454 protein-coding genes, 4 tRNA genes and 1 pseudogene (1 of these 459 only partly in view) are annotated in these 461373 nt (G+C 52.1%); 153 read left to right on the top strand and 306 right to left on the bottom strand.

The window, feature by feature from the left end:
- From IE073_RS02290 to IE073_RS02280, 3 genes are all read right to left on the bottom strand, one after another.
- Positions 1 to 56, bottom strand: partial view of a DUF2336 domain-containing protein gene (locus IE073_RS02290; protein WP_189580790.1) — the 5' portion only. 1081 nt of this gene lie to the left of the window's left edge; 56 of the gene's 1137 nt are visible here — the first part of the coding sequence; the start codon lies at positions 54 to 56; its stop codon lies off the left edge, out of view.
- Between the two features lie 106 nt (positions 57 to 162).
- A tRNA-His gene (locus IE073_RS02285) sits at positions 163 to 239 on the bottom strand.
- A 70-nt stretch (positions 240 to 309) separates the two neighbouring features.
- Positions 310 to 1215, bottom strand: a complete 906-nt coding sequence (locus IE073_RS02280) for a M48 family metallopeptidase (RefSeq protein WP_189580788.1) — start codon at positions 1213 to 1215, stop codon at positions 310 to 312.
- Between the two features lie 177 nt (positions 1216 to 1392).
- Here IE073_RS02280 and IE073_RS02275 point away from each other — a divergent pair, with 177 nt between their 5' ends.
- Positions 1393 to 4395: an AsmA family protein gene (locus IE073_RS02275; protein ID WP_189580786.1), complete on the top strand. Its 3003-nt coding sequence runs from the start codon at positions 1393 to 1395 to the stop codon at positions 4393 to 4395.
- 49 nt (positions 4396 to 4444) lie between these two features.
- Positions 4445 to 5281 (top strand): phenylalanine 4-monooxygenase, encoded by an 837-nt coding sequence (gene phhA / locus IE073_RS02270; RefSeq protein ID WP_189580783.1) that lies wholly within the window; start codon positions 4445 to 4447, stop codon positions 5279 to 5281.
- Between the two features lie 428 nt (positions 5282 to 5709).
- Here the strand turns inward: phhA and IE073_RS02265 are convergent, their stop codons facing one another.
- The 10 genes from IE073_RS02265 to gyrA form a co-directional block, all read right to left on the bottom strand.
- A complete protein-coding gene (locus IE073_RS02265) occupies positions 5710 to 7068 on the bottom strand; it encodes an OmpA family protein (RefSeq protein WP_189580780.1) in 1359 nt (452 codons plus the stop codon).
- A 288-nt stretch (positions 7069 to 7356) separates the two neighbouring features.
- A tRNA-Lys gene (locus tag IE073_RS02260) sits at positions 7357 to 7433 on the bottom strand.
- A 65-nt stretch (positions 7434 to 7498) separates the two neighbouring features.
- On the bottom strand, positions 7499 to 8632 hold the full coding sequence (gene tgt, locus IE073_RS02255; protein WP_189580776.1) for a tRNA guanosine(34) transglycosylase Tgt: 1134 nt from the start codon (positions 8630 to 8632) through the stop codon (positions 7499 to 7501).
- A complete protein-coding gene (queA, locus tag IE073_RS02250) occupies positions 8632 to 9690 on the bottom strand; it encodes a tRNA preQ1(34) S-adenosylmethionine ribosyltransferase-isomerase QueA (RefSeq protein WP_189580773.1) in 1059 nt (352 codons plus the stop codon). The genes tgt and queA overlap by 1 nt, the downstream gene beginning before the upstream one ends.
- 37 nt (positions 9691 to 9727) lie before the next feature.
- Positions 9728 to 10186 (bottom strand): peptidylprolyl isomerase, encoded by a 459-nt coding sequence (locus tag IE073_RS02245; protein WP_189580770.1) that lies wholly within the window; start codon positions 10184 to 10186, stop codon positions 9728 to 9730.
- 54 nt (positions 10187 to 10240) lie between these two features.
- Positions 10241 to 11158 (bottom strand): peptidylprolyl isomerase, encoded by a 918-nt coding sequence (locus tag IE073_RS02240; protein ID WP_189580767.1) that lies wholly within the window; start codon positions 11156 to 11158, stop codon positions 10241 to 10243.
- Positions 11155 to 11646: a pantetheine-phosphate adenylyltransferase gene (gene coaD / locus IE073_RS02235; protein WP_189580764.1), complete on the bottom strand. Its 492-nt coding sequence runs from the start codon at positions 11644 to 11646 to the stop codon at positions 11155 to 11157. The genes IE073_RS02240 and coaD overlap by 4 nt, the downstream gene beginning before the upstream one ends.
- 75 nt (positions 11647 to 11721) lie before the next feature.
- On the bottom strand, positions 11722 to 12375 hold the full coding sequence (locus IE073_RS02230) for a hypothetical protein (protein WP_189580762.1): 654 nt from the start codon (positions 12373 to 12375) through the stop codon (positions 11722 to 11724).
- A gap of 8 nt (positions 12376 to 12383) precedes the next feature.
- Entirely contained in the window at positions 12384 to 14561 is a 2178-nt protein-coding gene (locus tag IE073_RS02225) for a penicillin acylase family protein (RefSeq protein WP_189580759.1), read from the bottom strand.
- A 55-nt stretch (positions 14562 to 14616) separates the two neighbouring features.
- Positions 14617 to 17379, bottom strand: a complete 2763-nt coding sequence (gene gyrA / locus IE073_RS02220) for a DNA gyrase subunit A (RefSeq protein ID WP_189580757.1) — start codon at positions 17377 to 17379, stop codon at positions 14617 to 14619.
- A gap of 97 nt (positions 17380 to 17476) precedes the next feature.
- Between gyrA and IE073_RS02215 the strand changes: the two genes are divergently transcribed.
- Positions 17477 to 18037: a superoxide dismutase family protein gene (locus IE073_RS02215; RefSeq protein ID WP_189580754.1), complete on the top strand. Its 561-nt coding sequence runs from the start codon at positions 17477 to 17479 to the stop codon at positions 18035 to 18037.
- An 11-nt stretch (positions 18038 to 18048) separates the two neighbouring features.
- Here the strand turns inward: IE073_RS02215 and IE073_RS02210 are convergent, their stop codons facing one another.
- The 4 genes from IE073_RS02210 to ssb form a co-directional block, all read right to left on the bottom strand.
- A complete protein-coding gene (locus IE073_RS02210; protein ID WP_189580751.1) occupies positions 18049 to 19224 on the bottom strand; it encodes a vWA domain-containing protein in 1176 nt (391 codons plus the stop codon).
- Positions 19225 to 19360: 136 nt separating this feature from the next.
- A complete protein-coding gene (locus IE073_RS02205) occupies positions 19361 to 20743 on the bottom strand; it encodes a DUF2330 domain-containing protein (RefSeq protein WP_189580748.1) in 1383 nt (460 codons plus the stop codon).
- Positions 20718 to 21605 (bottom strand): RnfABCDGE type electron transport complex subunit D, encoded by an 888-nt coding sequence (locus IE073_RS02200; protein WP_189580746.1) that lies wholly within the window; start codon positions 21603 to 21605, stop codon positions 20718 to 20720. Before IE073_RS02200 ends, IE073_RS02205 begins: the two co-directional genes overlap by 26 nt.
- 135 nt (positions 21606 to 21740) lie before the next feature.
- Complete coding sequence (gene ssb, locus IE073_RS02195) at positions 21741 to 22262, bottom strand: single-stranded DNA-binding protein (protein ID WP_189580744.1); 522 nt, start codon at positions 22260 to 22262, stop codon at positions 21741 to 21743.
- A gap of 155 nt (positions 22263 to 22417) precedes the next feature.
- On the opposite strand from ssb, the gene uvrA reads away from it, so the two are divergent.
- Positions 22418 to 25273 carry an excinuclease ABC subunit UvrA gene (gene uvrA / locus IE073_RS02190; protein WP_189580742.1) on the top strand — a complete coding sequence of 952 codons (2856 nt, stop codon included), beginning with the start codon at positions 22418 to 22420 and terminating at the stop codon, positions 25271 to 25273.
- A 14-nt stretch (positions 25274 to 25287) separates the two neighbouring features.
- On the opposite strand, the gene IE073_RS02185 is transcribed toward uvrA, so the two are convergent.
- The 3 genes from IE073_RS02185 to IE073_RS02175 all read right to left on the bottom strand — a co-directional run bounded on the left by IE073_RS02185 (position 25288) and on the right by IE073_RS02175 (position 28794).
- Positions 25288 to 26448 (bottom strand): TonB family protein, encoded by a 1161-nt coding sequence (locus IE073_RS02185; protein ID WP_189580740.1) that lies wholly within the window; start codon positions 26446 to 26448, stop codon positions 25288 to 25290.
- A 94-nt stretch (positions 26449 to 26542) separates the two neighbouring features.
- Positions 26543 to 27706 (bottom strand): energy transducer TonB, encoded by a 1164-nt coding sequence (locus tag IE073_RS02180; protein ID WP_189580738.1) that lies wholly within the window; start codon positions 27704 to 27706, stop codon positions 26543 to 26545.
- Between the two features lie 62 nt (positions 27707 to 27768).
- The gene (locus IE073_RS02175) at positions 27769 to 28794 is read right to left on the bottom strand and encodes a hypothetical protein (RefSeq protein ID WP_189580736.1); all 1026 of its coding nucleotides are present in this window, start codon (positions 28792 to 28794) and stop codon (positions 27769 to 27771) included.
- 156 nt (positions 28795 to 28950) lie between these two features.
- Here IE073_RS02175 and trmFO point away from each other — a divergent pair, with 156 nt between their 5' ends.
- Positions 28951 to 30351 carry a methylenetetrahydrofolate--tRNA-(uracil(54)-C(5))-methyltransferase (FADH(2)-oxidizing) TrmFO gene (trmFO, locus tag IE073_RS02170; protein WP_189580733.1) on the top strand — a complete coding sequence of 467 codons (1401 nt, stop codon included), beginning with the start codon at positions 28951 to 28953 and terminating at the stop codon, positions 30349 to 30351.
- Positions 30352 to 30375: 24 nt separating this feature from the next.
- On the opposite strand, the gene IE073_RS02165 is transcribed toward trmFO, so the two are convergent.
- Positions 30376 to 31134, bottom strand: a complete 759-nt coding sequence (locus tag IE073_RS02165) for a squalene/phytoene synthase family protein (RefSeq protein WP_189580730.1) — start codon at positions 31132 to 31134, stop codon at positions 30376 to 30378.
- Positions 31135 to 31246: 112 nt separating this feature from the next.
- Between IE073_RS02165 and IE073_RS02160 the strand changes: the two genes are divergently transcribed.
- Genes IE073_RS02160 through IE073_RS02150 form a run of 3 tightly spaced genes read left to right on the top strand, consistent with a single transcriptional unit; the run spans position 31247 to position 32252 of the window.
- Positions 31247 to 31444 carry a hypothetical protein gene (locus tag IE073_RS02160; protein ID WP_189580727.1) on the top strand — a complete coding sequence of 66 codons (198 nt, stop codon included), beginning with the start codon at positions 31247 to 31249 and terminating at the stop codon, positions 31442 to 31444.
- A gap of 11 nt (positions 31445 to 31455) precedes the next feature.
- Positions 31456 to 31947 (top strand): superoxide dismutase, Ni, encoded by a 492-nt coding sequence (gene sodN / locus IE073_RS02155; RefSeq protein ID WP_189580724.1) that lies wholly within the window; start codon positions 31456 to 31458, stop codon positions 31945 to 31947.
- Entirely contained in the window at positions 31947 to 32252 is a 306-nt protein-coding gene (locus tag IE073_RS02150) for a S26 family signal peptidase (RefSeq protein ID WP_189580721.1), read from the top strand. Before sodN ends, IE073_RS02150 begins: the two co-directional genes overlap by 1 nt.
- 47 nt (positions 32253 to 32299) lie before the next feature.
- On the opposite strand, the gene secF is transcribed toward IE073_RS02150, so the two are convergent.
- The 12 genes from secF to IE073_RS02090 all read right to left on the bottom strand — a co-directional run bounded on the left by secF (position 32300) and on the right by IE073_RS02090 (position 42517).
- Entirely contained in the window at positions 32300 to 33292 is a 993-nt protein-coding gene (gene secF, locus IE073_RS02145; RefSeq protein WP_189580719.1) for a protein translocase subunit SecF, read from the bottom strand.
- A gap of 10 nt (positions 33293 to 33302) precedes the next feature.
- The gene (gene secD, locus IE073_RS02140; RefSeq protein ID WP_189580716.1) at positions 33303 to 34931 is read right to left on the bottom strand and encodes a protein translocase subunit SecD; all 1629 of its coding nucleotides are present in this window, start codon (positions 34929 to 34931) and stop codon (positions 33303 to 33305) included.
- A 37-nt stretch (positions 34932 to 34968) separates the two neighbouring features.
- A complete protein-coding gene (gene yajC / locus IE073_RS02135) occupies positions 34969 to 35289 on the bottom strand; it encodes a preprotein translocase subunit YajC (RefSeq protein ID WP_189580713.1) in 321 nt (106 codons plus the stop codon).
- Positions 35290 to 35405: 116 nt separating this feature from the next.
- Positions 35406 to 36263 (bottom strand): muramidase family protein, encoded by an 858-nt coding sequence (locus IE073_RS02130; protein ID WP_189580710.1) that lies wholly within the window; start codon positions 36261 to 36263, stop codon positions 35406 to 35408.
- Positions 36264 to 36341: 78 nt separating this feature from the next.
- Positions 36342 to 37172, bottom strand: coding sequence for a twin-arginine translocase subunit TatC (tatC, locus tag IE073_RS02125; protein ID WP_189580707.1), 831 nt, complete (start codon positions 37170 to 37172; stop codon positions 36342 to 36344).
- A complete protein-coding gene (gene tatB, locus IE073_RS02120) occupies positions 37165 to 37542 on the bottom strand; it encodes a Sec-independent protein translocase protein TatB (protein ID WP_189580704.1) in 378 nt (125 codons plus the stop codon). Before tatB ends, tatC begins: the two co-directional genes overlap by 8 nt.
- A 29-nt stretch (positions 37543 to 37571) precedes the next feature.
- Entirely contained in the window at positions 37572 to 37790 is a 219-nt protein-coding gene (locus IE073_RS02115; protein WP_189580701.1) for a twin-arginine translocase TatA/TatE family subunit, read from the bottom strand.
- A 61-nt stretch (positions 37791 to 37851) separates the two neighbouring features.
- Positions 37852 to 38595 (bottom strand): SMC-Scp complex subunit ScpB, encoded by a 744-nt coding sequence (scpB, locus tag IE073_RS02110; protein ID WP_189580698.1) that lies wholly within the window; start codon positions 38593 to 38595, stop codon positions 37852 to 37854.
- Positions 38592 to 39413, bottom strand: coding sequence for a segregation and condensation protein A (locus tag IE073_RS02105; RefSeq protein WP_189580695.1), 822 nt, complete (start codon positions 39411 to 39413; stop codon positions 38592 to 38594). Before IE073_RS02105 ends, scpB begins: the two co-directional genes overlap by 4 nt.
- Entirely contained in the window at positions 39410 to 40426 is a 1017-nt protein-coding gene (gene nagZ / locus IE073_RS02100) for a beta-N-acetylhexosaminidase (protein ID WP_189580693.1), read from the bottom strand. The genes IE073_RS02105 and nagZ overlap by 4 nt, the downstream gene beginning before the upstream one ends.
- 3 nt (positions 40427 to 40429) lie before the next feature.
- On the bottom strand, positions 40430 to 41170 hold the full coding sequence (locus tag IE073_RS02095) for an SPOR domain-containing protein (RefSeq protein ID WP_189580690.1): 741 nt from the start codon (positions 41168 to 41170) through the stop codon (positions 40430 to 40432).
- Positions 41171 to 41311: 141 nt separating this feature from the next.
- Entirely contained in the window at positions 41312 to 42517 is a 1206-nt protein-coding gene (locus tag IE073_RS02090; protein WP_189580688.1) for a deoxyguanosinetriphosphate triphosphohydrolase, read from the bottom strand.
- A gap of 28 nt (positions 42518 to 42545) precedes the next feature.
- Between IE073_RS02090 and erpA the strand changes: the two genes are divergently transcribed.
- On the top strand, positions 42546 to 42890 hold the full coding sequence (erpA, locus tag IE073_RS02085; RefSeq protein ID WP_189580685.1) for an iron-sulfur cluster insertion protein ErpA: 345 nt from the start codon (positions 42546 to 42548) through the stop codon (positions 42888 to 42890).
- A 109-nt stretch (positions 42891 to 42999) separates the two neighbouring features.
- On the opposite strand, the gene IE073_RS02080 is transcribed toward erpA, so the two are convergent.
- The 5 genes from IE073_RS02080 to thiS all read right to left on the bottom strand — a co-directional run bounded on the left by IE073_RS02080 (position 43000) and on the right by thiS (position 48476).
- On the bottom strand, positions 43000 to 45180 hold the full coding sequence (locus IE073_RS02080; protein ID WP_189580681.1) for a TonB-dependent receptor: 2181 nt from the start codon (positions 45178 to 45180) through the stop codon (positions 43000 to 43002).
- A 156-nt stretch (positions 45181 to 45336) separates the two neighbouring features.
- Positions 45337 to 46968: a CTP synthase gene (pyrG, locus tag IE073_RS02075; RefSeq protein ID WP_189580678.1), complete on the bottom strand. Its 1632-nt coding sequence runs from the start codon at positions 46966 to 46968 to the stop codon at positions 45337 to 45339.
- A 54-nt stretch (positions 46969 to 47022) separates the two neighbouring features.
- Positions 47023 to 47382: a preprotein translocase subunit SecG gene (gene secG / locus IE073_RS02070; RefSeq protein ID WP_189580675.1), complete on the bottom strand. Its 360-nt coding sequence runs from the start codon at positions 47380 to 47382 to the stop codon at positions 47023 to 47025.
- A gap of 105 nt (positions 47383 to 47487) precedes the next feature.
- Complete coding sequence (locus IE073_RS02065) at positions 47488 to 48270, bottom strand: thiazole synthase (RefSeq protein WP_267905557.1); 783 nt, start codon at positions 48268 to 48270, stop codon at positions 47488 to 47490.
- Positions 48271 to 48272: 2 nt separating this feature from the next.
- Positions 48273 to 48476, bottom strand: a complete 204-nt coding sequence (gene thiS, locus IE073_RS02060) for a sulfur carrier protein ThiS (RefSeq protein WP_189580671.1) — start codon at positions 48474 to 48476, stop codon at positions 48273 to 48275.
- 62 nt (positions 48477 to 48538) lie between these two features.
- On the opposite strand from thiS, the gene aroQ reads away from it, so the two are divergent.
- Genes aroQ through accC form a run of 3 tightly spaced genes read left to right on the top strand, consistent with a single transcriptional unit; the run spans position 48539 to position 50912 of the window.
- Positions 48539 to 48985 (top strand): type II 3-dehydroquinate dehydratase, encoded by a 447-nt coding sequence (gene aroQ / locus IE073_RS02055; protein ID WP_189580668.1) that lies wholly within the window; start codon positions 48539 to 48541, stop codon positions 48983 to 48985.
- 47 nt (positions 48986 to 49032) lie between these two features.
- On the top strand, positions 49033 to 49524 hold the full coding sequence (gene accB / locus IE073_RS02050; RefSeq protein WP_189580665.1) for an acetyl-CoA carboxylase biotin carboxyl carrier protein: 492 nt from the start codon (positions 49033 to 49035) through the stop codon (positions 49522 to 49524).
- Between the two features lie 2 nt (positions 49525 to 49526).
- The gene (accC, locus tag IE073_RS02045; protein WP_189580662.1) at positions 49527 to 50912 is read left to right on the top strand and encodes an acetyl-CoA carboxylase biotin carboxylase subunit; all 1386 of its coding nucleotides are present in this window, start codon (positions 49527 to 49529) and stop codon (positions 50910 to 50912) included.
- Here the strand turns inward: accC and IE073_RS02040 are convergent.
- From IE073_RS02040 to IE073_RS02010, 7 genes are all read right to left on the bottom strand, one after another.
- Positions 50909 to 51655: a hypothetical protein gene (locus tag IE073_RS02040; RefSeq protein WP_189580659.1), complete on the bottom strand. Its 747-nt coding sequence runs from the start codon at positions 51653 to 51655 to the stop codon at positions 50909 to 50911. The two genes, accC and IE073_RS02040, sit on opposite strands and share 4 nt — an antisense overlap.
- Before the next feature lie 35 nt (positions 51656 to 51690).
- The gene (locus IE073_RS02035; RefSeq protein ID WP_189580656.1) at positions 51691 to 52614 is read right to left on the bottom strand and encodes a phytoene/squalene synthase family protein; all 924 of its coding nucleotides are present in this window, start codon (positions 52612 to 52614) and stop codon (positions 51691 to 51693) included.
- A 49-nt stretch (positions 52615 to 52663) separates the two neighbouring features.
- A complete protein-coding gene (locus IE073_RS02030) occupies positions 52664 to 54154 on the bottom strand; it encodes a cytochrome c peroxidase (RefSeq protein WP_189580653.1) in 1491 nt (496 codons plus the stop codon).
- A gap of 730 nt (positions 54155 to 54884) precedes the next feature.
- Positions 54885 to 55397 (bottom strand): DUF1993 domain-containing protein, encoded by a 513-nt coding sequence (locus IE073_RS02025; RefSeq protein ID WP_233349735.1) that lies wholly within the window; start codon positions 55395 to 55397, stop codon positions 54885 to 54887.
- A 36-nt stretch (positions 55398 to 55433) separates the two neighbouring features.
- Positions 55434 to 56972, bottom strand: a complete 1539-nt coding sequence (locus tag IE073_RS02020; RefSeq protein ID WP_189583698.1) for a phytoene desaturase — start codon at positions 56970 to 56972, stop codon at positions 55434 to 55436.
- Positions 56973 to 56980: 8 nt separating this feature from the next.
- The gene (crtY, locus tag IE073_RS02015; protein WP_189580650.1) at positions 56981 to 58201 is read right to left on the bottom strand and encodes a lycopene beta-cyclase CrtY; all 1221 of its coding nucleotides are present in this window, start codon (positions 58199 to 58201) and stop codon (positions 56981 to 56983) included.
- A gap of 434 nt (positions 58202 to 58635) precedes the next feature.
- Positions 58636 to 59094, bottom strand: a complete 459-nt coding sequence (locus IE073_RS02010) for a cytochrome c maturation protein CcmE (RefSeq protein WP_189580647.1) — start codon at positions 59092 to 59094, stop codon at positions 58636 to 58638.
- A 134-nt stretch (positions 59095 to 59228) separates the two neighbouring features.
- On the opposite strand from IE073_RS02010, the gene ccmA reads away from it, so the two are divergent.
- From ccmA to mazG, 5 genes are read left to right on the top strand one after another with little or no spacing between them, the layout of a single operon-like run.
- The gene (gene ccmA / locus IE073_RS02005) at positions 59229 to 59810 is read left to right on the top strand and encodes a heme ABC exporter ATP-binding protein CcmA (RefSeq protein ID WP_189580644.1); all 582 of its coding nucleotides are present in this window, start codon (positions 59229 to 59231) and stop codon (positions 59808 to 59810) included.
- Positions 59807 to 60475 carry a heme exporter protein CcmB gene (locus IE073_RS02000; RefSeq protein WP_189580641.1) on the top strand — a complete coding sequence of 223 codons (669 nt, stop codon included), beginning with the start codon at positions 59807 to 59809 and terminating at the stop codon, positions 60473 to 60475. The genes ccmA and IE073_RS02000 overlap by 4 nt, the downstream gene beginning before the upstream one ends.
- Positions 60476 to 61249: a heme ABC transporter permease CcmC gene (gene ccmC, locus IE073_RS01995; protein WP_189580637.1), complete on the top strand. Its 774-nt coding sequence runs from the start codon at positions 60476 to 60478 to the stop codon at positions 61247 to 61249.
- Positions 61246 to 61353, top strand: a complete 108-nt coding sequence (locus IE073_RS01990; RefSeq protein WP_189580634.1) for a heme exporter protein CcmD — start codon at positions 61246 to 61248, stop codon at positions 61351 to 61353. The genes ccmC and IE073_RS01990 overlap by 4 nt, the downstream gene beginning before the upstream one ends.
- Positions 61350 to 62105, top strand: coding sequence for a nucleoside triphosphate pyrophosphohydrolase (gene mazG, locus IE073_RS01985; RefSeq protein WP_233349733.1), 756 nt, complete (start codon positions 61350 to 61352; stop codon positions 62103 to 62105). Before IE073_RS01990 ends, mazG begins: the two co-directional genes overlap by 4 nt.
- Here mazG and hflX read toward each other — a convergent pair.
- The 9 genes from hflX to dusB form a co-directional block, all read right to left on the bottom strand.
- Complete coding sequence (gene hflX / locus IE073_RS01980) at positions 62102 to 63415, bottom strand: GTPase HflX (RefSeq protein ID WP_189580631.1); 1314 nt, start codon at positions 63413 to 63415, stop codon at positions 62102 to 62104. The genes mazG and hflX overlap by 4 nt on opposite strands.
- 17 nt (positions 63416 to 63432) lie before the next feature.
- On the bottom strand, positions 63433 to 63675 hold the full coding sequence (hfq, locus tag IE073_RS01975; RefSeq protein ID WP_189580628.1) for an RNA chaperone Hfq: 243 nt from the start codon (positions 63673 to 63675) through the stop codon (positions 63433 to 63435).
- A 140-nt stretch (positions 63676 to 63815) separates the two neighbouring features.
- Positions 63816 to 65255: a TrkH family potassium uptake protein gene (locus tag IE073_RS01970; protein WP_189580625.1), complete on the bottom strand. Its 1440-nt coding sequence runs from the start codon at positions 65253 to 65255 to the stop codon at positions 63816 to 63818.
- 6 nt (positions 65256 to 65261) lie between these two features.
- Positions 65262 to 66635 (bottom strand): Trk system potassium transporter TrkA, encoded by a 1374-nt coding sequence (gene trkA, locus IE073_RS01965; protein WP_189580622.1) that lies wholly within the window; start codon positions 66633 to 66635, stop codon positions 65262 to 65264.
- A 23-nt stretch (positions 66636 to 66658) separates the two neighbouring features.
- Complete coding sequence (gene ntrX / locus IE073_RS01960) at positions 66659 to 68044, bottom strand: nitrogen assimilation response regulator NtrX (RefSeq protein WP_189580619.1); 1386 nt, start codon at positions 68042 to 68044, stop codon at positions 66659 to 66661.
- Positions 68041 to 70266: a sensor histidine kinase gene (locus tag IE073_RS01955; RefSeq protein WP_189580616.1), complete on the bottom strand. Its 2226-nt coding sequence runs from the start codon at positions 70264 to 70266 to the stop codon at positions 68041 to 68043. Before IE073_RS01955 ends, ntrX begins: the two co-directional genes overlap by 4 nt.
- A 132-nt stretch (positions 70267 to 70398) precedes the next feature.
- Positions 70399 to 71712 carry a sigma 54-interacting transcriptional regulator gene (locus IE073_RS01950; RefSeq protein WP_189580614.1) on the bottom strand — a complete coding sequence of 438 codons (1314 nt, stop codon included), beginning with the start codon at positions 71710 to 71712 and terminating at the stop codon, positions 70399 to 70401.
- Positions 71713 to 71714: 2 nt separating this feature from the next.
- A complete protein-coding gene (locus IE073_RS01945) occupies positions 71715 to 72749 on the bottom strand; it encodes a two-component system sensor histidine kinase NtrB (RefSeq protein WP_189580610.1) in 1035 nt (344 codons plus the stop codon).
- Positions 72746 to 73735, bottom strand: a complete 990-nt coding sequence (dusB, locus tag IE073_RS01940; protein WP_189583692.1) for a tRNA dihydrouridine synthase DusB — start codon at positions 73733 to 73735, stop codon at positions 72746 to 72748. Before dusB ends, IE073_RS01945 begins: the two co-directional genes overlap by 4 nt.
- Positions 73736 to 73795: 60 nt before the next feature.
- Here dusB and IE073_RS01935 point away from each other — a divergent pair, with 60 nt between their 5' ends.
- Positions 73796 to 74941 (top strand): bifunctional 2-C-methyl-D-erythritol 4-phosphate cytidylyltransferase/2-C-methyl-D-erythritol 2,4-cyclodiphosphate synthase, encoded by a 1146-nt coding sequence (locus tag IE073_RS01935; RefSeq protein WP_189580607.1) that lies wholly within the window; start codon positions 73796 to 73798, stop codon positions 74939 to 74941.
- Positions 74938 to 75444, top strand: coding sequence for a CinA family protein (locus IE073_RS01930; protein ID WP_233349729.1), 507 nt, complete (start codon positions 74938 to 74940; stop codon positions 75442 to 75444). The genes IE073_RS01935 and IE073_RS01930 overlap by 4 nt, the downstream gene beginning before the upstream one ends.
- Here the strand turns inward: IE073_RS01930 and IE073_RS01925 are convergent.
- Both IE073_RS01925 and lipA read right to left on the bottom strand, forming a co-directional pair.
- Positions 75432 to 75947, bottom strand: a complete 516-nt coding sequence (locus tag IE073_RS01925; protein WP_189580604.1) for a type II toxin-antitoxin system RatA family toxin — start codon at positions 75945 to 75947, stop codon at positions 75432 to 75434. The genes IE073_RS01930 and IE073_RS01925 overlap by 13 nt on opposite strands.
- 4 nt (positions 75948 to 75951) lie before the next feature.
- Positions 75952 to 76905, bottom strand: a complete 954-nt coding sequence (gene lipA / locus IE073_RS01920; protein ID WP_189580601.1) for a lipoyl synthase — start codon at positions 76903 to 76905, stop codon at positions 75952 to 75954.
- A gap of 248 nt (positions 76906 to 77153) precedes the next feature.
- On the opposite strand from lipA, the gene IE073_RS01915 reads away from it, so the two are divergent.
- On the top strand, positions 77154 to 78284 hold the full coding sequence (locus tag IE073_RS01915; protein ID WP_189580598.1) for an acyltransferase family protein: 1131 nt from the start codon (positions 77154 to 77156) through the stop codon (positions 78282 to 78284).
- A 28-nt stretch (positions 78285 to 78312) separates the two neighbouring features.
- Here IE073_RS01915 and lpdA read toward each other — a convergent pair whose 3' ends face one another.
- From lpdA to rpmF, 9 genes are all read right to left on the bottom strand, one after another.
- Positions 78313 to 79707 (bottom strand): dihydrolipoyl dehydrogenase, encoded by a 1395-nt coding sequence (gene lpdA / locus IE073_RS01910; protein WP_189580595.1) that lies wholly within the window; start codon positions 79705 to 79707, stop codon positions 78313 to 78315.
- 92 nt (positions 79708 to 79799) lie between these two features.
- Positions 79800 to 80645, bottom strand: coding sequence for a hypothetical protein (locus IE073_RS01905; protein WP_189580593.1), 846 nt, complete (start codon positions 80643 to 80645; stop codon positions 79800 to 79802).
- A gap of 95 nt (positions 80646 to 80740) precedes the next feature.
- Positions 80741 to 82078: a pyruvate dehydrogenase complex dihydrolipoamide acetyltransferase gene (locus IE073_RS01900; protein ID WP_189580589.1), complete on the bottom strand. Its 1338-nt coding sequence runs from the start codon at positions 82076 to 82078 to the stop codon at positions 80741 to 80743.
- A gap of 9 nt (positions 82079 to 82087) precedes the next feature.
- Positions 82088 to 82465, bottom strand: a complete 378-nt coding sequence (locus tag IE073_RS01895; RefSeq protein WP_189580587.1) for a hypothetical protein — start codon at positions 82463 to 82465, stop codon at positions 82088 to 82090.
- Positions 82462 to 83874, bottom strand: a complete 1413-nt coding sequence (locus tag IE073_RS01890) for a pyruvate dehydrogenase complex E1 component subunit beta (protein WP_189580585.1) — start codon at positions 83872 to 83874, stop codon at positions 82462 to 82464. Before IE073_RS01890 ends, IE073_RS01895 begins: the two co-directional genes overlap by 4 nt.
- 4 nt (positions 83875 to 83878) lie before the next feature.
- Positions 83879 to 84883, bottom strand: a complete 1005-nt coding sequence (gene pdhA / locus IE073_RS01885) for a pyruvate dehydrogenase (acetyl-transferring) E1 component subunit alpha (protein ID WP_189580583.1) — start codon at positions 84881 to 84883, stop codon at positions 83879 to 83881.
- Between the two features lie 68 nt (positions 84884 to 84951).
- On the bottom strand, positions 84952 to 85275 hold the full coding sequence (locus IE073_RS01880; protein ID WP_189580581.1) for an FtsB family cell division protein: 324 nt from the start codon (positions 85273 to 85275) through the stop codon (positions 84952 to 84954).
- Positions 85276 to 85387: 112 nt separating this feature from the next.
- Positions 85388 to 86674 (bottom strand): phosphopyruvate hydratase, encoded by a 1287-nt coding sequence (gene eno, locus IE073_RS01875; protein WP_189580579.1) that lies wholly within the window; start codon positions 86672 to 86674, stop codon positions 85388 to 85390.
- Between the two features lie 34 nt (positions 86675 to 86708).
- A complete protein-coding gene (gene rpmF / locus IE073_RS01870) occupies positions 86709 to 86888 on the bottom strand; it encodes a 50S ribosomal protein L32 (RefSeq protein ID WP_189580577.1) in 180 nt (59 codons plus the stop codon).
- A gap of 984 nt (positions 86889 to 87872) precedes the next feature.
- Between rpmF and IE073_RS01865 the strand changes: the two genes are divergently transcribed.
- The 4 genes from IE073_RS01865 (at position 87873) to IE073_RS01850 (ending at position 91577) form a co-directional block, all read left to right on the top strand.
- Positions 87873 to 88670 (top strand): membrane lipoprotein lipid attachment site-containing protein, encoded by a 798-nt coding sequence (locus tag IE073_RS01865; protein ID WP_189580575.1) that lies wholly within the window; start codon positions 87873 to 87875, stop codon positions 88668 to 88670.
- 55 nt (positions 88671 to 88725) lie between these two features.
- The gene (locus IE073_RS01860; RefSeq protein WP_189580572.1) at positions 88726 to 89265 is read left to right on the top strand and encodes a DUF1697 domain-containing protein; all 540 of its coding nucleotides are present in this window, start codon (positions 88726 to 88728) and stop codon (positions 89263 to 89265) included.
- An 18-nt stretch (positions 89266 to 89283) separates the two neighbouring features.
- Positions 89284 to 90306 (top strand): adenosine deaminase, encoded by a 1023-nt coding sequence (locus tag IE073_RS01855; RefSeq protein ID WP_189580568.1) that lies wholly within the window; start codon positions 89284 to 89286, stop codon positions 90304 to 90306.
- 98 nt (positions 90307 to 90404) lie between these two features.
- On the top strand, positions 90405 to 91577 hold the full coding sequence (locus IE073_RS01850; RefSeq protein ID WP_189580565.1) for a phytanoyl-CoA dioxygenase family protein: 1173 nt from the start codon (positions 90405 to 90407) through the stop codon (positions 91575 to 91577).
- A gap of 19 nt (positions 91578 to 91596) precedes the next feature.
- Here the strand turns inward: IE073_RS01850 and arfB are convergent, their stop codons facing one another.
- The 4 genes from arfB to IE073_RS01830 form a co-directional block, all read right to left on the bottom strand.
- Complete coding sequence (gene arfB / locus IE073_RS01845; protein ID WP_233349727.1) at positions 91597 to 92022, bottom strand: alternative ribosome rescue aminoacyl-tRNA hydrolase ArfB; 426 nt, start codon at positions 92020 to 92022, stop codon at positions 91597 to 91599.
- Between the two features lie 4 nt (positions 92023 to 92026).
- Entirely contained in the window at positions 92027 to 94672 is a 2646-nt protein-coding gene (gene alaS, locus IE073_RS01840; RefSeq protein WP_189580562.1) for an alanine--tRNA ligase, read from the bottom strand.
- A gap of 216 nt (positions 94673 to 94888) precedes the next feature.
- Positions 94889 to 95995, bottom strand: coding sequence for a recombinase RecA (recA, locus tag IE073_RS01835; protein ID WP_189580559.1), 1107 nt, complete (start codon positions 95993 to 95995; stop codon positions 94889 to 94891).
- Between the two features lie 233 nt (positions 95996 to 96228).
- Entirely contained in the window at positions 96229 to 98724 is a 2496-nt protein-coding gene (locus IE073_RS01830; protein ID WP_189580556.1) for an ATP-binding protein, read from the bottom strand.
- A gap of 86 nt (positions 98725 to 98810) precedes the next feature.
- On the opposite strand from IE073_RS01830, the gene IE073_RS01825 reads away from it, so the two are divergent.
- Positions 98811 to 100655 carry a DUF885 domain-containing protein gene (locus tag IE073_RS01825; protein WP_189580553.1) on the top strand — a complete coding sequence of 615 codons (1845 nt, stop codon included), beginning with the start codon at positions 98811 to 98813 and terminating at the stop codon, positions 100653 to 100655.
- Positions 100655 to 102514, top strand: coding sequence for a DUF885 domain-containing protein (locus tag IE073_RS01820; RefSeq protein ID WP_189580550.1), 1860 nt, complete (start codon positions 100655 to 100657; stop codon positions 102512 to 102514). The genes IE073_RS01825 and IE073_RS01820 overlap by 1 nt, the downstream gene beginning before the upstream one ends.
- Positions 102515 to 102590: 76 nt before the next feature.
- Here IE073_RS01820 and dksA read toward each other — a convergent pair whose 3' ends face one another.
- Positions 102591 to 103022 carry an RNA polymerase-binding protein DksA gene (gene dksA / locus IE073_RS01815; RefSeq protein ID WP_189580547.1) on the bottom strand — a complete coding sequence of 144 codons (432 nt, stop codon included), beginning with the start codon at positions 103020 to 103022 and terminating at the stop codon, positions 102591 to 102593.
- A gap of 216 nt (positions 103023 to 103238) precedes the next feature.
- Here dksA and IE073_RS01810 point away from each other — a divergent pair, with 216 nt between their 5' ends.
- Positions 103239 to 104084: an AAA family ATPase gene (locus IE073_RS01810; protein ID WP_189580544.1), complete on the top strand. Its 846-nt coding sequence runs from the start codon at positions 103239 to 103241 to the stop codon at positions 104082 to 104084.
- A gap of 17 nt (positions 104085 to 104101) precedes the next feature.
- Here the strand turns inward: IE073_RS01810 and IE073_RS01805 are convergent, their stop codons facing one another.
- Positions 104102 to 105439, bottom strand: coding sequence for a peptidase MATCAP family protein (locus tag IE073_RS01805; protein ID WP_189580541.1), 1338 nt, complete (start codon positions 105437 to 105439; stop codon positions 104102 to 104104).
- 135 nt (positions 105440 to 105574) lie between these two features.
- Between IE073_RS01805 and IE073_RS01800 the strand changes: the two genes are divergently transcribed.
- On the top strand, positions 105575 to 107164 hold the full coding sequence (locus tag IE073_RS01800) for a peptide chain release factor 3 (RefSeq protein ID WP_189580538.1): 1590 nt from the start codon (positions 105575 to 105577) through the stop codon (positions 107162 to 107164).
- A 94-nt stretch (positions 107165 to 107258) separates the two neighbouring features.
- Positions 107259 to 107603: a hypothetical protein gene (locus IE073_RS01795; protein ID WP_189580535.1), complete on the top strand. Its 345-nt coding sequence runs from the start codon at positions 107259 to 107261 to the stop codon at positions 107601 to 107603.
- Here the strand turns inward: IE073_RS01795 and IE073_RS01790 are convergent.
- Complete coding sequence (locus tag IE073_RS01790) at positions 107586 to 108755, bottom strand: hypothetical protein (RefSeq protein ID WP_189580531.1); 1170 nt, start codon at positions 108753 to 108755, stop codon at positions 107586 to 107588. The genes IE073_RS01795 and IE073_RS01790 overlap by 18 nt on opposite strands.
- A 122-nt stretch (positions 108756 to 108877) precedes the next feature.
- The gene (gene tpiA, locus IE073_RS01785; RefSeq protein WP_189583683.1) at positions 108878 to 109591 is read right to left on the bottom strand and encodes a triose-phosphate isomerase; all 714 of its coding nucleotides are present in this window, start codon (positions 109589 to 109591) and stop codon (positions 108878 to 108880) included.
- A 139-nt stretch (positions 109592 to 109730) separates the two neighbouring features.
- On the opposite strand from tpiA, the gene IE073_RS01780 reads away from it, so the two are divergent.
- The 6 genes from IE073_RS01780 (at position 109731) to lexA (ending at position 116446) form a co-directional block, all read left to right on the top strand.
- Positions 109731 to 111665, top strand: a complete 1935-nt coding sequence (locus IE073_RS01780) for a peptidylprolyl isomerase (RefSeq protein ID WP_189580528.1) — start codon at positions 109731 to 109733, stop codon at positions 111663 to 111665.
- 8 nt (positions 111666 to 111673) lie between these two features.
- Positions 111674 to 113143 (top strand): anthranilate synthase component I, encoded by a 1470-nt coding sequence (gene trpE / locus IE073_RS01775; protein ID WP_189580525.1) that lies wholly within the window; start codon positions 111674 to 111676, stop codon positions 113141 to 113143.
- Between the two features lie 3 nt (positions 113144 to 113146).
- Positions 113147 to 113716, top strand: a complete 570-nt coding sequence (locus tag IE073_RS01770) for an anthranilate synthase component II (RefSeq protein WP_189580522.1) — start codon at positions 113147 to 113149, stop codon at positions 113714 to 113716.
- Positions 113713 to 114678, top strand: a complete 966-nt coding sequence (trpD, locus tag IE073_RS01765; RefSeq protein WP_233349720.1) for an anthranilate phosphoribosyltransferase — start codon at positions 113713 to 113715, stop codon at positions 114676 to 114678. The genes IE073_RS01770 and trpD overlap by 4 nt, the downstream gene beginning before the upstream one ends.
- Positions 114671 to 115471: an indole-3-glycerol phosphate synthase TrpC gene (trpC, locus tag IE073_RS01760; protein WP_233349718.1), complete on the top strand. Its 801-nt coding sequence runs from the start codon at positions 114671 to 114673 to the stop codon at positions 115469 to 115471. The genes trpD and trpC overlap by 8 nt, the downstream gene beginning before the upstream one ends.
- A gap of 333 nt (positions 115472 to 115804) precedes the next feature.
- Complete coding sequence (lexA, locus tag IE073_RS01755) at positions 115805 to 116446, top strand: transcriptional repressor LexA (RefSeq protein ID WP_189580519.1); 642 nt, start codon at positions 115805 to 115807, stop codon at positions 116444 to 116446.
- Between the two features lie 16 nt (positions 116447 to 116462).
- Here the strand turns inward: lexA and IE073_RS01750 are convergent, their stop codons facing one another.
- Positions 116463 to 118592: a ComEC/Rec2 family competence protein gene (locus IE073_RS01750; protein ID WP_189580516.1), complete on the bottom strand. Its 2130-nt coding sequence runs from the start codon at positions 118590 to 118592 to the stop codon at positions 116463 to 116465.
- Between the two features lie 59 nt (positions 118593 to 118651).
- On the opposite strand from IE073_RS01750, the gene gltX reads away from it, so the two are divergent.
- Positions 118652 to 120061 carry a glutamate--tRNA ligase gene (gene gltX / locus IE073_RS01745; protein ID WP_189580512.1) on the top strand — a complete coding sequence of 470 codons (1410 nt, stop codon included), beginning with the start codon at positions 118652 to 118654 and terminating at the stop codon, positions 120059 to 120061.
- 49 nt (positions 120062 to 120110) lie between these two features.
- Positions 120111 to 121412: a citrate synthase gene (locus tag IE073_RS01740; RefSeq protein ID WP_189580509.1), complete on the top strand. Its 1302-nt coding sequence runs from the start codon at positions 120111 to 120113 to the stop codon at positions 121410 to 121412.
- On the opposite strand, the gene lpxB is transcribed toward IE073_RS01740, so the two are convergent.
- The 17 genes from lpxB to dnaE form a co-directional block, all read right to left on the bottom strand.
- The gene (gene lpxB / locus IE073_RS01735; protein ID WP_189580505.1) at positions 121409 to 122560 is read right to left on the bottom strand and encodes a lipid-A-disaccharide synthase; all 1152 of its coding nucleotides are present in this window, start codon (positions 122558 to 122560) and stop codon (positions 121409 to 121411) included. The genes IE073_RS01740 and lpxB overlap by 4 nt on opposite strands.
- Entirely contained in the window at positions 122557 to 123387 is an 831-nt protein-coding gene (locus IE073_RS01730; RefSeq protein ID WP_189580502.1) for an LpxI family protein, read from the bottom strand. The genes lpxB and IE073_RS01730 overlap by 4 nt, the downstream gene beginning before the upstream one ends.
- A 1-nt stretch (position 123388) precedes the next feature.
- Positions 123389 to 124183: an acyl-ACP--UDP-N-acetylglucosamine O-acyltransferase gene (lpxA, locus tag IE073_RS01725; protein ID WP_189580499.1), complete on the bottom strand. Its 795-nt coding sequence runs from the start codon at positions 124181 to 124183 to the stop codon at positions 123389 to 123391.
- Between the two features lie 9 nt (positions 124184 to 124192).
- Entirely contained in the window at positions 124193 to 124600 is a 408-nt protein-coding gene (gene fabZ / locus IE073_RS01720) for a 3-hydroxyacyl-ACP dehydratase FabZ (protein ID WP_189580496.1), read from the bottom strand.
- Between the two features lie 32 nt (positions 124601 to 124632).
- The gene (gene lpxD, locus IE073_RS01715; RefSeq protein WP_189580493.1) at positions 124633 to 125625 is read right to left on the bottom strand and encodes a UDP-3-O-(3-hydroxymyristoyl)glucosamine N-acyltransferase; all 993 of its coding nucleotides are present in this window, start codon (positions 125623 to 125625) and stop codon (positions 124633 to 124635) included.
- Between the two features lie 136 nt (positions 125626 to 125761).
- A complete protein-coding gene (locus IE073_RS01710) occupies positions 125762 to 126337 on the bottom strand; it encodes an OmpH/Skp family outer membrane protein (protein ID WP_189580489.1) in 576 nt (191 codons plus the stop codon).
- A gap of 2 nt (positions 126338 to 126339) precedes the next feature.
- A complete protein-coding gene (gene bamA / locus IE073_RS01705; RefSeq protein WP_189580486.1) occupies positions 126340 to 128829 on the bottom strand; it encodes an outer membrane protein assembly factor BamA in 2490 nt (829 codons plus the stop codon).
- 12 nt (positions 128830 to 128841) lie between these two features.
- Positions 128842 to 130041, bottom strand: coding sequence for a M50 family metallopeptidase (locus tag IE073_RS01700; protein ID WP_189580483.1), 1200 nt, complete (start codon positions 130039 to 130041; stop codon positions 128842 to 128844).
- A gap of 66 nt (positions 130042 to 130107) precedes the next feature.
- On the bottom strand, positions 130108 to 131277 hold the full coding sequence (gene dxr, locus IE073_RS01695; protein ID WP_189580479.1) for a 1-deoxy-D-xylulose-5-phosphate reductoisomerase: 1170 nt from the start codon (positions 131275 to 131277) through the stop codon (positions 130108 to 130110).
- Positions 131277 to 132125: a phosphatidate cytidylyltransferase gene (locus tag IE073_RS01690; protein WP_189580476.1), complete on the bottom strand. Its 849-nt coding sequence runs from the start codon at positions 132123 to 132125 to the stop codon at positions 131277 to 131279. The genes dxr and IE073_RS01690 overlap by 1 nt, the downstream gene beginning before the upstream one ends.
- Positions 132126 to 132824, bottom strand: coding sequence for an undecaprenyl pyrophosphate synthase (gene uppS / locus IE073_RS01685; protein WP_189583674.1), 699 nt, complete (start codon positions 132822 to 132824; stop codon positions 132126 to 132128).
- Positions 132825 to 132851: 27 nt separating this feature from the next.
- Positions 132852 to 133409, bottom strand: coding sequence for a ribosome recycling factor (gene frr, locus IE073_RS01680; RefSeq protein ID WP_189580473.1), 558 nt, complete (start codon positions 133407 to 133409; stop codon positions 132852 to 132854).
- A gap of 48 nt (positions 133410 to 133457) precedes the next feature.
- Positions 133458 to 134174 (bottom strand): UMP kinase, encoded by a 717-nt coding sequence (gene pyrH / locus IE073_RS01675; protein ID WP_189580470.1) that lies wholly within the window; start codon positions 134172 to 134174, stop codon positions 133458 to 133460.
- Positions 134175 to 134377: 203 nt separating this feature from the next.
- Entirely contained in the window at positions 134378 to 135298 is a 921-nt protein-coding gene (tsf, locus tag IE073_RS01670; RefSeq protein ID WP_189580467.1) for a translation elongation factor Ts, read from the bottom strand.
- Between the two features lie 76 nt (positions 135299 to 135374).
- Positions 135375 to 136202 carry a 30S ribosomal protein S2 gene (gene rpsB, locus IE073_RS01665; RefSeq protein WP_189580465.1) on the bottom strand — a complete coding sequence of 276 codons (828 nt, stop codon included), beginning with the start codon at positions 136200 to 136202 and terminating at the stop codon, positions 135375 to 135377.
- Positions 136203 to 136386: 184 nt separating this feature from the next.
- Positions 136387 to 137637, bottom strand: a complete 1251-nt coding sequence (locus IE073_RS01660) for a pilus assembly protein TadG-related protein (protein ID WP_189580462.1) — start codon at positions 137635 to 137637, stop codon at positions 136387 to 136389.
- A 167-nt stretch (positions 137638 to 137804) separates the two neighbouring features.
- Positions 137805 to 141272 (bottom strand): DNA polymerase III subunit alpha, encoded by a 3468-nt coding sequence (gene dnaE, locus IE073_RS01655; protein WP_189580459.1) that lies wholly within the window; start codon positions 141270 to 141272, stop codon positions 137805 to 137807.
- Positions 141273 to 141587: 315 nt separating this feature from the next.
- Here dnaE and IE073_RS01650 point away from each other — a divergent pair, with 315 nt between their 5' ends.
- On the top strand, positions 141588 to 142916 hold the full coding sequence (locus tag IE073_RS01650; RefSeq protein ID WP_189580456.1) for an APC family permease: 1329 nt from the start codon (positions 141588 to 141590) through the stop codon (positions 142914 to 142916).
- Here the strand turns inward: IE073_RS01650 and IE073_RS01645 are convergent.
- The 28 genes from IE073_RS01645 to ndhC all read right to left on the bottom strand — a co-directional run bounded on the left by IE073_RS01645 (position 142872) and on the right by ndhC (position 168246).
- A complete protein-coding gene (locus IE073_RS01645; protein WP_189580451.1) occupies positions 142872 to 143579 on the bottom strand; it encodes an ABC transporter ATP-binding protein in 708 nt (235 codons plus the stop codon). The two genes, IE073_RS01650 and IE073_RS01645, sit on opposite strands and share 45 nt — an antisense overlap.
- Entirely contained in the window at positions 143579 to 144880 is a 1302-nt protein-coding gene (locus tag IE073_RS01640; protein WP_189580448.1) for an ABC transporter permease, read from the bottom strand. Before IE073_RS01640 ends, IE073_RS01645 begins: the two co-directional genes overlap by 1 nt.
- A 1-nt stretch (position 144881) precedes the next feature.
- On the bottom strand, positions 144882 to 146204 hold the full coding sequence (gene proS / locus IE073_RS01635) for a proline--tRNA ligase (RefSeq protein WP_189580445.1): 1323 nt from the start codon (positions 146202 to 146204) through the stop codon (positions 144882 to 144884).
- A 125-nt stretch (positions 146205 to 146329) separates the two neighbouring features.
- Positions 146330 to 146593, bottom strand: a complete 264-nt coding sequence (locus IE073_RS01630; RefSeq protein WP_189580442.1) for a DUF1467 family protein — start codon at positions 146591 to 146593, stop codon at positions 146330 to 146332.
- A gap of 1 nt (position 146594) precedes the next feature.
- Positions 146595 to 147050 (bottom strand): methylmalonyl-CoA epimerase, encoded by a 456-nt coding sequence (gene mce / locus IE073_RS01625; protein WP_189580439.1) that lies wholly within the window; start codon positions 147048 to 147050, stop codon positions 146595 to 146597.
- Complete coding sequence (locus tag IE073_RS01620) at positions 147051 to 148739, bottom strand: ribonuclease J (protein ID WP_189580436.1); 1689 nt, start codon at positions 148737 to 148739, stop codon at positions 147051 to 147053.
- Between the two features lie 60 nt (positions 148740 to 148799).
- Positions 148800 to 149570: a type III pantothenate kinase gene (locus IE073_RS01615; RefSeq protein ID WP_189580433.1), complete on the bottom strand. Its 771-nt coding sequence runs from the start codon at positions 149568 to 149570 to the stop codon at positions 148800 to 148802.
- 4 nt (positions 149571 to 149574) lie between these two features.
- Complete coding sequence (locus tag IE073_RS01610; RefSeq protein WP_189580430.1) at positions 149575 to 150309, bottom strand: biotin--[acetyl-CoA-carboxylase] ligase; 735 nt, start codon at positions 150307 to 150309, stop codon at positions 149575 to 149577.
- A 29-nt stretch (positions 150310 to 150338) separates the two neighbouring features.
- Positions 150339 to 151781 (bottom strand): NADH-quinone oxidoreductase subunit NuoN, encoded by a 1443-nt coding sequence (gene nuoN, locus IE073_RS01605; protein ID WP_189580427.1) that lies wholly within the window; start codon positions 151779 to 151781, stop codon positions 150339 to 150341.
- A complete protein-coding gene (locus IE073_RS01600) occupies positions 151781 to 153316 on the bottom strand; it encodes an NADH-quinone oxidoreductase subunit M (RefSeq protein ID WP_189580424.1) in 1536 nt (511 codons plus the stop codon). Before IE073_RS01600 ends, nuoN begins: the two co-directional genes overlap by 1 nt.
- Before the next feature lie 4 nt (positions 153317 to 153320).
- Complete coding sequence (gene nuoL / locus IE073_RS01595) at positions 153321 to 155405, bottom strand: NADH-quinone oxidoreductase subunit L (RefSeq protein ID WP_189580421.1); 2085 nt, start codon at positions 155403 to 155405, stop codon at positions 153321 to 153323.
- Between the two features lie 4 nt (positions 155406 to 155409).
- Complete coding sequence (nuoK, locus tag IE073_RS01590) at positions 155410 to 155736, bottom strand: NADH-quinone oxidoreductase subunit NuoK (protein ID WP_189580417.1); 327 nt, start codon at positions 155734 to 155736, stop codon at positions 155410 to 155412.
- 20 nt (positions 155737 to 155756) lie between these two features.
- Positions 155757 to 156359, bottom strand: coding sequence for an NADH-quinone oxidoreductase subunit J (locus IE073_RS01585; RefSeq protein WP_189583671.1), 603 nt, complete (start codon positions 156357 to 156359; stop codon positions 155757 to 155759).
- Between the two features lie 30 nt (positions 156360 to 156389).
- On the bottom strand, positions 156390 to 156878 hold the full coding sequence (gene nuoI / locus IE073_RS01580; RefSeq protein WP_189580415.1) for an NADH-quinone oxidoreductase subunit NuoI: 489 nt from the start codon (positions 156876 to 156878) through the stop codon (positions 156390 to 156392).
- On the bottom strand, positions 156878 to 157987 hold the full coding sequence (gene nuoH / locus IE073_RS01575) for an NADH-quinone oxidoreductase subunit NuoH (RefSeq protein ID WP_189580413.1): 1110 nt from the start codon (positions 157985 to 157987) through the stop codon (positions 156878 to 156880). The genes nuoI and nuoH overlap by 1 nt, the downstream gene beginning before the upstream one ends.
- A gap of 8 nt (positions 157988 to 157995) precedes the next feature.
- Positions 157996 to 160101, bottom strand: coding sequence for an NADH-quinone oxidoreductase subunit NuoG (nuoG, locus tag IE073_RS01570; protein ID WP_189580411.1), 2106 nt, complete (start codon positions 160099 to 160101; stop codon positions 157996 to 157998).
- The gene (locus IE073_RS01565) at positions 160098 to 160319 is read right to left on the bottom strand and encodes a hypothetical protein (RefSeq protein ID WP_189580409.1); all 222 of its coding nucleotides are present in this window, start codon (positions 160317 to 160319) and stop codon (positions 160098 to 160100) included. Before IE073_RS01565 ends, nuoG begins: the two co-directional genes overlap by 4 nt.
- Positions 160320 to 160331: 12 nt before the next feature.
- Positions 160332 to 160787: a TM2 domain-containing protein gene (locus IE073_RS01560; protein ID WP_189580407.1), complete on the bottom strand. Its 456-nt coding sequence runs from the start codon at positions 160785 to 160787 to the stop codon at positions 160332 to 160334.
- Positions 160788 to 160791: 4 nt separating this feature from the next.
- Positions 160792 to 162099, bottom strand: a complete 1308-nt coding sequence (nuoF, locus tag IE073_RS01555) for an NADH-quinone oxidoreductase subunit NuoF (protein ID WP_189580405.1) — start codon at positions 162097 to 162099, stop codon at positions 160792 to 160794.
- A gap of 2 nt (positions 162100 to 162101) precedes the next feature.
- Positions 162102 to 162308, bottom strand: coding sequence for a hypothetical protein (locus IE073_RS01550; RefSeq protein WP_189580403.1), 207 nt, complete (start codon positions 162306 to 162308; stop codon positions 162102 to 162104).
- Between the two features lies 1 nt (position 162309).
- Complete coding sequence (gene nuoE, locus IE073_RS01545; protein ID WP_189580401.1) at positions 162310 to 163413, bottom strand: NADH-quinone oxidoreductase subunit NuoE; 1104 nt, start codon at positions 163411 to 163413, stop codon at positions 162310 to 162312.
- A complete protein-coding gene (locus IE073_RS01540) occupies positions 163410 to 163613 on the bottom strand; it encodes a hypothetical protein (protein ID WP_189580399.1) in 204 nt (67 codons plus the stop codon). Before IE073_RS01540 ends, nuoE begins: the two co-directional genes overlap by 4 nt.
- Entirely contained in the window at positions 163610 to 164806 is a 1197-nt protein-coding gene (locus IE073_RS01535) for an NADH-quinone oxidoreductase subunit D (RefSeq protein WP_189580397.1), read from the bottom strand. The genes IE073_RS01540 and IE073_RS01535 overlap by 4 nt, the downstream gene beginning before the upstream one ends.
- Positions 164807 to 165017: 211 nt before the next feature.
- Complete coding sequence (locus IE073_RS01530) at positions 165018 to 165869, bottom strand: hypothetical protein (protein WP_189580395.1); 852 nt, start codon at positions 165867 to 165869, stop codon at positions 165018 to 165020.
- Between the two features lie 3 nt (positions 165870 to 165872).
- Positions 165873 to 166685 carry a hypothetical protein gene (locus IE073_RS01525; protein WP_189580394.1) on the bottom strand — a complete coding sequence of 271 codons (813 nt, stop codon included), beginning with the start codon at positions 166683 to 166685 and terminating at the stop codon, positions 165873 to 165875.
- A gap of 8 nt (positions 166686 to 166693) precedes the next feature.
- Entirely contained in the window at positions 166694 to 167287 is a 594-nt protein-coding gene (locus IE073_RS01520) for an NADH-quinone oxidoreductase subunit C (RefSeq protein WP_189580393.1), read from the bottom strand.
- A 30-nt stretch (positions 167288 to 167317) separates the two neighbouring features.
- Positions 167318 to 167869, bottom strand: a complete 552-nt coding sequence (locus tag IE073_RS01515) for a NuoB/complex I 20 kDa subunit family protein (RefSeq protein ID WP_189580392.1) — start codon at positions 167867 to 167869, stop codon at positions 167318 to 167320.
- 11 nt (positions 167870 to 167880) lie between these two features.
- Complete coding sequence (ndhC, locus tag IE073_RS01510) at positions 167881 to 168246, bottom strand: NADH-quinone oxidoreductase subunit A (RefSeq protein WP_189580391.1); 366 nt, start codon at positions 168244 to 168246, stop codon at positions 167881 to 167883.
- 335 nt (positions 168247 to 168581) lie between these two features.
- Between ndhC and IE073_RS01505 the strand changes: the two genes are divergently transcribed.
- Positions 168582 to 169124 (top strand): hypothetical protein, encoded by a 543-nt coding sequence (locus tag IE073_RS01505; protein ID WP_189580390.1) that lies wholly within the window; start codon positions 168582 to 168584, stop codon positions 169122 to 169124.
- Positions 169125 to 169340: 216 nt separating this feature from the next.
- Here IE073_RS01505 and IE073_RS14105 read toward each other — a convergent pair whose 3' ends face one another.
- Positions 169341 to 169658 (bottom strand): hypothetical protein, encoded by a 318-nt coding sequence (locus IE073_RS14105; protein WP_233349713.1) that lies wholly within the window; start codon positions 169656 to 169658, stop codon positions 169341 to 169343.
- Positions 169659 to 170002: 344 nt separating this feature from the next.
- Between IE073_RS14105 and IE073_RS01495 the strand changes: the two genes are divergently transcribed.
- Positions 170003 to 170701, top strand: a complete 699-nt coding sequence (locus IE073_RS01495) for a DUF3800 domain-containing protein (protein WP_189580388.1) — start codon at positions 170003 to 170005, stop codon at positions 170699 to 170701.
- 204 nt (positions 170702 to 170905) lie between these two features.
- On the opposite strand, the gene IE073_RS01490 is transcribed toward IE073_RS01495, so the two are convergent.
- Positions 170906 to 171913 (bottom strand): IS1595 family transposase, encoded by a 1008-nt coding sequence (locus IE073_RS01490; RefSeq protein WP_189580387.1) that lies wholly within the window; start codon positions 171911 to 171913, stop codon positions 170906 to 170908.
- A gap of 631 nt (positions 171914 to 172544) precedes the next feature.
- Positions 172545 to 173030, bottom strand: a complete 486-nt coding sequence (locus IE073_RS01485; RefSeq protein ID WP_189580386.1) for a YcgN family cysteine cluster protein — start codon at positions 173028 to 173030, stop codon at positions 172545 to 172547.
- Between the two features lie 29 nt (positions 173031 to 173059).
- Here IE073_RS01485 and IE073_RS01480 point away from each other — a divergent pair, with 29 nt between their 5' ends.
- Positions 173060 to 175051 carry a transglycosylase domain-containing protein gene (locus tag IE073_RS01480; RefSeq protein ID WP_189580383.1) on the top strand — a complete coding sequence of 664 codons (1992 nt, stop codon included), beginning with the start codon at positions 173060 to 173062 and terminating at the stop codon, positions 175049 to 175051.
- Positions 175052 to 175172: 121 nt separating this feature from the next.
- Positions 175173 to 175913 (top strand): CAP domain-containing protein, encoded by a 741-nt coding sequence (locus tag IE073_RS01475; protein ID WP_189580380.1) that lies wholly within the window; start codon positions 175173 to 175175, stop codon positions 175911 to 175913.
- Positions 175914 to 175927: 14 nt separating this feature from the next.
- Here IE073_RS01475 and IE073_RS01470 read toward each other — a convergent pair whose 3' ends face one another.
- From IE073_RS01470 to IE073_RS01430, 9 genes are all read right to left on the bottom strand, one after another.
- Positions 175928 to 176827, bottom strand: a complete 900-nt coding sequence (locus IE073_RS01470; RefSeq protein ID WP_189580377.1) for a sugar phosphate isomerase/epimerase family protein — start codon at positions 176825 to 176827, stop codon at positions 175928 to 175930.
- The gene (locus IE073_RS01465) at positions 176827 to 178512 is read right to left on the bottom strand and encodes a GMC oxidoreductase (RefSeq protein WP_189580374.1); all 1686 of its coding nucleotides are present in this window, start codon (positions 178510 to 178512) and stop codon (positions 176827 to 176829) included. Before IE073_RS01465 ends, IE073_RS01470 begins: the two co-directional genes overlap by 1 nt.
- Positions 178512 to 180212, bottom strand: a complete 1701-nt coding sequence (locus tag IE073_RS01460) for a GMC oxidoreductase (protein ID WP_189580371.1) — start codon at positions 180210 to 180212, stop codon at positions 178512 to 178514. The genes IE073_RS01465 and IE073_RS01460 overlap by 1 nt, the downstream gene beginning before the upstream one ends.
- Positions 180212 to 181921, bottom strand: coding sequence for a GMC oxidoreductase (locus IE073_RS01455; protein WP_189580367.1), 1710 nt, complete (start codon positions 181919 to 181921; stop codon positions 180212 to 180214). The genes IE073_RS01460 and IE073_RS01455 overlap by 1 nt, the downstream gene beginning before the upstream one ends.
- A gap of 2 nt (positions 181922 to 181923) precedes the next feature.
- Positions 181924 to 182502, bottom strand: coding sequence for a gluconate 2-dehydrogenase subunit 3 family protein (locus IE073_RS01450; protein ID WP_189580364.1), 579 nt, complete (start codon positions 182500 to 182502; stop codon positions 181924 to 181926).
- Positions 182495 to 183757, bottom strand: a complete 1263-nt coding sequence (locus tag IE073_RS01445) for an MFS transporter (protein WP_189580361.1) — start codon at positions 183755 to 183757, stop codon at positions 182495 to 182497. Before IE073_RS01445 ends, IE073_RS01450 begins: the two co-directional genes overlap by 8 nt.
- Before the next feature lie 41 nt (positions 183758 to 183798).
- Positions 183799 to 184851: a sugar phosphate isomerase/epimerase family protein gene (locus tag IE073_RS01440; RefSeq protein WP_189580358.1), complete on the bottom strand. Its 1053-nt coding sequence runs from the start codon at positions 184849 to 184851 to the stop codon at positions 183799 to 183801.
- Positions 184852 to 184861: 10 nt separating this feature from the next.
- Positions 184862 to 186019: a Gfo/Idh/MocA family protein gene (locus IE073_RS01435; RefSeq protein WP_233349711.1), complete on the bottom strand. Its 1158-nt coding sequence runs from the start codon at positions 186017 to 186019 to the stop codon at positions 184862 to 184864.
- A gap of 85 nt (positions 186020 to 186104) precedes the next feature.
- A complete protein-coding gene (locus tag IE073_RS01430; protein ID WP_189580356.1) occupies positions 186105 to 187769 on the bottom strand; it encodes a tetratricopeptide repeat protein in 1665 nt (554 codons plus the stop codon).
- A 156-nt stretch (positions 187770 to 187925) separates the two neighbouring features.
- Between IE073_RS01430 and IE073_RS01425 the strand changes: the two genes are divergently transcribed.
- The 5 genes from IE073_RS01425 to proC all read left to right on the top strand — a co-directional run bounded on the left by IE073_RS01425 (position 187926) and on the right by proC (position 191547).
- Complete coding sequence (locus IE073_RS01425; protein WP_189580354.1) at positions 187926 to 188393, top strand: hypothetical protein; 468 nt, start codon at positions 187926 to 187928, stop codon at positions 188391 to 188393.
- A gap of 41 nt (positions 188394 to 188434) precedes the next feature.
- On the top strand, positions 188435 to 189349 hold the full coding sequence (gene trhO, locus IE073_RS01420; protein WP_189580353.1) for an oxygen-dependent tRNA uridine(34) hydroxylase TrhO: 915 nt from the start codon (positions 188435 to 188437) through the stop codon (positions 189347 to 189349).
- Entirely contained in the window at positions 189350 to 189952 is a 603-nt protein-coding gene (locus IE073_RS01415) for a glutathione S-transferase N-terminal domain-containing protein (protein WP_267905556.1), read from the top strand.
- 252 nt (positions 189953 to 190204) lie between these two features.
- On the top strand, positions 190205 to 190738 hold the full coding sequence (locus IE073_RS01410; RefSeq protein ID WP_189580349.1) for a type III secretion system chaperone family protein: 534 nt from the start codon (positions 190205 to 190207) through the stop codon (positions 190736 to 190738).
- Positions 190738 to 191547, top strand: a complete 810-nt coding sequence (proC, locus tag IE073_RS01405; RefSeq protein ID WP_189580344.1) for a pyrroline-5-carboxylate reductase — start codon at positions 190738 to 190740, stop codon at positions 191545 to 191547. Before IE073_RS01410 ends, proC begins: the two co-directional genes overlap by 1 nt.
- A 2-nt stretch (positions 191548 to 191549) precedes the next feature.
- Here the strand turns inward: proC and IE073_RS01400 are convergent, their stop codons facing one another.
- On the bottom strand, positions 191550 to 192851 hold the full coding sequence (locus tag IE073_RS01400; protein WP_189580339.1) for an ATP-binding protein: 1302 nt from the start codon (positions 192849 to 192851) through the stop codon (positions 191550 to 191552).
- A gap of 6 nt (positions 192852 to 192857) precedes the next feature.
- The gene (locus IE073_RS01395; RefSeq protein WP_189580338.1) at positions 192858 to 193556 is read right to left on the bottom strand and encodes a response regulator; all 699 of its coding nucleotides are present in this window, start codon (positions 193554 to 193556) and stop codon (positions 192858 to 192860) included.
- A gap of 126 nt (positions 193557 to 193682) precedes the next feature.
- Between IE073_RS01395 and IE073_RS01390 the strand changes: the two genes are divergently transcribed.
- Positions 193683 to 194567, top strand: coding sequence for a branched-chain amino acid aminotransferase (locus tag IE073_RS01390; protein WP_189580335.1), 885 nt, complete (start codon positions 193683 to 193685; stop codon positions 194565 to 194567).
- Positions 194568 to 194587: 20 nt separating this feature from the next.
- Here IE073_RS01390 and IE073_RS01385 read toward each other — a convergent pair whose 3' ends face one another.
- From IE073_RS01385 to IE073_RS01350, 8 genes are all read right to left on the bottom strand, one after another.
- Positions 194588 to 195079 carry a YybH family protein gene (locus IE073_RS01385; RefSeq protein ID WP_233349708.1) on the bottom strand — a complete coding sequence of 164 codons (492 nt, stop codon included), beginning with the start codon at positions 195077 to 195079 and terminating at the stop codon, positions 194588 to 194590.
- On the bottom strand, positions 195076 to 196017 hold the full coding sequence (metF, locus tag IE073_RS01380) for a methylenetetrahydrofolate reductase [NAD(P)H] (protein ID WP_189580332.1): 942 nt from the start codon (positions 196015 to 196017) through the stop codon (positions 195076 to 195078). Before metF ends, IE073_RS01385 begins: the two co-directional genes overlap by 4 nt.
- Before the next feature lie 4 nt (positions 196018 to 196021).
- On the bottom strand, positions 196022 to 196984 hold the full coding sequence (locus tag IE073_RS01375) for an ArsR/SmtB family transcription factor (RefSeq protein ID WP_189580329.1): 963 nt from the start codon (positions 196982 to 196984) through the stop codon (positions 196022 to 196024).
- A gap of 55 nt (positions 196985 to 197039) precedes the next feature.
- Positions 197040 to 198935: a glycoside hydrolase family 9 protein gene (locus IE073_RS01370; RefSeq protein WP_189580327.1), complete on the bottom strand. Its 1896-nt coding sequence runs from the start codon at positions 198933 to 198935 to the stop codon at positions 197040 to 197042.
- Between the two features lie 22 nt (positions 198936 to 198957).
- Positions 198958 to 200694 carry a creatininase family protein gene (locus IE073_RS01365; protein ID WP_233349706.1) on the bottom strand — a complete coding sequence of 579 codons (1737 nt, stop codon included), beginning with the start codon at positions 200692 to 200694 and terminating at the stop codon, positions 198958 to 198960.
- A gap of 68 nt (positions 200695 to 200762) precedes the next feature.
- On the bottom strand, positions 200763 to 201389 hold the full coding sequence (locus IE073_RS01360) for a hypothetical protein (RefSeq protein ID WP_189580320.1): 627 nt from the start codon (positions 201387 to 201389) through the stop codon (positions 200763 to 200765).
- Positions 201390 to 201413: 24 nt separating this feature from the next.
- Positions 201414 to 203072, bottom strand: a complete 1659-nt coding sequence (ettA, locus tag IE073_RS01355) for an energy-dependent translational throttle protein EttA (RefSeq protein WP_189580317.1) — start codon at positions 203070 to 203072, stop codon at positions 201414 to 201416.
- Between the two features lie 92 nt (positions 203073 to 203164).
- Positions 203165 to 203821, bottom strand: coding sequence for a cupin domain-containing protein (locus IE073_RS01350; protein ID WP_189580314.1), 657 nt, complete (start codon positions 203819 to 203821; stop codon positions 203165 to 203167).
- 161 nt (positions 203822 to 203982) lie between these two features.
- On the opposite strand from IE073_RS01350, the gene IE073_RS01345 reads away from it, so the two are divergent.
- The 6 genes from IE073_RS01345 (at position 203983) to IE073_RS01320 (ending at position 210214) form a co-directional block, all read left to right on the top strand.
- Positions 203983 to 205683 (top strand): molecular chaperone HscC, encoded by a 1701-nt coding sequence (locus IE073_RS01345; RefSeq protein ID WP_189580311.1) that lies wholly within the window; start codon positions 203983 to 203985, stop codon positions 205681 to 205683.
- A 3-nt stretch (positions 205684 to 205686) separates the two neighbouring features.
- Entirely contained in the window at positions 205687 to 206583 is an 897-nt protein-coding gene (locus IE073_RS01340; RefSeq protein WP_189580309.1) for a hypothetical protein, read from the top strand.
- Positions 206584 to 206602: 19 nt separating this feature from the next.
- Positions 206603 to 207400, top strand: a complete 798-nt coding sequence (gene xth, locus IE073_RS01335) for an exodeoxyribonuclease III (RefSeq protein WP_189580306.1) — start codon at positions 206603 to 206605, stop codon at positions 207398 to 207400.
- A gap of 7 nt (positions 207401 to 207407) precedes the next feature.
- On the top strand, positions 207408 to 208208 hold the full coding sequence (locus tag IE073_RS01330) for a DUF2145 domain-containing protein (protein ID WP_189580303.1): 801 nt from the start codon (positions 207408 to 207410) through the stop codon (positions 208206 to 208208).
- Positions 208209 to 208785: 577 nt separating this feature from the next.
- Complete coding sequence (locus IE073_RS01325) at positions 208786 to 209715, top strand: phytanoyl-CoA dioxygenase family protein (protein ID WP_189580300.1); 930 nt, start codon at positions 208786 to 208788, stop codon at positions 209713 to 209715.
- A gap of 85 nt (positions 209716 to 209800) precedes the next feature.
- The gene (locus IE073_RS01320; RefSeq protein ID WP_189580297.1) at positions 209801 to 210214 is read left to right on the top strand and encodes a tellurite resistance TerB family protein; all 414 of its coding nucleotides are present in this window, start codon (positions 209801 to 209803) and stop codon (positions 210212 to 210214) included.
- Positions 210215 to 210234: 20 nt separating this feature from the next.
- Here IE073_RS01320 and IE073_RS01315 read toward each other — a convergent pair whose 3' ends face one another.
- The 5 genes from IE073_RS01315 to IE073_RS01295 form a co-directional block, all read right to left on the bottom strand.
- The gene (locus IE073_RS01315; protein WP_189580294.1) at positions 210235 to 211176 is read right to left on the bottom strand and encodes a DUF3137 domain-containing protein; all 942 of its coding nucleotides are present in this window, start codon (positions 211174 to 211176) and stop codon (positions 210235 to 210237) included.
- Between the two features lie 22 nt (positions 211177 to 211198).
- On the bottom strand, positions 211199 to 214198 hold the full coding sequence (locus IE073_RS01310; RefSeq protein WP_189580290.1) for a valine--tRNA ligase: 3000 nt from the start codon (positions 214196 to 214198) through the stop codon (positions 211199 to 211201).
- A 121-nt stretch (positions 214199 to 214319) separates the two neighbouring features.
- On the bottom strand, positions 214320 to 216056 hold the full coding sequence (locus IE073_RS01305) for a DUF2497 domain-containing protein (RefSeq protein ID WP_189580287.1): 1737 nt from the start codon (positions 216054 to 216056) through the stop codon (positions 214320 to 214322).
- 121 nt (positions 216057 to 216177) lie between these two features.
- Positions 216178 to 217893, bottom strand: coding sequence for a TolC family outer membrane protein (locus IE073_RS01300; protein WP_189580282.1), 1716 nt, complete (start codon positions 217891 to 217893; stop codon positions 216178 to 216180).
- 106 nt (positions 217894 to 217999) lie between these two features.
- The gene (locus IE073_RS01295) at positions 218000 to 218653 is read right to left on the bottom strand and encodes a protein-L-isoaspartate O-methyltransferase family protein (protein WP_189580279.1); all 654 of its coding nucleotides are present in this window, start codon (positions 218651 to 218653) and stop codon (positions 218000 to 218002) included.
- Between the two features lie 127 nt (positions 218654 to 218780).
- Here IE073_RS01295 and IE073_RS01290 point away from each other — a divergent pair.
- A tRNA-Cys gene (locus tag IE073_RS01290) sits at positions 218781 to 218854 on the top strand.
- Between the two features lie 265 nt (positions 218855 to 219119).
- On the opposite strand, the gene IE073_RS01285 is transcribed toward IE073_RS01290, so the two are convergent.
- On the bottom strand, positions 219120 to 222266 hold the full coding sequence (locus tag IE073_RS01285) for a TonB-dependent receptor (RefSeq protein WP_189580276.1): 3147 nt from the start codon (positions 222264 to 222266) through the stop codon (positions 219120 to 219122).
- 292 nt (positions 222267 to 222558) lie between these two features.
- On the opposite strand from IE073_RS01285, the gene IE073_RS01280 reads away from it, so the two are divergent.
- From IE073_RS01280 to dprA, 8 genes are all read left to right on the top strand, one after another.
- Positions 222559 to 224097, top strand: coding sequence for a tryptophan halogenase family protein (locus IE073_RS01280; protein WP_189580273.1), 1539 nt, complete (start codon positions 222559 to 222561; stop codon positions 224095 to 224097).
- A 3-nt stretch (positions 224098 to 224100) separates the two neighbouring features.
- Positions 224101 to 225594 (top strand): tryptophan 7-halogenase, encoded by a 1494-nt coding sequence (locus IE073_RS01275; RefSeq protein ID WP_189580270.1) that lies wholly within the window; start codon positions 224101 to 224103, stop codon positions 225592 to 225594.
- Entirely contained in the window at positions 225587 to 227101 is a 1515-nt protein-coding gene (locus tag IE073_RS01270) for a tryptophan halogenase family protein (RefSeq protein WP_189580265.1), read from the top strand. Before IE073_RS01275 ends, IE073_RS01270 begins: the two co-directional genes overlap by 8 nt.
- A complete protein-coding gene (locus IE073_RS01265; RefSeq protein ID WP_189580261.1) occupies positions 227102 to 228619 on the top strand; it encodes a tryptophan halogenase family protein in 1518 nt (505 codons plus the stop codon).
- Between the two features lie 82 nt (positions 228620 to 228701).
- On the top strand, positions 228702 to 229391 hold the full coding sequence (locus IE073_RS01260; RefSeq protein ID WP_189580260.1) for a hypothetical protein: 690 nt from the start codon (positions 228702 to 228704) through the stop codon (positions 229389 to 229391).
- Between the two features lie 99 nt (positions 229392 to 229490).
- Positions 229491 to 230105 carry a carbohydrate binding domain-containing protein gene (locus IE073_RS01255; RefSeq protein ID WP_189580256.1) on the top strand — a complete coding sequence of 205 codons (615 nt, stop codon included), beginning with the start codon at positions 229491 to 229493 and terminating at the stop codon, positions 230103 to 230105.
- Between the two features lie 122 nt (positions 230106 to 230227).
- Entirely contained in the window at positions 230228 to 230830 is a 603-nt protein-coding gene (plsY, locus tag IE073_RS01250) for a glycerol-3-phosphate 1-O-acyltransferase PlsY (RefSeq protein ID WP_189580253.1), read from the top strand.
- Positions 230831 to 230839: 9 nt separating this feature from the next.
- Positions 230840 to 231940, top strand: a complete 1101-nt coding sequence (dprA, locus tag IE073_RS01245; protein ID WP_189580249.1) for a DNA-processing protein DprA — start codon at positions 230840 to 230842, stop codon at positions 231938 to 231940.
- A gap of 32 nt (positions 231941 to 231972) precedes the next feature.
- Here the strand turns inward: dprA and IE073_RS01240 are convergent, their stop codons facing one another.
- On the bottom strand, positions 231973 to 232161 hold the full coding sequence (locus IE073_RS01240) for a hypothetical protein (RefSeq protein ID WP_189580246.1): 189 nt from the start codon (positions 232159 to 232161) through the stop codon (positions 231973 to 231975).
- A gap of 181 nt (positions 232162 to 232342) precedes the next feature.
- Between IE073_RS01240 and topA the strand changes: the two genes are divergently transcribed.
- The 4 genes from topA (at position 232343) to IE073_RS01220 (ending at position 239470) form a co-directional block, all read left to right on the top strand.
- On the top strand, positions 232343 to 234985 hold the full coding sequence (gene topA, locus IE073_RS01235) for a type I DNA topoisomerase (protein ID WP_189580242.1): 2643 nt from the start codon (positions 232343 to 232345) through the stop codon (positions 234983 to 234985).
- 31 nt (positions 234986 to 235016) lie between these two features.
- On the top strand, positions 235017 to 235835 hold the full coding sequence (locus IE073_RS01230) for an oxidoreductase (protein WP_189580239.1): 819 nt from the start codon (positions 235017 to 235019) through the stop codon (positions 235833 to 235835).
- Between the two features lie 92 nt (positions 235836 to 235927).
- Positions 235928 to 238162, top strand: coding sequence for a ribonuclease R (gene rnr / locus IE073_RS01225; protein WP_189580236.1), 2235 nt, complete (start codon positions 235928 to 235930; stop codon positions 238160 to 238162).
- 33 nt (positions 238163 to 238195) lie between these two features.
- On the top strand, positions 238196 to 239470 hold the full coding sequence (locus IE073_RS01220) for a M24 family metallopeptidase (RefSeq protein WP_189580233.1): 1275 nt from the start codon (positions 238196 to 238198) through the stop codon (positions 239468 to 239470).
- A gap of 12 nt (positions 239471 to 239482) precedes the next feature.
- Here the strand turns inward: IE073_RS01220 and IE073_RS01215 are convergent, their stop codons facing one another.
- Positions 239483 to 241090 carry an AMP-binding protein gene (locus tag IE073_RS01215; RefSeq protein WP_233349704.1) on the bottom strand — a complete coding sequence of 536 codons (1608 nt, stop codon included), beginning with the start codon at positions 241088 to 241090 and terminating at the stop codon, positions 239483 to 239485.
- Positions 241091 to 241143: 53 nt separating this feature from the next.
- Positions 241144 to 242670 carry an AMP-binding protein gene (locus tag IE073_RS01210; RefSeq protein WP_189580227.1) on the bottom strand — a complete coding sequence of 509 codons (1527 nt, stop codon included), beginning with the start codon at positions 242668 to 242670 and terminating at the stop codon, positions 241144 to 241146.
- Between the two features lie 255 nt (positions 242671 to 242925).
- Between IE073_RS01210 and IE073_RS01205 the strand changes: the two genes are divergently transcribed.
- From IE073_RS01205 to rpmG, 4 genes are all read left to right on the top strand, one after another.
- Positions 242926 to 243105 (top strand): hypothetical protein, encoded by a 180-nt coding sequence (locus IE073_RS01205; RefSeq protein ID WP_189580223.1) that lies wholly within the window; start codon positions 242926 to 242928, stop codon positions 243103 to 243105.
- The gene (locus IE073_RS01200; protein WP_308428336.1) at positions 243106 to 244413 is read left to right on the top strand and encodes a twitch domain-containing radical SAM protein; all 1308 of its coding nucleotides are present in this window, start codon (positions 243106 to 243108) and stop codon (positions 244411 to 244413) included. It abuts the gene before it with no gap.
- A gap of 130 nt (positions 244414 to 244543) precedes the next feature.
- Entirely contained in the window at positions 244544 to 245302 is a 759-nt protein-coding gene (locus tag IE073_RS01195) for an NUDIX hydrolase (protein ID WP_189580217.1), read from the top strand.
- Between the two features lie 81 nt (positions 245303 to 245383).
- Positions 245384 to 245551, top strand: a complete 168-nt coding sequence (gene rpmG, locus IE073_RS01190) for a 50S ribosomal protein L33 (protein WP_189580214.1) — start codon at positions 245384 to 245386, stop codon at positions 245549 to 245551.
- A 103-nt stretch (positions 245552 to 245654) separates the two neighbouring features.
- Here the strand turns inward: rpmG and IE073_RS01185 are convergent, their stop codons facing one another.
- Positions 245655 to 247019 carry a PleD family two-component system response regulator gene (locus IE073_RS01185; RefSeq protein WP_189580211.1) on the bottom strand — a complete coding sequence of 455 codons (1365 nt, stop codon included), beginning with the start codon at positions 247017 to 247019 and terminating at the stop codon, positions 245655 to 245657.
- Positions 247020 to 247034: 15 nt separating this feature from the next.
- A complete protein-coding gene (locus IE073_RS01180) occupies positions 247035 to 247406 on the bottom strand; it encodes a response regulator (RefSeq protein WP_189583663.1) in 372 nt (123 codons plus the stop codon).
- A gap of 223 nt (positions 247407 to 247629) precedes the next feature.
- Between IE073_RS01180 and IE073_RS01175 the strand changes: the two genes are divergently transcribed.
- Positions 247630 to 248961 carry a DNA polymerase IV gene (locus IE073_RS01175; RefSeq protein ID WP_189580208.1) on the top strand — a complete coding sequence of 444 codons (1332 nt, stop codon included), beginning with the start codon at positions 247630 to 247632 and terminating at the stop codon, positions 248959 to 248961.
- Between the two features lie 2 nt (positions 248962 to 248963).
- Here IE073_RS01175 and IE073_RS01170 read toward each other — a convergent pair whose 3' ends face one another.
- On the bottom strand, positions 248964 to 249650 hold the full coding sequence (locus IE073_RS01170; protein WP_189580205.1) for a metal-dependent hydrolase: 687 nt from the start codon (positions 249648 to 249650) through the stop codon (positions 248964 to 248966).
- A 24-nt stretch (positions 249651 to 249674) separates the two neighbouring features.
- Positions 249675 to 250175, bottom strand: a complete 501-nt coding sequence (locus tag IE073_RS01165) for a thioredoxin family protein (protein WP_189580202.1) — start codon at positions 250173 to 250175, stop codon at positions 249675 to 249677.
- 60 nt (positions 250176 to 250235) lie between these two features.
- Between IE073_RS01165 and IE073_RS01160 the strand changes: the two genes are divergently transcribed.
- Positions 250236 to 250883 (top strand): S1 family serine peptidase, encoded by a 648-nt coding sequence (locus IE073_RS01160; protein WP_189580199.1) that lies wholly within the window; start codon positions 250236 to 250238, stop codon positions 250881 to 250883.
- On the opposite strand, the gene IE073_RS01155 is transcribed toward IE073_RS01160, so the two are convergent.
- From IE073_RS01155 to IE073_RS01145, 3 genes are all read right to left on the bottom strand, one after another.
- On the bottom strand, positions 250861 to 251151 hold the full coding sequence (locus IE073_RS01155) for a DUF1330 domain-containing protein (RefSeq protein ID WP_189580196.1): 291 nt from the start codon (positions 251149 to 251151) through the stop codon (positions 250861 to 250863). The genes IE073_RS01160 and IE073_RS01155 overlap by 23 nt on opposite strands.
- Before the next feature lie 9 nt (positions 251152 to 251160).
- On the bottom strand, positions 251161 to 251577 hold the full coding sequence (locus IE073_RS01150; RefSeq protein ID WP_189580193.1) for an MAPEG family protein: 417 nt from the start codon (positions 251575 to 251577) through the stop codon (positions 251161 to 251163).
- Positions 251578 to 251701: 124 nt separating this feature from the next.
- Positions 251702 to 251911: a cold-shock protein gene (locus IE073_RS01145; protein WP_189583660.1), complete on the bottom strand. Its 210-nt coding sequence runs from the start codon at positions 251909 to 251911 to the stop codon at positions 251702 to 251704.
- A gap of 413 nt (positions 251912 to 252324) precedes the next feature.
- Between IE073_RS01145 and IE073_RS01140 the strand changes: the two genes are divergently transcribed.
- On the top strand, positions 252325 to 253083 hold the full coding sequence (locus tag IE073_RS01140) for a helix-turn-helix transcriptional regulator (protein WP_189580190.1): 759 nt from the start codon (positions 252325 to 252327) through the stop codon (positions 253081 to 253083).
- Positions 253084 to 253101: 18 nt separating this feature from the next.
- Here the strand turns inward: IE073_RS01140 and IE073_RS01135 are convergent, their stop codons facing one another.
- The 12 genes from IE073_RS01135 to IE073_RS01080 form a co-directional block, all read right to left on the bottom strand.
- Positions 253102 to 253461 (bottom strand): hypothetical protein, encoded by a 360-nt coding sequence (locus IE073_RS01135; RefSeq protein ID WP_189580187.1) that lies wholly within the window; start codon positions 253459 to 253461, stop codon positions 253102 to 253104.
- Positions 253462 to 253640: 179 nt separating this feature from the next.
- Positions 253641 to 254135 (bottom strand): cupin domain-containing protein, encoded by a 495-nt coding sequence (locus IE073_RS01130; protein WP_189580184.1) that lies wholly within the window; start codon positions 254133 to 254135, stop codon positions 253641 to 253643.
- Between the two features lie 96 nt (positions 254136 to 254231).
- A complete protein-coding gene (locus tag IE073_RS01125; RefSeq protein ID WP_189580181.1) occupies positions 254232 to 255098 on the bottom strand; it encodes a mechanosensitive ion channel family protein in 867 nt (288 codons plus the stop codon).
- A gap of 269 nt (positions 255099 to 255367) precedes the next feature.
- Complete coding sequence (locus tag IE073_RS01120; protein WP_189580178.1) at positions 255368 to 255694, bottom strand: hypothetical protein; 327 nt, start codon at positions 255692 to 255694, stop codon at positions 255368 to 255370.
- Between the two features lie 663 nt (positions 255695 to 256357).
- Positions 256358 to 256564, bottom strand: coding sequence for a cold-shock protein (locus IE073_RS01115; protein ID WP_189583657.1), 207 nt, complete (start codon positions 256562 to 256564; stop codon positions 256358 to 256360).
- Between the two features lie 247 nt (positions 256565 to 256811).
- Positions 256812 to 257240: a BLUF domain-containing protein gene (locus IE073_RS01110; protein WP_189580175.1), complete on the bottom strand. Its 429-nt coding sequence runs from the start codon at positions 257238 to 257240 to the stop codon at positions 256812 to 256814.
- Positions 257241 to 258109: 869 nt separating this feature from the next.
- Positions 258110 to 258643 carry a hypothetical protein gene (locus IE073_RS01105; RefSeq protein ID WP_189580171.1) on the bottom strand — a complete coding sequence of 178 codons (534 nt, stop codon included), beginning with the start codon at positions 258641 to 258643 and terminating at the stop codon, positions 258110 to 258112.
- A complete protein-coding gene (locus IE073_RS01100; protein ID WP_189580169.1) occupies positions 258636 to 259442 on the bottom strand; it encodes a TIGR04255 family protein in 807 nt (268 codons plus the stop codon). The genes IE073_RS01105 and IE073_RS01100 overlap by 8 nt, the downstream gene beginning before the upstream one ends.
- A 188-nt stretch (positions 259443 to 259630) precedes the next feature.
- Positions 259631 to 259969 (bottom strand): hypothetical protein, encoded by a 339-nt coding sequence (locus tag IE073_RS01095; RefSeq protein WP_189580166.1) that lies wholly within the window; start codon positions 259967 to 259969, stop codon positions 259631 to 259633.
- A gap of 76 nt (positions 259970 to 260045) precedes the next feature.
- Positions 260046 to 261917 carry a phosphomethylpyrimidine synthase ThiC gene (gene thiC, locus IE073_RS01090; protein ID WP_189580162.1) on the bottom strand — a complete coding sequence of 624 codons (1872 nt, stop codon included), beginning with the start codon at positions 261915 to 261917 and terminating at the stop codon, positions 260046 to 260048.
- A gap of 410 nt (positions 261918 to 262327) precedes the next feature.
- Positions 262328 to 262882, bottom strand: a complete 555-nt coding sequence (locus IE073_RS01085) for a SixA phosphatase family protein (RefSeq protein WP_189580159.1) — start codon at positions 262880 to 262882, stop codon at positions 262328 to 262330.
- A gap of 199 nt (positions 262883 to 263081) precedes the next feature.
- On the bottom strand, positions 263082 to 263327 hold the full coding sequence (locus tag IE073_RS01080) for a hypothetical protein (protein WP_189580156.1): 246 nt from the start codon (positions 263325 to 263327) through the stop codon (positions 263082 to 263084).
- A gap of 269 nt (positions 263328 to 263596) precedes the next feature.
- Between IE073_RS01080 and IE073_RS01075 the strand changes: the two genes are divergently transcribed.
- Positions 263597 to 264022 carry a BLUF domain-containing protein gene (locus IE073_RS01075; protein ID WP_189580153.1) on the top strand — a complete coding sequence of 142 codons (426 nt, stop codon included), beginning with the start codon at positions 263597 to 263599 and terminating at the stop codon, positions 264020 to 264022.
- Here the strand turns inward: IE073_RS01075 and IE073_RS01070 are convergent.
- The 3 genes from IE073_RS01070 to IE073_RS01060 all read right to left on the bottom strand — a co-directional run bounded on the left by IE073_RS01070 (position 264019) and on the right by IE073_RS01060 (position 268272).
- Complete coding sequence (locus IE073_RS01070) at positions 264019 to 264900, bottom strand: alpha/beta hydrolase (protein WP_189580150.1); 882 nt, start codon at positions 264898 to 264900, stop codon at positions 264019 to 264021. The two genes, IE073_RS01075 and IE073_RS01070, sit on opposite strands and share 4 nt — an antisense overlap.
- Before the next feature lie 50 nt (positions 264901 to 264950).
- Complete coding sequence (locus tag IE073_RS01065; RefSeq protein ID WP_189580147.1) at positions 264951 to 266123, bottom strand: DUF8838 domain-containing protein; 1173 nt, start codon at positions 266121 to 266123, stop codon at positions 264951 to 264953.
- A gap of 73 nt (positions 266124 to 266196) precedes the next feature.
- A complete protein-coding gene (locus tag IE073_RS01060; protein WP_189580144.1) occupies positions 266197 to 268272 on the bottom strand; it encodes a DUF3857 domain-containing protein in 2076 nt (691 codons plus the stop codon).
- A 99-nt stretch (positions 268273 to 268371) separates the two neighbouring features.
- Between IE073_RS01060 and IE073_RS01055 the strand changes: the two genes are divergently transcribed.
- Genes IE073_RS01055 through IE073_RS01040 form a run of 4 tightly spaced genes read left to right on the top strand, consistent with a single transcriptional unit; the run spans position 268372 to position 271923 of the window.
- A complete protein-coding gene (locus IE073_RS01055) occupies positions 268372 to 269028 on the top strand; it encodes a glutathione S-transferase family protein (protein WP_233349702.1) in 657 nt (218 codons plus the stop codon).
- A gap of 11 nt (positions 269029 to 269039) precedes the next feature.
- Entirely contained in the window at positions 269040 to 269933 is an 894-nt protein-coding gene (locus tag IE073_RS01050) for an aldo/keto reductase (protein ID WP_189580136.1), read from the top strand.
- A complete protein-coding gene (locus IE073_RS01045; RefSeq protein ID WP_189580133.1) occupies positions 269933 to 271000 on the top strand; it encodes a Gfo/Idh/MocA family protein in 1068 nt (355 codons plus the stop codon). The genes IE073_RS01050 and IE073_RS01045 overlap by 1 nt, the downstream gene beginning before the upstream one ends.
- On the top strand, positions 270997 to 271923 hold the full coding sequence (locus tag IE073_RS01040; protein WP_233349700.1) for a TauD/TfdA family dioxygenase: 927 nt from the start codon (positions 270997 to 270999) through the stop codon (positions 271921 to 271923). The genes IE073_RS01045 and IE073_RS01040 overlap by 4 nt, the downstream gene beginning before the upstream one ends.
- A gap of 66 nt (positions 271924 to 271989) precedes the next feature.
- Here the strand turns inward: IE073_RS01040 and IE073_RS01035 are convergent, their stop codons facing one another.
- From IE073_RS01035 to IE073_RS01020, 4 genes are all read right to left on the bottom strand, one after another.
- Complete coding sequence (locus IE073_RS01035) at positions 271990 to 272736, bottom strand: hypothetical protein (RefSeq protein ID WP_189580130.1); 747 nt, start codon at positions 272734 to 272736, stop codon at positions 271990 to 271992.
- A 122-nt stretch (positions 272737 to 272858) separates the two neighbouring features.
- Complete coding sequence (gene yghU / locus IE073_RS01030; protein ID WP_189580127.1) at positions 272859 to 273707, bottom strand: glutathione-dependent disulfide-bond oxidoreductase; 849 nt, start codon at positions 273705 to 273707, stop codon at positions 272859 to 272861.
- A gap of 95 nt (positions 273708 to 273802) precedes the next feature.
- A complete protein-coding gene (locus IE073_RS01025; protein ID WP_189580124.1) occupies positions 273803 to 274336 on the bottom strand; it encodes a hypothetical protein in 534 nt (177 codons plus the stop codon).
- Between the two features lie 3 nt (positions 274337 to 274339).
- Complete coding sequence (locus IE073_RS01020; protein WP_189580121.1) at positions 274340 to 276835, bottom strand: hypothetical protein; 2496 nt, start codon at positions 276833 to 276835, stop codon at positions 274340 to 274342.
- A 250-nt stretch (positions 276836 to 277085) separates the two neighbouring features.
- Here IE073_RS01020 and IE073_RS01015 point away from each other — a divergent pair, with 250 nt between their 5' ends.
- From IE073_RS01015 to IE073_RS00990, 6 genes are all read left to right on the top strand, one after another.
- On the top strand, positions 277086 to 278282 hold the full coding sequence (locus IE073_RS01015) for a phosphoserine transaminase (RefSeq protein ID WP_189580118.1): 1197 nt from the start codon (positions 277086 to 277088) through the stop codon (positions 278280 to 278282).
- A 3-nt stretch (positions 278283 to 278285) separates the two neighbouring features.
- Entirely contained in the window at positions 278286 to 279860 is a 1575-nt protein-coding gene (gene serA / locus IE073_RS01010; protein WP_189580115.1) for a phosphoglycerate dehydrogenase, read from the top strand.
- A 74-nt stretch (positions 279861 to 279934) separates the two neighbouring features.
- Positions 279935 to 280585: an acyloxyacyl hydrolase gene (locus tag IE073_RS01005; RefSeq protein WP_189580111.1), complete on the top strand. Its 651-nt coding sequence runs from the start codon at positions 279935 to 279937 to the stop codon at positions 280583 to 280585.
- 130 nt (positions 280586 to 280715) lie between these two features.
- Entirely contained in the window at positions 280716 to 282008 is a 1293-nt protein-coding gene (locus tag IE073_RS01000) for an adenylosuccinate synthase (RefSeq protein WP_189580108.1), read from the top strand.
- Between the two features lie 195 nt (positions 282009 to 282203).
- On the top strand, positions 282204 to 282689 hold the full coding sequence (locus tag IE073_RS00995) for a hypothetical protein (RefSeq protein ID WP_189580105.1): 486 nt from the start codon (positions 282204 to 282206) through the stop codon (positions 282687 to 282689).
- A 41-nt stretch (positions 282690 to 282730) separates the two neighbouring features.
- A complete protein-coding gene (locus IE073_RS00990; RefSeq protein WP_189580102.1) occupies positions 282731 to 283645 on the top strand; it encodes a DMT family transporter in 915 nt (304 codons plus the stop codon).
- A gap of 5 nt (positions 283646 to 283650) precedes the next feature.
- On the opposite strand, the gene thiD is transcribed toward IE073_RS00990, so the two are convergent.
- From thiD to tolQ, 11 genes are all read right to left on the bottom strand, one after another.
- On the bottom strand, positions 283651 to 284517 hold the full coding sequence (thiD, locus tag IE073_RS00985; RefSeq protein ID WP_189580098.1) for a bifunctional hydroxymethylpyrimidine kinase/phosphomethylpyrimidine kinase: 867 nt from the start codon (positions 284515 to 284517) through the stop codon (positions 283651 to 283653).
- On the bottom strand, positions 284510 to 285079 hold the full coding sequence (locus IE073_RS00980; protein WP_189580096.1) for a hypothetical protein: 570 nt from the start codon (positions 285077 to 285079) through the stop codon (positions 284510 to 284512). The genes thiD and IE073_RS00980 overlap by 8 nt, the downstream gene beginning before the upstream one ends.
- Positions 285080 to 285104: 25 nt before the next feature.
- Positions 285105 to 285920 carry a dihydropteroate synthase gene (gene folP, locus IE073_RS00975; RefSeq protein WP_189580093.1) on the bottom strand — a complete coding sequence of 272 codons (816 nt, stop codon included), beginning with the start codon at positions 285918 to 285920 and terminating at the stop codon, positions 285105 to 285107.
- A gap of 82 nt (positions 285921 to 286002) precedes the next feature.
- The gene (gene ftsH, locus IE073_RS00970) at positions 286003 to 287931 is read right to left on the bottom strand and encodes an ATP-dependent zinc metalloprotease FtsH (protein WP_189580090.1); all 1929 of its coding nucleotides are present in this window, start codon (positions 287929 to 287931) and stop codon (positions 286003 to 286005) included.
- Between the two features lie 98 nt (positions 287932 to 288029).
- On the bottom strand, positions 288030 to 289277 hold the full coding sequence (gene tilS, locus IE073_RS00965; protein ID WP_189580087.1) for a tRNA lysidine(34) synthetase TilS: 1248 nt from the start codon (positions 289275 to 289277) through the stop codon (positions 288030 to 288032).
- Between the two features lie 10 nt (positions 289278 to 289287).
- Positions 289288 to 290196: a tetratricopeptide repeat protein gene (locus IE073_RS00960; protein ID WP_189580085.1), complete on the bottom strand. Its 909-nt coding sequence runs from the start codon at positions 290194 to 290196 to the stop codon at positions 289288 to 289290.
- Between the two features lie 110 nt (positions 290197 to 290306).
- Positions 290307 to 290885: a peptidoglycan-associated lipoprotein Pal gene (pal, locus tag IE073_RS00955; protein WP_189580083.1), complete on the bottom strand. Its 579-nt coding sequence runs from the start codon at positions 290883 to 290885 to the stop codon at positions 290307 to 290309.
- 145 nt (positions 290886 to 291030) lie between these two features.
- Entirely contained in the window at positions 291031 to 292365 is a 1335-nt protein-coding gene (tolB, locus tag IE073_RS00950; RefSeq protein WP_189580081.1) for a Tol-Pal system beta propeller repeat protein TolB, read from the bottom strand.
- Between the two features lie 11 nt (positions 292366 to 292376).
- A complete protein-coding gene (tolA, locus tag IE073_RS00945; RefSeq protein ID WP_189580079.1) occupies positions 292377 to 293198 on the bottom strand; it encodes a cell envelope integrity protein TolA in 822 nt (273 codons plus the stop codon).
- 82 nt (positions 293199 to 293280) lie between these two features.
- Complete coding sequence (gene tolR / locus IE073_RS00940; protein ID WP_189580077.1) at positions 293281 to 293721, bottom strand: protein TolR; 441 nt, start codon at positions 293719 to 293721, stop codon at positions 293281 to 293283.
- Positions 293722 to 293734: 13 nt separating this feature from the next.
- Positions 293735 to 294466 carry a protein TolQ gene (gene tolQ, locus IE073_RS00935; protein ID WP_189580075.1) on the bottom strand — a complete coding sequence of 244 codons (732 nt, stop codon included), beginning with the start codon at positions 294464 to 294466 and terminating at the stop codon, positions 293735 to 293737.
- Between the two features lie 231 nt (positions 294467 to 294697).
- On the opposite strand from tolQ, the gene IE073_RS00930 reads away from it, so the two are divergent.
- Positions 294698 to 295102 (top strand): hypothetical protein, encoded by a 405-nt coding sequence (locus IE073_RS00930; protein WP_189580073.1) that lies wholly within the window; start codon positions 294698 to 294700, stop codon positions 295100 to 295102.
- A gap of 12 nt (positions 295103 to 295114) precedes the next feature.
- Here the strand turns inward: IE073_RS00930 and IE073_RS00925 are convergent, their stop codons facing one another.
- Both IE073_RS00925 and IE073_RS00920 read right to left on the bottom strand, forming a co-directional pair.
- Positions 295115 to 295471: a DUF3088 family protein gene (locus tag IE073_RS00925; protein ID WP_189580071.1), complete on the bottom strand. Its 357-nt coding sequence runs from the start codon at positions 295469 to 295471 to the stop codon at positions 295115 to 295117.
- Positions 295471 to 296001, bottom strand: a complete 531-nt coding sequence (locus IE073_RS00920; protein WP_189580069.1) for a hypothetical protein — start codon at positions 295999 to 296001, stop codon at positions 295471 to 295473. The genes IE073_RS00925 and IE073_RS00920 overlap by 1 nt, the downstream gene beginning before the upstream one ends.
- A 56-nt stretch (positions 296002 to 296057) precedes the next feature.
- On the opposite strand from IE073_RS00920, the gene IE073_RS00915 reads away from it, so the two are divergent.
- Positions 296058 to 296357 (top strand): hypothetical protein, encoded by a 300-nt coding sequence (locus tag IE073_RS00915; RefSeq protein WP_189580067.1) that lies wholly within the window; start codon positions 296058 to 296060, stop codon positions 296355 to 296357.
- Positions 296358 to 296362: 5 nt separating this feature from the next.
- Here IE073_RS00915 and IE073_RS00910 read toward each other — a convergent pair whose 3' ends face one another.
- The 3 genes from IE073_RS00910 to ruvA are packed head-to-tail and all read right to left on the bottom strand — an operon-like array spanning position 296363 to position 298522.
- The gene (locus IE073_RS00910; protein ID WP_189580064.1) at positions 296363 to 296845 is read right to left on the bottom strand and encodes a YbgC/FadM family acyl-CoA thioesterase; all 483 of its coding nucleotides are present in this window, start codon (positions 296843 to 296845) and stop codon (positions 296363 to 296365) included.
- Positions 296846 to 296847: 2 nt separating this feature from the next.
- The gene (gene ruvB / locus IE073_RS00905) at positions 296848 to 297873 is read right to left on the bottom strand and encodes a Holliday junction branch migration DNA helicase RuvB (RefSeq protein WP_189580061.1); all 1026 of its coding nucleotides are present in this window, start codon (positions 297871 to 297873) and stop codon (positions 296848 to 296850) included.
- 10 nt (positions 297874 to 297883) lie between these two features.
- Positions 297884 to 298522, bottom strand: coding sequence for a Holliday junction branch migration protein RuvA (gene ruvA / locus IE073_RS00900; protein WP_189580058.1), 639 nt, complete (start codon positions 298520 to 298522; stop codon positions 297884 to 297886).
- A 151-nt stretch (positions 298523 to 298673) separates the two neighbouring features.
- On the opposite strand from ruvA, the gene IE073_RS00895 reads away from it, so the two are divergent.
- The gene (locus tag IE073_RS00895) at positions 298674 to 299078 is read left to right on the top strand and encodes a hypothetical protein (RefSeq protein WP_189580054.1); all 405 of its coding nucleotides are present in this window, start codon (positions 298674 to 298676) and stop codon (positions 299076 to 299078) included.
- 2 nt (positions 299079 to 299080) lie between these two features.
- Here the strand turns inward: IE073_RS00895 and ruvC are convergent, their stop codons facing one another.
- Positions 299081 to 299587 carry a crossover junction endodeoxyribonuclease RuvC gene (ruvC, locus tag IE073_RS00890; RefSeq protein ID WP_189580051.1) on the bottom strand — a complete coding sequence of 169 codons (507 nt, stop codon included), beginning with the start codon at positions 299585 to 299587 and terminating at the stop codon, positions 299081 to 299083.
- A 139-nt stretch (positions 299588 to 299726) separates the two neighbouring features.
- Between ruvC and IE073_RS00885 the strand changes: the two genes are divergently transcribed.
- Positions 299727 to 300524: a hypothetical protein gene (locus IE073_RS00885; RefSeq protein WP_189580048.1), complete on the top strand. Its 798-nt coding sequence runs from the start codon at positions 299727 to 299729 to the stop codon at positions 300522 to 300524.
- Here the strand turns inward: IE073_RS00885 and IE073_RS00880 are convergent.
- Complete coding sequence (locus IE073_RS00880) at positions 300503 to 301180, bottom strand: L,D-transpeptidase family protein (protein WP_189580045.1); 678 nt, start codon at positions 301178 to 301180, stop codon at positions 300503 to 300505. The genes IE073_RS00885 and IE073_RS00880 overlap by 22 nt on opposite strands.
- 220 nt (positions 301181 to 301400) lie before the next feature.
- Here IE073_RS00880 and IE073_RS00875 point away from each other — a divergent pair, with 220 nt between their 5' ends.
- Positions 301401 to 302066, top strand: coding sequence for a hypothetical protein (locus tag IE073_RS00875; RefSeq protein WP_189580042.1), 666 nt, complete (start codon positions 301401 to 301403; stop codon positions 302064 to 302066).
- A 228-nt stretch (positions 302067 to 302294) separates the two neighbouring features.
- Positions 302295 to 303821 (top strand): replicative DNA helicase, encoded by a 1527-nt coding sequence (locus IE073_RS00870; protein ID WP_189580039.1) that lies wholly within the window; start codon positions 302295 to 302297, stop codon positions 303819 to 303821.
- A gap of 480 nt (positions 303822 to 304301) precedes the next feature.
- Here the strand turns inward: IE073_RS00870 and IE073_RS00865 are convergent, their stop codons facing one another.
- Positions 304302 to 304556: an accessory factor UbiK family protein gene (locus IE073_RS00865; protein ID WP_189580035.1), complete on the bottom strand. Its 255-nt coding sequence runs from the start codon at positions 304554 to 304556 to the stop codon at positions 304302 to 304304.
- Between the two features lie 110 nt (positions 304557 to 304666).
- Between IE073_RS00865 and lgt the strand changes: the two genes are divergently transcribed.
- From lgt to IE073_RS00820, 9 genes are all read left to right on the top strand, one after another.
- The gene (lgt, locus tag IE073_RS00860; protein WP_189580032.1) at positions 304667 to 305599 is read left to right on the top strand and encodes a prolipoprotein diacylglyceryl transferase; all 933 of its coding nucleotides are present in this window, start codon (positions 304667 to 304669) and stop codon (positions 305597 to 305599) included.
- A gap of 5 nt (positions 305600 to 305604) precedes the next feature.
- Entirely contained in the window at positions 305605 to 306711 is a 1107-nt protein-coding gene (locus IE073_RS00855) for a class I SAM-dependent methyltransferase (protein ID WP_189580029.1), read from the top strand.
- On the top strand, positions 306708 to 307451 hold the full coding sequence (pgeF, locus tag IE073_RS00850; RefSeq protein ID WP_189580025.1) for a peptidoglycan editing factor PgeF: 744 nt from the start codon (positions 306708 to 306710) through the stop codon (positions 307449 to 307451). The genes IE073_RS00855 and pgeF overlap by 4 nt, the downstream gene beginning before the upstream one ends.
- Before the next feature lie 66 nt (positions 307452 to 307517).
- A complete protein-coding gene (locus IE073_RS00845) occupies positions 307518 to 308459 on the top strand; it encodes a ribose-phosphate pyrophosphokinase (protein WP_189580022.1) in 942 nt (313 codons plus the stop codon).
- A 159-nt stretch (positions 308460 to 308618) separates the two neighbouring features.
- Entirely contained in the window at positions 308619 to 309269 is a 651-nt protein-coding gene (locus IE073_RS00840) for a 50S ribosomal protein L25/general stress protein Ctc (RefSeq protein ID WP_189580019.1), read from the top strand.
- 51 nt (positions 309270 to 309320) lie between these two features.
- On the top strand, positions 309321 to 309893 hold the full coding sequence (pth, locus tag IE073_RS00835) for an aminoacyl-tRNA hydrolase (protein WP_189580016.1): 573 nt from the start codon (positions 309321 to 309323) through the stop codon (positions 309891 to 309893).
- Positions 309894 to 309995: 102 nt separating this feature from the next.
- Entirely contained in the window at positions 309996 to 311333 is a 1338-nt protein-coding gene (locus tag IE073_RS00830) for a cation:proton antiporter (RefSeq protein ID WP_189580013.1), read from the top strand.
- Between the two features lie 107 nt (positions 311334 to 311440).
- Positions 311441 to 311740, top strand: a complete 300-nt coding sequence (locus IE073_RS00825; protein ID WP_189580010.1) for a hypothetical protein — start codon at positions 311441 to 311443, stop codon at positions 311738 to 311740.
- A 119-nt stretch (positions 311741 to 311859) separates the two neighbouring features.
- The gene (locus IE073_RS00820; RefSeq protein ID WP_189580007.1) at positions 311860 to 313953 is read left to right on the top strand and encodes a TonB-dependent receptor; all 2094 of its coding nucleotides are present in this window, start codon (positions 311860 to 311862) and stop codon (positions 313951 to 313953) included.
- Between the two features lie 2 nt (positions 313954 to 313955).
- Here the strand turns inward: IE073_RS00820 and pyk are convergent, their stop codons facing one another.
- Both pyk and IE073_RS00810 read right to left on the bottom strand, forming a co-directional pair.
- A complete protein-coding gene (gene pyk / locus IE073_RS00815) occupies positions 313956 to 315368 on the bottom strand; it encodes a pyruvate kinase (protein WP_189580004.1) in 1413 nt (470 codons plus the stop codon).
- Between the two features lie 110 nt (positions 315369 to 315478).
- The gene (locus IE073_RS00810; RefSeq protein WP_189580001.1) at positions 315479 to 316090 is read right to left on the bottom strand and encodes a LysM peptidoglycan-binding domain-containing protein; all 612 of its coding nucleotides are present in this window, start codon (positions 316088 to 316090) and stop codon (positions 315479 to 315481) included.
- Between the two features lie 201 nt (positions 316091 to 316291).
- Here IE073_RS00810 and IE073_RS00805 point away from each other — a divergent pair, with 201 nt between their 5' ends.
- Genes IE073_RS00805 through IE073_RS00795 form a run of 3 tightly spaced genes read left to right on the top strand, consistent with a single transcriptional unit; the run spans position 316292 to position 318844 of the window.
- Positions 316292 to 317032 (top strand): dienelactone hydrolase family protein, encoded by a 741-nt coding sequence (locus tag IE073_RS00805; protein ID WP_189579997.1) that lies wholly within the window; start codon positions 316292 to 316294, stop codon positions 317030 to 317032.
- Positions 317032 to 318186, top strand: a complete 1155-nt coding sequence (gene rnd / locus IE073_RS00800) for a ribonuclease D (protein ID WP_189579994.1) — start codon at positions 317032 to 317034, stop codon at positions 318184 to 318186. The genes IE073_RS00805 and rnd overlap by 1 nt, the downstream gene beginning before the upstream one ends.
- Complete coding sequence (locus tag IE073_RS00795; protein WP_189579992.1) at positions 318161 to 318844, top strand: RluA family pseudouridine synthase; 684 nt, start codon at positions 318161 to 318163, stop codon at positions 318842 to 318844. Before rnd ends, IE073_RS00795 begins: the two co-directional genes overlap by 26 nt.
- Here IE073_RS00795 and IE073_RS00790 read toward each other — a convergent pair.
- A complete protein-coding gene (locus IE073_RS00790) occupies positions 318841 to 320400 on the bottom strand; it encodes a cryptochrome/photolyase family protein (protein WP_189583651.1) in 1560 nt (519 codons plus the stop codon). The genes IE073_RS00795 and IE073_RS00790 overlap by 4 nt on opposite strands.
- A 77-nt stretch (positions 320401 to 320477) precedes the next feature.
- On the opposite strand from IE073_RS00790, the gene IE073_RS00785 reads away from it, so the two are divergent.
- Positions 320478 to 320627, top strand: coding sequence for a DUF2256 domain-containing protein (locus IE073_RS00785; protein ID WP_189583649.1), 150 nt, complete (start codon positions 320478 to 320480; stop codon positions 320625 to 320627).
- Positions 320624 to 321364 carry an SDR family NAD(P)-dependent oxidoreductase gene (locus IE073_RS00780; RefSeq protein WP_189579989.1) on the top strand — a complete coding sequence of 247 codons (741 nt, stop codon included), beginning with the start codon at positions 320624 to 320626 and terminating at the stop codon, positions 321362 to 321364. Before IE073_RS00785 ends, IE073_RS00780 begins: the two co-directional genes overlap by 4 nt.
- Here IE073_RS00780 and IE073_RS00775 read toward each other — a convergent pair.
- The gene (locus IE073_RS00775) at positions 321329 to 321958 is read right to left on the bottom strand and encodes a P-loop NTPase family protein (protein ID WP_189579986.1); all 630 of its coding nucleotides are present in this window, start codon (positions 321956 to 321958) and stop codon (positions 321329 to 321331) included. The two genes, IE073_RS00780 and IE073_RS00775, sit on opposite strands and share 36 nt — an antisense overlap.
- A 6-nt stretch (positions 321959 to 321964) precedes the next feature.
- Positions 321965 to 322972 carry a hypothetical protein gene (locus IE073_RS00770; RefSeq protein WP_189579982.1) on the bottom strand — a complete coding sequence of 336 codons (1008 nt, stop codon included), beginning with the start codon at positions 322970 to 322972 and terminating at the stop codon, positions 321965 to 321967.
- Between the two features lie 174 nt (positions 322973 to 323146).
- Here IE073_RS00770 and purM point away from each other — a divergent pair, with 174 nt between their 5' ends.
- The 3 genes from purM to IE073_RS00755 all read left to right on the top strand — a co-directional run bounded on the left by purM (position 323147) and on the right by IE073_RS00755 (position 326298).
- A complete protein-coding gene (gene purM, locus IE073_RS00765; protein WP_189579979.1) occupies positions 323147 to 324190 on the top strand; it encodes a phosphoribosylformylglycinamidine cyclo-ligase in 1044 nt (347 codons plus the stop codon).
- A gap of 4 nt (positions 324191 to 324194) precedes the next feature.
- Positions 324195 to 324785, top strand: coding sequence for a phosphoribosylglycinamide formyltransferase (purN, locus tag IE073_RS00760; protein WP_189579976.1), 591 nt, complete (start codon positions 324195 to 324197; stop codon positions 324783 to 324785).
- A gap of 160 nt (positions 324786 to 324945) precedes the next feature.
- Positions 324946 to 326298, top strand: coding sequence for a TadE/TadG family type IV pilus assembly protein (locus IE073_RS00755; RefSeq protein ID WP_189579973.1), 1353 nt, complete (start codon positions 324946 to 324948; stop codon positions 326296 to 326298).
- A gap of 77 nt (positions 326299 to 326375) precedes the next feature.
- Here the strand turns inward: IE073_RS00755 and ndk are convergent, their stop codons facing one another.
- Positions 326376 to 326798: a nucleoside-diphosphate kinase gene (gene ndk, locus IE073_RS00750; RefSeq protein WP_189579970.1), complete on the bottom strand. Its 423-nt coding sequence runs from the start codon at positions 326796 to 326798 to the stop codon at positions 326376 to 326378.
- Positions 326799 to 326895: 97 nt separating this feature from the next.
- Here ndk and IE073_RS00745 point away from each other — a divergent pair, with 97 nt between their 5' ends.
- From IE073_RS00745 to IE073_RS00735, 3 genes are all read left to right on the top strand, one after another.
- Positions 326896 to 328815: an ABC-F family ATP-binding cassette domain-containing protein gene (locus tag IE073_RS00745; RefSeq protein WP_189579967.1), complete on the top strand. Its 1920-nt coding sequence runs from the start codon at positions 326896 to 326898 to the stop codon at positions 328813 to 328815.
- A gap of 219 nt (positions 328816 to 329034) precedes the next feature.
- Positions 329035 to 329721, top strand: a complete 687-nt coding sequence (locus IE073_RS00740) for a hypothetical protein (protein ID WP_189579962.1) — start codon at positions 329035 to 329037, stop codon at positions 329719 to 329721.
- A 52-nt stretch (positions 329722 to 329773) separates the two neighbouring features.
- Positions 329774 to 330124 (top strand): DUF3140 domain-containing protein, encoded by a 351-nt coding sequence (locus tag IE073_RS00735; RefSeq protein ID WP_189579960.1) that lies wholly within the window; start codon positions 329774 to 329776, stop codon positions 330122 to 330124.
- Here IE073_RS00735 and IE073_RS00730 read toward each other — a convergent pair.
- Positions 330121 to 330594: a hypothetical protein gene (locus tag IE073_RS00730; RefSeq protein WP_189579955.1), complete on the bottom strand. Its 474-nt coding sequence runs from the start codon at positions 330592 to 330594 to the stop codon at positions 330121 to 330123. The genes IE073_RS00735 and IE073_RS00730 overlap by 4 nt on opposite strands.
- A gap of 91 nt (positions 330595 to 330685) precedes the next feature.
- Positions 330686 to 331690, bottom strand: coding sequence for an HWE histidine kinase domain-containing protein (locus IE073_RS00725; protein ID WP_189579952.1), 1005 nt, complete (start codon positions 331688 to 331690; stop codon positions 330686 to 330688).
- Positions 331691 to 331964: 274 nt separating this feature from the next.
- Here IE073_RS00725 and trmD point away from each other — a divergent pair, with 274 nt between their 5' ends.
- The 9 genes from trmD (at position 331965) to IE073_RS00680 (ending at position 336572) form a co-directional block, all read left to right on the top strand.
- Positions 331965 to 332690 (top strand): tRNA (guanosine(37)-N1)-methyltransferase TrmD, encoded by a 726-nt coding sequence (trmD, locus tag IE073_RS00720; protein ID WP_189579949.1) that lies wholly within the window; start codon positions 331965 to 331967, stop codon positions 332688 to 332690.
- Positions 332687 to 333085 (top strand): 50S ribosomal protein L19, encoded by a 399-nt coding sequence (rplS, locus tag IE073_RS00715; protein ID WP_189579946.1) that lies wholly within the window; start codon positions 332687 to 332689, stop codon positions 333083 to 333085. Before trmD ends, rplS begins: the two co-directional genes overlap by 4 nt.
- A 77-nt stretch (positions 333086 to 333162) precedes the next feature.
- Positions 333163 to 333507 carry a DUF1294 domain-containing protein gene (locus tag IE073_RS00710; RefSeq protein ID WP_189579943.1) on the top strand — a complete coding sequence of 115 codons (345 nt, stop codon included), beginning with the start codon at positions 333163 to 333165 and terminating at the stop codon, positions 333505 to 333507.
- Positions 333508 to 333624: 117 nt separating this feature from the next.
- Positions 333625 to 333996, top strand: coding sequence for a VOC family protein (locus IE073_RS00705; RefSeq protein ID WP_189579940.1), 372 nt, complete (start codon positions 333625 to 333627; stop codon positions 333994 to 333996).
- 3 nt (positions 333997 to 333999) lie between these two features.
- Positions 334000 to 334734 carry a helix-turn-helix transcriptional regulator gene (locus tag IE073_RS00700; protein WP_189579937.1) on the top strand — a complete coding sequence of 245 codons (735 nt, stop codon included), beginning with the start codon at positions 334000 to 334002 and terminating at the stop codon, positions 334732 to 334734.
- Positions 334735 to 334824: 90 nt separating this feature from the next.
- Positions 334825 to 335343, top strand: coding sequence for a MarR family winged helix-turn-helix transcriptional regulator (locus IE073_RS00695; RefSeq protein ID WP_189579934.1), 519 nt, complete (start codon positions 334825 to 334827; stop codon positions 335341 to 335343).
- A gap of 16 nt (positions 335344 to 335359) precedes the next feature.
- Complete coding sequence (locus tag IE073_RS00690) at positions 335360 to 335818, top strand: CBS domain-containing protein (RefSeq protein ID WP_189579931.1); 459 nt, start codon at positions 335360 to 335362, stop codon at positions 335816 to 335818.
- 10 nt (positions 335819 to 335828) lie between these two features.
- Positions 335829 to 336290, top strand: a complete 462-nt coding sequence (locus IE073_RS00685; RefSeq protein WP_189579929.1) for a CBS domain-containing protein — start codon at positions 335829 to 335831, stop codon at positions 336288 to 336290.
- A 33-nt stretch (positions 336291 to 336323) separates the two neighbouring features.
- A complete protein-coding gene (locus tag IE073_RS00680; RefSeq protein ID WP_189579926.1) occupies positions 336324 to 336572 on the top strand; it encodes a hypothetical protein in 249 nt (82 codons plus the stop codon).
- A gap of 93 nt (positions 336573 to 336665) precedes the next feature.
- On the opposite strand, the gene IE073_RS00675 is transcribed toward IE073_RS00680, so the two are convergent.
- Positions 336666 to 337340, bottom strand: a complete 675-nt coding sequence (locus IE073_RS00675) for a type 1 glutamine amidotransferase domain-containing protein (protein WP_189579923.1) — start codon at positions 337338 to 337340, stop codon at positions 336666 to 336668.
- A gap of 726 nt (positions 337341 to 338066) precedes the next feature.
- On the opposite strand from IE073_RS00675, the gene IE073_RS00670 reads away from it, so the two are divergent.
- Positions 338067 to 340163: a DEAD/DEAH box helicase gene (locus tag IE073_RS00670; protein ID WP_189579920.1), complete on the top strand. Its 2097-nt coding sequence runs from the start codon at positions 338067 to 338069 to the stop codon at positions 340161 to 340163.
- 12 nt (positions 340164 to 340175) lie between these two features.
- Here IE073_RS00670 and IE073_RS00665 read toward each other — a convergent pair whose 3' ends face one another.
- Complete coding sequence (locus IE073_RS00665; protein ID WP_189579917.1) at positions 340176 to 341087, bottom strand: haloalkane dehalogenase; 912 nt, start codon at positions 341085 to 341087, stop codon at positions 340176 to 340178.
- Between the two features lie 28 nt (positions 341088 to 341115).
- Positions 341116 to 341361 (bottom strand): ParB N-terminal domain-containing protein, encoded by a 246-nt coding sequence (locus IE073_RS00660; RefSeq protein WP_189579914.1) that lies wholly within the window; start codon positions 341359 to 341361, stop codon positions 341116 to 341118.
- Between the two features lie 63 nt (positions 341362 to 341424).
- Here IE073_RS00660 and IE073_RS00655 point away from each other — a divergent pair, with 63 nt between their 5' ends.
- Genes IE073_RS00655 through IE073_RS00645 form a run of 3 tightly spaced genes read left to right on the top strand, consistent with a single transcriptional unit; the run spans position 341425 to position 342954 of the window.
- On the top strand, positions 341425 to 342090 hold the full coding sequence (locus IE073_RS00655; protein ID WP_189579911.1) for a fumarylacetoacetate hydrolase family protein: 666 nt from the start codon (positions 341425 to 341427) through the stop codon (positions 342088 to 342090).
- A 43-nt stretch (positions 342091 to 342133) separates the two neighbouring features.
- Entirely contained in the window at positions 342134 to 342532 is a 399-nt protein-coding gene (locus IE073_RS00650; RefSeq protein WP_189579908.1) for a hypothetical protein, read from the top strand.
- 23 nt (positions 342533 to 342555) lie between these two features.
- Positions 342556 to 342954, top strand: coding sequence for a hypothetical protein (locus IE073_RS00645; RefSeq protein WP_189579905.1), 399 nt, complete (start codon positions 342556 to 342558; stop codon positions 342952 to 342954).
- Between the two features lie 31 nt (positions 342955 to 342985).
- On the opposite strand, the gene typA is transcribed toward IE073_RS00645, so the two are convergent.
- Positions 342986 to 344851 carry a translational GTPase TypA gene (typA, locus tag IE073_RS00640; protein ID WP_444543422.1) on the bottom strand — a complete coding sequence of 622 codons (1866 nt, stop codon included), beginning with the start codon at positions 344849 to 344851 and terminating at the stop codon, positions 342986 to 342988.
- A 665-nt stretch (positions 344852 to 345516) separates the two neighbouring features.
- Here typA and IE073_RS00635 point away from each other — a divergent pair.
- The 4 genes from IE073_RS00635 (at position 345517) to IE073_RS00620 (ending at position 353431) form a co-directional block, all read left to right on the top strand.
- Entirely contained in the window at positions 345517 to 346782 is a 1266-nt protein-coding gene (locus IE073_RS00635; RefSeq protein ID WP_189579899.1) for an ankyrin repeat domain-containing protein, read from the top strand.
- 252 nt (positions 346783 to 347034) lie between these two features.
- The gene (gene pepN, locus IE073_RS00630; RefSeq protein WP_189579896.1) at positions 347035 to 349644 is read left to right on the top strand and encodes an aminopeptidase N; all 2610 of its coding nucleotides are present in this window, start codon (positions 347035 to 347037) and stop codon (positions 349642 to 349644) included.
- 53 nt (positions 349645 to 349697) lie between these two features.
- On the top strand, positions 349698 to 350426 hold the full coding sequence (locus IE073_RS00625) for an EAL domain-containing protein (protein WP_189579893.1): 729 nt from the start codon (positions 349698 to 349700) through the stop codon (positions 350424 to 350426).
- Between the two features lie 179 nt (positions 350427 to 350605).
- Positions 350606 to 353431, top strand: coding sequence for a PAS domain-containing sensor histidine kinase (locus tag IE073_RS00620; RefSeq protein ID WP_189579890.1), 2826 nt, complete (start codon positions 350606 to 350608; stop codon positions 353429 to 353431).
- A 32-nt stretch (positions 353432 to 353463) separates the two neighbouring features.
- Here the strand turns inward: IE073_RS00620 and IE073_RS00615 are convergent, their stop codons facing one another.
- From IE073_RS00615 to IE073_RS00525, 19 genes are all read right to left on the bottom strand, one after another.
- On the bottom strand, positions 353464 to 355080 hold the full coding sequence (locus IE073_RS00615; RefSeq protein WP_189579887.1) for a sensor histidine kinase: 1617 nt from the start codon (positions 355078 to 355080) through the stop codon (positions 353464 to 353466).
- Positions 355081 to 355098: 18 nt separating this feature from the next.
- Positions 355099 to 355770 carry a response regulator transcription factor gene (locus tag IE073_RS00610; protein ID WP_189579884.1) on the bottom strand — a complete coding sequence of 224 codons (672 nt, stop codon included), beginning with the start codon at positions 355768 to 355770 and terminating at the stop codon, positions 355099 to 355101.
- Positions 355771 to 355807: 37 nt separating this feature from the next.
- Positions 355808 to 357415, bottom strand: a complete 1608-nt coding sequence (locus tag IE073_RS00605; RefSeq protein WP_189579881.1) for a trypsin-like peptidase domain-containing protein — start codon at positions 357413 to 357415, stop codon at positions 355808 to 355810.
- A gap of 95 nt (positions 357416 to 357510) precedes the next feature.
- Positions 357511 to 358182 (bottom strand): DUF938 domain-containing protein, encoded by a 672-nt coding sequence (locus IE073_RS00600; RefSeq protein ID WP_189579878.1) that lies wholly within the window; start codon positions 358180 to 358182, stop codon positions 357511 to 357513.
- Positions 358179 to 359576: a sensor histidine kinase gene (locus IE073_RS00595; protein WP_189579875.1), complete on the bottom strand. Its 1398-nt coding sequence runs from the start codon at positions 359574 to 359576 to the stop codon at positions 358179 to 358181. Before IE073_RS00595 ends, IE073_RS00600 begins: the two co-directional genes overlap by 4 nt.
- Positions 359577 to 359620: 44 nt before the next feature.
- Positions 359621 to 360298 carry a response regulator transcription factor gene (locus IE073_RS00590; protein WP_189579872.1) on the bottom strand — a complete coding sequence of 226 codons (678 nt, stop codon included), beginning with the start codon at positions 360296 to 360298 and terminating at the stop codon, positions 359621 to 359623.
- A gap of 31 nt (positions 360299 to 360329) precedes the next feature.
- Complete coding sequence (locus IE073_RS00585) at positions 360330 to 360611, bottom strand: PepSY domain-containing protein (protein ID WP_189579869.1); 282 nt, start codon at positions 360609 to 360611, stop codon at positions 360330 to 360332.
- 88 nt (positions 360612 to 360699) lie between these two features.
- Positions 360700 to 361626 (bottom strand): DnaJ C-terminal domain-containing protein, encoded by a 927-nt coding sequence (locus IE073_RS00580; RefSeq protein ID WP_189579866.1) that lies wholly within the window; start codon positions 361624 to 361626, stop codon positions 360700 to 360702.
- A gap of 38 nt (positions 361627 to 361664) precedes the next feature.
- Positions 361665 to 365279: a baseplate multidomain protein megatron gene (locus IE073_RS00575; RefSeq protein WP_189579863.1), complete on the bottom strand. Its 3615-nt coding sequence runs from the start codon at positions 365277 to 365279 to the stop codon at positions 361665 to 361667.
- Positions 365280 to 365282: 3 nt separating this feature from the next.
- A complete protein-coding gene (locus IE073_RS00570; RefSeq protein ID WP_189579860.1) occupies positions 365283 to 365723 on the bottom strand; it encodes a C40 family peptidase in 441 nt (146 codons plus the stop codon).
- Positions 365720 to 366340 (bottom strand): phage/gene transfer agent baseplate hub protein, encoded by a 621-nt coding sequence (locus tag IE073_RS00565; RefSeq protein ID WP_189579857.1) that lies wholly within the window; start codon positions 366338 to 366340, stop codon positions 365720 to 365722. The genes IE073_RS00570 and IE073_RS00565 overlap by 4 nt, the downstream gene beginning before the upstream one ends.
- A complete protein-coding gene (locus IE073_RS00560) occupies positions 366340 to 366990 on the bottom strand; it encodes a DUF2460 domain-containing protein (RefSeq protein WP_189579854.1) in 651 nt (216 codons plus the stop codon). Before IE073_RS00560 ends, IE073_RS00565 begins: the two co-directional genes overlap by 1 nt.
- Before the next feature lie 11 nt (positions 366991 to 367001).
- Positions 367002 to 367427: a phage tail tape measure C-terminal domain-containing protein gene (locus IE073_RS00555; protein ID WP_189579852.1), complete on the bottom strand. Its 426-nt coding sequence runs from the start codon at positions 367425 to 367427 to the stop codon at positions 367002 to 367004.
- The gene (locus IE073_RS00550; RefSeq protein ID WP_189579850.1) at positions 367411 to 367635 is read right to left on the bottom strand and encodes a phage tail assembly chaperone; all 225 of its coding nucleotides are present in this window, start codon (positions 367633 to 367635) and stop codon (positions 367411 to 367413) included. The genes IE073_RS00555 and IE073_RS00550 overlap by 17 nt, the downstream gene beginning before the upstream one ends.
- On the bottom strand, positions 367632 to 367910 hold the full coding sequence (locus tag IE073_RS00545; RefSeq protein WP_189579848.1) for a hypothetical protein: 279 nt from the start codon (positions 367908 to 367910) through the stop codon (positions 367632 to 367634). The genes IE073_RS00550 and IE073_RS00545 overlap by 4 nt, the downstream gene beginning before the upstream one ends.
- Entirely contained in the window at positions 367907 to 368314 is a 408-nt protein-coding gene (locus tag IE073_RS00540) for a phage major tail protein, TP901-1 family (protein ID WP_189579846.1), read from the bottom strand. The genes IE073_RS00545 and IE073_RS00540 overlap by 4 nt, the downstream gene beginning before the upstream one ends.
- Positions 368311 to 368766 carry a DUF3168 domain-containing protein gene (locus tag IE073_RS00535; RefSeq protein ID WP_189579844.1) on the bottom strand — a complete coding sequence of 152 codons (456 nt, stop codon included), beginning with the start codon at positions 368764 to 368766 and terminating at the stop codon, positions 368311 to 368313. Before IE073_RS00535 ends, IE073_RS00540 begins: the two co-directional genes overlap by 4 nt.
- Positions 368763 to 369080: a phage head closure protein gene (locus tag IE073_RS00530; protein ID WP_189579843.1), complete on the bottom strand. Its 318-nt coding sequence runs from the start codon at positions 369078 to 369080 to the stop codon at positions 368763 to 368765. The genes IE073_RS00535 and IE073_RS00530 overlap by 4 nt, the downstream gene beginning before the upstream one ends.
- Positions 369077 to 369595 carry a head-tail connector protein gene (locus IE073_RS00525; protein WP_189579840.1) on the bottom strand — a complete coding sequence of 173 codons (519 nt, stop codon included), beginning with the start codon at positions 369593 to 369595 and terminating at the stop codon, positions 369077 to 369079. Before IE073_RS00525 ends, IE073_RS00530 begins: the two co-directional genes overlap by 4 nt.
- A gap of 220 nt (positions 369596 to 369815) precedes the next feature.
- On the opposite strand from IE073_RS00525, the gene IE073_RS00520 reads away from it, so the two are divergent.
- Positions 369816 to 370460 (top strand): hypothetical protein, encoded by a 645-nt coding sequence (locus IE073_RS00520; protein WP_189579838.1) that lies wholly within the window; start codon positions 369816 to 369818, stop codon positions 370458 to 370460.
- 160 nt (positions 370461 to 370620) lie between these two features.
- Here IE073_RS00520 and IE073_RS00515 read toward each other — a convergent pair whose 3' ends face one another.
- The 11 genes from IE073_RS00515 to IE073_RS00465 form a co-directional block, all read right to left on the bottom strand.
- Positions 370621 to 371799, bottom strand: coding sequence for a phage major capsid protein (locus IE073_RS00515; protein ID WP_189579836.1), 1179 nt, complete (start codon positions 371797 to 371799; stop codon positions 370621 to 370623).
- The gene (locus tag IE073_RS00510; protein WP_189579834.1) at positions 371796 to 372251 is read right to left on the bottom strand and encodes an HK97 family phage prohead protease; all 456 of its coding nucleotides are present in this window, start codon (positions 372249 to 372251) and stop codon (positions 371796 to 371798) included. Before IE073_RS00510 ends, IE073_RS00515 begins: the two co-directional genes overlap by 4 nt.
- Entirely contained in the window at positions 372241 to 372492 is a 252-nt protein-coding gene (locus IE073_RS00505) for a hypothetical protein (protein ID WP_189579832.1), read from the bottom strand. The genes IE073_RS00510 and IE073_RS00505 overlap by 11 nt, the downstream gene beginning before the upstream one ends.
- Entirely contained in the window at positions 372489 to 373694 is a 1206-nt protein-coding gene (locus IE073_RS00500; RefSeq protein WP_189579830.1) for a phage portal protein, read from the bottom strand. The genes IE073_RS00505 and IE073_RS00500 overlap by 4 nt, the downstream gene beginning before the upstream one ends.
- A gap of 121 nt (positions 373695 to 373815) precedes the next feature.
- Positions 373816 to 374253, bottom strand: a complete 438-nt coding sequence (locus tag IE073_RS00495) for a hypothetical protein (RefSeq protein WP_233349695.1) — start codon at positions 374251 to 374253, stop codon at positions 373816 to 373818.
- A 44-nt stretch (positions 374254 to 374297) separates the two neighbouring features.
- Positions 374298 to 374822 (bottom strand): DUF2726 domain-containing protein, encoded by a 525-nt coding sequence (locus tag IE073_RS00490; RefSeq protein ID WP_189579826.1) that lies wholly within the window; start codon positions 374820 to 374822, stop codon positions 374298 to 374300.
- A 144-nt stretch (positions 374823 to 374966) separates the two neighbouring features.
- On the bottom strand, positions 374967 to 375698 hold the full coding sequence (locus IE073_RS14100) for an NBR1-Ig-like domain-containing protein (RefSeq protein WP_233349694.1): 732 nt from the start codon (positions 375696 to 375698) through the stop codon (positions 374967 to 374969).
- A gap of 219 nt (positions 375699 to 375917) precedes the next feature.
- Positions 375918 to 377231, bottom strand: a complete 1314-nt coding sequence (locus IE073_RS00480; protein ID WP_189579824.1) for a DNA-packaging protein — start codon at positions 377229 to 377231, stop codon at positions 375918 to 375920.
- Positions 377131 to 377493 carry a hypothetical protein gene (locus tag IE073_RS00475; protein WP_189579822.1) on the bottom strand — a complete coding sequence of 121 codons (363 nt, stop codon included), beginning with the start codon at positions 377491 to 377493 and terminating at the stop codon, positions 377131 to 377133. The genes IE073_RS00480 and IE073_RS00475 overlap by 101 nt, the downstream gene beginning before the upstream one ends.
- A 67-nt stretch (positions 377494 to 377560) precedes the next feature.
- Positions 377561 to 378337: a DUF6456 domain-containing protein gene (locus IE073_RS00470; protein ID WP_189579820.1), complete on the bottom strand. Its 777-nt coding sequence runs from the start codon at positions 378335 to 378337 to the stop codon at positions 377561 to 377563.
- The gene (locus IE073_RS00465; RefSeq protein ID WP_189579818.1) at positions 378334 to 378681 is read right to left on the bottom strand and encodes a helix-turn-helix domain-containing protein; all 348 of its coding nucleotides are present in this window, start codon (positions 378679 to 378681) and stop codon (positions 378334 to 378336) included. The genes IE073_RS00470 and IE073_RS00465 overlap by 4 nt, the downstream gene beginning before the upstream one ends.
- Before the next feature lie 618 nt (positions 378682 to 379299).
- On the opposite strand from IE073_RS00465, the gene IE073_RS00460 reads away from it, so the two are divergent.
- Positions 379300 to 382500 carry a hypothetical protein gene (locus IE073_RS00460; RefSeq protein WP_189579816.1) on the top strand — a complete coding sequence of 1067 codons (3201 nt, stop codon included), beginning with the start codon at positions 379300 to 379302 and terminating at the stop codon, positions 382498 to 382500.
- Between the two features lie 148 nt (positions 382501 to 382648).
- On the opposite strand, the gene IE073_RS00455 is transcribed toward IE073_RS00460, so the two are convergent.
- The gene (locus IE073_RS00455; RefSeq protein ID WP_189579814.1) at positions 382649 to 383590 is read right to left on the bottom strand and encodes a winged helix-turn-helix domain-containing protein; all 942 of its coding nucleotides are present in this window, start codon (positions 383588 to 383590) and stop codon (positions 382649 to 382651) included.
- Between the two features lie 303 nt (positions 383591 to 383893).
- Between IE073_RS00455 and IE073_RS00450 the strand changes: the two genes are divergently transcribed.
- Positions 383894 to 387307, top strand: a complete 3414-nt coding sequence (locus tag IE073_RS00450; protein WP_189579812.1) for a hypothetical protein — start codon at positions 383894 to 383896, stop codon at positions 387305 to 387307.
- 91 nt (positions 387308 to 387398) lie between these two features.
- Here IE073_RS00450 and IE073_RS00445 read toward each other — a convergent pair whose 3' ends face one another.
- The 13 genes from IE073_RS00445 to IE073_RS00385 form a co-directional block, all read right to left on the bottom strand.
- Positions 387399 to 387926: a PAS domain-containing protein gene (locus tag IE073_RS00445; protein WP_189579808.1), complete on the bottom strand. Its 528-nt coding sequence runs from the start codon at positions 387924 to 387926 to the stop codon at positions 387399 to 387401.
- Between the two features lie 236 nt (positions 387927 to 388162).
- Positions 388163 to 388573 (bottom strand): Ros/MucR family transcriptional regulator, encoded by a 411-nt coding sequence (locus IE073_RS00440; protein WP_189579806.1) that lies wholly within the window; start codon positions 388571 to 388573, stop codon positions 388163 to 388165.
- On the bottom strand, positions 388563 to 390329 hold the full coding sequence (locus IE073_RS00435) for a Na(+)/H(+) antiporter subunit D (RefSeq protein ID WP_189579804.1): 1767 nt from the start codon (positions 390327 to 390329) through the stop codon (positions 388563 to 388565). Before IE073_RS00435 ends, IE073_RS00440 begins: the two co-directional genes overlap by 11 nt.
- The gene (locus IE073_RS00430; protein WP_189579802.1) at positions 390322 to 390702 is read right to left on the bottom strand and encodes a hypothetical protein; all 381 of its coding nucleotides are present in this window, start codon (positions 390700 to 390702) and stop codon (positions 390322 to 390324) included. The genes IE073_RS00435 and IE073_RS00430 overlap by 8 nt, the downstream gene beginning before the upstream one ends.
- Positions 390699 to 392183, bottom strand: coding sequence for a proton-conducting transporter transmembrane domain-containing protein (locus IE073_RS00425; RefSeq protein ID WP_189579800.1), 1485 nt, complete (start codon positions 392181 to 392183; stop codon positions 390699 to 390701). Before IE073_RS00425 ends, IE073_RS00430 begins: the two co-directional genes overlap by 4 nt.
- A 17-nt stretch (positions 392184 to 392200) precedes the next feature.
- Positions 392201 to 393736, bottom strand: a complete 1536-nt coding sequence (locus IE073_RS00420; RefSeq protein ID WP_233349693.1) for a monovalent cation/H+ antiporter subunit D family protein — start codon at positions 393734 to 393736, stop codon at positions 392201 to 392203.
- On the bottom strand, positions 393736 to 394212 hold the full coding sequence (locus tag IE073_RS00415; RefSeq protein ID WP_189579796.1) for a sodium:proton antiporter: 477 nt from the start codon (positions 394210 to 394212) through the stop codon (positions 393736 to 393738). The genes IE073_RS00420 and IE073_RS00415 overlap by 1 nt, the downstream gene beginning before the upstream one ends.
- A complete protein-coding gene (locus IE073_RS00410; RefSeq protein ID WP_233349692.1) occupies positions 394213 to 394689 on the bottom strand; it encodes a Na(+)/H(+) antiporter subunit B in 477 nt (158 codons plus the stop codon).
- Entirely contained in the window at positions 394686 to 395369 is a 684-nt protein-coding gene (locus IE073_RS00405) for a DUF4040 domain-containing protein (RefSeq protein ID WP_189579794.1), read from the bottom strand. The genes IE073_RS00410 and IE073_RS00405 overlap by 4 nt, the downstream gene beginning before the upstream one ends.
- Positions 395366 to 395773 (bottom strand): monovalent cation/H(+) antiporter subunit G, encoded by a 408-nt coding sequence (gene mnhG / locus IE073_RS00400; RefSeq protein ID WP_189579792.1) that lies wholly within the window; start codon positions 395771 to 395773, stop codon positions 395366 to 395368. Before mnhG ends, IE073_RS00405 begins: the two co-directional genes overlap by 4 nt.
- Complete coding sequence (locus IE073_RS00395) at positions 395770 to 396090, bottom strand: MrpF/PhaF family protein (protein WP_233349691.1); 321 nt, start codon at positions 396088 to 396090, stop codon at positions 395770 to 395772. The genes mnhG and IE073_RS00395 overlap by 4 nt, the downstream gene beginning before the upstream one ends.
- Positions 396087 to 396590 carry a Na+/H+ antiporter subunit E gene (locus tag IE073_RS00390; protein WP_189579790.1) on the bottom strand — a complete coding sequence of 168 codons (504 nt, stop codon included), beginning with the start codon at positions 396588 to 396590 and terminating at the stop codon, positions 396087 to 396089. The genes IE073_RS00395 and IE073_RS00390 overlap by 4 nt, the downstream gene beginning before the upstream one ends.
- 156 nt (positions 396591 to 396746) lie before the next feature.
- The gene (locus tag IE073_RS00385; protein WP_189579788.1) at positions 396747 to 397997 is read right to left on the bottom strand and encodes a DUF2336 domain-containing protein; all 1251 of its coding nucleotides are present in this window, start codon (positions 397995 to 397997) and stop codon (positions 396747 to 396749) included.
- A 123-nt stretch (positions 397998 to 398120) separates the two neighbouring features.
- Here IE073_RS00385 and IE073_RS00380 point away from each other — a divergent pair, with 123 nt between their 5' ends.
- Positions 398121 to 400229 carry a S9 family peptidase gene (locus tag IE073_RS00380; RefSeq protein WP_189579786.1) on the top strand — a complete coding sequence of 703 codons (2109 nt, stop codon included), beginning with the start codon at positions 398121 to 398123 and terminating at the stop codon, positions 400227 to 400229.
- A gap of 356 nt (positions 400230 to 400585) precedes the next feature.
- On the opposite strand, the gene IE073_RS00375 is transcribed toward IE073_RS00380, so the two are convergent.
- From IE073_RS00375 to IE073_RS00360, 4 genes are all read right to left on the bottom strand, one after another.
- On the bottom strand, positions 400586 to 401293 hold the full coding sequence (locus IE073_RS00375; protein WP_189579784.1) for an energy transducer TonB: 708 nt from the start codon (positions 401291 to 401293) through the stop codon (positions 400586 to 400588).
- Between the two features lie 173 nt (positions 401294 to 401466).
- Positions 401467 to 402975, bottom strand: a complete 1509-nt coding sequence (locus IE073_RS00370) for a tetratricopeptide repeat protein (protein WP_189579782.1) — start codon at positions 402973 to 402975, stop codon at positions 401467 to 401469.
- A gap of 189 nt (positions 402976 to 403164) precedes the next feature.
- Positions 403165 to 403815: an energy transducer TonB gene (locus tag IE073_RS00365; RefSeq protein WP_189579780.1), complete on the bottom strand. Its 651-nt coding sequence runs from the start codon at positions 403813 to 403815 to the stop codon at positions 403165 to 403167.
- Positions 403816 to 403827: 12 nt separating this feature from the next.
- Positions 403828 to 404223, bottom strand: a complete 396-nt coding sequence (locus IE073_RS00360; RefSeq protein ID WP_189579777.1) for an ExbD/TolR family protein — start codon at positions 404221 to 404223, stop codon at positions 403828 to 403830.
- On the opposite strand from IE073_RS00360, the gene IE073_RS14195 reads away from it, so the two are divergent.
- A complete protein-coding gene (locus tag IE073_RS14195; protein ID WP_267905555.1) occupies positions 404222 to 404344 on the top strand; it encodes a hypothetical protein in 123 nt (40 codons plus the stop codon). The genes IE073_RS00360 and IE073_RS14195 overlap by 2 nt on opposite strands.
- On the opposite strand, the gene IE073_RS00355 is transcribed toward IE073_RS14195, so the two are convergent.
- From IE073_RS00355 to IE073_RS00330, 6 genes are all read right to left on the bottom strand, one after another.
- Positions 404341 to 404760 carry an ExbD/TolR family protein gene (locus IE073_RS00355; protein WP_189579775.1) on the bottom strand — a complete coding sequence of 140 codons (420 nt, stop codon included), beginning with the start codon at positions 404758 to 404760 and terminating at the stop codon, positions 404341 to 404343. The two genes, IE073_RS14195 and IE073_RS00355, sit on opposite strands and share 4 nt — an antisense overlap.
- A 22-nt stretch (positions 404761 to 404782) precedes the next feature.
- Positions 404783 to 405316 carry a MotA/TolQ/ExbB proton channel family protein gene (locus tag IE073_RS00350; RefSeq protein WP_189579773.1) on the bottom strand — a complete coding sequence of 178 codons (534 nt, stop codon included), beginning with the start codon at positions 405314 to 405316 and terminating at the stop codon, positions 404783 to 404785.
- 34 nt (positions 405317 to 405350) lie between these two features.
- Entirely contained in the window at positions 405351 to 406754 is a 1404-nt protein-coding gene (locus IE073_RS00345; RefSeq protein ID WP_189579771.1) for a MotA/TolQ/ExbB proton channel family protein, read from the bottom strand.
- Between the two features lie 30 nt (positions 406755 to 406784).
- A complete protein-coding gene (locus tag IE073_RS00340) occupies positions 406785 to 407546 on the bottom strand; it encodes a DUF3450 domain-containing protein (protein WP_189579769.1) in 762 nt (253 codons plus the stop codon).
- Between the two features lie 94 nt (positions 407547 to 407640).
- Positions 407641 to 408447, bottom strand: coding sequence for a DUF3450 family protein (locus tag IE073_RS00335; protein WP_189579767.1), 807 nt, complete (start codon positions 408445 to 408447; stop codon positions 407641 to 407643).
- A gap of 273 nt (positions 408448 to 408720) precedes the next feature.
- Positions 408721 to 408794: transfer RNA gene (locus IE073_RS00330), tRNA-Gln, on the bottom strand.
- Between the two features lie 233 nt (positions 408795 to 409027).
- On the opposite strand from IE073_RS00330, the gene sppA reads away from it, so the two are divergent.
- Complete coding sequence (gene sppA, locus IE073_RS00325) at positions 409028 to 410788, top strand: signal peptide peptidase SppA (RefSeq protein ID WP_189579765.1); 1761 nt, start codon at positions 409028 to 409030, stop codon at positions 410786 to 410788.
- A gap of 508 nt (positions 410789 to 411296) precedes the next feature.
- On the opposite strand, the gene IE073_RS00320 is transcribed toward sppA, so the two are convergent.
- Complete coding sequence (locus IE073_RS00320; RefSeq protein WP_189579763.1) at positions 411297 to 414488, bottom strand: TonB-dependent receptor domain-containing protein; 3192 nt, start codon at positions 414486 to 414488, stop codon at positions 411297 to 411299.
- A 531-nt stretch (positions 414489 to 415019) separates the two neighbouring features.
- Between IE073_RS00320 and IE073_RS00315 the strand changes: the two genes are divergently transcribed.
- Positions 415020 to 415916: an MBL fold metallo-hydrolase gene (locus IE073_RS00315; protein WP_189579761.1), complete on the top strand. Its 897-nt coding sequence runs from the start codon at positions 415020 to 415022 to the stop codon at positions 415914 to 415916.
- Positions 415917 to 415919: 3 nt separating this feature from the next.
- On the opposite strand, the gene IE073_RS00310 is transcribed toward IE073_RS00315, so the two are convergent.
- Both IE073_RS00310 and pdxH read right to left on the bottom strand, forming a co-directional pair.
- On the bottom strand, positions 415920 to 416786 hold the full coding sequence (locus IE073_RS00310; RefSeq protein ID WP_189579759.1) for a DUF1499 domain-containing protein: 867 nt from the start codon (positions 416784 to 416786) through the stop codon (positions 415920 to 415922).
- A gap of 11 nt (positions 416787 to 416797) precedes the next feature.
- Positions 416798 to 417457 carry a pyridoxamine 5'-phosphate oxidase gene (gene pdxH / locus IE073_RS00305; protein WP_189579756.1) on the bottom strand — a complete coding sequence of 220 codons (660 nt, stop codon included), beginning with the start codon at positions 417455 to 417457 and terminating at the stop codon, positions 416798 to 416800.
- Between the two features lie 121 nt (positions 417458 to 417578).
- Here pdxH and IE073_RS00300 point away from each other — a divergent pair, with 121 nt between their 5' ends.
- The gene (locus IE073_RS00300; protein WP_189579754.1) at positions 417579 to 417794 is read left to right on the top strand and encodes a DnaJ domain-containing protein; all 216 of its coding nucleotides are present in this window, start codon (positions 417579 to 417581) and stop codon (positions 417792 to 417794) included.
- A gap of 17 nt (positions 417795 to 417811) precedes the next feature.
- Here IE073_RS00300 and IE073_RS00295 read toward each other — a convergent pair whose 3' ends face one another.
- The 3 genes from IE073_RS00295 to IE073_RS00285 form a co-directional block, all read right to left on the bottom strand.
- On the bottom strand, positions 417812 to 418501 hold the full coding sequence (locus IE073_RS00295) for an SdpI family protein (protein WP_189579752.1): 690 nt from the start codon (positions 418499 to 418501) through the stop codon (positions 417812 to 417814).
- Positions 418498 to 418872 carry a metalloregulator ArsR/SmtB family transcription factor gene (locus tag IE073_RS00290; protein ID WP_189579750.1) on the bottom strand — a complete coding sequence of 125 codons (375 nt, stop codon included), beginning with the start codon at positions 418870 to 418872 and terminating at the stop codon, positions 418498 to 418500. The genes IE073_RS00295 and IE073_RS00290 overlap by 4 nt, the downstream gene beginning before the upstream one ends.
- 93 nt (positions 418873 to 418965) lie before the next feature.
- The gene (locus IE073_RS00285; protein ID WP_189579748.1) at positions 418966 to 419757 is read right to left on the bottom strand and encodes an SDR family oxidoreductase; all 792 of its coding nucleotides are present in this window, start codon (positions 419755 to 419757) and stop codon (positions 418966 to 418968) included.
- Between the two features lie 234 nt (positions 419758 to 419991).
- Between IE073_RS00285 and aroC the strand changes: the two genes are divergently transcribed.
- The 6 genes from aroC to IE073_RS00255 all read left to right on the top strand — a co-directional run bounded on the left by aroC (position 419992) and on the right by IE073_RS00255 (position 426909).
- Positions 419992 to 421065: a chorismate synthase gene (gene aroC, locus IE073_RS00280; RefSeq protein WP_189579746.1), complete on the top strand. Its 1074-nt coding sequence runs from the start codon at positions 419992 to 419994 to the stop codon at positions 421063 to 421065.
- A 44-nt stretch (positions 421066 to 421109) separates the two neighbouring features.
- Positions 421110 to 421976: a glycoside hydrolase family 16 protein gene (locus IE073_RS00275; protein ID WP_189579744.1), complete on the top strand. Its 867-nt coding sequence runs from the start codon at positions 421110 to 421112 to the stop codon at positions 421974 to 421976.
- A 121-nt stretch (positions 421977 to 422097) separates the two neighbouring features.
- Complete coding sequence (locus IE073_RS00270) at positions 422098 to 423186, top strand: alpha/beta hydrolase (RefSeq protein WP_189579742.1); 1089 nt, start codon at positions 422098 to 422100, stop codon at positions 423184 to 423186.
- A 154-nt stretch (positions 423187 to 423340) separates the two neighbouring features.
- Entirely contained in the window at positions 423341 to 424054 is a 714-nt protein-coding gene (locus tag IE073_RS00265) for a YMGG-like glycine zipper-containing protein (RefSeq protein ID WP_189579740.1), read from the top strand.
- A 351-nt stretch (positions 424055 to 424405) separates the two neighbouring features.
- Positions 424406 to 425962 carry a glycine zipper 2TM domain-containing protein gene (locus tag IE073_RS00260; RefSeq protein ID WP_189579738.1) on the top strand — a complete coding sequence of 519 codons (1557 nt, stop codon included), beginning with the start codon at positions 424406 to 424408 and terminating at the stop codon, positions 425960 to 425962.
- A 296-nt stretch (positions 425963 to 426258) separates the two neighbouring features.
- A complete protein-coding gene (locus IE073_RS00255) occupies positions 426259 to 426909 on the top strand; it encodes a glycine zipper 2TM domain-containing protein (protein ID WP_233349689.1) in 651 nt (216 codons plus the stop codon).
- Between the two features lie 48 nt (positions 426910 to 426957).
- Here IE073_RS00255 and IE073_RS00250 read toward each other — a convergent pair whose 3' ends face one another.
- Together IE073_RS00250 and IE073_RS00245 are read right to left on the bottom strand one after the other, a co-directional pair.
- Complete coding sequence (locus IE073_RS00250) at positions 426958 to 427680, bottom strand: TlyA family RNA methyltransferase (protein WP_189579736.1); 723 nt, start codon at positions 427678 to 427680, stop codon at positions 426958 to 426960.
- Positions 427681 to 427741: 61 nt separating this feature from the next.
- A complete protein-coding gene (locus IE073_RS00245) occupies positions 427742 to 428524 on the bottom strand; it encodes a hypothetical protein (RefSeq protein WP_189579734.1) in 783 nt (260 codons plus the stop codon).
- A gap of 108 nt (positions 428525 to 428632) precedes the next feature.
- Between IE073_RS00245 and IE073_RS00240 the strand changes: the two genes are divergently transcribed.
- Positions 428633 to 429487: a LysR family transcriptional regulator gene (locus IE073_RS00240; RefSeq protein ID WP_189579732.1), complete on the top strand. Its 855-nt coding sequence runs from the start codon at positions 428633 to 428635 to the stop codon at positions 429485 to 429487.
- 15 nt (positions 429488 to 429502) lie between these two features.
- Here IE073_RS00240 and IE073_RS00235 read toward each other — a convergent pair whose 3' ends face one another.
- The 5 genes from IE073_RS00235 to lepB all read right to left on the bottom strand — a co-directional run bounded on the left by IE073_RS00235 (position 429503) and on the right by lepB (position 434032).
- The gene (locus IE073_RS00235) at positions 429503 to 430060 is read right to left on the bottom strand and encodes a DUF6174 domain-containing protein (RefSeq protein WP_189579730.1); all 558 of its coding nucleotides are present in this window, start codon (positions 430058 to 430060) and stop codon (positions 429503 to 429505) included.
- The gene (dxs, locus tag IE073_RS00230; RefSeq protein WP_189579728.1) at positions 430057 to 431967 is read right to left on the bottom strand and encodes a 1-deoxy-D-xylulose-5-phosphate synthase; all 1911 of its coding nucleotides are present in this window, start codon (positions 431965 to 431967) and stop codon (positions 430057 to 430059) included. Before dxs ends, IE073_RS00235 begins: the two co-directional genes overlap by 4 nt.
- Before the next feature lie 58 nt (positions 431968 to 432025).
- Positions 432026 to 432937: a polyprenyl synthetase family protein gene (locus IE073_RS00225; RefSeq protein WP_189579726.1), complete on the bottom strand. Its 912-nt coding sequence runs from the start codon at positions 432935 to 432937 to the stop codon at positions 432026 to 432028.
- 12 nt (positions 432938 to 432949) lie between these two features.
- Positions 432950 to 433186, bottom strand: a complete 237-nt coding sequence (locus IE073_RS00220) for an exodeoxyribonuclease VII small subunit (RefSeq protein WP_189579724.1) — start codon at positions 433184 to 433186, stop codon at positions 432950 to 432952.
- Positions 433187 to 433249: 63 nt separating this feature from the next.
- The gene (lepB, locus tag IE073_RS00215; protein WP_189579722.1) at positions 433250 to 434032 is read right to left on the bottom strand and encodes a signal peptidase I; all 783 of its coding nucleotides are present in this window, start codon (positions 434030 to 434032) and stop codon (positions 433250 to 433252) included.
- Positions 434033 to 434102: 70 nt separating this feature from the next.
- Here lepB and IE073_RS00210 point away from each other — a divergent pair, with 70 nt between their 5' ends.
- From IE073_RS00210 to IE073_RS00200, 3 genes are read left to right on the top strand one after another with little or no spacing between them, the layout of a single operon-like run.
- Positions 434103 to 434702, top strand: coding sequence for a YceI family protein (locus tag IE073_RS00210; RefSeq protein WP_189579720.1), 600 nt, complete (start codon positions 434103 to 434105; stop codon positions 434700 to 434702).
- Positions 434699 to 435295, top strand: coding sequence for an L-threonylcarbamoyladenylate synthase (locus IE073_RS00205; RefSeq protein WP_189579718.1), 597 nt, complete (start codon positions 434699 to 434701; stop codon positions 435293 to 435295). The genes IE073_RS00210 and IE073_RS00205 overlap by 4 nt, the downstream gene beginning before the upstream one ends.
- Positions 435292 to 436680, top strand: coding sequence for an FAD-binding oxidoreductase (locus IE073_RS00200; protein WP_189579716.1), 1389 nt, complete (start codon positions 435292 to 435294; stop codon positions 436678 to 436680). The genes IE073_RS00205 and IE073_RS00200 overlap by 4 nt, the downstream gene beginning before the upstream one ends.
- On the opposite strand, the gene IE073_RS00195 is transcribed toward IE073_RS00200, so the two are convergent.
- Positions 436677 to 437075, bottom strand: coding sequence for a hypothetical protein (locus IE073_RS00195; protein WP_189579714.1), 399 nt, complete (start codon positions 437073 to 437075; stop codon positions 436677 to 436679). The two genes, IE073_RS00200 and IE073_RS00195, sit on opposite strands and share 4 nt — an antisense overlap.
- A 264-nt stretch (positions 437076 to 437339) precedes the next feature.
- Between IE073_RS00195 and yaaA the strand changes: the two genes are divergently transcribed.
- Positions 437340 to 438128 carry a peroxide stress protein YaaA gene (gene yaaA / locus IE073_RS00190; RefSeq protein ID WP_189579712.1) on the top strand — a complete coding sequence of 263 codons (789 nt, stop codon included), beginning with the start codon at positions 437340 to 437342 and terminating at the stop codon, positions 438126 to 438128.
- Between the two features lie 13 nt (positions 438129 to 438141).
- On the top strand, positions 438142 to 439215 hold the full coding sequence (locus tag IE073_RS00185; RefSeq protein WP_189579710.1) for a YihY/virulence factor BrkB family protein: 1074 nt from the start codon (positions 438142 to 438144) through the stop codon (positions 439213 to 439215).
- A 29-nt stretch (positions 439216 to 439244) separates the two neighbouring features.
- Here IE073_RS00185 and IE073_RS00180 read toward each other — a convergent pair whose 3' ends face one another.
- Complete coding sequence (locus tag IE073_RS00180; RefSeq protein WP_189579708.1) at positions 439245 to 439949, bottom strand: SOS response-associated peptidase; 705 nt, start codon at positions 439947 to 439949, stop codon at positions 439245 to 439247.
- 40 nt (positions 439950 to 439989) lie between these two features.
- Between IE073_RS00180 and IE073_RS00175 the strand changes: the two genes are divergently transcribed.
- From IE073_RS00175 to IE073_RS00155, 5 genes are all read left to right on the top strand, one after another.
- Positions 439990 to 440412: an NUDIX hydrolase gene (locus IE073_RS00175; RefSeq protein WP_189579706.1), complete on the top strand. Its 423-nt coding sequence runs from the start codon at positions 439990 to 439992 to the stop codon at positions 440410 to 440412.
- A 9-nt stretch (positions 440413 to 440421) separates the two neighbouring features.
- On the top strand, positions 440422 to 440889 hold the full coding sequence (locus tag IE073_RS00170; protein ID WP_189579703.1) for a TIGR02301 family protein: 468 nt from the start codon (positions 440422 to 440424) through the stop codon (positions 440887 to 440889).
- A gap of 3 nt (positions 440890 to 440892) precedes the next feature.
- Positions 440893 to 441309, top strand: coding sequence for an META domain-containing protein (locus tag IE073_RS00165; protein WP_189579701.1), 417 nt, complete (start codon positions 440893 to 440895; stop codon positions 441307 to 441309).
- A 58-nt stretch (positions 441310 to 441367) separates the two neighbouring features.
- On the top strand, positions 441368 to 442402 hold the full coding sequence (gene pyrC / locus IE073_RS00160; protein ID WP_189579699.1) for a dihydroorotase: 1035 nt from the start codon (positions 441368 to 441370) through the stop codon (positions 442400 to 442402).
- A 69-nt stretch (positions 442403 to 442471) separates the two neighbouring features.
- Positions 442472 to 443251 carry a tetratricopeptide repeat protein gene (locus IE073_RS00155; protein ID WP_189579697.1) on the top strand — a complete coding sequence of 260 codons (780 nt, stop codon included), beginning with the start codon at positions 442472 to 442474 and terminating at the stop codon, positions 443249 to 443251.
- 341 nt (positions 443252 to 443592) lie between these two features.
- Here IE073_RS00155 and IE073_RS00150 read toward each other — a convergent pair whose 3' ends face one another.
- The 30 genes and pseudogenes from IE073_RS00150 to IE073_RS00005 form a co-directional block, all read right to left on the bottom strand.
- Positions 443593 to 445860, bottom strand: a complete 2268-nt coding sequence (locus tag IE073_RS00150) for a xanthine dehydrogenase family protein molybdopterin-binding subunit (RefSeq protein WP_233349688.1) — start codon at positions 445858 to 445860, stop codon at positions 443593 to 443595.
- A gap of 2 nt (positions 445861 to 445862) precedes the next feature.
- The gene (locus IE073_RS00145) at positions 445863 to 446336 is read right to left on the bottom strand and encodes a (2Fe-2S)-binding protein (RefSeq protein ID WP_189579695.1); all 474 of its coding nucleotides are present in this window, start codon (positions 446334 to 446336) and stop codon (positions 445863 to 445865) included.
- A 174-nt stretch (positions 446337 to 446510) separates the two neighbouring features.
- A complete protein-coding gene (rplQ, locus tag IE073_RS00140; protein ID WP_233349687.1) occupies positions 446511 to 446921 on the bottom strand; it encodes a 50S ribosomal protein L17 in 411 nt (136 codons plus the stop codon).
- 48 nt (positions 446922 to 446969) lie between these two features.
- Positions 446970 to 447986, bottom strand: coding sequence for a DNA-directed RNA polymerase subunit alpha (locus IE073_RS00135; protein ID WP_189579693.1), 1017 nt, complete (start codon positions 447984 to 447986; stop codon positions 446970 to 446972).
- A gap of 101 nt (positions 447987 to 448087) precedes the next feature.
- A complete protein-coding gene (gene rpsK, locus IE073_RS00130) occupies positions 448088 to 448477 on the bottom strand; it encodes a 30S ribosomal protein S11 (RefSeq protein ID WP_189579691.1) in 390 nt (129 codons plus the stop codon).
- Positions 448478 to 448488: 11 nt separating this feature from the next.
- Positions 448489 to 448857, bottom strand: coding sequence for a 30S ribosomal protein S13 (gene rpsM / locus IE073_RS00125; protein ID WP_189579689.1), 369 nt, complete (start codon positions 448855 to 448857; stop codon positions 448489 to 448491).
- A 182-nt stretch (positions 448858 to 449039) separates the two neighbouring features.
- Positions 449040 to 449660, bottom strand: a complete 621-nt coding sequence (locus IE073_RS00120) for an adenylate kinase (protein WP_189583626.1) — start codon at positions 449658 to 449660, stop codon at positions 449040 to 449042.
- A gap of 16 nt (positions 449661 to 449676) precedes the next feature.
- Complete coding sequence (gene secY, locus IE073_RS00115; protein ID WP_189579687.1) at positions 449677 to 451044, bottom strand: preprotein translocase subunit SecY; 1368 nt, start codon at positions 451042 to 451044, stop codon at positions 449677 to 449679.
- A gap of 133 nt (positions 451045 to 451177) precedes the next feature.
- Positions 451178 to 452137 carry a 50S ribosomal protein L15 gene (gene rplO, locus IE073_RS14275; RefSeq protein ID WP_189579685.1) on the bottom strand — a complete coding sequence of 320 codons (960 nt, stop codon included), beginning with the start codon at positions 452135 to 452137 and terminating at the stop codon, positions 451178 to 451180.
- Positions 452138 to 452193: 56 nt separating this feature from the next.
- The gene (rpmD, locus tag IE073_RS00105; RefSeq protein ID WP_189579683.1) at positions 452194 to 452382 is read right to left on the bottom strand and encodes a 50S ribosomal protein L30; all 189 of its coding nucleotides are present in this window, start codon (positions 452380 to 452382) and stop codon (positions 452194 to 452196) included.
- An 11-nt stretch (positions 452383 to 452393) separates the two neighbouring features.
- Positions 452394 to 452978, bottom strand: coding sequence for a 30S ribosomal protein S5 (gene rpsE / locus IE073_RS00100; RefSeq protein WP_189579681.1), 585 nt, complete (start codon positions 452976 to 452978; stop codon positions 452394 to 452396).
- 11 nt (positions 452979 to 452989) lie between these two features.
- Complete coding sequence (gene rplR / locus IE073_RS00095) at positions 452990 to 453340, bottom strand: 50S ribosomal protein L18 (RefSeq protein ID WP_189579679.1); 351 nt, start codon at positions 453338 to 453340, stop codon at positions 452990 to 452992.
- A gap of 2 nt (positions 453341 to 453342) precedes the next feature.
- A complete protein-coding gene (rplF, locus tag IE073_RS00090; protein ID WP_189579677.1) occupies positions 453343 to 453876 on the bottom strand; it encodes a 50S ribosomal protein L6 in 534 nt (177 codons plus the stop codon).
- 9 nt (positions 453877 to 453885) lie between these two features.
- Positions 453886 to 454284, bottom strand: coding sequence for a 30S ribosomal protein S8 (gene rpsH / locus IE073_RS00085; protein WP_189579675.1), 399 nt, complete (start codon positions 454282 to 454284; stop codon positions 453886 to 453888).
- 12 nt (positions 454285 to 454296) lie between these two features.
- The gene (rpsN, locus tag IE073_RS00080) at positions 454297 to 454602 is read right to left on the bottom strand and encodes a 30S ribosomal protein S14 (RefSeq protein WP_189579673.1); all 306 of its coding nucleotides are present in this window, start codon (positions 454600 to 454602) and stop codon (positions 454297 to 454299) included.
- A 77-nt stretch (positions 454603 to 454679) separates the two neighbouring features.
- Entirely contained in the window at positions 454680 to 455234 is a 555-nt protein-coding gene (gene rplE / locus IE073_RS00075) for a 50S ribosomal protein L5 (RefSeq protein WP_189579671.1), read from the bottom strand.
- Positions 455227 to 455547, bottom strand: a complete 321-nt coding sequence (gene rplX, locus IE073_RS00070; protein WP_189579669.1) for a 50S ribosomal protein L24 — start codon at positions 455545 to 455547, stop codon at positions 455227 to 455229. The genes rplE and rplX overlap by 8 nt, the downstream gene beginning before the upstream one ends.
- A gap of 2 nt (positions 455548 to 455549) precedes the next feature.
- Complete coding sequence (rplN, locus tag IE073_RS00065) at positions 455550 to 455933, bottom strand: 50S ribosomal protein L14 (protein WP_189579667.1); 384 nt, start codon at positions 455931 to 455933, stop codon at positions 455550 to 455552.
- A 37-nt stretch (positions 455934 to 455970) separates the two neighbouring features.
- Positions 455971 to 456204: a 30S ribosomal protein S17 gene (rpsQ, locus tag IE073_RS00060; RefSeq protein ID WP_189579665.1), complete on the bottom strand. Its 234-nt coding sequence runs from the start codon at positions 456202 to 456204 to the stop codon at positions 455971 to 455973.
- Between the two features lie 3 nt (positions 456205 to 456207).
- Positions 456208 to 456414, bottom strand: a complete 207-nt coding sequence (gene rpmC / locus IE073_RS00055) for a 50S ribosomal protein L29 (protein ID WP_189579663.1) — start codon at positions 456412 to 456414, stop codon at positions 456208 to 456210.
- An 11-nt stretch (positions 456415 to 456425) separates the two neighbouring features.
- Positions 456426 to 456839, bottom strand: coding sequence for a 50S ribosomal protein L16 (gene rplP, locus IE073_RS00050; protein WP_189579661.1), 414 nt, complete (start codon positions 456837 to 456839; stop codon positions 456426 to 456428).
- A gap of 16 nt (positions 456840 to 456855) precedes the next feature.
- The gene (gene rpsC, locus IE073_RS00045) at positions 456856 to 457593 is read right to left on the bottom strand and encodes a 30S ribosomal protein S3 (RefSeq protein WP_189579659.1); all 738 of its coding nucleotides are present in this window, start codon (positions 457591 to 457593) and stop codon (positions 456856 to 456858) included.
- Between the two features lie 80 nt (positions 457594 to 457673).
- A pseudogene (gene rplV / locus IE073_RS00040) lies at positions 457674 to 458048 on the bottom strand (50S ribosomal protein L22); the annotation flags it as partial.
- Positions 458049 to 458054: 6 nt separating this feature from the next.
- Positions 458055 to 458333, bottom strand: a complete 279-nt coding sequence (gene rpsS / locus IE073_RS00035) for a 30S ribosomal protein S19 (RefSeq protein WP_189579649.1) — start codon at positions 458331 to 458333, stop codon at positions 458055 to 458057.
- A 12-nt stretch (positions 458334 to 458345) separates the two neighbouring features.
- On the bottom strand, positions 458346 to 459182 hold the full coding sequence (gene rplB, locus IE073_RS00030; protein WP_189579647.1) for a 50S ribosomal protein L2: 837 nt from the start codon (positions 459180 to 459182) through the stop codon (positions 458346 to 458348).
- A gap of 9 nt (positions 459183 to 459191) precedes the next feature.
- Positions 459192 to 459488 carry a 50S ribosomal protein L23 gene (locus IE073_RS00025; RefSeq protein WP_189579645.1) on the bottom strand — a complete coding sequence of 99 codons (297 nt, stop codon included), beginning with the start codon at positions 459486 to 459488 and terminating at the stop codon, positions 459192 to 459194.
- Positions 459485 to 460105: a 50S ribosomal protein L4 gene (rplD, locus tag IE073_RS00020; protein ID WP_189579643.1), complete on the bottom strand. Its 621-nt coding sequence runs from the start codon at positions 460103 to 460105 to the stop codon at positions 459485 to 459487. Before rplD ends, IE073_RS00025 begins: the two co-directional genes overlap by 4 nt.
- The gene (rplC, locus tag IE073_RS00015; protein ID WP_189579641.1) at positions 460106 to 460843 is read right to left on the bottom strand and encodes a 50S ribosomal protein L3; all 738 of its coding nucleotides are present in this window, start codon (positions 460841 to 460843) and stop codon (positions 460106 to 460108) included. It lies immediately after the preceding gene.
- A 1-nt stretch (position 460844) separates the two neighbouring features.
- Positions 460845 to 461159, bottom strand: a complete 315-nt coding sequence (rpsJ, locus tag IE073_RS00010; RefSeq protein ID WP_026941758.1) for a 30S ribosomal protein S10 — start codon at positions 461157 to 461159, stop codon at positions 460845 to 460847.
- A 119-nt stretch (positions 461160 to 461278) separates the two neighbouring features.
- Positions 461279 to 461373: EF-Tu C-terminal domain-related protein (locus tag IE073_RS00005; protein ID WP_189579638.1), on the bottom strand; the 95-nt coding region annotated here is incomplete at its 5' end.

Genomic DNA, 461373 nt, shown 5'->3' with positions numbered 1-461373 from the left:
GCCTGCCGAATGGTCGTTTTGCCGAAACGGTCAATGATTCCTGAAAGTGCCGACATGAAAAACCCAAATTGATCGCTGGTGTTTATTGTGCAGCTTTCGCGTTAAGTGCGGGTTAACCATAGGCGATCTGCGGCAGGATTGTCTCAAAATATTTGGGGAAAATGGTACCGCCTCTCAGGTTTGAACTGAGGACCTCTGGTTCCACAAACCAGCGCTCTAACCAGCTGAGCTAAGGCGGCATCTAAATTCGAAGCGCCCGATTAGGGCAGACAGGAAAAAGGTGCAAGCCCTTTTCCTGTCCAAATCACATTAGGTCCGAATATTTTGGAAGCCTTGTGACCCCAACTTCTCTTGACGACGGATATAGGCATCCAGATTGCGTGCACGCCATGCAGGATCAGGATGAGTCGACAAGAAAGTGGGTTGAGAAGAAGTCGAATTTGCCGCCATTTTCTCCCACAACTTGACCGACTCATAGGGGTTATATCCTGCACGCTGCATGTAGTTCGCCCCGAGAAGGTCTGACTCTGCTTCGTGCTTACGAGAATACGGAAGAACTAGGCCAAGCAAAGTACCCAAGCCTAAGGCCTGTTGGAGGCGCGCAGTATTTTGGCTTGCAGACCGTTGACACGCCGTTCGTTGATTTGCCGGAACGTTGTCACATTTTTTATTCAGAGCAACGCCACCGATGACGGTGCCACCCACAACAGCCAATTGGCTGGCCATCTGCATGGACATACGTTCACGCGCATGTGCACCAGCGACGTGCCCAACTTCGTGGCCCATAATGCCCGCGATGGCATCATCTGACTCGGCAAAGTCCATCATACCCTTATAAAAACCAACGCGGTTTCCTGGCAGGACAAAAGCGTTTTTGGTATCTGTGTCGAAAACTTGATAATCCCAAGCTTCATTCGCGAAAGGGGAGGAGCGCGAGATGCGGCTGCCGATATTGCGCAGACGAGACGTGTAACGCGGATCATTTGATGTCGGGATTTTCGCCTTCATCTCAGCCCAAGATGCTTCTGCAGCGCCCGATAAATCACCCGGCGCAAGACCTACGAGCTGCTTGCGACCCGTATATGGGTTCGTTGTACACGCCGAAACCGCCGCAGCTGTGCCGCCAATTGTTAGGGCTTTCAGTAATCTTCGACGCGGCATTAATGCGACGTGGGGCGCCTCTGTTTCGCCGTGGGCATGTTCGTGATTGCACATAATAGTCTCCGCTCATTTCACCGCCGACAGGCAAGAACAGGTCCATTTTACCGAATGGTAAGCTCCGAGCGGTGTTGTTACTGCTATTAACGCCTATTTTACCGTATTGTTCAAATTTAAAATTAGCGAGTCCAGCCAACGCACCATATTGTTCATCCTATGTTTAAGCGAATTCTTATGGGCTCAGGCCTTTTTGTTGTCCTTTTGGTGGGAGCCATCTTTATTCTTCCCACCCTCATCTCCACCGATACTTATCGCGCCAGGTTAGAGACAGAGCTTAGTCGCGTCATGGCGCGAGACGTGTCTATCACGGGCGACATCCAGATTTCTACATTCCCAGCAATTCAAATTGAAACAGGCGCCGTGGCGCTTGCAAACGCCGAAGGCTTTAAAACCACAAACTTTGTCGAAGTTGAGGGTTTGGACGCCAAGGTAAAGCTTTGGCCGCTTCTCCAGAAACAAGTCGAAATCTCCCAAATCCGTCTAAATAGCCCAAACATCTGGCTGGAGAGAAAAGCCGATGGGACAGTAAATTGGAGCACGGCAAACACAGCACTGGCTCAAAACGCAACGCTTTCGGAACCTCGTGCCGAAGAAGGCTTTCAGCGAGATGGCAGATTTACCGATTATGACCCTGCCCTCGATCTTCTCTCTATTAAAAATGGCCAAATCCGATTTATCGATTCGGCAGAAGACCGAGACGTTTCGATAAGGAACGCAAATTTGGACCTACGCGCCCCTGCCCTTTCAAAACCGATAAAGATTGACGGAGACATGACTCTGGACGATCTCGCTGTCGCTATCGCTGCAGAGCTCGCATCACCGTTGGACTTTCTAAATGGCGATCGCACGCCCTTCGACGGGTCTGTCACCACGGATCTGGGGAACGTAGAAATCTCAGGACATTTTTTGGCAAGTGACGCGCTGAACATAGACGCCATTTTCGACTTAAATTCCTCCGACCCTCTGGGGATGGCGGCACGTCTTCCTTTGCCAGAGCACATAAAATTGCCGGCACTAAATACCGTAAATGCTAAAGGACGCGTGGTTAATGACGGCGCTGAATTTAATGTCACCGACTTGGAGACAAATTTGAACGGTAACGGCTTTGACGTGAGCTATACGGGGCAGTTTTCATCCTCTGATACGCGCTCCGCGAAGGGTGCGTTCAAGGTAAATCTGTCCGATATGTCCGTCGTCACGGCATATTTAAGTGAACCAGTCCCAGCCTTAAACGCGCTCAATACGCTCAATGCCAATGGGAACCTTACTTGGAATGGAAACGCCTTTGACATCACTGATTTGGTGGCCGAAACCTCTGGCGAGGTCATTGACGCAAGTTACAAAGGGACTGCGCGCTACGAGAGAAGCTTAAGCGCAGACGGGCGGTTCGATGTGAAATCCCCTGACGTGGCGAGGTTGGTCGATAAATTAGAATTAAACCAACCCGACACGGCAGCGCTGAAAGCTATCACAGCGACTGGCGCGGTAAAAATCGCAGGTGAAAGCGTTTCTGTAACGGACCTGCAAGCCAAGGCGACACAAGGCCTGGTCAATGGGAACTTCACTGGGGTGCTAGCTTTTGACGAAACTCTATCAATGCAAGGCAGCGCCCAAGCGGATATCGCGGACCTGTCAGCCCTCAATGCAGCGCTACCGCGCGTCATTCCTTTTGCCGATGTCGCAAAACGCGTTAGTTTTGCAGGTGACGTTCGGCTGGCGAATGGCACATTTTCTCTGAACAACACCGACGCCAACTTAACTGAGGGTGATGTGAATGGAAGTTATCGCGGCGAAATTGCGCTCGGACAAGCGCCCGATATTGCAGGCAGGTTGACCTTAGACGTCCCGTCATTGCGTACGCTTTCAACCAAACGCAATGTCACCCTGCCTGCAAATACGCCATCTGGGAGCATTTTCGAAGCCCTGTCGATCTCAGGGCAAGTGTCGGGTGTACCTGATCTCCTAGAGTTTACATCTGGCAAGATGTCCTTGGATGGACTCTCTGGCAGAGGGGATTTCAAGCTTTCCCTGCAGACGTTGAGACCGACATTAACTGGCAAAATTGCGTTTTCTGACCTAAATCTACAGCCTTATATGGCAGCATGGTCCGCTCAGAAACCTGCGGGACAGATTGTTCCGTGGTCGACAGCGCCTATCAATGTCTCGGGACTGAACGCGATTGACGCCGATTTACGGATTTCAGCGCCGTCGATCAAAATGACCCGTCTAGCCCTAGGGGATACAAACGCCCGTCTGACATTGAAGAACGGGACCCTCGAGAGCCGTATTGAAAACTCAGACCTTTACGGCGGAACTGCAAATGGCATTTTCACCGTTCGGTCCACTGACGGATCGCCAAGCATCGCCCTCAGCGCTGACATCAAGAGCGTGAAAGCGCAGGAATTGATGATGTCGATGGGGGGCTTTGACAAAGTCACTGGGACGTCTGATCTAACGATGGAGATCACAGGCAGCGGGAAAAGCCAGGCTGCGATTATGCGCACTTTAAGCGGAAAGGGCCAATTTACCGCGGCTAATGGCCAGCTTTTAGGTGTGAACGCGGAAACTCTTTTGAAGGGGATCGACCAGGCGATCACAAATCGACAACTTCCCAGCGCATTAGGCCTTGGCCAAACCACTAACTTTAGCGATCTCACGGGTGGCTTTACTGCATCCGACGGTCGTGTCAGCCTTCAAACTTTTCAACTCCAATCCGGTGCATTATTCATGGAAGGCGGCGGCGGGATAGATTTAGGCGAACAAACGCTCGACATTGGCATCCGCCCTAAGTTGAATAGCGGGAGCGACGTCGCCAATTTCGGCGTCCCCTTGAGGTTTAGCGGCGCGTTTGGGCAAGCGAAGCCCACGCTGGACACGAGTTTATTAGGTCAAATTGCACAAGCCAAAGCCCGAAAATCCGCTGTCGACGCCGTGAAGGATCGTGTGGGCGGACCACTTGGCAACATTATAGGCGGCGTCATTGGTGGAGGGTCAAACGAGCAAACGGAAAAGACACCCTCAACAACTGAAACACCAACAGATGCGACGGCTCCTGCCGAAGAAACAAATCAAGCCGATGATACAGTCGTCCCCGAAAAAGCAGAAGAAACCAAGCCTGAAGAAGAGGTGTTAAAACGCCTGAACGGCCTGTTTGGCGGAAAAAAGCGCTCAGATTAGCGCCTATAAACGCAAGGATTTATCACATCTAAGGACGTAAGAGGCTGCAATGACCCACGCCTCTATAAACGATCCCGTTGTCGCTCGGCAAACGCCACGCGCGGACTTTTCGATTGATCAGTGTTGGGAAGAATATACGGAAGAAGAGCATGCGATTTGGGATTTGCTCTACGCGCGACAAGTTGAACTCTTACAGGATCGTGCTGCACCTGAATTTTTAGCAGGATTGGAACGGCTCTCTCTCAGTCAATCGGGTATACCGAACCTTGAGACACTTAATGATGCTCTGAGCGCTTTAACGGGTTGGAAGATTGTCATGGTCCCTCACCTCGTTCCAGACGACGTCTTTTTCACCCATTTGGCAAACCGTCGGTTCCCTGCCGGTCGATTCATCCGCGGTCGTCATCAATTGGACTACCTACAAGAACCTGACGTTTTTCACGATATTTTTGGACATGTCCCAATGTTGGCGAACCCAGTTTTTGCCGATTATATGCAGGCCTATGGCCAAGGTGGATTGCGTGCATTGAACCTCGGAACATTACACAATCTCGCGCGACTTTATTGGTATACGGTGGAATTCGGACTTATCGAGACGCCCAATGGTCTACGTATTTACGGCGCTGGGATCGTATCCTCTGCAGGCGAAAGCCACTATTGTCTCGAAGATGCGGAGCCACAACGCATTCGTTTTGACATGGAACGGATTATGCGCACCGAATATGAAATCGATATATTCCAGAAAACCTATTTTGTGATTGAGAGCTACAAGCAACTTTTTGAAGCAACACAGCAAGACTTTGCGCCGATTTACGAACGCCTCACTACCGATAACACAAATTACGGCACGCGCGATGCGGCGCCTGATGACAAGCTGCTAAAGTAACCCGCAGGTTTCAGCGCCAAAAAGTCGCGTAAAGCTCTCTCACCTAAGGCGAGGCGTCCCCTTGCACTGAGTAAGTATTGCCACTGGTGAACTTGGCGAAATTCCACGACAACAATGACTGACCTGAACGACGCGCTCGGAATTAAGTCGCCTTCTAGAACACCGAATCAAATTCTATAGTTTAGGAAAGTCAGCCTAACTATCTGAAATACCAAGTTTTTAGGCAAGCGCACCTTCAACTTGGTTATAAAGTTACAGCTCGAGAGCCACGGTCTTTTCATTCCCTGACTCGGCTTACAACCTGCAACGGCTTAAACTTACAGCTCTAAACCTAATTAAGCGCTTTCGTTGTCTGATTGACGCCAAACGAAAGACAAAAAAAAAGCCCGGTCCGAAGACCGAGCTCAATATCAATTCTAAGCGTTAGCTTAGTTCATCATCGCGTCGACGGAGCCGAGCGTGAGAAGTACTTCTGTACGACGGTTAAGCTGCTCTTTAACACCATCGCCAGTTTGGACGAATGGTTCTGTTTCGCCTTTACCTTCGGACATGATGATTGAGCGATCCATACCCTGACGAACAAGCTCGTTTAGAGCGTCGTTCGCACGACGCTTAGAAAGCGCCAAGTTGTAGGATGCCGAACCAGATGTATCTGTGTGACCAACAACGCGGACGTTTTGAACGTTACAGAATTCACCTGCGTCTAGCGCACGTGTGATTGTGTTACGTGTTTCAGCAGATGCACCTTTATCGAACTCATAATAGATGATTTCTTGGCGATAAGTTTCACCACAAAGGGCAGCTTGTTGTACAACTGGACACTGGTTCAAGTCATATGCCAGAGTTCCATCTGGACATGTAACAGTCGGTGGTTGGGCTGAACACTCGGATGCAGCGAAGACCATTTGGCCATCCCAACAACGAACGTCTGCAGTGCGAACAGGCTCGACGACTTCAGCAGGACACTGACCTGCATTGAAGACCATAGATCCGTCCCAACACTCATAATCACGTGTAGGTGCAACGACAACGGGCTCGACCATTTTCGGAGCAGATGCGCCAAAGCGATAACGGAAACCTGTTAGGATTTGGTGGGCGCCGATGCCTTCAGCTTGAACCTGAGCTGGCAAAGATTGGCCAGTCGCGGAGTTGTTAAACGAACCACTGAATTCCATGTCAGCAGCTTGCATGTAACGGTAGCTTGTGTCCCAAGTCAGCTTGTCTGTGATATCATATCCAAGACCAGCAAGAAGCTGCCAACCAAGGCCAGCGTCTTCGTCATTGTAGTTACAAGAGAATGCATCAGCAGTCGAACGTGGACCAACGCAAGTTGGGTTACGAATTTGACCATCGTTATCGACATTCGGGAAGTCTGAAGAAGCAATCGTTGCGTCGCCGCGAACGATACCTACACCGGCACCGACATATGGTGCGAATTTACCGAAATCAGAGAAGTCGTAGATCGCATTGATCATCAGAGCGTCTGTACGAAGCTTCGAGAAAGAGGATGGTGTGTTGCTGATTCCGCCATGCTCGTTGAACATTGTTGTTCCGTCGAGCTCTAGACGCCAGTTGTCACCAAAGTCATAGCCAAGGCCCAAGTTGAACGCGCCATTGCCTTCAGCTTCGACGTCACCAACTACACCGTCTGTGTAATCAATATCGGTGTGCAGACCGTAACCGGCTCCACCTTTTAGATACCAACCGGCACCGTCTTGAGCGGATGCGAATGATGGCGCGGCCATCAGTGCCGCTGCTGCGGCTGCGATGAGAAGCTTCTGCTTCATGAGATTTCCTCCATTAATGGCTGAGCCATATGATATAATTAAACGTAAAACCCCCGTTGGGGTCTCGGGTGTCTAATGCTTAGCTATACGGAATGGTTCCATAATGCCAACGGTGAATAAGCAATTCAGACGGAAATTAAAAGGTTTTTTCGGAAAAGTTGCTAAATTGCATCACTTTTCAATCCCCTAGTGGTTTCAGAGCACAGTTTTGGACATACCGCACCAAACCTGCATCGAAATATAGATCCGCTCTAGAAAATCACAGACTTCTAAGAGCGGGAAAAGCTTTGGTACGCCCTCGCGGATTCGAACCGCGGACATCCTCATTAAAAGTGAGGCGCTCTAACCAACTGAGCTAAGGGCGCTTATCAAAAGCCGCGCCTAACTAGGGTCGGCCTGCGGTGTCGTCAACCCGAAAAACACCCTAATCTCATGTTGTTGGCTGCGACCAGTTCGCTCTGAATTCAGTTACGAAGGATTCAAACGTCCCCGCGGCGATAGATGCACGGATTCGGGCCATTAAATCCTCAAAATAGGCGATATTATGCCAAGATAGGATCATCGCGCCCAAAAGTTCCCCTGACCTAATCAGGTGGTGCACGTAGGCCTTCGTGTAATCTTGGGACGCAGGACACTGAATTGCGTCATCTAACGGCTCTTGATTCTCTGCAAACTCGGCGCGTTTGATGTTATACGGCCCCTGATCTGTCCAAACCTGGCCGTGCCGACCAGACCGCGTTGGAATCACACAATCGAACATATCCACGCCACGATAGACGGCCTCCACAATATCAATCGGTTTCCCAACACCCATAAGATAACGCGGACGGTCCGCTGGAAGGTAGGGAGTCGTCACAGAAAGCGTTTCGCACATCGCGCTATGGCCCTCGCCCACGGCCAACCCGCCAATGGCAAACCCGCCATAACCGCCCGCAGTGTCTTCTGCGACAGAGGCTTCTGCGGAGAGTTTACGTAATTCCGGGAAATTTGACCCCTGAACGATCGCAAAAAGCGTTTGGTCAGAGCGTTCACCGAATGCCGCCAATGACCGCTTACCCCATCGCAAAGACAACTCCATGGACTGCGCGGCTTTGTCATAACTCACCGGAAAATCCGTACATTCATCCAATTGCATGGAAATATCGGCGCCAAGAAGGTCCGCTTGGATTTCGATTGAACGTTCCGGGGACAACATATGCTTCGATCCGTCCAGATGGCTCTGGAATGTCACACCCTCTTCGGTCATCTTGCGCAGTTTTGAGAGCGACCAAACTTGAAAACCACCCGAGTCGGTCAGGATCGGACCGTCCCAACCCCCAAATTTATGCAACCCACCCATACGAGCAACACGCTCCGCCCCTGGCCGCAGCATGAGGTGATAGGTGTTACCCAGAATGATATCGGCACCCGTTTGACGGACCTGATCCATATAGACACCCTTGACGGTTCCCGCTGTTCCAACGGGCATAAAGGCGGGCGTACGGATATCACCGCGCGCGGTACGTAATACGCCGGTTCGCGCCGCGCCTTCAGTTGCGTGAATATCGAATGGGAATTTTGCCATTAAAGCGCTTTCCAAAGCAAAGAGCTGTCACCATAGGAGTAAAAACGGTAATCCGCGTCAAGCGCCCTACGATAAGCTACTTGCATAGTTTGAAGACCGGCTAACGCACTGACCAGCATAAATAACGTCGATCTCGGCAGATGAAAGTTTGTCATCAGGCCGTCAATAATCTGAAACTCGTAACCTGGGGTGATGAAGATATCTGTGTCACGCGACTGAGCGACGACGACGCCGTCTTTTGCCGCAGACTCGAGCGCACGCAATGCGGTCGTCCCCACAGCGATAATCCGCCGTCCTTCGGCCTTGGCGGCATTTAATCGCTCCGCCGTAGCCGGATCGATTGTGAACCATTCGCTGTGCATGTCATGATCATCAGTGTTGTCAGACTTTACGGGTAGAAAGGTCCCTGCCCCCACATGCAACACGAGCGACTCACTCTGCACGCCGCGATCTTGTAGCGCCGCCAGCAATTCTGGCGTGAAGTGTAATCCCGCTGTCGGGGCAGCAACAGAACCACTCTCCTTCGCATAGACAGTTTGATAGTCTTCGACATCCTGAGCATCTGGTGCGCGTTTGCGGGCGATATAAGGTGGCAATGGCGGTGCGCCGCAGTGTTCAAATGCGGCCTGAAGGCGCTCGGCCTTCGCATTAAATTGCAGGGAAACGTCCCCGCCGTCTCGCTTGGCGATTACGCTGGCGGAAAGGGTCTCGTCGAAGTGTAAAATGTCGCCAATACGCAATCGCTTGGCTGGGCGGCAAAACGCTTGCCAAACACCTTCGCCCGCATCTTTGTGCAAGTTCACCGTCACCGTGACATCGCCCCCACCACCCTGATCGCGAGCTGGACGAATTGCAGTCAATGCGGCTGGGAAAACCCGTGTTTCATTAAAAACAAGAACATCTCCTCGCCTCAATAACTGGGGCAAATCGGAGACAATTTGGTGCTCAATCGCGTCCAGACCCTGAACATGCAAAAGCTTCGCGCTGTCGCGCGGACTGGCCGGCCGGAGGGCGATAGCGCTCTCCGGCAAGTCAAAATCAAAAAGAGAGACGTCCATATCGGACCGTCCTATTCAAAATAAGAAAGTCGTGGAATTAAGCGACCGTCATTTTGACGATTTTACCTGGCATGCGCGGTGGCTCACCTTTTGGAAGTGCGTGGACCAATTCCATTCCACTCTCAACTTCGCCCCAGACCGTATATTGTCCGTCTAGGAAACCAGCGTCGTCCAAGCAGATGAAGAACTGGCTGGATGCTGAGTTCGGGTTGGAGGAACGCGCCATAGAACAAACGCCTTCAATATGTGGATGCTTGTTGAACTCAGCTTTGATTTGCTTGTCCGCGCCGCCCATGCCTGTGCCATTTGGACAGCCACCTTGCGCCATAAAGCCGTCAATGACGCGGTGGAATTCTAGGCCGTCATAAAAGCCGTCTTTTGCAAGACGTGTGATCTGTTCGACGTGCAAGGGCGCAAGATCTGGACGCAATAGGATCGTCACATCTCCCTTTTCGCCCTTATTGTTGTCGACAGTCATGATGAGTTTTTCGGCCATTTGATATGCGTCCTAAAAAATTTTAAATTAAGATTGGGGGAATTAGAGCGGCGCTTAGCGCACGCGCGTTGGTAGTTCTAGATTACAGATATCGGGAAAAGACCCGTCATCATTTTTCCGGGTCTTCAACCAGTTTTGAAAAGCCGGGTGGTCAGTCCTAAGGACTTGAACAGTTGGACGTTCGGCCTCTGGAAGATCAGCGGCCACATCGACTTCATTCATACGATCAGGGATCCAGCCTGGAATTTCACCGACAACGCCTACGATCGGACGGTCAAGAAACTCGTAACCCATAACGGTATTGCCCCAGATTGAATATTGTGTGTCTAGATGCTCAGCCTGCGCCCGCATCAAGAAAAATTGGCTATTTGCGCTGTTGGGATCATTTGTACGGGCCATAGATGTCACACCCTTGCAGTGAAGTGCGAACGCATCGACCTTATTGTCTTTGGTAAACATCGCTTGGCTCGTCGGCTGGCTAGCGATGGGAAGCGACTTGTAGAAACCCACGCCTATCTCGCCCTGTCCCATCTTCTTGGCGGTTACCAAAGTGAACGGCATGTCGGCACCGCGACGAAATGTGAATTCTGCCTCAATGTCGGGCATATCAGAATCACCCGTTCCGTCACCATTTGATCCGTCACCGGTCTGGTTCATGAAACCATCGATCACGCGATGGAAGACGACATCATCATAAAACCCATCACGGGCCAAGGCTTTGACTTGCGCAACATGTTTCGGCGCGATCTCAGGATAGAGTTCGACGCCAATGTCGCCGTATTTCGTATCGATGATCAAAAGATTTTCGGGATCAACAGTCCGCCACGCTTCGTCTGGCGCGTCAAATCCAGCGGTCGCTGTACCTGCAGTTGCTCTAGCATCCGAGGATGCGGCATCAGAATTTTCGGCTGCGCAGGCATTTCCAACAAAGGCGGTGGATAGCGCAAGGGCCCAGAACGTACGGTGGCTCATTTGAATCTGTCCTCTAATCGAGCTTTGACTTCGGGCGTCACAAATTGCGACACATCTCCGCCAAGCCTGGCAATTTCTTTGACCAAACGACTAGCAATCGTCTGATATTGTGGGTCAGCCATTAAGAAAACTGTTTCAATATCCGGGTTTAAACGATCGTTCATCCCAGCCATTTGAAACTCATATTCGAAGTCACTGACCGCACGTAGGCCGCGCACTATCATTGAGGCCCCGCATTTTTCAACGAAATGTATCAGTAAACCTTCGAAAGGTCGCACCTCAACCTCAATCCGGTCTCGAAATGGCGCAACAACGTGCTCAACCATCTCGACGCGGTCCTTTAGCTCAAAAAGCGGCCCCTTAGCTTGGTTGACAGCCACCCCGACAATCAATCTATCGCACAGACGGGAGGCCCGCTTCAAAATATCCAAATGCCCCAAGGTCATCGGGTCAAAGGTTCCAGGGTAAAGCGCCGTTCGTTTTATCATGGAGACTTTATATAGGCGTGAAGCAGCTTTGCTAGAACTGTTTGGAGACTTTCAAAGTTTATGGCGGCGGTCCTGCTATCTCAACCCACGTTCACGCGTTAAATTATAGACACTTCGCAGCGCCGCAGATCCCTCTATGCAAGAATTCACTCCCTCCGATGACGGCGCATTCAGTCGCGTGTATCGCAATTTCAGGAATTTTTTATCCAGCTCCGTTAGCTGCAAAATTGTTACGAGATCGGAACTTGAAAAAACGGCTGTTTCAAAAGCGTAAGGCTCGGAGCTTTTTGCTCCGTCAGCGTCCTCGCTAGGCGTCACAGCAGCAGTGAGCAAACCGCCAAGTTGGCAGGTTTGAGTAGTCTCTTCATCAAACTCGGTTTTTTCTCCCAGGGGACCTTGCAAAATGGACGCGACAGAGCCTTGGAAATTACTCTGAAAAGTCTCGTTGAGTTTGCTAAAGTAAATCGTCGCGAACTGGTCTTCTGCGCGATAGCTGCAGGACGCATCGGTCGCGTCCGTGCCATATTCCCGCTGGTCTGAAATCGGTAAATTCATGAGCGCTGGTGGACAGACCAACCCCGTTCCGCCGTGATATTGCCCTCCATCTGTCTGCTGAGAAAAACCCGTAAAGACTAGGCTGTCGGAACCGGAAGACGCCGTTTGTGTGGTTGCACAACCTACCAACAAAACAGGCGAACAGCACGCTAAAAAGATAGTTTTCATTGTCATAATTTGCCTCATTTGTGTCTCTCCCTAGGTCTGTATGTTTCTACCGCACGCGCCTGCACATCCTCCCAGTAATAGGCGACGTCTTTGAACTCCCCGGCGACATAATGATCAACCTGGTCATTAAAATAAGGCGACGTCGGATCGCCGCTTTGGCCACCCGCAAGCAGGGATTTAGCCGTCAATCTGTCACCAAATTCGACAACAGCAACAAAACTATTCCCGCGATAACCATAAAGTTTTTTTGAACCATTGGCCTGTTTCGCGCCAAAGGCTGCGAGCGCCCCCCAACGTCCCGACGCCATCCCGACTGGCACACTTGGCGCGGTGTCGTCATGGGGCTGCTGGATATCGCCCGTCAGGCGTTGGAACCGATTGATTTCGCCCCACTCTACATTCCAGTCGCCGTAATCGGCTTTCATCGTTTCTAGTGCCGCTGCGAAATGCCCGAGCTGTTCTGCGCTATCTGCTTCATTTGACATATAGGTCAAAAGCTCCATGCGGCTCATACGCTCTCGCGGACGCTTGGCATTTTCCAAAATCTCCATACCGTAACTATGCGCCAAAGCCATCGGCAGGGATTCAACCGATGACGTGTAGTCCCAATCACCCAGTGCCGCGATTGGAGCGGCCAAAGACGGGTCCCGATTAGACCCTTCATAGGCCTCGATCAGGCTTGGAATCAGGACTTCAAACGCAGGTAACTCAGGCGTATAGGCCAGCTCAATCAAACTCTCGAGTGTCATATCTTGCGCATCTTCAAGCAAGCGGACCGCATGAACACCTCGGAAATTTTCTTTATCAGGCGCCATATAGGGAGGATAATTCTCTACCTTCGGGCTATCCAACCCCGCCGCCGTAAAAGGGGTTGAGTTGGCGTTTTGTATCCAACCGGTCGTAGGATTAGTGATCGTGATCGCCTCTTCCACGGTATGAACACCGTCCCAGTCTGTGCGCGGATCGCTGCCATCCACAGTCCGTGAATAATCGAATTGCGGATCCCGTTTGGGTACAAAATTCCCGTGGTAATAGGCAATCGTGCCATCGGCGTCGGCATATACGGTATTATTGGACGAGTTCGTGCGGATACCCATCATCTCGCGAAACGTGGCGTGGTCTTTAGTTTTTGTTCGTAAGAAACTCTGTCGCAAAGCGTTTACAGGGTCCCAATTGATCTTTGTCGCGACCCATTGGCCCTCCTCATTGATATGGGTGATCGGCCCGTGGTGGGTACGATAGGTCGGGAAGGTCCGTGCCAGCACCTGATCACCGTCACGATAATTCAGGGTCACTTCATCGACTTGCATGGGTCGAACCTCTTTACCGTAAAGATAGCTCAACTGCCCATCCCGTTCGAAAACGCTCTCTTCAAATTCATCGATAAAGTCGACATAAGTGGAAGTGTGCATCCAGCCGTTGTTTTCGGAAAACCCCTGATAGACAAAGAACTGTCCCCAAGTCACAGCACCGTAAGCGTTGAGGCCTTCTTCACTGACGACATGGATTTCTGGGCGAAAATAAAAACTAGTATGGGGATTGATCAGCAACATCGCATCGCCGCTTCGGGTTAGATCACCTGATAACGCTATCCCATTGGAACCTTTGGGTTCCTCTAGATCAATTATACGTTTTTGCGCCGCCGCATTTAAAGCAGGCATTGGAATATCATTGCCATAAAAGGCCCGAATTCCGTCGAGAGGAATTTGCTCAATGTCGCCACCGATGGACCCTTCTGAGAAAAACATCGGCATCCAGGGCTCAAATTGGGTCAGCAGTTCTGGCGTGACGCTCGGATGATCCACCAGGTAATCGTTTAGTCCCGCCGCCCACGCATCACATAGATCCTGCAACCATTTCGGTGCCTCAGCATAAGCCGCCCTTGCCTCGTCCGTTGTCATATACAGGCGCGCACGTAGATCCGAAAACAGAGCGTCTTCGCCTTCAATCTCGGCTAATCGCCCCGTTGCCCAAACATAGTTGCGCTCAATACGCGGAAAATCATCCTCGGCCTGCGCGTAGATCATGCCATAAACGGCATCCGCGTCGGTCTTGCCATAAATATGAGGAATGCCGTAATCGTCGCGGATGATCTCGACGGAGTATGTCGCTTCAGAAGGAGGTCGGATATCTCCGCAGGCGGACATTAAAAGGCTTACAAGAAGCCCAAGTGCGACGGACCGATAGAACATAGAAAACTCCCTCTGCTAAATCGCTAACAGAGGGAGGCCTTAATTGCCAGAGAGCCTATTGCTCGGTTTCTCCGGAAGTTTCGGGTGGAGCAGCCGCCTCGCCCTCTTCATCCTCTGACTCTTCAATCCGACCGACAGACACAACACGCTCGTCATTTTTGACACGAATCACCGTGACGCCGCGTGCACTGCGGGAGACAATTGAGATATTTTTGACGGGACAGCGGATCAATTGCCCGCCATCGGTGACAATCATCAGCTGATTGTCGTCTTCAATGCTCATAGAGCGAACAAGTTTCGCATCTTCAGCCTTACCTCTTTCGAGGTTTTGCGCCGTGACGCCCTGTCCACCGCGATTCATACAGCGATAATCATAGGACGAACTTCGCTTGCCCAACCCATCGTCCGCGAGGGTCAGCAGGAACTGTTCATTTGCCTGCAAGAAGCCCAGACGTTCAGCATCAAGCGCTGTTTCAATCGAGGTATCATCCGTGTCGTCTTCGGTTTCGTCCCCTAAAGCACGACGCATAGCATTCGCATGCTTCATATAGGCACGAGCTTCATCTGTTTCGATATCGACGTGGCGCAGAACGGCCATCGAGATAACTTCGTCTCCCTCGGCCAATCGAATACCGCGAACGCCCGACGATGTGCGGCCTACAAAGCGACGCACATCCGTAGATTTGAAGCGGATTGATTTGCCATTTGCCGTCGTCAGCATGACATCATCATCGACAGAACACAGACGGACATCGACAATACCGTCGCCTTCGTCAGGCTTCATCGCGATCTTACCGTTTCGGTTCACGCGGGTGAAATCAGACAAGCTATTGCGGCGAACCCCGCCAGAGCGCGACGCAAACATGATATCCAAATCGCCCCAATCCTCTTCGTTTTCTGGCAGAGCCATAATCGAATTGATTTTCTCGTCCTGCGCCAATGGCAGCAGATTCACCAGGGCTTTACCCCGAGTGTTCGGTCCACCCGGAGGCAGTTTCCAGACCTTGAGCTTATACGCCATACCTGTTGAGGAGAAGAACAAGACCGGCGTGTGAGTTGTCGCGACGAATACCGTCGTAACGTAATCCTCGTCCTTCATCGCCATGCCAGCACGACCTTTGCCACCCCGGCGCTGAGCTCGATAGGTATCTAGCGGGGTGCGCTTCACATAACCCGCAGCCGTAACGGTCACGACCATGTCATCAACTGCGATGAGGTCTTCATCGTCAAAGTCCATGCCGCCTTCTACGAAGATAGAACGGCGTGGTGTTGCATATTTTTCTTTTATTTCAGTAAGTTCACCTGAAATGATCTCCTGAACTCGTGCGCGGCTCCGCAAGATATCAAGCAAGTCGGTAATTGTCGCGGCCAGCTTTTCAGCTTCATCAGTGATCTCATCCATGCCCAGCGCGGTGAGTTTCACCAAACGCAAATCGAGAATAGCTTTCGCTTGCTCTTCGGTCAGCTGGATGGTGCCATCGTCCATCAATTTGGAACGTGGGTCCGCGATCAAGGTGATCAGCGCGCCCATACCTTTTGCCGACCAAGTTCTGGCCAGTAGGTTCTCCCGCGCCTCCTTCGGGTTCGCAGACGATCGGATGAGACGTATAATCTCATCAATATTGGCGACAGCTGTCGCAAGGCCAACCAAAATATGCGCACGATCCCGCGCTTTGGCCAGATCAAATTTCGTGCGGCGGGCAATGACGTCTTCGCGAAAGCTAAGGAAAGCCTCAAGCATCTCGCGGACACTCATCTGCATGGGCTTACCGCCATTCAGCGCAAGCATGTTGGAACTGAAATTCTGTTGCATCGGCGTGTAGCGGAAAAGCTGGTTCAGCACGACTTCTGGGACGGCGTCACGCTTTAGCTCAACAACAAGACGCATACCCACACGGTCAGACTCATCCCGAACGGCTGACACGCCTTCGATCTTTTTATCATTCACCAGATAGACAATTTTCTTTTGCAGATTCGCCTTATTAACCTGATAGGGCAATTCAGTCGTTACGATCGCAAAGCGGTCTTTGCGGATCTCTTCAATAGTGGTTTGCGCGCGTACAGTCACAGACCCACGGCCTGTCAAAACACCCTGCTTCGCGCCAGAACGGCCCATAATTTCGCCGCCTGTCGGAAAATCGGGGCCAGGAATGATTTCGAGCAACTCATCATCGCTCAGTTGACCATTTTCCATCAACGCCAAAGTTGCATCAATGACTTCGCCGAGGTTATGGGGGGCAATATTCGTCGCCATACCCACCGCAATGCCGCCCGCCCCATTGACGAGGATGTTGGGGTAACGCGCCGGGAGAACAACAGGTTCGCGCTCAGACGCGTCATAGTTATCTTGAAAATTTACGGTGTTTTTTTCGATATCTGCCAGCAAAGAGGCCGCTGGGCGGTCCATGCGGACCTCTGTGTATCGCATCGCGGCGGGTGGATCGCCATCCACGGAACCAAAGTTCCCCTGACCATCGAGCAAGGGCAGACGCATAGAGAAATCCTGCGCCATACGCACAAGAGCGTCGTAGACGGCCGTGTCACCGTGAGGGTGATATTTACCTATGACATCGCCAACAACACGCGCGGATTTACGATAGGCTTTCTCTCGGGTGAACCCGTTTTCATGCATAGAATAAAGAATACGACGATGGACGGGTTTCAGCCCGTCGCGGACATCTGGGATAGCCCGAGATACAATCACACTCATCGCGTAGTCGAGGTAGGAGCGTTTCATCTCCTCCTCAATCGTGATGGGGGAAACGCCCTGTTCGCTAGGGGTAATTTCGTCTTCCGGGATGTCGGTCTCGTCAGCCATTCAGCACTCGATTCGGCAGGGTTGAATTATCCCTTGGAACCTAGCACTTCACTCCTGCGTATTCAAATGTGACAGCCATTTTCACTGGAGCTAAAAAATGACTAATTTCGCCCTTATTTCAGCCCTGACTACATCCTGCGTTTTCCTCGTCGCGTGCGGCGGTACTACTGAAGAAAATTCCCTCGCGAAAGATACGCCTGCCTATGGCGAGAATGCTGTCAGCTTCCCCATTAAGAACAAGCAGAGCGACACTATCGGGTCACTTGAGTTAAAACCCTACGCGGGGCTAGGCGTCGAAATTAAAGTCGAACTTTCGGGTCTTAAACCTGGAACTCGCGCCATGCATTTTCACGAGTTTGGCCGATGTGATGCGCCAGACTTCACTACAGCTGGCGGACACTTCAACCCTGCTAAAGTTGCTCATGGGAATGTCGATGACGGCCCTCACGCTGGCGATATGATGAATATTGAAATCGACGCCGAAGGGAATGGCGTATTCGTGCTGTTTAACGAACAGGTTAGCATCGATGGAACTGCACTCCCCGCATTAAGGGACGCAGATGGTTCAGCGCTAATCATCCATGAAGGAGCCGATGATTATACGAGCCAACCCACAGGAGCGGCAGGCGGTCGCGCCGCATGCGCGGTCATTAAATAGGCGGTTGCCGCCTATTTCAACCGCACATTAGACCGAACTATTTCCTCGCCGATCCGTTTAAACGCTGCCTCGAAGGCTTTTGCGTCATCGGCATCAAAATAGTAGTCGTTTTTCGTTGTTCTATTAGAACAATGGCCTAGAGCTTTTCCTTTACCATTGGCACCGTTATTCATGCATTTGCTCGGGTCCTTATTTGAAAATCCGGGCCCTTCTTCCCCCTCGTCAGGCGACGCACATTCAACCAGTAGCAACTCGCCCTTCTCTGGAGCCTCGAAGGCTACGGAGTAAATTTCAATACCTTCGGCACGCATATCGAAGCAAAGCTGCATTGATTCGACGTCAAAACCTGGTTGATTATTGTCACCGTCCGTCATGAAAATCACATACTCTTTCAATCGTTTGCGAATATAATTGGGGTCATTCGCCGCTCGAAAAGACCTGTCATTCAGTAACTGTTTATAACTATTAGCAAGAGCTGGTGTGGAATTGGTACCGCCGGTCGCTGACAGTAAATCAACCGAAGATTCCAAGGCATCCCAGCCCCAACTCATTGGCAAAGATGTCACAAGGTCAGTGTTATACGCAGACATGCCGGAGCGCAGAACCTTTTTCAGCTTGACTGGATTGTCTGTGCCATTTTCGATCGCTTTAAATAGGGATTTAGTCGACCGTTTGACCACGTCTATTTTCGTGCCGCCACCAGACGCATTTAGCTGCATTGAACCTGAAACATCGAGAGCGAAAGCAATTGAAACGGGATCAATGCTGTTCTTTAAATAGGTGGCAGCGCTAGTGGCGCCTACGGGCTTATCGCGCGCGCCTAAGAACCCACCGAATGCTAAGCTAACAGTGGTTGGAACGATTACGGTTACAGTCTCTTTGGAATCATCAAAAACAATTGTGGGTTCTCCAGAAATCACGCCTGGGCTGATTTTAAATGCGTTGGCCTCAATATAAGCACGCACAACCGCCATTCGCTCCGCATTACCCGATTCTGAAGCAGATGCTCCGGCCAACGCAGCCGCATCTGCTACGGATGAAGACCTGTCATATACGGACATCAGTTTGGCCCCATCGATGGCGGCGCCAATGCACACACCGCAAACGGCCAACACTATGGCAAACATCAACGAGACGTTGCCAGCATTTGATGTCTTAAAGTCAACCCACATTTTAGACTTACCCAATTTATCCACTTAAAAGCAGATGACCCCAAGCAGGGCCTTAGCACGCGTGATTTAAGAAAAGCCTGTCAAAACAAGTTAACCAAATGCAAACTCCACACCCCTTCTATGTAAGGACACCCAAAAAGCTCTCCCTAACCTACTTGTCACCCCAAATATCCTTCCACCAGGTTGGACCTCGGTCATCCCCTTTGTATGTGATAGTGAACTTCTTACCTACACCAGCCTCTTCGATGTCTGACCAGATTTCTGCGCGATCCCAACTTGTGAGATTGGCAAGCGCCTTAACTTCTTCGTCTTTGCGCTTATTTACGGCGATTTTGTAATCCGTCGCAGCTTCGCATTTCATCTCACCCTCATAGGCGTGACGTAGGACATAGCGGCCTTGGTAGTTCTCTTTGTTCCCTGTGGTTTTGAACTTCAAATCTTCGGGGAAACTCTTGGCATCATAGCGCACATGTAGGCGGGTCACAAAAACGTTTTGTGCTTGGGGCATGATGCGGCGGCCTCTCGGCATTGGCTTATTTTGACTGTCCGGCAACCAAAACACACCCAACTCTTGAAGCTCTTCACGGCTCAGCGGGTCAGCGGCACATGGATCACACCATCCCATGTCCCACGCATATTCCATGAAAACGCCATGCCCGCCGTCGCGCTTGGCGCTGGTGGCATACATGCTTTTGTAAAAGTCAGGAAAGTTGTCTTTAATGTAGACGGGCAGCTCTTGGCCTGTCGGAATTTTCTGCGTGCGATAATTCGTCGTTTCGACTTGGCCTTCGCGGGTCAAAGCATAGACGAATAGATCCTGATCCCCCCGCGCATTTAATGTGCCCAAACGAATAGGCAACATGAACTTCGGACTTTCAAAGGCAACTGCGATCGGGCGCAAATATTCGTTCCCTGTCTTGGATTGCTCTTCGAGATTCACCTTGGCGATGAAGAACTTCATATCTTGCTTGATATAGCTGCCGAGGATGCGGTTTGCGCCTATGGGGACTTGATAGCCGTTTTCGTCCAAATAGGTCATGAGGCCATCAGATTGGGTCGCAGACAACAACTGGATATCATATTCGCCAACCGTGAATTCATCCTCGATGGTAACACCAAGGGATTTGGCGCGTTGCCGTGTTCCCGTCATAACGACCACATCAGTTGAAGACCGCATTGCTTCATACATGACTTGCGGCGCACACGGATCATCATCAAAATACTCAACCAAACGCGGGGCCGTGTAGGCATCCAGATGCTTGAGGAGCGCTGGGTCACTTATATGAACCTGTTCGCGCTTAATTGCTGTTGGCACAGGAATCACCATCGCAAATTCTGTCAGATCACCTTGGTAATCATTGGCCATCGTTATGACGGTGCGGTCTCCGTCCCGCACTAGCGCCACTTTGGAGCTTTCGTTGAAGAGGTCAGTTCCTGCCTTGGCGACGTAGAAGCCGCAAAACGCATTGGCGGAGGATGCCGTCGCGATAAATCCGAATGCGAAAGCGCTACTCAGCAGGTGTGAGAGTTTCATGGGAGTCTCCTGTTACAGATTTACGAGATAGTGAAAATTGGGTTGGCCATTGATAACGACCAGACGGAAAAAGGTGATCGATGAATGGCACGAGGGGCGCGCAGAGGATCAGAGCTAGAATGATGCCTGCTGCATTGAACAATAGGAATTGGATGGAAAAACCAACCGTCGCAACAAGCCCGGCAAAGAGAACGCGGCCAAATCGCGAGTCAGGCGTCGTCTTGGGGTCAGAGATCATAAAAAAAGCAAAGATTAGCAAAGCGCCAGATTGCATCTGATGAATTGGGATCGCCAACGGGTCGCCGAGCCAAACTGCGCGTCCAAAGACCAGCGCTGCATAAAACCCTAGCAAAGAGAGAGACACATCCCAACGTTTGGCTTTGCCCGTCACAACGCCACCAAGCGCCAACAAAAGAAGCGCAAACAGGGTCGCCTGACCCCACTGTCCTGGTGAAATCCATGCGGCCCCAAACGTCAGGGACAGAAGCACCAGACCAAAATTGGCGGGATTGAAGATATGTTTTCCGCGCCACCTGATGAGATATTTGGACGCAATGGCAATGACGCCCGCCGCGATGGACAAGGTCACGGAGCCCGTTCGCAGCAATAGGGTAAGAGATAAGGCAGAAATCAGAGGACTGCGGGGATCAAAGGGCCGTTTGATAACTTTGTCAGCCGCAAATTGGGTGGTGAGTGTTGCGCCAACACATCCCGCGACATGCCACCATGGCAGATGTAAGCCGTAGCGAAATAGACCGAGAAGGATAAGACTGGAAAGGACAGAAATTTGGTAATTGCGCGGGTCAGCGAAAAGACGGCGTAAACGACCACCCTTCGCATTTGTCTTCACCCCAATATTCACCAATGCCTCCAGCGTCGTGTTACAACATAACTATGAGGCGAAATATGGCCAGTCTATGGCACGGATATTAAATAACGGACAGACTGTCGCAGGTACTGCGACAGCGAATTTCAACAATATGAGGAAGCATGAGGCCTAAAACGGGATGTCATCATCCAGATCAAAGTCGCCTTTTGGACCTTCCATCGTTGACGCACTGCGTGAACCGCCACCCTGGTCCATGTTACCATAGCCACCGCGATCTTGGTTGTAGCCACCGCCTTGGCTCCCGCCACCACCCATGCGACCACCGCCGCCTTGGCCGCCAGCGCTGTCGAGCATAGTCAGTGTCGTACCTGGTCCCTGTAGAACAACTTCTGTGGTGTACTTGTCATTTCCATCACGGTCTTGCCATTTCCGAGTTTGCAGCTTGCCTTCGATGTAAAGCTTGGAACCTTTTTTGACGTAGCGTTCGATTACGCCGACGAGGCCTTCGCCGAAAACAGCGATGTTATGCCATTCCGTCTTCTCACGCTTTTCGCCTGACTGCTTGTCGCGCCAGCTTTCAGATGTCGCGATGGAGAAGTTGGCGACTTTGCCGCCATTTCCGAAGGTCCGGATTTCGGGATCTTTACCCAAATTCCCGATGAGGATTACTTTGTTGACTGAGCCTGCCATGTTGCCACCTATTGCGTCGTTGTTCTTCTTATGTTCTAGCCATGCCCATTGCAAACTGCAAGCGGATGACTGAGTCCAACTTGTATTGAAGATTGGACGGACCTAAGTCCACGCCCGCACGTAAGTAATCTGTGTAAGAACGGGAAACTCGCCACATGGCCATGCTTAAAAATATCGAAGTCCGCGGCGCCCGCGAACATAATTTGAAAAGCGTGGATGTGAACCTGCCGCGCGACAAGTTGATTGTTATCACGGGATTGTCTGGATCAGGGAAATCGTCCCTCGCCTTTGATACAATCTACGCCGAAGGTCAGCGCCGCTATGTCGAAAGTCTGTCAGCCTATGCGCGCCAGTTCTTAGAGCTGCAATCCAAGCCTGACGTGGACTCTATTGAAGGCCTATCACCTGCGATTTCGATTGAACAGAAAACAACATCGAAGAACCCGCGTTCTACTGTAGGCACAGTCACAGAAATTTACGATTATATGCGTCTGCTTTGGGCGCGGGTTGGTATTCCTTACTCGCCGGCCACGGGCCTCCCGATTGAGAGCCAGACTGTCAGCCAAATGGTCGACCGCACCATGGCGCTGCCGAAAGACACCAAGCTCTATATTCTCGCACCTGTGGTGCGAAACCGTAAGGGTGAGTTCAAAAAGGACCTCGCCGAATATATGCGGCTCGGATTCCAACGTGCGAAGATCAATGGTGAAATCATTCGGATTGAGGACGCACCAGACCTCGACAAAAAATTCAAACATGACATTGATGTCGTCGTCGACCGCGTTGTAATTCGCGATGGCTTAGAAACCCGCCTCGCCGATAGTATTGAACAAGCTTTACGCCTTGCTGATGGATTGGCCGTTGCAGAAAATGCAAGCTCAGGCGAGCGCATGTTATTCTCCGAGAAATTCGCCTGCCCCGTGTCAGGCTTTACGCTAGCGGAAATCGAACCTCGCCTGTTCTCGTTTAACAATCCGCAAGGCGCCTGCCCGACCTGTGATGGTTTAGGCAAAGAGATGAAATTCGATGAAGGCCTCATCGTACAAGACGTATCACGCAGCCTGGCTGGCGGGGCCATTGTGCCATGGTCAAAAACACCCAGCAGTCTCTACATGCAAACGCTCAAGGCCTTGTCAAAGCACTATAAATTCAGCGTCGATAAGCCGTGGTCTAAGCTCTCTGACGATGCCAAATTTGTGGTGCTCTATGGGACAGGCAGAACAAAGATTAAGTTCGAATATAAAGATGGCACACGCAGTTATAAAACGACGAAATCCTTTGAAGGTGTCGTTCCGAATCTAGATCGCCGCTATCGCGAAACTGACAGCACGTGGATGCGCGAAGAGCTGTCTAAATATATGTCGGATGCACAGTGCGAAACCTGCGAAGGCAAACGACTTCGTCCAGAAGCGCTCTCTGTTCGCGTGGCTGACATGGATATCTCTATACCGGGTGAGTTGTCGATCAAAGATGCCTATGAGCGTTTCGACCGCCTGCGCACGACATTGTCGTCCAAAGACATGGAGATTGCTGAACGTATTCTCAAGGAAATCCTAGATCGCCTTAAATTTCTCAATGCAGTAGGATTGGATTACCTCAGCCTCGGGCGTGGATCGGGGTCTCTTTCAGGCGGCGAAAGCCAACGCATTCGGCTGGCCTCACAGATCGGGTCAGGTCTCACAGGCGTCCTCTATGTTCTCGACGAGCCGTCCATCGGCTTGCATCAGCGCGACAACGAGCGGCTGCTTGAAACGCTGCAGAACCTTCGTGATCTCGGCAATACTGTGATCGTGGTCGAGCATGATGAGGAAGCGATCCTCACGGCGGATTATGTTGTAGATATGGGTCCCAAAGCGGGCGTTCACGGAGGCGAAATCATTGCCGAAGGCACACCCGCCAAAATCATGAAATCCAAAAAATCGATCACGGGCCAATATCTGACAGGTAAACGGGTCATCACAATGCCCGCGCAACGCCGCAAGTTTGATAAGAAACGCACAATCAAGATCACGGGCGCCCGGGGCAACAACCTCAAAAATGTAGACGCAGAATTTCCGCTGGGCCTGATGACCTGTGTCACGGGCGTTTCGGGCGGCGGGAAATCAACGCTGACAATGGAAACGCTCTACAAAGCCGCATCACGCACCTTGAACAAATCCTCCGCCCAACCAATGGCGCATGATTCCATCGAAGGGCTCGATCAACTCGATAAAATTATCAATATCGACCAATCTCCGATTGGCCGAACGCCCCGCTCTAACCCAGCGACCTATACGGGCGCGTTTACTCCCATAAGAGAGTGGTTTGCTGGTCTACCCGAAGCCAAGACACGTGGATACAAACCTGGGCGTTTCTCCTTTAACGTCAAAGGCGGTCGCTGCGAAGCCTGCCAAGGCGGCGGCGTCATCAAAATTGAAATGCACTTTCTGCCCGACATCTATGTCGAATGTGATGTCTGCAAAGGCGCGCGCTATAACCGGGAAACCCTCGAGATCAAATTCAAGGCGAAATCTATCGCTGATGTTTTGGACATGACTGTTGATGAAGCAGCGGATTTCTTCAAAGCCGTTCCCACCATTCGGGACAAGATGGTCACGCTCCAGCGTGTCGGACTAGGCTACCTCAAAGTTGGCCAACAGGCGACAACGCTCTCGGGCGGTGAAGCGCAACGCGTTAAACTGGCGAAAGAGCTGGCGAAACGCGCGACGGGTCGAACGCTCTATATTCTGGACGAACCCACCACAGGCCTACATTTTGAAGATGTGAACAAGCTGCTCACCGTCCTCAATGAGCTTGTCGGCAACGGCAACACCATGGTGATTATCGAGCATAATTTGGACGTCGTGAAGACGGCCGATTACGTGATCGACATTGGTCCAGAGGGCGGCGATGGCGGCGGGCAGATCGTAGGCGTCGGAACACCCGAAGACATCGCCAAGATCGAGGAAAGTTGGACAGGCCGTTTCCTGAAACCCATGCTGGAACGAGATAAAGCGCGGCTTGAAGTTTAATCGAGCCAGTCGCATCAACGTCGGCTGACTTCTTTGTCGACGGGTAGGCGTTTCCCCTTTTTATCCATCAAATCAAAGCGGATGGTTGTTTCCACGCCCTTCCGCTGCTCTGGAGATAAGTTAGGGCTGTAACGCCATGTTCTCAACGTATTTAGTGTTTCTTGATGCAAAGATTTATGGGTAGACGAGATTATTTCAGGGTTCTGTACGCGTCCTTTCTCGTCAAGGTCATACACGACCTTTACAAAGCCAGAATGCTTTCCTCGCTTGAATGATGTGGGAAAAACCGGCGGATTGCGGATCAAAGGAGAAAGTTCCCGCTGTCGTCCTACAGGAACGGCGAAATTGATAACCTCCACCGCGCGTGGGTCGTTGGTCTCCATTTCAGACACTTTATCGCGAAGGGTCAACCACTCTGCATAGGCATCGCCACTGATCAGATTGTCATGCGCTTCCCGCTCCTCCAATTTTGTCATTAGGCCCTGATAGATTAGCGCCGCGTCTATTGGTTGATCCGTTTCCGCATAAGCCCGCGCCAAGTAAATAGGAACAGCATACTCATATATGGACACAAAACCGTCCTTTCGCGCATCGAAAATTTCGATCGCTTTTTGAGAGTTGGATAAAACTTCGGTCCAATCCCGCGTCATCATGGCCGCTTGAGAACTTAGTGAATATGCCTCCGCTTCGAAAGTGGAGCCCTGAAAACCAAGCTTTTCAATTCGCTCCATAAGACGTTTCGAGGAATACTCTTTCGTTCTCGCTAACGACACTTTCTTGGACACATTTGGAATTTGCCATGCAAGGTACTGGGTCCGGCGATCAATTTCTATCTGGCCTGCATCAGCACCATAGAAATGGGATAGATCTATCGCGCGCTTATAGGCCCGCATAATTTCCTTCCACGCAGGTTTTTCGTCCACGTTTCGGGGTTTTGTTACAGCAAAGTTTAATGCCAAATCACCCGTGATCTTGGCATCCCCCATCAAGTCTTCAGCGGCTTTCCAAGCATCATAAGCATATTCTGACGCCGCAGATTTCCTTCCTGCCTCTAACGCCGCACGGTATGCTTTATAAGATTCCAACACTTCGGGTGGGGTTTTGGCTTGCGCCATCATTGGCGATGACAGCCCAAAAGATAAAGCCAGGCCAACAGCCATAAACGTGCGTTTCATAGATCACCCCCTTAAGTCGCAATCAGCTCTGCCATCTGTCCCGCTTCACCACAAGGGTATCACTGCAGGTCCGCTTATAAATTTGATCTAAGTTTTACCTCGGCTGAGGGTATTTTTCAGGGAATGGCAAGATACCGCCCTTTCCATCCGCCATATCAAAGCGGACGAGAACTTCTATATTTTTCAATCTTGGCGAGCCCAAAGAAGGTGAATATCTCCATTGCATCACACTCTCTAACGCAGGTTTCCGCAATATCTTATTCGAAAAGCCTTTTGCAGAAGCGCTTAGTACCTTGCCATTCTCATCAATGGAAAAGACAACACTGACCCACCCTGAATTTCGGCTTTTGAAAAATTGCCTAGGAACTTTTGGTGAAACACGGATCAAAGGCACCAGGCCATTTTGTTCATCATTTAGAATAGTAAACCTTAAGATATCTTGCGCTCTTGGGTCATCGGACTTCATGGCTTCGACCGCATCCCGGGCTTGCAACCATTTTCCGTAAGCGTTTCGCAAAGTCTTATTTGGGCGCTCATAGACCCCCTGCAATGTCTCGATTAACGCCTGATATGTAAGCGCAGCCTCGATGTGCTGACCTTGCGCGGTGAAGGCTCGACCTAAATAGAAATGAACCAAGTCTTCGTACTTTGAATGGGCCCCATTAGGTTGCAACCCGAACAGTGTGATAGCCGCGACCGATGCATTTTGGGCTTTCATCCAATTCTTCTCTAGGATGGCCGTTTGCGCGATAAGGGCAGTACCTTCAGCGTCAAACATAGAGCCTTCGTAACCCAATGCTAAGACCCGAGCCTTTAAATGCTCTACGCCATAGGCCGTATTTTTTTCGCTATATGTTTTCGATGGAACGAGCGGAACCAACCAAGACAAATAATCGACTCGACGCTTCAGCTCTGTTCGTTCGGGGTTTTCCCGATCAAATTCAGAAAGATCGATAGCACGTTTATGCGCCTGAATAACTTTTTTCCAAGCAGGTTCACCATTGAGGAACTTAGGTTTCAACCCAGAAAAAATCGCCGCTAAATCCCCTGTCGCCTTTGTGTCACCCAACTGCTTTTCAGCGGATTGCCATGCATCGTAAGCGAATTGAGCCGCCTCTTGTCTCTGTCCGGCCTTAATCGCAGCTTTGTATGATTCGTAGGCTGCGGTGACGTCCGGTGGGGTTTTGGCTTGCGCAATGATTGGGACTGACATTCCAAGAGATAGAGCCAAACCAACAGCCATAAACGTGCGTTTCATAGATCACTCCCTTAAGTCGCAAACGGCCCTGCCATTGGACCTCCTGCACGACAAGGGTTTTGTTACATTTCCCACGCTTCGCCGTCCGTCCAGTTATCGTTCTGAACATCCTGATCCGTTTTTGCGAAATACCCCCACATCCCCCAGATCATGCCGTACCAAAGCACCGTCATGAACATTGAAATCAGCACGGCAAGAATTACAGGAATTAAGAACTGGGCAGACGACATATGCTCCCACAACGGCGTAAAATTTGGGATTTCTTGTCCGTCGCTATCCAATTGAATCAGAATTTTCAACACGCCACTGAATAAGAATGCGATGACGAAAACGATTGATAAAACCAAGCTGATCCCAAAATACCCGATAAAATATAGGATTAAATAACCACCGATGGCAGGCCACACCCTTCCGCGCATAGGCCGCCAAGAGGCCAGAGGGTCGAACTTACGGTCTCTCACCGAATAGGCGGCAGCGGGCGCCAATCGCACCGACATCCAAATGAAGGCAGCAATGGCGGCCAGCACCAAACAAAACACGAGCAACCCACCAATTGCGGCGATCACGCCAGACTCCGTCGCACCCGCTAGGCCCATAATTAGGGCACCGAACAACACGACCGCGAAATAAGCGATAAAAAACAGGGTTCCCAAAACGAGGCTCATGACAATACGTGTGCCCACAACCCGCCATTCGTCCACCCCAAGGCGCAAGGGGAAGATGCCTTTATCGTCTGCGTAAAATAAATTGCGGTAGATCGCCGTTTCCGCCGACGCGAAGGCGACAGTCTGCAAGATCGTCAGAAGGAAGATGTATCCGCTGGCTTTAATCATGGGCGCAAGGGCCGCGAAGACGACGTCTGGATCAGGGTCTGACCCGTCTAAACTATGTTCCATTTCGATCAGAGCGCCGAACATATCAGCAAATCCACGCACGATGGGTGTGCCCAGCACGACATATAAGACCGTCACGATTAAGGCCGTCCATGCGGAAACCCGCAGAATGTAGTTGCTGCCGCCCGGCAGCCTAAACCCCTGTAAAGTTGCTGCCCCAAAATCGAAAGACGGTGGTCGTGAAAATTCAGTCATGTCGTTTCTCCCATGAAGACGGTAAAACGCAAATGTTGCGCATTCAAGCGTAGCTTTGAAGAAGGAGAATGTCGGGTCGAACCATTGGACCTTAAATCATCGGTGAGCCGTATTGCGCCATTGCGAAGGTGAGCGGGTTTCATTACGTCCCATCGCATGACAAATCCGACTGATATCAAACCTGTTCACATCATTGGCGCTGGCATGGCGGGATCAGAGGCCGCGTGGCAATGCGTATCACGCGGCATCCCCGTGATCATCCATGAAATGCGGCCCGTGCGAATGACCGATGCACATGAAACGGACGGATTTGCAGAACTTGTCTGTTCCAACTCGTTCCGATCTGACGATAAGGTCGGCAATGCGGTGGGCGTTCTCCATGAAGAAATGCGGCTCTCTAATTCCCTGATCTTGGGCATGGGCGATATGACGAAATTACCAGCGGGCGGCGCGTTGGCTGTGGACCGGGATGCGTTCTCGCAAGCCGTCACAACGATTTTACGTCAGCACCCGCTTGTTTCGGTTGAGTATGGTGAAGTCAAAGGCCTGCCGCCCAAAGAATGGGGCAACACAATCATCGCAACGGGCCCCCTGACCGCACCGTCCTTGGCACAAGCCATTTTGAAGGAAACAGGCGAAGATAGCCTAGCCTTCTTCGATGCCATTGCGCCAATTGTTTATAAAGACAGCATCGATTTTGACATCGCTTGGATGCAATCCCGCTACGATAAAAAAGGTCCAGGCGGAGATGGCGCAGATTATATCAATTGCCCCCTAGATAAAGATCAATATCACGCCTTTATCGACTCCTTGATTGCGTCTGAAAAAACGGAGTTCAAGGACTTCGAGAAGGACACACCCTATTTTGAGAGCTGCTTACCCATCGAAGTTATGGCTGAGCGCGGCGCAGAAACGCTGCGTTGGGGGCCGATGAAACCAGTTGGCTTAACCAACCCTCACAACCCGACCGTAAAAGCGCACGCAATTGTCCAGCTCAGGCAGGATAACGCGCTAGGGACCCTTTATAACATGGTCGGATTTCAGACGAAGATGAAATATGGCGCGCAGACGGATATTTTGCGGGCCATTCCGGGTTTAGAAAAGGCTGTATTTGCGCGACTGGGTGGAATTCATCGCAACACATTTATCAATTCGCCAGTGCTATTGAACCGACAGCTTCAATTGAAATCTCGCAAAGATATTCGGTTTGCGGGACAGATCATGGGCGTCGAGGGTTACATCGAAAGCGCTGCTCTTGGTTTGATCGCAGGCCGCATGGCAGCCGCACAAGCCCATGGGAGTGAATTTGATGTCCCGCCAATAACGACCGCTCTCGGGGCTTTGGTTGAACATGTGACGGGTGGATTTATGAGTGGCCCCAAGGCCAAGTTCCAACCTATGAATGTGAACTTCGGACTGTTCCCACCGCTTGAGGAAGAAATTGTTTACCCAAAAATTGACGGCAAGCGACGTCGCGGTAAAGATAAAACACGCTATCGTAAAAGCTTGCTCGCAAAACGCGCCTTGGAAGACATTCGTCCTTGGGCAAAAGCTTAATTGCGCAAACTCAGCTTTGTTGGATTAAATACGCCCGCGTAAAGCCGAAAGTGTTAAACGCCCTTGTTTGGATAGCGGGCCATATCTGACCTTGTCGGTCAACGGATCAAACCCAGGCTTGGTCGCACGTTTCAAAAAACCAGGGATTAGTGCCGCGTAAGCAATGGCTGGAAATATGGAGGGCTCAGTCTTCGCCAATCCTGCGCGAGCGCTGGCATGAACCTCCTGCGCAGCAGTGACCAGATCCTCATAGGCAATATGCTGCAAAATACGATCGTGATAATACCCATAGGACCGCGCTAACCCTGTCAGGCCCCATGCCTCACCTGCGGCCAAAACGCCATCTGTTGGGTCACCACCCAGTATTTTCACTGCAATTTGCATCAATGTGCCAGAGGTTTGTCGGCAATATTCACGCGCGGCGCTCAGGTCTTCAAATGGTTGCGGATCTAAATCCCGGGCCCGGCCGTCTATCAAACGATCGATCCAAAAACGCGGGACTGCTGTGCGCAAAAGCATCTCTTGCAACGGCGTAGAAATCTCGTGGCGGCGTACCTCGCGGTGGCTGTGAATTTCATCAACGGCCTCACGCCACCACTCATATCGGATTTGCCCCAACATAGGCTCGCTCGTCACTTCAGGCACTTTCGCGAGTTCATAATGAAACGCGTAAAGAATCAAGAGGTCCGCTCGCCCCTGAGTATCGGACATTAATGCCGCCCGAAAACGATCAGGATCAGCCTTTTTGAGGGCCTCGCGCGTAGTAATATTAAGCTCAGACATAGTCGCCGTTTGAAATTTGATTGAACGCGTCTTTGCGCGGCTTGCCCCGCTTTGGCAATCTGCTTATGCCTGTGCCTATAAGAATTTAACCGAGTTGACGAAAGGACGTCTTATGACACGTACACTTCTCACAGGGGCCGCCGCCCTGTTTCTGGCTGGCAACGCCTCAGCACATACTGGCGCTCACGGCCAAAGCGTCATCACAGAGATCGCACATTGGCTCAGCAGCCCTGTCCACAGCGCGGGTACATTCATTGCTCTCGCGGCTCTCGTTGGCGCCGCCGTCTATTTCCGCCGTCGCAAAGCATAAGGAACATAATCATGTTACATACACTACTTTCAAAATTGGACTCGCACATTGCAACGGCTGACGCACATTGCGACATCCCTTGCGGTATCTATGACGCCCGTATCGTGACTTACTATGCGGTCTCGACCTTACGCCAAATCGACATCCTGCTCGGTTTGAAGGACAAAGGGTTGTCCGAAACAGCCTTCGCTATGCAAGTTGCGCGAAATACCGCCAAAAAAGAAGAGATGGCTGAAAACGTCAAACACCAGACCCGTATCATCTGGGGCGACTTCATGAAGGGTGATCACCTGAAGAAGCATCCGGGCGCACATGAATTGGCACATAAAATTATGCTAGCTGGCTCAGCTTGTAAGCAAGACCTACATCGCGAAGACGGTGAAAAACTTGTGGAACTCTGCAATGAGTTTTCCGAAATGTTCTGGTCGATGAAAGGCGTCAAGACAAAGAAAGTCACGACACCTTATGCGCCAAATGTTGAGGTCGTAGAACCCGCGCTCTAATGTTTGAAATCGTCAAAGTGCGTGGGATGTCGATGCATCCCACATTGGCGCCTGGCGATTATTTGATACTAACCAAAGCCCGTTCGCAGATGAAAAATCTGCGGGCGGGCTTTGTCGTTGTAGTGGATCATCCGAAATTCGGAATCATCGTAAAACGGATTAAAAGCCGTGGCGCTAATCACATTCGACTGATTGGGGATGGCACCACGAGTACAGACAGCGACCGTCTTGGCGATATCCCACTCTCATGGATCAAAGGACGCGTTCGCCTGATCATCACGCCAAAAGGCATAAGACGGCTTTAAGAAGAGTTCGCTTTCGCCATTAGCCTTCTACCATCCCATGCTGATAACTAAGCGTCTGCGCGTTCGCCACCTGTGTTAACACCGCGCTTGAGCTTGAGAGCCAGCAATAACGGCGAAGCAACGAAGATCGAAGAATAGGTCCCGACGAAAACACCCCAGATCATCGCGAAAGAGAACCCTTTCAGCGCGGACCCGCCAAGTACGTAGAGCGCGATCAAAGCGAGTAGCGTCGTAACTGAGGTCAAAATCGTCCGAGACAACGTATCATTAATCGAGATATTGAGGACTTCATCCAGTGGTTTACGCTTAAACTTGCGCAAATTCTCACGAATACGATCATATACAATAACGGTATCGTTCAGTGAATATCCAACAATGGTCAAGATCGCCGCGATAATCGTCAGGTTAAACTCAATTTGCGTCAGGCTAAACACACCAATGGTCAGGATCACATCATGGACCAATGCCAGAACCGCACCCAGACCGAACTGCCACTCGAACCGGAACCAGATGTAAGCCAGCACGAAGAATAAGGCCAATCCAACAGACATCAGACCCTTTCGGCGCAGCTCTCCGGAAACCTGTGAACCCACGACCTCGGTATTTCGAACGTAAAATTCGCCAATGCGTTCTTGTAGTCCAGCTTTAACTTTATCAAGTGCGGCTTGCTGAGCGCCTTGTCCCTCTTCGCCGCCCTCGTCTTGAAGCTGCAAACCAATACGCATCAGACGGTGGGTGATGGGATTGCCATCTTGATCCAAAGCTCCAACTGGCGGCTGAATACCCTGCACAGTCGCGCCTTCAAAACCCATGTCTTCCAAAGCCGCGCGGATAGCCGCATCGTCGGGGTCAGAACTTGTATTGATCTCGATGACGGTACCGCCAGTAAAATCGATACCATAGTTCAGACCACGGGTCGAAAACAAAGCGATGGATGCAATAATCGCGAGAACTGAGAATACAGCCGCAATCATACGCATATTGATGAACGGGACGCGCGGTTCCTGCGGTAGGATGCGGACGAGTGAGATATCTTTCATCAGATCAAACCTAGATTGGAAGCGTTTTAGGACGTTTGCCGCGCAGCCATGTGGCCGTCAGCAAGCGCGCGAAGATGACAGCAGTGAAGACCGACATGACAATACCAATGGCAAGTGTCACCGCGAACCCGCGAACTGGCCCCGAACCGACGAAGTAAAGCGTCACAGCCGCAATCATCGTCGTGATATTGGCATCCAAAATCGGAGCCATCGAACGTTTGTACCCAGTTTCAATCGCATTAATCGGCGTCTTGCCGTTAAAGGTTTCCTCTCGGATACGCTCAAAGATCAACACATTTGCATCCACGGCCATCCCGATGGTCAAGATAATGCCTGCAATCCCGGGCAAGGTAAGCGTGGACCCGAAAAGCGATAGAGCACCCGCTATCAAAATGATGTTCGTTGCCAATGCCATATTGGCAATCGTTCCGAACCGTAGGCCGTAGCTGAGCCACATAAAAATTGCGACGCCCAGCAAACCAATGCCAGAGGCAACCTTACCCGCGCGGATCGAGTCAGCACCTAGCGACGGGTCGACCGTCCGCTCTTCTACGATTGTCAACTTTGCGGGCAAGGCACCAGCATTCAGCAACAATGAAAGGTCGCGCGCGGATTCCATTGTGAAGCCGCCTTCAATATAGCCAGAGCCGCCTGTAATCGCCGAGCGAATATTTGGCGCAGTGATGATTTCTTTGTCCAACACCACGGCAAAACGCTTGTTGATATTCCGCGCGGTCATACGTCCAAATTCAGTTGCGCAAGCAACGTTAAATGAGAAGTTCACAACAGCCCCAGCGCCATCTGGATGCGGGCCGCCTGATGAATTTTTCAAACAATCGCCAGTGATACGGGTGCGTTCCTGAAGGATCAGGCCGCCTCGGCCTTGTTCAGCAGAATAGGGATAATAGACGTCCCCTGCTCCAACGCGGCCTGTCTCCATGGCGACGCTGAGGGCTTGTTCATTGCCAGAGTCTTTTTCGTTGACGAGGTGGAAGGAAAGGTTCGCAGATTGGTTGATACGCTCTTTAATTTCATCGATGTTTTGAGCCCCTGGCACCTGAAGCAATATACGTCGATCGCCTTCTGGCGCGAGGATGAGTTCAAGATTACCATTGGGATCAATCCTGCGACCCAAGACGCCAATCGATTTTTGGATCGTCTGCTTACGGATAAATTCGATATTCTCATCTGTGATCGAAACACGGATATTTTTTTCTGTTTCCCGAACAACCCGAGTCGTTTTCGCTGATCCAATCTGTGTTGGATCAATCGGTTGCGACAGGCTCTGGATTAGGGGCAACGCCTTATCGGCATCCTCAACGGTCCGCATACGCGCAAGGACAGTCCCGTCATCAACTCGCACGAATTCTGTCCGTGGACGATCTTCCGCACGACGAATGACATCGTTGATGGCCGTACGCTCATTCACCAAAGCTTGGCTAAGAATGGACGATAGATCGACTTCCAGAAGCATGTGCGCACCACCTTGGAGGTCAAGACCGAGATTTATGGTTCTCTGGAAAGCCCCAGGCATCGAGTCACGTCGTTCTTCGCTGAGAACGTTCGGAATTGCGAGCAACAGCCCAAGCAGGACTGCGCCGCAGATCATTAGAATCTTGGACCGGGAGAAAAACAGCATAAACTCAAGCCTTTAGGCAGGTATTCAGGAAGTAGGCTTAGCCTGCATCATTTGCAGCAGCACGGTCATGTTTGGCCGCAACCATAGCGCGGGCCACTTTGAATTCCGACGTCCCGGATGTGATCGTCAATTCTTCGTCGCCAACTTTCTTGATCTTACCGATAATACCGCCACGCGTGACGATCTCGTCATTACGCTGGAGTTCCGCAATCATCGCCTTATGCTTCTTTGCTTGCTGGCTTTGCGGGCGAAGAATGAGGAAATAAAAGATCAGAATAAGCGGACCAAAGAGAAGCAAAGAGTTCATGATTGAACCGCCAGCACTCGGTGCAGCTTGTTGGATGAGCGTGAATAGCATGATGTTCCCCATGGCCAATTTGTTTACCCAGACATGCGGAGCCGCTGAGTTGAATTAAAGTGGTATATAGGGCGCACAATCGCCAATGCAACGCGCAATGGCGATCTAGAACTGCGTTATCGTGTGAGGCAGTGCCCTTCGGGCAATGTCAGGCGCTGACCTGGCTTCAGAGCGTTGGGGTTCGAAATACCATTACGCGAAACGATATCTTTCACACCAACACATGTGCGACGAGAAATCGAATAAAGCGTGTCTTTAGGCAAGACGGCATAGATGGTTTCTGACGCCGAAAGGGCCGGCTCAACGCGGGGCTCAAACTCTTGCGGGGCTGGCTCAACGATACGGCGCGTGACAAAACCGTCGCGAATTGGTGCGCTAGCAAATACTGGCTGCGCAATCGTATTGATGCTCTCAATGATCACACCCGGAATGCGAATTTTTTGGCCGATGGATAAAGCTGTACCCGAAAGACCATTCTCTGTTTTAATCGCATCAACAGATGTATCGTATCGTTTCGAGATATTATAAAGCGTATCCCCTTTGGAAACCGTGTGGGACTTCAGCGATGAGTTGGAGAAGGTCGACGTTGTGACCGTTGACTCGGGCGCGAAAAGTTCGATTTGCTGAACTGGGCTTGTCTCAGCGATATATTCATAAGTTGGGGCAGACTGCGGCGTCGTGGCAACAGCGCTCTCAGTATAGCTGTCTTCAAAACTAATATTATTAGCTGCGCGGTAGGCGCGAATACGGTCCGCCTCGTCCAATAATTCTTGATATTGCGCATCGGTCAGGTTGTCAGCATTGAAATGCTGGGCTTCAACAACACCACGCTCATCATAGGTGACAGGCGCATTAATGATGGCATCGACGCTAGGCGACACGGGTTGGACGACAACGTTATAGCTCGACTGGGCAAAGACGGCTGTACTCGTCAATGTCAGGGCCGCTGTTAAAAGTAGTGTGGTGGCGCGCATGGTCTCGTTCCTGTCGCAAGCAAAATTTACCAATTGACTATGAAGGAACGTGATTAATGAAAGCCTAAGCCGGACCTATTAAGTCTCAGCTGCCTCGGGTGAGCCCTCTACTTTTGGGCGTTGTAGCAATGAAACGGCTAAAATTGAGATCTCGTAGAGCATATAGATCGCTCCGCCCAAAATAAATTGTGTAATTGGGTCAGGTGGCGTCGCAAAAGCCGCGAATACGGCAATACCAAGCACCGCATATTTTCGGCCTTTTCGCAGACCCGCCGCAGATACGACGCCAATACGCGCCAAAAGCGTCAACACGACGGGAAGCTGAAATGCTAAGCCGAAGGCGAGAAACAGAACCATAGACAGCGAGAGATAATCACTAACTTTGGTCATCAGCTCAATGGTTTCTCCTGCGCCCAACTGCTGCTGGTTCAACGCAAATTCCATCACAAATGGGAAAACGAAAAGAAAAACCATCGTTGACCCCAGGAAAAAGAGCACAGGCGACAAAATCAGATAGGGCAAGAACACGCCACGTTCCGTCTTGTAGAGGCCCGGCGCGATAAAACGGTAGACCTGAAAGGCAATGACAGGAAAAGCAAGAATAACGCCGCCAAAAAGTGCGATTTTCATTTTGACAAAAAAGGTTTCTAGCGGGTGCGTCGCGATAAGACCCAAATCGATTGGGTCCAATCCCTTCTCCACTAAGCCAATGTTGTAGCGCACGAGTGCTTTTTCAAAAGGCTCCATCAAGAACGCGATAATCTGGCGTAAGAATGGGGCACAAAGGATACAACCAACAACCACGGCCAGACACATTTTGATCAAACGCGACCGCAGCTCTAATAAATGATCCAACAGCGGCGCCTCGCTTGCGGCCACCTCATCCGTTTGTTCAATCTTTTTAGTCATCTGAAGACGTATCCTCGGGTGACTGGGCGCCATCTGTTTCAGATTTGGGTTTGGAGGGCGCGGGCTTGTGCGGGGATGACAGGTCGGTCGCCTCGCGTAACTCCGCGTTCAGCGCTTTCATTTCCCCGTCAAGTTCTGGGTCTAGCTTGCCGAGGTTTTTCATTTCCTCAATTTCGCGACGGATAGAGGCCACCTCGGCGTCCATCCCCATATCGTCAAAAGCGGATTTAAACTCGTTGCCCATGGCCCGGATACGCGCAATCCATTGGCCAACTGTCCGCATCAAGGCGGGCAAATCTTTGGGTCCAACGAAGATAATCGCCAATAGGACGATCACCATCATTTCTGGAAATCCAATGGAAGGGAGCATGGGCTCTCAGCCCTTTAACAACGTGTCGCTTAGCGCTTTTTCTTTACTTTGATGTCTTCACCCTTTGGCGTGACATCAAGGGCGTCATCTGCCGCATCGGTCATGTCCTCGACATTTTCCTTCAGACCTTTGCGGAAGGAACTGATGCCCTTGCCCATATCGCCCATAATTGACGAAATTTTTCCGCCTCTGCCAAAAATGAGAAGCAGAATAACAGCGATAATGAGAAGACCAGACCAATGTGGCATTGCGAAGTTCCTTTAACTTGAATTCAAAGGTACAGAACTGCGCCCCGACCTTCAACCCGCTTTATGCGTTCGTATCGCCCTCGTCCAGAAAGTCCTCGAAGAATGACGGATCATCTTCGTCATCCAATGGATCTTCGTCTACGCTGAGGTCATCCATCATCATCGGCTCTGGCATTTCGAAATCTTTTGGAAGACGCGGATCTAGCAAGCCCGCGGCCTTCAGATCATCACGCCCAGGTAGATCAGCAATGGTTTCCAGATTGAAATGCGCAAGAAAGGCGTCTGTCGTGCCATAAGTCACCGGACGACCCGGCGAGCGGCGACGTCCGCGCAATCGCAACCAACCCAACTCCATCAGAACATCAAGCGTACCTTTGGAGACAGCCACACCGCGAACATCTTCAATTTCCGCACGCGTGACAGGTTGATGATAGGCCACGATAGCCAGCGTTTCCAACGCCGCATTCGAAAGTTTCCGACGTGCTTCCTTCACATCAATGAGATTGGCGGCCAAATCAGGCGCAGTCTGAAAACGCCAGCGATCCGCGACGCGCACCAAATTCACTCCGCGTCCCTCATAATCGCGTACGAGACGCGCAATCAACGCCCCAACATCAGCGTTTTCAGGCATACGTTCGCGCAAGGTGGGTACGTCTATAGGCTCCACAGCCGCAAATAACAGAGCTTCAAGTAGGCGAAGATTCGTATCTATGTCGCCCGACGTTTCCAGACGACCTGTCAAAGCGATCACATCCGTCTCAATCGCTGCGGCTACTTTGTTAATCCGGTCCGATGTTTTGCTCATGCTTCATCACCTTTTTCGCGCCCACGCAGAAAAATAGGCGCAAACGCCTTTAACTGCCGCAATTCAATTTGGCCCTCTTTGGCCAGTTCCAACCCTGCCAATAGCGAGCTTGCCCGAACGGACGCCTGCGGAACGCCATCCACGCCAATTTCCGCGCCGTCAGGGAGTAAGCCGTCCAGCTCAACCCACTCGGTCATATCAATTCCTGTTGCGGTAAGCGCACGGCGCAATCGATTTCTCGCATCATCCAAGCTCATCACACGCGGACGCGGCAGTTTGTGGTTTCGGATCGCCGCACGAGACCGGGTCGTGCCATAAGCCTTTAAGAGATCGAAAATCTCTGCCTCAAAGATCGGCGAGGTCCGACTGCGCAATCCCTCGGGGGCTCCCCTGACCTGTATAGCTGTGCCGGTGATCGGCAAACGGTGAAGACCCTCGACAGCGCGACGCATAGCCTCCAATCGTTCCAGACGAAAAGCGAGGTGCGCGGCCAATTCTTCCGCCTCAGGTTCTTTGTCATCTGCCTCTCGCGGCAGAATCAACCGGGATTTCAAATAGGCAAGCCACGCCGCCATGACGAGATAGTCCGCAGCGAGTTCAATGCGCAAATCCTGCGCCGATTTAATGAAGGCGATATATTGCTCTGCCAAATCCAGAATAGACAAACGCGCTAAATCGACTTTTTGTTTGCGGGCCAATTCCAACAGCAGATGGAGCGGGCCACCATATCCGTCCAGATCCAGAACAAGGCCTTCGCCCTCATCCGCTGCGTCATCCGCAGCCTCAAACTTTAGGTCTTCTTGAAAGTCTTCAATCATGTCGCCACAGCCGACATCAGCGTATCGAACTCGGCCTCTGCCGGTGCGCGGTCAAATTCGGTGACAACGTCGGCGCAATTATCAGCAATCGTTGCCCGCATTAACGCGCGTCCTGACAATGTCATCGCACCTTTGGCAACATTGACGCCATCGGCCAGCGCCCCCGAACATTGCAGCGCGATGTCACAGCCCGCATTCAATGCGCGCTGGGTTTTAAGCGTAAGGTCGCCCTTCAGTGCCTTCATGTCCAAATCATCGCTCATTAACAGGCCGTCAAAGCCAATCCCTTCGCGTATCAGCTCCGTCAAAGAGCGCTTGGAGATAGTAACCGCAGAGCGTGAATTATGGGAATAAACCGCATGAGCGGTCATTGCCATTGGCGCGTCATTCAGACGGCGGAAAGGTAAAAAGTCTGAGGCCTCCAGAGTCGCGCGGTCTGCGTCGATTTTGGGCAAAGCCTTGTGGCTGTCGACGGTCGCGCGGCCGTGACCCGGAATATGTTTGACGACAGGTGCAACACCGCCGCTCATCAAGCCAGACATTGCGGCATGCGCCATGTCGATAATGTGCTCAACGCAATTCCCGAGCGCACGATCAGAAATAATCGGGTCCGAGCCCGGCTGCGGCAGGTCTAACACAGGTGCACAATCTGAGGTGATGCCAACAGCGCGAAGGTCATCAGCAATCAGGCGGTGGCCCAAGTAACAGGCGCGGAGGCCCTTTCTTCGGTCCGCTCGATAAATCGTCGCATAATCATCCCCAGAGGGATAGGCCCGCCAATGAGGCGCGCGAAGGCGCTGAACGCGGCCGCCTTCTTGATCAACGAAGATTAGCGTATTTCGACCCATCGCGTCGCGAATATCGCCTGTCAGTTTGCGCAGCTGATCGGGATTTTCGACATTCCGCTTAAACAGAATAACGCCCCACGGATTTGCGTCTCGCAAGAAGAGCGATTCAGATTTTTTCAATCGCGTGTCGGAAAGCCCGAGAATACACGAAAGCGGCGCAGCCATGATTTAACGCTTTGTGACGAAACAAGCCTGTCCCGCTGCTTTAAAGGCATTGCAAAGAGAATTGGCCGCCGATTTATCGGCTAAGCCAGCAACGCGTGTTCGGTAGTAAATCCCCTTATCACCAAGGTCCGCGCGGACCACATCGGCATAACGACCCGCAGCGAGTGTTGGATACTTGCTTTGAATATTTGTCCAAACGGCTTTTGCGTCCGATTGCGAACGGGTGGACGCGACCTGCACGACCCAGTCTGAGCCTCTCGTTGCGGCGGTCGTAGATGGCGTTGGGCGCGGCGCTGAAACGGTTGGCTGTCTTGGGCGTGTATCCACTTTGACAGGGTTTGACACAATCGGCGTCCCTACTGGCGTTTTTACGTCGGGTTTTGGCGGAACGATCTTGATCGGTGCTTCTGGTAGAGGTTCAGGCGTAGCGTCTGTTCCCGGCGATTGACCATCCATAACGTCAAAGACGACTTTATCTTGATTTGGCGTTTGCGCGCCGCCAGCATCCTCCGGCTTTACTTTGAAAGGTGTGTTATCCGCTGTGATGCGCGGCGGATCAGACCGATCGCGGACACCCGGCGTGTAAAGTTTCAGTACAATGAAGGCCAGTAAGAGCAGCCCCGCGGCCACCATGGCCAATTTTATCATCGGATTTAGGCCCTCGCGCTCGCGCACATCGAAAGGCTGCAAGGTTTCATGCCCGGCTTCGAGATTTGGAGAGAACTCTGGAGGTGTTTCTGACATTGAAAACTCGTGTGACTTACGTCCTGCTATCGCAAAATGAACGCGGAAAATAGTGTGGACTTCACCATAGAGATCAAGGTTAAAATATCCCTACCACATCGTGCAAGCTAGGTTTTAGCCATATTTGCAACCCAAAACCTTCTAAAAGTACCCTGCCGGCTGATAGAGCTTTTTATGCTCAGAGATCGCGAACATATCTGTCATCCCCGCGATGTGATCGCAGACGACACGTGCGGTCACAGATGTTTCGGGTCCATCCGTCTGCGCGAACAGATGTTTCGGGAGTAATTCAGGCTCGACGATAAACAGCTCGAAAAGTTCGCGCACGACCCGTCCAGCGGTACTCATCATACGGTTCACCTTGTAGTGCTTGTACATATTTTGGAACAGGAAATCGCGAAGCGGTTTTTCCTTGGCGCGGAAATCGTCGGAGAATGCGACGACGGCATGGTCTAGGTTCCGTATCTCATTCGCGCTTTGTGGGTTGGCCGCTTTAAGTCGACGGCGTGTCTCTTCCAACACATCGGCCACCATATAGCCGATCATATCGCGAACAGCTTCGTGGATTAAGCGGCTCTCGGAGATGTCTGGGTAACGACGGCGCACATCGGCGAACATCTCACCCACAAAAGGGACTTCGCAGACATCTTCCACCGAGAACAAACCCGCGCTCAGACCGTCGTCCAGATCATGGTTATTATAGGCGATGTCATCGGCCAGCGCGGCGACTTGCGCTTCGGGTCCCGCAAATGTTGATAGCTCCAACGCTTCCCAATTCGGGATCGCCGTCATGGCCCATGGCAGATCCTTGACGCCAGTCTCTTTGGTGATCAACGGACCGTTGTGTTTGGCAATACCTTCAAGCGTTTCCCAAGTTAGGTTCAACCCGTCAAATTCTGCATACCGCCCTTCAAGATGTGTGACGATTCGCAGGGTTTGTGCGTTGTGATCAAAGCCGCCATAGGGCTTCATGCAGGCTGCCAACGCATATTCGCCCGAATGGCCGAAAGGCGGATGCCCTAAATCATGTGCCAGCGCGAGGCATTCTGCCAAATCCTCATCCAGTCCCAAAACCCGCGCGATAGACCGTGCGATTTGCGAGACTTCAAGGCTGTGCGTCAATCGCGTTCGATAATAATCGCCTTCATGGGCGACGAAGACCTGTGTCTTCCCTTTCAGGCGACGGAATGCAGAAGAATGGATGATACGGTCTTTATCACGCTGAAACGGGCTCCGCTCAGAAGCGCTGCGTTGTTCGATCGCGCGGCCGCGCGCAGTGTTAGGATCGGACGCATATATTGCGAGCGGACGGACAGACGGATATTTGACCAAGGTGTTGGTTCCCATTTCGGTGGTTCGGCCCTATATAGAATCCATGACCGAAATTACTACTGAAACTCCTGTTACTTTGAGCGCCTCTGCAGCCAAGCAGATCAATGCGATCATGAAGAAGATGGGCAAGACCGATTTCCTACGCGTGGCAGTGGAAGGCGGCGGTTGTTCTGGTTTTTCTTATAAGTTCGATTTCGCCGAAAGCGCCAATGAGGATGATCTCGTCATTGAACGTGACGGCGCACGCGTCCTCGTCGACGAAATGAGCCTAGAATTTATAACAGGCTCTGAGATTGATTATACGAATGAGTTGATCGGCTCGGCGTTCAAAATCAACAATCCGAACGCGACAGCCAATTGTGGTTGCGGGACAAGTTTCGGGATTTAGTCGAACCGCTTTTCTCAACACTGAGGGAGCTGTCTAAGCGCCTCACTCCAAACCAAAAAGCCCGCCTCCTCTCGGAGACGGGCTCTATTTTTTGATGTAAGCTGGTAGCTTAGAAGTTGGCGCGGGCTGCGACGCCGATGACGCGAGGCTCGTTCACGAACCCAGTCAAGTTGTTGAAGTCGATGCCGCCCTTAAGGTTGGCTTCATTCGTGATGTTACGCGCGAATAATGCGACGTCATATTTGCCATCATCCATCAAATACCCAACGCGTAAACCGCCTTCAAAGTTACCGTTGGAGTTAAACTCAGCAGACTCATAGAGGAAGAAGTTCGTATCGCCTTGGACAGCCCAATCGGTGAAACCGTAAAGCTCATTCCCGTTGCCCATTTCGATGCCGTAACGCGCCGTCACGTTGAATGTGAATTCAGGCGCCTGTGGGAATGGGTTGCCTTCGACATTAGCCAGACCGTCAGCATTCACGTTGTCCAGAACCGTACACTGAGCGCCACATGGTGCGACCAGAAGGTTATCTTCCGTGATCTTCGTATTATTCCAAGCAAAGCCTGCCGTCAGGTCAAAATTATCTGTCGGCGCATATTCGATATCCGCTTCGATACCGTAACCGCGACCATCCGCGTTGACGAGCTGGTTAAAGTTACCCAATCCACCAATCGCAGAGAATTGCAGATCATTTGCGTCGTAATAATACAACGCGCCGTTCAGACGCAGACGGTTGTCCATCATCAAAGATTTGAAACCGACTTCGTAGGAATCGATTGTCTCAGAGTCGGCGGTTGTTGGCGCGCCAAAGAAGGCCACATCGCGGCCTTGGATCGTTGGTGCGCGGAAACCGCGAGCAATACGTGCGTAAACATTGATGTCGTCTGTCAAAACGCGGGCCAATGCGAGGTCATAGCTGACTTGCTCATCAGAGGTTTTGACATCGTCAACTGGGAAGTTTGCAGCTACGGCTTCGAATGTCTTTTCATCATCCGTGTAACGCAATCCGCCTGTCAGCGTGGTGAGCTCATCAATTTCAACAGAGACTTGGCCAAACAATGAGAAAGAGTTGTTCTCGTGACGCACAGTCGTCGCAGGTGCGAAGAAAGGGTTCGTCGTGATTTCCAACTCACTGTCAAAGAAGAACATACCGGCTTGGAAATTCCATGGACCGTCACTGTCTGATGTGAGGCGGAACTCCTGCGTGATTTGGTCCAACTCATCGACACCGTCGAGGGTCGCGGAGTTGAACGGAATGTTACCTGGGAAGGAGCCGCCCGGTAAGAATGCTGCGCCTGATCCACCGTCAATGTCGCCTAACGACGAGCCGTTGGCTGTTTCATACCCAGTGATCGATGTGAAAGTGAGCGTATCTGACGCTGCGATGTTCAATGTCGCAGAATATCCTGTGTTGGAATAAGACTGCGGGTTGTTGTCGCCTTCATCGAAGAAAACACGGTCGCGATCGAAGTTTTCGTTCAGGTCATTGCTACCCGCGCTTAGGATGTTCGCGCGGAACAATGAGGCTGTGGCATCCAACTCGCGAGAATGCACGTTCAGCAAAAGATCGATGCGGTCATTTGGGGTCAAGAGAACTTGTAGGCGTCCAGCGATGTCGTCAAATCCACCCATGACGTCATTTTCGCCTGTAAAACCATTGTCGATGTAATCATCACGTTGCGAATACATGCCCGATGCGCGAACGGCGACTTTGTCACCGAAAGTACCGCCGATGGCAGATTCAACTTTCGTAGAATTGAAAGTGCCAAACGAGGCCGACACGTAGTTTGGCGCATCTGCACCCGGTGTCACACTATCAAATTTCACGATACCTGCTGGCGTGTTACGGCCGAAGAGTGTGCCCTGCGGTCCGCGAAGAACTTCGACGCGCTCTTGGTCGAAGATTGGGAAGGATTTCAGGATCACGTTCTCTTTAACGATACCATCCATGACAACTGAAACGGGCTGTGACGCAGCCAAATCAAAGTCTGTGTTGCCCAGGCCACGAATGTAGAAACGCGGTGCAACACGACCATTGGAGCTTTCAGCGTAAAGGCCAGGAACACGAGTCGCGAGTGCGCGAACATCTTCGCCAGCGATCAAATAGGCGTCGAGTGTTTCCGTAGGAACCGTGGCAACGGAGAGCGGCACGTCTTGGACGTTTTGCTCACGTTTTTGCGCTGTGGAGATAACAACATCGAGGCCAGCGTCTTGTGCAAAGGCTGGCGCAGCGAAGGAAACGGCGATCGCAGCTAACGCTGTCGAGCGAGTGAGGGATTTAAGAGTCATGGAATTCGTCCGGGGCTTCGTGCGCATGGCGCAACTTGGTGACTTAAAGCGCGCCCGATATGACCGAAAGTTAGAAGAGTCGACCTAAAGACCCAGAAAAGGCCGACTCTTTATTCAGGTTGTTGCATTTCTGTCACAATCCGCGTCACGCCGCCCTCAAACGAGGCGACTTCGCTTAACCGCTGCGGCTATGAAGCCCTTAAACAAGGGATGCGGTTCGAAGGGGCGGCTTTTGAGTTCGGGATGGTATTGCACACCAACGAACCAAGGGTGACCCGGGATTTCTACGATCTCAGGCAGAACACCATCGGGCGAAAGGCCCGAGAACTTTAGGCCAGCGGCCTCTAGTTTTTGGCGATAATCAATGTTCACTTCATAACGGTGACGATGGCGTTCGCTAATGGTTAGGCTACCATATTCCTGGGCAACCAAACTGCCCTCTTCCAAGATCGCATCATAGGCGCCCAAACGCATCGTACCACCAAGGTCCGTATTCGCGGAACGTTCAAGACGTTCATTGCCCTTTGTCCACTCTGTCATCAACCCGACAACATTCTCGCCATCGTCGCCGAACTCTGAACTACTGGCGGTATCAATCCCAGCCAAATGGCGAGCGGCCTCCACGACAGCCATTTGCATGCCGAGGCAAATGCCAAAATATGGCACATCATTTTCGCGGGCAAATTGGACGGCTTTGATTTTACCTTCCGTTCCGCGCTCGCCGAACCCGCCGGGAACGAGGATCGCGTCCATTCCCATCATGACATCAACGGCTTCTGATGTTTCGAAGTCTTCAGCTTGGACCCAGTGGATTTTAACCTTCACATCATTTGCAATTCCGCCATGCACCAGAGCTTCGGTGATCGACTTATAGGCGTCGGGCAGCACCGTATATTTACCGACAACGGCAATATTCACGACGCCGTTTTCGGGATTATGAAGTGTTTCCGAAATCCCCTGCCAGCGTGACAAATCTGCCTCAGGCGGATTTTCGATATCAAAATGGGCGAGAACTTCGCGGTCCAGACCTTCGGCGTAATATGCCAATGGCACATCATAAATCGAACGCGCATCCAAACCCTGAACAACAGAACTCTCGCGGACATTTGTAAAGCGCGCAATCTTGCGGCGGTCACCCGGATCAATGGGACGGTCTGCGCGACACAGCAAAATGTCAGGCTGAATACCGATGGAACGAAGCTCTTTGACACTATGCTGTGTCGGCTTGGTCTTCATTTCGCCCGCGGTTTTGATATAGGGCATCAATGTGACGTGTAGGAAGCAGGTATTATTGCGCGGCTGCTCTTGACTGAACTGACGCAGGGCCTCGAAAAACGGAAGACCTTCGATATCACCTACGGTTCCCCCAACTTCGCACAGAACGAAATCGACATTGCCCGCATCAGACGCGATGAAGTCTTTGATTTCATTCGTCACATGCGGAATCACTTGAACCGTCGCACCCAGGTAATCACCCCGACGTTCTTTGGCGATGATGTTCGAATAAATGCGCCCTGTCGTAATGTTGTCAGACTGCGCAGCGTTCACGCCCGTGAAGCGTTCGTAATGGCCTAGATCCAGATCGGTTTCGGCACCATCATCAGTCACAAAGACTTCGCCATGCTGATAAGGACTCATCGTACCCGGATCGACGTTTAGATAAGGGTCGAGCTTTCGCAGGCGGACTTTGTAACCGCGCGATTGCAGCAAAGAACCTAGCGCAGCTGACGCCAAACCTTTGCCGAGAGACGACACAACGCCGCCCGTGATGAAAATGTAACGTGGCATAGAGGCCCGCCTTCAAATTTACTGGCGGGTTGCAAGATCAGGCGATTAAGTGCCCTACTCGTCCTTTTCAGGACCCGCATCTTCGGCCGGGGTTTCCTCGGCTAACGGGGTTGTCCCTTCGGACGAATCGACGGGCTGCGTCAAGGGCTGCGAGACAGTTACATCATCGATAATCAGGTTATCCTTATTTTCGATCTGATAGACAACCGAAAGTGCCAAGCAATTGATAATGAAAAACGCGCCCAGAATGCCTGTCACGCGCGCAATCGAAGTTGTTGCCGACCGACCGGACATCAATCCGCCGCCGCCGCCGCCGCCAATACCGAGCGCGCCGCCTTCGGAACGTTGAATCAGAATCAAACCCGTCAGGATAATACTGATGATAAGCTGAATAATAAGCAGAACGGTAGACATGGGATGGTCCTAAGCAATAGTCGCGCGGCGATTAGACCAAACAAGTCGGCATGGCTAGAGCGGATTACAAGTGGCAAACTTGCCGACAATACGCGATTTTGCCTCTTACTTTATCAACCCTGTCATCGGTGAACTTGGCACGGCATATTGTTTGCGCTCAATCCGCCCCGCCAGAAACGCCTCACGACCTGCGATAACGCCGTGTTTGAAGGCCCGCGCCATGCGGATGGGATCTTTCGCCCCTGCGATGGCCGTGTTGGCGATAATTCCGTCTACGCCGAGTTCCATAGCTGCGGCGGCCTCAGACGCTGTGCCCAATCCTGCATCTACGATGACGGGGACGGAAACGGCTTCCTTGACGAGGCGAATGTTTGTTGGGTTGAGCAAACCTAGGCCCGAACCAATCGGCGCGGCCAGAGGCATAATGGCACAAGCCCCGGCCTCCTCCAGCTTTTGACAGTAAACGGGATCATCCGTGCAATAGACCATGACGTCAAAGCCATCCGCGACGAGGAGTTTCAGGCTCGCCAACGTTTCCGCCATATCTGGATAAAGATGAACATTGGACAGCACTTCGAGCTTCACAAGGTTCCACCCGCCAAGTTCGCGTGCCAAACGCAAGGTCCGCACAGCATCGTCGCCAGTGAAACATCCCGCCGTATTCGGCAAATATGTCGTGGTTTTTGGATCAATCGAATCCATGAGCAGCGGTGCATCAGGCTTGTCTAGGTTCACGCGACGAATGGCAACAGTCACCATTTCTCCGCCAGCCGCTTCGAGTGCAGCGGCGTTTTCTTTATAATCTTTGAATTTACCTGTTCCGATAATCAGACGAGATTGAAATTCACGACCAGCGATAATGAGTGGGTCTTTGATGCTTTGGGGCAAAACTAACCACCTCCGATAAAATGTATGATTTCCAAGACGTCATTCGTCTCAAGCACCGTCTCCGCATAGGCGGATTTCGGGACGACTTCGCGATTGCGTTCAACCGCGATTTTTCGCTCGGGCAGCCCCAAATGCGCAATAAGTGTCGCAACCGTTAGGCCGTCAGGTAGATCATCGTGATCTTTGCCATTGATGAGTAAGTGCACAACAATTCCGAGTGTTGAAATAAGGGTCAACGCGCGTTACCACGCCGTGAAGAGGGACATCAATGACTAAGCCCATCCATATTATCAACGGTCCAAATTTAAACCTGCTCGGCACCCGCGAGCCTGAGGTTTATGGCGCGGACACGTTGGACGACATCAAAGAGTTGTGCGTCGAAGTCGCAGCAGCCTTGGACCGTGAAATCGTGTTTGTTCAGTCCAACATCGAAGGCGAACTGGTCAATTTCATCCAAGCCGCAGGCCGCGATGGCGCTGGAATCGTCATTAATCCAGCGGCTTACACACACACGTCGATTGCGTTGCATGACGCGTTGAAAGCTGTGGATGTCCCGTCCATTGAGATACATTTATCTCAACCTGCTAAACGGGAAAGCTTTCGTCGTCGCAGCTATGTCGCAGAGGCCGTCCATGGAACAATCAGTGGATTTGGCGCAGACTCTTATGTTTTGGGGCTACAAGCGCTCTCAAACCTGTTAGACACAAACGATTAGCCGATTCACCCCCGTAAAATTGGGGGACAATGGTAAGGAGAGAGACCATGGCAAAAGAGAATAGCGAACCGACCGCAAAAGACCTGAAATTCGTCAAAGAACTCATGGTGCTGCTGGAAGACTCCAGCTTGACTGAAATCGACTTCCAAAAAGGTGACTTGGGTATCAGCTTATCCAAAAGCGGGCCAAGCTCCTCTGGCGTTCAACACATCATGGCCGCACCAGCTGCCGCAGCACCTGCTCCCGCTGCTGCGCCCTCTATGCCAGTTGCGGCAGTTGAAAAGCCGAGCGACGCGGCCTCTCATCCTGGCGCGGTCAAATCCCCTATGGTTGGGACAGCTTACACGCGCCCGTCACCCGATGCGGAGACATTTGTAAACGTCGGCGATAAAGTCAAAGAAGGCGATACGATCATGCTCATTGAAGCTATGAAGACGTTCAACCCAATTGTCGCGCCAAAATCTGGCAAGATCGAGCAAGTCTTGGTTGATGATGCCAGCGCCGTCGAATTCGGCGAAGCCCTTTTCATCATCGTTTGATCATGCCCAAGTCCGGAAACGTGGCGAACGCCAAGAACCAAGGTCTTTTCAAAAAAGTCCTCATCGCGAACCGCGGCGAAATTGCGCTGCGCATCCACCGCGCTTGTAAAGAAATGGGCATCGCCACCGTGGCTGTGCATTCTGAAGCTGACCGCGACGCCATGCATGTTAAGCTGGCCGACGAGTCCGTCTGCATCGGTCCGAACAGCGCCACCGATAGCTATCTCAACATTCCCGCCATCATCTCGGCTTGTGAAATTACTGACGCCGATGCGGTCCATCCGGGTTATGGCTTTCTCTCCGAAAATGCCCGTTTTGCCGAAATCGTCGAAGCGCACGGCATGGCTTTCATCGGCCCTACAGCCGAACACATCCGCATCATGGGCGATAAAATTACCGCCAAAGAAACCGTTATGGCCGCGGGTATTCCCTGTGTCCCTGGGTCAAAGGGCTCGGTGACAACATATGCCGAAGCCAAGGACGTGGCCAAAGAGGTAGGTTTCCCCCTTCTCGTCAAGGCCGCCGCGGGTGGCGGTGGACGCGGTATGCGTCTGGCGGAAACAGCAGAGAAACTTGAAGAAGCACTCTCCGCGGCGCAACAAGAAGCGATTGCAGCGTTTGGGAATGGCGAAGTTTATCTGGAACGCTACCTGACGGGCGGTCGTCACATCGAAATCCAAGTTCTCGCAGATACGCATGGCAATGTTGTGCATCTCGGCGAGCGTGATTGCTCTCTCCAGCGTCGCAACCAGAAGGTTCTCGAAGAAGCCCCCTCGCCGACCCTGACCGCCAAAGAGCGTGAAGATATCGGCGAAGTCGTCGCAACCGCTGTCCGCAAGATCGGCTATCGTGGCGCGGGCACGATTGAGTTCCTTTATGAGAACGGCGAGTTCTTTTTCATCGAAATGAACACGCGTCTTCAGGTCGAACATCCTGTGACCGAAGAAATCACCGGCATCGACCTCGTGCGCGAACAAATCCGTATCGCAGCAGGCCTCGAGCTCGGATATGAGCAAAAAGACATTCAATTTAAAGGCCACGCGATTGAATGCCGTATCAATGCCGAAAATCCGCGTACCTTTGCGCCCTCACCCGGCAAGGTTACGAATTTTCACGCGCCAGGCGGCATGAATACGCGCCTCGATAGTGGCCTGTATGCAGGCTATTCCGTCCCGCCACATTACGACAGTTTGATCGGTAAACTCATCGTCTGGGGACACACCCGCGAAGGCGCAATCCTACGTCTGCGCCGCGCACTCGGTGAAATGGTGATTGAGGGCATTCAAACGACAATCCCGCTGCATCAGGCGCTGATCGACGATCCAGAATTCCAAGCTGGGGATTATAATATCCACTGGTTGGAGAAGTGGTTGGACGCGCAGGATTAGAGTTCAATTCTTTCCATCTTGGAAACCGTGAACCGCTTAGGCCCTCCATATTTCCAAGAGATACTCGAAGCGAAATCGTTTTTTCTTGGACTAATCGTTAATATTCCTGACTTCACGATAACAATTCCACAAAGATGGATTAGGTCAGGAACATATAGTGCATCGACAAACTCCGCCTGAAAAGTTTGTTGAGTTTTCCTGTCTTCATAGATCACTTGACTGGTGACAGGTCCAAGGATTGATGGCACTTGGCAAACAATACGAACGGAATATGAGGATACTTCCTTCTCGAATATCTTAATCGACAGGCTCTGCCCTCGATTGAGTAACTCGAGTTTAGCGGTATCGATTTTATCAGATTGGTCGCTTGCAGAAACTAACTGACAAGCCTGACCAATCAACTCAATCATCTGAACTTCTTGTTCAACCTGATTCAAATCCAACCATAGCGACAAATCCAATCCGACATAAACCTGACGGTTCCAAAGATGGACACCATCAGAAGTCGAATGTTTCGGTCCCATATCCTCATCTGGATAAAATTGGATATGGACCTCGGTAAATCCTGGGAGATGAAAGTCTAGCTCTCTCAGTTTCAGGAAATACCTCTCAGCAATGTTCTGGACCGCTAGCCGTGAAGGGAAGGTATCGTCAAAACTTCCAAACGTCGCAAATTTATCGTACTTATGGCTAGCAGAAAAGCATCGAATACCATTTATCAATCTAGGGATCAGCTTAGCCATACCAATCATATAGCTCCGCGAACTATACTATCGTCTTAAGGCCGTTCGTAAAATCCCGTCCTATCCGTAACCCCAACATTCTTCCTTCCCAGCGCAGGGCCAACGGCCCCCAACGCCAATACAATCTTCCGCCCATTGCTCGCCCCAACACGACCCTCCCAAGCCTCAGGACCGCCCTTGCGTAGATTCTCGCCGATCTCGCGATAGACTTTCAACGCCGCGCTAATCGCCCAGGCGCATCTGAAATCAAGTTCTTTGATCCCGACTTTGGCGCTGGCGTAATATTGTTCCGCGATGCCCAGCTGCATACAGGCCGCGGCATGTAGCGCGGGCCAGTTTTCGCGGTTGAGTTGGGCCTTGGCGTCAATGGGCGCGCCGGCGGCGATCAACAGTTCTTGCGGGACGAAAACGCGGTCGGCTTTGGCGTCATCAATCACGTCACGTGCAATATTCGTCAGCTGGAACGCGAGACCCAAATCACTGGCGCGGTCGAGCGTCGCCTCATCGCGCACGCCCATGATGTTCGCCATCATCACGCCAACGACCCCCGCGACGTGATAAGAATAATCCAGAATATCATCCACAGACTTATACACGCGCGCCTCGGCGTCCATTTGGAACCCCATGAGCAAGTCAAATGGGTGGCGGTGATCGATGTCATGGGTTTTGATGACGCGCGCCAATCCTGCGAAAACGGGGTTGTCCGTCGGCTTTCCCGCCAGCGCATTTGATGTGTCTTGGCGGAGCATGGATAAGCGTTCGCTTTGTCCTGTTTTGTAATCTTCGATTTGACCGTGGCCCATTTCCTGTCCGTCGATGACGTCATCGCAATATCGGCACCACGCATAGAGCATGGCCGCGTCATCGCGCAGCGCAGGTGGCAAAACGCGGCTGGCTAGCGCAAAAGATTTAGACCCCTTTTTGATAGAGGCATTTCCGTGGGCGACAACAGTATCCATCCGCCGTGGATAAGGTCACCCGCTGCCAATGGGAAGCGGTTTCACCCGCCTAAAACGGATCAGACCACTTTGCATCTGTGTAAACATTGGACCCCGACAGCGTATTCAAAAACGCAACGAGTTGCGCCTTTTGTAAATCTGATAGGTTCAGGTTTTGCGGATTATCATTCGGCGCCAATAAGGGGTCAATTGTGTCTAGGAACCGCTGGCGAAGTTCTGGGTCAGTTGTTGGCACTTCGATTTGATCATAATGATTGACGACGTCTAAGAGGGTTTGAAGAGACCCATCATGCATAAACGGACCATTTGGTGTTCCATCGGGAGCGGCAACATCGCGGAGTGACGGGGAGCGGGTGTTCTCGAACTCCAACTCATCAGGTGCCCCTGCAACACCGACCACGCCATTCTGAAGACTGCCGCGTCGGATATCAAACTCTGGTGCTCGGTGACACGCTTGGCAACCTGCGCCGCCTTGGTTGGGCGCTGTCAGAAAGAGCGTTTTTCCTGCATTCTCATCTGCCGTGAAATTAGGGAAATCGGCCGCATTATTGTTTCGCTGCGCCCGCCCCTCATCAAATTTTGAATCGAAAGACCAAATACTTTTTGTGAATTGTGCCAGCGCTAATTGCAGGCGTTCTTCGGTAACTTCGGCATCACCATAAACAAATGTGAAGAGCTCCTGATAATATTCTAGCGCCTCTAACTTTTCGACAAGTGCGTCAAAATCTGGACGGCCATTCTCACCGCTAAACCCGTGTTCATTGGGGTCCGTGAGAGGTTGAGTTTCTTGCTCTTCGTGACTGCCTGCGCGCTCATCCCAAAAGAAATTCGTTTCTTGCGCGAATTGCGTGTTAACCAGCCGCATAGAATGACGGCGTGTGAGCCCTCCGTCGACACCTGTGCTAACAACATCGGAGTCTGTAAATCCAATCGACTGTGTGTGGCAGCTAGAGCAGGAGATAGAATCGTCGAAAGACAACGCCGTGTCGTAAAATAAAACCCGACCCAAAGTGGCTCCCGCGTCCGAAATTGGGTTTCCATTCGTGTTGAGCTTCGTGATGTAATCAGGAATGGTCTGGCCCTGGTAATTCTCCAAATTATCCAGATCGATACGTCCTGCAAATTTCGCAATCACAGCATTTTGGTCCGTCCCAGCGGGCGCAATGACAATGTCGAAACTGTCGGTGGCGCTGCCGCCCTTCCCGTCACTTGCTGTAATGGTCACCGTGATGGTGCCTTCGGATGACGGTGTTCCAGAGATGAGTCCTGCCGCATCCGTCAGCCCTTGAGCGGCTGGATCGTAGCTGACTGTGTAAGTTAAAGGATCACTGTCATCATCGGTAAAACTGGCGTTCCCTTGGGTAGCGTCATATTCGAACGTTACGCCAATTGTCCCGGTTTGGTCGGTATTGGCCGACGCCAAAATTGGCACCTGATTGACTATAACGGGCGTTGGGCTGATCCCCGATGCCTCGCTTTCGTCGCCGCCGCAGGCTGATAATAATACGGAAGCAAGGCACACACTCAGTAGGTATCTCATATTTAGGAATCGATCTCTTAGCCACATCTTCCAGTTTGAATTGGCGGTATCACAGAAACGTTACCAATGAATATGCGGTAACGTGGCTTAAGAATCCGACAGGTTATACCGTGTTCCTCGAGATCAATCCTCATTAAAACGCGGGTTTTCCCTTCCACGCACAACATAGTTATATGAGTTCTCAGTCGAAATTATCGATATGTTTAAGGGACTTAGCGGAAACTCGCCGGACACAGAAAAATCTTCGAGATCTTTTCGTGAATTTCGTATCCGCGCCTTTAATTTCGGCTCTATGTTTAAATGGTTCTTTCGGACACGGGACAGGCAAGTGATCATTGACTGTGTAGTGTTTGTAAAAACATCGCACTGGTGCATTTTACCTTCGGTAAATTGCACTAGCTCGTCCGAAAGACGGTGTGCCTAGCTGCATTTGGTAATGCATGTGCAGAGGGGCCGAGTAGCGCGTGCCTTACCCCCTGGAACGGGGGCAATCCAGTGAGGCCGCTACCCGAGAAACACTGCCGCGTGGTCCTGCAATTAAGCGTCAGCTTGAATGCAGTGTGTGTTCGCCTAGCAAGCGCATACACATCCATACTTGAGTAAAACATTTTTCTATTTCGGTACTCCGTCGCGAGTATTGGCCACGCGGACGTCCCACCTTACCGGGTAACGCAAAACCCGCCGTTCCCCAGATGGACGGCAGACGTTTTCGCCTGCCGCAAATCCGAGCCTACGGATTTCCACCAAAATAATCGATCTTACCCAAGGGCACGCCGTTGTGGCGTAAAATGTTATAGACCGTCGTCACGTGGAAATAGACATTCGGCAAGGTGAACCCCGAAAGATAGGAAATACCTGTGAAATCCATCTCGCCGCGTGGACCCATTTTCACTGAAAACTCGCGCGATTCTTTGCCGTCTAAATCATCCGCCGTCACGGACGCGATGTCGGCTTTCGCTTTCTCCAATACCGCATAACATTCGGCAAAGCTTGTCGGCGCACCGTCATAGCTTGGCGGCTCCATACCCGCGATACGAAACGGCGCGTTCTTGGCGAGTTCGGCACAGGTCTGAACCTGTTGGCTCAGCGGCCACATGTCGGGCGCAAGACGTGCATTCATAAACACCGCTTCGTCAATGCCGCGCTCGGTCGCATTCGCTTCAGCTTTGCGGAGAATATGCGCGAGATTATCCAATAGGCGCGGCAGCGCATTCACAGCGTTCGACATGGAAAGTGTAGACATAAGCAGGTTCCTATTCCGGTAATTTCGTCGAACACACTATGTATTGGCAGGCCAGTCAGCAACAGCTTTAACTTTCGACAGCTCGCCTGCAAAATCATCTGCAACGACCCCCGCCGTCGCTTTCGCCGCACCCACGACGCCCGGAACTCCTGCACCAGGATGTGTACCAGCGCCTGTCACATACAAATTGGAAATGACGTCGTCGCGGTTATGCGGACGGAACCACGCCGATTGCGTCAAAATCGGTTCAACCGAAAAGGCACTGCCCAAATGGCTGTTCATCTCATCACGGAAGCCGAAAGGCGTCAGCGTGTGCATGACCTCAAGATGATCATTCAAACCTGGAATGGCGTGGACTTCGAGATAGTCGAGAATCTTTTGCGCATAAGCGGGCCCGATTTCGTCCCAATCCAGATCGGCGCTGCCCAGATGCGGGACAGGCGCGAGTACGTAATAGGCAGACTTGCCTTCGGGCGACATCGTAGAATCCGTGACGCTCGGCGCGTGGAGGTAAAGCGAGAAATCGTCAGAGAGCTTGCCGCCCTTCCCAAAGATTTCGGCGATCAGTTCCTTATACCGTTGGCCGAACAGAATGATGTGATGTTTCAAATGCTCTGGCGTCGGAATATCGAGACCGAAATAAATCACAAAGAGCGACATGGAATGACGTTTCTTTGTCAGGGCCTTGCCGTATTTCTGGCCGCGCTTATGCTTCCGAAGCAACTGTTTGTAAGTGTGGACGACATCGGCATTGGACGCGACCATATCGGCATTCATCGTCCAGCCATCGGCCGTTGTGACACCCGTGACGCGGTCGCCTTCGGTATGAATATCAGTGACTTCGGCGTTCAAACGAACCTCGCCGCCAATATCTTTGAACAAGCTGATCAGACCAGACACCAAAGCGCCCGTGCCGCCTTTGGCAAACCATACGCCGCCCTTGCGTTCCAGCGCATGGATCAAGCCGTATATCGCAGAGGTCGCAAAGGGATTACCGCCCACGAGAAGCGATTGGAACGAGAGGAGCTGGCGCGTCTTCTCATCCTTCACGAATTTGGAAACTTGGGCATAAACACTACGGTCAGCGCGCAGGCGTACAAGTTGCGGCGCGGCGGCGAACATCTGGCTCATTTTCAAGAAAGCCGTCGTTCCGAGCTTCTCATAGCCTTCGCGGTAAAGCTCTTGGGAATAGGCAAGGAATTTGCGGTAGCCCGCCACATCATCAGGATTGCGGCTCGCGATTTGCTGCTCAAGGAAGTCTTGGTCGTTATTATAATCCAGGACTTCGCCGTCTTCCCATTGCAAGCGATAGAACGGATCGACGGGCAGTAATGTGACGTAATCATCCATCTCCTTGCCCGAAACTTCGAACAGCTCCCGCAAACAATCGGGATCAGTAATGACGGTTGGACCACCATCAAATTTGAAGCCGCCCTTCTCGTACACATAAGCGCGTCCCCCTGGCTTATCGCGGTTGTCCAAAAGCGTCGTTTGGAAGCCCATCGCTTGAAGGCGAATGGCGAGCGCGATGCCGCCGAAGCCTGCGCCGACAACAATGGCGGTGGGGCGTATCATGGTTTCAGTCATTTAGATGATTCTCGTTTAGCGCGTTCGCGCTTGATAAAAGCGGTCTCGCTGAAATTATACAACGCCTTTAGTACGGGCACGGGCGGCTTTCCGATGAGGATGCGCGCTTTGTCGCGGCGCGTCAGCGTGCCGGCATAAAACCGCTCGATCAAACCTTGGTTCAGACCGTAAAACCGTTGGAGGACAGCGTAGCGTTCGGTGGGCTTTGCGGCGCGGAAGAGCATACGGTTAAGGAGACGGAGGAAGCGTTCGTTTCTCTTTTTGACCTTCTTCAGAAGGCCAACATTAAACTTCATCTGCTCACCATCCATTGGGAAATTTGTCTCTCGTGCAGTCTCAAATTCCCACGCAGTCCAGTATGCAAGGTCCAATGCATCTGGGAAGCTATAACCTGTCACTGCGTGATAAAATCCACCACGAATACCTATTTTAGTGGAAGTTTTCAAATATGCATGAGGGTGAACATCGTTAGCCAAAGTAATCGGCAAAACGCCCGTCTCTCGCCTAATCACCTCATAATGATCCACGCTCAAGCGATCTCTGATATAGTCCTTAATGCGCGCATCGACCTCTTGGCTCTGCAATTCGGGGCCGTCGGTGTAATACGTGTCTTCAACAAGGAGTTCAGTCTCAGAATAAGGCAAGCAATAGACAAAGCGATAACCACCTAGCTGCGGAACCGTAGCGTCCATAATGATGGGGCGTTCAACACCATGCGGCGTTTTGGTTTTGATGACGTGGCCGACGAATTTTTGATAACCAAGAAATACATCGTCATTCAGCTCGAAACCCCGTGCATCTAACACGCAGGTTGCCGTCAGTTTTTCACCACTCTTTAAAACCACAAATTCAGGAGAAATATCCTCAACCGATGTATTCAACAAAACCCGCAACCGTCCTCTGTCGATATGCGGCTGCACACAGGCCCGCAACGTGTCGCTATTCCCCGTACAATAGGGAATATCCAAGATACGCTTTCGCTTTGGGAATTTCACATCATATCGGTCCCATTGATGGGCGATGAAAGGTTTTATCCAATCCCGCAATTCCTCGGACACATCGGTGAGGTTGAAAGACCAAGTATGATCCCCGCCGATGCGCTCAGAAGCTTCGAGAATTTGAACTGTTAGATTGGGGTTTACATCAAGGCAGCGCCACGCCGTCAACAAGCCCGAAAGGCCCGCTCCGACGATGATCATGTCTGCCTTATCGTTCATAAAGTGCGGTTTAGAGGTCAAAGGGCAAAGTGCAAGGCAAAGCCAATGATGGAAGATGGCACCAGTAAAAATTAGCAGACGTCACTTCAGTCGATACTCACAGTGAGATACCGGCCATGACGCCACGACAATCCGACGTTGCAAAGAGGTGGGGTGAAATCAATTTTGTGGAAATTAACCATAAAAAACAGAGATTTCTTGCATTTTTCTCAAATCAAAACACCGTGAATCACTGCAAAAGAAAAACTTCCTGTCATAGAAGTTACTTTCAGCGAAAGCTGGATTCGGCGGATGGCTAGCCCCCCCATATTGGTTATGCCGTTTGCTACACAAGATACCAACGATAGTTGGGATAGAGGATGGCCCTGCCGCCCCACATTGGTGGGGTCATCCACTCTCTTCTGACTGGTAGCGCGTCCTCAAAATCTCGGTGTTCAAGACCTTGGTGCTTTTTCTCCATCGCGGTAATCTATCACAGGCTGATAGTTTTCATCATGCTTGGCCAGAACTTCTACGGCTTGAAAATGCGTCGGCGACGTCAAACGTCCTGACACAACGACGCCCTGCCCTTCGCGAAACAAATCAGGCAAGGCTCCCGTGTAAGTCACGTGAAGGTCATGCGCCATGTCGCGCTCGAAATCATCGATCAGGAACCGCGTTGTCAAACCTTGCGTGACGACTGTATCGTCTTTGACCAAGCCACCGATCTTAAAAACATCAGAACGCGATTCAAAGCCTTCCGCCACAACATCGGACGGATTTTCGAAAAATTGCGTGTTTTCATTCAACGCTTGAAAGACAAGAAATAGTCCAGCCACCAATAGAGCACCCAATATCCCAATCCAAAGCAAACGACGGTTTCGGTTTGGAGGGGTTATGCGAGCTTCGGTCATGCAGACCAAATAACAGGCTGGTTGAAAGCCGCAAGTGAGCGCGACAGCGCTAGAGCGTGGCCCACTGTCGAACGAGTGTCTTAACAACAGGGGAGACGTGACATTTCCCACCCTCATCGCTAAGCCTCTCTTCGATGATGAAGTCCGCCACATTAACGCTAAAGGATGTCGATATAGTCCGCGGGTCGCGGACATTGGTGTCAGGTCTAAATTTAACTCTGTCGGGTCCAAAACTTTTATGGGTCGAGGGTGGAAACGGGATTGGGAAAACGTCACTCCTGCGAACCTGTGCAGGCCTCAGTCGCCCCGCTGCAGGACGGATCACGTGGAGTGTCCAGGAAACAACTTTGAGCGCGCCAGAGACTGTCACGTTCCTGCCCGCCGACAGCTATGCAAAATCAGGTTTGGAAGCTGGCGAAGATGCGGCGTTTTGGGGGGCCGATCTTGAAACTGTGGACATGTTGATCCATGCAAAGACCCCGTCAGAAAAGTTATCTACGGGACAGGCGAAGCGCTTGTCATTTGCAAAAATGTTGGCGACGCAAAAACCGATTTGGATTTTGGATGAACCGCTTGCGGGATTAGATAAATCAGGTCGCGACATGGTGGCCCACCATCTACGGGCACACGTCTTGTCTGGCGGTTTAGCTCTCGTGGCCTCACACGCGCCGATTTCTGTAAGGGACGTTCCGACCCAGCGGCTCGTTTTAACATGAGCGCACTGGTAAAAATTATCACACGCGACTTTGTTCGTGCGGCCCGATCCGCGGGGAGCTGGGCTTACGGCCTTGTGTTCATGGCCATCTTCCTTTCGCTCTCGGCCATCGCCCTCGATGGTGACATGACCGTCTTGCGACAAATGGGTGTGCCACTGATCTGGCTGGCCGTCACATTTGCAGCTTTGATGAGTGTGGATCATGCTTTCTCCGAAGATTTGAGAGACGGAACTACTGGACAATTATGGCTTTCTGGCGTGAGCTACCTCTCACAATCAACGTCGGGCATTCTAAGTTTCGCACTCATACAACTTTGCCCACTCGTTCTTACGGCTCCACTATGGTCTCTCCTCTTTGACCTTTCAGGTCCGACCGTTTGGGGCTTGATCATTGCCCTGCTTTGCGCACTGCCCGGCTTGGCCGCCTTCACGGCCCTCGCAGGAGCCTTAACAGGACCGCGCGGTAAAGGCGGCTTTCTCGCAATTTTCATTAGCGCCCCTATGTTAGTTCCGATCTTAATATTTGGAATGGCGGCATCGGATGCGTTCCTAATGCGCGGCATAGCTGCGGTAGAATTTCGCGCCCTATTCGGTTTGTCTCTACTGGCTTTGGCCGTATCCATCCCTGCAACGGCCGCTGCACTCGCGGCAAATACGGACAGGTAAATGAATATATTATCCAACATCGGGAAGTTGATTTCTTACCTCGCAAACCCAACCCGCTTTCTACGGTTTTCGCGGTTCGCAACGCCCATTAGTGGTTGGTCGGCGTTAGTCTTGATCAGCGTAGGTCTGATTATATCCCTTTTCATTTCACCGCCCGCCGTTGAACATGGTCAAGCGGTTCGAATCATGTACGTGCATGTCCCAGCGGCTTGGTGTGCCATGGCGGCCTATACGGGGATCGCGATTGCGAGCCTTGTGAGCTTTGTCTGGCGGCACAATCTCGCGGACTTGGTTGCAAAATCACTGGCGCTTCCTGGCGCGGCCTTTACCTTTCTCGCACTCGTTACCGGCAGCCTCTGGGGTCGTCCGGCGTGGGGAACATGGTGGCAATGGGATGGACGGATGACGTCGGTCCTCGTCCTACTTTTTATTTATATCGGTTATATGGCCATCTGGAATATCGTATCGGACAGACGACAGGCCGCGCGTTTAGCGGCCATCCTCGCCATGGTTGGGTGGTTAAATATCCCGATCATCAAATTTTCGGTGAATTGGTGGAACACCTTGCATCAACCCGCCACAATCTCAGAGCCCGGCGCACCTGGATTACCCCTCGAGTTATTGACGCCCCTGCTGCTGATGTTCCTCGGATACACGGCGCTATTAGCGTGGTTTGCCTTGCGCGGAACCGAAGCCGAATTGGCGACGCTGAAGCGACAGCGAAAAGCTCAGTCCGCTCCTGCAAAAATCACGATAGAAGATGTGCCGTCATGATCGATTTCGGTAAAAATGTGAGCTTTATCCTCGCCGCCTATGGAATTTCGATTTTGACGTTAGGCGTGTTGGTTCTGATCACATTGCGAAAGCCACGAAAATGATGGACCTCGGCGATACGCCATATGATCGGATTGTAGCGCTGATGGCGCGCCTGAGATCAGATTGTCCGTGGGATCGCGAGCAAACTTTTGAAACCATCGCGCCCTACACTGTCGAGGAAAGCTATGAAGTCCTGGACGCAGTTGAACGCGGCGACATGGTGGATTTAAAAAACGAACTTGGCGATTTGCTTTTCCAAGTCTTGTTCCACGCCAAAATGGCATCCGAAGTTGAAGCGTTTGACTTCAAAGATGTGTGCAATGGTTTGGTAGACAAAATGGTCAGACGTCACCCGCACGTGTTTGAAGGTGGAGAACAACCAGATTGGGATGCGATCAAAGCGGTGGAGCGCAAAGGAAAAGGCGAAAAACGAACGTTGGACGGCGTGGCTCGCTCTCTCCCCGCTCTCATGCGAGCTGAGAAACTTCAAAAGCGCGCCGCTAAACGCGGATTTGATTGGCCTGATACAGATGGCCCTGTTGAGAAACTTCGCGAGGAAATCAACGAGGTCAAAGACGCAGTTCAATCAGGTAGTGAAGCAGATATAAAAGCCGAAGTCGGCGACTTTCTATTTTCGGCCGTTAACCTCGCGCGCAAACTAGGCGTGGAGCCCGAGTCCGCATTGCGCGATGCCAATGCAAAATTTACACGACGGTTCAACGCGGTAGAAGACAAGGCAAACGTCGAGCTAGAAACCCTCAGCCTGGATGAGATGGAAGATCTTTGGCAAGCCGCCAAGGCAGACGGACTTTAGACTATCAGCGCTTTATGCTTGGCTAGGAATTTACCGGCATCTGACTCTGATAGACGCACTTTCATATCAGCTACGCCATCATCGCCCGTTTCTTCGGAGAGAACCTGGCCGTTTTGATGAAGCCACGCGCGCGCCGAAAATTCCGCGGGCGTCACCCTAATATCAAGAATATGATCGTCACGCGTCAGCGCTTCCTCCATACCGTTTTGGAGAGCTTCAACCCCTTGCATGGTCAGGCAGGAAATTTCAAACGCATCAATTTTATCGGCATCCGTACGCGCGGCAGCTGCACGCTCAGCTAAATGGATGGAACCTTGCTCATCCAGCAGGTCAATTTTGTTCCAAACTTCGATAATCGGCTGGCCGTATTTCGGGCCCGCTTCAATTTGTTCTAAGACTTCCATGACTTCGTTTTTCCGACGCTCAGCGAGCGGATCGGACAAATCGCGGACATGGATCAAAAGGTCAGCTTCTTTCACCTCCTCTAATGTCGCGCGAAACGCAGTGATCAAAGATGTCGGCAGGTCAGATATGAACCCCACTGTGTCAGACAAAACTGCCTTCTGACCACTAGGCAAAGGTAGAACCCGGTGTGTCGTATCCAAAGTCGCAAACAACATATCCTTCGCGAGTACGCCGCCCGTGGTTAGGCGATTAAACAATGTCGATTTACCGGCATTTGTATATCCAACCAGCGCGACGACACGCTCTGGCGCACGTTGACGGGCTTTACGTTGAAGGCCGCGGGTACGGCGCACATGATCCAGCTTTCGTTTTAGACGTCCTGTTTTCTCATCCAATGCGCGGCGATCACTTTCGATTTGTGTTTCGCCAGGTCCCGCCAGACCGCCGGTGCCGCCACGTTGACGTTCCAAATGGGTCCAGGTTCGAACCAGACGCGATCGCTCATACGCCATACGCGCAAGCTCGACCTGCAAGCGGCCTTCCTTGGTGGCCGCGCGCACCCCAAAAATCTCAAGGATAAGGCCCGTGCGATCTATCACTTTGACTTTAAGCGTCCGCTCCAAATTTCGTTGCTGAACTGGAGACAAAGCCCCATTGACGATGACGAGGGACAGGGCCTCACTCGCAATATTTTCGGCCATTTCTTCGACTTGACCACTGCCGAAGAAATTAGAACTTCTGATATCCCGTATAGCGATGATGCGAGCCGTAATAGGCTCAACACCCAGGGCTTCCGCGAGCCCAATCGCCTCTTCCAGATCATAATCGGCATCTGCCGCTCGTCCATCGGCGAAACGCGGATGGGCAATCAAGGCACGGACTTTTTTTTCAGCATTCTCAACCATGCCGCGCCTGCTTTAAATCAATCATCTTCATCCGTCGGATCATGGAGTTGAACCGGGCCGCCCGGCATTATGGTTGAGATTGCGTGTTTATAAACAAGCTGAACCTGTCCATCACGGCGCAATAAAACGCAAAAATTATCAAACCAAGTCACCACGCCTTGCAGTTTAACCCCGTTCACTAGAAAAATAGTGAGTGGCATCTTTGTTTTGCGGACGGCATTTAAAAATGTGTCCTGTAGGTTCTGATTACGGTCGGGCATTTCGCTCCCCTAGAGTCTTAAATTCGGCTATTGGGTCAGAAGCTCTGCCCCGCCGTGACCCACAGATGGTGTCATGTCGCACGCCCCTATGGGTTTCAAGGCTCAACTTCCTTAGCACGTCAAAAAAACACACGTTCAGATCATTGCTTCCAAAAATTGGGCAAAACCAAGGCCAATGCTGCTAGAACCTCCAGTCGACCCAATAACATAAGCACGATTCCTACACACATCTGACCATTCGTAAATTGCAGATAAGTCAGTCCCGATTCGGGCAAGGTCAGACTGAGCAGCGGTCCAACATTCGATAACATGGCAGCCGAAGTCGTTATAGCATCATCCAACGAAAAACCGACAACTCCAAAGGCCGCGATGCCAACGCCAAACGCGAGTGTATATGCGAAAAAATACATCCAAATTGAAAGAAATGCGGAATCAGGAATGATCTGATTTCTAAATTTAACCGGAATTACGCGTGAGGGATGAGACAGGCGCGAGAGCTCGACTTTAAGATGGCGAAACAACAGTAAAATACGAATGAGCTTGACCCCGCCAGCCGTTGACAAGGCCGACCCGCCAGTCAAGGCCAACGTAATGAGTATTACGGGCGGGATGAGGTCGAGGCTGATTACCTGATATTGAAAGCCTGCTGAACTTACGAAAAACGCACTATCCAGAATGAGGTCACCAAAGCTCGCGAACCCTGCGAACCAAACCCCAATTAAGATCAATCCTGCAAAAATAACCAGCAACGCACGGTGTTCGACGTTGAAGAACAAACGCAACGAATGTCGCACGCTCCGCGCACGAATATAGTCCCAAATGACGGCGAGGTTCATCGCTCCCAGGACGCATAATATCCCTAATACTGTTGCCGCAAATGGCGGGATATATATTTGGAGTGGACCTGCCCGCGGCGTCAATCCACCCGTACTAATTCCACTAAGTGCAAGACATAATGCGTCAAAAACAGGCGCTCCGCCAAATGCCATGAGAATGAAGCCAAGTAAGGCCAAGAACAAATATACACCCGCAACCAAGCGCCCAATTCCGATTAATCGACTAAAAAGTTCGCCGTTGCGCAGAGAGTACAGCATCGACTTATGAACGCCCGTACCTGTTTGATTGACAGCAGCAAAAATAACGATCGCAAACGTCGCGACACTGACGCCGCCTGCCCACTGCATCAACGCGCGCCAGAAGAGTAAAATGGCAGGTAACTCGTCCGGAATAAGTCGCGTTGCACCAGTTGTGGTAAACGCGGAAACGCTTTCAAAGTAGGCCGACAGCAAGGATGTGCTTGGGCCTAAAAATAAGAATGGCAAGCTTAGGATTGCGGGGACCATACCCCAAAACAGGACCAGAAAAAGAATTGCCTCAGATTTCGACTCTTTCGCGTCAAAACCAGTGGACAGCATAACCAACAACCAGCCGAACACACCAACCGTGACGCCCGATGTGGCCATCACAATGGCACCTGAAAAGTCTTGATCTAAAACACCGACAATTGCGGTGACGGAGAACAGACCCGTACAAATGAAGAAAGTCCGTCCCAGCCAAAATAGGATGCGGTTAAAATCCATGGTGATTTAATAATAATCTGATGAAACGCGGAACATAGAAACGATGTTCTCTAATGCACCTTTTTCGGCCATCAAGACGACTCTATTTCCAGGTTTCAAAACAAGCTCAGGTGCGGGAAAGAGCACATCGCCATTTGCGATAACAGCCCCTACCGCCACGCCCTCTCCTAGTGAAAGGTCCCTGAGTGCTTTGCCTGCCATTGGCGAGGTGTCTAAGACTTCCCCTTCAATGACCTCGGCGCCGCCCTGCTCTAAGGAATAGACTTCCAATATCCGCCCACGGCGGACATGACGAAGGATCGACGAAATCGTCGAAGACCTTGGATCAATTACCATGTCGATTCCGAGTTCAGACTGCATTTGCTGCATCGACACTTCGTTTATCAAACTGATTGTGTGTTTTGCCCCAATTTTCTTGGCTAATACTGCGGATAAAATGTTTACACTATCACTATTGGTCAGGCTGATTACCATTTCGGCATTCGCGACACCTGCTTCTTCTTGAATTTCTGCGGACATCGCATCGCCATTCAAAATAACTGTGCGGGTTAAATGCTCTGCAGCTTTTTCAGCGCGCTCCTTATCGCGTTCGATCACTCGAACGCGCATCCCGCTTTTTCCTTCAAGTTTCTCAGCAACGTAAGTCCCAATATTCCCGCCGCCAATAATTACGACGTGACGGGCTTGGGTTTGATGCGAACCCAAAACTTCTAGAAGGCGTTGAGAATGTGCAGCTTGCGTGACGATATAGGCCCGATCCCCGACCTCAAGCGGATCGTCCGGTGTCGGAGCAAACAGCTCGCCATCCCGTTCGATTCCAACAACCGCAGCATGTAGACCAATGAATAAATCTGGTATTTGACGGATCGGTGTTTGAACGATCGGACAGTCCTCTAAGATTTCGACGCCCAGCATTTGAACCGCGCCATCACCAAAGGGAACAACGTTGAAAGCACCAGGCGTATTCAACCGTCGTAAAATAGCTTTGCCAATTTCAATCTCTGGAGAGATGATGATGTCGATCGGCATATTTTCGCGGGAATAGAGATCGTTCCATTGATTATCGAGATATTCTTGCGCTCTCACACGCGCGACTTTGGTCGGAACATCGAAAAGCGAATGCGCAACTTGGCACGCCATCATGTTGACCTCATCCGCATAGGTCACAGCAATGATCATGTCACAATCACTCACGCCTGCACGGACAAGCACGTCGGGATGGCTACCATATCCAACGACACCGCGCACATCGAGCTCATTTGTGATCTTACGTATCAAGTCTGACGAGGTATCGATAACGGTGACGGTGTTGCGTTCTTGCGACAAACGTGCCGCGAGGCCGTAGCCTACCCGCCCTGCTCCGCAAATAATGACCCGCATGACTTCGTCCTAATTACGGCGGATCAACCTTCACGCCCAGTCGTTCCCAAACCTAGCGACTTGAGTTTGCGATGCAAGGCCGAACGCTCCATACCGACGAAAGTGGCTGTGCGTGAAATATTGCCGCCAAACCGATCAATTTGAGCCTGCAAATACTCGCGTTCAAAATGCTCTCGTGCATCCCGCAAAGGCATCGCAATGATGCGGTCACTATCCTGCGAATTATTACCCGAACGCACCACAGAAACCTCTTTGGGGAGAGTCGCCAGCGTAATGGGCTGACTGGGTTCGCCCGTCGCCAAAATCAACAACCGCTCCACATTATTGCGCAATTGCCGAACATTTCCCGGCCAATCGTGAGCTTGCAACGCCGCCATTGCATCATCACCGATTTTCCGAGCTGGCAGCCCAGTCGAAGCTGCGAGCTGAGCAATAAAATGTTCGACCAAGGCAGGAATATCCTCCCGGCGCTCTGATAGTTTGGGCGCATGGAGAGGCATAACGTTGAGCCGGTGGAAGAGGTCTTCCCGAAATCTTCCCATTGAGACTTCATTGGTAAGATCTCGCGACGAACTGGTGATAACGCGCACATCCACTTGTACGTCGTCTTGCCCTCCGACCCGGTTAAACCTTTGCTCTACAAGCAATCTCAACAACTTACCCTGAGTTTCCAGAGGCATGTCTGCGACTTCATCGAGATATAGAGTTCCATTATGAGCGCGTTCGAGGAGGCCCGTTTTCTGAGGAATATCGGGACCTACAGCTTCCATTCCGAACAGCTCGGCCTCTACCCGCTCAGGTACCATTGACGCCGCATTCACCGCCTTAAATGGACCGTCCGCTCGATTAGATTGGGTATGCAAAAGGCGCGCGAGAAGTTCTTTTCCCGTGCCAGATGCGCCCGTGATAAGCACACGTGAATTGGTCGCAGCGATCCGGCCAATTTTTTGACGCAGCTGAGCGATTGAGGCCGATGTTCCAACCAACTCATCGGTATTCATCGCCTTCCCTTTGAGCTCCTCATTTTCCTGCCTCAGGCGCGAATTTTCTAGGGCACGAGTTGCTGTCACAATCAATTTTTCAGCTTTAAAAGGCTTGACGATATAATCGAAAGCGCCCTTTCGAATAGCTGAAACAGCCGTTTCAACGGTGCCGTGGCCTGAAATGACGATGACAGGCAGGTTTTTATGTCGAGCTTTGAGAACGGCAAGCAGTTCAATTCCATCCATACCTGAACCTTTGAGCCATACGTCCAGGACAACAAGATTAGGTTTACGAGTTTTCACAGCCTCCAAGGCCGCTTCGGACGTCGCCGCCTCTCTGACTTGATAACCTTCGTCTTCAAGGATTCCCGATATCATTGCTCTGATATCATCCTCGTCTTCAACAATCAGGACATCGGACTTCATAAGACCTCACTTCGCTGGGTTTCAATATGCGTTGGGTTGTCGGGTGTTCTGGGCAAAAATATTGTGGTCTGTGCCCCTTGCGTGCCCTCACGAACCTCCAGAACCAACTGGCCTCGGTGGTCCTCCACAATGCGCTTAACAATCGCGAGACCCAGCCCCGTTCCGCTATCACGCGTCGTCACATAGGGCTCCATCAATCGGTCCGTATCTTTAAACGGCCAGCCTGGTCCGTTATCCGTCACACGAATGGCAACACGCTCGCCAACCTCAAAAAGTTCAACAAGCACTTCCCCTCGGAACCGGCTGGAAACGCCATCATCCATCTTGCGTTGAACGGCTTCGCCCGCATTCTTCAAGATATTCGTCAAAGCTTGTGACAGCAGGCGGGTATCCCCACGGACATTCGTTTCATCTGGCCATAGGCCTTTTCTTCTGAAGCTGATCTCAGGGAAGCTGACACCTTGGGCAAACAAGCTGTTCTCAAGGAGTTCATTTAAGTTTGTCGGCGCCAGTTCAGGAGACGGCATCCGCGCAAAAGCCGAAAACTCATCAACCATCTGCTCCAAGCTTTCGACCTGACGAATGATTGTAGCCGTACAATTGTTGAAGGTTTCAGGATCGGACGTGATCTCTTTGCTGTATTTCCGGGACAAACGTTCCGCCGAGAGCTGGATTGGCGTCAGAGGGTTCTTGATTTCGTGGGCAATTCTTCGCGCGACCTCTCGCCAAGCCGAGTGTCGCTGCGCAGAAACCAAACGTGTCATGTCATCAAATGTCAAAACCCAGCCAGTGTCATTCCGAGCACCTTGATAGGCAGATACATGCAGATCAAAGATCCGCGTTCCGCCGCCCATTTCAACCGTGACTTGGTCTTCCGAAACACCCGCAATGGACTCGCGCGCTTTCGCGAAGGCAGGTGCAAATTCTTGCAAAACCTGCGACAGCGGTTGCCCAACAATATCGCTAGATCGATCTTCTAAGAGACGGGCCGCAGCATTATTTGTCAGCGTAATTTTCCCTTGCTGAGTCAATCCTATCACACCCGCCCGCACGCCAGACAAAACAGCCTCTGAAAATTGCCGTCGTTGCTCAGAGACATCATGTTCTTTTATCAACTCATCACGCTGGGACTCTAGCTGAGAGGTCATACGGTTAAACGCTGAACCCAAGTCAGAAATCTCACCCCAATCCCCGGTTACATCGACCCGCGCGCCCATATCGCCTGCACGCACCCGCTCCGCAGCATTTACAAGACCTGACAACGGATCGATGATTCGATTTGCTAAGGCCAAACCCAGCCAAATCGCCGCCATTAGGATCAGCAGCGCACTGTCCAACAAAGTGAAAAAGAAAATGCGGTTCATTTGTGTCTGGTTCTGATTGAATCTCGCAATCTGAGAGGCAGCACTTTCGATGCCTGAGATTGAAGACAAAACCTGATTGTCAGATCGCAGAAGTTTCCCGATGTAGAGGTAGGTATCAGGTCCCTCCGTTAGCTTTGAGAGAGCGATGAGATAATCAATGTCCGCTCGCTTTTGGAAAGCGACGTCCGTCGGGTTGAGGCCTTTTAAAACTTCCAACTCAGGAATCCGAAGACTGGGGGCTTCTGGCGTTTCGACACGGGTTAAAACAAAGCCATCTTCGCGCAGAATATATATTGCGTCTAAATCCCGGGTTTGTGCCTCTCTCCAGAGTTCAGCCGTAAACGAAATTCGTGCGCCGAAATCGGTTGGACTGCGCGCAATTCCGAGCTGAATATCGGCGACGTCCTCGCCTAATTTCTCAAACTCCTGAGAAACATAGCCGTCCAGAATTTGCCGAGCTTGCTCCATATTATCGCGGACCCGCTCGCCAAACAAACCAGACAGGTTCTGCGAAAGCAAAGACAGAGAGAACCCGCCCACCAATACGGCTGGAATTAGCGCCGCAAGCGAGAAAATCATGACGAAGCGACGATGAAGCAGTGGAGCCGCCTGCCCCCGCGAGGGTTTAAAAACCGTCGTCCAGACACGGTTCGCCAAATATATTGCCAGGATAATGATAACGACGAGGTTATATCTCAAGATATCCCAAGCTTGATCGATCCTCGCCAAATCTTCGGAGTAGGATAGCAACGCGCCGAGTATCGTCAGAAAGATAGAGGCAAGAAACAAAATACCGAAAAGAGTCGATAGGGCAATACGAGGAGCGCGCCGCGCAATAGGGATTGACTGCGACGCCACGCTTCTACCTGAGTCTAATTTAGCCTGAGAATTCAGAACCTATCTCGCAAAAACCAACCTCGCTGTGACATTCATATCGCAGTGTTGCATGGAATCAACAGATTTGATTGGTCCGCCTCAGCAATTTCATCATTAAGAAATTTCCAAAGATTTCAAACGTGTTCGAAGCGTGTTTCTATGAATTCCCAATTTTTCGGCAGCCTTGGCACGATTTCCACCGGTCAGACGCAACGCTTCGACGATCAGAGGCCTCTCCACCCAAGCTAGCGCTGTGTTGTAGCTGGACTCCTCCGCCGTATCACTTGCATTGAGAAGTGTCCGACAGGCCTCTTCCAACTGTTCGTGTAAGCGATCTCGATTGACCCCTGCTTTTTCCAAAGGCGGCAGATCCTTTGAAAACTCCTGTAAGACCATATCTGCCGTAATAACATCATCAGAGTAGAGGACAGCTAAACGCCTAACCAGGTTTTCCAACTCCCGAACGTTGCCTGTCCACTTGTGTCGGTGCAAAACGTCGAGGGCTTCGGTTTCAAACCGCCGTGTTTGGTTGGGCGAGGCTTGTCCCAAGAAGGCTTCCGCTAACTCGTATGTATCACGGTCACGTTCAGCAAGATCGGGAATTTTAATCTCAGCAACATTGATCCGAAACAGCAAATCGTCCCGAAAATTACCCGCTTCGACGAGGTCTCTTAAGTCTTTTCGCGTCGCGGAAATGACGCGTGGCCGCGTCTGCTGCGGTATCATCTCTGCCTCATTCATCAGCGCCAAGAGGCGCTCCTGCTGATGCATCGATAATTCGCCAATTTCGTCAATATAGATATCGCCGCCATTCACCTTCTGAAGGGTCAATGACGTACTTTCGAAATCTGTCGTCCGAAGGAACGGCCGGTCAACGCGCGCGCCACCGTCATGTAACAAGCGCGCAACGAGGTCCTTCCCTGAACCGACAGCCCCACGAACCAACACGGGTAAATTGCCTGCTGCAAAGCGCGAAACCGCACGGAAAACGGGCTGCATGACCGCACTGCGGCCAATCATAGGCAATCGGCGGTTTTCGACATTAGGACGCGTTTTACGAGGATTCACGGACTGCCCCGCGCGCGCTACTGCATTTGTAACATCGTCCAAATCGAAGGGCTTGGGTACATATTCAAAGACGCGATGTTGCCCAGATTTGAGCGCAGTGTTGACCGTGTTATTGGCACTTATGATGATTACAGGTAACTTCGGCCTCGCGGCAGTGAGTTGCGGTAGGCTATCGAAAACCTCCCGACCGCCCATCATCACGTCCGTGACGACGATATCACCCTGGCCCGCTTCTGCCCATTTCAACAGCGTTTCGGCATTATCGGTGGCTTTAACGGAATGACCCGCCCGCGTGAGAGCTTTGTGGAGCACAAGCCGTACGCTGTCATCATCATCAGCGAGTAGAATTTCGTATTTCATATTTAACCAACTCCAGGCGCAGGAAGCAGGAGCGAGAAAACGGTTCGCCCTGGTATAGATTGAACTTCGACAAGACCCTCATGGGCGGATGCCACTTTGGACACGAGTGCAAGACCAAGCCCTTGGCCCTCAGGCTTTGTCGTTACAAATGGTTGGAAGACCTGTGACAGCATCTCTTTGGGAATACCTGGACCATCGTCGATGATTTTAATCTCAATGGGGAGGTTGCGGGCCGACCGACCACCGCGCACGCCTGATCGGAACGCGGTTTCAAGACGGATTTGCCCTCCCTCACCGACACTCTCAGCGGCATTTTTGATTAAGTTTAATATGGCCTGCATCAATGTATCTGGATCACCCGAGGCATGCGGGAGAGATGGATCATATCTCTCATCAAAAATCACACTGGGATTGGCAGACTGGATAATGCGGCGAGCTTGACGCAGGATTTCGTGGATGTTCACTTGTTCGACATCGGAGGGGTCATCATTTCCCAGTTTTTCCATACGGTCTGCAAGTCGTCGGATGCGATCGATTTCAGACCCAATCAGGTCAATAAGCGCGAGGCCTTCTTCGCTATCTACGTCATCTCGTAAGAGCTGCGCAGCCCCTTTTATGCCCGCCAAAGGGTTCTTGAGCTCATGAGCAATCATGCGGCCCATGCCCGTTACTACATGGCCGCCCATTTTGGTTTCTCGGGGCTCCGGACCAACGAACCAAATTGAAAGACCCGCTCCACCCATTGTCGTGTAGGCCGTCAAATGCGCGATCTTGCCCTCGTCGGAATTTTCGGTTGTTTTCACTAAAATATGTCGCGAGGTGATCGTGGCGGATTTTGCCCTCGCCTTCATCGTGATTGAACGCGTATCAGGGTCAGTTTCTAAAATCTCCCAAATCACGCGTCCCGAAATGGTGGGTAAGCCTTTACCAATCCAATCGAGTGCAGCCTGGTTGGCCCACAGAATCGAGTCCTCTTTATCCAGTTTAAAAAGTGGGAATGGCCAGTCATCGACCAAGGCTGGGAGAGCGATACTCATGCGGCAACCCGTATTTTCGTAAACGCTTGCGAGAGCGCGCTGGCGACTTTGTCCGGTTCTAGACCTTGGCAAATCTCGACCCGCAGAGGATCATCAGACGCCAAACCCGCATTATCGCAATACCCTGCTAAGTGTTTGCGCGCAAAACGGATACCTTTTGCTTTGGGATAGAAATCGACCATGTCTCGATAATGCGCGACCGCAACGTCGGCTTTTTCTTGAGCATCTGGCACCCTAATTGTGCCGCCATCGACAGCCGCCCGGATTTCCGCAATATCCCAAGGACGCCCTACCAAGGACCGCCCAACCATCACACCATCCGCACCCGACTCTGCCATAGCGGTTAGTGCGTCTGCGCCATCAAATATGTCACCATTTACGAATACAGGGGCGTCCACGGCTTGGACAACCGACCCAACAGCCGCCCAATCTGCAGATCCTTTATACATCTGGCAGCGCGTTCGCCCATGGACGACAAACATGACCACCCCCATGTCTTCGGCCGCCTTCGCGATCTCAGCGGCGTTCAGACTATTATCGTCCCAGCCCAACCGCATTTTCAGCGTCACCGGAACATCTACAGCTTCGACAACGGCTTTGATGATTTCCAAGGCTAATTTGGGCTCACGCATCAATGCTGATCCCGCCTGAGTCCCCGTCACTTTTCGCGCGGGGCAGCCCATGTTGATGTCGATGATATCTGCTCCCGCAGCAGCGCAAGCTTTTGCACCCTCGGCCATCCAATGCGGGTCTCTTCCGATAAGTTGGATGGACAGCGGATCAACGATACCCTCACCCGAGGCCTTGGCCAAATTTTCGGCATCGCCAGCGACAAGACGCTCACTCGCAACCATTTCTGAGACGACGAGCCCCGGTTGAAAATGGTGCAGAACTTTGCGGAACGGTAAATCCGTGATGCCCGACATTGGCGCGATAAGGACGCGGGACCGCAAAGCATGCTTGCCGATATGGATTAGGTTTGCCATTGAACCAGCATAGGCCGTCTTACCGTCCTGCACAATAATTCACCAACAGCTAGGCTGCATATGACTCGCACCGCACTAATTTTGGTCGCCGCTGGAAAGGGCACGCGTGCGGGCAGCAATATCCCAAAGCAATATCACGAAATCGGCGAGCAACCCCTTATTGCCCACACGCTGAATAATATTCGAAAATCTCATATTTTCAACGAAATCCGTGTGGTTGTTAGCTCAGACGATATCTGGATTGATGGCGTTTTAGAAAGCTTGGACCTTTTCTCGGTGACGACACTCGGAGGTGCAACCCGCACTGAATCTGTGCGCGCGGGTTTGCAATCGCTGGTTAATCTCGGGATTGAGCACGTCTACATACATGATGCGGCACGTCCTTTCGTGAGTTCGCCAATGATGCAAAAGCTCTCAGAGGCCTTAAAAACCTATCAGGGGGCTGCGCCAGCGCTTCCTATTGCTGATGCCTTGAAAACTCTAGAGGGAGATTCAGTTGACCGCGATCAATTACAACGCGTCCAAACCCCGCAAGCCTTCCACTTTAATGCACTCTTTATGGCGTATAGAGACCATGCCAAAACAACGAGCTTTGCAGACGACATTGCCGTCGCACGAAAAGCGGGCTTATCGATTGCATTCACGCCGGGCGATCCAGATAATTTTAAAGTTACCTACCCCGAAGACTTTGCAAAAGCTGCCAGAATGATCGACACAAGTTATATCGCCACTGGATCGGGATTCGACGTTCACCAGTTTGATCATGCGTCGGCGGGCCCGCTTTGGTTATGCGGTGTTCCAATTGACTGCGGCTACACTTTGCTTGGACATTCAGACGCGGATGCGGGTCTCCATGCCCTCACGGATGCTATTCTCGGCGCGCTTTGTTTTGGCGACATTGGCGACCATTTCCCCCCATCTGACCCGAAGTGGAAAGGCGCGGCCTCCGACAAATTCCTACGTTTCGCGATCGAGAAGCTAAGGGAACGTCAAGGCGTTTTGCAACATGTCGATGTTACATTGATCTGCGAGATGCCCAAAATAAAACCCCACCGTGAAGCGATGCGCAAACGTATCAGTGAGTTGTGCACCATACCATTATCCCGCGTGAGCGTGAAAGCGACGACAACCGAGACGCTAGGCTTTACCGGTCGCGGAGAAGGTTTAGCCGCGCAAGCGACGGCCACCGTGAAGTTTAGGGCATGAGCCAGAATATGCTCGCAGAGATTTTTTCGCTTTCCGCCAAACTGTTAAAAACAGCGACCGAACAGGGGCAAACAATCGCAACTGCTGAAAGCTGCACGGGCGGCCTAATTGGCGCAGCAATAACGTCTGCACCTGGGAGTTCGACTGCCTTCCGCGGCGGTATCATTGCCTATCATAACGACATTAAGATCGAGCAACTCGCCGTCGACCCCGCAATCATCGCAGAGTTTGGCGCGGTTAGCGGGCCTGTTGCCGAACAAATGGCGAGCGGTTGTTTAAACAAACTGGGTGTGGATATTGCGGTATCTGTTACAGGTGTCGCAGGTCCCGGTGGCGGAAGTGCAGAAAAACCTGTCGGAACCGTATGGATGGGCGTTGCGACCCGTCAGGGTGTCTATTCGGCCAAACATTTCTTTGACGGCATGGATCGCAACAAAGTGCGTGATCACACCTGCCTAGCCGCATTAAAAGCCCTACTGGCTGAACTCGATCAAACGAGCTGATCCGACCTCAGGCCGAATGACGTCATTTCGGCCACACTATCATAAGTCTCATTACCCACGAGCGGGTAATTTTGCCCTGCACGCACTTCAAACAAGTTCATAATATGTACGGCAGCCTTCCCGAATTTGTCGCGAAGTAAAAACTCAAGCGGCATGGCCTTTAGACGGACATCAACGATTACATCGACCAAAGTGGACCCATCTTCCAAGGGGTGAAATGTCCAAGTGTTCAGAAGGGATTTAACAGCGCCGCCTTTCTCCGCCTTTTCGACGGATATTTTTCCAGCAACGGAGTCAGCCACAATTTTGGAACGGAAAGTCTCACGCAGCATCTTGTAGGCTACAATGGCTTCTGCTTCGAACTCAGTCTCAGATAATTGCTTCGTCACACGCAATGCCGAGATCAGATTGATGAATTTCGGATAGTTTTCAACATCAGAAACAAGGTCAAACAAATCTTCGGGACGGTGCCGAATTCGTCTCACAAGATGTGCAGAAGGCATAGGTCTACAGCCCCAGCTGAGCGTCTCGCGCCGCGCGAAGCTGCGCGAAATCGCTATCGGCATGGTAGGATGAGCGGGTCAATGGGCTAGACGAGACCATAAGAAAGCCCTTTGCGCGGGCAATCGTCTCATATGATTTAAATTCTTCGGGAGTCACGAATCGGTCAACTTTGGCATGCTTTCGCGTGGGCTGCAGATATTGACCGATCGTCAAGAAGTCGATTCCGGCAGAGCGCATGTCATCCATGACCTGCATTATTTCTTCTTTAGTTTCACCCAGTCCAACCATCAGGCCCGATTTTGTAAATTGCGACGGATCGCGTTCCTTTACCTTTTGCAACAGGCGCAAGGAATGGAAGTAGCGCGCGCCCGGACGAATTTTCAAATACAGACGCGGAACCGTTTCGAGATTGTGATTGAACACATCGGGGCGGGCGTCGATTACGGTCTCGGTTGCCCCGTTTTTACGCAAGAAGTCAGGCGTGAGAATTTCAATCGTTGTCCGTGGCGAACTCGCTCGAATAGCTTCGATGACTTCAACAAAGTGCTGAGCACCACCGTCAGCTAAGTCATCCCGATCCACGGAAGTGATAACAACGTGCTTTAGTTTCATCTCAACGACAGCTTCAGCAATTTTCTGCGGCTCGTCAGCATCTAAGGCCTGCGGCAATCCAGTCGAGACGTTGCAGAAGGCGCAGGCCCGTGTGCAAATTTCGCCCAAGATCATGAAGGTCGCGTGGGACTTTTCCCAGCACTCCCCAATATTGGGACAAGCCGCCTCCTCGCAAACGGTCACGAGCCCTTTATCTTTGACGATTTTCCGCGTTTCAGCGTAACCTTTTGACGTTGGCGCTTTCACGCGTATCCACTTGGGTTTGCGTAATACTTCCGTATCAGGTTTATTCGCCTTTTCAGGATGTCGAACGCGATTTGAGTTTATGTCGAGCAATGTGGCCATGGTTCTGTAAATGGTCCGTTTGACACACAGATTCAACCCGATTCAACGTCCAAAGCTGTGGCGAATTTGCAAAGCGACTCGACCAATTATCCAATGCCAAAAACGGTTTTCAGACGATTAAGATATGGAATCTCGCCCACGTCGTGAACAACAACGGCAGTCGGGCACAATATTTGCAGTGGATTAACGCATCTGTGCCAATATTGGCGACGTGTTGCGTCTCTTATCGGGGACGAAAGTGGGATTTGATGAGCAATATCGCAAAAAAACCAGCCGCGCTCCCTAGCGAAGGTTTCGCGATCACCGAGGGTCACGATAACTTTTTTACGCCCCTTCGGCTTGTTTTCGCATCTCTAGTAGTTCTCGGGCACGCCTACGCAATCGCCCTGCGCGACGCTTCATTAGAGCCGCATATGCTGTATCATTACACATTCAGCTACTTGGCCGTGAACCTCTTTTTCATTGCTTCTGGGTTCCTCGTGACCAAATCTATGGTGTATCGAGGCGACACACCGAGCTTTATTTCGGCCCGTGTACTACGGATTTTCCCTGCTCTCGCGATTCACGTTCTTTTCGTCATGTTCATCATTGGCCCATTAGCTACCAATATCGCTTGGAATGATTTTTTCTCCTCGCCAGATTGGTACCTTCAACCCCTCATGGTTTTGACGTTTTTCGAAACCGATATGAATCTCCCTGGAATATTTGACACGAACGCCGAACAATTTGGATCTGCGACGCTTTGGACTCTGCGCTACGAAGTTATCGCCTACATTGGAACCTTGGCCGTATTTTCTCTGGGTTTCCTCCGTAAAAAATGGATGGTTTTGGCTCAGTTTGTCCTACCAAGCATTGGTTGGATTATCGGCACCCGCTTTGGCATCTTTGAGGCGCTACCTGGTACAATAGAAAACCTCTTTAGGTTTGGCATCGCATATGGCCTCGGCGCCGCCATTTATGCCTATCGAGAACGGTTGAATTTCGGATGGATAACACTCGCCGCGCTTATCACGGCTAGTTATCTTCTCCGAAAAACAGAGGTCCTAGAAGTCGTTATGAATGCGGTCTTATGCTGGGTCATATTCAGGGTAGCTTATATGAAAGCTCCCAAATGGGCGTGGCTCCAACGCATCCCAGACCTATCTTACGGTATCTATATCTACCATTGGTGTGTCTTGCAGTTGCTTTTCTATTGGTTCCCTCAGCTATCGGTTATGGAACTGTTTGCCCTGTCTTTCCCGCCTACGGTCGCACTCGCCGCTCTGAGCTGGTACATTGTTGAAAAGCCCATGCTGCGAAACAAAATCAAATTCGCAAATTGGTTACGCGGTCTCGGGTTCAAACGCCCGATGGCCAAACAACAATATTTGCTAGATTAAAATAGTCCTCGGCTAAAGCGCCCCGCACCTAAAAGTGGATCGTCCGATCATAGGCATCCAAGACGGCTTCGTGCATCATCTCTGATAATGTCGGATGCGGGAAAACCGTTTCCATCAGCTCGTGCTCGGTGGTTTCCAACGTACGCGCAATCGTGTAACCTTGAATGAGTTCAGTAACTTCCGCGCCAATCATGTGGGCACCTAGAAGCTCCCCAGTTTTAGCATCAAATACAGTTTTAATCATGCCCTCTGGTTCGCCCAATGCGATAGCTTTACCATTCCCAATATAGGGAAAACGGCCGACCTTAACGTCATAGCCGGCAGCTTTCGCTTGAGCTTCGGTATGACCAACGGAAGCGATTTGTGGGTGGCAATAAGTACACCCGGGAATTGAATTCGCATCAAGTGGGTGCGGGCTTTGACCTGCAATTTTTTCGATGCAGATAATGCCTTCATGGGAAGCTTTATGCGCCAACCACGGCGGCGTCGTCACATCGCCAATAGCATATAATCCCGGAACGCCCGTGCGCGAAAATTCGTCAACGACCACATGGCTGCGATCAACTTTAACGCCGAGTTTTTCCAAACCCATGTCTTCAGTGTTTCCGACAATCCCAATTGCGAGAATGACGCGATCAAACTGCAGGGTTTCGTCTTTACCGCCAGAGGACAAAATAGCCGTAACACCTTTGGCATCTGTTTTCACAGACTTCACTTGTGTCTCTGTTTTGATTGTCAGGCCGCGTTTTTCGAATGACTTACGCGCCATTGCCGAAATATCTTCATCTTCGGCAGGCAAAATGCGGTCAACCATTTCGACGACTGTTGTATCCGCGCCAAACGCCGAGAAGAAAGAGGCAAATTCCATCCCAATCGCACCGGAACCGATCACCAGTAACTTGCCTGGGATCGTATCTGGCGTCATCGCTTCGCGCGCTGTCCAAATGAAATTCCCGTCTGGTTCGAGGCCCGCTTGGGGAATAGTTCGAGCGCGGGCGCCGGACGCCAGAATAACATGTTTGGCATGATAGGCTTTGCCATCGACGTTCACTGTGGGCGCAGTTTTTCCTGGGGTCAAAGTAGCAAATCCTGGGATCACCGACACTTTATTTTTCTTCATCAAATGCTTGATTCCGCCCGACAGCTGGCTTGCGATCATCCGCGAGCGCTTGACGATTTTCGCGAGGTCAAAGCTCGGCTCTGCACTCAACCCGTAGGAGTCGGCATGTTGCATATTGTGGTAAATTTCGGCGGAACGCAGGAGAGCTTTCGTCGGGATACAGCCCCAATTTAAACAGACACCGCCCAGCTCAGATTTCTCAACAATTGCGACTTTGAAGCCCAATTGGGACGCTCGAATTGCGGTTACATATCCGCCTGGGCCTGAACCGATAACGATGACGTCGAATGATGTTTCGGACATGAAGTAATCTCCCGCAATGTGCGAAAGATATATGGCGCAAAACTGCGCCTGTTTGAACAGTTAATCTATTCAAATCAGGCTCAAAACGAACTTTATCTGTTCATACGACCAAAGACAGACGCCTCGAGGCGCTCTTCAGGTGTCATCATCAAAGCCGCTATGATTTCCAGTCGAATAGGTGCGGCAAGTTCATCAATCTCAATGTCTTCAATAATTGCGAAAGCTGACTCCGCATCACCGCGCAGAGCGAGACCTTTTCCAATTCGTGCCCGTGCCGTGTCGCGCAATTCAGGGCTAGACAGGTTTCGTCCGATCTGAGTCGCTTTTTCCATATCACCACGCGACACCGCATAATCTACGATTTCCAGAAGTGCTTCATTCCGCATATCAACGACGAGTAGTTTTTCAGCCTCGACTAAAACCCGATCATAATCGACGTCTTTGCGTGAGCTCACGAGCCCGAAGACTTCGGAAAAGTCACCTTGTGGGCCGCCGGCATATTCGTCCGCTTCGGGACGGTCGTCATGCGCGCCCACGGTTTCGTCTCTTGGCTCTTCGGACACAACATAAGTGCCTTTGGCCTCATCACGCGCATCACCGCGATCATTTTCGTCGGATTGTTTGTCGTCAGCCTCAGGCTTAGCTTCGGGCTTGGGCTCGGCTTTGGGTTTGGACGCCTTCAAATATTGATCCAACCACCGTGTTTTGGGCTTTGCCTCATCCTTCGGCGGAGACATATCGGCGGAACCTGCCAAATTATCTGTCTCTGTCTCTGCCTCGCTGGACTTAACAGTCGATGTGGTGTCACCTGATAGATCAAAACTCTTTGAGCTTTCGCTGCTAAAATCCATCGCATCGGCACCCTCTGTGCCGAAATAGACGATGGATCCAGCCAGCAATGATAAGACGCCGCCCGTGAGGATAGCTTTGGTCAACATGACAAACTCCTTGTTCAGGAGGTCTTTACCATAGTTTCCGCAACTGCGCCAATCGCCTCGCCTGTCAGGTGAGTTTCAGTCAGGTAGAGACCCGGCTAAAGCATCATTGTGATCGGGGATTCGACGTAACGTTTGAATACACCCAACCATTCCGCGCCCAATGCACCGTCAACGACGCGATGGTCACAGGTCAAGGTTACAGTCATAACGGTTGCGATGGCCAATTCACCGTCTTTGACGACTGGTCGTGGTCCGCCCGCGCCAACAGAGAGAATCATGCCGTGGGGCTCATTGATAATGGACCCGAAGGATTTGATGCCCATCATACCAAGGTTTGAGATACTAAATGTACCGCCCTGATACTCCTGCGGCTTAAGTTTCTTATCGCGTGCGCGGCCAGCCAAGTCTTTCATCTCAACGGAGATTGTCGACAGACCTTTGTTTTCAGCATGGCGCACAATCGGGGTGATCAACCCGCCATCAATAGCCACAGCAACGGCCACATCGGCGTTTTTGTGATAAGCAATGCCGTCTGGCGTAAAGCTCGCATTCGCCGCTGGTACGTTTTTCAACGCCAAGGCTGCCGCACGAATGAGCATGTCATTGACCGAAACTTTGACGCCCTCAGGCGCTTGGGCGTTCAATTCCTTGCGCATGGACAGCAACGCGTCGATTTCACAATCCACGATCAGTGGGAAATCAGGGACGTTATTGTTCGACGCCGACAAACGTTTCGCGATGACTTTACGCATCCCGTCCAATGGCTCGAGATCATATGTGCCAGCTTCGACACCCAATTTCGCGAGGTAATCCGCACCGCCAGAACGCACAGCGCCAACTTCGGTGGTCTGTGAAACGGGTGCAGGTGCAGGTGCAGCGGCTTGTGCGACAGATGCAGTTTTTGCAGCTGGCGTGAAGCTTTCAATATCGGCTTTTACAATACGGCCATGCGGTCCAGACCCCGTGACGTCTGCCAGCGTAATACCCGCCTCTTTGGCGAGGCGTTTGGCCAAAGGTGACGCTTTGATGCGATCACCAGTTTGCGCTTGGGTTTGCGGCGCAGCTTGTGGCGCAGCTGGTTTTGTTGTCGCGGTGTTGGAGCTCACCTCTTGTGTCGCCTGATCCGATTGCGCGGGTGTCGACCCGCCTCCAGAGCCTGCGGTATATCCATCCAACGCGCTCGCATCTTCATCATCCTCAAGCAAGATCGCGATTGGCGCATTGACTTTCACGCCATCCGTTCCACCCGGGACGAGCAATTTCGCAATCGTACCTTCTTCGACGGCTTCGACTTCCATCGTCGCTTTGTCGGTTTCAATTTCCGCCAGCAGGTCGCCAGACGAAACAGTATCGCCCTCTTTCACGAGCCATTTAGACAGCGTGCCTTCCTCCATCGTCGGGGAAAGGGCGGGCATGAGGATTTCAATGGGCATCGCGGTTACCTACGAGTTCGTTAAAATGTTGTTTGAAGTGACATCTTCAATGATTGGAGGCTTGATACATATGACTTTAAAATCATGATCGAAGTGATCAAAATGATAACACAATATCTCAAACTCATCTCGCTCTGACCATTGTTTCAGACTTCCCAAACCAAGGCCTTTAATAGGATCATCGTAATATGGCGGCACTGGCAACTTGTCGGAAGCATCACTCACGGAGAACCATCTAGGCTCAAATGTTATTTTCGTCTCTCTAAGGTTTTCATCCACCCCAGCTGACATAAGCACCGTTAGGGCTCTCCCATCATAGGCAAAATCTGTCGGATATGCGTAATTATCGCCTAGGAGAACCTCATACCCGTTTTGAAATCCGCTCACTTATAACACGCCCGTTTTGCCGCCTCGACCACATCTTTTGTGCCAGGCAAGCTCAAGGCTTCTAGGTTCGCGGCATATGGTAATGGCACATCGGCTTGGAAAACGCGTTCTGGCGGAGCATCGAGATAATCGAACGCTTCGGCGACGACACGCGCCGCCACTTCGGCGCCAATTCCAGACTGTCCCCAGCCCTCTTCCGCGCAAACGATGCGGTTTGTTTTCTTGACCGATTTGATCACTGTATCTGTGTCGAGTGGACGGATTGTGCGCAGGTCAATAACCTCGGCACTGATACCCTGCTCTGCCAGAATATCAGCCGCTTCGAGGCAACGTCCGACCATGCGGGAATGCGAAACAAGCGTGATGTCAGTCCCTTCGCGACGGACTTTGGCTTTGCCAATTGGAATGATGAAATCATCCATATCTGGCACGTCAAATGTCTCCCCATACATAAGCTCATGTTCGAGGAAGACGACTGGGTTCGGGTCGCGAATAGCCGCTTTCAATAGGCCCTTCGCATCGGCCGCATCATAAGGCGCGACGACTTTTAGGCCCGGCACGTTGGCGTACCAGCTGGCGTAATCATGGCTATGCTGTGCACCCACACGTGAGGCGGCACCGTTCGGGCCACGGAACACGATAGGACAGCGCATCTGACCGCCGGACATATAGAGCGTCTTGGCCGCAGAGTTGATAATGTGATCAATGGCTTGCATGCCAAAGTTCCACGTCATGAATTCAACGATTGGCTTCAATCCGCCCATGGCAGCACCACAGCCGATACCCGCAAAACCATATTCCGTGATCGGCGTATCGACGACACGGCGGCTACCGAATTCTTGGAGCAATTCGCGTGTGACTTTATACGCGCCTTGATATTCAGCGACTTCTTCGCCCATGACGAAAACAGTTTCGTCGCGACGCATTTCCTCGGCCATCGCGTCACGCAGTGCGTCTCGAACCGTTGTCTCAACCATTTTGATATTGGTCGGAATATCTGGGTCATTTGCAACGGCGACAGCTTGCGGCATGCCACCGCTCATGTCGCGGTTGGCGCCTGCGTTTTCAGGGTGCACAGCACCGGCGGTGCCTGGCTTATCATCGCCCTTGTCGTCTTCGACGATCATGTCGCCGCCAACAGGTGCCGACAACACATCGGCGCTTTCGCCATCTTCCAGCAGCTGCAGTATGACAGCGCCAACTTTGACGCCGTCTGTACCGGCTTCGATCAAAATTTTACCGACAACGCCTTCGTCAATCGATTCAACTTCCATTGTGGCTTTGTCCGTTTCGATTTCCGCGAGAATGTCGCCAGATGCAACGGTATCGCCAACTTTCACAAGCCATTTGGACAATGTGCCCTCTTCCATTGTCGGAGAGAGCGCGGGCATTTGAATATCAATAGCCATAGTATTAGCCTTCCACCGGTAGGAGTACATCGGTCCACAACTCGGACGGATCGGGCTCTGGACTCTCAAGAGAGAAGTCCGCTGCATCTTTGACGATTTCTTTTATCTCTTTGTCCAATGCCTTGAGGTCGGCTTCATCGGCCCAACCTTTGTCGAGGAGCTGATGACGAACCGCGTCAATGGGGTCGCGCTCGGAGCGCGTCTTCGTGACTTCGTCACGTGACCGATATTTCGCCGGGTCAGACATAGAATGACCCCGATAGCGGTAAGTTTTCATTTCCAAAATCATCGGACCTTTGCCGTCACGCGCATGTTTGATGGCCTTTGCGGCGGCGTCGCGAACTTCGAGGACGTTCATACCATCGACTTGAATGCCTTCGATTTCAAAGCTGCTTCCGCGCTTATATAGCTCAGTTTCAGCAGAGGAGCGTTCAACGGACGTCCCCATCGCATATTGGTTGTTCTCAATAATAAAGACGACAGGCAAATCCCAAAGTTTCGCCATGTTGAAGGTCTCGTAGACTTGGCCTTGGTTTGACGCACCATCGCCGAAGAAGGCGAGGCTAACGGACCCATTGCCGAGATATTTGTTGGCGAAGCCAAGACCTGCGCCCAGTGGCACTTGCGCGCCAACGATACCGTGACCGCCGTAGAAATGTTTTTCGGTCGAGAACATATGCATCGATCCGCCCTTACCGCGAGACAAGCCGCCGGAGCGTCCTGTAAGTTCGGCCATGATACCGCGGCTTTCCATACCACATGCGAGCATGTGTGCGTGATCGCGATAGCCTGTGATCATCTGATCCCCGTCTTTCATCGCCGCGCGACAGCCGGTAACGACAGCTTCTTGACCGATGTAAAGATGGCAGAAGCCCGCGATTTGGCCCATGCCGTAAAGCTGACCAGCTTTTTCCTCGAACCGGCGAATGAGGAGCATCTCTCTGTAGTAGGAGAGCAACTCGTCTTTATCCGTTTTGGGTTCAGACTTCTTAGAGGGCTTTTTTGCCATGTGCGGACCTGTATTTCGTATGTGAAATAAACGCGCTGCTGCGCCCGCACGTTTTCGACATCAGAACCCTATGGGTCAAGCCAAATCGTGATTTCATTCGTGTCCGAAACAAACAAATCCCGACGCGCCGCGATCTCCAGCGCATCTAGGTCAAGCCCGTCATTCGATAAGGCGTCAACACGGGCCTTCAGATCCGCGTGACGCGCTTGGCGCGCATCCAACTTAACCTGTAAAACCTTGGCCTCATCGGAATAGCTAATCCAGGACAACAGACCTTGCGAGCCTGAAAAAGCGTGAAAAGCCAGATAGGCATAAAGCGCCATCAGCCCCAAGGCTGGAGCGCGGCGGCGCAAATCAAGTTGCGGCAAGCGGATATGTGAAAGGCGGTGCACGCCTGTCTATCGGAAATTATGGTTAGGAACAGCTTAACACGGCCCGAAAGACCGTGGATTAAGTTTGCGCTGTTCCCACCGAAATCGTTACTTACGCAATTATGCGGAAAGCTTATGCTCTCCCGCGAGGCATCACGGACCAACCTGCATAGACGGCCATTTCGCCGAGCTGCTCTTCAATACGAAGAAGTTGGTTATATTTGGCGAGACGGTCCGAACGTGCGAGCGAGCCCGTTTTGATCTGACCGCAATTCGTGGCAACCGCTAAATCCGCAATCGTTGTATCGGACGTTTCACCCGAACGATGCGACATGACCGCTGTAAAGCCTGCGCGATGGGCCATATCGACGGCATCCAATGTCTCGGACAAGGTGCCGATTTGGTTGACTTTAACCAAGATTGAGTTGGCAGCACCCTTTTCGATACCGGTCTTCAAACGCTTCGGGTTTGTGACGAAGAGATCATCGCCAACCAGCTGGCATTTCCCGCCAATGCGGTCGTTCAATGCGACCCAACCGTCCCAATCATCTTCGTCCATGCCATCTTCAATGGAGATGATCGGATAATTATCGACGAGGTCTTCGAGGTAATCGACAAACTCAGCCGACGTCAGGGACTTACCCTCACCTTTTAGCTCATATTTGCCATTCTTGTAAAACTCAGTCGACGCGACATCCATTGCGAGGAAGACATCTTTGCCGGGTGTGTAGCCCGCAGCTTCGATAGCGGACATGATGTAGTCCAGCGCATGTTTGGAGCCATCGAGGTTTGGCGCAAAACCGCCCTCATCGCCAACATTTGTGTTGTGACCATCGGCCTTCAACTTGCCTTTCAAGGCATGGAAGATTTCCGCGCCGCAACGTAGCGCCTCAGAAAAGCTCTCTGCGCCGACAGGCATGACCATAAATTCTTGTACGTCGATCGGGTTGTCGGCATGTTCGCCGCCATTGATGATATTCATCATCGGAACGGGCAGAACGTGGGCATGTGTGCCGCCGACATAGCGATAGAGCGGAATTTGCTGCGAATCGGCAACAGCCTTGGCCAGAGCCAAGGACACGCCGAGCATCGCATTTGCGCCCAAACGGCTTTTGTTTTCAGTACCGTCCAGCGCGATCAGGATCGCGTCAATGCCGCGCTGATTTTCCGCGTCGAGACCTTCGATCTCGTCAGCGATTTCCGTGTTCACATTGTTGACGGCATGGAGGACACCCTTGCCAAGGTAGCGGGATTTATCGCCATCGCGAAGTTCAACCGCTTCATGCGCGCCCGTGGATGCGCCTGATGGGACAGCCGCGCGGCCAAATGCACCGTCGCTGAGCGTAATGTCGACTTCGAGTGTGGGGTTGCCGCGACTGTCCAGGATTTCCCTGGCGAAAACTGTTTCGATCTCAACCATGGGAGGCTCCTAATAATAATGTAGTGTGAAAGACTTAGTCTTTAGGGGTCAGAACCTGACGTCCCTTATACATGCCTGTTTTCAGGTCGATGTGATGCTGACGACGGAGCTCACCGCTGTCTTTGTCTTCGACGTAGTTTACAGCTGTGAGGGAGTCATGCGCACGACGCATGCCGCGGCGGGAATTTGAAATCTTACTCTTAGGAACAGCCATGGTAGCCTCCATCTAAATTAGTGATGCGCGCGCATCAAAAAAGCGACCGCCAATCGAGGGGCCGCGTCAGTTGGAGCGCTACCTAATGCGAGATTCGGATTTGTGCAAGTAGTTTTGCACATCGACGTGACCCCATCGATCCATCCAGAATTATTCAGAGGATCGATAACAGGGTCTGCCCGAAGGGTAGTTGAATTTGCCTTTCGCAAAATCAACTAAGCGGCGACGCTGTCTCACTCATGGGCCAGCAGTCGAAACCGAATACAGGCATCATATTTTCAAACAAGCGCCTACGCCCACAGCCCATCGCCATATTTCAGGGGGAACTGCCGAAGTGCGATGTCTCATAAAAAGGGACTGCCCGCGTGGCCGATATTCGCGATGGAATACCAGAATAAAAATGTTGTTTTACGCAAATACCCCGCATTCAAGCTTTCGCTTAAGTGCTAGGCCACGCGGCAATGGTTTTTGATAGAACGGTAACGGCTGGTCATAGTTACACGTCGGAGCCTGCCTACCAGACCCGGACACGCAATGTCGTGCGCTCGCTCTAAAAGTCCCGGCACCATTTTGGTTCTCACACCAAAACGCTCAGACCCACCGTCCTCCGAACGAGATAGAGAGCGCTACCCTGTCCCCTGTCCGAAAGAACCTGTGTAAGTTATCACAGGTTTTGAAAGCGAGGATCATTCTCTCAAAATTGCTCATAAAGCTTTGAACCGCCTGAATATTTTATTTAACATAAAAAGGATAGATCGGCCTAATCGGGCCGTGAGGGTGTGAGCGAAGGCCTTGGCATCCCAAAAAAGAGATCATGGGGCGCTCGGAATTCTCATACAGTTTCATAAAGCAGATCCTGCAGCTAACTTAAAATTAGCTGACTTTTACTAGGATTCACTCTGACTCTTGAAGTTTATTACGAGAATACGTCTTCGAGAGGTCAAGCATAGAGCTTGGCGAATGTAGAATGGACGACACTGCTCAATGAAAAAACTAATATTTGCTTTGTTCGCTTTACTAGCCGTGGCGTCCTGCAAGCCGATTAAGGAGTTTAGAGACGGTTTTCCTGATAGCCGAATTTGGGACCTGGCGATGAAGGTGTCATTTGAACGTGGCGGTGAGATCTACACAGCGGAGGGATTTAGCCGATTATGTGTTTATCACGCGGGAAAGCTCCAAGGTATGTCCCCCCATAGTTTCAATAATGATTGGTCTGGGTCTGGTGGATATGTGAATGTGCCAGAGCTTGGGAACGTTGTTTTTCTCTGGCCCAAATCACAAGCGGGCATGATTTTAAAAAGCTCTGCGGAGCAAGGTGAGCACTACAACAGATCAAGGGAAAAGTTGTTTAGTAGTTTTCCCGATGACGAAAAAAAGCTGGTTAATGCGCACCAACAGGATTTTCGTGTCGTCGTCATTAACCCCCAAGGCGATGGAGAGTATTTTGACAATTTGAATGATTTTGTAGAAGCGAAAGATTTGAACAAAAACAATCTAAGTTTGGTTGTAGCTATCAAGACTGCCCAAGGGGAGGAAAGCAATGCTTTGCGCATAACTGATGAGCCTTGGTACAGGGAATGGAAGTCTGATCGTCTTGAAGCCTTGTCCCAATATAGCCAGTGGTGGTTGGACAAAGACTACAAGGGTCGACGTTCACCATTAGAGTTAACACTGCCGATCAATAATTTACGTGATGAGGATTTTTCGCGAAATTCGATAAAGGTATTTGGCGCGTCTGAAGCCGCAAACAAACTCAATGGATTGTGTGAGGTTAAGTCGTGACGATTGAACTAAATTTGTCGTTCGACCTTAAGAAATTCTGATTTAGGCCAACGTGATGAAGACATGGATCATACTGCTTCGCGGGATTAATGTTGGCGGCAACCGAGTTTTGAAAATGGCTGACCTGCGGGGCTTGTTGGGCGGGCTTGGATGTCAAAACGTCAAAACCTATATCCAAAGCGGCAATTGCGTTTTGGATTCGGAAATCGCAGACGCGGGAGAACTTAAGGCAATGATTGCCACCGCGATAAAGCTACAATTCGATTATGACGTACCAACATTCGCCATGACCTCTGCTGACATGGAGACCGCAATTGCGGCGAACCCCTACGACGTCGACGATGCCGCCGCGAAAAACGTGCACCTCTTTTTTCTCTCGGCTCCCGCTGTGGACGCAGACGTTCAACGGATCGAAGACCTGTGCCACGAATCTGAGGCCTACACCTTGTCAGACAGCGTGTTCTATCTGCATGCCCCGAATGGCATTTGGAAATCAAAGCTGGCGGCGGGCGTTGAGAAAACACTCGGGGTTCATACAACCGCCAGAAACTTACGCTCAGCCAATAAAATTATGGCCCTCGCAATACGCGATTAATTTCGACATATAGCCTTCATGACCGACCTACATAGATTCATCAAAGCCCTCCCCAAAGCGGAGCTTCATTTGCATATTGAGGGTAGCCTTGAGCCCGAGCAAATGTTTGAATTGGCGCAGCGAAATAATGTGACCCTGCCCTATGGCAGCGTTGAAGACATTCGTAAGGCGTATGATTTCAATAATTTGCAAGAGTTTCTTGATCTATACTACGCAGGCATGTCCGTCTTGCAAACCCAGCAAGACTTTTATGATCTGACCTATGCCTATCTGAAACGCGTGCATGCTGATAATTGTCGCCATGTTGAAATCTTCTTTGACCCGCAAGGCCACACGGATCGCGGCATTGCCTTTTCCGATGTGATCGAGGGTATCTTGGACGCCCTCGCCCAAGGGCAGACTGATTTCGGTATCTCGTCCCACCTCATCCTGTCTTTCCTGCGCCACCTTTCAGAAGAGGCTGCGTTTGAGACTTTGGCGCAAGCTGAGCCCTATTTGGATCGCATCATGGGTGTGGGATTGGATTCGTCCGAGCTGGGCCATCCGCCGTCAAAATTTGAACGCGTCTTTGCCAAAGCGCGCGAAATGGGGCTGAAACTTTTTGCTCATGCAGGCGAAGAAGGTCCGCCAGAATATGTCTATGAAGCGCTCGACCTGTTGAAAGTTGATCGCATTGATCACGGCAATCGGTCGCTGGAAGATGATGACTTGGTTAAACGATTGGTCGACGAACAAATGGTTCTGACCGTCTGTCCGCTCTCCAACCTCAAACTCTGCGTCGTCGATGATCTGACCGACCACCCGTTGAAAACGATGTTGGCAATGGGATTGAAAGCGACCGTCAATTCCGACGATCCGTCCTATTTCGGCGGATATCTGAACGATAATTACATCCAAACCGCCGACGCCCTTAACCTCACCCAAGAGGAAATCGTGCAATTGGTCAAAAATGGGTTTGAAGGCGCTTATCTCTCGCCAGATCGCGCGACGGAGCTAATGTTTGAGCTCGCCACTGCCGTGAGTGCATTCCGAGCGCAATAGGTCCCAATATTTGCGACGGGACGGCATTCGCGCCTGTATTTGCCATTTTGAACGCTTCGCCCTAGCGTGTTGAAAAACAACATCGGGGAAACTGCAGCATGGTTCAGGATATTAGCCGCTCTATCGAGGCGTGCGCCGCCCATTATGGCGAAGATGCAGATGCCGTCCGCACCTATTTGATCGAGGGACAAGCCCGCGCACTCGCCCTGCCCAATCGGGGTCCGCTCCGTTTTGACGAGGCAGGCGAGGTTCACCCCGACATTCTGGCCGCCTACTCTAAATATGGGTTCTATATTTTTGAAAACGCCTTGAGCGATGAAGAGGTTGCGGATCTGAAAGCCGATTTGGACGCCATACGCGCCAATTACCCGACACATATGGGCGCGGACACTGACGCTCAGGGCCGCCCCGCAATTGGCTCTCGGAATAAGGCGATGGCGTTGCAATGGGCCAAGCCTTTGTCTGACCCTTTGGGGGGTACGGCGCTGGCCAATGGCCGTCACCAAGTCAAACTCTTCGAGCCCAAAGCCAAAGCCGATGCACCCGCAGCGTCGCCTTTTTATCTTGCGGGGTCTCTGCAGTTCTCGCCGGCTTGTTTGCGGCTCTACGCTCATCCCGGCTTGCTGAAAGTCGTTGAGACTATAAATGGCGAGGATTTCACCCCCTTCCACGAAGGCCTCTTCATCAAAGAAGCCGGGCTCGGCGCAGCGGTGTCGTGGCATCAGGACGGCGACACGCATTGGGACAGCCCCGACTTTGACGAGAACATTCACGGATTTAACCTCATGGGTCAAATCTACGGCAGCACAGCGGTCAATGGCGTTTGGGTTATCCCGGGCACGCATAAAGACGGCCGAATTGATATCACGAAACTCGTGGCGGACGCGGGCACAGAACGCCTGCCCCAAGCCCTGCCGATCATCTGTAATGCTGGTGATGTCGTGATCAATAATCGCCAATTGGTGCATGGGTCTTTTGCCAACACGGGGTATGAAACCCGCGTCACGGCGAATTTTGGCTTTCACCGCCGATCATCTGTACTCAACGTCAAAGGCGCCGGCATTCATGCGGAAGCCGCAACCTTTGACGACGCCTTCATCGCTGAACGCTCCAAAGTCATGGGATTGGCCATTGCCGCGCGCAAAGCCCGTTTCCCCGATGAAACGCCTTATAGCTATGCGCCGCTTGCGGCCAAACAGGATGAATTCATTTGGGACGCCGCGGCGCAGGCGGATTTGCTAGACTATAATCTGATGGATTTGAGCATTTAGGCTTGGGTCGAGACCCAGATCACCAGTCTTTAACTTTTCCACGCAAGCCTTTGATTTCACTACGTCGTTTTGATTTTTTTACGGCGCGTTGTTGACTGCTATAGCTGGCGCGGGTTTTGATACGGACGGGATCCACATGAATAGCTTTGCGCAATAGTGATTGCAGGCGACGAATTGCGTCTTCCAAATTGCGGGCCTGACTGCGGTGGTTTTGTGCCTTGATGACGATCACACCTTCTTCCGTAATCCGCCCATCGCGAAAACGAGCAATGCGGCGACGGTAAGTTTCGGGAATATGAAAGCTGTTCAAATCACATCGAAGTTGAACAGCCGAGTTCGTCTTATTCACCGATTGACCACCCGGACCAGAGGCGCGGATGGCCGTCGTTTCAATCGCATGTGGCGGAACGGATAGCCGCTTATCAATGTAAAGCGGCTTATCCACCAGATCAGATCGCCGCGCGGATCGCCTCTAATGCGGCCTCCGCATTTTCGGGTTGGGTGCCGCCAGCTTGGGCCATGCCGGCCTTACCGCCCCCACGACCGCCGACTTCTGCCGCGCCCTTATTGACCAAATCAGACGCGGAGTGTGTCGCCTGAACGTCATCGGAGACAGCCACAGCGACGGCCACTTTTCCGCCATCACGCGCAATAAAGGCCACAATGCCAGACCCAATCTGGTCCAATTGTTCATTCAACATTGACCGCAAATCTTTGCCTGAAACGCCATCAAGAACGCGGCCTAAGAATTTGACCCCGTTGATGTCTTCGGGTCCAGAGGCCGCGCCTCCACCACCCAAAGCGAGCTGCTTTTTCGCTTCCGACAGATCTTTCTCAAGCTGTTTGCGGTCTGCCATCAAGGCCTCAATCCGCGCCGGAACGTCTTCGGGCTTTGACTTAAACAAATCAGCGGCCTGACGTGTGAGGCCAGCTTGGCTTTCGAGGTACTGACGTGCAGCTTCACCTGACACAGCTTCAACCCGACGAATACCTGCGGCCACCGCGCCTTCACCTGTAATTTTGAAGAGTGAAATATCACCCGTACGGGCGACGTGGGTACCGCCGCAAAGCTCCACGGAGTAAGCCTTTGGGCTATCATCCAAAGGGTTGCCGAGCGACAATACGCGAACTTCATCGCCGTATTTTTCGCCAAACAACGCCACGGCCCCTGCCGCAATCGCTTCATCTGGATTCATGAGTTTCGTTTCAGCCGCAACGTTCTGCTGGATGATCGCGTTCACCTCGTCTTCGACTTTGGCCAGTTCCTCTCGCGTAATCGCGGCGCCGTGGCTGATGTCAAAGCGGATGCGCTCTCCGTCGACCATTTGGCCCTTCTGGGCCACATGTTCGCCTAAGACGCGCCGTAACCCCTCATGCAGCAAATGCGCGGCCGAATGATTACGCTTCGTGCGCTCTCGATTGTCCGCGTCGACCGCAAGATGAGCAATATCGCCAAGCTTCACCGAACCCGACAAGGTCCCGATATGCGCGTGGAGATCGCCTGCCCGCTTTTGGACATCTGTGATTTCTACCCGAGCGCCATTTTCAAAAGTAGCAACGCCCTTATCGCCCGCTTGACCGCCCGATTCAGCATAGAATGGTGTTTCGCGTGTGATGAAGACAATGTCCCCTGTCTCAGCGGAATCAACCGAGTCATCGTTTTGCAACAAAGCCACGATGGCGTGGTCGGCCGTGAGATGATCATAGCCAGTGAACGCGGTTGGGCCGCTGGCTTCCCGCACAGCTTTAAACACGTCTTCTGTACCTGCGCCCGCAAATTTCCCGCCATCAGCTTTCGATTGTTCCTGTTGCTCACTCATCGCGGCATCAAATTCAGCCTGATCCACTTCGATTCCTTTGGCCCGCAAAGCATCCTGTGTGAGGTCGAGTGGAAAGCCGTAGGTGTCATAGAGTTTGAACGCGGTACGGCCGTCAAGCTTATCGCCCGCTTGCAGACCTTCCGTCGCGGTTTCCAACAAGGCTGTGCCGCGTCCCAATGTGCGGCGAAAACGGACTTCTTCCTGCTCGAAGACGGCTTCGATATTGGCCTGTGCACGTTTCAGCTCATTATAAGCGCCGCCCATCTCAGCAACTAAAGTCGGAACCAAACGGTGCATCAACGGATCTTTCGCGCCCAGCAGATGCGCATGACGCATCGCGCGGCGCATGATGCGACGCAAGACATAACCGCGCCCCTCGTTTGATGGTGAAACACCATCTGCCATGAGGAATGAACAGCTCCGCAGATGATCCGCAATCACGCGATGGCTGAACTTCGCATCGCCAATAGGCTTCACGCCCGTCAAATCAACGGAGGCCCCAATCAAAGTTTGGAATAGGTCTATATCGTAATTGTCGTGCTTGCCTTGCAAAATCGCCGCTGTGCGTTCCAAGCCCATGCCCGTATCAATAGACGGCTTCGGTAGGTCAATTTGTACAATCTTGCCACCCGCATCTGTCCGGCGCTCATATTGCATGAAAACCAGATTCCAAATTTCAATGAACCGATCACCATCTTCATCGGGCGATCCTGGCGGACCGCCTGGAATGTCGGCGCCGTGGTCAAAGAAGATTTCCGAACAGGGGCCACAAGGACCCGTTTCGCCCATGGCCCAAAAGTTATCGTCGGTCGCAATGCGGATGATACGATCATCCGGTAGCCCAGCAATTTTTTTCCAAAGATCAAAGGCGACATCATCAGTGTGATACACAGTGACGAGTAATTTTTCCTTCGGCAGTCCGAATTCCTCGGTGATTAGTTTCCACGCGTGTTCGATTGCCTCGGCCTTGAAATAGTCCCCAAAGCTAAAGTTTCCGAGCATCTCAAAAAACGTATGGTGGCGCGCTGTGTAGCCAACATTATCCAAATCATTGTGTTTGCCGCCAGCGCGGACACATTTTTGGGACGTCGCAGCCCGTGGGAAATCAGGCGAGAGCGCCCCCGTGAACCAGTCCTTGAACTGGACCATACCCGCATTCACAAAAAGCAACGTTGGGTCATTATCGGGAACAAGCGGAGAGCTCGGCGCGATCGTATGTCCCGCTCCATCAAAGAAGTTCAAAAATTGGGAGCGAATGTCAGCGAGTGATGTCATGCGAAAAATCCATAATGCGGACGGCACATATAGAAAGAGCGCCTGACAGTGCCAAGCGCTCTTTTGATCAGAATGTGAGGTCTCTAACTGCGGGGACAGCGGGGACGAGACCAGAAACCAATTATAGGGCTTCTAAAAACATGGCTTCCGTCACTTTCCAATCATCAAACTTGGGATTGGCGAGAAGACAATCCCAAATTCAAAATCTATCAGTTCCTAGGCGCCAAGGCCCAATTTCGGCTCTTCCCCTTCATCTGTAATTCGCTCAGACTTAGGCATCAGCAATTCTTCTTCGATGAGGCCTTCATTCATCCGAATTTTACGCTCGATCTCGTCAGCCATCTCTGGGTTTTCCAGAAGAAACTTACGTACATTCTCGCGACCTTGGCCAATGCGCTCATCGCCATAAGAGTACCAAGACCCTGATTTCTCAACAACCTCGGCCTTCACGCCAAGATCGATGATTTCGCCCGTCTTGGAGATACCTTCGCCATACATGATATCAAATTCGACTTGACGGAACGGCGGCGCCACTTTGTTCTTAACCACTTTGACCCGTGTCTGGTTACCAATAACCTCGTCCCGATACTTGATCGCGCCAATACGGCGGATGTCGAGACGCACAGACGCGTAGAATTTCAACGCATTACCGCCTGTTGTGGTTTCTGGCGAACCATACATTACGCCGATTTTCATCCGAATTTGGTTGATGAAGATCACCATACAACCCGACTTCGAAATCGAACCCGTTAGTTTCCGTAGCGCTTGGCTCATAAGGCGAGCTTGCAGACCCGGGAGACTGTCACCCATATCGCCTTCAAGTTCAGCGCGAGGTGTCAAAGCGGCAACCGAATCAACGACAAGAATATCCACGGCACCAGACCGTACGAGCGTGTCAGCGATTTCTAACGCTTGCTCACCTGTATCAGGCTGCGCAATCAGCAGCTCATTCACGTCCACACCCAATTTAGCGGCATAGACTGGATCAAGGGCATGTTCTGCATCAATAAAGGCCGCAACGCCGCCCGCTTTTTGACATTCTGCGATCGCATGCAATGTGAGAGTTGTTTTACCTGAGGATTCAGGACCATAAATTTCAATTACGCGACCTTTCGGTAGACCGCCTATGCCCAGCGCGACATCCAAACCAATGGATCCTGTTGAAATCGCGGCAACGTCCATCGTTGTCTTGTCGCCCAATTTCATGACCGAGTTTTTGCCAAAGGCACGGTCAATTTGTGAGAGCGCCGCATCCAGTGCTGCGCTTTTGTTTTTGTCTGACGCCTTTTCGACGACTTTAAGAGGTGTGCTGTTTCTCGCCATGAGTTCAACTCCAATAAAACCGACGGAGCCCTTCGCCGGATCGTAAAGTTACGGCTGTAATCGGACTGCCGTGATCAGTTTGTTTCACATTTGTTCTCACTCCGCAAGCGGAAATGGAACAAATGCTGAACGTATTTTTTATTTGTTTTAATTCAGTTTGTTAACGAACTTTCTAGAGCCCGAACACCGCGCTTTTAATCGATTTGAACGTGTGTATTATTCCGTTGGTACGCTTAAGACACTTCTCCGATTTCCGATTTCACCTTTTCGGCAAGTTGCGCAAAAGTGAAGGGCTTCGGTAAAAATGTCACATCTGGTTCTTCCGATAATAGTTCAGAAAATTCTTCTTCTGCATATCCAGATATGAATACGATGCGAGCGTCACCTAAGAGTTTTCGACCCGCGCGTAAGAGCGTCGGACCGTCCATGCCCGGCATTACGACGTCTGAAATCATGAGATCAAATGGCACTTTCGTCTCCTCCAAAATTTCTAAAGCTTCCTCCCCGTCCTCTGCCTCGATTACGCGATAGCCTTTCTTGCGCAGAGCTTTAGCGGCAATACCTCGAACAGACGCTTCATCCTCGACGAACAGGATGTTACCCTGCCCTGCCAGATCCGACGGTTTGCGTGGCGGTGGCGGCGTTTTCACCACGGGAAGCTCACTGACCTCGGGTGCGGCCCCCGCAGCAGGTAGATAGATACGGAAGGTCGTGCCTTTACCAACGACGGAGTCGACGGTCAGGTGTCCGCCAGATTGCTGGACGATGCCGTAAACGGTGGCGAGACCAAGTCCCGTTCCTTTGCCCTGCTCTTTAGTTGTGAAGAAAGGTTCAAATATTTTCGACTTCACCTCATCCGGCATTCCGGTCCCCGTGTCAGCGACACTGATCACGACAAAGTCGTCCCCTGGGATTGGCTTTAACGCCTCCAAAAGGTGCACGTCTGTGATCGCGGTTCTCGGCAAGAGCGAGGATTGTATGGTGATTGTGCCACCGCCCTGGTCTTCCATCGCATCGCGAGCGTTGACGCAGAGGTTCATGAGAACCGTATCGATCTGAGACTTGTCCGCATTGACAGGCGGCAGGCCGCGCGCATGTATCATTTTGAGCTGTGCGCGCTCGCCCAAGGTCTGGCGTAGAGTTACCACCATATCGGACAGCGTGTCCGTCACGTCCAACCGTTCCATACGCCGTGTGGCTTTACGCGAAAACGTTAGCAGTTTTTTGACCAAAGCCGCAGCACGCGCGCCCGTCGTGTTGATATTCTGCAGTTCAGGATAGGACGGGTCACCGACGGGGTGACGTTGCAATAATTCGTCCGTGTTCAGGCGGATTGCCGTCAGCAGATTGTTGAAATCATGTGCAACCCCAGCCGCTAACTGTCCGATGGCTTGCATCTTTTGACTTTGCACAAGCTGATCTTCCAGCATTTTCCGCGCGCTCACATTAACGAGATAGGCTTGGGATTGTGTCGGATTCTGCGGGTCACTCACGATGTAAATTGAAACGGGTAAGCCATTGCCAGACGTGGTTTTCAATGTTCCGTCAAAGGGGACCTCTGGCGAGGTCTGCGCCGCATCTTGATTAAGGAACCTATGCTCAACGTCGTTCTCAGTAAAAATTTCCGCAAAGGATTGCCCCACGCCATCAAGACCATCCGTCATCTTGGCAAAGGCGGGATTGGCTGATAAAATCTTGGCATCCCCTAACCGTGTGCCATCTAGTTTTAGAACAGCGAGAGGCGCGGCCGCATAAGTTTCCGCTGCAATCTCAACATCACCCGTCTCGGTGCGAACCCCTTCTGCGCGCGATAGCGTTGAATGCCCATAAAGCGCCACGCTTGCGACGACATTACCGCTACTGAGCTTGTGCCAATTCGCGACCATGACCGTCGGCGTCACGACGCCTTTGCGCGTGATCAAACGTGTATCCGTGCGCACAGTTCGCCCTGGCTCCGCAGGACTATCTAACAGGGCACTCGGGTCTTCAATGAAGCTGGCTAATGTTGTGGGCAGGTCACCTTTATTGCCGCCCAACCACCGCAGAAGTACGTCATTCGTGGCCAATACCCGCCCGTCTTTCGTGACTGTGAACAATCCGACGGGCGCTTCGGCTAAAACTTCATGTCCCACATCGCCTTCGGCGTCGGATTCCACGACTTGCCACAGCGTGCTCTCGCGCCCCAAACGTTGGACGCGCAATTGATAGCGTTTGAGTTCATTCTCTGGCGACACCAGATCGATGATTTCTTCGGCGGTCTCGACGCCTGAGGTCATATGATGCAAACGAAAAATTGCTGCCGCCGCTTCACTGCCCGCTGATGTGAAAAGACGATCTATAACAGGCGGCGTATCGCCAACCGTTTCAGCACCCAACTGCTCTGCCAACTGCCGATAGGCCCGATTAGCGTGTGCGGCCTTCCCATCCTTGATGATCAGACAAGGCACAAGGCTGTTATAGAAAGCGCCCGCGTAGAGCGTGTCGCGATGCACTTTGCGGCGTTCTGTCAAGCCACGGTTTCGCGCCATGATTATCAATGTCATCAACGCCAAGACAGCGACGATTGCGATCCCTGCCAAGAGAATAAAGGCGCCCATTTCCAGTTCATCTTGCCCTATCCAAACCACGGCTAAGGTTCCCATCAGAACGACTGAGGCAAGGAAAACCCCTGCCCAAAGTGGGAGCGCGCTTTTCGAGGGGGGCATATCTGTGCGAATCATGTCTACCATGACGCGACCTTAGGCATGATTTCCCAGTTTGACGCGTGCAAATTTTCGAGTAGCCCTGTTGAGGGCGTTTCAGAGGACTTTTGACAATGAAAAAGACACTTTTGCTTGCGACAGCTTTGCTATCGATAGGTACAACTTCCCTGCTGAGTGGCTGCTTGGGCAGCGGAGCCGATATTCCGCAGCGCGAATCTTTGATCAAAGCCGAAAGCCAGCGCCTGAATGACTGGTTCGCGGCGCGATATGAAGAGCGCCTAGCGCGCTCCCCAATGTCACGCACCTATCTCGGCATGGATGACGGCAAGGATCAACTGGACGACACTTCCCAGACGGCTTTGGATGAAGAGGCGGCATTTGCACAAGCGTGGCTGGACGAAATGCGCCGCGAGTTCGATATTGATCGCCTAGATCAACAGACCCGCCTGTCCTATCGTCTATTCGAGGCCGACATGGAAGATAGCCTTGCGACCCATGACGTGTCGCAAAACGATTACGTGTTTTCCCATATGTCTGGCCCGCATTCCAATATTCCAAGCTTTCTGATCAATTTTCAATCCGTGAAGACCGCCGAAGATGCTAGCGCCTACATTTCGCGTTTAACCGCGGTACAAACCTATTTGGGGCAAGCCCAAGCGCGCGCCGAGGCGCAATTTAAGGCTGGCGTCTCTATGCCAAAATTCGTCTATCCCAAGATCAGCGCCGCCTCTCGCAATGTAATAACTGGCGCGCCTTTTAGCGAAGGCGAAGATAGCCCGCTTTGGGCCGACGTTCAAAAAAAATTCAATGCGCTGGAGATAACGCAGTCAGAGAAAGATGCGCTGCTAGCAGACGCACAGGACGCACTTCTCTCATCCGTACAACCGGCCTATCTGTCTTTACTTGCAATGTTTGACCGTCACGCCTCCGAAGCATCGTCAGAAGATGGCGCTTGGAAACTTCCTGATGGGTCGGATTATTATAATGTTCGCCTGAAACACTACACCACCACCGCCCTCACGGCGGATGAGATCCACGAAATTGGCCTGAGCGAAGTTGCGCGCATTCAAGCCGAAATGCAAAAAATTATGGACCGCGTTGGGTTTGAAGGTAGCCTGAAAGACTTCTTCACCTTCTTGCGCACGGACCCACAATTCACTTTCCCCGAAACCGACGAGGGCCGCGATGCCTATATGGCGGAAGCGACGGCTTTGATCGACGAAATGCGCTTGCAGCTGGATGGCATGTTCATCACCAAGCCAAAAGCCAATATGGTCGTCCAGCGCGTCGAACCTTTCCGGGAAGACACCGCATTTGGCGCATTTTATAATTCCCCTGCTCTGGATGGCTCTCGCCCTGGGACATATTACGTTAATCTGAAATCGATGGCGGATCAGCCCAAATTCCTGATGCAAGCCCTCGCCTATCACGAAGGCATCCCAGGTCATCATATGCAAATCGCAATTGCACAAGAGTTAGAAGGCTTGCCTAAGTTTCGCACGCTGGGCGGTCACACAGCCTTTATTGAGGGCTGGGCACTTTACTCCGAGGCCCTACCCAAAGAGATCGGGCTTTATACAGACCCCTACAAAGAATTTGGTCAGCTTGGCATGGAGATATTCCGAGCCGCACGCCTTGTGGTCGACACAGGCATCCACGCCAAAAAGTGGGACCGAGAACAAGCGGTCCAATATTACCTCGACAATATCCCTAATCCGGAAGGTGATGTTCGCGCAGAGATTGACCGCTATATTGTGTGGCCTGGCCAAGCGACGGCTTACATGATCGGAAAACTTAAAATTGAAGAGCTTCGGAAGAAAGCCGAGTCCGAACTCGGCGATCAATTCGACATTCGCCGTTTTCATGATACGGTCCTTGCGAATGGTTCAGTACCGCTAAGCGTGCTGGAAGAACTCGTAGACGCTTATATTCAAGATACAAAATCGGAGACTAACTAATGCGACGCATCGCCCCTCATACGCTTATTCTCGCCTCTCTGTTTGTCCTTGGCGCATGTGCGCCTGCTACCGAGGCGCCGACACCCAAAGCCAATGTTGAAACAACTGACACGACGACGACAGCCGCGACAGAGAAAGCCCGTCTCAATGCTTGGTTTGAGGATCGCTTCATGGAGAGCGTTCGAGCTTATCCGCAGCAACTGACGTCACTTGGAATTGATGAACGCCAAGACGAGTGGAATGACCCCAGCCGCGCTTATGCGTTAGAGCAACTCGACCGCACCCGGGAAGACCTTGCCGAAATGCGCGAGTTATTTGACTATGATGCGTTGGATGCAGACGGGCAGCTTTCTTACCGTTTGTTCGAGAAAAATGCTGACAACGCTCTGGCCGGTCGCGAATGGTGGGATCATCAGTACACCTATACGCAAATGCGCGGCGCCCATTCTTCACTTCCCACATTTTTGATGAACAATCACAAGATCAACGATTTGGAGGATGCAGAGAACTACCTGACGCGTCTTGAAACAATCGATGTGCCGTTGGATGAATACACCCGTCAAGCCAAAGCTAAATTTGAAAAAGGCATCGCCCCGCCAACATTCGTCTATGATTTCGTGATTGAAAGCTCCCGAAACATCATCGCGGGCAACCCAAATGACGCTGAGAGTGAAGACCTCAATCTTCTGCTGGGTGACTTTAAGAAGAAAGTTGAAAAGCTAGATTTGGACGAGCCGACACGCACCGGACTTTACGAACGCGCAATTGCGGCCATCGTCAATGACCTGACCCCTGCATATGAGCGCATCATCGCTGAGATGGAGCGTCAAAAACCACTTTCATCATCCGACGATGGCGCTTGGAAACTGCCTGACGGTGGAGACTATTACAGTGCCCGACTTGAGGTCATGACGACCACAGATATGTCTGCCACTGAAATTCACGAACTCGGCCTATCCGAAGTTGACCGTATCCATTCGGAAATGCGCGAGATTATGAAACAAGTCGAGTTTGACGGCACACTGCAGGAATTCTTTGAGTTCACGCGAACGGACTCCCAGTTCTTTAAGCCAGAAGGGGCGCGCGGACGAGCCGCCTATTTGAAAGAGGCCACCAAATTTATCGACGACATGAAAGTGCGTTTGCCGGAAGTCTTTAACCGCCTGCCAAAAGCGGAGCTAGAGGTTCGGGCTGTCGAAGCCTTCCGCGAAAAAGCTGCGGGCAAAGCCTTCTACAACCGCCCTGCCCCAGATGGGACGCGCCCCGGCATTTATTACGCCAACCTTTACCGGATGGACGCCATGCCTGTGTATCAAATGGAGGCCCTTGCCTATCACGAAGGTATTCCGGGACATCACATGCAGCTATCAATTAGCCAGGAGCTGGAAGGCATTCCATCTTTCCGGAAATATGGACGTTTCACAGCCTATTCAGAGGGTTGGGGGCTATATTCCGAATATTTACCTAAAGAGATGGGGCTTTATCAGGACCCCTATTCGGACTCCGGCCGCTTGGCGATGGAACTTTGGCGCGCCGCGCGTCTGGTCGTCGACACGGGCTTACACGACAAAAAATGGACGCGTGAGGAAGCCACCGCCTATTTGATGACAAATACGCCAAACCCCGAGTCTGACTGCTTGAAAGCAATTGAGCGCTACATCGTGATGCCGGGTCAGGCGACAGCCTATAAAATTGGCATGAATAAAATTCTGGAGCTACGCGAAGGCGCCAAAGCCGAACTCGGCGATAAGTTCGACATTCGTGATTTCCACGATGCCATCTTGGCCACGGGTCCCGTCCCCTTGAGCATTATGGAAGAGCAAGTCGATCTATATATTGCCGAGGCAAAGGCTGGATAGCGCCCCAAAACATCGTGCATAAAAAAAGCCGGGGGCGAGAGCCTCCGGCTTTTTTCTTTCGAGGTGACGTTGAAGCCTAACCCGCTTTCAGGCTGTCACTACGCTCGTGCATTTCTTGCGCTTCGATCGACAGCTTTGCGATCGGACGTGCATCCAAACGCTTTAACCGGATCGGATCACCGGTTTCTTCACAATATCCGTAAGTCCCGGCCTCAATCCGCGCGAGGGCTTTATCAATTTGGCTGCTCAGCTTGCGTAGGCGATCTTTCGTGGATAGCTCCAACTGGCGATCCGCATTGGCCGTGGCCGTATCTGCAGGATCTGGATGCGAGACATTCTCGCCCTTGAGGTATTCAACCGTGTTGCGGGTTTCTTCGACAATATCGGCTTTCCAAGCCAAAAGCTTTTGACGAAAATACTCACGTTGCTTTGGGTTCATGAATTTTTCGTCTTCCGTCGGCACATAGCCCTTAGGAAGTTTCACAGTTTTTCTAGCCGCCTTGGTCATAGCATCCCCTATTTTCCAAATACTGCGTGTCTCTCGCACCTGTGTTTTCACAGTTGTGCTAGCTTCACGATTTCGCGCGGTCATAACCGTGAGTTCAAAATCCAGCAAGTGCATTTGGCAGAGGTCACAAAAATTTCAAATACCGATATTCAGTGCTGTTCGCTTGCCCCCATGGATGGATACCGTAAAACGACGCCAAAGATTCTGGAGGCCACGATGGCAAGATTTGACGGCACCGACAATTACGTCGCAACGAATGACCTAAAAATGGCTGTAAACGCAGCGATCACGCTAGAGCGTCCCCTTTTGATCAAAGGCGAACCCGGCACGGGTAAAACCGTTTTGGCACATGAAATCGCCAAGGGCCTCGGCGCGCCACTCATTGAATGGAATGTGAAATCAACGACAAAGGCCCAACAGGGGCTGTATGAATATGACGCCGTTGCGCGCCTGCGCGATTCGCAATTGGGCGATGACCGGGTCCACGACATCAAAAACTACATCAGAAAAGGCAAAGTTTGGGAAGCCTTCGAATCGGATGTTCGCCCGATCCTGCTGATTGACGAAATCGACAAGGCCGATATCGAATTTCCAAACGATCTTTTGCATGAACTCGATAAGATGGCGTTTTCTGTCTATGAAACGGGTGAAACGATCACGGCGAAGCAGCGTCCAATTATCATCATCACGTCGAATAATGAAAAGGACCTGCCCGACGCATTTCTGCGCCGCTGTTTCTTCCATTACATTCAGTTCCCAGATGATGAGACGATGGAGAAAATCGTCCAAGTCCATTTCCCTGACATTAAGCAACGTATGCTGTCTGCGGCGATGAAACGCTTCTTCGAAGTTCGTGCGATGCCTGGTCTCAAGAAGAAACCCTCGACGTCAGAATTGCTCGATTGGCTGAAACTTTTGCTGGTTGAGGATATCGATCCAGAGATCATCAAGGAAGCCGACCCGAAGAAGATGATCCCACCGCTTCACGGAGCCTTGCTCAAAAACGAGCAAGACGTGCATCTTTTTGAACGCTTGGCGTTCCTCACACGTCGCGAGAGCTAGGTGGCTCTCGCAGGCCGCTAAGTCGCTTCAAAATCCAATATGTCGCGACCGCTTGCTGCACTATCAGCCGAGCGGCCTGCAAAGCCCCATACAGATGGCACTTCGTTTAATTCCTGCTCATAGTAGGTTTGGAAACCAGGCATTTTGACTTGGTTCAGGAAGGCTGAATAAGCCATGTAGCTGACCAGAAAGCGGAGGTCGCTGGCCCAAGGCGGCATGAACTTTGGCGGCTGTATCCGCCCTTTGCTGGCAAGTTGTGCGAGCGCTGGGATATCCTCAATATCGAGTTTCCCGACAAAAAGAACGCGGATTAAATCGGAGCGTCGCAGCTTCACTGCCGTGCGGATGAAATTGTGAACGCGGAGCAATCCGTTCAAATAAACCATGTCTTTTGTGAAGGGCGCGCCACCCGAAATCACGCCGCCACGAAAAATTCGTCTCGCGTTTTCATAGGCTTGTTCTCGATCATCAATCTGATCGTCAAAATAGTCGAAAACCTCTTTAAAATCAGCGCCATCAATGGCCATCTGAATGGCAATGACCCGACGTGACAGCCGCCGAAAGCGGCGCGGGTCCATTGATCCGGTGATGATTTCAGCAAAGACGGCTAAACCCTCTTGAATTTCGGTCGTGCCCGGATGCCCTCGCCCTAAAATCGGAAAGTTATCTTGCTGTTTCCCGTTCAAACCCGTCGCGGAATGAATCAGGGCTTCATGATGCAGTAATTGCTCGATATCACGCGATGTGAACCCCGCATCTGCCCGAACGCGGATACGGCTGGATGTTGCCGCAGCTTTCGCGGAGACCTCTTCGGAGACAATAACCTCTGGTCCGTCCTCACCGAAATAGTCAGAAATTCGACCTCCCAATGCCAGTGCAAAAGCGTCAGCATCTAGTTCATCCTGCGCACCCTCCAGCACTAAATGATCGAAGTCGATCCCGTCTAAGGTCGCGTCCATATGATGGGCTAAGTCCAAAACCCGCGTTTTCTTATCCAACATGAAACGGGTCGGCCGGCCGTAAAGCTGCGCTGAATGGTCGAAAAATTCTGGTGTGCCTCGCGTTTCGATTAGGTTTGCCGTTGTTTCGAGCGTCGAACACAAGCGTCCTAGCCATTGCATAACGACGTGATCGCCATCGATCTGCTGCTTCGCATAATCAATCGCCTCGCGCGCCGATGACGTGTCGATTTCTGCATATTGGGGATCAGGCATTATGCCCTGCCCCAGAAATCGACGACGCATATCGCCGTCCCATTCTAATGACGTCAGGACCCGCATGTCGCCAGCGGCACGATCCAGCGCCTTGGCGGCTAATTTCGCGGCTTCAAATTGTGTCTCACTCAATGCGGTCATAGACTGGATGAGTGACAATCCTAAAGCTGCATGTCCACAGCGAAGTTGAGTGTCGAAACACCAAATCCCCACTTGATGGGACGAGGCTCACCTTCTTACTTGCCCCGACGGGCGCCGCCGCCTATCTGCGCGCCTATGTCCAAGGCTATTGAAATCGAACCTAAACGTCGTCGCGTGTTTGCGATCATCTCTCACCCTGATGCGGGTAAGACAACACTGACGGAAAATATGCTCTTGGCAGCTGGCGCGATCCATCAAGCCGGTAAGGTCGCTGCGCGGGGCGAAGCCCGCCGCACCCAATCTGACTGGATGAAAATCGAACAAGAACGTGGGATTTCCGTCAGCTCCTCTGTGATGACATTTGAGCATAAGGACCTGATTTTCAACCTGCTCGACACGCCGGGCCATGAAGACTTTTCCGAAGACACCTATCGCACGCTTACGGCCGCCGATTGCGCCGTTATGGTGCTCGATGTCGCCAAAGGTATTGAGCCGCAAACGCTGAAGCTATTCGAAGTCTGCCGCCTGCGCGACATTCCGATCATTACTTTCGTCAACAAGCTTGACCGCGAAGGCCGCGATACATTTGAGATCATCGCTGAAATCCAAGACAAACTCGCGCTCGACGTCGTGCCAATGCAGTGGCCTGCCGCCTCTGGCCGCCGCTTTAAAGGGGTCGCAGACCTTCGGACTGGCGCGTTCTTACATTTCGTCAAACCCGAAGATGGCGGCGAGCATGTGATGACGCAAGTCGACGGGAACAGCATTCAGGCCATGTTTAACAATGACGACCTCTTCGACGAATTCATGGAAGAACAAGAACTCGCAAAGGAATATCCCGACTTTAACGAGCAGTCTTTCCGCGAAGGACATATGACACCTGTTTATTTCGGGAGTGCGCTACGTAAATTTGGGGTGTTGGAACTCATTAACGCCCTCGCCGAATTATGCCCTGAACCACAAGCTGAAGCGGCGAAGAAAGCGGGCCAATCGGTCATGATTAAGCCAACCAGTAAGGAAGTCGCGGGTTTTGTTTTCAAAGTTCAAGCGAATATGGACCTGAACCACAGAGATCGCGTGGCTTTCCTTCGGATGTGTTCTGGCGAGTTTAAACGCGGTATGAAATTGAAAACAGCAGAGGGAAAAACCGTTTCCGTCCACAATCCGATCTTGTTTTTCGCTCAAGACCGCGAACTGGCCGAGAATGCTTATGCGGGCGACGTTATCGGCATCCCAAACCACGGGGCCTTACGGGTCGGCGATAGCCTCTCCGAGAGCGGCAAGATCATATTTGCGGGTATTCCAAACTTTGCACCTGAAATTTTGCGCCGCGCCCAATTGAAAGACCCGTTGAAAGCCAAACATCTTCGCAAGGCTCTCGAGTCCCTCGCAGAGGAAGGCGTAACGCAATTGTTCAAACCAAACTTTGGCTCCGACATGATTGTTGGCGCGGTGGGGTCGCTACAGATCGACGTTATGCGCGAGCGTATCAAAACCGAATATGGATTAGAGGTGACTTTCGAGGCCCCGCCCTACCAAACCGCGCGCTGGATTGCCGCGGATGACGAGGCTTTGATCAAAGCCTTTGTTGACAAGAACATGATGACGACGGGTACAGATGTCGACGGCGCACCTGTGTTTCTCGCGAAATCTTCTTGGGATGTCGGATATGCTCAGGAGAAAAATCCAGAGCTTCGCTTTCTGACGACGAAAGAGCGCGCTTAATCCACTCCTTTATCGGACGACCAGATTTTTGACAGACTGGCACAGCAATTGAAACAGCTGGAGTAGACTTAACCCTACTCCGGAGACCCGTTTCATGCTGATACACGTATTACCCGGATTGATCATGTTCGCCATCACCTTGGCCTTCGTCACACTGTTTTTTATCCCGGTTACTGCGTTCAAGCAAAAAGACGAATTAATCCGTTTTTACTGGGTGGGCGTCTGGATATTCCTGGCAATGATCGCGGCCTTTTCTGGCGGCGCACAAACGCTGGCTCTGTTCCGCTATGACGTCACGTTGACATCTGAAGCCCTTTTAACGGCACTAACGGTTTGCTTCGTCATCTTCGTGATGTTTGGCTGGTTTCGCCTCTCATTCAAAGCGATCACGGCTGGATTGTCTTACTGGTTTAAGAAACGCCTAGCGTCCGCCAGCTAGTAGGTCGCCATAAGGCGAACTCAACGCCTCTTGCGTCACAGGTTTGCTCGGCACGGCCGTCACGATTGGCATATCTTGAGGCGTGTTCTCAGGCGCCTTTACATCATCATTTAAACGGCCGAACAGACTGCGTCGGGCTTGCTCTGGGCTGAGCGCAATCGGACCTTGGGGCGGAATGGATTGTCCCACCGACGGTAGCTGGGCTTGTTCTCGCGACTGCGCCGTCAGCTGCGCAACCCGCTGAGAAGGTGTGGTAGCGCGGCTTTGCATCGCACGGGGCGGCATAGCTTGTGACTGCATGGCGTGAGGCGCGGGGATAGGCTGTCCGATCGGCGGGCGAGAAGACTGCGGATGCGGCGCAGCGGGCTGGCCCATTGACGACATGGGGTGTTGAATACCCCGAGGATTGCTTCTTGGCGCTATATTGCGCGGTCCCGTTGCTCGGCGCTGGGTTGCAGCATGACGCGGGTCATATTGCGGCTGTGGTTGTGCCGCGACCGGACGCTGTGGTGCATACGCTTGCTGTGGCCGAGGGGTCTGCTGTGAAATGGGGGCTTGCTGCGGCGCGGGAGCGTCAAGAATTGGACGGAACATTTGGCGCGTTGGCTGTGGCGGGACGGGTTGGCCTCGCGTCGTCATCGGTTGTTTGACTGGTGCTTGCCCCTGTCGATACCGATTTTGTTGAGCGGTGAGGCTCATATCTTGAATTGGGCGCGTGCTCGCAGTCTGCGGCGCGATCTGTTGGCTTGGCGCCTGGCGCACAATGCGGCGACCCGAAGGCGTTTGACCAACTTTGACCGAGTTCGTGCGCGGCGTTACTGTGGTCCCTACTCTTACGGTATTTGTTGCGCCCTGTGTGACACGCGTCGAGAAAGGCGCGGCGCTTTGGCTCTCGCCCGAGATTGAAATTTGGGATGAAATCGGCGCAGAAACGGATGACAAAAACTCGCAAACCCCAGCCGCGCGCGGATTTGGTTTGACGTAGTTCCAGCCACGACATTGGGCATCCCCTGCGCATTGATTGTCACACACATCAGCGCCCGCCGCGACAGAGCTGCTATAAGGTGTTCCCGGACGATACATGCCCAAATCGGCCGCAAATGCGGGCGCCGATAAAATCGTTGTGAAAAGGGCGGCCGTCAAAAAACGCATGGTATCCTCGCAAGGCAATCACTTCAGACAAATCCGACAAGTTTCGAATCGTTGTCCAATGATTGCCAGCAAGGCGTTGACGCTTGGTTAACCCTGTTTGTTAAGCTCTAACTGACGCGCGCCTATTTCGGCGCGGCTCTGGCGATTGCTGCCAAGCTTTCCATTTCCAAACCAGCGCCGCCAATTAACGCACCATTGACGTTTTTCAACGCCAGCAAACTTTCAGCATTGGCGGGTTTGACGGACCCTCCGTAAAGCAACTGAACATCTGGCCCCACCTGAGCCCGAATGGCGTTGTGCATTTCATCGACATCATCGGGTGTCGCAGTCTTTCCCGTGCCAATCGCCCAGACGGGTTCATACGCTATGACATAATTTGCGATATCTGGCACGCTGGCTTTAATTTGTTCAGAGACAACATGTTCGGCCTGCCCCGCATCGCGTTGGCTTTCAGTCTCGCCCACACAAATGATTGGAATTAGGCCGGCCCGTTTTGCGGCCTCGGCTTTCGCATGGACATCTTCATCTGTATCACCGCCCGCGCGACGTTCGCTGTGACCCACAATAACATATGTGGCGCCAGCATCTTTTAGCATCTCAGCCGACACATCACCTGTGTGCGCCCCCGATACAGCGGCATGACAATCCTGCCCGCCTAAGAATACTCCGTCATTCATGGAGGCTAGTAACGTCGCTGGCGGGCAAATCAGAACATCCAAATGTCGCCGCTCTGACGATGGATAAATGGCCTCGAAATCTGAGGGTTTGGAGGTCCAGCTTAAGCCGCCGTGCATTTTCCAATTCGCGGCAATTAACGGGCGTAAAGTCTGGGGCATCATGGGTCTCCGATATTCAAAATCAAAAGACCCTGAAAACACACGAATTGCAAGCGTAACGCGGCCTTGTAAGGCGCGTTAGCCGTGTTTAAGACGGGCCAAGTTTTAGCTCGTTTTACTCAATAGGCTTCGGAATCTCATGGCTCAATCCATCGGTGGAAAAATCAGAGGGGCGTTTGTCGCGATCCTCGTTGGTCTTCTTGTTCTGGCCTTTGCGGTCTGGGGCGTGAACGATATTTTTGTGCCCGGCGTACGAAATGCCGTAATCAGTGTCGGTGACGCCAGCGTTCCGACACGTGACTTCAACCGCGACCTGCAAACCCGCCTTCGCGAAATTGCGACACAACGCGGTGAAGGCCTCACAAACGAAGAGGCCTACCAACAAGGTATCCACCAGGAGTTACTAGCCCAATATCAAGTCACGCTAGCGGTAGAGAAAGATTCGCAAGATTTGGGTGTGGGTGTGAACCGCGCGGATGCGAAGGCTTACATCGAATCGATACCTGCCTTTCAATCCAACGTGACAGGGCAATTTTCTCGCGAACGGCTCGAGCAAGCCCTCGGCGGATTGCGAAATGGCTACTCGGTCAAAAAATTTGAAGAAGACACCCTGCGGGACTTACGTCGAATCCAAACGGTTGAAGCCATCGTCGGTGGCATTCAGGCCCCTTCTGGATATGCAAAGCGTCAGTTTGATTTCCTATCGGAACAACGCAAGGCCACCGTACTCACATTGAACAAAGACGCTGTCCCAACACCCGAGACACCAGAGGACGATGTCTTGCAAGCCTATCTAGACGCGAATGCCGTTCGCTACACGGCGCCAGAATATCGCCAAGTCACCATGATCCGTCTTGAGCCATCAGGTTTTTTGCCTGACGTTGCAGGTGAGATCACCGAAGAAGACGTTCAGAACGAATTTGACGCTCGGATTGCGCGCGGCGATATCGGGACGAAAGCGTCACGAGATGTGGTCGTGATTACGGCATCCGATGAAGCGACAGCCAAAGCTGCGGCCACCCGCCTAAATGCAGGCGAGGAACCTGAGAGCGTTGCCACAGCGCTTGGCCTTCTGGCGCCAGATCGCTTTGACGCCATCCAAGAAAACCAGCTTCTCGACTCCGTTACCGATGCGACGGCTTTCTCATTGTCCGAAGGTGAAGCCAAGGCCAGCGAGAATAGCTTGGGTAGCTGGGAGGCCGTTTTCGTTTCCAATGTCACGGCCGCAACGACGCCACGCTTTGCATCAGTCGAAGCCCAAATTCGACGCGAAATTGGACTGGATCGCGCAAAAGGAAAAATCTTCGAAATCAGTGACTCTCTCGACGAACGTCTCCTCAACGGAGAAACTCTCGAGACGATTGCGGAAGCGCTAAACCTTCCAATGGAGAGCTATGACCATATTGATCGCGTTGGCAAAACGCGCGACGGCTTAGTCATGAACGGCTCTGCCAACATCCCCGGTATTGCTCAGGATGATGAACTGCTGCGTCTGATCTTTACCGAAGACATCGGTTTTGACACGGACATCTATCCAACCGCGCAAGAGGGATATGTGTCATTCCGCGTGACGGATGTGATTGATAGTACCGTTCGTCCCCTCTCTGAGGTCAGAGACAATGTCTTGACCGCTTGGAAAAATGAACAAATCCAGACGGCGTTAAACGCTCGCGGATTGGAGATTCTACAAGAAGTCCGCGACGGTCGCAGCCTAGAAGACATTGCAGAGGAGCTTGGCAGTGCCGCTGATCTGCAGGATCGCGGTATTTCGCGCGCGCAACCGCCACGCGATATCGCTGGCCAAGTCGTTGTTGACTTGTTGAAGGCAAATGTCGGTGACCTCGCCCGCGGGTCTGGCGGACGGCCGTTGACTTACACAATCGCACGTTTGGACGCGATTACGCCCAACTCGGATGGTTTGGCGGGTGAAATTCTTGACGTTGTTCAGCGTAATATTGGCTCCGAAATCAGCGGCGATATTCAGAATGCCTATCGCCTAGCGATTTTAAAAGAACATGAGTTACGCGAATATCCAGAGCAGGTACGTGCAATTATGGGTATTGAAGGCGAATAGATACCGCGATGACACTCACGTTTTTTCCATCGCGTGATACCGTTGATACGCAAAAGGCCCAATTGGTCCACGCGCGCGTCATTAATGATATCGACACACCTGTCTCGGCTTTCCTCAAAGCGGGATTAGGAAAGCCTTATGCGTTTTTGTTCGAGTCTGTAACAGGCGGTGAACAGCGCGGGCGTTATAGTTTTTTCGGTTTCGATCCCGACATCGTCTGGCGCTCTCATGGCGACCAGAGCGAGATCAGCCGAGATGGTGGTTCGACATATTCGCCCTACGAAGGCAAACCTCTGGACGCTTTGCGCGCGCTGCAAGACGAAGTCAGCTTTGATTTACCCGAAGACATTCCCCCGATGGCTTCAGGGCTTTTTGGTTACCTCGGCTATGACATGGTGCGTCAGGTCGAAAGCTTGCCCGGCGCAAAGCACGATCCAATTGGCACACCCGACGCGATTAAAGTCCGCCCTCGAATTGTGTGTATCTTTGATCAAGTTGCCCAAGAAATTATCATTGCGTCGCCTCTGCCAGCGAATGGAAATTATGACGAAGCTTGTGCACGGATTGAACGCGTTGCCGCCGATCTTGCCCTGCCCGTCTCAGCCAATTTCAGTCGGGACGTTGCCATTCCCACCTTAACGCCAACCATGGGAACGGATGCGTCGACATTCGGCGCACGCGTTGCCAAGGCGAAAGACTACATTCTCGCGGGTGATGTCTTCCAAGTCGTCATCGGCCAACGTCTATCCGCCCCATTGCCCGCGTCGCCCTTTGCGCTTTACCGATCCTTGCGCCGCATGAACCCATCGCCTTTTCTCTATTTCCTAGATTTCGACGACCATCAGGTCATTGGTTCTAGCCCCGAAATCCTTGTCCGTTTGCGCGATAACACCGTCACAGTTCGGCCCATCGCAGGCACGCGCCCGCGCGGAAAAACCACGGTCGAAGACAACCAGTTCGAAGCGGATTTGCTCGCCGATCCAAAAGAATGCGCAGAACATCTGATGTTGCTCGATTTGGGTCGCAATGATGTTGGCCGTGTCGCAAAACCCGGCACAGTCAAAGTCACCGAGCGTTTTACGATCGAACGCTACAGCCACGTCATGCACATTGTCTCTAATGTCATCGGTGAAATCCGCGATGGTTTGGACACGCTAGATGCCCTCTTCGCAGGATTTCCGGCCGGTACTGTTAGCGGCGCACCTAAGGTTCGCGCGATGGAAATTATCGACGAATTGGAAGACGAAAAGCGCGGCATCTATGCGGGCGCTATTGGTTACCTCTCTGTCACGGGTGACATGGATACGGCCATCGCGCTGCGGACCGCCATCGTCAAAGATGGCACGCTGCATGTCCGCGCGGGTGCAGGCATTGTTATGGACAGTGTCGCCCAGATGGAATTTGAAGAAACGATCCACAAATCCAACGCTCTGTTCCGCGCCGCCGAACAAAGTGTCAGGTTCGGAGGCAATCGCTAAGCCATGCTCCTCGTCATCGATAATTACGACAGCTTTACTTATAACCTTGTGCACTATGCGCAGGAATTAGGCGCAGATACCAAAGTCATCCGAAATGATGACCTGAGCGCGGCAGAGGCCCTCGCAATGGGCGCAAAGGGCATTCTTTTGTCACCGGGTCCTTGCACACCGAATGAAGCGGGCATCTGCCTTGACCTCATCGCAAACGCGCCAGACGACCTGCCGATCCTCGGTATTTGTCTTGGCATGCAAAGTATTGGTCAGGCCTTTGGCGGGAAAGTCATTCGCGCCAAGGAAATCATGCACGGCAAAATCTCTCCAATGCATCATGATGGTACGGGTGTGTTTGCGGGATTGGAAAGTCCGTTTAACGCCACGCGCTATCATTCATTATCTGTGGAACGTGAAAGCCTCCCCGGCGAATTGCTCGTGAATTCCTGGGTTGATGACGGCGAAATCATGGGTCTACGCCACGCGACCCGCCCCATCCACGGTCTGCAGTTTCACCCCGAATCTATCGCATCCGAAAATGGTCACAAATTGATCGGCAAGTTTTTGGAGCTGATGGCGTGAATGCCGACGATCTCCGTGCCGCACTGACGGCTATGCTGTCGGGCGAAATGGAAGCTCCCGACATCGTCAAAGCCTTGGTTCAAATTGAGGCTGAAGGCGTGGGCGCGGAACAACTGACCGCTGGCGTTGCCGTGATGCGCGAACATATGCGCCGCGTCGTCGTGCCCGAAGGCGCGGTTGATATCGTCGGCACAGGCGGAACGGGTCTCAAGCTTTTGTCCATATCAACCGCGACGGCTTTCGTTGTCGCGGGCGCAGGGGTACCCGTCGCAAAACACGGAAATCGCGGCGCGAGCAGCCCGACAGGTACAGCAGATACACTCTCAGAACTGGGTGTGAATATAGGCATGAGTCCAGAGCGGGCCGCTGCGGCCGTGTCAGACGTCGGCATGGGGTTCCTGTTCGCTCCAACCTATCACCCTGCCATGCGCCATGTCGGACCTGCTCGGAAACAGATCGGGACACGCACGATTTTCAATCGCTTAGGCCCGCTTTCAAACCCCGCCAGCGTCACACATATGTTGGTCGGTAGCGCAGAAGCCCATCTTGTGCGCCCAATGGCCGAAGCGCTCAAAGCAAATGGAGTAACGTCTGCAATGGTGGTTCACGGGCAGGATGGCATGGATGAGATTACAACCACTGGCCCGACCACCGTCGCTCATTTGAAAGACGGCACCATAACAGAATTTGAAATTGTACCCGAAACATTTGGCTTATCCTCCGTACCTCTATCGGCACTCGCGGGCGGCGCGCCAGAGCGAAACGCCGCGGCACTCGACGCTTTGTTGAACGGTGAACTATCGCCCTATCGTGAAATCGTCAGACTAAACACTGCCGCCACATTGACCATCGCAGGCAAGGTCACCGACGTCGCCGAAGGTCTGGAGATGGCCGCCAAATCCATCGACACGGGCAACGCAAAAACCATCCTTTCACGCTTGGTGGAGTTCTCTCATGGGTAGCTTGATGGACGCGCCAGATGTGTTGAAACGCATTGCTGCCTATAAGGCCGATGAAGTTGAAGACCTTAAAAGCAAAACGACGATTGAAGCGCTTCGCGCCGACGCCGCCCTTTTATCTAAACCACGCGGATTTGAAGCCGCTATACTCGCCGCTACAGGCCCTGCCCTGATTTGCGAGGTTAAAAAAGCCAGCCCCTCCAAAGGAATCATCCGAGAGGACTTTGACCCCGAAGCGATTGCCAAAGCCTATGAAACAGGCGGTGCAACCTGCCTCTCTGTCCTGACGGATGGACCAGGATTCCAAGGCAGCAACGCGATCTTCGCGCAGGTCCGCGCAGCAACAACCCTGCCTCTACTCCGCAAAGACTTCATGCTCGACCCAATTCAGATTGTAGAAAGTGCGGCGATGGGCGCGGATTGTGTCTTGATCATCATGGCGATGATTGATGATGCCACCGGCAAAGCCCTCATAGATGAAGCTAATGCTCTTGGCCTCGACGCCCTGATTGAGACCCATGACGAAGACGAACTTGCCCGCGCGATTAAACTTGGTGGAACGCTGCTAGGGATCAATAACCGCGACCTGCGCACATTCGATACATCATTAGACACCTTCACCCGCCTCGCCCCGCTGGCTCCAAATGGTTGCACGTTGATCGCGGAGTCAGGCATCTTCACACGTGAAGACATCAAACGCCTCGCAGGTGATGGCGCGCAGGGGTATTTGATTGGCGAGAGCCTAATGCGGCAGGATGATGTTGCAGGGGCGACGCGGGCTCTTTTGGTAACGTAAATGGGTATCTTAGATTTACCCCCGGATCACTGGTTGAGGGTAGCGCACAAACACTCATCCAACCATCGTCAAGAAATCACCGATAGCTTCCAATGTGGCTGCTTCCATTGTCGACATCTATTCAAACCGCAGAAAATTATCGATTGGGTAGACGGCGGCACAACTGCAATGTGCCCCAAATACGTTGTTGCTGGCGTAATTGGCGATAGTTCCCCGTTTGATATTGATGAAAAATTTCTTGAAGCAATGCAGAGGGTTTGGTTCTAACTTGACAAATAAAAGAACATCCATAGAACAAAAGATGATGTTGCTATTTTGTTCGGAGATATTTGGATGCTAACCCAAAAACAAAGAGACCTACTCATTCTCATTGATAAGCGGATTCAAGCCGTTGGTGTGCCGCCGTCATATGACGAGATGAAGGATTCGCTGGGTTTGGCGTCTAAGTCGGGTATCCATCGTTTGATCAGCGCCTTGGAAGAACGCGGCTTTATCCGCCGCCTCCCCAACAAAGCGAGAGCCCTAGAAGTCCTGAAACTCCCCGAAGGCTACAGTAGCGACTCCGCGCTAACGCCTGTCGCGGCTAATGACACTTACGAGATTCCATTTGTCGGCAAGATCGCGGCGGGTCTGCCGATTGCGGCGATTGAAGATACACATAATCTGATGGCCGTACCGCCCTCTATGATGGGCAATGGCGATCACTACGCTTTGGAAGTCGAAGGCGAGTCAATGATCGAAGCGGGTATTATGGATGGCGATATTGTCGTTATTCGCAAAGCCAATACAGCGCGGAACAATGAAATTGTGGTCGCCCTCGTCGATCAAGACGAAGCGACCCTCAAGCGTATTTATCGCACAGGAAATGAAGTCGAGTTGATCGCCGAAAACAAAGACTTTCCAACAAAGACCTACGGTCCAGACCGCGTTGAAGTTCAAGGCGTTTTGGTCGGCTTGGTCAGAAGTTACCAATAAACCGTTTGCAACCATCCTAATGCCAAGGCCGCCGCTTCTCCTCCGAGGGGCGCGCGGCCTTTATTGTAAGGTGATCCTTGAGGTAAACATCCAGCGCCCCCGTCTCCCGCAAGGTCGACTCATCGACCAGTACCGCAGAGCAATTTCTTCGTGCAACGGGTCCAGCACTCCGTACCGCGAGAATGACAAGATCGGACGCTTCGCACTCCTCTGGGACTTCAGATGGGTTTTGTAAGATCGAAATTTGCCACGCGCCAATCTTTGCGCGACAGGCCAGCGCGTCGCATTGCGCAATACGGTCTGTATAGGGTGCCCAATCCACATCATTGAGGCCCGCTCGTTGCGCAAATTGCTCTCGGCCATATCGGTCGGGCCTGCGTGATCCAACCATAAGGACCGGGTCCCCTGTCCCACTCTCAGGTGGCTGCCAAAATGCAACCTTAGCCGAATCAGAAATGCGCAGATCTGGCGTTGAAGCTGTATTCCATCCTAAGAATGCCAGCAGGATCGCCCCAAGTCCAAGCAGACGCACCCATTTCTGCCCCATGCATACAGCCACAAAACCCAGACTAAATAGGGGCAACACCCAATTTGGAGCCGCCCCAATATAGGCCATCGCACCAGGCCAACCTGCCACCCATTCGGCAGCCTTCAAGATGGGTTCTAAGGCCAACCCCATGAGCTGAAGGGGAAGTCCCTCCAACCCAAAAGGCATTGTCAGCAGCGAAAGAACCGCCAAAGGCATCACAAAAAGTGAGAAGAGCGGCATCGCCAAAAGGTTTCCCGCAAAACCATATTGCGCAATTCGGTTGAAGTGAAATAAGGCGAAGGCCCCGGTCGCGAAACCAGCAACCAAACTGGTGACGCTTAGAGAGGCAAAGAAATCGACCATCTTCCTAGAAATACTCCGCTGAGTGAATGCGGGGCGCATCGTTTGCCAGGCTTGATAGGTCGCAACCAGCGCCACCACGGCGGCGAAAGACATCTGAAAGCCCACCGATATCAAGCTTTCTGGATGTAGAGCCAATGTAATCAAAGCCGCCACAGACACTGACCGCATCGAGATCGCTCGTCTGTCTAGGACAATCGCCAAAAAGAAAATCGTCGACATGACCCAAGCCCGCTGCGTTGCGACAGATGCGCCAGACAGAACCAAGTAAAACGTCGCCGCGCCAATGGCCGTCACAGCAGCGAATTTTCGCACGTCATATCGCCGCGATAGGGGCAAGATACAGGCTAGGACGAATGTTATGGCGGAGTATGTTCCGCCTGCTAGCAAAGCCATATGCAAACCCGAAATTGCGAGTATATGGGCCAAACCCGCTATGCGGAGATTTTCGGTTTGTTCAGTCGGAATGAAACGCCGTACACCCGTCATCAACGCGGCTTGCAGACCCGCCGTTTTTGGCGGGGCTGCAGCCATGACACGATCCGCAATGTGGTATCGCCACCGAACAACCGCCCGACGCAGTGAGTCCAGCGGCGGCAAGTCCACATCGGCTTGACGCTGCGGCGCGCCATATCCAAACCCAAACCCTCCGATCTGACGAAAATAGGCCACCTGTCCCGAATCATATCCACTCGGCACAACAGCCGACGGAGGCGCCCTCGCGGCAACCAGCCAATTGATGGTATCACCCGCGACAATCGGCGGCTCAGGTTTTTTGGTAATCCGAATGCGCAAGCGTTCTGGCATTCTCTCGGCGGTCAGCCCGCGAACTTTATGTGTTTCAACAACATAACGCTCACTCTTGCCGGATTTTTCAATCGCGCTTACCCAACCTTCAATGCGATAGGTCCGCTCGACAGCGGGCAATCTGGGCGCATCGGCTATTGTCGTGTGCCAACTCGCTCGCCCCAAACCCAGCAGAACAAGCAATATGATCCAGACGAGGCTTAAACCCTGCCAGCCCTTGCGGTCGAATATCCACCACATGAAGGCGGCGAGACTGAGCATACCCGCAATCACGGTAGACGATGGCTCACCAGACCACGCGAAATAGGCAGCAATGCCTACTCCGAATGCGATAATCCCAGAATTGAACCCGATCGAAGAATCGACAGTCTCAAGGGCTTGAGACACCCTCATTTTTGAAGGTGCGGATTGCGTAAACCCGTCCTGAAAATCTCTATTCACGTCAACCATCGCATGCCATAGAGCGCCCAAGTTTAGGAACAATGCAACCCCGAAAGTATTAAACCTCCATGTCGCGTCCAGTTGTCACTCGTTTTGCTCCGTCGCCGACGGGTTATCTGCATATTGGCGGGGCGCGTACGGCCCTGTTTAATTGGTATTTTGCCAAAAAAATGGGCGGCCAGTTTAAACTCCGCATCGAGGATACAGATAAAGCCCGCAGTACCGATGACGCCACGGCCGCCATTCTGAAAGGCATGGATTGGCTCGGCCTGCACGCGGATGGAGAGATCGTTTACCAAAGCAAAAATGTCGATGCACATGTCGCAGCCGCCAACGCATTGCTCGAAAGCGGCGCAGCCTACCGATGTTATCAAACTCCAGAGCAAGTCGAAGATTTGAAAGCACAGGCTCGCGAAAATAATCGCGCGTTTCGTAGCCCTTGTCGCGAGCGAACCGATCAACCCGATCTACCTTTCGCAGTTCGATTCCGAGTTCCGGAAGGCGTGACAACAATAAAAGATCATGTTCAAGGCGAGGTAACGTGGCAGAACGACAGCTTTGATGACCTTGTTCTTCTCCGTGCAGACGGAACCCCAACATATATGTTGGCAGTGGTTGTGGATGACCGAGATATGGACGTTACGCATGTCATTCGCGGTGACGATCATCTTATCAATGCAGGTCGTCAGACGCAGCTCTATCAAGCTCTGGGTTGGGATGTTCCTGAATGGGCCCACGTACCGCTCATCCACGGCCCCGATGGGAAGAAACTGTCAAAGCGGCATGGCGCGCTAGGTGTCGATGCCTATGCGAATTTGGGCTATCTGCCGTCTGGGTTGCGCAACTACCTCGTTAAACTCGGCTGGAGTTACGGGGATACAGAAATTTTTCTCGATGACGCCGAACTCACGCAGGCGTTCTCTCTGCAAGGAATTACGGCATCGGCGGCCCGTTTGGACTTTGATAAAATGGATTATATCAACGCCCAACATATGACGCATATGTCAGATGCAGCTCTGATGGAACACGCGCTTCCATTTCTTGAAACGGTCAATGCAGGGCCCATTGCGCCGATCGTTCAAGACCGGATTTTGCGCGGGATGCCGACACTGAAGCCTCGATCAAAAACGCTCATCGAACTGGCGGACCAAGCCCGCTATCTCATGGATATTCGGCCGCTCGACATCTCCGGAAAAACAGCAAAACCCTTGAAACGCGACGGCGTAATTGAGCTTCTCTCGGCTTTGACTCTGGCGTTAAAATCCCGCAAAGACGCGCCGTGGACTGCAGAGGCGCTGGATACTGAACTCAAAGACTTTGCAGAGCAGCGTGAGCTCGGCTTTGGCCGCATTGGACAACCCGTTCGTGCGGCTCTGACGGGCGGCTCGCCCTCACCCGATCTTTCCGTCGTTCTGGCCCTTTTGGGCCCCGACGAGACTTTGGGTCGTTTGGACGATGCCATCGCTGCATTTGGATAAGATAACTGACTCAATAAGAAGACGATACGCACAGGAAGGCTAACTGAATATGGAAAACAAAATTACAAATACGGGAACGGCAACCGTTACGATTGATGGGAAAAGCTATGAGCTTCCGATCATGAAGGGTACAATGGGCGCTCCCGGGATTGATGTCCGATCTCTGTATAAACAGACGGGCCATTTTACTTTCGACCCAGGCTATACGTCGACTTGTTCCACAGAAAGCCAAATCACCTTTATCAACGGCAATGAAGGACAGCTCCTTTATCGTGGTTATGACATTGAAGACTTAGCCGAAAACTCGACCTTCCTCGAAGTCGCTTATCTTCTAATCAATGGTGAATTGCCGAACCAACAGCAGAACACGAAGTTCACGAACACCATCACATCGCATACAATGTTGCACGACCAAATTGAACATTTCTTCAATGGTTTTCGCCGCGATAGTCACCCTATGGCGATGATGTGCGGTACGGTTGGCGCGTTGTCAGGTTTCTACCATGATGACACCCACACAACTGTTGATGCAGCTCGCGACATGGCGATCCACCGTTTGATCGCGAAGATCCCTACAATCGCGGCCCGCGCTTACAAATATTCCATAGGACAACCGACAGTCTATCCCGATAACTCATTGTCATACGCCGAAAACTTCTTGAAAATGTGTTTCAGCGTTCCAGCAGAACCTTACAAGGTTTCCCCCACTATCGCCCGCGCTATGGATAAAATCTTTATCCTTCATGCCGATCACGAGCAAAACGCATCGACATCAACCGTGCGCTTGGCTGGCTCTTCGGGTGCGAACCCTTATGCCTGTATCGCGTCTGGCATCGCTTGCCTTTGGGGACCGAGCCACGGCGGCGCAAACGAAGCTTGTTTGAAAATGCTGCAGGAAATTGGAACTGTTGATCGCATTCCTGAGTTCATTGCTCGTGCAAAAGATAAGAATGATCCTTTCCGTCTTATGGGCTTTGGGCATCGCGTGTACAAAAACTTCGATCCGCGCTCCCGTGTTATGCAGAAAGTTGCGCACGAGGTTCTGGACGAACTCGACATCAGCAATCCAATTCTGGACGTCGCGAAAGAACTTGAGAAGATCGCGTTAGAAGACGAGTATTTCGTTTCCAAGAAGCTTTATCCAAATGTCGACTTCTACTCCGGCATCGTGCTCTCAGCTCTTGGATTCCCGACGTCGATGTTCACCGTGCTCTTCTCGCTCGCGCGGACAGTCGGTTGGATTTCACAGTGGAACGAAATGTTGGAAGATCCTAGCCAGCGTATTGGCCGTCCACGCCAGCTCTATTCTGGTGCTGAGCCACGCGTCTACACGCCTCTCAACAAGCGCTAAGGCGCTTGTAAGAGCTCGACAATCGCTTGCGCGGCTTGCGCGCTGGCGGATTGGGTCTTTGACCCTCGCATCAGATTAGTTTGTAAAATCAACGCGTCGCTCGCAGCGGCGCGTTTTTTTGTATCGATGAGGTAACGCGACACTGCTCTGACCAGATTATCAACAGTGACAGATTTTTGAACAAATTCGGGCATCAGGGACGCCTTCGCATCGATGTTGACCATCGAAATATATTTTGAATTCAACATCATGCCGACCAAAACAGACGTTAGCCAACTCATTCGATAAGCAACAACAGTAGGCACGCCTGCGCAGGCGAGTTGTGTCGTTACCGTTCCCGAACATGCCAATGCCGCCATTGAACACGCCATAACGTCCAGTTTCGTGTCTTCAGGCAAAAGTATGATGTCATTCATGGATGGATCGGAACCCGCAGCGGCGCCGACATCTTCTGCGACTGATGCAGATACAGGGCTAAGAATAGCCAGGTCAGGTATCTGTTCCTTCAGAGCCTGCACCGTCGCGCTGAACGGCTTTGCCAGACGCTTGATTTCTGAGGGACGGCTTCCGAAGAAGACTGACAAAATCGGACGATCACCAAGGTCATATTTCTGACGCAGGGCATTTGGATCTCCCGACTTGTAGTCTGTGTCAAAAACAGCGTTTCCAACATGCTGCGTCGGTAGGCCCAATGGCGTGAACCAATCGGCTTCGAAAGGGTGCAGCGTCAGCAAGTGGTCGAACAAGCGCGCCAAACGTTTGGCTCTCGATGGACGCGTCGCCCAGACCTGAGGCGCAACATACTTCACGAGGGTCTTTTCGAACCCATGTTTGCGTAAGCGCTCCGCCAACCGTACCATAAACCCATAACTGTCGATCATCACGACCATGTCGGGTTGCGCTGCCTCGATATCGGCTGAGGCTTCCGCAATCTTTCGGTAAACTAACGGCAAGCGCATTAGAGCTTCGGTGATGCCAAGTATCGCCAAACCGTTGGTGTTCACGGCGCTAGCTATGCCAACGTCGGCCATGCGCGCACCACCGATACCGGACAAGACGAGGTTCGGATCGAGCGCTCGAAGCTCTTGGGCGAGGTCAGCGCCCAATTGATCCGCAGAAGGCTCTACTGCGATCAGGTAGATATTCATTTTGCTGTGGGCAGACCAGCGATAAATAGGCCCGCTTCATTTGCCAGTCGGACAGTCTGAGTACGGTCGATCACAAAAGCCCCGCCAGCCTCTGCAACTATCCCTGCCAGACCCGCCGCAGCAGCGCGTCGGATCGTTTCTGGTCCGATTGTCGGCAAATCAACACGCGTATCCTGTGTCGGTTTTACCAGCTTCGCTAACACTCCCACACGTTCAGTGAGGGAACCACGCAATTCGATTGGCAGCGATGCAACGCGCGAAAGCATGGCATCCGTGCCTTCCTGCGCTTCGACGGCAAGTGTCACTCCGCGCGCCACGACGACGCCTTGTCCGATGTCCAAAGCTCCAATCGCGGCGGCAATCTCGCAGGCTTTCAGAGCGTCGGTCCGATGGGCTTCTGGCATGGGAACAGCCCCCAACACACCGTCACTTAACATAAGGTCCTGACAGACCTCCTGAGGTGAAATAATCTCAAACCCTTCATTCTCGAATAAGGTCAGCATGTGCCGCATGAGCGCATCATCGCCCTTCCCGGCTGCGCGGATGATGCCTGGCAAGTTTCGTACGGCTTTAAAATCTGGCCTGACTTTTGAGAAATCCGGCCGATTCACCACCCCGGCAAAGCAGACATGTGTGCATTTTGCGCGTTTGAGCAGCTTGATAATCTTACCCATCTGCCCGACCCGCAAGTGCTGCGCGGCTTCAAACGAACCCTCGGATACGAAAGGATCAAGGGCAATTAGCGTCGCGAGTGTGCCATTTTCGAGTGCAGCCGCTTCAACGTATTTCGGTAATTTTCCGCCACCCGCAATTAGACCGATCCGCATTTTATTTGCCGTTAGGCATAGTTAAGGCCCGCGTTGAATCTTGGCTAATAAAGGCAACAATCTCTTTTATAATTGGGTGCTCGCCATATAGGTTTTTCGTATCCTCTAAGCGTTCAGCAAACGTGCCTTCCTGCGCAAAGAGTAGACGGTAAGCTGCCCGCATCTCCCGAATTTTTTCGCGCGTAAATCCACGGCGTTTCAATCCGACGATATTTAATCCTGCAAGATGCGCGGAATTGCCAAGTACAAAGCCGTATGGAATCACGTCTTTGATGACAGTCGCCATGCCCCCGACAAAGGCATGCGCGCCTATACGCGTATGCTGGTGAATGGCACAGAGGCCGCCTAATATCGCATGATCGCCAATAGTTACGTTCCCACCAATTTGTGCGCCATTAGAGACCACGACATGATTGCCCATCTGCCCCTCATGCGCGAGATGGGTTCCGACCATGAAATAACAATCATGCCCTATTCGCGTGATGGGTTTGCCAATATCCGTGCCTGGGTGTATGTTGACGTTTTCCCGAAACGTACACCTCGCCCCGATTTCGATCCCGACTGGTCCACCTCGATGCTTAAAATCTTGCGGATCATACCCCATAGAAACGAACGGGTAGAGCTTGCTGCTTTCACCAATTGAGGTGTTTCCGACTAAGTTTACGTGCCCCACAAGTTCGACATTATCACCCAATTTGACCTCTGGGCCTACCAGCGAGAACGGCCCAATTTTCACGCCTTCGCCGAGTTGTGCCTTAGGGTCGACAAGAGCTGTCTCATGAATTTCAACGGTCATCTTTATATCCTACAGCGACATTTGGACGGCAGCAAATTCGACTTCGACCGCACGTTGAGCGTCGACATCTATGACGCCTTCATATTTGTAAAAACCGCGACGTTCTTGAACCAAGTTGACGTGTATATTCATCCGATCGCCGGGTTTAACCGCGCGTCGAAATTTGGCCGAACTCACGCTCGCCAAACCAACAAAACTTCCCGGCGCAACGCTTTGCCTTAGACCTAAAATCAAAGAACCCGCCTGCGCGATTGTCTCAATCAACAAGACGCCTGGCATGATAGGAAACTCAGGAAAATGGCCGTCAAACACGGGCCAAGCTGGATCGACATGTGTCTCTGCCGTCAAATTGCTCTCGGTAGCGTTCAGGACGCGGTCGATAAACAACATGGGGTCGCGATGAGGCAAGATCGCCATGATAGCGTCTTTCTCGATAGGAAAGGCGGGGTTCACTTTCGTTTTCCAAGTTTCTTCAAAACGGCAACGCTCCGCATATGTTCGCGAATTGGCATCGCTGGAACGCCGGACCACATTTCTCCATCTGGAACATTACTCATCACACCTGCAAAGGCGGCTAAGATAGAGCCTTCGCCGATATCAACATGATCCGCCGTTGCCGCTCGACCGCCAAACATCGCATTTTTACCGATGCGGCAGCTTCCCGAAACACCGGAATGTCCGGCCAACATAGCGCCCTCATCAATGAAAACATTGTGCCCGACTTGCACGAGATTATCGATTTTCACATTGTTCATCAGGACCGTGTCCCCCAACTGCCCGCGATCCACGCAGCTATTAGAACCGACGTGCACATCGTCGTGAAGTATGGCGCGTCCCAAATGCGGAATTGTAATGATAACGCCGCCATCAGACGCCATTCCAAAGCCAGCGCCACCAATTATGGCGCCAGACTTAATATGGCACCGATTTCCCATTTTAGTGAATGACACACTTACCAAAGACTCAACCACGCAATCATCCCCGATCACAACACCGTCCTCAATCACAGAATTCGCGCCAATCCGTGTCCGAGCACCGATCGAAACGCCTTCCCCAATTACAGCGGAGCGATGAATCTGGGCCGTGTCGTGGATTTGACCGGACGGTTTTGATGCGCTCCCAATGGTGACCATCTCGCCAGATATTCGCGCAAATGCAGCGCGCGGATTATCTGTGACAATTGCAATCATGCCAGCCTCTGCGACGAGCGGGGCTAGTTTTTCCGTCGTCAGGCATGCCGTGGCGTTTGCGGTCAGGAGTTGGTCGCGGCGACGCTTGTCCGAGAAAAAGGTGATGTCGCCAGATTCGCTCTCGCCCAATGAAGATGGCGCGGTGATCGGCTCATGGCTTTCGCTGGGAGCAGACCCGTCGGACCCAAACCGTTTTACGATCTCCTCGACGTCGAGTGGCGAACAAATTGTATAAAAATGAGGATCGATCATAGGGGCCTCTTAGCGGGAAAGGCGCGCCAACGCACAAATAAAAAGAGCTGATACGCGGAAAACACGCATCAGCTCTATAACCAACTGTTACCAGACGTTACGTAAAGTACGCTTCGCCTAGGAATTTCAGGTAATTCTAACCCTTACGCGGCAAGCGTTCGCGGGTCACGGGAACCGTTGTCATCTGGCTGTTCAGACGAGAAATTACGACATCTGTGACATCGGCAGGACCGCCGTAGATCACGAGAGATTTTTCCAGAACCACGTCCGCATTACGTTCCTGAGCGATTTGGTCAATGATTGTCTTAACGCGTTTGGAGACCTGTGAGATCGCTTTTTGCTCTGTGATCTTTAGCTCATTCGTTGTGTAATATTCTTCGACTTGAAGCTTTTGTTGATCGTTCTGAAAAGCTTGAAGCTGGGCCGTTAGGCCTGCATCTGCGCGCACATTTTCCATGCTGCCTTTTGATTTCAACTGATCTTGAAGCGATTTCCCTTTGGTCTGCAAAGGGGTCGCCTTGGCTTTCATCTCAGATTGAGCCGACGTGTAAATGGTTTCAAGTTGACGCGCGACGTGTTGCCCAACGAGCGAGTCTTTGAGGACTTTTTGCGTATCAACGACCAAAATAGTTGATTGCGCAAAAGCAGTCCCTGCGAAAGCGAACGCGACGGCCATGCCTGTAGCTGCGCGAATAAAAGTACGAATAAACATGATTAGAACCTTGTTCGTGTGGTGAACTGGAATGATTGTCTATCGTCATACTGTTGTTTGACGAGAGGCTGGGTAAAGTCGAACCTGATTGGTCCGAAGGGGCTTTCCCAGAAAACACTGGCGCCGACTGTGACACGAGGATCAAGTCCGTCCTCCGTGCGTTCACAGATCACGCCTACGGCTGTAATACCTTCACAAGATGAACCCACGGTGAAATTGGCATCATCACTGCTGATGATTATGTTATAAGTGTCACTGTCATCCAAGGACCCAACCGTCCCGGCTTCCAAGAAGACACTGCCCAATAGAGAGTCGATACCCACGGGGAAACTCACCTCGGTCGAAGCCAAGCCGAATATGTTACCACCCAAGGCGTCACGACGGCCATCTTGACCGAATACGAGAGTATCACCTGTATCCGCATTAAACTGGAGAACACGCGGTCCGACGCCAGCATTATCAAACCCGCGGAATTCAAAGTTACCTTTGAAGTAACGGTCATTGATTGAAACGGTATCGCCGCCCCAGCCACGGATATAGCCACCCGCTAATGTTGCAGAAGCAATGACGTCTTTAAAAAGGCCTTTGTAGTAATTTGAGCGAATATCTGTGCGGAGATATTGAACGTCCCCACCAATGCCAGCGATGTCTTGGCTAAGGCGCACATCAAAGCCCCCTGTTGGCGTGATGGGGTCGTTTCGACGATCCCAAGCAAAAGTGTAGCCGAAGATTGATGACAACCGCCCACCCAATTGATCACATAAGTTCAATAGCTGACGATTGTTACCGGTGTTGGTTGACGTCCCTGCACCAGACAAAAGGCTCGGGCATTCATCCTGACGTGGAAATTCGATGTCTTCTTGGCGTAAGGTGTAGCGTCCGTTGAAATTTGTATATTCGGTGAGCGGAAATGCGAAGCTAATTTGTCCACCCGTCCGACGTTGGCGGAAGTTGGCTTCATCAATCAAATCGATAACGACGTCAAAAAGATTGAAGCTGGCAGCCAGGTTTCGACCAAGGAAGCGGGGCTCAGTAAACCGCAAATCGACCTCACGACGATTAGAAGAGGCACGGATCACAAATCGAAGGAGCTGCCCTCGTCCGCGCAAGTTCCGCTGCGTGATCGATAGATCGACAAGGAATGCATCTGCTGAAGAGAATCCCGCCGAGAATGAGAGTTCACCAGTGGGCTGCTCGGTTACTTCGACCTCAACAACTGCGCGATCAGGTGCAGAGCCTTGAGTCTCTGTGATTTCTACGTTTTCAAAGAAACGCAAGGAGCGTACGCGAGAGCGTGAGCGTTCCAATAGAATACGGTTAAAGGCATCCCCTTCGACAAGTTCCATTTCACGGCGAATGACCGAATCTAATGTGGTGGTGTTGCCGACAATATCGATCCGTTCGATGTAAGTTCTCTGACCCTCAACAACGTTGAAAACCATATCCACGGTCTTCGTGTCGCGATTCCGTTCGATCTGCGGTTGGATGTCAACGAAGGCATATCCGCCAATACCGGCAGCAAAGTTCAAGCTATCAATGGCATCTTCAACCCGACTGGCATTGTAGATTTCGCCTTTGCGAAACGGAACCAGATTTTGAAGGAAGTCTTTATTGAGCGTATCCAGTTTAGTCTCAACGGAGATGTCGCCCCATGTGTACTCGTCACCCTCATCCACAGTGAAAGTGATGTAGAAATCTTCTTGATCGGGGGTCAATTCCGCGACCGCAGAGACGACGCGGAAATCGGCGAAACCCCGATTGGTGTAGAATGTCCGAAGTTGTTCTTGATCATACTGCAAACGACCTGGGTCATAATTGTCGTTTGAGCTGAAGAATTTGTACCAGCTGGACTCGGTCGTCGCCAATTCTTTGCGCAAACGGCGGTCTGGGAACTCGGCGTTACCAATGATGTTGATGCGTTTTACGCCCGTTACCGGACCCTCAGTAATTTCAAAAATGAGGTCAACACGGTTTTGCGGTTGCTGAACAACCTTCGGTGCGACTGTCGCCGCGAAACGACCTGACTGACGATAGAGCTCGATGATGCGCGTCACATCCTCTTGCACGCTTGCTCGCGTGAAAATTGCGCGCGGTTCGGCTGAAATTTCATCCGTGATTTTATCACTTTTCAGGGACTTATTCCCCTCGAGAATAACGCGGTTGATGATCGGGTTCTCGATGACCGAAACAAGGACATTGCCATCGCGCGGGTCTATCGAAACATCAGCAAATAGCCCAGTCCCGTAGAGGGTCTTCACAGATGTATCCATGCGGCTTTCGGAATATGGATCACCTGGAGAGAAAAGGAGGTAAGACGCAACCGTGTTCGCTTCCACACGCTGGTTGCCCTGAACCTGAATGGATCGAATAACAGTGGGCGCGGCGCTCTCTTGCGCAATGGCTGGGGCGGATGCCCCAATGGTCGCCACCCCGAGCAACACTGCGGCAATAGCGATGCGCCAGATTACTAAAAAATTTTGATGAAAATTCATATTTCGTCCAGCTTAGGAGAAGTCGATGCTGCTTAAATAACCAATGTCATTTATCGTTAGCACCACAAAGAGAGTGAGCAAAATTGCAAACCCGATCTTAAACCCAAACTCCTGTTTTTCTTGACTCAATGGTCGTCTTGCGACGGCTTCATAGCCGTAATACATCAGATGTCCACCATCGAGCACGGGAAGAGGCATTAAATTCGCGACACCTAACGCTATGGAAATGGAGGCCGCCAATGCCGCCATACGTATAGCCCACGCCTTTATCTTCACGCCGAGCGGAACATCGGCTTTCGCGGTATCAGATGCGACCTTCCCCACAACGGTAGCAATTTTGACAACACTTCCGAGCTGCTTGCCGTCTTCTTTGCCCTTAAAGATGCGGCCGATATAAGTGCCCGTCGCTTTCAACACGCCTGTCGTTTGGGTGACGCCGTAATTGAGAGAGCCCAAAACGCCGAACTCTTCGCGAATCGGCTGCGTGCCCTCAGCCAGACCTAAACCCACGCGTCCAATGTTCGCGTTCCCACCGATAGCGTCATTCACATCTTCCGCTCGAGGTGTGACGGTCAATGGTACGTCCTGCCCATTGCGTTCAACAACGGCTTCAATCGTCGTGTTTTTGCGCAGGGAAATATATTGCTGCACGAACGAAAAATTTCGGGCATCGCGCCCGTCCAAACTGATGATCTTGTCGCCAGGTTCAAACCCTGCGGCGGCAGCAGGACTACCTTCAATCACGCTGCCGACATTCGACGGATAATATTGATTGCCAATCGTCAGGCCAATGCCTGCAAACAAAATGATTGCTAAGATGAAATTAGCTACAGGCCCCGCCAGAACGACCAATGCGCGCTGCCAAACGGGGCGAAAATGGAAAACATTATCGATAGACGGACCATCGGGGTCCTTTTCATACTCTGCACGGAGTTCCGCAAGTTTCTCTGCATCGGGATTGCTCGCCGCGCCAGCATCACCAGCAAATTTCACATAACCCCCCAGGGGGATACGAGAGATTACCCATTCCACGCCCGCTTTGGAGGTACGTCGCCAAATTGGTTTACCAAATCCGATTGAGAAACGGTCCACTGAAATGCCGAAAAAACGGGCAACAGAATAGTGGCCCAACTCGTGAAAAAAGACGAGAAATGATAGGACCATGACAAAGCTTAGCGCGGCAATGAGCGTATAGATCAATCCTGCTATCATGCTGTTCCCTGACGCTACGGCCTTAACGAAGCCTTACGATGTTGGGATGCCGCAAAGCGCCTAAACTTACAAGTTTACAATCTGCTCATCTACAGTCGTTCGCGCGGATTTATCCAACGACAGCACGGCCTGAACCGTATCTGGTGCGCAGCCAAAACTGGAGAATTTTACAAATGCGTTGAGTGTAGATTCAACGACATTGGCAATATCTAGAAACGAGATCTCTCCCTGTAAAAACGCTTCAACAGCCTGCTCATTTGCAGCGTTCAAGACACATGGCGCCTGTCCCCCCGCTTCCAGAGCTTCGCGAGCCAAACGCAATGATGGGAATTTGGTCGTATCAGGTTCGAAAAAAGTTAATCCCGATATCTTTGCGAAATCAAGCCGCTCCACCGGGGCTGAAATACGCGCAGGCCAGCCCATAGAATAAGCAATGGGGGTTCGCATATCGGGACTTCCCAATTGCGCCAAAACGGACCCGTCAACATATTCGACCATAGAATGAATGATCGACTGCGGGTGAACAATGACGTCAATCTCAGCACTTGGCCGCTCAAACAGCCAACTAGCTTCGATCAATTCCAAACCTTTATTCATCAAGGTCGCCGAGTCGATGGAGATCTTTGCCCCCATTGACCAAACTGGATGGTTGAGCGCATCTGCGCGAGTGACCTTGCCTAAGGCTTCCAAAGACGCTTCGCGAAACGGCCCACCTGAAGCCGTGAGAATCAAACGACGAACACCTTTTGGATCATCCTCTAACACTTGGAAAATCGCGTTATGTTCAGAATCGACAGGTAGAAGTTTAGCGCCAGACCGTCGAACCGCAGCCATAAACGTTTCGCCAGCGCAGACGAGACATTCTTTGTTGGCCAGCCCAACATGTTGCCCCTGCTCAACCGCCGCCAAGGTAGGCTCCAACCCTGCTGAGCCGATAATGGCGGCCATTGTGAAGTCAGCGCGTCGCCGTGCCGCTTCGATAAGCGCTTCTGGACCGACGCCAATTTCTATATTGGTGTCAGCCAATTTCGCCTTCAACGCTGGTTCTTGTTCAATATCAGCTAGGGCAACAAATTCGGGCTGAAACTCCAGTGCCTGCGCAACGATTTCATCAACGCTTCGATTGGCGGTGAGCGCAACGAGTTGATACGTGCCAACAGGTGAACGTCGCACAATATCCAGCGTACTCTTACCGATCGAGCCGGTAGAGCCTAATACAGAGATACGTTTGGTCATCAGCCGGGCCAAATTCCAGGGAAGAGAGCCAGACACACAGCCGCACCAATAATCGCGGCCATGAGACTATCTAAACGATCCAGCAATCCACCATGGCCGGGCATTAATCCGCCCGTGTCTTTAACGTTCAATTTTCGCTTCACGCCAGACTCGAATAGGTCGCCGAGAACAGACAAAATTGCGATAGGTAAGGCCAAAGCCGCCCCTGCCATCCAACCGATTCCGACTGCACTGCCGATGATCGCGCCTAACAAAACGGCTAAGGCTTGCCCGGTAAAAAAGCCTGACCACGTTTTATTCGGTGATAATTTAGGCGCAAGCTTTGGTCCGCCCATTGTCGAGCCGCCAAAATAGGCGCCTACATCTGCACCGATCACACAGGCCATAATAAAGAGCAGGCGCTGAAATCCAACGGTGTCGAATCCCACCTGATTGCCACGCATGCCAATCATTAAAAGCGTCGGCACGATGATGTAGAAAACACCAAGAATGGCCCATATGACCCGCGAAGACCCCTCTTTTTGACTGCGCGCGAACTGAATACCTGCAACAGCAAATGCTGTCACGAACACCGCGACGACCGAAAATCCAATCTCATTTTCAACAGTATAGACGATCCCCGCCAGCAAACCCAGAATCGGCGCAAGATAAGCTGGCAGCCTCGGGCTGGGGTCGCTCATTCGGACCCACTCGTAAATCATCCGCCCACCGAACAAGCCTGCGAGTACCGCCCATAGCCAGCCGCCAAAATAAAACGGCGCTAAACAAAGCAAAAGCAAGGCAACGGCGGAAATGAAGCGAACACCCAGTCCGCTCCATTTAGGTTTTTTGATTTGGGTCTGAGTCATTTATGCGACTTCCGACTGATCGAGGTTGCCAAATCGACGTTCGCGTCGATTGAAGTCCGCAATCGCTGACTCCAGGTCCGATAGACCAAAATCAGGCCAAAGCACATCGGTGAAAACAAACTCCGCATAGGCGGCTTGCCAGAGCAAAAAATTGCTAATCCGTTTTTCACCAGATGTTCGGATGACGAGATCTGCATCTGGCAACCCTGCCGTATCGAGATATTTTGCAAACTCTGCCTCAGACGTTTTAGTCAAATCTTGACCGTCAGCGACAGCACGCGCAGCAGCCCGCAACAGCTCATCACGTCCACCGTAGTTGAACGCTATGTTTAAGTTAAAGGCCGTGTTGTTTTGTGTTGTCTCTTCAACGCGTTGGATCAGTTGAAGGAGATCGGATGACAGCCCGGATCGCGAACCTAAAATACGTACACGTACGTTTTTCTCGTGCAGCGTATCCAAATCACTCTCAACATATTCTCGCAACAAGTTGAAAAGCGCCGCTATTTCAGCCTTTGGTCGAGTCCAGTTTTCCGTTGAGAAGCTATAAAGCGTGAGGCATTTCACGCCAATTTGCGACGCGCCCTCAACGACACGACGCACGGTTTTTACGCCTTGGGCATGTCCAAACACGCGTGGGCGATGGCGCGCTCTCGCCCAACGCCCATTACCGTCCATGATGATGGCGATATGCGCCGGCATCAAACCATATGTCGGCGCAACAGACACTTAGACCTGCATGATCTCTGCGGATTTGGTCGCGAGGGCTTTTTCGATTTCTAAAATCACCGCATCGGTCGCCTTCTGAACGTCACCTTCATGGGCCTTTCGTTCGTCCTCGCTCATACCGTCTTTTTCGGCTCTTTTGAGAAGGTCCATGGCATCACGACGGACGTTCCGCACAGCGACCTTGGCGTTTTCAGAATAGCTTCCCGCAACTTTCGTCAGGTCACGGCGACGCTCTTCCGTCAAAGGCGGCATTGGAATACGGAGCGTTTGACCATCCATAACGGGGTTCAAGCCCAGGTTTGATTGACGTAGCGCCTTATCAACGCCCGCGACCATCGTCTTATCCCAGACGTTTACGACCAACATGCGCGCTTCTGGTACCGTAATATTGGCAACCTGATTGAGCGGCATTTGCGAACCATAGGCGGCAACGGTGATGTTATCGAGAAGTGCGGCGCTTGCACGGCCAGTTCTCAATCCACCAAATTCCGTACGCAGCGCGGCAACTGCACCGTCCATGCGTTTGCGGAAATCCGCGAGTTTGAATTCATCGGCCATTCGGCCCTCCTTAGTCTTCGACAGGTCTATACGCCGTATGCGGCGAAATCAGGACCCGATTATGGTACACACACCCTGTCCAGCCATAACGCGGTCAAAACCGCCCTGGTCAGCCAAGGAGAACACTATAATTGGGATTTTATTCTCGCGCATCAAGGTCACGGCCGATGCGTCCATGACCCGAAGGTCATCGGAGAGGACTTTATGATAGGATAATTTGTCATAACGCTTGGCATTCGGATTAGTTTTGGGATCACTATCATAGACCCCATCAACCTGCGTTCCTTTTAGCAATGCATCACATTCCATCTCTGCCGCGCGAAGCGCCGCAGCCGTATCGGTCGTAAAATATGGGTTGCCCGTGCCAGCCGCAAAAATCACAACACGGCCCTTGGCCATATGCCGAGCCGCTTTGCGACGAATATAAGGCTCACAGACGGTTTGCATCGGAATAGCCGATTGTACCCGTGTATCCACACCGAGCTCTTCAAGCGCAGACTGCATTGCCAAAGCGTTCATCACCGTCGCAAGCATACCCATGTAGTCCGCTGTAGAGCGTTCGATGCCCGCGGCAGCGGAGGACAAGCCGCGGAAAATATTCCCCGCGCCAATGACTAAGGCAATTTCCAAACCCTTGTCATGCGCGGCTTTGATTTCACCGGCGAAGCGTTTCACGGTCTCGGTATCAATGCCGTAGGCCAGCGATCCCATTAGAGCCTCGCCAGAGATTTTAAGCAAAACGCGTTTATATTTGTATTCAGCCAAGGTCAGGGTCCTAAATACGGAAGCACGACATACGACTCCCTTATAACTTTGTGAATATAGGCATGAGACGCGTGAGGGCTAGGAAAAGTTAGGGTTTTCCCAGCCCGTTATTTGTCGTTCATAAATGCCGATATGAAGGTCTTTTTATAAAAAAAGCCGCGCCCCTCTCAGGACGCGGCTAAATTCTCAGAATTGGGCCTGACTTAAGAGCCGGCAACTGCCGCAGCGACTTCTGCTGCGAAGTTTTCTTCTTTTTTCTCGATGCCGTCGCCAACTTCCATACGGATATAGCCAGTCATCTTGACGTCCGTGCCAAGCGCAGCGGCTTCGTCAGCAACAACTTGTTCGACGTTGCGGTCAGGGTCCATGACAAACATTTGTGTCATCAACACTGATTCCTTGAAAAACTTAACCATGCGGCCTTCGACCATTTTGTCGACGATCGCTTCTGGCTTGCCTGAATCAAGGGCTTCATCTTTAAGCGCTTTGCGCTCTTTTGCGACGAGGTCCTGATCAAGATCAGCGGGTGTCAACGCCAAAGGCGATGTCGCTGCGATATGCATCGCAATCTTTTTCGCCAATTCAGCAAGCTTCGCTGAATCGCCAGTCGACTCAAGCGCAACCAAAACACCGATGCGGCCCATTCCAGGTGCAGCAGCGTTATGAACGTAACCTTCGACGACGCCGGAGGAAACAGTCAGCTTTTCCATACGGCGGAATGTCATGTTTTCACCGATTTTCGCGACAAGACCTGTCAAATAATCTGTAACAGTCTTTCCATCGACGTGCGCCTCACGAAGCTCTTCTGTGTTGTTCACGGTCAATCCCGCGGCAGCCACTTTTGCGACAGCGGCTTGGAAACCGTCATTACGTGCGACGAAGTCAGTCTCTGAGTTTACTTCAACCAAGACACCTGATGTGCCGTCAGTTGCGACAGCGACAAGACCTTCAGCGGCAATACGGCCAGCTTTTTTGTCGGCTTTCGCGATGCCTTTGGTGCGCAACCAGTCGATTGCAGCTTCCATGTCACCATTTGATTCATTGAGGGCCTTTTTACAGTCCATCATGCCGGCAGACGTGATGTCGCGCAGCTCTTTAACCAGTTTAGCTGTGATAGCAGCCATATCGGTCTCCTATTCTAGTCATTTTGAGAAAAGTTCCGCGCTCATTTAAGAAGGGTGAGCGCGGAATGTAAGGGGCTTAAGCTTTTGGAGCTTCAGCTGCGGCTTCAACGGCTGGAGCCGCTTCAGCTTCTGGAGCAGCAGGAACTTGCAGCATGACTTCTTCGATATGCTCAGCAGCGCCAAGATCTTGACCGACGGAAGCCTGAGCTTCTGTCATCCCGTCGAGAACGGCGTCAGCCATTAGCTCACAATAAAGTTGGATTGCACGTGCAGCATCGTCATTGCCTGGAATAGGCATGTCAGCGGATGCAGGATCACAGTTTGTGTCCAAGATCGCCACAACAGGGATGCCCAAACGACGCGCTTCTTTGATCGCAATGTTTTCTTTGTTTGTGTCGATGACAAACATCAGGTCAGGCTTACCGCCCATGTCCTTGATACCACCGAGAGCTTTTTCAAGCTTCTGCATTTCGCGATCAAGCTTCAAGTTCTCTTTCTTGGTGAGACCTGTTTCGGCATCAGCGCCTTGGTCGCCCAGAAGAGCTTCAAGTTCTTTCAAACGTGCGATGGACTTTGTAACTGTCTGCCAGTTTGTGAGCATTCCGCCCAACCAACGGTGATTGACATAATACTGCGCACAACGCGTAGCAGCAGATGCAACAGGATCAGACGCTGCACGCTTTGTGCCAACGAAAAGAACGCGGCCGCCTTTAGCAGCAACATCACGGACTTCTTTTAGGGCTTGGTGAAGCAATGGAACTGTTTGTGACAGGTCCATGATATGAATGTTTGAACGTGCACCATAGATGTAAGGTGCCATTTTTGGGTTCCAGCGATGTGTCTGGTGACCAAAGTGAACGCCGGCTTCGAGCAGCTGACGCATAGAAAATTCAGGAAGAGCCATGGGATATCTCCGTACTTCCGGTTAACCTAAGCCTGCGGGGTGACGAACTTATGTCATAAAAACAATGAGTTCGACCGGAATTGACAATTGCCTATATGGCAATCACCAGACCGCAGACGCGAATTGATGTGCGCCACATAGAGATAAGGGGTATGAATGCAAGTCTTTTGTTCGCCTTATGGCGCTACCTCTCAAGGCGAACACCCTCATCATGACGAGGTTCAATAGGCGGCAAGCCAGCGGCTTGATGATCAACAGCTACGCCAATCTTCGCACCGTCCACAATTCTAATGCGGTATCCGATAAACGATGTTGACGGAGCTTGAGACTGCGACAAGCTTCCGCCCCTGAACAGGACTGTTTGATGGGGCAGATATACCGTCCCAATGATTTCTAGGTTCCCACCACTTCGAATTGTTGTCTCGGCGCTGGGGAGAACAGGAAAATTCTTGGCATTTGTTTTCGTATCTTGGAAGAAAGCTAATCCCGCAGTCGGGCCCGTTTTTGGCGCGCTGATGTGGAATTTCGATCCCTCACTAATCTCCAACGATGCATCGCGACCGCGAAAAACGAAAGTGACGCCTTCAGCGCTCGCGACTGTCCCATAGTCAAAGAACAAAGGTCCGTCGGTGATCGTATATACTCCAGGGGCGAAAGTGACGACCTTTGCGCGCAAGGTTAGTCCGCCGCAATATGTCCCGGGTTCCAAAGTTACACCTAAACTTTCTGCCTGCCATGAGCTGAGTTTTTCCGTCAACGCAACGTCATCTACGCAGTCACCCGTATCTGGCGCAAGGCGATCAATATAGGGGTCCGCAATCACGCCACATTCTGTATTCACATGCGGTTCGAAAGGCCCAGTTGCCCCGCCGGCAACACAAAAATCCGCAGCCTTCGCCCTGCCGCCATGATCAATAACCGCAGCGGCGCTGTTCTTGGAGTTGATTTGAACAGCGCAAGTTTCAGCATCCAACGTCGCACCACCGGAAATTTCAAAACTTCGCGCGGAGTTGGGATCTAGCGTCATCATACAAACAACACCGCCCTGAGTAATGGAGGCGGCACTATCTGACTGAACCTTGAAGGCGTCTCGGCCTGTTAACGCGAGAATTGAAGTTGGAATTTTTGAAGTCGCGCTCAACTCTACGCGCTCCGCCTTGGAACTCACCACGTCCAACGAAACCCGTTCTGGATATTTCGAGACATTGTCCCAGAAGAATTTTTTGGCCAGATCCCCTCGCTCTGCTTCGGAAATGCTCTGGTTTGACACGGCAGCGAGGGCTGCGGCGTCGAGCGCCGCTTCAATATGGGTTTCGAAGCGGTCGACTTCGTGCATGTCGAGTGCGGCCGTCGTGACGACCAGTAGTGGCAATGCGGCTAAACCAAAGATGACAGCAACGTGCCCGCCTTCAGCTTTGCGCAAAGATGCCGCCATGCTTCTTACTTTACTCAACATATCCAAGACGGCCGTTTAGCCCACCCTCTAACTTAATCGCCCCATTCGACGGTCTACATAGGGAAAATAAAGAGAGAGTTTGACCTCTTAGTTAATCAAATATGAAATTCAGGGCCGCGATACCAACGCCAAGATGGGGACTGATGTTAAGCTGCGATTTCCAGAATTGTCTCAACGGCGCTATTCGCCTTGATCGCTTTGCGGATCGACGGATCAATCGCCCACTTCCCATCTAATCGCCAAGCCGCTTCGCGTTTCTCGGTCAAAGGAAGAACAAGTTCGATATATCCGCTCATTTGATACGGCGTATTCCGGAGCTGTTCTAATGTCGCCTGCAATTCATCCAAAGTTTCGATGTCCGCATTGCGCAAACGTATCTTCAGCCCTGCGGGAGCAACGGGGGCTTTCTCCGTGCTTGGCGCGTCTCCCATACCTTCTAACAACTCCACCGCATCCGCGAAGAGACGCGTTTCGCCATCATTTCGTTCCGCCTTCACCTTCATCCGAATAATATTGCCTGCCGCTAGCTTTTCGCGATGAGGCGTGAGGACATTTTCCGACACCAAGACTTCGAAATCGCCAGTCGGATCAGACAGTTCGACAAACGCGAAACGCTTGCCACGTTTTGACACACGCTCTTGCTTCTTTCGAACCACGCCAGCCACCGTAATGTTCCCTGCCCCCACATCCTCTAGACGTTCGGCAAAAATGACGCTTTTCAGTTTTGGGTTATCCATATGCTCGTCCAACGGATGTCCCCCCAAATAAAAGCCGACAGCACCCAATTCGTGCTCCAATGCTTCCATCTGCCCCCAAGGTTCACACCATTCCAATTCCGGGTCTTTGATTTCGACAGTGGCATCGCCAAACAAGCTGACCTGCGCACTCTCGCGCTCTTGCGCCGCAAGCGTGCCAATATTCTGGATCAAACTCGCATTTTTTAGGACCATTGCGCGGTTAGGCTCAACGCAATCAAAAGCGCCCGAACGGGCTAAGTTTTCAATCGCGCGCTTGTTGACCTGTCGCATGTCCACACGACGAGCGAAATCATTGATGGACGTAAAAGGGCCATCCGTTTCGCGCACATCAACGAGATGTTTCATGGCTTCGAGACCAACATTTTTCAAAGCCCCCAGCGCATAAAGAACGGCGCCATCCGCCACGTCAAAGTCAGCTTGGCTCCGATTGATACAAGGTGGTGTCACCTCGATCTCCATCCGTTTCGCCTCTTGATAAAACTGCGCCAATTTTTCGACGTTGGCTAAGTCCAAAGACATGATGGCAGCCAAAAACTCCGTCGAATGCAACGCTTTCAAATACGCCGTACGGAAGGTAATCATGGCATAAGCCGCCGCATGGGATTTGTTAAACCCGTAGCCTGCAAATTCATTGACCAATTCAAAAATCTCGGCGGCGAGTTTTCCATCAACATCACGTTCAACCGCGCCGTCGATAAACTTACCTTTTTGACGGTTCATTTCCGCTTGGTCTTTTTTACCCATCGCCCGACGCAAAAGGTCGGCATCCCCCAGTGTAAACCCTGACAGGATTTTGGCGATTTCCATCACCTGTTCCTGATAAATGATGATGCCGTATGTTTCTTTTAGGACATTTTCGAGTTTCGGATGCGGATAGCTAATCTCCTGTCGGCCCCATTTTCGTTCCACATAGTCGGGAATATTTCCCATCGGCCCAGGCCGATAGAGTGAAATTAAAGCTGTCAATTCTTCAATCGAGTCAGGCGCCAGTTTTCGCAGGACATCTCGCATCCCCGAGCTCTCCAACTGAAAGACGCCCGCTGACAAACCGTCGGCTAGTGGTTTATAAGCCTCTGGGACCGTAGTTTTCAGATGTTCGACATCGACGTCGATACCCTGTTTCTTGAGATATCCGACACAACGTTGAATCACGGTCAGCGTTTTCAAACCCAAGAAGTCAAACTTTACCAAACCTGCCTTCTCGGCCCATTTCATCGTGAACTGTGTTGCAGGCACGTCGGAACGCGGATCCTGATAAAGCGGCACGATTTGCGTCAGTGGGCGATCCCCAATCACAACCCCCGCAGCATGAGTAGATGCGTTTCGGTAGAGGCCTTCCAGCTTAAGCGCCGTATCGAGCAGCCGTCTAATTTTAGGCTCAGAGTCTCGCGCCTCCCGTAGGCCCGATTCCATAGTGATGGCCTGACGCAATGACACAGGATTAGCGGGATTAGACGGCACAAGTTTGGCCAGACGATCCACCTGCCCCAATGGGACTTGCATAGCGCGCCCCACGTCGCGAACCACCGCGCGGGCTTGTAGCGTTCCGAAGGTGATGATCATGGCCACCTGACCATTGCCATATTTGTTTCGAACATATTCGATCACTTCACCGCGACGTTCTTGGCAAAAGTCGATATCGAAATCGGGCATAGACACACGTTCAGGGTTCAAGAACCGTTCGAACAGAAGACCATAACGCAGCGGGTCCAAATCGGTAATCGTCAACGCCCAAGCGACGACAGACCCCGCACCGGAGCCCCTGCCAGGACCCACAGGAATTCCGTTATCTTTGGCCCATTGAATGAAGTCCGCAACAATCAGAAAATATCCCGGAAAGCCCATATTTTTGATAATATTGAGCTCAAATTCCAAACGTTCGAAATAGGCCTCGCGAGTCTCGGCGAGTTCCACCACTTGTAGACGTTTCTCTAGCCCTGCTTTGGCTTGTCGAACAAGAAGCTCATCTTCTGAATAGGACCCATCCCCAAAGTTTGGAAGAATAGGGTCATGTTTGGGAACGCGGTAGGCACATCGCTCTGCAATTAAGAGCGTATTTTCAATAGCCTCCGGAAGATCGCTAAAAAGCTTGACCATCTCCTCAGTCGATTTGAAGTAATGATGCAAAGATAACTTCCGGCGATCTTTTTCCAGAACATAACTGCCCTCGGACATGGCCAGCAGAACATCATGGGCTTCATGCATATCAGGATCGAGGAAATAGGGATCATTCGTCGCGACCAGCGGAAGATCGTATTTATAGGCCAGATCAATCAATGGGCCTTCGGTCGCCGCACTTTCTTCAGGTGTGTGACGCTGTATTTCGACATAAAGCCGATTTGGGAAAAGTTCCTTTAGTCGTGCGAGCCAACTCTCAGCCTCTGCCAATCTGCCCGCTTTAATAAGACGATTGAAAACGCCGTCCTGCCCGCCCGTCAGAGCGATAACGGACTTTGTCCAACCCTCTAGTCGTGAGGCTTTGATATGCGGGGTATCTGTCGGCTCAATCTCTAAAAACGCCGCAGACGATAAATCCATCAAATTGGCATAACCGGTCTCATCTTGCGCTAAGAGGACAAGCGTCCCTTCGGGGTCGTGATGAATTTGGCCAGGTTGGCGCGGCTTTTCCAAATCGATACTGAGCGTAACGCCGATGATAGGTTGAATACCCTCGCCCGCAACTTTTTCGCAAAACTCAAGCGCGCCGCAGAGGTTGTTTGTATCTGTAATCGCCAAAGCAGGTTGGCGATATCTCACGGCACGTTCTGCCGTTTCTTTGATCTTAAGCGCCCCTTCCAACATGGAATAGGGAGACCGCATACGCAGATGGACAAAATCTCGAGCAGGTCTGATCATAGATCGTTTTATACTTTCCCATTTTCAAACTCGGCGACAAAGTGTCTCCCGTTTTTTGGGGACAGGCTAACCACCGATCACCATCATCCATATCGTGACGACAGCAACGAAGCCTGCCAAGACGAGTGCAGATGAAATGTCGTGGATGAGTTGACGTGTCATGGGCTTTTCCTCAGTTCGTTTACTTATGTTCTATCTTTGTTCTGTATTTATGAGAACAAAACGTCAACATACTGTGAATAGCTTCCCTGTGGATATTAAGGTTTAGCTCCAACGCCGATTGCGTCCGCAGGGGTCACGCTCCATAGATTCGGAATGAGCCGAACCACTTTCACGCCGCGCACCGCGACCGCCATCATCATCGCCAATATGGTTGGCGTTGGCGTGTTCACCGCGCTTGGGTATCAACTGGCCGATATCGACAGCCTCTTCGCGATCATCATGTTGTGGGTCATCGGGGGATTGGCCGCGCTCTGCGGCGCGTTGTCCTACGCTGAATTGGGGGCGTCCCTGCCCCGTTCAGGTGGAGAATATACGTTCTTGGGTGAAGCTTATCACCCGGCGGCTGGGTTCATATCGGGCTGGGTGAGCGTAACGATTGGCTTTGCGGCACCGACGGCAGTGGTTGCAATCGCCTTTGCCAAATATTCTGGCGCCATTTTACCTGGCGACATGGGACCCACCGCGCAAAAGACACTGGCGTGCGGTCTTGTTCTGACACTTGCGATTTTACATGCACGATCCCGTAATGTTTCAGGCATGACGCAAACGGTCTTTACCGCGATCAAAATCGTTCTGATCACGGCTTTCATACTCGCGGCCTTCACCCTAACCTCTGATCCGCAGCACCTCGACCTCACGCCCAAAGCGACTGACCCAAAGGTCATGACGAGCGTGCCATATGGGATCGCCCTCATTTACGTGTCCTATGCTTACACGGGATGGAACGCGGCAACCTACATCTCAGGGGAAATGGAGGCGCCGCAGCGCGATCTCCCGAAAGTTCTGTTTCTCGGCACGGCGCTCGTCACCGTCCTCTATGTTTTGCTAAATCTCGCTTTTCTTTACGCCGCGCCGACGGACGCGTTGCAGGGTAAAGTCGAGATTGGGTACATCGCTGCTGATCATATTTTTGGCGAGACGGGCGGACGCTTAGTTGGCGGGATGCTGGCACTGCTTCTGATCTCCACCGTCAGCGCGATGACGCTAGCGGGCCCGCGTGCCCTGCAAGCCGTGGGCGAAGATTATAAGGCTATGCGCTGGCTGGCGCGTAGCACCCCAGAAGGCGTGCCATGGGCCGCGATTTTGTTTCAATCGGGGATCGCGATATTTTTCATCCTGACCCAGACATTCGATCAGATCTTAGTTTTTGCAGGAGCCATGCTGGCATTTAACAGCCTGCTCGCCATTGTCGGCTTGTTTGTTTTGCGATGGCAACAACCCGATTTACCGCGCCCCTATAAGACGTGGGGTTATCCCTTCGTGCCGCTAATTTATCTCACGATTACAGCGGTAACACTTGTCTTCGTGGTGATGGATCGGCCCAAAGCCGCTTTGGGCGGATTGGCATTGATCGCTTTAGGTTTTGTGTTTTGGTGGTTATCCGAGCGCGGGAATAACGGGCGGCGTCCACGGCACGACTAGGCCATCACGCACCGTCAAAACCCGATCAAAGAACGGAATAAGGTTCATATTATGTGTCGCGATCAAAGTGGACACACCTTCACTGCGGGTCAGATCAAAGAGACTGCGGAAGACAACATCTGACGTCGCTGGATCAAGGTTCCCCGTCGGCTCGTCACCCAATAGAAGTTGTGGCTTATTCGCGAGGGCCCGCGCAATCGCAACACGTTGTTGTTCCCCACCTGACATCTGGCTAGGACGGTGAGTTAAGCGTTCAGCCAACCCCATATTTGACAATAGGCGAGCCGCTTCGGCTTCGGCAACTTTGGCCGACACCCCAGCAATCATTTGCGGAATGGCGACATTTTCCAATGCCGTGAATTCTTTCTGCAAATGGTGAAATTGATAGACGACACCGATACTCTCGCGTCGGATACGCGTGCGAATGTCGTCAGAGAGTTTCAAACACTCACGACCATTAATATAGACTTCGCCCGCATTAGGTTTTTCCAGCAATCCTGCAGCATGGAGCAATGTAGATTTGCCCGAGCCTGACGGCCCAACCAAACCGACCATTTCGCCCGGGTAAATATCGATATCTGCCCCTGCCATTACAGTCAGGATCCCCCCACCCGATGGGTAGGATCGATGCAAGTTACGGACGGAAAGAATGGGACGCGCCATTATTCGTACCTCAAAGCATCAACAGGGTCGATTTTGGACGCTGATAGTGCAGGCAGCAACGTCGCTAGGGCAGAAATCATAAAGCCCCAGAACGCCACGCCGAAGACTTCGGTCCATACAATTTTCACAGGAATACCCCCGGAGAGCTGATAGACATCTTCGGGGAACAAAGGTTGCCCTGTGATGGCTTCAATGGCCGACTGGATCATGCCGATATTCAAGCAAAATAAAATACCAATCACCAAACCGATTAGCGTACCAAGTATCCCGATCATTGCGCCCGACATTAAGAATATTCGGAGGATACTGCCCTGCGTCGCGCCAATGGTGCGTAGGATCGCGATGTCCTTTGACTTGTTTTTCACCAACATAATCATGGAGGCCAGAACAGGGAACGCGGCGATAATGACAACGATCATAAAGATAAAGCGCATGGCAATTTGTTCAGTTCGCAAAGCCGTCGCTGTGGCCGCGTTTTTGTCTCGCCAAGTTTGCAAAAATGCAGGTGCTTGGATCGCGTCGTAGACAGCGGGCTCTAACGCATCAACGTCGTCCGGAGTATCGAGGCGCAACTGAATTTGCCCTGTCAGTTTACCGCCTTCAAACAACATCGTTGCTTGTTCAAACTCCATATAAATATAGGATAAATCCGTCTGCAAAAGGCCGACGGAGAAGATGGCTCCTACGGTATAATTCTTGCGGATCGGCTGTGGCCCCGTCACGGTAGTACGGGTGCGCGGCGAGTAGATTGTGATCTTATCACCGACAGTCAGCCCCAGATTGGCAGCCAGACGAGAGCCCAGGGCGATCTCATGGTTTGAACCGCTTCCCTCCCCGAAATTATCCAGCGATCCTTGCACAATGTTCGAAGAGATGAGCTCGAACCCGTTAAGGTTCCCGGGGCGAATACCAATCACTTGGCCTAAACCAAAAACGCCATTGGCCTGCACGCCCGTAAAATGTTGGGTATATTGAAACGCCTCATCCACGCCATCGATTGCGGAGAGCCTGTCCTCAATGGCCTGCATATCCATAGCCGTGACAGCAGGGTCCGCCAGTTCAGCGTAGATATGGCCTTCGCTACCAATCGTCAGGCGAATGACTTCATCCCGAAACCCATTCATGATCGACATGATCACGATCATCGCCCAAATCGCGAGTGCGATACAGACGAAGGAAATCGCAGCAATCAGACCAACGCCGCCTTGGTTTTTCTTCGCGCGCAAATAGCGTGTCGCGATGCGACGTTCGATCTTTCCGAAGGGACTGCTTTGGCCCGATGTTTCTGCGCCGGATTGCATCTTAGGCAAATGCCTCAATGAGCAGGTTTAGTGCGGCGTCTGGAGACAAGTTCTGACGTTCACCCGTTGCACGGTCTTTAACTTCGACAATGCCCTCTTTCAGACCCCGCGGTCCGATTACGACCTGATAAGGCAAACCGATTAGATCCATACGTGAGAATTTAACGCCGCCACGATCATTACTGTCGTCGTAAAGTGGGTCGAGTCCAGCAGCTTGGCATTTTTCGTAGAAGTCCGTTGCTGCGATGCCGCAATCCTCATCCTTCAGATTCAGATTGATGATACCGACACCAAATGGCGAAACAGATTTAGGCCAGACAATTCCATTCTCATCATGGCAAGCTTCAATAATCCCACCCACAAGGCGAGACACCCCGATGCCATAGCTGCCCATCATGACATTTTGAGGCTTTCCGTTGGAATCCATCACGGTGGCGTTCATCGGGGCCGAATATTTATCACCAAAATAGAAAATATGCCCGACTTCGATACCCCGCGCAGAGAGCTGTTTGTCTTCAGGGATTTTTGCAAATTCTTCGGCGTCATGCATCTCTTCGGTCGCAGCATAGAGTGACGTGCGTTCGTCGAAAATATGGCTCAAATCCCCATCAAAATCGACATCTCCCGGAGGGGCCATTTCAACTAGGTCACGGTGACAGAAAACTTCGCTTTCACCTGACTCAGCAAGGATCACGAATTCATGGGACAGATCACCACCAATTGGACCTGTATCGGCTTTCATCGGGACTGCTTTGATGCCCAGACGCGCGAAGGTGTTGAGGTAGGCCGTAAACATTTTATTATAGGACTTCACCGCATCTTCCTTGGTCAGATCGAAGCTATATGTGTCCTTCATCAAAAACTCACGGCCGCGCATCACGCCAAAGCGTGGGCGAGTTTCGTCGCGGAATTTCCACTGAATGTGGTAAAGCATTTTCGGCAAATCTTTATAGGACCGAACAAACGACCGAAATACATCAGTGATCATATCTTCATTGGTTGGACCAAAGAGCATTTCACGATCGTGACGATCCGTGATTCGCAGCATTTCTGGGCCATAGGCGTCATAACGCCCTGTTTCGCGCCAGAGATCAGCCGACTGAATCGTTGGCATCAGCATTTCAATCGCGCCCGCTTTATTTTGCTCTTCACGGACGATTTGTTCAATTTTCTTGAGGACGCGATGGCCCAGCGGCAACCAAGTATAAATGCCTGCACTGTTCTGTTTAATCATTCCCGCGCGCAACATGTAGCGATGCGAGGCAATGGTCGCGTCGGCGGGCGTCTCTTTTAAGACAGGGAGAAAATATCGGGACAGGCGCATTGAGCGATCTCTTTTAGTTTTTGTCCGGTGATTAAGGTCCGGTAGAGAGCGGGCATAGCTGAGGCCCTAGACAGCGGCAAGCACTTGAATGCAAACCATTTGTTAATGGGCCATTTACCATGAATTTAACGCTGGAAAAAGCTTCCCAACATTTCCCAACTCAGCAAACCAGAGACGATTAACCCACAGGTCAACACCCAGAGTATAGAGGCGATAATGGTGGTCTGTTTGAATTTGCGCTTAATATCCAATGTGTGGGGCGCACCGGGTTCAGACCCTTCGACAACATCTCCCTCTTCAGCCTGCCCGCGAATTCCGATGGGCAAGATAACGAAGAGCACCAACCACCAAATGATGAGCCATACGACAAGGGCTGAGAACCAGTTCATTTTAGTGATCCACTCCGTCGCAAGATTTGTGGCTTTCCATCAACTCGATCAAAACCCCGCCCGCGTCTCCAGGATGCAAGAAGACAACAAGCGTTCCATGTGCGCCGATACGAGGCTCCCCCAATACCCGCATGCCACGGGTTTCCATGACGGATTTCGCGTCGTGTATATCTTCAACTTCGAAACACATATGATGCTGCCCACCTTTGGGGTTTCGCTCTAGAAACTTCAGGATTGGAGAGGTTTCGCCGTAAGGCTCGATCAACTCCACTTGCCCTGAAGGTAGATTGACAAAGGCGTATTTCACACCCTGTGGAGCTAAAACCTCGGGCTTAGAGATATCTATAACGCCCATCACGTCGCGGTAAAACGCAATGGCGTTCTCAATATCTGGGACCGCGACCCCGACATGGTTCATCGGGCCAAGTTGAAATTCAGCTATCTCCGCTTTGGACATTCACTTCACCTTATGCGCAACGACTTCGACCAAAGCACGCTTGCCTGTGCGATCGCGTACCAAACGCTTTACCTTGGCAGAAACGCGATCTTCGATCGCATCTTCATCTTTCTTCGCGCGCGGCGCGAGAGAATTGAAGGCGGCCTCCGCGGAATCGGCGATCGCATCCAGCAGCTGGTCCATCAGCTTACCTTTGTGGCCTTCTGGAAAGCCACTGACACGAGGTTCAGGTCCAGAAATCAGTTTGCCCTTATGGTCGACAACCAAGCTAACGGATACATGGCCAGCATAGGCCATTTTCCGACGCAAGCGCAGACCGTCATCCGTAGCTCCGACAATATCTTTGCCGTCCTGATGCAAACGGCCTGAGGCAACAATATCAATGACCTCTGGTCCTTGTGGAGCGAGGAGGATCATCTCACCATTTCGCGGCGCATATGTTCTCTTCACGCCAAACGTTTTGGCCAGCTTCGCATGTTCCAGCAAATGACGGCGTTCACCATGCACAGGGACGGCCGTTTGCGGGCGCACCCACTCATACATGCGGGCCAGTTCGTCACGACAAGGATGTCCAGACACATGAATATCACGCATTTTTTCCGTGATAATTTCTACGCCATCATCAGCCAGTGCATTTTGGAGGGCGAAAATACCCTTCTCATTGCCCGGGATGATTTTGGAACTGAAGACGACGACGTCGCCTTTTTTGAACTTCAACGTGCGGTGTTCGCCATGCGCGATGCGCGACAGAGCTGCGCGAGGTTCGCCTTGGCTGCCCGTGCATAGATAGAGGACATTGCCAGGCGACATAGCCTGCGCTTCGTCTTCGCTGAGCAAAACACCCGTTTCGGACAGCAAACCAATGGATTTCGCCGCGGCCGTCATACGTTTCATGGAGCGCCCCATGAGGCAGACAGAGCGATTGTTGGCTTTCGCAGCCATCATCACGGATTCCATCCGCGCCACATTGGACGCAAAAGACGCAACGGCAATACCTTTGCCCTTATACTCGCCAATGAGTTTGATGAGTTCTTCACGAACGCCCTCTTCCGAGCCCGCTTCACCCGGTGAGAACACGTTGGTCGAATCGCAGATCATCGTCAGCACACCCTCGTCACCCAAAGCGCGGAGTGCTTTTTCGTCGACAGGTTCACCGATTTGCGGATTGGCATCGATCTTCCAATCGCCCGTATGCAAAATCGTGCCGAGCGGCGTTCGGATTGCGAGCGCATTCGGTTCGGGAATGGAATGGGTTAGCGTAATTAGGTCGATATCAAACGGGCCAATTTCAATCTTTCCGCCAAGCTCGACCATATTTAGCGGCACGTCGTCCAATAATCCGACTTCCGCGAGGCGGTCTTTGACCAGATACATGGTAAAAGGTGTCGCCCAGACGGGGCAGCGAATGCGGTCCCAAAGGCGAGCCAAGGCCCCCATGTGATCTTCATGTGCATGTGTGAGAATGATGCCGAGAATGTCTTTTCGGTTTTGCTCAATAAAATCGATATTCGGCATAATAATATCGACGCCGGGTGTATCAGCATTGCCAAAGGTCACGCCGATATCGACGATGATCCATTTGCGATTATGTTCTGGCCCGAAGCCAAACATATTCAAGTTCATACCAATTTCCCCGGATCCCCCGAGTGGGAGGAAGACGAGTTCGTCTTGGTTTTTGTTTTTTGTCATAATGGTTCTTTATTGTGAGGAGCGAGAGGCCGTTTCGCATCGCATCCAGATGAGTCGCGTCTAACTGTTGAGACGCCATACCTCATATAGACCATCAATCGTCAGTTTCGAGTCATAGTGCGTAATTGTCTCACTTGAACCCTCAAAGAGCGAGGCGACGCCGCCTGTACCGATGACGGTGAAGTCGCGCTTATCTTCTTTTTGAATTTGGCGGACCAAACCGTCGATCAAACCGATATAGCCCCAGAATACGCCAGATTGCATCGCGGCGACGGTATTTTTGCCGATAACATGATCTGGTTTTTTGATCTCGATCCGAGGAAGTTGAGCGGCGGCTTCATGCAAGGCCCGCATAGATAGGTTAATGCCTGGCGCAATCACGCCGCCTTCGAAATGTTTATCCGCTGAAACCACATCAAATGTCGTGGCCGTGCCGCTATCGATGATAATTAATGGGCCTTCGTAACGTTGGACGGCTCCCAATGTTGTCACGAGACGATCTGCGCCGACTTGTTCAGGATTGTCCACGCGGACGCCAATCCCAATGTCGACACCTGGCTCACCGATAATGATTGGCTCCACATCGAGATGACGTCTGGCTAAGTTACGTAAGTTGAAGATTGACTGTGGGACAACTGAAGAAATCACACAGGCCGAGATATTGTTGAACTCCAACCCCACCATGCACATTAGCTGATGAAACCACACCGCATACTCATCGGCAGTGCGCGCTGGGTCGGTCGCAATACGCCATTCGAACAGCCACTCCGACTTCATATCGTGAATGGCGAATAGGATGTTCGTATTGCCGTTATCAATCGCGAGTAACATTCAATCAGCTTCCAGAAAAGACATCGCCAGCGTGGACGTCCCGTATCGTGCCATCCCCTGCGACAACGCGCAACGCTCCGTTTTCAAGAAGGCTCTGCGCCTCGCCAGTGAAGGTTTCGTCGGGCAAGCGAACCGTGACAGGACCAGGGATTCCTTTGGACAGTGCCGTCCAATCGGCACGGGTAGCAGAAAACCCATAGGCCAGGTGACGGCGGAAGGCTTGATCAAATTCACGTGCGAGAATGGCAAGAACCCCCTCCACGCCTGTGAACTCTGGCTCTTCCGAATTGAGAACGGCAGGATCCATATGTTCCAATAGATGCGTGGGCGGAACGTTCCCGCCGTCCGGATGGGAGATCAAGTTGATACCAATCCCGATTAACACGCGCCCGGGCTTCGCCTCTAACAAGAGACCCGCGATCTTACGACCGTCTATCAGAACGTCATTTGGCCATTTTAGAGTCGGCTCGGATGTGAGGGTGTAGGCATTTAAGGTTTTCGCGACCGCGATCGCGGCCACAAAGCTCAACTTCGCCGCCTCATTGGGCTTTCCGTCAAATGCGTAACAGGCAGTGCCGTAGAAATTCCCTTTCGGCGAAGACCATTCGCGCCCGCGTCGTCCGCGACCCGCCGTTTGCTGATCGGCTCTTACCCAAAAGGCCGGAGCTTCGCCTGAGTCAAACAACCTATCGGCCTCGACACTTGTGCTGCCGAGGGCCTCATATTGGAAGAACTTCACGTTTCGGCTCTTTTACCAGCCTGAGACGCCTACTGCGCAAACAGAGCTTGAGCTGCGGAATCGGCGAGCCCAAGGGCCGCACCCGAAAGTCCAGGCAAGATCAAAACCGGAATAACCAAAAGGATTGAGGCAATCGCAATGACGCGCGTTGTGCGCGGCGCCCGAATGAACTCGCGGTTGGGTTCGTCAAACCACATCGTTTTGATAATGCGGAGATAATAGAACGCACTGATCACCGAAGCGACAAGCGCAACAACGACGAGCCAGAGAAGGCCAGCTTCGACAGCGGGCACAAAGGCAAATAGCTTACCGAAGAAGCCCAACCAAGGTGGAATACCGATCAAAGACACCATGAGCATCGTCAATCCAAAGGCCATGCCCGGATTGGACTTGGACAGACCAGAGAGGTCGCTGACTTGCTCGACCATGCCATTACGCAGACGCATTTGCAGGATAATCGCAAAGACGCCGATTACGGTGATGATATAAATCGTCATGAAGACAAGCATGCCTTGAACGCCAGCCACGGTACCCGCTGCCAAAGGCACAAGCGCGTAGCCCATATTCGCGATGGAGGAATAGGCCATCAGACGTTTAATATTGGTCTGCATAATCGCGCCCAATGCGCCGACGACCATAGATAGAACCGCGAGAACCACGATGACTTGTTGCCACTGACCGATGATGTCACCGAAAGGCACGATCAAGAGACGTGTGATGATGGCCATGGCTGCGAGCTTAGGTGCCGCCGCAAAGAAACCTGTGACAGGCGTGGGAGAGCCCTCATAAACATCGGGCGTCCACATGTGGAACGGTGCCGCCGAGATTTTGAAAGCCAAACCGCAGAGCAAGAAGACCATGCCCGCAATGATACCTGTCGTTGGACCTGTAAGGGCAATGCTGGCGCGGATAGTTTCAAAGTCGAGTGAGCCAGTGAAGCCGTAGATCAACGACGCACCATAAAGCAGCAAGCCCGAAGACAACGCACCCAGTACAAAATATTTCAGACCCGCTTCCGAGGCTCGCAAACTATCGCGGTTAAACGCAGCCAAGATATACAAAGCGAGCGATTGCATTTCGATACCGATATACATCGCCAACAGATTGTTCGCAGAAACCATGATCGACATGCCGAGAACAGCATAGAGGGTCAGGACGGAGAATTCGTAGCGGTCGAGGCTTTCCTTCTGGAAATAATTCTTCGAGAGCATCAAGGCCGCCGCTGCCGAAAGTCCGATGATCGCTTTCAAGAAATCACTGAAGTCATTGTTAAACAGCAGACCCGAAAAGGACACGCCATCGGGACGGTCTAAAACATACCCCATGAAAGCGAAGACGACGAGAACACCCACAGAGATGTAACGGACAATGACAGAACGGTCGTTGGTCTTTGATAGGCCAAAACCAAGGAGGAGCGATGCGGAGAGCGCCAGAAACAGTTCCGGCAAGAATGTCGATAGAGTTTGAAACATTACTTCACTCCTGCCGCGATCTGCGCCGCATTGAAATCAGAGATCAACTTGTCGACGGATGCCGCTGTCACATCTGTGATTAGAGACGGATAGACACCGAGCAAAATGGTGAAAAACGCCAAAGTGCCGAGGATGAAAACTTCTGTCCGCGTTACGTCGAGAATATTGTCGAGCTTCTCATTGACGACTTCGCCGAAGATAACCGCACGATACAGATGAAGCGCATAAACGGCGGAGAGGATCATGCCGAGAGCCGCACCAAAAGCGATCCAAGGATTGACCTGATAAGCACCGACCATGGTCAGGATTTCACCAACAAATCCCGAGGTGCCAGGCAGGCCGACATTTGCCATCGTAAAGAGTAGGAAGAACGCAGCATAGACTGGCATCTTACTAACGAGACCGCCGTAAAACGCAATTTCTCGCGTGTGCATACGGTCATAGATTACGCCGACGCAGAAAAAGAGCGCGCCAGAGATAATACCATGGCTGAGCATTTGGAAAATGCCGCCCTGAATACCCTGCATATTGAATGTGAAGATACCCATGGTCACAAAGCCCATATGCGCAATGGACGAATAAGCGATCAGCTTCTTCATATCATTCTGACGATAGGCGACGAGTGATGTATAGATAATGGCGATAATCGACATCCAAAAAATCACAGGGGCTAAGCTCAGTGACGCCTCTGGAAATAATGGAATAGAGAACCGCAAGAAACCATAACCACCCAGCTTCAGAAGGATCGCGGCAAGAATGACGGAACCCGCCGTTGGCGCTTCAACGTGAGCATCCGGTAGCCATGTGTGAACTGGCCACATAGGCATCTTTACGGCGAAGCTGGCGAAGAACGCTAACCACAGCCACGTCTGCGCGCCGCCTGGAATATTGAGCTCTTCTATCAGAACCCGCATGTCGGTCGTCCGTTCACCCAGTTGAACGCCGCTGTAATTGTAGATCCAGAGGATCGCAGCCAGCATCAAAACCGACCCCAAGAGCGTGTAGAGAAAGAACTTATAGGACGCATAAACGCGGTTTTTGCCGCCCCAAACACCGATTATAATAAACATCGGGATGAGGACAGCTTCGAAGAACAGATAGAATAAGATCAAATCGAGCGCCACAAAAACACCGATCATCAAGGTCTCCAAGACCAAGAAGGCAATCATATATTCCAACATACGCTTTTTGACGGATGTCATGGATGCCAGAATACAAAACGGCGTGAGGAACGCTGTCAATAAGACGAAGAGAACGGAAATACCGTCAACGCCGACGCGGTATTCAATACCGCCGCCAAGCCAAGGCGTGTCTTCCATGAATTGGAAACCCGCTTTCGCGCTATCAAAGTCCAATGTCATAATCAGGGCAAGGATGAAAACGGCGATAGAAATCACTAACGCAGCGCGAGGCGCATTGCGCTCCAGCTGTTCACGGCCTTCAGGTTTTCCCCACCACGCAAATAATGCGAGCATAAGGGCCCCTGCTAGGGGAATGAATGTGATCAAACTTAGGATTGGGAGATTTTCTAACATGACCCTATCCTCCCGTCGTGCCGCGGAACGCGACTAAAATGAGGAATGCGACGCCTAGCAACATAACAAAGGCGTAGTGATACAGATAACCTGTCTGGAATTTGGAAACGCGCTTGGCGGCCCCCGATGCGAATTTCGCAACACCATTTGGACCCAGACCATCGATGATCCGAACATCCCCGACTTTCCAGAAAAGATCGCCGAGCTTTCGTGTTCCACGAACAACAGTCGCGTCATAAAGCTCGTCAATATACCACTTGTTCAGTAAGAAATTATAGAGCGGTGATCCGCCTGTTTCCCGAATGTGATCGATTTTGGCTTGAACACTGCCGCGAATATACATGAAGTAAGCAATCACAAAGCCCGTGACGGATGCCACTAAGGGTAAGAGCAGTACCCAGAACGGATATCCGTGGACAGGGCGGAACAGCAACCAATCAATAAATCCTTTGGACTCATACTTTCCGTATGTCGCATCTGACGCGGTAGTTTCGGCGGCCGCATAGAGCGTATTGGAAATAGCGGCGTGATGATCGCCCGCCACACCTGGCAGAGCGCCATGCCAGAACGCGCCGTAATCTTTCATGAAGTACTTATGGAAGATCGCGCCTGCAAAGATTGCGCCCAGGGAAAGCAGAACCAACGGCGCCCGCATGTTCCATGGGCTCTCATGTGCGTGATCCAATGTATGCTGATCACCACGGAATTTTCCGTGGAAGGTCATGAAGATGAGACGCCAGCTATAGAAGCTTGTCATCAAGGCGGCAGTGATACCAATCCAGAAGGCAAAGATCGCCGCATCTGAACTTCCGCGTGCCGAATAAGCCGCTTCGATAATCGCGTCTTTGGAGAAAAATCCTGCAAAGCCCCACGTATAGCTGCCTGGGATACCAATTCCCGTAATCGCCAATGTGCCGATAATCATAGCGCCGTAAGTCCAAGGCACTTTGCGCCAGATACCGCCCATTTTGCGCATATCCTGTTCGTGGTGCAGAGCGTGAATGACCGAACCCGCACAGAGGAACAACAACGCCTTAAAAAACGCGTGAGTGAAGAGATGGAACATCGCTGCGTTGTAAGCGCCGACGCCAGCAGCGAAGAACATGTAGCCCAGCTGCGAACAGGTTGAATAAGCGATGACGCGCTTAATATCATTTTGCACCAAAGCAACCGATGCAGCGAAGAGCGCAGTAAAGGCTCCGACCGTCGTAATGAAACCGGAGGTAAATGGCGCCAGCTCGAAAATCGGATGCGCGCGGCACACGAGGAAGACGCCAGCCGTGACCATGGTCGCAGCATGGATCAACGCAGAAACAGGCGTTGGACCTTCCATCGCGTCTGGCAACCAAACGTGCAGAACAAATTGCGCGGATTTACCCATCGCACCAATGAATAAAAGAAAAGCGATCAATTCGATTGCGTTAAACTCACCGCCCAAGAACGGCAGCGTCGTGTCTGCCCCGCCCTCGAGGGCTGCGAAGACAACGTCAAAGTTTACCGACCCGAACATCAGGAAAATGGTCATAATGCCCAATGCAAGGCCAACATCGCCCACGCGGTTGGTGACAAAGGCTTTGATCGCAGCGGCATTGGCCGATGGCTTTTTGTAATAATACCCGATGAGCAAATAACTTGCGAGGCCCACGCCTTCCCAACCAAAGAACAGTTGGATGAAGTTATCGGACGTCACCAACATCAACATGGCGAAGGTGAATAGAGACAGATAAGCAAAGAAGCGCGGCTGATATTTATCGTCGCTCATATAGCCCCAACTATAGAGATGGACGAGTGCGGATACCGAGTTCACAACGACCAACATCACGGCGGTCAATGTATCAATTTTCAACGCCCAGTCGGCTTTCATGTCGCCAACTTCCATCCAACGGAAAAGTTGAATGGTTTGGTCAGGCGAGTCGCCAAAACCAACGCCCATGAAAACAACCCATGACAAAATCGCAGACAGGAACAAAAGTCCCGTCGTGATGATTTTTGATAAGGTCGCGCTGAGAATCTGTGACCCGAAGCGTGTGCCGGCTACGCCCGCAATTATCGCACCGAGAAGTGGCGCGAAAACGATTAATTGATACACGGCCCTACCCCTTCATCAGGTCGATGTTTTCGACCGCGATGTTGCCGCGATTGCGGAAGTAAACAACGAGAATGGCCAGACCAACAGCGGCTTCTGCTGCGGCAACCGTCAAAATGAACAAGGCAAAAATCTGACCCGCAATCGGGTCCGCGCCTGCGGCGGGTGCCATATGGGTCGAGAACGCAACGAAGTTGATATTCACGGCCAAAAGGATGAGTTCAACGCACATCAAAATGATGATGACGTTCTTTCGATTCACGAAGATCCCGAACACACCAATAGTGAACAGGATCGCCGCAACGATGAGGTAATGGTGTAAACCGATAAGCATTTTATCCCCCTACCCTTTCTTTATCCTAAGCCTTGGCCAGGTTCGATATCGATCAACTCGACACCGTCCTCGCGTGTGCGTGACATTTGTTTCGCAGCATTCTGTGTCCGAACCCCTTTGCGCTCGCGCAAGGTCAAGACTACAGCACCGATCAAGGCGACCAACAATATCAAGCCTGCCGCTTCGAAAGCGCCCGCGTAATCTGTGTAAAGAACTTGGCCAAATGCCTCGAGGTTGGTTGTGTTCGGGTCGGTGGGTACAACTGTCTTGCTCTCACCCGTGAAGTAAACGGCGCCCACCATGATCATTTCAGCCAGCAAAATTAACGCGACAGTCGCCCCGATACCGATGTATTGAAGAAATCCCTGTTTCAACTCTACGAAATCAACGTCCAACATCATCACGACAAAGAGGAACAGCACCGCAACCGCGCCGACATAGACCATGACCAATAGCAGCGCGATAAACTCCGCGCCCATCAAAATAAACAACCCTGCTGCAGAGAAGAATGTCAGAATGAGGTACATCACCGAATGCACAGGATTGCGCGACGCCACGACCATAAAGGCAGCAGCAACGGCGGTGAAGGCCATGAGATAGAATGTGATAGCGATGAGCACGATTCGAGTGTCCTGCGGTAAGTTGTCGAGCCCCTAGCGGTAGGGCGCGTCCAAGGCTAGATTTTTTGCGATCTCAGTTTCCCAACGATCACCATTCGAGAGTAGTTTTTCTTTGTCGTAATACAGCTCTTCGCGTGTCTCCGTCGCAAACTCATAGTTTGGACCTTCGACAATCGCGTCAACGGGGCAGGCTTCCTGGCAAAGACCGCAATAGATACATTTGACCATATCAATATCATAGCGCGTGGTGCGGCGTGACCCGTCAGTCCGTGGCTCTGATTCAATGACAATGGCTTGCGCGGGGCAGATCGCTTCGCAAAGCTTACAGGCGATACACCGTTCTTCGCCCGATGGATAACGGCGCAGCGCATGCTCGCCGCGGAAACGCGGAGAGATCGGACCTTTTTCAAACGGGTAGTTGATCGTGACCTTTGGGCGAACGAAATATTTCATCGCCAGAACGAAAGCCGAGATAAATTCCAGCAGGAATGCGGCGCGGATGACTTGCTTGATACGGCTCATTATGCGTTCCACCCAAAGTTATTGGCGGCCACTACAAAGGTTGACACCAATGCGACAGCGACAAGCGCAGTTGGCAGGAAGACTTTCCACCCCAAACGCATCAGCTGGTCATAGCGGTAACGCGGGACGATGGCTTTCACCATGGCGAACATGAAGAAAATGAAGGCTGTCTTCAGGAAGAACCAAAAGAATGGCGGCACTTGCAAACCAAAGGGCAAAGACACGTTAATCGGGGCGTGCCATCCACCTAAGAACAGGATCGTCATCATCGCCGACAACAACATGATGTTCACATATTCGGCAAAGAAGAACATCAGGAAAGGGGTAGATGAATACTCAACCTGATAACCCGCAACCAATTCAGATTCCGCTTCCGGAAGATCAAATGGCGGACGATTTGTTTCCGCTAAGGCACTGATAAAGAACAGAACACCCATGTAAAACATGATCGGCGCAATCAGGAGAATCCGCCAGCCATAGTCGCCGAATGGGTTGAGCAAGAACATGTTCCAATTGAAAATTCCAGGGCCCTGCGAATCGACAATTGTCGTCAAGTTCATTGAACCACTCAGGAAGATCACCGTTAGAATGATGAAACCAATCGAGACTTCGTAAGACACCATTTGTGCCGCAGAGCGCAACGCGCCCATGAATGGGTATTTCGAGTTGGACGCCCAACCGCCAATAATGATGCCGTAGACACCCAAGGACGACAGCGCGAGGACGTAGAGAACGCCAATATTAATGTCGGAAATGACCCAACCTGGCGCGACAGGCACAACGGCCCAAGCCGCAAACGCCATGACCAAGCCGATGATTGGCGCGAGAATAAAGAGAAATTTGTCTGATCCAGCTGGAATAACAATCTCTTTGAAGAAGAACTTCAGCGCATCGGCCATAGTCTGAAGCAGACCAAAAGCTCCAACCACGTTCGGACCCCGGCGCATTTGCACGGCGGCCCAAATTTTACGGTCAGCCAAGACAAGCGCGGCCACAAGCAAAGCCAGCGTTAGGACAAACAGCAGGACCTGCCCTGTTTTCAACAGGCTCCAGATAACCCAATTGCGCTCATCTGTTGCGGCCAATGCCACATCAGTTGTGGTTTGCATGACGGGGGTCATTCCGCGGCCTCATTTAGTTCCGGATTTAAACCAGCAATCACCGCTGAACATTCCGCCATAACGTTGGAGGCGCGCGCGATAGGGTTGGTCATATAGAAATCAGCAATCGGGTTCTTCAACATGTCCGTTGAGAGTTCGCCGGCTTTGCCCAGTGTGGTCGGGTCGAAGGCTTCAAGGCTCGGCGCAGAGTCGATTGACAAGAAACTTGGACAATCATCCATAAGCTTCACGCGCAGCGCTTCGAGACTATCATAAGGCAAGACCCGGTTCATTTTGGCCGACAATGCGCGAATGATCGCCCAGTCTTCTTTTGCTTCGCCCTTGGGCGCGACAGCGCGCGATGAAAGCTGCACGCGGCCTTCCATATTAACATAGAGGCCAGATTTTTCAGTGTAGGCGGCACCCGGCAGGATAACATCGGCGACATGCGCGCCGTTATCCCCGTGATGACCTTGGTAAATCACGAATGCGTCTTTGAGTTTGGACGTATCCAGCTCATCCGCGCCCATGAGGTAGACGGTTTCGATCGCACCTTGTTGCGCGGCATCAAGAATAGCATCCGTCGCCAGACCGCCCTCACCTGGGATGAAGCCCATATCCAGACCGCCAACGCGGGAGGCTGCACTGTGTAGAACGTTAAAGCCGTTAAAGTCGTCGCGCACCAAATTGACAGATTTAGCCAACTGTCCGATCGCTTCGAGTAAAGCCAAACCAGCTTCACCGCGCAGCGCCGCAGCCCCAACAATAATGACAGGATTCTTGGCGGCTTTGAATGTCTTGGCAAAACCAGATTTAGATTTCGCGAAAGTCGCAACGTCGGCAGCCGATGTACCAACATGGTCAACGGTGTAGGTCAAATCAGCCGCTTCGCCGATCAGGCCAATTTCTAAGTTGCCGTCGATCCAAGTCTTGCGAATACGTGTGTTGATCAATGGCGCTTCATGGCGCGGGTTCGTCCCGATCAACAAGATCGCGTCGGCATCTTCAATGCCAGAGATTGTCGTATTGAAGAGATAGCTTTGTCGCGGACCTTCCCCAATCAATGATCCATCTTGGCGACAGTCAATGTTACGAACGCCCAGCGAGTCCATCAGGTCTTTGAGCGCTTTCATCGACTCGGCGTCACAGAGATCACCTGCGATTGCAGCGATACGCGACGGATCAGCGGAAAGCTTTTCGGCAACAACGGCTAGCGCTTCGTCCCAATTGGCAGGTTGAAGTTTACCGTCTTTACGAATGAACGGGCGGTCCAAACGTTGACGCGCAAGACCGTCCCAGACGAACCGTGTTTTGTCGGAAATCCATTCCTCGTTCACGTCATCATTGGTGACGGGAAGAATGCGAAGAACCGCATCGCGCCGGCTATCGACGCGGATGTTACAACCAACGGCGTCCATTACGTCGATGGAATCGACCTTATCAAGCTCCCAAGGCCGGGCGTTAAACGCGTAAGGCTTGGATGTCAGCGCCCCAACAGGACACAGATCAATTACGTTGCCCGACATTTCAGATGTCAGTGACTTTTCAAGATATGTTGTGATCTCGGCATTCTCACCACGATTAACGAGGCCAATCTCTTGGACGCCGGCAACTTCGGTGATGAAGCGTACACAACGCGTACATTGGATACAGCGCGTCATGACCGTATTGACCAATGGGCCCATATGTTTGTCGTCAACGGCGCGTTTGTTTTCTTCGAAACGCGTGGCGTCACGGCCATAGCCCATGGCTTGATCTTGCAAATCGCACTCGCCACCTTGGTCGCAGATTGGGCAATCCAGCGGATGATTGATCAGCAGGAATTCCATGACGCCTTCGCGGGCTTTTTTCACGACTTCAGTATTTGTGCGGATATTGGCGGGTGTACCGTCACGGTTCGGACGCATGTCTTTGACTTGCAGCGCACAAGAAGCTTGCGGCTTGGGCGCGCCAACCCACTCGACCAGACACATGCGGCAGTTACCCGCCACGGATAGGCGCTCATGGTAACAGAAACGCGGAATTTCGGCGCCGCCATATTCCTCACACGCCTGCATCAGCGTGTAATCGGCGGGCACTTCATATTCAGTGCCATCAATATTTAATTTGCGGAGATCGGTCATTTTCCCAACTCTGGAACTTTAAGCACTGAAGCCATAAACTTATTTACGAAGAAGAACACGATTGCTCCGATTGCGCCGCCAACTGCGCCACCTAAAATCGCGCCCGCTGGATTTCCGCCCAACATATTTGCAATAATCGTCTTCACAATACCGAAGACAACAATGCCAACAATGGCACCTGTAGTGAAGGCAATTATCTGTTTGGCTTTATCACTCATCAGAGGAAACCCTTAGAACCAACTCTTAGTGCCGTACACATAGTCGTCTTGGAAAGCTTGGTTGTCTTTCACAAGATATATGATGGCCTCGATGAACGCGATCAGACAGATGATAAGGCCCGGGAGGATCAACAACCATCCAATTGTTCCGCAGAGGAGCATAATGACGCCAGCCGAAGTTTTGCCGAGGTAAAATTTATGAATGCCCAAACCGCCTAGGAAGAACGCCAGCAACGCAGCCACGATTTTATCTTTACCGCCAGGCGCAACATGCGACGCCCCAGCCATGGGATAAACGCCCATCGCAACATTACCTTCGAGCGGATCAAAATCGACAGGCAAACCCGCGCGCGGCGGTCCCGATTTGGACTTAAACTCGCCGCCTGTAAATTTATAACGTTGTCCATCCGACCCCGAAATCACGCCGATATGACGATCAAAATCATAGTCTAAAATTTTACCATCCATGATCTTACTCCGCCGCCTGCACGAATACAGGCTTATCGTTACGATATAGGTTGATGCGCTCTTCAATCTCTGGACGGAAGTGACGGATCAAGCCTTGGATTGGCCAAGCCGCCGCGTCGCCGAGGGCGCAAATTGTATGGCCTTCGATCTGTTTCGTCACATCAAGGAGCATATCAATCTCGGATGTTTTGGCGTTGCCAACAACCATGCGTTCCATCACGCGCCACATCCAACCCGTGCCTTCACGACACGGTGTACATTGGCCACAGCTTTCATGTTTATAGAAATAGCTCAGGCGCGCGATGGCTTTCACAACATCGGTGGATTGATCCATGACGATAACTGCCGCGGTGCCCAAACCAGATTGATGTTCACGCAGCGCGTCAAAGTCCATCAGGACGGTATCGCAAATCTCTTTTGGCAAGAGCGGAACAGACGAACCACCCGGAATAACGCATTTGAGGTTATCCCATCCACCGCGCACGCCACCCGCATGATGCTCAAGAAGTTGCTTCATCGGGATCGACATGGCTTCTTCGACATTGCAGGGACGATTGACGTGTCCAGAGATCGAAAAGACCTTGGTGCCCTTGTTGTTGTCACGACCAAAGCTGCTGAACCAATCTGCACCTTTGCGCAGGATTGTCGGCACAACGGCGATAGATTCAACATTATTCACGGTTGTTGGACAACCATAGAGGCCGGCATTCGCTGGGAACGGTGGCTTCAAGCGGGGCTGGCCTTTTTTACCTTCAAGGCTTTCAAGCAGCGCGGTTTCTTCGCCGCAAATATAAGCACCTGCACCGTGATGCATGTAAATATCGAAATCAAATCCAGAGCCACAAGCGTTCTTGCCGACGAGACCTGCCGCGTAAGCTTCATCAATTGCGGCCTGCAAACGGTTGCGTTCGAGGACATATTCCCCGCGTAGATAAATGTAACAGGCATTGGCTTGCATGGCGAAAGACGCAACGAGGCATCCCTCGATAAGCAGATGCGGGTCATGACGCATCATTTCACGGTCTTTACAGGTACCAGGCTCTGACTCATCGGCGTTCACGACGAGGTAATGCGGACGATTGCCAACTTCTTTTGGCATAAAGGACCATTTTAGACCCGTTGGGAAACCCGCACCGCCGCGACCGCGAAGGCCAGAGGCTTTGACTTGATCAATAATCCAGTCACGGCCCTGACCCAGCATCGCCGCTGTGCCTTCCCAAGCGCCGCGTTGCCGCGCGCCATCGAGTTTCCAATCATGGAGACCATAAAGATTTTTGAAAATCCGGTCTTCGTCTCTGAGGAGGTCAGCCATAGCTATTCTGTCCCAGCTTTTTCAGTGTTTTTCTTGCGGAAATACGCGGTCCAATAGCCTGCTGCGAGCACAGCGAAAAGAACAACAACGATTATATTTGACATCGGTACATCACCCGCTTTGGACGCAATATAGAGATTAAATCCCCATGCCAATGACGCCATGGTCATCAACACTGCCGTCACGAGTGTGTATTTCGTACCGAACATCTTAGGCCTTCTTTGCCGCAGCTTTAGCGAGTGCCTTAGCTTGCTTGACCCATTCATCGCGTTTGATGCGACCTGGGAAACGCGACAGGGCTTCGGCTTCGACCATTTTCACATCGGCGGCTTTCCAGGCACCGATTTGGCGATAGTAATAGATGCCTTTTTCGTTCAGCTCACGCTCGAATACAGGACCTACACCTTTGATAACTTTCAGATCATCTGGCGTGCCATCTGTTGGACCGTCTGTGTAAAGGACTTTTGGCGCCGCCTTAGCAACGGGCTTGGTCGCCTTAAGCTTCGGCGTCGCGGCAGATTTCGGCTTGGGATTGGGCTCTGTCGCGGCCTTCGGCTTGGCGGCCTTTGGCATGGCTTCAGCAGATTTAGACGCCGTGCCGGATTTGGTCGCACGTTTGCCTTTTGGATCACCCGCGTGACGAACAATCTCGACTTTTTTACCTTGGTTCGGAAGCTTCGTCAGCTTGCGGCCCGGCTTGTAGATTGACGCGTCTATCAAGACAGTCGCCCCGCCCTCAGGCTCTGACGTGTGGCGCGAATTTTGCGGACCCGGCTCAGGTTTTTCACCCGCAACCAATTTATCCAGTAGCGCGTCGAAACTTTCCGCTGTCAGATCTTCGTAATAATGGTCGCCATCGGCATTCGAGATTTGAACCATCGGCGCGTTCGAGCAAGCGCCCAAACATTCGACTTCCAGCCAGCTAAGCTTGCCATCCGCAGAAATCACATTTTGATTGCCGACACGGCGCTGCATGACAGCTTTCAAATCGTCCGACCCGCGCAACCAACACGGCGTTGTACCGCAAAGTTGAACGAAATGCTCACCCACAGGGGCAAGATTATACATCGTATAAAATGTCGCGACTTCGTAGACGCGGATATAGGCCATGCCGAGTTTATCAGCCACAGCCCGCATGGTCACCTCTGGAAGCCAGCCGCCCGCATCCTTCTGGGCGATCCAAAGCGCAGGTATCAGCGCCGAACGCTGACGATCCGCGGGGTATTTCGCCACCCACATATCAATTTCTTTTTCAGCCTCAGCCGAGAACATAAAGCTCTCAGGCTGTTTCAGGGCCATGCGTTGCGCACTCATTTCATAAACCTTGTGATCCGAACATCTTGATCCATCATGAAACCGTCTTCGATAATTTTGCCATGCGGCATGTGCGCGATGACGACATCATCGTCTGATTGCAGCACTTGAACGTGAAATCCGTCGGCGTGATAGGCGGAGACAACTTGATAGCCCAGAGCCAAATAATCCATATATGTTTTCTTCAACGGATCACTCATCGGTCGATCTCCCCGAAAACGATATCAAGCGAGCCGAGGATCGCGGAGACGTCCGCCAGCATATGACCGCGATTCAGGTAATCCATCGCCGCCAAATGCGGGAAACCTGGCGCGCGAAGCTTTACCCGATACGGCTTGTTCGAGCCATCGGAGACTAAATAAACGCCAAACTCGCCCTTAGGCGCTTCGACACACGAATAGACCTCACCCGCAGGGACATGTACGCCCTCTGTGTAAAGTTTAAAGTGATGGATCAGCGCTTCCATGCTTTGCTTCATCTCGGCACGGCGCGGTGGCGCGACCTTGCTATCCTGCGTCATGACCGGACCCACAGGCATCATTTCGATGCACTGCTTCATGATCTTCACAGACTCATACATTTCTTCGACACGGCAGAGGTAGCGGTCATAGCAATCGCCATTTTTGCCGAGTGGGATTTTGAAATCGAGCTCGGAGTAAACTTCGTAAGGCTGGTTACGACGTAAATCCCACGCCAGACCCGACCCACGGATCAAAACGCCAGAGAACCCCCGCTCGTGGCAATCGGCCTCAGTCACGACACCGATATCGACGTTGCGCTGTTTGAAAATACGGTTTTCAGTCAACAGCGTTTCAATATCTTGTAGCTTCTCTGGGAATTGCTCACACCACGCGTAAATATCTGCGATCAAAGCTTCGGGAAGGTCCTGATGGACACCGCCGGGACGGAAGTAATTGGCGTGCATGCGGGACCCGCAAGCGCGCTCATAAAACACCATCAACTTTTCGCGCTCTTCGAAGCCCCACAGCGGCGGCGTCAACGCGCCGACGTCCATGGCTTGCGTTGTAATGTTGAGCAGATGGGAGAGAATACGGCCGATTTCAGAGTACAGCACACGAATGAATGACGCCCGGCGCGGCACGCCAATATCAGCGAGCTTTTCGATCGCGAGACAGAACGCATGCTCTTGGTTCATCGGCGAGACATAATCCAGACGATCCAAATAGGGCAGCGCCTGCAAATAGGTTTTATGCTCCATCAGCTTTTCAGTGCCGCGATGCAGCAAGCCGATATGTGGGTCTACGCGCTCTACAACTTCGCCTTCCAACTCCAACACAAGGCGCAAAACACCATGCGCCGCGGGATGCTGCGGACCAAAGTTGATCGTGAAATTACGCTCATTACCGTTTACGATAGCTTCAGTGGTGGTCATTATGCGAATGCCTCACTCTTAAAATGATCCATGGGCCAAGCCTTAAAAGCTAAAACGTAAAGCACGACGAGATTTAGCAAAGGAACTACCATCAATAAACTCATCCAAGGCGACCACCCCGCTCTGGGAAATATTTTCCAAAACGGAACAATTTGCACAGCTATGACGGCAAGCACCACCAATAGCTGAACGACTCCAATATCAGCACCCATTATGTACCCTCCGCCTGCGCAGAGACAGCCTGATCAACTTGCGCTTCACAAGACGCATTCTGCGCCTCATATCCGCTGAGTTTCGTCAGACCTTCTACACCATTATTAGCGAGTGCACGCCAATATTCGCTTTGAGCCCGGATATCATCTGGCGCAACCTGACCATCTTGGATCGCGGAGACCAGAGACGTCATCCAGATATTAGAATAAGCGGCTAAAGACGGATCCGTCATTTTGTTCGCATGATAGATCGCAACGCAGGAAACTTTATCTGCAATGGACGCGCCACCCAATTCTGAGGCCTGCGCCTCAATCAAATTCAATCCAGAATCGAGTTCAGCCCTTGTTCGGCCCATCTTTTCCCAAATCGTCGGATCGGTCGCTTCGGCCATATTAAGGCTTTCACGAATGCTCAAAAACCCAGTCTGAACGACGATCGCCCCTGTGTACTCCCCACACGCTTCGCCCGTGGCCGATGGCGTGGGTAGTTTCGGCAAAATCGATTCAACCGCGCGCTTATCGCCTCCGAATGGGAGTACGTCGCCAACATCGTCAGCATCCAAAAACTCGCGTCCGATATGACGCCATAGCTCCATGCCCGTCTCAGTCGCACGCTGGACAAGCTCATTATCACTGAACTTTTCACCAGCCAGAAGGTTACCCACAATCCGGCATCTCTTGGCGTCGGATGCCAGCAAATTCGGCATATTATACGGCAACAGATCGAAACGATGATCTATAACGGCGGGAATATCATTCGCGCTGGAAGGCGCACAGCTGACAGCCGTCGCCGCTAGACAAAGCGTGCCGACAGACGCCAATGCGGACCGATATGTCAGGTGAGTGCGCAAGCCCTAATCCCAATCAACCAAGCTGACGGGCCCTGGCATTTCGCCATCCTCAGACGCAGCAGGTTGGTTCAACTTATGCTCAAATGTCGCGCGCTCATATTTTTCGCCGCACGTTTCGTACAAACCCAACACGACATCTTTATCCGCAGATTTCAGCGCCACTTTTTCATCAGCAATTTTGAGATTTTCAATCAACTCATCTTGCGGCGCACCTTCGCGGTGACGCGCTTGGATGTAGACCTTATTCCACGTCGAAGCTTGGATCAGCGAGTCAATCAAACCTGCGAGACTCGTTCCCGCTTTCTCCGACGCGATTGCATAGCAAAGACGCGCCGTATCGGCGTTCACGCCCGTGATTAGCGCCGCTTTTTCATTGGTTAAGCCAATATTCTTAACCTTCGTGCGCTGCATAGGTTTCCCGCAACGCTTATTCGAATCCTTAGCTAATTTGAAAAGACGCTTGCGTTCTTTTTTATCCGCCGCCTGGAACAGCGCATATTCCGATTTAACGGCATCAATGCGGTTTTGGAAAATTACATCTGTCTGCGTGCGGTCCTGCAAGATGAGCTCAAGTTTTGGCCCAGCCTCTACAGCTCGCAAATATTTCGTCGAATCCGGTTTGATCAAATCATAGTCAGCCGCCTTCTCAACGACCTTGGCACCAAGCAAACAAAGCTGTGCGCGGTCTGCGTCAAAACCGCGGCTTTCATCCAAAGTTGGAAGCGCGTCAAACAACGGCGTTTGCGCTGCCGCAGAACTAGCGGCCGCCACACTTGCGCTCGTTACGATCCATGCCTTCAAAAAACTTCGCATCATTAAGACCCTTATTTCGCTTCCGCTTTTTCATCACCCGGCAGATCATATTTTCCGCCTTCCCAGGGGTTCATGAAGTCGAAGCTTCTGTATTCTTGCGGCAGGTTGACGGGTTCGTAGACAACGGCTTTACGGCCTTCGTCATAGCGCACTTCGACAAAGCCAGAGAGCGGGAAGTCTTTGCGTAAGGGATAGCCCTCAAAACCATAATCCGTAAGGATACGGCGTAAGTCAGGATGGTTTTCAAACGCAATACCATACATATCGAAGGCTTCGCGCTCATACCAATCAGCATTCGGGAAAATCGCAGCCGAGCTCAGCACGGGCGTATCTTCATCCGTCGTGATCTTGATACGAATGCGCGTGTTCTGCGCCATTGATAGCATGTGATAGACGACCTCAAAACGGCGCGCGCGAGACGGGTAATCAACACCCGCAATGTCAATCAACTGCGTGAATTTGCAAATCGGATCATCGCGCAGGAACGTCAACACGGTCAGAATTTCCGCACGACGAGCGTTCAGCGTCAGCTCACCAAAGGCAACTGTCGCGCTGTTAATCGCCTCGCCGAGTTGGCTTTCGATATGGTCTTTGAGATCTTCCATGAGCTCTTTTCGCTTTTGTCGCGCGCTAACCTAGCGCTCAATATTGCCTTCGCGGCGGATTTTCTTCTGCAATTGCAAAATGCCGTAAACCAGTGCTTCCGCGGTCGGTGGGCACCCAGGCACGTAAATATCGACAGGCACAATACGGTCACAGCCCCGCACAACGGCGTAGGAGTAATGGTAATAGCCGCCGCCATTGGCGCAGCTGCCCATTGAAATCACGTAACGCGGATTTGGCATTTGGTCGTAAACCTTGCGCAGCGCTGGGGCCATTTTATTGGTCAGCGTACCCGCAACGATCATCACGTCGGACTGACGGGGGGACGCACGCGGCGCAAAGCCGAACCGCTCGACGTCATAACGCGGCATAGACGCCTGCATCATTTCAACGGCGCAACAGGCCAGACCGAAAGTCATCCACATCAAAGACCCCGTACGCGCCCATGTAATCAAATCATCGGACGCCGCAGTAATAAAGCCTTTGTCGGCCAGTTGATCGGACAAGCCCGAAAAACCAACGTCATGTTGTTTTGGATTATACGCTGGTGTGCCAACGTCGCCATTTGGGTTTACGAGTACCATTGTGCTGCTCCCTATTCCCAATCCAACGCACCGATTTTCCACGCATAGGCCAAACCAGCGGCCAGCTCTGCAAGGAAGATCATCACGATTAGCCACGCGCCCCACGTCATCGACTCAAGCGACACAGCATATGGGAACAGAAACGCGACTTCGATATCAAAGATAATGAAAAGAATGGCGACCAAATAAAACCGCACATCAAACTTCATGCGCGAGTCATCAAAGGCGTTGAAGCCACACTCATATGTCGAGACTTTCTCAAAATCAGGATCCTTTGGCGCGATGACCGCAGGGACCAACAAAAAGAGGAGAGACAACACCAGAGCAATTCCGAAAAGAATGACAACTGGCAGGTATCCAATGAGGAAATTGGTCATAAACTCGCACACAAAAATCGGCAGACTCAGAGAGGTCCGCATTTGGGCCGGAACCTATTGCCGCAAAGGGGGCATTGCAACGGACAATCTGACGCTTTTGTAAGGGTTTTACAGGCTACCCTTTACCCTAAATTACTGAAACTTCGATTATAAATGCGAATGATTTGCAACTACGCACATATTACCCAGAGAGTCGTCTCGGCAAACCCTTATCTGAAACATGATCTTAACCAAGAAACCCGCCATTTCCCAAATCACGCCACCCATAACCTATTCGTAAAATCACGCGCATAAAGCTATGAGTGAACGTAGACGTTGAGATAGTCCTTGAGGATATGAGCAAGAAGACATTTGTATTAAGCGGGCTACTTCTAATCCATGCCTACTTCCTAACTGTCGCAGCATCTATGTATCTGCGCGCCAGCAAGGCTAATGACTATTCAGACCTATCTGTGGCCTTTTACTTGGTGATATTACTCGTACTTTTCACTATGCTCTGGAAGAGATTCCAGACTGTGGGCCGAAAGAAGCGGACACTTGTCTGGTGCGCTATTTTTTGGTTACCGTCGGTCATAATCGGCACCTACGCTCTTCACCTCTCCCCTTATATGAGTATTATGATTTTCGATGCTGGTTTTTGGCATGAATTACAAACCACAACTCGAACAGAAAGTGGTTGGTCTACCGCGGTTAAAATTGAATTCGTACTGCCCATGTTCCCCGCCAATTATGTCATCCATTGGGGCCTTTTCGCCCTACTCTGGTTCGGCGCTCAAACCCCGAAAGGCAGATCACCCAGTGCGGGCCGCAGTCTGACGACCAGCGCCAAACAGACGGTTTTGAACGCCCTAAATATTGGACGCCTTCGTCATGGGTGATGCCAAAATCGTAACATGTGGTTAGACCTTAGCCTAGGCCTAACCGAAGGAAATTGCTCGTTCGTTTCGAAAGTCTTTCCCGCTTTTCGGAAAAACTAAATTCAACGATTTCATGGACTTATAACAAAATTCGGCGTATGTGTCTTTGACAAACCCATTAATAAGAATCTTTCTTTACCCTCACCTGCTAGAGGTAGGGGTATGAAAGCTAAACTATCACTTATCCGCGTTTTGCGGCTGTTTACGTCCAGTGCGGCTGGACACGCCAGACTTTCGAAGTGCGCGCTTAACTTGGCGCTTGGACGCTCCGTTTCGCTGAATGAGCTTTTCGGTTTGACGTCCCTCACTAACACGCCGCCAAGCCATCTCCAACTTGGGTCCGATTGGGTCCAGCATACCGAGACTGGAAGCGTTGTTTGGGTTGGTAGTCAAAACCCTAACGTTGTGAACGCCCTCATGGTTGGAGATCCCTTCATAACGCTTGAGGATTGATTGCGCATTGCCTCGGGCAACCACAACGAAAGACAAGGTCATAGGATTGTCGGTAGCGTCTAAGACGCTGTGGAGAATGCTCTTACCGATGTGAGCTATTACTTCGGGGCTATCCTCTATTTTCTTTTTTAAATGAATCTGAACTAAAAAAACGGTGTTGGCCTGAGCCATATTATCAACCTTTTCTCCCCTTACCCAAGCTTAATAAGCGATTCGCGCGTGAGGCGCAACAATGTTCACACTGTGTTCTCAACAGCCTATCTGCTAGGCGACTCGACTTAGCCCTGCGATTCACCCTTTATAGGTGCATCTTGTGGTTTTGCGATTCGTTTGAGTTTTTCAGCAAAGCCTCGTTCGGATTCATCGCACTCTAGCTCACGGGCTGTTTGTTTGAATTTTTCGATTTGGGTTTGGTTTTTAGGCATATGAGTAGGGCTTACATTTTTTCCGACGAAGCGGGTTGTTTCGTTTTTAAGCGTAACGAACGGGCCAGTCGTTACTTTATTGTCTGCACTGTCACCATGACAGATTGTGACTTAGGTACGGCACTACAAGACTTAAGGCGAGATATGATATGGCGCAAGATGCCTGTAAAGCACCACATGTTCCACTGCACTCAAGACAAACAAGAGGTAAGGGATGAGGTTTTTGAACTCTTATCCCACCACGAATTTAGGATTGATGTTACAATCCTAGAGAAATCTAAAGCACAGCCTCAAACTCGCACCACAAATGATAGATTTTATAAATATGCATGGTTTTATCATCTTAAGACAATTGGCCCCGCGCTGATGTATGGGCATGATGAAGCCATGATCTCCGCAGCCGCCATTGGCACTAAAAAAGGTCAAGCTGTCTACACAAGCGCCGTTAACGACGTCATGCAGCAAACTATTAGAGGGAAGACTTGGGAAACATCATTTCCCCCTTCACAAGCCGACCCATGCTTGCAAATCGCAGATTATTGCGCATGGGCAATCCAGAGAAAATGGGAGCGTGACGACACTAGGTCATACGACATAATTGAAAACAAAGTTCGACGGGAATATGACTTATTCGCCCGTGGTACTCATCATTACTATTAAGGAAAAAAGAGCGGCCCGCAGCTTAGCTATCCGTTAGGAAGCGCCCGAGGGGTCTTATCACTAAGTAAGGGCCGCGACTCACAAGTAGTCAATAATTGGTTGAGGTCAAGTTAACAGTTTGTAGTGAGTCAAAATGACTCACCACCTAAAGGGGCGACTTAGAAGTCGAATTTATATTGCACTTCGCCTTTTACTGGCGTCTTTTTAGTTAGGCCCATGATACGTCAAACGCTTGCCTACGATACCCTGCAAGGCGTTTGCCGTCCGTTCTATGTCATTGACGCCGAGGCGTTCACGGTTGTTATAGCGGAAGTCGTATTCAGCGAGATAGCGGTGTAGATGCTTCTCAGAACAATGCTGATACACGCCTTTCATGCCGCGTTTAAAGATACTGAAATAGCCTTCGATTGTGTTCGTCGTGACGTTGCCACGTGCGTATTCTTTGTGGCTATGTGTCACGAACTCATGGTTCGCGTATTGAGCGCCTACGCGAGTGTATAGCTTGCTTTCGTCAGTCATAAGATGCGTCTGGCGATCAACGTTTTCGGTGACGATCTTAGCGACATTAGAAACCGTCGCGCTATCAACTTTAAACGAACGCACAGAGCCGCCACGCTCAACAAGCGATACGATGATATGCTTGTTGTGATACACGGCTGGGTTCGGCTTAGAGCTTAGAATATGGCCGTTTTCGTCGCGAGTAATGATGCGGGGCAGTTTGGCACGGGCTTTGAGGCTCAACTTGTTGCCAAAATATGTTTCGTCAGCTTCGACAATAGAACCTTCGCCGCCCATCGGTGGCATAGCGTTAGACGCCATAGCTTCACGCAAGCGGTGAGACATAAACCACGCCGTCTTGTAAGTGACTTCCAATGTGCGCTCTAGCTGTTTGGAGCTGATACCCTTCTTGCTGGACATCATTAGATAAGCGGCTTGCAACCACTTGTGCAAAGGGACGTGAGAGCTTTCAAAAACAGTGCCGACACGTACAGTAAACTGCTTGCGACATGCGCCACACTTCTTTAGGCCGTGCCGCTCCACGCCATTAGGGTTCTTTTTAGAAGCCTTAGATCGAACACCCTCTAGCGCGTAAATCTTCTTTTCAGTGTTTCCGCACTTTGGGCATACGGGCTTATCGCCCCAGATCAGACCTTCGAGATACTCAAAGGCGGCGGCTTCATTGTGAAAGAATGGCTTAGATAGGATGCTCATGCATTCTAGATACCAGATGCGGTGGGTTTGTCAAGTATATATACGCCCAAAATTCAACAATCGTCTCCCCGCTTTCGGATTCTGTGTCATTTTAAAGCTGTCTTCTTTCAACGGGCGGTCATGTGCACATTGATCTGATCGGAAAGAAGCGGCGCTTGTCATTGGGGGAGATCGGGTAATGTCGGTCAATCTGGGTGGCGGATTGTGAGCTGTTTACGCCTCGACTGCGTAGCTCGGCCAATCTTGGAAAAAGGCGTCGTCGCGAGTGTCCCTTCGGGGTCGAAAACCAAAACCAAGCTTTTCCAGTTCCGCTGGACCCTAGAATACACTCGCGAACATCCCGTCACTCGGGACATTTTTCCAGACTACGAGATACAGGAACCGAAATGGTTCTGCGGCGCGAAACGCAGAAAGGTGGCTAAATCGCCCCACCTCTCTCTTCGTCTTCACAAGACCTGTTCTTGTGATCCACAGGTAACTGACTTGTGGATTGCAAGGTCGAGCCTTGCAATGACTAGGCATGAGGTTGCGTGCGTGGCGGACATTTGCGTGTCCCTCGACCTATGCCGGCGCCCGATAGAGCATCGCCGCTATCCCCTTCGGGGCAAACCCTATCGGGTAACGTCGATGGTTAAACAATATCAGGTTCACCCGGCCAGATGACGATCCGTGTAGGAATATCATCTTCGTCGACCAAGACTTCGCTCGTCACCGCGTCTTGGACGCTCATACCGACCTCATGGATAGTGTCGCGCGAGCCTGAGACAAGATGGTGATACTCTGGCAGGTCTTTGCCTTCCGAGACGAGGCGATAGGCACAAGTCTGCGGCATCCATTTCAGCTGGCTGACATTGACGGGCGTCAGCGTCACGCAATCAGGCACCAATTTGGAGCGATTGGCGTAATCCCCGCACCGACAGGTTTCGGGATTGAACAGCTTGCACGCCACATCTGTAATGTAGATTGCGCCTGTATCTTCGTCTTCCAAACGGATGCAACAACACTTACCGCAGCTATCACAGAGGCTTTCCCATTCCTCACGGCTCATTTCCGCCATATTTTTGGTTTTCCAAAAGGCTAGCTCTTGAGTAGATTGGGGCTTAGGTGTCTGAGTCATAACGCGCCCTTTAGGGGGCAAAGGAGAGAATGCCAACATTTCGTGCTGACATAAACCCGCAAGCGGTGGCGAATGATAATCGCAAGCGCAAACGGCGTGCGATTTGGTTGTTGATTTTGGCGATCCTTTGCGGCGTTACGGCCGTCGGGTATTTCCAGACGCGCTATTATTTGCTCAAGGATTTACCCTCCCTGCCCGATAAGCGAACGATGTGGGAGTTGAACCTGCAACCGACGATTACCCTGCTGGATAAGGACGGGAAAGAGATCGGCCATCGAGGACCTTATATTGGCGCACCTCTGAAACTCGGCCAAATGCCGAGCTATGTTGGGGATGCCTTTCTCGCGATTGAGGACGAGCGGTTTTATCAACACGCCGGTATCGACAACAAAGCGATCCTCCGCGCCCTGTTCGAGAACACCCGCGCAGGTGAGAAGACCCAAGGCGGATCGACACTGACGCAGCAACTGGTCAAGAACATCGTGTTGTCGCCTGAGAAGTCTTACCGCCGGAAATTCCAAGAAGCTGTCCTCGCGCGGGACATGGAAGCCGTATTGTCCAAGCCTGAAATCCTCGAGCTTTATATCAACCGTATTCCAATGGGGCCGCGCGTTTTTGGCGTCGAAGCCGCCGCGCAGAAATATTTCGGCAAGTCAGCGAAAGAGATCAACCTCGCCGAGGCCGCATTGTTGGCGGGTCTGCCTCAAGCCCCATCGCGTTATAATCCAACGCAACATTACGACCGCGCGGTGACACGTTCTAAACTCGTGCTCCAGCGCATGGTCGCCAATGACATGATCACCATGGCGCAGCAGCAGGAAGCGCTAGATAACCCGCCGATCATTGCCGAAGACGCCGAGCCCCTGATTGATGAAAATGCGATCGGATATATCTTCGACATGATTGCGGAACAGGCACCTACGCTAGTCACCGATGGTCAAAAGGATCTGATCATTACAACAACGATTGATACGGAACGCCAAAAAATCGCGCAATCGGCTTTGGAAGATATGCTTGTCAAATCGGCCACACGGAAGAAAGTCAGTGAAGGCGCCATTGTCTCTATCGACAATGCCACGGGCGCGGTCTTGGCCCTCGTTGGCGGGCGGGATTATCAGACGTCGAAATTCAACCGCGCCGAACAAGCCAAACGACAACCAGGCTCTAGTTTCAAAACCTTTGCTTACGCCGCAGCCCTCGAACACGGATTCACCCCTGGAACGGTCAGGATCGACCAGCCCACACAGATTGGGAATTGGGCCCCAGAAAATTACACGCGTCGCTATCGCGGGCCGATGACGGTGCGCGAAGCTTTAAAGCTTTCGATCAACACCATTGCCGCGCAGGTCACGGCAGAAGTTGGCCCGTCGCAAGTCGCATCTCTCGCCAAACGTTTTGGCATCGACAGCGAATTGCGGCCCGAATACTCCCTCGCGCTTGGGTCATCTGAAGTCACGCTCGTCGAAATGACACGCGCTTATTCTGTCTTTGCCAATGAAGGGCTTTTACGGCCCACGCATATGATCACGGAAATTCGCAACACGTCTGGTGCACCGCTTTATAAACGCCGCACGGTCGCAGGCCGTCGAGTTTATCCCGTACCCTATGCGCGTCAAATGACATCCATGCTCCGCGATGTTATCGACACGGGCACAGGTCACGGCGCGCGTCTTGGCAATCGTCAAGCGGGCGGAAAGACGGGAACGTCACAAGATTACCGCGATGCATGGTTCGTCGGTTTTACCGCGCAACTCACCACGGGCGTTTGGCTTGGTAATGACGACAACTCCTCCATGCGGAAAGTCACGGGCGGTTTGCTGCCGGTCGATGTGTGGAAAGACTATATGCGTGCCGCGCATAAAGGGCTGCCCAATGCCGCGCTCTCTGCCCCCGATCCCAATATTGATGATGCCCGCGCGCAAGCGCTGGCGACTTTTTATGAAGGTTTGGGGGAAGCCTTCATTCAAGAACGCGACATGGCCGCTGGCGGCGGCAGTGCGCAGACAGGCGCAGGACGCTAGGGTCAACGGCCTATCCTGATTAAGTTAACCTGACCAAGAATTAATCGATTTTGAACCGATCGTTAGGGTTTAGGCTGTCATTCTACCTTTGAAAATTTGGATCGATTTATAAGTTGACGTCATGGGAATACGACACTGGGCAATAGGAACTACGGCCACGCTGGTAGCCTTTACGATCACGGCAGGACTTGCTTTTGCAGACCCCTATATTGGCACGCCCCGCGCTGAAAGCGCGAGCCAAGCTTTACTGGATGAAGATGACGGCACTTATAAAGTCGAAACCGTAACCTCTGTCGAAAGGTGCGAAGCCTTGTGCAAAGCCGATAGCCAGACCTGTCGCGGCACCGTTATATATCAGCCCGATGTCACAAAACCCGAGATGTTCTGTCGGCTTAATAATGGATTTGGTGAAAACGCTGTCTTCCCACGCGTCCCGCCCGAAAGCTTGGACTTCGATCAAGCACTGTCAGATCTAAATGCTTATCGCGCGTCCAAAGGTTTGCATACCCTGCATTATAATGAGAAGCTAAACCTCGCCTCCGAAGTCCACGCCCGTGATCTCGCGTCGTCGGGTACGATCAGTCACACTGGCAGTGACGGATCTGGCCACGGCGACCGCATTCAACGCCAAGGCTATTACTTCACGATTGCAGGCGAGAATGTCGCCACAGGCCAGATGAGTTGGGACGCGGTTTTCAAGGCGTGGAAGAAATCGCCAGGGCATAATGCCAATTTGCTGCGCGATGATGTCACGGAATTTGGACTGGCTCTCGTCTATGAACCCACCACAACCTATTCGACCTATTGGGCGATGCTTGTCGCCGACCCGTTTCCCGAGAATGCCTTTACAGGAGCGAATTAGACGCGCTCTTTAGATTAGAATCTCATCGCGCGCGCAGCATCAAAACTTTGTTTTACGGACCCCCGGAACGGCTTTGGCGGATTGTCATGTTCCATGATGAAATATTCCATGCCTGAAATGTCATTCAACGCGAAATAACTTTCAAAGGGCATATCGCCCTCTCCCACATTGACCATCAAGTCAGATTTAATCGCGTCAAAATCGACACTGTTTTTCCACTTGGTCGGATCACCCTTCATGTCTTTCACATGCGCCAGTTTGAACCGCCCTGGATGCGCTCGCATGAAGCTCGGAATGTCATCCAACTCTAATTTTGCCCAGAACAGATCAAGCTCAAAGTCCAGACGATCTGGATCAGTCTCATTGAGCAAAATATCCATGCCATTCACGCCGCCACCTAGATCAAAGAACTCAAACTGATGATTATGATAGGCCAGCTTAAAGCCCTCATCGCGCGCTTGGCGCCCGCGCTCATTGAACATCGCCGCGATTGATTTGTAACCTTCAACAGATCGACTTTCCTCACCGATCCAAGGCACGATCATGTAGTCAACGCCTAAGTCTTGCGCGTCTCTGACGGTTTTCGCAAAGTCATCTCTCACACCCTCAAGACTGTAATGCGTCGCCGGGCAGTAAAGACCTGCATCTTTGACCATCCCGATCATGTCTTTGGCCGAGCGTTCAGAAAAGTTCCGTCCGTTTAGTTCGACGTAATCATAACCAACATCTTTGATCATTTTCAGCGTCCCGACGGGATCATCTTCGAATATCTCGCGAAGGGTATAAGTTTGAAGTCCAATTTTATTCAGCTTTCGCGACCCGACCTCTATGGCTTCAGATGGCAATCTACCTTGGCAAGCGACCAGTCCGAGTGCAGCGGCCGTCCCGCCCATGAATAAACGTCGTGACAGCATCACAGCTCTCCTCTTTCTAACAAATCTGCCGCGTGATTTGCGGCCCGCGCAGACAGCGCCATATAGGTGATTGACGGGTTCTGGATCGCCGATGACGTCATGCAGGCTCCGTCGGTGATGAACAAATTCGGGACATCCCAAGCTTGATTCCATTTATTCAAAACGCTTGTTTTGGGGTCGCGGCCCATGCGAGCTGTCCCCATTTCGTGAATGCGATTTCCAGGCGGGGTCGGTTTGACTTTGTCTTGCCGAATATCACGAAATCCCGCTTTGGTTAGGATGTCGACGGCGTCATCAGACCCAGCTTGCATCAGTGCCATCTCGTTTGGCCCCATCGTCGCATCCATATGCGGCACCGCCAACCCCCACTGATCCTTGGTGGTAGACAAGGTCACGCGGTTATTCGGATTAGGCAGCACCTCACCATAGGTGTCCAGCGTGATCGCCCATTCGCCAGGTTTGGCTTGTCGGGCCTTATAATCGGCGCCAATTCCAGACGCATTTGCGTCCCAGCGCCCACGCTGCGTGTAGACCTGAAAGGCAAAGCCGCGCTTATAGTCTTCGGTGTATTCAGGGTAATTTCGGTATCGTGGAATGTAACCGCAGATCGGACGACGGCCCGAATAATAACGATCTTCCAGACCATCAATTTTGGCGTGAACTAAAGCACCAGCAACATGATCCATCAGGTTTCGCCCGACTTGATCAGAGCGATTTGCGAGTCCTGTTTTAAAGGTGTCTGATGTCGAATTGAGAAGAATAGCGGCTGTAGCAATAGCCGACGCGTTTAGGAAAACGATCTTGGCCGTGTAGGTCGTTGTCGCCTTCGACACGCGGTCAATGACCCGAACGCCCGAAACGCGTTTGGTTTCCTTGTCATAGATAAGGCTGTGGACGATTGAGTCAGGTTTGAGTGTCAGGTTTCCTGTGTTTCTAGCCGCGGGCAAAGATGCAGAATTGGAACTGTAATAAGCGCCAAAAGAACATCCGCGGAAACACGCATTTCGCGCCTGACAGGTTCCACGACCGAGCGCCAAATGTTCTTCCGTCGCGCGTTTCAAATTCGCGACGCGACCAACCATCATGGTCCGCTCAGGAAAATGCTCCGCCATTTTTTGCTTTAATAGCTTTTCTGCGCAGTCCATTTCGAAGGGCGGCAGAAACTTCCCATCGGGCAATTGGCCGAGACCCTCCCTAGAGCCGGACACACCAACAAATTCTTCTACCTTATCGTACCAAGGTTCCAGATCAGCGTATCGAATGGGCCAATCGACGCCTATGCCGTCGGCTTTATTGGCTTTGAAATCATGGTCCGAAAAACGGAATGACATGCGCGCCCATGTCAGGGATCGACCGCCGACGTGATGTCCGCGCAACCATTGATAATCCGTTCCAGGTGCCGTGGTGTAAGGGTAAATTCTGTCATTCGCCCACAGGTGCTTGGTCGATTCATAGAAAACATAGACGTCTTTTTGAATGGCGTAATCTCGATTGGCTTCTTCTGGCCGTACACGGTCGAGATACTTCCTATCCCACGGATCCTGCATGTCCGAGTAGTCTTTGGCGGGATCAATATCGGGACCGCGCTCAAGCACGAGAGTTTTTAAACCACGCTCACACAGCTCTTTTGCAGACCATCCGCCAGACATCCCTGACCCCACGACGATCGCATCAAAGTCAGGCATTAGAGCGCGCCCGATTGCAGCAGATCAGCCGCGTAATTAGCGGCCCGCGCAGAAAATGCCATATAGGTTAATGACGGATTTTGAGTGGCCGAGGATGTCATGAACGACCCATCCGTAATGAATAAATTAGGAATCTCATGTGATTGATTCCACCTGTTTAGGACAGAGGTTTTCGGGTTATGTCCCATTCGCGCGGTCCCCATTTCATGGACCGCCCCGCTAATTCCGTTCAAATTATTTTCAGGCTTTTGAATTTCGTATAGGTTTCGCATGCCTGCATCGGTTAAAATATCAATGGCATCTTGATGCGCAGCCCGCATTATAGCTTCTTCATTCTTCCCGAGTTTCAAATCGACAACAGCAATCGGCTGACCCCATTTATCGACCTTAGTGGCATGAGCGATCACGCGGTTGCTCTCATTTGGAAGGCATTCACCAAAAGCATGTAGAACGATCGACCAAGGACCAGGCGTCTGGTTTTGAGACTTAAATACTTGCCCGATTCCTGCCGAGTTGCCATTCCAGCGACCGCGTCCAGAATAGACTTGGTATCCCCATCCACGTTTATAAGTTTCAACATGCTTCGGAAAATTTCGATAGCGAGGAATATAACCGCCAATTGGCCGACGACCGAACACGTATCTATCTTGGAAATCATCGGATGTGCCTTGAACCATGGTCCCCTTAACATGGTCCATCAAATTCCGTCCCAATTGATCGGAACCATTGCTTAGTCCAGTGGGCATATCTTCGGTCGCCGAATTCAGGAGAATCAAAGTCGACCCAATGGTCGAAGCATTCAGGAAAACAATCTTTGCTGTGTGTGTCGTTCCAGCGCCCGTGTCGCGATCGACCACTTCCACACCCGTTATGCGGTTTTTATTTTTATCAAAGACAAGGCGACTAACCACTGCGTTAGAAATGAGCGTTAAGTTGCCTGTTCTTTTCGCCGCGGGGAGCGTGGCTGACACTGAGCTGAAATAAGCCCCATAGCTGCATCCGTGAAAACACAGATTTCGCGCCTGACATTTGCCCCGCCCGAGCGCAATTTGTTCGTCAGAGAGATGGGTTAAATGAGCGACCCGCCCCATAATGAGCTTGCGTTCTGGATAGAGTGTCTCGAGTTTTTTCTTCAAATCCGTTTCAACGCAGGTATGTTCAAAAGCAGGAAGAAAATGCTCACCATCGGGGACTTGCGGAACCCCATCTCTGTCGCCAGCTACGCCAATAAACTTCTCAACGTGGTCGTACCACGGCGCAATGTCTTTATAGCGAACTGGCCAATCAACGCCCTCTCCGTCCAGCTTATTCGCTTCGAAATCATTGTTGGAGAGACGGTAAACAGCCCGGCCCCAAAGTAATGACCTGCCGCCGACATAGTTACCACGCCGCCAATTGAAAGACTGATTTGGTGCGCGCTCATAGGGTTGTTCCCTATCTGTCAGGAAGAGATGTTTGTTACTTTCTTTCAGAGCATAATATTGACCTTGCACGAAAAAATCGCGCTCCATATCAGCATCGGAAATACGGTCAAAGTTTGGCTTTTCCCAGGGGTCGAGATGATCCGAATAATCTTTCGAAGGGTCTATCGGACGCCCCCGCTCTAGAACGCAGACTTTCAACCCGCGTTCACAGAGTTCCTTTGCAACCCAACCGCCAGAGATACCAGACCCGACGACGATTGCGTCAAAGTCCGCCATTACAGCTTACCAGATTCCATCAGTTTAGCCGCGTAATCCGCCGCGCGGGCTGAAAACGCCATGTAGGTAATGGATGGGTTTTGACACCCGCCAGACGTCATGAAGCTGCCATCTGTAATGAACAAGTTTTCTACGTCCCAGCTTTGGTTCCATTGGTTCAGAACCGACGTTTTTGGATCACGCCCCATCCGCGCTGTACCCATTTCATGGATTCCGCGTCCTGGGGCAGACATATTCTCTGCCGTGATATCATCTGGGTTGTCGGTATAATGGACGATCATACCCGCTGCCTCTAACATGGCCTTGGTGTCGCGCGTCGCGTGCTTCATCAGAGCCACTTCGTTCTCACGATGTTTCTGATTAATCACGGGGATAGGCATACCCCATTCATCCTTTTTCGTTGGATGCAGGGTCACCGTGTTGCGCTCATCCGGAAGGATCTCGCAGAAGGCAACGATACCAACACTCCACGGACCCGGTTTGCGGTTTGCGTCTTTATAGTCTTCGCCGATACCCGATTGACCGACGTTAGACTGCCAGGTTTCGCGATAAATTCGGCCCTGATACCCATAGCCACGCACAGAGTCTGTGCTCTCTTCTGTATGGTTGCGGAAGCGCGGGATGTAGAATCCATTGGGTCGTTTTCCGTAGTGATATTTGTCCTCAAACCCCGGCATAGTAGCGGCGGCGCCCGCGCCAGCCACGTGATCCATCAGGTTCTTGCCAAGTTGTCCTGAACTATTGGCTAGACCATTTGGCGCACCTTCATGCGCGGAATTCAACAAAATCATTGTCGTCGCAATGGTCGACGCATTCAGGAATACAACACGAGCCGTGATGGTTTTCTTTTCCTTTGTGTTGACGTTGATGGTTTGCACGCCCGTTGCTCGGCCTGTCTCCATATCGTGATCGACCTTCAGAACAGCCGTATCGGTAATCATGGTTAGATTACCTGTACGCTTCGCCGCTGGCAAAGTTGCCACATTCGAATTGAAATATGCACCGAATGAGCAGCCGCGGTAGCAAAGGTCACGCGCTTGGCATTGCCCGCGACCCAGTGCGATTTGCTCTGGCGTAGGCTTCGTCAGGTTTGCAACGCGGCCAGGAATGACCTTACGCCCGGGGAATTTTGCTTCAACGCGAGCTTTGAATTCAAGTTCAGCACAGGTGAGCTCGTGCGGCGGTTGGAAGACGCCGTCAGGAAGAATATCAAGACCCTCTTCGGACCCGCTAATACCTGCGAAATATTCGACCTTGTCATACCAAGGCTCGATGTCTTTATAACGCACAGGCCAATCAACGCCGTGACCGTCTTTCTTATTCGCTTCAAAATCGATTTCAGACATGCGGTAGCTTTGACGGCCCCACATGATGGAACGACCGCCAGTTTGGTATCCGCGAAGCCAGCCATAGCTTGTGCCATCTGCAACCTCATATGGATGCTTATTGTCGTCAACCCAATATTGCTTGGTGTTTTGATTAAAAGCGTAAACCGTGTGTTGAATGGGGTGCTTTGCTTTGTCCTCGTCAGACGTTCGATCAAGGTTTGGCGTATCCCAAGGGTCGACCATATCCGTATAGTCTTTTTCGGGTGTGATCTGACGTCCGCGCTCTATCACGGCGACTTTAAATCCGCGCTCACAAAGCTCTTTTGCGACCCAGCCGCCCGACATTCCGGACCCAACTACAATTACGTCGAAATCTGCCATGATTATGTTGCCCACGTCTTAGGTTGATCGGAAAGCGGCACGCAGCCTTTGAACTCTCCCGGCACAGGTTCATATGCGAGCTCTTCCGTCGCGCCGGGCTCCGACATGTAATAGGCCGTCGCGATAGTTGATTTCATATCTTTGTAGAAATTGTCGAAGCCAGATTCCGCGTAAGCCTTCGCATCATATTTTCCGAGCAGGTTCGCCTGTTGAGAGGGCACCATTTTCGCAAAATTCTGGCCTCCAGTTTGGAGGAAATGCTGCTCTAGATTTTTCAGACCTTCGCGCCAATACATGCGGTAATTATCGTCGCCCCACTCTGTAAAGAGCGTTTGCAAAACAGCGGGAACGCCAGCCTCGACCGCACCAGCTGTTTCAGTTTTTGGGATAATCGTCTGCGCTAAGGCTCCTACTAACGCCATTTCAGATGCGGTTAGCTTTGGCCCGCCGACAAGACCTCGGGGTTGAGCGGCATCATTGGCCTCGCCACCGGCTTTACACGCCGCCAATGCGCCAGCAGCGGAGATTGCCAACATGGCTTTAATGGCATCACGACGGTTAGACATAAAAGAATTAGTCATTTGCGGCCTCCAAAGTGAAACGCTTGCGAAGAACGAACAAAATCGCGAACGCGACGGTTAGAACAATCGGAAAAATCAGAATTTTGCTCAAAGTATCCTGCCCCGCCATAAGCGTTACAGCATTCCCTTCTAAGCCAGCCGCTTCCGCTTTAGCGGTTGCGGCATCGATCCACCCACCGATGACAGGTGTCCAAGCAAATAGCCCGAGCATGCCTGCACCGCCGACAATCGACATGCCCAGTGCGCCAGTTTTTGGCAGGTATTCAGACACGAAGCCGATCATCGTCGGCCAGAAGTAACAGACGCCAATCGCAAACACGATTGCCGCAACATAAGTCATTCCACCTGTTGCGATTGACAGGAGGAAAACTCCGAGTGTGGTCATAACGGCGGAGAACAACAAAACGCCAACAGGATTGAGAGCATGGACCAGTGGCCCCGCGAAATAGCGTCCAACTGCCATCAATCCGGTTACGATTGCCAGTATAATCAATGGGTTTGCGCCAGAACTTTCAAGCAGTGAACCGACCCATTGCTGCGTACCTAATTCCGTTGTTGCTGTGATCGTCATCAAGATTGCGATGCCGATGAAAAGCGGAGAAATCATCGCTTTGAGGTTTTTGCCCGTGTCGGTCTCATCCGATTTATCTAACGCCACATCTGGAAATTTCGTCGTGAAAATCATCCAGCCATAAATGAGTGTGGGGATAATCATAATTGCAATTTCCAACTGCCATGTTGGACGTCCATCGCCACCAAACAATGACTTTATCGCCAGCGCAGCCAAGGAGCCGACGACGATACCACCAGGGAACCAAACATGAAACTTGTTCAGCATCGTTGTTTTATCGTTGGAATACATCGTTGCAATCATTGGGTTACAAGCCGCCTCAACAGAGCCATTCGCGAAACCAACAAGGAAAGTTGAAATCATCAAGCCCCAGAAACCACCCGCGAAAATGGTTAGAGCCAAACCAACCAAATGTCCGATGAACGCAAAAATCATGATCAAGCGTGGGCCTGTTGCGTTATAAATTAGTCCGCCCAAGACCGTTGCAACTGGAAATCCGAAAAACGCCATCCCTGCAGTCCAGCCGAGTTGCTTTTTGGTGAGAGCAAACTCTGCACCAAGATCATTAAGCATCCCAGCGCGGATCGCGAAGGTCATCGCCGTGACGCAAAGCGCGACACAACTTAGAACAAACAATCTATTCGGCCTTAGGTCCTCGGACCCTCCCGCAGTTACAGCAACCATGTCTTTCCCCTTAATTTTAATTCGATCCTTCAGCGTTGGCTTTATGACAGGCCAAGCATCTTCCGGTTTGTTTCTTTATCCGCTTTGCCACCCGCGAAGTCGTCAAACGCTTTGTCTGTTACGCGAATGATATGATCATTGACAAATTGTGCGCCTTCGCGCGCTCCGTCTTGATTATGTTTCAACGCACATTCCCACTCCACAACGGCCCAACCATCGAAATCATAGGCGGCCAGTTTCGAGAAGATGCCTTTGAAATCGACCTGTCCGTCACCAAGTGAACGGAAACGTCCAGGGCGATCAACCCAACTCTGATATCCGCCATAAATGCCCGATTTCCCATTTGGCCGGAATTCCGCATCCTTCACATGGAACATTTTGATACGGTCATGGTAGTGATCAATGAAGGCAAGGTAATCGAGCTGCTGCAACACAAAATGCGACGGGTCATAGAGAATGTTGCAGCGTGGGTGGTTATCGACCTCGGCCAAGAAGCGCTCAAATGTCACACCATCGTGAAGATCTTCACCCGGGTGAATTTCATAGCAAACATCAACACCCTCATCCTCATAATGATCGAGGATCGGACGCCACCGACGCGCCAACTCTGCGAACCCCTCTTCAACGAGTCCCGCCGGGCGTTGTGGCCACGGATACATATACGGCCAGACTAGCGCGCCCGGAAAGGACACACTGCGATCAAGACCCAAACGGCGCGACGCGGTTGCCGCATATTTAACTTGTTGAACAGCCCATTCCTGACGGTCCGTTGGTTTTCCGTGCAAATGTTCGGGCGCAAACGCATCAAACGCTGTGTCGTAAGCTGGATGAACGGCAACGAGTTGCCCTTGGATATGGGTGGAAAGCTCTGTGATTTCCAACCCGCATTCCGCAATGCGGCCCTTCAAATCGTCGCAATAATCTTGGCTTTCCGCCGCCAATTTTAGATCCATAACAACAGGATTATCAGACGGAAGTTGAACCCCTTTATAGCCCGCATCAGCCATCCACTTGCACGCATTTTCGAGTGTGTCGAAGGGCGCATCACCCATGAATTGCGCGAGAAATATTCCAGGGCCTTTGAGTGTTTTCATAGCGAGTTTCTCATGTTTTAATTTCAGTCCATTCGGAATTATTTGCGGAAGACTCTAAAAGCGCGTCCACGAAGGCCATGCCGCGCACGGCCCCATCTATGCCCGTTGCGACCGCACCCTCATTTCGCAGCGCTTGCGCAAATTCGCGGTATACATTGGCAAAAGCCTCTAAATATCCTTCGGGATGGCCGGGCGGCGTACGGAAGCCAGCTTGCGCCCCTTCAGATAAATAGCCTTGGCCCGCGCGCAGGATTTCCGTTGGCTTATCAGCATAGGTCCGAAGCAGCGTGTTGGGCTCTTCCTGATGCCACTCCAATCCACCCGTTTCACCGTAGATCCGGATCGACAGCGTGTTCTCTTTTCCGACGCAGATTTGAGAGGCCGACAAAGTACCCTTCACGCCGTCTTCCATACGGAAAAGAGCAGAGCCGTCATCGTCCAAACGACGTCCGTCCACAAAGGTCGTCAAATCTGCAGCAACATGGGTGATTTTCTTACGCGTCATGAACTCAGCCAAGTTGTGAGCGTGGGTCCCGATGTCCCCCATACACCCTGATCCACCCGACTTCGCGGGATCGGTGCGCCAATCTGCTTGCTTATTTTCGAGCTCAGTTGCTAGCCAGCCTTGGATATATTCGACGAAAACCTTGCGCACCTTACCTATGCCGCCAGCCTCAATAATTCGCCGTGCTTCACCGACCAACGGATAGCCCAGATAAGTATGTGTCAAACCATATGCGAGGTGTGGGTTTTCAGAGACAATGTCGCGCAGGGCTTTCGCTTCGGCAACATTCAGGGTCGCGGGCTTGTCAGACAAAACATGAAAGCCTGCCTCTAGCGCGGCTTTTGCAACGGGGAAATGGACATGGTTTGGCGTAACAATGGCGACGAACTCCATGCGTTCATCTGCTGGCAAAGCTGCCTCCGCGCGCATCATCTCTACATAATCCGCGTAACAACGGTCCGCATTTAGACCTAGCGACGCGCCTGTTCGGGCAGTGTTTTCGGGATCACGAGAAAATGCGCCGCAGACTAATTGAATCTCACCATCTAACCGCGCGGCCCAGCGGTGCACAGCGCCAATGAAGGCTCCCTCGCCGCCGCCCACCATACCCATCCGAACGGGATTAGCAGGGCTTGGTTGTTTTGATGACGCCCTTGAGCTCATTACAAAATCCCCTCAACTGGTCGTCGGCTATCCCGATCTTACCAAAAATTTTCAAGTCGCGCGCCTTACTGTGACAACGCTGTCATTAGATAGACGATTTTAGACTCGTGATGTCAAGACCAGCCAAGGCCAAACCGTCATAAACCTGCCGCGCAAGTTTCGGCTCTAAATGCCATAGTTCGATCGATATAGAGGCTTCGGCTTGGTAGTTTGGATTCGCGGCGAGAACGGCGTCTATAATCGCGCGTGTTTCTTCCACCTCCCCTAAGTAAGCCTTTGCGGAAAGACCAAACAAATAAAATATAGCGGGTGTATCAGCGAGGCCTTTCTCAACTAAACCCGCCACCGAGTCATAGCGTTTCTCAGAAAAGTCGACGATCATTTGCGGCAAGTGATACCAGGTTGGCGCACGGCCAATCAGCCGCAAAGCCGCCGATTGCATAATCGAAGCCCGTTCCATTTCACCTCGCAACGCCAAACAAATCGCGTAATAGGCCAGCTTGGAATAGTCATTCGGGTTTAAAGACAATGCGCGACGAATCATCCGATCCGCGTCATCAAACCGCCCTTGATGGAAATAGGCTTGAAACAGAGCATAATAACCCATGGCATTTTGACCATCGACACTCAACGCCCGACGCGCTGTTCGCTTCGCTTCATTCAATCGCACTTCAATGTTTTCTGGCGGCAAACATTGCGTCGCCATAAATACATTCATTAGAGATCGGATAGCCCAACCAGTGGAGAAATCAGGTTGGGATTCCGTGACGCGGGTAACATCGTGCATCAAGGCCTCAGCCTGATTGCGCGTCGGCGATAATTTGATATCGTAATATCGTAGCACACAATTATAAGCGGCCATCGAGTCCTGCCGACCATCAGAGCTCAGTCTGTTGTATCTATTCACTGCCCCGTAAGGAGCCGCCACAGCGGCCGCCGTATAGGACGCGATTTCCTCCTGTAAATTAAACAGGCCACCTGGCTGGAACTCGCGATCGTAGACACGCGAGAAAAGATGCTCTCCTGTAAGGCAACGTATCAAGCTGACGGTGACACGAAAAACTTGACCGTCACGCCGAACGCTTCCTGATAGAATAAAGTCAGCCCCGTATTCAGCACCCACCTCACGCACAGATCGCCCTGACGATATGGCCGTCACTGTGGGACCCAAGGTAATAATTCGCATCGAACGAAATTGCACGAGTGCGTTTACAATCTCTGCTGAGACCCCGTCTGCGAAGCGTGGTTCTCCATTTTTTGGCTTCGGCGATAAGTCATCTAAGGTCATGACGGCTATGCAGGGTCGTGGATCAGACGTCTCGGCATTCGTCGGTCGATAAAAGCCTTCGGGGTCGGCCTCTGTTTCGATATCGGGCGATTGTCGAATTTCGAATGTTGGAGCATAACGCCCTTTAGGCACAAGAATCCTGACCTCCGCGTCTTGACCACGCTCAGCATAATACAGGTCTAAACGACGCCGAAGCTGCCCTGCTTGCACACGAACGATTGTATCGGCTTGCGGATCGAAATCATCAGGACGGTCAAAAACCTCAACGCCGATGACGTAGCCTTTTAATCGCCCGCCTCTACCCGCAAGCGTTTCTTCTGTGACGTATCGGAGAAAACGCTTCATTCGGGTCGTGTCGCGGAAAAGCGGATCGTTGCATAAACGCTCTAACTCGGCTCTGACGAGGTCACCCTCTTCGGAACTTATCGCGTCTGACGGTATGGCTGTCGCAGCGCCGGCCATATGTATACCTTTTTACCGAGTGCCCATTTCCCTGAATTTTTGTAGGGAGCTTACCGCACGCATGCAACAAGCTTCTAGATTTCCTGCGCCTCTGGTTGGACTTGTTCTCCGTTCAGCTGACTTGATAGTACTGGCGCACTCAACTATGCCACAAACATGAAATTTTTTCTCCGCTCTCTCATCCTCACTTCCACTGCAGCGTTATTGAGCGCCTGCGCCTCTACCCCTGACCCCGCAGTCATTTGTTCATCAGAATGGATCGCACCCCGCGCTGAGACCGCCATCAACCGGATAGAAAAGCGCGCGAAATCGTCGTTCCGCACTTTGAGTAAAGCTTCGAAAACTTGGTCTGCTGGTAAGACACCTGGTCCAATTCAGATGTATTCTCTCTCACGGGCGCTGAAAAGTTTGGAGAAAGAACTCACGCAAGGGCAAGGCATAAAAGACCTGAAGATGGTCGCCAAAACGTGCAATAACCCAAATATTATTAAGAACTCAATGCGCGACCTGATGCGGCGTCAGGGTGTGTCAGACCGATTGATCCAGCAAATAGAAGATTTCCCAATATATCAAAATGCGATTTCCAGTATAACGGAGCCAGAGCCGGTGACCCCGAGCCGCTAGTGCGGCTTGACGAACTTATCCGACAAACCTAGATCGCGGTCATGACCTTTCACGTCGCTGCACTCTATAAATTTACGACACTCTCCGATTACGTGAAGCTCCGCGAGCCTTTGCAGAATATGTGCGATTTGGTGGGCGCGAAGGGCACACTATTACTGGCGCAAGAAGGCATAAATGGCACGATTGCTGGTCCAAAACAGTCGATTGATGCCGTCATTTCCTTTCTGCGAGCGGACCCTCGTCTGAACGATCTGGATGTAAAATTCTCAAACGCGTCTGAGATGCCGTTCTACCGAATGAAAGTCAGGTTAAAACGGGAAATCGTGACAATGGGTGTCGAAGGCGTTGACCCGAATAAGACCGTCGGGACTTATGTGGACCCTGCGGAGTGGAACGACCTGATCACAGACCCCGATACAATCCTGATTGACACCCGCAACGATTATGAAGTTGGCATTGGCACCTTTAAAGGGGCTGTGAATCCAGAGACGAGCACCTTCCGCGAATTCCCCGCTTGGGTCGACGCGAATCGTGACAAAATCAACAAACCCAAAGTCGCAATGTTTTGTACTGGCGGTATTCGCTGTGAGAAAGCCTCTTCATTCATGTTGGAGAATGGCTTTGATGACGTTTATCATCTCAAAGGTGGCATTCTCAAATACCTTGAAACGCAAGATGAAAAATCAAGCTTATGGGAGGGAGATTGTTTCGTTTTTGATCAACGCGTAGCGGTGACACATGGCTTAGCAGAGTCGGAATATGATCAATGTTTCGCCTGTCGCCGCCCCATTACCGAAGCAGACAAATTACTCGCAGCCTATGAAAAAGGCGTGTCTTGTCATCATTGCCACAATGAAATGACATTCGAGCAAAAGGCGGCATTTGCTGAACGACAGAAGCAAATTTCCTTGGCTCGTGCGCGAGGTGACTTGCATATCGGGCGCAAGGCCGAATAATTGCATCCGGTTTTATATAGTTTTCGTCGGTGCCCCTATGCGATGCGCGCCCGTATGGCGCTTCATACCGCAGGCATTGACTATGAGCATCGAGAAGTTCTCCTCCGCAATAAACCCCAACACATGTTGGACATCTCTCCCAAAGGTTCTGTACCCGTTTTCATCCGCGACGACGGCCGGGTTTTAGACGAAAGTCTGGACATTATGCGGTGGGCATTGCCTGGCGCTAGCATCGCCTCGGAGATCACCCGTGCTATTGACGGACCGTTTAAACATCATCTTGACCGGTATAAATATGCCTCACGTTACGATGAGACCGCCAAGCGCGGGGACATTGATTTAAGCCACCGTGGCGAGGCGGTAGCGGCTCTGAAGCTATTGGATCACCGCCTCGACAGTACAGCTTACCTATCAGGTACGGAGCTCGGCCCCGATGATATGGCCAGTTTTCCCTTTGTCCGCCAGTTTGCGGCCGTAGAACCAGAATGGTGGTTCGAAACAAGGGATGTCCTAAACCTGCAGAGCTGGCTCACAAAGTGTGTTCAATCCGACTTGTTTGCGGCGATAATGAGAAAACATCCTGCTTGGGAACCGCCGACTTAGCCCGTCTTTCAAAGCTGGCATCCCTGCGCCTCCCACCATACAGTTCTGAACACTCGTCCATATCTTCGCCGAAGACGTAATTCGGCCCCTACGGCAGCCGCCTTACTTGCAATGACAGCCTAAATTTGACGTTATCGCACGGATAACCCCAGCTATTTTCGGTTATCAACACGCGTTAAAGCCTGCGCCCTTGCCAGAATCGCGAATGCACATAGCGTGTCATCAAAAGCTAAAACGATTCATCAGGATTACATGTCTTACGCTGATCAACGCCATTTACGACCCAGCCCGAGCCTTTCGGGCGCACTCGGGGTTCGCCAAAATCCGCTAGAGGTGTTCACGCGCATCTGCGTGGCCGAAGGGTATGACCATGAGCAGGTCGACATCAATGAATTACAAATCAGCCTCCCGGGCCTTTGGTGCGAGCATGAAGTCTCACTCACTTGGAATGCAGCAACCGAACAAATCCAAGTCTTTCTTTTATTCGAAGGTCGGATGCCTGGCGGTCGGTCTGACGATATTTGTCGTTTGATGAGCCTCCTCAACGAACGTCTTGCATCAGGGCATTTCGATTATTGGGACAAGAAGCGGTGTTTAGTATATCGCGACGCGGCCTCTTTCAGAGGCGGTGCGAAGTTGGGGACCGAACAGGGGATGGATATGTTGGCCCATGCTCTAGACGCCGCAGAGCGCGGCTACCCAGCCTGCCAATATGTGATTTGGGCTGGAAAATCACCGGAGGACGCTCTCACCAGCGCCCTCGTTGATCTCGCGGCACATCCGTAATGGCCGCAACGCATCTTCTTATCGGGGCTGGAAAGATGGGCGGCGCCTTGCTCAGCGGCTGGCTGGATTCGGGCTTAATTCCGCCTCGTAAAATCGTGATTTTAGACCCCGCTCCCGGCCCGCAGGCAGTCTATGCCATTGAACGAGGTGCAAAACACATCACGGATCCCGCAGACATCCCACGATCTGTGCGAGTCGTTCTACTTGCTGTGAAACCTCAGCTTTTTGAGAAAATCGGTGAGCCCCTCGGCGCAGTCTTATCTCCAACAGCTTTGATCGTTTCGATTTTGGCGGGAACAAGCCTTCAGAAGCTAGACCAAGCTTTTGGCGGGCGCGTCGTCATTCGAGCCATGCCAAACACGCCAGCTGCCATCGGTGCTGGCATCAGCGCTATTTACGTAGACCCAAATATTGCGCCCGAGACAATTCTTATCGCTGAAAACCTGCTCAAATCCGGCGGCGAGGTTGTCCGTGTTGACAGCGAAGCCGCGCTAAATGCTGTTACCGCTGTCTCAGGTTCTGGCCCAGCTTATGTATTCCATTTGGTCGAAGCCTTAGAGGCGGGTGCAAAAGACTTAGGATTACCAGCAGATGTAGCGGCGAAACTCGCGCGTGAAACAGTCATTGGCTCGGCAAAATTACTTGATGCCTCAGATGAAAGCCCCGCGACGCTGCGGAAAAATGTAACTTCACCCAACGGGACGACCCAAGCTGCATTGGATGTCTTGATGGGCGAAATGGGGCTTTCGAAGCTTATTATCGCCGTCGTCAGAGCCGCGTTTGCTCGTGCTAAACAGCTTGCGGAATAGGTTTACAGCGGAAGGCGTAAAGTCGCGCGTAATCCGCCCAGTTCACTATCTCCTAAAATTATCGTGCCTCCGTGCAGTTGCGCAATATCTTGGGCAATCGATAGGCCCAATCCGACACCTTCGATATTCTGATTTCGGGCATCATCCAGCCGTTGAAAAGCTTTGAAAACGGCTTGCCGTTGCGACTCTGGAATACCGGGCCCATCATCATCAACGGTTATGAGCAGATCTCCGCCACGCTCTTGCACCGAAAGAAGGCAAATACTTGCGTATTTACGGGCATTGTTGATGAGATTCACAAGGCACCGACGCAGCATTACTGGCCGTATAGATATTTCTAACTCCTCAAAAGGCTCCACAGTTACTTGTCGCCCTTTAACCGCGCTCGCAACAAAGTCAGTCAAACTGACGGTATGGGGCTTTTCCTCTCCCATGCCGCGCGCGAAGTCCAGATAGCCCGACAACATGGCGTCCATTTCATCTACATCGCGTCGAGCCGCCCGCGTATCTTCGTTATCATCTTGCATTGCGAGTTGCAGTTTCAACCGCGTCAAGGGTGTCCGGAGATCATGTGAAACCCCAGCCAACATGAGAGTGCGCTGTTCCAAATGTCGACCAATTCGGCGTCGCATTTTCAGGAAACTCTGCCCCGCCATTCGCACCTCTGATGCGCCGCGCGGTTTAAACCCGGAAATATCTTGCCCTTTACCAAAGGCGGCTGCTGCGTCGGCCAACTCTCGAATGGGATCCGACTGACGTCGAATGAATAGAATGGAGATGACGGAAAGGACAACGGTCGCCGTAATCAACCAAAAAATGAACACGAACCCAGTCGGTGCAAATACACGTTCACGCGCCGCGACAAAGCGCAACACGCCCTGATCGACCTGAACACGGATATCAATGTGGTTGGGATATCGTGTGGTATCGAACCAGAACGGGACATCAACGGCTTCTGTAAGACTCTTACGTAACGTTCTGTCCAAATTGGAGAAAAATGATTTCCTATTCGAGATAGGCAAGACATCCCCTGATCGCAGGACCACAGACAACTCCATGTCAGGACGAAGCAAGGCGTCCAATTTATTCGCGTTTTCCAGCGTCGGGTCCTGGCGAAACAATTGAGTCGCCACCGCGACATCCGCCGCAACAGAATCGGACAGACTCGACGTAACACGCGCCCAATGCGCATTGAAAAAGAACCAAGCCACCAACATCTGCATGACAACGATTGGCAAAATGATAATTAGAAACGCTCGCCAAAATATTGACTTTGGAAGAACATTTCTGAGCGAAAAAGCCATGAAAGTCTAAACCGCGTCAGACACCAAACGGTACCCCTCGCCGCGAACGGTCAAAAGGAATTGCGGCTCGGATGTGTCATCCTCCAACTTGCGTCGTAAGCGTGTCATTTGCACATCGACAGCGCGCTCGGATTGCGCCTTGATATTCTCCGACAAAATATAGCGTGACACCACGGCTCCAGCTTGACCTGCCAGCAAAGAAAGAAGCGTCTGTTCGCCAGTTGTCAGTTTCATCTGCTTTCCATTCTTGCGCAAAAGACTTTTGGTTAAATCATATTCATAGGGGCCGAAGACGACTTTATCCGCGGTTTGGGCCTTTCCCGAACGACGAAAGACGTTATCAATCCGAAGAAGAAGCTCTTCAGGTTCGAACGGTTTCGCAAGGTAATCGTCGGCGCCTGAGCGCAATCCTGCGATCCGTTGATCCGCTTCACCTAACGCCGTCAGAAGAATAATAGGAACATCGTGATGCTCACGTAGCGATTTGGTCAAGCTCAACCCGTCTTCGCCGGGCATCATGATGTCGATAATCAAAAGGTCGTACTTTAACCCACTCATTTTCTGGCGGGCTTCATCTGCGTTCGCAGCTGCGCTGGCGCGGTATCCCTGCTTAATCAGATAGCGAGAAAGTAAGTCCCGGATACGGTCATCGTCATCAATGATGAGAACATGAATATCTGCGCGATCAAGATATGTGGTACTCATGCCCTATTTGCTCCCTAATCGTCTAATCTTCGAACTTTTTTTATCTGGCATAGATGTTAAATGGCTTGTAACTGAAGCGCTGGCAAGACACCTGCACCTCACCGCTGGATTCAAGAGAGAAACACGATGATCGAAAAAGCCTATCATGACCGCGACGGGCACATCTGGTTGGACGGCGAATTCGTCGATTGGCGCGAAACGAAAATCCACGTGCTCACCCACTCTCTACATTATGGTTCCTGCGTATTCGAAGGAAACCGCGCCTATGAGGGCAAGGTCTTTCGTCTGACTGATCACAGCAAGCGTTTGATGAATTCAGCTGACTTGCTCGGCTACAAAATCCCCTATTCTTTGGAAGAAATCGATCAAGCCTGTCTCGATACACTGGCAAAGACAGGTCTAGAAGATGCTTACCTTCGTCCTTTCGCTTGGCGCGGCTCGAATATGATGGGTGTCGCGTCTAAGAACAACCAAATTCATTTTGGTGTCGCTGCCTGGCATTGGGGCAGCTATTTCTCAGACAAGATGAAAGGCATTCGCCTTTGTATCTCGGACTGGATTCGCCCAGACCCACGTTCAGCGCCCTGCAAATCTAAAGCGGCGGGTCTCTACATGATCTGCACGCTGGCAAAAGATAAAGCCCAAGCTACAGGCTGGGATGACGCATTAATGTATGATTTCAAAGGTCGCGTTGCAGAGTGCACGGGCGCGCACATCTTCTTTGTGCGTGATGGCGAGTTACATACTCCGACCAACGATATACTTTTGGAAGGCATCACGCACGACACGGTTTGTCGCCTTGCAGCACTACGCGGTTACAAAGTTCACAAACGGGACATTCATCCGTCTGAACTACCGCATTTTGACGAGTGTTTCGTCGTTGGGACAGCGGCAGAGGTTACGCCAGTCCGCGAAATTGATGGCATGCATTATACTGTTGGCGAAGTTTGCCACGCGCTCGCGTCCGATTATGACGATTGCGTGCGCGGGAAAATCGATATTGGCGTTTAGACTAGTTGCCGGACAACGTCTTATTCTGCTGAGCTTGTGTGGTCAGAGATGACCACCCAAACTCCATCAATTTTCTTGAGATGAAGTGTGTAGAGCCCGCGCGGATTATCAGACTCACGTTCCAGCTCCCACGATCCAAAGACCAGAGCGTCGTCAGCATCAATGACGTTGATCTCGAAGTTTTCAGTAGTTAGTTTACCCATCGCAGCGCGATCTGGGTAGCGTCGCTGATAACGATCTAACGTAGTTTGCCAACCATTTGTGATCGTCCCACCAGACGCAAATCGAAGGGTATCCGCTTTAACGTAGCCTTGCATATAGCCGTCAATATCCCCCGAGTTCCACGCCTCCTCCTGACGATCTAAAACAGCGATTACTTGTGGAAGATCGACTTTCTCGTCCCACGTCGACGTTTGTAAAGCGCTAAATCGCCCAACGGCGAGCCCGAGCCCAGTGCCGACTATCCCGCCCAATACAGCAAAAATCAGTAAGTTTCTTGGATTCTTCATCATGCCACCGACTCCGGTTTTTGCCGCTGATGCAGCCCTAATATACGCCCAACAGAGGACGCAATTTCCGCCCGGTTTAAGGTGTATAAATGAAAGTGGTCAACGCCTCTGTCCCTTAACTCAGCCGTCAACTCCGCGGCCAAGGTGGCCGTTAGCATATCTCGCGTAGTAGGATCATTGTCCAATCCGTCAAAAAGCCCAGCATACCAAGCCGGCACAGACACACCGCACATCTTAGACATGCGCGCCAATCCATTAAAATTTGGCTGAAGCATAAGGCCTGGGACAATGGGGATTGAAATACCCGCATCGAGAACCCGATCTTGAAAACGCCAAAAAACATCTGGCGAAAAGAAGAATTGCGTGATGGCTCGGGTTGCGCCTGAATCAATCTTTCTTTTCAGATTATCAATCTCAACGGACCAATTAGAGCTTTCAGGATGTTGTTCCGGATAGGCGGAAACGGAGACCTCAAAATCAGCAATTTTTTTGAGGCCCTCAGTGAGATCATTAGCATAGGCATAGCCGTCAGGATGAGGTGCATAAGGCTCACCGATTCCATTTGGAGGATCCCCTCGCAGGGCGACAATGTGACGAACGCCAGCGTCCCAATAAGCCTGCGCAACCTCGTCAATCTCGGCCCGACTTGCGCCGACACAGGTCAGATGCGCTGCAGGTGCGAAAGGCGTCTCCTCAACCATGCGCGCGACAGTTCGATGAGTGCGCTCCCGCGTGGAGCCGCCTGCGCCGTAGGTAACCGAGACGAAATCGGGAGACAATGGCGCAAGTTTTTCAATCGATGCCCAGAGCTTATCTTCCATTTTCTGCGTCTTCGGTGGAAAAAACTCGAAGCTAACTTTTAGGTCGGGCGCCTCTGCCGACGCGCGCGCAATGGCGCCGACGGGAGCGTTCGGGTCACGTAATGGCAGACGAGCATTCATTCGATTATCCTGTTGCTAAGAAAGCAGAGCTAGATGGGATTGCGTGCCAGACTTTCACATCAGGCGTGGCGGTGTTGGCAGCGGGCAATGTTCGCGTCGTAACTAGATCAAAGCCTGCGTCAGCCAGAAATTGCGCCATATCCTCTTGGGTAAAACCTAATCGGCGATGAGCATAATCCTCGCGATAGTTTTCCAATTCATGTGATGCAAAATCTGTAATCAGAATATGCCCCTTCGCACTCAACAGTCGCGCGGCCTCTTGGACGGCGCGCGACGGATCTTCCAAAAAGTGAAGCACCTGATGCAGTGTGACTAGATCAGCCGATCCGTCTTTAAGGGGGGCGTCGTGTAGATCGGCCTGCTGGACGGACACATGTGTGAAGGCGTCATCGGAGAGGATGTGGCGGGCGACGCGCAACATTTCGACGCTGTCGTCTACGCCGATACCGCTGCGGATGTGCGGAGCAAATAACTTGAGCATACGCCCTGTACCTGTTCCCAGATCGACCATACGCTCAAAAGTCCTTGCCGGAAGCAGGTCAAGTAAGGCAGCCTCGATATCAGCTTGCGGCAGGTATTCATGGCCAAGCTGACCTTGGTCATTGGCAACAGAGGTAAAAAACGCTTCCGCTTGGCGAGATCGATCCGCGCGGACTTTTATCAGCCGCTCTGAGTCAGCGGATAACACCTCATGGTGAGCAGGCAATGCTGCCAAGGTCGCTCCGACAATTGCGGTAGAGTGATCATGCCCTCGTTTCAGGCGGGCAAAGACCCAGCTGCCCTCTCGCATCCGCTCAACGACACCCGCTTGTTCAAGAGATTTTATATATTGTGTCACGCGCGGTTGCGATAACCCCAAAATATCCACGAGCTCACTAACGGTCAACTCGCCTTGGCTTAAAAGCGCCAAGATACGTAGCCGATCAGGATGACCCAGCGTCTTTAACAATGTGGCAGTAACGTCCATGGAATCGCTCTAGCCACTCGCAATCAAAATGTATATAAAAAAATCTTTATATGATTTAGCGCGCGTATTTAGAGAGCACCCTGAGATAGTTGATTTGATAACTATTTGAGTTCTCTGTGACTGACCAACTATTGATCGGCCAGCCTTCATTGAAATCGGCATAGGACTTCGCAGGCGGTTGGCCCGTGGGCGGCGACTTCACCGGGATTTCACACATTTTTGCGCCAAACCCGCCGCAGACATCGGCGCAACAGCCGTCGCGTTCATAACTATCATTGGGTCCACCGACGAGAAATCCGGGCGCTGGACCATATTTCGATGTTCCGACACGATCCCAATCCGTGCCATCGGCGAACCAATTGTGGTAAAATTCTGTAACCGAGTTTTCTGCGCCCTGCCCCCCCATGTTGGATAAATACGTCTTATTGAGTGGGTTCACACCGTGAATATAATGCAAATATCCTGCACCAGCATTCAGGTAATCTTGCTTCGGAGCCTCACCAACATCTGCCACGATCGCTTGGGTAAAAACTTGCGCGCGACGCATTTTGTTCGAATTACTGCCCCACCAATACCCATCAGAAAACGCGCGATAAGGATCTTCCACGTTCGCCACGGCCGGCCATGCATTATACCCATTCAGGACTTTGGTGACGTAGTCACGTTTGATGCGAGCCGCGAAACGTTTCGGGGTTTGAGGTTGGCGAGCATAATATAGCATATCGTAAGCCATTGTCCCCTCGAACCCGTTGGGGACGCCAGCGTCCATCGGGTTAACTTGGCGATAGAGCTTTTCAACGATTTCATTGAAATAGCTGTCGCCCGTTAAAGCTGACATATGTATCGCAGAAATGAGCATTTTCTTACCCATGCGGTCAGCTTCGACTTCTTGTTGTCCCGCTGCCAAACCTTCGGAACCACTTCGCGCGTCATTATTGTAGAATTTCACACGCGGGTTCGCTTCAACCCAGCGCCATGCCTTATAGGCCCGTTCGGCATATCGTCTGGTCGCTTCATCAAAACCTCGCACATCCGTATAAACCTTTGCAGCCATAGCGAATGCGCCTGCAGACGTCAGGGTCGCCGAAGAGTTTGGCGGACCATAGCGACTAGGACCTTTCGCGGCCGAAGGGGGAGACGCGCTATCTAGGCTCATCACAGAGAGCATTGCCCCGTCGTCGTTCTGCATGCGCTCTAACCAATCGAGACCCCATTTGACTTCATCCAGAATATCTGGTGTGCCATTGCCTGACTCAGGGATGCCGAAATCATCAGTCCAAACACTTGGATTTTCGAGATAGGCGGCCAGCAACCATGTCACGTAATTGGCCGTCCAGCTCGTATATTTATTATAGTCCCCCGCATCATACCATCCACCACGCAAATCGCGTGCGGTCTCTGGATTGTCCATATCGCTGAATAGGCGGGCTTCCGTATCCTGCCCTTTTCCCAGATGACTGGCTTTGTCGGCAAAGGCCGTCGAAACAAAAGGCGCGCGCTTCTCAAATCCCGCGCGTTGCAAGTATAGTGTTTTGAATGCCGTCTTTAGAACAGGCGTGTAAACCGTCGGCGAAATTTCGAAAGCGTAGCTATCCACCCCCAGAGCCATGTCGCGGACGACATAGGTACCTGGTGTTTTAACTTCAGAAAAATCAAAGTGCCAAATACGATCGCCTGAGGCGGCATCCGTGTCCCCACCCCGCCACGCCAAGGGCGCCCCTGTAAAGACCACTTTCCCAGTACCGAGGTTCACAACCCCATAGTTCTGGCTTGGGGTGAAAGAACGCCCTGCATCAAACCCAACTTTCGGGTCTTTAACAACTGCAATCTTGTCTAGCGCAGGCAAATAGCCAAACTGATCAACAATGATTGGAGGTGGCGGCGACGCCTCTGCGGCGGTTTGCGCACAAGCAGAAAGACAGAAGAGAGAGAGACAAAGCGAACGTTTCATAGAGGTAAGAGACGCTATCGGGCTATTCAAAGTCAAGCGTCTCAGTTTTAGAAATTTGTTTCAAAGCCGCTTCAATTTTCAGCTCCAGCATTTTCTGCCCAATTTCGGGATTGGCCTTCCAATAGGCGCCTGTCGCGCCTTTTGTTTGTGTTGTTTGTCGTTGTGCAGGTTTGCGAACACCATCTGGCGACACAGCCATCAGCTCTGAAGTGTCTCGCAAGCCCGCATGATAACCGATAGCTTCTGGTTGGTATCCCTCAGCTAGCAGGTGGTCAAATTGACCATTGGCGAGATAATATTCATCCAAATGTATGATTTTCTGACCTGACCGTAGCTTTGCGCTGATGGCGGCCTCGGCTTTATCCTGCGCAGCTACGCTGTCGCCGCTGTCACCCAAAATATAGACGGTATCAAACCCATGGGAGAACAAGCTGAGCGCTGTATCTTCCAGTATCATTTGAAAAACGTCTTCGCGGACGGTCAACGTTCCTGAGTAGCGCATATGACCCGTTTGGGGCGATATTCCACCCTCAGGGACATAGGCCATGACGGGGGCCACAAGCGTATTTCCGTGACGTTTCGCAATGGCCTCTGCAGTGTATCGAATGATTTGATTGTGTTTGCCTAAGACCACATGCGCACCACCTTGCTCTGTGCCGCCTGTTGGAATGATAACGGAACGATAGCCTTCGGCTTCGGCCTTTTGAACCTCGGTCCATGTCAGTTCTTCCAAATGCAAGCTGGGAGGAACATATCGCCCCACAGCAAACGCTGTCGAGGAGATACCCATTCCGCAAATTGCGAGAGCGGTTAACGCGAGCTTGTTGGATTTGGCCGCCTTGCGAAAGGGCAGCATGTAACACGCATAGACGCTTGAGAATTCTTTCGCTTCTCCGTCAGGCAATCCCAAAACGATCTCTTCAGCCTTTGCAGGAATGTAATGGGTACGAAACAGACGGTCCCAGACCGCGAAAATCAATCCCATATTTTTGTCGAAATGCGCTTCAACGCAAGAATGATGCAGTTGATGTTGTTCTGGACTGATTAAAAAGCGGTCGAGAACGGGGCCAAAGGAAAGGCGAATATGGGAATGACGCAGATTGTAACCTCCAAGATAGAAGGCCAGCGTAATCGCATTTAGCCCGCCAAACGTTAGCAATGAGAAGGGCTGTGAGAAAATATGCGTAAAGAGCACATGAACAATTGCCGTCCCTAAACCGACCAAAACACCCGTTAGGATGAGGTCGACAGGATGTTGGCGATAGAGCGTCATCGGGTTCAAGACTTCCGCCGCATGATGCACCTTGTGAAACTGCCAGAGGAAAGGCACCTTATGCATCAACCAGTGGCTAAAAAAGATCATGAAATCCGTGATCAACACGAAAGCGAAAAAGTAGAAAACAGCGGCACCCGCGAAAGGCGCATTGAAAGACGGCAACCCAATCGTCGACGCTGCGGCCAAACCTGCTTCGACTGTCGCGGGATAAACTTTTAGGATCAGCGGCGTGAAAACCAAAAGCATCACGAAAGCATTGATCAGGAAATAAGCATAATCAACGCGTGACGATTTATGCAGCCAAACGGATTTGGGGAAAATGTATTGGATGGCACCAGACAGAGACCAGTCCTTGCCCGATTGGCGAATATAGAGCCAAAACGCCATGCCCAAAGCGCTCATTAAGAACACCCAATAGGTCCGATAGCTCAGCCCTGTAAAATGCTGAGACAGGTAAGATAAGAGTATCTGAAGCAATTCCATGCTGCCGCATATCACGCAGGGCATAAAAACATCTTAATGGCCGCTCGAATCTGTGTGCGGCAATCTGGTTACGGAAGGGTCGGGTATGAGTCCGAATATTGTGAGCGGCGCTGGTCAAAAAACCCTGGCTTGGCAACAGGTGCTTCAACGGCGGCTCTGAAAGATGGATGTGCGAAAAGCGACTTAGGCGAGGACGCATAATTATCACCGCCAGCCACATTACTGATCTCTACCTTGTTGTAGCCGGGGCCAACAGCTTGCGCAAAACCGTAAGGCTGACTGATGTGAACAGCAAAGAAATAGCCTTCGCCACCAGCTTTATAGATATAGAAATTCGGTTTCCTGTCAGGTTCGAATTGCGGATCATACCGTTCATCGACTGCTCGGCCTAACTTTGCTTCAATTTCCTGAAAGAACTGAGTTGGCGACTTCGAAATATGGCGAAAAGGCAAAGCTTGAACATCATCGATCTGCTCTGGCGAGGCGATCACTGAATAGACAGGGAGGTCCTGCGCCTCGTCCAAGAACGGATATGTACCCGTCTTCACTTTATAGGCCTCAATCAGATCCCCATAATACTCTAAATCCTGCAACCGATAGACATCTGCATCTGACTGAAATGACAGATTTGTGCCGCCGCTACATCCCAGAAGGACAGAAGCGACGGTTGTGATCGCGATAGTTTTGAAGTGCATCACGCTCGCCCGCAACCAATTCGTTTAACGTTCAAATTTCACGAATTTCAGCTTCTTCGGCATGTCAGCGTCAGGGCCGAGGCGACGTTTTTTGTCCTCGATGTAGTCCGCGAAGTTTCCCTCGAACCATTCGACATGGCTGTCACCCTCATAGGCAAGAATGTGGGTCGCAACACGGTCAAGGAAGAAGCGATCATGAGAGATGACCACGGCACATCCTGGGAATTTCTCTAGGGCGATTTCTAGCGAGGACAAGGTTTCGCGGTCCAAATCGTTGGTCGGTTCATCGAGCAGCAGCAAGTTCGCCGGCTTAGTCAACATTTTCGCCAGGTTCACGCGGTTGCGCTCACCGCCAGAAAGCTGCCCGACATTTTTCTGTTGGTCTGTTCCCTTGAAGTTAAACGATCCGACATAGGCTCGCGAAGGCACTTCGCGTTTGCCCATAACGATGATGTCTAGTCCGTCGGAAATCGCTTCCCAAATATTCTTAGTCGGGTCGAGAGCGGCGCGGTTCTGATCAACATAACCGAGTTCAACCGTCTCACCGACTTTAAACGTGCCTTCATCAGGCTGTTCCTCGCCTGTGATCATTTTGAACAATGTCGTTTTACCCGCACCGTTCGGACCGATGACGCCGACAATACCACCACGAGGCAGTTTGAAAGACAGGTCTTTGATAAGCAGTTTGTCGCCAAACCCTTTGGAAACATTATTAGCTTCGACAACGATATTGCCGAGGCGGTTCCCCATAGGGATACGGATTTCGGCATGTGAGACGACTTCTGTATCGGCCGAGTTCCGGAGTTCCTCATACGCGCTGATCCGCGCCTTTGACTTAGTTTGGCGAGCTTTAGGGTTAGAGCGGATCCATTCCAATTCGCGTTTCAGAGCTTTCGTTTTAGAATCACCTTCGCGACCTTCTTGCTCCATGCGCTTAGCTTTCGCGCCCAGCCAAGATGAATAATTGCCTTCATGAGGATATGTTTTGCCGCGATCCACTTCGAGGGTCCAATTTGTGATATTGTCGAGGAAGTATCGATCATGGGTAATCAGTATGATCGCGCCTTTGTAATTCACCAAATAGCTTTCCAGCCAGCCCACCGTCTCCGCATCCAAATGGTTGGTCGGTTCATCAAGAAGCAAAAGATCCGGCTTAGATAGCAGTAACTGACACAGAGCTACGCGACGGGCTTCACCGCCAGAGAGTGATGTCACGGGGCTATCTTTTGGCGGACAACGCAAGGCCTGCATCGCCATCTCAATTTTGGAATCAATATCCCATGCATCGCGCGCATCAACTTGCTCTTGCAGCGATGTCATTTGGTCCATCAACTCGTCTGTATATTCCTCGGCCATATCCAGGGCAGCTTTGTTATACGCATCAAAAATTTGCTTATCTTCGCAGCCTTCAATAACATTCTCCCAAACCGTCTTGTCCATGTCGAGCTTCGGCTCTTGTGGCAAATAACCAACTTTCGTGCCCTCGGCGGCCCAATGCTCGCCCGTCACTTCGGTATCAACGCCGGCCATGACTTTCATCAAAGTCGACTTACCTGCGCCGTTAACACCGATCAGGCCAATTTTGGCGTCGGGGTAGAAGGACAGATGAACGTTATCTAGGATGGTCTTATTGCCGAATTTCTTCGTCAGACCTTGCATGTGATAGCAGAATTGGCGGGCCATAATGCGCTCTTTATCTATGTGTAATTTCCCGCGCGATATGTGGTGATAAAGCCCAAATTGCAAGGCCTTTGGGCCGCTAGGCTCTGATCACTTTAATTAGGTAAATGGCCTGTCTTCACATAGATCAAACATCCCTCATCGCTGAAGGGATTATGTTGAGACAAATGCGGACTGCGCAGCCATGTGCCTTTCGGGTAATCCCCCATTTCGTCTTGGAACGTGCCTTCAAGCACGAGAATCTCTTCGCCGCCCCAATGCCGGTGCGGCGCAAAATGTGTCCTAGGTGCCCAGCGGACCAAAGCACAGCTTTCGCCCTCATGACTATGGAGCGGCAAAACACTCAGCCCGGGAACCTGCCCGGGTCCAAATTCTGCGTCGCGTGTATTGATCGAAAATTGTGCGGTATCCGTCTGTGCGAATTGTTGCAGTTTTACAAATATAACGCATCCGTCTTTGGAGTGAGGCTTATGCGCGGTTCCAATTGGATTGCGCACATAAGTGCCAGCGGGATAATCGCCATGTTCATCAGAAAAAACACCCTCGAGAACTAGGAATTCTTCACCGCCGCTATGGGTGTGTTCACTGAAATAGGATTCTGGGGCATACCGCACGAGAGACGTCGCACGGGCGACTTCGCCTCCAATACGGTCTAGTTTACGACGCTCCACGCCCGCCATAGGCGACGCTTCCCAATCCATAGCATTGGTGTCTATCGCAACACGTTGACTAAAATCGGCTTTTAGATTCATGACAGCTTCCTATTCCTGGTTTTGATAGCCCGAATTGAGGACGCATGTAGACACATTTTCGCGATGAAATTCAGACACTAAAATTGCCCTACGCGGTCTTGACTTCATACATGCAAGACGGGACGAAACAGGTCTAATTTAGCACTCAAAGGCTCCGCTTCATGGCACTCGTCGGTATTGATCTCGGCACGACCAATTCGCTCATATCGGTCTTCACCGATGAAGGGCCGAAACTGATCACCAATGGAACGGGTAGCTTTCTGACACCCTCCGTCGTCGGTTTGTCCGATCAAGGTGATATCATCGTCGGTGAAGCCGCAAAACATCGTTTAGTCACTCACCCTGAAAAAACTGTTGCGCGGTTCAAGCGGGCTATGGGCACCGCCAAGCAACATCAACTTGGTAAAACCCAATACAAAGCCGAAGACCTATCAGCTTTGGTCCTGCGTTCGCTGAAAGCCGATGCAGAAAAATATCTCGGTGAGACTGTGGACCGGGCGATCATTTCTGTTCCCGCCTATTTCAACGATATCCAGCGCAAGGCGACCTATGCTGCAGGAAAAATGGCGGGGCTCAAAGTCGAACGCCTCATCAACGAGCCTACGGCCGCGGCGCTCGCCTATGGCTTGTCGGCCAAGGAAGATGAGAACACCTTTCTCGTGATCGATTTAGGCGGCGGGACGTTTGATGTGTCCATTCTTGAAATTTTCGACGGCGTCATGGAAGTCCGCTCAAGTGCGGGCGATGCCTTCCTTGGCGGCGAAGATTTCACGACCGCCGTTGAGGATTATTTTTTGACGCAGCTTGAGACGCCTCGCGAAAAGATGAAGCCCAAAGATTTGGGCCGTCTACGGGACCTAGCGAACAAAGCCAAAGTTGCACTCTCCGAAAAAACCAACGTCACGGTCAAGTTTCTGTCAGGAAAAATTGAGAAAGAGCTCACATTAGACCGGGCAAAATTCGAAGACTTGACGCAGAAATTGCAATCGCGGATGCGGATGCCTTTGCAGCGCGCGATCTCGGATGCGGGCCTGCGCAGTTCGGACATCGAACGCATCATCCTTGTCGGTGGCGCAACACGCATGCCCGTTATTCGGGCAATGGTAACGCGCTTGCTCAAGAAATTCCCCGAACACAGCATCGATCCAGACGAAGTCATAGCCTTAGGCACGGGCGTGCAATCGGGCCTTTTGGACCGTCATGAGGCCTTAGAAGATGTCGTCATGACAGACGTTTGTCCGTTCACCTTAGGCACGGATATCGCGCGCGAAGTTGGGCCTAACCAATATGAGTCAGGCTATTTCCAACCCATCATTGAACGCAATACCGTCATTCCCGCCTCTCGCGTGGTGAGAAATTCCACCATTCGACCAGGGCAAGACAAAGTCGGCATTCAAGTTTATCAGGGCGAAAGCCCACGCGTTGAAGACAATGTCCCGCTCGGCGAGATCACGATCAATCTGCCTAAGGAAAAGGACAAGCATCAGGATTTCGACATTCGTTTCACCTATGACGTGTCGGGCGTGTTGGAGGTCTTGGTGACCGTCGTTGGCACGGGCAAGACTGAACAGCTCATTCTTGAAGGAAATCCCGGAAGCCTTAGCCAGGCCGAAATCGCGAAGCGGTTAAAAGCGTTGGATAAGCTGAAAATTCACCCGAGGGATGTCGGCGAAAATGCGGCGATTATAAATCGCCTAAAAGCGGCGTATGAAAACCACCTCGGTGACATTCGGGCCGCGATTGAGCACAATCTCGTACAATTCGAACATGTCCTGAGCAAGCAAAACGACACGGACATCAAGTTAGCCCGCGACGCCGCTGTCAAATTTCTTGATGAGCTTGACCGTATGGACGTGTTTTAATTCATGGCACGACACCAACCATATTTTGTCACGCTCGGATTGGACGAACCGCCAAAGGACCGCAAAGCGGTGAAGCTTGCCTACTCCCGCCAACTCAAAAAAACGCGTCCGGAGGATGACCCAGAAGGTTTTATGCGACTGCGGGATGCCCATGATGTCGCCTTAAATATCTTGGCGCGGCAGGCAGAAAAGGCCGCTTGGGAAGCCAAGCAAAGCCCGCCATCTTCCGTTTCAGAGATCGACGGCAACAGTCCGAGCGAGGAGCCGACCCCCGATGCCGCACTGGCACCTAGTTTGACTTATGGCGATATGCTCCCCGATGCTGAAACGGCCAGCGCGACAAGCTATGCCATTGGTCGAACGCCCGCACTTGATGCGCCGGCTCTTCCAAATGTCCTTGGGGCTGATTTTGGCCGTTCATCCGACCCTCAAACGCCGCCACTCCAACAGGACATCATCGATCTGTTTAGCCACACGCGATATAATGACCGCGAGAATTGGAACCATCTATTTCGTAAGGCCCGTCAACTCGACATCGACGACTATGTCGATTTCGAATATTCACTGATGGATATGGTTCTCAAATTTCATGGCTATTACGATCCTGACACACCGCATTTTGACCAGCCCGAAAAGCTGCCGCAAAAGCTATCGCCGTCAATTGCGGCCTCTCTTTTCAAGACGATGAGCTGGGACCAAGTGAGTGGTTTGACCTATCAGAAAGCGGCACAAATCGACTGGTTAAACCGCCGAATGCACATGTCCCGCATGGGGACGGTGCCCCTCAACGATATGCCTGCCTCTCCCATTCAAGGGCCTTCAATCCTCGCACGCTGGTTTTGGCCAGCCTTGGGTGGTCTTATAGCCCTCGCCCTTCTTGCCGATCTCCTGACGACCTAACGTCTTCGAAAGCTGCCAAATGAAAATCGCCACTTGGAATGTAAACTCCATCAAAGCCCGCATGCACGCTGTCCTAGCTTGGCTGGAAGCTGAGCAACCTGACGTCGCGTGTTTGCAAGAAATCAAAACCGTGGATGCGGACTTCCCGCGTTTAGAAATTGAAGCGCTCGGATATAATGTCGAAACCCACGGACAGAAAAGTTACAACGGCGTCGCCCTCCTCTCGAAGACGCCTATGGAAGACATCCGTCGAGGTCTGCCGGGTGACGACACGGATGAACAAGCCCGTTACATTGAAGCCCTAGTGTCGACCGATCGCGGCGCTGTCCGCGTCGCGTCCATTTATCTTCCCAATGGTAACCCCGTCGGCGAAAACCCGATGGAGAGTCCGAAATACACCTATAAACTCGACTGGATGGACCGCTTGCGAACCCATGCGATTGAGCTGCTTAAGCACGAGGAGCCGCTTGTACTGGCGGGCGACTACAATGTAATTCCGCGTCCTGTGGACACACATGACCCACACGGTTGGTGGGGAGACGCGTTGTTCCGCCAAGAAACCCTAGATGCCTTTCACGCCATCCGAAATATCGGGCTCTATGACTTATTTGACCAATTTGATGGCCGCGACGGGCAATATACGTTCTGGGATTACCAAGGCGGCGCATGGCAAAACAACCTCGGCATTCGCATTGATCACTTGCTTTGTTCCCCGCAAGCGATTGACCGCGCGCAAGGCATTGCGATTCACAAAATGACCCGCGAAGGCGTGAAGCCGTCTGACCATGTACCTGTGGTCGGCGAATTCGACCTTTAGACCCTGGATGAGCTTGCGCGCCAAAATCATCGTCGGACTGATCGTCGCCCTCCTCGTCGCGGTCTTCGGATATGGGTGGCACATTCGAACGGTTTACGCAGGATATACGGCCTCCACAGATTCTGGCGACGCGCTTTATCCGCGTGAAACCTTAGAGGATTACGGTCAGCAAATTCTGAACGAACTGACCGCCAAAAATGTGAAGCTGGCCATTGTTTCGCGCGCGGGACAGACCCGAGACAAACTGCCAGACGGTGTGATGTTCACCCATAGCGCCTTTTTTCGGCGGAATGCGACAGGCGGATATGATGTTTACAATCTTTATCATGGCGAAGAAAATCGCCTGCGCTCTACCCTCGTCACCGACACCCCAACCGATTTTCTGCGCCTTTTACAAGAACCCGATGCGGGCATTTTAATCCCTGATGCGCAGATGCAAGACCAGCTTTTCGACATGCTCGAAAGTCCGAAATATGCGGCCGTTCACCAAGCTGATTACTCGCTGATTTCCAACCCCTTCGATTTGCGCTGGCAAAATTGCAACGAGCTGATGCTCTTCGCAATTGCGGCAGTGATTTGGGACACGACGGATCGCAAAATGTTGCGCAACAAGCTCGCGGCAACGATCACGCCGACGGAGCTTAAAGTTTCGCCCTTGCGTCGTCACTTTGGCCCGATGATTGATGAGCGCCTCATCCTCGATGATCACGACGAGCGCGTTCTGACAACGACCTTTGGAACGCTCACGCAACTCATCGACATTTCAGGCCATTTAGACGCCAGTTATATTTTAATGTTTGATAATTAGCCAAGCGACATCGCTCACAGCCGCTCTCCCGTCACTTGGGGGCGTCTGCCAAAATGCGATTCCCGAAAGAATGGGACTGTCCGCGTGGTCGATATTCACGATGGAATACCAGAATAGAAATGTTGTTTTACGCGAAAATCAAGAGTTGGGTTGTCATGCCAACTCGCCACGCGGCAATGGTTTTTGAAGAAGCGGCCAGTCATAAACCCCCGAGTTCAGACACTTGGACTGACGGGTCGGCTCTCACTCCTAAAGGTCCGGCTCACTCTACGCTCTCACACACAGACGCTCAACCCCACCGTCCCCCAAACCAGCAAGCGAGGCCCCGCCTGTCCCATGTCCGAAAGAACCCGTATAAGTTACCACGGGTTTTTTAAGCGGGGATCATTCTCTTCGAAAATCTTCGTAATACCTTCTAGACTACAGGAATTATTTAAATCTTGTTTACCCGAGTTCGCCCCAAATCAAGGACGCTTTCGCCAAAACGGCTTTATACAGTCTGGGTTTTACCTAAAAGGATGCGTATGATCGATTGTGAAACGACACCAATATTGACTTTGCGGATTGTAAAAACGTGATGACCGACCCATTCGTAACACCCGAACTGCAAACTCAATTTGCCACGGAGGGCTACGCCTTACTTTCTGACGCTATCCCAAAGTCGACGTTGCAGCGCTGGCAAGATATCGCCGCCGTTCGCGAGGCAGAGGCCATTAAATGTTTTGAGCAAGGCGAGCCTATGGCAGGCGCCTGCGTCGTCGAAATCGAAAACGCCCCCGCGCGACTACTGCGTTACGACAATGTTTTTCATACAGATCCAGAGGCACTGCTTGACCTACTGGCGACGCCCGCGTTGCTTGCGGTTGCACGGGATATATGCGGACCACTGGCCGTTCCGATGCAAGCCGACATCCTGTTCAAATATCAACATCCGCATTCCCTGATCGCTTGGCATCAAGGTGCGCCCCATGATCGATCGGCCCCTTACCTGAATGTCGGAATCTATTTAGATGATGCGCCAGAGGGGGATGGATGTCTGCGCTATGTTCCAAGGACGCAGCACGGATTGGAAGACATTTCGGGACTAACGCAATCCCATGGGTGGGATATACCTGGCGTGATCGAGCAATCGGCCCAAGCCGGAGATATTCTGGTACAGGATATGATGATCCTACATGGCTCACAGCCAAAACATTCACCCGGTGCCCGACGAACAATTTATGTCGAGTATCGTCCTTATGACGCCATTATCCGTGGCGGGGCACAGTCAAAACATTGGGCTGATTTAAGGTTGGCGCTGATGGGCGCGGTGCTTGCGCGTGCCAATCCCGCCGATCGGCCGAAAAACTGGGAAATCGATTATCCCGTTGTAACGCATGAAGAGGCATTAGAGCTGTTCAGAGAGATTTTGGCTTGCCCCGAACCCCCTATCCCGTCTGTTTACAGTGAAAGACCCGTTGAACACCCCGCCTATCCCATACCAGAGGGATTTGAATTATCCGGATAACGGAATTGAGCGAGGTGAATAGATTTTATTTTCCAAATACAGATTTTCTACTGCCTATATCCCACCATTCTGCTATTTTAAGTTCATGATTATTTCAGCCGACACCGACAATATGATGCGTCTGCTCTCCCAAGTGATCTTGGCCGACGGGCATATCCATAAATCAGAACTCATCGCCTTTGTAAGCGGCGTTCAAGAATTAGGGTTGGCCGACCAATCTGGGGCGGTCCTTTCGGCGGATCAAATTCGAGCGTGGTTTGAAGGATATAAATTAGAATTGAACAAGACTTGGTCCACCCAAGCCAAGGACGTTGCACTCACTCACCTTATCCTTAGCCTCGCCGAGTGGCCCAACAAGCAAGCCGTCGTTGATGTGCTCGCGAAAATCAGCGTGTCAGATGCGGAATTCCACATCGAAGAAAAAACCCTCATCTCTATTGTTCGGGCTTATTGGCAATACGAAGGTTTGGACGCGCCGGGCGCGACGATTGTGACTTAGAACACGGCCGTATTTTTGAACTAACGTGACGCAGGTTTCATTACGCCGTCGATCACGTCGTAAATTGCGCCAATTTCATCAAGAATTTTCTGCGTACGGCCTGTCTCAACTAGGGGCTTGAACATGGAGCCCGGCTCATATCGGTTCGCCGTTTCAACCGCGATCAAAAGCTGCCCGCCGATAAAGCCAAACCGTATTTTCGATCCATTAACGGAGGTTTCTAAGTCGACCAAGCGTTGCATGAATGTTGGCGTGAGAAGGTAGCGCGCTTCGACTTGGTCTGTACCATAGGCTTCGAAAATCTTTTCAAAAACAGGATCAACAAGACCGACGCGCTTCATGTCGCCTTTCTGCTTACTTTGCAGCCAACCGCCATCCCGAAGAACGACTGTCTTGCCAAGGAAGTCTTGGTCAAATTTCAGAGCCAGAAGCTGACCTCGGAACTTCGTCACCCATTTTCTGTTTTTTCCAGACCCTTCACGTCGTTCTAGATGCGCTTCATAAAATTGAAAATCTGCGCCATGGGCTTCGCCTGCCATCATATCTTCAAAACTGGATCGCGTATGGTTTTTCGTGATCAAGCCGATTAATTCGAAGGTTTCAAAATTCGCTGGTTGTTCGATTTTTTCTGCGAACGTCCATCCCAAGAAGCGGCAGACGCCGCCGACGATATTATCCTTCGTACCCGATTTAATATCCGTCATCAGATAATGCGCGCCGCCATAGCCCGCCATCACGCCAACCCCCGTTATGAGCGCATAGACCATGAATGGCGCACGAAAATATACGGCAATCGCAAGGCCGATAAGCGTCGCCACCACAACTAAGGGGGCCAGCTTTTTGATCTTTTCCATGACCTCTAGCCGCGCAGATTCATCACGCTCCAGACCGGGTAAAATCTCGGCATTGTAAAAGGCCGAAAAGCCTTTGAACTCGGCATGATGCTCGTTGAATTGATGCATGGTTTGCGCCCCTGCGATGGATTTATCCTAAGCCGTCAAGCGCCGCCTGTAGGGTCTCGACCTCTGCGGCATAGCCCGCGCGGCGTTCCTTTTGCAAGGTGACGACCTTTTCGGGGGCTTTGGCGACAAAGGCTTCATTGCCCAATTTACGGTCGATCTTCTCAATCTCAGACTGGGCTTTTTCGATTTCCTTCGCGAGACGTTTGCGCTCGGCATCCATGTCGATAAGGCCTGCCAGAGGGATGGCATATTGCACGCCGTCGACAACGGTTTGCAGCGCATTTTCTGGCACTGCCGCCGCCAGCTCAACATGCTCCACACGCGCCATTGGCGAGAGCTGCGGCGCATAAGTTTCGAGACGTGGGTCAAGCGTATCGCCGCAAAGCAGCAGAGGCGCTTTCTTTGACGGTGGGATATTCATATCCGCGCGCACCGAACGAATGTTGGTGATCAGCGTTTGTAACCACTCCAATTCCGCAACGGCGTCTACGTCGATCAGCTCTTCGCCGTAAGTTGGCCATTGGGCTGTGATAAGATGCGTGTCGCGTCCTTTTCCAATTTTCGCCCAGAGGTCTTCGGTGATGAACGGCATGAACGGGTGAAGCAGTTTCAGGATTTGATCGAGCACCCAAGCGAATGTCGCGCGTGTCTCGTCTTTGTCGGTTCCGTCTTCGCCAGAGAGCAGCGGCTTGGACAGTTCCAAATACCACGCACAGAATGTGTCCCATGTGAATTTATAGGCCGCGTCTGCCGCATCGTTGAACCGATAAGTGTCGATACAGCGCGAAATTTCCATCGCAGTTTTGGCCGTTTCGGAAATGATCCATTTATTGACAGGTAATGTTGCCGAGGACGGATCGAACCCTGCGACGGGGGTGCAACCATTCATTTGACCAAAGCTGGCCGCAGACCAGAGCTTTGTCCCGAAATTACGATAGCCCGCGATACGGTCAACAGAAAGGCGGATATTGCGTCCCTGCCCCGCTTGGCTCGCGAGGGTAAAGCGCAGCGCGTCGGCACCGTAAGGTTCGAACCCATCGGGATAAGCTTTGCGTGTCGCCTTGGCGATTTGCGGGGCTTTGTCTGGATTCTTCAATCCGCGTGTGCGTTTCTCAACGAGTGTATCTGCAGAAACGCCGTCAATCAGGTCGAGCGGGTCGAGCGTATTGCCGATGGATTTGGACATTTTCTTGCCCGCTTCATCCAGGACCAGCGCATGAATATAGACGTCGTCGAACGGCACAACGCCCTCGCCGTTTTCGTCTTTCATGAAATGCAAACCCTGCATCATCATCCGCGCCACCCAGAAGAAGATAATGTCAAAGGCGGTAACTAGAACAGAGGTCGGGTAGAAGCGCGCCAGCTCTTCGGTGCTATCGGGCCAACCGAGCGTGGAGAACGGCCAAAGGCCCGAAGAAAACCATGTGTCTAGGACGTCGGCGTCGCGTTGTAACGGAACCATATTATCAAAGCGTCGCTCTTGCGCCACTAAACTAAAGTCACAATCATCTTCAACGACATCAAATGTAAGGTCGTTTTCAGCTGCTGAATAATAGAGGGCAGCTTCACCCAGCATGTTAGCTTCATTATCCGCTACAAAATACTTTGCCCTTGGATTCTCCCAGTCAATTTCCTTAGTTTCTGGGTCAACCGCTGGACCATACCATGCTGGAATCTGATGTCCCCACCACAGCTGGCGAGAGACACACCAGGGCTGGATGTTCTCCATCCAGTGATCATAGGTCTTCTTCCAGTTTTCAGGCACGAATTTGGTCGAGCCGTCATTGACCTTGGCCATGGCATCTTCCGCCATTTTCTCTGCATCGACAAACCATTGATCCGTCAACATAGGCTCAATGACCACGCCCGAGCGGTCGCCATAAGGCTGCATGATTTTCTTATCTTCGACGCGGATGAGCAGGCCTTCGGCGTCAATATCGGCGACCACGGCTTTGCGCGCGGCAAAGCGGTCCATGCCGACATATTTTGCGGGCATAATCTCAGATTCTATCATCTCGCCGCGTGTCCCCATCAAGGAGTACATCGGAATGTCATTGCGTTTGGCGACTTCATAATCATTGAAGTCATGCGCGCCCGTAATCTTCACCGCGCCAGACCCGAAATCCATATCAGGATATTCATCCGTGATGATCGGGATAAGGCGATCTGCGAGCGGCAGACGCACCATCTTCCCAACAATCGGCGCATAACGCTCATCATCGGGATGGACAGCCACGGCACCATCACCGAGCATGGTTTCCGGGCGTGTCGTGGCGATAGAGATATAGTCGCGCTCCTCCGACAGGGTCACATTCCCGTTTTCGTCTTTTTCGACATAAGTATAGGTCTCGCCGCCAGCCAGCGGATATTTGAAGTGCCAGAAATGGCCGTTCTTCTCAATATTCTCGACTTCCAGATCAGAGATCGCGGTCTGGAAATGCGGGTCCCAATTTACGAGGCGTTTGTCACGATAGATCAAGCCAGCTTCATACATTTCAACAAAGGCTTTGGTGACCGCGTCGGCCATGTTCTTCTGGTTTTTAACTTCGGCCTTATCCGCATGTGGCGCGGCACCAAGCGTGAATTTCGAGCGCGACCAGTCGCAAGAGCTGCCCAATCGGCGCAGCTGTTTTTCGATCATGCCGCCGCTTTCGGCTTTCCAATCCCACACGTGGTTCAGAAAATCTTCGCGGCTCATATTCTTGCGGAACTTACCTTCAGCGGCGAGTTTACGCTCGACCACCATTTGTGTCGCGATACCCGCGTGATCCATGCCTGGCTGCCAGAGGACCGCTTTCCCCTTCATGCGGTTAAAGCGGATCAAGATATCCATGATCGTATTATTCAGCGCGTGACCCATATGCAGGCTGCCCGTCACATTGGGTGGTGGGATCACGATGGAATAATTGTCGTCTTTAGTATCCGTTGGCTTGGCCGCGCGCGGTTTGAACGCGCCGCTATCTTCCCACATTTTATAGATGCGGGCTTCGGCCTCTTTGGGATCAAATGACTTATCGAGCATGGTGGTCTCTATTTAACGCAAAACCCGCCCCCAAAAGTCAGGGAACGGGTGAATTTCTTGACGTTGTTCTAGACTACGCCGTTAGCAATGTGAAGCAGGGCCTGCGCCCCACAAATCCGGCCTATTTGCCGGTCGAGATGCGCTTGACCTCTTTGGCCACTGCGCGCTCTACAATGCCTTTTAGATTGGCATCGAGCCATTCTTTCAACATCGGACGTAAAGCTTCCTGAACCAAATCTCCAATACGCGGGCCACGCTCGTTGAAAATCGCTTTGTCTTCGACAACGGAACTGAGTTCAGCGAAAGCGCCGGCGGCTGCGGATTCTGTGACTTCGTCAAGAATGGCATCTGTTTTCACGGCGTGTACGGGCATGGAAGTCTCCTGGGATGACATTTTTTCTGTAGGTGTCGGGGTTTCTATTGGGGTCGGGGTTTCAATAATCGGCGTGGTGGTCGGCAGGTCGGTCGTGGCTGTGACAACATCTGTCTCGGGAGTAATGTCCGCCTCTTGATCGCCAGCACGCAACGCGGCTAATCCACCACCGACGGCTGTAACGCCAGCGATAGCGGTGAGCGGGTTGAAGGCTGTTGAGGTCGCAGAATCAATTTCAATTGTTTCAGCGGCCATCGCATCGGCTTCCGCCGCAGCGGCGATATCGGTAAGACTAGGCAAGGCGTCATCGCCCGCGGCTTCGTCAACATCTGTCGTTAAATCGAGCGCACCCAACATGTCGTCCATGCCGAGAGTCTCATTTGCTTCCGCGTTTTCAGCTTCTAAAGCCGCAACGTCCTCGGATGATGGCGGACGCGTCACATCTTGGGTCGAATCGATATCGTCAGGCTGAGCGAGCAACTCATCTTCTAAAGTCATATCCAGAATGTCGCCTAAGATATCTTCCTCTTCGGCGGCACTCTCGGCTTCGATTTCAGCGGTGTCTTCTGTGACATCTGCCGGCACTTCAATATTGATGTCTTCGACCTCAGGGATGGCCAGCAATGCGTCTAGGTCATCATCTGCCGAAAAGTTATCGGCCGAAAATGCATCTGGGTCATCGGACAAATCTGCCATGAGTGATTTGACAAGATCCAAATCTTCACCTGACTCAACCCGCACGGAGTCCATGTTCGCACGCGCGACCGGCAGATCCGCGTCTGCCGAAATGTCGAGCGTCAGGTCAGAAACCAGCTCATCCAAATCTGCCAAGGTCGTGTCATTTTGTTGGGCCGTCACCGCATCCGAAACGGGAAGGAGGCCTTCATCTGGAGTCGACAGAATGTCTTCCAGCAGCGCGTTCATTTCTGCGTCGTCCTGCCCAGACATTTCGGGCGTTGCCACCACCTCAGTGTCAGTTATCAAAGGAATGTCCTCATCCAATAAGGACAATATATCTTCGTCCGTATCAAAACCGAGCTCATCGAGATTGAAATCATCAGCGTTCAAATCCGAAGACGTGACCGAAGTTTTTGTCTCGACTGTCTGTGAAACAGTTGCTTTCGAAACAACGGTTTCTGGGGCCCCTAGGGCGGCCATATCGGCATCCAAGCGCGCGAGCACATCATCAATATTCAGATCGACACTGTCACCTTCAGCCGCGTGGGTGAAATCGTCGTCATCCTCTAGGACGGCATCTGACTTCAAATTTCCTGTTGCAAAATTACTCGTCGCAAAATTATCTGGCTGCGGGTGAGAGAGGTTCAGGCTGTCGTCGATCAATGGCTCTACAGCCGCGTCTTCGGGAGATTCCATCGCAACAGGCTCATCCTCGGAGATGATCTTGCGAATTGAGGCCAAAATGTCCTCCATGCTGGGCTCTGCCCCGCTGAGGTCCTCTGACGAATTTGGTGTCTGTTCAGACATACGTTATGTTCCCGACCTGGCTCAACATCATAGTAAAGACCGATCCTGCCGTCCCCCGACCGTTTGATCCTTTAAATAAGCGTTAAGACAACACTTCCCGCTTGTCCAGCCGCACGGGGACTCAATCCACGGGAGAATCAGTTGGCAGGTGAATTTCGTCGATTTGACCGTCATTATCAGCGTCAATCAAGGGGTCATATCGTGGAACAGACGGCGGCGAAATAGGTTCGATCTGAATGCTCGTTAAATCGACACCTCGCAAATCATCATAATCGGCAGATTGCCCCGTCACGGTGTCTACGCCCCACTTCAAGCCTTGCGTACCTGCCGCCGAAAGTGAGACTACGCCGTCAACGCCCTGCTCAATTGGACTATCCGCATAGGTTTTCTGGATCGCGCGGGTGGCCTCGCGGGGAATATTCGGCATTTGTCGTCCGATACGCTGCGCGAACTCAGGCACGTAGGTATCAACCGCTTCGGTCAAACCCTTATAGCGAATGATGTCTAGATTCGCGTTTTTGTCATAGGTTTCGACGGGTAAACGAATGCCTTCTGCATCGAACACACCGATGACTGAGAGTAAGCTGAACGTCGCAGCATCAACATTGCGTTCGGCGTCCAGGACGGAAAGCTTCGCATTGAGCGCTTCTTGCTCTGCGTTCAAAACATCCAATTGATCACGGGTGCCAACAGATTGCTCCAAGGTGACCCCCTCCAGCGCGATGTCGGCGGCTTCTTCTTGACGTCGAACGGCGTTCAAAGTCGACCTGGCCGCTGTCAGTTGTGCCCAGATTTGCGTGACCGATTCATCAATCGCCATCTCCGCGTCACGCGTTTCAAAGGCCAGTCGGGTTTTCGCATGTTCTGCCTGTCGCACGCGGGACCGGTTAGCACCACCTGAGTAAAGGGGAATCGTGACCTGAGCCGTGATCGCAGCCGAATCGACTGCGGAAATATTGGAGAGCTGATCACGTTGACGGGCGAGATTACCAGACAAGGAAATCGTCGGACGACCCGATGCTTTCGCCACATTTATCGCAGCACGGCCAGCGGCCTCGTTGAAATAGGCCCCAATCAACTGCGGATTATTTTCGCGCGCAGCGGCAATCGCCGCGAGAACACCGTCGGGTAGCGCGAATTTCGGTGGCGGCGTCAAAAGGTTAGGCATACGCCCGACAAGACGAACATAAGTCGCGCGCGAACTAGCCAGCTGGGCTTCAGCCTGTGCCAATCCCGCCTCGGATAAAGCCATTCGAGATCGGGATTGCGCGACATCGGTACGCGTGCCCTGCCCGACATCAAAGCGCGCTGTCGCGGCTTCAAGCTGGCGAGATAAAACACTCACGTTGTTTCGCCGAATACGCGCCGCCTCCTCGTCTCGGCGGACATCGACATATGCGTTCGCCGCAGCGAGGAATAAGGCGTTTTCCTGTGCTCGAAGATTTTCGCGCGCAGCCAAAACACCGAGTTTTGTTTGTTGTTTCAGGGCGTTAACACGACCACCTTGATACAGAGGCTGAATGATCTGCAAGCCCGCTTGCTTGGGCACCCCGTCAATACTCAAGCTTCCTGTCGCTCCGGGGACGATTTCACCCGCATTGGGGAATCGCCCCCACGCTTGCGTAACGGAGGCTGATCCAGAGACAGAAAAACGCCCCTGCGCCCGCGCCTGAACATAACTCTCGTCAATTTCACGCAAGCGTGCGCGCTCCGCAAGCAGGCGAGGATTTTCGGAATAAACAGAAATCAGCGCGTCACTCAGGTCTTCGGCTTGGGCGGCGCCAGAGAAACAAGTGGTGGCGATTAAAAAGGTTGCGGCAAATCTACGTAACGTCACGACGTTTTCCCGTCAGAGCAAAATGAATGCTTTATCTACGTTCAAACGCAGTGTCTGGGACCCACAGATGGCAGGTCAACCGCTATGCAAGATTGTATATAAAGCGCTAGAAGACAAATTCGGCCTTTGGCTCGAACCCAGGCAAATATGGCGCGCTCGCATCAAAAGCGATGCGTTCACCCACCGCGCTATCTGATTTTGTGAATACGCTGACGCGGCCAATGGGACCATTTTGCGTGATGCAGACCAAACGACCGCCATTGGCCAATTGCTTAAACCAAGGCTGGTGCACAGCCGATACCGCGCCGCCGACAAAGATCACATCGAATGGGCCATGCTCTGCGGCGCCCGACTTCAAATCGCCCTGCACGACGGCGGCGTTGGATACATCCGCATCCACCAAAAGTTCTGTAGCGCGCGCCACAGCCGTTTCATCAGTTTCCACGCCTACAACGGTTTCCGCTAATTGGGCCAAAATAGCGGTCGAATACCCCCGGCCGCATCCAAGGTCGAGAACCACATCTGTGTTTTGAATATCAGCGGCTTGGATCATCTTTGCCAAGTCGCGTGGGGCTAACATTGTACGGCCCTCATCTGTTTCGATATGGCGATCAGAATAAGACAAAGCTTTGCGCGCTGTCGGAACAAATAACTCGCGGGGGGTCGTGCGGAATGCCGCCAAAAGCGCCAGGTCTGTGACATCAGACGTGCGGATTTGGGACTCGACCATAGCGTCACGGGCAGCAGAGAAATCAGTCATCAGGTCAGAACTCGCGGAATGTAAAATTGCAGGCTGTTACAGGCGCTATAGCCCTCGCCTGCGAACACCGCAATCAGCTATTGCGGGGAGCTGCGCGAATGATTATAGGCCTGCTTCCACTGCGTGAGGTACCATGGCGGAGTGGTGACGCACCGGATTGCAAATCCGTGTACCCCGGTTCGATTCCGGGTGGTACCTCCATTTTTCTTCTTCATTTAGATGGCCACCGCCTGCGCGCGGCTTCGCGAGAGACGCTTTGCTTGAGACTTTGTTTCGCAGTGCGGACAATCGGCAGACCTCCTATTGGCCCGGTTGTGTTTGAGAATCGATCTTAACGCTCAAATTTCCATCCACCTTTTTCGATTTTCGCTTACGTGCCAGAAGCTGAGACCCTTCTCTGTAGTACGCAAAAAAAAAGAGGGACCCTGAGGCCCCTCTTTCGAGATTAGACTTGGATGGTTCCAGATTAGAACGCGTAACGCGCACCAACCTTGATCCGACGATCGCCAACGAAGCTTGTCCGACCAAAACGCTGCCCGGCGGCATCGATTTGCTGCTCGGCATTCGCTTTTTCATCCGTGATGTTCGCGACTTGCGCCCGCACCTGGAAGTTCTCAGTGATGTCGTATTTGATCGACCCGTCAAGATAGCCAGTTGGCTGTTGGAAGATTGGGTTGCCAGTCACGAAGTCGCGGTAGGAACCCAAATATTCGGAGCGCCAATTATAGGCCAAACGCATTTCGAGTTTGTCGTCCTGATAGATACCGATCAAGTTCACGGAGTCTTCGGACAGACCCAAGAAGTTATCGACGCCATAACGGTAGATGCGCTCGAAACTATCAGGTGCACCATCGCCATTCGCATCCACGGATCCGGCTGGCGGGTTCGCATTTGCAGAAACGTAAGTGTAGTTAGCTTGAACGCCGAGGTTACCCAGCAGACCAGGCCACTGATCGAAGAACTGCTGATATGCAATTTCGACACCCTGAACCGTCGACTCATCTTGGTTCAACTTACCTGTGTAGACGATTGGAACCGTGTTTCCATCCAACGAAAGGCTACCTTGTGTTTGCGAAGCATCGATAATGTTGTTTTCGATGTCTTTGCGGAACACGGCAACGGAGAAGGAGTTATTGTCACCGAAGTAACGCTCGTAGGACAAGTCCCAGTTAACCGACTCAGTTGGTTTCAGATTCGGGTTACCGCCACTTCTGAACGACGTCAGATAACGAATATCCAATGGCGCGCCAGTTTCGTTTTCAGCGAGATCAGGGTCGCGAATGAATTGACCCTGACCGCTCAAGGTCCCGTCAACTCTTAGGTCCGCGATGTTCGGACGCGTGATAACTTTACTGACACCAAAACGAACGAGAGATTGATCGCTCAGGTTCCACTTAAGGTTCAATGACGGGAGCCACCTCTCGTCTGTACCTTTAGCAAATAAGGCTTCGTCCACCTGATTGTAGAATGCGATTGTTTCAGGCGAGAAGAATGACGGGCGTGAGTTCGGAATTTCGACTCCGTTTTCATCTACAGATGGATTGTCAGAAATTTCGGCATATGCCAGCGTACCATCGCTGGAATTTTCCGTGCGGACGTAGCGTAGCCCCACGTTACCTTCGAGAGACAAGCCGCTGTCGAATTCTTTGCCGAAATCAAGACGCGTATAAAGGTTTGTTGTCTTCTCGCGAACGTTACCAGTCTGACCGCGTGAGAAGTCGACGACTCCATCTGTGCGAAGCGGAGCCCAATCGCCATATTGTGGCGTGCCAAACTGAGAAACGCCGTTCGGCACATTTGGATCACTCGCCATAGCGGCAACAAATGCGTCATAGTCTTGCAACAATCCACGATCGGCAAATACGACGTTCGTGTTGTCACCCGTTACAACCCCACCACGGAAGAAGTCCGTAAAATCAACAGCTTCTGATCCTGGCGTGTTAAGCTCGGAGAATGGCAAGTAACCACCGGCCCATGGGGCAGCGACGGCAGCCCAGTTCAGGCCGGCTTGACGGTTGGTTTGCTCACGGTCTGCATATCGTGCACCAAATTTAATGGCGTCGAACCATCCGTCGTTGTCGAATTCATATTCGACGTCACCGCGTACGGCGTACATTTCACCGTCATTATCGCGGAATTCGTCGGCCGCGAAGAGCAAGAACGCGCTATCTGGGTTGGATAGGTCACCAGACACTGCTGGAAGACCAGCTGGACGGCGGTTCGGGTTGTTCGTTGGATCAGTAATCAAGCGAAGCCCTGGGTTATCAATGTCAGCGTCTAGCTCGAAATCAGAGAAGAAACGCGAACCATTCCAAAGACGCTGAGTGGAAAACTCAGCTGTCGTGCGGTGGGCGTCAAGGTTGACAAAGAGACGATCGGATGGACGCCACTTGATGTTCAAGCTCATGTCATCTGTTGTAGATTTGTCTTGTTGATGAATACCCAAGTTAGAGAAGTTCGCACCGCGGGCCCCTGTCCAGTCGCGAAGACTGTTTGAAATCAAACCGGATTCATAAAGGCCAGAAACAGGCTGAGTGACTTCACAAGTTGGGTTAGCAGGTGTTGGGTCATTAGAACCGTTACATTGCGCAAGGCCTGTCGATTCAAATGGTGTCGTCGTCAAACCTTGAATGTCGAATTGCTGCCACATTTCGCCATCGCTGAAGAATTCCAACGTACGTTCATCGCTATCCGTGTCATTTTCGATACGGGAATATTTAGCTGTCAGACGAAGGTCGCCCGACGGATTTTGCCACTGACCCGCGATATAATAGCTGTCACGGGCGCGATCGACTTCGTTCGTCCGAAGCTGCACACCACTTGGCAGACCAATCGTTCCTGTCGGTGTCGCGAAAGGAATAACTTGACCAATTTGGAAGCCGTGAAGTTCAGATTTCAATTCAGATGAAGCGAATGAACCCAAAATGCCGAATTCACCAGCGCCTGTTTCCCAACGGTTACCCAAAAGAATGCTATACTCTGGGCTCCACTCGTCGCGGAGGTCGGTGTAGGTCGCGTCAGCATTGATAACAGCAACAAGGCCTTGCTTATCAAACGGTTCTAGCGTGCGAAGGTTGATCGTACCGCCGATACCGCCTTCGAGCATATCCGCTGTTGTGTTTTTAAAGACGTCAACAGCACCGATGAGCTCAGGTGGAACCGTACCGAAGTCCAAAGCCCGGCCGCCATTGGCAGAAAAGGACTCACGACCGTTGAATTGCGAGCTGACCAAAGTCAGGCCACGGATCAAGTTACCGCCACCTTCTGGAGATGGAAAATCGCCGCCGTTGCCGCTGGTGATGTCAAAACGCTGAGCAACAACACCTGGGATACGGGCCAGAGCTTCCGCAACAGAGAGGTCAGGCAATGATCCCACGTCGGAGGCTGTGATCGAATCAACCGCGGTATCTGCATCGCGCTTTAGATCGCGCGCTTCTTTGAGGGATTGGCGAATGCCTGTCGCAACAACCACATCGCCATCTTCAACGGCGGCGGTGTCTGCATCTTGAGCATAAGCCATTGGCATCATGCCGAAGCTGGCGATTAACGCAGTCGTCCCAAGTAGTGAAAGTTTACTCAACTTATCTACAGCTGTACTGGATTTTGTTTTCACGATTTATTCCCCTCGACTAAAACAGTAGCAAAAATTTGTCTTGCTTGGACTATTGGCTGTCCAATTGTGATTAAGGTTGTCTAGCCTCAGTTTGACAGCGCTGTCAAACGTGATCTAACAAACTAACGATCCTCAACCGTCAACTCCGGCAAATGAAAGAATGCAAAGCCTAAAGTCAACGCGACCCACTGGCACATTGAAAAACGGGAAGAGCCAATATTAATAACGTCGAGAAGCGTTGCACCAGAACGCTGAATGGGACAGACAACCTCACGCTTACCTAAGATAATTTATGAAAATTCAAAAAATATGCATTTTAGGCGGAGGCACCAGCGGCTGGATGACAGCTGCAGGACTATCTAACAAATACAAAGACTTGGATATCTCCATAGAGCTTGTCGAGTCCGATCAAATTGGCACTGTGGGCGTCGGGGAAGCGACCCTGCCCCACATCCGATTCTTCAATCAAGCACTCGGAATAGATGAGCGCGACTTCATGCGCGCGACCCGCGCCACCTTCAAACTTGGTATAGAGTTTTGCGATTGGGGGGCTTTGGGCGACAGCTACATTCACCCGTTTGGAGACTATGGTGAGCCCATAAATGGCGTCGATTTCCATCATTTTTGGCTCCGACTGTTGCAGAATGGCCACAACTTTAGGCTTGATGACTACTCTTTTCCAATCTTGGCCGCCGAATCTGGAAAGTTCCAAATTCCCGGCTCGGACAATACGAAAATTGGGTCCAACTTCGGTTATGCCTATCAATTTGACTCAACACTTTACGCAAAATTTTTGCGTTCATATTGCGAAGATAACGGCGTTGTCCGAACAGAAGGTAAGGTCGTTGACGCCGCCTTATACCCTGAAACGGGCTTCGTGAAATCCATCGAACTCGAAAACGGCACGCAGATTGAGGCCGACCTTTTTATTGACTGCTCTGGTTTTCGCGGTGTTTTGATAGAACAACAATTAAAGACCGGATATGATGACTGGAGCCAATGGCTGCCATGCAACCGCGCCGTTGCTGTTCCCTGTGAAGCCGCAGGACCCAGCTTACCCTACACTCGCGCAACAGCTAGACCCGCAGGATGGCAGTGGCGTATTCCACTGCAACATCGCACGGGCAATGGCCATGTGTATTGGAATGAGTTCATTTCAGATGACGAAGCCACCCACCAGCTGATGAGTACGCTCGAAGGGCCCGCCCTTGCGGACCCAAAGCAGCTTTATTTTAAAACGGGAAAACGCCGAAAACTCTGGAATAAGAATGTCGTTGCCATAGGATTGTCGGGCGGGTTCCTAGAACCGCTTGAATCAACATCTATTCATCTCATCCAAGAAGGCATCACGGCGTTAATTGAATTGTTCCCCGATGCAAATTTCGAAGGGTCTGACGCGGTAGAATATAACCGCCGTATGGATCTCAACTTTGACCGTGTCCGCGATTTCCTACTTCTACATTATGTCGCGACACAACGTGATGATAGCGAGATGTGGCGATATTTCCGAAACATGACGCTGCCTGAAAGCCTTCAGGAGAAGATTGAGGCTTGGAACGCGCGAGGCTATCTGTTGCGTTATGAACAAGGTGTATTTCTACCGCCGAGCTGGGTTGCGGTCATGGCTGGCCAGAATTTGATACCGAGCGCCTATGATCGTCGCGCTAACACGCTCTCCTATGAAGATGTTCTGCGTAAAACAGAAAAGATTAGACACGACAGCCATGCCGCTGTCGCAAATACGCCGGACCACGGGGCGTATTTAGATCAATATGGAGCTAAGGCAGCGTTTGAACCTCTCACAGTCCCTTCCGCGCCAGCGCAATTCTGACACATGGCACTGGAACCGCATAACCCAGCGCATGAGCTTCGGAAGATCGCCGTTTTTGGGAATGGTCTTGCGGGACAGATGTGCGTGGCGAAACTCGTCCAAGACCTGCCCCAAAATATCGAAGTCGTTTTTGTGGAGTCCCCGACACCCAGCGGCGAAGACATATTCTACGGCACAGTCACCTCTCCGAGTAGCTATGATTTCTTACTCAACATTGGAATTACAGAACCCGTCCTTCTCCCCCAAACCAACACCGCGTTCTCACTTGGAACTCGTTATGTTAACTGGGGTGCGGAGCGGAGAAATTGGACGCAGAGCTTTCATCGTCCCCTTCCCATTTTCAATGGCGTGCCCTTCCACCATTACCTAACCCGCCTGCGGAACGCATCGCCGGAAATGTCGGATCTTGATGCCCATATAATCTCCGTGCAGGCCGCCAATAAAGGCGTTTTCGCGCATCCACCAGAGGGACAAAAAACGCCTTTAGCAGATATGGAATACGGTTATCAGTTCATGCCGTCCGCCTGGCGTGATTTGCTTTCTGAGACACTCAAACAGACACGCGTTTCCCGTGTGAGCGCTGATGTCGTTTCAGTTGAACGAGACGGGAACCAGATTAAGTCAGTAACCCTAAGCGACGGCAAGCTCATCACCGCAGAGTTTTTCGTAGATTGCCTAGGCCCGACATCCAAACTGAAACACGCGGATGCGAAATATCCATCCAATCGCCACTTAATGGCCGTTTCCAGCGTCACGCCCTCAACCAACTTGGGCGATGTATGCAGAAGTCTGACAGCCAAACACTATGGCTGGAAATCGGAAACGCCTCTTCAGACTGGCTTGCACCGCCTTACAATTTATGAACCTGATTCAGAGCCGGCCGCATTGGCGGATCACGCGGGTTTCGATGGTCCACCGGTTAAAATGCCAATTGGTTTTGTCGACACACCTTGGGCAGGAAATTGTTTAACGCTTGGGCTTGGCGCCTCAGCCCTTGAGCCCCTCACTCCAGCCCCAATGATGCTTTTGCAACGCGATTTAGACCGCTTAGTGGAATTAATTCCCGTCTCGGCCGATATGAAAGTTGAAGCCCGAGAATATAATCGCCGATTCACAGATGATTACAGCCACGCCGCGCTGTTCCACGCGGCTTTTTTCACATCCCAACCATTAGAGGATTCGGCCTATCATCAGGCGGCCGCGGCACATCCATTGCCCGACAAACTGCTTGCTAAGATCGAACAATTCAAAACGCGCGGGGTGATGGTTCAATATGACTATGAGCCCTTCAGCCAAGAAGATTGGACCCAGTTACATATTGGGATGGGGCGCGTGCCTTCTCGATATGATCCGCTTGCGGATCGGGTGTCCGAGGGACAACTTAAAAACAAGCTCCAACAAATGTCGGGGGCGATAGATATGGTGACATCGAAAATGCCGCCCCATCATATATATATGTCTGGGCTTCTTCGATATCTGAAAGAAAAACATGGCTGAACCACAGCAGAAGAGATTGAAAAACATTGTGATTGTAGGGGGCGGCTCCGCAGGCTGGATGACGGCCGCGGCGCTCTCAACGATGCTTCCGAAAGGATCTGCGCGTGTTACATTGATTGAGTCAGACAAAATCGGGACCGTCGGCGTCGGCGAGGCCACCATTCCCGACATGTTAAATTTCAACGCAATGCTTGGGATCAATGAAGCGGAATTTTTGAAAGCCACCAATGGCACGTTTAAACTCGGTATTGAGTTCATTGACTGGGGTCAAAAAGGCGAGACCTATTTCCATCCTTTCGGAAGTCATGGCGTGGATATGCAGGGGATAGATTTTCACCAATATTGGCTGCACGCGAAAAAAAGTGGACAGCCCTTTCCTTTGGAGAATTACAGCATTTGCGGCGTCGCTGCCGCGCAAAATAAGTTCGCTTTGCCAGACCGCAATCCTCGGTCAGTCCTCTCGCACTTGCGTTACGCCTATCATATTGATGCGACGCTTTACGCGAAGTATCTCCGCAACTTTGCCGAAACCCGCGGCGTCACACGCTTTGAAGGCCTTGTAGAAACCGTCGCGCAGGACAATGAAACTGGCCACATTACGGGCTTAACGCTAGAAAATGGCGATGTTATTGAAGGAGACTTTTTCTTTGATTGCACAGGTTTCCGCGCCCTTTTAACAGAGAAAACGCTCGGTGTACCCTTCACAGATTGGAGCCATTGGCTGCCATGTGATACCGCCCAAACCGTCGCCAGCGAACGGGTCGGCGAGTTGCTACCTTACACTAAATCCACTGCAAAAACAGCGGGTTGGCAGTGGCGCATCCCAACGCAACATAGAACAGGCAATGGTCACATCTACTCTAGTCAATATATGAATGACGACGAGGCGGTTGATATCCTACTCGCGGGCTTGGACAGCCCAATGAAAGGTGAACCGCGTAAAATCAGGTTTAAAACAGGTCATCGAAAAACGCTTTGGAACAAAAATTGTATCGCGGTCGGCTTGTCTGCTGGATTCTTGGAGCCCTTGGAGTCGACTTCTCTTTATCTGATTCAGGTCGGAATTAGTCGGTTCATCTCGCTGTTCCCGACAGCAGATGTCTCAGATATCATTCGCGACGAGTATAATTTGCAAATGGAGACCGAGTTCAACCAAGTGCGGGACTTTCTGATCTTGCATTATGTCGCCACGGACCGCGACGACAGCCCATTTTGGAACTACTGCCGAAACATGAGCATTCCCGACAGCCTGCAGCGAAAAATTGATTTGTTCAAAGAGGCGGGTCGCGTCTTTCGCTATGATGGGGAGCTATTCTCTAAACCTAGCTGGATCGCGGTTGGAATAGGACAAAATCTCTATCCGAAGACGACCGATCCGATCGTCGCATCCTTACCTGCGGCGCAGGTCAACCACAGCTTAGATTCCATGCGCACTGCAATGGCCAAAACCGTTGCCCAAATGCCAACGCATGAAGACTTCCTCAAAAACTATGGCGCGGCCGTTTAAATGTCAGACCTAAAAATCAAAGATATCGTCATCGTGGGTGGCGGTACCGCAGGCTGGATGGTTGCGGCGGGTTTATCCAGACTCGTCAACGACAAAGACATCAACATTCGCCTGATTGAATCAGAGGCGATTGGTACCGTAGGTGTCGGCGAAGCCACGATTCCACATATCAATTATTACAATCGCCTACTTGGTTTAGACGAAAACGATTTTGTAAAAAAGACGAACGCTACCTTCAAGCTTGGCATTGAATTCGTTAACTGGGGCAAATTGGGGGAGAGCTATATTCACCCCTTTGGCGACTACGGCATTCCTATGGAAGGTCTCAGATTCCATCACTTCTGGCACAGATTTAAGCAAACAGACCCCCAAAGTTCCGTTGATGATTACTGCCTGCAAGTCTTGGCTGCAAAGGAAGGTAAATTCCAGCGCCCAGACATGTCGTATAAAAACTCCCCCCTAAAATCAATTACATACGCCTTTCAGTTTGACGCCTCCCTCTATGCGAAATTTATGCGAGAATTTTCTGAAGCGCGGGGTGTAACGCGCACCGAGGGCAAAATAACGGACGTTCAACAAGACCCTGAAACGGGCCATGTCAAAAGCGTGACGCTAGAAAATGGCGACATATATGCGGGCGATCTCTTCATCGACTGTTCGGGCTTCAGAGGGCTGTTGATTGAGCAAACGTTAAAGACTGGCTATGAAGATTGGAGCGCGATGCTGCCCTGCGACAGAGCCGTCGCGCGCGCCAGCCAGTCCACGGGCGCGCCCTCGCCCTACACACGCGCAACGGCCAAATCTGCAGGTTGGCAGTGGCGTATTCCTCTGCAATCACGCGTCGGCAACGGCCATGTCTACTGCTCCGAATATATGAGCGATGATGAAGCCTTAGAAAGCCTGAATGCCGACATCGACGGGCCACCGATTTCCGACCCAAATTTCTTGAGGTTTAAAACGGGAATTCGCAAAAAACCGTGGAACAAAAATGTCATCTCTTTAGGTCTAGCCGCTGGTTTTTTAGAGCCGCTCGAGTCGACTTCAATTCATCTGATACAGACGGCGGTTGCGCGTCTAATGGCAAGCTTTCCCGATAAAAATTTCGCGCAGTCCAACATCGATTATTACAATGAACGGACATTGTTGGAGTATGAGCAAGTCCGTGATTTCTTGATCCTGCATTATTACGCAACCGAGCGAGAGGACACACCATTTTGGCAATATTGCAAAAATATGGAAATCCCCGACACCCTAAAGGCACGGATCGCTCTGTATAAGGACAATGCGCGGCTCTATCGCCATGACAATGAAATATTCGGAGAAACCAGCTGGTTTGCAGTCATGCATGGACAAGGTATTTTACCCAAAACCTATCATCCGCTCGCAAACTCTCTTCCAGAAAATGAGTTAAAAGCCCGCATGGCGCAATTGAAACAAGTGACAGAAGCTTGCTTAGATCAAATGCCCACGCATCAGTCTTTCATTGACGAATTCTGCAAAGCTAACTTACAAAATTAGTGGGATTTAACAGGCTTTAATTTGGTGTCCTGAGAATTCTGTGTAAATTTGAAACCGACAAACGCGAAACAAGGTGCGCCTCATGAAATTTAAAACCCTAATTTTCATATCCCTTGGACTTATTTTTGCGGCAACGGTTCAGGCTCAAGAAGCAGACGTCATTGACGAAATTGTTGTGACGGGAAGCAAGCAAACTGATCCAGCCATGTCGGCTTGGTTGGCTGGCGATTATGAAACCGCCGAGATTGAATTTGACCGTAACGCCTTCTGCGCTTTGCGAGTGGAGCGGAATTTCAGATCTGGATTGGAAGACGCGCGTGAAAGTACCATTCGCTCGAATACCACAGCGGATGCGGTGTCGGTACCTAACCCTTCTGGCGGTCCCGGCGCTGGAGCAGGCATAACTGTTTCCACAGCCCCACCGACTGCACCAAGTGTTTCGCTGAATTCGACAGACTTCCAAAAGTCTGAGGCGAAAAACAGGCGCACCTGCGAAAACCGCGGATATCAAATGTATATGAAGGGTATGTCTCAGTTGAAGCTCGGAAAAATGGCCGAGGCGAAAGAGACTTTGTCTCGCGCAACGAAAATAAACCGAACGATTTTTGATGCCCACTTCAGGCTCAGCTTGATGGAATATCAAGAAGGCGACATCAAAAATGCGAACAAAGAATTTAATGCCCTCAAGAAGATTGCGACCAAATGCAAACGTTGCGAAGCCAAAGAGGAGATCGAAGCGCAGGTGAATTATTTAGAGAGCCTGCTGAAATAAACCTCCCCTGCACCGGCTGACAATGCAAAGATGATCTAAATTGACAGCGCTGTCGGATTTGTTTTAAGTTTTTAAAAAACGATTTGGGGAGATGTTTCGATGTTGAAGCGCACTTTTTTCACTCTGTCTGCTGCCGCACTGCTAGCTTTCGGAACCGCCACTGACGCACAGGCTCAAGACGAAATGGCGGAAGCCCTCGCTGCTCTGAACGCATCACTTCCAGGCACCCTTATCAATAACCCCTATGATATTGAGTGGAGAACAGATGGTGGAGACAAGAAAGACGCCATCGTTAAATCGGAAGGTGCCCCTGGCGGTATGGCATACCGCGTAACGGTGAAGAAAAAAAAGCCAAACCCGTGGGACACAGCAACACGCATTCCTATGACGACAGCCATCGACAAAGACGATGTAATTTTAATGTCCTTCTGGGCGCGCACCGCCAAAACTCCAAAAGGGAAAGATACGGGTGACATCAGTGTCGCTATTCAGAGAAATGTCGAACCTTATGACTCCGTTTTTGAAGAACGGATCGACCTAGGCACAGAGTGGAAACTGCACAGTGTGGCAGGCAAAGCCGCCCGCGATTTTTCCGTCGACAAAACTCAGATAAACTTCAACCTGGCGCGCGCCAAACAAACCATCGAATTTGGTCAGTTTTACGTCATGAATCTTGGCCCAGATGGCGACGCCAGCAAATACACGGGACAGTAACCCGATCGAGCGTACATGCGCTCATCTGCAATATCTAATTAACTCACAGTCTCACCTAATGTCACGCGAACTTCTGCGGGACATTGCTTTACAGCCTTGCTCTGCTGCGGCACCATGCCGTCATGACCGACCCAAATTTCATCTACTGGATTCTTACGCTTGTGATTGGGTACACGGCCGGATCCATTCCGTTTGGCCTACTTTTGGCCCGAGCTACGGGACAGGGAGATATCCGTAAGATCGGGTCAGGAAATATTGGCGCAACCAATGTATTGCGTACGGGTCGAAAAGACATTGCGGCACTAACCCTTATCTTGGACGCGGCAAAAGCCGGCCTTACAGGTTGGTTTGTACAAAACTGGCTTGGTGTGCCCTTTGGTTACGCCGCCGCCGCCGCCGCCTTGATAGGCCATTGCTACCCTATTTGGCTTGGGTTCAAAGGCGGGAAAGGTGTTGCGACCTTTTTCGGCGGCCTATTTGCCCTAGTTTGGCCTGTGGGCTTGGTTGCGGCTGGGGTCTGGCTCTTTACCGCGTTCATCTCCAAATACTCATCACTCGGCGCATTGATTGCCTGCGTTGTTTGCACGATCGTGGCCATCGTTTTTCTCCCGCAAGGTGCAGGTGTTATGGTCGGGGTCATGTCGGCTGTGATCATTTGGCGCCACCGTGAAAATATTGATCGACTGCGGCGCGGCGTAGAAACCAAGATTGGCCAGAAGGGCTAGGTCCCCGCGATGCCCCGCGAACTGAGTTTTACCGAACGTCGAGATTGGCTGCGCCTGATCCGCACGCAAAATGTTGGACCCGTTTCCTTTCGGGATTTAATCAATCGCTTTGGCGATGCCAGAACCGCGTTAGAGGAATTACCTTCACTCATCCGCAAAAAAGAAATCCGTCCGCCCAGTGCCCAACAGGTGGAAGCGGAAATGGACTATGCCGACAGAATGGGCGTGCGCCTGATATGTGCGATTGAGCCAGATTATCCCGCCTATCTTCGCGCGCTTGATCCCCCGCCTCCCGTTATATCGGTCTTAGGTCGTCTCGACCTGTTACATCGCCCTTGCGTGGCAATTATAGGCTCGCGAAATGCCTCGGCCATTGGTCAACGCTTTGCGGGGAACTTAGCAGCGGAGCTCGGACGCGCGGGATACACAATTGTTTCAGGCCTTGCACGCGGTATCGACTCTGCAGCCCATCATGGCGCTATTGAAACAGGCACAGTGGCTGTTTTGGGCGGCGGTGTGGATCACATATACCCACGAGAGAACGCCGACCTACACGCAAATATGACGCGCAATGGAGCGATCGTCAGCGAAAGCCCCCTCGGTTATCGCGCGACGGCTCGTGACTTCCCACGACGCAATCGGATCATCTCAGGGCTTTCACGAGGCGTTGTTGTGATTGAAGCAGCGGAGCGGTCGGGTACTCTCATCACCGCACGCTATGCATTAGAACAGAACCGCGAAGTCATGGCCGCGCCGGGCTCGCCACTCGACCCTCGCACAAAAGGCTGCAATCGACTTATTCGCGACGGCGCGCATCTGATTGAAAATGCGGGGGATGTCATATCGGTATTGGAAAGTTTGAGGTCATTGGGTCTACAAGAACCTAAATCCCATTATACGCCTGCACCGTTCGACGCTGCGCGTGCCGAAGCAGACATTAAGGCCGCCATCATCGTCGTGAGGCGCCTTTTATCTCCAACTCCAACGCCCAGAGATGATATTATTCGCGCCTCGGGCCTGCCACTACCAATCGTGACTGCTGCGCTTATGGAAATAGAACTCAATGGTGATGCCGCTGTCGAACCTGATGGCCGCCTTAGCCTATCGTGAGTTTTACCTATCTAAGGCAATAAAAATCGAGACTAGGGCACATATTTCGCGATGACGGCCGCAATATCCTCAGAGAGAGCTTCCATCCCACCAAACTTGGATATCGCCTGCAATTCCTCCAGCAAATCCATGACGTAGATAAGAGCATCGTCCGGTTTTATCTGACTAGTATCATGTCGGTCCGCGGCGTATGTTTCAGCTAACTCATTCTGAGTGGGCATAAATAATCCTCCCTATTCCCGCTTAAGTTGTAACCTCTAACATTTAATCAACGTATTGTAGGAAAAAAGGTTCCATTTTTTAGTCAACTTTTTGGTCACAAACGCCAGAGTTGCGGGTCGCTGTTGACTTTTTTTGGCCCCTCGCCCAAGGCCGCGCGACATTATTAAAATAGAGACTGCAATGAACCTCGTCATCGTCGAGTCCCCGGCCAAAGCCAAAACCATCGAAAAATATCTCGGGAAAGACTATAAGGTCCTCGCGAGTTTTGGTCACGTTCGTGACCTTCCGTCCAAAAACGGGTCCGTCGATCCCGAAAATAACTTCGCTATGAGCTGGAATGTCGATACGCAATCCAAGAAGCGGATCAAGGACATTGAAGTCGCGCTCGGCAATGCCGACAAGCTCATTCTCGCAACCGACCCGGATAGAGAGGGTGAAGCCATCTCGTGGCATCTCTTGGAAGTGCTCTCCAAGAAAAAGGCTTTCAAAGGCAAACCTGTCGAGCGCGTCGTCTTTAACGCGATCACAAAAAAATCTGTAACCGAAGCCATCGCCAATCCGCGTCAGCTCGATCAAGAACTTGTCGATGCCTATCTTGCGCGCCGCGCATTGGATTATCTCGTGGGCTTTACCCTGTCCCCTGTATTGTGGCGCAAGCTGCCAGGTGCGCGGTCCGCGGGACGTGTGCAATCTGTTGCGCTGAAACTGATCACAGAACGTGAAACAGAGATCGAACAATTCGACGCCCGTGAGTATTGGTCCGTCGAGGGCCTGATGAGCGCCAGCACAGGTAACTTCCCCGCCCGCCTGGTTACCTTGAACGGTGATAAGCTCGACAAATTCTCATTGAACAATGAAGAGCTAGCAACGAAAGCCAAAGCCGCCGTTGATGCTGCTTCGCTGTCGATAACCAATGTGGAGGCTCGCCCGCTGACGCGAAATCCTTCGGCGCCATTTATGACGTCAACTTTGCAACAGGAAGCGTCACGAAAACTTGGCTTCTCGGCCACACAAACCATGCAAACAGCGCAGCGCCTTTATGAGGGTGTTGACATCGGCGGCGAGACCACCGGCCTCATTACCTATATGCGTACTGATGGTATCTCGATGATCGGCGAAGCTATCAGCGATTGCCGCGCCACGATTAAGAACGAATATGGTGAAGACTATTTGCCAGGTCAGCATCGTGTTTACAAAACCAAAGCCAAAAACGCCCAAGAGGCTCATGAAGCCATTCGCCCGACTGGCTTTGATCGTACGCCAGATTCGCTAAATTTATCAGGCGACATGAAGAAGCTTTATGAGCTGATCTGGAAACGCGCCATGGCCTCTCAGATGGCCTCCGCTAAATTGGAACGCACCACTGTCACGATCGAAGATAACGCGAAAACGGTGGGCCTTCGCGCCACTGGCCAAGTCGTCCGCTTCGATGGCTTCCTGAAACTCTATGAAGAGACACAGGCCAAGAAAGACGAGAGTGACGAAAAAGACAATGATCTACCCGCTGTCGAATCTGGACAATCCGTCAAACAGTCCGACGTCAAAGCAGATCAGCATTTCACGCAGCCCCCGCCGCGATATTCAGAAGCGTCCCTGGTCAAACGCATGGAAGAACTCGGCATCGGTCGCCCGTCAACTTACGCATCCATCCTGAAAGTCTTGCAAGATCGCGGCTATGTGGAACTCGACAAACGTCGGTTCACACCATCGGATAAAGGCCGACTTCTTACAGCCTTCCTCGAGAATTTTTTCACCAAATATGTCCAGTATAATTACACAGCGGATATGGAAGAGCAGCTCGACAAGGTCTCAGCAGGAGAACTTGATTGGCTCACGCTTCTGAACGATTTCTGGAACGAATTTTCCGCCACAGTAGATGGCACTAAAGAATTACGCGTGACCCATGTTCTCGACGCGTTGAATATTGCTCTGAAATCTATTGTCTTCCCAGAGAAAGAAGATGGCACCCCAGCGCGTAAATGCCCAAAATGTGAAGACGGCGAACTCTCGCTGAAACTCGGTAAATTTGGCGCATTTGTGGGATGTTCAAACTATCCAGAATGTAAAATGACGCGTCCTTTCGGTAGCGACGCGCCCGATTCAACCGCCGAAGACAAAATCCTTGGTCAGCATCCTGAGACCGAAAAAGATATTGTCCTGAAGACAGGTCGCTTCGGTCCCTATGTGGAAATGGAAACCGAGAAGAAACCTAAGCGGACCAGCTTGCCCAAAACTTGGCCCTATGATGAAATGGATCTGGAGAAAGGTCTCAAGCTCATCAACCTGCCCCGTAAGATTGGCAGCCATCCCGAAGACGGAAACCAAATCATTACAGCTTTGGGGCGGTTCGGGCCTTACATCAAACATAACACGACCTATGTGAGCCTCAAAGAAACCGACGAAATGTTCACGCTTGGCATGAACGAAGCCGTCTCTCGCATTGCGGACAAACGTGCAAACCCCGGTCGAGGACGCGGCGGTAAAGTCTTGAAAGAGCTAGGTAATTACCCAGAGACTGAGACACCCATCTCAATCATGGAGGGCAAATATGGCGCCTATGTGAAATATGAAAAAGTCAACGCGACCATTCCGAAAGGGCAGGATCCCCAAGAGGTGACAGTTGAAATGGCTGTCCAATATATCACAGAAAAAGAAGCTAAATCCCCAAAGAAAAAACCTGCAAAGAAGAAGGCGCCCGCTAAGAAAAAACCGGCGGCGAAAAAGAAACCTGCGGCCAAAAAGAAGCCTGCTGCAAAAAAGCCTGCCGCGAAAAAGACAGCGGTGAAAAAACCCGCTGCCAAAAAGGCGGCTCCAAAGGCTTAGCTACCGTACCGCTTAACGAAAGAGACCCGCCATGACCAAAATTGTTCTGATCACTGGCGCGTCGTCCGGCATGGGAAAGTATACAGCAAAAACGCTGATCAACGAAGGCTATGTCGTCTACGGCGCGGCGCGGCGTGTTGAGAACATGCAAGATCTCGTCCAAATGGGTGGTCACGTCATCGGCATGGATATCACCGATGAAGTCCAAATCGAAGCCGCCGTGGCCCGCATTCTCTCAGAGCAAGGTAAAATCGACGTGCTCGTAAACAATGCTGGCTACGCGATTTATGGCGCGGTTGAGCAAGTCTCCATCGCCGACGCGCGCTGTCAATTTGACGTCAATCTTTTCGGACTAGCGAGTCTGACACAGAAACTCTTGCCGCACATGCGAGAGCAAGGCGGCGGCCATATCATCAATATCACCTCCATCGGCGGCAAGGTCTACACACCACTCGGCGCGTGGTACCACGCGACGAAACATGCCCTCGAAGGCTGGAGCGATTGCTTGCGCGTCGAAACAGCAAAATTCGGGATCAAGGTCACAATCATTGAACCTGGCGCGATCCAAACAGAATTCAGCGATGTCATGGCCGGGCCCATGGTCGAGCTCTCAAAAGGCGGGCCGTATGAGGCGCTGTCCGTCGCCATCGAGAGTGGCAACAAAAAATATTATACAGGCGCGCCCAGCAATTCCCCACAAGTCATCGCAGACGTCGTCCTAAAATCCATCAAAAGCAAGAAGCCCAAGACGCGCTACGCCGCAGGAAAAATGGCCAGAACCACACTCTTCATGCGCCGCTGGATGAGCGACAAGGCCTTCGATAAGGCGCTGATGAGTATGTTGAAATAGGGCCATCGCACCCGCTAAACATTGGATATGCCAATGCTCTGCAACTAATCCGCCACCTTGACGTTTGCTTTCTAGAAGCCGAAGGCCGCAAGATGAAACTTACCCGCCATAATATCCTTGACGAAATCAAAGCTCGCCCTGATTTTTACGACAATAAAAAACTCGCCCGCGCCCTCGGCGTCAAAGGGGATGATCGCCGCGAACTCCGCCAACTTTTGCGTAAAATGGAAGAAGACGGCGTAATCAAAAAATCGGATCGAAAGACATATCGGGAAACCGACGCCCTGCCCGGCGTCATGGTTATCAAAGCCACACGTTTGGATGACGGGGACCTGATGGGTGAACCCGAAAACTGGAAAGGCGATGGTAACCCGCCGCAACTTCTGATTTTTGACACGGCCAATCGTGATAAGAAGCGCAAAACCCGCGACACGCGCGACACGTTGAAAATCGGCGACCGCGCGCTGTGTCGCATCAAAGTGCGCGACAATGGCGATGCCGTCGCCACCGTTATGAAAAAACTTGGTTCGGGACCGACCGCCAACCTCGGCGTACTTTATAAAGGCGGGCGGGGATGGCGAATCCAACCTGTGTCGAAAAAAGCCCGTCACGATTACAAACCTGCCAAAGTCCCCGAAGGCGCGGAAGACCAAGATTTGGTCTGGTTCCAAAGCTCCCGCCGAAATGAAGGCGACTTGCGTATCGCCAACATCACGGAAATCATTGGATCGGCGAAAGGTGGCAAAGCGGCCTCCCTCATAAGTCTGCACGAAAACGATATTCGCGTGGAGTTCCCAGACGCCGTAATAGAAGAGGCCAAAGCCCTTAAACTGCCAAAGATTGAAGGCCCGCGCGAAGATTTGCGTGATCTACCGCTCATCACCATCGACCCCGTTGATGCCAAGGATTTCGATGATGCGATTTTTGCGCATCCGGATAAGTCTGATGACAATAAAGGAGGTTGGGTCTGCTGGGTTGCGATTGCCGATGTGGCCGCTTTTGTCACGCCAGGCTCGGAGCTCGATAAGGAAGCGCGCGAGCGCGGCAACTCCGTTTATTTGCCTGACGTTGTCGTTCCGATGCTGCCACACGAATTGTCGTCCGACCTCTGCTCTCTACGACCAAATGAAGACCGCGCCTGTATGGCTGTTCGCATGGTGTTCGACAAAACTGGGGTGAAGCGCAAGCACACGTTCAAACGTGGCATGATGCGCAGTCACGCACGTCTGACGTATGGACAAGCCCAAGAAGCTTTTGATGGGAATGCCGGCGAAGCCGCTGAACCCGTGCTAGACATTCTGCAAGATATCTACGCCGCCTATGGCACATTGTTCAAAGGCCGCGAAGCCCGCGCCCCACTCGCGATCGAGCTGCCTGAGCGCCGCGTCCATATCAATGAAGCAGGCGAAGTGACAGGTATCACAGTTAGAGACCGTTTCGACGCGCACAAGCTAATCGAAGAGTTTATGGTGCAGGCCAATGTTTGCGCCGCCGAAAGTTTGGCGGAAAAGAAGACGCCGGCCGTTGTACGGTTCCATGACGTGCCATCGGGCGAAAAGCTCAAAGGCTTGGTCGACTTCCTCCCTGCGCTGGACATGAGCTTTAGCATGGGCGAACGCACAACGACGTCTCGCCTCAATAAACTTCTCGCGCAAGCGGATAAAAAAGACCTGTCCGAAACCGTGGGCATGGCCGTGTTACGCAGCCAATCTCAAGCCGTTTATAGTACAGATAAGAGTGGTCATTTTGGCCTCAACCTGACGGACTACACACATTTCACGTCGCCCATCCGCCGTTACGCCGATTTGATTGTTCATCGCGCTTTGATCGATACCTTCAATCTCGGCAACGACGGTATGGACAAAGAAAGCGCCTCCCGCTTGCAAGAAATTGCCGAGCATATTTCTGCGACAGAACGCAAAGCCATGGTAGCCGAACGCGATGCCAAAGACCGCTATATCGCCGCCTATTTGGCCGACCGCGTCGGCGCAACATTTGGCGCGCGGATTACAGGTGTTACAAATTTTGGCCTCTTTATCACGCTCGATGAAACAGGCGCAGATGGTTTGATCGTCGCACGCGGATTAGGCCATGAGTTTTTTCAATTTGATGAGAAAACCCGCTCTTTGGTGGGCACAGAAAGCGGAAACACTTACCGCTTTGGTCGTGCCGTTCAGGTCGAACTCGAAGAGGCCACGCCTGTGACGGGTGGGTTGATGTTCAAAATGATCAGCAAACCCGAAAAAGGAAAACCACCGAAACGCAATCACCGCAGTGCCAGCGGACACAAATCCCGCGGCGCAAAACATAAACGCAAGCGGCGGTAAGTTAAGCGACGGTAAATTGAGGATTGAGGTAAGATGATAAAAGTCTCGAAACGCGAAATGCTGATCGGCGCAGGCGCTTTAGGGCTCTCGTCTTTGGTCGGCTGTCAAAATCCACCTGCTAACACGCTGACACCCCCCTCCCTCACCTCTTTAACGACGAATGCCCAGCCCATCAGTGTCGCGGAACGCAAGTCCCGCATAGCCAAGGCTCAAAGCCTTATGCGTGAACGGGGCATAGGCGCGTTAATTCTCGAGGCGGGATCATCACTCGTTTATTTCACAGGTATTCGCTGGTGGCGGTCTGAGCGCTTCACGGGCGCGGTTTTGCTTGCCGATGGCGGACCGGACGCTTTTGCGATCATCACACCCTTCTTTGAAGAACCCTCCATTCGCGAAAGCCTGACACTTGGGGATGATGTGCGCACGTGGCATGAGGATGAATCGCCGTTTAAATCGGTCGTGGATTATCTGCGCGAAAACAATGCGCTCAGCAAACCCATTGCCGTTGAAGAGACGGTTCGTAATTTCATATCGACAGGTTTAAAGGCCGAAAATGCTGGCGTCGACCTCGTCTCTGGACAGCCCATAACGCGCGGGTGTCGCATGTTTAAATCGCCCGCCGAACTCGCGTTGATGCAAGCGGCCAATGACGTGACGATGGCCGCTTATCGTCATATCTATCCGCAGGTCGAAGTCGGCATGACGCGCCACAACATTTCAAAAATGATGAGCGATGCGACACGCGCACTGGGAGCTACCGTCCAGTTTTCCATGTGCCTTGTCGGACCCTCCAGCTCCTTCCCGCATGGCAGTGATATCGAATACACCGTCAAGGAAGGCGAGGTGATTTTGATGGATTGCGGCGCGAGCGTGCATGATTATGAGAGCGATATCTCGCGTACTTGGGTCATGGGCGAAGCCAATGCGCAGCAACGCAAGGTCTGGAACACAGTGAAACGCGGGCAAGAATTGGCACTTGAAACGGCGACGCTCGGCACACCCGCTGGTCGCGTCGATGATGTTGTGCGCACCTATTACACCGCCGAAGGTTTCGGCCCTGATTACGCCGCGCCGGGCCTCACGCATCGTTTGGGTCACGGCATTGGGATGGACGGACATGAACCCGTAAATTTTGTGCGGGGCGAAACAACGCTACTAGCCGCTGGCATGTGTTTTTCGAATGAACCTGGTATCTATTTGCCCGGTGAATTTGGCGTTCGCCTAGAGGACTGCCTCTATATGAGCGAGAGAGGTCCAGTCCTGTTCTCGCCACTGTCCAAATCTATTGATGATCCATTTGGGGTTTAACGGCCAGCCTAGTTACGCCTTCACCCCTAGAGCTTCTTTCGCGACCAATGTCACAGAGAGATAATCTAGCTTGCCTGTGCCCAATACAGGCACTGTCTCTACCGAAAGAATTTTTTTCGGGACGGCGATTTCTGGCACACCATGAGTTTTGGCCCAGGTCAGCAGATCATGTCGCTTTGGGTTGGGATGATCAGTGACCAATATAATTTGTTCACCCCGTCGTGGATCAGGCACAATGGCTGCGGCATGCATATTATCAGGCCACAGGGCGGACGCACAATTTTCGACAACAGTAAGCGACACCATCTCGCCGCCGATTTTTGCGAAGCGCTTTAGCCGTCCGCGAATTATATAATAGCCTTCATCATCAACAGACACCACATCACCCGTATCATGCCAACCGTCGACCAAAGGCGTGACTTGGCCCGGGTTATCCGGCGAAATATAGCCTTTCATAATATTTGGACCGCGCACCCAAAGACGACCCGCGTCTTCCAAACCTTCGACAGGTTCTAGCCGCGTCTCAATTCCTGGCAGCATTTTCCCGATGGTCCCAGAGCGAATATCGCCCGTCTGATTAGCCGCCAAAACGGGCGCACATTCCGTAACACCGTAACCTTCGAGGACCTCAAACGAGAAGCGTTGCTCCGCCGTTTTGCGCGTTTCATCGCGGACCCGCTCAGCCCCGCAAACCGCAATGCGCAAGGAGTTTAAGCCACCATCGGCACTCGCGCGCATATATTGCTGGAGGAACGTATCGGTCGCAAACAAGACGGTGGATTTGGTTTTGAAAATACGTTTGGCGATCGTTTTTGTCTGCAAAGGCGACGGATGCAAAACAACGGGATGCCCACTAAAAATTGGCCAAAGCGTCCCTGCGGTCAGGCCATAACAATGAAAGGTCGGCAGGGGGTTGAAGAATATATCTGTCGGTTCGAGGTCAATATGCTCTTCGATTTGTTCACAATTTGCGAGAATATTCGAATGGTTTAGAACCACACCTTTCGGGTTCCCTTCCGTACCAGATGTGAAAAGGATGACGCCTGTTTCGTCATGGCTCGCGTTTCCGATGAATAAGCGTGGAAAAATTGGACCCATGACAGCGCGGATTTTACCCCTGGTGCCGATGTCTTCTTTTAAATCTTCGAGATAGAGAACGGTCACGACGTCTGAGAGTTCATCGATCAAGGCGGACAGACCCGCAATGTCAATAAATTTGCGCGCGGTGACGACGGTTTTCAATGGAGCTGTCGCAACGGCCGCTTTTAGATTTTTTATGCCCGCAGAGAAATTGAGCATCGCTGGGGTACGCCCCGCCGCATGTACCGCCAGCAAAGCAATAACCGCACCCGCACCCGTTGGTAGGAAAATGCCGATATTGCTATCGTCTTCCGTCGCCTGCTCCAATGGCGAGGACAATCCAAAAATAGCTTGGCGCAATTCGCCATAGGTAAAGACGCGACCGTCCCCGTCCGTGAGAATTTTCGTTTTCGCACCATGCGCTTTGCAGGCATCTAGGAAGGCTTCCAGCAGGTTACGACGAATACGGCGCTGCCCCCGTTTGGAGAGCTCTTCGGCTTTGTAATTTTGCGGCTCCAAGACAGGCTCCATTGAGGTCATTTATGCACGTGCAGTTTTCATTGTCGTGGCAAAAACCACCGATGTCAAAGCTATTAGATTTGACGTCCAAACCCTTCCCAATAAGGGGCGCGCAGTCGTTGTTTGAAGATTTTCCCACTATCTTCGCGCGGTAACGCGTCGTGAATATCCATGTGTTGTGGAATTTTAAACTTAGCCATTCGCGGCCCAAGAAAATCCTGAATGGCCTCCAATGTCACGACATGACCTGGGCGACATTGCACAGCGGCGACGACCCTCTCTCCAAATTCAGGATGGGGCGCGCCAAATACTGCGCAGTCAAAGACCTCGGGCATTTCAATCAAAGCGGCCTCAATTTCAGCAGGGAAAATATTCGCGCCGCCAGAAATGATCATGTCCTTCTTGCGGTCGCTGATATATAAATAACCGTCTTCGTCTAGATAGCCGATATCGCCAACGGTTGCGTGTTTGCCGTAACGTTGCCCTTTCAAATCACCTTCCGAATTCGAATAGGTGAAGTCGCCGAATTGCGGCAGATCAACAAAGATCGACCCAGCTTCGCCCACAGGGAGTTCGACACCATCATCATCAAGGATTTTGATTGAACCACCTTCTAGGATTTTCCCCACGGAACCAGGTTTCTGCTGCGCTTCTTGAGATGATATCAAGGTAATGAAACCAATTTCACTGGCTCCATATGACTCGTAAAATATCGGGCCAAACCACTCAATCATCGCCTTTTTCACATCTCGCGGCCAGGCTGAGCCTGTCGAAATACCAAAGCGAAGCGTTGACGTGTCATACTTCCGGCGAACGTCTTCGGGTAGCTTCAACAGTCGCACCATCATTGTCGGCACAATATAGCAATGGGTGATGCCAAAGCGTTCCACATCGGCAAGAAAGCCTTCCGCGTCAAACTTCGGGGCGATGTAAATTTCGGCGAATCCGACAGCAATTGTGAAGTTAGACAACGCATTTGGGGCGCTATGATAAAGCGGTGCCGCCGTGTAAAATCGATCCCCTGGCGCAAGTTTTAACAACATTACCGCCAGCGCTTTATAGGTCTCATATGTATCAGGACGGCTAAGATCGACGTCGCGGCGTATGCCTTTCGGTCGGCCTGTACTCCCCGATGTGTAAGCCAAGAGGCTTCGAAAACGCAGCGGCGGAGTTGTAATCGGCGATGCAGCTTCCATCAATGCGATCAAATCTCCTTGTCCCTTAGGTAAGAATTTTTCGGGCGTAGATGATGTCAGGGCAGCAGGTGTTTTCAGGCTGAGCACCGGAACAGTGACGCCAACTTCAGGGGTCAGCTTCTCCGTCAAATCTGAATGCCCAACCACCAGCTTCGCCTCTGAGTCCTCAAGAATAAGTTGAATTTCGCGGGCAGAACTATGCCAGTTTAAAGTCACATAATACGCGCCAACATAACGGCAAGCTTCGATGATTTCCAAATATGTCAGGTCATTATACATGAGCACAGCAACCGCATCGTCTTCGCCGACGCCGTAGTTTTGCAAGACGGTCGCAAAACATTTCGCACGATGCTCGAATGTGTCGCGCTCCGTTTTCACACCGTCAAAGTATAACGCACTGGTCATCACAATCTCCCCAATTACTCTAAACACTGTTCGAGAATTCAAAGGACGTCAATCAAACGCTGGCTTTGATATAAAGGCGCTTCAGTAGTAGCGGGGCTAGGCACGCAGTTTAGAGACGCCACCTCAATAAAGATTCACTGAACTCAGTCCTAACCAAAGCCGAACGGGGCATATAAGAATTTGTTGAATTTCAAGCCTTGGCCTTACATCGCATTTGCCTATGTTCATCTTGTTTTCAGCAAAAGGTAACCGCTCATGTCTGACCGTTTCGAACGCCATCGCCAAGCTTGGACACAAGAAGAGATCCAAAAACTTCACCGATTGGCGGAAAAAGGTATGGGACTAAAAGCGATTGCCAAAGCCCTAACGCGGTCCGAAGAGTCTACAAAAACGCGTGCCAAAGCAGATAAGCTGAAGATCGCGAAACTGCGGTGATTGTTACGCAGATCAAAAAAACAGTCGAGGTCAAGACTTAGGATTCAAAGATTGACAGATGCCTCAAAAATTTGCGCCCGACTCTGGCGGGGACTTTCCATCTCCCGAGAAGGTGGCGTTAGCCCGTGTTGTACCTACGTGGGGAAGGTGACGACCCTCACAAATGATGATGGGCAGGATTTACTTTCATCAGCGCCTTTTACCGAACTTCGGGAAAAGTCCCTTCAAGGTAAGTCCATAGCGGGTTGTCGAAAGTGTTACCAAAAGGAGACTGCAGGCGGGCGCAGCATGCGAATGATCTACAATGACGCCTTCGCACTCGAGACCCATACCCAGCCTGCGGACACGCTCATCGATGCATCTTCCGATGTTCGATTGCGCAGCTTAACAATCACTGTCGGCAATCTGTGCAATCTCCAATGCCGCATGTGTAATCCCTTTTCGAGCAGTCGCATTGCCGCCGATCCTATACATAGTGGCTGGTTTGGCCATCGAAGCGACAGAGATGAAAGTAAAGACATCGAAAGTGCTTATGCCGAGATCATCGAATCCTGTTCCTCGATCACTCATTTGCAAATTTCGGGTGGTGAGCCGCTAATCATACCCAAAATCCACAAAATCCTTCAATCGCTTATTGATAGCGGAAGAGCGCAAAATGTAGTCTTGATGATGCCTACAAATTGCACGGGGGTTGGTGACCCTGTTTTGGCAAGACTTTCGAAGTTTAAAGAAGTGCATCTTCGGATGAGCCTAGACGGACATGGCCCTGCGAATGAATACATCCGTTACCCAAGTAAATGGTCTGAAATTGTCGACACGATTATACGCTTCAAAGGACTTCCCCATGCAAAGCTATCCATAGGGTTCACGCTGAGTGCCTTAAATGTGTTTGAGGTCGTCAGGACAGCTCAATTCGGTGACGCAATGGGCATACCATTCACATTCGGCGTGGTGCATACGCCCTCTCGACTGTCTCCAAATATTCTCCCACAGGCCACTCTAGAGCAAGCCGCCGTAGAAATTGATGATGCTGTGGACAGCTTGACGCTCAATCCCTCAAAGCGCGAACTCCGCGCAATTTCGCGTCTACTCCGATCATTTGCGCGGCAGGACCGTGAGGAAAATGAGGAACTTTGGACAAAATTCGTGCAATTTACTAACGACCTAGACCGCAGTAGAGGCCAGTCCATCGAAGCGTCACTTCCTGATTTAGTAACGTCCCTAAGAGTCGAAAAAGGGCCGTGGCAGCGTAACATATTTCACATCTTGCCCAAGGACCGCGCAACACCCGTCTCAAAAGCCTCTTAAGATAAATTACATGGACAGCGGTCCTCTGAGGGCGAACTACAGAAGCATTCATTTTGCGGGTACCACCCCGTGTATTGAAGCGACAAACTCTCACCTTGCCCCGAGAATAGAGACGGTCCATCACACACTAATGTCTGATCCAATCAAAGATTCTGGTCCCGTCCTCGTAGGAAAAATGAAGATCACCGATGGGGAGCGTGCCAAACGCAAAGAGTTGGACCGAGCCCCCCGCCCGCGTGTGGCCTCGACTCTGGTGCTGACCTGCGGATCTAGGAAAAATCTAAAAATATTGATGGGGCAACGCTCCAAACGGCATGATTTCATGCCTAGCGTCTATGTCTTCCCAGGCGGGCGTGTTGACCGCGCCGACAGCTTTGCGCCTTTTGCCGGCGATCTCTCGGCACGGACAGAACGCATCCTTGAAGCGGCATACCCGCCGCGTCGTGCTCGGGCGGTCGCATTGGCAAGCGTTCGTGAAACTTGGGAGGAAACAGGTTTGATGTTGGGCGCAAAGGCCAAGACAAACCGAAATATCAACAATGAAAGCTATGATGACTTCCGTGCAGCGGGGCTGCTCCCTGATCTTTCGGGGGTTGAAGTATTTGGCCGCGCGGTCACCCCGCCGCATCGCCACAAGAGATTCGATGCGTGGTTTTTTGTTAAACATCTCGGTGAGCGCCATCCGCCGCGCATTAAGGACAGTTCTGAGCTGTTGAACGTCGGTTGGTTCACATTTGAAGAAATTGAGGCGTTGGAGACGCAAAGGGCAACAGACATGATGCTAGGCGTGCTTAAACGTTATTTGAAGGCAGATCGACCGCCCGAAACGATCTTCTATTCGCGTGCAATCCGCGGTGAGTTCAAGATGCTGCAATTCCCTGAAGAGTGATTACCGAGATTGTGTTGACACCCGCGCCGTGAGAGCCTATCCGCGCGCAACTGATTTACCTGCAATATAGGGACTCCCGTCATGGCGAAGCCTACCACAATTAAAATCCGCCTGAACTCAACAGCAGGCACTGGTTACTTTTACGTCACCAAAAAGAACGCCCGTACGATGACCGAAAAAATGGTCAAGAAAAAGTACGACCCCGTCGCGCGCAAGCACGTCGACTTTAAAGAAGGTAAGATCAAGTAAGATCGCCCTCTAGGACTAAATAGAGAAAGCCGCTCTGAAAGGAGCGGCTTTTTTGTTTTTGGGAATATGTTCGCAATCCCTTCTCAGGAATCACCGAGTAGGGTTAAGCGGCGGCTTTGCGAATTTCTGCGGAGATGGCCTTATTCCGACCTGACTGCTTGGCTTTATATAAAGCATCATCGGCGCGTTTGAAGACATCGCGCAAGTTTTCACCTGCCTCAACTTCGGCCACCCCAACGCTGGTCGTGACTTGTAAAGCTTCACCATCGACGAAGACCGGTGTTCCAGCAATCAAGCTGCGCACACGATCTGCCGCGACAAGCGCTTCGCTCGCGCGTGTCTCTGGCATAGCGATCATGAATTCCTCACCGCCGTAACGCGCGACAATGTCCACGGCGCGCATATTTGTCACAAGTCGAGCTGCGATTTCTTTTAAAACTTGGTCGCCCATGTCGTGGCCTAGGATGTCATTCACCCGTTTGAAGTGATCAATATCGAAAACCATAATAGAGAAAGGCGTCAATCCCGTTTCAAGCGCATCAAAAAGCGGTTCAATCGTGCGGTCGAAATATCGACGATTTCCTAATCCTGTCAGCGGATCAGCGACAACCATCTCTAGGTTTTCGTTAAAATTTTCTCTCAAGGAGTCGGAATAAAACTTTCGCCGTAGCAAAGTCTGCACACGCGCTTTCAGCTCCTGTATCTCCACGGGACGCATGATCGTATCATTGATACCGATGTCATAGGCCCGAATGAACCGTGTTTCATCATCAGGGTCACCAATGACGAGTATTGGTACATCCCGGCTTTCTTCGTTAAACTTCATGGAGGCGCAGACACGCAGCCCGTCAAAACTTTCGCTGACTAAACTCACGATCACCGCATCAATGCCTGATTTGGCGATTCTGATTGCGTTCAGCGGATCCTTTTCAACGATGACTTGATGACGCTCACTTAAGGGCTTTGAGATTTTTCGCGCGTGAAGCTCGTGGTCTTCCACCAATAAGATGCGCCCACGTTGCTTCTCTATCGTGTCGAGCAAGCTGCGCGAATTGGCTAACGTGTGACCAGTATGGCTAAGCAATTGATCAGTGACCATCTTCAGGCGCAAAAGCGAACGGACGCGCGCCATCATGTTGAAATCGTCAATGGGCTTCGTCACAAAATCATCCGCGCCGGCTTCCAGCCCGCGAATTCGATCTTTTGTTTCTTCCAACGCCGTGACCATGATGACGGGTACATGCCAGGTATCGGGATTGTTTTTTATGCGCTTACAGGCTTCGAAGCCATCCATGCCTGGCATCATTGCATCCATAAGGATGAGGTCGAGGCGCTCGTTCTGTGCGACCTCTAACGCCTCATACCCGCTTCGCGCGGTGAGGACATCGTAATATTCGGCTTGTAGTTTGACCTGCAGCAAGTTCACATTTGGTGCAAGGTCATCAACGACAAGGATACGCGCAGACATGGCGGACTCCTAAGGCTAAGCGACTTCTGCGAATTTCCGGATTTTCGCCAGGAACGACGAAACTGTGATTGGCTTAGCGATATAGTCTTCGCAGCCGCCATCTCGAATACGCTTTTCATCGCCCTTCATGGCGAATGCGGTCACAGCAATTACGGGAATGGATGCTAAACTCGGGTCGTCTTTGATCCATTTTGTGACTTCCAGACCTGAAACCTCAGGGAGTTGGATATCCATTAATATGAGGTCGGGCTTGAAATTACGGGCGATTGCAATGGCTTTAAGTCCCTCGCGTGTTTGGCGCGTTTCATATCCATGCGCTTCAAGAAGATCGGCGAACAACTTCATGTTCAGCTCATTATCTTCGACGATGAGAACTTTCTTAGGCATTTTTTTTAACATATTCCCGTTTCACCAAGGTAGGAGCTGCATCTTATTTTGCACAGCTTGATCTTATACTTATGACCCACCCGTAGCAGAATATCCTTAAGCCTTGGTGTGTTGGTCGGTTACACGTGGTTAACCATAATCGGTAGGATGTGCTCTTACCCACAGCGTTTCCACAAAGGAACATTGCGTGAACATTGTAAAGATTCCATAAAGTATCCAGAAGATGTCAGACCCTACAAAGATACCACGACTATGTCGCGATTGCGGCGGCGCAGTACGCCTTGGCGAAAACTGCGACGCGTGTGGGGCACAACGCTCTATCGCACATGCAGAAATCAACATGCTTTCAATTGCCCATGTGGATTGCGATGCTTTTTATTGTTCTGTCGAAAAACGTGATGACCCGACCATTCGCAATAAACCGGTTGTCGTAGGCGGCGGACGACGGGGCGTCGTTTCAGCCGCCTGTTATCACGCGAGAGTCTATGGCGTTCGCTCTGCAATGCCCATGTTCCAAGCCCTCAAGCTTTGTCCAGACCTTGTCGTGGTCAAGGGTCACATGGATAAATATGCTTATGAAGGCGGACGAATTCGCGACATGATGCGCGCTCTGACACCCCTGGTCGAGCCACTTTCAATTGATGAAGCATTTCTCGACCTCACGGGAACAGAACGTCTGCATGGACGCAGTCCCGCACAAAGCTTGATCAAATTACAATCCGACATCGTGAGAGACATTGGCGTGACGGTCTCGATAGGCCTTTCCTACAATAAATTTTTGGCGAAGACGGCCTCTGATCTCGACAAGCCAAACGGCTTCGCCATTTTAGGACATGCGGATGCCCAAGATTTTCTGGCGAAACAAACTGTAGAGTTCATTTACGGAATTGGGCCTGCTTTCGCTGCCAAACTGGGACGCGCGGGATTACGCACCATCGCGGATGTGCGGCAGAAAACGGATAAGCAAATGGCCGAGCGCTTTGGCGACAATGGTCTGCGCCTCGCTCGCCTTGCACGCGGGGAAGACTATCGCCGCGTAAACCCTGTAAGTGATCGAAAATCAGTTTCGGCGGAAACGACATTCAACACGGACATCGCGGATATAGAGCAATTAAAAGACAAGCTGTGGGGCGTGTGTTTGAAAACTGCTGATAGATCTAAGGCGAAGAATTTGGCGGGTCGCACGGTAACCCTCAAACTTAAAACGGGGCAGTTCAAATCCATAACGCGGCGACGAACCTTACAACAACCCATACAATTAGCCGATGCCATTTTCTTCGCTTTAGAACCCCTATTAGAGGCAGAGGTCGATGGGTTTAAGACTTACCGGTTAATCGGTGCAGGTATCTCTGGATTGTCGGAACCCGTCGGAGATGTCGCTGATATGCTGGACACCAAGTCCGCCAAACGTGGGTTGGCAGAACGTGCCAGTGACATTGCCCGCGCCAAATTTGGCGCCGATGCCGTGACGACAGGTCGAGGCCTACGGTTACGTCAGGCCAAGGAAAAGAACATTGCAGAAAGCTTGCCGAGCAAACCTCGCGCGGATGATTAAAGCTAGCGAGGCGTGCGATATCTCTCAATCCACGCAATCCACAGCCCAAGCAGCGCATATGTGAACAACATCAAACCACCCAGCGCCACACCATGTGGACCTGCTATGGGGTCAAAATTTCCCTGTTGAACCTGCAAACCAGGCACCAAAATAAAGGCATATTGCAGAGCCGTCATGAAAACGAATATTGCCGCCAGCCCTAGGACACTGGACCGAGGACCTGTCGTGACTCGCATCCAATAAAGAAAGGCTGCGCCTAATAAGCCAATCTCGAGGACAAAAGCGACAATTGGTAAATTCCAAACGCCGAGCCCGAATTCAACTCCGCTACCCGGCCATAGTGGTAGATCAGGACGGTGAACGATTAGATCGAGGATCCAATGAGAGAAGACCAAGCCAAAAACAACCCAGAACCCGCGTGCACCAGATTTCGGACGCAACAGTTTGAACAGAAGGCCACCTAACAGTGACCAACCCAGAGCGGTCACCAAACTATGTGAATACGGAATTGTAAAAAGTGGCGCACCGCCAACCATGCGCGTTTCACCCTCGATCCCGACAATCACGAAAAGAGCAAAAATGACATCGATGAATTGAACCGCCAAAAATCCGGCCCATAGCGGCACGAGAACTTCGCCCTTGCCGCGTTGTGTGTCCCAGACCGCAGGTCCGTAATGCCCCATGAACATGGCCGTGCTCCCTCTAAGCTTTTATTAGTCCGATGTCCGCGCAGGGGTCAAATTTGCGAAATAGGTGTATATGTCGTCTTCATCGCGACTGGCTGCATTGCGCCAGGTTGGCGCAGTTTCGAGATTTTTGACCCTGCCCGCAGTGTCCGTCACGAAAACTGTCGGCGTTCCCACCACCTCATCCAACCCAAATCGTCTCGCAATGTCGATATTGCGGTTCTTCTGCCCCACGTCCACATAACGTAGAACGAAGTTCTCCGACAAAAGGGTTTGGAAACGCTCAGTCTCAAACCATCCCGCAAGTGCGCGGCTATCATGACACCAATTGGCCCCCATCACGATGATTGCGTTTTTATCGGAGCTCGCCGCTTCGATAAGTGCGGCATCTACATCTGCTGCGGCGTCTCGCGTCTCGTCATATAAACGCGCTTCAGGATGTTCCGCAGCAAAGGCCGCGGGCGTTTGAGTGGTCGAGGTGCAAGCCACCGTGAGACCAGCAAGGAGAAAGAGGCAAATAAATTTCATAACAGCGCCTAACATGGGAATCAGTTGCGTGACTAGGTCTGGCGGGGTCTACTCACTCTCATGTCATTCTTTCGTTTTTTTCGCCGCACAAAACCGGCTATCAAGCAGCCCGCATCCGAAAATCTATTAGATCACCCCGCCCAAATGGATCCCATTGGTGCAACCCGATCTAACGAGCTGGACGTTCGTCGATACTTCCACAATCAGCAACACTTCCAATGTTATACATCATGGTTCGCGCATTGGGACGGATGGATAAGCGCGGGACATTGTCTGACAGAAGCGCAGGACCACCTACCCGATTTTGTGGAAAGCCAGTCCATTGTGAAATGGCCCGATGGATTAGACGCGGCCTTGGTTGGATGTCGCCTACCTCAGACACGGCCTAAAGATCCTGTAATCGGTCAGGAGGTCATCATGCAGGGTTTCCCGGCCGGTTCACGCAATATGGAACACCGCGCGGGTCAGGTTTACTTTGAACGTAGTCCTGGCCAATGGATCGCCCATATTTTTGATCCAGACGAACCCGTCGTCACAGGCATGAGTGGTGGCTCTGTCTTAGATGCCAAGACTGGCCGCCCTATCGGTATCATCATCACACGTAACAGTCCTGCCGACCTCAACAATGATCGCGACCCCGATGAAAGCGCAGACTTCATTGCGCTGTCATCAGTTTGGGATGCCGTTAAAGTGCAGGCATCCGTCTAAAGGTCACCATCCGCATTTTCGCCCCGGCATCCCGGTGCTTCGCCGCCGCTTGATAGTCTGGCAGAGCAAAGAAATGTCTCATGTGCGCCTGATCTCTAAACTCAAGTAAGATCGCTTTCTCGCCATCTATGCCCGAAAATTTAGCCGTCTCATCATTTCCCAAAACCTTGACCCCTTCACGCATGAAGATAGGTGTCGATAGCTCAACGTAACGATTATATTCCGCCTTATCTGTGTATTCGGCAGTCGCAAAAACAAAGGTCGACATTGGTATCCCCTAGATAAGCACCATCGCCACAATGGCGAATAAAACGAGCGTTGAGACTGAGAACAGTCCAAAGCGAAGCATAACTTTCCCGGCACTCACCTGAACAAAGCTATGTAAAACACGCAGCGCGACATAGGCCCAAGCCGCATAGAGAATAGGCGTCGTCATTTGCGACGTCAGCGTGATGTAAAACATGAAAGCATAAAAGATCGTCGGCTGTTCCATTAGATGGTTATAATTATGCGCGGAGGCCTGAACACTCAGCGGGAGCTCTTGTTTCCACGGGCCATCCGGGGATTTGGCTGTGTCAGGATCGATCTTGGCTTTCTGCATGGCGGGTATCCGCCGCGCATACATAAGTGCCCAGATCAAAAGCGTCCAAATAATGAGCGCCAGTACCGGCGCCAAAAATGTCGTATGTGTCATGTGTCTCTCCCCAAAGTTTCTTAGAGCCTAACCCATAAAAAAAGGTCCTGCACGGCTTATCCGTGCAGGACCTTCAAACAAATTCGCTGACTGAGAGAGTGATCCCTAAGGTCTGCGGAAAAGGTTAGGCCATATTGATTGTTTCAACAGCTGTCTTGCCTGTACGCTGATTTACAGCCGTATTAAATGTGACCTTGTCACCTTCGTTGAGGCCTTGAATGCCGGAGCTTTGCAAAGCTGTGATATGGACAAAAACGTCGTCGCCGCCATCATCTGGTTGTACAAAGCCGAAGCCTTTTGTGGTGTTAAAAAATTTGACCGTACCGGCCTTCATTTCGTCTGACATGGGTATTCCTTTCACGTCGTAGTAATGCGCGACCATCAAGCGCAGGTCGCTCGGGATTGTCGAAAAAGGTATACAAAGCGTACGCAGTAGGACGCGCAAATATTATGACACGTCTAATCTGGCCGGTCGTCAGGCCTGTTCTCGATAGGGAATATATGGGCTTTCCCCTGTGGATAAGCAAGTGAAGGTTTCACGACAGTCGGGATGTTAGAAATTTGCAAAATCAAATTTAATGTTATCCCGCGCGCTAAATTTAGTCGCCTATCCGCAATTTTCTGAGGGGTGTGTCTGACGGTGTACCAATCAAGATACGGACTGATGGTATAACGTGACTCCCTGTTTGAGATTTACAATTACGCTCAGGCTAGACAGTTAACAAGTAGTCAACTATAGGTAAAGGAATGACGCCCTTGGGAAGCCTTCCACTGATCGGCGATGAGCCCACGATTTCCAATGAACGCTATATGGCAGCGATCAACGCTCTGAGTTCGGCCGAAAGTGTTGAAGTCTTACGGCGCAGACTTATCCGTCATCTCTCCATTAAAACCGCCAGTTATCATCACATTCCTGCTGTCGGTTCTTATAATTTTGAGCGTCTGAACCGATATTTTGCATATAACGTGCCGTCCGAAGTGGCAGAGTATTTTGACAGCGACGCCCCTCAGAATGATCCTGGGATGCACTTTGTTTTCTCTCAAGCTCGGGCCATGTGGTTGTCAGAACTTGCAAACACGGAGGAATTCGCACTGCAAAAGCACAAAATTAGACTTCAAAACGCGCTAGAATTCATTGGTGATTGCCTTGCTATTCCCCTCTTTGGCCCTTTCCATCGTCGCGGATATTTCGTTCTCTGTTTCGACAAACCTCGCGAATTTTTCGATGATATTTTCCAATGGCAAGTCCAGTCTATTCTTCAGGCGCTCCACCTTCGGTATTGTTTGGTCGTCGAAAACATTCGAGTGTCAGCGCGCCTCACGACCCGGGAAAGTGAAGTCTTGGAACTTATTACTTTCGGCAAAACGAATCCGGAAATCGCTACGATACTAGGTATTTCGCCCAACACCGTGACGGGTTACGTCAAAAAAATATTTATAAAATTAGACGTGCAGGATCGTGTAACGGCCGCATTACGGGCAAGCAGTTTTAGCTTAGTCACCTAATAGCTAGGCAACCTAAGCTCAAGCCGCGAGCCAAGTCGCCTCGATGCAACGAAAGATATTCAAAACTAATCGGTCGGCTGGGCTTCTTTGAGCCTGATCAATGGCACCAGAAGCGTTTAGCCAGATATCCATCAACGCGATCATGTCCTCTTTGGATTTTACCGGTGTCCGGGCCGCTTGATCAAGAAGATGCCCTTCAAAGTCTAATAGGACACCTTCACGCGCATCCATGTCCGGATCGTCATTCAGATCGCTAGGCATGTGATCTGCGCATTCTCGAAGTTCCTCGACCGTACCCAAGTAGAGATGTCTCAAATTTGACAAAGAGAGTGTGAGCGACTCATGTTTGTCAGAAGGCGTTAGGACGTGGGGCTTCATAAGCGATTCCTTTTCGTGTTGATGGTAGTTTACAATGACAAAAGGATACAACTTATGATAGCCCACGATCAGCCCCCTATATATGGGGGGGACGAAATGCCCGGCCTGTTAGTCACGCTGAGTTTTTTCAGACGATCTGATCCCTGACGTGAACGTTGCTCCCAACTCGCCTTGAAACGCTAATCAGTTGCCCGCGTGAGCTTGCCGATTATTTCCGTGTGTTCAGGATGAGCGCTAGAGAGTGACGCTCGGTCCGCTAGCTCGAATCCTGCAAAATTGAAACCCGGCGAGACCATGCATCCGACCAGCGCCCAGCCTGCTTTACCCAGGGTTGGTGTAGGCACGCTGGACCCGAACCAGACATGTGGAGGGACAACCGCTTGTAGTACTTGCCCGGCCTCACTGTCGGGTCCAATTCGAATTTCTGAATAAGCGCCCAAGGCGTCAATCATGTGAACGGTGAGCGGATCACCCCCATGATAATACCAGATTTCTTCGGCGTCTAAACGATGAAAGTTGGAGGAGTTATCATGGGTGAGCAAAAATAAGATCGATGTCGCAGCAGGTCGGCCATTTGGGAGTGTCTGAGATGAGACAAAGGTCTGCCGATAATACCCACCTTCCGGATGGGGCACTAAACCCAACGCGGCAATTTTCGTCTCTATTGATGTCATGAATTCTGCCTGCCCTGATTATGACGCGGGCTTTTTAAAATGAAAACACGCCCACAGGGGGCGTGTAGTGAGTTTACGTGTTGAGTAAAAGAGGCCTTATTTAGAGTCCAGTTCGACACTGATTGGGTAAGGAATGGTGATCCCTCCCGCATCGAAGGCTTCTTTGACCGCTTTGTTCAAATCGAACATTACGTCCCAATAATCGTCTGAGTCCGTCCAAACGCGGCTTTGCAAATCGACGGAGCTTTCGCCCAGTCCGACAACCTTGACCCATGGCGCAGGATCAGCGTGCACCTTCGGATGAGTCGCAGCCGTTTTCGTGACGATGTCCATCGCTTTGTTGATGTCATCTTCATAATCGATGCCGAAATCATTATCGACACGGCGTGTACCCTTGGACGAGTAATTTTGAATCGTCGAACCCCAGACGTCGCCGTTTCCGATGATGACGTGCTTGTTATCCACTGTCGCCAGCTCTGTTGTGAAAATTGTCATCGCTGTGACAACACCTTCTTCGCCGACGAGTTTGACAAAGTCACCGAGTTTGTAAGGACGGAAGAGCATAAGCATGACGCCTGCAGCGATATTTGAGAGCGTGCCCTGCAAGGCCAAACCAATGGCCAAGCCAGCCGCACCCACAAGGGCAACAAGAGAGGCAGTTTGTACGCCAACCTGCCCAATAGCAACGACGCCGACAACGGTCATGATCGCATAGCGGACCATTGACCCTAGAAATTGAGCGAGCGTCTCATCGACATTTGGAGCTTTGAGTAAACTCTTTTTCGCGACTTTCCCGGCCCAGCGCGCGATCTTAAAGCCAATCCAGACGACGACAAAGGCTGTGAGGAATTTTAACACATAAGGCAAAGCTGTCTGGCCGTATGCCACGAGGGTATCCAAGGAGAGAAACTCCTTCGCCGTTTCTGCCGCGTCTGCGACCTCGCTTACTACATCATCTGCCATGATTATCCCCTCATCCGAAAAGTTAAATTGAAGGACGCGCGTATCTGACGTTAAATGAATGTAATCTGAAACAGGTTTAGAGACTGAAGCTTTCTAATTTGCGGTGCTGCCTCTTGGGCTGTCTTGGACATTTCGTGCGGATTGGCGCGCTCTTGTTTCGACATCTTCCCCATGTTCTTTCGTGCCGCAGATTTTACGACAAACCCCAAAAGTCGCGACTCGCAACCTTTGGGGTTCTGGTAGATAGATGCTGACCTGTGTCGGACAGCCTAGTATGTAACGCCAGGCGATTGACCGCCGCGCTGGATATCGCCAGCAGTTTTACGGTCGGCTGCCGCGCGCTCGTCCCAGACGTCTTGTGTTGCGCAAATTTTCTTTTTGAACTTAGATCCGACAACAGCTTCACGTTTGCAAATCAGGCGGCTGGAATCTTCAGCAGAGGCTGTCTCTGTTGGTGCGTCAGTCATGGCTGTCGTTTTAGCAGATGTCGTCGCGGCAGGTGCGGACGCAGTTTGCGTCGCCGGCGTGGCGCAGGCGCTGAGGCCCAAAAGCGCGGAAGCGCTGAGACTGATAAGGGTAAATTTCATTGATGGCATATGGCACTCCTTCAAGGGGGGTTTTGATTGGCCCTTGTTTTTAAGCGGAGATTTATAAATTGCAATCGCCCATGCGTGACGGTCAGATATACAGATCGGACGAGGGATTCATTGGGCATGGGAATAGGCTGACTGCCCAATATTAGGTCAGCCGCGAGGTAATAAAGCGGGACAGTCCGCGTGTTCGATATTCGCGACGGAATACCAAAATAGAAATAATGTTTTACGCAAATATCGGGAACTGGGTGGTAAATCCAATTCACGAACACGCGGCAGTGGTTTTTGAAGAAGCGGCCAGTCATAAACCCCCGAGTTCAGACACTTGGACTGACGGGTCGGCTCTCACTCCTAAAGTCCCGGCACACTCGGATGTCTCACCACCCAACGCTCAGACCCACCGTCTCCCGATACGGCAGGTGAGCTCCTACCTGTCCCGTGTCCGAAAGAACTTAAGCAACATATCACAGCTTTTGAACGCGGGGATCAATCTCTTAAAATTGGGTCCAAGCCACTGAAAACGAACAGATTCACGTTTCCATAATCACGGAAAGACTTTAAAAACACCGCCCCAAAATGAAAAACGCGCCGCCTCCCCTTGGGGAAACGACGCGCTTTCTAATCTAACGAGAGCTGACTAGGTCAGCCTTCGAAACATCAAATGGCTTATGCCATTGTGATGTTATCGACAGACGTTTTGCCTGAACGCTGATCAATAGCTGTGTCGAAGGAGACTTTGTCGCCTTCTTGCAAGCCGTCAAGGCCGCCACGCTGAAGAGCAGTGATGTGGACAAACACATCGTCGCCGGATTCTGGCTGAATAAAGCCGAAGCCTTTTGAAGAGTTGAAAAACTTAACAGTTCCGGTTCTCATATCTGACATGGGTATTTCCTTTCACGTCATTATTTTGCCGAAGCTCCAACATGGAGCGGTGGCGGAGTCGATGTCGGGAAGATTCATACACATAGTCACTGCGAGCGTCGGCCCCCTTTGGACGGGGAAACGATCGCAGATAAGTAAGCCAGATTGTTCGGCCTTAGATCGATAACCAGCATATGGTCTTATTAAGGGTGGATTACAACCCCTAGCGTGATCCGATTTAGCCAGCCATTTCAGGCCCCTATGCCGCCAACATCTCAGGGTCCAAATAGGCATCAGCCATAATTCGGACCTTGGCGGACAGGTTGTCTGGCCAGGCCGACTCTAACGACGCCGCCGTCAATTTCCGCACAGAGCGGCTAAATTCAAACGCCTGCCCCAAGTTCAGCCAAACGGAATAATCGTTAAATTCGCGCGTCTGAATGGGACGTTGGACATGAAGCAGGATTTTCTGCGCGAGCGGGTCGCGGTTCACAGATTGAAAATATTTTGCGATAATCTCTTCGGGCCCTTCGGTAATCGCCAGTGCCTTTTGCCGATTGGCAAACACGCGCCCCGTAATGCCAAATTGCTCACAAATTTTCGTGCTCATCGTTGACGTATCAAACGCGTTCTGCGCCGATAACTCCGTCATCAGAATGGAAGTGTATATATATTGAACTAGCGCCATACGCGAGGCCCTAACGGAGGATGGTTTCATTCACGTTCCGAAATGTGGTTAATGGGATGTTTATCTGGCCCACATCAAAGCGATCTTGATGTCCAAACAAGAGTCGTGACAGAAAAGCCCAGCGCGAGGCAGAGCGGAGAGTAGTAAACTGGCTCAATCCCTTAGGTTTCCCCCAGGCGATAAAGCCATCCTCTTCGCCCCCTACACACGCGGCGTATCCATTTCTTTGGCGATGCGTCGTAGAAAGCGGCTCCGCGCCGAATATCCGATGTGCCGAGTGTGATATATCCAATCATGATGCGCCCTCCGTTTCGGCGTTCGTAACATGATGGAGATTGGCGGTTTTGGCTAGGTGGGTTGGGACTAACGGGCCATTTTAGGCCTTAACATTATTGCCTTTAAAACGGAGAGAGTTCGCTATCGAAAGAGTTACTGTGTTGAATTTCAACAAAAAGTATGTTTATCGAATGCTCACACCTTCGATCTCAACATGCCAAACACATGACCTGTGAATAGATCTTGTCTGACCGCCTGTCATAGGTTTAGGCCCGTCCTCCACACGCCAAATCTGTCCATGAGCTTCATTTTCAGGTAAGGGGTCACATCCGACCAAAAGGCTATGTCCTCTTGGAATGCTAACAGCGAATTGTACGGATCCTACATACGGACCAGACTGATAACTTTCCTCGCTAACAATCTTCTCTATATCTATACTCATCCCGCGATGAGGGTCTCTTTCCTTCGACGAGCTTCGGAATGCGCCAGAAGATATTCTTCCATTCTTAATCTGGCCCTCGGGGATGCCGCGGATCAAAAGATCATCATCAACTATTTCTCTCGAATCGTGAGGAATAACATTCCTCGCGTCATCATACGGCAATGGCTCTGGCATTATTCAACTCATGAACACGCTTAAACCAGTTAACTAGAGGCCTAATATTTGTTTGAATTTCAGAACAATCTATTTCCATAGACTCATCAATCATATCATCCGATGAGTAAAACATCGCTTGGATTGGCTCATCAGAGTCAAAGAACAGTTCTATAAAATAAGAATCCAAATGCCATTCCGCTTGCAGCGCTCCACCCGAAACAGGGACAAGATATGGTGAGGATGGAATGTACGACCTTATTTCAGCGCTGCTATTATCAACAATTTGTTTTAACGAATTAAGGAGGTGTAAGCCCAATTCAGCATTTTCAAACGATACAGCAGGACTACCATAACCATCCCAATCCTCCGATAAGTTGCAAAGTGAATTCAGCTCCGTTCTCAGATACGCATCCCAATCACTTCTGCTGTTGTGTATAATCAACCCTCCGACGTATTCAGTCTTTGCGGGGTTAATCAAGCCTCTATCGGTGGACTCTTTATAAACAATATCACTTAAAAGACTAACCACGTTGGCTTTCTCCAAATTGCTTTCGACCAAGATCGCTCAAGCTTTTAGAAAAAGTGGAAACGATTGCATGATGACCACGATCTAAAAACGGAGCACAACCATCAATGCCACTAAGTTTAGGCTTGCCCCTGAAAGTTAAAGATAATTTTAAGTTACGACTTTCTCGTATGTTTCCAGCCACATCAGGGGCCAGAGAAAAAACAGTTTGAGCCTCCATGTAGAGCCTACCAACCTCTTCTTCATTTGTAAGCCTTTGACTCGTAGAAAATTTCACACCTTCATGGTCTTGAAATTCAGAAATATCTAAGAAGTTAAATGATTTGAATCCGTCAAGATTGTCATCAAGTATATGGTTCACATATTGAATACCACATTGCGTGATTTTGGGAATAAGCCCGCCCGTACGCTCAACAATTTTTCTAAACTGATTAAACTTATCGAAAAACGCCGGCTTTAGTTCATCGTACCGAGGATAACCGCCATCGTTTTGTCGGACCCAAGTAGCAGAGAACCGATTGTTTTGGACAACTACTGATATTGTTCGATCTTCCGAAATCAACCGGCAAGCCAATTCGGGAACGCCATGAGCTATTTTAAAGTGCTGAACTGAATTTTTTCGGGCTTCCGTTTCCGCAGAGACTTCAACAAATGGGACTTCTTCCAGACTGAAGCCTCCGTAGGCCTCTTTCAGCTCAAGACAATTTGAAACCAACTTAACAACATTAAGTTTGCTAATTGGGTCAAAGTGTAAGGCCATAGTGACCTCTTTGATAGGAGCGTTGGAATATTCTTTAAGCATAGCTCAGCCTGTTATAGAATCAAAACCAACATTACCACGCTCTTATAAACCGTGGACCAAATTGCAAATGAAATGAAAGCAATCCTTACCCCTCAGTCTCCAAATAAATCTCGCCGCTAAGGCCCCCGAACTTCTCGGACATCTCATCCATGCCAGCTAAAGCTTCGTTAGGTCGGAAGCCCCCCCCCCTAATTCGGGCGGGTTTGTTGTGACGATCTGCGGTGGATGTCTCTGAACTGTTTGCGGTTCTCGGTGGCGACATCTTCCCATTGTTCGGCGGTCCCGCACAGGGTGCGCGTGAAACGGGAGCCAACGATCTCTTGCTCTTTGCAGATTTGGTCTGCCTCTGCATCGGCAGCTTTGACGTAGTTGACGGTGAACATGGGTTCCGCGCCATTTGGCGTCGTGGCAACCGCCGTTGTGTTGGCCGCAGCGGCGGTTGTGGTCGTCGCGGGCGTGGCACATCCCGCGAGGATAAGCATGGCCCCGGCACAGAGCGTCAGCTTCAAAAAAGTCGTATAAGGCATAGTTTCGTCCTTTCGTTATACAGCTTTCATGCGGCCGAAACGCGGGCGTGGCAAGGTAAACACGCCCGCAGTGGGTTTACTCCGTCTCTAGATAGAGTTTTCCGCCCAGTTCCTTAAACTTCTCGGACATCTCATCCATGCCTTTTTCCGCTTCGGCGGGGTAGAGCGTGGCTTTCTCATTGTCACTGAGGTTTGCCGCATATTCACGGACTTCGCGGGTGATTTCCATGGAGCAGAATTTTGGTCCACACATCGAGCAGAAATGCGCGGTTTTATGCGCATCTTTCGGCAAGGTTTGGTCATGGTAATCGCGGGCCGTTTCAGGGTCGAGCGACAAGTTAAACTGATCTTCCCAGCGGAATTCGAAACGCGCACGAGACAGTGCATCATCACGCAGCTGCGCCGCAGGATGCCCCTTAGCGAGGTCGGCAGCATGGGCGGCGAGCTTATAGGTAATCACGCCGACTTTGACGTCATCGCGGTCGGGCAGACCCAAATGCTCTTTCGGCGTGACGTAGCACAGCATGGACGTGCCGAACCAGCCGATCATCGCCGCGCCAATTCCCGAAGTAATATGGTCATAGCCCGGTGCGATATCTGTGGTGAGCGGTCCAAGCGTGTAGAATGGCGCTTCGTGACATTCCTTGAGCTGCTTATCCATGTTCACTTTGATCTTATGCATCGGGACGTGACCCGGGCCTTCGATCATGACTTGGCAGCCTTTTTCCCACGCGACTTTGGTCAGCTCGCCGAGTGTTTCGAGTTCCGCAAATTGTGCGCGGTCATTGGCGTCGGCAACTGCGCCGGGACGCAAGCCATCACCGAGGCTGAACGTCACGTCATAGCGGCGCATGATGTCGCAGATTTCTGGGAATTTCGTATAGAGGAAGCTTTCCTCGTGACGGGCCAGCATCCATTTCGCCATGATCGAGCCACCGCGCGAGACAATCCCGCAAACGCGGTTCGCCGTCAGATGGATATAGGCCAGACGCACGCCCGCATGAATGGTGAAATAATCCACACCCTGCTCGCATTGCTCGATCAACGTATCGCGGTAAATTTCCCACGTCAGGTCTTCGGCGACGCCGTTGACCTTTTCCAGCGCCTGATAGATCGGCACAGTCCCAATTGGGCATGGCGCGTTGCGCAAAATCCATTCGCGCGTGTTGTGAATGTTTCGGCCCGTGGACAGGTCCATGACATTATCCGCGCCCCAACGTGTGGCCCAGACCATCTTCTCGACTTCTTCCTCCACAGAAGACGCCACAGCGGAGTTGCCGATATTGGCGTTGATTTTGACAAGGAAGTTACGGCCAATGATTTGCGGCTCCAGCTCGCCATGGTTGATGTTACATGGGATGACTGCGCGGCCGCGCGCGATCTCGCTGCGGACGAATTCTGGTGTGACGAAGGCTGGGATGTCTGCGCCGAAACTCTCGCCGCCGTCTACGCGGTCTTGCGCACCTTCGACGGCTTGTTGACGGCCCAAGTTTTCACGCTCGGCGACATAGATCATCTCTTTGGTGATGATGCCAAGTTTCGCGAATTCATACTGCGTGACAGGTGCATCCCCAACGCCGCGCAAGGGTGTGTTTCTGACAGGGAATTCGCGGGCGAGGAAACGGCCTGTTGCGCCGCCATTGTCTTCGGGCTTCACGTCGCGGCCTTCGTAGAACTCAACGCCGCCGCGCTCGACAATCCAATCAGTCCGTGGACGCGGCAGGCCTTTTTCGACGTCAATCGTGACAGACGCATCAGAATATGGCCCCGAGGTGTCATAGACTTTCACGTCAGGCTCATTCGCAGACGGATGCAAGGCGATAGAGCGATGCGGGACCGACAGCGTGGGGTCCGCCGCAGGATGCGTATAGACCTTGGTCGACGCAGGCAGCGGGCCTGTTGTCACAACAGGGGTTTGGAATTCAGCTTGGTTGACGGGCTTGTTCATGATTTAACTCTCTCTGATATTCGTTTGAAGCCAAATTTCATCATCGGCCATAAATTTGGGGATTGAGTGGAGCGCGAGAGCATGACTGGCGTTTTCTTTCGTAACCAGTTTGTCCCACGTAACTTTGAAAATTCCGAGTAGCTTTCTTGGCAAATTTTGTGTGCAAAAAATTGTGATTGTTCCGTCCAAATTAGGACACAAATGCAAAAAAGTCCCAGCTCGTCGTACTAAAATCAAACCTGGCGGACAAATTTCACCCGCTTCTTGCTCTTCAAGTCTCGACTTCAGAGCCAATTCGCTGTCCCAATCGTAAGCTGTAAACAACTCCACCATTTGTTGAGCCGATTTCCAAGGGCCTTCAGCCTTAATACTAAGGTCCGAGCTTTGGATCGAGTATGTTTTCTCCAAACTCACTTCTCATCCGCAACGTAAAGCGTGCCAAATCGCGTCATGTAGGACACAACAGGTTCATCTGGCGATGTCGTGACCCAATAGAGGCGGTCATATTCGGTGGCTTCGACAATCTCCGTGCCGCCGTCTCCGCCGAGCAATTCGGTCAGTTGCGGTGTCGTGTTGCTGTGACCAACAACCAAATGACGCCCCGGTGTGGCTTTCAACTTTGCCGCCATGGCTGGCAGATCACTCGGGTCGTAGAGCTCAACGTCTAGGCCGAGGCGCTCTGCCAAGGGTGCGGCGGTATCGCGCGTGCGTTTGGTATCGCTGCTGTGGACATGGGTAAGCTGCTTATCCGCAAGCAAATCAGCAAGGACCTCAGCGCGAGCCTCTCCGGCTTCGGTCAGGGCGGGATCGTCTTTACTCGTCGTTTTCTCGGCGTGACGCACAAGGTAAACACCGTCAATACCTAGGTCCGCCGAAGCTTCTGCGACAGGCATGTCAGTCTTGGGCGCTGCGCAGGCCGAAAGCCCAAATAGTGCGACGACCATCAAAGTGAGAAACTGTTTCATATCCGTCCTTCAGTCATGCGGACGGATCGCGGGCGTTGCCGTGATCACCGTCCTTCCGCCCATTCCTTGCAAGCAAAGTCCGGGATCAAGTTCAAAGGGTGCGTCTCAACTCAATGAAATGGTATAGGCCACATCATCAAAGTGCCCCTCGGCTGAGTCGGTTGTGACAGACTGTCGGTATTTAGGCAAGCTGTGGCGGTCAGTTACGCGGTGTCTCCATACCGCGACCCAAGCGCCCACGCGCGTCACATTTGCGCAACCAAAGAAATATACCGCAGACGATGATACTCGTTATCGCGATAAGTCCGAGGAAGTGTTTTAAAACCTCGGGAAATTGAATCAAAACCCCGAAAAATCCAGAGACAATTGTCAGGCATGAAATGCAGATGACGATGGAATATCCAGCGAGAGCCGCAAGCGCGAAAAATCCGGGTGAGTTAGACATTCGGTTCATTCGGCCTTTCTTGAAGCCATCTCGCTAGGCTAAGCCGCACTCTAGCTCAGCCCTCTAGATCCAGTTACATCTCCTACGGGTATGACACCCCCGTGCCACTATCGCAATTCATTTACTGGACTTTAGCCTTAACCGATATCTTCGGAATAAAAACTGGAGAAATTGCGCATTTTTACAACGCCGTAACCTCGAATTTACTTTTAACAGATACACGAAACCTTCACTCGGCGTGGGGCCGAAAAAATTTAGGGTGCCCACACGTGGTTTTTCAACTCATCTATACTTGCGGGTTGTCCCGAGACGTCTCCAGCGAAGAGCTAGAGGAAATTGCAAATTCTTCTCGCCGACGTAACAAGACGCGCGGAATCACTGGGATTCTTCTCTACAAAGACGGGTCTGTTCTCCAAGTTTTGGAGGGAGAACGCAGCGCAGTACTGTCACTTTATAAAAAAATTGCCTCCGATCCACGTGTAGGCAATGTCATTGTGTTGATCCAGCGCGTCGCCGCAAAGCGCGAGTTTGCAAATTGGTCGATGGGATTTAGAAGTGCAGATCAAACCGAACCAAAGACAAATGGAGCCTTCAAACTCTGTGCGGAATCTTTTCCATATGCCCTTCCCCAAAACCCTAGCGTCGAGGTAGGTACAATCAGTCGGACGTTTGCCCGCGTAACGGGCTTGGTCTAGCGACAAAAATTGCCACTTTTGGGCAAGCCATCAATGAAAGTCACGATATCGGCCTTCAATGTTGTGCCACCGTCGAAATGACGTGAAAGCACTTTAACAACATCTGTGTGGCTCTGCCCGGGATAAACTTCAACAGTGGCTTGACCGCCGCGGGCGACAACTTTCTCAGCCAGCGCTTTAGAGTTTTCCGGATAAACGGTTGTATCGCTTTCCCCATGACCGAGGAACAGGGGTGGCATAGGATTAGACACATTGTTCAGCGCCGCGTCTTCACCTTCAAAGCGCTCAGGGAAGATTTGGATAAGCCGTTCGCTCTCCAATGGTACAATGCCAGTTGGCGCGGCTAAGCTAACGATACCGGCGACACTGGTGCATAATTCTACGCCCTCCATCGCCAAGAACTCGTCACGCAGTCCCAACATCAACACGTTATACGCGCCTGCGGAATGACCCATCAAAACGATAGGACGCCCAGCAAATTCCTTCGCTGTATAGGCTACCGCCGCCGCGTTATCTTCCAAAAAATTGGGGAACGTCGCTTCGGGATATAGGCGATAATTCGGCAAGACGATGTCATAGCCTTCGCGGGTGAACCCTTCCGCCAGAAATTTATACATGTCTTTCGAACCGCTATCCCACGATCCCCCGTGAACAAACATCAAAACAGGGGCGCCTGCTTTTGGATCTTCGGCGCGATAGATATCGAGCGTGTCGCGTTCGCCATCGCCAAAGACGACATTCTTCGTTTTATCGAAAGATGACGATGGCGTGATGCCGTTCAGAACTGTGACGGGCGCACAGGCGGCGACACCAATCCCAGCGGCGAGAAGAAGAGCGAGACGTTTGGAGCGGAACATGTTCATGATATCCTTACGCATGAGACGGCCAAATTGATCCCGCCCCATGACAATTTTTATTCAAGGCCGCCCTAGCAGCAGGACGCGCTCTGGCTTGGGTCCGTCGTCAGCTTTGGCGCACCCTGCTTTGTTTCTTGCGGATCACGGCGTCGGACACCGCAATCTTCAGTTGGCCATTCGATGCGGTCGGTGATCGCAACACTCGGCTCGATAGAGAAAAACATATCGGCATAGGGTTCACGCTGCATCAGTTTGAACGTCTTCTCGCAGACCGCTGAGCGTTCGCCGCGCATAAAGACATGGCCGTCATCATCTTGCACCTGACGCCAGGGGCCTTTGTAAATGACGGCTTGGTTCTTCTCCAAACATTCACCCTGCTTGCCCTTATAGGCGAGATATGTTGCGGAGCGATATTCAATGCCTTCGACGATCTGCCAAGGCTCGGCCTCAAATTTATCCAGCGTAATCCCGTGGAAGTCCGCCTCTTCCAGCGCCGTAACAAATCCAAGCTCAGTCAAGGCCCCAGAGATGCAGCCAGACCAGAGACGCGCGTCTTGCTTTAACGCTTCGGGGCTATCCTCATCAGAAATGATATCAGAGACAGCGACACGACCGCCGACTTTCAAAACGCGAAACATTTCCGCGAAGAGCTGCTTCTTTTTAGTATCAGAGACGAGATTCAAAACACAATTCGAAACAATCACGTCAACCGAATTATCGGGGATCATCGTCATTTCGGATTTCAGGCGCAGGATTTCAGCGTCCATCCGCTCCATGTCTTTGGCAGACCCAACGGGGTTCGCCGCCAACCATGTATCCAAGGCATCTAGGTCAAGTTTTAAATCTTCAATATGGCCACGACGGAATTCAACATTTGAATAGCCCACGCGGTCGGCAATAATCGGGGCATTCTCACGGGCCAATGCCAGCATTTCATCGGTCATATCCACGCCAATGACGCGGCCTTTGGGCCCAACGATTTGTGACGCGATAAAGCAAATTTTACCGCCGCCAGAACCAAGGTCCAAAACCACCTCGCCTTCGCGTACATAGCGCGAAGGGTCACCACAGCCATAATCGCGGTCCAAGACATCTTGTGGGATAATTTCGAGATATTGCGGATTGTAATCAACAGGACAGCAAAGCGCCGCTTCGACAGCCTGCGCCCCCGCGCCATAACGATCTTGGACATCATCCCGAACATCGGCGTTCGTTGCGTCTACGTTTTGAAAATTGTCGTCCATGAAAATACCTCGTCGTTCAGGCGACGCTCTTACCTCTTGAGAGAGAAAGGTCAAAACACAGGGACGTGACCTTTTAGCTATTTTTGCGCTGTCGCTTACCTTGAAAGACAAAAAGCCAGCCCAAAAGTCCAGTCAGCATTAAGATCAGCAAAATCGGTAAGGTCTTTCCCACGCCCGCAGGTTTGGCAGCAACGGAATCCGTTTCCAATCCCGTTTGCACCGTAATTCCCATTCGGGCACGAATATCGCTGATCGCGGCCATGTCGGCCTTAAAGTCCTCGACGCGAATATGATCGCGCTTGGCTTGGTAGACATAAGTCTCGGTATAGAGCGAAGCCTCAGTATCGTAGCGATTTAACTCCTTATAAGCAAAAGCGTCACTGACATGTTCATACTCGCCTTCACTGAAGGTGTAGTCTTTATCGACCTGTATTTTCAAAATTTGACGGGTGGATTTTGGGTAAGAGATTCCAAATGGAGTTGTTCGCGCCGCGCCACTGAATTGGGGCAAATCTGACCGAATTTCGTAAGGTCGAACCCTGAAGTATTGTAGCCCGTCATCGGGGTCAGGGTCCCATGCATTTGGGATATCAAATGTTGTACGAACGACAGCAACGCCCTTTTCCTTATCGAGCTCGACCTCGGTCGGCTTTTTGACAGTCAGCGTTGGGTAAAAGTCTCGCATATAATTGGCGATAGACTCTGTAATGGACTCCAATCCGTCGGCGGCCTGCCAGTCCACCATGTCGTCCGCTTCATCGCCGCGATACGTCAATTCATTAGTGAATAAAACGCTGCCTGGTGCCGCGACGAGATCGAAGTGATCAACGGCTTCGACCTTATAAGTATAGCCCGTTGATTTCAGATCAACGACTTCGGAATCACCGTCACGCAGGATAAGGCCCCGTCCGAAATTACCTTGATCAAAATGATAAAGGTCGCCCAACTGCGGATTACGCGTCGCATCCATGACGTAAAATGTGCCATTGACCTCTGCCCTTACAACAACATGATCAAAAGCTTGCAAGGATGGATTCACGTCAAAAACCGCGCCCAACTCATCCGTATCCACCAGCATCGGATCAGCTTCGATATCAAGTTCTGCGAGCAAAGAGAGCAACAATAACGTGACATCCTTACAGTCGCCATATCGCCGATCTAAAACACGATCAGGTTGCCTTGGGATGAACCCGCCTTCGCCCATAGAAAGCGCCACATACCGGATGGAACGCTGAACATAATCGAGGGCGGCACGCGCTTGGGCGGGCTTATCTGGGTTTTCGTCGCGGATTTTTTGCGCAACGGCACGGACGGCAGGCGTTTCGGCCCGCTTATAGTATTGCGAAAAGTGGTTCCCCACATCGCGCCAATTGTTATAGCTGGATACGCGATGAAGTGGCCACCCATACACCCAATTTGGGCGGTCATCATCGACTGTAAAGGGCGCAACATTATCGCGAACAAACCGAATTTTGGTCGTATCACCATCCTTCTCGACACTTGGCATTTCCCCGCCATCAAGTGTTTGGACGAAAACGGGCAGACCCTCTTCGACAAGGGTCTGAGAAAAGAGACGGTGGACGGGATTAGAGTATGATTGCGTCTGAAAATCATCATAGCCTGACCCAAGAGCCGGGTTTTTGCCAGAGACCGTATAGGCATAATCTAATTGATCGCCAATTTGCAGACCTGGGATCGCGAGGCTGATGGTGAGCTCTCCATTATACATCATTTTTGATCGATCCGTTTCAGACCGAAATACAACGAATTCGTCTAGGTCCAGCACATTGCGCGCGCCTTCCGGGCGGATAATTTTAACCTCGTGCAAAATGACAGATTGATAGGTCGGATCGAAATTGACATCGAACGTCCCCCGATCTTCAATCGCACTTGCCGAATTCAAATCATAAACTAAGCGCGTGTAACGATCGCGATAGGTTTCGCCGATCCGATGTTGATAAGACAGCAATCGCGTTCGACTTCCTAGCTCCTCTAACGCCGGAAAAACCGTTGTCGGCAAAGATTGCACCTCGACCCATTTAGCGGGAGGTCGAACCTCAACATAATCCCTAACATTTTGTGCGAGTGCCGTTGATGCTGCCGTTAGACTGAAAAGAGAAGCAAAGAAAAAAGTTCTGAAAGATTGCATACGCAGGCCATATAAAAGGCTTTAGAGAATTACAATGCAGCGCGAGGTTGTAAGGCAGCTTTTTCGTGCATTCCTAATTTTTGCGGCTTATCAATGCCTATGACAAATATTTCAAATCTGACCCTTTATCATTATCCCCTCTCCCGCTCGGCGCGGGTGAAATGGTTGTTGCATGAAATGCGCGGTGAGGATTTCAAAACGGTCCGCGTAGCGCTTCGTAAAGGCGAACAATATACACCAGAGTTTCTGGCCAAAAACCCTAGTCATGGCGTGCCCGTCTTGGATGTGGACTATGATGATGGGACCAGCCAGACAATTACCGAATCCACAGCCATCTTAACGTGGTTAGCCGATTTAGATTTTCGCTTTGCGCCCCGCCCCGAAGATCACCGCGCCCGCGCGATATATCTTCAGATGATGGCCTTGGGTGGATCTTGGATGGACCAAATGCTTTGGAATATTCGTCTGCATGAAGACATCCTGCCCAAGACAGCGCGCAATCAAGAATATGCGCAGTTCAACCGCGATAAAATCGAAAATGAAATCGCACCTCAGCTTCTGGCGCGTCTTGACCAAGGCGAGTTCATTTGCGGTGATAGCTTTACGGCGGTTGACTGTTTGACAGGGCAGAACCTCAATTGGGCGCGGGCTTATGGATTGTGTAATCACCCCGACTTCAAGGCGTATATGGGGCGGATGAAATCGCGGCCTGCTTTCCAACTGGCTTTCGCCGATGCAAAAGAATTCGAAGGTTAAGGACAGCTCAAATGACATCCGGACTGAAACTGGGACAAACCGATATTTCTATCGGAAAAATTGCCTATGGTTGCTGGCGTTTCGCCCAGCGCGATGTTGCAACGGCCGATCGCCTCATTCGAACGGCGCTCGACGCGGGGATGAATCTGATCGACACTGCGGATATCTATGGCTTTAGCGAGTTTCCAGACCGCGAAGACAAGGGGTTTGGTCAAGCCGAGGTCCGCTTAGGTGAAGTCCTCGCCGCCGCACCGAGCCTTCGCAAACAGATGGTCCTGACAACGAAGGGCGGGATTGATGCCGTACGCCCCTATGACAGCTCCTATCGTTATATCATGGCCGCAATGGACGCCTCGCTTGCGCGTCTACAAACGGACTATGTTGACCTCTACCAAATCCATCGCCCTGACCTATCAACGCCCCTGCGTGAAACTGCACGCGCGCTGAATGAGATTTTTCAGAGCGGTAAGGCTCGTCATATCGGCGTGTCGAATTTCACGGTCGCACAAACGCGCGCACTTCAATCCCATCTCGACACGCCAATCGTGACATTGCAGCCAGAATTTTCCGCGATACAGCAAGACGCCATCACGGATGGCACTTTGGATTACGGCATGGAGACTGGCGCGACGGTCTTGGCCTGGTCTCCGCTAGGTGGAGGTCGCCTGCCGACGAAAGACGGAGCCGTTCAAGCCGCCCTTGATGAAATCGCGCTGCGCTATGGCATATCCCGATCTGTTGCCGCCCTCGCCTTTACACGGGCGCATGGCGCAGATGTCGTGCCGATCATTGGCACACAAACGCCCCAACGCATCACCGAGTCAGGTTATGCTGCGCAGATCAATCTTACAGGTCGCGAATTTTACGATATTGTGGAAGCCTATCGCGGCCAGTCCATGCCGTAATGGAAACGCGTACTTACGCTATAATCGGCGCAGGCATGATGGGTCGCGAACATATCGCAAACCTCGCCCTTCTGCCCGAAGCCAAACTCATCGCCCTTGCTGATCCCGATGCTGGGTCACGCAAATGGTCAGGCAAAGCCGCAGGCGAAGATGTGCGCGTTTTTTCTGATTATATGGAGATGATGCGCGAGGCGAAACCCGACGCGGTCATCATCGCCTCCCCCAATTTCTCCCATATTGATGTCGTCACAGACATCGCTAAATTTGGCGCAGCAATCCTCGTTGAAAAGCCTCTTGCGACAACGGTTAAGGATGCGAGGTTTTTGGCGCAGCTGGCGAAGTCTTATCCCAACTTATTTTGGATCGGACTAGAATATCGTTATATGCCGCCTATCGCGAAATTTATCGACGTCTTGCATCACGGTCTGACGGGTCCCGTCAAAATGCTGTCGTTCCGCGAACACCGGTTTCCCTTCTTGCCAAAGGTCGGGGATTGGAATCGGTTTTCAGAGAATACGGGTGGAACGCTGGTCGAAAAATGCTGTCATTTTTTCGACCTGATGCGTTACGCGCTGCAAAGCGATCCTATTCGGATTTACGCGACGGGTGGCATGGATGTGAACCACCTGACCGAACGTTATGACGGACGCACACCTGACATATTGGACAATGCCTATGTCGTGTTGGATTTCGCCAGCGGTACACGCGCCATGTTGGAGCTCTGCATGTTTGCGAATCTGACCCATCAGGAAGAACGACTTCATGTCGTGGGAACCGAGGGCCGCCTTTCTGTCTCTATCCCCGAAGCCATCGTGGATTGGTCCCCTCTCAGAGGCGAACCATGGTCGGAAAAAATTGAAACACCAAAGGACGTTCTGGCCGCCGGCGACCACCACGGCGCGACCTATTTTCAGCTAAGAGATTTTCACGATGCCTTGGTCAGCGGACGTGGGCCGACGTTAAGCGCGCAGGACGGGCTATGGTCTGTCAAAATAGGCGCGGCGGCACACCGATCTATCGAAACGGGCCTACCGGTGTCGTTAGATGAGAATGGAGATTTCACGTGATACAAATTCATAATGGCACCGAATTTCCGCATGTCATATCGGGCCAAGGGCATCTTCCGACATGGCTAGAAGCCAATAAAACCAGTGTCGATAACGCGCTGGCGATTTCGGGAACCGTTCTATTCCGCGGGTTTGATATCTCGACGCCCGAAGATGTTGACGCTGCGGTTGAAGCATATGGCGAAGCAGGCTTCACCTATGGCGAGAGCCTATCCAATGCCGTGCGGGTCAACCTGACACCGCGTATCTTCACGGCGAATGAAGCCCCGCCAGAGGTATCAATCTTCCTGCATCATGAAATGGCGCAGACGCCGCTTTTCCCCAGCAAGCTGTTCTTTTCTTGTATGATCGCGCCTGAAACTGGCGGTTCGACCCCCATTTGCCGCTCAGATATTGTCTTTGACCGATTGAAGGCCGAAACGCCCGATCTCGTCGCTGCCCTTCGGGAACACGGCGTACGCTACAGCAATACCATGCCTGGGGAAGACGACCCGAACTCGGGACAAGGCCGCAGTTGGCGCTCCACGCTCAGCTGCGAGACCAGAGCGGAGGCCGAAACTCGTTTGGATAAGCTCGGGTATGCGTATGTCTGGAATTCGGATGATACGCTGCGCGTAACGAGCCCCGCCCTGCCCGCGATTAGAACCCTGCCAGACGGAAGCGAGAGTTTTTTCAATCAGCTCATCGCGGCATTCAGAGGCTGGAAAGACGCACGTAATGATCCGTCGAAATCCGTAACCCTCGGTAACGGTGAACCTTTAGATGTCGCAGCCTTGGGCAAGGCGATCGAGATCGCAGATGAGCTGAGTTTTGATTTAAATTGGCAAGTCGGAGATGTCGCCCTGCTTGATAATTATCGGGTTATGCATGGACGGCGGCCCTATACGGGCAAACGTCGTGTGGTGGCCGCGCTGATCGCGTAGGGCCTAATAAAAAACCCAGCTCAGATATCTGAGCTGGGTCTTAATTCGTAAATCGTTATGCCTTGTTTAGAAGCGGCGCGCGATACCGACGCTGAGCACTGGATAATATTTATAATCTTCGGCTTCTTCTTCGATGGATGCGATTTCTGTATCCAACTCGGCGCGGAGGGTCGCGTCATCCGAGAGCAATCCATCGACCGAGACGAGGTCGACTTTTGGAGAACCCGTAAACATCACACCCGCGCGTGCGTTGAAGGACCAGTCGCTGGACCCCGCGATGAAGCTATCATAACCAATGCCCGCGTAAGGCGCAAAATTCTTAAGCTCTGCCTGCCCGTTGAGGGACCCGACTTCTGCGGGGGTAAAGGTCTGACCACCAATTTCGACATTATTGGAAGGCGTAGCGAAAAGATCTAAAGTCTTGTCTCCGATATAGGCCCCGCCAGACAACACAAATCCGTTTCCAAATGGCGCCACATCGACAAAGCCGCCAAATGTGTTCAGGCTCAAATCGCCTTCATAATCGATACCATCATAATCTTGATCGGCACCAAATTCTAAAAAATTATAGCTGCCGCGCAGGGCTAAGTTATTGTTCGGCGCAAATTTGGCTTCGAGCGTTGCCCCTGTTGTGCCCGCGCCTAAGCCCACAGCAAATTTGGACTGGCTTCGTGCTGCATTGGCGTATTGTGGCTGGCTCTGCGGTTGGTATTGCGCGCCACATTGTGATCCACAGGACGGCGAATAACTAGGGGCCGAACTACAGCCAGCTAAGAGAGCGGCACTGCCCAATACGGAAATCAAAATTTTCAAGATAGCCTCCAAATTTGGAGGAAACGGCCCTACAGCCCCGTGCTGCACCCCGGCGCGTTCCCCCAGAATAATAGGGAACGCTTACAGCTAAACCTTTAATGAATACCTTTTGACGAAGGTTATTAAATCAACCCGTCAAAATCCGAAGCCGCGTGACGCTCTTTCAAACCCTTGTCCCCCCAATAGCGGTTGACCAGCTGCCCACGTTGGAATGCTGGTCTTGCTGCCAATTGCTGGGTCCAGCGTTGCAAGTGTTTGTAGCTTTCAACCTGCAGAAACTCGCCGCCTTCATAGAGAAGTCCGCGCGCCATCGCCCCGTACCACGGATAAATCGCAAAGTCGGCGACCGTGAGGTCTTCACCCGCGATAAACTCACTGATCGCGAGACGTTGATCTAAGACGTCCAATTGGCGTTTCGTTTCCATGGAAAAACGATCGATACAATATTCGATCTTCATCGGCGCATAGGCATAAAAATGACCAAAGCCACCGCCCAAATAGGGCGCGCTGCCGACCTGCCAAAATAGCCAAGACAGACATTCCGCACGCGCAGCACCACTTTCGGGAAGGAAGTGACCGAATTTTTCAGCCAGATACATCAGGATCGCGCCTGATTCAAAAACGCGCTGCGTGCCGCCGCCGGAATGGTCCATGAGCGCGGGGATTTTAGAATTTGGATTTACATCAACAAAGCCCGATCCAAACTGATCGCCGTCGCCAATATTGATCAACCAGGCGTCATATTCAGCCTCTGTAACACCCAACTCGAGGAGCTCTTCCAACATTACCGTAACTTTGACACCATTAGGGGTCCCAAGCGAATAAAGCTGCAAATCATGCTGGCCGACGGGCAGTTCTTTTTCATGTGTAGAACCCGCCGTTGGACGATTGATATTTGCGAACTTCCCGCCAGATTCCTTGTTTTTCCAAATCTTAGGCGGGGTCCATTCGGATAGTGTTTGCTCGCTCATCAGGTCTCTCCATACAAATTAGCCTCCCAGACTAATCGGTCTGAGAGGCTATGAATAGTGACGCCTTTGTGAGGCGTGAATTTTTCGCCGTTGGTTTATTTAATCGTTTCAGTCGCGTCCAAGGCTCGGACTTTCCCGCCATCGGTCAATTCGCCGTCGGCCGGCATGGCATCGTCGAACATTTTCTGGGTCACGGTGCCAATATCGAGACGCACGGAAAAACTGCGCGGCATATTATCGGCCATAGCAAAAACTTTCAGGAAATAGACGCCATCGGTATCGGCGGCGACATCAACGTCCCAGCTATGTTTGACTGCTTGTGTCATGTCGAAAGATTTTGTCGTAGAGCCACCGAAGAGGCGAAGACCTTCACTGGGTTCGATCTGGACGGACATGGTCCCGTCGACATATCCTTCTGTAAACTCAAGACGAACGGTCTGGAAATCACCGACAACCATAGCCTTAGGCAGGATAGAATTGATGGAGATATCGGCACCCGGCTTCACAGTTGTCATAGGTGTCGTGACTTTTGATTTTGTCTCGGCGACAACATCGGGCTGTGACGCAGCTGTGCAAGCCACGAGGCTCCCTAGGACGGCGATCGCGACGGATTTCTTTAGGTAGGACATGATTTACTGTGCCTCCATTTTCAATGTGTAACAAACATCGGCAGGAGTTTGACCTGCCCCGACATTCTCAAACGAATAAGCCTCCAACACATGTTGGCCTGCTGTCAGGTTGAGGAGTTGGTTTTCAACATTCGTGGTTCCCGACTCGCCTCGCGCAATAAGGACACCATCTTTGTAAACCAAGAAATCGGGATCGCTGGTTGTCGCACCTGTGTCGCGGGCCAAACTAAACCGATACCGACCAGCGGCGGGGGTCGTGAACTCGAAATAGCGACGATTGCCGTGCTTATTATAGGTACCGAAATTGTCGACGGAGCAGAAACCCACTTCCGTGTCATCGGTTGGCAAATTCAAGTAAACAGGCAGCGCGTCAGAAAGGCCGCCATTATTAGTCTCACCTACACCGAACCCACCTGAGCCAGAAATAGACTGAGCCGCAAGAAGCGCCGTTACATCAGCAGCGACAACATTGGGTTGGTTTTCGAGGGCTTCTAGGAAAGCGAAGATGGATGTGAAGGCTTGCGTGTCCTTGTAATCAGGATCTGTGAAAGCCCCGTAGATGGGTGCCAGACCGTAACTGGCGCTATCGGCACCATCATCAACTGAGTCATACAAATCATAGAGGATCGATTGCACTGACCCTTCAGAATACCAACCTGCCGAAGCAAATGTGTTGCTCTCGACATTGATGCTGAAGCCGCGAGATTGGCTTGTCCCAAAGCTATCGCGGTAAAAGGAGTCATCCAAGATCATGCCAGATAACGCGTTGCCGAAACCCTCGCCAAAGGCAACGCGAGCATCAAGACGATCATTAGAGCTATGAGAGCCACCGATTGAATCGGAGCGGCTCAGGGAGTTTTCAAAATAATGACCGAATTCATGCACGACCACGTGAACATCATACTCATCCGTGTCGACGCCATCATCGCCCAAAATTCGAATGACTGGGACGCCATTGGAAACCGTGAAGGATGAGGTTCCGATCTGTCCGTCGGCGACATTGCCGCTCTCGGATCGGTTCCGCGTGCTCCACATGACATCAAAGGCTGGGAAATCCACGTCTGAGTCGACCACGATGAAGTCTTCAATTGCAGCGAAAACCGTATCCAAGAGCGCAAAAGGTGCCGCGGCGCGCGTTCCAGTGTAGCTCGTTCCACCCCACCCAGAACCTGCGTTCAGGTCCCGTGTTTGATCTGTACGTGGCGTCTCGATCACGGCGCCTTGCAGCGCGTAGACCGCGTTGCCAGACGTGTTATCGACAACTTGAAGATCGATCAAATTGGCGCCTGTTTTCTGAACTTCAGATTTCACGCGAACGCGAACGTCCAAGCCCGAATCTACTGTAAAGCTATAGTCGCCATTATCGTCCGACACGGTGGATTGCAAAACTGTGCCCGCAGCATCCACGAGTTCAACTGGGGCCTGTCGAATAGGTTGCTGGAAAGTGGCTCCATAATTCAAACCATTGGTCGCTGTATTCAACGGGACGCGATCATAAGTGAGTTTGCCCGTCAGTGCGATGCTAACCGTCGCAGGCGGGGCCGCGGCGGGTTTCATCGTTACCGTTAAGGTCGCTGTCCCTGTGTTGCCCGCCGCATCACCTGCCGTTGCCGTACAAACACTTGTTGTGTCGACGGTCACCGTTGCTGCGGTAAACACATTTGTCGGCACGTCGAAACTGCCGCCATTAGTGCAGGTCACTGTTGGGCCCGTTGTTACGCCGACATTATCAGAGGCTGTGAGAGTAGATGTGCCCGTCATGTCGGACTCAACGGTCAGTGTGACCGGGCTGAACGTAACAACAGGGGCCGTATTATCTGGTGCGGGAGGCGGTGTCATGGTGACGGTCAATGTTCCCGTCCCTGTATTACCTGCCGCGTCGCTTGCGGTTGCTGTACACACGCTTGTCGTGGTCGTTGTTACGGCTGCGGCCGTAAAGATATTGCTCCCGACATCAAAGCTACCGCCATTTGTACAGGTCACTGTCGGTCCGCTAGTCACACCAAATGCATCAGTTGCCGTGAGGATAGATGTCTCTGTCATTTCTGACTCGACGGTCAGTGTTGTCGGACTGAACTCAACGGTGGGCGGGGTTGTGTCGACGGGCGCTGTCATCGTGACGGTCAATGTCGCCGTTCCGGTGTTGCCAGCGGCATCACTTGCCGTCGCTGTACAGACACTGGTGGTGTCCGTCGTGACCGCCGCCGCCGTGAATATATTTGTCGAGATATTGAAGCTGCCGCCATTGGTACATGAAACCGTTGGCCCTGTCGTAACGCCAACCGCATCGGTCGCTGTCAAAGTGGAGCTTCCGGTCTGCGTCGACTCCACCGTCAGAGTTGAAACGCTAAAGGCAACCGCTGGGGCTGTTGTGTCGGCTGCGGGTGGGACCACAGGTGGATTTACGCTCCCACCGCCACCTCCGCCGCCACAAGCTGACAAAAGCAGCGCAGAAGCGATCGAAAGTGCGGAAAGGGGAGATTTTTTAAGATAAGTCACACTGTCTCGCTATAGTATTGATTACGGAAGTTTAAGTGAAAATTCGGAGATAAACAGCCGTGAGCCCCACTAATTTTCGCAAGTTAACAAACAAACAAGGCATATTTTACTTCCATTAACTATCAAGCGTTCTTGCATCGGACAGACTTGACAAAGGCCGCCACTTCGCACTATCGGCATCGCGGGCCCCGCCTCCCCACTGAGGCGCACTTTGATATCAGTACAAAAACGCTGATGCGGAGACATGATTATGGCGATCGCCACCCCTAGCGCTGCGAAAGCAGTGAAGCCGGCTGTGAAGCCGCAAGACCCTCGTTTTTCTGCTGGACCAACACGCAAGCGCCCAGGCTGGACTCTTGATGCGTTGTCTGACGCCGCCCTTGGCCGCTCTCACCGCTCGGCGCTCGGCAAAGCGAAATTGAAAGAGGTCATCGACCTCACCCGCGAAGTTCTTCAAGTTCCCGACGACTACCGCATTGGCATTGTACCTGCCTCCGACACAGGCGCCGTTGAAATGGCGATGTGGACAATGCTCGGCGAACGCCCCGTTATCGTCGCCGCTTGGGAAAACTTTGGCCAAGCCTGGGTTGTCGATGCGGAAAAGCAACTCCCCCTAAAAGACCTCACACTGCTAACCGCCGATTACGGCAAGCTGCCAGATTTCTCGGCCTATGATGGATCGCAAGATCTCGTCTTTACCGCCAATGGTACGACATCCGGCGTTAAAGTGGCTGATTACGACTTCATTCCGAATGACCGCGAAGGTGTCACAATCTGTGACGCGACATCAGCCGTCTATGCGCAAGAATTGCCATGGGAAAAACTAGACGTTGTGACCTACTCTTGGCAGAAAGTTATGGGTGGCGAAGCTGCGCACGGCATGATCATTCTGTCGCCGAAAGCCGTCGAACGCCTCGAAAGCTATAACCCACCGTGGCCGCTTCCAAAAATTTTCCGCCTCACCAAGGGTGGCAAGTTGATCGAGGGCATCTTCACAGGCGCGACAATCAACACGCCATCCCTATTGTGTGCGGAAGATCATCTTGATGCACTTAACTGGGCAAAAGCGAATAACGGTCTTCAAGGCATGCATGACCGCGCCGACGCAAATGCTCAAGCCATTTGGGACTGGGTCGCCCAACGCGACTGGATTGCCAACCTCTGTGAAGTCGACGCACAACGCTCCAACACGGGCGTCTGCTTGAAAATTGTCGACCCACGTGTCGCGGCAATGTCGGATGATGACCAAGCGGCCTTCGCCAAATCAATCGTCACACTTCTGTCTGACGAAAATGTTGCGCTAGATTTCGGCGCTTACCGTACAGCCCCTCCGGGCTTCCGCCTTTGGGTATCTGGCCTGACGCCGCTTTCTGACGTCCAAGCTGTTCTGCCATGGTTAGATTGGGCGTTTGAAACCCAAATCGCCAAATTTAACAAGGAGGCATAGATCATGCCTAAAGTCCTAATCGCCGATAAAATGTCCGCTGCCGCCACGCAGGTCTTCAGACAGCGCGGCGTCGATGTAGATGTCATCACAGGTCTTTCAAAAGAAGAACTAATCAACATCATCCCAGATTACGATGGTCTCGCCGTGCGTTCGACAACGCGACCAGACGCAGAAATCATCGCAGCAGCCAAAAACCTGAAAGTCATCGGCCGCGCCGGGATTGGTGTCGACAACGTCGACATCAAATCCGCCACAGATCGCGGCGTTGTTGTGATGAACACGCCCTTTGGGAACGCCATCACAACCGCAGAACACGCGATTGCGATGTTGTTCTCGGCTGCGCGTCAAATCCCGGCCGCTTCCGCACGCACGCAAAATGGCGAATGGCCAAAGTCTGATTTCAAAGGTGTTGAGCTGTTTAACAAAACGCTTGGCATCATTGGCTGCGGCAATATCGGCGCACTGGTCGCTGAGCGCGCCCTTGGCCTTAAGATGAAAGTCATCGCCTTTGATCCCTATCTAACGAAGGAACGCGCCGTTAAACTCGGCGTTGAGAAGGTCGAGCTTGATGCGCTATTCCAACGCGCGGATGCGATTACACTTCACACCCCTCTTGTCGAAGGTACAAAAGGTATCGTGTCACGCGAACGCCTTGGCATGACGAAAAAAGGGGTCATCATCGTCAATTGCGCACGCGGCGGATTGGTCGATGAAGAAGCGTTGAAGGACGCTCTGGATGCAGGCCATGTCCGCGCTGCCGCGCTCGACGTTTTCGCAGTCGAGCCTGCAAAGGCGCACCCACTCTTTGGAACGCCAAACTTCATCGCGACTCCACATTTGGGCGCGTCCACTTTGGAAGCTCAAGAAAATGTCGCCGTGCAAGTTGCCGAGCAAATGGCTGATTACCTGCTGACAGGTGCGGTTTCCAATGCGTTGAACACGCCGTCAATTTCGGCAGAAGAAGCGCCTCGCCTAAAACCTTTCGTCGATTTGGCCGATAAAATGGGCCGTATGACGGGTCAGCTTATTCACGATCCCATTAAAGCCGTTGAGTTCACCTATAAGGGTGCCGTGACTGACCTGAATACCAATCCAATCACGGCTGCGGCCTTGGCGGGATTGCTCAAAGCGGCCATGCCAGACGTCAATATGGTGTCCGCACCTGTGTTGGCAAAAGAGCGCGGCATTGAGATCAAAGAAAGCTATGTCGACGAAGCCGAGCGGGCCGAAAGCCTCATTCGCTTGGCCGTTGAAACCGCAAAGCGGAAGTTTGTCGTCGTGGGTACAATCTATCGCGGTGAGCCACGGATCGTTCGTTTGTTCGGCGTCCCGATGGACGCGGCATTCTCTCCAAACATGATCTATGTGCGCAATGCCGACAAGCCCGGCTTCATCGGAGAACTCGGCGGTGTCTTAGGACGCAACAAAGTCAACATTGCGACCTTCTCTCTCGGGCGGATGAAGAAAGACGAAGAAGCCGTTTGTCTCGTCAGCGTCGATGGACCGGTCCCCGCCAACTTGGCCGAGGAAATCCGAGCCATTGATCAGGTCAAAATTGTCGACGTTGTCGAGATGTAACTGAATTTAGGGTGAGGTCTTGCTTTCGCATTTCCTCACCCTAAAACGCTCTCATAGTCTTTGGGGGCAAACCGATGTTCAAACGTTTCATTCTCGCGGCGGCAATTGCGGCTTTAAGTTCAACGGCGCAGGCCCAAGTCAGCGAAGTGCGTCTGGGCGCAAATATCCACGATATTGATTGGACGGGTCTGGGCAGCGGTGCCGATAAAGAACGCTCGACCGCGATTAACGGTGAAATCCTCTTCGAAGAACCAGAGTTTTTGAAATGGGCGCTATCCCCGCAACCTTATATCGGCGGCGCATTAAACCTTGAAGGCGAGACGAGCCACGGCGGGGCTGGATTGCTTTGGCGTCAGACCTTCGCGAAAAATTTCTATTTTGATGTCTCACTCGGCCTCGTCGTCCATGACGGCACGATAGAAGTCAAAGCCTCCCCTATCGTTCAAAGCGTGATTGATGATGCAACCGTTGAAGCCAGCTTCACAGATGCACAACGCGCGCAATTTGCTTCAGATTTGGCGGTCTTTCGTCAGCGCCAGAATTCCGAAATCGACCTAGGCAGCCGCGTCTTGTTCCGCGAACAAATCGCTCTGGGCTATCGTTGGTCTGAAGAATGGTCGGGTCATATATTCGCTGAACACCTGTCACACGGCAATATCTTAGTCTCAGGACGCCCAAATGAAGGCCTCGACACATTTGGTTTCCGACTCGCGCGACATTTTTAGGGGATAAGCCTGAACCTGTCTGGCCTTGGGGTTGCGACTCGGTTAGAGCCTCAATGAAGTCATCCTTTCCAGTATCAAGGCGCGGCGAGCTTCAAGCTCTGTCGCGTTTTTTCGTTTTACGAGGTTCATCATGGCCAATGTTGTCGTTGTCGGCTCCCAATGGGGAGATGAAGGTAAAGGTAAGATCGTCGATTGGCTGTCCAGCCGCGCCGATGTTGTCGCGCGTTTCCAAGGTGGGCATAATGCGGGTCACACACTGGTTGTTGATGGCACGACTTATAAGCTCTCGCTTCTACCTTCAGGCATCGTCCGCGGCGGCAAACTCTCCGTCATAGGGAACGGCGTTGTTCTCGACCCCTGGGCCTTCTTGGATGAAGTCAAACGCATCAAAGCCCAAGGCATAACCATCGACGCCGAGAGTTTGAAAATTTCAGAATCTGCGGCTCTTATCCTCCCAATTCATTCCGAACTCGACGGCATCCGCGAAAACCGCGTCGATGGTGTAAAAATCGGCACAACAAAACGCGGCATTGGCCCGGCCTATGAAGACAAAGTCGCGCGACGGGCGATCCGTGTTTGCGATCTCGCAGACGCCGAACATTTGCAAGCTCGCGTCGAAAACCTGCTGCATCATCATAATGCGCTACGCCGCGGTCTTGGTCAGCCTGAGTCAGACGCAAATGAGCTCACCCAAAAGCTTTTGGACGTCGCGCCGCACATCCTACCGTTCATGGCGCCTGTGTGGCACGTGTTAAATGAAGCCTCGAAAGCTGAGAAGCGTATTTTATTCGAAGGCGCCCAAGGCACGATGCTAGACATTGACCACGGCACCTATCCCTTCGTCACAAGTTCAAACACGATTGCGGGACAAGCCGCAGCGGGAACGGGCATTGGACCGGGCGCGCTCAACTATGTTCTTGGGATCACGAAAGCCTATACGACGCGCGTTGGCGAAGGCCCTTTCCCGACAGAGTTATTTGACGCAATTGGTCAACGCTTGGGTGAACGTGGCCATGAATTTGGCACAGTGACAGGTCGTCAACGGCGCTGTGGTTGGTTTGATGCGGTGATGGTTCGCCAAGCCATCATCACAGGCGGGATCACAGGTATCGCGCTGACCAAGCTCGATGTGTTGGACGGGCTGAAAGAACTCAAAATTTGTACGGGCTATCGCCTGAATGATAAGATCATCAAACGCCTGCCCGCCGGCGCGGCCAATCAAGCCTCTGTCGAACCGATTTATGAGAGCATGGAAGGTTGGGATGGCAGCACTCGCGGTGCGCGCAGCTGGGCCGATTTGCCTGCCGAAGCTGTCAAATATGTGCGTCGCCTTGAGGAGCTTATCGGCTGCCCAGTCAGCATGGTCTCTACCTCACCAGAGCGCGAAGATGTCATTTTGATGCGGGACCCTTTCAAGGCCTAAATTAAAGTGCCGGAGACGAACGCTCCAATAAAGACAAAACTCACAGCGGAGTCTGGCAAACCAGCTTCGACTTCTGGCCTTTGGCGGTTGAGTGAATGGCTTGGCATCGCCCTGTATGGGGCGCTGATAATTCAGTATTTTCTGTTGTGGACGAACCCTGGACCTGATGATGGGGCGCGGATAGCGACCCTGACCATGATGGTAATTTTCGAATTTGTCTTGGGGCATTCTGGCGTCTTCATGTCCGTCTTTCCCAGACGGATTGCCCTTTTTGTTTTTGTTCCATTTTACGGTCTATTTGCATTAGCACTGAACGCGACCCTCCCCGGAAACGCGATCATGTTTTTATACTGCGGCGTCATTTTGATGCGCATGCGCTTCATTTTTTCAAACCCAACTGAAGACGCCAAGCTCAAAGCTTTGGGCGTATCGATCATCTCGGTGTTTCTCTTCATGATCTGCATCATTGGGTTTTCCGCGGCCTCTGACGTATTGCCGAAGTTCGGCCTAACCCCTGCATATTTACAAACCATCGACTTCAAAAATATTGCGAGTTCATCGGGTGATTTTACCGATGCACCCCATGCCGCCATGGCAATGGGCATGACCTATTTTACTCTATTGGCAGGTTTTGAATTCCTAATTTACGGACTGCTGCGAAAACGCAAACACCGTGCATAAATGATCGTTGTTTTTCGGGGGCGAGACTGTCACGGGGGGCCATGACGACTCGCCCTTCCCTTACACGCCCGCGCCTTGGCTTGAGTAAAATCCAACTCCTCGGAGTTTCGGCTTTTCTGGTGCTCGTTTGGGGCAGCGCTTTTACGATGGTGGACGTTGCTGTGCGTACAGTGTCGCCAGATTGGCTCGTGGCCTTCCGCATGTCCTTTGGGGCCGGGCTTGTTCTAGTCTATGCTGTAATCGCGGGTCACCGCCTGCCGCCCCTGCGAGATAAGCGGTGGGTTTGGTATTCAGTCTTGGGACTTACGGGTGCGAGCCTACCCTTCGTTTTAATCGCAATCGGCATGAAATCCGTCGACAGCGGGTTAAGCGCGATCATCGTTGGCGCGATGCCATTGATCACGATTATTCTGGCGCATTTCTTCACCGATGAAAAACTCACGGCTTGGAAGCTTTTGGGCTTTGTCATGGGATTTGGCGGTATTATTATCCTGTTTCTACCGACGGAACTCTCCTTGACTCTGGTGAAGGATTGGCAGGCGCAGCTCCTTATCCTGATGGGGGCAACCTGCTACGCCTTAACAACTGTAATTGCGAGCCGCGCGCCTGAGACACCTTCGCCCGTCGCCGCCACAATGATGCTCTTTATGGGCGCCCTCATATCGGTGGTCTGGGCCTATGCCCATTCAGGCCCCCCGACGGTTCCCAATGCAACTGCGCTATTCTGTATTATCGCATTAGGTTTGGGCTCCACGGGGGCCGCGACCGTGATCTATCTTTGGGTCATCGACATGGCAGGGCCCAGCGCCATTGCAAGGATCAACTATTTTGTCCCCGTCTGTTCCGTCATCTTAGGAGTGTGGCTCCTAAACGAGCCCTTAGATTGGCGGATTTTTGTATCGCTCGCTGTGATTATCTTAGGCGTCATTATCTCAAAACTCGGGGGAGCAGACTGAGATCCCTAGTTAGCGAGGCCCTTTAGGGCTGCGAATGGATTATTTGACGGTGGCGTATCATCGGTTTCCTCGTCGCCAATCGCCAAGCCGTGGTTCAACGGACCGTGGCCTTTTGTAGAGCCGAAGCCTGGGGCCGTACGGATCGCTTCGAAAACAAATTCGCGGGCGCGCATCACGGCTTCGTCTAGGTCCATACCCAGCGCCATATTCGCAGCGACAGCACTGGCAAGCGTACAACCCGTGCCGTGTGTATGACGGGTACGAATGCGTGGCCCCGACATCATATTTGCGCCCTCCGCACTGACGAGAACATCAACGATGGATTTGCTGTCCAAATGTCCGCCCTTCATTAGCGCGGCGTAAACACCGCGCTCTAGCAGCGCATCGCCCGCTTTCGTCAAATCATCAACATCCGTAATTTTAAGACCCGTGAGAAGTTCGGCTTCCGGCACATTTGGCGTTACAAGATCAGCCAAAGGCAAGAGCACGTCGCGAAGTGCCCCCATAGCGTCATCTTCTAGCAACGGATCACCAGACGTCGCCACGGCCACAGGGTCCAAAATGACAAAGGCGTCCAGCTCATCGACAGCTTCCGCGACGGTTTCTATAATGGCTTTTGTGCCTAACATTCCGATCTTCACGACATCCGCGCCGATATCAGACAGACAGGCTTCGATTTGGGCCCGCACAAGCTTGGCTGGCATCATCTCGACTGCGTGAACACCTAACGTGTTCTGCGCTGTCACCGCAGTCACCGCCGTCATGGCGTAAGCGCCAAAAGCGGCACAGGTTTTAATATCAGCCTGAATCCCAGCGCCACCGCCAGAGTCAGAACCCGCAATGATGAGAACACGGCCTTTAGGGTCAGTCATTATTCAATCTTTCGGAATGGCGCTTTGTAATGCGAGTATATTGGACAATTGCAACACCAGTGAGGAGGAAAAACAGCGAAAAGGGCAACCAAACAAAGTCATTAATAGGCCAACCTGCAGCGAGCACCAAAATACAGATATACGAAAGTGCCATCAGAATACAGACTGGTCTCATAGCTCCATACGGTCCGATGTTACCCTGCATTCGGGGGTCATACATAGCTCTTTTGCCGAATATAGCCGTGTTAGATTGCCGTACCATTTCGGGTAACCGACGATATTCGAACGCGATCACGGCAAGCCACGGAATAAAAGGTAGAGCAAGGTAAATCCATTCATCTTCTGAGGGAGCTAACGCGTCATGCCAAATCGATACGCTGATCCAATAAATCATAGTGCAAACAATCCAGACGACCGCAACCCTTGTCTTTTTCAGATAAATGTAATGCCCGCCCACGTTGGTCGCCGCGAAAAGCCAAAATCTCGCCCAGAATAATTCACGTGGTCTTGTTGGCGGAGATTTGTACTCACGAACGGGTGCGCCTGCTTTGTGATACTCCATCCAAGGCTTTCGTTTCCGAGGGCGCTTACCCATTCGCCATCGCCTCCCAGACCCGCACAGCCTGCACCGTTTCGACAACATCATGCACGCGCAGAATATCTGCACCAGCCTGCGCGGACCAGAGCGCCGCCGCGATTGAACCGCCGATGCGGTCATCTGCGTTCGACCCGTCAATTTTGCCGATGAAGCTCTTGCGCGATGCGCCCATCAGGATAGGAAAACCCAAAGCTTTGAAACGCTCCAAATGTCGGAAGATCGCGAGGTTGTCCTCTTGGCGCTTTCCAAACCCTATACCTGGGTCAAGCGTGATGGCCGCGCGTTCTACCCCTGCTTCGCAGACGGCTTCGACCCGTTGTGTCAGCCAGTCCAAAATATCTGAAACGGGATCGGTATAATTGGGATTGTCTTGCATCATTTCGGGCGTGCCTTGTGCGTGCATCAAGATGACGGGACACCCTAGATCTGCCGCCATCGCGGGCGAACGCAAATCAAAGCCCAATGCAGATACATCATTCCAAATATCGGCACCCGACAATATCGCGGCCTCCGCAACGTCGGGCTTTCGCGTATCGATTGAGATCAAAGGTTCTTCATCAAAGTCTTTGGTGGCTTCGCGGATGGCCATAATGACGGGAACGGTTCTGCGAATTTCTTCTTCAATGGCGATTTGCGTTGCGCCGGGCCGTGTGCTCTCGCCGCCAATATCCAGAATATCTGCCCCCGCCTCGATCAAGGCGATGGCCTGACGGGTGGCGGCTTCGACAGTCTCATATCGCCCGCCGTCAGAGAAGCTATCTGGCGTGACATTCAAAATGCCCATAATTTTTGGTCGAGAGAACATAGGATATTCTAAGCTTGATCGTGGAGAACCGCAATCTTGTGGCCCCCATAAAAAACCCGGCACTGAGGCCGGGTTCTTCAGATTATTCTGACGTGTCTTTCGCCGTGGTTGCCCCGCCGATTGGCTTGGGCTTTCGTGTCGTTGGCACGGCCGCTACAGCTGGCTTGCCACCGCCCGAGCTGTCGGGGCGTTTCGGCTTTGTGTCATCTTCAAGCAAGGCTTTGATTTCGTCACCTGAAAGCGTCTCATATTCCAGAAGTGCTTCGGCCAATCTGACCCAGTCCTTCTTTTTCTTTTTCAGGATTTCGAGCGCTTTCATATGGGCCTCGGTGACGAAGCGCTTGATTTCAGATTCGATCAATTTCGCTGTGTCAGGTGAGATCGCAGATCCGCGACCAATACCAGGAACAAAAGACCCATTGTCTTGCTGTTTATAAGCAATCGGACCGATGGCATCTGACAGCCCCCATTCCGTCACCATTGCCGTCGCGATACGCGTGACTTGCTCAATGTCCGAACTCGCACCAGAGGTCACTTTGTCATAGCCAAAGTGCAATTCTTCAGCGGCACGGCCACCCATTGCCATCGCCATGCGCGCAATCATCTCTTCGCGCGACTGACTGATCTGATCGCGTTCAGGCATATATTGAACCATGCCGAGCGCACGACCGCGTGGAATGATGGTGGCTTTATGAATGGGCAAGCTACCCTTCATATTCAGACCGACAATCGCGTGACCCGCCTCGTGATAGGCCGTGTTTGCACGTTCTTCATCCGTCATGGATAAGGTCCGGCGTTCGGCACCCATCAGAACCTTGTCGCGGGCATCTTCAAATTCGCGCTGTGTGATCTTAAGCTTATTCCGACGTGCCGACAAAAGCGCGGCTTCGTTGACCAAGTTCATAAGATCGGCACCCGAGAATCCAGGTGTTCCCCGCGCAATATATTTCACGTCAACATTGGCCGCAATCGGCTTGCCCTTCATATGCACGTCGAGGATTTTCTCGCGGCCCTGAATGTCTGGATAAGGCACTTCGATCTGACGATCAAAACGACCTGGACGCAGCAAAGCTTTGTCCAAAACGTCCGGACGGTTGGTCGCGGCGATGATGATGATACCTTCATCGCCTTCGAATCCATCCATCTCGACAAGAAGTTGGTTGAGCGTTTGTTCGCGTTCTTCATGACCACCCGATGTGCCGACGCCACGGTGACGACCAACGGCATCAATCTCATCAATAAAGATGATACAGGGCGACTGTTTGCGGGCTTCGGCAAACATCTCACGGACACGGGACGCGCCCACACCGACGAACATTTCAACAAAGTCAGAACCAGAAATCGTGAAGAATGGCACGCCCGCTTCGCCAGCTACAGCCCGTGCGAGGAGCGTTTTACCGGTACCAGGAGGGCCAACGAGCAAGGCACCTGTTGGGATACGTGCGCCTAGACGTGTGAAACGTGTCGGGTCTTGCAAAAAGTCGACGACTTCTTTGAGGTCTTCCTTCGCGCTTTCCACCCCAGCGACATCATCAAATGTCACTTTCTTCGTGTTTTCGGTCAGCAACTTGGCTTTGGATTTCCCAAAGCTCATCGCGCCGCCACGACCGCCGCCCTGCATGTTTCGGAAGAACAATATGAACAGCCCCCCGATCAACAGGATCGGAAAAATGCTCATCAAAATGCTGCTAAGCATCGACGTGCGCTGTGTTTCTTTAAAGCCGTACGGAATATCCGTCCCTTTGAAGATCGCATTGGGGTCCAGATCAATTTCGCCGATGTTCGTGCGGAATTTCTCGCCGCCCGACAGTGTGCCAGTGATAACATCATTACTGGTATCGATTTCAGCTGACTGAACGGAGCCTGAGGCAATCCGTTCTTCCAGCTGTGAGTAAAGCAATTCATCGCTTTCCCCACCTTGCATAGGCGCGCTGCTGGCGGCGACCATGGCAAGAAGAAGCGCGATCACAACGCCCCAGATGATAAAATTACGTGTATTGGCGTTTTTCATTCGAAAATGCCCTTTATGAGCTACGGGTTTACTGTTCCTACCATATGGTGCGCCATTCGCCAAAATAAAGCGGCGACATGTAGCAAGTTTCATACGGTTCAAAGCGGCACAGGTATTGCCTTGGGATATATAGCTTGCAAACGCGAGGCCGTGGTCGCCTGTGCCGACACAAAACCACACTCCATCGCGCCATATCCCAATACGCCGCCAGCATCTGCATAGAGTGGAAGGCTAGGCCGCACTTGGCTCGGAAGTTCAAAAATCAATTGTAAAACAGGATGTTGTTGGAGGCTCCCCAACTGTCCAAAAGTGGATTCGACCTGAATGCCTGACTGTTTTGCGATCAACCAATAGCGACCATCCCAAAGCATTTTATCGCCAGATTTTAGGGTTCGCGGGATGAGACCTTCTGTCCCGCGACGGCCACTAACTGCGACCATATCGCGCGTAATCACAAAGCCTCGAGCCGTTTTCACGATCCAAGCGCCGGCTAACGTCGCCGCTTTGAACGTCGAACCGTTCATTTCGTCATGAAGTCGACGACGCTTTGCCGCGTCAATCGGACCACCCTGCCCCGAAACCGCATTGAGCATGTGCAGCAATAGCTCAGGCGGCGGCACCGCGTCAGTTTCGATAAATCCATGTGGACTCACCTGCCCGTGTTCGGACAGCCAGCAACTATGGTCGACGCGCTCTTCTGCCAAACGCAATCGCGCCTCGGCTTGTTGTTTCAAAAGATCGGCACGCAGGTCACGATCCCCCGACAAAGCTTGCCGCGCGCGAACACGTGTGAAGTCGCGGTTTTCGTTTGACGGATCATCAACGAAGGGCAGTCCTTCATTTCTGTTGTAATCTCTCAATGCCGCGCGGGAGACACCCAACCAAGGTCGGTGCAATGTAACGCCCGCCAAAGCGGGCCAAAGTGGCGCGTAAGCCGCAACAGGCATTCCCGCCAAACCACGCCAGCCTGTCTGGCGGTCTAATCGCATGAGAAGAGTTTCCGCCTGATCATCGGCAGTGTGAGCCGTGATTAATTCTGTCAGACCTGCCTCGCGGCACAATCGCCCCAAAGCAGAATATCGGTACTGACGGGCCTTAACCTGAATGCCGGTTTTTATCCCGCTATGCTGCCAAACATCAGTATTAACGGTGTAGCCAAGTGACCGCGCAAAATCGGCGGCTTGTTCAACTTCTGCCGCGCTACCTGCACGTAAATTATGGTCGATGATAAACGCGTAGGTGACGAGCGGGTGATCGCGAAACGCATGGATCATGGCCGTGCTGTCGCCGCCGCCGGAAAAGGCAATGGCCGCCGGCCCGGTTAAATTGAGGTGGGGAAGCGTCACCCCTAGGTCACTAACAGCCCGCGCGAGCCGCTTCTAGTTTCGCCTTATCTTTAACAGTTGCGGGCGCATTGGGATATTGCCGCGGTAGACTTGCCAAGGTCGCGCAGGAATCCTTTGTTTTCCCCAACTCGCGCAGGGCGCCTGCCAATCGCACCATCGCATCGGGCGCTTTAACGCCACGCGGGTCTTTCTTCATGCTCTGGATATAGGCATCTGCCGCATCGGCATATCCGCCGCGCACATAATAACTTTCCCCGAGATAATAGCTCATTTCACCGACATCAGGCGCGTCGGCGTTAAACTGGAGATATTGTTTCAGCGCGATCTGCGCGCCTCCGAAATCACCTTCCGCAAGACGTTGCTTTCCAAGTTGCCCCAGTTCTGCAACATCATTGCCGACGGGAGGCGTTGGTTCGGCCTGACCAGATTGTTGAAGATCAATCGGACGCTCACTTAAAACTGGCGCACCACCGAGAGGGTCAAGAGGCGTGGTTCCGCCAAGATTTACGGGGCCCAAACGACGCTGGACGGGACGCGTTTGTTCCTGAGCGATCAAATCAACAGCATCCAAATGAACGGCCATTCGGCCAGCCATATCTTGAATAAGCTGCAGCTCGGTCCGTAGTTGCATGACTTCACCTTTCAAACCATCCCGCTCAAAGGCGACACGCTCTAACTCTCCGCGAAGAGCCCGTTGTGCGGACTCGAGTGAATCAATGCGCGCCATCAAGCGCTCCGCTGCCGGGTCGCCTGTCAACATGCGGGACTCAAGACGTGTCAAACGTTCGGCCAGCGCCGCATTTTGGGCCGCGAGCTCTTTCTTGGATTGAGCTTGCGCGGGCGTGGCCGCGAAAGTTGAAATCGCAACTGCGACTAAAACGAATGACTTTAGAATTTTCGGCAAAATTAAAACGGACATGGGGTCTCTCGCAGCAGACAAATAGACATACGCCGCCAGCATAGCCGACGGCGAAGGTTTTTACGTCTTAAATCGCAGTCACAGTTGTGAACGCAAACTGAACTCTATTTCTAACTAATGTTTGTAAGACGCAGAGACGTAAATCCGTTCCGGTTTCGCGCCCAGCCCGACTCTGTCGAGCGCGCGTCAATTGGACGTTCTTTTCCGTAAGAAATCGTCTTCAGGCGATTGGGTGAAACACCTTGGCTGACAAGAAATGATTTCACGCTGTCGGCACGGCGAGCACCCAGCGCAAGGTTATATTCACGTGTCCCGCGTTCATCCGCATGGCCTTCGATCACTGCGGTTGCATCCGTATAAATGCTAAGCCAATTGGCTTGGCGACGCAAAACGTCACGCGCTTCCGGAGAGAGGTCAAATTGATCATATCCAAAAAATACGCGAGGCTCCCCGCCAGCTTGATAAGCAAAATCTTCGATGGACCCCGGCGTCGGTAGATTTACCTGCGGCGCTTCGACAGTCGTTGGTTGGTCAATTACAGGCGGCAGAACTTCTGGGGCCGGCTCAAACACAGGCCCAGGGGTTTCCACTTCTGCTGGTCGTTCAATGACCTCTTCAACAGGATCGGGTTTAGTCGCGCAAGCCGACAGAACCAGAAGCGCTGCGCTCGCTATCAAAATACGTTTCATCAGTCTCTCCTTCAGATCCATACAAACCGCTGCATCGATCTTACCTCTTTCTTAAACGCAGGCTTTGCGGCGCAATCAAGGCTGAATTTTGGCAATCATCCAAATTTGCGTTTCAAATTGGACAGAATGCACAATACAGCGGCGTTTAAGGCAATAATGGTGACCAAGCGGGATCTGACGCTTGTCCGGGTGTTTCAATGCGTCGTAAGTTTTGCCCCGTTAAGTCGACGGACCAAACTTCGGATTTACCCGAAACCCCACGGGTTCCGCGCGTGAACAAAATGACTCGTCCGTTCGGGCTCCAAGTCGGCCCTTCATCCAAATAGCTCTCCGTCAACATGCGTTCATTTCCGCCGTCAATATCCATGACGCCAATGCCAAACTTACCATTATTGCTGCGGGAAAATGCAATTTTATCGCCACGGGGGCTCCAGACAGGGTCAGAATACCGTCCGTTGCCAAAAGTAATACGTCTCACGTTTTTGCCGTCGGCATCCATAGTATAGAGCTGTGGGGACGCCCCTCTGTCTGAGTTAAAAACGATCTTGCGGCCGTCGGGTGAGAAACTTGCAGACACATCAATAGCGGGGTCTGTCGTCAAGCGTGTTGTGCTGCGCGTTCTCAAATCCATCAGATAGATATCGGAATTCCCACGACGTTCCATGGTGAGAAGCAATTTTTCACCATCGGGTGAGAATTTGGGAGAATATGTCATCCCAGGGAAATCACCTAATAATTCTCGACGGCCCGTTTCGATGTTGAGCAAGTAAAGATGAGGGTCATCATTCTCATAACTCATATATACAATTGTCTGACTATTCGGTGAGAACCTTGGGGTGAGGACGAGGTCTGACCCTCCCAACAAATAGACAGAATTTTCGCCATCTTGATCCATGATCGCAAGGCGTTTGGTTTTGTTGATTTTCGGGCCTTTTTCATCAATAAAAACAATCCGAGTGTCGAAATATCCGCTCTCACCGGTTAGCGCTTCATAGATTGCATCGCTGGCCTTATGCGCTGTCCGACGCCAATTATCAGGTGTCGTGGCGAACCTTACCCCTTTGAGCTGCTGCCCTGCAAAAACGTCCCATAGGCGAAATTCGACCAACACACGGCTGTCACTTTCGGTTTTGATGCGGCCAGAAACAAGCGCATCAGATTTGATCACGCGCCAATCCGCAAAGGTTGGCTTATAATCGATGTTTGTTTGGGTCTCTAAAAAGCTGGCAGGATCAAGCGCGCGAAACAGGCCCGAACGTTCCAAGTCGGCCCGAATGACTTCAGCGACCTTCACACCTAACTCACGCTCGCTCTGCGTCGTGGCAAGAAAGTCTGGAACCGCGATTTGAACGGGGTCCAAATTGCCCTTGGTAATATCAATTTGCAATTGCGCTTGTGCGGGAGACCCAAGGCCAAAAGCCAGTAATAAAAGGAGTAGCCACCCGAGTAGAGATGGAAAAATTCGCGTGAGAAGTGTCATGGTCACAGTCTTTACAATTGCGGGCGCAAGTTCAAGATAAGTTCTCGCCAAACGCCATATCTCTCGTCAGAGAGGAAATCATAGGGGGAACATTTATTGACCGCCGCAATCGCACTGCGTTCTGCGACATCCCAATATTCATTCCCTGGGGAAAGGCGGCGCGATGCTGCCCTATCTATCAACTCCACACTTTCGACATGGCCACCAATCACAAATTTGACATTCAAACGAACCAATAGATTCTCGGCGTCTGTCGCAGCTGCCGGCATCCGCCAACATTTATACATCGCATTCGCCACCAAATCGGCTTCTGTCGCGCTCAGGCCACTGCCCTCGCCTTCGGCGCGTCGAGCCACGTCTTCATAGCGCGCCTGAGCGGTTTCACTTTCGAGCGCGATTTGTTGATTGGTTTCTGGCGCCGTTTCTCGTGTTTTATCGACTAGTCCCGCCAGAGCGTCCAAATCAAATTCTGGCTCAGGCGGTTTTTTATCCGGCTCCGGGACAGGAATGACATCATCTTTTTCCGCGAGCTCTGGCACAATCTCAGCAACCTTTTCCGTAGGCTTTTCTTGCGCTGTCGTCTTGACCTCTGGCGCTTCCTCATCGGCATTTTCCATCGGCGTTGGCGATGTCATGATTTCGGGTTGATCCACAATGGGCTGTGGCTTGGGCGGTTTGATCGCAGCAGAAACATTCGTCTCTGGCGCAACCGTCAATATCTCAACGGGGATAACAAGCGCTTCAGAAAAAGGCCGTGCTTGAGCGGCGAAAAATGTGAATCCACCGAACACGCCCACATGCAAGGCAAGGGATATAGGAAGACCGACCTTCATTCTGCGTCTGGCCGAGCAATTCTGATCATGCCTGTGATTCCCAGATCGAAAGGCAGAATATTGGACCTACCCAAAGCCATTTCTAATTCGCACTCACAGGGTCGGTCACGAGACCTAAATTCGAGAACCCAGCCGCATTAACGCGGGCCATGACTTTCATCACGGCTTCATAATCGGCCTGCCCATCGCCGCGGAGGTAGATGCGCTCGTCATAGCCATTGTTACTGATCGCGATCAGGCGTGTCGCGATTTCATCCAGAGTAATTTCAGTATCTTGGATGAATATTTGTCCCTGCGCGTCCACAGAAATTGTGATGGGTTCGGTCTGAGACGGAAGCGATTTCGCATCCGTTTTCGGAAGTTCAATCGGAACGCCAACGCTCAAGAGCGGAGCCGCCACCATAAAGACGATCAAAAGCACAAGCATGACGTCCACCAAAGGCGTCACGTTTATATCTGCATTCAACCCACTGCGTCGATTTCTGCGGCGGCCAGAATTTCGGCCCACGCCACGCTGTATCATGCCGCCCACGGCCCTAGGCTCCCTTGCTTAATTTCCGCGAGAGGATCGCGGAAAGCTCGTCGGAATATCCCTCCAACCGACCGCCATACTTATCGAGATCGGCTGTGAACATGTTGTAGAAAATCAGTGCGGGGATCGCGGCGATCAACCCCAAGGCCGTCGCGAATAGCGCTTCGGCAATCCCGGGGGCCACCACGGAGAGGTTCGTATTCTGGCTGACAGCAATCGCGCGGAAGGCATTCATAATACCCCAAACTGTACCAAACAGCCCTACAAAAACCGAGGCGGACGCGACAGTCGCCAACACGGTCATGCCGCGTTCCGCTTTCGCAAGCTCTCTGTTGATCACGAGGTTCATGACACTGTCGATACGTTCGTGGGTGGCGTTGGAACGGCCCAACACGCCACTTGCGGCAGTAGCGTTGCGGCTTTCATTATATTCGCGCATGGCGGCTGCGAAAACGCGGGCCATCGGATCGCGCGTGTCGCTGCCTAAAGCTGCGGAGAGTTCGTCAAGCGTGCGACCTGACCAAAAGGTATCTTCGAATGCCGTCGCCCTACGTTTGAGCATCGCAAACATGATGAATTTATCTATTGCGACGACCCAAGACCAAATCGACGCGATGGTCAGGACGATCATGACAGATCGGACAACCCAATCTGCTTGCATAAAAAGCGACAGGAACGAAAAATCGCCGCTATGCGTATCGGCCAGCGGGCTGGCTTGGAAAATAAGGTCGATCATGTGGGTCCCTGTCAAAATCGTAGCAGTCTGTTCGGCGCAGAATGAGTTTCGTCACTGGCGATAGCGGGATGAACCGCGCAGGGCCAGTTAAGCGTTTGTAAGCTCTAATAAGTAAACCTTAACCTTATCCTTAAACCTTTTTGACATTTGGAACCTAATTCCCCTCAATTTTGTCGCAATTTAGGCAGAATTGCTACATAGCGTCGACGAAACACCCAAATGGAGACTTCAATGCGTTTGTCTATCAAATCACTTATTCTCGCCACTACGGCATCCGCAGTCATTTCGGGATGTATGGTTGTGCCAGAACCTGTGGAGCCCGTCGTGGAGGCCCCCGTCGTGGAAGTCCCGGCTGCGCCGCTTTGCTATGAAGTCACAGCACTTCAAATGATCGAAATACCCGCAGAAACGAAAACTGTTGTCGGCATCAGCCTGATTGAAAATCCGCCCTATGATCCGATTGAGCAACGCACGAGCCAAGAGATCGTCATCAAACAAGCTGAAGTTTTCTATGTTGTGACTGACACGGAAACGGGCAGCCAGACGGAAGTCACGAACTTCTGTGATGAAACGGTTGAAACGGGTCCTGTTGGTCCAGCTCCGGGCGAAGCCCTCGGCGCGCCTGAGCAGGGTTAGGTCACAGAAACGCTAGAGCGGCCCTGTTCCACGAGGAATGGCCGCTCCATATCGCTGCGCCCAATAGCGCCCGATATCGCGGGCATTGTTGATAAAGTGTTCGCCGCGCCGCGTCATAATTCCGCAGTTTTCAAAAGACGGACTGTCCGCGCTCAAAACGAGTGTTGGGCAGTTTTGGTTTTTATCCCCTAACCGCGCGACCAAATCTGGTCGCGGTTTCGCAATGGGTTGATAAATGACTTCAATCGCATCTTTGATGGCGGGATAGTAGGCTAGCACCCCCCAAATTTCGGCGCACTCGGGACAATATTCGCGCCTGTCGTTATCGGCAAATCCCGGTGGCAGAAGGTAAAGCGCGTCGCGGGTCATTAGAAATATTGCTCAAGCACAGCGTTCAAGCGCCGTTTTACAAGGGCTGTGAGTTTCTGCAGACCATAATGTTCCAGTACAGCGCGGTAGATATCTTCGCGCCCCGCCAGCTCATCCCAGCTGCGAATATCCAAGACCACGGCGGCTAATTCACTCATCGGGATTTCGGCGAACCCGCGCGTACCGAGGTCGCGCACAATAACGGGGGGCTGATGCGGCAAACGAACAATCCACTGAACACTATCGTCGTCAGATTTCGCCTCAGGATCCTTTTCCCGCACGATCACGACATCGCCAGATTTTTCGGCTTTGTTCAACGCATATTCGAAGCGGCGACGCACAGAGGCCGCGATCTTCAAAAGCCCAGCGGCTTTGCCATAGGCTTGAAACAGCTCAACGGCTTGCATTGGTGCCTGATAAGATAGGATTTCGGTCAATCCATCAACATATTGGGCTTGATTAGCCACACGTGGGTCTGCGCATTTTCGTTCGGGCCAAGGCGTATAGGGGGTATGTACAATTTCGGTCATGCGCACAGCTTAACGCAATAGTTTGACAATTACAGGCATACCCTCAATAAAAATCTATGATCTTACGCGACTTGAGTTTTTGGGGCTTTGTGAAAGTCAGCCTATTCATCGCCCTCGCCGTGCCAGCTCTCTTCATCATCCCTGTCGGGATATTAGCGATATTCAATCCAGAAGCCGTCATGTTTGACACCACAAGCGGCACTCCAGAGAAGATGCTTGGCATTCTTGTTTTAGATGGCACCCCCAACTGGGTGCAGGGAGTATTTGCATTCGTTGTGAACCTGCTCGCGACCTCAAAAATCTTGCACCTGATTGCTCAACTCACGCCAGTCGGCAAAGTAAAGATCAGCAAGTAAACGGTTTACGTCGCCAGAAACGGCCGAAGTTTTTCCATCATCTCTTTCGGTGCGCGTCTGGGGCGCCCGTCAAGGTCGATACAGGCGGCTTCGCTATCAGCGGTCAGGATGAGTTGTTCGCCGCGGAAAATCTTTTGCGTCACCAGAAGCCTTGCGCCCTTAAACACATCATAAGTCGTTACGACGGACAAAACATCATCGATTTTCGCACTCGCTTTATAATCGAGATTGATCTTGCGAATAACAAAAGCCAGCGGCGGGTCACGTTCGAGAAGCTCAGCATGACCCACACCCGCAAGGCGAAAGAAGCTGGACCGTGCACGTTCTAAAAATCGCAAGTAGTTCGCGTAATACACGACGCCTGAAAAATCAGTATCTTCGTAAAAAACACGGAGCGGATAGCGATGTTCGCGCCCCTCAAAATACCCAATTGAAGGCAGGTCTCGTGGCGCAATATGGCTTTCGTCTTTTTTGAATGTGTCGACCATAACTACCCCTTAAAGATCGGCGGTGGCGCTTTGACGGGTGCGTTCAATCCCAAATGCGCATAGGCCCGTGGCGTCGCGACGCGACCGCGCGGTGTCCGCTGCAAAAACCCTTGTTGGATCAAATAAGGCTCGATCACATCTTCCAGCGCGTCGCGGGCTTCGGATAATGCGGCCGCCAATGTATCTGCGCCCGTTGGCCCACCACCGAACATTTCGCAGAGTGCGTGAAGATAGCGCATATCCTGTTTGTCCAATCCGATATCATCCACGCCGAGACGTTTCAGAGCCGCATCGGCTGCGGCCACATCCACAACGGCATGGCCAGCATGTTCAGACAAGTCCCGAACGCGGCGCAACAAACGGCCCGCGACGCGCGGTGTACCCCGCGCCCGTCGTGCAATTTCGCGCGCGCCATCGGCTGTCATATTCATATCTAATTTTCCAGCGGCGCGCGTTACGATATGGGTCAAATCATTCACATCGTAGAACTCCAACCGGACGGGTATACCGAAACGGTCTCGAAGCGGGGTAGCCAGCAAGCCAGCGCGTGTTGTGGCCCCGATCAGAGTAAAGGGCGCAATATCAATCTTGATTGAGCGTGCGGCAGGTCCATCACCAATGATCAAGTCCAGCTCAAAATCTTCCATCGCGGGATAAAGCACCTCTTCAACGACGGGGTTGAGGCGATGAATTTCATCAATGAACAAGACGTCATTGGGTTCTAGGTTCGTCAGAAGCGCGGCCAAATCTCCGGCTTTGGAAATGATTGGGCCAGAGGTTGATCGAAAGTTCACGCCGAGTTCACGCGCGACGATCTGTGACAATGTCGTCTTACCCAATCCAGGCGGGCCAGAGAGCAAAAGATGATCGAGTGGTTCGCCCCGTCTGCGCGCCGCTGCCACATAAACTTTCAAATTCGCGATCGCTGTGGCTTGGCCAACAAAATCGTCAAAGGCGAGAGGCCTCAGGGCTCTATCTCGCACGTCCCCAGTTTGCGTTTCCGCAGATATCAGGCGGTCTTCATCCACGTCGCGCGCCCTAAGTTCCCAGCTCTTTCAGAGCGGTTTTGATGAGATTGTCCAAATCTGGGTCATCGGCGAATGTACTGTAAGCTTTCGCAACGGCGCGCAAAGCGTCGCTTTGGCCAATACCCAAATTTTCCAAGGCGCTGACAGCATCATTGCGCAATCGCATATCGGATAACCCTTCGTTGCGAGTGGCCTCCCCCGGTGTCCCTGAAACAGGCGGTGTGAAAGCGGCCTGAAATCCGCGTCCGGTCGGGGCGGGCTTGCCAGAGAGTTCAATCGCGATACGGGTGGCGAGTTTCGGTCCCACGCCTGACGCGCGGGCAAAGGCGGTTTTGTCCTCTAGCGCGGCGGCACTCATGATTTCCCCAGGAGATAATATATCCAATATCGCCAGCGCCGCTTTCGGCCCGACACCTTGGACAGATTGCAATCGAACAAACCAAGCCCGCGCTTCTTCAGTAGCAAAGCCGTAAAGCGTAATAGACTGTTCGCGCACAAGTGTTTCGACATGTAGTCGTGCTGGCGTTCCTTCTTGCAGGTTTCCAAGGGTTTTGGATCCGCACTGAACGAGATAACCGATGCCGCCGCAATCGATGATGGCCTCGCCCGTTCCTGCCATCAGGCAAACACCGCTGAGCATACCAATCATAGCCAGCACTCCAGAGACGTCAGGGAATCAGTAAAACTCAACATGTTCATCGTCTAGGCTCTCCGCCGTGAAAGGCAAATATCGGGCATTCAAGTCGCGTTTGAACGCGATGTTATCCTGCGGTTAACCATATTCTTCCAAATATGAACGTATGGAACGGCAAAAAAAGACGAATCGCGCGCACTTATTAAGTCTGGCCGCTTTGGCAGGACTGGCGACAGCCTGCGCGCCCAGTCACCAAGGACAGTCTCGTTACGGTGTGGACGTCTTAGCCAACAGCTCCCAACCCGCCCTGCGCCCATCTTGTAATACATATGTCCAACCTTGCGGTGTACCGATGGGATATTACGTCGAACAATTTTCTTATGTGCCGCAGATGCCTGTGCAACCGCTGCCGCAGCCGCCAGTTGTCGTAGAGCAACCCCCTGTTGAAACGCCGCCCATATACGTCGAACCTGCTGCCCCGATTCCGGAAGTGCCGACATATACGCCTGTGGAGCCGCACTGGCCCGAGGTTGACACGCCAGCGCCGACATGGACGCCCATCCGCAAATAGAGCTAACCCGCACGGCGTGCGAGTTGCGCGACTGCGACATAGCTATTGCCATGCGTTATCGCGATGGCGAGCGCGTCAGCGGCATCGCCCGCTTTCACATGTGCACCTGGCAATAATAAATTGATCATATGGGCAACCTGCGCCTTATCCGCAGCACCTGTTCCCACGACAGATTTTTTGACCACTTTGGCTGCATATTCGCCCACATTCAGTCCATTTGTCGTCGCCGCTAAAATACAAGCGGCCCGCGCCTGACCCAATTTCAGCGCGCTCATCGCATTATCCTTCATGAAGGCCTGCTCAACCCCAGACTCAGAGGGTTTATACTCGTCAATAATTTCTGTGAGGGCTGCGAAAATGAAGTGCAGGCGCGAGGCCAAAGGTTCCTTTGCGGGCGGGCGGATGACACCATTCCCAACATGGGTCAGCTTTGATCCGGCCTTATCGATGACACCCCAGCCACAAGCCACAAGTGAGGGATCGATCCCGATGATACGCGTTACATTCATAACAGAACGTTACGTGAACAGAACGACATTGCCAAGCGTTGATTAGGTTTTGGCCACATTCCCTGAAAATCAGCACAATTCGGCCTAAGTCGTGCCTAATTCCCGCCTATTGCTGCGCCTAACCAACTTGGAGGGTAATATGAAATTTGGACATACGGTTCTGCTAACGACCATCGCGCTCACACTGACGGCCTGTGAGACAACGTCGCAATATACGTCAGGGCAAGATTATCTCGCACGCTATTCGACGACCGCAGCGCCTCAGCTGACGGGCCAGAGCTCAACAGATAACTCTGTACTCGAAATTGCGGCCGTCGAACCCGATCTACGTTTCCCTGCCCGCATCGGCTTGGCCCGGATTGGAGACTACAAACGTCTCGTCGGCGTTCCCACCGATGAAGCCCAAGCGTGGCGAGCAGCGGCGGAAACACTGGGCGTGGGATTCGGCGAGTTTATTCCTGTGTCGCCACTTGTTGCAGACATGGTTAGTGCTCATCACAAACAAGATCAGACGACCGTTATCGACCACATAAGGCGCGGTGCGGCACGGCAGCATCTCGATTATGTCATTGTTTACGAGGTCTCAGACAAAACTGAGTCCGATGGAAATGCTTTACGCCTCGCTGACCTGACCGTCTTGGGACTGTTCGTGCTCCCCAGCCGAGACTTGAAGGCCGAGGCCTCAGCAAGCGCGATCTTATTAGATGTGCGAAACGGCTATCCCTATCTGACAGGCAGCACTTTTGCTGATAAAAAGGGCATTAGTACAGTCATCGGCAAGGGTGACCGCAAAGACAAACTCCGAAATGCCGCGAGACAGGTTGCTGTGACCCAAATCGCGGAAGAGTTTGCAGGCGGGCTGCGAGACCTAAAACTGGTCGCGGACGGCGTGAAACTCGCGGAACGACGAGCGGATCAATCCGACGCGCTGAACTGATAGGTTTTCTGCGCCACTGTAACATTTGGCGGGATGCGATCCCGCTCGAACCAATCCCAGCCTGTCTTTAGGTTTTCCCAAAAGGCATGGTTGGGATTTGCACGTTGCGCTGCCAAGTTTTCTTGGGTCATCTCAAAAGGAAAGATGTGCACACGAATGAAAGACTGTCCGCCCGCAAAAGCCGCTTCGACATCGGCGTAGATGTCCTCAATCCCGTCATTTGTCATCGCATAACAGCCGATGGAAACGCATTCACCATGCACCATGAGAAAACTTCCGGTGCGGTCATGCGCACGATCATATGCGTTTGGAAAACCGAGATTGAAGGACAGGTGATAGCTTGAGTTCGGATTGAGCGATGTTGGTCGCACAAAATAAAAGCCTTCCGGCGATTGCCCGTCACCCTCCCGCAATTTCGGACCTAAAGTGCCTGACCATGTACAGATCGGAAATCTTCGGTCCAAATAGAACTTACCGTCTGGACCGCGACGCCAGGTTTCGAGGACACCTTTCCGATCTGTCTCCGTCGTTTTGATTATCCGAATAAAGAGCTCGGAGCTCATGTCAGGCGCCTCATTAATCTGAGCGGATAAAGGCGCGGCAGGCAGGCAAGCTAAGCAAATGAGAAGAGCAAAGGCGAAGAAAAGGTAGCGCATGCGCTGCCTTAGACAAGAAACACGGCGGAAAGCCAAGATGTTCAGCGTCCCAGCTCAACATGAAACACTAGATCGCCGAACCTCCGCCACATTTGGCGGCTTCGCCGCATTTCCTGCCACATTACCAAAACATTGCCGCGAAATCAGCACAAGTTGGTCCAAGCCCTGCCCTTTCTCGCCGTCATAACGGTTTCATCAACACAACTGAGAGGGCTCGACCATGAAAACACTTTTGAAAACCGCCGCTATTGCCGCCTTGATTACGGGCTTTGCCAATGCGGCGCAGGCTGGAACACCGCACGCGTTTCAAACGGATGCAGAACTGGCCATGATCGACATGGCGCCAACCCTCAACCCGCAAAATGGGTCCGCTGAAATTAGGCAGGCCGCACTTATTGAGCGCGAGAAGCTGAGCGCGAAAAGCCGTATCGCCGTCGCGCGCCTCGACGGTGGGCGGTTCATCCCAACACCCCATAATGAAGAAGCCGATTGGTCGTTTCTAAGCAAACGTATGGACGTCAATCTTGAGATGCTGACGGCTGGCGACCATTTCAAATATATTCCGGAAATCGCATTTGATGGGATCGATACAGATAACAAGATCGACGAAATTCGCCTGACCGCCGCAAATGAAGGTTACTCGCATGTGATCCTCTATGGAATGGATGCGGACGCCTATTGGTCCAGCTTTGGCGGCAAGGCTCTGTCAGAGACGGGCCTGACAGTTCATGAAGACTGTAACAGTTGGGATAAGGCCAAGGCCAAAGCCCTGCTCGTCGATGCGCACACGGGCGAGGTGCTCGGCGCGGCAAAGACGGACGATGTCACCTTTAATATCGGCTACCTCGCCGATGATATGGAACGCGTACTTAACGCCCTGACTTAGGGCTTATCCACAGAGCTATCCCCTTAGCTCACATTGAAACCGCCGGGGCGACTTCCGGTGCGGCAACCCCCAATCACCGCACCGGATGGCGGGGCATCAGGCGCGGGCCACTCTCCTCCCGCGCCTGTTTTGCATATTATCCCCAATGTTAGACTTACGCACAACGGACTATATTCCTAACGCAGTCAGTGCTATGACAAAGGCCTTCGATAACGCCTAAGGTCAGATATGGAATTTATTGCAGATAACGATTCGCATCCGGCCTATGACCAAGACGGAGGGTCGATCACCGAGCTCGACTCCACGCCACAAAGCCAAGAGGCCGAGGCCGCGCTTCTCGGTGCGTTGCTCTATGACAATGAAGTCTATCACAAAATTTCGCAGATCATTCAGGCCAAGCACTTCTATAACCCCGTCCACGTGCGTATCTTTGATGCGATCGCGCGCTTGATCGAAACGGGCCGACTCGCCGACGCAATCGTTCTCAAAAATAGATTTTCCCAAGACGAAACCCTCGTCGATATTGGCGGCGTCGAATATCTTGCGCTCCTCCTTGATAACGCACCACCGTCGTCGACGGCACCGGAGTATGCGAAACTCATCTTTGATCTCGCTATGCGACGGGAGTTGATCCGTCTATCTGACATGATCAAGGCCAACGCGACCGACCCCGACAGTGAAGCCAATGCGCAGGCTCAAATTATTGAAGCTGAAAGCCAGCTTTATAACCTCGCCGAGTTAGGCGGGACGCAGCAAGGTTTCGTAGATTTTGAAACGGCCCTCGTCGCCTCAATTGAAATGATGTCTGCGGCCTTCAGCCGAGATGGTAACCTCTCTGGCATTTCGACTGGGCTGATTGATTTGGACCGCCAACTTGGCGGTTTGCACAAGTCTGACCTGATCATTTTGGCGGGTCGTCCTTCCATGGGTAAAACCTCACTGGCAACAAACATTGCGTTTCACGTCGCGAAACATTTCAAAAAAGAGAAAGACGAGAACGGGATCGAAAAAACGGTCGATGGCGGCGTCGTTGGCTTTTTTAGCCTCGAGATGAGCTCCGAGCAGCTGGCAACACGGTTACTCGCCGAAGAATCACGCGTATCGTCCCATCACATTCGACGCGGCGACATCACCCGCGCACAATATGAGGAAATCCGTGAAGCCGCCGATAAAATCATCCAAATCCCGTTGCATATTGATGACACGGGCGGTCTGTCGATTGGGGCGCTCTCTGCGCGCGCGCGAAGGCTGAAACGTCAACGCGGTCTCGATTGTATCGTGGTTGACTATTTGCAGCTGCTAACCGGTGGCGCAGGTATGAACTCCAGCGCTAACCGCGTGCAAGAAGTCTCCATGATTACGCAGGGTCTTAAAGCCCTCGCGAAGGAACTGGACGTGCCTGTCTTGGCACTAGCCCAGCTTTCGCGTCAGGTTGAACAACGCGATGATAAACGTCCGCAGCTCTCTGACTTGCGGGAATCTGGCTCGATTGAGCAAGATGCAGATGTCGTGATGTTTGTGTTCCGTGAAGAATATTATCTGTCGCGAACAGAACCGTCAGAGGACGATGTCGCCGCCCATGAAGAATGGATGGGCAAGATGGAAAAACTACATGGTAAAGCCGAAGTCATCATCGGTAAGCAACGTCACGGCCCTATCGGCACAGTCGCCCTCTCCTTCCAGCCAAGCCTCACGAAATTTGGCAATTGGGTTGAAGAAGATTACGCGGGTGGCGGAGGCGGCAGCGCGTTCTAATCAAAATGGGACGAACCCGATCTTTCTTCGACTAATACGACCGCATCTAGCGCATTAAGGGACAGTGCGGCGTGACGAATGTCAGCGTATGGGCAGCTGTCCTTGTAAAAACGCTTAGCCGGATGACACCCGATTTTCATAGCACCGACACTTGATCCATGAACACCATAGTGGGAAATATACACGCCTATCTCACTACCGACATTTGACCTTCGCAAAATGGTCGTCGGAGTCATTCCCCCGAAGTTCCTAGCCTTTAAAGTTATCTTTCTCTTCTGAAACGCCGCGAGAATTTCGGATTCAAGCGCCCGCGTGTCCTGAGTGAATATCTCATACACAAAGAGTACTGTCGTTTCAGATTCGGGCGTTAGATCATTCACACCAAGGGATTGAGCAACGTAAGGCACCGAATATAGCGCCATGAACGCCGGGAATAAGCCCCAGAACACGCACCTAAAAAAGACCCTCAAGAGTACATGCTTACTTCTTCTTCGCCGCCGTTTTGCGTGCAGGTTTCTTCGGCGCTTTCAGCGCTTCTATTTCCAGCATTGCCGCGTCCAAACGCGCTTTCAGCACGTTAAATTCTTCACGCGAGACGAGGTCCATTTCTTGGACGAATTTCTCAGCCTGCGAGCGACCCATAGCTTTGACTTCATCGCCAACGCCCTTGATCGCGCCAACAGCATTCGTCATCAAATTGGACAAATCATCGAGGGGTTTATTCTTGCCAGTCATGTCAGGTCCTTTCGCGCCGGCCGTTTAAGAGGCCTGTTTCGCTTTGAATGAAGTTATAGCTGATGTAGGGACGCATCCAACGGTTTTCCACCATTTGAGTTCAACGCCCCATGATTCTTTCAATCATCAACGCCATTGATTTCCCAAGCTGGCTTCGAGACGATGTTTTTACGATCGGCTGGTTTTCCTTGAAATGGTATGGTTTGGCCTATGTGGTCGGCTTGTTCGGCGCTTATCTTTATGCGGTTAAGTTGTCCCAGCGACGAGATATTTGGGTGCCTGATACGCCAACGCGACTTCCAGAAATCATACCCAATGAACCTATGCTATCTGATTTGATGTTTTACGCATTGATCGGAATTATTGTCGGCGGCCGACTAGGTTATATCATCCTCTACTCACCGGAAACGTTCGTCGAAGACCCGATCCAGGTTCTCAAAGTCTGGAAAGGTGGAATGAGTTTCCACGGCGGCTTCTCTGGGGTTGTTTTCGCGGGGCTATATGCCAGCTGGCGGCACAAGGTCGATAAATTTCGGATCGGCGATATGGCCGCCGTCGGCGCACCCATCGGACTGGGCCTCGTCCGCCTCACTAACTTCATGAACCAAGAGCTGTATGGTAATTTCACCGACATGCCCTGGGGCGTAAGGTTTAACGCGGTCAACGAATACACACGAGAAAAGCTCTATGATTCCGCGGGTGAAGCGATTTTCCAAATGCCAAGACACCCGAGCCAACTTTACGAAGCCTTTCTCGAAGGCCTCGTTTTGTTTGTAATTCTTCGCGTTCTGACAGTTAAGTTTAAAGCCCTCACAAAACCTGGAATCATCTTCGGCTCTTTAACGTTTTTCTATGGTCTTTTCCGCTTTGCCGTCGAATTTGTAAGAGAACCAGATGCCGAAATGTTTGGCCCGCTCACACGTGGCATGGCCTATAGCTTACCAATGATATTCGTGGGCGCCCTGATCATTTTTTGGGCTTACCGCCGCGCACCCGTTTCGCCGAAACGTCTGCCTGACCTTGTGAAAAGCGCAAAAAAATAACTGCTATGACGGCCTCTCTCGCAGATAAAATCAAGAACCGAATCCGCGAAGCTGGACCTATGAGCGTGGCGGAATATATGACCGTCTGCTTGCTTGACCCCGTGCAAGGATATTACCCCACGCGCGATCCTCTCGGCGCAGATGGTGATTTCATCACGGCACCCGAAATCTCGCAGATGTTTGGTGAGGTCTTGGGGCTATGGTGCGTCCAGAGCTGGATTGATCTCGGCAGGCCTGAAAAATTACACCTGATCGAGTTGGGCCCCGGACGCGGCATCATGATGAGTGATATACTGCGCGCCGCGTCTTTGGACGCAGGTTTCAAAGCCGCCGTACAAGTTTGGTTGATCGAAGCCTCCGCAGCCCTTGAAGCCGTCCAAGGACGCACCCTCGCGGCAGCGGGCGTCCCTGTGCAATGGGCGTCACGCTTGGGTGATGTCCCTTTAGGCCCCAGCCTTGTCATCGGCAATGAATTCCTGGACTGCCTGCCGATACAACAATTGATCTGCAATGACCCCTTCGCAGGCAAAGGCGGCTGGGTCGAACGACGGGTCGGGTTAGACGATGAGGACAGGCTTTGTTTTGTGCGAATTGACGTCCCCGCAGCGGCGGGACTGACCCAAAATCTACCCGATGGCGCGAGTGATGCCCGCAAAGGCAACTTGTTAGAAACCTGTCCCTCCGTGGTTCAAATCGTGGATAGTCTCGCCCATCGCTTTACAGGTTTTCCCGGACGCGCCCTTTTTATCGACTACGGACCCGAAGACACGGAATTTGGCGACACGCTGCAGGCGCTTAAAAGACATGAAAAAGTCGGCGTCTTCTCTGATCCAGGCAACACCGATTTGACCGCGCGCGTTGATTTTGCGGCTCTCGCAGCGGCCGCAGAGGCCGCAGGATTGAAACCGAGTGCTGCGGTTCCGCAACGCGAGTTCCTCTCCAAATTGGGCATCGAAATGCGCGCCGTCGCGCTCACGCGGGCCAAGCCTGAGGGCAAATCGGTTATTGCCCGACAATTACACAGACTGACAGCCGATGAAGAAATGGGTGCCTTATTCAAAGCCATGTGCCTGTCTTCCACCGACCTCCCCCCGCCCTTAGGACTCCGATGACCCCACATTTCACATCTGACACCCTACCCTTTCGTCACGGTTTTTTTGGCCGCCAAGGCGGTGTCTCGGAAGGTATTTACAGCAGTCTGAACGCAGGATTGCGATCTGCCGATAATCGAGCCCATGTCGAAGAAAACCGCGCCCGTATCCGTACGGCACTTAACGCTGATTATCTCGTCAGCCTCCATCAGATCCATTCAGACCGCGTCGTCATCGCCACGGACACACCCGTTTCTGATATTGAAGCCGACGGCCTCGTCACAACTGTTCCAGGGCTCGCAATTTCGGCGCTGAGTGCAGATTGCGGTCCAGTCCTTCTCGCAGACGCAAAAGCCGGTATCATTGGGGCCTGTCATGCGGGTTGGCGCGGCGCATTGGGCGGGATCGTCGAAAGCACTGTCGCCGCCATGTGCGAAATTGGCGCGACGCCGTCAGATATTACGGCCGTGTTGGGCCCCTGTATCGGTCCGAAGAACTATGAGGTTGGTGAAGACTTTCGGGCGGAGTTTATAGATATGGATGAGGGCTACGACCGCTTTTTCCATACCCCGCCCGACGCCAAAGCGCATTTTGACCTACCCGCCTTCATCCTTTCACGCCTAGACGTGATGGGCGTTCGTGCAACGTGGACAGGGCAATGTACCTATGCCGCAACAGACGACTATTTTAGCTTTCGGCGCAATACGCATGCGGGAGAGACTGAATATGGTCGAAACTTATCCGCAATCGTATTGCCCTAATCCATAGACTCCGCAGGTACAGAACTGTAACGGACCTGTAAATCTACTCTGCACGGAACATCGGCCATGAAACTCATCAGCGGCACCGCCAATCACCCTTTGGCGAAAGGTATTGCAGATGTTCTCGACATCCCATTGACCAGCGTCGATATTGAACGCTTTCGAGATCAAGAAATTTTTGCGCGAATTAACGAAAATGTTCGGGGCGAAGATATCTTCCTGATCCAACCAACATCCGCGCCGGCCAATGACCATTTGATGGAACTTCTGATCCTGATCGACGCTCTAATGAGAGCGTCTGCGGAACGAATAACAGCGGTTATTCCTTATTTCGGATATGCACGTCAGGACCGAAAAACGGGCGGTCGGACGCCAATCTCTGCTAAATTGGTCGCCAATCTGATCGCAAAAGCGGGGGCCGATCGCGTTTTGACAGTCGACCTCCACGCGGGACAGATTCAAGGCTTCTTTGACATTCCGACGGATAACCTTTTTGGGCAACCCGTCTTTATTTCGGATATCAAAGAACAATTTTCTAAGCGCGATCGCAATAACCTCCTTTTCGTTTCCCCTGACACGGGTGGTGTGGTGCGGACACGCGCAATCGCCAAAGAGTTCAACGCCGATATTGCTATTGTCGACAAACGTCGCCCGAAAGCTGGCGAGAGTGAAGTCATGAACATCATCGGCGACGTCGCGGGTCGAAACTGCATCCTTTATGATGACATCATCGATTCGGGTGGCACGCTGTGTAACGCCGCGAAAGCCCTGAAGGATCACGGCGCGAGTTCCGTATCAGCCTATATCACCCATGGCGTGCTCTCAGACCCAGCGGTGGAGCGGATCACAAAATCTCAACTGACGGAGGTCGTTATCACGGATACGATTGCTCAGCCAAAGAAGGTCAAGGATTGCGAGAAAATCAGAGAATGCTCGACCGCGAAACTCCTTGGTGAGGCTATTCGGCGGATCGCAAATGACGAAAGTGTATCGAAACTTTTCGGCTAGACGCAGATTACACTGAAACGAACGCGCAAAGACCCTTGCGTACCTCGCGCCTATTAGCTAAAGGGCGCGGCAATAATTGATTCAGCCCGAGCACAACCGCTTCAACACTCTTGGAGCGGTTCGTTTTTTGGGCTCACACAGAAAACTAAGGCCAGTACAATGAGTGTTGTTCTCGACGTCGTCGTCCGCGAAGAAACCGGAACCGGAAATGCCCGCGAAGCCCGCCGTAATGGCATGGTTCCAGGCGTAATCTATGGTGGCGATAAAGCCCCTGTTTCCGTGGGTATCAAATTTAATGAAGTTCAAAGAGCGATCAACTCAGGACAGTTTTTGTCCAACATGATCGAGCTTTCACATGACGGCAAACCACAGAAAGTACTGACAAAAGACGTTCAGTTCCATCCTGTGACAGATATGCCTTTGCACATCGATTTCTATCGCGTGACTGAAAAAACAATCATCGACGTTGATGTTTCGGCGGTATTCGTCGGCGAAGACGTCTCCCCTGGTATGAAAGCCGGCGGCGCATTGAACGTTGTGCGTTACAACATCGAAGTAAAATGCCCAGCGGGCGCCATCCCAGAGCACATCGAAGTCGACATCTCTGGCATGGAAATTGGCGATTCCATTCACCTTTCCGAAGTCAAACTTCCAAAAGGCGTTAAACCGGGCATCGCGGACCGTGACGTAACAATCGCGACGATCGTTGCTTCCCGCACATCCAAAACAGCGGATGAAGAAGCAGATGACGCGGCTGCCGCCGAAGCCGCTGGTGGCGATGCTGCTGCTGCCGAAGGCGCAGAAGGCTAGTTGCTTTCTTTCCTGCGACGGCTGACTTCTCGCCGAACGGAGGATAATATCATGGAAATCTGGTGCGGCCTCGGTAACCCCGGGGCCAAATATCATGGCAATCGCCATAACATCGGTTTCTTGGTCCTCGACGCGCTTGCCGAGGACTATAACTTCCCCGCTTGGAAGTCTCAATTCAAAGGTCTGACCACCACTGGCCTCATCGGCGGACGAAAAGTCCTCCTCCTGAAACCCTCGACATTTATGAATGAAAGCGGCCAGGCCGTCCAAGCCGCGCTCTCTTTTTATAAATTAAGCTTGTCGGAGCTGACCGTTTTGCATGATGAGCTAGATCTCGCTCCGGGCAAGTTTCGTGTAAAAACGGGTGGCGGACTGGCGGGTCATAACGGTCTCCGCTCTATCAATAAGCTCTGCGGCGGGCCAGACTTCCACCGTATCCGGCTTGGAATCGGTCACCCTGGTCATAAAGACCGTGTGGCAGGCTATGTCCTGTCTGACTTTTCCAGAGACGAAGTCGACGTCCGAGATGACATGATCAATGGGTTCAGCAAGCACGCGGCTCTATTAGCCGAAGGAAAGCGCGACCTGTTCCAGACCCGCGTGACGGAGTATATTGCGCGCTAGCGAGATTTAGCTTTTCGCGTCCGCCCAATTCCCCAGACATTCTGTACCCCGTCTTTGTTGCGAAACTCTTGCCTCTACGCGCAGAGACGTTAGGACGAGTTTATGTTATCACTTTTTGAAATCGCCGCTCTTCTTCTCGTCTTGTCGGCTGGGTTATCGTGGGTCAATCGCGCCTATCTAAAACTGCCGCACACGATCGGGCTGCTCGTCATGGCGCTGTTTACCAGCTTCATCTTGATGGCACTGGAGGCAATGGTCCCTAACCTCGGTCTAACAGACTCTGTCCAGTCTGCATTAGGGCAAATCGATTTCAATGAGACCCTGATGAAAGGGATGCTGGGCTTCCTGCTCTTCGCGGGGGCTCTGCATGTCGACCTCGGCAAGTTGCGCGCCTCTAAGTGGGCGATTGGATCTATGGCGACCTTTGGCGTTGTACTGTCCACTTTTATCGTCGGCACGGGGTTTTGGGGCCTCGCGAAGGTTTTCGGTATAGACCTCCCCTTCATCTGGGCCCTTGTATTTGGGTCATTGATCAGCCCGACCGACCCGATTGCTGTTCTTTCCATTTTGAAGACAGTCAAAATGCCAAAGTCGTTAGAGACAAAAATTGCGGGCGAAAGCTTGTTCAATGATGGCGTTGGCGTTGTGGTTTTCACACTTATATTGGCCATCGCAACGGGCGGTGCAGGTGCACATGCCATGTTTGGAGAGTTCCAACTCGCAGGTCCGATCATGGCGGCCGCGCCTGCCGGTGGCGCGATCGGAATCTTGGATGTCATCGAACTTTTCGTCGTGGACGCTTTAGGCGGCGCCATACTTGGCGCGCTTGCAGGATGGATCACCTATAGAATGATGGCGCGTATCGATGAACATGCGATTGAAATCCTAATCAGCTTAGCCTGTGTCGCAGGAACATATGCGCTCGCGCAACGCATTGAGATCCTAGGACATCACCTTTCAGGCCCCATCGCCGTCGTTGTTGCTGGTTTGATGATTGGCAATAAAGGTGCGAGCGTCGCGATGAGTGAGCATACGCAACAATATCTCTTTGGCTTCTGGGAGATGATTGATGAGATTTTGAACTCCGTTTTGTTCCTATTAATCGGTCTAGAAATTCTCGTGCTTGGCCTCGTGCCAGAATACGCTTTCATCGGCGCGGTCGCCATTCCTCTAGTTCTTTTGGCCCGCCTCTGCGCCGTTTACGTTCCGATGAAAGTGATCGGCACTTTCAAGACCTTCACAAAGGGCGCCGTTCCTGTCCTGACCTGGGGCGGTGTGCGCGGTGGTATCTCTGTGGCGCTCGCTCTGTCCCTGCCAGATAATGAGTATAAGCCGCTGATCCTGACCGCGACCTATGCCGTCGTTGTCTTCTCGATTATTGTGCAAGGCCTCACAATCAAGAAACTTGTCGAGAGCCAGGTCGATACGTCGGTATCGTAAACATTCGACCTTCCCACCAACGAAGGCAACTTGGGCCGAATAACGAAACTGTGATTCCGAAAAATTGGAATTGCCTCAAACCGAATTAGCGTTATAGGATAACACTCATGACGCGCGCCACGCTCATAAAGACCATTTGGGTCCTCTTCATGTCCCTGTTCCTATCGGTGCAAGGCCTGTCGCAAGCTCATGCCGCGGCAAATGGTGGAACTGAACATAAACATGAAGGGGTTATTTGTGCAGTCGCGCTCGTCGCCGCTGAACAAACAGCGCTAACGCCGCCCCTTCCTTTTGCCTCCCCGCCGGAAATTGCACAAACTCCGCTATGGCAGCCCCTGGTCGAGCGCAACTTGCCACGCACCTTCGACGGACGTGCACCACCGCCCCGCGCCCCCCCGACACTCTAAAAACCCCTAACGCCTCACCGTTGCTCTCTAGCCATCGGTCTTTTTGTGTTTTCCTTCGACCCCTAAGTTCCAAACTGAAGTTTGCTAAACTTGGGCGTCGCCCTAAAATGAGTGTTTCCATGTCACGTTTTTCGACTAGCCTTTTGGCCTCCGCCTTGTTCCTCCCTGCCTTCGCACACGCGCAAACGCCGTCTGATGAAGATATCATTATCGTCACTGCATCTCCGCTGGATCGCTCAATTGATGAAGCGATTACGGGTCAATCTGTCTTAGCTGGCGATGCCTTACAGGATCGCTTAGCCGGCACGCTTGGCGAAACTCTGAAACTTGAACCCGGCGTTTCTTCGACAAGTTTTGGTGCAGGCGCGTCACGCCCCATCATTCGCGGTCAAGGCGGCGATCGTGTCCGTATTTTGACCAATGGCATCGGTTCCATCGATGCCTCCAGCGCCTCCCCCGATCACGCCGTTGCCGTTGAACCTGCCCAAGCGGAGCGCATCGAAGTTCTACGCGGCGCAGCACTTCTACGTTACGGTAGCTCTGGCGCAGGTGGCGTCGTCAATACAATTGATGGGCGTATACCAACTGAATTTCCTGACGGCCAAACGGATGCTGCTATCCGGATCGGCGCCAGCACCGTTGACGCAGGTTCAGAGGCCGCTGCCTCGCTGGATCAGCGCGTCGGCGATTTCGTCCTCCATTTGGATGCCACACGGCGAGAAGCTGGAGATTACCGCATCCCCGTTGAGGGCGAAAGCCGCGTGCTACTTGCGGAAGAAGGCGAAGAAGTTCCCTCCGATTTCGACGAAGATCGCCGCTTAGACAACAGCTTCGCCCGCTCGAACAGTGTAACGGGTGGCCTTTCTTACATCGGCGATAGGGGGTTCATCGGAATTGCCGTCCACGATTTTAACACGACCTATGGCGTCCCCGGTGGACATGGTCATGGAGACGAAGAACACGGTGATGAAGACGATCATGATGATGAAGAGGGTCATGATGACGACCACGATCATGAAGAAGAAGAGGAAGAAGGCGGCGTAACGATCAAGCTCGATCAGCAACGGATCGACTTTAACGCGGGATGGGAATTTGATGGCCCGATTGAACGCGTCCAAGCCTTTGGCGGCATAGCGCAATATCGTCATACGGAAATAGAGGGTGATGGCGAAGTCGGTACCGTCTTCAAGAATGACGGATACGAAATTCGCGTAGAAGCCATCCAAGCCGAGAAAGAGATCGGTATTGGAAACTGGCGCGCCGCGCATGGTGTACAATATCGCGAGCGTGACTTTTCTGCTGTCGGAGAAGAAGCTTTCGTTCCCCCTACCCTGACCCAACAACTTGGGGCTTACACCTTCCATGAAGTTGAAATTGGAAAAGGCCATATCGAAGCGGCTGCACGTTTTGAACGAACGGATCAGCAGGACCGCTTTGCAGGCACAGATAAGAGCTTCGATCTGTTTAGCGTCAGTGGCGGCGGTGACCTGCATGTCACTGATGCCGTTAGAATTGGCGGCACTGTATTTAGAACTGAACGTGCGCCCACAACCGAAGAGTTATTTTCTAATGGCCCCCATCTCGCGACCTCGCAGTTTGAGAGAGGTGACGCGACACTTGGGAAAGAAGTCGCGACCGGGGTCGAGGCCGCGATCCGTCACCGCGAGAACGGGCACAACCTGACGCTCAATCTCTTCTACACGGATTACACGGACTACATTTTCGATACAGCCATCGGTGACGAAGAAGACGGTCTACCTGTCTTTCAGTTCACCGCAGAGGATGCAGAATTTTACGGATTTGAGGCCGTCGGTGAGACGGAGATAACACGGGTTGGTGGATTTGATGTCTCCGCTGATGCATTGGTCGAATATGTTCGGGCCAAAACAGCCACTGGAAACTTGCCTCGAATTCCCCTGCTCTCGGTTCTTTCAGGAATCGAAGCAGAAAGTGATCGCATCACTTTGCGGGCGGAATGGGAACATGTTGTCGAAGCCAATGATTTGGCTGCATTTGAGCTGCCGACAGAGGACTATGATCTGGTCAACGCCTTCGTAACTTGGAAGGCGCCGGTCGACGCGCAAGACGTAGAATTACGGCTCTCGGTTCTGAACATCTTCGATGCAGAAGCCCGTCAACATACGAGCTTCCTCAAAGATTTAGTGCCACTTCCTGGGCGCAATATTCGGTTTTCGATAAGCGCTAAACTCTAGGGCTATTTCACCTTTGAGATATTTAGGGTGTTGGTTGTACCCGGCACCCCAAATGGCAAACCGGCGGAAATCAAAACTGTGTCGCCGGTTTCCAAACCAACATGATCTTTCGCGATGTCGCTGACACGCTGCATCATATCGTCAAAGTCGGCGGGATCGGTCGTCACGATTGGCATAACACCCCAGCTCAGCGCGAGCCGCGACGCAGTGCGCATTTTCGGGGTTAATCCGACAATGCGGCACGGTGGCCGTTCGCGGCTAATACGCTGCACGGTGGAGCCCGTCATGGTGTAACCCAGCACGGCCTTGGCATTTAATTTCGTCGCAATACCGCGAACGGCACCTGAAATCGCATCTTCGGCCGTGGCTTCGTAAGGCAATTGAACAGATTCAAAATATTCCCAATAAATCGGATCTCGCTCTGCCGCGCCAATAATACGGTCCATAATTGCAACGGCTGTGGCCGGGTGACGCCCTACGGCCGTCTCAGCTGACAGCATCACAGAGTCTGCGCCTTGATAAATTGCGGTCGCGACATCGGAAGCTTCGGCCCGCGTGGGGGTTGGCGCGTCGATCATGGACTCCAACATGTGTGTGGCAACAATGACAGGCTTACCCAAGGCGCGGCATTTGCGAATAATGCGGCGTTGTACAATGGGTACATCTTCCAAAGGCAATTCGACGCCCAAATCGCCGCGCGCGACCATCGCCGCGTCAGCCATTATGAGGATCGAGTCGAGATCTTCGACGGCAGAGGGCTTCTCGATTTTCACGATAATACCAGCTTGGTCACCAATGATCGCACGGGCGTCGCGCACGTCTTGAGACGATTGCACAAAAGACAAAGCGATATAATCGACCTCTTGGCTCAGTGCGAACGCCATATCAACGCGGTCTTTGTCCGTCATCGCAGACATAGGCAAAACCGTGTTGACCACGTTAATGCCTTTTCGCTCGGAGAGCATTCCGGGAACATCGACACGCGCTTTGGCGGCCGTTCCATCATTTGACAAAACAGTGACTTGTAACTTGCCATCATCAAATTTGAGGATTGTGCCCTCAACCATTGCATTCATCAGCTCAGGATGGGGCATTATGATCAGCCCTGCGCGACCAGGCTCCCTGCCCTGACGAATTTCAACTGTCTCGCCGTATTGGAGCTCAATATTGCCGTCTTCAAATGTACCACAGCGCAGCTTTGGACCTTGCATATCCGCGACGATGCAGATGGGTGTGCCTGTGTCTTTTTCGATCGCGCGGATCGCTTTTACGCTCTCGGCGTGGTCTTCATGGGAGCCGTGGCTAAAGTTCAGTCTGAACGCATCCACGCCCACATCATGCAGAAGGCGCAGCGTATCTGGCGCTCGGCTCGCAGGACCGATCGTGGCGAGAATTTTAGCGTAACGATTGCGCATAGAGCGACTCCTTTAATCTGGCGCTGTTTAGCGCCTGAAGTCACCAAAATCACATCTTATTTGCGAGAAACTTTAGACGCGAGAGGCCACCCGCTTTAACGCAAGAATTGCTAGCAGACGGGTGCAGGCAATGTCAGAGTTTGACCAATTTTGATGCCATAATCAGCCGGAAGATTGTTCATCGACTGGATAACCTTCACGCCGACACAAGTTTTGCGCGACAAGCTATAGACTGTGTCGCCAGGCTCTACAGTGTAGGACTGGCTCGAACCAGACATGACGCGGACACTGTCAGAAAACTGTGACGGAGCCACTGCGGTATCAGCGACGATTAAGTTGCGGCTATGGTCATAGTCAATCGGCGTTCCCGCTGTCGCGATTTGTGCGGTAGCCGTCGATTCAGGCACGGGCATCTGCGGTGCGGCGTACGGCTGAACATTCGCTTGTGCGGTCGCTTGCCGATCGGCCTGCATCGCCATGTAACCTGGCGTACCGCTGACATCGCGTGATGCATAAGCCGAATCAGTGGGCGCCATAGCAGGGGCCTCGTAGGTCGCCGCAACTGATTGTGCGACTGGGACTTCTGTCGTCGTCGCATATTGGTGCGTGGCCGCCGTATCGCCCTCATATCGGCTGGAAAACTCGTAATTTGGATTTTCCTGTGTCGTGAGACAACCTGCCAAAAGGGCAGCGGAAAGGGATGTAAGTAAAAGCGCGCGCATGACAGGCCTCCTTGAAAGACTGGCCCGCAGGGTCGTCGCTTATGGCTAATTTTCCGTTAAGAAGACTACCGCGTATCCGACTCCTGTTCGCAGAACCGCCCTAAACTGTGACAGGTCAGGATTAGGGTTGAAAATCAGGGTAAAAAACAGCACACAACGCGAAATTCCCCCGACACATAATCCACTGTGGAGAGAGACAAGATGAACATTAAAACCCGCCCCGTTGAGTACAAAGACGGTAAAACGACTTGCATTGGCTATTTGGCTTGGGACGATAACCGCGCTGATCCATTACCTTGCGTATTGGTAAACCATGCCTGGGCGGGCATGGATGATTTCGCGATGGATAAAGCCGTTCAAATGGCTGCGCTCGGATATGTCGGTTTCGCGCTAGATAACTACGGAAATGGAGTGCGTCCTGAAACGACAGAGGAATGTGCTGCGATGATGACTCCTTTGCGAGAAGATCGTGCCACCCTTCTGAAACGGCTGAAAGCTGGCTACAAAGCCGCTGCTAAATTAGACGAAGTTGACGAAACCCACATGGCCGCGATCGGCTTTTGCTTTGGGGGTCTTTGTACACTTGATATGGCGCGCGCAGGTCTAGACCTTCACGCCGCGGTTTCATTTCACGGACTCTTGGATGCTCCCGAAGGTTTGCCAAAGAAAAAGTGCAAAGCCAGCGTTTTAGTCTGTCATGGATGGGATGACCCGATGGCCACCCCAGACATGGTCAAAAGCTTTGGCGCAGAAATGGCTGAAAAAAATTGCGATTGGCAACTTCATGCTTATGGCAATGTTCTCCATGGTTTCATGAATCCTGCGGCGAATAATAAAGACATGGGCATCATTTATAACGAATTAGCCGCACAACGTGCGACAAACGCGATGCTCGACCTCTTAAGCGAGAAATTCGCCTTACATGGAACACACACCGCCTGATGAATATTATCCGCGATACAGATAGCCTTCGGGCATTTTGCGACACAGCCAGAAACCAAGATTTCGTCTGTATTGATACGGAGTTCATGCGCGAGAGCACGTTCTTTTCTATCCTCTGCCTTGTTCAGATTGCGACGTCTGAAGACGAAGCTATTGTAGACCCATTAGCGGACGGCATAGACCTTACGCCGCTCAAAGAGCTTCTAATGGATGAGAGCGTCACCAATGTCTTGCATGCCGCACGGCAGGATATGGAAATCTTTTACCGGATTTGTGGCGCCGTCCCCGGCCCAACATTCGATACGCAGATCGCGGGTATGGCGCTAGGCTTGGGCGACAGTGCTGGCTATGGTGCATTGGTCAAAGACCGGTTGGACATTAACTTGGATAAAGGCGCCCGCTTCACAGATTGGTCGCGTCGCCCTCTCTCAGAAAAACAACTGTCTTACGCAATGGCTGACGTCACCCATCTACGCGATCTCTATCCAGATGTTCTCACCGAGCTGGAAGAAAAAGGTCGACTCGACTGGGTTATGCAAGAGATGGAGCAGCACTCGCAAGAGGACCTCTACACTTTTGAACCTGAAGAAGCTTGGCAACGTTTGAAGCTGCGAGGCAATAAGAAGCACTACCTAGCATCGCTTAAAGCCGCGGCGTCTTGGCGAGAGCGTCAAGCCATCAAGAAAGACATTCCACGTCGTCGCGTTTTGAAAGATGACGCGATCTACGATTTGGCGCAGCAACGCCCACGCACCATAGATGCCCTTGCGAAACTTCGGGGTATTCCACGAGGATTTGAGAAGTCATCTTCCGCAAAGGAACTCGTCGAAAGTATCGGAGCCGCAATTGACAATGCAGATGATTACGCGCCGCCCGCACCGAAAACAAAACATATGCCGCCGTCACTCGGCCCACGCATTGAGATGCTAAAGACCCTCTTGCGACTGCGCACAGAAGTTGAAGGTATCGCGACGCGACTCGTGGCCAATGCGCGCGATATCGAGCAATTGGCAGCCTTTGGCGAGGCGGCCGACATTGACGCGCTCAAAGGCTGGCGACGCGAGATTTTTGGTCAAGATGCGTTGGATATGTTGCGCGGCCACATTGCCCTACGTCTGGAGGGCGAAGATGTCGTCGCCGAAAGACTGGACTGATTTACCTGAACGGCGGGCTTTCACTTATGACCCGCCGAACGATCCGCTAAAAATTCTTCACACCGATGATGATTTGCTTGTGATTGATAAGCCTTCTGGGCTTTTATCAGTTCCGGGACGCGATAATCCTGACAGCGCGCAAACTCGCCTTCTAGATCTTCACCCTGAGAGCCTTTTGGTTCACCGCCTAGATATGGCGACATCAGGCTTGATGGTCTTTGCGCGCAACAAAACGGCGCAGCGACATTTAGGGCTACAATTTGAACGGCGACATACCACCAAGACCTATATCGCCCGTGTCGCGGGTCACGTAGACGGCCAAAGCGGTCGGATTAATCAGCCGCTTATCGCGGATTGGCCCAATCGGCCGCGCCAAATGGTGAGCTGGGAACATGGCAAACCTAGCATCACAGATTGGGAGGTTATCGCGCGCGAAGAGACGGCTACGCGTCTTGCCCTTCATCCCATAACAGGCCGCAGTCACCAATTGCGGGTCCATTGTTGGGCGATGGGGCATCCGATTTTGGGCGACCGAATCTATGCTGTCGATGTGATATTCAATGCGGCGCCACGTCTACAGCTTCATGCTTGGAAACTGGGGCTACGGCATCCCAGAGACGGGTCGCATATTCATTTTGAAGCCGCTTGTCCGTTCTAGAGATAGTCTTCTGACTTGGATGTCGACAGGCCGTTCAAAAAGCTATCGGCTTGATCCATCAACTCATGCCTGACGTCATCCTCCATTTTTTCCAGATTTCGGTACGGCATGGCAAGGCGGTTATTGCCGCGCAAAGTGTCGGCGTTGCGATCCAAGAAATGCCAGTATAACGCATTGAACGGACAAGCATCTTCGCCCACGCGCTTTTTCACATCGTATTTACAAGACCCGCAATAGTCGCTCATGCGGTTAATATAGGCTCCGGACGAGGCATAGGGCTTCGACCCCAACATCCCGCCATCACCAAATTGACTCATGCCTAAAGTATTGGGCAACTCGACCCATTCAAAAGCGTCCAAATAGACCGCCAGATACCATTCGTGCACGGCAAATGGATCAGCCCCGATCAGCAGAGCAAAATTTCCCGTAATCATTAAGCGTTGAATGTGATGGGCGTAGGCGTGCTCTATGGTCTGCCCAATACTCTGCGACAGGCAATTCAAATCTGTTTCCCCTGTCCAGTAAAAATCAGGCAGAGGCCGTGTCGCATTCAAATGATTGCGGTCAATATAGTCGGGCATATCCAGCCAATAGATGCCGCGCACATATTCCCGCCAGCCGATAATCTGTCTAATATAGCCTTCCGCCGCGTTGAGGGGCGCATCACCCGCCAGGTAACGCGTCTCTACGGCTCGACAGATTTCGAGGGGTCCCAATAATCCGACATTCAGGTAAGGCGAAAGTAGCGAATGAAACAAGAAGCTCTCGCCGCCCACCATCGCATCTTGGTAGTCCCCAAAGCGTTCCAAACCATAGTCGAGAAAATAATCCAGCGCCTCTAGCGCTCCGTCGCGCGTTACCGCCCAAAAGAACCCATCGGCACTGCCCATGCGCGAAGCGAAGGATGTTTTGACCATTTCAATCACGTCTTGCGTGATAGCGTCGGGTTGAAAACGGAGCGGTTCCGGGAACTTCAAATCTGATTTAGGCGGCTTCCGATTCTCTTTATCGTAATTCCATTTCCCGCCTTCGGGTTTATCGCCATCCATCAACAAGTTCGTTTTGCGACGCATATCACGATAAAAATATTCCATTCGGAACTGTTTCCGACCATCCGCCCAAGACGCGAATTCTTCTTTCGTCGCGATAAAACGGTCGTCAAAAGTAATAGACACCGGCAAGTCCAGCGCCGCTTCCCAGCCTTTAACAAGCTCTAACACCCGATACACGGATGGCTCACACACCCGAACCATTTCCGTACCATGGCGTTTTACGGCGCGTCTGACCTCGCCCGTGAAATCGCCTGTATTTTCGGGATCGGTCATTTCAACGTAATCAACAGTCCAACCTGCCTCTCGCAATTCCTTGGCAAAGTGGCGCATGGCGGAAAAAAGGAAGATCAGCTTTGTGCGGTGATGGGGAACGGACTTCGCTTCGGCAGCGACTTCCATCATCAACACGACTGCATTTTCTTGGTCGGAGGCCGCCAGACTAGAAAGACCGTGGCTAAGTTGATCGGCAAATATTGGAATGAGTGTTTTGGACATGACTTTCATACGCATAGGTCAGCTTAGAGTTCTAAATCTTCCACGTGAATATTGCGCCAATGATCAAACCCGTGCGTAGAGAATACATGGCCCACAAGAAAACAAACCTGCCGACCAAAACCTGCCCTGTCTGCGACAAGCCTTTTGCTTGGCGCAAGAAATGGGAACGTGTGTGGGACGAGGTTAAATATTGCAGCGAGCGATGCCGCCGCGCCAGCAAAGGAAAATCATCATGAAATTTGAAAGTTTCGGCGAAAATCTCCGCGTTGTCGTGATCGGCAGCTCTGGTGGGATTGGTGCAGCGATGGTCGAGCAATTGGTCGACAGCCCACAAGTCGCACGTATTCATGCCCTCTCACGCGGTGGCCGCAGTCACCCCTCACCGAAAGTCGCCAATTTGACATTCGACTTCACAGATGAAGACAGCCTCATTGCGGCCGCGCAAGCGCTACAAGAAGTCAAACCTTTCGATATGATTCTCGTCGCGACAGGGTTGTTGCAAGGCGACGGTATCACGCCAGAAAAAAACTTGCGCGCGCTGTCGCATGAGGGTTTCGCAAAAAGCTTTGCGATCAACACCACTGGCCCAGCAATGAGTGCGAAATATTTTGTGCCTTTACTCCGCCGCGATTCAAAAGCTGTTTTTGCAGCGCTGTCAGCACGGGTGGGAAGTATTTCCGATAATAGATTGGGCGGCTGGTATGCTTATCGCGCCTCAAAAGCCGCGCTGAATATGGTTCTCAAAACCATGTCGATTGAGATCGGTCGACGGTTTACAGATCAAATCATTGTCGGCCTTCACCCAGGTACGGTCGACACCAATTTGTCCAAACCCTTCCAAGGCAATGTCCCCGAAGACAAACTCTTCACAGCGGCGTTCTCCGCCGAAAAATTGCTGGGCGTCATCGACGGTCTATCCCCGACCGATAGCGGAAATCTATTCGATTGGGCTGGCGAACAAGTCACTTTCTGAGCGTTGCCGCAGGTATTTAGCGACAAAGGCTTTCGTCAGATCGGCTTTGGTCACGCCAGCGGCGATGTCCAGCTCATGAACAAGCTCGCGTAGAACATCGACAGACCGCTCTGTTCGACCCAGAACATACGTCACAACATCCTGCCCTACTGTGCGCCCAACCTGTTCGAAGAGTTCACGCAAGATGGGCTCGAGCGACTCCTCGTCATGCTCGCTCAATGTGATTGTCGGCATGGCGTTAAGGCGTGATTTCAAATCGGGCAGGCTCACACCCCATTGCGTTGGGGGAAGATGACTGGCCAAGAGCAACCCAGAAGTTTGCCCCGCCAGCGCGCGGTTAATCGCGTCAAAGAGCTCTGCCTCATCCATTAAATGCGCATCATCGAAGAACTCGCCTGCGTAGCGTGACTGCCACGCTTGGCCGAGGTGAGATTTTCCAGAGCCTGTCGGCCCCAACATCAAAAGAGCCGCACTCGTCCAGCGTTCACGGGCCCGCAACATGGCGACTGCGGCCTGATTAGACGCGGCGACCTGAAAGTTAGAGAAACTAGGCTGGGCCTTAGGTCGCAAGTTCAGCGGAATTTGAGACATCATGCAAATTTATGAACGCGTAAAGACGAGCCCAAGTTTCGGGTCCTGTTGGACCCGCACACCTTTGAACCGCAACTCTGTTGCCAATCTATCAATATCGCCGCCATAAGAAATGGTCATCAACGCGCCATCTTTGGACAGTGCATCCAAGCGCGCACCTTTGATTTGGGCTGAGGTATTGATCGCTTCTTGCAGTGTGATCCAATCCGTGTGGGACTGATAGAGGACCGATACAGGTGTCGTAACCATCTGACCCGTGCCAACACTTGAGGCCTGTTTCCAATCGGCTTCTAAACGCGCGACCAGTCGGTCGGCTAAATCATCTGCGCCAGCGGCGCCTGAAATGGTGAAGCTTTGACGATTCCCTGTGTCCACCGACACATCGGTGATATTAGCCGAGGTCGCCGATCCACGCGCGTCGACAATCAAAATCTGATTGAGGCTATATTTAGCCGCAAGATTTTCAAGCTCCGAAACCGATGGCGTTGCCGACAGGTTTGCAGCATCGGCAGCAGAAGCGGCTGTCAGCGGCGTCAAGGCATAGGACAAGCGAGGGTCCGACAGAGCAGTTTGCAAAGTCCCGCCTCCACGCAAGCCACTTTCACGGACCAGCACGAGACGCTCTCGGGCTTGTGAGCTGACAAGGGTTAGCTGGTTGTCTTTCAAAAATTGCTGCACCTGCGACGGGTTAAACGCCACGGTGATCTCACCCAGATACCGATTGGCGGAGCGACGTTCTTGCCCAACTTCCAATGCGCGGATCATCCGGCCTACCATTTCAGGCGTCAGAGCGGGCAGCGGGTTCGCCGCGCGTTCGCTCTCTAATGTCATACGGTTGATCAGAGCGTTCGCCGCGCGAAGCTGCCCACCTTGGATGGCTTTGGTCTGCGCTTCGATCGCCGTGGCTGCTGTCGCATCGACATTAATGCCCCCGACTGTGAATGGATCACCCGCCAGGGCACGCGGTGCCACCAAAAGCGAAAGAATAGCGAAGGTGAGGAAGAGAATACGTGTCATGGGGGCTGGATAGCCTAGAGACTGCAAAACACCAATAGGCTGGACCAGATATAACGGCTTCTTTCAGCTTGCAGACATGTTACGGGCAGCTTTCTGGTAGCACCATCTTGCGCCCAAGCGGTCAAAGTGGTCCAAGGCCGTGAGTTATTCAGATTTCTGCACAGGACTATGCACATGACCTCCGACTCCAAAGGTGAAAAAGGTCTCTCTTACGCGGATGCTGGCGTGTCCATCGACGCGGGCGACGCGCTGGTTGACCGTATAAAACCCATGGTCAAATCCACGCGGCGGTCTGGTGCTGACGGCACGATTGGCGGGTTTGGCGGCGCGTTTGATTTAAAAGCTGCCGGCTATACTGACCCTATCCTCATTTCAGGCACAGATGGTGTGGGAACGAAACTACGTATAGCTATTGATACGGGACGGTTGGACACAGTCGGCATCGACCTCGTTGCAATGTGTGCCAATGATGTTTTGGCAAATGGCGCAGAACCCCTGTTTTTCCTTGACTATTATGCCACGGGCAAGCTGACGTCGGATAATGCGGCCGCGGTGATTTCAGGTATCGCAGAAGGTTGCCGCCAAGCGGGTTGCGCCTTGGTCGGCGGTGAAACGGCGGAGATGCCAGGCATGTATGAAGGCGATGACTTCGATCTAGCGGGCTTTGTCGTCGGCGCCGTTGAGCGCGACGCGATGCTGCCACGCCATGATGATATGGATGCGGGCGATATGTTGATCGGGTTGGAAAGCTCTGGCCCGCATTCAAATGGCTACTCTCTTATTCGCAAGATCGTAGATAGATCAGGTTTGAGCTGGGATGATCCAGCACCCTTTGCCGATACCCCGCTTGCGGAAGCTTTGCTCACACCAACTCGGCTTTATATTAAATCACTCATTCCGCTCATCCGCAGCGGCTTGGTTTCGGGGCTCGCTCATATCACTGGCGGTGGCTTAACCGATAACACACCCCGCATGCTGCCCAAGGGCTTGGTCCCTGAGTTCGATTTTGAGGCGTGGGACCGCCCTGCCGTCTTTAAATGGCTGCAAGAAACAGGCGGTGTTGCCGAGGACGAAATGCGGCGCGCATTCAACTGCGGTATCGGCATGGTCCTCTGCGTTAAGCCCGCGGATATGCAAGACGTATTGGCGCAACTTGAAGCCGCGGGCGAACATGCTCATGTCATTGGGCAGTTAAAACGCGTTGCAACCTGTGTCTAACCCAATGCCTCGTAAGATCCGCACGGCGGTTCTCATTTCTGGGCGAGGCTCGAATATGCTCGCCATTGTTGAGGCGGCGAAAGCGCCTGATTATCCCGCAGATATTTGCCTTGTGATCTCAAACAAAGACACCGCCGCTGGGCTGGACGCTGCGGAAGCCCAGGGCGTCACTGCCATTTGTGTCGACCACACCGCCTATGAGAGCCGTGCAGATTTCGAAAGTGTTCTGGATGCGGTTTTGCGCGAACATGACATCGAATTTGTCGTCTGCGCTGGATTCATGCGCGTATTGAGCCCTGGCTTTGTAAAAGGTTGGGCAGGACGCCTCATTAACATCCACCCTTCGCTTCTGCCGAAATATAAAGGGCTACATACGCACAAACGCGCGTTAAAGGCTGGCGATACGGAACATGGTTGCACCGTGCACTGGGTCAATGAAGGCGTCGATGACGGCGAAATCATCGCCCAAGCTGTTGTTCCCATTCATCCTGGTGACACGACTGACGATCTCGCATCGCGCGTTTTAGAACAAGAACTGACCCTTTACCCTGAAACGCTGGCTAAAGTTCTCCTTCAAAGGTCATTTAAGCGTTAGTTCTGGTCGTCTGGCCGTTAACTTTCTGTTTAGGCTGTTTTGGCTTAACCTTTTAGCAACCCTCTTTCGTAAGTCGGTAAAAACATCCCTGCCCTAAACACGCCCTACTGGAAGGACCGAGTCCGTTCCAAACGAATTTTATGGTTGGGAAACTTCGATTATGTTAAGCTTCAAAAGTAGGACATCACTCCTCAGACGCTTTGGCGAGGATGAGGGCGGAAATATCGCGCTGACTTTTGCGGTCAGTGCAGTTGCGATTATGGGTTGCATGGGCGCGGCAATGGATTTTTCCACACTCAGCAATGCAGAAGCACGTAGTCAAGCCATTGCTGACCAAACCGCATTGACCGCTGCGATCTTTGTTAGGGATAATAACCACAAGCCAGAAGGCGACGACAACGGTTACCTAGAAGGCAATCACACTGCCGAAGATTTAGGATATGAATTTAAAGGTTGGGTCGACGGCGGCGCGAGCAATGTGAACGTGTCCCTCGTCTACGATGACAGTGCCAAAGAAGCGCGAGTGAAAGTCACAGGCAGAACTGTCCCAACTTTCATGCAAATTTTTGGTAAAAAGTCGTTGGATTTTGAAGCTGAGTCTATTGCCTCATATTTGCAGATTGATGATAAACATCCGGCTTCAATCGCGCTGGTATTGGACAACTCTGGTTCAATGAACTGGGACGACAAAATCGCTAACTCAAATGGCTCATCACCGGCTGGTGCAAACCCGCGTATTGATGCCCTCGAAGATTCTGTAAACAAATTCTCTGCGGACCTCTCCAGTCGTTTGGGAACTGAGGACAGCTCTGGTCAGAAAACGATTCGGATGGGGATGTTACCCTATAGCTCGAACATTATTTCGGACAATCGGGTCGATATGAAATGGGGCTACCTTACTCCAAATGAAGTGAACGCGATGACGCCGTCTGGTAGCACAAACTCGAACCCCCCCATGGCCGAAGCCCTTCAATGGATGAATGTAGAGAACACATACCATCAAAACGAAGCCGATCGTGCAAATGAAGATTATCGAGAGCCTTTAAAATTTATCGTTTTCATGTCCGATGGACAGAATACATTGGGTAGTTACGAGTTCCTCGCAGATGACACGGCTCCTGTGTTGTGGAGACAAAATTATAATGGGAGTTGGTCTGGCGCTTGGGCGTCGTCCTACCCCAATGGTCGAAACGGATACACGCGAGGTCATCTGCGTCGAAACACCGACCGCCTAACGATCGATTCTTGCAACACGCTCAAGGCTCAAGGCGCACAAATTTTCACGATCGGATACGCTCTGGACGTCGGTGATTATCACGCTAATTACAGAAATCAGCCTTACGCAACTGAACACGTAAACCTCTGGAATCAGACAAACGCATACAACTTGTTGCTGTCTTGCGCTTCAAAAGCAGAGAACTTCACCACCGCTGGCGATACGCAACAGTTGGAAGAGGCGTTCGATGAAATCCAAAATGCGATTGTTAAAGAATTGATCCGCATCAAGTCCTAGGACTCGCACAAAAAATCGGGAAAAGAAAAAGGCCGGGTCACCCGGCCTTTTTTGTGTTTAGTGCTGGCGAATAAAGCCTAGCCAACGATTTCATCGTCGGAGAAGAAGAATTTGATTTCTTCAGCCGCTGTCTCAGGTGCATCAGAACCGTGGACTGTGTTGGCATCAATGGATTCAGCAAACTCAGCGCGGATTGTGCCCGCGTCGGCGTCGGCTGGGTTCGTTGCGCCCATGACTTTACGGTATTCCGCGATGGCATTTTCGCCTTCAAGAACCTGAACCACAACTGGGCCAGACATCATAAATTTGACAAGGTCGCCATAGAATGGACGCTCTTTATGCACAGCGTAGAAGCCGCCTGCTTGCTCTTCTGTGAGCTGAAGACGCTTTTGTGCAACAATGCGCAGACCCGCTTCTTCGATCTTAGCGTTTACCTTACCTGTAATGTTACGCTTCGTTGCGTCAGGTTTGATGATAGAGAATGTACGTTGAATAGCCATGATGTGCTCCATTGAGACTGAGATTTGGTTTGGCGCGCCCTTAATGCGGGCTTGCACTGCTGTAAAGGCGATATAGGAGTGCCTCTGAGTTTATCAAATGCTTCACATTAACGATCTGACATACCGTATTGAAGGCCGCCTGCTCTTTGAACAGGCTACATTGGCGATTAATGAAGGCCATAAGGTTGGCCTCGTCGGTCGAAACGGCACTGGTAAATCCACCCTCTTCCGCCTGATAAAATCCGAAATCAGTCCCGATGACGGAGAGATCAATCTCCGCAAGAATATGAAATTGGGCGTGGTTGACCAAGAAGTTCCAAGTGGCCCTCAAAGTCTGATCGACACGGTTCTGGACGCAGATATCGAACGAAAATCACTTTTAGCTGAAGCCGAAACTGCGACAGACCCCATGCGGATTGCAGCCATCCATACTCGGCTCTCTGATATTGATGCTTATTCGGCGGAGGCCCGCGGCGCTTCAATTTTGGCAGGCTTGGGGTTCAGCGCCGAAGAGCAACTCAAACCCTGTTCGGATTTCTCTGGCGGTTGGCGGATGCGGGTCGCTCTTGCTGCGATGCTCTTTGCGCAACCTGACTTGTTGCTGCTGGATGAGCCGACCAACTATCTGGACGTTGAAGGCGCGGTCTGGCTTGAGGCTCACATCCGAAAATATTCGGGCACTGTGTTAGTGATCTCTCATGACCGTGACTTTCTAAACACTGCTGTCACCCATATCGCGCATTTGCGGGGCGGAAAACTCTACGGATACACGGGAAATTACGATATTTTTGAACGCCAGCTGGCCGAGCGTAATCGGCTCGACATGTCGCTCATGGCCAAACAAGAAAATGAGCGACGCCATCTGGAAGCCTTCGTCAATCGTTTCAAAGCCAAAGCCTCCAAAGCCAAGCAAGCCCAAAGCCGCGTGAAAAAGCTCGCGAAAATGCAGCCCGTCGCAACGATCATCAATGACCCGATTGCACCGATCACATTGCAGGGCCCAGAGCGTCAATTGTCCCCGCCAATCGTTCGATTTGATGAGGTCGCCCTTGGCTATCAAAATGCAGGCCAAGATGATTTTGTTGTGCTGCGCAAAGTTAACCAACGCATTGATCCCGATGACCGCATCGGCATCCTTGGGAAAAATGGACAGGGCAAATCTACATTCGCAAAGGCAATTATGGGGGAGCTAGAACCCCTCCTGCTCGACCCCGCCAAGCCTGGGTTTATCAAGAAGAACAAAAAGCTACGGATTGGCTATTTCGCCCAACATCAGATCGACGCGTTGAACCCGCGCGCGAGTGCCTATGATCACGTTGTCGAACTTATGCCCGACGCCACCGAAGCCCAACGCCGCGCACGGTTGGCAGGGTTTGGCCTGGGAACAAAAAATGCCGAAACACCGGCGGGCGATTTGTCGGGCGGAGAGAAAGCACGGCTTCTGTTTTCACTCATCGGATTTCACAAGCCGCACCTTTTAGTTTTGGATGAACCCGCGAACCATTTGGACATCGACAGCCGCGCCGAATTGATCCGTAGCCTTAACAATTACGAAGGCGCAGTCGTCGTTATTTCGCATGATCGAAACTTGCTAGAAGCCGTCGTCGATCGCCTCTGGCTGGTGGACTCAGGCAGCGTCTCATCCTTTGATGGATCTTTAGACGATTACCGCAAACTCCAGTTGGAGAAAACTAAAACTACAAAAAAACAAAAGACTAGCGAAGATAACTCACGCAAGCGACACCGACAAGATCGAGCCCGAGCTATACAAGAAATCGCGCCGCTTAAACGTGAGACCGAGACCTTAGAGACACAGATCGCGAAGGCGCAAGCCTCGCTCAAGACCATCGACACACGTCTCGCCACTGAGGATTTGTTTACCACGAATCCTGATGAAGCTGTCGCGCTTAGTCAGCAACGTGCGAAGACCGAAACGTTGATCGAATCACTTGAGTTGGATTGGTTCGCGGCGCTTGAAAAATACGAGGCGGCTCGCGAACGGGAGGGATTAGATTAGCGGGGGTATATAGAAACCGTTGCGATGAGTATGGCTGGGTCGCGGCAAAGTGGGATGGTTTTTGCCATGTTAAAAACTCGACTAATTCGCGAACAAGACTCCAGTTTACATTTCGAAGTGATGGCTTGGTTGATTCAGAACTTTGGATCCCCGCCCCGTCCCCCGGTGCCGTCACCGCTTCACAAATCACCGAGTTTTGAAGCGCTCTCTTGGGGAGACATGGACACACGTACCGTTTTTGATTGGGCCGACGATCATTTCCACGCCATCAAAACCGAGTGCCATTTGGAAAATTTGGACATCCTCCTCACGCCTGCCGGTGATGGCTTGGACACGGCGCAATTGGCCGCGAGCCGACGTCTTGACGCGCTCGCCTCAGGCCGAAACCCATATCTCGTCGATACACAAACGAAAGATAATCCGCAGGTGTTTTACGACCCGCGCGATTGCGTTGAACCGGGATATTTCGCAGCACGCATTATCTTGCAGCTCGCCGATATTCGCATTTCAGATTATCGCAGCGAATACCCGCTCTCCCCGATGATGCAACGTATGGTCACGCTGATTGCAGCCACCTATTGCCGGCAAGGATTTACCCTGGCCAATGTCCCACATGAGATTTCACGATTTCTTACTCCGCCCAGTGACCTCCGCGCAGTCCCTCTGCGGATCGTGGTCAATTCGCTCTGCTATGCGACCTGTCTGGGCTTGCGAGTCCGACGACAGTCAGCCGAACAGATCATCGCCACCTATGGCACGCGCATGCCAAAGATATTCCGCCGCAAGGTCAGGCAAGCCTGCCGCCAGATCGACAGCCATGCTGAGGATTTAGCCGTTCTACAGATGCTGGCAGAACCGCGCGCGAAACGCCGGGAAACGCCTCACCCCCTCAATATTCGGGCCTAGTGGAACAGTTTAGCTTCGTCTCCGTTGTACTGATATAAACAACGGAGGCCTCATGAGCTCGTCGAAATCGAAAGAACAAATCTGGGATGAATGGCGAGACCTCGTCAATATGGCACCCCAGGACTTGGAAGACTGGCTGGAAACGGACGAGAGCAAAAGCGTCGGTGATAGCGATTCAGGGGAATCGACAGGTCATAAATCAGGTCGCCGGATCGTAAACATTAAACGCACCAATAAAGACGATTTAACCGATGATCAGTATGACCACATGGCCACTGTTGTCGGTTATATCAAACGCCATTGCTCTCAAGGTGGACCAAAAGAGGATTTGGAATCTAGCGCTTGGCGCTATTCTCTGATGAATTGGGGGCATGACCCCCTCGCCGACGGCGGATGCGCTTAACGACAGTCAATCTGTTGAACGTAACCGTCTTCATCCAGTTCAATCGTCAGTCGATCCGCGATCTCGGGCCCCAAATTCAGACGATCCCTCATATCCGTATTAGTTGAAGCGTAAAGATTCTGCCCCGCTAAAAATTCCCGCACCTCGACATAGGGCGTTTGTATGTAGAGTGGGTCCCCGGCGCCGTAACCGAATCCTTCAACAATGGCAGGTTTGATCAAACGTTTTCGTCCCGGAAGTCCCGCGATAAAAATCGCACCCTCATGCTGGCCAACGAGACCAGCGTAGAGCCGCGACTGGCAAAGGTCATCATTTGGAACCCGTGGTGGCAATTGCCTATTCAAATATTGCGGTCGCACATATTGTCCCTGCCCTGGTGTCGGGCGGTATTCAGGATAAGTGCTGACGGGTTGCCCAATCGAACACGCCGACAAGGTCGTCAACAACGTAAACGACAGCAGTAATGGCATGAAAGGACGAATCATTTCAGCAAAATGAGGGCAAAGCGTTTAGACCACGTTAACCATGCCGCGCGGCTAGCGCAGAAACCATATGAAGCGCTTAGGGCCTCTCACTGACATTCTCCAGCGGTGCCCGTAAAGACCAACACACGCCTGATGGATCGTAATCTAATGTGACACGACCTGACACTGAACTGGATGCCATTTGGCGAATGACCCTGTCTCCGAACCCTTTTCGCAAGGGGCTCTCAACAGGGGGGCCGTTTTTCTCAACCCACTCAACGACGAATTCTTCGCCATCTTCTTTTTCAATCCCCCAAGTTATCTCGACACGGCCCTCAGGTATTGAAAGCGCCCCGTATTTTACCGCGTTGGTTGCAAGTTCATGCAAGGCCATTCCGATGGATTGCGCAGACTTCGCATTTAGCGCCAACTCGGGGCCTTTAAAAATCACACGGCCGCTTTTCCCCGACGTATAGGGCTGCATATGCGAACGCGCCAAACGATCCATCGTCATATAGGTCCATGTATTATCAACAAGAGTGGATTGATTGGAGCTAAGCGCCGAAAGTCTCTCGGTAAACTTGACTATGAAGTCCTCGGGGTCGGTAGTTTTCGCAGTAAGCCGGGCGATTCCTTGAACGACTGTCAGCATATTTTTGGAGCGGTGGGCAAGCTCACCCATCAAAAATTGAATGCGACTCTCCGCTTCCTTAAAGTCAGTGATGTCTTGAATTGCAACGAGCCCCGTAACGGGTCTTGGATCGCCGTTTTTCAACTGACCCTCAAATTTCACCTGTTTTCGAGCATTGATCCAGCGAATGGACAAGTCTGCATTGATCACGCGATGAACCACGGAAATAAAGCCTTCGCTGTTTGGCGATAACAAGCAACTGACTTGGGACTCCACGTCCTGACGATCGTCTGGATGTATGCGGTCGTGGAGGGTTTGGCGAGAGACAGGTTCATTTGCAGGGAGCTCAAAAAACCCAGCAGCGCGATTATCAAGCGTAATTGTGTCGTTGAGATAATCGACTTCGCCGAGACCAAGCCCCGCAATTTTGATTCCCAAATCTAGCTGCTCAGCCGTTTTCGTATCTGTCATTCGTGACTCCATTGCGCGCAGCAGACGTCTTGTTTTTGATCACAGCCAGAAACCGCACGCGAATTATTGAGCCTTCCCCGAAACTGTATATCTCTTGAAAATTTCATTTCAATGGAGCTTTCTAAGCCAGATTTAGCCATTTTAAGATTGCCGTAGACCGTCCAACCAAGGCGCCAAGCCCAGTGGCGCAGACCCAGGCGTTTTGAGCGCGCCCCTTAAGGACCTACCGAATCTCTTTCTGGCCCTTCTAGTTCCCCTCTGCTAGCTGCTGCCCATGTCAGACACCCCTAAACCGTGGCGCGTGACCGCCCTCACCCTGTTCCCAGACGCCTTTCCGGGTGTTTTGGGCACATCAATCATTGGTGGGGCTGAAAAAAGCGGGATTTGGCAGCTAGATACGGTAGACATTCGTGATTTTTCGACTAATAGGCACCGCAGCGTTGATAGCCCGCCTTCGGGCGGCGGCCCCGGAATGGTTTTAAAACCGGATGTGGCAGCAAGGGCCATCGACAGTGTAGCCGACGAACGGCCGCTCATTTATATGACCCCTCGGGGCAAACCTCTGACGCAGCAACGTGTTCGGGAGTTGGCTACGGGACAGGGTCTTATTGTGTTTTGCGGACGGTTTGAAGGCCTCGACCAAAGGGTGATCGAAGCCCGCGAGATGGAAGAGATTTCCATTGGCGACTTCGTTCTCGCAGGTGGTGAGGTGGCCGCACAAGTGATGATCGAGGCGTGCGTACGCCTGCTGCCTGGGGTTCTGGGTGATGCGGACAGCGCCTCGGACGAGAGTTTTGAAGATGGTTTGCTGGAGTATCCACTCTATACCAAGCCGAGAGAGTGGGAAAACCGGAACATTCCGGACGTGTTGGTAAGCGGCGATCATCAAAAGATCGCAGATTGGCGACGCACCCAAAGCGAAGAGACAACGAAGGCGCGACGCCCAGACCTCTATGAAAAGGTCATGCGGGACAAAGCGCGAAAAGGAGACGGACAATGAACGTCATTGAAAAGATCGAAAAAGCCGAAGCCGAGCGCCTGCTCTCCGGTGATAAAACTATCCCTGATTTTTCAGCGGGTGACACGCTTGTTGTTCAAGTTCGGATTACAGAAGGCACACGCACACGTTTGCAAGCCTTTGAAGGCGTCTGCATCGCCCGTTCAGGCGCAGGCATCAAAGAGAGCTTCACAGTTCGTAAGATTTCCTATGGTGAAGGCGTCGAACGCGTATTCCCACTCTATTCCCCAATGGTCGAAGAGATCGAAGTCAAGCGTCGCGGTAAAGTCCGTCGCGCCAAGCTTTACTACCTCCGTGACCGTCGTGGTAAGTCCGCACGTATCGTTGAGCGGACAACAGGTCGCGGCATGACCGGTGGACGCGCCAAGAAGAAGTAGTCTTCTTCAAAGAGATTAGAATAAATGACCGTCGTTCTTTTGAGCGGCGGTTTTTTTGTAAGAAAATTGATAATGTTATGACCGTAGGCTTCCTAACGCCCCCGACTATACTCATCAGTATTTACCTGCTTAGCCTAAATCTAATCGCCTACATTGCCTTTTACGTCGACAAAAAGCGGGCGCGACAGCAGTTGTCACGCATCCCAGAATCGACACTCCTCCTAATTGCTTTATTCGGCGGAACGATTGGCGCTATAACGGCGCAGCATCAGTTTCGTCATAAAACGCTGAAACAGCCGTTCAAATTTCAACTCTATTGCATCGCTATTCTGCAACTCGCATTTGTGATCATGCTCCTGTTCCCAGATCAACGCGGAGCTATGGCGGACTGGGTCGAGGCATGGGGCCTTGAAGACCGCTAATTCCAACGCATGGCCTCCAAATCGCTGGTTACGAAAACACTACTGACATAATGCTGTCAGTAGGGGTATGCGAATACAGACTTGGCAAACAATTTTACCCGCCAAGGAGATTTAGAAATGGCTACAAACAATCAGAACCGCGTCGTCTGGGCAGAAATTCCAGTGGCAGATATGGACAGAGCAATGGGTTTTTACGCCACTGTTTTGGGTGCACCTCTAGAAATGAACCACGAAGGCCCCGTCCCCGTCGCCATGTTCCCGGCAGATAATGAGACGGGTATTTCAGGCAACCTTATCCCGGGCAAACCCGCATCCAATGGCGAAGGTCCTGTCGTGCATATTAATGCGACATGCGATCTGGAAACGACGAAAACACGCGTCATCGAAGCGGGCGGTAAGGTCGTCTCCGACATCATCCAAATTCCCGTTGGTACTTTCTTCTACGCCATTGATACCGAGGGCAATGGCCTCGGCCTGTTTCGGTACTAGACCGTGAGACGTGCCGACCGTTTATTTCAAATCGTGCAGCTTTTGCGCGGCGGTCGGCTCGTCACTGCGGCGACTCTGGCGGAGAAACTCGAAGTCTCCGTCAGAACGATCTACCGCGATATTGCCGATCTACAATCGACTCGCGTCCCGATCGATGGCGAAACGGGTGTCGGCTATGTCATGCGGGATGGGTACGACATTCCGCCTTTGATGTTCACGGCGGATGAAGTTGTTGCCCTCGTCGCAGGGGCGCAAATGGTGCGCTCTTGGGGCGGTACGGCCATGGCCACAGCGGCTGAAGAAGCCTTGATCAAAATTGAATCCGTCTTGCCAGAAGCGGCCCGCGCCCGCGCGGCAAGCTCACGCGTCTTCGCTCTTCCTTCCGTGCAAAATCAAGAGACCCGCGACCGAATTGATGCCTGCGAAAAGGCGGCAGAAAATCGTGACGTCCTGACCGTGCGGTATAAAGACTTAAAAGGCACAACCTCATCTCGGGACATTCAACCGCTGGGCATTTGGTTCTGGGGCAATGTTTGGACCTTGGCAGCCTGGTGCCAACTCCGCGAAGATTTCCGTGTTTTCCGGGTTGATCGAATTATCGAGATGACCCTGACAGGGCAGCGCTACGCGCCGCACCCAGATCGCTCTCTCGCCGCGTGCCTCAGAAAGTTTGAAGCCGAGGAGTATGAACGGCGTGAGCAAAGCGATTCCGCTTGGCGGAAGCCTCCGCTCACCTAAAACAAGGGCCTACAGGCCTCCAAGTTCAGATTGGCAGACATTACAGAAAAGAGACTTGCATATAGTAACCTAGCATATTAAATGCTAAGCATGATTACGAAACAAGACGATCTGTTGGGTACACTCATCCATGATGTGGCGCATTTGCTCAGACATGAGATCGATGACCGCCTCCGCCCCTTCAATCTCACACGAGCAAAATGGTTAGCGCTGGGTATTATCCAGCGGAACCCCGATTTATCGCAATCAGAATTGGCCACTCGATTAGAATTAGGGGCCGCCTCTGTGGGGCGATTGGTAGACCGTCTTGTTCAAAGAGGCTTCGTCAACCGTGCACAAGATCCAAATGATCGACGCTCTTATACCTTGCAAATCACACAAGATGCAGCCGATGTACTGGCCCAGCTGGACGGCGTTCCCGATCATTTAGAACGAACAATGCTAGATGGCCTCTCCGAGAAGGAGATCGACAGCCTAAGCAATAGCCTGTTGAAAATTAAAGAGAAACTCAAATTGAGTGTTGCATCTCTGGCCGCGTTTTTACCAATTTTAGCGAGCGACGCGAGCAAATCGCTCTTAGCCGTCACCGAATATGGAATCATAATTTAGTCTGAAAGGACAAAAAATGTCTCTTAGATCTGTTATTCGTCAAAACCCCAATCCCCTGCCGGTCGCGTTGCCACACGACTTCCTTGACGAAGTCGTCTCCAAGATGGTTGAGACCGGTCGAAATGCAGTCATTGTCATGGAAAGCGGGACGATCCTGCGCGGCATTATTACGGATCATGATATTATTCGTGCCGTGCATAAAACACAAAGTCTAGGCCGATCAATCGAGAGCTCGAAAGCCTCAGATTGGATGTCACATAATGTCGTGACCTGCGATGTCTCTGCCAAACTCAATGAAGTTTTGAAACTTATGGGACGCCACAAAATTAGGCACATCGTCGCGATGGACGCGGGCAAACCAACTGCCATTATCAGCATCCGCGATATTTTAAGCAAAATGCATGAGCAGGATGAGCTTGAGGTCAAAGTCCTACGCGACCTCGCCAGAAGCGCGCGTGTGGCCGACGTCGCGTAAAGATATTCTGATGAAAACGGTAAAAGAACTTGTCCGCTGCGGCCACTTCAACAGAGCGCGTTGTAGCGGAGATACATATTTGGACGAGGTCATCGATATGATGGCGCAGCTGGAAGAAAGCTCGGTCTTGGTGACAAAGACGGATGGGAGTGTTGCGGGAATACTGACCGATTCCGATATTCTATGCGCAGTAAAGCTAAAGGGCACCGCCGGCTCATCCATCTGCCGTGAGAAAGTAAAAGATTGGATGCGGTCAACGATAGCATTTTGCAGAACATCCGATTTACTGACGACCGCCGAAAATCTGATGGCACAACATTCAGTCCGCCATTTGGTTCTCCAAGACGGCAATCGCCTCATTGGATCTGTAACCCGCCACGACATCTTGGCGAAAATCCATGAACAGGATCAGGCCGAGCTCGAACAAGTCAAAGCTAACCTTATAGAATCTCTCAACTCACAAGCGGCTTAAGCCTCCGTTTGTAAATCTCAGAAAGCGCTTACTATGAAAATATATTTGAATGCATTGATCGAAACGATGCTGATTATGCTGATCATCGGTGTCGTGGCCGTGGCTCTTATATGGCTGTTGATGCAGAGCTTGCATGCGCCCCACGCCGTGGAATTTGGTGGCGAAGCCGTCGCCGTAATCGCGACATGTATCGCGGCTGGTTTTTTCTTCCGAATGTCGGTGCAGACCGAAAAAGAAATTGCGAAGAATTCTGAATCTTTAAAAAATCACTCAGAGGGCTAAGCCCTCTGAACTAATCGCTGCCGAATGCTAAGACTTATTTCTGAGCAACCCAGCAGCTGGCGCGCAGGAGAGCGGGGCCTCCTGCGCCTTTTATTAAAGTAGCTTCAACAGAGCGCGTGCAGCGTCCTCTGACGAGGCGGGGTTTTGACCCGTCACGAGTTTCCCGTCGGTCACAACGAAATTGGCCCAGTCGTCACCTTTTTCATATTGCCCACCATTGGCCTTCAGCATGTCTTCGACAAGGAACGGCACAACATCCGTTAGGCCCTGCGCCTCTTCTTCCGTGTTGGTGAATCCTGTCACAGTTTTACCTGAAACAAGCGGTTTTCCGTCTTTCCCATTTGTGTGTTTAAACACACCCGGCGCATGGCACACGGCTGCGATTGGGCGGTCTGACTTTGCGAAGGACTCAATCAAAGCGATACTGTCCTGATCGTCGGCCAAATCCCAGAGCGGTCCGTGACCACCCGGATAGAATACCGCATCATAGTCATCAGCATTTACAGTGCTCAGCCCAAGCGTCCCATCCAGTCGTCCTTGCGCGTCTGAATCGCCCTTAAAGCGTTCCGTCGCTTCTGTTTGCGCATTTTCAGCATCGCTGGATGGGTCAATTGGGGGTCTTCCACCTTTGGGAGAGGCCAATGTGATATCCGCGCCTGCATCATTGAAGACGTAATAAGGCGCTGCAAATTCCTCTAACCAAAATCCAGTTTTTTTACCTGTTTCGCCAAGTTTATCATGTGAAGTGAGAACCATTAAAATTTTCATGAGCGTAAACCTTATTCTATTTCTGGGGCGCAACGCGTGCTGCTTGATTAGCTAACGCGCGTCGGCCCTCGAAGTTGCAATTCAATGAAATAAGGTTGGGAATTCGAGGGGAAGAAAATATCTCTCCCTGTTTTAAACTTAAAAAAGCCCAAGAATAGTGAGCTTTCGAAAATTCTAATCCCCGTCCTTTATTTTAGCCCTATGTTTAGATGGTTCTCTCGGACACGGGACAGGCAAGTATACGTGACTGGTTTGTATCGAGAGACGGTGTGCTTACTTATATCCGGTAACGCAGATATAGAGGGGCCTGATGGTGTGAGCTGAACTGTCTGGAACGACAGGATATAAATTCCGGCCGCCTTCCGCAAAACACCGCCGCGTGGTCGTGCAAGTTAGCGAGAGTTAAAATGCACATCGATATTCGCGTAAAACATTTTTCTATCTCGGTATTCCGTCGTGAGTATCGACCACGCGGACGTCCCATTTATCAGGATATCGCAAGTCGGCAGACCTCACGATAGGCTGCAATGGCGTCCCCTTGCGTATGTCTCAGACCGATCCCAAAAACCTCGCCTGTACGCTAGGCTATGCAGCGGGTGTAAAACACCATAGGGAGCGCCCTTAGGCCTGTTAATTTTGAGTTGGCCGACGAGATCGACGTGATCGATCAGCCAGACAAAATTTGTCAGATCGGGATATTCCCGATCAACCCGAAAGAAAACGGCCATGTCCAATATTGAAAACGTGCATCCAGCACTCGCTATCGCTTTGGAAAAAAAGGGCTACAAAACCCTGACACCCGTCCAAGATGCCGCGCTCGCACCTGAACTTCAGGACCAAGACCTTCTTGTTTCTGCCCAAACAGGATCTGGCAAAACTGTTGCTTTTGGCCTGACGATGGCCTCGACATTGCTGGGCGAAAGTTCCGCGTTACTGCGCGCCGACGCACCACTCGCGCTTTGTATCGCCCCAACGCGCGAACTTGCGCTCCAAGTCAAACGCGAACTGGACTGGCTCTATAAAGATGCAGGCGCAAAAACGGCCAGCTGCGTTGGCGGTATGGATATGCGCACGGAACGTGCGGCTCTGACACGCGGCGCACATATTGTTGTCGGCACACCAGGCCGCCTCTGTGATCACATTAAACGCGGCTCACTCGATATGAGCGAGCTACAATGCATCGTTCTCGACGAAGCCGATGAAATGCTCAAAATGGGTTTCCGGGAAGAGTTGGAAATCATTCTCGGCGCCGCGCCAGATGAGCGCCGCACACTCATGTTCTCCGCAACGGTTCCAAAGACGATCTTGGGCATGACTAAGAAATATCAACGTAACGCCGTGCGCGTGAATACGGCTGCCGAAGCCAAACAGCATTTGGACATCGACTACCAAGTCATGACGGTCTCCAACGCCGACCGCGAAAACGCGATCATCAATGTCTTGCGCTTTTATAATGCGAAAAATGCCATCGTCTTTGGCGACACGCGTGTTGCGGTAAATCGCATGACGCAACGTTTCAACAATCGCGGGTTCTCCGTAGTTGCACTGTCTGGCGAATTGTCACAGGCCGAACGTAGTAATGCGCTGCAAGCTCTACGCGACGGTCGCGCTCAGGTTTGTGTTGCAACAGATGTTGCCGCACGGGGCTTGGATCTACCCGATCTGGAATTGGTAATTCATGCCGATGTGCCGCGAAATCGCGAAGCCCTGCTCCATCGTTCTGGACGAACAGGTCGTGCCGGTCGCAAGGGCGTATCAGCCTTGATCGTCGCACCCAGTCGCCGCCGTAACGCAGAGCGCCTATTGCGGGATGCGGGAATCACAGCAGAATGGGGCGAAGCGCCGAGCGCCGATGCCATCATCGCCAAAGACAATGAGCGCCTGTTAGATAACATGACCCTCACCGAAGAGGTTTCGGACGAAGAGCGCACAATGGTCGCGCGTCTGCTTAAAGCGCACTCTGCAGAACACATCGCAACCGCCTTCATTCGCCAATATCGTGAAGGCCAGTCGGCACCAGAAGAATTGATGCCCGCAAATTATAAACCGAGCAAGGAAGACCGTCACCCAGACGCCCGCAATTCTGGCCCGCGCGAAAATTTTGACAATGGCGTTTGGTTCTCATTGAATGTGGGTCGCAAGCAAAAGGCAGAACCAAAATGGATTTTGCCCATGCTCATGAAATCAGGTGGACTGAAAAAAGGTGAGATTGGCGCGATCAAGATTATCGACAATCAGACCTTCGTGGAAATGGCACCTAAAGGCGTCGAGCGCTTTCTTGAAAACATCGGTCCCGACATGAAAATCGAAGCCGCCATCACGGCCGCCCGTGTCGACGGCAAACCAAACCTTGCCCAACCGACCGAAAATTATCGTGGACGTGATCGCGATGGCGGTTCTGGCCGCAGCAAAGGTAAACCTTACGGCGATAAGCGCAAATCTGGCGGCGACAAAAAGCCATGGGGTGACAAAAAACGCTCTTACGACGACAAACCATCAGGCAATAAAAAGCCGTGGGGCGACAAGAAAAAGTCCTATGACGATAAGCCCGCTGGTGAAAAGAAGCCGTCATATGAGGACAAGCCAAAGCGAAATCAAAACTTCGAAGAGGGTACGTTCAAGCGTAAATCGCGCAAAGCGACGGGCTCCGATATGCCATCATATGACAAACCCAAGTCTGGGCCAAAAGATGGCGCCAAGAAACCGCATAAGAAAAAACTAGCTCGCGCAGCAGCGTTAAAAGAAAAAGGCGCCCCCAGCAGCTTTGGGAGCAAAGGCGGGGTCAAAAAAGGCTCGCGTAAAAGTACCCGCAAGCCCAAATAATTTAATGGAGGACTAGCCGTCCAAACGTGAAGCGAGCGAGATCAACATCTCGCTCAATTCAGCATGGACGTCTTCTTGCAAGAAGTGTCCACCACCTTTCAAGATTTGATGCGGCTGCCCCGCAGCCCCCGGAATAAGTTTCTGGAAAACCGCTTCGCCCCCTCTGGTGACGGGGTCTTGATCGGAAAAGGCTGTAACAAAAGGCTTCGTCCATTGTTGCAAAATTTTCCAGGCCTCAAGATTCTCGGCGACACCGTCCATATCCGGTCGCGTCGGAACAAGTGCTGGGAAAATGCGAGCGCCCGCTTTGTAGCGCTCATCAGGAAATGGCGCATCATATGCCGCGATCTCTTCAGACGACAGATCGCGCACAGTGGCGCCTTGCAGAATATTGCCCGTCGGAAATTCAGGCACAACTTGAGAGAATTTTTGCCATTTCAAGAAAGCCTCAGGCGGCGTGCCTTTTCCAATCGGAAGTCCCGTATTTCCAGCCATGACAGCCGCGAAACGATCTATATTATCCGCCACCAGCCGCAAACCAATCAATCCACCCCAGTCCTGACAAAACAGAACCGCGTCAGACACTTCAACATGGTCCAGCCATCGCTGCATCCAATTGACATGCGCCGTGTAGCTGTAGTCACCCATTTCAACGGGTTTATCAGATTTTCCAAACCCAATCAGGTCTGGCGCTAGAATCCTAAACCCAGCGTCGCTAAGCTGACGGATCATGAAACGATAGAGGAAGGACCAGCTCGGTTCACCATGCAATAAAACAATCGTGCGGCCACTCTGTGGGCCATAATCTACGTAATGCAAACGCAACAGCGTTCCGTCTGCGGCAACCACATTGCAGTAGGTCGGCGCAAATTCAAACTCTGGCAGATTGGAAAAACAGATATCGGGCGTACGGAGGAACTTCATGGTGCAACGTCCAATATTACGGGCACACTCACTTACGCTGCGCCGCAACGATATGGGCCTCGATCAAGGTCTCGCCTAACAACTTAACCGCTTCGACACGGTGCAGCCCTTCTTGCAAGACATAGCGATCCTTGCCGATACGGACATAAATAGGCTTCTGCAGTCCATTTTCCAAAATATCTTCAGCCAGCTCGACGACCTTATCTTGATCGAGCGTGTTCTTCTTCGCCGCGGGAACGTAGATTTTATCAATCGGCACATCGACAATGCGCATGTGAAACTCCATGTTATGTGGTATAACGATAGGCGCGACGACGCTGAATGCAATCGAGATGATATGACCAATTTTGTATTTCCCCCACATGACCCTGTTAGTTTACCGATTGCTGGATTGGACGCTCGGTTTCCTGTGCGTAGGATTTACTGCATCGGGAAAAACTATGCCGATCATATCGCCGAGATGGGCGGGGATGTTGCGCGATCAGAACCCATTTTTTTCACCAAGGCGGCCGAGACCATCGTTCATAATGGCGCAGATATTCCATATCCGCCCAATACGTCAGATCTGCACTACGAAGTGGAGCTCGTCGTCGCCATCGGTCCAGAAGACATGAATGGCGGAATATATGGTTACGGCGTGGGCATTGATCTTACCCGACGAGATTTACAGAGCGCCGCTAAAAAGAAAGGTGGCCCTTGGGATCGTTCCAAAAGTTTCCATCGCTCCGCGCCCTGCTCCGCCATCACACCGGCTGAAAAGGTCAATCTGGACGCCGCTCATATTGTATTGCGCAAAAATGGCGACATCGTTCAGGCTAGCGCTTTGTCAAATATGATCTGGGGCGTGGATGAAATTATTGCCCGTTTGCGCGAAGACATGGACCTCCAACCTGGGGATTTAATATATACGGGAACGCCTTCAGGCGTTGGCCCCGTCCGGATTGGAGATGAGCTGTCAGGTGGCGTCGAAGGCCTGCAGCGCATCACCGTTCGTTTCGTCTAGCCACGCCTTGTCGTGCGCAATTGTTGAGACTATGGAGATAAACATGGCCTTTACTCATGACGACATCCTTCTTCCACTTGCCATCACGGTGATCATCGACCGCAAGGTTAGGTCCCCCGAGATGCAGAGCTTAGCAACGCAGGCGACGGGTCTGTTTGAGTTGTTTGAACTTGAGCCCATGGAAGATAATGACATCCAAGAGTGGTTCAAAGCTCATTCCAAAGACTTGGAAACGAAACTCAAGGGCGAGCGGCGCAATACTCTCGTTCTGCGGGCCCTGTCGCGTTTCAAAGAGGAACGCGATGTTGAGGCGATCTATGACGCAATGGTCTCTATCTCCGTTAGCGACAAAGAATATGTCGTTTCGGAAAGCGAATTGATAAAGTCAGCCGCCGCCATTTGGGGCTTCCCTCGCCCGCCGATTAAAGTCGACAGATCGTGAAAAACGCGGACACAGACAATGTAATGCGGGCCGTCGCCCACATTTTGGCTGTGACCGTATTGCTAGATCGACGCCAAAAAGATCAAGAAATGATCGAGTTCTGTCACTCCGTCATGACAATCAATCAACGTCTTCGCCCTGGGGTCATCCTACCCCGAAAAACCATACTGAGTTGGTATGAGGCGGAGAGAGAGAAAATCGCAATCGCGCTGGCCAATGATACGGATGATACATTCAAAACCCAGGCGCTTGAAAAAATCCGCGATCCAGAGCTGCGTCGTAGCGTCTTAGCCTCAATCTTCGCGATCTGTATTTGCGATTATGAGTTCCAAGACGAAGAAGCCGCCTTTATCAAAATCGCTTTAAACATTTGGAAAAGCGGTATGCCGAGCCTCGACGAAATGACGCTGATAGCAGGTTAGCCGACCTTAAGAAGGCTAACCTGAAATTCGACTAATTCGCCTCTTTTTCGAGGGCTTCCATGCGACGCTGATCTTTCTTACGCATATTTTCCGCAAGATACCGCTTTCGGATACGGATGCTTTCTGGCGTAACTTCTACCAGTTCATCATCATTGATGTATTCTAGAGCCAGCTCCAGCGTCATCGTAATTGGTGTGGTCAGTGTGACGGCTTCATCGGTTCCTGATGCCCGCACGTTGGTCAGCTGCTTACCCTTTAGCGGGTTTACAGTCAGGTCATTATTACGGGAGTTTTGCCCGATGATCATGCCCTCATAAACCTCAGTTGCATGACCGATAAACATCTCGCCGCGCGCTTGGAGATTCCAAAGTGCGAAGGCCAAAGCCTTACCTGTGGAATTCGAAATCAGGACGCCTTTTTGACGACGGCCGATGCCCGCTTTCGTGCGCGGCTTGTAGCTGTCAAATGTATGGTAAAGCAGGCCAGAACCCGATGTCAGAGTCATGAATTCAGACCGGAAGCCGATCAAACCGCGTGTTGGGATTTCATAATCCAAACGCACGCGACCATTTCCGTCTGGCGCCATGTCTTTCAGATTACCTTTACGCTCGCCCAATTTTTCCATGATCGAACCTTGGTGGTCAGTTTCGACGTCGACGGTCAAATTCTCATAAGGCTCGCAAAGCACACCATCGATTTCCTTATTCACCACTTCGGGGCGAGAAATCGCAAGCTCATACCCTTCACGGCGCATGTTCTCGATCAGGATCGAAAGATGCAACTCACCTCGGCCAGAGACGCGGAATTTGTCAGCGTCGTCCAGCTGTTCAACCCGCAACGCAACGTTCGAGATCAACTCTTTGTCGAGGCGGTCTTTGATGTTTCGCGATGTCACATATTTGCCTTCGCGACCCGCAAATGGGGAATCATTGACCTGGAAGGTCATCGAAATGGTTGGCTCATCCACGGAAAGCGGTGGCAGAAGGTCAACATGGTCTGGATCGCAAATCATGTCTGAGATGCCCAAATTATCGATACCTGTGAAACAGCAAATGTCGCCAGCGGAGACACTTTCCATCTTCACGCGATCAAGGCCCATGAAGCCAAACAAATCGACGATTTTGGCTTTGCGCTCTTTCCCGTCTTGCGTGGCAACGACAACAGGTTGCTTGGCGTTCAAGACACCCCGTACGACGCGGCCGATCCCGATAACACCCGTATAGGTGCTGTAATCTAGCGCAGAGACCTGCAGCTGAACAGGCCCATCAGGGTCAACATCTGGAACAGGCGCATTTTTGACAATAGATTCAAATAAAGGCGTCATATCCGTGCCTTCGACTGAGGCTTCATCAGAGGCCCAGCCATTTAGCGCCGAAGCGAAGACAACGGGGAAGTCGAGCTGCTCGTCTGTCGCGCCGAGTCGGTCAAACAGATCGAATGTCTGGTCAACGACCCAATCTGGGCGCGCGCCAATACGGTCAATTTTATTGACAACAACGATCGGGCGAAGGCCTTGGGCGAGCGCTTTTTTCGTGACGAAGCTTGTCTGTGGCATTGGGCCTTCAACGGCATCCACGAGCAAAACAACAGAGTCGACCATAGAGAGGACACGTTCGACCTCGCCGCCAAAGTCCGCATGTCCCGGTGTGTCAACGATGTTAATGCGCCAATCTTGCCCATCTGGGGCCTTCCAGCGGATGGCTGTGTTCTTGGCCAAAATTGTAATGCCACGCTCTTTTTCGATGTCGCCGCTATCCATGACGCGTTCTTCGCGGTCACCGCGTTCGTCCAGCGTACCAGATTGACGGAGGAGCTTATCAACAAGCGTTGTTTTACCATGGTCAACGTGGGCCACGATGGCGACATTGCGCAGGAATTCGACTGAGTTAGACATAATATAGGTATTTCGAGAATTACGGGCTTCGCGCGCGACTTAGCGGAATAGCGGCGGAAGTCCAGCTTTCAAATCAGGTTGACCGCAAGCCAAGCGCAAATGTTTACAGCCCATCTCGTGACTGCTGAGGCGAAATTATGAGCGGGACAGCCCGCGTGGTCGATATCCGCGACGGATACCGATATAGAAGAGTTATGTTTTACGCGAGTATAAACCACGCGGCTGTGACGTTTCACACAAAGGCCTCATTAGTATGTTTCCCGTTACACCGCTCGCGCCGTCTCGTTGAAACTAAAGTTTCAACTCATCGAACGCCGCCGCTTATCCGGTCAGGCTCCAATGCGTGAGATAACGAGCGAAGCTGTCAAACCAGTCTCGTTTCACACACAGCCTTTCGAACCAGTAAGCGACGTCTCACCTGTCCCATGTCCGAAAGAACCCTTGTAAAATAACACAGCTTTGGTGCGCGGGGATCATTCTCTCAAGATTGAACGTAGAGCACTGAAATATTGAAATCATTTTTCCACATATACGGGGATAGATCGACTTAATCAGGCATTGATGGAGTTCACCGACAGTTTAAGCATCTTTTTTTAGACTAATTTACAGCCTCTAATAAAGTGGATGATGGAACCCTATTTTAACCGCCCCTGACTTAGAGTTACGTCATGACAGATGAAGAATTTTGGGCCCTGATTAGCCTTGCTGATTTAAAGCTGGTCGATCAAGAGGATTGCTTGAGCGGTGTTGCCCCAATTGCGGCAGCGTTATCGAAAGAGTCTCCAGAAAACATATGTGACTTCGAAGAAATTATGAGCCAAAAGCTCTATGCGCTCGATCATGCTGTTCTTATCGACGAACTCGAGTCTAGTTCAGATAGCTTCCTGTACCAAAGATGCTACGCCGTTGTTTCAGGCCCTCGTTTTTATGCGGACACTTTTTCTAAAGAAAAACGAAACTTGGGAGATTTCGACTGGTGCCAATCACTGATCTATGTGGCTCAAAATGCGTGGACGAAAAGCCAAGATAGTGAATGGGAATTCACAGCGAGTGTTTCTTATGAAACGGGAAGTAACGAAGAGGGACACAAGCCTGATGCAAAGCTCTCTTATTCGGGCAAGGAATATGGTGCGGATGAACAGCCTCAGTCCAATACACTCTGTCAGGCCATCCAGAACGAAGACTATGCGCTAGCCTTCTCAATGATTGATAGTGGTGAAGACTTAAACATGGACAACCCACTTTACGCCGCCGTTGAGAAAAATCATCAAGAATTGATTATCCGGCTTATTGAAAAAGGTGCGGATGTGGACCAGCCCATAATTGAGGGTGGCGGCGCTTACGTAACACCGCTCGCTCTGGCTGTAATGAAAAACAAGGTTGGTATCGTTAAATCGTTTTTAGCGGCAGGGGCGGCGCCCACAGCAAAGCATGGAGATGAATTTTGCCCGCTAGAGACTGCATGTGATCGCGGGAACATGCGATTAGCCAAACTGCTTCTGGAGGCAGGTGCCAACCCAGACTCACAAAAGCCAGGGGGATCGAGTAAGTTAAAACAGGGAAGTCCTCTTTTTTCCGCCGTAAGGAGTAATAAGCCTAAAATGGTGGAACTAGTGCTGGGTTACGGAGCATACCCAGATATTTGGGATGAGAATCGCAAACTAACTCCTCTTGTTGGCGCGTCAGTATTCGCAGAATACGCCGACAGTGAAGAAGCGGATAAGACGCTCAAAATCATTCAAAGCCTGATAACCAGCGGATCAGATGTCAATATTCGGCGTGAGAGTCAAAATACACTCCTGCAAAGCCTTGTAGGCGAAGGCGAGTGGAAAATCTCTGAGAAACGAATGGCAATCAGAAAGCGCGTTGTATCACTTTTGATCGAGAATGGCGCAAGGATGAATGACGGAACAATTCCCAAATCAGCAGGGTAACTACACGCGTGGCCTCAATTAGGCGCTCTAAGCCGCTCGGGCCTAGCGGCTATAGACGTAAGAGTGGACACGGGGGCGAATATTAAGTTGCGCCCAAGCGGTTTGCCAAATGAGGACAAACCCAAAATTAAAACCCATCGAAACATTTTGTTATAAGATAACGCAACCTGAATTTTCAAAGCAATGCCCTAACTGGCCCGTTGAATTTACCAACGGCCTTAGCCACATGTACCGAGACTTTAGGAGACCTCCATGCGCACCGATACTGCCCCGACACCTACACTTCTTGAAGATTACACGCCGCCGAGTCATGAGCTGACGTCCGTCTATTTGGATTTTGACCTGCAACCATCGGCGACGTCTGTACGGTCCAAGATTGATGTGAAACGCCTCCGCGATGAGCCATTGGTACTGAACGGCGAGAATATCGACCTGAGATCTGTCAAAATCGACGGTAAGGTGCTGAAGCGCACGGATTACAAGCTGGATCAAGAAAAACTGGTGCTCGCTAAAACGCCAGAAAGTTTCGTTCTCGAAATCGAAACCGTCTGTGACCCCAGCGCCAATTCAACGCTGATGGGGCTTTATGTTTCCGGTGGGCGGTTCTGTACGCAATGCGAGGCCGAGGGCTTTCGCCGCATTACCTATTATCCCGACCGCCCCGATGTCATGAGCGTCTTCACAGTTCGCCTCGAAGCCGACATCGCGACTTATCCTTACCTCCTCGCCAATGGGAATAAGATTGAAGATGGCGCTGTCTCTGACAAGACTGGACGCCATTACGCCATCTGGCATGACCCATTCCCGAAACCGGCCTATCTCTTCGCGCTCGTCGCGGGCGAATTTGATGTCTTAGAAGACAGTTTCACGACGATGTCGGGCCGCCATATTCCGTTAGAAATCTACGTTGACCCTGGCAATGCGTCGAAGGCCGAATATGCGATGGACGCTCTGAAACGGTCGATGAAATGGGATGAACAAGTCTTCGGACGCGAATATGATCTGGACCTATTCATGATCGTGGCTGTCCGAGATTTCAATTTCGGCGCAATGGAAAACAAAGGCCTCAACATCTTTAACTCGTCGCTTCTGTTGGCTGACGCGGCCTCGGCAACAGACATGAATTTCGAACGTATCGAATCCGTTGTCGCCCATGAATATTTCCATAACTGGTCGGGCAATCGCGTAACCTGTCGGGATTGGTTCCAGCTTTGCCTGAAAGAAGGGTTCACCGTCTTCCGCGATCAGGAGTTTTCGGCCGATCAACGCGGCGGCGCGGTTCAGCGCATTAAAGACGTGCGCGCCCTGCGTGGCCGTCAATTTGCGGAAGACGCAGGCCCCCTCGCCCATCCCGTTCGCCCCAACGCTTATATGAAAATCGACAACTTCTATACGGCGACAATCTATGAAAAGGGCGCTGAACTGATCCGCATGCTTAAGACAATTTTGGGCGCAGAGCGTTTCCGCGCTGGGTCAGATTTATATTTCAAGAAAATGGATGGCACGGCCGCCACTGTCGAACAATTCATAGCGTGTTTCGAAGAGGCCTCAGGCGAAGACTTGACTCAATTCATGCGTTGGTACGAACAGGCAGGCACCCCTAAACTTAAAGTCTTGCGGGAGACGATATCACAGGGCGCGCATCGTATTCATTTCATGCAATCCACAAAACCAACGCCGGGCCAGTCGGAAAAATCGCCTGTCGTTATCCCAATCCGTTGGCAGATAGTGGGCGATAATGGAGCCCTATCTGAGCCTAAGCTCACGCTGCTAACAGGCAGTGGCACCAGCGTGACCTATCCAAGAATCGATGAACCTTATTCCGTCTCGATTTTGCAAGACTTCTCAGCCCCCGTGACTTTGGAAACCGATGCCACAACGGATGACCTACTGCGTTTGATGGGCGCTGACCCGAACGCTTTTAACCGCTGGGAAGCGGGTCAAACGCTTGCCCGCCATCTCATCGCGAATATGGCTAAAGCGATAGAAACAGGCGTGACACCGCCAGCAGACACGGCCCTAAAAGGGTATTGCGAAGCCCTGAAAAAGACATTGGATGACCCCGATTTCAACAATGCTTTCAAAGCCTTTGTTCTAACACCTCCAGCCTCCTCCGAAGTTATGCAATCGCTTGAACAGGTTGATCCCATCGCCTTACACGAAGCGAGTAAATGGCTTTCGCGAGCGATAGGCGATCTGCTTCGCGATGATCTGCTGGATCGTTATCATGCGCTCGCTGACACTCATGACTTCCGTCCCGATGCGAGGTCAGCCGGACGCCGGGCCTTACGCAATCGCTGCCTGGCTTTGTTGGCGTCCAGACAAGATCCGTTGGCGGCGACGCTGTCCCAGACTCAGCTCTCGGAATCTACCAATATGACTGATGAGTTGGCGGCGCTCATGGCGCTGACGCGACTGGGCGGGCAACGCGTCGAAACCACGATGGAAGATTTTTATACCAAGTGGGAATCGGACCCACTGGTTTTGGACAAATGGTTCTCGGTTCAAGCCATGCGGCGCCACGCCGACGGCGTCCATGCCATTGAGCAGCTTACAGAATCCTCAAGATACCAGCGCAATAACCCCAACCGGGTACGCGCGCTCGTGGGTGGTTTTGCAATGGGGAATCCCGAATTATTCCACCGCATTGACGGGTCAGGCTATCGGTTCTTCACGGACCAAGTCTTAGATATGGACAGCCGAAATCCACAAATAGCGGCGCGCTTGTTGGGGGCATTTGAAATCTGGAAGAAATTGGATGATCGCCGCCAAGACATGGTGCGAGGCGAATTAGAGCGCGTCATCGCCAGTAACCCGAGCAAAAATGTGTTGGAGATCGCGGAGAAAACATTGGGGGCGTAACCTCTGCTTGACGCGTAAACCCTTTCTTTCGGCTTGTGTGTTAGGGGCAACCTATGTCTACTTTACGTACCGCCGAAGGGTTTCGCGACCATGTTTCTGAGCAGCGCTTTTCTGTGCTGCGTCAGCCTATTGTCAATTTAGCAGACGGCAAAATTCATCATCACGAATGGTTAGTGCGTTTCGACCATGATGATCATCTTGAGGGCGTTTTACGCCCCGCCGAGCTCTCAGGCGTGATCAAAGATCTGGACCTGTCGATGCTGGCTCAGGCCATCATCGTGCTGAATGAGAACCCTGATGGGTCAGGCATTGCGATAAACTTATCTGGGGCGTCGGTTGATAAACCAAACTTCAAATCGTCGGTGCTGGCGTGTTTGACGGCTTTGAAGGCGTCCCCAACGAAGCTGATCATTGAACTCACTGAAAGCTGGGACATGGCCGAGTTAAGCTATGCGGAAGTTTTGCTGAGCGAATTAAAGACCAGAGGGCACCCCGTCTGTCTCGATGATGTCGGCGCTGGCGCTGCCTCAATTCGCTATTTACGCGCCCTCCCCTGTAACTGGCTCAAAATTGATGGTGGGTTTGTTGCCGCGGCTTTCAACACAGCTCGTGATCGCGCAATTTTGAAGGCCCTGCTGTCTCTGCGCGACCCCCTTGATGTTCGCTTTATCGCCGAAGGCGTGGAGACCGAAGAAATTCGCGACTTCGTCAAACAACTCGGCTTTGACGCGGCCCAAGGCTACGCAATTGGCCACCCCGAACCCGAACCCCGTATTTCATAACGGTATCGCAACAAAATTACCCCTGAAACCTAGGTTTGCTTGGGAATATCAATGCAATATTAACCACGTTTTGTTCGACTGGGCCTCAGGTGGTCGTTATCCCTATAGAGAGTGATTCGTGCGGTCTTCTGACCACGCATCACGCTGGGGAATGCCAATTGGCACGAGGGGAATATCGCTTGAACTACGGTCACGCGCAAAACGGGAATCCAAATGGTGCACCTGCCACGGGGCAATCGCCGACGTCAGTCGCGCCGAACGCGCTTGCGCAGCCCTATGTCCCCCAACAAGCCGCTGCCGCCAGACCTGCACCAACGGCTCCACCACCCCCAAGGGTGACGCAAGCCGGCGCAAATGGGGGGCCTGCTATGCCTGCCAGAATTGGGGCCCCCTATTCGGTGCCTCCGGGAACCTCAGGAGATGGAAACGACTTCGTCGCCAGACTCTCAGAACGCTTGGGTGGTCGAAACGTCTTCAAACGTTTGCTCATCACAACGCTTTTGTTTTTCACATTATTTCTCGTCATGGCGGTTTGGGTTTTCATCAATGATCTAAACCGGACGAAAGCTGAAGATATTCGGTTGTTCGAAACCGCGTTGACGTCCCAAGCTACGTCAGTTGCGCGCGCTTTAGATTCAGAAATCGAATGGGTGGACTCTGCATTGGCGCTCAATGCAAATGCCCAGCAAATTGTAAACTTTACGGCTCGCTCCCGCCGTATTGTTGGGGCAGCCCTCATTGACGCAAATGGGGTCGTAAGAGCCGAAACGCCAGGCGCCGGACAGCAGCTTGCCAGATTAGACCGTCGAAATTTTCCTCAAGGCGGCGTGACCATCGACTCATTGATCAATGACAAAGGCACGGCGACCCCTGTCATTACGCGCAAATCTGGTGACATGTACCTCGTGGCGGCACTCGCACCCGGAACGCTGATCGGTAACCGGGTGGGGACCTTATCTGTTGTTGAAGACTCTGGTCGCGTCATTGATGGCCCCTCTGAGATCGCCTCCCAAGGTACACAAACCTTTTATCGCATTTCTGCAAACCAACTTGCCGACGTCACTCGTGGAACGGTGTCATCGACCGTCGTTTCACGGATGCGTAATGACGAGAAAGTTTGGTTTGGGGCCGTCCACATCCCGAATTCCAACCTCTCCGTTATGGACGTCCGCCCGCGATTAAAAGACCCTAGCATCATTCAAAACCTTTTTCTGTTTGGCGTATTGTTCCTCGGCGCAGCTTGGTTGATCTGGATGTTGATGAACCAATTATTGAAGCAAATTGATGCCGTTCGTCAGCAAGACGCCGATGAAGAAGTCTCAAGACAACGCTATCGCGCGGCCGTTGATGGCTCCAATGGTGGGATATGGGAAATCGACCTCACACGGAACACCGCTTACTTGTCTCGCTCTCTCGCCAAGACGATGGGATTGGGTGAGACCGAATGTGTTCTGCCACTTCCGCAGTTCCTCGCGTTGTTCTCAGTTTCACACCGCGATCAATTTTACAGCGCGCTAAAGCGTTCCAACGTGAACGGCGCGTTCGAGATTGAACTCGCAGCCGCGAACCTGCCAATTTTCTTATCTTGTCGAGGGCGCCCAACCTATCGCGATGATCAAACAAAACTTGTTATCGGAATGGCTCTGGACATCACGGAGGCACGCGGTGCGCAGGCCCGCTTGCAAGCAGCAGAGGTCCGGTTGTTCGATGCACTCCGGTCGATGAACGACAGTTTCGTTATCTGGGATCAAATGGATCGTTTGGTACTCTGGAATAGCAAATTTGAAGAGTTTTTTGGCTTTTTGCCGGGGCAACTTCAGCAAGGCATGCAATATGTTATGGTTGAATACCACGCGCAGCAATCCATGGCGCAAACCCAACAATTGGACGACGGAACTGGCAGTGAAATCCAACTGCATGACGGTCGTTGGGTACGTTATCTTGAAACCAATACTGTCGATGGTGGACGCGTTTCAATTGGCACGGAAATCACCGCCATCCGAACCCGTGAGAACCAGCTTCAGGTCAATCAGGACGCCTTAGAGAAAACCATCAACGTCCTCCGAAAGTCGCAGATACGTATTGTGGAACTTGCGGAAAACTACGAGCAAGAGAAAATCCGCGCCGAAGAAGCCAACCAATCGAAGTCTGAGTTTTTGGCGAATATGAGCCATGAACTTCGGACGCCTTTGAACGCGATCAATGGTTTTTCCGACATCATGAAAAAAGAGATGTTCGGTCCATTGGGCGATCCGCGTTACAAAGAATATGTCAACGACATCCTTTTCTCAGGCCAACACCTCCTGTCTTTGATCAATGACATTCTTGATATGTCTAAGATTGAAGCGGGTAAAATGACATTGAATACAGAGCCTATGATCATGTCCGACATGATTGGTCAGGTCATACGTATCGTTCGAGGTCGAGCGGATGAGAACCGCTTGAAACTTATTTATGAGGGCAACCAAACACCCGAAATTGACGCCGACCCACGTGCGGTCAAACAAATCCTGCTCAACCTAACAACAAATGCGATCAAATTCACACCAGAAGGCGGCGTCGTGACCTTGTCTGTTGAGCCCAAATCAGCTGGGCTGATTGTGCGGGTCTCCGACACAGGTATTGGAATTTCGAGTGAAGATATTAGTCGCTTGGCCCAGCCTTTTGAACAGATTGATAGTCAACACTCCCGCCAGCACGAAGGCACGGGCCTCGGTCTCGCGCTTTCGAAATCTTTGGTGGAGCTGCATGGTGGCAACTTCAATATTAGTTCGATTGTCGGCGAAGGCACGACAGTGACCTTCACCCTGCCAAGTTACGTACAGAAGAAAGCGCCGCAGCCAGATGCAAATGAGGTCGGCAGTGAAATTTCTCGTCTGGCCCAAGACATTGCCGAGGTTCTGCAAGCCAGTGGCGGACAAATGCCAGGTGGTGCACCTGTCGCACCACCGCACGTAAAGCCCGCGCCTCCACCCATGCCGCTCCACCGTAATACTGCGGCTTAAACCAATCGCCGCTTTGCAAACTCCGCGTCGGCTTATTGTGCTGGCGCGTCCTTCGACGGTTCCAAAGCACGCACTTTGGTTTTAGGGAAGATCAAAGCGGCTCTTAGGCCAGGACGGTCTGGGTCGCCGCCTTTATCGACAGGCGGCAGCGCGTCATTGTCACTCATAACAAAGGCCGCTTGATGCAAGTCGGCGACAGCCTCAACAAGCGATAAGCCCAATCCACTTCCCGGTAGCGAGCGCGATTTATCAAGACGGACAAATCGTTCTTTCACTCGCTCACGATCCCAACTGGGGATACCGGGGCCATCGTCGCAAATCGCAATCTCGACACCCGCGCCACCCCGCCGTTTATGAGAAACCAAACGAATGGAACCGCCGCGAGGCGTATATTTTATTGCGTTCTCAAGCAGGTTTGAAACGGCTTGGGAGAGCAGGCCACGGTCTGCAAGGATTGTTGTCTTGGGTGCAATATCGGCCTCAAAGCTCAATCCCGCATCTTCACAGGCGGGCTCATAGAGCTCCGCAAGGTCATCGAGAATGGGTTTAGGGTCCAGAGGCGTCAGAAGTTCTCGTCGCTCCCCAGCTTCCAACCGCGCGATACGCAACACAGCATCAAATGTTGACAAAAGCTGATCGGCATCATTCGCCGCCGCGTATAAAATGTCAGCTTCTTCAGCATCGCCCAACTCAACCGCGGCTGTTTCTAAACGGGTGCGCAGTCGCGTCAGGGGCGTGCGTAAATCATGTGCGACACTGTCCCCTGCATAACGCATGGCCTGCATCAACCGACCAATATGATCGAGCATCGCATTCAAATGCTCTGCCAAGAGGTCCATTTCGTCTTCGGAGTAATTTCGCGGAGCGCGGCGATCTAGATTACCAGCTCTCACGTCCGTCGCGAGTCGGTTGAACCCCTCGACGCGGCGGGCAAAACGACGCGACACAAACCAGGACGACAACAAGCCTAAGAATAATGCGATACCCGCAGATACCAAAATCGCGTTTCGGACCCGTTCGCCTGTGCGAGAAATAGCTTCGACATCTCGACCAACAAGAATGCGGATTGTCGGCTCATCGCCAAAGACAATATTGCCCGCAATGGCCTGCGCACGACGGTCAATACGTTCGCCTTCGTCCGACTGAACCGAATAGATAAATTCGAGACGCGTGAAGCTGGCATTCTCCAGCTCAGGGATCAAACTGACCTCCTGTCCTGTGGTCTTCACTGCTTTATCGGCCAGATTACCTGTGACCTGATCCGGACCTGGCGGACCTTCCAAAACATATACACGTTCAAGCAACGGGCCATTTGAAAGACCGCGTTGGAACACGGCATTTTTCAAAAACGCGTGACCTGCCTGATGGTAGATAAGTTTATAGTTCTTTTGGGTGGGTCCAGCTGTGCCCGAGAGCAAACCTTGCTCTGCGGCCTTGTTCACCGCAAGCATACCCGCGCGGTCATAAAGTGTTTGAAGTTCAGTAATCTCCGCTTCATTTGCGCGGTCGACTTGCCGGAGCTCACTCGCGATGGTCGCGTAATAAATATAGCCCAGCGCCGCAAAAAGCGACAACACAAAGAGTAACGCGCCCAACAGAGACAGCCTGAAGAGCGTGTTACGATAGAGTTTTCGGAGTGCACCGCTCATGCGGCGCTCCTTATCCCGCTAGACCTGCAAACGATAGCCCGCACCACGGACTGTATGCAGAAGCGGCTCTTCAAACTCTTTGTCGATCTTCCCACGCAAACGCGAGATGTGAACGTCAATGACGTTTGTTTGGGGGTCAAAGTGGTAGTCCCAGACTTTTTCGAGCAACATTGTGCGGGTCACAACACGACCTGCATTGCGCATCAAACACTCCAAGAGACGGAACTCGCGGGGTTGTAGCAATATCTTTTGACCATCACGGCGCACGGTTCGCGCCAGTAAGTCCATCTCTAGCCCGCCGACCTTTAGCTTTGTCACCGCAGCGGTCGGGTCAGAGCGTCGGCCAATCGCTTCCACACGCGCCAAAAGCTCAGTGAAGCTATAGGGTTTGGCGAGGTAATCATCGCCGCCGGCCCGCAACCCTTCAACCTTTTGATCGACTTCGCCCAAGGCAGATAGAATCAGGACGGGCGTTGCGTCTCCATCGGCGCGCAGTTCGCGCAGGACCTCTAGGCCATCACGCTTCGGCAGCATACGGTCCAAAACCAAAGCATCATAATCTGCAGCTCGGGCCATTTCTAAACCGAGATCGCCATCAGGGGCAAGGTCCACGACGTGGCCGGCCTCCATCAAGCCCTTGCGGACATATTCGGCGGCGACGGAGTCATCTTCGACGACAAGTATTCTCATTTTCTTCTCCATAGGTCCCCACCCAGTCATTTCAGTTCTACGGTAAAGGTAGAACCATATAAGTTTCGCGCCCGTCTTTGTGACGGACATTCACAACAATCCCGTCCTGCTGCGCCGATTTGGCATTCAGCACGATAGATTTCCATTTTGCCACTTCGGCGATCGGTTGGCCGTCTGCTTCCAGCAGAACCATACCCATTTTGAAGCCCGCTTGCTCCGCGGCGCCGCCAGGATCAACGCTTTCGACATAAATTCCAACTTGGTCAGATCTCATATTGATAGCGGATCTAAACTCTGCCGAGATATCAAGGACATGTATGCCCGTATCGATGTTCACCTTCGGCTTTGATTTGTCTTCTGGTGGTGGGGGCGGCGGCAGGCCTTGGACCTCTGCACTGGCCTTTTGAATCTCGTATTTCTCAGGACGCTCGCCGATCTGAACATCTAGGGAAAATGTCTTCTCATTCCGCTCATAGATAAATGTCGCCATTTCTCCGGCATGTACTTTGGCGATCGCACGGGTCGCTTCGACAGAGTTTTTCACGACTTTGCCATTTATATTGAGAATAATATCGTCGACCTGCAGCCCATAAATTTCAGCAGGAGAACCTGGCAAAACATCATTCACGGTTGCGCCGCCCTTGAAGATTCCAGGTTGACCATCAATCGAATACTCCGCTGTGCGTAAACCTGCCCCTAAATACCCACGACGGACACGGCCATCCGTTCGCAGGGCTGATACAATACGCTCCGCAGTATGATGCGGAATAACGAAGGCAATGCCCACGCTCGCGCCTGTCGGAGAGTAGATAGCAGAATTGACGCCGATCACTTCGCCTTCAAGATTAAACAGCGGCCCACCGGAGTTACCGCGGTTAATCGTTGCGTCTGTTTGGATATAATCGACGTATGAGCCACTATCGACTTTTTCGCGACCAATCGCAGAAATCACACCAAGAGATGTCGACTGACCGATGCCAAACGGATTGCCGATTGCGACGACCCAATCGCCGATGCGAAGATCTTTGGTTTTGTGAAAATTGACATAGGGAATGGTTTCAGTCGTTTCGATCCGCAGTAATGCGAGATCGGTCTCTTCATCCGTCCCGATGATGCTGGCGGGATATTTCCGCCCATCATTGAACTCAATATCAATATTGGTGCCACCTTCGATCACATGAAAATTGGTAACAACTTCAAGCTTGTCCGAAATCACGAAACCAGAGCCTTGACCTTCGCTGGTGGTTTCACCGCTTTCTGTCGTCACGACAATATTGACGACAGACGGGCTCACGCGATCCACAAGATTTGCGATCGAGGGCAATGCGCTAATCGGCATGTCCATCATATTTCGATTTGGGCCCGCCATCGCTTGGGACGCAGGAGCTTGTGACGATGGCGCAGGTAACGTCGCCTGAGGAAGCGGCAGTCCGACCTCTTGTTCAGGCTGAGGCGTAGGCGTTGGTGCGGCAGCCGTTGTGCCTAAATCTCGCAAAGATTTGAATTCGGCGTTGATCGGCTGATCAATGATAACCTCATAGCGATCAGCGTCAGCGAAAATCAAAGTCGCGTCCTGCGCCACAACCTGCGGCGCAAGGCCAAAGGCCATAACAGACCCTAGCAATGTCAATTTTATGTTGGACACGACAATCCCCTTCCTAGTCTCGTAGACTGCAAGAGGGCATATGACCCAATGCTGTCCAAAACATGACGAAACCTCCACAATAGAGATTTATTTCGTCAAAGTCGTGACAGCCCAATGATATGATTGTTTTTCGGCATGCCGCGAAGTTCGACATGATTAAACCCGTGTTTTGCGAAGATATGCTTAACAAAACCTAACTCTCGCACGCCCCAAGCGTGGTTTTTGCTCTTAAGAACGCCATCAAATTTCAAATTCGAGGGCGCTGACAAATCCCCGAATAGAAACGGACCATAGAGGATAATTTTTCCGTCGGCCTTCAGCGCGGTTTCGGCTTCCCTAGCAAGACCTATAAGGGCTTCAACTGGCGCAATATGGATCATGTTGGATGCGAACAAAACGTCATATCGTATCGGTAAAGCCTTCGTCCAGTTGGGTAGGGTCGCGTCAATATCCATCGGTGCAGCTTGCGCTTCCGTATCCGTTACAACGCTGTGGTGGGCGATCCACGCGCGTTGGCTATCGCGGGATTGCGGATCTGGATCAGAGAATTGCCACCGCAAATCCGGCCGCAATGACAAAGTTTCTATGCCATGTTCGCCGGTCCCACTTCCGATTTCTAGAACAGACGCACTTTGTGGAATGAGATCACACAGGGCCTTGGCAATGTCAGCTTTATTTCGCCCCGCAGAGGATGAGAACAACCGCCCCTCACTCGCTTTCCGCGCTTCTAAAGCGACAGGCGTAGGCGCGCTTTTATGATCGGTCATAGGTCTTTTACGACAGGCAATCGCAGAACCGCCTGCAGCCCACCTAGCTCGGATCGACCAAGGACAAATTTCCCATTATAGGCATTCGCAAGATCATCAACGATAGACAGGCCCAATCCGCTCCCCGGGGTTGCTTCATCCAAGCGCGCACCACGTTGGAGTGCGATTTTGCCTTCTTCGGCCGTGAGCCCAGGGCCATTGTCGGAAATAGAAACTTCGCAGAACCCATCGTCATCGGCTCGAACAACGACATCGATTCGGTCTTTGGTCCACTTCGCGGCATTATCCATAAGGTTTCCGACCATGTCTTCAAAGTCACGCGGATGGCCGCGAAAGACCAAACCTTTCAAACCAGCGCGTTCAATTGTTAGATCTTTATCACGATAAATCCTTGGCAGCGTTCGCACCAGACCATCAATCACGGGATCCATTTCTGTACGAACACCAATGGCTTGCCCCCGCGCAGCAGCGCGTGCACGCCGCAGATGATGGTCGACTTGTTCTGCCATAGTTTCGGTTTGGCGGGCCACCACGTCAGAGGGGGTTGTCTCGGCATAAGCCGCCTCATTCCGCAAGACCGCGATCGGTGTTTTCAGGGCGTGGGCTAAATTTCCGACATGCGTTTGCGCCCGTTCCACGACTGATTTATTATGCGATATCAATGAATTAAGTTCTCTAGCAAGCGGAGCAATCTCTGGCGGATATACACCCTCTACCGAAACGGCTTGCCCTTCTCGGACATCCGCAATGCGACGCCCCAATTCGAAAAGCGGCCGCAACCCAACCCGCACTTGGGCATAAACGGCCAAGGTCAGTCCCAAAATCAACAAAGCTAAAAGCGTGACGGCGGTCATAATAAAGTTACGGGTCGAACGCATGACTGGCGCACGATCTGCGGCGGCAAGCACAATAACGGCACTATTCATTTCAGGGAGGATGACCTGTCGCGCAACCACACGAAGAGTCTCACCCGCATCTAGATCAGGTCCTGCCGTCGTAAAGCGGACAGGTTCCTGACCTTGCGCGGCGAGTTCTTGAATATGATCGCGTCGAATGGGCAAGGACGCCCCATAGAGCGAGCGCGACGACAATATCGGAACGATTTGGCTGTCGTCTTCAATCGTGCCGATAACCCAATATTTCCCCGATAAAGCGCGCTGATAACGGGGGTCAGGCAATTCACGTGATAAGCGCAGACCGCGATCTTCAGAGGTCTCGACACTCGCAATCAGTCCTAAAACTGCAGACTCCAACGGCTCATCAAAACTGCGATAGGTCGAACTATTCGAAAGCCAAGTCAGCACTATTACGGTCAGGAGCAAACCCGGGACAGCCCAAAGCGCGGCCGCTCGGACAAGCGAACTGACGAGAGACGGCGGGGGTTTTATACTCATGAAGTACTCGAAGGTTTATGATGCATACGCATCCCTTACTTCAATCAGTCAGAGCTTTCCATATCGGGGTCTAGAAGACGATATCCCAAGCCGCGCACCGTTTCGATGCGTTGAGTACCGATTTTTTTACGCAGGCGTCCGACAAAAACTTCAATCGTGTTGGAATCACGATCAAAGTCTTGATCGTAAATATGCTCAACAAGCTCAGTCCGTGAAATCACCCGCCCCTTATGGGCCGCCATGTAGGACAAAAGGCGGAATTCATGGCTGGTCAATTTTATCGCCATGCCATCGACAAAGGCGCGAGCGGCGCGATTGTCGACCATCAGATCACCCAACTCAATCGTATCGGTCGTGTGTCCAGCCGCGCGGCGAAGTAAGGCACGCAAACGCGCCATTAATTCTTCCACATGGAAAGGTTTTGTCAGGTAGTCATCCGCACCCGCGTCAAATCCTGCGACTTTTTCAGACCATTGGTCTCTCGCAGTCAGAATCAAAACAGGGAATTTTTTCCCGTCGGCACGCCATTTTTGCAGAACACTCACACCATCAATCAGCGGAAGCCCCAAATCTAAGATAACCGCATCATAGGGTTCTGTATCGCCCAGGAAGTGACCTTCTTCGCCGTCTTTCGCCACGTCCACAGCGTAACCTGCGTCCTTAAACGCAGATTTCAACTGGCGGGCCAAATCGGCATCGTCTTCAACTATGAGTATTCGCATGGGGGGCCTTTTCGTCGGGACGAGATTCTGGCTACTTTTTGACACGTCCCGTATTCGCGTCAATCAAAACGTCAACAACCTTGCCAGATTTAGCAATGACGCGAACGCGATATGTGTCACCACGACGAGAGATATCCACGACCTCGCCGCCCGGTACGCGCTTCCGTGCAATAGATTTTGCCTCAGCTGGAGAGATCGAGCGCTGTGCTTCCAGCACGACAGGACCGCTCCACTGATACGCATGGGCGGTTGTAGCACTGAAGGACAGCGCGGCTGCCAAAATGGCAGAAAAGATATGACGTTTCGTCAACATGTATATGGTCTAGCGTTCGGCCCCTGAACGGTTTCTGAACACTTGCATTAAGTTATGTTTATTCGCCGTCAAGGACTGCCTTCGCCGATCAGATCAAATTTCTGCGAAGATCGTGGTTTTCACCATCTGGAAGTTGTGAACTTAGAACAGACGCGCCAGCTAGCTCCCCATCCGTCAGAACAATTTGGACCGTCACGATCACGTCGCCCGTCCCGTCTTTGGCACGTACACCCTTGCCTTTTAGTCGAAACCGTTTGCCCGTATTCGTTCCCGCTGGAATTTTTAATGAGACTTTACCCGTCGGAAGATCGAGGTCCAAGCTTGCGCCTTTCATGGCTTCCGTCAACGAAATTGGCACATCCAGCCAGAGATTATTTCCATCTCGGGATAAACGCTTGTGTGGCTGCACAGAAATTTTGACCCGCGCATCGCCGGGAGGTCCCCCGTTCACCCCGGGCTGACCTTTACCGCGCAAACGAACGGTTTGGCCGTCTTTAATGCCCTTGGGGAATTTGACTTTCAGCCCTTTACCCAAATCTTTCACGCCACCTGTCAGAGCGTCCACTAAGCTCATTTTCAGCGTATATCGTAAATCTTCGCCTTGCTGCGGCGGTGCAGGTCGACGGTGTTGCGTGCGCGTGCGGCCCCCCGCGCCCATGTTCATGCCAAAGAGCGAGGAAAACAGATCGGACATGTCATCACCGCCCATGCCGCCGAAACCGCCAAAGCCCGTGTCCATCCCGCCCTGCGCATTGGCTTGGCGATATCCACCTGCAAACGGGTTTTGCTGTTGGCCCGACGCGTCCACTCGCCCTGAATCATAGGATGCGCGCAGGTCTGGGTTAGACAGCAAGTTATAGGCCGCCGTGATTTCTTTGAATTTCTCTTCCGCTTTGGCGTCACCAGGATTTACATCTGGGTGATGCAATTTCGCAAGCTTACGATAGGCAGACTTGATCTCTGCATCAGTCGCGGTTTTGGGTACGCCAAGGAGTGTATAGGGGTTCTTTGCCATGCCTAACAAATAGGCGAAGAACCCGCCTATACAATAGCTTAAACAAGAATTTTGACGGACCGCCCAGCCTTGGTGAGGGAATGAACGGGCGTAATCGAAACCCAATTGTTTGATCTATAGTTAACGGGGATCAGTGCGGTATTCGCAGAGACTCGCATCTCTCCCTCAGACCAGCAGATATCGAACATTTGGGAAGGGTCAATTTTCGTTGCATTATCCAATCGTCTAGGTGTCCAGTTCAGACGCGTGTTCTCCCCCTCAGCGACCGCGCTCACATGGGCAACGGATAGCGGTCTCAGATGTTCTGCCGAATAGATCAACTCTGAGGAGGCCCCCGAACGACCCGACGCGCTCACTTCAATCTGGATCGGCCCGCCGATGAAGTCTTCTTCGATATCCAGCGTTGCCAGCCCCCCGTCTAAAGAAATCACTCTTGCACCTGACAAGATCTGATCGACCATGTAGTCGTCCGAATTCTCCACGCCGCGCAAAAGCGTATGCAAGCGGTAGATATCTGGCCCGATTAACGATACGGACGCCGCGCCAATGACTTCCCACCCCAGCGGAGTTTCTACCGCAAAGCGGTTCTGCCCCGACATCACCTTATGTTCTTCAATCGAGAAGAAGGCGGCATTGGGCATCCAAATATCGAAATGGGTGCTGCGATCCCAGATCGTGATTGGGCCACGCGGGAGGTCCGACAGCAGCACGCCTAATTTTACAGCCGATTGAAGGCGCACTGTCTTGTCAGCGAAGGAGAGGTCGGCAGGTCGAAAAGGGTGCATCAGCGCCCCGACCTGTAACCCTTCAACCCCGGGCAAATTAAAGGCCATCGCAACAGGTTCAGAGACCCACGCAGGTTGTAACTGAACGGCTGGGTCACCGTTTGCGACGTTCAATGGCCCCCGCCCATCAGGATACCCAATAAGGTCAACATCTGTGTTCGCCCCTCGGCGCAGGCGTTCAATTTGCCAATATCCGTCAGCATCAGGCAGGGTCACAATCTCGCCGGGCCGTAGATCATCGCCTATATCCGTAGGCAGTGCAAAACTGGCACGACGCCGTGAAGGTTCAGACTTGGCAAGCTGGCGATCGATGACTTGTCTCGCCTGCCCCGCATCCATGACAATCGGGACTTGAATGTCCGCAACCCTCACCGTTTCGGCGGCCTCATTGCGCGTAGACAAGGTTGCCGTCTGATACTCAAGCGACGCGTCAATATAAGTGAGACGCACGTCCCGCAGGGAGGACATATCATCCTCTACGGCAAAGCGAATTGGACCCCCGTCTTGTGCCACCAATTCATCCCGCGAGATGGCACGGGGGGCATCCAATTGGGGTTGAAAGAAAAATAGTCGCCCGCCCGCCACAGCCATCGAAACATCATAGGTATCAATCAAGGGCGTGAGTGCATCACGCGCACGCATGGGTCGGTCAATGACGAAGCCAGATACCAGTCCAGATACGCCCGAAAAAGACACATGTTTTACCCCAACCTCGGTGCATATTTCATCTAAGACATCTTGCAATAAGACGCCGCCCATGCGGCCATTGATCCAATGCCCTGTCTGCCAATTCAGGCCATCGGACCAGATCGTCCTTCGCGCTGGAAAATCAGGGAAAGGACGCGCGTCCCATGCCCAAACGGAGGTCGCAGACTGATCTATCATTGGCTGGCCCGTAACCGTCGACGTCGGATTATTTTCAGGCTCCCCCCAATATCCAATCAGAGCTTCCAGATAATTTCGTTGAATGAGATCATCACGTGAACCTTCTGAAAAATATGGAAATTTGCTTTCATGGGATTTACCATCGGAAAAGACATTGGGCTGATTGGCCCCATATCTAACAGCGGGACACCCCACCTCCATCAGCCAGAACGGCTTACTTTGCGGAACCCACGATGTTGGGTCTTGCACCGCGCCCGCAATTTTGTTGCGGTGAACATTCGACCACCAATTTCGGAGGTCTTTATATCGATAGGTCCAATCCGAAATTGGGGTACGCACCTGCGCATCGCGATCTGCATCGGAAGCATAATACCAGTCATATCCTTCCCCACCTTCGACGTTAGATTTTAGATAGTCTTCGTCATAGATCGATGATGAAATTTGGCCATCTAAGTGATCGCCTTCGCGCCAATCTGACAGGGGAAAATAGGCATCAATTCCGATTGCAGAAATCGCAGGATGCGCCCATAATTCATCCAGATGAAAATACACATCTCCGCTGCCGTCTAGTGGGTGGAAGCCAAAATATTCGCTCCAATCCGCAGCATAAGTCAGGCCAGTTTCATCCCCCAAAACGACTTTCACATCGCCCGCTAATCGCGCCAATTCCGTCACAGCGGGAAACCCATTTTGCGCGTCGCGAATTGTTGTCAGTCCGATCATTTCGGAGCCAATGACAAAACGTTCCACGCCACCTGCCCGTCGCGCCAAATTCGCGTGAGATAAGATGAAATTGCGGAAGCCTGCGTCGTCTGAATGATGATGGTCCTCGCCCGCCCCATTGCTGTAATCCGTGACGTCTGCGGTCCCGAAGAAAGCACTTACATCTGAGGCGTTCCCCGTGATGCGTCCGCGCCAAGGAAAGCCGGCTGTATCGACCAGAATAAAGGGATAGAGCGTGACGCTCATGCCGCGAGCTTTGATGGCACGGATGGCTTGGATTAGGCTCTCATCAGATGGAGTCCCACCGAAATTTGGGCGACCTTCATCATCCGCACTCACCAGATGTGCCGTGGCCCGTGTCGCGCGCCCGACGCGCCATGTGTGATGACGTATATTTCGGCTGCGTCGCTCGACGCCCGGGCGGATTTCGCAAGTCGCAATATCAGTTGAGGTCGCAAACCAAGACGAGATGATGGACACATTGGTGCAGCTGGGGAGTTGCGCCTGCAACTGATCTAATGCCAATTCAATATCGGCTTTACCCGATAAATTATTCATATTCAGGGGCTGCGTTTCCCCCGGACGAATGCCTTCTTCCACGATGTCTGTAGCGTAAGCAAACTCGCCCGAACCCGGCAGCAAATTTACAGATTGAATCAAATTCTCCAACCGCCCTGTCCGTTTTCCAGTCCGAATGACTTCGAAGTTTAGCTGCGGCAGTCGGTTACCAAAGGCGGCCAATGGGAAATCCTCGAATACAACATAGGCCGTACCCCGAAAGGCGGGCACGTCGCCTGGCTCAGTCGCGCTAATAATTGGGTCAGGGCTTTGGTCTTCGGTCCCGCGATAGACGCGCATGTCCAATCCGGCGGTTTCGAGCGGCGCGCCATTTGCCCAGATACGGTCAATACCCGCGATTTCGCCTTCACAGAGGCCCACTGCGAAGCTGATCGCGTAGCTATAGTCAGTCTGTGTCGGGCCTCCGCCTTTGCCACCGACAGGCGTCTCGGTGGAGGCTTCGCGGACATGGCTTGCCCAGATGATTTGTCCCGCCAATCGGGCACGCCCGAAGACCCGCGCCATCGGCGCGCCATCCCGACTGGTCTGAATATGAAGCGAATCGAGGCGCGGGCCTTGGAAATTACGCGTATCGAAGGCACGGCTAATGTAGCTTGTCGCCGTATTGATCGCGAGGGCACTCGCCGTGCGGACAAGCGCTTGCCCCGTCAACTGCGTGGCAGATGCCGCAAAATTGGCCATAATCTAGTCCTGTAAAAGAGTGGGGAAAGCGAAACTGGCAACGTGCCGCCGCCGCCAAAAGGGAACGAAATGGGATTCCACCACCGCCTTCCCCCAATAGGCGTGAAGAATACGGTCTGGCGCAGATAGGACTCCAAGATGTTTGCAAGGTGCGCCATCGGCCATGCGAAAGACCAGAACATCCCCACACATGGGGGCCTCGGTCGGAATCAGACAGCGTTGCGCCGCCATTAAGAGGGTTTCCTCCCCCGTTTCTTCCGCCCAATCAGGCGTGTAAGGCGGTGCCGTCTCTGGCTCCTCGCCATAGAGTGATCGCCAGATGCCGCGGATAAGTCCCAGACAGTCAGTTCCCACGCCCCGTACACTGGCTTGATGTCGGTAAGGCGTATCTATCCAGCTTTGAGCGCAAGCGAGCACGGCGCGCCGCGTATGTGGATCACTCATGCGTAGCGCGACCCGCCATCGCGACGGTCTCTGTCCCCCACGCCAGCTTGCAAGACATCATCGCCAAGTAAATGAGGGAAACCTCGGAAATTTGCGCTATTGTCAAATTGATCCCGACACGCGTCAAAGCTGCGCGGGCAATTTGTTTTGGCGGGAAAATCTGCGGCGTTCAATCCACAGCGGTTGTCGCCAAATTGCGCGTCGCATTGGCCCGAAAACAAGCGTCCCGTCGAGCGGTTCAAAAGACTGGTTTGACCCAGCCATTCAACCTCAATGACATTTTCCGAGAAGCGAATATCCCCGACGCGACCTTGGGAGAGTAACTGCGTTGTCCCGTCGGACCAATCATGTCGGTACGCCGAAATTTTAGCGCCATCCAGTGCGCCCTCTCGAACAGCTTGCGGTGATAAGTCGGGCAGATTGACACGGGTTCGGATATCGCCCGTGTCGACGCTAAAGCCGGCTTGGCTTTCCGAGACCCCGGCCTCAGCGCTGTCATTTAGAACGTAGGTTTCACCCCCGAATATCACCAGATCATCATGATCGGTGAAGCGATAGATCGTGCCGTCTTTGAGCGACAATCGCCAGAGCGAGCAGAGCGTTGTGACCTTATCCATTATGCGACGTCCTGCAGGGCGGTAGAGACGGCGGCAGCTTGGTGAATTTCAATCAATGGGACATCTTGAATTTGCATCGCGCCGAAATCATCCAGCGCAATATCCAACGCGTCCGACGCAAACCGAACGGGAACATCAAATTCAAATCCCGCCGTGATCAAACTTCCTGGGACAGGTGCGGTTTCAAACGTCACTTGCCCCGTCATCGGGTCATAGGAAATCTCATTTTGAACACCGTCAACGGCAACTTTTACGGTGCCGTCGACAGGCTTCGTGATGGGACGAATATAAGCGTGAGGATCATCGCCATAGGTTTTGACCAATTGAAAAGTCTTACGGTGCCCATCGCCAGTTCCGATGATTTGATCTGTTGCGGTTACGGGGTCTGCGCTCTTGTGATCGAGTGGGTCGCGAAACCGAAACCCGCACAAAGGCCCACGTCGAGCTTCGAAAAAATTCATAAGTTCAATCGCTTCAATCTCTGTCTTAATCCCAGCGATGGCATTATAGGTCCGGCGGGAATGTCGTCCTTTTGCATTTCTAACTTCAGAGCCGTTTGCCATCTGCAAGATATCTGTGGGTCGCCTTGGGCCACCGCTCGTCCCATAGGCGAGATGCAGAGGAAAGCGAACGTCGTGAAAATCTTCCATAATTCAACTCTCTAATTTCGGGATTGTGCGTGCTGTAATGCCCGCGATACTTGGGACGCGATTTGGGTTGTCGATGGTTGTGGTCCTGTCGGTTTTGACGCCCCATTCCCCAGGTTCAGATTGACCGTCACGGGCGCAGTTTTTGAGGCCCCTGCTGCCTGCCCGATGGATTGGGTGAGGCTAGAAACGAGTCCTTCCAGCGGTGCCGTAATCAATTCAGACACGGCCAATCGCGCGAAGTCATTGAGGATCGATTCTGCCAAATCATTGAACGAGAGCGCCCCCGTTTGCGCCGCGCGTTCGAGCGAATTCGCAATGCGACCCCCCGCGATTTCAAACACATCTGCCAGCTCATTCGCGGCATCTGTTGCGGGGCCTTTTGCGAAGGCATCAAGCGCATCGGCGGCATTGCTGATAACGTTATTTTCCGACTTCATTTTGATCTCCTTCAGAGGTTAGATCAGGAAAGACCTTCATCAAATCTTCCAACCGCGTGCGGTCCAGAGTTGCGGGTTTGGCGTCAGACATGAGGACCAACCAGTCGCGCAATGGCAGGCTCCAAAACTCTGAGGGGGAAAGCCCAAATCGCTTCACGGCGATCCGCAGCCAAACATCAAATGGCCAAGAACTGTCGGTCTCCGTCATGGGTTTAATCCGTCGGCAATGACGGCGCTGAGGGCAGGTAAAATCTCTCCTAAATCGGCCTGGGTTAGACCCGTTTTCGGACGCGGCTGTGCCATCGCCCGCAGGACGATATTCCAATCTGCATCCGTGGCTTCCCGCAATCGCGCGGCCAGCACCGATGGCGTATCCGTCCCAAGAGCAGACGTGATCTCGGCCAAACCAGACAGCGTCAATCGCAAGCGCGTCTCCACACCTGCAATGATGACCTGCCGGTCCCCGAGGCGATACGCATTCATAGGGCGGTAAATTCTGGCAGGGCAGCGCTGGCCAAACTCAACTCGAATTGCGCTTCACCATTATAGGCCCCCGCGTAATTCAACCCTGTTATCAGGAACACACCGTCAATCTGCCCAAAGCCCGGAATGATGAACCGACAGTCCTGCGCGGATTGGTCAAAAAAGGCGCTGCGGATCAGCGTATCTGACACAGCATCGCGAAACACGCCCGTCCCCGAGATCTCGGCCGTGCGAATACCCGCGCCTGGCAGAAGTTCTTTCCAGCCTTGGGACGCGGTGTCTGTCACATCGACGGGCCGCGCGTTTAGGCGCAGGGTTTTCGTCCGTAGCCCTGCGACGGTGACATAGTCGCCCTCACCTGTTTTGATTTTCAGCAGCATTTCGCTGCCACGTTGGGCGCTCATAAGTTCACCTCCAGTTCTTGGGTCGTCATCGACATGCGCAACAAGCCGTGATGGGTTCGCCCATCGGCTGCTCTCAACACGTCAGAATAGATCGGATTAGAACTGCGCACAGAGAGCGGCCCGACCCCCGACAGCGAGGTTGCATCCAAAGCCGCCGCCACACGGCTCAGCAGGGATAACACCTCCGCTCGTCCTGTATATCGCGACCAGAGATGCAGCGTTATTTGGTGTGAGGACAGCGGCGTCTCATCCGCGCTAATATCTTCGGACCGCATCGCGCCATAGGTCAGATAGGGATAGACAGGGTCTTCGGGTGCGGCATCATAGAGGCGCGGCGGCTCGCCATTTGTGCCGCCCAACGCATATTGAATATCCAGATTATCCCGCAGCACCACATGGACCGCTCTCGCCAAGTCTTCCGCCTGTGCGGCGATATTTACAGAGCCACTCATTGGCTTTCCTCTTCACAAATCAGGTGCAAGCGTTCGCCGCGCGTATCGGGGTCACTGGCCGCGACGACGCGCAAAATGCGGCCATTCCAGACCAAACGCGCCCGCTCAGGGAATCGCGACGTGTAACGAATGACGACAAGATAGGTCTGGGTGACAGACAAACGGCCATTCTCGCGGGTTTCGGAAATCGCCTTGGGTTTGATCGCGGCCCAGATCGCGTGGCGGAACGTCCAACTGGTAATGGTCCCGCCCAAATCATCGGCAATGGTTTCAGGTGAATACAGCCCCACACGGGCGCGCATGCGGCCAATCATAGCCGCACTCCGCGATAAGGTTGGGTCAACGCATCCACCATCATCGGAAAACCCGGTGGGCCATCCCCATTTCGATATTCATAGAGATGGGCCAGCAAGAGCAGCACACCTTGGCGTAGGGGTGTCGGAATATCCTCAGGCGTTGCGCCGAACCCTGCCGTGAAATCGACCCGCACATCGCCAGAGCCATCGCCTGATCTCTGGACCCGCACCAAAACGGGCCGCGCCCGTAGATTGGCGTCAATGGGCAATGCGACCCCGTCACGCTCTACCGCCTCGATAGAGACCACAGGATAGCGGTTCAGATAGACCCCAGCTCCATTTGCAGGTTTAGACAGGCGTTGCGGACGTGTGATCAAACTCACCCCGCAACGCGCTTCGATTTGGCGCGCGGCCACATCGATCAGATCGCCGATAAAATCATCTTCATCCGCGTGATCAATCCGCAGGAAAGTCTTGGCCGCCGCCAAAGTCACGGGACCCGTGGGCGGCGGAGAAAGGTCAGTCAAAGTCATAGGGGCTCCGTAATTTTGGACATAAAAAAACCCGCTCCGTGCAATTCGTTTTTCGCGAAATGCACAAGGCAGGTTGGGTGGGATAGGAACGACGAGGTGTCGTTTTACTGGGGGCCGAACCGTAAAGCGGTTCAGTTGGGCTTAGTAATGTCAGGTGCGGGCAAACACGTTTTGACGATTATTTCTTGAATCATACTTCAATTTTACGTAATAATATTACATGAAATGGTTTCTCATTATTGCATTCTGCTTTCTCAGCTACCCGGTTACTGCGGATGCTTGTGACTTCCCACCGCCGGACATAAAAACCAGCGAATTCGTTTCAGATAAAACCGTCTTCTGGGGTAGAGCTACCGCGAAAAAATGGGACCCAGACGCAGTAACGAGCATCGAAAACAATTTTCCAACCTCGACGTATTTGGAAGTTGAAGTCATTCGACAACTAAAAGGAGACGTCAGAAAAAATACAAAAGTCTGGCTCTCCGAAACGAGTTGCGGAATTGACGTCACACTCGGTAACATTACATTATTCGTTGTTAAGCCTATCGGCGGGTCAGATTTTTATGCTGACATGATGGTTTCTTCACTTGCAAGTGACCGAGCCATAATCAGCTTATTTAAGTTAGATTTGGACGTTCAAATTGGCGGTCATGCTTATCCGCCCGACCCAAATTGGCTTGAGGCCCCCCATTGGAAAAAATGGCTCATGACCTGTCAGTCTGATGAGACCAATGGGAGGCCTCAGGATTGTCTTTCACTTGATGAACTAGAGGAAATTACTGACGCTTACGAAACAGAGTATGAAAGTGTTAAAAACATCACTTGGCAGAAAACAAAACCTTGGTGGAAAAAATTTACAAAATAATATTCACAAGAATGATCGCATTTTGACGTTTAATCAGGCCATCTAACCGCAAGCATCTCTCCCCCCAAAAACCACCCGAAAATTCAGCTGTCACCCGAAGGCATATCCCTGAATAATCGAGTGGCGTATTCACCCGTGCGGTATCAGTCCCCCATAAACCCTACGCGATCTTCAGCAATTTAATCGCCTCCGAATCTTGCACCCCGCCGCCCACACGTTTTGTCGTGTAGAACAGCACGTAGGGTTTGGCGGAGTATGGATCGCGTAGCACGCGCACACCTTGACGGTCCGCAATCAGGTAACCGCGACGGAAATCACCAAAGGCGACTGACGCAACGCCGCTGCCGATGTCTGGCATGTCTTCCATTTCAACCAGCGGATAGCCGAGCAAGGTCGACGGCGCGCCCGCAGAGAGCGAGGGTTGCCAGATGTAATTGCCATCGGCGTCTTTGAATTTACGCACCGTATTAATGGTGCGGCGGTTCATGACAAAGCTGGCATTGGCGCGATATCGCGACTGCGGCGCATAGATCAGATCGATCAAGGCATCCGTGTCAAAATCCTCAGGTTCCAACACACCGAGGTCTGGTGAATTGATAAAGCCTCGTGGTTTATTCACCCCATCGCCACTGATGAAGGCCGCCGTTTCCTGCGCCGCGAAGACGTCACGCACTTCTTCGGCTAACCACGCATCGACATCGGCAACGCTGTCATCCAGCAGGGCTTGGGTCGCGGCGGGCATAGCGTAGAGCTCACCCGTTGGGAAGTCGATCAGCTCCAGCGTTGGGGCTTCGGTTTCCAGACGGGCGTCGGTCTCTCCCGCCCATCCCGATTGCGCACCAGATGTGCTGACGGGTTTGCGGAAGGCGCTGGCCCCGATGGTGCGCACGGTGGCCAGACGTCGCATCGGGGAAGTTTCGGCCAGCACCGCATCAATGCGCGTTTCCGTTTCGACGGGCGCAATCAAACTGCCGTCGCCATTGACTGAGGCGATAGACTTGCCTTCCACACCGGTGGTCAGGGCCGAGGCATCACCCGTGCGGATGAAATTATCCCATGCGGTTTGATTGGCGGATTTGCCTTCCAGGGTTTGACCCGCGCCAAAGGCAGATGTCGCCCCCGCCAATGTCAGATTTTCGATGCGGCGGGTTTGCGCGTCCAACGCGGTGTTCAATCGCTCGACCTTTTCGCTCAGCAATGGGTCGACACTGGATTTAGCTTCGATCTCGGCCAGCCGCATATCATTGGCATCGCGGAAAGCGGCGAAGGTCGAGGCAAAATCGACTTGAGCTTGGTTTAAGCTCGGCCCTGTTGTTTTCGTTTCAAGTTTAGCAGTCACGCAAATCTCCTGTGGTGTGTTGCGTCAAAATTGGGGGTGTCGCCAATCTGTGTGATCCGCGCAGAACGCAGCATCGGGAAGGCGACGACAGACACCTCCCAAAGATCAATTTCAGTTAGAATGCGCCCGCGCGCGGCGCGCGGCGTGGCGCGACGGGTGCGGTATCCAATGGATAATCCGCCTACCGCGCGGGTCTGGACCAATCGCGCAGTCGACGCTGACAACTCCGAACCCACCAGAATGCGGCCTTCAACATATAGGCCGATGTCATCCTCAACCACGCGGTCCCAAACGCCAATCGGTTGGTGCGTTTGATGCCCGAACAACATGGGAAACGGATCGGCGCGCGATAAAAGGCTGGCACTAAAGGCACCGCGTTGGACGATATCGTCTGACAGGTCGGCTTCCGCAAATCGGCTGGCATATCCCGCGATTGGGAGATCATTCAACATGGCCCAACCTCCGTTCGATGCGCATCAGGCTTTGTTCGATATGAATCGTTTGGCCTTCTACACGGGCAAGTCGTTCCGAGATCCCTGGGGTCAGCGCGATTTGAGATTCTAAGGCCGAAAGCCGCGCCCCCGCAGCCCCCGCCCAAACCAAACCACTCGCCGTTTGAATCAAGATCGTGACGATCAAACCAAACGTCAGCGTGCGGTCGATGCGTAACGGCTGGTCAGTATGAGCGGTCATGAGCGAACCCCCGAATGAACAGGGTCATCGCAGTCTAAATCGGTCATCAATCCCGCAATGTTTCGGGCTTCATTTGACGTGATGAAACGGGCGTCCGACAGGCGTTTCCAGAGCACGGCGCGTTCTTCTGCCAATGCGGGAACCTTGTCGATGTCGGGGGTAATCCGCAGATCATCTCCAAAAAATGCGCCCAGCCAGCCTTGCAGCCCCGTCGCTGTTTTCGCGACCAGTGGGATAATTGTCTGCCGCCAAAACGCTTGGTTGGCCTCGCGGTAATTCGCGTAACTATTATCCCCTGGCAGGCCCAACAGCATGGGCGGTACGCCAAAGGCCAGCGCAATTTCGCGCGCGGCTTCGCGGCGTAATTGGGTGAAGTCCATATCGGCGGGCGAGAGCGACATAGACTTCCAGTCCAACCCGCCTTCCAACACCATCGGGCGACCCGCTTGATGGGGGCCTGTGAAACTTTGCTCAAGCTCCGATTTCAACCGTTCGAACTGAGCGTCCGTCAGGCGCTCCCCTGATTGCGGGGCATGGACCAGCGCGCCGCTGGGACGAGCGGAATTTTCCAGCAGCGCCTTCGCCCACACCCCGCCGCGATTGTGCAAGTCAACGGCCTGCGCCGCCGCCGCCAAGGGCGATAATCCGTGGCAGTCATCGACGGGGTTGAACAGGCGCATATGATAGAGCGCGCAGCGACCTGTCGACAGATCACGCGGAAAGTGCCGACGTCGGCCTTCCACCCGCTGTTCCCATCCCGTCATGCCACCTTGGCGATTGGCACCGACATGCACTGTGTCAGGGCGATGAGCGACCAGCGCAATCGGCGCGTCGCCATTTAAGACCGTTTCCAGAAAGCCATTCCCGCCAACTTGGAGATAGCCATAAAACGCCTCAAATGTTTCAACCGCGCTCGACCCTGGCAGGCCACGGCTCAATACGCGGGCCACCTGCGCGTCATTTGTCTGTAGCGGGACAGAAGCGGCGCTCTCGGCGATCAGGCGCACACAACGATGGGCGATAGGATTGCGGGCAAACCCTTCGCGGCAAAGCGTGGCATAATCCGTCGCGGTCGACTTCGCGCCATGCCGCAATTGCGTCGCGATTAGCGGGCGCGCAGCTCCGCTGTCGGCCATTGCCCCGTCAGACTTGCGTTCTGGCACGACAATAGGGTCGGCGGACCGACGAAAGGGGTTAAACATAGGGAGAGCCTTGAGCTGGGAAGCGACACAGCTGCGTCGACAAAGCCACTATACACCAGCCCCAGTAGGGCGTGGATCATTCTCCTGATTTTTCTCTCAAGGCTTTGAAAAATATGGGGTCTTATGCGACCTTAAACAGGGATGGAGTTTTCGGATGGTGTCCCAAGAGGCTTTCAACGATCTTCACCTTATCGCGGAGGTCATGCCGCGCCTCTTCATCACCATGCATAGACGCCAAGGTAATCGCCGCGCGATAGGCGGTTCGCGCGCGCGTGATCGCATCTGTATCGGATTTAGCGCGGCCCAGTTTAAGCAACATGTCGCCCAGCGCGGCTTGAACTAAGCCAATTTCCTCGGGCGTATTCTCATAGGCGTAATATTTGCGCGCCGAAAGGATGGCGTCTTCGGCCTGTGCCAAAGGTTCTAGGTCATCGGTCTGCCCTGCCAAGCGGATCAGCTCCGCCGCCATTTGCGCATTCATCAAAGCGAGTTTTGCATCCGTCTTTGCCAACTGGTCCTCCAGCTTCGATTTTCGACGACCCGTCAACCAGTTCAACATTTTTCTCATTCCCACAAAAGATGCCTTATACAAATCTATCGTAGTTAATGGAGCTTTAATTCCGCGCCGATTGTGGCGGCAATATGGTCAAAATTTTCGCCAACACGGATACGCCGTAAGGGGATTCCCGCCGCCATGAAAAGCGCTGTCTTCACTTTGTCATTTTCTATGGCCCGTTTGGACGTGTGGCTTTTACCATCCAGCTCAATCGCAAGCCGCGAACGTCCCTCAATATCGATTATAAGAAAGTCAATGTGCCGAGATTTGATGCGCCCGCGAAGCGATTGGCTTTCCTTATAAGGCAAGCCTTTTCGAATGCCGATAATGTCTTCCAGCCGCACCTTTGATTGCGGATAGATGCCAGGAGGAAGATGGCAAAGCAAAGCATAGAAGAATGCTTTTTCAGAGGCATTCACAAAAAGGGACGGGGCGGCGGTGAAGTTCGCGAATTGGTTCGCGTCAACGGGCTTGATCGCAGGAGGTTTATCAAGTGACTTTTTCTTGCCGATGACAATGTTTAAAAAGAGCAGGCAAAAGACTGCGATAATTATGATAACGAGAAATTCCATTTCACCCGCTTAGGTGGAAAACGTTAAGCGGGTGTAGATAGAAAGAAATTTATGGCGCCAATGTCTCATAAAGTTAGCGTTACGCCTATGGCTGTTCATATCTCGCTTGCGGGGGCTATTTTCACCCATATATGTTGCGACCACCTATTCCGCCGTAACGACAACGATCGAGTATAATCCATGCATGTCGGGGAAATAGACGTTCCCGTCTTTATCCGTCGTTTTCCAATCTGTGCGACAGGACCCCGGTAGATAGGGCGTTGTGAATGTCACCGCGATATCGATCACCTCCCCGGGCTGGGTTTCAGGGATGGGCACGCGACTGGGGGATGAACAAATGAGGCTGGTGGCGGGCGTCATGCGTTGAAGGTAGCGATCTTTCCAAACCACCTTCCCCGTATTTTTCACGCGCCATATTTTCTCAAACGTCGTGTTGATCGGAATTGACGTTCCATCGGGGATTGTCACGTCTTTGATGAAGAGTGTGCTGTCCTCAAGCTCCGCAACGTCTACGCGTGGCTCCAAAGCAGCAGATGCAGGACGATCTATCGTGACTAAGAAAATGGCGAGGACGGCCACGGCGGAGGCCGCGACGGCGGATAATATCCAAGCCCTCTTGCTCCCACCCTCTGAATTTTGGTCATCTAAACTTTGGTCGCCGGGTTGAGAGTTGTCTTGAAGCGTATCGAATGTGTCCGACTCAATTCCGAGAGCTTCACAAATTTTTAGCTTCGTCTCAGGGCTCGGCGCCTCCTCGCCATTTATTATGCGATAAAATTGACTTTTGCTGACACCGCTTTCCCAAATAATTTGTTTGGAGAGAACATTTCTCTTTGTTTTTGCGGCCTTTAAGGCTTCGCTCAAATTTTTAGGCATTTAATTTTCCTAGAGACGGCCAGAGCGTTGTCAGTCTCTTTATGAAAGTCTGGGACAGAAAATTCAATCCCAGGGACATCGAAAATATTGAAAACTCTATTTGAAGGCGCGATCCAGCGTCATGACGTGTGTGTTCCGTGGGGCGGTCCGCACACTGAGACGGGGCGCTTGGAGCAGTTTGCGGGGCGTAAACTGCTCCTTCGCCTTTTTTACCCACCCTCAAATCTGCCTGACCCGCGGGTCATCCCTCCCCTTCATCAATAGCGCATGTACCGCCCAGACAAGCGCATCGACGCGGTCAGGTGAGGCCCGAGTGCCGCCGCCCAGACTCGACCCCATTTGACACATTTGCGCCTCCAGCGCGTCAAATCTTCCCACATGAAAGACCCGCCCGCGCGTATAGAGATGGGCAATAGGTTCGGCCCGGGTTTGTTTGCTACGCCGCGCATGCACACGACGGATGGGTAAATTCGGATCGACTTGGCGCAAGACGGCTTCGACCATTTCCCCGCCTTGATTGCCTTCCGCAATGACGCAATCGGCTTGATAAGACTGAAATAACTCGACCACTTTTTCGGCCCAAATTTCAGGCGGCGCATTTTTCAACGTGGCGTCTTCCAGCACATAAGCGCTGCCTTTGGCAACACCTGCCACAATCAACCCGCAGGCATCGGCGTGAGGGCCAGATGTTGCGGGCGGGTCGATGGCGACAACAATACGTTCCAGCGCAGGCGTTTCGGTCTGTCGTTGTTTTGCAATCGTCGAAAGTTTCCACAACGCCCCTGGGAGGTCCGTCAAGATTTCGCCTTCCAATTCCTGCTGCCCCAGCGGTGATCCGCCATAGCTGTCCTCCATCGCGTCCAAAAACCCCGGCGCCAAATGGCGCGCATTTTCGCGGGTCCGAATGTGAGATGTCGAGACACCTGTTGCAGATTTCAGGGCCAGAAGTGACGGCGACGGACGCGGCGTTGTCGTGATGACCAAGCGTGGCTTTTCACCCGATCGCGGCGTCAGGCGCAGGGCCAGTCGTAAATTAGATAGCGTCTCTTCGGGATAGGCCCATGCGCAAAATTCATCCGCCCACGCCGCATCAAATTGACCGCCACGCAAGCCATCAGGATCATGGGCGGAATATAGGTGCCCCACCGCGCCATTTGGCCATTCCAAGCGACGGCGCGACGCGATGAATTTCGGACGCTCCGACGGATGCCCAATGTTGAGCAAGCCGCTTTCGCCTTCCAACATTACTTCGCGGGCCTCTGCAAATGAAGTCCCGACGAGCGCAATGTGGCGCGCGCCTGATTTGACTTGTTGGGCAATCCATTCGGCCCCTGTGCGGGTTTTGCCCGCGCCCCGTCCGCCGAGGATCAGCCAGATCAGCCAATCCTTGACGGGCGCATGTTGATTGCCGCGCGCCCAAAAAGACCAGAGCCTAAGAAATTGCGCGCGGTCCCACCCCGAGAGTTTCTTCCACACCTCTTTCTTCTCCGCGAGCGTCAGTGATCTCACCGACAAGTTTTCTAAAACGTTCATAGAAACGCGCCTCATCTTCCGGGGTTGGCGGTGGCATATCTTCATACCGCGTGTGGGTCTTGGCGGCGATGTCGGCCTCTAATGCGGCGCGCTGCTGCGCCGTATCGTCTAGGGCTTTCATGAGCGTCGAAATGGATCGCGCCCATTTGTCGGGCGGGTTATCATCCGTGTCTGGACTTTGCAGGAGCCCATCCAACTTGGCCTGTATGGCGGCCTCTGTACGGGTCAAACGATCGAGTTTTGTTTTGGGTGTATCTGTCATGGGACCAGTTTACCCCGACCCGCCAAGGGCGCGGATCATGTTTTTTATAAGCGGGGAGCAAACCCCGCTATGAGGCGGACGCGCCCCCTGAACGCACGCCGGCCTCGGTGCCATATAAGGTCACTAACCGTGCAAGACCCAACTTGATGATTTGCTTGCCCGACCCAGCCGCCCAGCGTTCGGTGCGTTCAATCACGTCGAGTGATTCATCGTGACAGCAGAGCGCAATGACGCCAGGGGCCAGATCGGTTCCGAGAATTTCACGCGCCGTGCGAAGTCGTGTTGCCGTCGTGATGCGGTGCAGCATCGCCCGTTCCGCCCCGCCCGCGCGGTCCCCGCCTTGCACGCCCGAGGACGTGAAATCTTGCGTGCCGATTTGACCCTCCCCAGCGCGGTGAAAATCACGCGCCAACGCACGTCCTGCTTCCACTTCGGCGGGGCTAAGCCAGCGTTTATTTAATTCCTGCCCAGGTCTGCGCGCCAATCGATCCAACGCCGTGGACCGCGTATTCACCGCGACAGGGCGCACCACATTGTCAGGCGAGTAAAGCTCTCGCGTTTCCAACACCTCATGTTGACCGATCAGCCCATCGCGCGCTTGATTGAGTCGACGCTTCACAGATGGGCGCAGGATAAATCCACGCGCCACCGGTTCAATGACATCTTGTCCGCGTAGCCACAGAAAGCCGACTTCCTCCAGCCAGATAACGGGGCGTTTGCGTTTATCTTGATGGGGAAAAACGGGACGTTCTGCGCCCTCGGCGGCATGAGCGATCAAACCATCGACGGCATGGATTTCCCGCACGACACGGTTCATCGCCGTTTGTTGCGAGGTAAAGCTCATGCGGCGGCTCTCAAGGCGTCATAGCTCTGGCTCAAAACGTCTTCGGCCTTGAGCAGTTTGCGATTGAAAACGGGGTCCTCGCGGCTGTCCTCCACCACGCGCACAGCATGGGTGATGGTCGATCTATCGCGGGAGAAAAGTTCCCCTAACCGCGTCGCGGTTAAATCGAAAACGGTTTGCGCGACATAGATCGCAACTTGGCGCACGAAGATCGCTCGACGTCGGTCTGGCCCTGTCTTTTCGATATCGAGCGACAGATCGGGTTGCCCAAATTCCAGCGCGACAATGGTCAAAGCCAGACGGGCAAAGGCGATATCATTTGGGTTATTTTGGCGTGTTCGCATAGGGTCCTCCTGGGGTGGACGACCAGTATAGCCGCACCTCCCAATACGAGGATTAAATTCCTATATTAACTTTTGAATGAGTCAACGCGTGATGTTCACTCTATGTTCTAATCTGTGTTAAGTCACTGAATTCAAGACTTACTTTCCTGTGCAGTAGTTCGAACGCCCTCACCTACACAATATCCTCACCCGCGCGCATAAGCGGGGAAAGAGTTTGGCGTGGCCTCGAAATCAGAGCTTTGAACAGGAAAATTAAAGCCAGAATTGACTCGATGCGCCGGAACCGACGCGCCCCTCTCGCGGGACACTGCGCCTGTGTTGGCAAATTAAATGGGGTATTCACCCCATTGGCGTTTACCAAATCTTCATGTAAAAAATGCTGGGGCGCAGTAATAGCCCCGCAGCTGGGGCGAGCTATTACTAAAAAGCGAAGACAACGGGTAGCGCATGAACTGGGTCGAGTGATCGACCCAGTTCTTGCGCCTGTGATCCGCTTCTCTCTTTTGCGTCCACCTTAAAACCTGCGACTGCAATTCCAGGCTTTTTCCTCAGATCAACCAACATCTGCGGGCCCAATTATCACCCAATCTAAAATTAAACGAAAACGGGGACACACTTATGTCTAACACAAATTTCAAAACTTCTCTCATTTCAACCACGGCGACGGGACTGCTCGTCGCGATGGGGCTTTCGCTTCCGCTGACATTTGTCTCGGCGGGGTCGGCCTATGCTGAGGATTGTCTGTTGGACACGAATAACGACGGTAACGCAGATTCAAATGTCGATACGGATGGGGGGGCCGATTCCTCAGGAGGCGATAACCTGTTAGCCTGCGGGGTCGGCGCTATCGCATCGGGTTCTTTTTCGACAGCCTTGGGTGCAGGTTCGCTCGCGAATGACACAGACGGCACTGCCGTAGGGTTTGGTGCGCAGGCCACTGGCGGGAATGGCGCAACAGCGATCGGGGCAGATTCTCGCGCAACCGGTGGCAATACAACCGCTATCGGTGACGATGCGAGAGCTATTGCGGCTGCGGCCACCGCCGTCGGAGAAAACGCGAGAGCGGACTTCATCGACAGTACCGCCATTGGCCAGAGCGCCGATGTTGGCGGCGTGCGTGCAACATCGGTTGGCGCCGATGCCAACGCGGATGGCGTCGCGTCGGTAGCATTCGGAGCAAATGCACAAGCGACGGGACTGGAGTCTATTGCGATTGGTTCAGGTAATACCGCCGCGTTGGCCGCCAATGCCTCAGCCGCGGGGGCTATCGCGATTGGCCATGATAGTCTTTCGAGTGGCACGGATTCTGTTGCCTTGGGACGAAACGCGAATGGAGTTGGGAATTCTGCGGTTGCACTTGGTTCCCTGGCGTCGGCCGGCGCGAATGGAGCGATCGCGCTTGGCCTCTCTTCGGATGCCGCAGGCACACAATCTATCGCGATTGGTCAGACCTCCGTCGCTAATCAACTCGATGCGATGGCCGTGGGCGTCTCGGCGAATGCGACAGCTGAAGGTACGACAGCGTTGGGGGGCTTTGCACAGGCGACAGCTGACGGTGCGACAGCGGTGGGCCACGACGCGGCGGCAGGCGGTGATCGAGCTGTCGCATTGGGGTACGTGACCGTCGCGGCGGGCAATGATTCAATCGCGGCTGGTGCATTTGCCAACGCAGGGGGCAATGATTCAATCGCGGCTGGTGCATTTGCCAACGCAGGGGGCAGCTCCGCTATTGCCATCGGGTTTGAAAGCTTTGCGTCAGGTCCAGGAAGCGTGGCTGTAGGACGGCAAGCGTCAGTAGAGGGCGCTGAGGCCGTGGCGGTTGGGTTATCTGCATCTGCAATAGGTGCAAACGCTACAGCCTTAGGCAGCAATAGCATTGCAGATGGCACTTATTCGACAGCCGTCGGCTCCCTTAGTTTCGCCGCAGAAGGGTCCGCCGCCTTGGGCTTCGGCAGCATTGCAGATGGCACTTATTCGACAGCTTTAGGGTCAAATGCAGCAACGAATACCTCTAGCGGCATCGCGATTGGCGGTGGAAGATTTGATGAAGGTGCGTATTCTGCGGGCCAAGGTGCGATCGCAATTGGCGGTGCCACATATGATATGATTGGGGACCAACAGACGTCGGCTGCACAAAGTGAGGGCGATAATGCCATCGCGTTGGGCACTGGGACACGGGCGGATCGAGTGGATGCCATCGCGATTGGCGTAAAGGCCGAGGCGACAGGAATTAACGCCATTTCCATTGGTGATAGCGCGCGGGCTTCTGCCTCTCATACCTTCTCTATGGGCGCGTTTTCGCGGGCATCTTCCAGCAATGCTGTTGCGTTAGGGTTTGCTTCAACCGCAACCGCGCGCAATGGCGTCGCCATTGGGGGACGGACACAAGCCTCTCGCGATGGCGCGCTTGCGCTGGGTGGCGGAACGAACTTCAATGAAGGCGCGCAAGCCTCTGCTGTCGGCGCGGTCGCGCTGGGCGGAGCGACTTACACAGAGGTTGGCGGCATCCTCGTCACGGACGGTGCGGAAGCCACGGCCGTGAATGCCGTCGCAATCGGAACTGGGGCGGAAGCCACAGGCGTCAACGGCATTGCCATTGGCGGTGAAGCTATTGCGAGTTCAACGGATGCCACAGCCATCGGCCAAATGGCGGATGCGACGAACTTCAGCGCGACGGCGTTGGGTGCAGATGCCCTCGCTTCTGGCGCAGCCTCTTCGGCTTTAGGCGATGACTCCGAAGCCACGAACACAAACGCCACCGCTGTCGGGCAAGATGCGTCTGCATCGGGGATTGCTGCAACGGCTTTAGGGGCTGGTTCCGTCGCGGATAAGAATGATGCGACAGCGATTGGTGAAGGCGCAGACGCGACGGGCTTTAGCTCAACAGCGCTCGGTGCGGATGCGCAGGCCTCTGGCAACACATCCGTGGCTTTGGGTGATAGCGCCAATGCAAGCTATAACGGCTCAACCGCGATTGGTGCAGGCTCTATGACGACAATGGCGAACCAGATGATGTTCGGCACGGGAATCACGGTTTATACACTACCCGGTCTCGGCCTTGGCGGCAGTGCCAGAGGTACGGCCAATCAAACTGGCAATGTGCAATATGTCACGACGGATGACGATGGTAATCTGGGAACAACGGGATCCGTTCCGTCGACCAAGACCTCTAATCCGGGCACGACCAAGACAGTATCCTCAACCCCTGTCGCCACATCGCGTGCGCCAATTGTGGACGGTGGCGCGGAGTTCGAAGCGGGCCTGACAGAACTCTCTGATCCGAGCGCGCCAACGACGGCCAGCGGCACGTCCTTTGACGGTGCGGGTGGCACGCAAATCACGGGCGTATCGAATGAGACCATTGGGACGAATATCGGTACAGCACCGACAAATACGCCCCGCCCTGTGCAGCGCAATTCAATTGCCGCGCAGCAGAGTTTGGCCGCGTTCAACGCCAACTCTATCTCTGTTAATGCGCAGTCGATTGACGTGAATACAAAAGCCATTCAGTCCAACAAAGTCCTGATCGGTCAAGCGTTCAACAAAATCGACGCCAACACCGCCGCGATCGAGAAGTCCTTCCAAAGCCTGCAAGACGTCGAGTCTGGATTGGCTGCGGTCGCTGCTCTGCCCGATATGTATCTGTCTCCAAATGCAAAATGGTCAGCCGCAGGTGGTGCCGCCGTCTTCGGTGATGAGTTCGGCTTTGGCGCAACACTCGCTGTTCGGGGCAATGATAATTGGTCCTTCGGTGGCAGCGCCGCAATGGGCGGCGATCAAGCCACAGGTAAAGTTCAAGTCCGTTACGAAGGATTTTAATTAAACCGAAATTAGATTTAAAAACGAAAGGTCGGGGCGGTTGCTCCGGCCTTTTTTGTGGGTCAATTTCGCGCGCTCGGCGCGTCACTTTCGTTTATAAAACTTCGCCCTATGCGGAGAATGGTTTCCCCCAGTATTCAGTCGTTCTTTATTCGAGAGCTAGAATGTCTTTTACTTTAAGTTTCATCGCCTGCGCGGATGCCTGATTTTTCCATTCAGGTTCGCCATATTCAAGCAAAGGGAAAATATATATACGATCTTTAAGAAGCGCGTTTTGAGTGTAAGCCTCCTCAAGGATGATATCCATATTTCCCTGAAGCCAGTCCTGACTGGCTCTGCTGTAAACCAGAAATTTTGTGTCTGAGTTTGAAAAATATTCCACCAGAAATCTAAGTTGCGGGCGATCTCCACTCGCATCTTCCTGCTTAAACCCCGAATAGTGAATCACAATCAAATCTGGGTCGAATTTTTTGATTGATTCATAGCGATGCCAGCTCGGAGAAATCAGTTCTTTTTGCGTTCTGATCTCCAGATCCGCAAGGATATCGCTCAGGATGTCCGCATTGGTTGCCCCCTCTGCGATAATCTCTTCATCGTAAATCCGAGCGGGATGAGCGGAGTCCATAATAACGACAAGTGGAGGGTCGATCTCAGAAGAGAACAGACCCGTTTTACCAAAATTGAGAACGCCAATGACGGTCATCAGCGCGATGGAAGCGAGAGTCATTAGAGGGGTTTTCAAGCCAAGTTTGTATTTCGAGAGACCGCTTCTATCCGAACCGAAGGCCTCACCCTTTACCCCGAGCTTAAGCGTATATCCTTGCTTGGGGATTGTTCGAATATAATTATGTCTACCGCGTTTTTCGCCCAGGGCTTTACGCAATAAATAGATCGCACGTGACAGTCTTTCATCGCCGCCATGCCCGACGCCCCAGACTTGATCGATAAGTTCTTCGCGCGTTACAACTTGATCCGCATTTTCAACCAAGACGGATAAGACCTGCATAACCATGGGCTCAATGCTGTGGTCGCCTGCTGGCCCAAAAATTCGGTGCGCCGCAAAATCAATCGTCGCCTTCCCGATTTTCATAAAAAGCCCCTTACCTCTGCCTCCTACTAGGAAATATCAGTGTAAATGCATAGAAAAAAGAGTTTCCTCAGACATTCCTCATGTTTCCTACAATTCTTTTGAGAAAATTTTCTGCAGTTTTCTCCGTAGCTGGCTTCTGCGTGTTTAACCCAAACACACGAATTCAGTCACCTGAGTGACGGCATAATCCAACACTCGGAATTAATTAATTCGGCCGAGCGCAAGGCACTACGCCTAAAAATCTGAGCATGGCTTCACGCCTAAGATTTGAAAATCGCTCCTAAGGTTAACTTGGAGATTAAAATGTCAGTATCCCCCCTCAAATCTTTTCTTACATCTAGCGCAGCGATCCTCGCCCTAGCCAGCGCAATACCATTGATGAGCCCACAAATAGCCTTTGCCGAAGATTGCTTGCTCGACACAAATAATGATGGGAACGCGGATGCAAATACGGATACGGACGGCGGGGCGGATTCTAGCGGCAGCAATAGCCGTCTCGCATGTGGCGTCGGTGCAACGGCCAGCAATGCCAGTGCGACGGCTCTTGGAAATAACGCGACGGCTTCGGGAGATGCCTCCACGGCTGTTGGCCGCAATTCTATGGCGACCGGAATTCAAGCGACTGCGATCGGTTTCTCGGCGGAAGCCTTAACGAACGGATCTACCGCTTTGGGCGGGGACTCTACGGCATCTGGCGCTGAGTCCACTGCCATTGGGCGAAACGCATTAGCGACTGCAGGGAATACCACGGCAATCGGTTCACATGCTCAAGCGACACTGACCGCTTCAACGGCAATCGGACGGCAAGCAGTTGCGTCCGGCGCGTCTTCGACAGCCGTTGGCCAAACTGCAGATGCGACGGCCAGCCAAGCGACAGCGATTGGGCAATCATCGACAGCAAGCGGAATTCAATCGACGGCCTTGGGCGAAGACGCCTTCGCATCAGGTGATAGAACGATTGCGATTGGCGCAGGCGACAGCAATGCCAATAGCGCACGGGCAACGGGTGATCGCGCCATCGCGATTGGTTCAGGCAACCTCACACTTTTTGGTGCTCTCGCAAGTGGCGACAATGGCGTCGCGATTGGCAGCAATGCTCTGGCAAGTGCATCGAATGCCCTTGCTCTCGGCACGAGCGCCCGTGCCAATGCAATAGACGCCACGAGTATAGGTGCAAATTCTGATGCACTTGGAACCAGGTCATCCAGTCTAGGTTACAATGCAAGCGCGACAGCGGTGCAGGCAACCGCCGTCGGATCGCAAACGGACGCGTCAGGTTTGCGATCAGTTGCGTTAGGATATTTAGCGATTGCGTCTGGTGATGACTCGTTGGCCTTGGGCCCAAATTCGGCGGCAACGGGAGAGGACACCAGCGCGATTGGGACAAATGCAGTCGCGTCCCACTTAAGATCCACGGCCTTGGGCCGTTCGGCAAACGCACTTGCAAGAAATGCCAGCGCGATTGGGGCAAATGCGGTCGCGTCCGAATTAGGATCGACGGCCATAGGTGCGGGCGACTCAGATATGAGTTCTGCCAGAGCCTTAGGCTCACTTTCGGTGGCTATCGGCGGGGGAAGAGATACTCTCAACCCCGGGGCTTTAGCATCCGGCCCACTCTCTGTTTCGATTGGGGCCGGATCTCAGGCCGCAGAAAGAGGTGCTGCAATTGGTGTGCGCGCGATAGCTTCGGGCACACTAGAATCGATTGCCATTGGCTATGAAGCTTTAGCGACAGGTGAACGGTCTACGGCCTTGGGAGTGCGTTCAGAAGCCTCTGAAGCGGGCGCGATCACTATCGGTTATTCGTCATCTGCTTCGGGTGAAAGTGCAACGGCTATCGGTCCAAATGCCAATGCAGGTGACACCCGCAGCATTGCGATAGGCGTCGCCGCTGACGCCAATGCCGAATCTGCGACAGCCATTGGTTATGAGGCGGTCGCATCAGGATTAAGCTCCATTGCGTTTGGCGGGGCATTGTTTGGTACACCAGCAGCCGAGGCATCTGGTAGTTATGCCATAGCTCTCGGGACGTCCTCACTTGCATCTGGTCAATCGAGTATCGCGATTGGACGAAGTTCAGAATCTACGAACAGAGAAACTTTGGCGATTGGCGACGAAGCGATGGCTACGGATGAACGTGCGACGGCTATAGGATCCAGCGCAGAGGCCTCAATGCGAAGTGCATCGGCGTTTGGACATGCAAGCGAAGCGTCTGGAGAAAGTGCATCGGCGTTTGGTCAAGGAGCGACCGCGAGTGGCACTCGATCACTCGCTGTTGGTTTCGGCTCCACATCAACTGAAATGGCTTCACTTGCAATTGGGTCTCAGTCCGACGCGACCGCTATTAATGCCAACGCTATTGGTTCGAGAGCCCAAGCGACCGCTCTGGGCGCAACGGCAATTGGGTCCGGATTTCAGGTTTCTCAAGCCGCCCGCGCGAGTGGCGAGGCATCCGTTGCACTTGGCGGTGCACGGTATGGGGTCAATAGTACCCTCGCAATCACGATCGGCGCGGAGGCCTCAGGCGATAACTCGCTTGCCCTCGGCACCGGGACGCAGGCCACGAATGTGGATGCGATTGCCTTGGGCGTGAAAGCCGAAGCCAGCGGACTAAATGGGATTGCGATTGGGGATACAGCGCAAGCCACCGCAGCGCACACATTTGCGATGGGGGCGTTTTCTGACGCGACAGGCGGTAGCGCCATCGCGGTCGGCTATGTCTCAAAAGCAACTAACGTGAATGCCGTTGCCATCGGTTCTGAAACTGAGGCTACTGCCGCAAATGCAACGGCCATCGGCGCGGAAGCGCGGGCGGAACGTTCAGAGTCAACGGCGATTGGCGCAGATGCTGTCGCGACGCTTTCCAATCAAATGATGTTTGGGACCTCGACGGAAACTTATGCCATGCCGGGGATTATCTCGGCCTTATCGCTCTCGCGTCAGGGCGCAGTGGTTGGCTTGATCACCACAGACGCCAACGGAAACCTCGCCAGTGATGGCGGAGCGTTGGATGCGCGTGTCACCGCGCTTGAAACGGAAGTTTTCCCTGGCGGGGCCAAACCCTCTGCACCAACTGGCTCAACGAAGATGACTGCCTCAACGCCTGTCGCCTCATCGCGGACGCCGATTGTGGACGGGGGAACAGAGTTCGAAGCGGGCCTGACAGAGCTCTCTGATCCGAGCGCGCCAAACACGGCCAGCGGTACCTCCTTTGACGGTGCGGGTGGCACGCAAATCACGGGTGTGTCGAATGAAACCATCGGGACGAATATCGGCACAGCGCCAACAAATACGCCCCGTCCTGTGCAGCGCAATTCAATTGCGGCTCAGCAGAGTTTGGCCGCCTTCAACGCCAACTCTATCTCTGTCAATGCCGAGTCAATTGATGTGAACACAAAAGCCATTCAGTCCAATAAAGTTCTGATCGGTCAAGCGTTCAACAAAATCGACGCCAACACCGCCGCGATCGAGAAGTCGTTCCAGAGCCTTCAAGATATGGAATCTGGATTGGCTGCGGTCGCGGCCCTGCCCGACATGTATCTGTCTCCAAATGCGAAATGGTCAGCCGCAGGTGGTGCCGCCGTCTTTGGTGATGAGTTCGGCTTTGGCGCAACCCTCGCCATTCGCGGCAATGATAACTGGTCCTTCGGTGGCAGCGCCGCAATGGGCGGCGATCAAGCCACAGGTAAAGTTCAGGTCCGTTACGAAGGATTTTAAGCCTGTAACAAAATTGGGCTGTCAGCATAAAAACTGACGGCCCAAAATTTTGTTTAATCGGCGTTATATATTCAAACGCTATGGGCGCGAATTAAGCGTAAACCTTTTCGCGGATAGGCTGGATAGCCGGAACATCGCTCATCTTCACGAGGTGATCAAAACCGAGGATCATATTGATGTCGGTTCCATTGTCCGAGAGCGGAAGACGCACCCAAAATTGCGCCATATGCGACCCGTTCGGCGTATTCGGGCGTGTTACACCCACATAGGGTTTTCGCGTATCGATCACTTGATCCAAGACACGATGCCAATATTCCACACGGCACCCAATCGGGAGCTCATCGACGTGGAGACCTTGGATTTCACGCTCGTACAAGCTCCAATATCCAGTCCCTGCGAGACGGTGACGATAACGATTACTTGCAGTTTCAGCGGAACCAGCGACGCCTTCGACACGCTCCATAATCGTCGTCATAGGGAGATGCTGATGGATCTCTTCCGGCAAAATATCATTGCGCGAGGGAAAACGTCCCTCGCGACATTTGCTGCGCCAATAGTCATAAAATTCTTGTTGCTGCGGCAATATAATCTGATGCCGCAAGGCGTTCCCCGATAACATGTGACCGCTGTCTCCCGCAAATGGTCGTCTATAAATGTGAACGATCCACCCCCGCGGAACATCCCCCTATGAACAGGGTATGGCGGCGCTCGCGGCGGCGCATCAAGACTTTGTTAACCATATTGGTTAACCACGCTGCAGAAAGGCGGGTTTTTCTGAATCGGCTCCGATTCAATGCGCCGATGACGCAAATCAAATTTAAGATGGCGAGAGAATAACGGGCGAGCCCAGACGCATTAGGTCGTGGATTTACCCAAGCCTGAACGTTTAGCGAGCGCCGAACGGCGACGGGCATAATCGGGCGCGACCATCGGGTAATCGCGCGGCAAGCCCCATTTCTCACGATAGGCGTCCGGAGTAAGGTTATATTTGACGCGCAAGTGCCGCTTTAAGCTTTGAAACTCCAGCCCGTCCTCCAGACAGACCAGTGCGTCGTCCCGCAGAGACTCCGCTATGGGAACTGCCGGCTCTAATGTTTGGTTTTGGTGGCCCTCGCCCGACTGCGCCTGTTGAAGAGCGGCATGAACCGTCCCGATTAGACCCGCGATATCCTCAGGCGATGAGCGATGCGTGCCGACATGGGCACTGACGATTTGCGCCGTCAGCGCCAGCAGAGGGTCAACCCTATCCTTTTGATCAGCGGGCAAAGTAACCCAGCATAAGGACCACGAAGAGCAAACCTGCGGTTAGTACGGCCGCCAGCCCAGAAGGTGTCGCTTCCGACGCCGCTCCAGCGGGAGAGAATGTTTGATACAAACGTCGACCGACATTGGAGAGCGTCCGTGTGCGAATACGGCTGGTGTGGACGGACAAGCGGTCCCACATCGCGGATCCCCAAATCGCAACATTCAATCCCATGCGGCGATACATCCAATCAGCATCCAAAATTTCCGCACGGCGTTCCGCCGGGTACAGTTTGAACCGCTTCAGGAGCGTAAAGGCAAAGATGGCGGCAAAGAGAAGCTGCATCTGGAAGACAACGTGATCCCACGTATAGGGCTTATACGCATATTCCATAGGATATGGCATGAGCGCATAGAGGTTCTGATATCCACCCCATGGCCACGCCAGATAGAAGCAGAGGAAGCTGGCGATACCCATCGCAAGCAGCATGTTCCACGGCGCTTCTTTGACGCGGCGGCCGCTGTCATGGGCGAAGAAGGTGAAATGCGGGACCTTGATCCCCGAATGTTCCATCACACCCGCCGAAGCGAACAACATCATCAGGAATGGGATATAAAGGTGCTCCTCTACCGCGGCAGCCAAGATCATCGCCTTGGTGACGAAAGCGGCCAACATCGGGAAAGCGGCAATCGATCCCGCCCCGATAAGGCAAGCCACTGTTGTGAACGGCATGGAGCGGAATAGGCCGCCCAACTCTGAAGCTTTGGCCGTTCCCGTGCGGTACATCACAGCACCGATGGACATGAACAAAAGTCCCTTAAAGATCACGTGGACGAAGACCTGCCCGACAACGCCGTTAAGCGCGAGAGACGTGCCGATACCAATACCACAAACCATAAAGCCAAGCTGGTTATTCAGGCTGAACGCCAAGACGCGGCGCAAGTCGTTTTCAACCACAGCAAAGAAAACTGGGAAGCAGGTCATAATCGCCCCGATCCAGATCAGAATATCCGCGCCTGCAAAGCCACGCGCCAAAGCATAAACGGCAAATTTCGTCGTGAAACTCGCCAAAATAACTGTGCCTGTAATGGAAGCTTTTGGATAAGCGTCCTGCATCCACATATGCAGACCTGGGAAACCAACTTTGATACCCATCGCCAGCAGCATCAACCAGCCACCAGGACTGTCGAGCCCAATATCATTAAACATGAAGTCGCCGCCATTGGCTTGCGCGTGCAACACGGCCCCCGCCAGCAACATCACACCCGAAAGAACGTGGATCGCAAGATAACGAATACCTGCAGCATAGGCGTGATCACCGCCTTTCCAGATCAAGAAAACAGACGAAATCGCTGTCAATTCCCACATCACGAAGAGCGTCACCATGTCGCCAGCCAAGACGCCCGCGATTGCGGCTCCGGTATAAACTAGGGCGGAACTGTCAGTGATGCGGCACTTCTCATGCAGCGCAAAAATACCGTTGATCACGCCCGCAAGGCAGAACAAATAGCCCCAGACGACGGACAGCTCATCAATGCGGAGTGTCGTCAGTTCGACCGGACCAAATTGCAGAACACCGCCAAGATGCTCCGTAGAGTTCACATCATAAAGTTGAAAAATCAACAGCCCTGCAAAAATAGGGGCCGCGATCACAAAAGCTTTGCGCGCATGGCCGATTGGCAGCAGCGTGCAGATTAAGCCTGCCAGAATGACCCAAAACCCCGGGTTAATCTGTTTGAGGATCGAAAAATGCTCAGTAATAAGAAAAAACTCATTCATGATGGGCTTCCCCGGTCACCATAGGGTCCGTTGAATAATCGGGATCAGGCAGACCGCCCTCCCCGTAATAGCTTTCATCACGGCCCAAAAGTTTGAACAATGTATTGGCGGAAAGCACGATCAAACTATAGGCGACAAAGCCCCAAATCGCCCAACTCCCTGGAATATATTGCTCATAGGGGAGCGGATGTTTCTGCGGATGGAAAATCCCGAGGATGATACAAATGATCATCCCAGCAAGGGGGAGCCACATGAAATTACGTTTCACGCTATCTTTACCGAGGAAAAGAAAATAGCGACTCACGGGATGAATATCATCCATTTGTTTGGTCACGACGTCCGTCTCTAGCGGCAGCTTAGTTTCGACACTCATGGCAAGCCCCCTCCTGGTAGGATCGGTTGCAAGAAATCAACAATTCCGCCTGCAAAGAAAAACAAGACCAAAGACCCGATGGCGGTGATGACAGGTGGAATAATGACCCAGCGATGTTGCTTCCGCAGCAGCCCAATCTCCGCATCTGCGACAGGATCAAGCGGCGCCTTCATGAATCCGCGTACAGCAATCGGCACAAGGTAGATAATATTGAGAATGGACGAGGCAATCAGAGCCGCGATCAGAATGGCTTTGCCGCTATCCACAGCGCCCATCATCAGGAGAAACTTTGGCCAACTCCCACCCATGGGCGGAATACCAATAATCGACAAAGCGCCGACCAAAAACGCGCCAAAGACGAATGGCATCGTTCGGCCGAGGCCATCTAGCTGCGAAACATTTGTCCGGTGCGCGATTGTGTAAATCGCACCCGCGCACATAAAGAGCGTGATCTTGCCCCACGCATGCATAACAATTTGTAAGCCGCCGCCCAAAATACCCATACTGACAGCCAACATCGCGCCAAGCGTCACATAAGAGAGCTGCGAGACGGTGGAATAAGCCAGACGCGCTTTCAGGTTATCCTGACGCAGCGCAATGATAGACGCCATCACAATAGAGAAGGCCGCAATCCAAGCAATCCAAGTCGAGGCCGGTGTCGCCGCCGCGAGGCTAGGTCCAAACGTATAGGTCACGACTTTGAGCATGGTGAACACACCCGCTTTCACAACCGCGACGGCATGAAGCAACGCAGAAACTGGCGTCGGTGCAACCATCGCATTGGGCAACCACGGATGTGTCGGCATCAAGGCCGCTTTGCCGATACCAAAAGCGAAAAGGAATAAGAGCAAAGACGTTGCGAGGAGCGATGTCCCCTCAGGGAAGACACCACCGACGACGAAATCGGTCGTTCCTGCCAGCACGTAAGTGCCTATAATCGCAGGTAGGAAAAGCGCCAAAGATGTGCCCATCAAAATCAAAGCATATATGGTGCCGCCACGTTTGGCTTTGGCATCGCCTTTGTGGGTGACCAGAGGGAATGTCGAAAGGGTCAGAGCTTCGTAGAAAATGAAGAGTGTGATCAAGTTAGCAGAACCTGCCATACCCATACATGCGGCGATCGCAATGGCGACAAAGCCGAAAAACCGTGTTTGGTTCTTTTCTTTATTTCCGCGCATATAGCCCAGCGTAAAGATCGAATTGATAATCCAGAGCGAAGACGCAATGGCCGCAAACGTAGCGCCAAGAGGTTCTAGTTTGAGAGCAAAATCAAATTTCCCGGCAAATGTGCCGAGATGCAACTCGGGTCGGCCGCCTTGGGCGACATCTATGCAAAGATAAATAACGGTCGCGAGTAGCGCGAACCCAGCAAGAAAAGTTACGGCTTCGCGGAGATTTTGCTGTTTCCCAAAGACAGGGATGAGGGCCGCAGCGACCAAAGGAATGATCAGTAGCAATGCAAGCGCGATTTGGGGTGTCATATACAAATCCATCTCCCCTACCCCGCACCGAGTAGAAGTTCAGCCGCGCGGATCGAAGCCCCGACAACCGCATCTGATTTCACGCCGATGAAGACAGACGCCAGCGCGCAGACCCACATTGGAATTAGCATCATGATAGGCGCTTCATTTCGAATAACCGTTTCGCCATTTACTTGTGGCGGGGACTGGAAATAGGCCAGCAGCAGAACGCGTCCGATATAGACCAAAGCCAAAATCGACGTCAGCATAATGATGCCAACAGCCCACCACCACCCTGCATCCGCGGCGGCGCTGGCCAAGTTCACTTTAGAGACAAAACCCGCCGTGAAAGGCACGCCGATAAGAGACAGCCCCAGAACCGTGAAGGCGCCCATCGTCAGCGGCATGGTTTTTCCGAGGCCTTGAAAGTCTTCAGTCCGCGTAATGCCGAAGCGATACCACATTGCGCCCAGCGCAATGAACAGCCCACCCTTAATAATGGCGTGATTGATCAGATGCAAATAACCCGCCGCAACAGACGCTGTTGTCGCAATGCCGATACCCAGCAACATATAGCCGACTTGAGCAACCGAGGAGAACGCCAACATCCGGCGTGCATCGGTTTGGAAAATGGCTTGGAGGGAGGCAAACACCATCCCGATGACGCCCATCCCGACAAGAATGTAGAGCAACCCGTCTGCGACATAGGCATAGCTTGGATCGAAGACAAAGAAGGTAAAGCGTAGCAACAGATAAAGCGCCGCTTTTGTCGCCGTCGACGCCAAGAACACCGTTACGGGCGTCGGCGCATAGGCATAAGCGCCAGGTAACCAAGTATGCAGCGGGAACATCGCAAGCTTTAGGCCCAGACCAATGACGATAAAGGCAAAGGCAACTTTCGCGACACGGGACCCACCGTCGAGATCGGCAAGAATGCGAGCCATGTCGGCCATATTCAGCGTGCCCGTCTCCATATAGAGGAAACCAATACCGATGACGAAGAAGGTCGCGCCAATCGAACCGAGGATCAGATAATTATAAGCTGCGGACAAAGCCCGACGATCACGCGCCGCGCCCATCGCCACCAAGACATAGGTCGAAATTGAAGACACTTCGAGGAAGACAAAGACGTTAAAGGCATCACCCGTGATAACCATTCCCAGAAGACCTGCGACGCAAAGCAGGAACGCCGCATAGAAGGGTGCGCGTTTATTGGGTTTAATTTCCGCAACAGTAGCTGGCATCGCGTAAACGACAGTGATCAAACTCATAAGTGCAATAAGCACTAAAACCGGTGCATTCAGCGCATCAATGACGAGGGAAATACCATGCGGCGGCGCCCATCCGCCCATCTTGTAGATCGTGGTACCGACTTTAGCGTTATAAAGCGCCAAAGCAAACGCCGTAATTGTCAGAATGGACGTCACGATGAATGTCGTGAACCACGCCACGCGCTTATTCGGAAGGACAGCCATAATCGCCGCCATCAAAAGCGGCAAAGCCATGAGGAAAGCCGGACCATGAGTCAGCAGCCAGTCGGGCATCAATTCGAGCACAGAGAACATTACGGGCATCAGTCTGCCGTACCTTCCAGATTATACACGAAGTCCATTTCCTGGATCTCGTCTTCCTCAATCGTGTGATAAACTTCCCGAATACGCACGGTCAGTGCCAAACCAATCGCGAGCGTAGCAACGCCCACAACAATGGCTGTCAGGATCAAAACATGGGGGAGCGGATTTGAATAAAGAACATCTGAACCCGGTCCAGGCAGAAGGAAGGCGCCATCGCCTGCCGCAACCTGAATAGGTCCTTCAAGCAAAGCGTGCCCGTCTTTATCTACGCCATATGGTTTATCTTCGATCAAGATAGGCGGTTGACCGCCTTTGACCTTCGCAACTGTGATATAGAGAAGAAATACGGACGTTTGAAATACTGACAGGCCGACCAGTTTTTTAATTAAATTTCGAGACGCAAAGACGATATAAAGACCCGTCATCATCAAAACGATAACAATCACATAGTTATATTGTGAGAAGAGCTCAGACATCTACCAATCCTCATTCGAGGTTTCGGGCTGACGCGAACCAAATGCGTAAAAGATAGCGATCATCACGCTGGTCACAGTGACCAAAACACCCAGCTCTACGGCGAGGATGCCGTAATGCTGACCGTGTGACGCGTCATGGGCAAGGACAGAGTAGTTCAAAAACTCCCCGCCGAGGAACCAGGTCACTACCCCTGTACCGCCGTAAAGTAGCACGCCAAGCGTCATACCATAACGGATCAAACGGGGCGGAAACGCGGCCTTTGCGGCTTTGAGGCCAAAGACAAGCGCGTAGAGAATGACAGAGGCGGCCAAAATAACGCCCGCTTGGAATCCACCACCTGGACCATAATCGCCATGGAATTGCACATAGAGCGCGAATAGCGCGATAAGCGGAATTAAAAATTTTGAAATGACGCGCAAAACAACATGCGGATCACGTCCTAGCATGCGCTCAAGATCACGGTCTGGATCGCTCATTGTCCCGCCTCCGCGCGCTGCTCTTCTGATCGGTTATCTTGGTACAATCCTGCTGATGGGGCTGTGCGATCATTAATAACTTGTCCATTTGGACGCGCGACCCAATTTCCCGAATTTCCGTTCAGCCCAAGCAAGAGTAAAACACCGAGGCCGGCCGAGAAAATCACAACAACCTCACCAAAAGTATCATAGCCACGATAGCTGGCGAGAACGGCTGTCACCACATTGGGGATTTTCACCTCTTCCGCAGTCTTGGCCATGAAATCCATTCCGACATAGCTATTAGCGGGAGAATTTACATCGCCAAAGGCGGGCATGTCGCCCACAGCATAAAGCATGGCGGCACCCGCCAATACGACAACGGCCAAAGCGCCCAATTGGCGGCGCATAGGCACTGGCGTCGACTGACGATCCGCGAGAAGCATCGCAGACAGCATCAGGACAGTGGAGACCCCTGCCCCCACAGCCGCTTCGGTAAAAGCTACATCGACCGCATCAAGGGTCACGAACCAAGCCGCCGAAAGCAGCGAGTAAACGCCCTGCAACATGACAATACCAAAAAGTGACCGCATGCGGACAATGGCGAATGCCACCACAACCAAAAGCGCCAAAAAACAAATATCGAGCAAAAGCGTCGGAACGAGGAAAGCCGGCTCTACGGCCGCAGCAAGGAGGCTCATGACTTGTCCTCTTCCAAATCAGGGGCGCGGTATTCTCCGAGCAACGGCTTCAACCCTGCCCGATAGGCCGCATGACCCACAGCATGGGTCGCCGTCGGACTCGTCACGAAAAGGAAAAAAGCCACGAGCAGAAGCTTCAATACCATTTGCAGGCTGTCGCTTTGAAATATCAGAGCCAATAAAATTAATTCCGCGCCCAATGTGTCCGTCATACCGGCGGCGTGAAGCCGTGTATAAAAATCAGGGAGACGCAATACGCCGACAGTTCCTGCCAGAACAAAAAACAAACCTGCGGCCATTGAAACAATGGTTCCGATCAAGCGAAAAACACTGATCCAATCAATTTGAGCCGCATGTTCAACGGCGTGCGTGGTTTCTACGGCGGCTGAGAAGATCAGACTCATCGTACATCCTCCGCACCCGTGACATTGCGACTTGGAAGCTCAACATCCAACGCTCTGTAATTAAAGAATTTCAGGACTGCGATCGTCGCAATGAAATTCATAAGCGCATAGAGCAAGGCGATATCCACACCATCAGGGCGACCAATGATGAAGCAGAAAACACAAAGAAAAAGGACAGTTTTCGTACCGAAACTATTTACCGCCAACAAACGATCATAAAGCGTTGGCCCCCCGAGCAAGCGGCCGAGCATCATTGCCATGGAGACAATGATCAAAAAGGCACTGCCCAACATGAAATACCCCATAAATGGACTCATGAGGTTTCTCCGCCATGTGAGACTTTCGGAACGTCAATATCTTCGCCAATCGCCCAGGCCGAGCGTTCAGCCATTTCGGCAAAATCTTCAGGCGCAGACATTTCGGACAACAAAGCGTGCACAAGAATATGATCATCTTGGATATCCAAACTCACCGTGCCAGGTGTCAATGTGATCGAATTGGCAAACATCACTTTACCGATGTCGGAACCTTGTGGGGTTGGAATACGCGTTAAGGTCGGAGACACGACCATATTGGGCGCGAGCACAGCCCGTACAACGGCGACATTGGCTTTGACGATTTCAGAGAAGAGCCATACGAAATAAGCCAAAGTTTGCGGCATTGTGAGGTAAGGCGCCGTTTCCTCGTCAAGGATACGCATGCGTTTGCACATCCAGATCACAAACACGATCGAGATTACGCCCAGAGACAAGAGCATAGGCTTAAAATAGCCCGACAATGTCAGCCAAGTTGCGGCCAAAGCCAGAACAAGTATCAAAGTAAAACGCAGCAGAACTCTCTCCCTAGAGGACTAGAGTCGGTCTTAGCTGGCGAATCGGGGGGATTAAACCCTTTTTGGAGCGAAAAGCTGTGGTTTAAAGTCCATAATGCAAAGGCTGTTTCTTGATGAAACGCGCCGCAAAATTGCGTTCCATTAATCGCGATGAGAGAAGACGAGCGCCGCTGTAATAGCCGCTGCGCCAAATTCCTCTTCGCGCGGAATGACGCCATTCTTAATGTAACGCAAAACGTCAGCGTTAAGGGACGCCGTCAGTGACCAGTTCCAATATCTCAGTACAGTTTGCGCCTTATCCGTAGAGATGACGTCATAAGTTTCCATCACGCGCGCGAGGGAAGGATGGATGGACCCATCTAAGTCATGTAGGGGGCGTTTGAGCGCCCGCCAGAGCTTCTCGATATATTCGCGTTTAAGCCCTGGAGCCTTACACAGAATGGCGATGGCTTCGCCGCCTTTATCTGTCAAAATCTGAGCCCCCGTAGCGGGTTTGATCCCAGCCATATAGGAAATTTCTTCCGTCAGTTTTCGCGTTAGCCCGTGGATTTCGGCTGTATTGATCGCCTCTTCCAAACCTTCAAATTCCGAGCGTGCGATGGCTGCGCGGTTACGTTGGCGACGTTCAATGAATTGCAGCGCCTTTCGGACACCCGCATCGGACCATCCATCCGCTGCCGCCTTTGGGAACAGGTCAGAGCAACTCTCTTGGAGAACGCTACGCGTCACGGCAAAGCGGTGAAGAATTTTTTTGCGATTTTCCGTGCTGGCCCACCAAAACATGGTCAAACCGTGTGAGGGGCGCAATTCATCACGTTTGGCCAAAAGGCCAACATAGGGCTGGTGATTGCGCGAGACAGTAAGAATACGCTGGATCGCAGTTTCAGAAAAATTAGCCTCACGGTTTTTCAAAAGCGCTTCGACAACGTCCTCTTCAAGAAACTCAACAAGGGCATCGACAACAGCGTCAGAGACTTTGCGACGTTTGGCAATCACAGCTCGATGGGCGCCCGAGACTTTCCGAGAGATTTGAATCAAGTCTGAATCTGTCAGAGACCGGCTTTCCTCTAAAATGTAGCGCGCGATACGGATTTCATCTTTGGCCAAGATAACAAGGATCGTCCGCGGCGCTTCGTTCAGCATCACCAGACGTTTCGCAACGGATTCCCGAATATCGGCATCCGCACTGCGCAAGAGTTCAACCAGAACGTCCCCCGCCATGTGACGTTCCTGCGGGGTAAGCTGGCTGGCAGGAATGCAAATCACGTCGGCCAAACGTTTCGCCAGCTGGCGACGCACCGCATTATCATCCACGTCTTTCAACGACGCATCCAAGACGATCGGCGCGACGGGAGGGAGGTCGCTTTTCTGATCTATGGACAATCCGGCCATGGGGCTCGCTTCTCATGTGAGTATAATTCTGCCTTAACCCTAAAGGGAGAGGGTTAATGGGACGTGACCCCTACACATGATGGTTCACCATCCCTATGTCGGACATCCGATAGGAGACTCTTGATGAAAATTCGCCCTGCCCAGCCCGTTCCCCTCGCGCAAAAGCGTCCACTGACCCAAACCCGTTTCGGCGTCGAATGGACAGATGATTACGCGTGGATGCGGGATGATAAATGGCAGACCGTCATGCGCGAGCCTGATACGCTACATGCCGATATTCGGGCACATCTTGAGGCAGAGAACGCCTATACTGAAACCGCCCTCTCTCCGCTTACAGCTTTGAAAGATAGTATTTTTTCAGAAATGAAAGGTCGCTTAGAGCCAACGGCGCGCGGCGTACCTATGCCGGATGGGCCTTACGCCTATTTTCATTTTTACCGCGAAGGTGACCAGCACGGCGTTTATGCGCGCCACCAGACAGCCGTGGAAACGCCAGAGGATGAAATCATTCTCGATTGTGACACGCTTGCCAAAGGGACAAAGTTCTTCGATCTTGGCGATGTCTCTCATAGTCCTGATCACAAATGGCTTGCCTATTCAGTCGATGATAAGGGTAGCGAAAATTATCAGGTTTTTCTGCGCGACCTTGAAACGGAGGAGGTTTCCGCAACAGGTATCGACAAATCCGCAGGCGCCTTGGTCTGGGCGGCAGATAATCGCACGCTGTTTTGGGTCGAACGCGATGAGAACCAACGGCCTTATGCCGTGCGATTCCGCGATGTGTTTGACGCCCAAGGCAAAACCCATACGGCCTATGAAGAACAGGACCCTGGGTTTTTCGTCAGCGTCGGCAGCTCGGACGATGAAGCCTTTATCGAAATTAGCGCCCATAACCACACCACAGGCGAGATTCACCGCATTCCGTCAGATGTTCCGCAAACCCCTCCTGTTTGTTTTGCACCACGCCAAGAGGGGATCGAATACAGCCTGAATGACGTTGGCGGGGTCACCTATATCCTCACCAATGCACCAGATGAACATGGCCAGACAGCCGTAGATTTTTGCATCATGACGGGGACGCCGGGCCAAACACATCACGATTGGAAGATTTACATCCCCCATAAACCAGGTCGGTTGATTTTGGGGATGGAAAGTTTTGCCAATTGGCTCGTTCGTCTTGAACGTGAAGACGCCCTGCCCCGCCTCGTCATTCGAAATATGACAACCCAAAACGAACATGCGATCGAAATGCCAGAAGCGGCCTACGGTCTCGGCATCAAATCTGGCTATGAGTATGCAACCGATACGCTGTATTTTTCCTACTCTTCGCCATCTCGCCCTGGGACGGTTTATCGCTATGATATGTCAACACGAAATCGCGAGACCGTTCGCGTCCAAACCGTGCCCAGTGGACATGTGCCAGAAAATTATCGCGTCGAACGCATTTCCATAAAAGCGCGCGACGGCGAAACTATCCCCGTCACCCTTCTCGCACGTCACGATGTGAAAACTGACGGCTCGAACCCGCTTCTGCTTTATGGGTATGGCTCTTACGGCATTACCATCCCGGCGAGTTTCCGTACAAACATATTATCGCTGGTGGATCGCGGCATGGTTTACGCCATTGCCCATATTCGTGGCGGTATGTCCAAAGGATACCAATGGTATCTGGATGGAAAAATGGAGAAAAAGATCAACACCTTCAATGACTTTGTCGATGCGGGTAACGCCTTATCCGCGCTGGGTTGGACGTCCAGAGGAAAGCTGGTCGCTCATGGTGGATCGGCAGGCGGATTGCTCGTTGGGGCCGCGCTCAATCAAGACCCAGATCTCTTCGCTGGCGTTATTGCCGCTGTACCCTTCGTCGATGTCCTAAATACGATGAGCGATACAGAACTGCCCCTGACGCCACCTGAATGGCCAGAGTGGGGAAACCCAATCACGGATGAAGACGCGTTTCACCGCCTGCGGAGCTATTCACCCTATGACAATGTCACTTCGCGGACCTATCCGCCTGCGTTAATCACGGGTGGTCTCACCGATCCACGTGTCACCTATTGGGAGCCCGCGAAATGGGCCGCTAAATTACGCGCGCATCAATCAGGCGATGCGCCGATTTTACTTAAAATCAACATGGATGCAGGCCATCAAGGCGAAAGTGGGCGATATGACAGCCTCAAGGAAACGGCATTGGAATATGCATTTGCTTTGGATTGTGTGGGTTTGAGCTAGGAACGAGTATGAGTGGGCACTGGTTTGCAAGTTTCGCATTTTTTTGAGACGCCGCGCGTTTTCGAAAACTCTGACAGTTCCAAATCTGCCCGGGTCCCCAATACCCTGACCGCCCGAAACTTAGATCGGGATGAGGCACGAATTCTACGATTTTTGTACGCGGCTTTTCCACGAATGGACACCCGCGATCAGGCTCATATCGCCTAGGCCGCGGCGGAAGCGCATAGGCTGCACGCGGTACCTCTGGCAGGCGATACCGCCTCACTTCAATTGTTTTCACGGCCTCGACAGGTTCCGCTGCATATCCAAGGGGTGAGAATAGACAGGTCACCAGGACGAGGCCGTAACGCCATGTTTTAAATGGCATTTGGAAGCGGCAATAGGCGACCGCGTTCATCCTTGAGTTCAAACTGAATGGTCGTCTGCAATCCCGCGCGCGATACAGGGCGTCCGTCCAATATCTTCGGGGTGTATTTCCATTTCTGAACAGATTTCACGCTTGCCGCCTTCAACTGGCTATTCGTGCATTCCAAAATACCGACGTTGAAAGGTTGGCCTTCTGCACTGATGTCAAAACTCACGCGGCAATAGCCTGAATAGTTGCCCTGAGAGAACCGTGCCGGGAACACCGGTGGAATACGTACAATCGGGGTGGGATCGCCATCGACGGGTATAAGGCCTCGCTCGCCAAATGGGATATCGATCGACTTTGGGTCGAAGGGCGTGATCCCGCCATCCACCACGATAGTGGGTAAGACTACCTCGGTCACTTTGATGATATCTAAGGTTGGAGGCGGTGGTGGGACTTCGACCTTTTTCAAAGGGTCGGGTCTTTGAATTTCAATTTCGGGCGGGATGTCATCCGGGACAGGATTGATTTCGAACGACGATGTCGCAACCTTATCCTGAGGCGTAAATTCTGTCGTAATGAGGTTCGCCATAGACGCCAGCAAGATTAAGGTCGCTGCGCCTGCGACTGGCATGACAGCCCAAAACCGTAAGGGCGTTATCCGCGAGTCCGCCTTGTCTTGTCTTTCTATGTTCTGTTTCTCAAAATCTAACATATGTCCTCCTATAGTTATATTATAACGTTATAATATAACTATAGCTTGATCAAGTCGTTTTTGAATATCCCAAAAAGAGCGACCTATTATTGGAATATGGATGGACTGGATTTATTGCGGGCATAAAAAAACCCAGCTCTGAAGCTGGGCTTTCTTATTAAATTTAGATCGACTTATTCTTCGATTTTGATCCGGAACTCGGAGTCATAATCCTCTTTATACTGTAGACAGACTTCGGCATCATCGAGTACCCATTCTCCAACAAAGACTTCCGCGTCATAGGCCTGCTTGATTTTCTGGTAGCAAAGCTCACGCTCAACGTTGCGTTCAAATTCGCAACGACGGTCAACCGCGTCTTTTTCCGCATTGATGAATTGAATCCATTTCCGAGCGTTACCGCGTTCGCGCGAACCATTCGGAACTTTCTCAAAAGCAGCGATAGCAGAAGCACGCGCCTTCGTAATCGGAGCTTCTGCCATTTGCGCATCTGTCATATCGCAATTCAAGCGGTCCAGAGTGTTGGTCGTATCATAGCGACAGTTCGCAATCAGCATCCACGATTTACCTGCATCATAGCCGCGATTAATCGCTTCGGTGAAAGCCTTTTCGGACTTCTGACAGGACCCTTCATTGTACAGCGCCTCGCCCCAATCCGCATAAAGTTTGGCTTCACCCGATTGCGTCGCAGCCGCTTCGAGAATTGGGATCGCACGCTTATACTCACGTGCTTGACGGAATAGACCTGATAATTGCTTGAGCTTATCTGGCGTACGCGCAATGCGGTTGGCATTCATCTCACGCTCAAGGATCTCAGCTGCTTGGTAAGGCATGTCGTAGAATGAATAATACTGCACGACCTTAAGCAGGTCTTGCTCCTCGCTCAATGCACCACCGAGATAGAGCATTTTCGTGACTTCAAATGCTTCTTGCTCACGTCCGCCATTGGCCAACATAGAAGCCCAAGCATCCCAGAGTGTCTTATCTTCCGGCCAACGATTGATCATCTGTTTAACGATGTCTGCCTGGCGACCCTGCATACCCAAGTTATTGAAGAGGAAGTTCAGCAGATCGAAATGCTTACGTTCTTTCGGATTTGCAGTGTTAAACCACTTTTCGGCCCAAGGTAGAGCGCGGCGATAATCTTCGGCTTGCACCCAAGCATTGACCAAAAGGTCGATATATTGCGGCTTTTGCTGACCGCCAGAATTCAAATAATTTTCAAGGCGTGTTGCCCCTTCGCGATATTGACCATTACCAATCATCAACTGCGCGATAACGACTTTGATATTGCCAACCTCGTCGGGAAGAAGTCCGCCAGCATTAATCGCATTTTCAAAATACTGCTGCGCTTCGACCGCGCGGTCTAGCTGATAGCTATACTGCCCTAGCATCTGATAGATCGTTGATTTCTCATATGCGTTAAGGCTCGGATCTGAAATGATACCCTGTAGGATCGAGACGGCGGCCTGGTTTTGATTACTATTGGCGAGCGTCAGCGCTTCATTGACCTTTTCCCCGGCCTTAGCTGAGAACTGACGGCCTTCTTCAGGTGTTTCTTGCGCCATCGCGACACCCGAGAGCGCTACAGTTGAAACACCTAACGTCGCAACGGCCAACAGGCTTGCGCCTAAGAGCGACGCCGCGCGTGTGCGCAATGATGTTTTTGTAATTTGGCAGGTCATGATCATTTCATCCTTGCTGTTCGGAGCTGGGTCGCGACGCGAAGTCCTTACCAGCCTAATCAAGCTAAACTATTCAAGCCTTTATGGACCCGACCGCACTTAGCTTTCAACGTGGTGAACCGCGACACACTGTCAGAGCGATCCACCGTAATTATTCAGGCTCAAGTAGAAAGAGCCTTAGAGAAACCTCTAATAACCAGACGGCAGTGGCATTTTGCGCCCGCGCTCGTCCTGAAGGTCAAAGCGAATAGTTGTTTCAACGCCACTCCGTGCAACGCCGCGGCCATCTACGATCTTAGGGTTGTACTTCCACTTTTGAACAGATTTAATCGTCGCGTTTTTCAATGAGCTCGATGTGCAGGTGTAGGCGTCAACGTTAAATGGCTGACCTTCTGGGCTCACATCAAAGCGAACCTTGCAATAACCGGAATTATTCCCTTGCAAAAAACGTGGCGGAAAGATCGGTGGGATACGAACCAATGGCTGCGCATCGCGATCTGAAACCGTAATCTTGAAATTAGAGGCATCAATCTTTGGAGACTCAAACTCTGGAACAGCACCTTCAATCGATGCGATCTTTTCAGTCGGCTTATCGGCTTTCGCACGCTCAATCTGAGGCGGCGGTGGCGGTGTGATCACCTTCTTAACGCGATCGATCTTCGTTTCGCGTTCAATAACCTTGATATCTTCAACTTTTGGATTGATTTCAAAACTTGCCGTTTCGCCCTTATCCTGTGGCTGAAACTCCTTAGAGATCAACGCCCGCATGGCGAGAAACAGAATAACCGTCAAAATAGCGGCGATGGGGGTAAAGACTAACCAGCGAACAGCGTTATTCATCTCTGTATCCTCTTATTCTGTACCGACACGGGTATTGATTTTCAGGTCCTGCATCAGTTCCTGGACAGACATGACAACGCCCACCTCTGCATCACGATCAGCCTTGATGATGGCTTCAGCCTTTGGGCTTTCGGCCAAGATAGACTGGATAATCGGACGAATTTCACTGATGTCGTAAGGACGCTTATCAATCCAAACTTCATTTTGAGCGTTCACCGCAACAAGAATGGTCGGCTTGACCTCCTTGTCTAGGGTCGCCTCAGGCTGACTTGGGTCAATGCCGGGCGTTTTTACGAAAACCGATGTCACGATGAAGAAAATCAGCAAGATGAAAACAACGTCCAACATGGGCGTCATGTTCAATTCGGTATCCTCTTCAGGGATTACTGTGCGACCGCGTCTTGCCATGATGTTACCTTATTACAAGTTGAGCGCAAATGCAAGCGCTTATGCGATATTATTACATTTCAACGATCGTGAGACCGGTGAGTTACGCCGCGCTGCGGACAGCGCGGTGCAAGAAATCTAGCCCGTATTTCGAACGATTTCGATCTTCGAGGGCAAGCCAGCTTGATCCAAACCATCTTTGATGAGGACCAAATTCTGATGCGAAGCCTTTTCATCCATACGTAGGATAACGGCGGCATTCGGCTTTTCCGCCAAAAGGCGCTCAACCGCGAGAAGTACGCGATCACACCCTGTTGAACGTCCGTCGACTGAGCAGAAATTACGACCATCAACATATACAGTGATGGCAGATGCGCCAGGCGGTGGAGGAACGTCGGATTCAGGCGGAGGCGGCGGTTGTGTAAGGTCAATCCCTTTTTCGTCGAGGAATGTCGCTGTCACGATGAAGAAGATCAGCATGATGAAGACAATATCCAACATTGGAGTCATGTCGACTTCGCCTTCGTCTCCACCCTGGGTACGGCGTGCGCGTCTCATAGTGTGTCCTTTCTAGAGCCGATTAGGCCGCAAAGCGAGCTGTTGACTCGTCGAGATCATTGGCAAACCGAGCTGTTTCACGGGCACTTATGCGGGGCAGAACCGTCGCAAAAATCAAACCCGTCAGCGCGACCATCATGCCGGCCATTGTTGGGATCGTGGCTTTAAAAACACCTCCCGCCATCAGACGTGCATTAGATGATCCAGAGAGCGCCATGACGTCGAAAACTTCGATCATGCCAGTCACCGTACCAAGAAGACCCATTAGAGGTGCCAGAGCAACAAGTGTCTTGATAATCCCGACATTTGCGCCAGTGCGCTCTTTCACTTGGCTAACAAGCTCATCTTTGATGGCGTCTGCACGCCAAGATGTTTTGTCGGTCCGAGAGTCCCACTCTGCCAGCAGGCGAGATTTTAGGGGCTTATGGGCGAAGAGATAATAGGCGAACCTCTCCAAGATGAACGTGAACATAAAGAATGCCAAGATCATGATGTAAAAGAGGATGTTTCCGCCGGTCCCCAGAAACTCCTGGAGACCGTTAAAGACATTTTGCATGGCTTAAGCCTTTCGTCTTTTGCGTTTACTGACCTTATGCGACCGAACCGGTACCCAGACCGCGTGTTTCCACGTGACGGGCAACGATACCAGCAGACTGCTCTTCCAGCGTGCCTTGGATCGACCGCGCCATTGAGGAACAGAAGCTGTGCAAGACGAGAAGCGGGATAGCGGCGTAGAGGCCAAGCATTGTCGTGACGAGCGCGACAGAGATACCGCCAGCCATCAACTGCGGGTCGCCTGTTCCGTAAATCATCATAGCTTGGAAGGTCTGGATCATACCTGTAACGGTACCCAAGAGACCCAAGAGCGGTGCAACACCAGCCAATAGTTTCAAGATATTCAGGCCAAATTCAAACTTAGGTGATTCACGCAAGATGGCTTCGTCAAGCTTGAGCTCGACCGTGTCAGCATCTTTATTCTGTGCACCTTCATAAGCCATCATAACGCGGCCCAAAGCATTGGACTTGGATGGTTGTGCTTTACGTTTCTGACCATTGATCGCCATTTTCGCAAGGAACAGGCGGACAATGTTGAAGAGACCGAACAACACGCCGAAGAAGGCCATAAGAATGATGAATTTACCGATGTTACCACCTTGAACCCAGTGACGCTCATAGAAGGACGGCACGCGCTCAAATGATTTCAACAATTCACCACGGGTTGGATCAAGTGGTGCATAAACAAGGCTGCCTGCAGACGCACTTGCGACTTTTGAAGCCGCGGCCGAAATCGGACCACCTGGCTGTTTAGGCAACTTCGTCAAAAGCGGCGCATCTTTAGCAGATTCTGCTGTCCGTGCGCTGTAGTCGAGGAATTCAGCACCGGCAGATGTGAAGACCGAGAACGGACCGACACGCGTTACTTTTTGCACGGCACCATCATCGACGTTTGCAACCGGCGCATCAAATTCAGCGACCTGACGCTGAGCTTTGATTTCGCCCAACATTGTTGTCCAGATGCTGTTAAGTTCTTCAGCGGAAGGAAGAGCTTTGGATTCGGCAATCGAACCCAAAACAGATGTCCGCTTTGGATACTGAGCTGTAATCAAAGAGTTATCGAGAAGCGCTTTAAATTCACCAGCTTTAGAACGGGCAAGACCAAACACTTCACCGAAGTCGCCTTGAGCCGCACGAAGTTCTTCTTCGAGGTTAGAGATTTGGGTGCGGTTGGATGCGAAAGAACGCTCAACGGTTGCCGCGCGAGCTTCAAGCTGGCGAAGTTCAGCTTGTGCTGCGCTTAGCAGAGATGTCTGCTGATCGGCACGCTGGCGGAATTCCGCTTCGCGTTGGCGATTTTCAGCTTCGACCTTTGATGCATTCTGACGAATGTCATTCAGAAGGGCATCGACCGAATTGATTTGAGCTGCGGCAGGAACTGCCGACAGCAGAAGGGCGGAACCGAACACGGTTGCCGTCACTTTTGAGATAAATTTCATTTTGACGCTCATGTTAATGATTCCTCTATTCTATTTGCCGGCCATGACGGGAGCATAGACCAAGCCCGGCGCGGCTTCGCCTTTAGCGATACGAATTGCCTGACGCATTTGGATACCATCGGCACCCTCTAGTGTTTTCCAGGATTTCGAAGGCAGATCATAAACTGCGATGTCTGACTCATCCTTCGATGTATATACCAGCGACGTACGACCAAAACGGATGAAGTTCACCACATTGCCCGGCATTGTCGGATGAGCACCCTCATATGAGTCGATACCCAAACCGTATGTCACTTCGATTTTGTAAGCATTCAACACACGACGATACTGCTCAGCAGGTGAGACATTTGGATCACCCAGAACGGATTTCACATTGTCGATCCGCGCAAGACGCTCATTCAAGTTGAACGGAAGGTCCGCTTTGATGCTGTCTTCCAAAGCCGCAGCCATTTTCAACATCATTGGGCTCATGCCCTGCTTGATCTGCTCAACTGTTCCCAGCTGACGACGCAGCGACTCAATCTCGCTGAGTTGTGAAGCGCGGAAGATGTCCTGCTGAGCGACGAAAAGCTCAATATTGTCTTTCTGCTGAAGCACGGCGCGATATTCGCGAATGGCGTTATCAGCCCGGTCATCGGCGGCTTCGACGCGCTGCTGAGACGCAGCGGCGGCAGCCGTGGAAGACTTCGCAATACTCAAGGCGGTGTCCAGCTGGGCATGTGCCGGAGCGGCAAGCAGTCCAACTGTTACACCGGCCAACATCAGGCGCTTGGCGATTGAAGATTTTAACATGGTTTCCTTCCAGGCTGCTTATGTTTGGCGATTTGAGCGTGTTGACCTAAGGCCTTGCACGTCACGAACCGCAATCGACTTGTACGCAGGACGCTTATTGCGCGGCTTGCACTTTAATTGGCGCTGTTACGACACCCGGGGCACTTTCGCCGCGCGCAATCCGCACCGCTCTACGCGCATTAATAATATCGCGGGACGCCAATGGCTCCCACGCATCAGCTTCTTTACTCCAACGAAAGCCTTCACGGCTGTCGAGATCAAGATAGATGAAAGACATACGACCAAAATGGACGTAGTTTCCGTCTTTGATTGTTTCTGAGATGGCTTCGAGCGTTTCGCCAGCCTCAAGCTTCTTTTGCTGATCGCTAGAAAGGTTGCACGTCGGAGACGCGGTATCTTCTACGCAAGCCGCGAGACGCCGCCCTGGCTGAAGCGGATGATCACCCGTGTAGGCGGAAATGGTGTAGCCGTAATTCGCCTCAACATCGTAAAGTGTGATGGCACGACGGAACAAGTCGGAGTCGCTGTAGCTTTCGTCTGCTAGTTTCTCGCGCAGGCTATCCAGACGCGCATAACGTTCCTCTTTGCGGAACGGCAAGTCAGACTCAATAACTTTTTCAATCTCGGCCGTCATACGGGTCACGATGCCACGAACGGCTTCTTTGGTCTGAGGAACAGTTTCGAGCTGCTGGCGAATACTTGCCATTGAAGCTTCTTGCTTCTGCAACATTACTTCGCGCTGCGCCGTTGCGAGCTTCACATTTTCGATCTGATCGAGGATCGCCGAAAATTCTTTTGCCTTCATGTCGGCGTCCTGTGCGCAAGCAAAGCCAGGCAGAGCCAGCTGGACACTCGTCATGAGGCCAATGCAAATCGCAATACGGGCGGTCGTTTTGTTCACCACTCAGGTCCTCCAATTACTCGTTCGCGCACTTAGCGGCGCGTTATCGAAATCCCGCTTACACGGGCATTTTTTATTAATCAATCATTACAGCGATTGGAGTGCAAGGCATTTTACGCGCTTTTTGGCACTCAAGCTCACTTTTATTATGTGATAAAGTAACATGAACACCCCGACTTGTCCACAGACGAGGCAAAATCAATACAAAAAAGAGGACAGCCCCAGAAGGGGGCATAGGAATCAATGGGTTACACATTGATCATTTGAAGGACATGGTTGGGGCGGCTGGGGTCGAACCAACGATCACGGGATCAAAACCCGATGCCTTACCACTTGGCTACGCCCCAATATTACATGTCCAATCAGGCGTGAGCGGCTCCATAATAGGCAGCTAGCTTTAACGCAACAGGTTAAGTTCAAAAAAAGTCAGCGAGACCACTTTCGTCGCATTTGTTCCAGATATTCTGGCCTTAGGCGAACTGTTAAAAATAAAATTCTAGCCCTTGCGAGTAATTTCTTATCGTTTAACAACAAATACTACACCTCAATACTTTTAGGCTCACAGAACGGATCGAATCGCATGCGTCAGTTTTTCATCACAGTAGCAGGTACAATTGCTGGAATTTTCGGCTTTTTCGTTTTACTGATTGTTATCTTCATGTTCTTTGGCCTGCTAGGTTCTTTGGGGTCCATCAATCAAAAGACACCCGACCGCGTCCTCACTATGGATTTGCGTCAGCCCTTTATTGATCATTCGGTCGGCGAAAGCTTGTTTGGGGGCAACCCCAAATCAGTGGTTGATACAGTTTATGCGCTGCACCGCGCCAAGGACGATGATTCGGTCAAAGGTGTCTTTATCCGTGCTGAGAACTTTGGAATGGCGCCGGCCAGCGCTGAGGAGCTTCGTCTCGCCCTGCTCGATTTTAAAGAATCAGGCAAATTCGTGATCGCCCATGCGCAAGGTTTTGAAGGCACCTCCCCGATGTCCTACCAAGCTGTGTCCGCAGCAGATGAGATTTGGATGCAAGATACAACGGGGTTCGCGGTCTCTGGCATGCGCTCCGAGACAGAATTCCTGGGCGGCGTTATGGAGAAATTCGATGCCGACCCCGAGTTCTTCCAATTTCACGAGTATAAGAATGCTGTGAACTCCTACACGGAGAAGGATTTCACCCCTGCCCATCGTGAAGCCACGACGAGCTACCTCACTTCCATTTTTGACAATGCCGTAGCGCAAATTGCGGAAGACCGCGAGATGAGCGTCGCGAGCATTACAGACGTGCTGATGACTTCGCCTCACAGTGCAGAAGACGCCATGGCGGCAGGCATGGTCGATAAACTCGGCCAACTTGCTGAGGCAAAAGACTATGTCCGCAAGAAGACAGGCAATGATAAGATCGCCTTTCTGAGCCTCAGTGATTACGGCCCTGGTACCACAAAGGGTGAGAGCACAATCGCCTTCATCGGCGGGCAAGGCGCCGTCTTGCCGGGTCAATCCTCAGGCGGCTCCCTCTTTGGAGGCGGCATCTCAATGGGCGGTGATACAGTTTCGGACGGCTTTGACGCCGCGTTGAAAGATAAGAAGGTGAAAGCCATCGTCTTCCGTGTCTCCTCCCCAGGTGGCAGTCCCGCAGCCTCGGATCAAATCCTTGCAGCCGCTGATCGCGCCCGCGATGCTGGCAAACCCGTTGTCATTTCCATGGGTCAATACGCGGCTTCTGGCGGTTACTACGTTGCCGCGCATGCCGACCACATCGTTGCCCTCCCCCAAACAATCACAGGCTCTATTGGTGTCTTTGGCGGTAAGGTTGCATTGGAAGGTACATTTGCCAAAGTTGGATATAACATTGAAGGGATCACAGTCGGCGGCGAATTCGCAGGTGCCTACTCCGCAGACACGCCTTTCTCACCAAGTCAGTCCGAAGCTTACCGAGGTCAACTGCAAGACATCTATGATGATTTCACCCAGCGCGTTGCAAATGGACGCGACCTTCCGCTCGAACGAGTTCAAGAAATCGCAAAAGGTCGCGTTTGGACGGGAGCTCAAGCCAAGGAGATTGGGCTCGTCGACGAGCTTGGCGGCATCATGACAGCAATCAATGCGGCTAAAAAGCTGGCCGAAATTGATGCAGACGAAGACGTACGCATTAAGATCTTCCCCCGACAGAAGACAGTTGAGGAACAGATCGAAGACCTGTTCACTGGGTCGGCACAAGTCGCTGAAGACGTCAAAATCTTGCGCGAAATCACTGCGCTGCCAGAGGTGCAAGCCGCCCTGCGAGCTCGCAATTCCGCGCGTTTCGGTCAGGAAATGAAAGCCGATATCCCAGAACTACGTTAGACTCTAACGGCTTTACCAACGCGAGAAGCGGCCTTCCCGCTTTTCATAGCATTATCTTTAAACCGCGCGACGAAAGTCAGCGCGGTTTTTTTATATCAAGGCTGCGTGCCGACATATAGATCAAGGTTTGGGGCCAGCCATTGCCCTGCGCGTTTTGCGATATGACCTAATGGTGTAAAAAATTAAGCCCCTCGCCCCATCAGAAGATAAAATTGCACCTAGAACGCCCTGGGGCGTCCAAACTCAACCAGTTTGCGCTATGTGAAGGCTGACACCGCATTAACGGTCACATGCTGCCTTCCCCTCACAGTTGAGCGCGGGCGTGCCTCCATAATTAGGCCCAAGTTAGCCCAGACGCCTGTGGATCCTATTGGTTCAACATATTGAGGTGTCACGCGTATCTCCCCGTTTTGCAAACCCACGCCCTAAGACTGCAGTCTCCGTCTCATACGCATAAAAAAAGCCGCCCCGAGGGGCGGCTTTCGAAACTCTTATCTGGTGCGGGTCTCTAGAAAGTGACGTTCGCACCGATGAAATAACGACGACCAAAGAAGTCAAAGATGTTGTTTTCGGCAAAGCCTGGAGGCGTTTTGTCGAAGACGTTAACAACACCAGCGCGAAGGCCGACTGTGTCTTTGATTGTGTACTGAGCCGAGAAGGAATGCTCATCGAAGCTACCAGTTTTGTTGAAACCAGCTGTTTCCGATGGATCATCAATACGACGACCGCCAACGTTGTTGTTTGCGTCAAACAGGTTGTTGCGACGATCGAAGACTTGCATCGAATTCGTCCAGTTCAAGCTGTATGTCAGAGCCAAATCTTTGATTGTGTAAGTTGTATCAAAGTTGAAGCGAAGCTCTGGGATACCAACAAAGTTGCGGTTCTCAACAAAGCTTGTGTCATCCAATGGATCACTCTGGCTTGTTTGGGACAGCAAACGTGTACCCTGTGTCGAGATACGGATATCGCCCAAATCATCAGACGTTCCGAAGATGTCGCCAAGGTCACGTGTGTAGACAGCTTGGAAATCAATACCTTCTGAACCGAACGAACCAATGTTCACTGGCGCGCTGAGGAAGTTTGTGACTTCGCCCTGAGCGTTACGTGTGATCAAGTTACAGAAGTTCGCATCTGGAGCGGCACCATCAACACAATTGTTGAGAATTCCGTTGATGGACAAGTTTGCAACAGCATCTTCAATTTCGATGTTGAAGTAATCAAGCGCAACGATGAACCCAGGGAAGAAATCCGGTGAGAAAGTCAAACCTGCAAAGTAGGATGTCGACTCTTCTTGTAGGATGTCTGGGTTACCCGCGATTGTACCTGCAACCGAAATGTTCCGGCTGTTTGGTGAAACTTCGTTCCGGTCAAAGCCGACTGGAACACCAATCGCCGCACAGTTGGCTGCACGTGTTGCTGGACCAAGATCGATGTTGATAATGTCACAAGGGTCATTGATTTGCGCGAACGTTTGCGACGCAGCTTGGAAAAGTTCACCGATATTGGGTGCACGGATCGCAAGAGCATAACCACCACGGAAAGACAGATCGTCATATGGCTCCCACTCAGCACGAGCGGAATAAGTTTCTGTGGAACCGATTGTGGAGTAGTCTGAGAAACGAAGTGAACCCGTTGCAGATAAGCTCTTGAAGAAAGGCTTATCTGTAATGAGTGGCACTTCAACTTCGCCGTAAACTTCGAAGACATCGAATGAACCGACAGTTGGCTCAATAACGTTAGCAAAAGTGTTTGCGTTCAATGGCAGTTCATCAGGAGCCGTTTCGGAGAACTCATCACGATACTCAAGGCCAGCCGCGAACAATGTCGGACCCGCACCCCAGAGATCAACAAGATCGCCTGTGAGGTTAGCCGTAATCTGGACTTGTTCTTGTCTGAATTTGTCATTCAAGTCCGCAGAGATGTAATCCAGAGCTTCGTCAGAGATAGCACCTTCACCGAAGATTGAGAATGGCACACAGGTATCGATCGTTTGCTGAGAGATCGCACCGATTGAGTTGAGCGCAGTCGACTCACCCGCTTCGTCAAGGAATTGAACCCGGCAAACAACGTCGCCAAGCGCAAAGCGTCCAGCGTTACCGCCAGCAGCTGCGATTTGGTTCAGGTCATCTTGGTTGATGCGGATCGCATCAGCGCCAGCGAAGAAGTTATCGTTCAAACGTACGTTCAACTGACGGTTAACAGTTTCTGTCCGGCCGAAGTTGAAGTTTACGTCCCAAAGCCAGTTTTGGCTCTCGTCAAAGAAGGATGTGAATTCACCCTCAAGACCCGTGACGACGCGGAACAATTCACGTGTCGCGTCCTGCGAGCGGTTAAATTCAGCTTGGAAACGCTGTACGTCAGCAAGACCAAAAGCGCCTTCAATCGCTGCGCCAGCAGCTGGATCTAGATAGGCGTTATCAGTGGCAGTGAAATAGCTGCGACCGAAACGACCTGGGTCGAGAACACGATCACCGCCAGAGGACGTACCGATTGCGTTTGGTGTTCCGCCACCGAAGAAGCTCGGCTGGAACGACGTTTGCGAACGGCTGCGTGAATAACGGCCTTCGACGTAGTAGTTTACATCTTCAAATACTTCGTAGTTGAAGCGCGCCATCATGTTTACAGTATCGTTCTTTGGAGTGAGTGACTGTGACAAGCCGTTCAAAGTTGTACCATCACCATTGATGAGTGTGCTGCTTTGACCTTCGCGAGTTCCGCCTGCACGTGGATCTTCACCCAAGTTGAATGGGATCGCAGTTCCATCTGGCGCGAAAGTAATGCGCGTACCATTTGGGTTGACCGCGCTTGGCGCGAAAATCTGAAGGACACCAGCGTCATTGATGATATCAAGCGTACCGTTTTCGAAAAGACCGAAGTTCGGGTTTCCATCTGGCGTGCGGATGGCCGTGTCAGAGTTTTCATCGTCGTCAATACGAGCGAAGAAACGGTTGCGCTCAAGGAAGTCAACTTCGCGGTTACGCAGTTCTTGCGTGGTACGATATTCCATAGCGAGGAATGCGTTACCTTTGTCGTCATCAAAGTTGCTGCCGATCATACCGGACATGCGGATACCATCGTTGAAGCCATTTTTGTCTTCAGCATAGGAACCATCAAGCTCGATACCGTCAAAATCGCGTGTCGTGATAAAGTTCACAACACCAGAAACCGCATCAGCACCATAAAGGGAGGATGCGCCACCAGTGACAACTTCTGTACGGTCAATCGCGATGAATGGGATTGTACCAACGTCAATCGCGGCCGTACCGCTGGATGAAGCGACTTGGCGCTTACCGTCGATCAAAACGAGTGTACGCTGTGTACCCAAGTTGCGAAGGTTCAAAAGGTTCAAACCCGCTGCGTTCAATACCGCACCTGTCGTATCATCAGGAACCTGAGAACCTTGAAGCGCCGGGATATCGGAAAGGAAGTCAGCAATGTTGTTGAAGCCAGAGATATCAGCTTGGTCTTGATCGATAACTGTCAATGGCACGGGTGCTTCGCCGATTGTGCGGCGAATACGCGAACCTGTGACAACGATTTCGTCTAGCGCTTCGTCTTCTTCAGCTTCGTCAGTTGTTTCAATGACGGGTTCAAAATCGTCATTATTGTCCTGCGCATATACTGGCGCGGCGAAACTGGCTGTGGCCAGTCCTGCAATCATAGTCGATTGCAATAGATACTTCTTTATCGTGTCATTCACGTTGGAACCCCTTCCGAACATATGGTTATGCGGACAAGCCGCACTTACCGCCGTTAAAGAAGACTCGGACCGTCGCTTCAAGTCACGTGTGAACAAATCGTAAGAATTTTCTGCCATTTGGCGATTTGTGTGACATTTTTGTCACCGAATTCACCAAAGCAAGTTATCTGAGATCAAATTCTGGGCGTTAGGCCTGCAGAAAGAACGCCTCAGCTGAAAATCGCTCAGAAAATCTAGGCACCTTCACGTGCATTTATTCCACCAGCACGTACCGACAGATTCGCGAGAGAGCCCAGAGCATTGAGATCTGAACCATCACAATTAATTTTCAAAATTGGAAAAATTCAACAGAAAATCCAATTTTTCTAGGGGCGATTATTCTAACCGACCAAGACTAGACGGGGCGCTTTTTATCGTTGACAGGACTAAAGTCGCTATTGAATTTCCCTCGCTATGAAAAACAGGGAGACATCGAGCGCAATTACAACCCCGTGACTTTGCGGGCTATAGGTCACTTTCGGAGCTCCCGTCATGAGTATTCCCTTCGTCAAAAGTTTTGACTTTGAATATGGGGTTTGCACGCAGGTCAGCCCGCTAGTCCAACGCGTAATCGCAGATAACCCCGGACCGTTCACCTATACAGGAACGGGAGTTTACATCATTGGCGACCAAAATGTGTGCGTGATCGATCCAGGTCCGATATCGCCTAACCATGTCGAAGCGCTGGACCGCGCCCTTGAGGGCCGAACCGTTACACATGTCTTGGTGACCCATCACCATGCGGACCACAGCCCTTTGGCCCGCCCACTTGCCGCGAAACATGGCTGCGCGGTTTATGGGTTTAGTGTTCACTCTGCGGAGGCAGCTGAGAGCGACGTCACGTTAGAAGCAGGTCATGATCTAAGTTTTAAGCCCGACGTGGAAATAAGAGACGGACATATCCTCGAAGGTGACGGTTGGACGATAGATACCCTGCATACGCCGGGTCACACCTCTAATCATCTTTGCTTTGGCCTACGTGAGGAGAACACCTTGTTCTCTGGTGACCATATCATGGGTTGGTCGACCTCAGTTGTCGTTTCGCCAGATGGTCATATGGGCGATTATCTGCGCAGCCTAAACCGCGTCTTAGAACGCAATTTTGATATTATACGCCCGACCCATGGGCCCGAAATTCGCGATGCCAATCGCTTCGTCCAAGCTTATATTGACCATCGTTTGGCGCGAGAGGCGCAAGTATTGGAGGCCATTCGCGCTGGGCACAGTCAGATCATGGATATTGTCATCGCGCTTTATCAGCATGTCGACAAACGACTTCACCCAGCGGCTGCGCACTCCGTTCTCTCCCACATCATCTATCTTCGGGAGACAGGCAGAGTGAGCTCTGATGGCCCTGACGGATTAGGTCAGAGCTATCGCGCGCTTTAAGGTTTATTTTGCGAGACGATCTAAGAACGCTTTCACACGCTCTGCGTTTTTCCCGAGGTCTGATCCGCCAATGCGAGAGATCGAACGCACATCCACAATTGTTCCGCCGCCCTTTCCATCGCGCAGGCGGATTGTGATATCATCTTCAAAACCATACCAGAATGTCGTGTCAGTGGCATCAATACGGCCGGCTGCGAGGTCTTCTTCTTTTATGTCCCAACCCATTGATTTCGCCGTGGCGAGGGCTTCGCCAAAAACGACATCTTTTGGGTCGCTCAAAACGAGTGGACGAATTTCGGGAAAAGCCTTTGTTTGCAATACAGAAACCAGCTTTTCACCTGCGGGTTTTTCGTCCTTAAAGACGGGGGCCATTTTGCCCGCATAATCGGTCGTGTTGACGCCTTTGACTTTAGCACGTTCGCCCATGACGACTGTGCCGAAGACGGGCGGGTCTTGAGTATCTGTCGTCACATCGTGAATGAACGGTAGCTCAACATAGACCGCGTTTTTGGTAGCCGCCAATTTGCCCAGGGCAAAGCCCCCGATCAAAAGCCCAATGACACCAGCGACCAACCCTTTGCGTGGAGTCACGACAAATGCCAAAATCAGACTAATAAGCCCGAAGACACCGCTGAGCATGGAAAGCCAAAGGCCCGCTTTTTGATTGAGCGTACGAAACGCAAATCCAAGATCAAATAGGCCAAGTTTGTAACCAATCGCCGCAACCGCGAAGACGAGCGGCACGAGAATAATCAACGCCCATGTCAGCCGATTTATCCAACTCCGTAAATTCCTTCGCTTTGCGCCGCTTTCTTTTGGCAGGATTGCAATATCATTTGCAGGTTCAGGCGTGTTGATTGGGTCGGCCATAGCGTCGTTCCTTATGGATAGAGGCGTGTTTTGGTCCAACCGCCCGCATTCTGGCGTTTGAATAGAATACGATCATGCAAACGGAAAGCCCCATCTTGCCAGAATTCAATTTCGTCTGGCGCGACGCACCAGCCGTGCCAATGCGGCGGACGCGGGACATCTGTATCGGCAAATCGCGCTTCAACGGCTTCGACTTGATCTACCATCGCCTCACGCGATGCCACTGGCCGCGATTGATCCGACGCCCAAGCCCCAATTCGAGAGCCCCTCGCCCGTTCCGCGAAATAGCTATCAGACTCTGCGTCTGAAACAGGTGTCACCGCTCCACGCACGCGAATTTGGCGATGCCAGCTTTTCCAATGAAAACAGAGTGCTGCTTTTCCCGTTTCGGCTAATTGTCGTCCCTTAGGGCTTTTCCCATTCGTGTAAAATACGAACCCCGTTTCGCTCAGGCCTTTGAGCAAAACGATCCGCACATCGGGCATCCCGTTTGCGTCCACAGTCGCAAGGCTCATGGCGTTGGGGTCATTGGGTTCCGTCTCTCCCGCCTTCGCTAGCCATTTTTGAAACAACGAAATCGGCTCGTCAGCTTCAAGCCATCCCATTTTGCGTGGGCCATTATCGAGATAATCCGCGCGGCTGGGTGTAGGGGGAATGATAGAATCTGTCATAATTTCTGCAAATAACCCAAAATTAACCATGCCTCTTGGCAAGCTGTTAAGGCCTAGCTGGTTGATTAGAGAAAATTAAGCATGAATTTCAACCATGCCTTAAGAATGGGAAATTTGTCACATGACACGTCAGCACGCCCTCCTTACCCTCGGCTTGTCAATGAGCGCCCGCGAAAGCGATATCCGCGCGGCTTGGCGCAAAAAGGCTAAGTTTTTTCACCCTGACAGCCCCTATGGAAACGTCACAGCTTTCCTTCAGGCCAAGGATGCGTTTGAAACGCTGATCCCGCCTGCCCCGCAGGCTATTCGCGTGCGCGCTGGTGGGCGAGCTTTTTAAGGCAAACGCCGCCGCGCCTACTTGGCCGACGAAATTCTGTAGGAATAAAACACAGGCACCAGTGACCCGATCAATATCGCAGCGGTGAAGACCATTCCGCTTAACAAGAGCGGCAAGAATATCGAAGAGAGCAGCGCCACTAATCCAGCGCCCATCATCATTGGCCCGGCCATACGATGCGTCCGCTCCCAATTATCTGTCGAGGCGAGGCTCCAAGGGGTTCGGATCCCGACCACGCCATTCTGCCGCGTTTTCGGCATATAATTTCCCAAAATCATAAAGAGCATGGCGCTAAACGCTAAAATACCGCGCGTAAAAATCAAGAAAACCTGACCCGACGGCTCACCTGCGCCACCGTCTCCAGCTTGTATCAAAACCCATCCCAAAATAAGCGCGATCGCTACGAATATGCCGACTGTGCCCAACCAAATCCCAAGATATAACCCGCGAAATTTGGCCAATTCCTCTTGCAAGCCGGGCGTCAATAATAGCGCAGCAAGCAATCCACTCGTGAATATGGCCGTTCCAATCAGTATCCAAAAAACAAGCATGGCTTCAGACGGAGTGGCGTATCCGTCCACTTCCCCTTGCGCGTTCCAATGGATCGGGACTTGCGTGGCGTCGGAGATATCAACTTGCACATAGAGCGCCATCGCCACCATCACGCCGATAAGAAAAGTACTCCAAATCAAACCTGTGCGGATCATGTCCGTCTCCTTTTCGTCGCGTCTAAATCTTCCCGCTTGGCGTCATGTTTTGCGTCAGAGTGCTTCGTTTCGAATTTTGTCTCACTTTGGAATGCTTCAGGTTCCGCCGCGCTGACGCCTGCTAGACCTAACAGGATTGCGGCCGCGTCTTGCACAACCGAAGTGTTTAAACGGTAGAGGATTTGATTGCCATTGCGCTCAGTGATGACGAGGTCAGCCTCCTTGAGAACGGAGAGGTGTCGGCTGACGGTTGGCCAACTCACGTCAAACATGTCCGCCAAATCCCCGGCAAGGCGGGCATCGGCGCGCAAAATTGAAAGCAACTCGCGACGAAGGGGATGGGCCAGAGCTTTGAAAACGCTGTTTTGCATAATTGCTAATTAGCGATATTGCTAAACGAGGTCAATCTAGAAGAAAAAAAAATTCCGACCAGAGGCGCAACCCCTACCCCAATTGGCCGTCCGCTATCCCGGTGCCGCAGCTGACCCCGCCAGAATACCCCCATCGATGGTTAGCTCTGAACCAGTCATATAGGTCGCATCATCCGATGCGAGGAGGACCGCTAAGGCTGCCACTTCTGAGGGCTGGCCAAACCGACGCAACGGCGTGTCCGCCACAAAGGCAGCTTCACGCGCCTCTCTCTCAGGCCCATCGCCCAGCATCGGTTCCCACATCGGCGTCATGACCGCAGCGGGATGAATTGAGTTGCACCGAATAGCGAGCCCTTGCCCTGCGCAATATAAGGCGACCGATTTCGTGTGGTTGCGAATGGCGGCTTTAGACGAGGCATAGGCTGCGGCCATGGGAATACCGACCATGCCAGATCGCGAGGAAATGTTGATAATTGACCCGGTTTTTTTTGCCCGCATGGCGCGAATTGCGTAGCGACAACCCAAGAAAGTCCCGTCTAGATTGACGGCGTGAACGGCTCGCCACGCGTCTAAGCTCGCATTCTCAGGATCATGGGCGGGCGGCGCGATGCCGTCTGACGTTTCAAACCCAGTTATCCCTGCGTTGTTGACAACAACGTCAAGCGTGGGGACCTCTTCGGCGAAGCGGAGCCAATCGGCTTCATCCGAAACGTCCAGTCTGAAAAAGCGTGATTGGAGTTCCTTGGCAAGTGCCTCGCCTGCCTCCACATCCACGTCTGTCAGAATGACCGTTGCGCCCTCGTCTTTAAACGCCCGCGCGATCGCTTCACCAATGCCGCGCGCAGCCCCCGTTACGAGACATGTTTTCCCTGTTAGTTTTTTCATAATTAAAGTCTTTGGAAAATTTGGAAAAGTTTAGGTGCTCATCCGCCTGCGCGGGACACCTTCTGATACTGGTTCCGCGTTAGCGGTGTCAGTTGTTCATTAAACCAATTCCAATTCTGTTCCCTACTCGAGTAAATCCGCACGGACTAAGAGTCAATAAACGCGACAATCGCCAGAAATTCTCCCGAATTTCCGCCATAGCCAAATGCGACATCGAGCGTTAAAGACGCGCCCATGTCACATAATAGCTTTGGTCATTTATTCCGCTTCACGACGTGGGGCGAAAGCCACGGTCCCGCCATTGGCTGTGTCGTTGATGGTTGCCCGCCGCGCATTCCCTTGACGGAAGCCGATATTCAGACCTTTCTCGACCAGCGTCGCCCCGGTACATCGCGTTTTGTCACCCAACGCAATGAACCTGACGCGGTAAAAATCCTCTCGGGTGTTTTTGAAGGCCAGACAACGGGAACGCCAATTTCGCTGTTGATTGAAAACACGGACCAGCGTTCCCGCGATTATTCCGAAATCAAAGACCGCTATCGTCCCGGCCATGCCGACCTCACCTATGACGCGAAATATGGCATTCGCGATTATCGTGGTGGCGGGCGAAGTTCTGCGCGCGAAACAGCCAACCGTGTCGCCGCAGGCGCAATTGCCCGCAAAGTTCTAGGTGATGGCATCGAAATTCGCGGTGCGGTTGTCTCTATTGGCGATCAGAAAATTGACGCGTCCAATTGGGATTGGGACACAGTCCCGCAAAACCCATTTTGGTGCCCCGACGCCGAAGCCGCTAAAGACTGGGAATCCTATCTCGATAGCGTACGCAAAGACGGCAACTCGGTCGGCGCAATTATCCATGTGGAAGCGACAGGCGTTCCTGCAGGTTGGGGCGCGCCAGTTTACGGCAAACTCGATAGCGACCTTGCGATGGGTTTGATGTCCATCAATGCCGCCAAAGGTGTTGAAATTGGCGCGGGCTTTGAAGCCGCGCGGTGGAGCGGTACACAAAACGCCGATGAAATCCGCATGAAAGACGGCGCACCTGATTTCTTGAGCAATCACTCTGGCGGAATTTTGGGCGGTATCTCCAATGGTGATACGGTCACAGCGCGCCTCGCGATTAAACCGACCTCCTCTATGCTGACCAAAGTTAAAAGCATCGATGCCAAAGGCCAAGAAATCGACGTGCGCACGAAAGGTCGCCACGACCCCTGCGTCGGCATCCGCGCCGTACCCGTCGCCGAAGCGATGATGGCCGTAACGCTAGCCGATCATATGCTGCGCCATCGCGGGCAGATGGGGTCATAAAGACTGAAGATGAGTATGGTATTCGCGACAACTATGGTCATCTCATGATGTCATTCGTTCGCGTTTCGCTCTTCTCTCTGATCATCACGGCCTGCGCCGCCGCGCCGCCGAAACAACTCACTCACATTCCAATCTCACTTTCCATCCCTGAGGGGTACGATCTTGTCTGGTCGGATGAATTTGATGTGGACGGACTCCCCCAGACCGACCGTTGGGCCTATGACACCTCTCGCAACAAGGACGGGTGGTGGAACGAGGAAAAACAGTATTACGGCGCCGAACGCTCGGAAAATGCGCGTGTCGAAGAGGGCAACCTCATTATCACAGCCCGTGAAGAGACTCTCAATTCTAACGATCATGCGGACTGGGGCCGCCAGAGCTATACATCCGCTCGTCTTTTCACAAAAGGCAAGGCAAGCTGGAAATATGGTTATATTGAAGTACGAGCCAAGCTGCCTTGTGGCCGTGGACTCTGGCCCGCTATATGGACCCTCCCAGAAGAGAGCGGCAAATGGCCAGACAGTGGCGAAATCGATATTATGGAATATGTCGGCTGGGACACGGATACCTTTCACGCCACAGTGCATACGCGTGATTACAATCACGTCTTAGGGACGCAAGTGGGAACGACTACAAGGTCCGAAACCGCTTGCGGAGATTACCACACACACGCTTTGCATTGGACCAAAGATCAGGTCATTGTCGCGACAGACGGAAAGCCGTATTTTTTTTACAAGAATGATGGCACTGGCGACGGTAGCTGGCCATTTGACAGGGCACATCATCTAATCCTGAATGTCGCCGTTGGCGGCTGGGGTGGCCAAGAGGGCATCGATCCAGCGGCTTTTCCCGCCGAAATGTATGTCGACTATGTGCGCGTCTATCAAACTGCGCCCACTACCAGTAGATAGATAAACAACGCGGACTTCAGAGTAGCGAAATAGATTTACCAGTTAAGGCCATTCATTTGTGATGGAAGACGTTACGACCGCAACACTAGACGTCGCGCTTATCTCCGTTTAGCGACAGCTCATGTTCTTTCTTATCCCCACCACGGTAGCTCTCATCGGGCTGCCTTATGCCTATCTAAAAATCCGGTCCAAGAAATTGGCGGGTGAAGACCTAACGCGGTTTGATTCCACGCCGCCTATTTTCGCGATGGCGCAACCGTCCGAAGGGCTAGATAACCTTAACCAATATCTGCACGATATGTTCGTTGAGCCCGCCCAAAAGGGCAGTAAAAATGCGGGATGGGAAAGCAAGCGCGAGCGGTTTGACGCTGCGGCCATGGCACGCGATTATGGTGACGCGGAGTTTCGCCCTGAAACGATTGTCTTTAACGGTGAAGAAATCACAGGCAGCTGGACGCTCGTCCCAGGCTATGACCCCGACCGCCGTCTTCTCTATATGCATGGCGGCGCATTTAGTGTCGGCAGCGACATTAGCCATCGCCCCCTCACCGTCCAACTTGCGCGGCGCACAGGCATGGCGGTCTTCGCGCCGAATTATCGTCTGATGCCAGAGAACAGCCGTCGCGACGGGATCAACGACACGCGCGATGCCTATAATTGGATTTTGGAAAACGGGCCTGATGGCGCAGCCCCTGTTACGAAACTCGCTCTGGCTGGCGACAGCGCGGGCGGAAACCTTGTGCTGATGCTGGCCAATTGGGCGCGCAAAAACGCGACGCGCCAGCCTGACGCTGTCGTTGCCTTCTCCCCCACTACAGATGCGACGCTGTCCAGTCCGTCGATGAAAACAAATTTGGCAACCGATCACATGCTGCGCCCCATGCTCGCGCCGATCTTGAAAGCGCCGAAAATCCTGCTGCTGCCCGCGATGTCTCGCCATTACGCGATGAGCCCATCCGATCCCGAGCAATCGCCGATTTATGATGATCTCTCCAACCTGCCTCCAACTTTCGTCCAAGCCAGCGCTGATGAGTTGCTGCATGACGACGCCGTGCGATTCGTCAACAAAGCGAAAGCCGCTGGTTCCCCTGTCAGTTTCCAAAGTTGGGGCGGTGGTCTGCCGCATGTCTGGCAAATTTTTGACGATTATTTGCCTGAAGCAAGTGATGCTTTGGACGAAGTTGAGGCCTTTTTGAAAGAATATATTTAATATAAAGCCATATAGTCGTTCAAATTCATACACTTGCGTATTTCTGAACAAAAAATGAATTTTAAGATCAGGGTCGGTTCAAACGCGGGCTTCTAAACGTAGATCATCGGTTGAGGGCATTTTCCTTCGCCGGAGCTACGAACAGGAGTTCGCCATGACAAACTTGAAATTGAAAACGGCCCTCGCTGCAGTCACTCTGGCTGCGGCAACAATCGCAATGCCTCTCTCCGCATCTGCTAATGATTATAAGCGCAAATGTGCAGACACCTCGAACGGCGTTTTAGGCGCAGTTGTTGGCGGCACAGCTGGCGCGGCCATTGGCGAAAGTATTGCTGGTCGCGGTGACAGAACAGAAGGTGCGATCCTCGGTGCCATTATCGGCGGCATCGCAGGTGCAGCGGTCGGTGATAGTGCCAGCGGTTGTGAGAACGACACTCGTTATGTCAATCGCGGTCATACCACGACCAATCATTATCCTGTCCGCAATAATCGCGTTCAAACAACAACGCGTGGTTACCAAACCGTCGGGCATAACACTCATCGAAATACCCGCGGGTACACTGACAATCGCGGCTACAATCGAAACTACAACCAAGGTCAAAACCGCCTGTATCAGATTGATCGCAAAATTGAGCAATTACGCCAAGAACGTGCCTATTTAAAAGATGAACGTCGCCGCTCGCGGAACTATCGTCCAGGCATCGAGCGTCGCTTGGACCGGATCAGCTATCGTTTGGCGGAGCTAAAGCGCGAACGAAAGCAGATCAAACGTTATAGTGATATTCGCCGCAATGATTATCGCCCGCAGCCCACTCGTCGCGGCCACTATCACGGCCAATCCCGTAACCTATGTTACAGCGATCACTAGACCCACCGGGTTCACTCCCTAAGTGGATTTAGGCCTCGCGGCCCCCGGTGGACCCAAACCCTGGAACCCCCAGATGTGGACTTGTCTACATCTCTCCAGCCCGACTTGCGCTTTGCAAGTCGGGTTTTTTGGTTTGTAAAACCTGACCTGATTTCCCGCAAAGCGCGCGACCACTCCCGTCTAAGGCGAACTCTTTTCACCTCACGTTCAGCCCGTGTTAGGCAGACCATGAATTCGGCACAAGATTTGCATTAACGCGAACAGAAACGAAAATGGTGGGTCGTTCCAACTTAGGTTGCGTCCCGTAAGATTAAAAGCCGCGCGCGGCATATGGCATTCGAGGAGCCTCTCATGAAATTCCTTCTTTCTACAGCTGCTGTAGCGGCAATGGCGTTTGTTCCGACTAGCGCATCGGCCCAATTCTTGGGCTTCGACAAAAATACAGTTGTTGGCGGAACAGTCGGGGCTGGACTTGGCGGCGTCATCGGCAGTCAACTCGCAGGGTCCAATAACCGTACAGAAGGCGCAGCGCTTGGTGCGCTCGCTGGCGGGTTAGCTGGCGCAGCCTATGGCAATTCGCAGTCTAGCTATTATGGCAACCCTTACGCTGGACAATTTAACCCAGGCTTTAACGGACGAAATCTAGCTGGCACCGCGATTGGCGCGACTTTGGGCGGCGCACTTGGATCAAACCTCGCAGGTTCGGGCCAACGTCAAGAAGGGACCGCCATTGGCGCAGTCTTGGGCGGCGCAGCAGGCTATGCCCTCGCGAACGGGCGTTCAAATTCCCGCTATGGGTCAGGGGCCGTCGGCGGTTATGCGCCGAATGGCGCTTATTCGACGGGTGTATATACGTCAGGCGGTTACGCCTCTGGTGGCTATGTTGGTACTGGATATAATGGCGCTGGATACAATGGCGTTACTTACAACGGCAGCGGGTATACCGCCCCTGTTGGTTATGGCGCACCCGCCTATGGTGCCGCATCTCCTGCAGCGCCAACATACGTACCCGGCGGATATGTTGCTGGCCCCATCATGCCAGTCACCACGTATCGCCCACAGGTTAGCCAAACGATCGTCCGCCAACGGACCATCCAAATCGAACCACGCGTAATTCAACGCGCACCAGTGGTCGTTACGCAATCTTGCCCGGCAGGCACCACCGACCTCGGAAACGGGACATGCCAAGAACCAGCGCGCACCGTTATCGGCGCGGCGCCTATCGTCATTCCACAGTCTTGCCCTTCAGGGACAACTGATCTTGGAAACGGGACATGCCAAGAGCCAGCGCGCACCGTTATCGGCGCGGCACCTATTGTCATTCCGCAGTCATGCCCTTCAGGCACAACCGATCTTGGAAACGGGACATGCCAAGAGCCAGCGCGCACTGTTATCGGCGCGGCACCTATTGTCATTCCGCAGTCATGCCCAGCAGGCACCACTGATCTCGGAAACGGCACATGCCAAGAACCGGCTCGTACCGTCGTGGGATCAGCCCCGATTGTTATCCCACAATCTTGCCCTGCTGGAACAACCGACCAAGGCGATGGAACGTGTTTAGAGCCAGCTAAAACTGTCATCGGCCAAGCGCCTGTTGTTGTGAACCAAGCCTGTCCAGTCGGCACAACTGATCTTGGCAATGGAACCTGTGAAGCCCCCGCGCGCGTCATCGAAACGGCTCCAGTCTACACACCTGCGCCCACACATGCTCTGACCTGTCGGACTGGCACCTATCACGCGAATGGCGACTGTCTTTCAAATTACGAAGGGGCGCGGAGCTTGCCAGACACAGTCGTCACGCAAAGTGGCGAATATTGTTATGGTGATGGGAAGTCCGTTTATGATGAGAATGGTCGCAAGATCGAAGGAAAATCCCATAATGGCGTCACATGCAGATCACGCCATTAGCCCATAACTCAAGTATGAGGTGAAACCGACTTTGCTTACACCTCGTATTCAAGACAGAGAAAAATTGAAAATCGAGGAACGGACGCCCCACTCGTCCCTCCCCGACTAGAGACGTTCTGCCCCACAAAGCAGAGCGTTTCTTCTTTCTAAGTTCCGATAATTCTGTGGGCCTATCAGTAACAGACTCTTGAATTTGCAACTTTTTGCTCTGTCAGGCATAATGGCATCAGTACGGTGCCATAAATGTCTGTAGGGAGGCAGGGGCCGTCATTGACCCATAGACGAAAGGACCCTTCATGCGTCTCTCATTTTCTTTGAATTCTGCGGCTTTCAAAACCGCTGCCATTGCTATGGCGGCCACCTCGATTGCCTTCGCCATGCCCGCTACCGCTCATGACACGGGCTATGTCCATCAGCACCAAAACAGCAATAACGACCAACTTCTTGGCGCTGGTATCGGCGCTATCGCGGGCGGTGTTTTAGGCAGTCAACTTGCCGGCAACGGCGCGCGCACCGAAGGCTCTGTTTTGGGTGCTGTATTAGGCGGTGTCGCAGGAGCGGCCATCGTCGGTGATGGCAATAATAATCGCGGCTATTCCAGCCATAACGGCTATTATAATGGCGGGACCTACAATCCGCAAACAGGTTATTATCAAGGAGGTCAGCGAGTATATTACCAGCAGCCCCGAACGAGCTATGGATATGCAACGAGCTATCAGCAGCCCGTTTATCCGCAGACAACCTATCGCACGACGTATCACTACAGCGCGCCCGTCTACCAACCGGTTTACAATCCCTATTACCGCGCACCGCGCTCTGGGATTTCGATAAACATTGGTACAGGTGGATATTACGGTAACTCCGGATACCGTAACCACAGGACCTATAGTCAGCCACGCCACCATCATAACCAGCGTCGACATAACCAACGCCGCCGCGGCCACTAATTTTGAACTTCTAAACCCCGTCCCAAGTGGCGGGGTTTTTCGTTCCCGCTAATCTTTGATCGCGTGAAGCAAGTATTCCGTGTTTCCAGAACCGCCTTTGATTGGCGAGGCATCGGTCGCGATGACCCGCCAGCCCTGCTCTTGCGTCCACAGACGTACACTGTCTAAAGCGCGAAGACCTAGTTCTTCGGATTTCACCAGCCCACCGCGGCCAATATTGTGCTTCCCAACTTCAAACTGAGGTTTGACCAAGGTAATCAAATCGGCCCGTTGAGGCGCAAGACGCATCGGCGTTTCCAAAACTTTCGTGGCGGAAATAAAACTCGCATCGCAGACGATAAGATCTGGTAACGGGTTAAACTGCGCGGCGGTAAGCGTCCGGGCATCTTGCCCCTCCATGGAAATGATCTTTGTCTGACTGTGCAAGCTCGCGTGAAGCTGCCCATGTCCCACGTCAACAGCATAGACCTTGGCCGCGCCGCGCATGACGAGAACGTGGGAAAACCCACCCGTTGATGCGCCAACATCCAGCGCTGTTCGGCCCGTGGGATTAACCTCGAAGAATTCCAAAGCATGAGCCAATTTTACCCCACCGCGAGACACCCAAGGATGTTCAATACCCGCATTGACCAACGCACCGTCTGCGATTTTCTCGGACGGTTTTTTAATCACGCGCCCGTCTACCGACACAAGACCCGCCTTAATCGCAGCCTGGGCCCGCGCACGCGAGTCGTAGTGGCCGTGAGCCGTAAGATATTGATCAGCACGCATGCGGCCCCATACCGCGCTGATCTATAGATGTCGAAGGCGCGTTTCAGAATTCGACTGCGCTTCAATTTTTAGCAGGCACCGTCAACCAGTAGAGATCAAATCTTGAGATCGCTTTCTGAAAACTATCGGCATTGGCTTTATAACCGTCTGTGCTCTGCAGACCTTTCAAGTTTGGGCCGTCTGACCATTCAACGATCGTGAGTTGCGATGGGTCTGCCCCCTCATCGCTGTGGGATTGTAGCGTGACGCCATTGAGCTGCGCGAGGTAGCGCGCACCGATTTGGTCAAAGTCATTTTCGATACCGTCAAGATACCGCTGATAATCTGTCATGGTGTCGGGACGTGTCCACGCCGCCGCAAAGGTATAATCCTTTGCGGGGTCAAAATTTAAAACCATATCGGTCTCAATAACCGTCGAAAATACGTGGAGCTCTTCCCAACCTGAAATCCTCATATTCTGATAGTCTGGCCAATCGGGACTGGCGAGAAATTTGGCTTGGGCCGCCGCATTAGGAAAAGTGTAAAGCGCAATAGCGCGCGGTTTGTTTTCACCCAACATGGTCGCATTGACGCGTAAGGTCCCAAGATATTTGTCACCGAGGCTTTCAGCATATGGAATGGCGGTTTGAAAATAGCGTTTCCGCGTGAGTTTGGCTGCCTCGCCTTCGCGTTCTCTGATGAAGGCAAATTGAAGAACTTGCCCCGCTTTGAGGTCAAGCGTCAGCTTTGAGGTTTCGACAGCGGTCGCCGTAACAGGTGCAGCGGGCGCGGTATTACATCCCGACAGCGAAACCGAGGTCGCGAGTGCGGCGGTTGTCAGAAGAGAGAAAAGAAGAGATCGCATGGAGGGGCCTTGGTTTGTTTTTGTTCACCTAACCTGCCTACACGTCACATAATCGTCATGACATGCGAGAAACATTGCCCCGCTGGTGCGTAAACGTTACAAAAAAATATGCGTGATTGGGACGACCACAGACTTATTCTGACCCTTCACCGTTGCGGGACATTGCGCGCAACCGGCGATGCTTTGGACGTCACCCATACAACGGTGGCCCGAAGACTAGCCGCTTTAGAAGCCCGCGAACCCACTCCCGTTTTCATCAGACAAGATCGCGCCTATCGCGCAACCGACTACGGTCTGGAACGTGTCGCCTTGGCGGAACGCATGGAAGAAATTGACCTCGCCGCGATGCGGGTGCAGCGGTCTTCAAACAACGGCCTCGCGGGACCGCTTAGCCTTTCGGTTCCCCAAGCTGTGTTTCAATTTCTTTTGCTGAAGGATATTGGTGCCTTCGCGGGGGCACACCCCGACATAGACTTAACGGTTGTCGGAACAGACCGCCTCGCCGATCTTGATCGCGGAGAGGCCGATGTCGTGATTCGCGGTCACGCTAACCCGCCTGAACATTTGGTGGGGCGCGAAATTTGCAAAGTGGGCGTGCGCAATTATGCGCATCGTGAATATTTAGACCGAACGACCCCAGACGCGAGAAAATGGATCAGCGCCAGCGACAACGCCGTTTGGATCAAGGACACGCCCTACCCCCATCAACCTGTCGGTTTGGTTATTCACGATATTCAGTCGCGGTTTCTGGCGCTAGCTGCGGGACAAGGCCTCTCGCGCGCGGCCTGCTTCATGGCCGATCCCCACCCAGATTTAGAGCCCTTAGACGACACGCCACCAACACCGCTCTACGGCCTATGGGTTCTCACTCATCCAGATTTGCGCGCCAGCCCAAAGGTGAAGGCATTGATGAAAGCGATGGGAGATGCGTTGGCTCGGCAGAGGTCGATGATTGAGGGATAGGCAATTTTCTAGTTTCTAATCCTCTAAAACTGCAAAGTTCCTAATACGAATTGAGGTGTTTCCATCCATAACGTTCTGCACGCTATGTGAAACCTCAGAAGGAAATCCCATTTTTTCATCGTATTTTACGACGAGGTAAGTTTCACGCTCCTCATCCATCAACCAAGGTTTACTTCCATCTGGTTTCAAGAGTTTCTCAACCAAATCAAACATTTCAATTATTGAGTTATCTAATTTGTAGGCATTCTGATTAGTTGAACTTTCAATGTACCCAATTTGGGAATTCTCCTGAAAGACAACACTTACAAGTTTATCGTTTTCAACACGTATGTCATTCGGACCGGTCCTAAAGCCCCGCGGACAGAAACACGCGTTGGATATGGTATAACTATAGTTCTGGACTGAATTTTTTATCCAAACTTTCTTCTGAATTTCAAGTTCTGAGACCAGGTAAGCGCGGCGTTCCTTTGTCAGAAGTGGGGCTTCAGAAAGCGCATCTGACGACGTATAATCCGGGGTCGCGGCACAAGCGGCAAGGGAAAAACCTATTAAACTGCTAGCAACTACCCTCACGCCAATCCCTGCATATCGGCCACATTTCGTCCAATGACCTCAAACACCTTTTCGACAATCGAGTCCGCGTCGAGTTTGGCTTGCTTATACATCAGCTCTGGGCTGTCTTGGTCGATGAATGTATCTGGCAAAGTCATCGTGCGAATTTTAACGCCTGCATCTAAACGACCTGCATCGGCCAGCGCGTGGAGGCAGAATGCGCCGAAACCGCCGACAGAGCCTTCTTCAATCGTGATCACAACCTCATGCTCATCCGCCAAGCGGCAGAGTAGTTCCGTGTCTAGCGGTTTGGCGAAACGCGCGTCTGCGACCGTTGTAGACAGGCCGAGTTGATCGAGCTTTTCTGCCGCAATTAGAGCTTCGCCAAGACGCGTCCCGTAAGAGAAAATTGCGATGCTGGAGCCTTCGCGCAAAACACGCCCTTTGCCGATTTCGAGTGGCTGTGGATTAGGTTCAATCCCAGCGCCCGTGGCCTCGCCGCGTGCATATCTGAACGCCGTTGGACCATCATCTCGCGCCACAGCGGTTGCGACCATGCGTGCCAAATCATTCTCATCCGCCGCCGCCATCAGGACCATATTTGGCAAACATCCCATGAATGAGATATCAAATGCGCCCGCATGTGTGGGGCCGTCCGCGCCAACCAATCCTGCACGGTCCATCGCGAAACGCACTGGCAGATTTTGGATCGCAACGTCGTGAACCACTTGGTCATAGCCGCGTTGCAAGAAGGTCGAATAGATTGCGCAGAAAGGCTTATATCCATCCGCGGCAAGACCTGCGGCGAAAGTCACCGCATGTTGTTCGGCAATACCCACATCAAACATGCGCTCTGGGAAGACTTGGCCGAATTCTTTCATGCCAGTCCCGCCTGGCATTGCGGCCGTGATACCCACAATTTTATCATCTTTGCGCGCTTCAGAAATCAAGCTCTCGGCGAAGACTTTCGTATAGGACGGCGCGTTGGCGACGGATTTGGATTGCTCGCCCGTGACCACATTAAACTTGCTGACACCGTGGTATTTATCGGCGGAATTCTCAGCCGGCGCGTAGCCTTTCCCCTTTTGCGTCACGACATGAACGAGGACGGGGCCGTCTTTCATTTTCTTGACGTTTTCTAAAACTGGAATCAAAGCGTCAAGGTCATGCCCATCGACAGGGCCGACATAGAAAAAGCCAAGCTCTTCAAACCATGTGCCGCCGGTAAACATGCCGCGCGTATATTCTTCGGCCTTTTTCGCCGTGGATTTGATTGGGCGCGGTGCGCCTTTGACCATAGATTTCGCTGCGCCGCGTAAAGCTTGGTAACCGCCACTGCTGACGGTGCGCGAGAGCAAATGACTCATTGCGCCGACAGGCGGTGCAATAGACATGTCATTATCGTTCAGGATAACGATCTGACGGCTGTCGGTGGCGCCGGCGTTATTCATCGCCTCATAGGCCATCCCTGCCGTAATCGACCCATCGCCGATAACCGAAATAATATGGTTGTGACGCCCATCAAGGTCACGCGCTGTCGCAAAACCCATGCCTGCAGAAATCGAAGTCGAACTATGCGCCGCGCCGAACGGGTCATATTCGCTCTCGGCACGTTTCGTAAAGCCAGAGAGCCCGCCGCCCTTGCGAATTGTCCGCATGCGCTCGCGTCGACCTGTCAGGACTTTATGCGGGTAACATTGATGGCCCACGTCCCAGATCAGCTTGTCATCGGGCGTATCAAATACAGCATGGATGGCGACGGTTAGTTCGACAACGCCCAAACCTGCACCCAAATGTCCACCTGTAACGGAAACAGCGTCAATCACTTCCGTGCGTACTTCGTCGGCGAGCTGCTTTATTTGCTCGCGCGAAAAGCCCTTGATATCAGCTGGGAAATTAACGGTGTCGAGTAACGGCGTTTTGGTCATATGAGTATCGAGCCTTAACTCGGAATTTCCATTCGTTGCACAAAATGTTCGATTTGCGCTAGTGCTTGCGCTCCAACACAAAGTCTACAGTATCGCGCAAAGTTTGCGCAGCTTTATCCCAAGGTGCAAGACGATTCTTCGCCCTTTCCCCCAGCTCTTTCGCGCGGTGTTGCGCACCTTCAAGGCCTAATATCGATACGAATGTGGCTTTACCGAGGTCGGCATCTTTTCCGACCGCTTTGCCCACTGTTTCCGCATCGCCCGTCACGTCGAGAATATCGTCTTGGATCTGGAAGGCGAGACCCATGTCACGCGCGTAAGCCGACAACGCCGCCAGTTCCGTTTCTGACGCGCCAGCGACATATCCGCCCGCTCGCACTGCATAGTCGATTAATGCGCCTGTCTTCATGGCTTGCAACTCAGTGATCAGCGCTTCGTCGCGCTCACCTTCAGCAACTGTAATGTCGACGACTTGCCCGCCAATCATTCCTGACATACCGCCAGACATGGCGAGTTCGGTGACGAGCTTTACCTTTACATCAGCAGGTAAGTCGACTTCGCCCAAAATACCAAAGCTGCGGGTTAGCAGGGCGTCGCCTGCGAGAACTGCGATCGCGTCACCATATGCGCGATGGACTGTGGGCTTGCCGCGGCGCAGATCATCATCATCCATACAGGGCAAATCATCGTGGACGAGGCTGTACACATGCAAACATTCGAGGGCGCAGCCAACGCTAAGGGCTTCATCCAAAGACCCGCCCAACATGCGCGCGGTTTCGACGACCAAGAAAGGCCGTAAACGTTTCCCGCCCCCCAGCGCCGCGTAACGCGCCGCTTCAAAAATAACGGATTGATGACCATTGGGTTTTGGTAGCAGCGCATCCAGACGCGTTTCCACCATGCCCGCAACCTCGCGCAGCCGCGTGGGAAAGTCAGCGTCGAGCAGTTGAGAAGAGGCCGCGCTTGGCATTTCTATCAGACCCTAGGAGTCAAAAGGTGCAGTACTGGCATTGCCCTGCCCGTCCAAAACGATTTTATCGACCTTCATCTGGGCGTCTTTAAGTTTACCTTCGCAATGAGCTTTCAGCGCTGCACCACGTTCGTAGATCGAGATGCTTTTCTCAAGAGGCGCATCGCCACGTTCAAGCTGTCCGACGATGCCTTCAAGCTCGAGCAATGCGTCCTCAAAACTCATCTCTGCAATTTTACGTTCGGACATGATTCACCTGATAAACTGATTTTATTATGAATAGGCCAGAGGCCGCGCGGCGTCGATAGCCGATTAAAGCTTTACCATCCAGCGCCCCTTAGGTGGACAATGAAGGTCTTCATCGCGATTGCAGCGCTTAAAGCTAAACATCATACGATCCGCGCGCCCCATGAGGTAATTCATATGCACCATACCAGGACCGCGACGGGTGTCGCGCGCGTCGATTGAATTATCGCGATTATCGCCCATGAAGAACAAGTGGTCCGCAGGAACGATGAAGACAGGCGTGTTATCTAAAGCTTGTTTATCGCTTTTCTCGTAGATTACGAATTCTTCGTAAGACCCTGGCAGAGTTTGCGTATATACATTCACGGACACCACTTTTTTATCCGCGTGGTCGCGGTAAAGTCGCCCATCAATTTTCTCCCGCGGTACCAACGCCTCATTGATGTAAAGCTGGCCTTGCCGCACCTGAATTTGATCTCCGGGTAAACCGACGGCCCGTTTAATCATGACGATACCACTTCTCGGATTACGGAAGACAACCACATCTCCGCGCTCAGGCATCCGAGAAAAAACGCGTCCTTCTGGCAGCGGCAAATTGTGCAGCAGATAAGGCAGTGAATGTTTCGAAAATCCATAGGGATATTTGGACACATACAGATGGTCACCGACCTCTAAGGTCGGCTGCATGCTCTCACTGGGGATTTTAAAATGCCCCCAAATCAGTGTTACAAAGGCCACGATAAAAACGCCCAGCTTTGCAAAGAACTTAACCTCAGACCATAGCCACGGACCCCAAGCACGCTTTTCAGGATCGGTCTTCTGACTATCATTGTTCACTGGTTTTGGCATTTCGCGGCTTTGCGACACGGTCGCGGCGCTTTCAACTATATTTTGCCGTAAAGCGCGTTAGGATGTAGATATGAAAAAACTTTTGCTCCCCCTGCTTTTGGTTCTGACGGCCTGCGCAACGCCGCCAACTTTGGACGTCAGCGCGGCGCCCGAAGGGGCTTATGTCCTTGACCCCGCTCATGCGTCCGTCAATTGGTCGCTTAGCCATTCAGGCCTATCGTTCTACACGGCGCGATTTGATGACATTTCCGGCGCATTAGATTTCAACCCGAATGACCCAACAGCCAGCCGCGTCGACATCCGCATCGATCCCATCAGCGTCTCAACGGGCGACCCCGAATGGGATGACACTTTGGGAACTGATGGCAAGTATTTTGACGGAGAGAAACATCCTGAAATCCGCTTTATTTCGACGTCTGCCGTCAAAGCCACAGATTCAACGGGAACCGTCACAGGCGATCTTACCCTACGCGGCATCACAAAACCCGTAACCCTGGACGTAACCTATAATGGATCTGGCAAAAGTTTTGGCCACCCCGGCGCAACATTAGGGTTTTCCGCGACTGCCAAAATCAGACGCTCCGATTGGGGCATGGATTATCTAACGAATTTCGGGATCGGCGACGAGGTCACCCTGCAAATTCAGGCGGAGTTCAACGAAGCCCAATGACGCCGTCACAGTCACAATGGGACACAGTCTGCGAGGCGCTGAACACGGATAAAGTTGTCATTCTGCCCACAGAGACGGTCTACGGCCTTGCGGCACGGGCAGATTCGAAGCTGGGTGTGGAAAGAATTTATGAGATCAAAGGGCGAGATTTTGACAAACCTCTCGCCGTTTGCGTGAGAGACGTCGAGCAAGCCGAACAACTGGCATATTTTGACGACTTTGCGCGTGACCTCGCGCGGCAATATTGGCCTGGGTCTCTGACAATCGTGCTCAACGCCTCTGATGATGTTCAAATCAATCCACGGGCCTTGGGTGCCGTGAATGGCACAAGAACCATCGCTCTGCGCTGCCCGGATGCGGATTGGGTGGACTATCTCGATCTCCCCATCGCCTTGACCAGCGCCAACAAATCGGGCGAGCCAGACTCGGTGAAATTTAACCAAGCGCTGGCCTCTGTCGGTGACCGTGTCGCGGCTGGCATGGCGGCGACCGGCCCGTTATCTGGCGCGCCCTCAACCATTGTGCGAATAGCAGAAGGTAGAATGACCATCCTTCGGCAAGGCGACCTCAAGCTCTCGGGAGATGACAAATGAGCGCGGGAATTGATGCCCTGAAAGAGGCCTTGCCAACGGGTGCTTGGACGCAAGACCCGGATTTAATCGATCCACATTTGCGAGAGTGGCGGGATAAATATTTTGGCAAAACACCAATCCTAGTGACTCCCCGCACCACTGAGGAAGTCGCGACCGCTGTCAAGATTTGCGCGGCGCATAAATTGCCAATCATGCCCCAGGGCGGAAATACTGGACTGGTCGGCGGGAACACGCCTCAAGACGAGGTCTTAATCAGCCTCAAAAAAATGACGGCGATCCGAGACTTAAACACCACCGCCAATGCGATGACGGTTGAAGCCGGAGCAACACTACAATCCGTTCTCGACGCCGCAGATGAAGCCAATCGCAAATTTCCCCTTACCCTCTCCAGCCAAGGTAGCTGCACAGTGGGCGGCGTCTTGTCGACGAATGCAGGCGGCAACCATGTTTTGAAATATGGGACAACAAAAGAGCTGGTCTTTGGTGTCGAAGCTGTCTTAGCTGATGGCTCAATTTTCAATGGGCTAACCTCGCTGCGCAAAGACAATACCGGCTATGATCTCAGCCGATTATTTTTGGGCGCGGAAGGCACGCTTGGCATCATCACGGCGGCGTCGCTGAAACTGTTTCCGAAACCTGGATATGTGCAACGGGCCCTCATTGGCTTGGAGAGCGCCGCGATGGCCGTGTCTTTATTAGAGGCGTTTCGGGCGGGTGGGAAACTCGCCATGTTCGAGGTCATGCCCGAGATTGGCTATCGTGCCGTTGTAGATAATTTTGACGGTATTCGCGATCCGTTTGCAAACAGTCACCCTTGGTATTTACTTTGCGATTGGGAAGTGGAAACTGAGGAAGAAGGCCAATCTATCGCCGAGAATGTAATTGGAAAAGCATTTGAAAACAATCAAGTGCGAGATGCAATTATAGCACTCAACGAAACACAAGCCGCAGATATTCTATCTATTCGCGAACATATGTCAGCGGGGCAGAAGTTCTTAGGCGGCTCCGTCAAACATGATATAACTGTGCCGATTGACCAGATTGCAACATTTTTCAAACGCGCAGATGCCGCCATGCAGAATGTCGTTCCGGGGTGTCGCCCCGTTGGGTTTGGGCATTTCGGCGACGGCAATATTCATTACAATATCGCTCAACCCGAAGGCAGTGATAGAGAGGCCTTCCTCAAGAATTGGGACGCCTTATCACAACCTGTTTTTGATATTGTTGATACGCTGGGCGGGTCAATTTCTGCAGAACATGGCATTGGCATTATGAAACGCGAAGACCTCGCGGAGCGCGCCTCACCCGTAAAGATGAAGCTACTCCGCGCAATAAAAAGCGCCTTAGACCCCGATCGCATTATGAACCCAAGGGTCATGGTTTAGGCCCATCGAATTGGCGTTTGTTTGTTGGGTCGCGCGACCACCTGCCATTTATCCGAGTAAATAATTTGCCCGGGATTATTCGTTTTCCGAACGACAATTGTGCATCCAATTTCATTCAAAAGCGCTTTAATAAAGAACGCGCGCCTGACCATTCCCGTTGCCTCTGCGCGGAACCAACAGATATGGGCGGCGCGTGCACGGACCTGATGATCGGGAAAGTGTTTTTCATCTGGCGATGGCAAATAGGTTTTGAACCATTCAAATTCTGACTCAACCTGACTTCTCAACCATTTGGGGTAATCGTCGTAGTCTCGACAAGCGATGATAGCTTGAAACAAGCCATAGTCTACGCTGCGCGCACTCGGGCGCACGGGCGAAATAAATCTAATATACATGAGGTGTGTCCACACTTGGCCAAACAACGGCCACAATAAATCAACCCGCCAAAAGAGCCGGTTCGCGAAATTCACGCCGAGAGGCGCTCGCTAGATTTGTGGAGGTGTGAAAATCATGAAGAACATACGGCTGCTTAATTGTCTTCAGATGATTGGTCAAGGAATTGTGACTAGTACTCCGTTAGTCCGCTCCCTATATCTAAAACTTAACCAACCCACGGATACTGATTGCAATAACGCAGTTGATCCTATGAGGAGGCGACTATGCTCACCCTACTTTCCCCTGCAAAAAAAATGAATATGGATCCAGCCACGACTGGATTATCCGCCACGCGTCCGCGATTTGAAAATGACACGCGCGAACTAGCCAAACTCGCGAAAACAAAGACGCCCGATGATCTGAAAAAGCTGATGCATATTTCAGATAATCTTGCAAATTTGAACGTGGAGCGTTTCCAAGCTTTTAACCTCGACGGGCAATCAAACTCAGCCAAAGCCGCAGGGCTTGCCTTTGACGGTGACGTGTATTGGGGGCTAGAGGCCAAATCTATGTCGGATGAAGATTTAGCCTATGCGCAAGATCACTTACGCATTTTATCAGGTCTATATGGCGTATTGCGTCCGATGGATGCGATCCAACCTTATCGACTTGAGATGGGTACAAAATTTGAGACCCCCCGTGGGAAAAACCTTTATGCCTTTTGGAAGGATGTGCTCGCGCCAGCTCTAAACGCCGAACTTGAGTCCCATGAGGATCGCACGATCGTCAATCTCGCATCGAATGAGTATTTCAAAGCTGCCGACGAAAAAGCGCTAAGCAGCCACGTAATTTCCGCGAAATTCATGGAAGATAAAGACGGAAAATCACGCCCCGTGCAATATTACACAAAATTTGGACGAGGTTTAATGGCGCGGTGGATTATACAAAATCGGGTAGATCGTGTTGACGGCCTAAAAGACTTTGACGCGGGCGGATATAAATTCGATCCTGCGCGTTCAACAGAAGACAATTTGGTTTTCGCTCGACCCCAACCGCCCAAAAAAGGCAGCTAAGGAAACACCAGACGTGAAAGAGTTTACACGGGATTTCGAACAGACAGATGTCGACAGTCCGTGGAAATACTCCGGTGGGGACTGGTTTAGCGTGTTAAAACGAACTTGGTTGGCAGCTCACCACGACAATGTGAGTGTTATCGCGGCAGGCGTTGCGTTTTTTTCTCTCCTGGCAGTGTTTCCCTTGATATCTGCGGCCTTGTCGACCTTCTCCTACTTTGCCAATCCAGGCGATGTAGATGGCATCATAGACACGGTGGCGTCTCTCTTGCCGGGAGAAGCTTTTTCAATTTTAGAAGGACAGGTCACCAGCGTCCTTTCGGCACCGCCCTCCAACGCAAGCTTTGGTATTTTCATATCCTTAGGCATCGCATTCTTTTCTGCTGGTGCAGGTATTCGAGCCATGATGCGGGCGATGAATGTGGCCTATGAAGAAATTGAAGATCGGAACCCTTTGGTCTTCTTACTCTACGCTACACTCATGACATTAGGCAGCTTGATCTTCGTTTGGATATCACTGCTGGTTATTATCGGCGTGCCTGCTGCGCTGACCTACGCGCATCTTGAAGGCTCGGCTCAGATTGCCACGCGCATTTTGCCGTGGGTTTTACTCGTTACCGTTTTCTGTTTTGCCTGCGGTGTGATGTACCGGTTTGGTCCGTCGCGTCGTCCAGCCCGGAAACGCTGGTTGTTTCCCGGGATTGCATTTGCCCTCGTCAGTTGGATGTCTATCAGCTTTGGATTTTCAAAATTTGTTCAGCAATTCGGAAATTACAACGAGACTTTTGGCGGATTGGCGTCGGTTGTAATTCTGCTCGTCTGGCTCTGGCTGACGGCAACGGTCGTCATCCTCGGTGCGCAGATTAATTCGGAACTCGAACGTCAAACCATTGCAGACACGACGCGTGGGCCAGCCCGTCCACTAGGAAAACGGGGCGCAGCCATGGCTGATTTTGTCGCGAAATTCACGGCACAAAAAGTCCTCATGACGGAAGTTTCTGCCCCGTCTGGACCAGAGCCAATGGCTGAAGGTCAGATTATACCAGATGAGGTTCCCGGTCCGACCGCAGACCCGAAAATTACTTAGTCGTTTTTGTGTTCAAACGGCACACGGGGTCAGAGCGCAACATAGGGCTTGATTAAGTCTGCCCCTTCATTCCGAGCATTCCCTACGGCGCGATCAACTTCATAATGCCCAAGATCTGCGCCATCTAATTTCGACATGAGCGTAAAGTCAGGATTAGCCTCCCAATCCAACCACTCATCCCAGCGATTTTCGGGCAAACGAACCGGCATCCGATGATGGAGATGCTTCACATCGCCAAGCGCGGGTGTCGTCAAAATTGTGCAAGAGAGAAGCTCGATCCCTTCATCAACGCGCCAGCGCTCCCAGAGCCCCGCAAATGCAAAAATGTCGGTACCCACATCTTCGCTATCTTCGAATATGAAATGCGGTTGCTTCATTTCCTTGCCGTCTGGCATTTCAACACGTTCCCATTCATACCAGCCCGAGGTCGGAATCAGGGCGCGTCGGCGTTTATAAGGCGTTCGGAAGCTGGGCTTTTCCTTCGCCGTTTCAACTCGCGCATTGAACAATGGGCGGCCCTCTGGCGGCTCTTTCCGCCAAGAGGGATGCAGCCCCCACCGCATCGGGACAACGGTCCGGTCTTTCTCGCCATTAAAAGCGATCACCGGAACGACGGCACCCGGCGCGATATTATACTTCGGTTCCCAGTCCCACAAACCATCATGGCTTGTTTCTGCCCCAAACCGCGCCGCAATCTGGTCTAGGTTCCCAGCAAGTGTATATCTTCCGCACATGCACTCGATATAGGGGGCCGCAGGACGTAAGGGAATGCGTATGACATCAAAGACACGAACGGATTGTGTGGGCGTCGTTTGCCTACGAGGTAACGAAGTGCTGCTAATCCAACGCGGCACTGCGCCGCGTAAGGGCGAGTGGTCCATACCAGGCGGACGCATAGAGCCGAATGAAACCGAAAGCCAAGCTGCCCTGCGCGAACTGACAGAAGAAACATCCGTGACCGCAGATCTGCTGACGAAAATAACGGCGTTGGACGCAGATTTCGAAGGCTTTCACTATCGCCTTCATGACTATTTAGCGCGGTGGACAGACGGAGAGCCTGTCGCGGGAGATGATGCCGATCAAGCGCGTTTTGTAGCCCTAACGGAGATTGACGCCTTGGGCATGTGGCCCGAAACAGTGCGTGTCATTCGCGAGGGTCATGCGAAAATGGCTTTGTTTTCCGACAACGCTGCTTAAACTGAAATTATGTTGTCCCGACTGGCCATATTCACCCTGCCACTTTTGCTTCTGGCTGCGCCAACTTGGGCGCAAGATGCCGAAGCGGAACAGCCGTTGACGGCGAAAGAGAAACGAGAGCTTGCGCTCAAAGCGCGAGAGGCCGCAGAGTTACGTGTCGAGCAAGACATGGTCACGATGACCAGCCTCGTTGAGGCCTTGGCCAAAAACCTAGGTCAGATACATTACCTACGCACGCTCTGTTTTGGACCCAACGACCAGAAATGGCGCGACTATGGGCAGCAGATGATGGATACCGAATCCGATGGTGACGCCGACCGTCGCCGCCAATTAGTCCGTGCCTTCAATGCTGGGTACTATCAAGAAAAAGAACGCCATACAGAATGCAGCAATGCTGTCTCTGTCGATGTGGCGGCCCTGGCAGAAAATGGACGTCACATTTCGACGATGTTAGGCGACCCTTACCGAGAGCGTTAATCTATGGCTTTTCCGATCATTATTCCCCTCGCTATCGGTGCGCTGGTGCTCGCAGGTTGCGCGAAAGTCGCAACAGATGTTCGCAATGCGCGCCCCCTCGCCAATCTAGAGGGTAGCGAATGGTCACCTGTTCCCGAAGGCCCAGCAGAGCAATTCGTCGCCTTCAAACAAAATGGCGAAATCATTGGGCATGGCGGATGTAACGCCTTTTTCGGCCAATATTCACAAGACGGTACGACACTGACCTTAGGAGCTTTGGCCAGTACAAAGAAAATGTGCTACGGCTCGATGGAATCAGAAGCTAACTTTATGCGCAATTTGCAGGACACGCGTCGGGTTGAAGCCACACATTTAAAGCTCAGCTTATTTGATGCGGATGGCGAGGCGCTGATGCATCTGCGTCGTCGGGACTGGGATTAATAAGCCAGGGAAATCATCTGGGACTAGACCCTTGCGCCGTTGGTGGTAAACCCACCGCATGACACAAACACTGACACTTCGCCGCCCCGATGATTGGCACGTTCACTTGCGTGATGGGGCCATGCTGGCCGATGTGGTGAACCACACGGCTCGCCAATTTGCCCGCGCCATTGTGATGCCAAACCTCAAACCCCCTGTGACAACTGTGGAGATGGGCCGTGCCTATCGCGAGCGCATCCTTGCCGCTGTTGATCCTTCACTGGATTTTACCCCATTAATGGTGGCCTATTTGACCGACACGATGGACCCGGAAGTAATGCGGCGCGGGAAAAACGAAGGCGTATTTACCGCCGCCAAACTCTACCCGGCAAATGCGACAACGAACTCTTCCCATGGCGTGACGGACATCAAGAATATCCACGAAGTTTTAGATGCAATGGAAGACGTCGGCATGCCTCTGCTCGTCCACGGAGAAGTTACACATAAAGACGTCGATATCTTTGACCGCGAAGCCGTTTTTATTGACGAAGTTATGGTGGGGCTTGTGAAAGAGCATCCAAACTTAAAAGTCGTTTTTGAGCATATTACCACGCAAGAAGCCGCAGACTTCGTCACTGAGGCAGGCGAAAACGTCGCCGCCACGATTACGCCGCATCATTTGCGGTATAATCGAAACGCCATTTTCGAAGGCGGGATTCGCCCGCATTATTACTGTCTTCCAATAGCCAAACGCGAGAAACATCGCCTGGCCTTGCGCAAAGCCGCGACGTCGGGCTCATCGAAATTCTTTCTGGGTACGGACACAGCGCCCCATGCTGTTGGTGCAAAGGAAAGCGCCTGCGGTTGCGCAGGTGTTTTCAACGCGCCCTTTGCGATGGAAAGTTACGCGCTGACTTTCGAAGAGGAAAACGCGCTAGATCAACTTGAAAAATTTGCCTCAATCAATGGCCCCCGCTTTTATGGTTTGCCGCTCAACGAAGGTAAAATGACACTGACGAAACGCGACCAACTTGTGCCTGAACGGATAACCCTTTCAGAGACAGACATCATTCCGTTCCATGCGGGTGAGACCTTGGGGTGGTCGGTGAGCTAAACTCAGATCTTGCCAGCGCGTGACACGTTCATACTCCCATGTCAGTAAAGAGACGGGAGACGTATTGTTTTGAAATTCTTGTCCAAACATAATCTGAAGGCGGCGACTTTTAAGTACACACCGCTTTTACTTGGTTTGCGCGTTCCTGGCTTTATTAGAATTCATTTTAAATATATGCGCGCGAGCCTCATCACTTGGTTCGTTCTCTTTATCGCGCCGTTCGTCATGGGCGTGGTCAGCCTGTCGATTATTTGTGAAAAAATACTTGAAGTGCAGGCGGGTCGCATACAGCTTTTTCTGGTCTCGCTTTTCATCATCGCCTTGGCGTTTTTCTTTGCAGAACGGAACCGAAAATTCCGCCGTATCTACGTCATTGCCATCCCAACAATGGTGGTTGCAAACGGGCTGTTCCATCTCTTTTTTATAGACATGTTCTCGTTTGGTAGTTTGTTGAAGTTCGCAATTTTGGCCGCCCTGCCCGCATGGTGGTTGGGGCATCACGCGACGGGAAAAGGCTACCGCCTTCTCAGCAATGGCGCGGATAAGGATTATCGACCGGGCCGCGACCTATATATGGATGGGCAATATGAGGCGGCATTCATTCGTCTCGAGCTTGCCGCGCGGCGAGGCCACATGAAAAGCCTCTATTTGCTGGGCGACGCTCACGAACATGGCAAAGGCCGCGAAAAAGACCGCATCAAAGCCGCTAAATTCTACGACAAATCAGGGCGCAAGGGTTACGGAAAAGCCAACCGCGCCTTCGAAACACTCTTCGCGAGTTTCAGTCCTGAGGAGAAAGACGCTTACGAAGCCGTTCTGGCCGACGTGACCGTGAGTGAGCTGCTTTGAAGAACAAAATCATTGGGGCGTTACCCCAAGCTGGCCCGCAAATAAAAATTGGCAAATTGCACTTTCAAGGTTTCGAATCGACGTGCTACCTTGACGCCAATACTTGTTTCACATCACGATATGCCTTTTTCCATCTGAGATCAGATTTAAATAGAATTTTGGCTTCTGCCGCGATCAACTCATCCTTGGAGTAGTCACTGGCGGCTTCAAAGTTTTCATAACACCATCATAGTTTGTTGAGGCGCGCCAGCAATGCACCCGTGGAAAGTTTCTCAAGGTCAATTCTAGAGACTTCATCAAGAGCTTTCGCTATTCCGCGCTTCTTTTTCACGACTCTTTTTTTAACTCGCAGCACCCAACCCAATATCTCGAATCGGTAATTTGCGGAGACGTTTGCCCGTTGCGTTAAAGACTGCATTGGCGAGCGCAGGCGCGATGGGCGGTGTTCCGGGCTCGCCGCCGCCGCCAATATGGGCATCGCTTTCCAAAATGATCGTGTCGATTTTTGGGGCTTCGTCCATGCGTAGGATTTCGTAATCGTGGAAATTACTTTGCATGACAGCGCCGTCCTCAATCGAAATTTCGCCCTTCAGAGCAGCGCAAAGACCGTAAATAATACCACTTTGCATTTGCGCTTCAAACCCATCAGGATTCACCGCAAAGCCTGGGTCGGCGGCACAGGCCACATGCACAACACGTGGATCACCATCGCGCATATCAACCGTCACAACTTGCGCGCAGATGGTCATGAAGCTTTCCACGATAGAGATACCTCTGGCTTGTCCCGCAGGTAGGGTTTCGCCCCAATTCCCGAGTTTAGCAGCCGCATCCAGAACCTTCACAAAGCGTGGCTTATCCGCCAGCAAAGCGCGGCGATATTCATAGCCATCTTTACCTGCGGCATGGGCGAGTTCTTCAATGAAGCTTTCGGTGAAATATCCATGTTGCGTGTGATCCACCGAACGCCACGGGCCCAGACGCGTGTGAGACGGGCTCTCGACGACTTCGACCTTTTTATTCGGGATATTATAGGCAATATCGCTTGCCTCTTTGGGTTCGCCTTCGTGGTTGAAGACACTTTCCCACGTCAGCGGTATACCCTCCGCATCGACAGCGGCTTTAAAGCGACCCAAAACGGCTGGACGGTAATGATCTTGTTGCGTTGTCTCTTCACGACTCCAGATCAGTTTCACAGGGTGCCCAGACGCTTGTGAGAGCGCAGCCGCTTGCAACACGTAATCAGGAATGGCCCGGCGGCCGAAACCTCCGCCCATAAAGGCCGTATTGAGTTTGACGTTTTCAGCGTCAAATGCGAGCGCTTTGGCGACGGCCATGCGGGTTCCCAGTGGGTTTTGCGTGCCGCACCAAATATCGGCTTTCCCGTCCCGCACCCAGGCCGTGGCGTTCATTGGCTCCATGCACGCATGGGCCAGATAGGGAACGGCATATTCAGCTTCGATTACACGGGCTGCACCTTCGGCCCCCTTTGTCACATTGCCCGCTTTATGCATGACTTTGCGTTTACCGGTCTCGAGCGCTTCGCCAAATTGAGCGAAGAGTTGCTCTTGGCTGAGCGTACTCGCGTCTGACGTCGTGAATTCCACATCCAGCGCGTAGAGCGCCTGTTGCGCAGGCCAGTAGCCCTCTGCCACGACGCCGACATAACCGCCCATATTATGAACAGAAATGACGCCAGGCATGGCCTCGGCAGCCGACGCGTCTAAGCTCGCGACCGTTTGACCATGTACGGGGGCCGCCATGACGGTCGCATATTTCATGCCGTCAACTTTGGCATCAATCCCGAAATTCGCTGTGCCATCAACCTTCGCCGGAATATCAACACGTGGAAGCGATTGCCCCATCAACGTATAGTCTTTGCGGGATTTAAGTTTCGGATGCAGGTTTGGCGTCATCTCGGACGCGGCTGCCGCAAATTGACCATAAGGCGCGCTGCGGTTGGAGCCGTCATGGTGAACTCTGCTTTTGGATGTACGCAGAGCCGACACGGGAACGTCCCATTCTTTGGCGGCGGCTTTCATTATCAGCTCACGCGCCGCAGCACCTGCCGTTTGCATGGCACCCGTACCGGTGAAACGGACCGACGTTGATCCGCCCGTAATTTGCATATCCATCTTTTTCGCTATGCCAAGCATTGCGCCGTTGAGCGTATCAAACACGAAACCTGGGACTTTCTTGCCGCCAGTTGCAAACCCGCGCACGAGTGGAAAATTCGCATAGTCTTTTTCAGCTGGGGCCTCGATGATATCAAGAGCGTCCCAATCCGCGTCCATCTCCTCGGCGAGCATGGCAGATAAGGCCGTGTGAATACCCTGGCCCATTTCACCATGGGGGATAATCGCTGTGATTTTATTATCTTCTGAGATTTTCACCCAAGCGGCGACCAAATGTTCGCCCTCTCCAGCGACATATTTTTCTAGCGTGCCTGTGCGGTCGCCGGGACGAATCGCAACGCCGACCACGAGTGCGCCACCGGCCACCAAGCCCGCACCGATGAAACCCCGACGGGTCCAACGCCCCTTCTTCTTCACCTTCGTCTTTTTGCCGTTATTTTCCGGAGTGTCAGTCGCTGTCATAATATCCTGAGCCATAACTAACCTCCCACCACCTTGGTGTTTTTCGCAGCGGTTTTAATCGCGGCGCGAATACGGTCATACATTCCGCAGCGACAAATGTTGCCCGACATCGCCGTATCAATATCCGAATCGGTGGGGTTAGGCCTATCGCGCAGTAAAGCGACCGCGCTCATGATCTGTCCAGACTGACAATATCCGCATTGTGGGACCTGATGATCGACCCAGGCTTGTTGGACGGCATGTAAGGTTCCGTCGGCGTTCTTGATGCCTTCGATGGTCGTCACATTTGCCCCTTCGACGTCGGCAATGGCCGTAGAGCAAGATCGCACGGGTTGTCCGTCAACGTGAACCGTACAGGCGCCGCACATCGCAATGCCGCATCCAAATTTTGTCCCCGTTAGACCAAGCTGTTCGCGCACAGCCCAGAGCAAAGGCGTATCAGGAGATACATCCAATTCCGCAGATTGACCATTAATCTTAAGCTGAACCATAACATCTTATCCTTATCGCTACGCCGACAGAGACAACACTAGCTGAAGTTGGTCCATATTCAAAATGGCATATCGAAGCGACTAACCATGCCGTCGTGAACTTGTTTCGAAACAGCAGGCACAAAAAAACCGCGGCCAAGGCCACGGTTTTTTTTATTCGAGATATTGAAGCGGTTATGCGTCAACAGCTTCCGCGCGTTCGCGATCAACTTTACCTTTAGCGCTCTCATCACGGTCGACGAATTCGATAACGGCCATTGGCGCGTTGTCACCATAGCGGAAGCCCGCTTTCATGATGCGGATATAGCCACCTGGACGCTCAGCATAGCGAGGACCAAGGATGTCAAAAAGCTTCTTAGCTTGTTCTTTGTTGCGCATGCGAGAGATCGCAATACGACGGGAATTCAGGTCACCCTTTTTCGCAAGCGTAACGAGCTTCTCAACGAAAGGACGAAGTTCTTTCGCCTTTGGCAGTGTCGTTACGATTTGCTCGTGCTCGACAAGCGAGCTGGACATATTTGCGAACATCGCTTTGCGGTGAGACGCTGTGCGGTTCAGTTTACGGTGGGCCATCTTATGACGCATGATGGTATTCCTCTAAGGTGTTCGTTGGGATCAATCTAAGCCGAAAGCCTAGATGTGATCGTCATATTTCTTTGCAAGCTCTTCGATGTTCTCTGGCGGCCAGTTTGGCGCATCCATGCCGAGGTGTAGACCCATGGCAGCAAGAACTTCTTTGATCTCATTGAGTGATTTACGACCAAAGTTCGGTGTACGGAGCATTTCAGCTTCGGACTTCTGAATAAGGTCGCCGATGTAAACGATGTTGTCGTTCTTCAAGCAGTTGGCCGAACGAACAGAGAGCTCAAGCTCGTCAACTTTGCGCAGGAGCGCTGGGTTAAAGTCGAGCTCTGGCTTCTCTTCGCCGCGAGAGACATCCTCTGGATCGTCAAAGTTGACGAACACTTGGAACTGGTCTTGCAGGATACGCGCTGCAACAGCGATAGCATCCTCTGGCGTGACAGCGGCATTTGTTTCGATATCGATGATGAGTTTATCATAATCGAGAACTTGGCCTTCACGTGTGTCTTCAACGCGGTAAGCCACCCGCTTAACTGGGGAATAGAGCGCATCGATGGAAATCAAGCCAATTGGCGCATCTTCAGGACGCGATGCAGACGCAGGCACATAGCCTTTGCCGGAGGTGACTGTAAGTTCCATACGGATGTCAGCGCCCTCATCAGCGGTACAGATGACGTGGTCTTTGTTTAGAATTTCAACATCAGCTGTTTCTTCAATGTCAGCGCCGGTGACAGGACCTGCACCCTGCTTGCGTAGAAGAAGCTTTTTTGGACCGTCAGCGTGAAGACGAACAGCCAAGCCTTTGATGTTCAGGACGATGTTTGTGACATCTTCGCGAACATTTGGGATGGATGTGAATTCATGCACGATACCGTCGATTTGCACGGCAGAGACGGCCGCACCCTGTAGGGAAGACAAAAGTACACGACGCAATGCGTTACCAAGTGTCATACCAAAGCCACGCTCAAGCGGCTCAGCAATGATTAGCGCCTTACGAGACGGATCACGACCAGGTTCGATCTCTGGGTTGATCGGACGGATAAGTTCTTGCCAGTTTTTTTCAATCACGAGTTTCGCCTTCCTAATTTGGCTTTAGAGGCCAAGTAAGCGTTTGGCGCGCCCTTCCAAATGAAAAGACACGCCGAAAAAAGTCCCCTTGGACGTCTAAATTAGACGCGGCGGCGCTTTGGTGGGCGGCAGCCATTATGTGGGATTGGTGTCACGTCACGAATAGTCGTGATGTTCATACCTGCGGCAGCCAAAGCACGGACAGCTGATTCGCGACCCGAACCTGGCCCGTTCACATTGACTTCCAACGTGTTCATACCATGCTCAGCAGCTTTGCGAGCCGCTTCTTCCGCAGCAACCTGAGCCGCATAAGGCGTAGATTTACGTGAGCCTTTAAAGCCCATAGCACCGGCGGAACACCATGACACAGCGTTACCCTGTGCGTCGGTGATCATGACCATTGTGTTGTTAAATGTTGCGTTGATGTGCGCGACGCCGGACGTAATGTTTTTCCGATCGGCGCGGCGGACGCGGCCTGGTTCTTTAGCCATTGTGGACTACCTTACTTCTTCTTGCCGGCGATGGCTTTAGCGGGGCCCTTGCGGGTGCGAGCGTTTGTGTGTGTACGCTGACCACGAACGGGCAGGCCACGACGGTGACGCAGACCACGGTAGTTACCCATATCCATCAAACGTTTGATGTTTTGGGAAACTTCGCGGCGCAGATCGCCTTCGACCTGATGGTCGGCATCAATTGTTTCGCGGATCTGGAGAACTTCCTGATCTGTTAGGTCATGCACGCGACGTTCGCGCGCGATTCCCACTTTATCACAGATTTCGGTGGCTTTCGCCGGACCGATGCCGTGAATATAACGTAGCGCGATTTCAACGCGTTTGTTGGTCGGGATATTTACCCCAGCAATACGAGCCAATTCGGCCTCCAATTCAATCCGGTTCCGGTTCGGCGAGGCGCGTCTGCTTGTTCCATAACAAATGGAACGGTAGCCGATGACGTCTGCCGCGAAAGCGGGTCACTTAGTCCTATTAACGAGTGGCGTCAACCACTCGTACTGATATCTTCGAAGGCAAATGCCTTCAGTGTTCTTCGTTTTTCTTAACGACCGAAAAGGCGCGCAAAAAAACTTTTTTTCGGCTCACCTTTCGGAGAAGCCTGACGATCGAGAACTTCTTTTATAGAAGTCGCAACTGTCTCAATATCCGCCATGCCATCCACTTCGGTCAGCTTCCCTTGCGCCGAGTAATAAGGCAGTAAAGGTGCGGTTTGGGTATTATATGCGTTTAGGCGAACCTTGAAGGTTTCAGGATTATCATCCTTACGCCCCTGCTCGGCAAAGCGAGTCGCGATCCGTCCTAGGATTGAGGCGTCGTCTACTTTGAGACGGATAACCGAGTCTACCGATTCGCCACGTTTTTGCAGTACACTATCGAGCGCTTCTGCTTGGGCGACCGTTCTTGGGAAACCATCGAAAATAAATCCTGCGGCACCCGCCTGCGCGTCGAGTTGCTCTTCGATCAAAGCGATAACAATCTCATCGCTGACCAATTTGCCATTATCCATGATGTCGGCAACTTTTAGGCCTAACTCTGATCCTGAACGCTTTGCTGCCCGCAACATATCACCAGTCGAGAGTTGCACCAGCTTACGTTCGGATACCAGACGCTTTGCCTGTGTACCCTTACCTGCTGCAGGCGGACCAAAGAGAACGAGATTCAAAGCCATGGGTTCCCTCTTACGTCTTGTTGCGGCGACGCATGCGGGACTTCTTGATTAGGCCCTCATACTGATGCGCAATCAAGTGAGACTGAATTTGTGCAACGGTGTCCAATGTAACGGAAACAATAATGAGCAAGCTCATACCGCCAATCAACATGGCCACGGAAACAGGAATATTACCACTGCGCGCGATAAATGCCTCTGGAAGCACACAAACGAACGCCACATAGATCGCGCCGATAAAGGTCAATCGGGAAAGGACGTAGCTAAGATATTCCGCTGTCCGCTGTCCGGGACGAATGCCAGGAAGGAAGCCGCCATTCTTGCGAAGGTTATCCGCGACATCGTCTGGTTTGAATACGTAAGGTACATAGAAGTAACAGAAGAAGATGATCAGGAGGCCGTACAGCACCAAATAAGTCGGCGAACCATACCCGAGATATGCAAGCACAGTCCCCATGATGCCCGAGGCAGCGCCATCACCACCGACAAAGATCTGACCGAAAGTTGCCGGCAGTAGAAGAAGGGAACTTGCGAAAATAGGTGGGATAACACCCGCTGTGTTTAGCTTAAGCGGCATGAAGGAATTCTCGCCACCAAATTGCTTGCCGCCCGCCATTTGGCGCTTTGGATATTGAACCCGCAGACGCCGTTGCGCGCGTTCTACATAAACGATCAGCATGATAAGACCGATAAACATCACAATCAGGATGGCCAAGAGGGCTTCGCCAATCTCTCCAGACTGGTTCATACCGAAGAGCTGGAACAATGCTTTAGGCAGCTCCGCCACAATACCGGCAAAGATGATCAAGGACACACCGTTACCGACACCGCGCGCCGTAACTTGCTCACCCAACCACATGAGGAACATCGTTCCACCAACAAGCGTAATCACTGTTGAGGCTTGGAAGAACAGTCCTGGATTGATGACGGCGCCCTCTGTGCCTTGCAACGCACGCGCGATACCAAAGGCTTGGAAAGCTGCGAGGAAAACTGTGAGGTAACGCGTATATTGGTTGATCTGCTTGCGACCCTGCTCGCCGTCTTTGTCGAGCTCTTTGAGCGATGCGACCGACCCCTTCAACAAGGTCATGATGATCGATGCCGAAATATAAGGCATAACGTTGAGGGCAAAGATGGCCATCCGTTCAACGGCACCGCCAGAGAACATATTGAAACGGTCTAGCAGACCGCCGCCGCTAGTTCCCGATCCGAAGGCCGCCTGAAAGGCTTCCATGTCCATGCCTGGAATCGGCACAAATGTACCGATACGGTAAACCACTAGGATCATAAGAGTGAAGAGAAGTCGCTTTTGCAGCTCTTTAGCCTTGGAAAACACTCCAAGGTTCATATTCGCGGCGAGCTGTTCGGAGGCTGAAGCCATTATGCGTTCCCTTTATCGGTCCGTCGCGTCATTTGGTGAAAGCGCGATGTGCGTATTCGTACCAAGTGGTAACAGGCCAAATATGTTCAAGGCCGAACGCGACATTACATCTGCATTCGGCCTTGAGAATAGCTTAGAATTCGCCGAGCTTGCCTTCGTTCTTGGCTAGCAAGTAGTAGAAAGTAACGCGGTTTTTCATGCGCATAGGTTTCATTTCTGCACAGACAGCTTTGACTTTTTCCATCGCGGCGTCTTTGTCGTCGATACCCATTTTTTTCTTCATGAAGCCTTTGACGATTGTCTCAAGCTCTGTCTCGTCCGTGCAAGATACGTATTTCGCATCTTTGTTTTTCAAGGACGCACCAAGATATTTTTCGATCTTGGTAACAACAGCGTTGTCAGCATCAGCGTCAAACTTTTGTGTCGGCTCCAGATAAGCAGACACGCCATCTTCGGCTTTTGCAGCTTTCTTGGCAGGGGCTTTCTTCTCAGCCGCCTTTTTAGGCGCAGCCGCTTTTTTCTCAGCCTTTGGCGCTTCAGCGGGTGCAGCCGCAAGAGCCGCCGCCTTCTTGTCAGCCTTCGAAACTTTGCCTGAACGATCCTGCTTCTCGCCTTTACCGCGATATACAGTGTCTTCGTCTAGAACAGTGACGGAGCCTTTGGCAGCTTCAACAGCCGCGATAGCGCCTTTGGTAGCACCAGAAACGTGAAGCTTAACAGGCTTGGATACTTTACCAGCACCAATCAAACGGACGCCGTCTTTGACGCGACGAATAACGCCGGCCTCAACAAGGGCAGCACCGTCATAGTCTGTTTTGCTGTCAATTTTACCAGCTTCGAGTGCGCGATTTAGGTTATCAATGCTCAGCTCTTGATATGTCTTGGCGTTCGGGGCGTTAAAGCCACGCTTTGGCAAGCGCATATAGATTGGCATTTGGCCGCCCTCGAATCCATTAATGGATACACCAGAGCGAGATTTTTGACCTTTGACACCACGTCCGCCGGTTTTGCCCTTACCAGAGCCGATACCGCGACCGATCCGCTTTTTGCGGTGTGTGGCGCCTTGATTGTCTTTGAGTTCGTTCAAACGCATTGTCTTGTCTCCAAGAGGTTTCGAACAACATCGCCAATGAAGGCGATGATGTAAGACTACTCTTCTACGATTTTAATCATGTGGCTGACCTTAGCGATCATACCACGCACAGAGGGTGTATCTTCCAGCGTACGCTGTTTTCCGATACGACCCAAGCCCAAACCGACAAGCGTTGCACGCTGATCTGGTTTACGGCGAGTCGCGCTGCCAGTTTGGCGCACGGTGACTGTTGCTTTTTTAGCCATATTCAAATCTCCTAAGAGACAGTTTCAGTAGCGTCGAGCGCTTCTGGGGCTGACGCACCATCATTACGACGGTTTACGATCTCAGCGACCTTTTTGCCGCGCTTATTCGCGATTGTCCGTGGGCTTTCCATACGTTTTAGCGCATCGAATGTTGCCCGCACCATGTTGTATGGGTTGGATGTGCCGATAGACTTGGTCACGACGTCCTGAACACCGAGGCATTCGAGAACGGCACGCATCGGTCCACCTGCAATCACGCCAGTACCTGGAGGCGCAGCACGCATCACAACTTTGCCCGCGCCATGACGGCCACGTACATCGTGATGGAACGTCCGACCTTCGCGCAATGGCACGCGGATCATCGTTTTCTTTGCTTCTTCAGAGGCCTTGCGGATAGCTTCAGGCACTTCGCGGGCTTTACCCTTACCGAAGCCGACGCGACCTTTTTCGTCACCCACAATTACGAGGGCGGCGAATGACATGTTGCGTCCACCTTTAACTGTCTTTGCAACACGGTTGATGTGCACAAGACGGTCTGTGAATTCGTTGTCTTCTTCATCGCGTTTACCGCGACGGTTGTCTTCTCTACGAGCCATGTTTTACGTTCCTAGAATTTCAGACCGGCTTCGCGAGCCGCGTCGGCAAGGGCTTTCACCCGGCCGTGATAAAGATAGGGACCACGATCGAACACGACGTCGCCAACTTTGGCTTCCGCCGCGCGTTCTGCGACCAATTTGCCGATACGAACAGCAGCTGCAACATCGCCACCCTTGGCTTTCTTGTCTTCCAATGTGGAAGCAGAAGCGAGAGTTGTACCTGTTACGTCGTCGATGATCTGCGCGCTGATGTTTTTCGAGCTGCGGAAAACCGAAAGGCGCGGACGGCCATTGGCATGTTTTTTGAGGCGGCGACGGACGCGTTGCGCGCGACGCTGCATAAGGGAGCGGGAGGATTTCATGATTACTTCTTCTTCCCTTCTTTCTGTCGGACGAACTCGCCGACATAGCGTACACCCTTGCCTTTATAAGGCTCTGGCTTCCGGAAGGACCGGATTTCAGCGGCCACTTGGCCAACTTTTTGCTTATCAATACCTTCGACAGAAATCAGTGTCGGCTTAGACGAACTGATTGTGATGCCTTCAGGCGCTGGATAGTGGACGTCATGCGAGAAACCGAGCTGCATCGTGAGGTCTTTACCGTTCATTTGAGCACGATAACCGACACCCCGAAGCTCGAGATCCTTTTTGAAGCCGTTTGTGACGCCTTCAACCATGTTCAAAACCATTGTGCGAGCCATGCCCCACATTGCTTTTGCGTTCTTGTTACCTTCGACCGGAGACACCGTAAATGTGTCGCCATCCAAATTGCCAGTAACAGCATCTGGGAGTGTGAAGCTAAGTTCGCCCTTAGGGCCCTTAACAGTAATCGCTTGACCAGATTGAGTCAGAGTAACCGCAGCAGGGACCGTGACGGGATTTTTACCAATACGTGACATAAAACCCTCCTACGCGACCTGGCAAAGAACTTCACCGCCGACGTTGTTTTCACGTGCAGCGGCGTCACTCATAACGCCTTTTGGGGTGGATAGGATTGAGATGCCGAGGCCGTTGCGGACCTGCGGAAGTGTTTTCACGGATGAATACACACGGCGGCCCGGTTTGGACACGCGCTTAATCTCACGAATGACGGCTTCGCCTTCGAAATACTTCAGCTCAATGCTAAATGCACGAAAACCTGCATCGTCAGTTGTTTCAGTGTAGCCGCGAATAAAACCTTCGTCAGCCAAAACGTCAAGGACGCGACCACGGAGGTTTGACGCCGGTGTCATAACCGTCGAACGGTTACGCATGATGGCGTTACGGATACGGGTGAGCATATCACCGAGAGGATCAGAAAATGACATTATGTATTCTCCTTACCAGCTAGATTTCGTGAGGCCTGGGATCAGGCCGATGGAGCCCAGATCGCGGATAGCGATACGAGACATTTTCATCTTACGGTAATAACCGCGAGGACGCCCTGTAACCTGACAACGGTTACGGACGCGCGTTTCAGCTGAGTTGCGCGGAAGAGCAGCAAGTTTCAACTGAGCGGCAAAACGCTCTTCTACGGGTAAATCTTTGTCGCGAGCCGTGTCCTTTAACAGAGCACGTTTCGCAGCATATTTCGCAACGAGGCGCTGGCGCTTCAAATTGCGTTCGACTGCACTGACTTTAGCCATTCAATCTATTCCTTCTTAGGTTGCTGGGCCCGTTACACAGACCCGCTCGACTTACTGCGTTCGTTTGGTCAATCCCGTTATTTTGGGAAAGGGAATCCAAACGCGGCCAATAATGCCTTAGCTTCTTCATCGGTTTTGGCGCTAGTTTGCACCACAATATCCATACCACGAACCTGCTCGACTTTATCATAGTCAATCTCAGGAAAAACGATATGTTCTTTCAGGCCCATAGCGTAATTGCCGTTGCCGTCAAAACTCTTTCCGTTCAATCCGCGGAAGTCACGAACCCGTGGCAATGCGATATTGACCAAACGATCCATGAATTCAAACATACGGTCGCGACGCAAGGTAACCTTCGCGCCAATAACCATACCATCGCGAAGTTTAAAGCCCGCGATAGATTTCTTTGCGACAGTTGGAACAGGTTTCTGACCAGCAATGAGCGTAAGCTCTTCAATGGCAGCAGTAACCTTCTTCTTGTCGGCAACGCCTTCTCCGAGACCCATATTCAAGACAATCTTTTCGACTGCCGGAATTTGCATGGAGTTCGTGTAGTTAAACTGCTCTTGCATCTTGGCACGAATTTCGTCCTGATACAGGGCGGCCAAACGAGGTGTATACGGCTTAGCCATCGATGACTTCTCCCGACTTTTTGGCCACGCGGACCTTCTTGCCGTCTTTTAAGACTTTGAAGCCTACGCGGGTCGCAACATTATCTTTTGGATCAATGTGAGCAACATTTGAGACATGAATTGGCGCTTCGAACGACTTGATGCCGCCTTCAGGTTCAGCCTGGCTTGGCTTCACGTGACGTTTCACCAAACGGACGCCTTTGACAACGACGCGCTCTTCTTTTGGAAGAACTTTAAGGACTTCGCCCTTACGACCTTTGTCACCGCCCGAAAGGACAACGACGTAATCGCCTTTTTTGATCTTAGCAGCCATGACTACAGGACCTCTGGTGCGAGAGAGACGATTTTCATCAGATTTTTAGTCGGGCTCGATTTCGCACGAAGTTCGCGCGGCACTGGGCCAAAAATCCGCGTGCCAATCGGCTCGCCATTATTGTTAATGATAACTGCGGCATTTCCGTCAAAACGAATAACCGAACCATCGCGGCGTTGGATGTCTTTACGGACACGAACAACAACAGCGCGACGAACGTCACCCTTTTTCACTTTACCGCGCGGCTGAGCCTCTTTGATGGAGACGACGATAATGTCTCCAACACTAGCGTAACGACGCTTGGACCCGCCCAGCACCTTGATGCACTGGACGCGACGGGCACCGGAATTATCGGCGACGTCGAGATTTGTCTGCATTTGAATCATGCGATTCTCCTAAGCTTGGCAGTCTCGTCAGGGCGAATTACTTCGCTGTGACGACTTCCCAGGTCTTCAGTTTTGATTTCGGTGGACATTCGATAATGCGCACCTGCTCTCCGACCTTGACCGAGTTTGTCTCGTCATGGGCGTGATATTTTTTTGTCCGGCGGATCGTTTTCTTCAGCAATGGATGCAGAAAAGAACGCTCTACTTTAACAACAACAGTCTTGTCCGTTTTATCGGAGACAACGACACCTTGTAGGATACGTTTAGGCATGGATCACGCCTCCTTTTTCGAAGCTGATTTCTTCTCAGCCTGAATTGTCTTGATGCGAGCAATGTCGCGACGAACTTGACGCACGCGCGCAGTTTTTTCCAACTGGCCCGTTGCACCTTGAAAACGCAGGTTGAACTGCTCTTTCTTCAGCGACAACAACTCGTCTGTGAGTTGGTCGGCTGAGAATGCGCGGATATCTTCGGCTTTCATGATCGCCTCTCCTATTCGCCCGGACGCGTGACGATTTTCGTCCGCACCGGCAATTTGGCAGCACCGAGGCGCAGCGCTTCACGCGCGACATCATCAGAAACACCATCAATTTCAAACATGATCCGACCGGGTTTAACTTTACAGGCCCAGAATTCTACAGAACCCTTACCTTTACCCATACGGACTTCGGTCGGCTTCTTCGTCACAGGCACATCTGGGAAGATGCGGATCCAAACGCGACCAGCACGTTTCATGTGACGTGTGATAGCACGACGTGTCGCCTCAATCTGACGCGCAGTGACGCGTTCAGCCTCAAGGGACTTAAGACCATAAGATCCGAATGTCAGGGAGGAGCCACCTTTGGCCATGCCCTTAATCCGGCCCTTATGGGCCTTCCGGAATTTTGTACGCTTTGGCTGTAACATTGCTCTTAGCCCTTAATTAGTTTGAACGCGCTGGACGGCGGTCACGACCACCACCCGAACGGTCATTACCGCGCGAACGCTCATTGCTTTGCTCAGCCATACGCTTTTCGTGCGCATAGGGATCATGTTCCATGATCTCGCCTTTGTTGATCCAGACTTTGATCCCGATGATACCCATTGCTGTCATAGCACGGGCCGTACCGTAATCGATGTCGGCGCGCATTGTATGCAAAGGTACGGAACCTTCGTGATACTGCTCAACACGAGCAATCTCTGCTCCACCAAGACGACCACCAAGTTTGATCTTACAACCAACGGCACCCATACGCATAGCGCTCTGCAAAGAACGCTTCATGGCACGACGGAAAGACACACGACGCTCAAGCTGTTGAGCAATACCATCAGCAACGAGATATGCATCAACTTCAGGCTTACGAACTTCGATCAAGTTGATGAAGACTTCGCCGTCAACCATATCAGCAACCTTCTTGCGAAGAACCTCAATGTCTGAACCTTTTTTACCAATCACAACACCCGGACGCGCCGTGTAAATTGTGACACGGCAAGTTTTGTGCGGACGTTCAATAACAATACGCGAAACAGACGCGTTCTTCAATTCGCCCATAAGGAACGAACGGATTGCCAAGTCTTGATGAAGCAAATCACCATATTCGGCAGTATTTGCGTACCAGCGCGATGACCAAGTCCGGTTGATACCGAGACGCAAGCCAATTGGATTAATCTTCTGACCCATTACGCAGCCTCACTCTTCAAGATCGCGGCGTCTTTAGCCGCTTTTCTTTTGGATTTTTTATCAGCGCGTGCTGCGATTTCAGCTTCGTCAACTTCTTTGACAACGATCGTCAACTCAGAAAACGGCTTCAAGATGCGAGCACCGCGACCACGTGCACGAGCACGGAAGCGCTTCATCACAAAGTTCTTGCCAACATAAGCTTCTGTGATGATCAGGCTATCGATATCGAGACCATGATTATTTTCAGCGTTTGCGATAGCGCTCTCGAGCACCTTCTTAACGTCACCAGAAATACGTTTGTGCGAAAACTGAAGGTCAGCCAAAGCTGTTTCAACTTTTTTACCGCGAATAAGCTGTGCGACCAAGTTCAGCTTCTGAGGACTGATGCGGATCATACGCAGCTTTGCGCGCGCTTCTTTGTCGCCAACGCGACGGGGATTTTTTTGCTTTGCCATGACGCCCTACTTCCGCTTGGCTTTTTTATCGGCCAAGTGACCGTAATAAGTCCGTGTCGGAGCAAATTCGCCGAGCTTATGCCCGACCATGTCTTCGTCAATTGTGACGGGGACAAATTTTTGACCGTTATGAACCTGAAAAGACAAACCGACAAAAGACGGCATAATCGTTGAGCGACGCGACCAAGTTTTGATCGGCTTACGACGTGTTTCAGCACGTGTCGCTTCGGCTTTCTTCAGGAGGTATCCGTCAACAAACGGACCTTTCCAAACTGAACGTGGCATGTTCCGCGCTCCCTAGCGTTTTTTCTTCGCGTGGCGCGAACGAATGATGAATTTGTCAGTAGCTTTATTAGAGCGCGTCTTAGCACCCTTTGTCGGCTTACCCCAAGGTGTCACTGGATGACGACCACCAGATGTACGGCCTTCGCCACCACCATGTGGATGATCAACCGGGTTCATAGCAACGCCGCGAACCTGCGGACGCTTGCCAAGCCAGCGCTTACGGCCAGCCTTACCAAGATTGATGTTCATGTGATCCGGGTTTGAAACCGCACCAACAGTCGCCAGACAGGTCTGGTGAACCATACGCATTTCGCCGGACTTCAGACGAATTTGAGCATAGCCTTCAGAACGACCAACCAACTGAGCATATGTACCAGCAGAGCGAGCCATTTGGCCACCCTTGCCAGGCTTCAACTCAATATTATGGATGATTGTACCGACAGGCATAACGCGAAGGGACATCGTGTTGCCCGGCTTTACGTCTGCACGATCAGAAGAGATTACTGTGTCACCAGCAGCAAGGCGCTGCGGAGCCAAGATGTAAGCTTTCTCACCATCTTTATATTGAATGAGCGCGATGAATGCCGTCCGGTTCGGATCATATTCCAAGCGCAGAACTTCAGCCGCGACGTCGCGCTTGTTCCGTTTGAAATCAACCATGCGATAGAGACGCTTATGGCCACCACCTTGACGGCGCATTGTAATGCGACCCGTGTTGTTACGACCACCAGACTTTGTCAGACCGTGGGTAAGTGCTTTTTCCGGACGTCCTTTATGGAGCTCCGAGCGGTCAACCTGAACCAGGTTGCGGCGCGAAGGAGACGTCGGATTGAATGTCTTCAATGCCATTGTTAACCCCTACAATCCTGTCGCGATATCAATGCTGTCGCCGTCTTTCAACGTGACGTAAGCCTTCTTGATATCGTTACGCTTGCCAGGGCGACCCCGGAAACGTTTAGTTTTACCTTTGACGCGAACCGTATTCACGGCCGTGACAGAAACTTTGAACAATTGCTCAATAGCTTCTTTAATTTCAGGCTTGGACGAAGAGAGCGGCACTTCGAAAACAACCTGGTTATTCTCGGCGACGATCGTCGTCTTCTCTGTGATAATCGGCGCTGTAACCGTATCATAATGACGTGCTGCGATGCTCATGACAGGCGAGCCTCCAGATCAGCGACAGCCTCTTTTGTCAACACGAGTTGGTGACGACGAAGGATGTCATATACATTTGCACCCGCAGAGGGAAGAACATCAACATTCGGGATGTTGGACGCTGCCTTTGCGAAGTTTCCATCAACGGACTTGCCGCCGATGATTAAACCATTTGTTACACCCAAATCAGCGAGCTGTTTACGAAGCTCAGCAGTTTTTGGAGTTTTCATCATAGCTTCATCAATAATGATGAGCTCAGAATTTTTAACCTTGGAGGACAAAGCGTGACGCAAAGCCATCGCACGAACCTTCTTAGGCAGATCAAAGCTGTGGTCACGTGAACGTGGACCATGCGCCTTAGCACCACCACGGAATTGTGAAACAGAACCGTTACCATGACGCGCTGTACCGCCGCCCTTTTGGTTGCCGATACGCTTGGTTGTCTTGGACACGTCGCCGCGTTCCTGAACCTGATGCGTACCTGAACGGCGCTTTGCGAGTTGATAGCGAACCATACGGTGTAGAATATCTACACGCGGCTCGTTGCCGAAGACAGCTTCAGAGACGTCAACCGACCCTGATTTCTTCCCGGCGAGTGTTTGTACGTCGAGTTTCATTTACTCTTCCTCACCCTTTTTGTCTGCAACAGGGGCTTTTGGAGCCTCTTTCTTAGGCGCATCCATCGTGAACTTGCCTGGCATAGGCAGATCATCAACTTTAACGCCCTTTGTGGCGTCGCGCAGTTCAATCCATGCACCTTTGGCGCCCGGCGTTGCACCCTTGATCATCACGAGACCCTGCTCGGCATCAACACGCGCAACCTCAAGATTCTGAACAGTCCGGCGCACAGCGCCCATATGCCCGGCCATTTTCTTGCCTTTAAATACTTTACCTGGATCCTGACACTGACCTGTCGAACCGTGCGATCTATGCGAGATAGACACACCATGTGTCGCGCGAAGGCCGCCAAAGTTATGACGCTTCATCGCACCAGCAAAACCCTTGCCGACAGTTACGCCAGCCGCGTCAATTTTTTGACCCGGAACGAAGTGATCCGCCAACATCGTGGCACCAACAGCAACCTCATTGCCCTCAGCGATACGGAATTCGACGCATTTTTTCTTTGGCGTTACACCAGCTTTAGCGAAGCGCTCACGCTCAGCCTTAGACACACGCTTTGGTTTCGCGTCGCCAGCACCAAGCTGAAGCGCCGTGTAACCATCACGAGCGATTGTTTTGGATGCAACGACCTGACAGCCCTCAAGTGACAATACAGTCACTGGAATGTGGTTGCCCGCATCGTCATAAACCTGGGTCATGCCCAATTTTTTAGCAAGTAGCCCTGAACGCAACATTTTACGCTCCCAACTTAATTTCTACATCAACGCCAGCAGCGAGGTCGAGCTTCATAAGCGCGTCTACGGTCTGCGGTGTTGGATCCACGATGTCGAGCATACGCTTGTGCGTACGAATTTCGAACTGTTCGCGCGATTTTTTGTTAACGTGAGGCGAGCGGTTCACAGTGAACTTCTCGATACGGGTTGGTAGTGGGATTGGACCGCGAACGGTAGCGCCAGTGCGCTTTGCCGTCGAAACAATTTCCTTAGTGGAAGTGTCCAGAATGCGATGGTCGAAAGCCTTCAACCGGATGCGAATGTTTTGACGATCCATAATGGAACCCTAAATCTTACACGTTTCAAATAGCTGGCTTCGAGTCGTTTCGAAGCACTTTCATTGTCTGAGCGGCGCACCTAACGCGCGCCGCACAAACTTTCAATGACTAATGTCGGTTATTCGATAATCTTTGCAACAACGCCGGCGCCGACTGTACGGCCACCTTCGCGGATCGCGAAGCGGAGCTTCTCTTCCATGGCGATTGGTACGA

The organism is Litorimonas cladophorae, from assembly GCF_014652455.1.
In the GTDB taxonomy this organism is placed as follows: domain Bacteria; phylum Pseudomonadota; class Alphaproteobacteria; order Caulobacterales; family Maricaulaceae; genus Litorimonas; species Litorimonas cladophorae.
Note: the sequence above shows the minus strand (reverse complement) of the source record. Positions and strands in the feature narration are given on the sequence as shown.

Excerpts from the sequence above, each read along its gene's own strand:
- IE073_RS00450 (WP_189579812.1), top strand. The coding sequence starts at position 383,894 with ATGTCAGTATCCCCCCTCAAATCTTTTCTTACATCTAGCGCAGCGATC.
- IE073_RS02030 (WP_189580653.1), bottom strand. The coding sequence starts at position 54,154 with ATGAGATACCTACTGAGTGTGTGCCTTGCTTCCGTATTATTATCAGCC.
- pyk (WP_189580004.1), bottom strand. The coding sequence starts at position 315,368 with ATGCGCAATCGTTACGCTAAAATTCTCGCCACGATCGGTCCTGCGAGC.
- IE073_RS00680 (WP_189579926.1), top strand. The coding sequence starts at position 336,324 with ATGAAAATATATTTGAATGCATTGATCGAAACGATGCTGATTATGCTG.
- recA (WP_189580559.1), bottom strand. The coding sequence starts at position 95,995 with ATGGCGAGAAACAGCACACCTCTTAAAGTCGTCGAAAAGGCGTCAGAC.
- pepN (WP_189579896.1), top strand. The coding sequence starts at position 347,035 with ATGCGCACCGATACTGCCCCGACACCTACACTTCTTGAAGATTACACG.
- IE073_RS01350 (WP_189580314.1), bottom strand. The coding sequence starts at position 203,821 with ATGAATCTAAAAGCCGATTTTAGTCAACGTGTTGCGATAGACACCAAT.
- ccmA (WP_189580644.1), top strand. The coding sequence starts at position 59,229 with ATGATGAAGTCCGCCACATTAACGCTAAAGGATGTCGATATAGTCCGC.
- IE073_RS00225 (WP_189579726.1), bottom strand. The coding sequence starts at position 432,937 with ATGCCAAGCGCGGCCTCTTCTCAACTGCTCGACGCTGACTTTCCCACG.
- IE073_RS01805 (WP_189580541.1), bottom strand. The coding sequence starts at position 105,439 with ATGACCGCATTGAGTGAGACACAATTTGAAGCCGCGAAATTAGCCGCC.
- rplQ (WP_233349687.1), bottom strand. The coding sequence starts at position 446,921 with ATGCGTCATAAGATGGCCCACCGTAAACTGAACCGCACAGCGTCTCAC.
- IE073_RS01015 (WP_189580118.1), top strand. The coding sequence starts at position 277,086 with ATGGCGATCGCCACCCCTAGCGCTGCGAAAGCAGTGAAGCCGGCTGTG.
- nuoG (WP_189580411.1), bottom strand. The coding sequence starts at position 160,101 with ATGACCGATCTCCGCAAATTAAATATTGATGGCACTGAATATGAAGTG.
- IE073_RS02025 (WP_233349735.1), bottom strand. The coding sequence starts at position 55,397 with ATGTCTACACTTTCCATGTCGAACGCTGTGAATGCGCTGCCGCGCCTA.
- IE073_RS02265 (WP_189580780.1), bottom strand. The coding sequence starts at position 7,068 with ATGAAGCAGAAGCTTCTCATCGCAGCCGCAGCAGCGGCACTGATGGCC.
- IE073_RS01265 (WP_189580261.1), top strand. The coding sequence starts at position 227,102 with ATGTCAGACCTAAAAATCAAAGATATCGTCATCGTGGGTGGCGGTACC.
- IE073_RS01145 (WP_189583660.1), bottom strand. The coding sequence starts at position 251,911 with ATGAAGGCCGGTACGGTCAAATTTTTTAACACCACAAAAGGCTTCGGC.
- coaD (WP_189580764.1), bottom strand. The coding sequence starts at position 11,646 with ATGATAAAACGAACGGCGCTTTACCCTGGAACCTTTGACCCGATGACC.
- IE073_RS02205 (WP_189580748.1), bottom strand. The coding sequence starts at position 20,743 with ATGAAACTCTCACACCTGCTGAGTAGCGCTTTCGCATTCGGATTTATC.
- rpsQ (WP_189579665.1), bottom strand. The coding sequence starts at position 456,204 with ATGCCTAAACGTATCCTACAAGGTGTCGTTGTCTCCGATAAAACGGAC.
- IE073_RS00470 (WP_189579820.1), bottom strand. The coding sequence starts at position 378,337 with ATGAGCTTTACCTCGCAACAAACGGCGATGAACCGTGTCGTGCGGGAA.
- IE073_RS01150 (WP_189580193.1), bottom strand. The coding sequence starts at position 251,577 with ATGACACATACGACATTTTTGGCGCCGGTACTGGCGCTCATTATTTGG.
- IE073_RS02020 (WP_189583698.1), bottom strand. The coding sequence starts at position 56,972 with ATGATACGCCCCACCGCCATTGTTGTCGGCGCAGGCTTCGGCGGCATC.
- alaS (WP_189580562.1), bottom strand. The coding sequence starts at position 94,672 with ATGACATCACTCGCTGACATTCGCTCCCAATTTTTGAACTTCTTTGAT.
- IE073_RS00920 (WP_189580069.1), bottom strand. The coding sequence starts at position 296,001 with ATGACCGAAATTGTACATACCCCCTATACGCCTTGGCCCGAACGAAAA.
- IE073_RS02115 (WP_189580701.1), bottom strand. The coding sequence starts at position 37,790 with ATGCCACATTGGTCTGGTCTTCTCATTATCGCTGTTATTCTGCTTCTC.
- rplE (WP_189579671.1), bottom strand. The coding sequence starts at position 455,234 with ATGGCTAAGCCGTATACACCTCGTTTGGCCGCCCTGTATCAGGACGAA.
- IE073_RS01820 (WP_189580550.1), top strand. The coding sequence starts at position 100,655 with ATGCGACGCATCGCCCCTCATACGCTTATTCTCGCCTCTCTGTTTGTC.
- ccmC (WP_189580637.1), top strand. The coding sequence starts at position 60,476 with ATGAATATATTATCCAACATCGGGAAGTTGATTTCTTACCTCGCAAAC.
- rplN (WP_189579667.1), bottom strand. The coding sequence starts at position 455,933 with ATGATTCAAATGCAGACAAATCTCGACGTCGCCGATAATTCCGGTGCC.
- IE073_RS01260 (WP_189580260.1), top strand. The coding sequence starts at position 228,702 with ATGAAATTTAAAACCCTAATTTTCATATCCCTTGGACTTATTTTTGCG.
- IE073_RS00755 (WP_189579973.1), top strand. The coding sequence starts at position 324,946 with ATGTTAAGCTTCAAAAGTAGGACATCACTCCTCAGACGCTTTGGCGAG.
- IE073_RS02040 (WP_189580659.1), bottom strand. The coding sequence starts at position 51,655 with ATGGCTAAGCTGATCCCTAGATTGATAAATGGTATTCGATGCTTTTCT.
- IE073_RS00250 (WP_189579736.1), bottom strand. The coding sequence starts at position 427,680 with ATGCGTGCTGATCAATATCTTACGGCTCACGGCCACTACGACTCGCGT.
- IE073_RS01660 (WP_189580462.1), bottom strand. The coding sequence starts at position 137,637 with ATGGCGGCATCTTTGCGCAAAGCTGAAGGCGGGCACGTTGCTGTCATC.
- IE073_RS00980 (WP_189580096.1), bottom strand. The coding sequence starts at position 285,079 with ATGGAGTATCACAAAGCAGGCGCACCCGTTCGTGAGTACAAATCTCCG.
- IE073_RS01240 (WP_189580246.1), bottom strand. The coding sequence starts at position 232,161 with ATGCCCACTCAGAATGAGTTAGCTGAAACATACGCCGCGGACCGACAT.
- nuoK (WP_189580417.1), bottom strand. The coding sequence starts at position 155,736 with ATGCTTATCGGTTTACACCATTACCTCATCGTTGCGGCGATCCTGTTC.
- IE073_RS00540 (WP_189579846.1), bottom strand. The coding sequence starts at position 368,314 with ATGAGCGCCCAACGTGGCAGCGAAATGCTGCTGAAAATCAAAACAGGT.
- IE073_RS00745 (WP_189579967.1), top strand. The coding sequence starts at position 326,896 with ATGCTTCACATTAACGATCTGACATACCGTATTGAAGGCCGCCTGCTC.
- IE073_RS00785 (WP_189583649.1), top strand. The coding sequence starts at position 320,478 with ATGGCCCACAAGAAAACAAACCTGCCGACCAAAACCTGCCCTGTCTGC.
- IE073_RS00740 (WP_189579962.1), top strand. The coding sequence starts at position 329,035 with ATGGACACACGTACCGTTTTTGATTGGGCCGACGATCATTTCCACGCC.
- IE073_RS00585 (WP_189579869.1), bottom strand. The coding sequence starts at position 360,611 with ATGTTGACGAAACGTCATATCTTTTCTGCCATTTTGGCAGCCGCGCTG.
- IE073_RS00265 (WP_189579740.1), top strand. The coding sequence starts at position 423,341 with ATGACAAACTTGAAATTGAAAACGGCCCTCGCTGCAGTCACTCTGGCT.
- IE073_RS02165 (WP_189580730.1), bottom strand. The coding sequence starts at position 31,134 with ATGTCTGAGCTTAATATTACTACGCGCGAGGCCCTCAAAAAGGCTGAT.
- frr (WP_189580473.1), bottom strand. The coding sequence starts at position 133,409 with ATGGCCGATGAATTCAAACTCGCGGATTTCCGCAAACGCATGGACGGT.
- rplD (WP_189579643.1), bottom strand. The coding sequence starts at position 460,105 with ATGAAACTCGACGTACAAACACTCGCCGGGAAGAAATCAGGGTCGGTT.
- IE073_RS00615 (WP_189579887.1), bottom strand. The coding sequence starts at position 355,080 with ATGAGCGGTGCACTCCGAAAACTCTATCGTAACACGCTCTTCAGGCTG.
- IE073_RS00410 (WP_233349692.1), bottom strand. The coding sequence starts at position 394,689 with ATGAGCGATCCAGACCGTGATCTTGAGCGCATGCTAGGACGTGATCCG.
- yghU (WP_189580127.1), bottom strand. The coding sequence starts at position 273,707 with ATGAGCGAGCAAACACTATCCGAATGGACCCCGCCTAAGATTTGGAAA.
- IE073_RS01175 (WP_189580208.1), top strand. The coding sequence starts at position 247,630 with ATGTCAGACCCTACAAAGATACCACGACTATGTCGCGATTGCGGCGGC.
- IE073_RS01435 (WP_233349711.1), bottom strand. The coding sequence starts at position 186,019 with ATGAGCTCAAGGGCGTCATCAAAACAACCAAGCCCTGCTAATCCCGTT.
- IE073_RS00705 (WP_189579940.1), top strand. The coding sequence starts at position 333,625 with ATGGCTACAAACAATCAGAACCGCGTCGTCTGGGCAGAAATTCCAGTG.
- IE073_RS00025 (WP_189579645.1), bottom strand. The coding sequence starts at position 459,488 with ATGAGCATCGCAGCACGTCATTATGATACGGTTACAGCGCCGATTATC.
- IE073_RS02160 (WP_189580727.1), top strand. The coding sequence starts at position 31,247 with ATGACACGTACACTTCTCACAGGGGCCGCCGCCCTGTTTCTGGCTGGC.
- IE073_RS01740 (WP_189580509.1), top strand. The coding sequence starts at position 120,111 with ATGGAAAACAAAATTACAAATACGGGAACGGCAACCGTTACGATTGAT.
- IE073_RS01095 (WP_189580166.1), bottom strand. The coding sequence starts at position 259,969 with ATGCCTTATACGACTTTTTTGAAGCTGACGCTCTGTGCCGGGGCCATG.
- IE073_RS01945 (WP_189580610.1), bottom strand. The coding sequence starts at position 72,749 with ATGAGTATCGCTCTCCCAGCCTTGGTCGATGACTGGCCATTCCCACTT.
- ruvC (WP_189580051.1), bottom strand. The coding sequence starts at position 299,587 with ATGAATGTAACGCGTATCATCGGGATCGATCCCTCACTTGTGGCTTGT.
- nuoH (WP_189580413.1), bottom strand. The coding sequence starts at position 157,987 with ATGCAAACCACAACTGATGTGGCATTGGCCGCAACAGATGAGCGCAAT.
- IE073_RS02225 (WP_189580759.1), bottom strand. The coding sequence starts at position 14,561 with ATGTTCTATCGGTCCGTCGCACTTGGGCTTCTTGTAAGCCTTTTAATG.
- tgt (WP_189580776.1), bottom strand. The coding sequence starts at position 8,632 with ATGGCAAAATTCCCATTCGATATTCACGCAACTGAAGGCGCGGCGCGA.
- IE073_RS01480 (WP_189580383.1), top strand. The coding sequence starts at position 173,060 with ATGCCAACATTTCGTGCTGACATAAACCCGCAAGCGGTGGCGAATGAT.
- pyrG (WP_189580678.1), bottom strand. The coding sequence starts at position 46,968 with ATGCCACGTTACATTTTCATCACGGGCGGCGTTGTGTCGTCTCTCGGC.
- IE073_RS01375 (WP_189580329.1), bottom strand. The coding sequence starts at position 196,984 with ATGGACGTTACTGCCACATTGTTAAAGACGCTGGGTCATCCTGATCGG.
- IE073_RS00380 (WP_189579786.1), top strand. The coding sequence starts at position 398,121 with ATGAAAATTCGCCCTGCCCAGCCCGTTCCCCTCGCGCAAAAGCGTCCA.
- ndhC (WP_189580391.1), bottom strand. The coding sequence starts at position 168,246 with ATGACCAATTTCCTCATTGGATACCTGCCAGTTGTCATTCTTTTCGGA.
- IE073_RS01470 (WP_189580377.1), bottom strand. The coding sequence starts at position 176,827 with ATGCTGTCACGACGTTTATTCATGGGCGGGACGGCCGCTGCACTCGGA.
- IE073_RS01140 (WP_189580190.1), top strand. The coding sequence starts at position 252,325 with ATGACGCCCTTGGGAAGCCTTCCACTGATCGGCGATGAGCCCACGATT.
- IE073_RS01205 (WP_189580223.1), top strand. The coding sequence starts at position 242,926 with ATGTCTGACCGTTTCGAACGCCATCGCCAAGCTTGGACACAAGAAGAG.
- rplP (WP_189579661.1), bottom strand. The coding sequence starts at position 456,839 with ATGTTACAGCCAAAGCGTACAAAATTCCGGAAGGCCCATAAGGGCCGG.
- IE073_RS01270 (WP_189580265.1), top strand. The coding sequence starts at position 225,587 with ATGGCTGAACCACAGCAGAAGAGATTGAAAAACATTGTGATTGTAGGG.
- IE073_RS00490 (WP_189579826.1), bottom strand. The coding sequence starts at position 374,822 with ATGGAATTTCTCGTTATCATAATTATCGCAGTCTTTTGCCTGCTCTTT.
- IE073_RS01125 (WP_189580181.1), bottom strand. The coding sequence starts at position 255,098 with ATGGCAGATGATGTAGTAAGCGAGGTCGCAGACGCGGCAGAAACGGCG.
- dnaE (WP_189580459.1), bottom strand. The coding sequence starts at position 141,272 with ATGATCAGACCTGCTCGAGATTTTGTCCATCTGCGTATGCGGTCTCCC.
- IE073_RS00350 (WP_189579773.1), bottom strand. The coding sequence starts at position 405,316 with ATGCAAAATGTCTTTAACGGTCTCCAGGAGTTTCTGGGGACCGGCGGA.
- IE073_RS01305 (WP_189580287.1), bottom strand. The coding sequence starts at position 216,056 with ATGTCTGAACAGACACCAAATTCGTCAGAGGACCTCAGCGGGGCAGAG.
- rpmF (WP_189580577.1), bottom strand. The coding sequence starts at position 86,888 with ATGGCTGTTCCTAAGAGTAAGATTTCAAATTCCCGCCGCGGCATGCGT.
- topA (WP_189580242.1), top strand. The coding sequence starts at position 232,343 with ATGAACCTCGTCATCGTCGAGTCCCCGGCCAAAGCCAAAACCATCGAA.
- pdxH (WP_189579756.1), bottom strand. The coding sequence starts at position 417,457 with ATGACAGATTCTATCATTCCCCCTACACCCAGCCGCGCGGATTATCTC.
- serA (WP_189580115.1), top strand. The coding sequence starts at position 278,286 with ATGCCTAAAGTCCTAATCGCCGATAAAATGTCCGCTGCCGCCACGCAG.
- IE073_RS01060 (WP_189580144.1), bottom strand. The coding sequence starts at position 268,272 with ATGCAATCTTTCAGAACTTTTTTCTTTGCTTCTCTTTTCAGTCTAACG.
- IE073_RS02230 (WP_189580762.1), bottom strand. The coding sequence starts at position 12,375 with ATGACAATGAAAACTATCTTTTTAGCGTGCTGTTCGCCTGTTTTGTTG.
- IE073_RS00695 (WP_189579934.1), top strand. The coding sequence starts at position 334,825 with ATGATTACGAAACAAGACGATCTGTTGGGTACACTCATCCATGATGTG.
- trkA (WP_189580622.1), bottom strand. The coding sequence starts at position 66,635 with ATGCGGGTCATTATTTGCGGAGCAGGGCGGGTAGGCTACGGCCTCGCG.
- IE073_RS01850 (WP_189580565.1), top strand. The coding sequence starts at position 90,405 with ATGGTTCAGGATATTAGCCGCTCTATCGAGGCGTGCGCCGCCCATTAT.
- IE073_RS01330 (WP_189580303.1), top strand. The coding sequence starts at position 207,408 with ATGAGCTTGCGCGCCAAAATCATCGTCGGACTGATCGTCGCCCTCCTC.
- queA (WP_189580773.1), bottom strand. The coding sequence starts at position 9,690 with ATGGACGTCTCTCTTTTTGATTTTGACTTGCCGGAGAGCGCTATCGCC.
- IE073_RS01445 (WP_189580361.1), bottom strand. The coding sequence starts at position 183,757 with ATGGTTGCTGTAACTGCGGGAGGGTCCGAGGACCTAAGGCCGAATAGA.
- hfq (WP_189580628.1), bottom strand. The coding sequence starts at position 63,675 with ATGCCCGACCGTAATCAGAACCTACAGGACACATTTTTAAATGCCGTC.
- IE073_RS01295 (WP_189580279.1), bottom strand. The coding sequence starts at position 218,653 with ATGACTGATTTCTCTGCTGCCCGTGACGCTATGGTCGAGTCCCAAATC.
- IE073_RS00875 (WP_189580042.1), top strand. The coding sequence starts at position 301,401 with ATGAAAACACTTTTGAAAACCGCCGCTATTGCCGCCTTGATTACGGGC.
- IE073_RS00790 (WP_189583651.1), bottom strand. The coding sequence starts at position 320,400 with ATGAAAGTCATGTCCAAAACACTCATTCCAATATTTGCCGATCAACTT.
- IE073_RS00690 (WP_189579931.1), top strand. The coding sequence starts at position 335,360 with ATGTCTCTTAGATCTGTTATTCGTCAAAACCCCAATCCCCTGCCGGTC.
- IE073_RS00150 (WP_233349688.1), bottom strand. The coding sequence starts at position 445,860 with ATGGCTCAGGATATTATGACAGCGACTGACACTCCGGAAAATAACGGC.
- IE073_RS00840 (WP_189580019.1), top strand. The coding sequence starts at position 308,619 with ATGAGTGTTGTTCTCGACGTCGTCGTCCGCGAAGAAACCGGAACCGGA.
- erpA (WP_189580685.1), top strand. The coding sequence starts at position 42,546 with ATGACCGAAATTACTACTGAAACTCCTGTTACTTTGAGCGCCTCTGCA.
- IE073_RS00365 (WP_189579780.1), bottom strand. The coding sequence starts at position 403,815 with ATGAATAACGCTGTTCGCTGGTTAGTCTTTACCCCCATCGCCGCTATT.
- IE073_RS00550 (WP_189579850.1), bottom strand. The coding sequence starts at position 367,635 with ATGACGGAGACCGACAGTTCTTGGCCATTTGATGTTTGGCTGCGGATC.
- IE073_RS01455 (WP_189580367.1), bottom strand. The coding sequence starts at position 181,921 with ATGGCAGATTTCGACGTAATTGTAGTTGGGTCCGGAATGTCGGGCGGC.
- rpsB (WP_189580465.1), bottom strand. The coding sequence starts at position 136,202 with ATGGCTCTTCCTGAATTTTCTATGCGTCAGCTGCTCGAAGCCGGCGTT.
- IE073_RS01440 (WP_189580358.1), bottom strand. The coding sequence starts at position 184,851 with ATGAAAACACTCAAAGGCCCTGGAATATTTCTCGCGCAATTCATGGGT.
- IE073_RS01865 (WP_189580575.1), top strand. The coding sequence starts at position 87,873 with ATGAAAAAACTAATATTTGCTTTGTTCGCTTTACTAGCCGTGGCGTCC.
- IE073_RS01970 (WP_189580625.1), bottom strand. The coding sequence starts at position 65,255 with ATGGATTTTAACCGCATCCTATTTTGGCTGGGACGGACTTTCTTCATT.
- trpE (WP_189580525.1), top strand. The coding sequence starts at position 111,674 with ATGACACTCACGTTTTTTCCATCGCGTGATACCGTTGATACGCAAAAG.
- IE073_RS00420 (WP_233349693.1), bottom strand. The coding sequence starts at position 393,736 with ATGCCCGTAATGTTCTCTGTGCTCGAATTGATGCCCGACTGGCTGCTG.
- IE073_RS01360 (WP_189580320.1), bottom strand. The coding sequence starts at position 201,389 with ATGCACTTCAAAACTATCGCGATCACAACCGTCGCTTCTGTCCTTCTG.
- IE073_RS00595 (WP_189579875.1), bottom strand. The coding sequence starts at position 359,576 with ATGAGTATAAAACCCCCGCCGTCTCTCGTCAGTTCGCTTGTCCGAGCG.
- IE073_RS01750 (WP_189580516.1), bottom strand. The coding sequence starts at position 118,592 with ATGGTTGACGTGAATAGAGATTTTCAGGACGGGTTTACGCAATCCGCA.
- tolA (WP_189580079.1), bottom strand. The coding sequence starts at position 293,198 with ATGAAGGTCGGTCTTCCTATATCCCTTGCCTTGCATGTGGGCGTGTTC.
- IE073_RS00880 (WP_189580045.1), bottom strand. The coding sequence starts at position 301,180 with ATGCGCTACCTTTTCTTCGCCTTTGCTCTTCTCATTTGCTTAGCTTGC.
- IE073_RS01860 (WP_189580572.1), top strand. The coding sequence starts at position 88,726 with ATGAAGACATGGATCATACTGCTTCGCGGGATTAATGTTGGCGGCAAC.
- pgeF (WP_189580025.1), top strand. The coding sequence starts at position 306,708 with ATGACCCCACATTTCACATCTGACACCCTACCCTTTCGTCACGGTTTT.
- lpdA (WP_189580595.1), bottom strand. The coding sequence starts at position 79,707 with ATGTCCGAAACATCATTCGACGTCATCGTTATCGGTTCAGGCCCAGGC.
- IE073_RS02130 (WP_189580710.1), bottom strand. The coding sequence starts at position 36,263 with ATGCGCGCCACCACACTACTTTTAACAGCGGCCCTGACATTGACGAGT.
- uvrA (WP_189580742.1), top strand. The coding sequence starts at position 22,418 with ATGGCCATGCTTAAAAATATCGAAGTCCGCGGCGCCCGCGAACATAAT.
- IE073_RS00625 (WP_189579893.1), top strand. The coding sequence starts at position 349,698 with ATGTCTACTTTACGTACCGCCGAAGGGTTTCGCGACCATGTTTCTGAG.
- IE073_RS01730 (WP_189580502.1), bottom strand. The coding sequence starts at position 123,387 with ATGCGGATCGGTCTAATTGCGGGTGGCGGAAAATTACCGAAATACGTT.
- rplR (WP_189579679.1), bottom strand. The coding sequence starts at position 453,340 with ATGAAATCCTCCCGCTCCCTTATGCAGCGTCGCGCGCAACGCGTCCGT.
- IE073_RS00245 (WP_189579734.1), bottom strand. The coding sequence starts at position 428,524 with ATGCGATCTCTTCTTTTCTCTCTTCTGACAACCGCCGCACTCGCGACC.
- IE073_RS00830 (WP_189580013.1), top strand. The coding sequence starts at position 309,996 with ATGTTATCACTTTTTGAAATCGCCGCTCTTCTTCTCGTCTTGTCGGCT.
- aroC (WP_189579746.1), top strand. The coding sequence starts at position 419,992 with ATGTCACATAATAGCTTTGGTCATTTATTCCGCTTCACGACGTGGGGC.
- IE073_RS00910 (WP_189580064.1), bottom strand. The coding sequence starts at position 296,845 with ATGGTCGACACATTCAAAAAAGACGAAAGCCATATTGCGCCACGAGAC.
- IE073_RS00435 (WP_189579804.1), bottom strand. The coding sequence starts at position 390,329 with ATGAATGAGTTTTTTCTTATTACTGAGCATTTTTCGATCCTCAAACAG.
- IE073_RS00825 (WP_189580010.1), top strand. The coding sequence starts at position 311,441 with ATGACGCGCGCCACGCTCATAAAGACCATTTGGGTCCTCTTCATGTCC.
- IE073_RS00475 (WP_189579822.1), bottom strand. The coding sequence starts at position 377,493 with ATGACAGATACACCCAAAACAAAACTCGATCGTTTGACCCGTACAGAG.
- secF (WP_189580719.1), bottom strand. The coding sequence starts at position 33,292 with ATGAAAGATATCTCACTCGTCCGCATCCTACCGCAGGAACCGCGCGTC.
- IE073_RS00375 (WP_189579784.1), bottom strand. The coding sequence starts at position 401,293 with ATGTTAGATTTTGAGAAACAGAACATAGAAAGACAAGACAAGGCGGAC.
- tpiA (WP_189583683.1), bottom strand. The coding sequence starts at position 109,591 with ATGCCCCAGACTTTACGCCCGTTAATTGCCGCGAATTGGAAAATGCAC.
- IE073_RS00395 (WP_233349691.1), bottom strand. The coding sequence starts at position 396,090 with ATGAGTCCATTTATGGGGTATTTCATGTTGGGCAGTGCCTTTTTGATC.
- IE073_RS00995 (WP_189580105.1), top strand. The coding sequence starts at position 282,204 with ATGATGGTAATTTTCGAATTTGTCTTGGGGCATTCTGGCGTCTTCATG.
- IE073_RS00725 (WP_189579952.1), bottom strand. The coding sequence starts at position 331,690 with ATGACAGATACGAAAACGGCTGAGCAGCTAGATTTGGGAATCAAAATT.
- IE073_RS01935 (WP_189580607.1), top strand. The coding sequence starts at position 73,796 with ATGACTCGCACCGCACTAATTTTGGTCGCCGCTGGAAAGGGCACGCGT.
- IE073_RS01905 (WP_189580593.1), bottom strand. The coding sequence starts at position 80,645 with ATGTTGACCAAAGCTATCCTCACGGGCGGCGTCTTATCATTGCTGGCT.
- IE073_RS00425 (WP_189579800.1), bottom strand. The coding sequence starts at position 392,183 with ATGACACCCCAAATCGCGCTTGCATTGCTACTGATCATTCCTTTGGTC.
- IE073_RS01810 (WP_189580544.1), top strand. The coding sequence starts at position 103,239 with ATGGCAAGATTTGACGGCACCGACAATTACGTCGCAACGAATGACCTA.
- ettA (WP_189580317.1), bottom strand. The coding sequence starts at position 203,072 with ATGGCCCGCCAATTCTGCTATCACATGCAAGGTCTGACGAAGAAATTC.
- IE073_RS00345 (WP_189579771.1), bottom strand. The coding sequence starts at position 406,754 with ATGAAATTTATCTCAAAAGTGACGGCAACCGTGTTCGGTTCCGCCCTT.
- rpsJ (WP_026941758.1), bottom strand. The coding sequence starts at position 461,159 with ATGGATCGTCAAAACATTCGCATCCGGTTGAAGGCTTTCGACCATCGC.
- ftsH (WP_189580090.1), bottom strand. The coding sequence starts at position 287,931 with ATGAAAAACGCCAATACACGTAATTTTATCATCTGGGGCGTTGTGATC.
- hflX (WP_189580631.1), bottom strand. The coding sequence starts at position 63,415 with ATGGTTGAGAATGCTGAAAAAAAAGTCCGTGCCTTGATTGCCCATCCG.
- dusB (WP_189583692.1), bottom strand. The coding sequence starts at position 73,735 with ATGGCAAACCTAATCCATATCGGCAAGCATGCTTTGCGGTCCCGCGTC.
- IE073_RS00275 (WP_189579744.1), top strand. The coding sequence starts at position 421,110 with ATGATGTCATTCGTTCGCGTTTCGCTCTTCTCTCTGATCATCACGGCC.
- IE073_RS00530 (WP_189579843.1), bottom strand. The coding sequence starts at position 369,080 with ATGATTGGCCGCATGCGCGCCCGTGTGGGGCTGTATTCACCTGAAACC.
- IE073_RS01320 (WP_189580297.1), top strand. The coding sequence starts at position 209,801 with ATGATTATTTCAGCCGACACCGACAATATGATGCGTCTGCTCTCCCAA.
- IE073_RS00495 (WP_233349695.1), bottom strand. The coding sequence starts at position 374,253 with ATGTTGAACTGGTTGACGGGTCGTCGAAAATCGAAGCTGGAGGACCAG.
- IE073_RS02080 (WP_189580681.1), bottom strand. The coding sequence starts at position 45,180 with ATGACTCTTAAATCCCTCACTCGCTCGACAGCGTTAGCTGCGATCGCC.
- IE073_RS00730 (WP_189579955.1), bottom strand. The coding sequence starts at position 330,594 with ATGCCATTACTGCTGTCGTTTACGTTGTTGACGACCTTGTCGGCGTGT.
- IE073_RS00255 (WP_233349689.1), top strand. The coding sequence starts at position 426,259 with ATGCGTCTCTCATTTTCTTTGAATTCTGCGGCTTTCAAAACCGCTGCC.
- tatC (WP_189580707.1), bottom strand. The coding sequence starts at position 37,172 with ATGACTAAAAAGATTGAACAAACGGATGAGGTGGCCGCAAGCGAGGCG.
- IE073_RS02275 (WP_189580786.1), top strand. The coding sequence starts at position 1,393 with ATGGGCTCAGGCCTTTTTGTTGTCCTTTTGGTGGGAGCCATCTTTATT.
- IE073_RS00535 (WP_189579844.1), bottom strand. The coding sequence starts at position 368,766 with ATGAGTGGCTCTGTAAATATCGCCGCACAGGCGGAAGACTTGGCGAGA.
- tolQ (WP_189580075.1), bottom strand. The coding sequence starts at position 294,466 with ATGATCGACCTTATTTTCCAAGCCAGCCCGCTGGCCGATACGCATAGC.
- IE073_RS01185 (WP_189580211.1), bottom strand. The coding sequence starts at position 247,019 with ATGTCTGCGCGTATCCTTGTCGTTGATGACCTTGCACCAAATGTGAAC.
- lexA (WP_189580519.1), top strand. The coding sequence starts at position 115,805 with ATGCTAACCCAAAAACAAAGAGACCTACTCATTCTCATTGATAAGCGG.
- thiC (WP_189580162.1), bottom strand. The coding sequence starts at position 261,917 with ATGAACAAGCCCGTCAACCAAGCTGAATTCCAAACCCCTGTTGTGACA.
- rpsK (WP_189579691.1), bottom strand. The coding sequence starts at position 448,477 with ATGGCTAAAGAACCAGGCCGCGTCCGCCGCGCCGATCGGAAAAACATT.
- IE073_RS00220 (WP_189579724.1), bottom strand. The coding sequence starts at position 433,186 with ATGTCCGAACGTAAAATTGCAGAGATGAGTTTTGAGGACGCATTGCTC.
- xth (WP_189580306.1), top strand. The coding sequence starts at position 206,603 with ATGAAAATCGCCACTTGGAATGTAAACTCCATCAAAGCCCGCATGCAC.
- IE073_RS01485 (WP_189580386.1), bottom strand. The coding sequence starts at position 173,030 with ATGACTCAGACACCTAAGCCCCAATCTACTCAAGAGCTAGCCTTTTGG.
- IE073_RS01170 (WP_189580205.1), bottom strand. The coding sequence starts at position 249,650 with ATGTTCATGGGGCATTACGGACCTGCGGTCTGGGACACACAACGCGGC.
- rpsS (WP_189579649.1), bottom strand. The coding sequence starts at position 458,333 with ATGCCACGTTCAGTTTGGAAAGGTCCGTTTGTTGACGGATACCTCCTG.
- nagZ (WP_189580693.1), bottom strand. The coding sequence starts at position 40,426 with ATGGCTGCGCCGCTTTCGTGTATTCTCGGGCTTTCCGACACGCGATTG.
- IE073_RS01180 (WP_189583663.1), bottom strand. The coding sequence starts at position 247,406 with ATGCCTAAGAAAGTTCTCATCGTCGAAGATAATGAGCTGAACATGAAG.
- IE073_RS00260 (WP_189579738.1), top strand. The coding sequence starts at position 424,406 with ATGAAATTCCTTCTTTCTACAGCTGCTGTAGCGGCAATGGCGTTTGTT.
- IE073_RS00670 (WP_189579920.1), top strand. The coding sequence starts at position 338,067 with ATGTCCAATATTGAAAACGTGCATCCAGCACTCGCTATCGCTTTGGAA.
- IE073_RS02245 (WP_189580770.1), bottom strand. The coding sequence starts at position 10,186 with ATGGCCGAAAAACTCATCATGACTGTCGACAACAATAAGGGCGAAAAG.
- IE073_RS00580 (WP_189579866.1), bottom strand. The coding sequence starts at position 361,626 with ATGGCAAAGAACCCCTATACACTCCTTGGCGTACCCAAAACCGCGACT.
- IE073_RS01615 (WP_189580433.1), bottom strand. The coding sequence starts at position 149,570 with ATGTTACTCGCGATTGATAACGGCAATACGAACATCCTATTCGCCATT.
- IE073_RS00430 (WP_189579802.1), bottom strand. The coding sequence starts at position 390,702 with ATGAGTGTCGAAACTAAGCTGCCGCTAGAGACGGACGTCGTGACCAAA.
- IE073_RS14100 (WP_233349694.1), bottom strand. The coding sequence starts at position 375,698 with ATGCCTAAAAATTTGAGCGAAGCCTTAAAGGCCGCAAAAACAAAGAGA.
- IE073_RS00660 (WP_189579914.1), bottom strand. The coding sequence starts at position 341,361 with ATGCGCATTGTCGATGTGCCGATTGATAAAATCTACGTTCCCGCGGCG.
- IE073_RS01130 (WP_189580184.1), bottom strand. The coding sequence starts at position 254,135 with ATGACATCAATAGAGACGAAAATTGCCGCGTTGGGTTTAGTGCCCCAT.
- dxs (WP_189579728.1), bottom strand. The coding sequence starts at position 431,967 with ATGACCAAAACGCCGTTACTCGACACCGTTAATTTCCCAGCTGATATC.
- IE073_RS00180 (WP_189579708.1), bottom strand. The coding sequence starts at position 439,949 with ATGTGCGGAAGATATACACTTGCTGGGAACCTAGACCAGATTGCGGCG.
- IE073_RS00845 (WP_189580022.1), top strand. The coding sequence starts at position 307,518 with ATGAAACTCATCAGCGGCACCGCCAATCACCCTTTGGCGAAAGGTATT.
- IE073_RS00290 (WP_189579750.1), bottom strand. The coding sequence starts at position 418,872 with ATGCAAAACAGCGTTTTCAAAGCTCTGGCCCATCCCCTTCGTCGCGAG.
- IE073_RS00460 (WP_189579816.1), top strand. The coding sequence starts at position 379,300 with ATGTCTAACACAAATTTCAAAACTTCTCTCATTTCAACCACGGCGACG.
- IE073_RS02185 (WP_189580740.1), bottom strand. The coding sequence starts at position 26,448 with ATGAAACGCACGTTTATGGCTGTTGGCCTGGCTTTATCTTTTGGGCTG.
- IE073_RS00210 (WP_189579720.1), top strand. The coding sequence starts at position 434,103 with ATGAAAAAACTTTTGCTCCCCCTGCTTTTGGTTCTGACGGCCTGCGCA.
- rplC (WP_189579641.1), bottom strand. The coding sequence starts at position 460,843 with ATGTTGCGTTCAGGGCTACTTGCTAAAAAATTGGGCATGACCCAGGTT.
- rnd (WP_189579994.1), top strand. The coding sequence starts at position 317,032 with ATGAATATTATCCGCGATACAGATAGCCTTCGGGCATTTTGCGACACA.
- IE073_RS00285 (WP_189579748.1), bottom strand. The coding sequence starts at position 419,757 with ATGAAAAAACTAACAGGGAAAACATGTCTCGTAACGGGGGCTGCGCGC.
- yajC (WP_189580713.1), bottom strand. The coding sequence starts at position 35,289 with ATGCTATTCACGCTCATCCAACAAGCTGCACCGAGTGCTGGCGGTTCA.
- IE073_RS00645 (WP_189579905.1), top strand. The coding sequence starts at position 342,556 with ATGCGGGCCGTCGCCCACATTTTGGCTGTGACCGTATTGCTAGATCGA.
- IE073_RS01000 (WP_189580108.1), top strand. The coding sequence starts at position 280,716 with ATGGCCAATGTTGTCGTTGTCGGCTCCCAATGGGGAGATGAAGGTAAA.
- mnhG (WP_189579792.1), bottom strand. The coding sequence starts at position 395,773 with ATGAGTCTGATCTTCTCAGCCGCCGTAGAAACCACGCACGCCGTTGAA.
- IE073_RS00480 (WP_189579824.1), bottom strand. The coding sequence starts at position 377,231 with ATGAACGTTTTAGAAAACTTGTCGGTGAGATCACTGACGCTCGCGGAG.
- IE073_RS01370 (WP_189580327.1), bottom strand. The coding sequence starts at position 198,935 with ATGAAACGTTCGCTTTGTCTCTCTCTCTTCTGTCTTTCTGCTTGTGCG.
- IE073_RS01410 (WP_189580349.1), top strand. The coding sequence starts at position 190,205 with ATGTCTTACGCTGATCAACGCCATTTACGACCCAGCCCGAGCCTTTCG.
- IE073_RS01110 (WP_189580175.1), bottom strand. The coding sequence starts at position 257,240 with ATGGCGCTAGTTCAATATATATACACTTCCATTCTGATGACGGAGTTA.
- IE073_RS01315 (WP_189580294.1), bottom strand. The coding sequence starts at position 211,176 with ATGCATCAATTCAACGAGCATCATGCCGAGTTCAAAGGCTTTTCGGCC.
- purN (WP_189579976.1), top strand. The coding sequence starts at position 324,195 with ATGCCTCGTAAGATCCGCACGGCGGTTCTCATTTCTGGGCGAGGCTCG.
- tsf (WP_189580467.1), bottom strand. The coding sequence starts at position 135,298 with ATGGCTGCTATCACAGCTAAACTGGTTAAAGAGCTGCGCGACATCACG.
- IE073_RS00710 (WP_189579943.1), top strand. The coding sequence starts at position 333,163 with ATGACCGTAGGCTTCCTAACGCCCCCGACTATACTCATCAGTATTTAC.
- pal (WP_189580083.1), bottom strand. The coding sequence starts at position 290,885 with ATGAAACGTATTTTGATAGCGAGCGCAGCGCTTCTGGTTCTGTCGGCT.
- IE073_RS00525 (WP_189579840.1), bottom strand. The coding sequence starts at position 369,595 with ATGACTTTGACTGACCTTTCTCCGCCGCCCACGGGTCCCGTGACTTTG.
- nuoN (WP_189580427.1), bottom strand. The coding sequence starts at position 151,781 with ATGTTTCAAACTCTATCGACATTCTTGCCGGAACTGTTTCTGGCGCTC.
- tolB (WP_189580081.1), bottom strand. The coding sequence starts at position 292,365 with ATGACACTTCTCACGCGAATTTTTCCATCTCTACTCGGGTGGCTACTC.
- accC (WP_189580662.1), top strand. The coding sequence starts at position 49,527 with ATGCCCAAGTCCGGAAACGTGGCGAACGCCAAGAACCAAGGTCTTTTC.
- rpsN (WP_189579673.1), bottom strand. The coding sequence starts at position 454,602 with ATGGCTAAAGTCAGTGCAGTCGAACGCAATTTGAAGCGCCAGCGCCTC.
- IE073_RS00865 (WP_189580035.1), bottom strand. The coding sequence starts at position 304,556 with ATGACTGGCAAGAATAAACCCCTCGATGATTTGTCCAATTTGATGACG.
- IE073_RS00500 (WP_189579830.1), bottom strand. The coding sequence starts at position 373,694 with ATGTTTAACCCCTTTCGTCGGTCCGCCGACCCTATTGTCGTGCCAGAA.
- IE073_RS01770 (WP_189580522.1), top strand. The coding sequence starts at position 113,147 with ATGCTCCTCGTCATCGATAATTACGACAGCTTTACTTATAACCTTGTG.
- IE073_RS02280 (WP_189580788.1), bottom strand. The coding sequence starts at position 1,215 with ATGTGCAATCACGAACATGCCCACGGCGAAACAGAGGCGCCCCACGTC.
- IE073_RS00795 (WP_189579992.1), top strand. The coding sequence starts at position 318,161 with ATGTCGTCGCCGAAAGACTGGACTGATTTACCTGAACGGCGGGCTTTC.
- nuoF (WP_189580405.1), bottom strand. The coding sequence starts at position 162,099 with ATGGCTGACCTCCTCAGAGACGAAGACCGGATTTTCAAAAATCTTTAT.
- ruvA (WP_189580058.1), bottom strand. The coding sequence starts at position 298,522 with ATGATTGGTATGCTCAGCGGTGTTTGCCTGATGGCAGGAACGGGCGAG.
- IE073_RS00200 (WP_189579716.1), top strand. The coding sequence starts at position 435,292 with ATGAGCGCGGGAATTGATGCCCTGAAAGAGGCCTTGCCAACGGGTGCT.
- IE073_RS01900 (WP_189580589.1), bottom strand. The coding sequence starts at position 82,078 with ATGCCCATTGAAATCCTCATGCCCGCCCTTTCCCCGACGATGGAGGAA.
- fabZ (WP_189580496.1), bottom strand. The coding sequence starts at position 124,600 with ATGGCGATCTTGCCTCATCGCGACCCCATGTTGTTTATCGACCGCGTC.
- IE073_RS01275 (WP_189580270.1), top strand. The coding sequence starts at position 224,101 with ATGGCACTGGAACCGCATAACCCAGCGCATGAGCTTCGGAAGATCGCC.
- IE073_RS01195 (WP_189580217.1), top strand. The coding sequence starts at position 244,544 with ATGTCTGATCCAATCAAAGATTCTGGTCCCGTCCTCGTAGGAAAAATG.
- IE073_RS01540 (WP_189580399.1), bottom strand. The coding sequence starts at position 163,613 with ATGAGTGATCCGTTGAAGAAAACATATATGGATTATTTGGCTCTGGGC.
- IE073_RS01780 (WP_189580528.1), top strand. The coding sequence starts at position 109,731 with ATGGCTCAATCCATCGGTGGAAAAATCAGAGGGGCGTTTGTCGCGATC.
- pdhA (WP_189580583.1), bottom strand. The coding sequence starts at position 84,883 with ATGGCAAAAAAGCCCTCTAAGAAGTCTGAACCCAAAACGGATAAAGAC.
- proS (WP_189580445.1), bottom strand. The coding sequence starts at position 146,204 with ATGCGCCTGTCCCGATATTTTCTCCCTGTCTTAAAAGAGACGCCCGCC.
- ntrX (WP_189580619.1), bottom strand. The coding sequence starts at position 68,044 with ATGAAGTCCGATGTCCTGATTGTTGAAGACGAGGATGATATCAGAGCA.
- lepB (WP_189579722.1), bottom strand. The coding sequence starts at position 434,032 with ATGCCAAAACCAGTGAACAATGATAGTCAGAAGACCGATCCTGAAAAG.
- IE073_RS00915 (WP_189580067.1), top strand. The coding sequence starts at position 296,058 with ATGATCTTACGCGACTTGAGTTTTTGGGGCTTTGTGAAAGTCAGCCTA.
- rpsE (WP_189579681.1), bottom strand. The coding sequence starts at position 452,978 with ATGGCTCGTAGAGAAGACAACCGTCGCGGTAAACGCGATGAAGAAGAC.
- IE073_RS01925 (WP_189580604.1), bottom strand. The coding sequence starts at position 75,947 with ATGCCTTCTGCACATCTTGTGAGACGAATTCGGCACCGTCCCGAAGAT.
- IE073_RS01520 (WP_189580393.1), bottom strand. The coding sequence starts at position 167,287 with ATGGAAGATCTCAAAGACCATATCGAAAGCCAACTCGGCGAGGCGATT.
- IE073_RS01830 (WP_189580556.1), bottom strand. The coding sequence starts at position 98,724 with ATGGTAGACATGATTCGCACAGATATGCCCCCCTCGAAAAGCGCGCTC.
- IE073_RS01525 (WP_189580394.1), bottom strand. The coding sequence starts at position 166,685 with ATGATGCGAAGTTTTTTGAAGGCATGGATCGTAACGAGCGCAAGTGTG.
- IE073_RS00465 (WP_189579818.1), bottom strand. The coding sequence starts at position 378,681 with ATGCGAACACGCCAAAATAACCCAAATGATATCGCCTTTGCCCGTCTG.
- IE073_RS01280 (WP_189580273.1), top strand. The coding sequence starts at position 222,559 with ATGAAAATTCAAAAAATATGCATTTTAGGCGGAGGCACCAGCGGCTGG.
- IE073_RS02150 (WP_189580721.1), top strand. The coding sequence starts at position 31,947 with ATGTTTGAAATCGTCAAAGTGCGTGGGATGTCGATGCATCCCACATTG.
- IE073_RS01400 (WP_189580339.1), bottom strand. The coding sequence starts at position 192,851 with ATGGCTTTTTCGCTCAGAAATGTTCTTCCAAAGTCAATATTTTGGCGA.
- gltX (WP_189580512.1), top strand. The coding sequence starts at position 118,652 with ATGTCGCGTCCAGTTGTCACTCGTTTTGCTCCGTCGCCGACGGGTTAT.
- IE073_RS01550 (WP_189580403.1), bottom strand. The coding sequence starts at position 162,308 with ATGTTCGGTACGAAATACACACTCGTGACGGCAGTGTTGATGACCATG.
- sodN (WP_189580724.1), top strand. The coding sequence starts at position 31,456 with ATGTTACATACACTACTTTCAAAATTGGACTCGCACATTGCAACGGCT.
- IE073_RS00520 (WP_189579838.1), top strand. The coding sequence starts at position 369,816 with ATGAAATGGTTTCTCATTATTGCATTCTGCTTTCTCAGCTACCCGGTT.
- IE073_RS00175 (WP_189579706.1), top strand. The coding sequence starts at position 439,990 with ATGACATCAAAGACACGAACGGATTGTGTGGGCGTCGTTTGCCTACGA.
- thiD (WP_189580098.1), bottom strand. The coding sequence starts at position 284,517 with ATGACTGACCCTAAAGGCCGTGTTCTCATCATTGCGGGTTCTGACTCT.
- IE073_RS01640 (WP_189580448.1), bottom strand. The coding sequence starts at position 144,880 with ATGCAATCCGGCGCAGAAACATCGGGCCAAAGCAGTCCCTTCGGAAAG.
- rpmC (WP_189579663.1), bottom strand. The coding sequence starts at position 456,414 with ATGAAAGCCGAAGATATCCGCGCATTCTCAGCCGACCAACTCACAGAC.
- eno (WP_189580579.1), bottom strand. The coding sequence starts at position 86,674 with ATGGTTGAGATCGAAACAGTTTTCGCCAGGGAAATCCTGGACAGTCGC.
- IE073_RS01825 (WP_189580553.1), top strand. The coding sequence starts at position 98,811 with ATGAAAAAGACACTTTTGCTTGCGACAGCTTTGCTATCGATAGGTACA.
- IE073_RS00355 (WP_189579775.1), bottom strand. The coding sequence starts at position 404,760 with ATGAGACGCGCACGCCGTACCCAGGGTGGAGACGAAGGCGAAGTCGAC.
- IE073_RS00315 (WP_189579761.1), top strand. The coding sequence starts at position 415,020 with ATGAGTATTCCCTTCGTCAAAAGTTTTGACTTTGAATATGGGGTTTGC.
- IE073_RS00885 (WP_189580048.1), top strand. The coding sequence starts at position 299,727 with ATGAAATTTGGACATACGGTTCTGCTAACGACCATCGCGCTCACACTG.
- IE073_RS14105 (WP_233349713.1), bottom strand. The coding sequence starts at position 169,658 with ATGACCTTGTCTTTCGTTGTGGTTGCCCGAGGCAATGCGCAATCAATC.
- IE073_RS01135 (WP_189580187.1), bottom strand. The coding sequence starts at position 253,461 with ATGAAGCCCCACGTCCTAACGCCTTCTGACAAACATGAGTCGCTCACA.
- IE073_RS01325 (WP_189580300.1), top strand. The coding sequence starts at position 208,786 with ATGACCGACCCATTCGTAACACCCGAACTGCAAACTCAATTTGCCACG.
- IE073_RS01255 (WP_189580256.1), top strand. The coding sequence starts at position 229,491 with ATGTTGAAGCGCACTTTTTTCACTCTGTCTGCTGCCGCACTGCTAGCT.
- IE073_RS00655 (WP_189579911.1), top strand. The coding sequence starts at position 341,425 with ATGACCAATTTTGTATTTCCCCCACATGACCCTGTTAGTTTACCGATT.
- IE073_RS01700 (WP_189580483.1), bottom strand. The coding sequence starts at position 130,041 with ATGATAGCAGGATTGATCTATACGCTCATTGCCGCGCTAAGCTTTGTC.
- rpsC (WP_189579659.1), bottom strand. The coding sequence starts at position 457,593 with ATGGGTCAGAAGATTAATCCAATTGGCTTGCGTCTCGGTATCAACCGG.
- IE073_RS01165 (WP_189580202.1), bottom strand. The coding sequence starts at position 250,175 with ATGAAATTTATTTGCCTCTTTCTCCTTGCTGGTCTCACGGTGGCTTGC.
- IE073_RS00205 (WP_189579718.1), top strand. The coding sequence starts at position 434,699 with ATGACGCCGTCACAGTCACAATGGGACACAGTCTGCGAGGCGCTGAAC.
- secD (WP_189580716.1), bottom strand. The coding sequence starts at position 34,931 with ATGCTGTTTTTCTCCCGGTCCAAGATTCTAATGATCTGCGGCGCAGTC.
- IE073_RS01515 (WP_189580392.1), bottom strand. The coding sequence starts at position 167,869 with ATGGTACTCGTAAACCCAAATGGCGACGTTGGCACACCAGCGTATAAT.
- IE073_RS01800 (WP_189580538.1), top strand. The coding sequence starts at position 105,575 with ATGTCCAAGGCTATTGAAATCGAACCTAAACGTCGTCGCGTGTTTGCG.
- trhO (WP_189580353.1), top strand. The coding sequence starts at position 188,435 with ATGACCTTTCACGTCGCTGCACTCTATAAATTTACGACACTCTCCGAT.
- IE073_RS00340 (WP_189579769.1), bottom strand. The coding sequence starts at position 407,546 with ATGTTAAAATCTTCAATCGCCAAGCGCCTGATGTTGGCCGGTGTAACA.
- IE073_RS01395 (WP_189580338.1), bottom strand. The coding sequence starts at position 193,556 with ATGAGTACCACATATCTTGATCGCGCAGATATTCATGTTCTCATCATT.
- IE073_RS00545 (WP_189579848.1), bottom strand. The coding sequence starts at position 367,910 with ATGAATGCGTATCGCCTCGGGGACCGGCAGGTCATCATTGCAGGTGTG.
- IE073_RS02095 (WP_189580690.1), bottom strand. The coding sequence starts at position 41,170 with ATGTCAGAAACACCTCCAGAGTTCTCTCCAAATCTCGAAGCCGGGCAT.
- tatB (WP_189580704.1), bottom strand. The coding sequence starts at position 37,542 with ATGCTCCCTTCCATTGGATTTCCAGAAATGATGGTGATCGTCCTATTG.
- rplX (WP_189579669.1), bottom strand. The coding sequence starts at position 455,547 with ATGGCTGCTAAGATCAAAAAAGGCGATTACGTCGTTGTCCTTTCGGGC.
- IE073_RS14195 (WP_267905555.1), top strand. The coding sequence starts at position 404,222 with ATGATGTTACCTTATTACAAGTTGAGCGCAAATGCAAGCGCTTATGCG.
- ssb (WP_189580744.1), bottom strand. The coding sequence starts at position 22,262 with ATGGCAGGCTCAGTCAACAAAGTAATCCTCATCGGGAATTTGGGTAAA.
- IE073_RS00295 (WP_189579752.1), bottom strand. The coding sequence starts at position 418,501 with ATGATCCGCACAGGTTTGATTTGGAGTACTTTTCTTATCGGCGTGATG.
- IE073_RS00770 (WP_189579982.1), bottom strand. The coding sequence starts at position 322,972 with ATGACACGTATTCTCTTCCTCACCTTCGCTATTCTTTCGCTTTTGGTG.
- IE073_RS00820 (WP_189580007.1), top strand. The coding sequence starts at position 311,860 with ATGTCACGTTTTTCGACTAGCCTTTTGGCCTCCGCCTTGTTCCTCCCT.
- IE073_RS01220 (WP_189580233.1), top strand. The coding sequence starts at position 238,196 with ATGATAAAAGTCTCGAAACGCGAAATGCTGATCGGCGCAGGCGCTTTA.
- lpxD (WP_189580493.1), bottom strand. The coding sequence starts at position 125,625 with ATGATCGATCCTCATTTTTATACAATTTGTTCGCCACTCGACGTCGAG.
- bamA (WP_189580486.1), bottom strand. The coding sequence starts at position 128,829 with ATGAATTTTCATCAAAATTTTTTAGTAATCTGGCGCATCGCTATTGCC.
- IE073_RS00300 (WP_189579754.1), top strand. The coding sequence starts at position 417,579 with ATGACACGTCAGCACGCCCTCCTTACCCTCGGCTTGTCAATGAGCGCC.
- IE073_RS01310 (WP_189580290.1), bottom strand. The coding sequence starts at position 214,198 with ATGCTCGATAAGTCATTTGATCCCAAAGAGGCCGAAGCCCGCATCTAT.
- trpC (WP_233349718.1), top strand. The coding sequence starts at position 114,671 with ATGGGTAGCTTGATGGACGCGCCAGATGTGTTGAAACGCATTGCTGCC.
- rplF (WP_189579677.1), bottom strand. The coding sequence starts at position 453,876 with ATGTCACGTATTGGTAAAAATCCCGTCACGGTCCCTGCTGCGGTTACT.
- IE073_RS00165 (WP_189579701.1), top strand. The coding sequence starts at position 440,893 with ATGGCTTTTCCGATCATTATTCCCCTCGCTATCGGTGCGCTGGTGCTC.
- tolR (WP_189580077.1), bottom strand. The coding sequence starts at position 293,721 with ATGATACAGCGTGGCGTGGGCCGAAATTCTGGCCGCCGCAGAAATCGA.
- nuoE (WP_189580401.1), bottom strand. The coding sequence starts at position 163,413 with ATGAGTGCGCAACGCATGGCCCTGAAACAGCCTGAGAGCTTTATGTTC.
- purM (WP_189579979.1), top strand. The coding sequence starts at position 323,147 with ATGACCTCCGACTCCAAAGGTGAAAAAGGTCTCTCTTACGCGGATGCT.
- IE073_RS00555 (WP_189579852.1), bottom strand. The coding sequence starts at position 367,427 with ATGAAGTCGGAAAATAACGTTATCAGCAATGCCGCCGATGCGCTTGAT.
- IE073_RS00445 (WP_189579808.1), bottom strand. The coding sequence starts at position 387,926 with ATGTTATCGGGGAACGCCTTGCGGCATCAGATTATATTGCCGCAGCAA.
- IE073_RS00610 (WP_189579884.1), bottom strand. The coding sequence starts at position 355,770 with ATGAGAATACTTGTCGTCGAAGATGACTCCGTCGCCGCCGAATATGTC.
- IE073_RS01210 (WP_189580227.1), bottom strand. The coding sequence starts at position 242,670 with ATGACCAGTGCGTTATACTTTGACGGTGTGAAAACGGAGCGCGACACA.
- IE073_RS02105 (WP_189580695.1), bottom strand. The coding sequence starts at position 39,413 with ATGATTGAAGACTTTCAAGAAGACCTAAAGTTTGAGGCTGCGGATGAC.
- mce (WP_189580439.1), bottom strand. The coding sequence starts at position 147,050 with ATGTCCAAAGCGGAGATAGCTGAATTTCAACTTGGCCCGATGAACCAT.
- IE073_RS01365 (WP_233349706.1), bottom strand. The coding sequence starts at position 200,694 with ATGGAATTGCTTCAGATACTCTTATCTTACCTGTCTCAGCATTTTACA.
- IE073_RS01855 (WP_189580568.1), top strand. The coding sequence starts at position 89,284 with ATGACCGACCTACATAGATTCATCAAAGCCCTCCCCAAAGCGGAGCTT.
- pth (WP_189580016.1), top strand. The coding sequence starts at position 309,321 with ATGGAAATCTGGTGCGGCCTCGGTAACCCCGGGGCCAAATATCATGGC.
- IE073_RS01385 (WP_233349708.1), bottom strand. The coding sequence starts at position 195,079 with ATGATGAAGAATCCAAGAAACTTACTGATTTTTGCTGTATTGGGCGGG.
- nuoI (WP_189580415.1), bottom strand. The coding sequence starts at position 156,878 with ATGAGCCGTATCAAGCAAGTCATCCGCGCCGCATTCCTGCTGGAATTT.
- IE073_RS01460 (WP_189580371.1), bottom strand. The coding sequence starts at position 180,212 with ATGGCGGACTTTGACGCAATCGTCGTCGGGTCTGGTATCTCTGGCGGT.
- phhA (WP_189580783.1), top strand. The coding sequence starts at position 4,445 with ATGACCCACGCCTCTATAAACGATCCCGTTGTCGCTCGGCAAACGCCA.
- IE073_RS00930 (WP_189580073.1), top strand. The coding sequence starts at position 294,698 with ATGCGTTTGTCTATCAAATCACTTATTCTCGCCACTACGGCATCCGCA.
- mazG (WP_233349733.1), top strand. The coding sequence starts at position 61,350 with ATGATGGACCTCGGCGATACGCCATATGATCGGATTGTAGCGCTGATG.
- IE073_RS00310 (WP_189579759.1), bottom strand. The coding sequence starts at position 416,786 with ATGGCCGACCCAATCAACACGCCTGAACCTGCAAATGATATTGCAATC.
- secG (WP_189580675.1), bottom strand. The coding sequence starts at position 47,382 with ATGTCTACCGTTCTGCTTATTATTCAGCTTATCATCAGTATTATCCTG.
- IE073_RS01215 (WP_233349704.1), bottom strand. The coding sequence starts at position 241,090 with ATGACCTCAATGGAGCCTGTCTTGGAGCCGCAAAATTACAAAGCCGAA.
- lpxA (WP_189580499.1), bottom strand. The coding sequence starts at position 124,183 with ATGACCGTTGAAATTCATGAGACAGCTCTTGTCGACCCTAAGGCACAA.
- IE073_RS02035 (WP_189580656.1), bottom strand. The coding sequence starts at position 52,614 with ATGGATACTGTTGTCGCCCACGGAAATGCCTCTATCAAAAAGGGGTCT.
- crtY (WP_189580650.1), bottom strand. The coding sequence starts at position 58,201 with ATGAACGATAAGGCAGACATGATCATCGTCGGAGCGGGCCTTTCGGGC.
- IE073_RS00170 (WP_189579703.1), top strand. The coding sequence starts at position 440,422 with ATGTTGTCCCGACTGGCCATATTCACCCTGCCACTTTTGCTTCTGGCT.
- uppS (WP_189583674.1), bottom strand. The coding sequence starts at position 132,824 with ATGCCGGCGCATATCGCCATCATCATGGACGGTAATGGGCGTTGGGCG.
- IE073_RS01795 (WP_189580535.1), top strand. The coding sequence starts at position 107,259 with ATGCTGATACACGTATTACCCGGATTGATCATGTTCGCCATCACCTTG.
- IE073_RS00635 (WP_189579899.1), top strand. The coding sequence starts at position 345,517 with ATGACAGATGAAGAATTTTGGGCCCTGATTAGCCTTGCTGATTTAAAG.
- IE073_RS01085 (WP_189580159.1), bottom strand. The coding sequence starts at position 262,882 with ATGAAACAGTTTCTCACTTTGATGGTCGTCGCACTATTTGGGCTTTCG.
- IE073_RS01155 (WP_189580196.1), bottom strand. The coding sequence starts at position 251,151 with ATGTCGACCTTTGTTTTTGCGACTGCCGAATACACAGATAAGGCGGAA.
- IE073_RS01620 (WP_189580436.1), bottom strand. The coding sequence starts at position 148,739 with ATGACAAAAAACAAAAACCAAGACGAACTCGTCTTCCTCCCACTCGGG.
- lgt (WP_189580032.1), top strand. The coding sequence starts at position 304,667 with ATGATTCTTTCAATCATCAACGCCATTGATTTCCCAAGCTGGCTTCGA.
- IE073_RS01950 (WP_189580614.1), bottom strand. The coding sequence starts at position 71,712 with ATGAAATACGAAATTCTACTCGCTGATGATGATGACAGCGTACGGCTT.
- IE073_RS01490 (WP_189580387.1), bottom strand. The coding sequence starts at position 171,913 with ATGAGCATCCTATCTAAGCCATTCTTTCACAATGAAGCCGCCGCCTTT.
- IE073_RS02215 (WP_189580754.1), top strand. The coding sequence starts at position 17,477 with ATGACTAATTTCGCCCTTATTTCAGCCCTGACTACATCCTGCGTTTTC.
- IE073_RS01115 (WP_189583657.1), bottom strand. The coding sequence starts at position 256,564 with ATGAGAACCGGAACTGTTAAGTTTTTCAACTCTTCAAAAGGCTTCGGC.
- IE073_RS01645 (WP_189580451.1), bottom strand. The coding sequence starts at position 143,579 with ATGGCGCGTCCCATTCTTTCCGTCCGTAACTTGCATCGATCCTACCCA.
- IE073_RS00780 (WP_189579989.1), top strand. The coding sequence starts at position 320,624 with ATGAAATTTGAAAGTTTCGGCGAAAATCTCCGCGTTGTCGTGATCGGC.
- IE073_RS00145 (WP_189579695.1), bottom strand. The coding sequence starts at position 446,336 with ATGGTTCAGCTTAAGATTAATGGTCAATCTGCGGAATTGGATGTATCT.
- IE073_RS00960 (WP_189580085.1), bottom strand. The coding sequence starts at position 290,196 with ATGTCCGTTTTAATTTTGCCGAAAATTCTAAAGTCATTCGTTTTAGTC.
- IE073_RS01600 (WP_189580424.1), bottom strand. The coding sequence starts at position 153,316 with ATGTTAGAAAATCTCCCAATCCTAAGTTTGATCACATTCATTCCCCTA.
- IE073_RS00810 (WP_189580001.1), bottom strand. The coding sequence starts at position 316,090 with ATGCGCGCGCTTTTACTTACATCCCTTTCCGCTGCCCTTTTGGCAGGT.
- yaaA (WP_189579712.1), top strand. The coding sequence starts at position 437,340 with ATGCTCACCCTACTTTCCCCTGCAAAAAAAATGAATATGGATCCAGCC.
- rplB (WP_189579647.1), bottom strand. The coding sequence starts at position 459,182 with ATGGCATTGAAGACATTCAATCCGACGTCTCCTTCGCGCCGCAACCTG.
- IE073_RS01160 (WP_189580199.1), top strand. The coding sequence starts at position 250,236 with ATGTCATTCTTTCGTTTTTTTCGCCGCACAAAACCGGCTATCAAGCAG.
- dprA (WP_189580249.1), top strand. The coding sequence starts at position 230,840 with ATGCCCCGCGAACTGAGTTTTACCGAACGTCGAGATTGGCTGCGCCTG.
- rpmG (WP_189580214.1), top strand. The coding sequence starts at position 245,384 with ATGGCGAAGCCTACCACAATTAAAATCCGCCTGAACTCAACAGCAGGC.
- IE073_RS01790 (WP_189580531.1), bottom strand. The coding sequence starts at position 108,755 with ATGCGTTTTTTGACGGCCGCCCTTTTCACAACGATTTTATCGGCGCCC.
- IE073_RS01005 (WP_189580111.1), top strand. The coding sequence starts at position 279,935 with ATGTTCAAACGTTTCATTCTCGCGGCGGCAATTGCGGCTTTAAGTTCA.
- IE073_RS01650 (WP_189580456.1), top strand. The coding sequence starts at position 141,588 with ATGAGCCGAACCACTTTCACGCCGCGCACCGCGACCGCCATCATCATC.
- rnr (WP_189580236.1), top strand. The coding sequence starts at position 235,928 with ATGAAACTTACCCGCCATAATATCCTTGACGAAATCAAAGCTCGCCCT.
- IE073_RS01230 (WP_189580239.1), top strand. The coding sequence starts at position 235,017 with ATGACCAAAATTGTTCTGATCACTGGCGCGTCGTCCGGCATGGGAAAG.
- gyrA (WP_189580757.1), bottom strand. The coding sequence starts at position 17,379 with ATGGCTGACGAGACCGACATCCCGGAAGACGAAATTACCCCTAGCGAA.
- IE073_RS01070 (WP_189580150.1), bottom strand. The coding sequence starts at position 264,900 with ATGCGTAAGGATATCATGAACATGTTCCGCTCCAAACGTCTCGCTCTT.
- IE073_RS01055 (WP_233349702.1), top strand. The coding sequence starts at position 268,372 with ATGACAAATATTTCAAATCTGACCCTTTATCATTATCCCCTCTCCCGC.
- IE073_RS01450 (WP_189580364.1), bottom strand. The coding sequence starts at position 182,502 with ATGACTAATTCTTTTATGTCTAACCGTCGTGATGCCATTAAAGCCATG.
- IE073_RS00990 (WP_189580102.1), top strand. The coding sequence starts at position 282,731 with ATGACGACTCGCCCTTCCCTTACACGCCCGCGCCTTGGCTTGAGTAAA.
- lipA (WP_189580601.1), bottom strand. The coding sequence starts at position 76,905 with ATGGCCACATTGCTCGACATAAACTCAAATCGCGTTCGACATCCTGAA.
- IE073_RS00510 (WP_189579834.1), bottom strand. The coding sequence starts at position 372,251 with ATGTTGAATGATCTCCCAATCGCGGGATATGCCAGCCGATTTGCGGAA.
- IE073_RS02090 (WP_189580688.1), bottom strand. The coding sequence starts at position 42,517 with ATGGGAACCAACACCTTGGTCAAATATCCGTCTGTCCGTCCGCTCGCA.
- IE073_RS01690 (WP_189580476.1), bottom strand. The coding sequence starts at position 132,125 with ATGACTCAGACCCAAATCAAAAAACCTAAATGGAGCGGACTGGGTGTT.
- IE073_RS00650 (WP_189579908.1), top strand. The coding sequence starts at position 342,134 with ATGGCCTTTACTCATGACGACATCCTTCTTCCACTTGCCATCACGGTG.
- IE073_RS01465 (WP_189580374.1), bottom strand. The coding sequence starts at position 178,512 with ATGCCTGACTTTGATGCGATCGTCGTGGGGTCAGGGATGTCTGGCGGA.
- IE073_RS00870 (WP_189580039.1), top strand. The coding sequence starts at position 302,295 with ATGGAATTTATTGCAGATAACGATTCGCATCCGGCCTATGACCAAGAC.
- trmD (WP_189579949.1), top strand. The coding sequence starts at position 331,965 with ATGTCAGACACCCCTAAACCGTGGCGCGTGACCGCCCTCACCCTGTTC.
- IE073_RS01475 (WP_189580380.1), top strand. The coding sequence starts at position 175,173 with ATGGGAATACGACACTGGGCAATAGGAACTACGGCCACGCTGGTAGCC.
- plsY (WP_189580253.1), top strand. The coding sequence starts at position 230,228 with ATGACCGACCCAAATTTCATCTACTGGATTCTTACGCTTGTGATTGGG.
- IE073_RS00415 (WP_189579796.1), bottom strand. The coding sequence starts at position 394,212 with ATGTCTGAGCTCTTCTCACAATATAACTATGTGATTGTTATCGTTTTG.
- IE073_RS01430 (WP_189580356.1), bottom strand. The coding sequence starts at position 187,769 with ATGGCCGGCGCTGCGACAGCCATACCGTCAGACGCGATAAGTTCCGAA.
- IE073_RS01890 (WP_189580585.1), bottom strand. The coding sequence starts at position 83,874 with ATGGCTATTGATATTCAAATGCCCGCGCTCTCTCCGACAATGGAAGAG.
- IE073_RS01045 (WP_189580133.1), top strand. The coding sequence starts at position 269,933 with ATGGAAACGCGTACTTACGCTATAATCGGCGCAGGCATGATGGGTCGC.
- IE073_RS01535 (WP_189580397.1), bottom strand. The coding sequence starts at position 164,806 with ATGACCACCACTGAAGCTATCGTAAACGGTAATGAGCGTAATTTCACG.
- IE073_RS02180 (WP_189580738.1), bottom strand. The coding sequence starts at position 27,706 with ATGAAACGCACGTTTATGGCTGTTGGTTTGGCTCTATCTCTTGGAATG.
- trmFO (WP_189580733.1), top strand. The coding sequence starts at position 28,951 with ATGACAAATCCGACTGATATCAAACCTGTTCACATCATTGGCGCTGGC.
- ndk (WP_189579970.1), bottom strand. The coding sequence starts at position 326,798 with ATGGCTATTCAACGTACATTCTCTATCATCAAACCTGACGCAACGAAG.
- rpmD (WP_189579683.1), bottom strand. The coding sequence starts at position 452,382 with ATGGCTAAAAAAGCAACAGTCACCGTGCGCCAAACTGGCAGCGCGACT.
- rplO (WP_189579685.1), bottom strand. The coding sequence starts at position 452,137 with ATGCGTTTGAACGAACTCAAAGACAATCAAGGCGCCACACACCGCAAA.
- IE073_RS00590 (WP_189579872.1), bottom strand. The coding sequence starts at position 360,298 with ATGCGAATACTCATAGTTGAAGACGATGCCGATTTGGCCCGCCAGTTG.
- IE073_RS00565 (WP_189579857.1), bottom strand. The coding sequence starts at position 366,340 with ATGGATAAGGTCACAACGCTCTGCTCGCTCTGGCGATTGTCGCTCAAA.
- IE073_RS01560 (WP_189580407.1), bottom strand. The coding sequence starts at position 160,787 with ATGGATGGTAAAATTTTAGACTATGATTTTGATCGTCATATCGGCGTG.
- rpsH (WP_189579675.1), bottom strand. The coding sequence starts at position 454,284 with ATGTCATTTTCTGATCCTCTCGGTGATATGCTCACCCGTATCCGTAAC.
- lpxB (WP_189580505.1), bottom strand. The coding sequence starts at position 122,560 with ATGAATATCTACCTGATCGCAGTAGAGCCTTCTGCGGATCAATTGGGC.
- secY (WP_189579687.1), bottom strand. The coding sequence starts at position 451,044 with ATGGCTTCAGCCTCCGAACAGCTCGCCGCGAATATGAACCTTGGAGTG.
- IE073_RS01025 (WP_189580124.1), bottom strand. The coding sequence starts at position 274,336 with ATGTCCTACCTAAAGAAATCCGTCGCGATCGCCGTCCTAGGGAGCCTC.
- IE073_RS02010 (WP_189580647.1), bottom strand. The coding sequence starts at position 59,094 with ATGACCGAAGCTCGCATAACCCCTCCAAACCGAAACCGTCGTTTGCTT.
- dxr (WP_189580479.1), bottom strand. The coding sequence starts at position 131,277 with ATGACCAAACGTATCTCTGTATTAGGCTCTACCGGCTCGATCGGTAAG.
- IE073_RS00775 (WP_189579986.1), bottom strand. The coding sequence starts at position 321,958 with ATGATGTCTCAAATTCCGCTGAACTTGCGACCTAAGGCCCAGCCTAGT.
- IE073_RS00855 (WP_189580029.1), top strand. The coding sequence starts at position 305,605 with ATGACGGCCTCTCTCGCAGATAAAATCAAGAACCGAATCCGCGAAGCT.
- IE073_RS01120 (WP_189580178.1), bottom strand. The coding sequence starts at position 255,694 with ATGCCATCAATGAAATTTACCCTTATCAGTCTCAGCGCTTCCGCGCTT.
- IE073_RS00360 (WP_189579777.1), bottom strand. The coding sequence starts at position 404,223 with ATGGCAAGACGCGGTCGCACAGTAATCCCTGAAGAGGATACCGAATTG.
- IE073_RS01065 (WP_189580147.1), bottom strand. The coding sequence starts at position 266,123 with ATGGACGACAATTTTCAAAACGTAGACGCAACGAACGCCGATGTTCGG.
- IE073_RS00805 (WP_189579997.1), top strand. The coding sequence starts at position 316,292 with ATGAACATTAAAACCCGCCCCGTTGAGTACAAAGACGGTAAAACGACT.
- IE073_RS01050 (WP_189580136.1), top strand. The coding sequence starts at position 269,040 with ATGACATCCGGACTGAAACTGGGACAAACCGATATTTCTATCGGAAAA.
- IE073_RS00385 (WP_189579788.1), bottom strand. The coding sequence starts at position 397,997 with ATGGCCGGATTGTCCATAGATCAGAAAAGCGACCTCCCTCCCGTCGCG.
- IE073_RS01425 (WP_189580354.1), top strand. The coding sequence starts at position 187,926 with ATGAAATTTTTTCTCCGCTCTCTCATCCTCACTTCCACTGCAGCGTTA.
- IE073_RS02000 (WP_189580641.1), top strand. The coding sequence starts at position 59,807 with ATGAGCGCACTGGTAAAAATTATCACACGCGACTTTGTTCGTGCGGCC.
- IE073_RS00665 (WP_189579917.1), bottom strand. The coding sequence starts at position 341,087 with ATGAAGTTCCTCCGTACGCCCGATATCTGTTTTTCCAATCTGCCAGAG.
- IE073_RS01915 (WP_189580598.1), top strand. The coding sequence starts at position 77,154 with ATGAGCAATATCGCAAAAAAACCAGCCGCGCTCCCTAGCGAAGGTTTC.
- IE073_RS01505 (WP_189580390.1), top strand. The coding sequence starts at position 168,582 with ATGAGCAAGAAGACATTTGTATTAAGCGGGCTACTTCTAATCCATGCC.
- IE073_RS00575 (WP_189579863.1), bottom strand. The coding sequence starts at position 365,279 with ATGGCCAATTTTGCGGCATCTGCCACGCAGTTGACGGGGCAAGCGCTT.
- IE073_RS00685 (WP_189579929.1), top strand. The coding sequence starts at position 335,829 with ATGAAAACGGTAAAAGAACTTGTCCGCTGCGGCCACTTCAACAGAGCG.
- IE073_RS00600 (WP_189579878.1), bottom strand. The coding sequence starts at position 358,182 with ATGACCGATCATAAAAGCGCGCCTACGCCTGTCGCTTTAGAAGCGCGG.
- IE073_RS01990 (WP_189580634.1), top strand. The coding sequence starts at position 61,246 with ATGATCGATTTCGGTAAAAATGTGAGCTTTATCCTCGCCGCCTATGGA.
- IE073_RS00570 (WP_189579860.1), bottom strand. The coding sequence starts at position 365,723 with ATGAGTGATCCACATACGCGGCGCGCCGTGCTCGCTTGCGCTCAAAGC.
- IE073_RS02240 (WP_189580767.1), bottom strand. The coding sequence starts at position 11,158 with ATGAGCCACCGTACGTTCTGGGCCCTTGCGCTATCCACCGCCTTTGTT.
- metF (WP_189580332.1), bottom strand. The coding sequence starts at position 196,017 with ATGAATGCTCGTCTGCCATTACGTGACCCGAACGCTCCCGTCGGCGCC.
- IE073_RS00735 (WP_189579960.1), top strand. The coding sequence starts at position 329,774 with ATGAGCTCGTCGAAATCGAAAGAACAAATCTGGGATGAATGGCGAGAC.
- IE073_RS01630 (WP_189580442.1), bottom strand. The coding sequence starts at position 146,593 with ATGAACTGGTTCTCAGCCCTTGTCGTATGGCTCATCATTTGGTGGTTG.
- pyrC (WP_189579699.1), top strand. The coding sequence starts at position 441,368 with ATGACACAAACACTGACACTTCGCCGCCCCGATGATTGGCACGTTCAC.
- IE073_RS00505 (WP_189579832.1), bottom strand. The coding sequence starts at position 372,492 with ATGACCGCTCATACTGACCAGCCGTTACGCATCGACCGCACGCTGACG.
- folP (WP_189580093.1), bottom strand. The coding sequence starts at position 285,920 with ATGTTCTCTCGACCAAAAATTATGGGCATTTTGAATGTCACGCCAGAT.
- IE073_RS00405 (WP_189579794.1), bottom strand. The coding sequence starts at position 395,369 with ATGAGCCTCCTTGCTGCGGCCGTAGAGCCGGCTTTCCTCGTTCCGACG.
- IE073_RS00455 (WP_189579814.1), bottom strand. The coding sequence starts at position 383,590 with ATGAAAATCGGGAAGGCGACGATTGATTTTGCGGCGCACCGAATTTTT.
- IE073_RS00240 (WP_189579732.1), top strand. The coding sequence starts at position 428,633 with ATGCGTGATTGGGACGACCACAGACTTATTCTGACCCTTCACCGTTGC.
- IE073_RS00895 (WP_189580054.1), top strand. The coding sequence starts at position 298,674 with ATGGAACGGCAAAAAAAGACGAATCGCGCGCACTTATTAAGTCTGGCC.
- IE073_RS01080 (WP_189580156.1), bottom strand. The coding sequence starts at position 263,327 with ATGTCTAACTCACCCGGATTTTTCGCGCTTGCGGCTCTCGCTGGATAT.
- scpB (WP_189580698.1), bottom strand. The coding sequence starts at position 38,595 with ATGAGCAAAACATCGGACCGGATTAACAAAGTAGCCGCAGCGATTGAG.
- IE073_RS00925 (WP_189580071.1), bottom strand. The coding sequence starts at position 295,471 with ATGACCCGCGACGCGCTTTACCTTCTGCCACCGGGATTTGCCGATAAC.
- IE073_RS01390 (WP_189580335.1), top strand. The coding sequence starts at position 193,683 with ATGATCGAAAAAGCCTATCATGACCGCGACGGGCACATCTGGTTGGAC.
- IE073_RS00560 (WP_189579854.1), bottom strand. The coding sequence starts at position 366,990 with ATGGAAGATTTTCACGACGTTCGCTTTCCTCTGCATCTCGCCTATGGG.
- IE073_RS02175 (WP_189580736.1), bottom strand. The coding sequence starts at position 28,794 with ATGACTGAATTTTCACGACCACCGTCTTTCGATTTTGGGGCAGCAACT.
- IE073_RS00675 (WP_189579923.1), bottom strand. The coding sequence starts at position 337,340 with ATGAAAATTTTAATGGTTCTCACTTCACATGATAAACTTGGCGAAACA.
- sppA (WP_189579765.1), top strand. The coding sequence starts at position 409,028 with ATGCGTCAGTTTTTCATCACAGTAGCAGGTACAATTGCTGGAATTTTC.
- IE073_RS00195 (WP_189579714.1), bottom strand. The coding sequence starts at position 437,075 with ATGTATATTAGATTTATTTCGCCCGTGCGCCCGAGTGCGCGCAGCGTA.
- IE073_RS00270 (WP_189579742.1), top strand. The coding sequence starts at position 422,098 with ATGTTCTTTCTTATCCCCACCACGGTAGCTCTCATCGGGCTGCCTTAT.
- IE073_RS00370 (WP_189579782.1), bottom strand. The coding sequence starts at position 402,975 with ATGACCTGCCAAATTACAAAAACATCATTGCGCACACGCGCGGCGTCG.
- IE073_RS01100 (WP_189580169.1), bottom strand. The coding sequence starts at position 259,442 with ATGCTTAAAGAATATTCCAACGCTCCTATCAAAGAGGTCACTATGGCC.
- IE073_RS01930 (WP_233349729.1), top strand. The coding sequence starts at position 74,938 with ATGAGCCAGAATATGCTCGCAGAGATTTTTTCGCTTTCCGCCAAACTG.
- accB (WP_189580665.1), top strand. The coding sequence starts at position 49,033 with ATGGCAAAAGAGAATAGCGAACCGACCGCAAAAGACCTGAAATTCGTC.
- rplS (WP_189579946.1), top strand. The coding sequence starts at position 332,687 with ATGAACGTCATTGAAAAGATCGAAAAAGCCGAAGCCGAGCGCCTGCTC.
- dksA (WP_189580547.1), bottom strand. The coding sequence starts at position 103,022 with ATGACCAAGGCGGCTAGAAAAACTGTGAAACTTCCTAAGGGCTATGTG.
- IE073_RS01565 (WP_189580409.1), bottom strand. The coding sequence starts at position 160,319 with ATGAGTGATAAAGCCAAACAGATAATTGCCTTCACTACAGGTGCCATT.
- proC (WP_189580344.1), top strand. The coding sequence starts at position 190,738 with ATGGCCGCAACGCATCTTCTTATCGGGGCTGGAAAGATGGGCGGCGCC.
- IE073_RS01340 (WP_189580309.1), top strand. The coding sequence starts at position 205,687 with ATGGCACGACACCAACCATATTTTGTCACGCTCGGATTGGACGAACCG.
- IE073_RS01710 (WP_189580489.1), bottom strand. The coding sequence starts at position 126,337 with ATGTTTATTCGTACTTTTATTCGCGCAGCTACAGGCATGGCCGTCGCG.
- aroQ (WP_189580668.1), top strand. The coding sequence starts at position 48,539 with ATGACTAAGCCCATCCATATTATCAACGGTCCAAATTTAAACCTGCTC.
- IE073_RS01345 (WP_189580311.1), top strand. The coding sequence starts at position 203,983 with ATGGCACTCGTCGGTATTGATCTCGGCACGACCAATTCGCTCATATCG.